Here is a 461373-nt window from a genome sequence, read left to right on the forward strand (position 1 = left end):
CCCGGCGGGGAGAGAGGGGATTACTGCCCGTCCCGGGAGGGGCGCAGGATCGCGGCGGCCAGGGCGAGGCCCGCGGCGGCGATGCCGGCGGCGACCCAGAAGGCCAGCCGGTAGCCGTCGGCGGTGGCGGCGAGGGCGTCCGCGCCCCGGCCGGTGAGCGATTCCGTGCGGCTCGCGGCGAGCGTGGTGAGGACGGCGAGACCGAGCGAACCACCCACCACCTGGGTGGTGTTGAAGAGGCCGGAGGCCAGGCCCGCGTCCTCCTCCTCGGCGCCGCCCATCGCGAGCCCCGTCACGGCGGGCATGGCGGCGGCGAAGCCCGCGCCGAGCAGCAGCATGGCGGGCAGGACGTCGAGGACGTACGAACCGTCGGCGGGCAGGCGGCCGAGGAGCGCGAGGCCGGACGTGATCAGGGCGAGGCCCGCGAGGAGCGTGCGGTGGGCGCCGAAGCGGCCGATGACCTTCGCGGACAGGCCCAGCATCAGGACGCCGATGGCGATGGGCGCGGGGAGGAAGGCGACGCCGGTCCGCAACTCGCCGAAGCCGAGGACGCGTTGGAGGTAGAGGGCGCCGATGTACTGGAAGCCGTACATCCCGGCGATCATCAGCATCTGCACGGCGTTGGCGCCGGTCAGGACGCGGGAGCGGAAGAGGCGCAGCCGCAGCAGGGGCTTTTTTGCGCGGGCCTGACGGAGGGCGAAGGCGGCGTAGAGGAGGAGGGCACCGACGGCGAGGACGACGGTGACGGCGGTGCTGTGCTCGGCGGCGGTGACGATCGTGTAGACGGTGAGCATGAGGGCGCCGGTGATGAGGGCGGCGCCGGGGTAGTCGGCGCCCTGGCCGAGCCCGGACCCGCGGTCGTTGTCGAGGACGCGTACGGCGGCGACGAGGGCGACGGCACCGATGGGCAGGTTGATCAGGAAGATCCAGTGCCAGTTCAGGGCCTCGGTCAGGGCTCCGCCGAGGAACGTGCCGAGCGCGCCGCCCGCCGCGCCGACCGCGCTGAACACCGCGATGGCCCTGGCCCGTTCGCGGGGCTCGGGGAAGAGGGCGACGAGCATGCCGAGTACGACGGCCGAGGTCATCGCGCCGCCGACGCCTTGCAGGGCGCGGGCGGCGACGAGCACGCCCTGATCGGTGGCGACACCGCACAGGACGGAGGCGAGGGTGAAGAGCCCCAGCCCCGCCACGAACATGCGCTTGCGCCCCACGAGGTCCCCGAGCCGCCCGACGAGCAGCAGGAGCCCGCCGAAGGCGATCAGATACGCGTTGACGACCCAGGCGAGCCCGGCCGCGGAGAAGCCGAGGTCGGCCTGGATGGCGGGCATGGCGACGGTCACGATGTTCCCGTCGATGATGGTCATCAGGAGGCCCGAGGAGAGGACCGCGAGCGAGGCCCAGGGCGACGCGGTCCCGCGGGGTGCCGGTGACCGCCGCGACGGCGCTGGGGTGTTGACCTCGGAGACGGCGTGGGACATGGTGACAACCTCCGTAATGAGCGCCTCTGACCTGCAAAGGTGCACGACTTGTAACGGAGTTCATCGTGGAGGCCCGCGGCGCCGGGCAGAAGGAGGCACTTCGATGTCCCAGGGGAACACCGGTGTTACCTCGCAGGTCGTGAACGCGCAGGCGTGCCCGGTCCGGGAAGTTCTTGACAGGGTGGTCGGCAAATGGAGCGTCCCCATCCTCATCGCGGCCGCCCACGGCCCCATCCGCTTCACCGAACTGGAGCGCGCCATCGAGGGCATCAGCCGCCGCATGCTGACGCTGACGTTGCGCAATCTGGAGCGGGACGGCCTCCTCAAGCGCACCGTGCACCCCACGGTCCCCCCGAAGGTGGAGTACGAACTGACCCCGGTGGCCCATGAACTGCACGGCACGCTCCTGCGCCTCACGGGCTGGGCGGAACGCCACCGCGTGACGATCGCCGAGTCCCGGGCGGCGTACGACGAGGAGCGGGGGCTGGTGGACGCCTGATCCGCGCCAGCCCTCCTAGCCGCAGAATTCCGCCTCGATCACCGCGTCGCTGTCCCCGGACCAGTCCCCGTTGAAGTTGAAGGCCAGCGAGTGGCGGCCGTCGGCCGTCGTGACCGCCTCCGAGGTCCAGCCGGTGATGCCGCCGTGGTGGCCCCAGACCTCGACGCCGCAGCTCAGCTCGCGCTCGGCGATACCCAGGCCGTAGCGGACCCCGGGGAGCCCCTTGGCCTCGACGGTCGTCGTCATCTCGGCGAGCTGCTCCTTGGGCAGCAGTTTCCCGCGCAGCAGGGCCGAGAAGAAGCGGTTCAGGTCGGCGGCGTCGGAGATCATGTCACCCCCGCCGCCGGCGCGTGTCGCGTTCAGTTCGGTGACGTCGTGGCTCGGGCCGTCCGCGGACTCGGCGAGCTTCGCGTAGGCCCGGCTGCTCGGCCGGGGCACCCGCGGGTCCGATCCGGGGACGGAGGTGGCGTGCAGGCGGAGCGGTTCGACGACGCGGCGGCGGATCTCATCGCCGTACGCGTTGCCGGTGGCCTTCTCGATCACCATCGCGGCCAGGGAGTAGTTGGTGTTCGAGTACTTCCAGGACGTGCCCGGCGCGAAGTCACGCTTGTTCGCCATGGCGTACTTCACGTGCTGGTCGAGGGTGACCGTGTCGTAACGGGTCCTGAAGAACGCGTCCTTGAGCATGTACGTCCGCACGAACTCCTTGTCATCGCGGTAGTTGAAGACGCCGCTGGTGTGGTTGAGGAGCTGGCGGAGGGTGATGTGGCGGCCGTCGTGGAGGTTGCCCCTCACCACGCCGGGCAGCCACGTGTCGACCTTGTCGTCCAGCGACAGCTCGCCCTCCGCCTCCAGCTGGAGCAGCACCGTGGCGACGAACGTCTTGGTGATGCTGCCGATGCGGTAGTGCTCGTCGGCCGAGCGCGGCCGCCCCGTCCTGAGGTCGCCGACGCCCGACGTGCCCTTCCAGGTTCCGTAGGTGTCCTTCGCCTGCCCGACGACACCGGGGACGCCGCTCTTCACGGCGGCGTCCATCGCCTCCCGCGTCGCACTGTGGTCGCCCGTGGCCGGGGCGGAGGCGGGTGCGGCCGGGGCGGCCAGTGCGGTGGCCGCGAGCGATGCCGCGGTGAGCGCGACCGCTCCCACCAGTCCGAGGCGCGGCCTGCGGGATGCTCGCATGACTAGGTGCGTCCTTCCGTCGAGGATCTTCGATCTTCGGCGGAAGGGACACGGCGGCAGGCGGGCGGGTTGCCTGCCGCTGAGCGGGTTGAGCGCTTTTGAGCCATGCCGGAAAGCCCACAGACGGGACTTCGCGGGCACGCCCTAGGCGTGGGCTCCGGTGCGCAAGGTGGCGTACAGGCTGCGCGTGCGGGAGCCGTCCGGTGCCTGCCAGGAGCCGGTGATCTGGCCGGTGACCTCTGGCGGCAGGGCGGCCGCGTGGTCCGGGGTGGGGCGCAGTACGCGGTGCAGGCGCAGGCTCATGCCCTGCGGCGCGGGCAGCTCGGTGCCGTCCTCGTCGTCGGCGGGGGTGGCGGGGGTGGCGGGGGTGGAGGCCGTGGGGGCGGGGCCCTCACCGGCGTAGGAGCGGGCGATGTCCCGGTCGGGGAGGTCGCTGGTGTTCTGGTCCTGGGCCTCGGCCCGGCCCTCGATCAGGGCCAGCAACTGAGCCGCGAGTACCGGGTCCTGACAGCCGTCGTAGGCCCAGCGCCGCCCCAGCACCCCGTGCTCCATGGTGCCGACGAGGGCGTGCTCCGCCCCGTCGAGCGGGGCACCGCGATAGGTGAGCGGCACCAGATAGGTGGTCGGCTCGGCGCCTGACGTGTCGGTGACCACGATGAACTCGATCCCGACCTCCCCCTGCGGATCGTCCAGCCGGAACCCGCCGGCCTTGGCCAGCGCCGGTTCGCCCGAACCGGCGTACCAGGGCCGGGAAGGCAGCCAGGAGCTGAGCAACTCCAGCTTGGTCGGCTTGAGTTCGGTGTGGTGGATGACGGCCATGGGGCTGATTCCTTCCGGTGGGGGCTGAGTGCTCGGGGCTGAGTGCTCAGTACTGCGTGCGGGGTGCCGGCTGCTGGGGGGTTACGGCTTGCGGGCCACTGCCCCGTACGCGTCCACCGGCGTCGCCTCCTCCGTCTCCGCGCGCCACCGCGTGACCTGCTCGACACCCGGCTCCAGCAGTTCGAGGCCGTCGAAGAAGGCGCCGATCTCCTCGACGTCACGTACGTAGTAGGGGATCGCGCCGCTCTTGTTGTACTCGTTCGACGCCGCGATCATGCCCTCGCTCGTGGCCGTGGAGTCGCTGATCACCAGGTAACTCCCGGACGCCAGACCGGCCATGAGCCGCGCGACCAGATCGCGGGCCTGCCGGTGGTCGGCGACGTGGCCGAGGGTGTTGAGGATGATCAGGGCCACCGGCCGCGAGAGGTCCAGCGTCTTCGCGGCCTCCCGCAGGATCGCCTCCGGGTCGTACAGGTCGGCGTCGATGTACGCCGTCTCGCCTTCGCGCGTGCTGGTCAGCAGGGCCCGCGCGTGGGCGAGAACCAGGGGGTCGTTGTCGACGTAGACGATGCGCGAGTCGGGGGCCGCGCGCTGGGCGACCTCGTGCGTGTTGTCCGCCGTCGGCAGCCCCGTGCCGATGTCGAGGAACTGCCGTACCCCCTGCTCGGCGGCCAGGTGACGCACCGCGCGGCCGAGGAAGAGGCGACTGGTACGGGCCACGTCCACCAGGCCGGGGAAGATCTCCTTGATGTGATCGCCGAGTTCGCGGTCCTTCTCGTAGTTGTCCTTGCCGCCGACGAAGTAGTTCCAGAAGCGGGCGGAGTGCGGCTTGCTGGTGTCGATGCGCGCGCGGACGTCGGCAGCGGAGCCGAGCTGCTGGGGGTCGTTGTCTGACACGAGAGCCTCCTGGGACCGACGGCACGTGGTTGCTCACGTGGTTCGTCATGCGTACTGCGTCATGTAGTTCGACGATCAAGCAGCAATCTAGACCACCGCACGGACCCGCAGTACCGCTGATCACCTCGCGGAAGCGGACGCGATCCGGAAGACTGGAGGGCATCAGAACTCGGGGGCGGGGAGCGGTTGTTGAGGTCGCGCGCTGTGCTGGTGCTGCTCGTGCTCTGCGCGGTGCTGTGGCCCGCGCGGGCGGGAGCCGAGGAGAAACCGGCGATACCGGGGCAGAATCTGGCGGGCCTGTGGTGCCCGACCGAGGGCTCGGGCAAGGCGAGGGCGAGCGCCTCCATCCGCCTGCGGCACAGCGGCAGCGTCCACACCAAGGTGACCGCGCGGCTGACCGTCCACGTCCCGTCCTCCTGGCGGTACACCAAGTCCCTGCTGCTCAGCGAGGACACGGACGGCTACCGCCGGGCCATGCGCTGCTTCGCCCGGCCCCACGGAACGCAGCACCGCTGGTGGGGCGAGTGGCGGTCCGAGGGAAGCCCGCGGGTGAGCGCGGAGAAGGGCGGCCTGCGGGTCACGCTGGACACCTTCTCCTGGATCGACGAGGACAACGGCTGGTTCTCGCTCGGCCCCTGGAAGATCGAGCAGGGCACCGCCCACTGGCGAATCCTGTTCGAACCGGTCCCCGGCCTGCGCAGCGTGAAATGGACGAAGATCCTCGTCGACCCGGGTGCCCCCGGAGCCGAGTCCGCCACGCCGAAACCCACCACGAAGGAGGACGCCACCGCGCTGGTGTGGCGTCCCAAGGGCGAGAAGGCGCCGCCACCCGTCGCCGTACGGCTCGAACCGGACTGGCGGCGTTCGTACGCCGCCCAGGACAACCGCTTCCTGTTCGCCAACCTCAACGACGGCGGCAACATGGCGTATACGTTCGTGGTGTCGGGACTGATGCTGTACGCGGTCGCACGACTGCGACGGCGCGCCGGGGCGAGCACCCTCGAAGCGGAATCCGCGACGACGCTCAGGGACTGGGCGTGGGTCTCGACGGGCGCCGTCATCGTGTTCGACGGCGACGCCGTCCTGTTCCGCTGGCTGAGGGCCCTCGGTGACGACGAGCTGTGGACGGCGCGGGAGCCCCGCCTCATCTTCGCCGCCTCGGTCTGCACGGCCACCCTCCTCCTGGCCTTCGCGCGGCCGCGCCGCCCCGTCGTCCTGGCGGGCGCGGCGCTGGCCGTGCCCGTACTGGCCGTCGCCTTCCAGCCGCACCTGCTCGGCCTGCCCGCCGATCTCGACGTCAGCGACGGCACGTCGTACCGCGCGTTCTACGCGCTGAGCATCGCGGGCGGCTCGGCGCAGGCGCTCACCTTCCTCGCGGTCACGGCCGCCGCCTGGCGCCTCGCCCGCGCCGCCGATCTGATCCCGCCGAGCCGCAGGACACCGGGAGCACCGCGCGAACTGCTCATGCGGTACGCGGGACCGCTGATCGTCACCCTCACCCTGGCCGTCGGCGCGTGCTACATCCTGGCCGCCGAGCGCAACTGGCAGCGAGCCTCCTGGCTGAGCGACCACGGCGACCCTCAGTACGGCATCGAGCACCGCGGCGAACTGCGCGGGGACGTCACGTGGTTCGTCGTGAACAGCCAGAACTGGTGGCTGCCGGTGTGGCTCCTCACCGGAATCGCCCTCCTCGCCGCGCTGCGCGCGGCCGCCGCACGGCCCACCGACTCACCCGTCGAGGACCGCGAGGACCGCCGCGTCCTCATGATCTTCTTCCCCGTCGTGGTCGGCATGGGCCTTGGAGTCTTCGCCAACAACGGCCTCCTGAGCGTCCTGTGGGTCTTCTTCAACATGCTGGCGCTGCGGCTCGTCCTCGCCGTCGGCGCGCGCAAGGCCGTACTCAACCGCGCACTGGAGTCCTCGACGGAGCGGCTCGGCGTCACCGTGACCGCCGCGCGACGCGCCGACATCCTCGGCCGGGCCCGCCGCTACCGCGAGATCCACGCGAAGATGCGCCGCCTCGACCACGGTCAGTCGGACGACGACATACTCCAACGCCGCCTGCTCGAACAGGAGGTGCGGGGCCTGCACACCTGGACCGACAGCGCGGGGACCACCGGCAGGCTGCCCGCCCAGGTCTCCGTCGTCGACGTGGCGCTCGCCCTCGGGCCGCGCGACACCTGGTGGGGCAACGGCCGCAGGGCCGCCCTCCTCGCCTGCCTCCTCGGGCTCCCGGCGAGCACGGTCGTCGTCTGGTCGGGGTGGATCCGCGGCGACCACTGGCGCGCCAACCTCCACCACGGCTTCGGCCTGCCCGACATCCCCATGGGCTTTCTGACCTGGCAGGTCTGCTGGGCGGGCGCGGGCTTCGTGCTCGGCGCGCTGTGGCGCGCGCTGCCGGGGCGACGCGGCCCGGTGAAGGCGCTGACCGTCGCCGCGGCCTACGCGCTGCCCGCCGTACCGGACGCGCTCGGGAACTTCGCCCTGGACCAGGGACACGGCGACCTGGCCCTGATCGTGGTGACGATGCTGCCCGTCCTCACGCTCACCGGCATCGCCCTGGACCTGGAGACCTTCCAGGGCGAACGCAGGTACTGGCAGAGCAGGGTCGGGCTGCTCCTGTCGATCTACCAGATGCGGTACTTCTCGCTCCAGCTCGCCTACCTGGTGGCCCAGGCGGTGGCCCTGATCACCCTCTGGCAGTTCTTCGCCGACACCGGCGGGGGGCCACCGCCCAAGGAGTTCGAGGGCGGTGGCGGCCGCTGAGGAGTCAGGTCACCACACCTCTTCGACCCACTCCGGGTGATCGATGAACGGGTTCCTGTTGTGCTGGAACTTGTCGAATATGACCTGGTTGCGGTTCTTCTCGAAGGCGTCCGGCGGGTCCTCGGCGTTCCACTTCTTCAGGACCGACAGGCGCCCGATGGCGGGCGCGCTGCCGTTGTCCACCCGGTCGTTGGGCTCCAGGTCGGGGAAGCCGGCCTCGCCGTCGTAGCGGACGGCCATGTAGAGGATCATGCGGGCCACATCGCCCTTGACCTCGTCGCGGGGCTCGAACGAGTCGGCGTCCGTGAGGTTGCCCGGGGCGCCGCCGACCGCGCCACCGCCGTTGTCGAAGTCCTTGTTGCCGCGGATGCTGTTGACGGTGACGTCCTCGGGGCGCAGATGGTGGATGTCCGTGCCGGGGCCGGTCGCCGTGCCGAAGTCCCCGTGGGACTTGGCCCAGACGTGCTCGCGGTTCCAGTCGCCCTGGTCGCCGCCGCTCGCGCTCTTGGCCCGTGAGGCGCCGGTGTAGAGCAGGATCACGTTCGCGCTGTTGGCCGGATCCTGGTCGGTGGTCTTCAGCGCGTCCCAGACCTGGTCGTACGACAGCTTGGTCTGGTCGCTCACGATCGTGTGCAGCGCGGACTTCAGCTCGGTGCCGGTCTTGCCGAGGGCGTCCTGGTAGTACGTGTCGTCGTAGGCGGGGGCGGCGGTGGGGGAGGCCGTGGCTGTGGGGGAGGCCGTGGCCGTGGCCGGCACGGTGATGCCGACGAGCACGGTGGCGGTGGCCAGAGCCAGGGGCTTCCAGCGGCTTACGCGCGGGACGGGCATGTGGGGGTGTGTCCTTTCCCGGAGGCCTCGCGTGCCGGACAGCCGTTCAAGGGGCCTGCGGTCTACGCGAGTTGACTGATCAACCATCGGGAGAGTGGCACGGGTGTGCGGACGACTGTGTGAACGTCGTGGGTCGGTCGGGTAACGATGTCATGTACGCGGCCAAATGGGGCGTCGACGCTCGGGAGGAAAGGGGTGAATGCGCAGGTCAGGGGCGCGACTTCAGCGCGCAGAGGGGGGTGGGGAGTGCTAGCGTGGGGATGAGGAAGCGATGTCATGCGTTGCCAGTCCTGCGGGTTCGAGAATCGCGTCGGCTCTGCCTACTGCGAACAGTGCCGTACCGCGCTGACCCGCCCTTGCGCCTCGTGCGGCGACCCCGTGGCGGCCTCGGCGCAGCACTGTCCGGCATGCGGGGCCCCTACTGCGGGCGGATCCTCCAGGCCCTCTCCAGCGGGCGGAGCAGCCTCCAGGCCGTACGAAGCCCCCACATCGGGCGGGCCCCCGCGGCCTAGGCCGTACGACGCCCCGACATCGTACGGAGCTGCGAGTACGTATGGGGCCCCGCCTCGGGCGACACCGCGCGAGGCACGCCAAGGCTCCGGGAGAGACCACTTCACCGGGGTCGTCCGGGACTTCCAGGCTCGCCGCGAGCAGTGGGGGAACGGCGGCGAGGAAGAGATCTGGCACTTCCGCATCGAACGCCACGACGCGAGCGGGAACGCCCTCAAGCTCATCCCGGTGGAGATGCGCGGGCTCTCCTTCTCCGGGTCCGTGAGCAACGGCGACGAAGTACGGCTGCACGGCCGTTGGCGCGACGGGACCCTGCGCGCCGACGAGCTGACGAACCTCACCACGCACGCGCGCGTGCGGGCCAAGGCGTACCGGAGCCTTCGCGTGCTCGCCGTGGTCCTCGCCGTCCTCATCGGCCTGTTCGTCATCGGCATGTTCGTGAGCGTCGGGATCTCGGCCTGTACGGACACCGGAGGACCGCCTCCGGGCTGGCCCACGGAGCCCTGACATGAGCGACCCGGTGACCACGGCAGCGGTCGACTACCTGCAACGCACCAGGCTCCGTCCGCTCTGGCAGGCAGGCGCGGAGGCCGTGGTCCCCATGGCTGCGCGCCGGGCGGTGCGGGTGACCGGCGTCGGACAGCCGGTGACCGCCCAGGCCCAGCCCCCGCCCGGCAGCGGCAAGCCGTCCGACGACCCGGGCTTCGAACCGGCGACCCTGCCCCTGCTCGTGGGCCTCGCCGGAGCGGGCGCGCCCCTGGCCTTCCTCCTCGACGGCAGCGGGCAGGGGATCTCCGTCCGCCTGGGCACCTGGGCCGAGGACGGCATGGACGAGGCGGGCCTGGACGCCCGGCAGCGGATGCTGCTCGGCATCCTCGACGGCTGCTACCCGGCCGTGGGCATCACGGCGGCCGGCGTCGGCGTGCCCCGGCTCGGCTACGGCGCGCTCGCCCTCGGAGTCCCCAGCCCCGCCGTCGTCGACACCAGGGACGGCGCCCTGCCGGTGGACCGCCTCGTCCGGTCCATGAGCGGAACGCGTTGGGCCGCACTCGTCCTCGCCGCCCCGGTCGGGGCCGACGCGCTCGGCGCCGACCGCAACCGCGTCCTCAACGAAATGCGCGTGGTGTCCTCCGCGGTCGAGGCCAAGGGCGTGAGCAGCCCGCTGGCCACGCACTACGTGGAACTGCTCCAGGCACGCCTGGAAGCCCTCGCCGACGCGCACGCGCGCGGCGGCTGGCGTACGGCCGTCTACCTCTTCGGCGAGCGCCCCGAGGACGTGACCGCCCTCGCCAGCGCCTGGCGTGCCGTGTTCTCCGGCGCGAGGTCGGTCCCCGAGCCGGTGCGCACCCTCCCGCACCCCGCCGTGCCCGGCCTGGGCGGCGGCTGGGCGCTGCCCGCCGACGCCGAGCAGCCGGGACCGAACCTGTACCAGCACCCGTATGCCGCGCAGACCGTGCTGAGTTCGGCCCAGCTCGCCGCGTACGTGCACCTGCCCCAGCTGGAGACCCTGGGCTTCTCCGTCAGCCCGCTCGCCCGCTTCGACGTCGTCGCGCCACCCGTGAGCGGCGACGAGCACCACCTCGTCGTCGGCGACGTGCTCCACCATCACCGGGCGACGGGCACCACGTACCGTGTGCCGCTGCGCTCCCTCAGCCGGCACGTGTTCATCCCCGGCACGACCGGCTCGGGCAAGACGAACACGATCATGGGCCTGCTGATCGAGGCGACCGCGAACGGCGTGCCGTTCCTCGTGATCGAACCGGCCAAGACCGAATACCGCGCCCTGATCGAGCACCCCGCCCTGGGACAGAGCCTCCAGGTGTTCACCGCGGGCAAGGCCACCGTCGCGCCGTTCGTCCTCAACCCCTTCGAGGCACCGGAGGGCACGACCGTCAGCGAACACCTCGACCTGCTCCGCGCCGTGTTCACGGCCGCGTTCGGCATGTGGACCCCCCTGCCGCAGATCCTGGAGCGCTGCCTGCACGAGGTGTACGCCGACCGCGGCTGGGACCTGCGGACCAACCTCAACTCCCGGCTCGACGGCGCCGGGAGTGTGACCGCGGACGCCTTCCCCACGCTCTCCGACCTGATCGCGAAGGTCACCGAGGTCATCCCCACCCTCGGCTACGAGGACCGGATCGCCGGGGACATGCGCGCCGCCCTCCTCACCCGCCTCGAATCCCTGCGGCGCGGCGCCAAGGGGGCGATGCTCGACGTGTCGCGCTCGCTGCCACCGGCCCAGCTGTTCGGCACCCCCACCGTCGTCGAGCTGGACGCCCTGGGCGACGAGGGCGACAAGGCGTTCTTCACCGGCCTGCTCCTGATCCGCCTGGTCGAACACCGCCGCGCGCAGGGGCAGTCGCGCGAACTCGTCCACCTGCTGGTGGTGGAGGAGGCGCACCGGCTGCTGGAGAACGTCCAGTCCTCGTCCTCGGAAGAGACGGCGAACCCCAAGGGGCAGGCCGTGGAGACCTTCTCCAACCTGCTCTCCGAGATCCGCGCCTACGGGCAAGGCGTGATCATCGCCGACCAGGTACCGGTACGGCTGGCACCCGACGTGATCAAGAACAGCAATCTCAAGATCACCCATCGGGTCATCGCCGGGGACGACCGTGCCGCGCTCGCCGCGGCGATGGCCATGGACGAGGCCCAGGCCAGAGCGCTCGTCACTCTGGGGGTGGGCGAAGCCGTGGTGTTCAGCGGAGGAGACGACGCGCCCCTGCTGGTCCGCGTGCCGCCCGTGAAGGACCCGCTCTCGCCCCGCCCTCCCACCGACGCCCAGGTGCAGGAGCACATGCGGCGCTGGCGGGAGGCGGGAGCCTTCACGGACCTCTTTCTGCCGCAGCCGTTCTGCGCCGAGACCTGCGCCACTCCCGCGGCCTGCGCGGCGGCCCGGGAACTCACCGGCGACGTGTACGTCCAGCGCGTCCTGTCCCGGCTGCTCACGTCCGCCGTCGACGAGGCGGGGGCACCGGACCGGCTCCGGGACGACCTCGGCACCGCGCTGCGCGCCCGCCGCCCCGCGTCCGTACCGACGGCCGACCTGCTGCGTGCCTTCGCGGGCCATGGCGCGGAGTGGCTCACCACCCGGCGCGGCAGCCAGCGCGGGTGGTCCTACGCCGACACCGCCGAGCTGTGCGACCGGCTGCGCGCGGTACTCCTCGACCAGGCCGACAAGGCCGACAGGACCGGCCAGGTCGACAGAACCGGCCAGGTCGACAGCACCGGCCAGGCCGACGGAACCGGCCAGGTCGGCACCGGCGGCCGCGACTCGGCCCGCGACACGGCGGCGCTCGTCGAAGCGCTCCAGCAGACGGCACGGCGCCTGCACGCCCGCCAGTTCGAGCCCTATCCCGTCTGCCACCTGGTCTGCTCGCAGGATCCGCCGCTGTGCCTGTACCGCTCGGCGGTGGCCGACCTGGTGGCGTCCCGCCGCTACCAGTCCCCGTGGCGGGACGCGGACCGCAACGACGCGGCCTCGGAGGACAAGCGGCGGCGCCAGACATGGGAGATCTGCCAGGACGCGGCCTACGAACTGGTCGAATTCCCCACCGACGACATGCCGGAGGAGGCCAGGACCGCACTCGACACCGCCGCACGACGGGCCTGCCTCTGCTTCGAACAGCAGATGCTCGCCGACGACGAGCGCAAGCCGCCCCGCACCGCCCGCCGCATACTGGCCCACGTCCTCGGAGAGGCGGGCTGGTGATGGGACCCCGGATGCTCGACAAAGTGCGCGCCGACAACGACCGCGCGGTGGAGGAATCCCGCGCCAAGGGACAGGCCGAGTACGACAAGTTCAGCAGGGAAGCGGCGGAACTGTCCGCCCAGGCCATGGAACGGACGGGCCTGCCGGGATCGGACATCGCCGCCGCCGCGCTGCGCGCGTCGGTGGGTGATTACGACGGCTTGGCCAAAATGGGCAGCGAGCCCGGAAAGCTTCCCGGCGGTCTCGGAGGCGCGGACGGCATCGCCGTCGGTACCCCGAAGGCGGGCGCGTCCATCGAGAAGATGCTGCCGGGCACGGGCATGCTGCTGAGCGGCTCGGGCTCCACCAAGCTCGGCGAGGGCATCGATCTCGACCTGAAACTCGGCTTCCCCGGCTTCGCGCAGGACGGCGGCCGTTCCGGGAAGCCGGGGGAGGGCGGCACCGAGCTGAGACCCGAGGGACGGGAGCCCGGCGCGGACTCCGGCGCGGAGCGGTACGGGCGCGGCGCGAGCGACTTGGCGTCCCGTCCACTGGCGGGGGCGTCCGCGGAGAAGCGGGATCTCGTCGCGGACTTCATCGACCGTACCCTTCGTCACTGACAGACCGGATGACGTCATGTCCGAGCGCGACAACGAACAGACCGAACGCACCGAACAGCCGAAATCCCCGGCCGAGGGCGCGCGGGACGGGCCGGACTCCTCGGTCAGGCAGGACCGGCCGGATCTGGGCACGCCCCGGGACGCGGGCACTCACGGCACGCCCCGGGACGCGGGCACTCACGGCACAGCCCCTGGCGGCTCCCGCGAGACCGACGCGAACCGGCCGAGGCTGCCCGAGGCCTCCCCCTCGTACCGCACTATGGAGTACCGCAACGAGGACCGCCTCGCCGAGAAGCCGCCTCACACCCTGGAGTTGCGCAAGGAGGACATGACCCCGGATGCCGTGTCCTACGTGAAGTACACGGGGACCACGGAGAACACGGCCTCGGGCGGCATGAGCGGCCCGAACGCCACGTCCTCCCCCGGCCGCACGGAAGCGGCGCCCGTACAGACCGAGGACCCGAGAGTCGCGAAGCCGGGCGAGCCCGCCGCGCAGAAGCAGGCCGAGAAGCCCGAGAAGCCCGAGAAGAAGGGGGCGGACGGGCGGACCGATACGGATGTCCGCAAGGAACTGGAGAAGAAGACGGGCAAGAGCTACAACGAACTCGTCGTGGGGCTGGGCCGGGGCCCGATCGACCCCGCCAAGATCTCGCCCCGCGACCTCGAACGCGAGCTGGTGAACAATGGCACGCTCCGGCCGATCCTGATGGACACCAAGGAGCCTGTCGTCATCGACAACGTCCTGACCCCGGACTCCTACCGGGAGCAGTGGTTCTACAACGACGGCCGCGTCGGTCCCGAGAGCAAGATCGACGCGGCCAAGGCCGCAGGGCAGCAGGCCGTCAGGGACGCCGTGGTCCAGGGGATCGCGTCCGGAATCGCCGGTATGAGGCCCGGTTCCGCGTCCGACGGCATCGTGAAGCCCGCGCCCGAGCAACGGCGGTACGAGCCCCGGCCGCCGACGACCTATGAGCCGCGCCAGGGCGCCTACCACCCCGAGCCGCCCAAGTGGGGCGGCAAAGGCCCCCAGGGACCCGAGAACAACAGTCAGCTGACGGTGCCCCGTGTCGTGACGGGCGAGGTCAAGACCGCGAACTCGATCGAGGAGGGCCGGAACAAGACGCTGACGGAGTGGGCCGCCCAGCACCCGGAGAAGTCCTGCGTGGCCGTCGTGACGTACGACGCCCACGGGAACCTCGGCATGGAGGTCTACCTGGCGGGCGGCAATCAGGACCTGGTCTGGCGCAACGACAACATCGGCCACATCGACCCGTCGAAACTGCCCAAAGAGGCATACCAGTCCAGCGCGTTCGGCACCAAGATAGAGCCCGCCGTGACCCAGTACGTGGGCGAATACCTCGGCCAGCACTTCCAGACCAAATCGGGCAGCGCGACGGGCCCCGACCTCGTCCCCGGCCAGTCGAAGATGAAGTTCAACCTGATGACGAAGTAAGGGCCGGCGGTTACAGACCGAGCAGCGCCGGGTCCACCGCCAGCGTTCTGAAGTACTCGCGCGGGTCCTCCACCATCCGCCGCTCCTTGAGGTCGAGCAGTCCCCCGAGGGAGGAGACGGTCGCGGCGACCGTGCCGTCCGCCTTGGTGATGGTCTGCTCCATGCGGAACGTCTTGCGCTCACCCCACACGAACGCGCAGCTCACCGTCGTCTCGTCGCCCGCGCGCAGCTCGCTGCGGTAGCGGACGGTGTTCTCCAGGGCGACGGGGCCGACGCCCTTGTCGAGGAGGTCGGTCTGCGCGATTCCGGCCGCCCGCAGCAGCGACCAGCGGGCGTGCTCGGCGTACTGGAGATAGACGGCTTGGTTGAGGTGCCCCTGCGAGTCCGTCTCGTATCCACGGACCCCGATGCTCACGGAAAACGGCTCTGCCACGGTGTTCCCTTCAATGATCTTTGAGTCTTCCCGCCTTCAACTACCGGACGGGGCAGGGCATTCCGGCCGGGCCCGGGGCGGCGGCTCACGTCCTTCTCGGCGAAGCCAGCAGATAGCGGGACCCGCCACGCGGCCCCGCGTGCTCGCCGACCTGCCAGCCCGCCCGCTCCAGCGCCGCCGCGCAGGCCCGCAGCCCGTCCGGCGACGGCTCCCGCACGGCGACCGCCTCGGGCTGCGGCGTGCCCCGCACCTCGTACCCCTCTTGGCCCGGCCGCGCGGGAGGCAGGCCCGCCGCCTCCAGGGCCAGGGCCGCCGCCTGCACGAGATGCGTACGCTCCCACGCGCAGGGGCGGTCGCGGGCGCCGTCGGCATTCGTCATCCTGCGCAGCTCCAGCAGGCCCTCCCAGGCGCCGCGGACCTCCCGCGCGCGAGCGGCGCCCTCGCTCCCGGCCACCGCCGCCTCCGTGCCGGTGCGGGCGGCGAAGACCCCGGGGTCCGCGGACGGCCCGGCCGGATCGGGCACGGGCCGCCGAACCGCCTCGTCCCGCACGCGATGGCCCGCGGGCGACAGGAAATACGCGTGCGGCGGCCGGGGATGACGGAAGGCCAGGCGCGCCCGCACCAGGCCCGTCAGCTGGGCCGGCGTGCCGGACAGGCGGCCCGTCTCCGGGTCCGCGGCCTCGATGATCCGCCGCTGGGCGGCCGTGGGTGGCTTCACCGCACCCGCACCCCTTTCCGCTGTCCGCGTCGGTCGGCGTCGACTGCTTCCGATAGTGCCTTGTGCCACTGACATCAGGAGTTCGAGCGTTTCCGGCGATCTCCCGCCCTACGGCCGCAGGTTCCAGCTCGCCACCACCGGGCGTCCGTGTTCCGTGCTCAGACGGCTGATCGTGCCCGTGGCCAGGAGGAACATCGAACCGCCCGAGGCGGGCAGGCCGAGCCGCCGGGCCGTGAGAACGCGCAGGAAGTGACTGTGGGCGAAGAGGACCACGCTGCCCTCGTTGTTGGCGAGCGCCGCGTCCACCTTGGCCAGCATCCGGTCGGCGCGCTCGGCCACCTGCTCCGGGCTCTCGCCGGGGTGCTCGGGCGGGCCGGGGGCGACGCCGTCGGTGAAGAGGTACCAGCCGGGCCGGGTGCGGTGGATCTCCACGGTCGTCACGCCCTCGTACGCGCCGTAGTCCCACTCGCTCAGATCCGGGTCGACGTACGCGTCCGGGAACCCGGCCAGCTCCGCCGTCTCCCGCGAGCGCCGCAGCGGGCTCGTGAACGCCGCGCCGATCCGGAATCCGCCGACCAGCGGGGCGAGCGAGCGGGCCTGCTGCCTGCCGTTGTCCGTGAGGGGGATGTCCGTCCAGCTGGTGTGCTGCCCGGTCAGGGCCCACGACGTCTCGCCGTGCCGGACGAGGAGAAGATCGCCCATGGTCGCGCCCATCCTGTTCTTCCGTCGGCGGCCGGACCGTCCGGCCCGGCCACCGACGAGACTGCCACGCCCCGCGGGCCACCCGCGGGGCGGGCGTGCCTACAGGCCCTGGGGCACCCGCGCGGGGCGGCCCGAGCCGCGGGTCAGGGCGTATCCGCCGACGCCCGCGAGCGCCGCGAGAACGCCACCGCCCGCCGTCCACAGCCAGCGCGAGGACCACCAGCCCGAGGCCCAGCCGTCCTCGGGCTCGGTCGCGGCGGCGGGCGTCTGCCGGTCCGAGCCCGCGCCCGGCACCAGCGGCTCCGCCAGCGCGCCGTCGACGGCCTGCGCGCCGCCCGCGTCGGTCGTGGTGACCTTCACCTCGGCCCGCACCGGCAGACCGAGGTCGTCGGCCTTCAGACCGGTGACGGTGAGCCGCATGTAGTAGGTGCCCGGCAGCGGGTCGTTCGCCCACTGCTCCGACCACGCCTTGACGGTACGCAGCGTGCAGGACAGCGAGACCGCACCGGCATCCTGAGCCGCCGTCCTCCTCGGCGTGCCGAGCCGGCAGGCCTGGCGGCGCCGCAGACCGTCGTACACATCGACCTGCCAGGTGGACGCAGCGTGCCGCGCGGCGGCCTCCGGGAGCTTCACCGTGGCGTGCACGGTGGCCCGCTGCCCGGCGTCCACGGGGAACGCCCAGTACAGGTAGTCGCCCGTGGACGCCTCCGCGGAGGCGTCCTGGTCGGGGCGGATCGCGGTGGCGGTGCGGAAGGAGGTGCCCGCCTCGGACGGGGCGCCGTCGGCCTCGCCGCCGCCGTCACCGTCGGCGGCGGCGGCCTGGGGAAGGGCCAGCAGGGCGGTCGCGGCCAGCAGGGCCGCCCGTCCCCATACACGTGTCGTACGCATCAGTTGGTCCTCCAGACCGCGAAACGCCAGCGCGAGAGCCAGCCCCAGACCAGACCGGCGACGAAGCCCACGAGGACGAGCAGCCCGAGCAGCCACCAGCCGTGGCCGAGCCCGAAGGAGGCGACGTCCGAGGCCTCGTCGGGGGAGTCGACCAGGTCGACGGCCAGCTCGACCGGCATACCCGGCGTCTTCTTCACCGACGCGGGCGCGGAGAAGGAGTTGCTGACGCGCAGACAGACCGTCTCGGTGGCGCCGTACTTGTCGTCCTCGTCGGCGTCGTCGGCCTCCGGCCTCGGATAGCGAAGCCCCGTGGAGATCACGTCGGTGCGGCCGTCGCCGGACTCCTGGCCGCGTACGATCTCGCGGCCGTTCGGTGTCTCGGCCCGCAGCAGCACGCCGTAGTCCTGGTGCACGGCACGGTCGGCCGACACGCTCACGGAGGCGCGCAGCTCTTTGCCCTCGGGCACGTCCACGCGGTACCAGCGGTGCTCGCCGAACTCCTCGCGGTCGGTGTAGAGACCGGACCTCAGCCGTGGCGCGTCCGTGCACTGGGCGGCGCCCTTCGCCTCCACCGGGGTGACCACCGGATCGGCGGCGCGGTCCACCAACTGCTTGACGCGCCCGGCCAGCTCGTCCGTGTGCCGGATCGAGGTGTACGTCCCGCCGGTGGCCTCCGCGATGCAGCTCAGCTGGTCGCGGGTCTTGGCGTCCGGCACCAGGCCGAGCGTGTCGATGGTGAGGTGGATCCCCTTGGCGGAGATCTCCCGGGCCACGACGCACGGGTCGAGCGGCTGACAGGTGTCCTCGCCGTCGGATATCAGCACGATGCGGCGGCTGCGCCCGGCGGTGTCGTCCGTCAGGTCGTCGGCGGCCTTGAGCAGCGTCGGGCCGATCGGGGTCCAGCCGGTCGGCGCGAGCGTCGCCACGGCGGCCTTCGCGTCGGTGCGGCCCGCCTTGTCGAGCCGCTCCACGGGGTAGAGCAGCTCGGTGTCCTTGCAGCCCGTCTTGCGGTCGTCGCCGCGGTAGTTGGCGCCGAGGGTGCGGATGCCGAGGGCGACCTCGTCCGGAGTGGCGTCCAGGACCTCGTTGAACGCCTGCTTGGCGGCGGCCATACGGGACTTGCCGTCGATGTCGCGGGCCCGCATGGAGCCGCTGACGTCGAGGACCAGCTCGACCTTGGGGGAGGGCTGCGCCGGTTCGTCGTCGTCATCGGCGGCTGCGGGACCCGCCGTGACGAGCCCGGCGGTCAGGGCGGCGAGCAGGGCGATGACCCAGGCCGCCGGCCGTTGTCTTGTGATCATCGCCGGATACTATTGATCTTGGCGCGGATCCCCCAAAACGACCCGGCCGAGCAGCGGGAGCAGCCGGTCCCAGTGACGCTGGAGCGCGGCGGCGCTGAACGCGTCGGTGTCGGCCATGGTGAAGCCGTGGACGCTGTCCGGATAGACCTCGATGGTATGCCCGACGCCCGCGGCGTCCAGCGCCCGCTCCAGCTCGCCGATGGCCTCGGGCGTCAAGTCCCCTACGGCGAGGCCGAGGTGGACCTCGGCGGTGAGCCGGGAGAGGAGGCGGTGCGGGCTGTCGGGCGCGTCGGTGACCAGGAACCCGGGGTGGAACCCCGCGACAGCGGCCACCCGGCCGGGGTGGGCCGCTCCGGTGCGCATCGCCAGGGCGGCGCCCAGGCAGTAGCCGATCACGCCGAAGGGCCCGTCGCCCACCTCGGGCTGCGCGGCGAGGAAGTCGAGGTAGGCGTCGGCGTCGCGCAGGACGCGCTCGGTGGTGTGCGCCTCGACCAGGGGCATCAGCAGCGCGAAGACCTTCGGCCGGTCCTCCTCGCCGATGTGTCCGGGCAGCTCGACCACCGGCGCGCGGCCGTGGCGGTAGTAGAGGTTCGGAACGAGTACGTAGTAGCCGTGCCCGGCCAGTTCACGGGCTAGCTCCTCCACCACGGGCCGGACGTTGAAGGCGTCCGGGTACAGCAGCACGCCCGGGTGCCGCCCGGCTCCGTCGGGGAAGGCTGCGAAGGCGTCCGCCTCGCCGTCGGGGGTGGGTATCCGAAGGGACTTGGTGGGCATGGCAGAACTTCCTTTCGTGGAATCAACCCGGCGATGGTACGCCCGACTTGACGTCAAGATCACATACGTACGGGGCGCCGACTGACGTCACGTATCCCGAGAACATAGGCCGCGGTGACCGCGACGCCGCGGTCCTCGTCCCCCGCCAGATCCGCCAGGGCCCGCGACGCCGTGCTGCCCGGGATGTCCGCGAGCGCCTGCGCCACCCGGCGGCGTGCGGCCGGTCCGGGGCCACCGCGGGCGAGACGGTCGGTGAACCCGGTGGCGATCTCCTCCGCCAGGGCCGGGCGAGCGGCCAGCACGCCCAGGGCGTCGGCCGCGTCCACGTCGTTCCTCTCCTCGACGACCATGTCGATGAGCGTCGGGACCGCCTCGGCCACGCCGCGTGTCCCGAGCGCCAGAGCCGCGTATCCGCGGACCACGGCATCGGGGTGCGCGAGGGCGTCCCGCAGCGGCACGGCCGCCTCCTCCTCCGGCATCTCGGCGAGGGACTGCACGGCACGCTTGCGCACCTCGGCGTCGGGCGAGCCGAGGCCCTTCGCCAGCAGCGCCCCTCCGCCGTCGCCGGACTGCGCGAGAGCCCACCGCAGGGCCCCGGCGACGTTCGTGTCCGACTCGCTCAGCGCCGCCTCGACCAGCGCCTCCACCGGCACCGGAACCTCCTCGGCCGAGGAGAGGGCCGCGCGCTGACGCCGGGCGGCGCTCTGCGACCCGAGCCCCTGGAGCAGCGCGACGATCTGGAGGACGCCCTCCCACCCGGCGGGCTCCGAGGCGTCGATCCGGCGGAGCCGGGTGAGCAGCTCCGTCTCCCGCGCGATGCGTTCCCGCGTCTGCCGGATCAGGTCGTCGACGAGCGCCGAGGGCGCGAAGCCGGGGTCGTCGAGGGCCCGTCCGACATCCCGCAGCGAAAGCCCCAGCGAACGCAGGCTCTCGATGTGGAAGATCCGCCGGATGTCGTCCTCGGAGTACTCCCGATAGCCGCCGTGGGTGCGGTCCGACGGGCACACAAGGCCGAGCGCCTCGTAATGCCTGAGCATGCGGGCGCTGACCCCGGACAGGCGGGCCACATCACCGATCAGCACTGCCTGTCGCTCCTCGCCGCCCGTCACCCACCACCGCGCATGTCATTCTGCCGGGCCCTCCCCGCCGAGCGCCACGACGCGCCTCGCCTCCTCGACCGCGAACTCGAACCCGGCCTCCGGGTCGCGCAACAGCCGTTCCGTTGCGATCGCGTGCGCGCGCACCTCCGGGTCGGCGTCGCTCATCGCGGCGTCCAGCGCCGGCACGATCACCTCACCGAGCGCGATCATCGCCCGGCTGAGGCTCAGCCGCGTCTCGCGCCCGCCGCGCCCGAGCTGCCCCGACAGCGCGTGGGCCAGCGCGGACTTCTCCTCTTCGGGTACGAGCACGACCGCCGCCCGCCAAGCACTCCGCGCCACCTCGTCGTCGGCGTCGGACAGCAGCTCCGGCGTGATCGCGGGCCACGCCCGCCGGTCCCCGATCTTGGAGAGCGTGTGCAGCGCCTGGCTCCGTGCCTGCGCGCCCTCCGCGCGGAGTTCGTCGAGCAGTCCCGGGAGCGTCGCGGCCGCCGGGTGGCGGGTGAGCGCCCACGTGAGCATTTCCCGCACCGAGAAGTCCGGCTCGCTCGCGCAGCGTTCGATGAGCTTGTCGACGCACCGAGGGTCGGGGGCCGTGCCGACCGCCATCGCCGCCCGCAGCCGTACCGACGAGCGGCTGTCCTCCAGCCCCTGAAGGGCTCGCGTCGTATCCGTCTCCGTATCCGTATTCGTGTCCGTATTCGTGTCCGCGTCCTGGATCGGCAGGGTCATCGGGACCACCTCCTCGACGCAGTGAAGGCCTTCTCACCGTGTCAAGGTCAAACCACGCGGGCCTTCAGCTCCCCGCCCCCGAACGCTCCCGTCCCGTCCGCCTCCTTCCAGAAGGTCTCCAGCGCCGTCTGGTCCATCGCCCGCCAGTTCGGTGTCGAGAGGACCAGCGCGTCGCCGAGGCGGCGCCCGAGGTCCACCATCGTGCGGCCCGAGGGTGTGCGGTCCCCGTCGTACGCGTCCAGGGCGTGCGCCCAGGTGTCCGCCGCGCGCAGCGCGGACTCCAGGACCGTCGCGTCCTGGAGTGCCTTGACCGCGCCCGCGCCGGTGTGCGGCCGGGCCACCGCCGCCGCGTCGCCCACCAGCAGCACGCGGTCCATGGCGGACCGGGGCGCCGTGAAGTCGTACATGGGCTGGAGGAACAGTTCGTCGGACGCCGTCGCCCGCACCACCGCACCCCAGTACGGGGGCAGGAGGTCGTCGGCGACGTGCGCCAGATGCCGTGCGAGGGCCTCGGTGAGGCCGCCGGGCGGCAGCCCCGCCGGGCCGGTCAGCCGCAGGTCGAGGCCGAGCCCGAGGTCGAGGCCCGGGGGCGGCGCGGTGTAGAGGACCCAGTTGACGCGGTGGCCGCCGGCGTCGTCGGGGATGCGGTAGAGGACGACGTGCCCGCCGGGGAAGACCACGTACACGCACTCGTCCTCCGGCCACCACTCGGATCGGCGAGCCGGCTCACAGGGTAGGCGCCGCGCCAGGCGAGATACCCGGCGTAGGCGGGCCGTACGTCACCGAACGCGCAGGTGCGGGCCACCGAGCGGTAGCCGTCGGCGCCGATGGCGAGGTCGAAGCGCTCGGTGCCCCCGGCGGTCTCGACGCGGATTCCGTCGGGGCCGGGGCGCAGCGCCTGCACGGGGGTCCCCGCCCGGAAGGCGACCTCCTCCGGGATCCTGCCGCGCAGCTCCCGCCACAGCGGGCCCCAGTTGTACGCGCGGAAGGGGAAGGGCATCGCGGCGATCTCCCGGCCCACCGGGGCGGCCACGGCGTCGCGCACGTACCAGCGGCGCCGCAGCATCTGCACCCACGGCATCCCCGCGTCCAGGTAACCGGCGAACTCCAGCTCCGCGTACCGCCCGTCGTGCACCGCGAGCCCCAAGCCGCGCTCCGCCAGGTCCCCCGCCGTGCGCTCGTACACCGTGACCTCGTCGGCGCCCCCGCGGCAGGCGGCCAGCGCCGCCGCGCACCCGGCGATACTGCCACCCACGACGGCGACCTTGCCCCCACGCATCATGGGGGTCATCTTGGCAGCGGAAGTGAGTGCCTGTCAGCGCCACGCCCCGGGCGCGTCCGGTGGGGTGCCCCCGGAGTGTCAGCGGCCCTGGCGGTAGCCGCTCAGGAAGCGGCCGATGCGGCTGATCGCCGCGTCGAGATCGTCGGCGTGGGGGAGGGTGAGGATGCGGAAGTGGTCGGGGCGGGGCCAGTTGAAGCCGGTGCCCTGGACCACCTGGATCTTCTCCTGGAGCAGGAGGTCCAGCACGAACTTCTCGTCGTCGTGGATCGGATGGACCTTCGGGTCCAGGCGCGGGAAGGCGTACAGCGCGCCCTTCGGCTTGACGCAGGAGACGCCGGGGATCTCGTTCAGCTTCTCCCAGGCCCGGTCCCGCTGCTCGTGCAACCGCCCGCCGGGCGCGGTCAGTTCACGGATCGACTGGCGGCCGCCGAGCGCGGCCTGGATGGCGAACTGCGCGGGCGCGTTGGGGCACAGGCGCATGGAGGCGAGCATCGTCAGCCCCTCCAGGTAGTCGCGCGCGTGCTGCCGCGGGCCGGTGATGACCAGCCAGCCCGAACGGAAACCCGCCACGCGGTACGTCTTCGAAAGACCGCAGAAGGTGAGGACCACGAGATCCGGGGCGAGGGCGGCCACGCTGTGGTGCACGGCGTCGTCGTACAGGATCTGGTCGTAGATCTCGTCGGCGAAGACCATCAGGCCGTGCCGCCGCGCGAGATCGAGGATGCCCTCCAGGATCTCCTTCGGATAGACCGCGCCCGTGGGGTTGTTGGGGTTGATGATCACGACGGCCTTGGTCCTGTCGGTGATCTTCGAGGCCATGTCGTCGAGGTCGGGGTACCAGTCCGCCGCCTCGTCGCAGACGTAGTGGACGGCCTTGCCTCCGGAGAGGGTCGTCACCGCGGTCCACAGCGGGAAGTCGGGCGCGGGGATGAGGATTTCGTCGCCGTCCTCCAGGAGCGCCTGGACCGCCATCGTGACCAGCTCGGACACGCCGTTGCCGAGGAAGACGTCGTCCACCGAGACCTCGTCGAGGCCGAGCGCCTGATAGCGCTGGGCGACGGCGCGGCGGGCGGACAGGACGCCGCGCGAGTCCGTGTAGCCGTGCGCCTGCGGAAGCATCCGGATCATGTCCTGGACGATCTCCTCGGGCGCCTCGAAGCCGAAGAGCGCGGGGTTGCCGGTGTTGAGGCGCAGGACGCTGTGGCCCGCCTCCTCCAGGGCGTTGGCGTGCTCGATGACGGGGCCCCGGATCTCGTAACAGACCTCGCTGAGCTTGCTCGACTGCCGGAACTCCATGCGGTGCGCCTCCCGTGACGTGTGTTACTTGGTTTTACCAAGTCGCCGCTTGGAAAGTCCAACAACCTGTCTAGACTGCGTCACATGTCACCTCGCCGAAGCTACGACCAGTACTGCGCGGCGGCCCGGGCTCTGGACGCCGTCGGCGACCGCTGGACCCTCTTGGTCGTCAGGGAGCTGCTGGTCGGCCCCCGCCGCTACACCGACCTGCACGCCGACCTGCCGGGCGTCAGCACGGACGTGCTGGCCTCGCGCCTGAAGGACATGGAGCAGCAGGGCCTCACCACCCGCCGCCGACTGCCCCCGCCCGCGGCGGCGTACGTTTACGAACTGACCCTCAAGGGACGTCAGTTGCTGCCGGTCCTGGAAGCCCTGGCCGCCTGGGGCGTGCACGGCCTGGAAGAACGCAGGCCCACGGACGCGGTGCGGGCGCACTGGTTCGCGCTCCCGATGCTGCGCACCCTGGCGCGGATCGGCGCCGAGGGAACGGTGGAGGTCGGCCTCGGCGAGGGCCGCTTCCACGTGCGCCTCGGGGACGGCGCCGAGACGTACGGAGACGGCCCCGCGCCGGACGCCCCGGAGGTGCGCCTCGCGCTGGACGCGCAGACGTGCGTGGCGGTGAGCAGGGGCGAGCTGACGGTGGGCGAGGGCGTGCGGGCGGGCCGGATCGAACTCTCGGGCGAGGGCACCCTGGCGAAGGCGCTGCTCGCCACCTGAGCGGTCCCGGGCATCCGGCGGGCCGTCTCGTACGCATCACCCGATGACTCGGGGGCAGTGTTCCAGCACGGCCTGGTTGACAACTTCTGCTTGCTGATCAACAGTTGGTGATTGTGGATCTGGACCTGGCGCTGGTGCGATCGTTCGCGATCACCGCGGAAGAGCTGCACTTCCGGCGCGCGGCCGAGCGGCTCTTCATCACGCAGCAGGCGCTGTCCCAGCGGATCCGGCGCCTCGAACTGCTGCTGGGCGTCTCGCTCTTCGTCCGCGGCAACCGCAGCGTCGCGCTCACCGAGGAGGGGCAGCGGTTCCTCGCGCCGGCCCGCCGGGTCATGGAGGCCGCCGACGCGGCCGTCCAGGCCGTCCAGCCCCGTGAGCGCCGCCCGCTGCGGGTCGACGTGGTCGACGGACGGCTCGCCCCGCTCCAACTGGTCCGCAAGCTCCTTGAGGAGGACCCCGAGCTGCCGCTGAACCTGAGCATGCGGCAGTCGCTCGCCGCCGCGCTGCCCGCGCTGGCCAGGGACGAGATCGACACGGCGTTCGGCCGGGTCCATGACGTGCAGGGCTGGTCGGCGGAGTTCTCGCACCGCCTCGTGCGCCTCGAACCGCTGCGAGCGCTGGTGCCGCGCACCCACCCGCTGGCCGGCCGCGACGAGGTGCGGATCGATGAGCTGCGGAGCTGCGGCATCTGGCAGCCGCGCAACGGAGTGGCGTCGGAGTGGGAGCACTATGTGCGCCGCCTGGCCGACTCCTTCGGTCTCTCGCTCGCCTTCTCGGGCGCGGCACTGAGCGATGAGCACTTCCTGGAACACCTGTGGAGCCACGGCGAGATGGCGTGCCTGGCCGGGGCGGACGTCTCCTACGCCTTCTCGCCGGACATCAGGAGCATCCCGCTCGTCGACCCCACGCCGGTCTACCCGTGGTCGATGGTGTGGCGTCGGCAGGCGGGCCATCCGCTCGTCGACCGGCTGGTCGGTCTGGCCAAGCGGTCGGCCGGAGACTGGCTGACCCACGTGCCCGGGGAGATCTGGCTGCCGGCGCCCGACCGGGCCCTGCTGCGCGGCGCGGGGGTCGACGTGGACGCCGTCCGGGGCTGAACCGGCCATCATCAAGAGGCGCGACACGCGGCGCCTGGCGTGAACTTGATCGTTTGTGCGGCGCGCGGCGCGGGTATCCGAGGGCGCCGCCGTCCCGGTGCGAGGCCGGTAGTACGGGCCGTAAGTACGTTCCAAAACGCCATCGGATCACTGTGTCAAGCCCCAGCTGAGACGTCCGGATTCCGGCGATACTCTTTACGGTTTTTTGGGGCGCAAGAATTGCCCGGGTAATGTGCTGGTCGTTGATGCGAACTCACAGAAGCACCACTGGATATGGGGGAAACGTGCTTCACCGGATCCAGAGAAAAAGAGCGATGACCGCAGGCGCGGTCGGTGTGCTCTTTCTCGCGCAGCTTGTGATTAGTTCCTCTTCGGCTGCGGCGGGGGAATCCGAGGTCACCCCGCCGCCGCTCTCCCAGGATCGGATAGAAAAGCATCTGACGCGGTTCGAGCGCATTGCGGACGCGCACGGCGGCGACCGTGCATCCGGCACGCAAGGATATGCGGAATCGGTCGACTACACCGAAAAGCTGCTCAAAAAAGCGGGATACTCGACGCAGCGCCAGCAATTCCCTTTCCGCTACACCAGGACGCTTGAGGAAAAGCTGGTGCTGCGGGACGGCAGCACACCCGGAGTCGTGGTCAGCGGCTACTCGCAGTCGACCCCCCGAGGCGGCCTGACAGCACGGCCGACGGCGGTCGGCGGGGACACCGAGCGGCGGCAGGGCTGCCGCGCCGGCGCGTACGACGGAGTGCCGGCTGGCGGGCGGATCGCGCTCGTCGACGCCGGGGGCTGCTCGATGGACGACAAGCAGCGGGTGGCCGCCGACGCCGGCGCGGCCGCCGTAATCGTCGCCAACACCGGCCCCGGCGAACTGCACACCTGGCTGGCCGACCCCGAGGCGGCCCGCATACCCATCGGCGGCGTCACCCAGGAGACGGGCCGCCTCCTCGCCGCCGAGGCACGGGCCGGACGCACCGTCCAGCTCACCCTGCGCTCGCTCACCGAACGCCGTACCACCGAGAACCTGATCGCCGTGAGCCCCCGCGGCAACCCCGAGCACACCGTGGTCTCCGGCGCCCACCTCGACTCCGTGCCGGAGGGGCCCGGCATCAACGACAACGGTGTCGCCGCCGCCGTACTGCTCGAAAGCGCCCTGGCGGCCGCCAAGGACCACGGCACCCGGGCCGAGGACAACCGGCTGGTGTTCGGCTTCTGGGGCGCGGAGGAGTTCGGCCTGCTCGGCTCGCAGCACTACGTCGACTCGTTGACCCAGGAGGAGCGTGAGCGCACCGGGCTGTACCTCAACCTGGAGATGATCGGCAGCCCCAACTACGGTCTCTTCACGCTGGATTCCAAGGCCACCGACCCCGTCACAGGACAGCGCCCGGCCCCCGGCTCGGACGAGATCGAGCGCGAGCTGACCGACGCGTTCGCCGCCCAGGGCCGCACCTCCCTGCCGGGACCCGCCGACGGGCGCTCCGACTACGTGGCGTTCCTGGGCGCGGGCATCCCCACCGGCGGGCTCTACGGAGGCTCGTTCGAGGCCAAGACCCCCGAGCAGGCCGCTCTGTGGGGCGGCACCGCTGGCCGGCCGTACGACCCCTGCTACCACCTGACGTGCGACAGGACGGCGCAGTACAGCCGCGAGGCGGCGACGCTGCACGGGCAGGCGTTCCAGACGGTGCTCACCCACTACTCCCGGCACCGGCTGGGAGAGGCAGCCGCCCACCATGGCTGACGGGACCGCGCCCAAGCTGGTGGTGGGTGCGCTCATCAGCGATCCGCTCGGCCGGATCTTCGTACAGCGCCGCTCGGCCGACCGGCGCCTGTTCCCCGCATGCTGGGACGTCGTGGGCGGCGCCGTGGAGGACGGCGAGACCCACCACGAGGCACTGGCCCGGGAGATCGCCGAGGAGACCGGCTGGCGGCTGCGCCGGGTGCTGGCCCGGGTGGTGCACGAGAGCTGGACGGCGGACGGCGTACGGCACCTCGAGTCGGACTACGTCGTCGAGGTGGACGGGGACCTGTCGTCACCCACGCTCGAACGGGACAAGCACCCGGAGTTCGCGTGGGTGGGGCCGCAGGACATCTCCCTGCTCGACGAGAACGTCCGGCGCGGCGCCGGCACCTTCATCAAGGACACGGTCGCCGCCGGACACGACTGGCTCGCCGGATCCACGCGCCGCTGAGCCCTCCCGGCCGTCCTCAATACTTCGTTCTTCGTCATCGTCACCGTCATCGGCAGAGGCAATCACGCGAGGGGGAAGTTCCGCATGTCCACTTATTCACAGAAGCGTGCGCAACCGCGGCTGCGGGCCCTGATGGTCGGATTCGCAGGCCACCAGGGAAAGGAGTACTTACCGGTCGTCCGGGAGTACGCAGACATCGTCGGGGGCGTCGATGTCGCCCCTGCGGCGGGGGCGCTCGCCGATGACTGGGGATTTCCGCGGTTCACCGGGATCGGCGAGGCACTCAAGCGGGTCGACTTCGATGTCGCGATGGTCACCGTGCCGCACAGCGAACATTTCCCGCTGTGCAGAGAACTGCTGCTGCACGGCAAGCACATCGTCAAGGAAAAGCCGTTCGCCGTCACCGAGGAAGAGGCCCGGCAGCTGATAGAGCTGGCCGAAGGAGCGGACCGCAGCGTTTACACGCTCCTCCAGCGCAATTTCAACCCGGTCTTCCAGTTCGCGCGGAAGAACCTGGCCCGCATCGGCGATCCCTACTGGTTCTCGTACGACTACCACTTCAACCTGGCGCAGCCGACGAGCGGTTGGCGCGCCTCCCGCGAACAGGCCCTCGGCGGGGTGCTGCTCGACATGGGCTACCACCTCATCGACGTGCTCAGCGGAATGTTCCCCGAACCGAGCCGCGTGAACGCCGCCTTCGTCCACCACTACCAGGAGATGCGCGACCGGCACCTGGAGGACCTGGTCAGCCTGATGTGCAGCTACCCGTCGCCGACCCTGTCCGGCTCGCTGCGCATCTCCCGGCACAACCACGAGAAGTCCGAACGCCTCTGCGTCCTCGGCACCGGGGGCGCGCTGAACGTGGAACCCCAGGGCGCCACCCTGCACTCCACCGGCGGCCGCCTCCTCGAACGCTTCACCCGCCCCGGACCCAAGACCGACGCGGTCCGCGCCATGATCGCCCACTACCTCGGACACCTGGACGACCGGGACGTACGTGAGGACCACTTCCGTCGGCAACTCACCACCGTGCGCGTGATCGACGGGATCTACCGGGAGCGGTCACGGGAGCGGAACGAACTCGCCGATCGGTACAGCTGATCCTCACCGTCCCGAGGCACCTGGAGAGAAACGTGACGTTAAGCATCACTCTGACGCGCACACCGGGGGAGTATCTCGCCGCGGCCCTGGACCGCCCCGCCACCGCACCCGCCGCCGTCCCTGTGCTCGACCCCACGGGCCGCCATGTGTGGCCCCGCCGGATCGCCGCACGCCTCGGCCTGCCGCTGACCACCGCCCACGACCCGGACCGGCCCGCCGGCCCCGCGGCCGCGGCCGGTGACGCCACCCGTGACGAAGACGTCCTCCTGGGCGCCGCCCTCACCGAGCTGCGCACCGGCCGGGAGGAGCATCTCGTCGTGGCCGTCGCCCACGGCGACGACCACGCCTTCGCCCACCCGGCGGCCGTCTACGCCCTCGCCAAGCGCGCCCGGCTGCTGTCGGCGGCGAACGAGGACGACATCCACCGGACCGTACGGGACACCGCGCCCCGCTTCCTGACCCTCGTCGGACCCGCCCGGCTCCTCGACTTCGGCCTCGTCACACGGATACGGGCCCGCTTCCCCGCCCTCGACGTCGGCGTCCTGTACGCGCACAGCGCCGCCAAGCTCAGCGAGCTGGTCCTCAAGACGCTCGTCTACCCCGAGGCCCCCGCCACCGCTGACGTGCTGATCGCCCCGCTCCTCAAGGGCGACGAGCCCCTGCGCAACGGACAGCTGACCGTCTACCCGCAGGACGCCGTCGACGCCGCCACCTTCACACGGCCCGCCCCCCGGCCCGGCGTCGCCACCGCCGAACCGCGGGATCCGGCCGAACCGGCCCCGATGCACCGCCTGTTCAGCGTCATCACCCACGGCAGCGAGGACTACCTGCGGCTCACCTCGCAGGACATCCTGTGCGGCCTCACCCCCGACCCCGCCGAACAGGCCGCGGCACGGCGGGAGTCACGCACCCTGCCCGCCTGCATGCACGGCGGCGACTGCGTCTATCCCGACGCGCGGCGCTGGGACCCGGCCGGCATCCCCGCCCAGATCGTCTTCGCCAACGCCTGCCTCACCCTCAAACTCGGCACCCAGCTCTTCGGCAGCCACAACCGCTTCACCGTCGCCCAGCGCTTCCTCGACTCCTGGGCAGGCACCTACATAGCCAGCCCGCTGCTCAAGGACGGCACCCCCGGCGAGAACCTGCTCTTCCACTACCTGCTCGACGAGGGCGCCACCGTCGGCGGCGCGGTCCGCCAGGTCAACGACAGCCTGCGGCGCTGGGGCGTCGACGCACCCGAAGTGCTCGTCATCGGCGACCCGGAGGCCCGCTACGCCCCCGCCGCGGCACGGCCGGTGCCGGACGCGGTGACCTGCCAGGAGGAGCCGGGCCGCGCCGAGATCACCTTCGAGGGGAGGCTGCCCGCCTTCACCCGCGTCCCTCTCAAGGACCCCGACCTGCGCGAGGCCCACCGCGGCGGACAACTGCGCCTCGTCCCCGCCAAGCCGTTCGGCGGCAAACTGCCCCTCTACGGCACGTTCGGCGAAACCGCCGACGGAGAACCGGCCGCGCTGGTCTTCGGGTTCCAGGAACGCCGGCTCTCCGGCACCGAGACCTCGCGCACCCTCACCGCCGCCCCACGGCAGCGGACCGCGGCCGACCGCATCGTGCGCGCCGTGGAGCGCTACGAGAACCTCGCCGCCCTCGACATCAAGCTCGACAAGACCCGGTCGGTGCTCACCGACACCGCCAACAGCCTGCCCGCCGTGGCCCGCAGGACCAAGGACCACATCGCGGACCTGACCCAGTCGGAGCCGCTGCACCGCGCCACCGAGCGCATCCTTGCCAACTGCGCCCGCCTCGACCGGCACCTGCTCGACACCCTGCTGCGCCTCACCGAGACCCGCGAGTACCACTTCGTGGAGGCGTACCGGCCCACGTACGCCGTCGAAGAGGTCCGCAGCCCGTACGGCGAGTGCCGGTACTGCGGCGAGGCCACCCACCGCTACACCAGCGCCCATGTGCTGCGCCCGTGGCTGTGCCGCCTGCTGATCAGCTGCCCCGTGTGCGGCGCCACCCAGGACACCGAGGACGCCACGGTCGGCATCGCCATCGAAGGGGACGCCGTCCTCGCGCCCGACAGCACGACCTCGCTGCGGGCCCGGATCACCAACGACGGAGACCAGGAACTCGACCTGCTCCTCGGGGCCCGCATCACCCGCGGCAAACCGCACGGCTTCCGGTTCGCCCTGAGCCCGGACCGGCTGACCGTCCCCGCGGGCGGCACCGCCACCTCCCACCTGACCATCACCACCGGCCGGCCGACGTCCCTGCACGCCATGCTGCTGCGCTTCTACGCCGTCGGCCTGGGGCGCATCGACTTCGCGGGCCGCGATCTGCGGTTCCGCTGACCGCCCACCGGCCCGGCACCCCGGAGCCACGCCACTCCCCACGCCAGGAAGGACCCATGACCACCGCCGACAAGCTCGCCCTCCTCGGAGGCACCCCGGCCATCGACCGGCCGCTTCCCCACGAGATCTGGCCGCCCCGCGCGGACGAGGCCGAACTGGCCGCACTCACCGAGCAGCGCAACACCGACATCTCCATCAAGGGCAACAGCGGCCCCATCGGCCAACTGGAAGCCGAATTCCTCGCCTTCCTCGACCACGGCGTCCGCTACGCCGTCACCTTCAACTCCGGCACCAGCGCCCTGCTCGCCGCCTACTTCGCACTCGGCGTACGCGAGGGGGTCGAGGTGGCGGGGCCCGCGCTCACCTACCACGCCGCGCTCAGCCCCGTCTTCGCCCTGCGCGGCGACGTGGTCCTCGTCGACATCGACCCCGTCAGCCGCGGCCTCGACCCCAAGGCCCTGGAAGCGGCGATCACCGAGAACACCCGGGTCGTCACCGTCGTCCACCAGTGGGGGCACCCCTGCGACATGGACGCGATCCTGGGCGTCGCCGAGCGCTACGGACTGCGCGTCCTGGAGGACTGCTCCCACGCCCACGGCAGCCGCTACAAGGGAAAGCCGGTCGGCACCTTCGGCGACGCCGCGGTCTTCTCCCTCCAGGCCAACAAGGCCGTCTACGCGGGAGAGGGCGGCATCCTCGTCACCGACGACGCGCTGGTGCAGGACCGCGCCACCCTCCTCGGCCACTACCGGGACCGCTCCCGGGACTCGGTCATCGACGAGGAGCTGCGCTCGCACTGGGTGACCGGCTTCGGCCTGAAGCTGCGGATGTCGCCGTTCAACGCGATCGTCGCCCGGCACTCGCTCGCCGCCTTCCCCGCCCGCAAGGAGGCCCGGCACCGCTGTCTGCGCCACTTCGGCGAGTTGCTTCGCGAGGTGGACTACCTGGAGCCCATCACGGTCCCCGACCACGTCGACATGGGCGCCTGGTACGGCTACAAGCCCCTCTACCGGCCCGAGGCGCTGGGCGGCGTCCCGCGCTCCGTACTGATCGAGGCCCTGCGGGCCGAGGGCATGGAGGTCGGCGCGCCGTCCGGCCCCCGGCTGGCCACCCTGCCGCTGTACGCGCGGCCGGAGAACCCCCTCTTCCCCGGCACCCCCAAGCGCGCCAGCGCACCGGAGCCCGGCTCGCAAGCCGCCCATGTCGAGCAGCACGCCCTGTCCTTGCCCACCTTCACCGACTGGCCCGAGGACGTGGCGCTGATCGAGGCCTACGCCGAGGCCTTCCGCAAGATCGGACGGCACCGGGAGGCGCTGGCCGCCCACGCCGCCGAGACCTCCCGGTGACCCCCGGCACCCCGACAGCTTCCACGATCCCGTCACCCTCACAGGAAAGGTCAACCATGACTGTCAAGGAATCCCCCGAGGCCGCCGCCAAGGTCCTCGAGCACGTCATGACCGGGGACGACCTGCCGGACGACTTCTCCCTGCTGGGCCGCGAGTGGACCCTGCACCGCGGCGTCTTCCCCGGCACCCTGACCGCCGCCACCGAGGTCATGGCCTCGATCGTGCCCTATCCCAAGGGCGGCTCCTTCCTGGAGGTCGGCTGCGGCACCGGCGTCATCTCCGTGACCGCGGCGCTCCACGGCAGCGACGTCACGGCGCTCGACATCAACGAGAAGGCGGTGGCGAACACCCTCGCCAATGCCGAGCGGCACGGCGTCGAGGACCGGGTGCGGGTGCTGCACAGCGACCTGTACGCGGCGCTCGAACCCACCGACCGGTTCGACGCGATCTTCTGGAACGTGCCCTGGACGTACGTGGAGGACGGCTTCCCGCTCTCCAGCGACCTGCACTCCGCGGTCTTCGACCCCGGCTACCAGGGCCAGTCCCGGTTCATCTCCGGGGCCCGCGACCACCTGGCCGACGGCGGCCGGCTGCTGATCGGCACGGCCGATCTGGGAGACCGCGAGCGGATCGACGCCTTCGCCGCCGAGGCCGGGATGACCGTCGAGATGCTGCGCCGCGTACGCCGTATCGAGGTCGTCCGGGTCATGGAGTACCACCTGCTCGAACTGCGCGCCAAGTGAGCCGGCCGCCCCGGCGGGCACTTCCCCCGGCCCGCCGGGGCGGCCCCCCGACCCCGTGTCCCGTCGAGGAGGAGGCACCTTCATGCCACAGCAGGCCGACCTGGAACTGGCCATGCGACTCGCCGACACCGCCGACCGCATCACCACCCGCCGCTTCCAGGCGCGCGACCTGCGGATACGCGAGAAGCCCGACCGCACCCCCGTCACCGACGCGGACACCACCGTCGAGGCGGCCGTACGCGAGTCCGTGCGGGCCGCCCGGCCCGACGACGACTTCGCGGGAGAGGAGACCGGCGGCGAGGTGACCGCAGGACGCACCTGGATCGTCGACCCCATCGACGGCACCAAGAACTTCCTGCGCGGAGTGCCGGTCTGGGCCACGCTGATCGCGCTCCTGGAGGACGGCAGGCCCACCGTCGGCGTCGTCGCCGCGCCCGCCCTGCGCAGCCGCTGGTGGGCGGCGGCCGGGCACGGGGCCTGGCTGCGGCGCGGGTCCGCCGGCGCCGAACCGCTGCGGCTGCACGTCTCCGGTGTCGCCCGCCTCGAAAACGCCTATCTGTCCACCACCAACACCCGTACCTGGGACGCCTTCCACTCGCGCGCGGCGTATCTGCGACTCGCCGACGCCTGCTGGGAGGACCGCGCCTTCGGCGACTTCCTCCAGCACTGCATGGTCGCCGAGGGCACGGTCGACATCGCGGCCGAACCGGTCGTGAGCCCCTGGGACATCGCCGCCCTCCAGATCCTCGTGGAGGAGGCGGGCGGCGTCTGCACCGACCTGCTCGGCGGCTCGCCCCAGCGCGGGACGGGTGCCCTGTCCGCCAACCCGGAGCTGCACCGGCTCGCCGTGGAGGCCCTCGCCGCCCCCGCGGCCGCCACGACCGGTGCCGCCACCATCCCCTGACCCACGCCCCTGACCCCTCACAAGGAGACGACCTTCCATGACCGAGTACAAGCCCACGGTGCGCCTCGCCACCCGCGACGACGTCCCCCGGGCCGTACGCACCCTCGCCGCCGCGTTCGCCGACTACCCCGCCACGCGCCACACCGTCGACCCGGACCGCCACATCGAGCGGGTCACCGAGCTGCAAGAACTCTTCCTCACGCGCGTCGGGCTCGACATCGGCAAGGTGTGGGTCGCGGACGACGGCGCCGCGGTGGCGGTCTGGACCACGCCGGAGAGCGTCGAAGCGGGGGCGGTGTTCGCCGAGATCGGCCCGCGCATGGCCGAGTTGAGCGGTTCCCGGCTGGCCGCGCAGCAACAGATGGAAGGCCTCCTGGCGCCGCACCGGCCCAAGGAGCCCGCGTGGTTCCTGGCCACCGTCGGCGTCTCGCCCGACCACCAGGGCAAGGGTCTGGGCAGCGCCGTCGTGCTCCCCGGAGTGGAGGCGGCCGAGCGCGCCGGGGTGCCCGCCTTCCTGGAGACCTCCGCGCCCCGCAACCTCCCCTTCTACGAGCGGCTCGGCTTCACCGTCACCGCCGACGTCGAGGTGCCCGAAGGACCGCGCACCTGGTGCATGACCCGCAAGCCCGGTGCCTGACGCCCGCCCCACGACCCGCAGCGCCCGACCGAAAGGAGCGCACGACCCCATGGCTCCGACCGAAGCCACCCGGGGCGGCCCCGCCGACCCCGCACCCGCCCCCGAGGCCCACCGCGGGGGACACACCGAACACGCCGACCCTGCTGAACACGCGGCGCAGTTCGGTGCCCAGGAGCGGATCCTGACGCTCGTATGGGGCTACATCTCCTCCGAGATCCTGGACCTGGCGACGCGCCTGGACCTCCCCGACCTGATGGGGACGGAGGAGCGCGCCGCCGCCGAGCTGGCCGCTTCCCTGGACACCGACCCCGTCGCCACGCTGCGCCTGCTGCGTGCCTTCGCCGCGCTCGGCCTGGCCGAGGAGACCGGGGCGGGACGCTTCCGGCTGACGCCGGCCGGCCACCGGCTCCGCACCGACGTGCCCGACTCGCTGCACGCCTTCGTCCGCCAGGGCATGGGCGTCTTCCGGCAGGCCTGGTCCCACTTCGACCACAGCATCAGGACCGGCGAACCCGCCTTCGACCAGGTCTTCGGGACCGACTTCTTCTCGTACCTCTCCGAACGGCCCGAGCTGTCCGGCACGTTCACGTCCTCCATGCGCGAGGCCACCCGCACCATGAGCACCGCGCTCGCCAAGGAGGAGGAGTACGACTTCTCGTCGTACGGCACCGTGGTGGACATCGGCGGCGCCGACGGATCCCTGCTGGCGGCCGTGCTGAGCGCGCACCCCGGCGTCGAGGGCGTGGTCTTCGACTCGCCGGAGGGGGCACGTGACGCGGCCGCGACGCTGGACGCCGCCGGGGTGGGGGAGCGCGGCCGCGTCGAGACCGGGGACTTCTTCACCCGGGTGCCCGGCGGAGGCGACCTCTACGTCCTCAAGAGCATCCTGCACGACTGGAGCGACGCGCGGTCGGCGGACATCCTGCGGACCGTCAGGGCCGCCATGCCCGCCCACGCCAGACTGCTCGTCGTGGAGGTGCTGCTGCCCGACACGGTGGACAGCTCCGCGCATCCGCTCGGCTACCTCAGCGACCTGTACATGCTGGTGAACATGGGCGGGAGGGAGCGCAGCGAGCGGGACCTGCGCTCGCTGCTCTCGGACACCGGGTTCCGTACGACCCGGGTCCGCACGCCGCCCGGCCTCACGCCGTTCTCCCTCATCGAGGCCGCGCCGGTGTGACCGAGGCCGAGCCGGTCTCATCGGCCGCCTCGGTACGGGAGTCGATGAGCACCCAGGCGAGCACCGCCGTCAGCAGCAGCACGCCGACGGCGAAGGCGATGGCCACGGTGTAGCCGTGCACCGTGCCGTCGACCGTGGCGGCGGGCGAGGTGCCGTGGTCGGCCAGGTAGGCGGCGGTGGCGCCGGTCGACACCGTGTTCAGGAGGGCCACCCCCAGCGCGCCGCCCACCTGCTGGGCGCTGTTGACCACGGCCGCCGCCGCCCCCGCCTCGTGCGGGGCCACCCGCGCGGTGGCCGTGTGCATCGCGGGCATCATCATGCAGCCGATGCCGAGCCCGATGAGGATCTGCGCGGGCAGCAGATGCGTCAGATACACCTGCGGCGTGTCCGGTTCGAGCCGGGTGAGCAGCGCCATGCCGGCCGCGGCCGCCAACAGCGCGCCCACGATGAGCGTGCGCGGCCGGGTACGGGGCAGCAGCCGGGCCGCGATCAGCGAGGAGCCCACCGCGATCCCGAGCCCGAGGGGCAGGAAGGCGACACCCGTCAGCACGGGCGAATAGTCCAGGATCCCCTGGAGGTAGTACGTCAGGAACAGAAAGAGGCCGAACAGACCGATCTGCGGCAGCCCCACGACCAGGAACGACCCGCCCCGCACCCGATGGGCCACCACCCCGGGCGGCAGCAGGGGATCCTGGACGCGCCGCTCGACCAGCGCGAACGCCACCAGCATCAGCACGCCGAGCACGAGCAGCCGGACGACCAGCGGATCGCCCCAGCCGCTCTCGGCCTCGGCGAACGCGTAGACGATCGCGACCAGTCCGCCGCAGCCGAGCAGCGTGCCGGGCAGATCGAGCCGCACGGCCCTGCCCGTCCGCCGGTCGCGCGGCAGCAGACGGCAGCCGAGCAGGGCGAGCAGCGCGACCGGCGCGTTGACGTACAGGCACCAACGCCAGTCGAGGTACTCGGTCAGCAGACCACCGGCCAGCAGGCCCACGGCCGCGCCGCCACCGCTGACCGCTCCGTAGACGCCGAACGCCTTGCCGCGCTCACCGGGTTCGGTGAACAGCGTGTTGATCAGCGCCAGCGCGGCGGGCGCGAGGGCCGCGGCGAAGACGCCCTGGAGGGCGCGGGCTAGGAAGAGGGTGCCCGGGTCGGGGGCCGCGCCGCCGAGCAGCGAGGCGAGCCCGAAGCCGAGGATCCCGACCGCGAAGATCCGTCTGCGCCCGAACGCGTCGGCGACCCGGCCGCCGAGCAGCAACAGGCCCCCGAAGGCCAGGGTGTAGGCGGTGATGACCCACTGGCGGCTCGTGTCGGACATACCGAGATCGCGCTGGACCGAGGGCAGGGCGATATTGACGACGGTCCCGTCGAGGACCACCAGCAACTGCGCGGCCAGGATGACCACAAGCCCCCACCAGCGGCGCGGATCCGGTCCCTGACAGGCGGCCGATTCCACAGGAACAGCAGAGATATCTGGCTTCCGCGCCATGGACAGCAGCCTCCTGAAGGGGGAAAGGGCGTAGCACCCCCGACAGCCCAGCAAAGAGTGCGAAGCACTGTCCAACAACCATCGGTTCGCCGCCGACAACGAGCCGTTGTGGCCGCGTTGACAGGCCGGTGACCGGCGCCCGTAAAGTGCGCTCCTACCGCGCAGCGCGGTATTCACCGTATTTCCGCGCCCACGATTGGATTCCTCCAGATGCCCCGCCACGTTCGCATCAAGGCGCCCGGCGCCCCTCGGTCGTTACCGGTCCTGCGCCCGGCGGTCATGCCGGGGGACGACTGGGTGGACGACACCACGGTGAAGGGCGTCCGCTACGAAGGAGCGGTCATCGCGGGACGGAGCGCCGAGGCCGTGGAAGCGGAGCGGTGCCGCTTCGAGAACACCCGGTTCACCGGCACCGAACTGCGGCGGGCGGTGCTCTCCGACTCGTACTTCGAGACCTGCGACTTCGCCCAGGTGCGGGCCCGGGACGTGTCGCTGATCCGCTGCGCCGTCACATCGAGCCGCCTCACCGGCTCCTCCTGGGCGCCCGGCACCTTCCGCGACGTGCGCTTCGAGGCCTGCCGCAGCGATCTCGCACTGTTCCGCTACTCGAAGTTCAACGCCGTGGTGTTCGCCGACTGCAATATGCAGGGCGCGGATTTCCAGAGCGCGGAATTCAACTCCGTACGTTTTGTGAACTGCGGTCTGCGGGGCGCGCAGTTCTCTCACGCGGTCATGCAGAACGTACGCTTCGAAAACTGCGACCTGGGCGAGGTCAACGGCGCGAAAAGCTTCAGGGGGGCGACAGTACAGGGGCCGGGCTCGATGGATCTGGCACTCCTCATCGCCCACGAGACAGGCGTCACCATCGAGGCATAGCGCCCGGTCGGCACTTCCGGGCCGTGATTACACTGCTCACTTCATGGATACGCTGAGAGAGGTCACCGCGAGCCGCTACGTCGCACCTCTGCGGACGGGTGGCTCCGTGCCCGGGGTCGTCGAGGCCGACGATCTGGGCACGTACGTCGTCAAGTTCACCGGGTCCGCCCAGGGCCGCAAGGCGCTGGTCGCCGAGATCGTCGTCGGTGAACTCGCCCGCCACCTCGGCCTGCGCTTCCCCGAGCTGGTCCTGGTCCACTTCGACCCGGCGGTCGCGGCGGACGAGCCGCACCAGGAGGTCCAGGACCTGCTGCACGCCAGCGCGGGCCTCAACCTCGGCATGGATCTCCTGCCGGGCGCCGCGGACTTCACTCCCGAGGCGCTGGACGTGGACCCGCTGGAGGCGGGCAAGGTGGTGTGGCTCGACGCCCTCACCGCGAACGTCGACCGCACGGTGCACAGTTCGAACCTGATGGTCTGGCCCACCTTCGGTACCCGGCCGCCGAAGCTGTGGCTCATCGACCACGGCGCGGCCCTCGTCTTCCACCATCGCTGGGGCGCGTCCGCACCCGACAAGGTGTACGACTTCCGCCACCACGCCCTCGGCGGATACGGACCCGACACGGCCGCCGCCGACGCCGAACTGGCGCCGCTCGTCACGGAGTCCGTACTCCGTGACATCGTCTCCCTGGTGCCGGAGGCATGGCTGGCGGACGAGCCGGGCTTCTCGTCCCCCGCCGAGGTGCGCGAGGCCTACGTCAGCTTCCTGCTGGCCCGCGCGCGGTCCTCGGCGGTGTGGCTGCCGAGGGACTTCCCCAGCCGGGGCGAACTCGCCGCCTCCGATGCCCGGCGGGCGGCCGCCATGGAGGCGGGCCGCCCGGCCTGGCTCAAACGAGTCCCCGACCTGCACGGGAAGCCGCCCGCGGAGCAGGACTGGTCGCGGCACATCGGCTAGCGTCAGCGCAGCTGCTCGTAGGCCGGGAGCGTCAGGAAGTCCGCGTAGTCCTCGTCCAGGGAGACCTGGAGGAGGAGGTCGTGGGCCTGCTGCCACTTGCCTGCGACGAACGCCTCGTCGCCGATCTCGGCGCGGATCGCGGCCAGTTCGGCGGCGGCGACCTCGCGGGTGAGGTCCGCGGTGGCCCGCCGGCCGTCCTCGAAGACGACGCCCGCGTTGATCCACTGCCAGATCTGCGAGCGCGAGATCTCCGCGGTGGCCGCGTCCTCCATCAGGTTGAAGATGGCGACGGCGCCGAGTCCGCGCAGCCACGCCTCGATGTAGCGGATGCCGACCTGGACGGCGTTGACCAGACCGTCGTACGTGGGCTTCGCGTCGAGGGAGTCGATGGCGATCAGGTCGGCCGCCGAGACGTCCACGTCCTCGCGCAGGCGGTCCTTCTGGTTCGGCTTGTCGCCGAGCACCGCGTCGAAGGACTTCATGGCGATCGGGACCAGGTCCGGGTGCGCCACCCACGAGCCGTCGAAGCCGTCGGCGGCCTCGCGGTCCTTGTCGTTCTTGACCTTCTCGAACGCGACCTTGTTGACCTCCGCATCCTTGCGGGACGGGATGAACGCCGCCATGCCGCCGATCGCGTGCGCGCCGCGCTTGTGGCAGGTGCGCACGAGCAGTTCGGTGTACGCGCGCATGAACGGGGCGGTCATCGTGACGAGGTTGCGGTCCGGCAGGACGAACTTCTCGCCGCCGTCACGGAAGTTCTTGACGATGGAGAAGAGGTAGTCCCAGCGGCCCGCGTTCAGGCCCGACGCGTGGTCGCGCAGCTCGTAGAGGATCTCCTCCATCTGGTACGCGGCGGTGATCGTCTCGATCAGGACGGTCGCGCGGACCGTGCCCTGGGGGATGCCGACGTAGTCCTGCGCGAAGACGAAGATGTCGTTCCAGAGGCGCGCCTCCAGGTACGACTCCGTCTTCGGGAGGTAGAAGTACGGGCCCTTGCCCAGCTCGATGAGGCGCTTGGCGTTGTGGAAGAAGTACAGGCCGAAGTCGACGAGCGCGCCGGGGACCGGGCGGCCCCCGACCTGGAGGTGGCGCTCGTCGAGGTGCCAGCCGCGGGGGCGCATCACGACGGTGGCCAGCTCGCCGGCGTCCTTGAGGGCGTACGACTTGCCGGTGCGCTCGTCGGTGAAGTCGATGCGGCGCTCGTAGGCGTCGGTGAGGTTGAGCTGGCCGAGGACCACGTTCTCCCAGGTGGGCGCGGAGGCGTCCTCGAAGTCGGCGAGCCAGACCCGGGCGCCCGAGTTCAGGGCGTTGATGGTCATCTTGCGGTCGGTGGGGCCCGTGATCTCCACGCGCCGGTCGTTGAGCGCGGCCGGGGCGGGGGCGACCTGCCAGGAGTCGTCCGCGCGGACCGCGGCGGTCTCCGGGAGGAAGTCGAGGGTGGAGGTGGTGGCGATCTCGGCACGGCGCTCGGCGCGCCGGGCGAGGAGATCGTCACGCCGGGGCGTGAACAGCCGGTGCAGCTCGGCCACAAAGGCGAGGGCCGCGTCGGTGAGCACCTCTTCCTGCCGGGGCAGGGGCTCTGCGTCGACGATGGCCAGCGGCGACGGCGCTAGTGCGGACATGAGCTGTCACTTCCTTCAGAGAGCTGCGCGGACGGTGCCGGGCGAGCCGCCGGGCAGACACGGTGACACTGAGTGCCACGGGAGCCGAGGTGCGGCTGCGGGGCCCCGTCCGAGGTAACGGGCCTTCTGGTCAGTGGATACTAGTTTCCTCATGGTGGAAGTTCAATCGTTTGTTGATGTCGAGATTCTTTTCGTCGACAGAACGTGTCGCTGAGTGCCACGTCCATCACTCCATGTGGGCCGCGGCCTCGCCGCCGCCCGACGGGGCGGTGCCGGGCCCAAGGCGCCCGAGGTCCCGCGGGGTGTCGATGTCGTACGCCTCGGCCACGTCCCCGCACTCCACGAGCGTGATCTCGCCCGCGTGCTCCCGCAAGTAGTCGCGTGCCCCCCGGTCGCCGACCGCACTCGTCCCGATCCCGGCCCAGTGCTCGCTCCCGAACAGGACCGGATGGCCGCGCCGCCCGTCGTACGCGGCCGCCGCGAGGGTCGAGGGCGAACGGTAGGCGGCGCGTACGCGCCCCGTCGCCACCGCGCCGATCCCCGGCTGGTCGACGAGCGAGACCAGCGCGCCGCTCGCGCCCGTGCCGCGGAGCGAGGCGAGGCCGACCCTGAGCGAGGAGCCCATGCCGTCCTCCCAGTCCGGGTTGTCGACCACGACACAGCCGCGCAGCGAGGCACGCGCGCGTACGGCGTCGGAGGCGGCGCCGAGGACCACGTGCACCCGGGTGCATCCGGCGTCGCGCAGCACCCTTACCGCGTGCTCCACCAGGGGGCGGCCGTGATGCTCCAGGAGCGCCTTCGGCCGCCCGCCGAGGCGCCGCCCGCCACCTGCGGCGAGGAGCAGCCCGGCGACCTCGCCGGCCTGTACGTTCATCGGTTCCGTCGTCATACCTCCTGGATACACCCCCGGCCCCGCGGGCCTGACCGGACGGGACCGCGGGGCGCGGGAGTGGCTTCAGGCCATCCAGGGGCGGCGGCCCGCGGTGTCGTTCGTGGGGCGCAGATCCCCCGCCGACGCCGCGGCGAGGCGCACCGCGGCCTGCTCCGACAGTTCCGGCGCCAGCGTGTACGGGACGCGGAGGCGGTGTTCGTGCGTCCCCGGGTCCGCGCCGAAGCGCGAGCCACCCTCGATCCGCACGCCGTGCGCGAGCGCCGCGCGGGCCAGCGCCGAGGCGACGGGCCGCCCCAGGTCCACCCAGAGCGAGAGCCCGCCCGGCGGCAACCGCCAGCGCCACTCGGGAAGATAACGGGCCAGGGACGCCGCGAGCGCGTCCCGCTGCGCCCGCAGCCGCGGCAGCCGCTCGCGCAGCACGTCGTCCATGTCCCTCAGCAGATGGAGCGCCACCAGCTGCTCGATGACGGGCGTCGCCATGTCGCTCGGCACGCGCTTGGTCGCCAGCTCGGTGATCAGCCTGGACCCGGCCCGTACCCAGCCGATCCGCAGCCCGCCCCAGTGCGTCTTGCTCAACGACCCTACGGTGACGACCTGTTCGCCCGCGCCGGGCGGCGCCAGCGAGGCGAAGGGGGCGGGCGGCGGCCCGTCGAGCGCGATGTCGGCGATCGTCTCGTCGATCAGCAGCCAGGTGCCCGTGGCGCGGGCCGTCTCCAGGACGCGTACGCGTTGCTCGCGCGGCATCAGACTGCCCGTCGGGTTCTGGAAGTCCGGTACGAGGTAGGCGATGCGGGGCGCGGCCTGCCGCAGCGACGACTCGACGAGGCCGCTCTCCCAGCCGTCGTCCGTGACCGGCACGGGAACCGCGCGCAGGCCCGCGCCGCGGATCGCGTCCAGGGCGTTGGGGTACGAGGGGTTCTCCACCAGGATCCGGTCGCCCGGCCCGCCGAGGAGGGAAAGGGTCAGGGACAGCGCGTGCTGGGCGCCGGTCGTGATCAGGATCTGGTCGGGGAGCGTCGGCAGACCGCGCCGGGTGAACCGCTCGGCGACGGCCGCTCTCAACTCCGGTATGCCGTAGGGGTGGTAGCCCGGCGTCGGCGCGTGCTCGGCCAGCATCGCGGACGCTCCCGCGAGCGCCGCGGTCAGCTCCGCCTCCGGGGCGCCGGGTGCCGCCACCGCCAGGTCGAGCACGTCGTCGCCCACCGGGAACACCGGGAACGCCGCCACGCTGGACGGGCGCCGGCCCTCCGGCAGCTCGGTCCAGGTGCCCGCGCCGCGGCGGCTGCGCGCGAAACCGCCCTCGCGCAGGGCGTCGTACGCCGCGGTGACGGTGGCCCGGCTCACCGAGAGGGCGGCGGCCAGTTCGCGCTCGGCGGGCAGCCGGGTGCGCAGGGGGATGCGGCCGTCGAGCAGGAGGGCGCGTACGGCGTGGGCGAGTGCGCGGTAGCCCGGGTGCTCACCGGCGGTGCCGGTCAGCAGGGCGGCCAGCTGACGGCTGCCCAGCCGCCGGTCCACTGGATGGGCCACCCATGCCTCTGCCATGCCAACTCCCTCTGATTGGCCCTGCTCTTCAGGCCAATGAGCGTACAGACTCCGGTTCGCACCGCTTCAGTCGGCTTTTTTGGCCTGGGAGGGATACCGATGACACGCATCGAGAGCGGAGAAGGACGCGTCGTCGTGGGGGTGACGGGCTCGCTCGCGAGCCTCGCGGCGCTGCGGGCGGCCGCCGAGGAGGCGCGGCGCGGCTGCCGCACCCTCGTGGCCGTGACGGCCTGGGCGCCACCGGAGGGGGAGGCGGTGTATCTGCGCCACCCCGACGCGGAGTGGGCGCGGCACTGGTGCGCCGAGGCGGGGGCCCGCCTCGACCGCGCCTTCGACGCGGCCTTCGGCGGAACGCCGCACGGGGTGCGGACCGAGCGCCGGGTCGTCAGGGACCGGCCGGGGCGCGCCCTGTGCTCGGTCGCCGCACGCCCGGACGACCTGCTGGTCGTCGGCGCCCGGCACGGCAGACGCCACGCGACCCGCGTGCACCGCTACGTCGCCGCCCACGCGCACTGCGCCGTCCTCACGGTCCCGGCGCCGCCCGTGCCGAGGGGCCTGCGCCGGGCGCTGCGAAGGGTGACGGCGGAGGACTTCGCGCTGGTCGGGCACTGAGGCCGGGAGCGGCCGCGGTCCTGCTTAGGCGCCCGGCCCCGAACTGACCAGGGCCGCCGACAGCTCCACCGCCACCTGCTGCAACACCGGCACGATCCGCTCCGTCGCCGCCTCGGTCACCCGTCCCGCGGGACCGGAGATGGAGATCGCCGCCGCCGTGGGTGAGTTGGGCACCGACACGGCCAGGCACCGTACGCCGATCTCCTGCTCGTTGTCGTCGACGGCGTACCCGGCGCGGCGGACCTCCTCAAGCGCGTCGAGGAACCCTTCCGCCGTGGTGATGGTCTTCTCCGTGGCCGCGGGCATCCCGGTGCGGGCGAGCAGCGCCCGCACCTCCTCCGGCGGCGTGTGCGCGAGGAGCGCCTTGCCGACGCCCGTGGAGTGCGGCAGGACCCGCCGGCCGACCTCGGTGAACATCCGCATCGAGTGCTTGGACGGCACCTGTGCGACGTACACGATCTCGTCGCCGTCGAGCAGCGCCATGTTGGCCGTCTCGCCGGTCTCCTCGACGAGGCGGGCGAGGTAGGGCCTGGCCCACGTGCCGAGCAGCCGCGAGGCCGACTCGCCGAGGCGGATCAGTCGCGGGCCGAGGGAGTAGCGGCGGTTGGCCTGCTGGCGTACGTAGCCACAGGCGACCAGGGTGCGCATCAGGCGGTGGATCGTCGGGAGGGGCAGGCCACTGCTCGCGGACAGCTCGCTGAGACCGACCTCGCCCCCCGCGTCCGCCATCCGTTCGAGCAGATCGAAGGCGCGCTCGAGTGACTGGACGCCGCCGCTCGCGGCGGGGGGCTTCGAGGCGGCGACTTCAGCAGGGGCGTCGTTGGCGCTTGACGTCGGCACGGCGCGTTCCTTTCGGTGCTGGCGGGCAAGGAAGCAGCCTACCGGGCGGTTCTTCCCGGGGGCTCGCGCGCGAGGCGGCGTCGTCGCCGGTCAGGGGGACTTTGCCCGGGTCTTCCCAAGGTTGTCCGAGGCCCCTTGAAGCCGCCCTTGTGCGTAGCTACGTTCTGGCTGGCGGAATTCTAATTCCATGTTGTGGAAACGTCTAGACCCTTGACGCCGCGCGGCGGAGCGTGAAAACTCCTTCAACAGAACGTTGAATTCCGTTAAGCGGAAACAAAAGGTCTGTGAAGCGGAACAGAAGAGAGGGGACACGGGTGTCCGATCAGGACGTGAACGTGGACGCGGGCACGGGTGCGGGCGGCGCGGGTGTGGAGCTGGTGCTGCGCTCCACCCGCGTCGTCACCCCGGAGGGAACTCGCGCCGCCTCGGTCGCCGTCTCCGGCGGGACGATCGTGAGCGTCGACGCGTACGACACTCCGGTACCGGACGGCGTACGCGTCGAGGACCTCGGCGACGACGTCCTGCTGCCCGGCCTCGTCGACACGCACGTCCACGTGAACGACCCCGGACGCACGGAGTGGGAGGGCTTCTGGACCGCCACCCGCGCCGCCGCCGCGGGCGGCATCACCACCTTGGTCGACATGCCCCTCAACTCCCTGCCGCCGACCACGACGGTCGACAACCTGCGCACCAAGCAGGACGTCGCCCGCGGCAAGGCGCACATCGACGTCGGCTTCTGGGGCGGCGCCCTGCCCGACAACGTCGCGGACCTCAAGCCCCTGCACGACGCGGGGGTGTACGGCTTCAAGTGCTTCCTCTCGCCGTCCGGCGTCGACGAGTTCCCCGAACTCGACCAGGACCAGCTCGCCGCGTCCATGGCCGAGATCACCGGCTTCGGCGGGCTCCTCATCGTGCACGCCGAGGACCCGCACGAGCTGGAGGCCGCCCCGCACACGAGCGGCCCCAAGTACGCGGACTACCTCCGGACCCGGCCCCGCATCTCCGAGGACACCGCGATCGAGGGACTCATCGCCGTCGCCAAGCGGATCGGCGCCCGCATCCACGTCCTGCACCTGTCCTCGTCGGACGCGCTGCCGCTCATCGCCGCCGCCAAGCGCGAGGGCGTCAAGGTGACGGTGGAGACCTGCCCGCATTATCTGACGCTGACCGCCGAGGAGGTCCCCGACGGCGCCAGCGAGTTCAAGTGCTGCCCGCCCATCCGGGAGGCCGGCAATCAGGACCTGCTGTGGGAGGCGCTGGCCGACGGCACCATCGACTGCGTCGTCACGGACCACTCGCCCTCCACCGCCGAGCTGAAGACCGACGACTTCGCGACCGCGTGGGGCGGCATCTCCGGGCTCCAGCTGAGCCTGCCCGCGGTCTGGACCGAGGCCCGCAAGCGCGGTTACGGCCTTGAGGACGTGGTGCGCTGGATGTCCACGCGCACCGCACAGCTGGTCGGGCTCGACCGGAAGGGTGCCATCGAGGCCGGCCGCGACGCCGACTTCGCGGTTCTCGCGCCCGACGAGACCTTCACCGTGGACCCCGCGGAGCTGCACCACCGGAACCGGGTCACGGCGTACGCGGGCAAGACCCTCAGCGGCGTCGTGAAGTCCACCTGGCTGCGCGGCGAACGCATCCTGCACGGCGGCGAGTTCACCGAACCCGCGGGCCGACTTCTGGAAAGGAACAACTGAAACAGTGGCGATACCCTCCTTCACCGGCGACGCGAGCCCCTACGGCGGCGGCGAGCCCTACGCCGACTACCGCACGGCCGACTTCCCCTTCACCCAGTACGCCAACCTCGCCGACCGGCAGCTCGGCGCCGGTGTGATCGCCGCCAACGACGAGTTCTTCGCCATGCGCGAGAACCTGCTGCTCGCGCACCCGGCCGTGTTCGACCCCGAGCACTTCGGGCACAAGGGCAAGGTCATGGACGGCTGGGAGACCCGCCGCCGGCGCGGTGTCTCGGCCGAGCACCCGTGGCCCACCGAGGACGACCACGACTGGGCGCTGGTGCGCCTCGGCGCCCCCGGCGTCATCCGCGGCATCGTCGTCGACACCGCCCACTTCCGCGGCAACTACCCCCAGGCCGTGTCCGTGGAGGGCACCAGCGTCGAGGGTTCGCCGACGCCCGAGGAGCTGTGCGGCGACCACGTGAAGTGGACGACGCTCGTCCCGCGTACGCCCGTCGGCGGCCACGCCGCCAACGGCTTCGCCGTCGACGTCGAGCAGCGCTTCACGCACCTGCGCGTCAACCAGCACCCCGACGGCGGCATCGCCCGCCTGCGCGTGTACGGCGAGGTCGTCGCCGACCCCAAGTGGCTCACCGCGCTCGGCACGTTCGACGTCGTCGCCCTGGAGAACGGCGGCCAGGTCGAGGACGCGTCCGACCGTTTCTACTCCCCGGCCACCAACACCATCCAGCCGGGCCGCTCCCGCAAGATGGACGACGGCTGGGAGACCCGCCGCCGCCGCGACACCGGCAACGACTGGATCCGCTACCAGCTCGTCCAGCAGTCCGAGATCCGCGCCGTGGAGATCGACACCGCCTACCTCAAGGGCAACTCGGCGGGCTGGGCGGCCCTCTCCGTACGCGACGGGGGAGAGGGCGGCGAGTGGGCCGAGGCGCTGCCCCGCACCCGGCTCCAGCCCGACACCAACCACCGCTTCGTCCTGGACACCCCGGTCGTCGGCACGCACGTCCGCGTCGACATCTTCCCGGACGGCGGCATCTCCCGCCTGCGCCTGTTCGGTTCGCTGACCGAGGAGGGCGCGGCCAGGCTGGCGGCCCGCCACCAGGAGCTGGGCGGCTGATCCGCCCCCGCCGAACGTGGGGCGCGCCGGGTGGACAGCCCCGGCGCGCCCCGCACCCGTTTCCCTTACGCGGCGTGACCGCCGTCCACCGACAGCTCGGTGCCCGTGACGTACGCGGCGTCGTCCCCGGCCAGATAGCCGACCAGGGAGGCCACCTCGGCGGCGGAGCCGAAGCGGCCGAGGGCCGTCAGGGCGCTCTGGCCGTCGGCGTAGGGCCCGTCCGCCGGGTTCATGTCGGTGTCGATCGGGCCCGGCTGGACCAGGTTCGCCGTGATCCGTCGCCCGCCCAACTCCCGTGCCAGCGCCTTGTTGAGGCCGATCAGCGCGGCCTTGCTGGTCGCGTAGAGCGTGCCGCCGGGCCCCGGGACCCGCTGGGCCATGCAGCTGCCGATGGTGATGATCCGGCCGCCGTCGCGCAGCCGACCGGCCGCCGCCTGCGAGGCCAGGAAGACCCCTCGGACGTTGACGGCGAGGACGCGGTCGATGTCGGCGAGCGTCAGGTCGCCGACGGGGCCGAGGACTCCGATGCCCGCGTTGTTCACCAGGATGTCCAGATGGCCGAGGTCGTCGGCCGCGCGGTCCACGGCACCCGCGGCGTCCCCCGGGTCGGCCGCGTCCGCCCGCACGGCGAAGCCGCGCCGACCCATGGCCTCGATCTTCGCGAGGACCTCGTGGGCCGCGGCTTCGCCGTGGACGTACGTGATCGCCACGTCGGCGCCCTCCTGGGCCAGGCGCAGCGCGATCGCCGCGCCCATGCCGCGGCTGCCGCCGGTGACGAGGGCAGTCCTGCCGGTGAGAGAAGACATATCCGTACCTCTTCCGCGTGGTGAATCGCTGTATCGCTGTGCGAGCGGTAAGTGCTTGCAGATTCAATGAAAGGTGTTCACGCGGCTGGTGGCTGGCGGTAAACGGACGCGACGGTCGGGTGCCTCGGGAAGGCGGAGGTCTCTCCGGCGGCGATGACTTCCGGTCGGTGGCACGGTCTGAGTAGGTGACAGAACAGCGGCCCGGAGAGAGGCGTTCGCCATGAAGATCACATTCACCCAGTTCCTCACCCTCGACGGGGTCTTCCAGGCCCCCGGCGGCCCGGACGAGGACCGCAGCGGCGGCTTCGAGCACGGCGGCTGGTCGGTGCCCTACGGCGACGAGGACTTCGGCGCGTTCATCGATGAGGTGTTCGAACAGGCCGACGCGTTCCTGCTCGGGCGCGGGACATACGAGATCTTCGCCGGGTACTGGCCCGCGGTGACCGAGCCCGACAACCCGGTGGCCACCAAGCTCAACGCCCTGCCGAAGTACGTCGCGAGCACCACCCTGACCAGCGCCGACTGGCGCAACACGCAGATCATCGGCCGCGACGACCTGGTCAAGGACGTCACCGCGCTCAAGGAGAGTCCGGGGCGCGAACTCCAGATGCACGGCAGCGGCAACCTCGCGCGGTCCCTGATGGCGCACGACCTGATCGACGTACTGCACCTGCTGACGTTCCCCGTCGCCCTCGGCACCGGCAAGCGGCTCTTCGCGGAGGGCGGTCTGCCCACGGCCTTCCGTCTCGCGCGGTCGCGTACGACGTCCACGGGCGTCGTCATCAGCACGTACGAGCGTGCGGGGCGGCCGGAGTACGGCAGCTACTAGGCGAGGCCGAAGTGCGGCGGTCACCAAGCGGGGCCGACGAGGCGTCGTGGTGCGGTGAAGGAAGGTTAACTCCAGGAAAATTCACCGCACTTGACGTTGACACCTCAACCTCTACGCGCGTCACACTTGCCCCATGCGAATCCCCCCACGAATTCTCGGTGCCACCGCCCTCGCCGCCGCCCTGCTCGTCGGCGGCCCCGCCGCGGCCACCGCGGGCGCCACTCCCGCCGCGTCCCCCGCGCCCGTCTCCCAGTCCTCGTACGCCGTCACCGCGGTCGGCGACATCTGCTACTCCGCGCTGCCCGCCCAGGCACACGACACCCTCGACCTGATCGAGGCGGGCGGCCCCTACCCGTACCCGCAGGACGGCACCGTCTTCCAGAACCGCGAAGGCGAACTGCCGCGGCAGGGCTCCGGCTACTACCACGAGTACACGGTCGTCACCCCGGGCTCGGACGACCGCGGCGCCCGCCGCATCGTCACCGGCGAGAAGAGCCAGGAGGACTACTACACCGCCGACCACTACGCGTCCTTCGCCCTGGTCGACCACGGCTGCTGAGCCCTCGCCCGGACCTCCCCGGGGCGGCGGCGCGCGGTCAGCCCTCCTGCCGGCTCTCCGCGGCGGCGAACAGCGCGATCGCCAGCACGATCATCGCGATGCTCGCGTACAGCTCGTAGCTCTCCAGAACGCCGAAGCGGCGCAGCAGACCCCACCCGTACCGCTCGTCGGAGAGGTCGTGGACCACGCCGCCCGCGCCCTGGACGAGCAGGAGGAAACCGAGAAATTCCAGTAGCCGCTTCATGACGAGGATCCTCGCCCCGCGCCTTGCTCGCGCACATCCGCCGCGGGGCGAGGATCCGTCCGGCGTACGGGTCCGAAAGTCTGCGACCCGCGCTACTTTGGTCGGTGATCACACGCGGGGACCGCCCGCCGGCCCCACCGGGTGCGTAGATTTGTCGACCATGAGCGAAACCGAGTCCACGGAGCGCCCCGAGCGCCATGCCCCGCACGGGCCTCTGGCCAGGAGCCCCTGGGCGCTGCCCTCCGCGATCGCCCGGGAGTTCGATCCGGGCAGGGCGAAGGGCAGGTCGCGGCGGACCGTGCGCGACTGGATCGCCGACTTCACCTGCTTCTTCGCGGCCGTCCTCATCGGGATGATCGGCGCCGACGCGGTCGCCGCCAACCCGCGGATCTCCCAGGACCTCGCGGAGTTCGACCAAATCCTCGGGGCGCTCGCCTGCGCCGTCGTCTGGCTGCGCAGGCGCTGGCCGGTGGGCCTGGCCATCGCGATGGTGCCGGTCGGCATGGCCTCCGACACGGCGGGCGGCGCGGCGGCCATCGCCGTCTTCACCCTCGCCGTCCACCGGCCCTTCCGGTACGTGGCGTGGATCGGCGGCGCCTCGATCGCGGTCGTCCCCCTCGCGTACTTGATACGGCCCGACGCCGACATGCCGTACGGCGTGGCCGTCGCCTTCGGCGTCCTGCTCACCGTGACGGTCATCGGCTGGGGCATGTTCGTACGCTCCCGCCGCGAACTGCTGCTCAGCCTGCGCGAGCGCGCCATCCGCGCCGAGAACGAGGCCGCGCTCCGCGCCCAGCAGGCCCAGCGGCTCGCCCGCGAGGCCATCGCCCGCGAGATGCACGACGTCCTGGCGCACCGCCTCACCCTGCTCAGCGTCCACGCGGGCGCCCTGGAGTTCCGACCCGACGCGCCCCGCGCCGAGATCGTCCGCGCGGCGGGAGTCATCCGGGAGAGCGCCCACGAGGCGCTGCAAGACCTGCGCCAGGTGATCGGCGTCCTGCGTGACGGCGACACCGACGCCCCGGGCCGTCCCCAGCCCACGCTCGCCGCTCTGGACGCCCTGGTCGCCGAGTCCCGCGCGGCGGGCATGAAGGTCGTCCTCGACAGCCGCGTCCCCGACCCCGCGGCCGTACCCGCCGCCCTCGGCCGCACCGCGTACCGCATCGCGCAGGAAGCCCTGACCAACGCCCGCAAGCACGCCCCCGGCGCCGAGGTCACCGTCACCGTCTCCGGCACACCCGGCGGGGGCCTGACGATCGCCGTGCGCAACCCCGCCCCGCCCGGCGACGTACCGAACGTGCCCGGCTCCGGGCAGGGCCTGATCGGACTGGCCGAACGGGCCCAGCTCGCGGGCGGCAGGCTCACCCACGGGCCCGGACCCGGCGGCGGATTCCACCTGGAGGCCTGGCTACCGTGGGCGTCATGAAACCGATCAGGCTGCTCCTCGTCGACGACGACCCGCTGGTGCGCGCCGGGCTGTCCTTCATGCTCGGCGGCGCGGACGACATCGAGATCGTCGGCGAGGCGGGGGACGGCACCGAGGTCGCCCCGCTCATCGGTGAACTGAGCCCCGACGTCGTCCTGATGGACATCCGCATGCCCACGATGGACGGCCTCGCCGCCACGGAAGCGCTGCGCAAGCGCCCCGGCGCGCCCGAGGTCATCGTCCTGACCACCTTCCACGCGGACGAACAGGTCCTGCGGGCCCTGCGGGCGGGCGCGGCCGGGTTCGTCCTGAAGGACACGGCGCCCGCGGAGATCGTCGCGGCGGTCCGCGCGGTCGCCGCGGGCGAGCCCGTCCTCTCCCCGCGAGTGACCCGGCAGCTGATCACGCAGGCGACGGGCGCCGACCCCCAACTGGACCGCAGGCGCCGGGCGCTGGCCCGGCTCGACGCGCTCGGTGAACGCGAGAGGGAAGTCGCCGTGGCGGTGGGCCGCGGCGGCTCGAACGCGGACATCGCGTCGCAGCTCTTCCTCAGCGTGGCCACGGTGAAGGCGCACGTCTCCCGCATTCTGACGAAGCTGGACCTCAACAACCGTGTGCAGATCGCGCTGTTGGCGCATGACGCGGGACTGCTCGACCAGGACGGCTGAGCGGACGCGGCCGGTCATCGGCGAGCCCGAACGGTGGTAATAGTCGTGCATGACTGAACCACCTGCCCCCGCCGAGTCCCTCGACGCCGCCCCCGATCCCATCGACCTCGCCATGGCCCAGAAGGTCCTGGACGCCCAGCCGTTCAGTCGGCTCGTGCGGGCGCGCATCACGCGGTTCGGTGAGGGGGCGGCCACCCTGGAGATCGCGGCCCGCGAGGAACTCCGGCAGCAGAACGGCTTCCTGCACGGCGGCGTGCTCGCCTACGCGGCCGACAACAGCATCACGTTCGCCGCGGGCACCACGCTCGGGCCCGCGGTGCTGACCTCCGGTTTCTCCATCCAGTACGTGCGTCCGGCGACCGGCGCCGAGCTCGTCGCCCACGCCGTCGTGGTGCACACGGGCCGGCGCCAGGCGACGGTCCGCTGCGAGTTGTTCAGCGTGGCGCAGGGGAGGGACGGGGCAGACGGGGGAGGCGCAGACGCCAGGACGCTGTGCGCCATCGCGCAGGGGACCGTGCTCTCCACGGCCTGAGCGGCGGGGCCCACAAGGGGCGCGTCGCGTGTCTCAGCCCGCCGGGATCTCGGTCATCCGCACCAACCGCCGCTCCCGCCGCGACAGTTCGCACGCCTCCGCGATCCGCAGCGCTCGCAGTGCCTCGCGGCCGTCGCAGGGGTTCGCCCGCTCGCCCCGTACGACCTCGACGAAGGCGGCCAGCTCCGCCTCGTACGCGGGGGCGAAGCGCTCCAGGAACCCGGGCCAGGGCTTGACCGGCGCGGGCGGGCCCGCCGGTTCCACGGAGGTGAGGGGTGTGCGGTCGTCCAGGCCGACCGCCAACTGGTCGAGATCCCCGGCCAGTTCCATGCGTACGTCGTAGCCCGCGCCGTTGCAGCGGGTCGCCGTGGCCGTGGCGAGCGTGCCGTCGTCGAGGGTGAGGACCGCCGCCGCCGTGCCGACGTCGCCCGCCTCGCGGAACATCGCGGGGCCCGCGTCGGAGCCGGTCGCGTACACCTCGGTGACCTCGCGGCCCGTCACCCACCGCAGCACGTCGAAGTCGTGTACCAGGCAGTCGCGGTACAGGCCGCCGGACAGCGGCAGGTACGCGGCCGGGGGCGGCGCCGGGTCCGAGGTGATCGCGCGCACGGTGTGCAGCCGCCCGAGCCGGCCCGAGCGCACCGCCTCGCGCGCCGCCGCGTAGCCCGCGTCGAAGCGCCGCTGGAAGCCGAGTTGCAGGGTCGTGCCCGCCGCCTCGACCTCGGCGAGCGCGGCCAGCGTGCCCGGCAGGTCGAGCGCGATGGGCTTCTCGCAGAACACCGGCAGGCCGGCGCGCGCCGCCCTGCCGATCAGCTCGGCGTGCGCCGAGGTCGCCGCCGTGATCACCACGGCGTCCACCCCGATGGTGAAGACGTCGTCCACCGAGGGCGCGGGCACCGCCCCGGTCCGCGCCGCGAGGCCGGCCGCCCGCACGGGGTCGGCGTCGGCGACGACGAGCGAGGTCACCTGGGGGTGACGACTCAGGGCCATGGAGTGAAATGTGCCGATACGGCCCGTTCCGATCAGTCCGATGCGCATGACCCCACCCTCGCCATGCCCGGCCACCCTGTCAATCCTTTGTCCTGACAAACCGGCTGTCCGGACAACAGAACTTCAGAACTTCCCGTCATCACCCGCCGGGACTACGCTCGGCCCGTGTCCAAACCAGTCGCCAAACCAGCTCAGGACAAGCGGGTCGATGACCCCACCCTGACCCTCAGGCTCGGCGTCGACCGCAGCAGCCCGGTCCCGCTCTACTTCCAGCTGGCCCAGCAGCTGGAAGCGGCGATCGAGCGCGGCGCCCTGACCCCGGGCAGCCTCCTCGGTAACGAGATCGAGCTGGCCGGACGGCTCGGCCTGTCCCGGCCCACCGTCCGCCAGGCCATCCAGTCCCTCGTCGACAAGGGCCTGCTCGTACGGCGCAGAGGCGTCGGTACGCAGGTCGTGCACAGCCAGGTCAAGCGCCCCCTGGAGCTGAGCAGCCTCTATGACGACCTGGAGGCGGCGGGCCAGCGCCCCCAGACCCGGGTCCTGCACAACACCCTGGAGCCGGCGTCCGCCGAGGTGGCGGCCGCGCTCGGCGTCGGCGAGGGCGACGAGGTGCACCGCGTGGAGCGGCTGCGGCTGGCCCACGGCGAGCCCATGGCGTATCTGACCAACCACCTGCCGGCGGGGCTCCTCGACCTCGACACCGAGCGCCTGGAGGCCACCGGTCTCTACCGTCTGATGCGCGGCGCGGGCCTGACCCTGCACAGCGCCCGCCAGTCCGTCGGCGCCCGTGCCGCCACCGCGGAAGAGGCCGAGGGCCTCGCGGAACCGGCCGGTGCCCCGCTGCTCACCATGCGGCGCACGACGTTCGACGACACGGGGCGCGCTGTCGAGTTCGGCGCGCACGTCTACCGGGCCTCGCGGTACTCCTTCGAGTTCCAGCTGCTCGTACGACCGTAGGCGCGTGGCGGGACCCCGGGTGCGCGGCAAGGCCGTAGGTTCCAACTGGCTCACATTCGTCAGAATGTTCTGACAAAGCCATTGACGTTGCCGCGCGCCCGCCGCTAGAACTCCTCCAGCCGCACTCGGGCGGCCGGGAGAAGAGGTGGTCCCATGCGTACTGCACGCACGGCCGCGGCCCTCGTCGCGGTGATCGCGCTCGCGGGGTGCAGCAGTTCCGGCGGCAAGGACGACGAGGAGCCGGGGGACGGCTCGGGCGGCGGCAAGGGAGTGGACACGCCACGCCTCAAGATCGCGATGGTCACGCACTCGGGCGAGGGCGACACCTTCTGGGACATCGTCCAGAACGGCGCCAAGACGGCCGCCCGCAAGGACAACGTCGAGTTCCTCTACGCCAACGACAAAGAGGCCAAGGGACAGGCCGAGCTGGTCCAGTCGTTCGTCGACAAGAAGGTCGACGGGATCGTCGTGACGCTGGCCAAGCCGGAGGCGATGAAGTCCGTCCTCGCCAAGGCGGCGGACGCCGGCATACCGGTCGTCACGATCAACTCCGGAGCCGAGTTCTCGGCGGAGTCCGGCGCGCTCGGCCACATCGGCCAGGACGAGTCGGTCGCCGGTGAGGCGGTCGGCGACGAACTGAACAAGCGCGGCATGAAGAAGGCGCTCTGCGTCATCCACGAACAGGGCAACGTCTCCCTCGAACAGCGCTGCGCCGGCGTGGAGAAGACCTTCGAAGGCACGGTCGAGAACCTGAACGTCGAGGGCACCAACGCGCCCGCCGCCCAGTCCTCCATCAGCGCGAAGCTCCAGGCCACCAAGGGCATCGACGCCGTGGTCACGCTCGGCGCGCCGATCGCGGCCGTCTCCGTCAAGGCCAAGGAGGACGCAGGCAGCGAGGCCGAGGTCGGCACGTTCGACCTGAACGCCGAGGTCGTCAAGCGCCTCAAGGCCGAGGAGGTCGGCTTCGCCGTCGACCAGCAGCCCTATCTCCAGGGCTACCTCGCGATCGACCAGCTGTGGCTCCACAAGACCAACGCCAACGTCATCGGCGGCGGCAAACCCGTCCTCACCGGCCCCACGATCGTCACCGAGAAGGACGTGCCGGAGCTGGAGAAGTACACCGCCCGCGGTACCCGATGACCGCATGCGGGAACCGCGTGGTCGATACTTGGGCGGCCGGGGCCGGGGATCCGGACCGGCCGCACCGAGGAGCAGAACAAGAAGGGCACGGCGTCGTGGCAAGGGTTCAGACAGGGGTACGCGCGGTGGGGGCCGTGCTGGTTGCGGTGCTCGGGGCGTCTTTGGTGGGGTGCAGCAGCACGGGCGGCAAGCGCGCCGAGGACGCCCGCAAGGCAGCGGCGGCGGGCGGCAGGGCCGCGGTGGACACGCCGCGCTGGACCTTCGGCATGGTGACCCACTCGGGCGACGGCGACACGTTCTGGGACATCGTCCAGAGCGGCGCCAAGCAGGCAGCCGTCAAGGACAACATCAAGTTCCTGTACGCCCATGACGACGAGGCCCAGCAGCAGGCCCAGCTCGTGGACTCCTACATCGACAAGAAGGTCGACGGGATCATCGTCACGCTGGCCAAGCCCGACGCGATGAAGGGCGCCCTGGCCCGCGCCGAGAAGGCCGGGATCCCGGTGATCACGGTGAACTCCGGCTCCGCGGAGTCCAAGAAGTTCGGCGCGCTCACCCACGTGGGCCAGGACGAGACGATCGCGGGCGAGGCCGTCGGCGAGGAGCTGAACAAGCGCGGCAAGAAGAAGGCGCTGTGCATCCTGCACGAGCAGGGCAACGTCGGCCACGAGCAGCGCTGCGAGGGTGCCAAGAAGACCTTCGACGGCAAGATGCAGAACCTGTACGTGACCGGCACCAACATGCCGGACGTCCAGTCCTCCATCGAGGCGCGCCTCCAGACCGACAAGTCGGTCGACGCCGTCGTCACCCTCGGCGCGCCCTTCGCGGACACCGCCGTCAAGGCCGCCGACAGCGCGGGCAGCAAGGCCGAGGTCGACACGTTCGACCTCAACGAGAAGGTCGCCGCGGGTCTGAAGTCCGGCGACCTCGGCTTCGCCGTCGACCAGCAGCCCTACCTCCAGGGCTACCAGGCCGTCGACCTGCTCTGGCTGTACAAGTACAACGCCGACGTCCTCGGCGGCGGCAAGCCGGTCCTGACCGGACCGCAGATCGTCACCAAGGACCAAGCCGACGAGCTCGAGGAATACGCGAAGCGAGGGACCCGATGACCGCCACAGCGCCCGCGCCCGCTCCGGACACCCAGAGCGACGAGCGCCTGCTGAAGACCTCGCCGCTGAAGAAGCTGCTGGGCCGCCCCGAGCTGGGCTCGGTCGTCGGCGCCGTCGCCGTCTTCGTCTTCTTCGCGATCGTCGCGGACAGCTTCCTCCAGGCCACCAGCCTCGCCACGGTGCTGTACGCCGCCTCCACCCTCGGCATCATGGCGGTGCCGGTGGCGCTCCTCATGATCGGCGGCGAGTTCGACCTCTCGGCGGGCGTCCTGGTGACGACGTCCGCGCTGATCTCCTCGATGTTCAGCTACCAGATGACGGCGAACGTCTGGGTCGGCGTGCTCGTCTCCCTCGTCGCCACCCTCGCGGTCGGCGTCTTCAACGGCGTCATGCTCACCCGCACCGACCCGCCGAGCTTCATCATCACGCTCGGCACGTTCCTGATGCTGACCGGCATGAACCTCGGCTTCACCAAGCTGATCAGCGAGACCGTCTCCACCAAGTCGATCGCCGACATGGAGGGCTTCGCCTCCGCCAAGGACGTCTTCGCCTCCACCATCACCCTCGGAGGCGTCGACTTCAAGATCACCATTGTGTGGTGGCTCGCCCTGATCGCGGTCGCCACCTGGATCCTGCTGCGCACCCGCGTCGGCAACTGGATCTTCGCGGTCGGCGGCGGCGAGGAAGCGGCCCGCGCGGTCGGCGTCCCGGTCGCCGCGACCAAGATCGGCCTCTATATGGGCGTCGCCTTCGGCGCCTGGATCTCCGGCCAGCACCTGCTGTTCTCGTACGACGTCGTCCAGTCGGGCGAGGGCGTCGGCAACGAACTGATCTACATCATCGCGGCCGTCATCGGCGGCTGCCTGATCACGGGCGGCTACGGCTCCGCGGTCGGCGCGGCCGTCGGCGCGCTGATCTTCGGCATGGTCAGCAAGGGCATCGTGTTCGCCGAGTGGAACCCCGACTGGTTCAAGTTCTTCCTCGGCGTGATGCTGCTCCTGGCCACCCTGCTCAACCACTGGGTCCGCAAGCGCGCGGAGGCGACGAAATGACGGAAGAGACCGACGCGACGCCCGTAACGGAGCGCACGCCGCTCGTCGAGCTGGACGACGTCAGTAAGTACTACGGCAACATCCGCGCCCTCGAAGGCGTCTCCCTGGAAGTCCACGCGGGCGAGATCTCCTGCGTCCTCGGCGACAACGGCGCCGGCAAGTCCACCCTCATCAAGATCATCGCGGGGCTGCACCGGCATGACGCGGGCGCCTTCCGCATCGAGGGCGAGGACGCGAAGCTGGGCTCGCCGCGGGAGGCGCTGGACCGGGGCATCGCCACCGTCTACCAGGACCTCGCCGTGGTCCCGCTCATGCCGGTCTGGCGGAACTTCTTCCTCGGCTCGGAGCCGACGAAGGGCGTCGGCCCCTTCAAGCGCATGGACGTCGACCTCATGCGCGAGACGACGCGTGCGGAGCTGCTGCGCATGGGCATCGACCTGCGCGACGTGGACCAGCCCATCGGCACGCTGTCGGGCGGTGAGCGCCAGTGCGTGGCGATCGCGCGGGCGGTCTACTTCGGCGCGAAGGTCCTCGTCCTCGACGAGCCGACCGCGGCGCTCGGCGTCAAGCAGTCCGGCGTCGTCCTGAAGTACGTGGCCGCCGCGCGGGACGCCGGGCTCGGGGTGGTCCTGATCACGCACAACCCGCACCACGCGTACTTGGTCGGCAACCGCTTCGTACTCCTGAAGCGCGGCACGATGTCGGGCTCCTACACCCGCGACGAGATCTCCCTCGACGACCTGACCCGCGAGATGGCGGGCGGCAGCGAACTGGACGACCTCCGTCACGAACTGGAACGCCGCTAGCAAGCGCCCCGCAGGGGCGCGGGGAACTGCGCGACCAGCCACGGCCATGCCGCAGACGCGTCTGCGTGGTCTTCCCGCATGGCGACTGCGGCTTTTCATGGGCTGAGCGCGCAGTTCCCCGCGCCCCTGCGGGGCGCAATAGCGGGCGCCCGCCGGGGTGCCCGTTGTGCGCGCCCCCGCGAGCGTGAGGCAGAATCGCCGCAATGAGCACCTACCGCGACCTCGCACACCGCGGCTCCGCCCGAGCCACCGTCCTGCGAACCGTGGGCACGAGGGAGCGCCGATCCCTCCTGACGGCGCCCCGCGTCCCCACCGTCGGCATCGACATCGGCGGCACGAAGGTGATGGCAGGCGTCGTCGACGCCGACGGCAACATCCTGGAGACGCTCCGCACGGAGACCCCGGACAAGTCCAAGAGCCCCCGCGTCGTCGAGGACACCATCGTCGAACTGGTCCTCGACCTCTCCGACCGGCACGACGTGCACGCGGTCGGCATCGGCGCGGCGGGCTGGGTGGACGCGGACCGCAACCGCGTCCTGTTCGCCCCCCACCTGTCCTGGCGCAACGAACCGCTGCGCGACCGCATCTCCGGGCGCCTCGCGGTCCCCGTCATGGTCGACAACGACGCGAACACCGCCGCCTGGGCGGAGTGGCGCTTCGGCGCGGGCCGCGGCGAGGACCACCTCGTCATGATCACGCTCGGCACCGGCATCGGCGGCGCGATCCTGGAGGACGGCCAGGTCAAGCGCGGCAAGTTCGGCGTGGCAGGCGAGTTCGGCCATATGCAGGTCGTCCCCGGCGGCCACCGCTGCCCGTGCGGCAACCGCGGCTGCTGGGAGCAGTACAGCTCGGGCAACGCGCTGGTCCGCGAGGCCCGCGAGCTGGCCGCCGCCGACTCCCCGGTGGCGTACAACATCATCGAGCGCGTCAAGGGCAACGTCCCCGACATCACCGGCCCGCTCATCACCGAGCTGGCCCGCGAGGGCGACGCGATGTGCGTGGAGCTGCTCCAGGACATCGGTCAGTGGCTGGGCGTCGGCATCGCGAACCTCGCCGCCGCCCTCGACCCGTCCTGCTTCGTGATCGGCGGCGGCGTCTCCGCGGCCGACGACCTCCTGATCGGCCCGGCCCGCGACGCGTTCCGCCGCCACCTCACCGGCCGCGGCTACCGTCCCGAGGCGCGCATCGCCCGCGCCCAGCTGGGCCCCGAGGCGGGCATGGTGGGCGCCGCCGACCTGGCCCGCCTGGTCGCCCGCCGCTTCCGCCGCGCCAACCGCCGCCGCGTCGAGCGCTACGAACGCTACGAACGCTACGCCGAGGCCCGCCGCACCGACGACCGCACTTCGCAGGGAACCCCGTAGATGACCGTGCCCCGCCAGCCCTCGTCCCCGGACCGCCCCGGCGCCCCCGAACCGGGCCGCGACGGGGGCCGGACCGAGGACCGCCGCCACATGATCCGCCGCCGCTGGCTGACGGCGACGATCATCGTGCTCCTCATCGGCATCCCCGCCGGATACCTGGTGACCTCCGCGAACCAGAGCCGCAACAGCGGCCGCGACAAGGAGGACAAGTACTCCGCGACCGGCCTCACCGAAGGCTGGCCCTCCAAGGTGCAGCGCCGCCTGTACGACGTGCCGATCCCGCCGTACTCCGCGGAGGTCGCCTACTACGAGACGAACAACTGGCGCACCAGCCGCCTCTACGTCCAGTTCCTCACCAGCAACGAGGGCCTGGCCAAGTTCCTCAAGCAGATCGGCACGAGCGAGAGCAAGCTCAAGGCGGACGACCGCACCATCAGCAAGCGAGACCGGAACGTCGTCGGCTGGGAGTTCACCGGCCCGGGCCCCTGGTCGGGCCTCACCCACGAACAGAAGGACCCGGCGCCGTCGCAGGACGTGGTCGTGGACCGCGCGAATCCGGAGCACCCGATGGTGTACGTGGTGTCGATGACGACGCCGTGACGAGGGAAACCATCGGGGCCACCGACTTCAACCGCCGGGTCCGTCTGCTCGTCGAAGTACCCGACCATACCGACGAGTTGGCGCCGGCCGAGGAACTGCTCGTGGCCGAGGGCTGCGTGGTGAGGGCGGCGTGGTGAGGGCGGCCATTGCCCACGAGGCCGCCCGGGTCGGGCAGCGCCGTGCCGGCCTCGTCGTCGAGGTACGGCTGCGCGGCCGAGACATGTCGGCTCAGCCGAGACCGACCGCTCAGCCGAGACCGACCGCTCAGCCGAGACCGACCGCTCAGCCGAGGCGGACCGTGCAGCCGGGGCCGACCGCTCAGCCGAGACCGGCCCACCCCTCATAGACCGCTGCCGCCACCCCCAGATCCTCCCAGGCCATCCCCGCCGACTTGAACAGCCGCGGGCGCCCCTCCGTGGGCTTTGCCTCGCCGCGGGCAAGCGCGGCCAGCGTCCGCAGGCGGGACATGTCGAAGGTGCCTTCGGCCGCCGCGAGCACCAGGTCGCCGCACTCCCGCGCCGCCACACCGTGCGACTCCGCCACCACCGTGGCGCGGCCCACGAGGGCGGCGTCGACCTCGCGGGCGTCCGGCTCGTGGGAGCCGACCGCGGCGACCGTCGCGTGCTCGGGGAGCAGGGCGCTGTCGAAGAGCGGGGTACGCGCCGTGGTGCAGCAGCAGACCACGTCCGCGTGGGCCACGTCATCGGGCGCCGCCGCTGCCGCCGACAGACCCGCAGCGCGGCAGCGGTCGGTGAAGGCCGCGACCCGTTCCGCGTTCCGGCCGACCACGTCGACGTGCTCCAGGGAGGGCCGCACCGCCCGCACCGCCTCCACATGCCCCCACGCCTGCGGCCCCGTCCCGAAGACCAGCAGACGGCGAGCGCCGGACACGGCCAGATGCCGGACCGCGAGCCCGGACACCGCGGGGGTGCGCAGCGACGTCAGCGCGATGCCGTCCAAGAGCGCCAGGGGAGAGTGGGTCACCCCGTCCAGGAGGACGTACAGGCCCTGGATACGGGGGAGGCCCCGACCGGGATTGGCGGGTGTCACCGTGGCGAGCTTCACGCCCGTGTACGACGCGGTGGCCGACGGCATCATGAGCAGTTGACCACCGGGCACGTCCACGACACCGCGCGCGGGCTCCGCCTCCGGGTCAAGACCCGAGACGAGGACCGCTTCCAGCGCGTCGATCGCGGCGGACATGGGGAGGAGACGGGCCATGGCGGCGGCGTCGAGGTAGGGCGTGCCGGCGGAGGGGATCGGGGTCGGGTCGTTCACGGGGGCCTCGCGGGTGGTCGGTGGGCGGGGGGCTTGGATAGGCGGTTTGATCGGTTTCCTGTCCACCCGGGCCCCTCGCAACCCTCCCCACGACCGCTGTACGTGGCTCCCGCACCACGTGCTCGACGCCTCCTGGACGAGATCAACAATCCTGGTGACGGAGAAGGAACCGCTGATGGCTCTGATTCATTCAACTGACCCCGACTTTCGGGTATGCCAGCTCAGCTTCGACACGCTGTTGGCGATCCAGCTGGAAGCGGAGGAACGATCCTGGGCAACTCGGTGGTCCTCGGTGGACCCGCTCCGCAGTCAGGTCAAGGATGGCGATGTCGTCCTCCAAGCGCTGATGGGGCTCGGGGATTCGAAATCTCCATCAGAGTCTCATTCCTGACGGGTCTCTGGATCGAAGAATTCTGAAGCGCCGAGATTCTTCGCCGATGTAGGCGTGGCCGGCCCGAACACCATGACCTTGGCCTCCGGACGCCGCAGCGCCCTCCCCCCTGAGCGCATCAGCTCCCTCAAGCCTGACCCGCTACAGGAACCGGCGGATAGGGGCGACAGCCACCTCGCGTAGGCGTTGCGCGGGGGAGCGGCGTCGCCAGCGGGCCTCCTCGATGCGTTCGCTGACCTGGAGGTCTTCGTCGAAGTGGTGGTCCAGGGTGGCGGTGAAGCCCTCGTCGAGGACGGCGAGCATGACCTCTTCGTCGTGGTCGAGGGAGCGGCGGTTGAAGTTGGTGGAGCCGATCAGGGCGGCGACCCGGTCGACGGTGATGACCTTGGTGTGCATCATCGTCGGCTGGTACTGGTAGATCTTCACACCGCAGGCCAGCAGCTCGGTGTAGTGGTGCTGGCCGCCCAACTGGCAGACCCGCTTGTCGGTGTGGGGGCCCGGCAGCAGGATCTCCACCTCGACGCCGCGCCGGGCGGCCGCGCACAGCAGCTCGATGAAGTAGGCGTCGGGTGCGAAGTAGGCCGTGGCCAGGCGGAAGCGTTGCTGGGCGGATTCGAGCATGACCCGGATCAGGGTCTGCATGTCCTGCCAGCCGAAGCTGGCCGAGCCGCGCACGACCTGGACGACCGCGTCGCCCTCGGGAGTGTGGCCGGTGAAACGGTCCCGGTCGTCGAAGAGGGTGTCGTGGCACTCGGCCCAGTTCTGGGCGAAGGCGGCGGCGATGCCGTCCACCGCGGGCCCGCGCACCTGGACGTGGGTGTCGCGCCACTCGTTCTCGTTGCGGGCGTCGCCGCACCACTCCTCGGCGATGCCCACCCCGCCGGTGAACGCCGTGTGCTCGTCGACGACGAGCACCTTGCGGTGGCAGCGGTGGTTCTGTTTCAGCGGCGAGAGGTACAAGGGCTTGCGGAACCAGGCCACATCGGCCCCGGCGGCCTCCATCAGATCCAGCAGATCCTGTTCGATGAGGCGGCTGCCGAAACCGTCGAGCAGCAGCCGCACCCGCACCCCGGCGCGGGCCCGGTCGGCCAGCGCCCGCGCGAACTGGCGGGCTATCTCCCCGCGCCAGTAGACGAACGTCATCATGTCCACGGTGTGCTCGGCGCCCCGGATGGCGTCCAGCATCGCCGTGAAGATCTCGTCGCCGTTGCGCAGCGGCACCAGCGTGTTTCCCTCGGTGGCGGCGATGCCGATCAGCCGCTCCAGGCGGCGCCGCATCCGCTGCTTGCGCTCGGACGTCGTCGGAACCGCCATGGCTTCACCCTGCCGGTCGGAAACGGTCGCCCCCGCGCGTCCGGCCTCCGCCGGGGCGAGCCGACTGTACACACCGCCCACGGGCGTCCGATCAGCAGAGGTGGGAGTGAAAGCGAGGGCTCGGGGCACCCGGAGGGGGCGAGAGCGGTGCACGGCCCGGTCAGGCCGGTGCACCCGGACCCGTCCACAAGGAAAGGTGTCATCCGTGTCGCAAGTCGAAGAGTCCATCGAGGTCAACGTGCCGGTCAACACCGCGTACAACCAGTGGACCCAGTTCGAGACCTTCCCCGAGTTCATGGAGGGCGTGCAGCGGATCGAGCAGCGCGGCGACGCGCTCACCCACTGGGTGACGAAGATCGACGGGGTGGAGCGGGAGTTCGATGCCGTGATCACCGAACAGATCCCTGGCGAGCGCGTGGCGTGGACCACGGTGGAGGGAGAGGCCAAGCAGGCCGGCGTCGTCACCTTCCACCGCCTGGACGACGCGCGTACCAAGGTCATGCTGCAAATGGAGTTCGACCCCAAGGGCCTGGCCGAGACGGTCGGCGACAAGCTCGGCTTCGTCAAACGACAGGTCACCGGCGATCTGGGACGGTTCAAGACGTTCATCGAGCAGCGCGGTGGAGTGGAGACTGGTGCCTGGCGCGGCCAGATCTGACCCCACGCGCGATCTCCCGCGCGCGACCCCCATTGCCCGACCCCCAACACCTGACCCCGGGCACTCACCGAGGGCCCGGCCGATGTCCCACGGTGAGAAAATTGGTGTGCGGGACCGACGGAACCGGGTAACGTCTTGGTCATGTTCTTCCAGACGCCGATTTACGAGTGAGAGCGTGACGGGCCCCTGCTGACGTCCTTCGATGTCGCCGCGCCCGTCCCCCACCGATGAATCCGTAGATCACCGCACACCATTTCCGGGAGAACCCGTGAGCAAGAACATCAACAACCCCGTGGGCATGGGCGGCGGCAAGCGCAAGAGGCTGTCCCGCGCCGAGCGGCAGAACAACGGCCCGCACCGCAACCTCGACCGCCAGGGTGCCGCCGACCAGAAGGCGGAGCTGGTGCGCAAGATGCGCGAGAAGGTGGGCGCGGCCGAGGGCGACGCCGGGCACACGAGCGGCGACGCCGCACAGAGCTGACGCACCACCGCCTCAAGGCGGCACCGCACGGGGCAGGGCCCGGACCGCGACGCGCGGTCCGGGCCCTGTTGCCGTGCCGGGCATGGCCGGTCCCGCTCAGCTTGCTACGCGGTCGCCGTCACCCCTGCTGTACGCGGCGGTCTCGAAGGCGTTTTCCGGTTCGCTCCCGGGCGGTGGAGGCGTGGCGCCGGTCGTCCCGGGCGCCGCAGCGCCCTGGTGGCGTGAGCGCGCAACGCGGCGGAGAGGGCATCGGCGCTGGGCCGCGCGGAGGGTTCGGCCGGTGGGCAGTAGGCCCCTGGTGGTCGAACGACGCGTCCGACGAATTCCATGGTGCCTTCGGCCGTCAGCTTCGCCCGGTCGCCGGTGCGGTACGGCCGGGCGCCGGGGACACCGTGGGGATCGGGGACGAAGGACGGGCCGCCGGGCGGTGCCGGGCGCTTCTCGGCTTGGGCGTGCCCACGTCGCCACGTGGGACCGCCGGGGCTTCACAAATATGCAGCTTTCTTGCGTTTTCTGAACGTGATGAAACTGATGCCCTTGCTGGGGCAACCATGATCAACGGCACTCCGAGGTCACCCCATAGGCACCTTATGGAGGGATTGCCCCATCGATCTTTGCTTGTCGACTGCATAGTGTCGTCGCCTGATTACCCATTAAGGGAATCTTCATCTTTGTGTCTGAAACGGGTTCAGTATGTGGAGACGCGCGCACTCGCGCGGAGTTACAGGGACGCTGGCAGGGCTCTTGACCGGAGCTTTGTTGGCGGGTGCCGCACCGGCGGCGCAGGCGGTTCCGGATGTGCGAGGCGAGACGCCCACAACAACCACGGGGGAAGCGGCACCTGACGGAGCGGCGACTGCGGAAGCCGCTCAGGACGAAGCCAAGCGCACCGGCAGGCCGGTCGAAGTGACATCAATGCGCGGAGAGTCGAGCGACGTCTACGCCACAGCTGACGGGAACCTGGAAGCTCGGGAGTATGTGAGGCCCGTAAGGGCTCGGGCGGACGGTGGTTGGAAAGCTGTCGATACCGGCCTCGTGAAGGCTGCGGACGGCTCGGTGGCGCCGAAGGTGACCACGGTCGGACTGGAGTTCTCCGGCGGCGGGGACGAGCCGCTGGTGCGGATGACGAAGACCGGTCGCGAGCTCGCCCTCTCCTGGCCGGGGAAGCTGCCCGAGCCCACGCTCGACGGCAACACCGCCACGTACGAGAACGTGCTGCCGGACGTGGACCTGCGGATGGGCGCCCAGGAGGACGGATTCACCCAGCTCCTCGTCGTCAAGTCCGCCAAGGCAGCCGCCAGTCCTGGGCTCGCCGCGGTGCGTCTGAAGCTCGCGGCCGACGGCCTGGAGGTGAAGGAGACCACCGAGGGCGGGCTTGAGGCGTCGGACATGGGCGCGCAGGGAGCGGTATTCGAGGCCCCGCGTCCGATGATGTGGGACTCCAGCCAGGGCGACGCCCCGATCAGGCAGAAGGCCACCGGGTCCCGAGCCAAGGCGCTGCGCAGCGCCGCCCCGCAGCAGGACTCGGAGCCCGCAGCCGCGGAGTCCGGCAAGCTCGCGCCGGTGGGTGTGGAGGTCCCCGTGAACGGCAAGGAGCTGGTGCTCACCCCGGATGAGGACGTGCTGAAGGGCAAGGGCACGACCTATCCGGTGTTCATTGACCCGCAGTGGTCCTCGCCGCGGGCAACGGCGTGGACGATGGCGTCGAAGTACTGGGCCGACTCGCCGCAGTGGAAGTTCAACGGCGAGAACAACGCGGGCATGGGGTACTGCAATTGGTACTACTGCATGCCGCATGACACCAAGCGGCTGTTCTACCGCATCCCGGTTTCGAAGTTCGCGGGAAAGTCGATCCTGTCGGCTGAGTTCGTGGTGAAGAACACCTGGTCGGCTTCCTGCTCGGACCGCTCGGTGGAGCTGTGGCAGACCGAGGACATCTCCTCGTCGACGACGTGGAACTCGCAGAACGAACGCGGGTTCTGGAAGAAGGAGCTGTCCTCGAAGTCCTTCGCCTACGGAGCTGAAGGCTGTGCGGCCAAGGACGCGGAGTTCTCGGTGAAGTCGGCCGTGCAGGCCGCGTCCGACGACAAGGACCGGACGATGACGTTCGGTCTGCGGGCCGGCAGTGAGTCCGACGCGTACGGCTGGAAGCGGTTCTCGAACAAGGCGTTCCTGCGGGTGAAGTACAACCGTCCGCCGTCTCAGCTGAAGATGTCACAGCTGCGCATGGAGTACGGAGGCGTCTGCGCGAAGCCGGGCAGCACACCGCGGGTGAGGACGCTGGGGAAGATCCGCGCCAAGAAGGTGAAGGACCCCGACGGGGACCGTGTCTCGGTGCAGTTCCAGGCCAAGTGGGATGCCGGTAACGGCAGGACCGGGAGCTGGAAGCCCGACCGCACTTCCGCCAAGAAGTCCGGTTCCGACTTCAACATCAGCCTTCCCGGGTCGATTCCCGAGAACAAGCAGGTCAATTGGTATGCGCGGGTCTATGACGGGGCGCAGTACTCGCCGTGGTCCTACGCGGGAGACCCGACCGCCTGCTACTTCGTCCACGACACCAAGGTGCCCAAGGGGCCCTCGATCACCTCGAACGACTACCCGGCCTCCGACTCGGAGGACCCGAAGGACCCGTGGTACGACGGGGTGGGCAAGTACGGGAAGTTCGAGCTGAACGCCGCCGAGAAGGACGTGACGTCCTACCGGTACGGCATCAACGTCAACCCCAGCTCGAAGAACAAGATCACCACAACGGGCGGTGCGGCCAAGACGCTGTCGGCGCTGCCCGCCGAGGCAGGCCCGAACTTCATCACCGCGCAGTCCTTCGACGCGGCTGGTAACGGCAGTGAGATCCATACGTACGAGTTCCGGGTCAAAGCGGGCCAGCCCGACCGTGCGTCCTGGTCTCTGGATGAAGCCAAGGGAGCGAGCGAGGCCAAGGGGTCGACGCCCCCGCGCACCGCGCAGCTGCACGGCGGCGTCACGCCAGGGGCGACCGGTGTGCGCGGCTCGGCGGCCTCCTTCAACGGCACGGACGGCTACGCCGCCAGTGACCTTCCGGTCGTGGACACCAGCCGTGGCTTCGCCGTCTCGGCCTGGGCCAAGCTGTCGAAGATGCCCGAGGGCGCCGCGGTGATCGCTACCCAGCCGGGCAATCACAGCCCGGGCTTCGAGCTGTACTACACCCAGAAGTACGACCGGTGGGCGTTCAACCAGTACAAGTCCGACACCCCTGACGCGAGCATCGCCCGAGTCATGGCGGACAAGCCCGGCGGCGTCGGCGTGGACAAGTGGACGCACCTGGTGGGCTCCTACGACTCGGCGCGAGACGTCCTGGAACTGTATGTGGACGGCAAACTCGTCGGCCAGGCCGCCTACGCCGATCCATGGGAGGCCCGCCGCGGCTTCCAGCTGGGCGCCGCTTCCTACGGCGGTGCACCGTCGGCCTTCTTCCCCGGTGTGATCGACGAGGTGCAGCTGTTCGACAAGCCGCTCGCCCAGGACGAGGTCGACAAGCTGCGCGCGCACGAGACAGCAGGTGACCCCGGCCGTCCCGCGGTCGCGGTATTCGACCTGGACGAGAAGGCCGAAGCGAACGAGATCACCGGCTACGGTGGCGTGCTTCCGGCCGCGTACCAGGGCGGCGTCACCACCGGCGTGCAGGGCGTGACGGGCAAGGCGGCCAAGTTCAACGGCAGCGACGGCTACGCCCGGATCGGCAAGAACAGCGGCCCGCACGTGAACACCTCGCGCAGCTTCACCGTCTCGGCCTGGGCCAAGCTCAGCAAGAAACCGGACGGGGCAGCGATCATCACGGCACAGGCCGGGAAGAAGGCCTCCGGTTTCGAGCTGTACTACTCCTCCGCCTACGACCGGTGGGCGGTCAACCAGTACTCCGCCGACGCCGCTGACGCCAAGCCCATCCGGGCCATGCAGGCCGACGATGACCAGGCCCGCATCGGGGAATGGACCCACCTGGTGGGCGTGCACGACACTGTCGCCAACACCCTGACGCTGTACGTGAACGGAACCGAGGCCGGCACCACCGAGCTGGCCGGAGCGTTCTACGCCGATCAGTCCATGTACATCGGCGCCGGCTCCTACGACGGGCAGGTCAAGAGCCACTTCCCCGGCACCATCGATGAGGTGCGCCTGCTGGACCGGCCCGTCTCGGCCGAGGAGGTGCGGCAGATGTTCAAGCAGCGCCCGCTGGTCAAGGGCCGCTGGAACTTCGAAACAGTGACCGGCGCCGACCCGGCCAGCACACCGGACTCCTCCGACGAAGACCGGCCGCTGAAGCTTCACGGAGGCGCCAAGGCCGGCGAAGGCATGGTCGACGAGCACGGTCTTGATCTGAATGGCACCAACGGGTACGCGGCTGCCAACGGGGTGCCGATGGGCACCAGCACCAGCTACACCGTGACCGCCTGGGCCAAGGCGGCCGCGCTCCCCAAGCGCCAGGTCGCGCTCCTGAGTGCGGAAGGCAGCCGACAGAGCGCGTTCACCGTGCGCTTCGTGCCCGCCAAGTCCGGCAAGAGGGGCCTTGAGGGTATGGGGCGCTGGGAGCTGGCCATCCCGGACAAGGACGACTCCGACCCCTCGGTCGAAAGCGTCGCCAACACCGAGTTCACCGATGCGACGGACTGGAATCACCTGGCGGTCGTCTACGACGGTTTCACCAACGAGGTCCGTCTGTATGTGAACGGCGCGCTGCAAGAAGAAGCGTGCGGCGATGCCGACGGTGACGGCGAGGCTGATGAGTCCGGCTGCCAGGACCTCATCTCGAGCGCGGAGGACACGCTGGCCTTCAAGGCGACCAAGTCGTTCCAAGTCGGCCGCACCAAGACGGACGGCACCTGGGGCGAGTACTTCCCTGGAACCGTCGACGACGTGTGGAGCTTCCAGGGCGCCCTGTCCCAGGCCCAGATCCAGCGACTGGAGAGCCGCTGGGCCGACGTGCCCACCGAGGTCCCCACGGACGACTGAGCCGACCGCTCACGTGGTGGGCCCCGGTGCCGGGGCCCACCACCCGTACTCCACTTCTGTACCTGTTCAACGTCACCGACCCTGCCCGCATGCGACGGGCAGTCAGGCATGCCGTCCTACCGGCGGCACATAAGGGATCTGAATCACTTGATGAACGGCATATCCAGACCACGCCGTGGCCGCAAGGGGCTGAGGCGAAGAGTGGCAGTGGCTGTGTCCGCCGTGATGGTGGGCACGCTGCTACAAGCAGCCACCACTTCCACGGCGACCGCTGACAGCGGCGGACGCCCCGGTCTTCCCGCGGCGGAGAAGCCTGTCAAGGGCCGCGACGGTGCCCGGGCCGAACCGCGCAGGACAGACCACGGGCCGACGACGCCCGCACGGAAGCCGAAGGCCGCCTGGCCGCGCCCCGGCTCCGCCGTGGTGACCGTCCCGGATGCCGCACCGAAGGCCGCCGGCGCACCGAAGCGGGCCAAGGGCCTGCCGCTGTCCGTCGGCGCTCCGAAGGCTGCTGCTGCCCGCTCCGCCGGCCGTAGCGCCACCAAGCCCCGTTCCGCCGCGCGTGGCGGGGTCGATGCCCGGGTGCTGAGCCGGAAGGCAGCCGAACGCGCAGGTGTGAACGGCCTGTTGTTCACCCTCGAATCCGGGGGAGGCAAGGCCGACAAGGCCGGCACCGTCCAGACGAAGGTCGACTACTCCAGCTTCGCCGAGGCCTTCGGCGGCGGTTATGCCTCCCGCCTCACCCTGGTCGAGTTGCCCAGCTGCGCCCTCGAAGCGCCCTCGAAGGACAAGTGCCGCACCGGTAAGCCGGTCCGCACGGTCAACGACACCGAGAAGCAGACCCTGACCGCGAACGCGGTCACCCTGCGCGCCTCCGGCCCGACCGTGCTGGCAGCGGTCGCCGAGGAGGGCGGGAAGAACAGTGACTACAAGGCGACCTCGCTGTCCCCGTCGGCGCAGTGGGACACGGATCTGCGTACCGGTGACTTCTCCTGGTCGTACGACATGCCGGTACCGGAAGTACCGGGCGATCTGAAGCCGAACGTGGGCCTGTCGTACTCCTCGGGCTCGATGGACGGACGCACCGGCAACACGAACAACCAGGCTTCCTGGGTCGGTGACGGGTTCGATCTGTGGCCCGGCTACATCGAGCGCCGCTACAAGGGGTGCGCCGATGACGGGCAGAAGAACGCGGACGGCAACAAGCCCGGTGACCAGTGCTGGGACTACGACAACGCGTTCATCACGTTCAACGGCAAGGGCGGCGAGCTCGTCCCGGTCGGGGATGACGAGTTCAAGTTCCAGCAGGACGACGGCAGCCGCATCAAGAAGCTCTCGTCCACCAGCCGCGGCAACGGGGACAACGACGGTGAGTACTGGCGTCTGACCAACCCGGACGGTGTGCGGTACTACTTCGGCTACAACCGTCTGCCGGGATGGAAGGACGGCAAGGCCACCACCGACTCGGCGTGGACGGTGCCGGTCTTCGGCAACGACAGCAGCGAGCCCTGCCACAAGGACTCTTTCGCCGAGTCCTGGTGTCAGCAGGCATGGCGCTGGAACCTCGACTACGTCGTCGACCCGCGTGGCAATGCCATCGCCTACTACTACGACGAGGAGAAGAACTCCTACGGTCGCAACCTCAAGGCCGAGGACGACACTCCCTACACGCGCGGCGGCTCCCTGGAGCACATCGAGTACGGCCTGAAGTCCTCCTCCATGTACGGCGACAAGCCGCTGGCCAAGGTCGACTTCACCACGGCGGAGCGGTGCATCGTCGACAGCAAGACGGACTGCAAGGACATCGAGAAGGACGCCTTCTACTGGTACGACACGCCGTGGGACCTGAACTGCAAGGCGGGCAGCAAGTGCGACAAGGGCCGCCTGGCCCCGTCCTTCTTCACCCGTAAACGACTGACGGGTGTGACCACCCAGGTCCTCAAGGGCGACGCCTACAGCAAGGTCGACTCCTGGAAGCTGCGTCACCGCTGGGGCAAGGCCGATGTCGACTACCAGCTGCTGCTCGGTTCCATCGAGCGCACGGGCCACACCGCCGAGCCCGCCGTGACGCTGCCGCGGACCACTTTCTCCTACACCCAGCTCGAAAATCGCCTGGACAAGATCGGCGACGGATACGCCCCGTTCATCAAGGACCGTCTGGCTACGGTCGCTGACGAGTCCGGTGGCCAGATCGACGTCGATTACTCGGCCCCGGCGTGCAAGTGGGACGCGCTGCCCACTCCGCACTCCAACACCACCCGCTGTTTTCCCCAGTACATCGGCGGGGACTCGGGGGACGACCCCGAGAAGCAGTGGTTCAACAAGTACGTGGTCACTTCCACGACCACTACCGACCGCACCGGCGGCGCACCGGACGCCGTCACGACGTACGACTACCTGGGTGACGCGGCCTGGCACTACGACGATGACGACGGCCTGACGAAGAAGAGGTTCAAGACCTGGTCCCAGTGGCGCGGCTACGGCCACGTCCGTGTGAAGACGGGTGGCCAGGGCGGCGGCGACGCGCTGAAGACGCAGGAGGACTCCTACTTCCTGCGTGGCATGGACGGCGACCGCAAGGAACCCTCCGGCGGCACCAAGTCCGTCGACGTCGCGCTCGGCGACGACGAGGGCGAGCCGATCACCGACCACGAGTCCGCAGCCGGTGTCGAGTACAAGACCGTCACCTACTCCGGCCCGGGCGGCAAGGCGCTGTCCAAGACGGTGAACCGCCCCTGGCGCCACCAGACGGCGAAGAAGGTGCGTGACTGGGGCACGGTGACCGCCAACCTCACCGGTGTCTCCCACTCCAAGAGCTGGACCTCGCTGGACGACGGCGCGGGCAAGGACTGGCGCACCACGTCCGTTGCGACGGAGTACGACACCGCCGCGGGCCGCCCCGTGCAGGTCGACGACCGTGGTGACAGCACCACGGCTTCCGACAACCAGTGCACCCGCACCACGTATGCCACCAACACCGACAAGAACATCCTGATGCTGCCGTCGCGCGTGGAGACGGTCACGGGCGCGTGCGCCGACACACCGGACCGCGCCAAGGACGTCGTCTCCGATGTGCGGACCGCCTACGAGGGCGGTGCGTATGGTGAGGCTCCCACCAAGGGTGATGCCACGGCGACCGCCACGTTGAAGAAGCACGACGGCTCCAAGGCCACCTATCTGGAGTCCGGCGCGACGTTCGACGACTACGGCCGTCAGCTGACGGCTACCGACCTGACCGCTGATGTCACCGTCACCGGCAACGGCGACCCTGTCCGTAGTGTGCGCAAGGACGGCCGTACCACCACGACGAGCTACAGCCCGGCCACCGGCTTCGCGGCCAAGGTCACCGAGACGACGCCCCCGGCGAAGGCCGCCGATCCCGACTCGGCGCAGACTTCGGTCACCGAACTGGAGCCGCTGCGTGGCCAGTCGCAGGCCACGGTGGACACCAACGGCAAGCGCACCGAGCTGAGCTACGACGCGCTCGGCCGCTCGTCCAAGGTGTGGCTGCCCGACCGCCGCACCAGCCAGACCCCGAGCTACGAGTTCACGTACTTCGTCGACGAAGGCAAGCCGGTCGCGGTCCGTACCCAGACCCTGAACAACAACGGCGGCCAGGTCCCCTCGTACACGATCTACGACGGCTTCCTGCGCGAGCGCCAGACCCAGGCGGTCGGCCCGGACGGCGGCCGCGTCCTCTCCGACACCTTCTACGACGAACGCGGCCTGACCGCCAAGACGTTCGCCCCCTACTACACCGAGGGCAACCCGAACCGCGACCTGTTCAAGCCGGAAGACGCGCTGAGCGTCGAGTCCCAGACCCGCACCACCTACGACGGCCTGGGCCGCCCGGTCCAGCTGCGTCAGATCGCCGGCAACGGCGACGGCGGCAAGGTCCTGGCCACCACCAGGACCATCTACGGCGGCGATCGCACCACGATCATCCCGCCCGAAGGTGACACAGCCACCACCACACTCACCGACGCACGTGACCGCACCACAGAACTGCGCCAACACCACACGCGCAGCGGCACCGCGGATTACGACACCACGAAGTACGCGTACACGCCGCGCGGTGAACTGGCGAAGGTGACGGATCCGGCCGGCAACTCCTGGTCGTACGACTATGACCAGATGGGCCGTCAGACGAGCACCGACGACCCGGACAAGGGCAAGACGACCACCACGTACGACGACCGCGGCCAGGTCACCAAGACCGAAGACGCCCGCAAGACCGTCCTGTCCCACATCTACGACAACCTCGGCCGCAAGACCGAGCTCCGTGAGGGCAGCCCCACCGGGGAACTGCGCGCGAAGTGGGTCTACGACACCCTCGGCGGAGCCAAGGGCCAGCTGGCCGAGTCCACGCGCTACGTGGACGGGGCCGCGTACACGTCCAAGGTCACCATGCTCGACTCCCTCTACCGGCCGATGAAGTCCGCCGTGGTGATCCCCGAGAAGGAAGGCGCGCTGGCCGGCACGTACCAGACCGGCACCCAGTACCTGCCCTCCGGCCTCGTCGGAGGCGTGAGCTACTCCAAGGCGGGCTCCCTGCCCGGCGGCAGCTACAACACCACCTATGACAAGGAGACCCTGCGCCCCCTGTCCGTCCTGGGCGACGGCTTCAAGGCCGACACCAGCTACTCGTTGACGGGCAAACCGCTCCAGTACACGCTCGGTGCCTCGGGTGGGAAGAAGATCTGGGCCACCAACACCTACGAGTGGGGCACCCAGCGCCTGGCCACCTCCCGCGTCGACCGCGAGGACCAGCCGGGCGTCGACCAGCACGACACCTACCGCTACGACGAGGCGGGCAACGTCCTGTCCGTCTCGGACGTCTCGCGCACCGGTACCGACACCCAGTGCTTCAACTACGACTACCTGCGCCGTATCACGGAGGCGTGGGCCCAGGGCGACAAGACCTGTGGCACCACCCCGGCCGGTGACAAGATCGGCGGCCCGGCCCCGTACTGGCACTCCTACACCTACGACAAGGCAGGCAACCGCCTCACCGAAACCCTCCACGACACCAGCGGCGCCACCGGCGACAAGGCCAAGGACACCGAGCGCACCTACGAGTACCCCAAGCCGGGTACCGCGCAGCCGCACACTCTGACCTCGGTCACCACTCAGCAGCCCGGTGGAACCGCCACCAAGGACTCCTACGGCTACGACGCGACCGGGAACACCACAGCCCGCACCCTGCGCGGGGACACCCAGAAGCTGACCTGGGACGCCGAGGGCCACCTGGCCGAAGTCACCGAACCGGACGCCAGTGGCAACAGCAAGGCCAAGACCAAGGCCAAGGTCAAGACCAAGGCCAGCAAGACCACGGAGTACCTCTACGACACCGACGGCAACCGCCTGATCGCCCGCACTCCGACGGAGACCACCCTCTACCTCGGCCACACCGAAGTCACCCTCCCCAAGGGCGCCTCGAAGGCCAAGGCCACCCGCTACACCCCTCTGGGAGGCGGACACGAGGCCGTCACCGCTGACGACGGCACGGTCACCTTCACCACCGCCGATCACCAGGGCACCGGCCAGCTCTCCGTCGCCGCAGCGGACCTGAAGCTCAACCAGCGCCGCACGCTGCCCTTCGGTGGCCCGCGCGGCGAGCAGCCCAAGGCCTGGCCCGGCACGAAGACGTTCGTCGGCGGCACCGACGACACGACCTCCACCGGCCTGATCCACCTCGGAGCCCGCGAGTACGACCCCACCACCGGCCGCTTCATCTCCGTCGACCCACTCATGGACCTGACGGATCCGCAGCAGATGAACGGCTACGCCTACGGCAACAACAGTCCGCTGGTGTACTCCGACGCAACGGGCATGTTCTCGATGTCCGGCGTGATCGGTCTGATGCGGTCGGCGAAGAAGCTCTACAACAAGGCCGTCTCCTACTATCGCTCCCAGCGCTCGGACAGCAACGCCAGCCCCAGCTTCGGCGGGGGCGGCGGCAGAAACATCGGCGGAGGCTACTGGGGCGGCAGCGGGTCCGCCAGCAACGCCCTGTACACCGGCGGCGGTGGCGGCCGGATGACCCAGACGGAGTTCGGGCTCCCCTTCAATCCGATCCCCTTCCCCAAACCGCCCACGCCGAAGCAGTTCTTCAGCGACCTGACGGATCTGGTCACTCCTGACGTCGATGCGGCAAAGGGATGCTGGGACGAGCCCGGAGCCAACTGGGACTGTGGCTCTACCGCCGCGGAGGTTTTCCCGTTCGGCAAGATATTCAAGGCGCCGGCCAAGGCCTTGGCGAAGGCGCTCAAGAAGGCGAAGAGGGCAGAGGGATCAGCAGGGAGAGCCGGTAAGGGCGTATCCCGCGGCTGCAAGTGCTTCCTGGCCGGCACCGACGTCCTGATGGCCGACGGTTCGACCAAGAACATCGAGAAGGTCGAACTCGGCGACAAGGTCCTGGCGACCGACCCGGAGACCGGCGAGACCAGCGAACGCGAAGTCACCGCGACTATCGTCACCGACGACGACAAGCAGTTCACCGAACTCACCATCTCCACCCCTGACGGCCCTGAAAAACTGACCGCCACCTACGAGCACCCCTTCTGGTCGGTCAACCAGAAGGCCTGGGTCGAGGCCGGAGACCTCAAGCCGGGCGCGACCCTGCGCACGGACGACGGCCGCACGGTCACCGTGGCCGCCACTCGCCAGTACGGGGACCACCAGCGCACCTATAACCTCACCATTGCGGGGCTGCATACGTACTATGTGCTGGCGGGGGAGACGCCGGTCCTCGTTCACAACAGCAACTGCTCGATCGATGTTGATTTCGCATCGCAGTCGGGGGCCAAGATCGACCCTTCGGACAAGCGCGGCCAATACAGCATGGCTGGGCGGGCGCTCCAGAAGCATGCAGGGCGCAACGGGAACCCGAATGGATGGCCAACGCCGTCCGGGAGGCAGAACCCCGGCACATGGAACGCAACTGGCCAGGACATGCTGGATGAGATCCTCACTCATCCGGGCGCGGCGGAGACGCGCGGGCGAGGGCGAATTGGAGGACAGTGGCAAGACGTCGTCGATATTCGCCTGCCGAACGGTCTTGGGGCACGCTTCACCCCAGGCGGCAGCTTCTCCGGATTCTTGGACTGAGGGGAGGAGGAGAAGATGCGCACAGTGAAGTTCGGTGAGTCGGAGATCGAAGTGATCGACTTCGAAGATGCCACTGCTGGGGAGCGGGTGATCGAGTTCCGCTATCGCGGCGACCCGACGGAGGCTTCCTTCGCCGCGATCGTCGTTCCGGACGGTGGGAGCTGGTCGTCAGCTCTACTGGCCATTGATCCGCAGGCGGGCGATGTCTCGGCTCCGCTGATGGCGGACCTCATGGAAGTTGCTCGCAGCCTGATCGAAGCGAGGTAACTTCCGCAAATTTGAAGCCCCGTCAGGCGTGTCCTGGCGGGGCTTTTGCGTGGGGTGACGGCAGTAGTTGACGGCAACGTCAGCGGACGAGCGGGGCGCAGGGCGGTGGTTCGTCGTCGTTGTTGCCTACAGCGCCGAGGCCCGTCAGGCCGTCAAGGGCGGTGCCGAGAGTATCGATGGCCTGGCGCTGGAGGCGAGTCGGACGTGGGCGTAGACGCTGACGGTGACGCCGATGTGGGCGTGGCCGAGAAGTTCCTTGATCACGACGAGTACGACGCCCTGTTCCAGGAGCAGCGTGGCGGTCGAGTGTCGGAGGTCGTGGAAGCGGATCGTCCGGAGCCCTGCGCTGTGGAGGTGGAGGCGGCGGGTGAGGTTGGTGGGGTCGAGCGGCTGGCCGAGGTGGATCTTGACGGAGCTGATGCATTCGGTGGGGAGGGCGATGCGGCGTTCAGAGGCGAGGGTCTTGGTGTTCAGGACGGTCAGGCGCTGGGTGCGCGTGGGCCGGAGGGGCGGGGGCTCCGCCTTCCGCGGCTCGCGGGCCACTCGGGATGCATGACGCATGGTGGCCAGCCGCGCGGAGCTGGCTCCCGGCGGCCTTCGGGCGGGACAGTCGGCCAGTGGCGGCGATGCCGTGGCATTCTGCCTCCGGAATCGGTGCGCACCGCCCGGTCCTGTCGGGACTGTACGGCGTCGTCCCTAAATGCCACGCAGCCGGAAGCCCCACCTGGTCAGGACCACGGAACCAGCCCCCCGCTCATAGGGGCGTCCATGACAGATGAGAGGGTCAGGCGAGTGAGTGAGACACCGATGAACACCCTGCAATACCGCTTTGACGGGCCAGAAGACGCCCCGGTCCTGATCCTGGGTGCCTCACTGGGTACCACCTGGCACAGGTAGGCGAATGCGTCTCGTGGCGTCTAGGTAGTCCAGGTCGGGAGTGTTTGCCCTGCTTGGGTCCTTGTGGTTCAGGTGCGTCGACGCTGTTGGTGACTCGCGTGTGACTGCTGTGACTGATGTGGACCCCTGTCGGCTTGTATCCGCGGCGGTCCCTCGTGCGTCAGGTTTAGGCTAGGAACGCGCTCGACACGCTCGGCCCGGATCCTGGCGAGGCCGTTGCACCGCTTCCTGTGGTCGGGCGTGCCTCTGATTGCCTGCTCGACTTCCTCGTGGGCGCTCGTGTCGCGTCTGGCGTCCAGGTGCGCCCGTCTGCCGAAGTCGGTACAGCCCCAGCCCTGGTCAGCTGCAGGTCGGCCCCGGATGACCAGGTGTCACAACGGCTGGGGTCCGAGCCCCGCTCCGGCGGTGGCTGGCGCAGTGACGCGCACGTGAAGTCTTGCTCCTGGGTCAGGGGTGATTCAGAAGTCGGTGCCCAGCACGGCGAGGGGGCGCCGGTCGAGCTGAGCGATGCGGACCTTCTCGCGCAGCCAGTGTGCGACTTCACCTTCCTGTTCGAGCAGGAGGACGAGTTCTCGTAGTTCACCGAGAACGATCACTCGCTGGTTCAGGGCCCGCTCGCTTTCCTTGATCGCCGGCCCGGCGAACCCGGAGGCCGATATGAACAGCGCGCGGACTTCCGAACGTCCGTAGACCCGAACGAGGTGGCGGCTCATTGCGTTGATCTCGACGGGTTCACCCCGCCACTTGATTTCCACGAGGTACTGGGCCCCGTCCATTTCCAGCGCGCCGTCGATCTGCTCGGCCACATGGCCGTCCTCGTCACGCAGGAGGAAGGATTCCCTGATCAGGACCCCCTCGGCCTTGAACACATCGTTCAGTACGTCTTCGAGGGCGGTGCCCCGCTTCCGCGGGTCCGCTTCGTCGAAGAGTTTGGCGAGTCGGCCGCGAAGTGCTTGAAACTCCGCGCGCCGCCGAGCCAGACGTTCCGACTCGGCGGTGCGTGCCGCGAAGCGTGCTGCCCGTTCATCGTCACGCGCCTGGCTCATCCTGGTGAATGAGTCCTTGACGTTCACCAGGCTTCGCACGTTTGCCTGCAACCCTTGTGCCGGTAGTCGATCGTCCGGCCGCAGTGTGGAGAAGTCCTCGAACTCGATCGCCCGCTTGAGCAGCTCTCGTCGAACCCCCAGGCCGGCGTCGCCTTGCTCGTTGATCTGGCTGAGCACGGTACGAACAATCTTGTATTTGCTAATCGTTGATCTGTCAGCGGCGAGCTGCTGCCGGTGTGCGGCGAGCAGCTGCTCACTGACGCCCGCTCCGCGCAAGAACCCGAGGACTCCGTCCTTGCTTCGGCTCAGCCGTGGCACCAGCTCGATCAGAAGCTCCAACAGCTCGGGAGGCCAGTGGTAGGCGTCATCGTGGGCCATTCGATATCCGCACCTTCACGTTGCAGCCGTTTCGCAGGCCCTTGCGGCCTGCGCTCGATCGGAACAGCGCATCCTTCAAACCTGATTGTGCAGCGCGCGTATCAACTTGACCCCGGTTTCACGCGATAGAAGACGTCCAGCTCGCGCACTATCGGCCCCTCGTTCCGTGGAAGGTGCAGACAGCTGTCACGGGCACGGACACATACGGCCTGGCCTTTGTCGAGGGCGTCGACCGTGATCCCTGTCGGCAGCTCGCCCTTGAACATCGGGCCTACCGGTTCGTCCTGAGCGTGCACGATGCCGCGCGTGCCCAAACGTCGGCCGCGGCCCCGGGCCTTGGACTACCGGATCACGTTTGGGGGAATGCCCCGGATGTCTAGCGGCTCGGTGCGGTCATGTAGCGGGGGGAGGAGGCCGAAGTGCCGAACAGGTACGTGAAACTCGCGGGGTTCGACCGAGACCTGGACTTGACCAAGCCGGATCTTGGAGTGGCAGGCGGGGCCGTGCTCCTGGAACGCTTGTTGGCAGACCGCCGATTGCCCGTAGCCGTGCGCGGTCTCACATGTGCGGAGATCTGCGAAACACTGGGCTACACGGAGCCGATGTACCTGTACCGGCGGAGGGGCCGGGTGGTCGCCTCACACACCCGCAGCGACGCACAGGACCGGCACCGCGGTGGTGGGGAGTCGGATGAGCACAAGGCGTACAAGGAGAGGGCGGTCCGCGCGGCGGAGGAAGGCGGCCACCATGCGACGGCGGAGCGGGCGAGCAGAGACCGGAAGATTCGCAGCGACGTCCTGATACGGGGAGCGAACGGTGTCCTGCTGGGCTTCGAGTCGCAACTGTCTCCAGTCAACCCACGGGAGATCGCAGCGCGGGACGCAGCTGCCCGCAGGGCGGGGCTGGTGGACGCGTGGCAGACGGATAGCCGGGCACTGGCGGAGGCACTGGTGGTGCCGTGGCTGCGCACGGACAAGCTGCCCTTCGAGCTGATCGTTCGGCGTGACAGCCCGCTCCCGTTCCGCGGTGGTGTCCGACGGATCGATTTGGTGCGCTGCGATGAGCGGTTCCCGGGGCCGTGTCCGCGGAAAGGGACTGGGAAGTGCGGGAGGTGGCATCCGACGACTCGGCCGGCGGAGGTTCCCTTCGACTCGTTCATTCGGGAGGCGGCGTCGGGGCTGTACGTGCGGGCGACGGTGAAGGTGAAGCGGACGGCCTTCGAGTTCTGGACCCCGGCGGCGGACCATGCCGCCTTCCGCGATGCGACCGCGGGGGAACCGCCGTCCGGCGTCGCGTACCCGCGGCGGGCGAAGAACGTGATGGGCGAGGGCGATCCAACATGCCGAGTGCGAACCCCGGCAGTGGACAACGCACATGATGTCCCGCTAGCGGACATTCCGGGTCCGCGCGTACCGCGATCCAAGTTGGCTGGTACTCCCACTGCTGCAGGGTCGGCGCTGTATCGGGGGCAGTGCGGAGCCGGAGTGACGAAGTGTGGGGCCCCTGCACGGTTCTACGCATGCGGGTGGCGGTGCGACAGACACCGGCCCGGGGCTACTGGAAGCGAGATCTGAGCATGTGGCCTGGTGCGGCTTTAGGATCCTCGTGACCCGGGAGCGCCGCATGCCGTTCGCATCCTTCTGCCCGCCGCGGAACGCGCTGTGAGTGCTGTGGTGTTCTCGTCCGCCGGGCAGCTTCTGGTCGGCGTGGTCATGGGCGGCACCGTGCGCGTGTCTTGAGAATGATCCGACGCTTCTTTTGTCCTTTCGTGTGTCTCCCTTCAGTTGGACAGGCGGGGCGGAGGCACGGTGGTGTCAATGCCGACAGGGGGACCGAGCGTTGTGAGCCCGAATTGTGCACTCGAACGTTTGGGTGGCCGTCGTAGAAGAGTGCGCGATCGACGAAGTGTCTGTGAACTCAGTCAATGATTGGCCTGATGGGGGCGGCTGAGCTACGGTGTTGGCATCCGTGTCAGACCCGTCCGAAAGTCGCCCTCCTGCTCGGAGAATCACATGTCAGGCTCCAACGATGTGCCCGTTACCTTGGCGGGAATCGCGCGCATCGCGGGCGTTGGTCGAGCGGCGGTAAGCAACTGGCGACGCCGCCATGACTCGTTCCCGATGTCGGTCGGCGGTACAGACACCAGCCCGCAGTTCTCCCTTGCGGAGGTCGAACGGTGGCTGTACGCCCACGGGAAGATCGAGCGGATCGGGTTGCGCGAGCGGCTGTGGCCGCACTATGAGGCCCTGGGGGATCGTGCGGTGATGGGCGCGGCGCTCGCCGAAGTCGGCCGCCGCCTGCTTGCTGCGACAGGCGCGGATCAGGCCGCACCCGAGCATTCCTTGCTCCCGGACGAGGCCGCTCGCGTAATCAACGAGACGGTTGACGTCGCACGATACGAAGGAGAGCGGGAGACATTCGCCTTCCTGCTCACACGCTGGCTTGACGCCCATGTGCGGCAGGTCGGCACCACTCCAGCCCCACTGGCCCGACTGATGGCAGACGTTGCTCTTGCCGTCAGGGCGGAGGAGCGCTGGGGCGCGGATGGGCGGATCACCGTTCTCGACCCCGCCTGCGGTGTCGGCGGGCTGCTCCTGGCCGCCGGTGAGGGCCTGGTGGAGCGAAGCGCCGACGCCGATCCCGGGACTACGGCGCTCATCGGTACCGAACTCGACCCGGTACTTGCCGCGCTGGCGGAAGTGCAGCTGGGCTTCGCCGACGCGGATAAGGGAAGCGGCGGTGTGAGGATCGAGGCAGGTGACTCGCTCCGCGCGGACCCAAACGACGGTGTCCGGGCCGACATCGTCCTGTGCAACCCCCCGTTCAACGCGCGCGACTGGGGCCATGAGGAACTGGCCACTGACCCCCGCTGGGTCTACGGCCTGCCACCGAGGACCGAGCCCGAACTCGCCTGGATTGAGCACGCGCTGGCGCGACTGGCGCCAGGCGGCGTGGCTGTACTCCTGCTACCGCCGGCGGTGGCCTCCCGGCGCGCAGGTAGGCGCATCCGTGGGGCGCTACTGCGGACGGGCGCTCTGCAGGGAGTCGTCGCACTTCCGGCCGGGGCCGCCCAACCGCACAGCGTCTCGCTGCAGTTGTGGATTCTCCGGATGCCCGCGTCTGAGGGCAGCGCTGCTTCCGGCGAACGCCTGTTTCTGCTCGACGCAGCCATATCGCATGGGGCGACGAGAGGAGCTCAAGGTATCGATTGGCCGCAGTTGACCAGCCGCGTACTCGATGCGGTACGTGCTTATGACTGGTCTGGAGAAAGGAAGGCAGGAGCAGGGAAGCAGTTGCCTGAGGGGTGTGTCACCGTTCCCATGGTGGACCTGCTCGATGAACAGACAGATCTCACACCGGCCCGCCACGTACCGGAGACGGCCGTAGAGGCCCAGGCCAAGCTTCATGAGTCCTGGGGGCGCCTGGGCGGCCTGCTCGACGAAGTGCGCGATCACTCCCAGTCTCTGGCGGCAATCGACCTGTCGACGGGTAGTGAGGCGCTGTCCACGGTCACGGTCTCGGACCTGCACCGTGCCCATGCCCTCAAGCTGCAACAGGGGCAGACGCTCCCCGGTGAACTACTGCACGGCGACGCGCTGCCAGATGGCGCGGTACCGGCCTTGAGCGTTCCCGACCTGGTCATGGGAGGACAGCCGGGGGGCTGGCTCGCCCGGGCCGAGGTGGAGCGGGGCGCCAGTACGGGCTCGTTCACCGTGGCCGAGCCGGGGGATGTCGTCGTGGCGGGTGTCGAGAGGGCGTATCGCGTCTGGGTCCAAGAGGAGACGCCCTTGGTGCTCGGACCCCAGCTTTATGCACTGCGCCCGGACCCCGAAGTCCTGGACCCCTGGTTCCTCGCAGGCTGCCTGCGCGCGTCCGCGAACGCGCGGCAAGCGGGTTCCCACACCTCTAGCTCTGCCCGCATCGACGTACGCAAGCTACAGGTGCTCCAGCTCGCACTTGCTGAACAACGGCCGTATGCGGCGGCCTTCAGAGAACTCCTGGCACTTGAGGAGTCGCTCCGCTCGGTCGCATCGGTGGGCGAGGCTCTCGTGCGGAGCTTCGGGGACGGGCTCGCAGCGGGACAGCTGCACTCTTTGCGTCCGTGAGCAAGCCGCCGGTCGCTTGCGGTGCACTCGCCGGACCTTCTTGTACGTGACTTGCCGCCGAGCATGGATGTTGGCCCACAGGCGCTGGGGAACGATCGCTGAAGAGCTTGGACTGGACAGGATCTCCGAAGACGCAAGGAGTACGCCACCGCCCAGGCACGCTCCCCCGACGAGCTGTCCCTACCAGCCAGAGCGCAACTTGCCTACGCAAGATCGCCTAGATGCCGAATCCCAGCTCCTCGAGCTCGATGCCGACCTCTCGGCACCGCTCAGTCAGCATTTCGGCGCGCGGGCCCGTGACATGGGCCATCTGTTCGAGCACCATGGCCCGCGCCGCCGCGGCCGGAAGCAAGTCGCCGAAGGGGATACGGCACTCCGCCGCACCCAGAGTGCCCTCCAGGTAGTCGGCCAGACCATCCGGGCTCTCCTTGCCCTCAGCTCGCAGGGCCAGAGCCTGATAGAGCGCGATCGCCTCCTTGCAACGCCCGGCCACACGCATGCCGTTCGCGGTCACGCGCAAAGCCGTCCGGACGCCGGGGTCGAAAGCGCCCCAATCCCGGCGGGCGGCGGGCAACAGCTCCAGCAGCTTGTCTACCGCACTCGCCGGCTCACCGGATTCGACTTCCGCTGCGGCCTCGGTGGTGACTTCCTGAAACATCCGGCGGCTGAGGAACCCGGAACCGCGTCGTCTCCTGCCGGAACTGGACGCAGCTACCGGTGTCGCAGGCGCGGCCGGCAGGTTGTATTCGTCGGGCAAGCGCAACGGACGCGTCGGGTCCGGCTCTAGCCGGGGGGACGGGGCAGCGTCACCTGGACGCGGCGCGTACTTCCGCAGCACCTCTGCGACCATGCGGGTGTCCACCGGCCGGTCCTCTGGCTCCTTGGCCAGCAACTTCAGTACCAGCCTCTCGAGCTCTGCCGGGATGTGCCCGACATGACAGGTCGGCGGGATCGGGGCGGCATGCACATGCTGGTCCTTCAGCCCGTCCCCGGAGAAGGGCGGATGGCCGGTCAGTAGGTGGTAGAGGACGCAGCCCAGCGCATACAAGTCGGTCTTCGGCGTGATCTGGCGTTCCAGGATCTGCTCCGGGGCCTCGTACCCTCTGCTGCCGACGGTGGATCCGTGCTGGGTGTAGTCGGTGACGCCGGGTCAGAGCGGCTTGGCGATGCCGAAGTCGATGAGGACGACCACGCCGTTCTCATCGATGATCAAGTTGTACGGCTTGAGGTCGCGATGCACCACCGGCAGGTCATGGGCGCAGGTCAGTGCCTCGGCGATTTGAACCCCGATGGCCGCGCTTACCTCGATGGTGGGGGTGTACTGCTCCAAGAACCGGTGCAGGGGCTTGCCGGCGACGTAGCGCATGACGAGGTAGGGCTCGGCGTGATGAGTGCCCTGGTCGTACAGCTCGGGAATGCTCCTGTTTCGCAACCGTCCCAGAAGGGTGCCCTCGCGCCGGAACCGGCCACGCATGCGCCGGAGTTCGTCGTGTGCCTCGTCTTCGTCGAGCGAGTCCAGGAGCTCGTTCTGCGTGCGCAGGCACTTGACGGCCACGAGCCTGTCGTCCCGCAGGTCCGTCGCCAGCCAGACCACAGCCATGCCGCCGCTGCCCAGGTGCTTGAGCAGTTTGTACCGGCCGCCCAGCACCTCGTCCTTCTTCATGCCGCCCCTTGCCTGTGAAGCGTCCCGCCTCTGGCGCGCAGGAGAGGCGCGACGGTGGCGAGTTCCCGGTTCCGCCGGACCGTTGCGTGGCGGATGCGCCTAGTGTAAAGCGATCGAAGGATTGGTTGTGCATGAACTGAGTTCACAAATGTTTTGTGTCATGCTGGTTCTGCCGGAGCCTGATGCGCCCGCTCAGTGGGGCCGTATCGGGCCGTCCTGTCCGAACTGCTTGGAGGAGATCGTGAGCAGTGGGTCACGCCCCGCCGGGACCAGCGGTGACATCAGGCTGGTACGTACGAACCTCGCTGCGGCGCGCCTGGACCCCCGGGACTGCCCCGCCAAGCGGGCCAGCGACGCCCGACCGATGCTGATCGCAGACCCCGAACCCCCTCAACTCGCTGAAAAACTACAAGACTTCACGCTCAAGGTCTTCATGGATGCACTCGACCTGATTGAACACGAGTGCAAGGATCCGGAGTGGGTGATCGGGGAACTCCGGCGCACAAACGGGACCTTCGGGCTCTACCGGCGCCGTGAAGCGCACCCCCTGCTGCTGTCCTGGTCAGCCGAGGCGGTCCGTCGCTATCTGGCGGCCAGGGTGGCAGACCAGCACGCCCGCCAGGCCGCCGGCCTGCCGCTCACGGTCCCGGTCCGGGACACATGGGTGGTCGGCACGGACCCGGGCCCGGTCGACTCCCGGGGCGCAGACACCTATGAGATGACCGCTTGGGGACGCCGCTACGCGGCCCTCGACGGCTCCACAAGGGAACTGTGGCTGCTCACCTTCGGCCCCGCCAAGGACGACCGACCCGAAGCAGAGAAGGCCGTAGCCGCGTACGTGGCGGCGCGAGGGCGTCCCGCGATCGGAGGTTGGCGCAAGCGGCACACTCCGGTTCCCTTCGGTGAACTTCCCCAGCACCGCGCCGCCCTGCCCGAGCACGTGCGGGTCATCGAATTCGGCTGCGGAGACGGCAAGCACAACGAGCTGATCGACTGGAACAGACAGGAAGCGCGTCAGCACTTCACAGCGGCGGGGTGGCCCTCGTTACTCCAGGCTATCGACGGGACCGGGACCCGCCCTGGCACCGGCTGCATCGACTGCAAGGCGCTGAGCGGCTGCCAGGCCCTCCCGCACAGCCCGGAACTGCTGAGCATTACGCCGCCGAAGCGCCGGCGCCCCCGCCGCAGTGTCTCGGTCACCGATCTGCGCGCCTATCGGGACTGCCCGGCGAAATATCACGCGACTCGGCAGCTCAAGCTGCGCTCCTCGACGCCCGAGAGCCCAGAAGTCCGGCGCGGCCGTGTGGTCGACGACATTCTGAACCAGCGGCACGCCAGCACGCCCTACCGAAGCTGCGAGACCTTTCCCGGCCCGGCGGACCCGGTCTCCTGGGGAGCCGGCGGTCTGCACCTGAGCGGTCAGGAAGCACTCGACGGTGCCGCCATGCTCGAACAGCACGCCTTCTACTGCCCCTTGGACGGCCTCGCCGCCGAAGAAGAGGTGCGAGTGCAGTACCAGGCGGTCTGCTACGACCCCGGACTCGATCTCGTGCTGATAGCCACCCCCGATCTGCTCCACACCCGCCGCGGGGGCTGGATCTGGCGGGAGACCAAGACCGCGAGCAGATACCTCTATGAGGGCGAGCCGCTGTTGAAGCTCTACCCCCAGCTGGCGCTCGGCGTCCTGATGCTGGCCACCGGCGTCCTGGGCGGAGACACTGCGCGCTCCCGGGTGGAGCTCGAACTGCTGCACACCGACGACGTGACCTTTGAGGAACTCGACCCCTCACACCCGGGGACCGTCGACGAAGCGCGAGAAGTGATCACGCAACTCGCTCAGCCCTGGGCCTGGGACCAGGACTACCCGACCGCTCCAGGCCGGCATTGCGACGGCTGCGAAGCCCTCGAATGGTGCCGCGCGGGCATCGAACACCTCGCTCCGACAAGGCAGGATTCCTGATGGCCACCGCCTTTGACACCCACGCCGCCCAGCGCGGTGACTGGCTCGACTTCCCCGACGTACGCCTCGTCCGTACGCTGGCCGGCGCCGTCATCCAGCTCGCCGACCTCGGCCCGCTCTCCTCCTTCAAACTGCCCTACCCGGCCGAAGCCCAGCGAGCACTCGACCGGACCGTCCTGGCCTGCCTCATCAGGGGCGTCGAGGAGATCCCGAAAAGCCTGCCGGAACTGCTCTTTTGGTGCCACAGCCGCCCCCTGGAGGACTGGCCCCTGGACCTGCCGCCGGACGCTTTCGGACCGGACGACTATCTGGTGGACCCCGAGGCACGGGTTCCCACCCAGCTGTGCCACGAGTGGTGGATTAGAGGCAAGGACGCCGGCGCCGCACACTTCGACCGCGAGGTCATTCACACGGCCATGCGCTTGTGCCGCAAGGCGTCATCACCCGAGTCCTACGTCGCCTTCCGCAGGCTCCTGGTCGAACGACCGGTACTTACCGGAGTGGAACGGTTCGAGACCGAGACCGACCTGTCCCTCGCCCCCGTACAAGAACTGCTGGACCAGTGCTACGCCCCGGTCCCGGCCTCCTACGAATTCCAGGGCGGCTACGTCACCTGCGGTCGCTGCCTGACCTTGCTCACGCCGCTCGCCGACGGCGCGTGGTGGTGCGAGAGGGACCGGTGCCGACGCCGGGGCGCACCGCCGCACGGACGGACCCTGACCGGAGCCGACGTGGCCGGACTGCTGCAACTTGTACGACCGCTGCGGCAGTTCGTCACCGGACCGGGACGCGCCGAGGTCGAACTGGAAGCCCGACTGTGCACGCTGGGGCTCGAGGTCCAGCTCTGGCCCGGCTTCGACGCCTACGACTTGCGTGTGACCTTCCCCGACGGGCACATCTGGGCCATCGACGTCAAGGACTGGAAGCATCCCGGGCTGCTTGGCCGGTCCGCGAAACCCGTTCGCCCAGAGCCGCCCTACGACGAAGCGTGCTGGGTAGTTCCCCGCGAACAGGCCGAAGCCCACCGCGACTACCTCGGCACCTACCGCCGCAACCGCCCCGCCTCCGCCGAGGGCCTACCCCTGCTCACCGACGACCGGCTCGCCGCCCTCGCGACCGCCCGCCTCCGCGGGGCAGACGGCCCCCACCTGACGGACTCCGCACCGACGAACGGATCCCCGAGTGCGTAACAGCAGCGAGTGGTACCAGAAACTGGCCAAAGCCCTGGAGCCCGTCTGGCCCCAAGAACACCAGGACGTAAACCCCTCGCTGCTCTGCCAGGTAGAACTCGGCCTCTACCTCATGGAGAGTCTCGACCCGTCTGGCGACGCCCACGGTGTCTACACCCTCCTGGGCGGCTACCCCTTTGCCGCCGCCGCGGGCATCGCCACCACACCAGCACAGAGCACCCGGCTGGATGTGGCACGCCACCTGCTGTGGAAGCTGCGTCGCCGCCGCATGTGGCACCAGTGCCTGGAGACGTACGTCCAGCTGCCCGAACGGCTCCGCGGCTACCGGCTGCCCGAGGGAGGAGGACCGGCGCGTCGCGTCGAACCCACCATCGCCGCAGACCGCTTCAACAGGTTCGCGCATGCGCTGTCCCAGCTTCCGCACTTCGACCAACGGCAACTGCAGCCCACCCCGGCGGGCCAGGCCCGGTTCACCGAGCGGCACCGGCCCGCCTCCGTGACCATCCCCGAACAGCTGTGTTTCCCGCCGGCGACCGGCCACGACCTCAGCCAGGTCCCGCACACCGCAGGCCACCCCCTGGACATCCCGCTGGCCGAACTCGCCGAGACCGCCCGCTGGATGGAGGAAACCGAGACGGCCCGCGGCCTCACCTGTGGCCATTGGGTGCGACGGCTGGAGGACCTGCAACTCGACGCCCTGTCCGCCGACGGGCAGCGCTTCGAGAAGACCACGGTTCTCCGCATGGACCGCCTGCTCCATCTGGTCGGCATGGTGGGCGCGGGCAAGAGCACCCTGATGCACCTCATCGCCGTCTGGGGCGCACGCAAAGGGCTCCGCACCACTCTGGTCGTCGGTGACGTCGCCGAACAGCTCACCCTGGTCGGCCAGTTCCGCGACCTGGACCTGCAGGCCGCTCCCGTCATCGGCGGCACCACCCGCGAACAGCACGCATCCCGGCTGCACCGCCGCCTTGCCGCGCGCGGCCAAGCCTCCCTCCTCCAGCACGATGATCCAGCCTTCGATGACCTGAGCTCGGTGTGCATCCTTGACGCACAGCGCGGACTGGAAGCAGCCGAACCCCTGCGCTACGTCGACGCCCCCTGCACGGAACTGCGCCCGGTCAAGAAGCCTGGTCCCACCGCTGTCGGGGAGATCCCGCTGCCCGTGTACCGGCACGACCTGTCCGAGGCTCCCGCGGAAAGCGAGATGTCTCGGTCCGATCACGGCTGTCCGGTGTGGAGCGTCTGCCCCCGCCATGCCCCCGACCGGGAGCTGGTCGATGCCCTGATCTGGGTGGCCAACCCGGCCAGCCTCCTGCAGAGCGCTGTCCCCAACCACCTCAATGCCGAACGCCTCAGGCACCTTGAACTGGCCTGCCTACGCAGCGACATCATCGTCGTCGACGAGGCGGACCGCGTACAGATGCAGCTCGACACCGCCTTCGCCCCGTCCGCGACGCTGATCGTGCGCGGCCCGGATTCCTGGCTCGACCGCCTCGGCATCCACAAGATCGATGAACTGGCCCGGCAAGGCCGCCTGCCCCTCTCGGCACGCGATGTCGAACGCTGGTCGGCCTCCCTGGACCTGGTCCACATCGCCGCCAACCGTCTCTACCGCCGACTGATCACCGACCACGACCTTCGCCGCTGGGCGGACATCGAATACTTCAGCGCCTGGACGCTCCAGGAGAAACTCGTCAACGAGTGGTACCCCCGTCCGCGTGTCACCGGTCTCCTCCCCGACGAGACCTCCTCCGACGCCGAGGTGTACGACTCCAACGACGAGGCCGACGGCAACGCACCCCTGCCGCGGACCCCGGACACCGAGCCCTGGGACATCCGACGCAACGAAATCACCAAGGCGTTCGACGCCTTCCGCGATGACCCGCTCGGCGATCGCGGCCCGCACAACGACCTCACCGACGCCCTGATCCGCAGTGCCGGAGCTCTCCTGCACCACCTCGACCAGACAGCGACCAGCCAACGTGTCCGCTCCGTGCTCGACACCCTGCTCACCGGGTCCCCGCTGCTGGACGGTTCCCTGCGCCAGGAGCCACCCAGCCCGGGGAAACCCGACCGGGATCCCGTGGACACCTGGGGGAGCGAGCCCTGGCTGGAACGCGAAGCCCGACGCCTTGAGTTCACCCTGGTACTGGCCGCCCTGCACCAGCGCCTCGAACGCGTCACCTTCCTGTGGCCGCAGGCCGAGGCGGCTCTGCATCTGGACACCGCCGACAACGAACTCTCCCGCAGACCGCCCCTCGACTACGCGCCGGTGGTGCCGGAAGCCCCGATGGGTAACGTCCTTGGATTCCAGTACCTGCCCGAAGATCCGGAGCGCGGCCCGGACGGCGACGAACACCGCAGCGGTACCCTGCGCTTCTTCCGCTGTGCAGGCGTCGGCCGCGAGCTCTTGCTCCACCTTCCCGCGCTGGGAGCCGACCCCGCAGCGGGCCGTCCCGGACCGCACGTCCTGCTCATGTCCGGCACCAGCTGGGCCGGGACATCGACCCGCGCACACGTCATGGCCCCGGTCACAGCGATCCTCAAACCCCACCAGGCCGCCGTCGACTCCATCCGGCAAACCCTGTTCACCACGCTGTTCCTCTACGACGGCGAAGGAACCCCGCTCACCCTCTCCGGAGCCCGACTCGATACCCGTGAACGGGTCCTGGCCCAGATGGTCACCCAGCTCGGCAAGTCGGCCCCGGGCAGCACCTCGCTCCTCGATCAGGAACTACGGCAGATCGAGGACGGAGAACGCCGACGTGCCCTCCTCCTGGTCGGCAGTTACCAGGACGCCAGGATCGCCGCCGACCTCCTGGAACGCATGCCACGCTGGCGCGGAAAGGTCCGCGTCCTCGCCTCCGACAAGGCAGAGCTCGACCACGCCGGTCCCGGAGACACCGCCACGGGAGACTTCACCGGCGCCTCCGCCGTACGCCGCGGCGACCTCGCCGCCTTCGCCAAGGACGAAGACGCCGAAGTCCTGGTCGCCCCCCTGATGGCAATCGAGCGCGGCCACAACATCCTCAACCAGAGCCACAAAGCCGCCTTCGGGACCGTCCTCTTCCTCGCCCGTCCCCACCCGCGCCCCGACGACCTCTCGCTGGCCGTCTTCGCCATCAACGACTGGGTCACCAGGTTCGTCCGCAACCAGCCGGATGCCGAGGCGGGAACCTTCGGCAAACTCGTGGCCGACGCAGCGGACATGGACACCGCCGGGCTCGCCTTCCGCCTCGCGGCTCGCAAGGAGTGGCGCCGCCTGCTGTCCCGACGCTACATCTACTCCCAGCTGAACGACGCGGAGAAGACCTCCTTCGCCTGGGATCAGCTGGTCACCATCTGGCAGGTCATCGGCCGGCTGGTGCGCGGCGGAGTGCCCGCGCGGGTGGTATTCGTCGACGCGGCCTTCGCCCCCGCACTCGCCGAGGCCGGTGCCCCGCCCGCCGCAGCGACCCGCAGCGGACGCCGACGCAACGACCACGGCCTGCTCATCAAGCTCCGCGACGTCCTCGCGCCCTACTTCGACGACGACATCACACCCGAATCGTTCACCGACCCCGCCGACCCCGCCCTGGTCCGCACGCTCTACCACCCGCTCTACGACGCCCTGAGCGGCCTGATCATGCGAACTGACCGCTGAGCCACAGCAAGGAGACTGCAAAGACCATGGCCGCCAAGTACCGCGACACCAGCCGGGCCGCCTACCTTCTGAAGCCCAATACCGCGCCCTGGACCGCCCGATACCGGGCACTGCCCTTTGCGGAGCAGTGGCACGAAAGCGTTCTGGACCTCTGCAACCTAGGCCGTCCCCCCGAGGCCGAGCCCTACCGCGCTGCGCCCGTCGCCAGATTCAACGGAGTTCTGCAGAGCCTCGCCCCCGATCTGGTCGTCCGCGGCCGTCCCCGCGACCCGCAGCAGCTGGCCGAGGATTTCTGGCTCTACACCCCCTCCGACGCCCCCCACCCGCTTCCCGGCGACACCCTGAACCGGCTGAGCGGCGCCTGGCTTCAAGACCTCCGCCCCGAACCCGCACATCACCGGGCAGTCCTAGACACCCACACGGCGCTGCGCTCCTGCCCGCCGCAGTGGCAGGATGTCACCGTCGACCTCCTCGGCTGCCCCACGACCGACGGTGGAACCGCGGCTCCGCGCGACCGGCAATACCAACTCGCCACCGATGCCCTGGCCCGGCGCATCCTCGCCCTGGGACCCTACGAACACAGCGCCGGCAGCCTGCACTTCCGGGCCGTGCCGCGAGGCCCGCGGCAGCAGGGAGCGGAACTCCTCTCACAGCCTCTCTCGCATGTGGTCAAAGGGCGCGAGTGGTGGTTCTCCCTCGTGATCAACATTTCGCTACACACCGTCCCCTTCGACCCTCGCCCCCGTCTCCACCTGCACACGGGAGTACGCCGCTGGGCAACTCGCCTCGACGCGAGGAAACAGCGCCTGCGGCTGCCGTATGGCCGCGACACCTCGGTCTACCTGCTGCCCGGCATCCCCTGGCTCCCCGGAGCACCCACCAGCGAGCGGTACGCCGTGGCCCGGCTGACCTGGGACCGCGGCACCAAGGACTATGCCTGGAAGAACAACGGCCCCGCCCAGATCCTCGGCAGGCTGGCACTCAACCGCCCCTTCCCCGACCCCGCCAGCCTGCTTGCCACACCCGAGGAGTGGATCGGCGACGGGGACGGCACCCGCGCCGCCGTCGTCCACAGCACACACATGGGGCCTCACGGCATCGGTGCCGGCCTCATGTCACACCAGCGTTCACAGATCGTCCAGTGGGCCGAACAGGCGCTGCCCGAGCAGCTACACCAGGTCCCCTCCCTCAGCCGGGCGAGCGCCGGCAGCAGCGCCCCCGCCAATGCCCGGCCCAAGCCCAAGGCGGCGGAGAAGGAAGCGGAGGCGCAACGCGAAGCCCGCGCCCGCCGGACCGCACTCGCGGTGGCAGCCAGGATCAACCAGGGACAGGACCCCGCCGAGGCGATCAAAGGGACGGGAGCCGGGTGCCTCGTCGAAGCCAGACTGCTGTGGCAGAGCCCGTCGTTCCGCGATGCAGCCATCGAGGCCCTCGCCGACGTCCTCGGCCTGGACGGCGACGGAAGCCGCCCGGAGCCAGCCACTGCCGAGAACACATACGAGCGGGCCGTACCCGGAAACCCCGTCACTCTCGAATGGAAAGCCCCGGAACTCACCCTCCGCCTCCGCTGTCTGCGCACCACCGAGGGAATCACCGACACCCTGGGCATCGACCCCGCAGCACGGCCCAGGGGCAAAGCCCTGGAGGCCGGTATCAACGCCCGACGGAAGACTACCGCCGCATTCTTGGCCGACGACGGAGCTGACCCGCTTCACCCCAGCTTCGCCCTCGTGGAGATCGACCGCCGCCAGGACTTCGCCCACCGTCTGGATGACCCCAAGTACGCGCTCCGGCTGGGATGCGCGGACGCGGGCGTCCTGACGCAATTCGCGCTCGTCCCCAAGAAGGCCAAGGGCTACAACAGCGAGAAGAACCTCTCCCACCGGGTCCATTCGGGTTGGGAGGACGCTCTGCGCCAGTACGGTGTCCGTGTCCTACCCGAGCACACGCTCGGCGAAGCCATCCCCAAGGATCTGCGCTACGTCGCCACGTACATGGTCAAGCGGCGCAAGGACGGCCCCACCCGACTGCCCCGCCACACCCCGGTGGCCGTCATGGTCACACCGCTGGCACCGGGCAGCGGCCTGGCGACCGTCACAGGCTGGGACGAGCGGACAGGACGCTGGATTCCCTACCCCCAGTTCCTGCTCGGCCTGGTGAAGACAGCCGAAATCCCGGAGGTCAGCGAACCCACCGAGACCGAGACCGCGACGCCCACGGACACCGAAGCCGCCGCCTTCGTACCACAGCAGCGTTCAAAGTACCGCGTCTGGCAGCAGAACATGGACGAACAGCGCCGGGCGACCGCCCGATACCTCCAGAAAATGGTCCGCTCTCTTCGCGGCCGACCCACTGCCCTGCTGACCCATTCGCAGAACAGCCGGCTGCACTGGCCCTGGCTCCAGGACGGCCGAACCGAACGGGACCTGATCAAGACCGGGCACGCGCAGCCGGTGGGACTAGACCCCGATCTCCGGTTGATTCGCGTACGTACGGCAGCAGGGCGGGAGACCCCGCAGTGGTGGGGCAACGCCTCTCCCGGTGAAGTCAACGGCCTGCCCCAAGGGCTGTGGGTGGAGGACGAAGACGCCGCACGCTCCTCCGGCCGGATCTTCTACAGCACCACACCCAAAGCGAGCACTTTCCGAGACTCCGCCGTCGAGGCCGACAAAATCGCGCCCCGGCCGCTGCGCCAGGGACCCAACAAGGGCAAACCCACCATCGATACACACATCCCGGCCTGGAACCCCGGGCTAGTGGAGATCGCAGTCCTGGGCTGCCACGCGGATGCCGGCGACTCACCCGAAGCACTCGCTCTGGCGGTGCACCAGCTGCGCCAAGCCCCCGATTACCTGGACGCACTCTCCCTCCCCCTGCCCCTGCACCTGGCAAGCCTCGCCCAGCACTACGTGCTGCCGACGGTCGCCGAGGCAGAGGCGGGTGAGGCTGAGGAATCCTCCCTGGAGGAGCTGGCCACCACCGAGGTGGCAGGCAACGTCAATGGGCAGCGCGTAGCGGCGGCGCTCGGAGTGATCGAGGAAGGCACGGACGTCGAGCCGGCAGACCTGGACCCGGAATACGCAGAGGACCCCGGCCTCGCCCAAGCACCGGAGGACGAACAGCTCGCCTTGTTCCCCTGAGGGCGAAGGAGTGCTGGCACCCCCACCGGCGCTGCCCTTGTTCTGCGGGGCGCATCCCATGAACGGATATCATGCTTCCCTGCGTCGAATATGCACGGCCGGTCCCCTTCGAGGAGGCACCCTCGGTATCGGCGGGCTCGATCTCCGATTTGAGGGCGGAACGCCGGGGACCGGGCGCCAGCGACCGCCATGATGCCGATGACTTCATGGGCAGCGGATCGGACGCGACACCGCTCTTGCCACGACGGGGGCCTCCGTACGGCACCGTTGGTTGTCTCGCAGGGCCGCTTCCTGGAGCGCTGCCTCCGGGACAGGGGCGGCATGGTGAATGTGCACGGGGTTGTCGGTGGTATGGACCTGGCGGCGGGCGGCATCGCTGCTCGGCCACCGGATCGGGCCCGATCGTCGGCACGTTGGTGCGCTGCCGTGTGGCGCAGACAGCTGTGGAGAAGCCGCCTCGGTCGTGCATCGACCTGAATAAGGTTGTCGGCTTCCGTGCCTGTCAACGGTCATCGGGTTGCCCAGGTCGTGATCCCGAGTAGGTGTCGGACGCGGTGCAGGCGTCAGCCCGGTGTCGTCTTTGGCTTTGCGGGCGAGTGTGCCCGGGAGTCTGGGGTGCGGGTGCAGCGGCGTCTACCAAGGGATTGCGCCCGAGTGCTGGAAGGACACCATGGGCCAGACGATCAGGGGGATGAGGATCAGAAGTATCAAGCAGTCCAGTGACATCGCCCAGGCTGCGGTCTGTCCTCGTGGCCGAGGTGGCACGGGCCGGATTCTCCTTCGGCTGTGTCCGACGGGCGGGTGGAGGCACGTCAGGTGAGGACGTGGACGGCTTGGTACAGGTGGGTGCCATGCGCCCACTTCTTGATCTCGGCGCGGCCGAGAACGGTGATGTGGTGCTGGCGTGCGAACGTGGCAGCGGGATCGGTGAACCCGGCCAGGCCGATCATGATGGCCACGTCGGCGCCGTGGTGGGGCCGCGCGGTGCCGTTGAACTGCTGCACATGCCCGGAGGTGACGCGTGCGCGGTAGCGTTTGCATTGGAGGATGACGAGGTCGCCGTCGCTGTCGACCGCACGGACATCGGCGCCCAGGTCCCCTGGTCCGCCAACGCGCTGGACGTCGGTGAATCCGTCACGGACCAGGAGCTCGGCGCACGCCTGCTCGAACTCGGTCGGGCTCATGGCCGCCAGCTCCCGCATGCGGAAGGTCACGCTAACGTCGGCCGTGTCCGGTTCCAGCGCGGGTGGGGCGGCAGGCGGGGGTCCTACGTAGCCGCCTGCGAAGCCGAGTACGACGAGTACGGCCCTGGCTGCGGCCACGAGCATCACCAGCGCGCCGGCGCAGATGAGGGCAGCCCACCACGGATGGCCGGTGAGCCATGCCCAAGGCCCGTTGAGTATCCAGGCCACGGCGGTGCCGGTCAGCCACTTCCACAGCATCTTGCCGATTGCGAGGGCGAAGACGCCGTAGAGCAGTGTTTTCAGGAACGGATCAAGACGGCCGTCCTCGTCGAACATGACCACCCTCCAGGGCGCGTTGAAGAGCTGGAACGAGGCTGTGGGATCAGGCGGCGCGGCGAAGCATGCGGCGCGGACGGGTGGGCAGGGCGAGCAGTTCGTGCAGGGCGGCACCGTCCTGGGCCCACTGGTGCAGCCGTTCGCGGTCGACCAGGTGGATGTGGTGGCGCGCACCCCAGGCCCGTGCATCGCGAGTGAAGCCCCCGTTGGTCACGACCACCGCATGCTGCGCGCCATGCACGGGACCGGCGGTGCCGTTGACCGCGTACAGGACGGGAGCGCCGACCTTGGCGCCGGTGCGGGTGTGCTTGGCCTGGAGCACTGTACGTCCAAGAAGCGGATGCTCGGCCGTCACGTCGGCGGCCTGGTCGCCACCTCCTCCGACCCTCAGTGCACGCCAGCCGTCACGAATCATCAGGTCGCGCAGCGCCTCCTCGAAAGCGCGGTCGTCCATGGCGTCGAGCTGGTCCGCCCGGAAGGACAGCCCCATCCGGCGGACACGGTCGCGGCGTTGTCTGCTCCGGGTGAGGCCCGCGCGCAGCGCCCCGGCTCCAGCGACGACAAGGAGGAAGAGCGACGGCCATTGCCAGTGCGTGACGAGGGCGCCGAAAAGGACGCGTAGCCCAGGCAGCAGCAGGGCCGTGCCCGCCGCGAAGGTGAGGCCGGCGGCGGCGAGTTCGGCGGGCCCGCGCGGGCGGCGGATACGCAGCCGGCATCGGCGGCTCATCCGCGGGACGGCGCGGGCTGAGAGACGGACGGCGTGGGGCGCTGCTCGGTCGGGGTGTTGGCGGAAGTGTCGCCGAGCCCGAAGAACTTGACCCACAGGACGGCGAGGGCGATGAGCCCGACCGTCAGCCAGCCGGACATCCGGCGCGCACCGCGCGGTCCCGGGTTACGGCGGATGTGGGCGCGAACGTGGTGATAGCCGGCGCGCGGCTTCGACATGGCGGGTTCCCCTCCCGTGATCACGGGCCGCACCCAGCGGCCATGAAGCTGTGTGTACCAAGGGGCACTGACAACTCCGGGAGGATCATGCGCAGTTGTCGCAACCGCGCGGCGGGATCTCGCCAGGTGCGTCAGTACGGCGCGTCAGCGAGTGGCCCACTGGACGGAGGAAGCCGTTGTGCTGCAGCTTTCGTCTTGGATCAGTTCGGCCGACGCTCGGTTGCGGTGGATTCCGGTGGTTCAGGATGCTTCACGTGCTGTGAGTAGTCCGGTCACTGGAGAGGATGCCGGCGAACGTTGGCGGATTGTGGTCGCCCGTATCCTCGTCGTAGAGGCGGGTTCCACCGTTCGAGCCGATAAAGTCCCAGGCACTCGTCGGGGCATTTCCCAAGGGCCCGGTCGTGGTCGCCCTGTCCGTCGATTTCTCCGACGTGGTGCGCCAGCCCCTGAGAGTGGCTATCTCCGGGCTGTTCGCCTGTCGGGAGAATGTGGCGCTGGGGGTAAGGACCCCGCGGTGTGATGCCGCCGCACATCGAGTGGGGGCGAGCCTCCGGTGCTCACACGCCAGCGGCCGGGACCGACCACCTGGTGGAGGAGCGGGAGGAAGTCTGCGAGGGGCAGTTGGTAGGGGCGGGCCACTGGGCAGTCCGTCGATGCCGGTCACAGGCGGACAGGGAGTCAACTCATCGTTGTCCCGTCCAGAGCAGGTTCGGCGCCGGTTCGGACGAAGTCTCTCGGGAGCGGTCGGGGCGTGCGGTGGCGTTGAGGGCAGTGGGACGGTTGCGTAGCACTGTTCCGGACGGGGTCTGACTCATGACTTTTTTGACCGAAGTGTCTTGTCACGGGCATGTCGACTGCCGTTGTGGATGGTGCTTGCTGTCACCGAGCCACAGGGCGTGTCCCAATAGGGGCCTTGCCGTCTTTCAGGCGCCATCACGGTTCAGACCGCCCGACCGGCAGGTGCCAGCCACCCAGCACATCACCACACGGGAGGCAGACCGCTATGACGATCAGACAGCGCAGCACCTCTTCCACCAGCACAGGCCCGCCCGCCCGGGGCGAGGTCGTCCTGGGCGTGGACACGCACGGCGAGATTCATGTCGCCGCAGTGGTCTGCTCACTGGGCCAGACCCTGGGCATCAAGTCCTTTCCGGCCACGGCGGCCGGCTACCGTCGGCTGCTCGCCTGGGCTCGCAAGTCAGGCACGGTATGCCGGGCCGGAGTGGAGGGCACCGGTACCTTCGGCGCGGGCCTGTCGCGCTACCTGCTGGCGCAGCAGATCGTGGTGTTCGAGGTGAACCGGCCCGACCGCTCGGCTCGTCGACTGCTCGGGAAGTCGGACCCGCTCGACGCACAGGCCGCCGCACGGGCCGTGCTCAGCGGCCGCGCCAGGGCTCACGCCAAGACCGGCGACGGTCCGGTGCAGAGCGCCCGGATGTTCAAGATCGCCAAGGATTCCGCGGTCAAGGCCCGCACCCAGGCGATCAACCAGCTCAAGGCCGTCCTGGTCGTAGCCGACCCGGCCCTGCGGGAGCGACTATCCGGCCTGGGCAACCGCGAACTGTTCCGCACCTGCGCACGCCTCAGCCCGAGCGAGGGCGAGGCCGGCGGGAGCGATGAGGACCCTGTAGCCGAGGCCACTCTCATGACGCTGAGCATGCTGGCTCAGCGCATCGAGCAGCTCACCGGGCAGATCGACGAGCTGAATCAGAGACTGACCGAGCTCGTTGAACGCCATGCCCCGCAGCTGCTCGCGCCAGTGGGTATCGGCCCGGACTCCGCTGCCACGCTCCTGATCACCATGGGCGACAATCCCGAACGGCTGAGCACCGAGGCGTCTTTTGCCGCGCTGTGCGGAGTCAGCCCCATCGAGTACTCCTCCGGCGGCCGGAGCTCGCGCCGGCTCAATCACGGCGGCGACCGGCAGGCGAATGCCGCTCTGCACCGCATCGTGTTCACCCGCCTGCGCCACGACCCGCGCACCCAGACGTACTACGAACGCCGCACCCCGGGGGGGGCAAGACCCGGCGTGAGATCATCCGATGCCTCAAGCGATATGCCGCCCGCGAGGTCTTCAACCTGGTCAGGACGGTCTCTACCGACCCCCCGTCATAGGGGCGTCCGTGACAGGAGATGCAAAGCAGACCCCTTCTGCCTGCGGCGACAGTAGCGGGGGAGCGCCTCAGTACGGCCAGGCCTGCGCCGACCGTGATGTACAAGACCAGCCGTCTTCGGCCGTGGCGTCGATCCCGATAGGTTAGGGACCAAATCGCATGTCGTCGGGGGGATGATGGTTCGAGTACTTCTGCTCGGAGCGGGGGCTTTTCGCGGCACGGTTGACGGTGAGTGGAGTCCCACGTCGGAGGAGTTGGCTCCGCTGCCGTCGGTCGAGCAGGGGGTGCGTGAACTCGCCTCGGTACTCTCGCTCTTCGATGGGCTGATCGTCAGTGGGCCGGTGATCGATGCGGACCGGGTAGGTGTCGAGGAGAGCTGGCGGAATCTGCGGCGTGACTCGGCGGGCCGACCGTGCATCGTCCACTTCGCCGGTCATGGGGTCCCTCGTGGCCCGGTTCTGTACCTGCCCGTGCACGACAGCCGTCCGACTGAGCTGCCCGAGTCGGCGATCGATATAGGCCGTTGGCTTAACGAGGTCGAGCACGGTCGTGACCAGCCGCCCGTCCTGTTCCTGCTAGATGTTTGCGGGGCAGGCGCCGCGACGGACTTTCAGCTGTTTCAGGACATTCCCGAGGGCGATCGCAGGACCTGGGTGATCGCGGCCTGCACAGCGGACGAGGGCGCCTTTCGCGCACGTTTCACTAAGGCCACAGCCCAGGCGCTGGAGCGGCTCCGCTTAGGGCACTGGGACATTTCCCCCGCTCTGCCGCATGTCCCGGTGGAGGCGGTCGCCGACGAGATTGCGCGGGAGCTAGTCCGCCTGGGCGAAGGATATCCACAAACCGTGCTGCACTCGCCGCGCCGAGTCGCCTCATTGCCGGTGCCGGAATTCTTCGCGAACCCGGCATTCAGTACCGACGGTTGGCAGCGAATGAGGAACCGACTGCGGTTGGCACTTCGGGAACTGGCTTCGGATTTCGACCCTGGTCTAGACCCGGTGCATTTCCTCACTCGTGCGTCCGGCCGCCCGGACGACGCCGCCGCGCTGACAGGCTGCCTATTCACAGGGCGGGCCCGTGAACTTACCCTCATTCGCTTTTGGTTAGCGAGCGACGAATCCCTGTTGATCGTCACCGGAAGCCCTGGCGTCGGAAAGTCCGCACTCCTGGGAGTGACAGTCTTCCTGTCGCACAACCAGCTCGCCGAGATGAGCACGGTGTTGGCCAGTCGCATCCCTGCTCAGTACCGCCCCAAGCGTCGCTATCCGACCCTTGTCGCGGTCCATGCCCGGCACCGGGGAAGGGACGAGGTGATTGCTTCGATCATGGCTCAGCTGACGCCCGATGAAGCGGAGCAGGTCATCCCTCGCGGCAACGAACCTTTGGACGAACTCATTCGCATCGCCAGCGATCTGCCAGAACCGGTGATTCTCATCCTGGATGCCGTTGACGAAGCTCTGGAGAGCGACCGCATCGTCTGCGATCTGCTCCCGCGGCTTCTGCGCACGCACCGTGCTGACGGCCGCCCCGCCTTTCGGGCGCTTGTGGGGATGCGCCGACCGTTGGACGGCGACGTACTTGGCGACTGGCTAGGCTCCCCCGGGGCGATGCTCGACCTGGACACCTCGACCAGCGTCCAGGATCTCGCGCACGATCTCACGACGTACATCGGCGACGTTCTGTCCAGTGCATCCGGTTACAGCGACCAGGCGCTCCGTGAGTCCGTGGCCCAGGCAGTCGCCACTGCGATCGCCCAGAGTTCGGACCGCAGTACCTTTCTCGTCGCAGCGCTCTTTGCCGACTTCCTGCGGGCCGGTGAACCCGTGAATCCGGCCGAAGCGGTCGCCCAACTGCCGCAGAGCCTGCCGCACCTGCTCGAACTGCACCTCCGGACTACGCTCGATGATGACCCGTGGATGCGGCACCTGATGGTGGGACTGGCCCAAGCGCGGGGGCAGGGCATGCCGTTGGAGGTGTTGGCGGCGGCCGCCACCGCTGCGGCCACGGCCGCCGGGCAGGAAGTACAGCCGCTGACCCTAGGCGAGACCCGCGAAAAGCTGGCCGTCGCCCACTTCTATCTGCGGACGAGCATCGACACGGACGGACGTCAGCTTTACCGGTTCTTCCACGAGTCGATCACGGAGCACTTTCGTGAGGCCGCAGCCGAACTCGACGGGCTTGCCGATGCGCTCTTCAACGAGCTGCTGGCGACCGTCCCTGGCCGGTGGGCCCCTGAGGGGCTGCGGTGGGACCTCGCCGCGCCGTATCTGCTGCGGCATCTCATGGAGCATGCCGTCGCTGTACCGGGCGGATTCGCGGTCGACCAGTTGTTCCTGGACCCGGAGTACCTAGTCTGTGCCGACCGCAACAGCATTTGGGAGGCCGTCCACAGGGCGAAGACCCCCATGGCGCGGCGGGCCGGAGCCGCGCACCGGAAGGCAATCGGTCTTGGCAGCTTCCTCGGCCAGAGCCGACCACTGGGTGCGCGCCGTGCCAGGTTTCAGCAGAGCCTCGTGACCTACCGGGCGGCCGGACTCGCACGCCGCCTCCAGGACGAACAGGCTGTGCTCCGCACGCACTGGAGCACGGGTTTGCCTGAGGAGTCCCTGCTGTGCGTCATCAGCGAGGACGAGTTGGGCGCCACCGTGTCAGCCCTCGCCCTGGGAGCCGTCGGCCGACGGCTCCTTGCCGTGTTCGGCGGCACCGACGGCTCTCTCCAAGCGTGGGACATCACACCGAGCCGTGTCAGCGCGGTCCGGCATTTCTCGGCTCCCTGGACAGACGAGGACGCCATCACCCAAATGGCGACCGTGGATCTGGAGGAGCGGGCGGTCATTGCCTCGGTGACGGACCAGAACGCTCTCCGGCTGTACGACCTCGCCACGGGTGCGATTGTCGCCGACGCGCACCTCGACGGCGCGAGGGTCTCAGCCTTGGCGGCCGTCAGCACTGGGGATGAAACCGTCCTTGCAGTTGGTCGGGTCAGTGGCGATATCAGCTTGATCGGCTTGCTCGGCGAGTCGTTCGGCAGGACTCTCGACACCGTCGACGCGGGGGACACCGCGATCTGTTCGCTGCTCGGCGTGGAGTCCGCGGACGGTTCCCTCGCCTTCCACTACGTTTCCGCCGACCCTCAAGGTGATGGGCCGATGGTGCTGGGGAATCTGGATGAGCGTCCCGTCACTATCTCGTCGGAGGGGCCTCTCCAGGAGGTGCGGATCCGGCCCACCAACGCGCGCACCCCGCTGTTCTCGCTTATCGCCTACCACCCCAGCATGTATGCGGTAAGGGGGAACGGTGAGACTGTCCACGTCGTCACGGGGGCCGAAGACCGCGGGCTGGCACTTGCAGACATCCGTCATGTTGACCGCTTTCGGCTCGCGCTGACCGCCCATCGCGACGGCAACATGCGGGTGTGGGACCTCGACGTTTGCCCGCGGTTCGGTCACGGTCAGAACCACTGGCGCCCCGCCGCAATCCTCGGCACCATCCGGCTCGGCGGCTCGGAGCTTGCTCTCAGCGCCGAACTCGCGTCTGGTGAGATCAAGGCTTGGGACCTGAGCACCGGCGCCGAGGATCAGGAACTGACCGACCTGGGCGAGCTCAGCCATGCCGTCACCGTGACGGCTGGCGATGCGTCCTACGTCGTCACGGTGACCACGGAGAACGAGCTCGACACCTGGAACGTCCGTGAGGATGCCCTGGAATCGACAGTCCGCCTCCCCGCCCCGGCCACCGCGTTGGCCGCTGTGGCGCACGGCGATTCGGTGTGGGCCGTGGTAGGCGGTGCCGACGGCGGTATCCATGTGTGGGACACGAGCAAGGAGTCGCTTTCCCACGTCCTCGTCGGCGTGGACGGACCGGTCACGGAGCTGGTCGCGGGCGACGTCGGCGGCGAGTCTCTCCTGATCAGCGTCCACAACGAACGCAGGGTCTGTCTCTGGTCCCTGGCTGACAGCACCCTACGGCAAACGATCACGCTGGACTGGGTCGGAGCGATCGCGATGCAAGGCGGGCGCCTGTTCGCTGCCGAGCAGTCGTCGGACGACGATCAGGTGCGGATCTGGGACCTTGTGACGGCCTCGCTCGTGGGCTCTGTCCCCGTGGCTGGCCCTCGGGTGATGACTGTCAGCCAAGTGAACGGCAGGCCGGTACTCGTGGCCGCTGTCAGCGAGGCGGAGGTCCAAGCATGGGATGCCGAATCCGGCGATCCACTCGGATCTCCGGCCCCAGTGCCGGATCGAGTCCACACGATCGCCCCCTACGAGAGCGGCGTGCTGGTAGGCAGCAAGGCTGGCCATATCACGGCCCTCGGTTGGGCCTGCTCCGCAGCAGCGTCGGCACTCCGCCCGACGCTGCCGACCGTCCACGTCACCCACGTCCTGGCTTGGTTCCCGGGGGAACTGCTATGTGGCGATGCCCGCGCAGACGGATGGGAGTTGTACACCGTCGACGAATGGGAGGGAGGACTGCCGCCTTCCTTCGGCCTGGTCTACACCCGCCCCATCACCGCGACGACGGCCGAACTCCACGATGCTCTCGTCGACGTACTGACGCCCGACGGATTTGAGGTCGTGCGGCTGGAGGCGCACTGGTACGAGATCAGCGAGGTCGACGGCGTGACCACCGGTGGCCCGTGGCGATTCCCGTCGTATGTCGTGCATTCTCACTCGGAGGAAGGACCAGTGCGGTGACGATCGTCGCAGTGCACGGCATCGGCAACCATCTGAGCGGCCGCTCGCCGGAACAGGCGGCCGCCGAACTAGCGGGGCAGTGGCAGCCCAAGCTTCAGCATGGGTTCACAGCCGCTGGGCTGGGCGACCAGCCGCTCCCTGCCCTGCACGTCGCGTACTACGCTCACCACACCCACGCCGCGGAGCGGCAGACAGCCGTGCCCGACCTATCCTCCATCGGCGAACGAGAACAGCCCGTCGTCCTCGCTTGGGCGCTGGCCCTGGGGGCACCCACCTTGCACGAACGACAGGGACTGATCACCGCACCATTGCGACAGGTCCTGTCCTGGGTGTCCCGACGGCGCAAGATCCCCATCGGGGTGGTCATTCGGCTCGCCGTCCAACTGGCGCGCGAGGTCCACCGCTACCTCCACATTCCGCAGGTACGAGCTGCCGCCCGATCCGCCGTGGCCGAGTCGATTCGACGCGTTCGCCCCCAGGTAGTGCTGGCACACTCCCTCGGCTCCGTCGTGGCGTACGAGGCTCTCCATGCTCACCCGGAACTGACCGTGGACTGCTTCGTTACCTTGGGCTCTCCCCTCGGCATGCCGGGCGGGATCTTCGAGCACCTGGTGCCAGCGCCACTCGCAGATCAGGGTGCCCGGCCGGCCGGGGTCCGCTACTGGGTAAATCTCGCCGACACAGGTGACCTAGTGGCGATTCCTCATCGGCTCGGCGACCGATTCCCCGTTGACCAGCACGCTGAAACGCCGATCGGCCGTATCGACTTCCATACCTTTGGAGCGTATTTGTCCTCCCCGCTCACTGCTGCGGCGATCGCTCCTTTCGTCCGCAACCCGATAGTCCTGGACCACACCGGGAAGAGTTGACTCACCGGAGCCAGGGGACTCAGCCCGAAGCGACCGAGATTTCCGGCACCCGTCGGGATCACGTTCCCGTCGCTTCCATCATGCCGAGGGCGACCTTCTCGGCCAGTGCAGACAAGGTGGACAGCCGGAGCAGTCGGTGTCAGTCCGCTGATCAGATTCTGTGACACCGGGTTGTGCGGATGTGACCTTTGGAGTTGGCGTGATTGTCGGCTGGCCACGTCGACAGGCTGGCTGCGTGCCACCGCCGAGGGAGCAGAGCAGTCAGCGCGCTGGTCCGCAATATCACTACGTTCTGGAATCAGTGCTGCGAGTGATCGCGGGCCGTCGGGACCTGGGTATAGGGGGTGTTGTGCTGCCGTGCCGGGCTCTGGCTCGTGACATCTCGGACCGGGTGTCTTGTCTTACCTTCGCCGACCTCCAGCGTGGGAGCACTGCCACCGGACTGCTCCGGGCGTGTCTTGAGGGTATGCGTGCCGCGAACTGGGCACTGTCTCACCGCTGACCGCCCTGCCAGTCCGGTGGCGCGGACCGGCAGGCTATAGAGCAGGAGGTGCCCCCTGGCGATCCCAAGTACACCGATGTGGCCGGTTGTTGAGGGAGAGGTCGTCCTTGGGGTCGACACGCACCGGGACGCCCATGTGGCGGCCGTGCTTTCCGTGGTGGGGGTGGTCATGGACACCAGGTCCTTTCCCGCCACAGCGGCGGGATATCGCGAACTCTGGGCGTGGGCCAGTGGGCTGGGTACGGTGCGTAGGGCCGGGGTGGAAGGGGCCGGCAGCTACGGAGCGGCCCTTTCCCGCTGCTTGCTGGCGCGGCGGGTTGAGGTGTTCGAGGTGAACCGTCCCGATCGTTCGGTACGTCGGCGGCGGGGCAAGTCGGATGTTGTGGATGCGCAGGAGGCGGCGCGGGCGGTGCTCAGCGGCCGGGCTCGTTCCCAGGCCAAGTCCGGGGACGGACCGGTGCAGTGCGCCCGGCTGTTCAAGCTGGCCAAGGACTCCGCGACCAAGGCCCGTACGCAGGCAGTCAATCAGCTCAAGGCGGTTCTGGTCACCGCAGATCCTGATCTGCGTGAGCGGCTGGACGGCCTGAGGACGCTGGCTCTCGTCCGCGTCTGCGCGCAGTTCGGCGAAGGTGAGGGTGTCGACGGCGAGAGGGATGCCGTGGCGCGGGCCACCCACATCACCCTGTGCCTGCTGGCTCAGCGGATCAGACAGCTGACGGGGCAGATCCAGGACCTGGAGCGGCGCCTGGCCGAGCTGGTGGAGCGCCATTTCCGCGGTTGCTCGTCCCGGTGGGCATCGGCCCGGACAGCGCCGCCACGCTGCTGATCACGATGGGCGACAATCCGGAACGCTTGTGCAGTGAGGCGTCGTTCGCGGCGCTGTGCGGGGTCAGCCCCATCGAGTGCTCCTCTGGGAGCCGGCATCGCTATCGGCTCAACCGTGGTGGTGACCGGCAGGCCAATGCCGCGCTGTACCGGATCGTGCAGGCCCGGCTGCGCTGGGACGCGCGCACGCAGGCGTACTACGAGCGGCGTGTGGCGGAAGGGAGGACCCGGCGCGAGATCATTCGCTGTCTGAAGCGGTATGTGGCTCGGGAGTTCTACCGCCTCGTTCAGGGGCAGCGTCGGGACGCCGGGCGGCTTCCTGCTGGATGAGGTCGAGTTGGTGGCGGGCGCCGTCGACAACGACGATCCAGTCGCACAGATGTCGCGGATCGCGGGCATCGGCCTGGGTGAAGGCTTGTTTGATGACAGTGGCGGCATCGTGCAGGACGGAGCCGCGCAGCCATTTCGCCCCCTGGCCTTCGGCCCGGGCCGGAGTGTGCGCCGACTACTACTCAGTCCGGCGGCGCGTACGGCCTGATCCGGAGATGGCCGACGGGCTGCTCTTGTCATCCTTCACGCAGAGGCGGAACAGCCTTGGACCGACACTCAGGGTGGCCCGCCACTCTCGGATGCCTGCCGCCAACTAGTGCGGATGTCAGCGGTGTTGGCTACAATGGAGGGCGGTTGACGAGACCCTTGAAAGGCAAGGTGCATCGGTGCAGGTGGCCGACTATCACGGTGCGGCGGCGGAGTTTCTATAGGGGCGCCTGGTCGGCGCTCTCCTATGGCGACGCCCGTTGGGCGGCGACGTCGTGATTCGGATCTGGTGGGTTCAGTCCTGCCCTGGTTCCGTGACGGCGCTCTGACGATGCCTGGGAGGGTTCTCCTTGCCCGCAACCGCTTCTACCTGCGACCACCGCGTGTATCACGTAGTCGTTGTCGCCTTGATCTCGATGGTTGTTGGTCTTACCGCCGGAGTCAGCTTTGCTGCTCTCGGACAGTCCCCGCTCACCGCTGTTGCTTCCGGCGGGGCTGTCGTGCCGTTCGTGTTCTCTGCTGGCATGACCGCTGTCGCGTACGTGAAGCGGCAGGAACAGTAGGCGACTTCGTGGGGTGGCCTTCAGGCCACCCCACGCCTGTCACTAGGCGAGCCCCAAGTTCTTCTTGTAGTCAGCGATGGTGAAAGCAGCCGCGGTCTGCTCCTCGGGCTCAGACCCGTGCCGTTCAGTGCGCACACGGCGTCGACCGCTCTCGGTGCCGTGCGCGAGGCCGAGTTGGGTGACGAGGAATGGAGGGCTCGACTATGAGGTGGTCGGGCCCAGCGCGTGCTGCCTACCGGATGCGCTCCTTTGACGAGTTCCGCGTCAGCTGATCCAGATGCCTTTGGGCGAGACCCGGCTGGCGAGGCGTCGGCCCGCGTCGCTGACCGGGGTTGACCAGGACACGTCGGCCACTTGGCATCCGAAGTCGTCGGCGAGCGCTTGAACGAGCGTGGCGCCGACGCCCTGGCGGCGGTAGACGTCCGCGACCCAGATCAGGATGATGCGCGGGCGCAGCGTGTCGTCCTCGTCGCCGTACCGCGAACCGTCGAGCAAGTCCCAACTGCGGTGCTCGCTTGTGTCGTGGGCGGCCAGGTAGCCGATGACGTGGCCGTTCGCCGTCAGCAGGTAGGCCCGCACGTTGTCCGAGGTCGCTTCGGGCTCGCCGAGGTGGGTCCAGGAGTTGAAGTCGTAGTGCTCTTCCTTCTGCGGCATCCGCGCCACCCGGTTGGCCAGTCTGCGCCACGAGATGGGGGACTGCGTCGTCACGACGGCCAGATCGCTATGCCAGTCAAGGTTCTTGGGCGGCCGGATGCCGAACGTCCACGCTGTGTGGTGGGCGGTGTGCTCGTTACCGCCGTCCACCAGATCGTGCAGGCGCATTCCGCAAGGGCACTCGTAACGGTCTGGTGTCGTCACCAGGCGGAATTCGACCCGGGTCGCCCCGGAACTGAGGTCCTGGTCTTGGCCGCCCACCCAGGGCCGGACGGGCATACCGTCCGGCTCGACATGGCCGGACCAGCGGTCCACCCAACCGGGATACCGCTCGGGGAGTTCTTCCCGTAGCTGCTTCTCGACGGGCGACAGTGTGGGGCGGACCCATGCGCTGCCGGCGGTGGCCCTGCCGTTCAGGCGCACTCCGTGCAGCTTGGCCTTGCGCCGCAGGAACCTCAGGAATACGCGGGGCGGCGGGTCGAAGTCCACGCCACGGACCAGCTCCCGCTCGCCGGGAGCCAGCCAGTCATCGACGGGCAGAGCCATCTCGTCGGCGAGCGCCCGAAACATGCCGTAGTCATGGTTGAACTCGGCGACGCGCAGCGCCTTGAGCGTGGCCTCGACATGCCGGAAGGGAACGAACAGCGTGATCCAGCCCGGGCCGTTGCTCCACGAGAACGAGTCTGTGCAGCCTTCGTACCAGATGCGGTCCATGGCCACACTGCGCGCGGCATCGACGGCTTCGCTGTAGGGAGCGGGCAGTTCGGGATCGAGCCCCTGCCGCCGTGCGACGTCGGCATACCCGTCGCGGTCAAGGGTGACCGTGGCGTACCAACGGGAAGGCCGGACGCTGATCTTCCGGGAGCGCCAGTCGTATGGATCAGGTCGAGGTAGACAGTTCGCTCAGTCATGCGCTCCGCTCCGTGAGTTTACGCAGCCCAGCCATTCGAGGTGGATGACTCACGCCCGCAGGCTGCCTGCCTCTCCTGAATGGGGCCAACAGTACGTAGTACCAGCCTAGTTGGAGCTCCCCAGCGCCTGACCCGGCTCCTCGAGCACCACGCTCCGCAACTGCTCACACCGGTGGGCATCGGCCGGGACAGCGCCGTCACACTCCTGATCGCTATGGGGGACAATCCCGAGCGGGTGCACACCGAGGCGTCCTTCGCCGCCCTGTGCGGAGTCAGCCCCGTCGAGTACTCCTCGGGCAACCGGAGCTCGCGGCGCCTGAACCATGGCGGGGACCGGCAGGCGAACGCCGCCCTGCACCGCATCGTGTTCACTAGGCTGCGCCACGATCCGCGCACCCAGTCGTACTACGAACGCCGCACCCAGGAGGGCAAGACCCGGCGTGAGATCATCCGGTGCCTCAAGCGCTATGCCGCCCGCGAGGTATTCAACCTGGTCAAAACGGTATCCAGCGACCCCCTGTTATAGGGGCGTCAGGCGCTTTCTGGTGGCCTGGGCCGACGGGGATTCTATGCAGAGGGGACCTGGTACGACGGGCCTCGCCAGCCTGCACTGGCGAAGCCTGTCCTGCAGTTGGTACGCCCTCGGGGTCTGCTCACCAGAGGGTGCCCTGCTCTGCTGAGGGGCTGGAAGCCGGAGGTGTCGCGGGCAGGTGCACTTGCGTCTTGTTGTTGATGGCGCGGGGGTCCGTCGTCACGGCGTCCGCGTCGCGTAGCTGTCGGACGGCGTCGATCACTTGGGCGGGCCGGTAGACGGTCTCCAGGAGGGCGTATCGCTTGAGCTCCGGGATGGTTCGCCCGTCGGGAGCTTCGGAGATGAAGTCGCGCAGGATCCGTCGCAGCGGAGCCGTGTCGGGTTCGAATACGAGCTCCAGCATCTGCTGTTGGGTGTCCCTGGGGTCGCGGTAGCGGACGCCGTAGGAAGGGTCCACCTTCCACATGGCGTCCTTCATCTTCTCCAGTCCCAGTTCGTGCTTGGTGCCGAAGATCAGGTATAGCTTCCTGTTGCCCTCGTCGATCATTTCGAAGTACAGCGTGTGGGTGAAGCCAGCCTGGCGGAGCGTGGCTCGGTATTGCTCGCGCAGGAACGTGAACTTGTGCGAGGGAGGCTGCTGGAATACGGCTTGCCACTCCTGGCTGCCGAAGGCTGCGTCGCCGAGTTGGCGGTGACCGTCGTGGGTCTCGGCGAACCGCGTGAGGAAGGCGGGCTCGAAGGTCACCATCACTTCGGTGCGGGGGTGACGCCCCAGCTCCTGTAGGAGCGAGAAAGGGATGTCAGGTCCGCCGAAGCTGTCGAGCAGGACGAACAGGGGTTTCCCCAATGCGCCGGTGTTCCGCAGGTTCTGCAGGAGAGCTGGGTGGAAGTCTCCGTGGCGTATGTCCACGGCCATTCGCTGGACGATGCTGTCCGTCTGCCGGGAGCGGACGAGCTCCATCTGGTTCTGCAATTCCTTGACGCGCCGTGCGTCCTCTTCCATGAGGATCACACGCATGCGTTTCGGGAACCTGTGCAGCGCTTCGGCGAAGACCTCGTACGCGATGATGGGGGAGCCGGGCTCACCCCGTTTGTAGACGCCGGCTCCCGCGAAGCCTTCCGCGTAGCTGATCACGTCGTGCTGTGACAGCAGAATCGGCGCCCATGCCTTCAAGTACTGCTGCAGTAAGTCATGTTTGGCGGCCGTGTGCGGATCGCGTTCCCACACGGCTTCCTTCGGTACGGCCACGACTGCTCCCCCTGCTACCTCCCGTTGGCCCCGCTGGGGAGAGGGTCACACATCGTTGGTATATGCCACCAGAGTGCGTACGGCAGGCTGCTGGACTTTGGCCGTTAATGAGCCGCGGCAGGGAGGCGGGGTGGCATCTCGTCCCAGATCGCTCCATCGAGTTCGCGGCCTCCGGACTTCGGGGTGCGGCCGCCCCATTGTTTGAAGAAGAAGGGCACGCAGGCGTTGTTGCAGGCATCGCGGATGCCCATCAGCCACTCTTCGCGGACGGGGCGGTGGTGGGGCCCGGACTCCCCTCCGGCGATCACCCAGCCGATGCCGTCCAGGCGCAGACCAGTCAGTGGCCCCAGGAGTGGTTCGCAGGACAAGAAGCGCACGGCGGCGGGCACTTGCCGCAAGTCATCGACACGGTCGAGGTGCTCCACGCTTTCGACGGAGACGCCCATCCACAGATTGGGTGGCCAGTCGAGCTCGCCGGCCACACGTCGCAGCCTGCGGGCTCTCTTGGTGAGGAGCTGGTAGGTGTGCTGAGGCGTCTCGGTGATCACCTGGAAGACCTGCCGAACGAAGTCCAGGGGGACCTTCGCGTGGAAGAGGTCGCTCATGGAGTTGACGAAGACCATCCGCGGCGCCTTCCACTGAAGGGGAACGGCCAGTGCGTCTGGATGCGGGGTGAGGCCGAAACCTGGGCCGGATGTCCTGGGATCACCGTCCGCCTGGTACTTCGCCACCCCCATCGCCTTCAGGCGCCTGGATAACGTCAGGGCGTAGCAGTGGTCACACCCGGGGGAGATCCGGTCGCATCCTGTGGTGGGATTCCAGGTTGCCTCCGTCCACTCGATGGTGCTGCGATCGCCCATGGGGGTCCCCTCCCGTAGCGGGTGGACAAGGGCCATCGGCGCTTGCCCGCCCGGCGCATCGACTGCGCTGCATAACGAGCGGCGTGCCGAACTGGCACGCGATCGCCCCCATCCTTCACGTCGAACACGCGTGCTGTGAAGGGGGTGTTGGGATCGAGGTCAGACCTGGGGTCCAGCTCGGTCAGCTGCAGTGTGCTCGACGGGCGGCTGCCCGCTCGGTTTCGACCGCGAGAAGTACAAGGCCCTCCGAGCAGACCCGCCGCCACTGTTCTTGTTCGCGCAGGTGCTGTCGGTGCTGGGCGTCGACTGTCGAATAGCCCCCACTGCCGATCGAGATTGAACACAGGGGTCGAAGTGCCGTGTGGGGTGGGAAGGATGGGCGGGTGCTGTTCCGGGTCGTGCGGTCTGACTCATAGTTTCTCTGGCCAAAGTGTCTAAGACCATTTCAGTTGGTCAGTCTGCGGTGGTATATGAGAGTTGTGGTGAAGGCGAGGAAGTGCTCTGGCTTTCGCTCGTAGCGGCGGTGAAGGCGGCGGCAACCGGACAGCCAGGACATGGTCCGCTCCACGACCCAGCGATGTCGGCCCAGATGCCGGGATGACTCCATGCCACTGCGGGCGAGGCGGTGCCGGATACCGGGGGAAGCAAGCCACCGCCGCAGGTAGTGGTAGTCGTAACCCTTGTCGCCGTGCAGCTTGCCGGGCCGCCGACGTCGTGGACCGCGGCGGGATCGGATGGGCGAGATGCTGCGGACCAGCGGGATCAGGGCCTGACTGTCATGGAGGTTCGCGAGCGGCGCAACCCGGCCCACACGACCACCCAAGGTCCAGGGATCTGTGTGCTGGCCAAATCCATGGAGCCCGCCCAAGTGCCATCGCTTCCCAGGCTGAGAGCGCGAGTTCGATTTTCGTCACCCGCTCCACTTTGAGCCCCCTGGCCCTTCGGTCCGGGGGTTGTTTGTTTTCCGGGTGACCTCGGCGACAGGTCCGCACCGGACAGGCCCCCATGACGCCGACGCCGCGGCGCGAGAGATCGACGACCTGGAGGATAAAACCCCTCGTAGCGCTGCCGTGCGCGTGTCAAAATCAGGGAACTCCACACCGTACGGCTCGATCTTCCCGTGATCGCGGACGGAGAACCGTGTGCCTGCCATCCCTGACAGAGAAGCCGTGAGCCCGGGTGACTTACCGGCGCCCGACAGCACCCCGGACACCGAGCCGACGACCACTGAGCCCACGGCCACCGCTCCCGCCCGCGCCCCGTCGACTGATCCTGATCCCGCGGCAACGACTGATCCCGCTGCTCCCACACCTCCGACCGATCCCACACCTCCGGCTGCACCCACCGACGAACCCTCCTCCAGCGGCAACAGCTCAGCCACCAGTACCACCTCCGCCCCCGCCCCCGCCCCCGATGAACCGGCTCCCACCACCCGGAGCCGCGTGAAAACGGTCTTCGCCGCCGCGCTCGGCATCGTCCTGAGCACTGTGCTCGCCGGTTTCGTCACGACGTACTTCGACGTCTGGAGCAGCAGCCGTTCGCCGGTGCCCGTCGGCAGGGGGGCGCACGCCGAGTCGGAGGTCTGGTGGGATCTGACCCGGGACTACAAGGCGGTCAGGCTGAAGGGCCCCGTCGACACCGAGAAGCTGGAACGGAACTACCCGGACGGCGACGCGGCCCTCGACGGGCTGGTCGAAGGCGGCGGGGTCTACGCCGGCATGGTGCGGATCCGGCTGACCCTGATGAACTTCACGAAGGTGCCCGTCTCCATCACCGGCGTACGGGCCCGCGTCACCGCCGAAGAGCCGGTGTCGGAAGGCTCGTTGCTCTCCTGCGGCGGACCGCAGGGCGGGATCGACATCACGCGCGTACGCATCGACCTCGGCAGCCCAACCAGAGCCGCCCAGGAGTACGACGGGAAGGCCCTCGTCGGCCAGTACCCGACGCAGCAGGTGCAGTTGGCGAAGCAGGACGAGCCCGCGATCTTCGACATCCTGGTCGTGGCCGGCGAGACCACCGCGTCCTACGTGCTCGACGTCGACTACCAGCAAGGCACGAACAAGGGCCGCATCGTCGTCGACCAATCCGGCAAGCCCTTCGTGCTGGCCCCAGCCGAGGGCGACGTCCGGGCAAAATACCACTGCGACAACGCGGCCACCGGCTGGGAGAAGAACCGATGACGACCCGTCGGACCTTTCTGCTCGCATTCCTTCTCACCACCGCCCTGCTGGCGGGAGCGGTGACCGTCCTGGCGACGCAGGACTCGCGCGACACGACGTCCCGGAACCCCGCGCCGGATTCCGTCGCCCCCTCCGCCATCGCCCCTTCCGCCCAGTCCCGCACCACGAGGGCGCGCAGCAAGGCGGCAGGCAAGGCGATCATGGGGAACGCGTGGTCCAGCACGTGGTCCGACACCGTCCCCTCGAGCACTGCCGTACCCGCGCGGGCGCTCGGCACAGGGCGCTGCGCTGCCCTGTACGGCTGGGCCACCGCCCGGTCCGCCGTCCCGCGGGGCACGGCCAGCGCGGCGTTCACCTTGTCCGCGCCCGACGACTCCCCCGTAGTGGTGCGTTCACTGCGCATCGTCAAGGGACGGGCCGTCCCCACGCCTCAGGGGAAGGACGTGGAGTGCGTGGGGGCCGTCGACCGGACGGTCGACCAGAACCTGGACGAATGGGGGGAGTTGAGCCTCGACGCCCCACGGGACGTGCGGCTGAGCCGCTACGTGCGTCCGGGCGGTACCACCGGGGGAATCGTGGACGCCCGGACCCTGGGCTGCTCCTGCGAGTGGTGGATCCAATTGGAGGTGCTGGAGGGCGGCGCGGTACGTACCGTACGGATCGACGACGCCGGGCGGCCCTTCACCATCGCCTCTCCCGTGGCCAGGATCGGGACGCCCGCCGACGACGACGCGCAGCGATACGGAGCGCCGGACCTCGCCCTCGCGCGCGGCGACGGCGGCGCAGGCGCTGACGCCCGCGCCACGAACGGTCTCTCTGTGAGCGGGACACGACTGTTCTCCGGCAGCGATCAGGAAATGTGGGCGGTGACGAACCGGAAGGTTCGTGGCCTCGCGCGGATCACCGCCGACCTGGACGTCCCGGGGGCCGTCTGTGAACGCCTGGAACGTTCCCTCATGGCCGCCGATGCCCGTCCGGCAGCCCACGCCACGTACGCCGTGCTGTTCGCCGACAAGTCCCCGGACATGGAAGCCGAAACCGTCACGGATATCTCGCTCCACGTGGAGAGGCCGAGACGCCTCGACGCCGAGCCGATGGGCTACGGCTGTTATCCCGACGACTGGAACCTGCAGATGAACACGTCGAGGGAAGGAGCAACCGTCCTGATCGACCGGGCCGCCCAGGGCGACTCCGATCCCTCCGCTTCCTCCGATCTGCCGGTCTTCACCGGAGAACCCGTGACGTACTACCAGGAATCCGCCCGCGGCCCGGCCACGGACGCATTCTTCTTCGGCGTCTCCGCGACAGGCCCCGCCGACATCGAGTACCGCTTCACCATCGAAGTGACCCTCAAGAGCCGCTCCGGAAAGGTCACCCACTACACGCTGGACGACGCCGGCCGCCCGTTCGTCATCGCCGCGCGGCCCGTCGGCGATTTCCCCGGACAGGGGCAACATCTCTACCGTGAGGTCGGCAAGAAGGTTGGTTGAGAAACTGTTTCAACTCCCGGTGTCACAAGGCAATTTCGGTGCACTGTCAGTGTCGTGAGACGGAATGCGCCTACGGCGGTAAGCACTGGGGCCAGCGGCCCATGGGGCTCCGGAGCAATCCTTCTGCCGCCTGATGGAGTACGGCGCCGACGAACTCGGCTGCATCCGCGGCGGCCAGACCATCGATCGCATTGTGAAGGTCGACCAGTACGCCAAGGCGGGTATCGGCTTCTGCCCGCGTATCGAGCAGGCCGCGACGGGCGTGCCCATGGTCTACACGTATGTACTCGACCGTCGAGCAGGCCCGGCAGCGGACCGCTGCCAGTGAGCTGTGTCTGGGCGGGCTGATCAAGCACGTCACGGAGGTCGAGGTGCTCGCCGAATATGAGGAAGTGGCTTAGACGGCATTTCGCTTGGTCAGTCTGCGGTGGCATGTGAGGGTTGCGGCGATGGCGGTGAAGGCGAGGAAGTGTTCCGGCTTGCGTTCGTAGCGGCGGTGCAGGCGTCGGCAGCCGGACAGCCAGGACATGGTCCGTTCTACGACCCAGCGATGTCGGCCCAGGTGCCGAGATGACTCGATGCCTGTGCGGGCGAGGCGATGCCGGATACTGCGGGAAGCGACCCATCGGCGCAGGTGGCGGTAGCCATAGCCCGTGTCACCGTGCAGCTTCCCGGGGTGCCTGCGCCGTGGGCCGCGACGGGAGCGGATGGGCGGGGTGCCGCGGACCAGGGGAATGAGGGCCTGGCTGTCGTGGAGGTTGGCGGCGGAGATGCCGATCGACAGGGGCAGCAGTCATCACCCCAAACTGCCGCAAGATCACGCCAACTGGAGTGGCGTCTTAGGGCACGGCCGTGTCAGTGGGGGTGGCTACTGTCCGGTGCATGCCGAAGAAGAGGAAGAAGAAGCCGCCGTTGCGGCCCCGAAGCACCGGCGAGGTTCCCCCGCGCGAGGAACTGCCTTCTGAGATCACGCTCGGTGGGCCGCGGGTGCCGTCACGCGGGTGGGCTTTCCAGGCGTTGATCGACGCGGCGCGGGAGTCCGGCCAGCCGATCACGGAGCTCACGGCACAGCCTCCCGAGGGATATTCTTCCGATTTCGTCCCGCAGGTCGATTCCCCGCGGGCGCCGCTCCAGGCGGGGTGGTACCTACGGTCCGACCTGGACGTTCCGGTCTACGTGTGGGTGTTCTCCGAGAGTCAACCCGCCTATGACCCAGACGCGTTGGATCTACGGCGACGGGGGTATGCCTTCTGCGTGGCACATTCAGTGTCAACGCGCGGAGGACGCGACGCCGCCCATGTCCCAGCGGAGGTACTGGAGGCGTGGACCCCGATCGTGGCGCCGGATCCGAGCATCGTGGAGGCCGACCGCTATGGTCGCGTGCCCGACTATCGCACCCCTGCGGGACGGCTGCCCGCAGGATCGCCCCGCATCGTGGGGGTGCTGGATGTGGACTACGCGCGGGTTGCGGGCCGAAACCTGCCTGAACATTGGGATATCGACGTCGTCGGGTTTCTGGTGATGGAACGACAGGACGCCGCCGATGTGCCGGGACAGGAGTTTTGGCAGCAGACGGCGTTTCACACGTTCCGGGATCGGAATCTGTCCGACCTGCGTGCCGCGGCTGCGGACGTCGACCTGATCATCGGACACAACCTCTTCGACGGCGACTACCGCTGTTTGCGGACCTACGGTGACATGCTGGATGTTGGCGCACTGGCCGCGAAGACGGTGGACACGCTGTATGCCGCCCGTCGCGTGGCCGTCGGCGCCGCGTCGCGCACGGCGCGCCTGGGCCTCACTACCTTGGCGCGCGCCCAAGGACTGCGGGAACGGGCGAAGACGGCATCCCGGACCGAGGCCCACCGTGGAATCCGCACCATCCATGACGCGGAAGAGCGCTGGCACTTCCAGCCTGTTTCCGATGACTGCGAACTGATGCTGGAGCTGTGGCTCGAGCTGGTCACCAGCCGACGCCTGCGTAGTGTCCTGCGGTCGGGCGAAGCGCTGGAGTTCCCGGTCGGCGAGGACGCGCTGCGGCTGCTGCTGGAGCCACCACTCACCTCGGACATGTTCACGAATCTGTTGACGACGAAAGGCACCGTCTACCCGCTGCAGGGCGCGGCGCGCAAGGAGAGCGTGGCCCGGATCCACCGCGAGATCGAACAGCAACGGGCCGACGGCACGCTGACCAATCGCCATCCCACCGCCTCACACCGTCAGCGCTGCATGGCACCCAGCGATGAGGGCGGACGGCAGTGCGACCAGCTCATCGAGGTGACGCAGACGTATTGCCGTGCCCATCGTCTCAAGCGGCGCTGCCGAGGCAACCCGGCAATCGGCGACGTCTGCACCGCCGTCGTCCACGGCGAACTGGCTCATTGCCGCTGGCACAGGATAACTGCGCTCTATGTGCCCGAAGGGCAGCGAATCGTAGAGGACTTCACCCTCGCTCTACCTCTTCGTGGCTGGCAGCGAGACAGTGACTGGGGATACGACACAGGGACGCGTTCGTACTTCGCGAGTCTGTACCGCATCGAAGCCGATCCGTCTGGCGAGCCGAGCGTATGGCTTTCGGGCACTAATCCCGACCTCGGCAACATGGTCGCGCTCGCGGACGCTTTGCAGCAAGCGACTGGGGCGACCCGGCAGGACGTCCTGGCGGCTCTGAATGAGCACCGGAGATCACCCCGCGAACGAGCGGTGAGCACGCAGGACTGGGAGCCGGCCGAGTGCGACCGTCCCTGCCCGTGCAGCATCACCAACTGCGGCCACGGCGCACCGTGCCCGGACAACGACTGCAACGGCCACGACATCCACACGATGCGCAACCCTTGCACCGAAGTGGATGTGACGGCGTGGCAGGATCACTTCGACTGCTGTGCGGGCTGCTCCAGCAGCACCCTGGACATCGCACTCCCGGACCGTCCCTGGGGAGAGATACGCGACGACGGCACCGTGTCCGTGTACGCCGGCGTGCACCACCACGAGCTGGGCACCCCCCCGTAGCTGCGTGCAACCTGCAGGTAGTGGGGAGGGGCGCCCCTCCCCAGGAGTTCAGTGCGTGGCTGGCGCCCGAAAGCGCGTGGCGCCAGCCACACGGCCAACAGGGCGACCGCAGCGACGACGCCCGTCGATAACCGGGCCGTCGATCGTCTGGGCGGGCTACCTGCCCGTATCAAGGGTCAGTCGGTGATCTTCGAAAGGTGGTGAATGCTGCGCGTGATCTAGCTGGTGAATTGGCCTGGTGCCAGGATGAGTTAGCCGGTCGAACGGGGGGCTGGGGGTGGAGGGCGACAAACGGCGGATCCAGACGGCGGTGCTGGGCAGCGCGGACTCCGAGGAGCCGCTGCTGCTGCCCATGGAGGCGATCGAGTTGGACGCCTTCCGCCACCGCTATGCGGATCGTTCCTTTTGGTGCGGGAGGTGGCTCGGCGGGTGTGGTCAACTCCACCCCCAGGCAAGAGGGTTATCTGCTTGTGGAAGGCAGGGCGGCGGTAGCGTGCCGTCGACCACACGCCACCACCCTTGACCGGGAGCCACCCGCGATGTCTGGCCTTACCGACGTGCCGCGCGAATATGAACCCGAGACCGCCGACAGTTACGAACCGTGGGTGGGTGATGTCCTGCGCCACCTCGCATACGAAGGCCAGCGGCTGTCCGAGGCCGACATACTCACCCCCCTCCCCGAGGACTTCGTATTGACCTGGGAGGGCGTAGACGCGATCCTCTCCGCCGCATGGAAGACCGGTAGGGAAGAACTCAAGTGGGCCACATATGTCCAAATAGCCCGACAGGTTAGATACGCCAGCGACGATGCATATGTCTTCCATCGAAGGTATGGGGCACCTGACCGATATAAACGGCACGTACGACTTGAGAGTCTTTTCACCGCGGAATCGGGTTCCACTTGGGGCGGCCTCGTTGAAGAGGTCATTGAATCCCTGAATGACCCAAGACAAGAGTACGGATGGAGCCTAGAGCCCGCTCAACAGCACGAGTACGCGAACAGTGTTATCACCTACCGGCGGGATGTCGCGACGGCGGAGCGCCGTATTCGCAGGGCGCTTCTGTCGCAGTGGCTCCGGCTGGTGTCGCTTGTGGTGATGCCGCTGGTTCTGGCAGTGGTCGGGTGGGGAAACCTGTGGCCGGATGACGTGCCGGACCGGCGCACGTTCAACATCGTGACCATCGCGGTGATGCTGGTCCTGGTGGTGGTGTTGCTGGTCGGCTTCCTTCTGCGGGTGAAGGACGAGAAACACGGTGTCAGATCGGTGTTCCTGCTCCGCAGAGAACTGGAGATCATCCATGACCGGTGGATCCTCAACGCCTCAAAGACGCGCCCGACGAGGGAGCGGCGGGACGGCTACCGAGAGCACATACCGCGGGTGATAGATCGGTTGCGGCGAGATACACGGTTCTACCGGCGTATCCACAACTGGTTCCAGTGGGGGGTGTTCTTCGCGTCAGTGGGGACCACGGCGACTACGGCTTTCTGGGAGACCCCGCAGCCGGGTAAGACGATCCTGATCGTGCTGGGGTCGTTCCTGGCGTTCGCCACCGCGGTGACGGGATATTTCAAATTCCGTGAGCGGGCGTACAACCTTCAGCAGACCGCGGACCAGGTAGAGCACCACGCTACGGCCTTTGATCTGGGCATTGAGCCATACGCGGATGCGGACGCGGCGGTAAACCTGGAGAGGTTCGCGGAGAACGTAGAGCTACTTCGGATAGAGCAGCGCAAGCGGGAACAACAGTTGGAACAGCCGCATCAGGGGCAGGCCGACGTCATCTGACCGGTAGCAGGACGGCCGTCAGTACGGCCAACCTGAACGATGCGGCACCTCGTGCGAGGGGTGAACCGCAACAAGGGGCTCCGTTACATGGCTGCCGACATCATCACCCAGTTCACGGGTACGCCGGGATCAGCGGGAGGCGCCAGCTCTCCTTGACGGGGGCGGTGCTGGCCGCCGAGGAGTCGGTCACCGCGGCCGGGTACCGAGCTCTGTTGAGGTGGGCCAGGAGGTCGGGAGCTGTGAGGCGGGCCGGGGCGGAGGGGACCGGCCCCTACGGGGCATCCCTGACCCGCTATCTGCTGGCCCAGGGGTGGACGTGTTTGATGTGAACTGGATGGACCGGGCGGATTGCCGTCGGCGCGGCAAAACAGATCCGCTCGATGCACAGAACGCGGAGCGCGCCGTACTGAGCGGACGGGCCTGCGCACGGGCCGAATCGGGCGACGGGCCGGTGCAGATCGCGAGAATGTACAAGCTCACGAAGGCGTCGGCGGTTATAGCCCGCACCCAGGCGAACCAGCTCAAGGCCGTCCTCGTCATCGCTGATCCCGCTTTGCGGGAAGAGCTGTCCGGCCTGGGCAATGCCGAACCCTTCCGTACCTGTGCGCGGTTCGCCGAGGCGAGCCGTCGTGCGGACGTCGGTGAGGAGTCGGTGCTGCAGGCCACCTGGATCACGCTGGGGCTGCTGGCCTCCCGGATCGGACAGCTTTCCGAGCAGGTCCGAGAGGTGGATGTTCGTCTGGCCCGGCTGGTGGAATGCCATGCCTCGCAGCTGCTCGATGTGGTGGGGATCGCCCCGGACATGGCGGCTACTTTGCTGATCACGGTGGGGGACAACCGGAACGGTTGGACAGCGAGGCGTCGTTCGCCGCTTTGTGCGGGGTCAGTCCAGCCGAGCGTTCCTCGAGGCGGCAGGTCCGTCGCCTCAACCGCGGCGGCTACCGTCAGGCCAATGCCACGCTGCATCGCATCGTGTTCACCTGTCTGCGGGTCGACCCGCGCACCCAGGACTACTACGAGCGCCGCATCAAGGAGGGCAAGACCCGGCGCGAAATTGTCCGATGCCTCAAACGCTACGCGGCCCGGGAGGTCTTCCACCTGGTCAAACAGCTACAGCCAGACCCCCGCTCATAGGGGCTGTGTGACATGTGAGGACCCCCGTCGGCTTGCTCCGGCGGGGCGTCGTTCATGTCGCACGGATCGTTCGAGGTACGACCGCGGACAACCCGGTCCGCCGGAACTAGTGGCAACGGGATGAACGTCCTTGCTATACCTGCGGAAAGGCTGGCCAGGGGGGAAGGCGGACGGAGTGACACGGCCGTGGAAGATCGTGCTGATCGTGATCGGGGTGGCCTGCATCGTGGCGACACCGATGGTGTGGTTGCTGAGCGGCCCGGGGACCGGTGAGCTGGTCGGGGCGTCGTCGCAGGTCGGCACCGGGGTCGCAGCGCTGGTGTGGGCGTGGTTGCAGCCCCGGCAGGGGGACTCGGCCACGGATACCGGCCAGGCGAGGGCGTCCGGTGGTGGGTCGGCGCACACCGGGATCCGCAGGCCCGGTGGGGCGGGCACGGGATCGGCGCGGGTGGATCGGACCGGTGACGCGACGGCTGGCGGGTCCGGCAGCAGTGCCGGTACCGGGATCGACTACAGCTAGTCTCGGGGAGCGGGTTGATGGAGGACGAGAACGGGTCTGGCGACGCACGGCCGGGCGCCGAGGTGCGGGACAGCGGCGACGCCCGCGCGACGGACGGCAGCACCGCGATCACCGGAGTCAGTGCGGCGACGGCGGGCAGCGCGCCCGGCTCCGTCTCGGTCAGGGCGACGGGGGCGGCGTTCGCCTCGCACGGTGGGGTGGCAATCACTGGGTATGTGGCAGGCAACGTCCGTGTGACGCTGCCGTCCCTACAGTCCCGCTTGGTGCAGGAATCCGTCCTGCCCGGCGAACGGCGCCCGCGCCTGTTCGGGCGCGAGGCGGAGATCTCCGCCGGCCTCGACGTGCTCCGACGCGCGGACGGCGGCGGCCGGGCGGTGGTCGTGGTGACCGGGGCTCCTGGCATCGGGAAGAGCGACGTCGCCCTGCGCATGTCCAGGCTGGCCGCGGAGTGGTACCCGGACGGCCAGTTCCACATCAATCTCGCACTGTCGACCGGCCCCACGGATCTCGTGTCGTCCATCCTCCATGCGCTCTTCCCACCAGAGCCTCCCCTGCCGGACCGCCGTGACCAGCAGCTGGCGCTGCTACGGACGACGCTTGCCAGGAAGCGCGTCTTGTTGCTCGTCGACGACATCGTCTCGGAGGAGGCGCTCCTTGAGGTCCTCTCCGTCGATGGCCCGTTCGCGCTGGTGGGGACCAGCCGCGTAAAGCTCAGCGGGCTCAGCGGCCTGGTCCGCCTCATCGACCTTGGTCCGCTCCCGACCGCGCCCAGCGAGGAACTCGTACGGTCGGTCGCCGGCCCCAGCAGGCTGACCGGCGAGCAGACGACTGCGCTGTGCGCGGCGTGCGCTGGTCACCCGCTTGCCCTGCACATCGCCTCGGCGCACCTGGCCCGTCGGCCCCGCGTGAACGCCGACCGCTACCTGTCCGAGATCACCAACCCCGATCGGAGCGTCAAGGCCCTCGTTGCTGGCCAGACCGCGTTGCAGCCTGTGTTCCAGCAGAGCTTCGACGCGCTCGAACGTGACCAGGCACAGGTCTTCTCCGCGCTCGGCGTACTGCCGCACATGTCGTTTACCGTCGATGTCGTCGCAGCGAGCATCGCACCGCCACCGCTGGACGAGGTCGACGACGGCAACCTCACGGACACGGCTGCGCTCCTCGACTCGCTGGTCGAACTCAGTCTCATTGAGCAGCTCGACGACGACCGGTTTGTGATGCACGAAATTCAGCACCGCTTCGCCCGGCTGACGTCCGCGCCGTGGTCGGGGACGCAACGGGTGGATGTCGTCCGTCACGCCTGTCTCATCACAGCCGTCCGCGTGCGGTCGTCTACCGATGCGATCGGTTTCCTGGACGAGGAGGCGACCGTGCCTGCCGAGAGCAGTGCCGAAGCGCTGCGGTCGCTGGACGCGGACCGTTCTGGCGCGGTTGCGCTCGTCGAGACGGCCCGGCAGTACGAGGCATGGGAACACCTGCTGCTTCTCGCCTTCGCGCTCACCGAACACCTGCGGGTTGCCAGTCACTGGGAGGATCTGGACCGCGTCTACCGGTGCGTACAGGAGGCCGGGGAGCTAGCCGAACACACCAACTGGACGGCCACCGCGCTGTACAACCGGGCTGTGGTTGCCGGGCACCTCGGTGAGAGCCAGGATGCGGTAGATCTGTATAACCGTTGTGCCGAAACGGCGCGCGCGGTCGATGATGCCGAGTATCTGTTCATGGCGCAGCTCGGTCTGGGGACGCTGCTGATCAACCTGGGCCGGCCCCGCGACGCCATCGATTACCTGCGAAGCGGACTGCACTACTGGCGGACCGTCGGGCATCATCAGGTACTCGCGCTCGCCCTGGCGCACTTGGGCCAGGCGTACCTGGCGGTCGGACAGACCCGCCGGGCTGAAAACTACCTGCGCAACAGCCGGGACCTGAGCCGGAACAGAGGCTTCGGCGAGATGCTCGCCACCCGGTCGATCGGCACACTGCTGCGCAGCACGGGCCGAGTGGCGGAAGCGGCGGAGGAGGCCGTCCGGGACATCAAACGGGCACGGGTCATCGGCAGCCGGGAGTGGGAGGCGCGGGCGCTGATGGACCTCGCAGCGGTCCCGGCCGGCGCCCGGCCGGAATCGGCTCCGGCCGAGCCCCTCGAGGCCGCTCTGTCCATCCATCGGGAGACGGGTGACTTGCAGGGCCAGGTCCGGGCATTGTTCCGGCTCGGTGAGGATGCCGCGCACCGCGCTGACCTCGACCCGGCCGCGACCTACCTCGCGCAGTGCGCCGAGCTCGCCATCGGGATCGGCGACCATCAGCATGCGGCACGCTCCCTGACCTATCTCGCGTCATACAGCGGCGGCATCGGGCACCACGACACGGCGGAGGCCCAGTTCGAGGTCGCGTCGGACATGGCCCAAGAGTCCGGCAGCCCAGTTCTTCAGGCAGATGTCCTGCGGAAGCGTGCCCAGTTGCTCTGGCACCGGGGGAGGATCGGAGACGCCGTCAGCCTGCTGACCGAAGCGGAGCAGTCTCTCGCCGCCACTGACGAGAGTCAGGCACTCGCCCAGGTGCGGGCGGCCCTGGGCGAAGCCCTAGTCGTCGAGGGGCAGTGGCAGGACGGCGCCCGCATGCTGCAGTCCGTAGTCTCCGACTTCAGCGACGTCGCCTCCCCCCGCACTCGGGCCCGGGCGACGCGCGCCTTGGCCGTCCTCCACTCGCGACGCGGCCTGCACACCGAAGCCCTGTCCGCGATCACCAGGGCACTCGACGACTGCGAGCGGCACAACGACGTCGACGGCGTCCTGCACTGCCGGATGGCACTGGGCAACATCCATGCACGGGCCGGGCGGTGGGCGGAAGCCGCCGACCAGTACGAACAGACCGCGCGAGCCGCCGCCGAGCACAAAGATCTCCATGTCCTCCTCACCGCCCGCGCGCAGGCCGCGACCTGCATGCTGCATACCGGCAATCGGGACGAAGCCGCCGCCCTGATGACAAACAACATCCCGCTCGCCGAAAAGCTTGGCATGGACACCGTGCTTGCATCCCTGCACACCAACCTCGGCTCCTGCCACGCCAAGGCAGGCGATCACCCCGCCGCGGCTGCGTCCTTCCGCACGGCCTTGCAGATCAGCGAAGGGCTCGGCGATGGCCCGCTGCGCGCCACTTGCCTGTTCAACCTGGCCCGCGCCGAGAAGGCTCTCAAGATATCGGAGGCCGCACGTTCCCTAGCCCAGCAAGCATTCACACTCCACCAGGACCTCGGCAACTGGCCGGAGGCCGGCGAGGCCCTGGCCTACCTGGGCGCACTCCACCACGAGCTCGTGGGCGGCGGCCCGGTCGACCAGCGCGTCCTCGAATCACTCCGTGCCCGTACCCTCCGGGACGATCGCGGCAATGCCGTGGTGCCGTCTCCCGGCCTGCCCCGGCTGCGCAGCGTGCGGATTTCCGACACAGTGCAACAGGCGCTGAGCGCATTCGATCTGGAGTCGCTCACGCTCCAGTTCGCCACCTCCAGGCAGTACTGCGCTATGTGCAACCTGATCATCGACGAGTCCGGCGAAGCCGAACTCCTCTACCTCCGCCACCCGGACGTCAACCACCCGATGCTCCGGCTCACTCACACCGGTTGCCACCTCTCCGAGGTGATCGAACTCACCGGCCCGGCCCCCAAGCGCTCCCCGGATCGCTTCGACGCCGAATGCATCCTCTTTGGTGGCAACCGAGCGGGTATCGTCCTCGACTGCCACGGTGGCTGGGAAGCGATCCAGGGCAGCCGCCGCATCGAGGACGTCATCCTCCGGCTCTTCCTGGAGTCGGGCTTCACCAACCTGCGCACCCTGTACACCAACAACGGCGGCAAGCCCCTCGACCTCCGCGACCTGCCGCCCGTCCCGGGCAGGAACCTTCAGGCCCGCCTGGTCGACAACAAAATCACTCTCAGTAGCCCCCACTACGATCTCCTGCCGGGGCTGCCGCTCAACTTCTTACCTCACTGGTATGAGCGGGCCCATCATGGCTCGCTAATCGTCATCGTCGGCCGAAACCTTCCGGGCATGGTGGCGGACGACCCCACGTACCTCGAGCGCGCCATCCTCCTCGGGCAGGCTGTTGGCGCGGCCGTGCCGTTCGCGGTGGTGCGGCCACGCAGGAATGCGCCGTGTCCATGCATGATGCGGCGGGGGCGGAAGTTCAAGCACTGCTGCAGTGGGAGGGAAGTATCGGCGAGTCGGGGGGTGCTGCGACCGCCCGGCCATGATTGAACTCGTTGTCCGTTGCGATCGGCGACTGCGGCGCGTTTGATGCGGACGTCCGCTGTGACCGGATGGTCCTTATCCGCACCCGCTCGCTGTCCCGCCGCGCCCGCTCCAACAGCGCCACTGCCTGCGCCAAATCACGCACCGAAAGACAGGCGCCGGTAGGGTTGTCGCACGAGGACAACGTATGGCGATGGTCCTCGCCGAGGAGATCCGCGAACACTCCCAAGGCTCGACGGACCTCGGCTATTAGCCGACAAGGACAGTTCTTGGCACGCAAGGCAGAGGCCGGAAGTAAAAAGAACTCTGGCGACACCGGCTTCGGCGCCGCCCTCGGTGTGGTCGGCCAACACGCCTATGCGAGCCCGAAGATCTTGCTACAAAGGTCATATTTTAGAGGTATGCGGTCACGTTTCGCAATTTGCTGATTGCCAGTTCACGAGGCTCTGGAATGAGGTCCGGAGTGCGATGTCGATCTTCGACGCCTCCAGTGCGTGCAATGCCATGCACGAGGCGCCTGGCTGTGCAGGGCGGGCCTATTCGTTGACGATTCCGGTGATGGCGGTGGATCCAGGTCCAGCGGCCTCCGCGTCTCCGGTGTGCGCGACCTTCGACGGGCCGGGATGGCTACCGCTGGCGTTCCGGATTCCAGTGATCGCGCTGCCGCCGTCGCGGGCCGTCGCGTTGCCGGTGTCGATGGCCGTGTCGCCGACCGAGGCGGTGAGGGGCTCAAGGAGCGCGCGCAACTCTGCTGCAGCACCGGACTGTTCGGTCGCTTCGAGGCGGTCCAGCAGGGCCTCGAACCGTCCGGCCCACAGCCCTTCCTGCCGTGCCCGCTCCGCGCTGGCATCGCCTGATAGCGGGGGTACCAGGGCTTGCGCGGTGCGATCGAGCCGCACGAGCTCCGCCCTCACGCGCTCGGCGTCACCGCGGCCGACCAACTCCCCGGCACGACGCTGCGTCACGGGCCAGAACGCGGTTCCCACGGCCCGGACCACTGCTCGTCCGCCTTCTGCCGCCAGTGCCGTCAGCTCTTCAAACAGCATGCTCGCCCCCATTCGCGGCCGCATGCCGCAGGACAACCTCTCACGACTCACCCGTGTACACGTTCGGAATTATCGAGAAGTTTCCGCGGCGACAGCGGTGAGGAGCGTGTGCTGCATCTCCAAACGGTCCCGCGGGTCCAGTCCTGGCCGCCGCAGGAACTCCCGGAGGTCGCGGGGCGCAGGGCGCGACCGAGGGTGGGGTGCCGGCCTCGGGCTGTGATTGCGGCCAGGGGCGAGGAACTGCCGGGCGATGTCTACGGCCGGTCCGGGACGCCGAGCGGCATGGTGAACCGCGGTTGCCAGCCTTCCTCCGTCAGCACCACCAGCTGGACCGCCACCGCACGGGTGTGCAGCGGTAGCAGACTGCCGATCGCAGCACGGACATGGGCGGCAGCTGTCGGGTTGTCCGCACCCATGGCGACCGTGACATGGGCGGCGGGCCGCGCCCCGAAGCGGCCCTTGTACGGGCGCAACCCGGGCCACTGGGTGCGGAACGCATCGACGATCGTTTGGAGTCCCGGAACGGTGACGGCGACGAAGCCGGACTCCGTCACGACCTCCTCCAAGAGGAGATCAGCTGCCGGGAAACTCGCAGCCAGGGAACGCACGCCCTTCTCGTCCTGATCTGTCAGCGCCGATTCCAGCACGAACGGGTAGAGGAGCGAGACATGCGCCGGCACCCCATGACGCACCAGAGCCGGGTCGATACGCCACGCCGCATCGAGGAGCGGAGCGGCATCGGGCAAGACAACGACGACGGCAGTGGTCCCTGGCTCTGGCACGCCGTCATCATCGCAGGCCAGTCCGCTACTACGCGCGTTGCACTGGGAGGTGGGCGAGGGCAACGAGTTGGGCGTGGTCGAGGCGGTCGCGGCCGACATGTTGGCTGGTGATCCACGCCCCGTATGGTGCCCGCTTCCGTCCGGGACGTGCTCGATGCGGGCACGTCCGGCGATGCCGCCCTCGCGTGTGGCTCCGGGTTTGGGCTCTGACTCACTTTCCGGATGTTGTTGGTGATCTTGTCGCGGCCTGTGGCACGGAGGTCTTGTACCCCCTGAGACTGCCGGATTTGCAAGCCGATCCCGAACAACTGGCACGCCCAGCGGGCGTAGTAGGACTTGAGAGGCGGATTGGTGCATCCAGTACGCAGCCACTGGGCCGCCATCGAGGCACGGCTGACGACCTAGCACCCGGTCATGACCCGGAAGGCGCTGTCCCGGAACACGTACGGAATACCCGGGCTAGTCCGAGCGAGGCCAGGAGCTGGGCAAACGCCAGCAGTCGGTAGGGGCCGTTGTATCCCCTTGGCGTTCACTGGATCACTCCAGATCGCAGGAATCCCTCTGGCACGACAGCATTCAGTGCTGTCCCCAACCTCCCAGGTCAGTACACCTACCTGCACGTCGGGAGAGTTCGGGTGGCCTGGTTCCTCCTGCGTATCTATGGGAGTTGGGCAGCGAGCTCTTTCTTACCGTGCTCCGTGAAGACGAAGTGAAGGCTTCGGTTCGCCTTTCATATGGTGAGGACGGTGGCCGCCTTCAATCGGTTACCTCAGTGGTGTTGACCGCCGTCAACCGCTCACAAGAGGCAACCGCGGTCATTGTCCGCGGACTCGTGCGGCACGTTCTCGCTCTTCAGCCTGGTGAAGCAGCGCCTTCTGCTGTGAGCGGCCCGCTGCCGCGACCGCGCGCAGCGCAGGCACTCGGTCGGCAAGCGCGGTGAAGTAGTCCAGAAGCTGAGAATGCATCCGTGAGCGGTCCCCTGACCAAGAGTCGTACCAAGCGACAGCCGCCGCGACCCTGTCAGCACTCGCTCCCCGCTCCAACAGGAGCGGACCGATCTGCTCTACGGCCATGTTGCGCTGCCCGAAGAGGGCGTCAACCAGTTTGTCAGGGCTTACAGCGTGATCGTCGAGCAGCTGCTGGGCCAACTCGCTGTCCGAGCCGACGAGATGAATGAGGGCGCTGTGGCCGACGCGGGGCAGCCGGATGCATTGAACGGCCAGACGTAGTCGGTGCGGACGTGGGAGGTGAGCGAGGATGTGATCACCGTCGTGTGGGAGCGGCGAGGCGTACCAGCCCTTGGCGGTCATGTCCTGCAGCCGCTCGTGAAACCATGACTCGAAGGTGTCGGCGTCATGCTCCGCGAGGTACGCGAGGACTTTGCCCGCTCGCCACTGGCTATGCGGGGGTAGGTGATCGATGCGCAGGTTCTGCATCGCGCGGCGCCATGATGTCTGCCATTCTGCTGGCAGGACGGGGCCGTGTGGTGCTCCAACCGAGAAATTGATCGCTGCGCTCGCGGCGATGGCAGGGACTGTGTGGATGAGCAGGCGGTGCATGACATCGTCTGGCTCGTGGCGAATCAACGTCTCCAGCAGTGCCGCGTCCTCGGTCCGCATCGAGTCGATCACCAGCTCTCCCGTCTGATCCACCACGCCGCGCGCGAGGACGGCGCTGATGACAGTGGGGCGGGAGGCGGCATCGTCGAGGGCCGCGCACAACATAGGCGGCGGCACCGCGTCGGGCGTCGTGGTGAGCCACTGCGTCAGGGCAGTCCCAAGCAGCAGGGTTTCACCTGATTCGGCGGCTGCCTGGTACCAGGCAGCCGGGTCGGTCATCAGTTCGCCCATGCGGATGGCTGTCAGGTAGCCGGTGTATTCACCGAGGACCTGTGCCTGCTCAGCCAGTTCGCTGAATCGGGCCACTCCGGCGCGAGGTCCCAGAGCAATCAGTTTCTTTGCGAGTGTCTTCGCTTGAGTGAGCACCTGCTCGGTGGCTGCCTCGTAGTCACGGGTGAAGTCGACGCTTCCCCATTCACAGAAGGACTGAAGATCGGGGTCGACGTCGAATGTGGGCAGCTTCTGGCCAGCCGTTTGAGCACGGCCTTGCATCAGGGCGAGTTCGCGGTGGGCGCGCATCACTGCACCTGGGCTGTTTTGCAGCAATGGGTGGAGCGAAACCAGAATACTGCGTCCTCCCTCAGCGCCACACCGGATCTGCTCGGCTGTGGGCGTCTGGCCACGGGAGGCGACGCCCAGGCCGAGCCGGACCCATCCCAGTGCCATGTCTAGCAGGGGGACCAGCGCGACGGGCGGGCAAGGAACCTTGTCCCCCCTTGTCGCATCGCTGATCAGAAGCGGCACTACCTGTTCCCACAGGCGGAGCAGCCTTGAGAGATTGTCTGCGGAGTCAACGCCGTGGGCGAGAGTGACCGTGGTCGGTGCCCCTGGGTCCGGCCAGTTCCCTGATACCTCGAAGTTGAAAATGCCCGCCAGGGCTTCGGTGGCTACGCTCCATTGCTCGACCGAGGCGCGATGGTGGCGCATCCAGTCGAGTACCGCCCGCAGCAGTCGGGTGCGGATCTCAAGGGATGTACCGAAGTCGGGATCGATCATGCTGGCCAGATCGCAGAGCACGCGCAGCGGATGATCCGGGGTGGAGTTCCGACGACGCCTGTCTCCCACCGCCAGGGCCAGCAGTCCTCCGATCGCTTCCGGTAGCAAGAACTGACGTGCGCTCTGGATGAGTTGCTGGGTTGCTGCATCACTGAGGCGGTCGACGGCCATCCCATACAGCTCTTCTGGTTCGCGAGGAGTGGCCAGCACGGCCAGAGCCCCGCTCGCCGCGAACCGGGCCGCGCTGGGGTCCAGGCGGGCGTACTGCGCCACCACGGCGAAGGTGCTCACGTCCCAGGACGTGGGGGCGGACAGCGACTGGATCCACATCTCTGCTTGTGCCCGCGCCTGCGTGGAAGGGGCCACCTCGGCTGCGGACATCACCGCAGACACAAGGTTAAGTGCGTGGTCGGGGAAGGCATCGACCAGCGTGCCCCACGGCCGTCGCACCGGGCTGGTGAAGAACCAGCGTGCTACCAGCGGCGCGCACAGGGTCGGCTGCAGCCGCCAGACGTCCTCCACGGACTCCACCAGGCCGTTGTGTGCGAGGCCCTCCATCATGCCGGACAACTCAGCGGGAGCCGCGCCGACCAAGGGTGCGAGGGCGTACAGCGTTTCCGGCGATGCACCACCCAAGGCGGCCACACATGCCAGCGCATCCAGTGCGGTGTGTGACGTTGTTGCCTCGCTCAGGTACCGCTCAACATGCGCTACATGCGCTCTGCCGCTGAAGACGTCCCCGCTCTGCCCACTGGCCAGCAGCTCGCACAGCGTCACCGCCCAGCCCGGCCGACCGTCCGCTTGGTCAAGTACTGCGGCCCGGGACCGATGACCGGTGACACCCGCGGAGGTGACCAGCGTGTTCATCTCCGTCCGTTCGAGAGGGCCCACGTTGATGATCAGTGCCCCGGGCAGCCAGCTACGCACCTCATCAAGCTGATCAGGCCAGGTTGTTACCACCGTGGAGAACAACAGATCGGTCTGTCGGCGGACGTGTCGCAGGATACGCACTGCATCAGGATGAGCATGAGCATCGTCCACGACCACTGCTCGCGGCAGCACCAGAAGCAGGTCGTCATGAACGTGAGCCAGCGAAGTGGGCTCTACGTAGACCACCCGATCACCGAGCTGACCGGTGAGTCGAGTTTTCCCCACCCCCGGAACTCCAACGAGCACTACGTCCCGACAGGCGTCCACTGCAGCCGAAAGGGCCTCAACCTCGCTCCTTCTGCCCACCAGCGGCGGTGGGCTCGATACCAGAGGTGCCTCCAAAGGCTCGTCGAGCAAGGCACCTAGTCGGCCCTCGATACCCAACAGACTCTGCCGCCATGCCGCATCACGCACCAACTGGTGAACGAACCACTCCTGCGCGTACACGTGGGCTGGAGGGAGTCCTCGGTCCGAGCACAGTTTGTCAATAGACCTCCGAGTGCGAGCGTCGACGGGGCGCGAGCTGGCCACGACAACGAGGTCGACCTGCAAGCCCTCCTGCTGCATCCGACTCAGGCCGTTGCGCACGTTGGCTATCGGATCACCGGTGGTGACCATAAGGCGTCCCCGCGCCTGAGGATCATTGCTGTCGGAAGGAAAGTAGATATCTGCGTCACGGCCGAAGTCATGGCCGCCCTCGACCGCCGACAGCCCCGGATACCGAGACTGCAACAGGGCACAAGCGCACCGTTCGAACTCTGCTGGATGGACAGATTCGTTGAGAGCCTGCCGCACGCGAGCCGGAAGATTCACAGCCCACATGCTACGCATCGCGCGCGGTCTACGAACGTGGAAAGCCGCATGGGAAGACCGCTGTGCAGACGTGCCTAGGCCCCGCGCCCCGGTACTTGAAGCCCGCTCGCTGCTCCCGCAGGGCGACCACTGTGGTCGGCCGCGCACGAAAGAGGGTTCCAGACCGTTCGTCCCATCCCGAGCGGCCGGGCAGCGACGCGTCTTTCGCCGCGCAGTGCGGAGCCCGTCCCATCGAGACTCATCGGGCGGTCGGAGCTCGCGGCGGCTCAACCATGGTGGCGACCGGCAGGCGAATGCCACTCTGCACCGCATCGTGTTCACCCGGCTGCATCACGATCCGCGTACCCAGGCGTACTACGAACGCCGCACCCGTAAGGGCAAGACCCGGCGGGAGATTATCCGATGCCTCAAGCGATATGCCGCCCGCGAGGTCTTCAACCTGGTCAGGACGGTGTCTACCAACCTCCGTTATAGGGGCCTTCGCGACAGGCGGTGGTCCACACCGCTTCACCCAGGTCATTTCGTTGAGAAAGCCTCACTGTGTCCTGCTCGCCCTCGTCTATGACACGGCTCTGCGGCGCGAGGAACTGTGCCTGCTGACCTTGCCCCCGCCCACCGGACCGTGAGGATTCGGGCCGAGATGGCCAAGACCCGGCGAGAATGCCTAGTCCGCGACTGCCCTGCGTGCATAGCAGTGCGCTCGCCGTGAAATACATGAGTGGGTGAGGCTGAGCGTTGTATTCCGGGGAAGGCAACGCGGTGCGATACCCGCGTCGTTGGTACTTCTATATGTGTTGTGGCCTGCGTCCTCGATCGGGTCGCCGGCGGCGGATTGATTGTGTTCGACACGCGCGCTATGCCCTCCCTGTCCCGCGGTTCTGCCAGGTGCCCTCCTGAAGGAGGGCGATATGACCGCGAGGGGCAAGGTCTCGTCGTGCAGGGCGATACATAGCAGACGATCCCCGGTTAGCGAAACCGGGGATCGTCCCGAGTATTGAGGGTGTTCGCACTCGGCTGTGCTTGGCAGTGGAGCCTAGGCGGACGAAGCAGGCGGCGCCGCAAACCCCGGACGTGGAGAGCGCTGTTGTCTGTTGCCCTGATGACTGTGGTGCCCTTCGCTGAAGGCAGCGATGGCACCGCCGATGTGGATTTTCCACGCCTGCGAGGAGAGTGAGCGATCCTGTCTCAACCGATCAAGAAGCTGCCGCCGAACGCGAAGGGGCAGGTCCGGTACCGGTTCGTGGTCGATGTCGGGACCGACCCAGCCACTGGGAAGCGTAAGCAGCTGACCCGTACCTTCGGCAGGCTCAAGGAGGCGCAGGCCGAGTACGCACGTATCACGGTCCGTCGCAATGAAGGGGCGTTCGTGTCGCGCAACAAGATGACCGTGAACGAGTGGCTCGATCAGTGGCTCGCCAAGAAGGCGGAAGACCTGGAGGAGACCACGATCTCCACCTACAGGGTGACCCTGGACCGTGTCCGGGGCAGGCTTGGGCACATCCGGCTCCAAGAGCTCAGTGAGGATGATGTCGAAGCGTGGATGTTGTGGGCTCTTCGGGAGGGCCGCGTACGCCCCACGAAGGCCGGTCCCGGTCTGGGGGTTACCTCGGTGGAGATGTCCCTCACGCGGCTGAAGGAAGCTCTCAACCGGGCCGTAGCGCGGCGCCTGGTCGCGGTGAACGTCGCCCAAGAGATCACAATCCCTCGGAAGGTACGCAAGGCTGAGCGGCGGGCCAAGGCGGAAGTGCTGCCCTGGAGTGCCGCGGAGGTTCATTCCTTCGTAATCGCGGTGAAGGGCGACCGGCTGTACGCCCCGCTCCTCCTGTCGTTGATGGGTCTGCGCCCGGCAGAGGTGTGCGGCATGCGTTGGGCCGATCTGGATCTGGACAAAGCCACCTTGGCTATCGCCAACACCCGCACGTTGGTGGGGAACAAGACCGTGGTGGAGAAGGACACGAAGTCGCTTGCTGGGGAACGAGATCTCCCGCTGCCCACTCTGGTCAAGGCGGCCCTCAGGAACTTCAAGGCCACTCAAGCAGCTGAGAAGCGGGCGGCGGGGCAGGCGTACGAGGACAGCGGGTACGTGCTGGTGGACGAACTCGGGACGCCGCTCAATGTGCGGCAGTTGCGTGAGCAGGCGTACAAGGTCATGGCCGAGAATGCGCTGCGGCGGGTCCGTTTGTACGATGCCCGCGCGAGTTGCTTCACCTACCTGGCAAACAATGGGGTCCCTGACCATCTCCTCGCCCGATGGGCGGGGCACACCGACGTCAGGACCACGCAGCGCTGGTACGTGAAGCCGGACGTGGAAGATCTTCGTTCGGCGGCGGATACCTGGAGTGGTCTGACCGGTCCCCCGACCCCTGTGGTGAGAGAGATGTGAGACGTGGGAGCGTGGGGCGGGTGAGTGAGACGACGACGAAGACCCTGCAGTACCGCTTTGACGGGCCGGAAGACGCCCCAGTCCTTATTCTGGGTGCTTCCCTCGGGACAACATGGCACATGTGGGACCGCCAGATACCCGACCTGACCCGGCACTGGCGGGTGTTCCGTTTCGACATGCCCGGGCACGGCGGGGCGCCCGCGCACCCCTGCGGATCGGTCGGCGAGCTGGCCGACCGGCTGCTCGCCACGCTCGACGGGCTCGGCGTGCAGCGCTTCGGGTACGCGGGCTGCGCCTTCGGCGGCGCCATCGGAGCCGAGCTCGCACTCCGGCACCCCCAGCGCGTCGCCTCGCTTGCCCTGATCGCCGCGTCGCCCCGCTTCGGCACCGCCGACGAGTTCCGTCAGCGCGGGGTCATCGTGCGCAGCAACGGCCTCGACCCCATCGCCCGCTCCGCGCCCGAGCGCTGGTTCACGCCCGGCTTCGCCGCCGCGCAGCCCGCGATCACCGACTGGGCCGTCCAGATGGTGCGCACCACCGACCCCGGCTGCTACATCGCGGCCTGCGAGGCCCTCGCCGCCTTCGACGTGCGCGCCGAGCTGGGCAGGATCGGCATCCCCACGCTGGTCCTCGTCGGCTCCGAGGACCAGGTCACCGGGCAGGTCGAGGCCCGCACCCTCGTCGCGGGGATCCCCGACGCCCGCCTCGCCGTCGTGCCGGGGGCCTCGCACCTCGCCCCCGTCGAGCAGCCCGCCGCGGTCACCGACCTGCTCGTACGCCACTTCTCCACCGCCTGGCAGGCACAGGACACCCAGGCGGCGATCACCCCCCCGCCCGTCAAGCCCGTCCTGTCCCCGCCGCCCGTCGCCCCCATGGCCGAGATCGCCGCCGCGGAGCAGCCCGAGGCCGTGGTCGGCCCGGGCAGGCCCGACCCGTACGAGGCGGGCATCAAGGTCCGCCGCGAAGTGCTCGGCGACGCGCACGTGGACCGGGCGCTGGCCGCGGCCGACGACTTCTCCGGCGACTTCCAGGAACTCATCACCCGCTACGCCTGGGGCGAGGTCTGGAACCGGCCGGGCCTCGACCGCCGCTCCCGCAGCTGCGTCACCCTCACCGCGCTTGTAGCCGGCGGCCACCTGGACGAGCTGGCCTTCCACACCCGCGCCGCGCTGCGCAACGGCCTCACCCCGGCCGAGATCAAGGAAGTGCTGCTCCAGGCCGCCGTCTACTGCGGGGTGCCCGCGGCGAACTCCGCCTTCAAGGTCGCGCAGGCCGTGATCCGCGAGGAAACCACACCCCCGGAGTAGCGGGACGCGGCGGGAGGAGCAGCATGGAGGGATGACTGACATGACGACTTCCGCTGACAGCTCCTCCGCGCGCGCGAAGCGCACGATGTTCACGAAGAAGACCCACGCGTGCGTGCGTCTCGAAAAGGACGGCCACACGCTCGTCATCGACCCGGGCGCCTTCAGCGAGGACGACGCGGCGCTCGACGCCGACGCCATCCTCGTCACCCACGAGCACCCCGACCACTTCCACGAGGGACGGCTGCGCGCCGCCCTGGAGGCCCGCCCCGGCGCCGAGATCTGGACCCTGAAGTCGGTCGCGGACCAGATCTCGGCCGCTTTCCCCGGCCGCGTGCACACCGTCGGGCACGGCGACACCTTCACGGCCGCCGGGTTCGACGTCCAGGTGCACGGCGAGCTGCACGCCGTGATCCACCCGGACATCCCGCGCATCACGAATGTCGGGTACCTCGTCGACGGCTCGGTCTTCCACCCCGGCGACGCCCTGACCGTCCCCGACCAGCCGGTCCAGACGCTGCTGCTCCCCGTCATGGCGCCCTGGAGCAAGATCTCCGAGGTGATCGACTACGTACGCGAGGTCAAGCCGCAGCGCGCCTACGACGTCCACGACGCGCTGCTCACCGACCTCGCCCGGCCCATCTACGACCACCAGATCGGCGCCCTGGGCGGCGCCGAGCACCTGCGGCTGACACCGGGGGAGACGGCCGAACTCTGACTGTCAGTGGCGCCGGGTAGGTTGTGAGTCATGCGTATCGCGACCTGGAACGTGAACTCGATCACCGCTCGGCTGCCGAGGCTCCTCGCCTGGCTGGAGACCACCGGCACGGACGTCGTGTGCATACAGGAGACGAAGACGACGGCCGAGGGATTCCCGGCCGACGCGCTCCGCGAGCTGGGATACGAGTCGGCGGTGCACGCCACCGGCAGGTGGAACGGCGTGGCGCTGATCTCCAAGGTCGGCCTCGACGACATCGTCAAGGGCCTGCCGGGCGACCCCGGGTACGAGGGCGCGGCCGAGCCCCGCGCGATCGCCGCGACCTGCGGCCCGGTCCGCCTCTGGTCGGTGTACGTGCCGAACGGCCGCGAGGTCGACCACGCGCACTACGCGTACAAGCTCCAGTGGTTCGAAGCCCTCAAGGCCGCCGTCGCCGGGGACGCGGGAGGCTCCCGCCCCTTCGCCGTCCTCGGCGACTTCAACGTCGCGCCGACCGACGACGACGTCTGGGACCCGTCGCTCTTCGTGGGCGCCACGCACGTCACCCCGGCCGAGCGCGCCGCCCTCACCGCCCTGCGGGAGACGGGCCTCACCGACATCGTGCCGCGCCCCTTGAAGTACGACCGCCCGTATACGTACTGGGACTACCGCCAGCTCGGCTTCCCCAAGAACAAGGGCATGCGCATCGATCTGGTGTACGGAAACGAACCCTTCGCGAAGGCCGTCTCCGACTCCTATGTGGACCGCGAGGAGCGCAAGGGCAAGGGTGCCTCGGACCACGCGCCCGTGGTGGTGGACCTGGACGTCTGAGCCGGCCTCAGGGCGTCGGCTTCCGCGGTGCACGCCGCGGGCGAGCCCTCCGCCGGTCCGGCCGCTCCAGGGCTCGAACGCCAGTCCGGTGCGGTGGGCCGGTAGCTGCCGCGTGAGCCGTCCCGTAGCGCAACGTCCCGATGCCGCCCGCCTCGCCGCCCGCACCCGCGGCCAGGTCGCGGGCTCCGTCAATGCCCAGGGTCCGCCCGGGAGTCCAGCCCGTGGCCATTCGGTCCCGGGCAGGTGGCGGGTGGGTGCCAGACCCCGTACACCCCGCCCTCCCGGGCCCCTCCGTACAGGAATGGGCCCAGAGGGTGATTCAGCAGATTCCGTGATCAACTGATGCCAGATACATTTGGACATTACGGAATCAGCGGCCGGCCGCGCGTCCGGCGGCGCCACGCGACGGAGAGGCCGACCATGAACATCCCGTTCCTCGACAAGTGGCGCAAGCGGCACTCCGCGACGGACCCGGCCCGCGGGCTCGCGGCCGCCTTCGAGGAGGACCCGGCGGGTGTGGCCGAGCTGTTGTCCGAGTGCGAGCTGCTGCGCTCCCAGGCGGCCGCGGCCGGGCTCGAACTGGACGACTCCCCGGCGTCGTTGACCGCCCTCGACCAGCTGCTGCCGCGCTGGCGCGACGACCCGGAGCTGCTGCCCTGGCTCGGCAACGACGCGGGGCTGTACCTGGGCACGGTCGTGGTGCGGACCGTGCCGGGCGCCACCTGGCACGTATGGCCCGGTGGCGGCCCTGTCGTGCGGCTGAGGTCCGGACGGGACATCCCGGTCGTCGAGGCGGGGCTCGACTGGGCGGTGCAGGGAGCCCCCGAGCTGTCGCAGATCTACGCCGAGGCCTCCGAGACGTAACCCCCACCGCACCCCGACTGCCGCAAATACGGTTAATGCCCAGGCGTGCGTGTCGTCCGTTAAGTCCCGTTTCTGCGTGGATAGTTTGCGCGGACGTACACAGCTGAGAGTGGGCAGGTCTTGCCATGGCCGTCGATCCGTTGATCGAGCTGCGTGATGTGAACAAGTACTACGGAGAGCTGCATGTCCTCCAGGACATCAACCTCACCGTCGGCAAGGGGGAGGTGGTCGTGGTCATCGGCCCGTCCGGGTCGGGCAAATCAACACTCTGCCGGACGATCAACAGGCTGGAGACCATCCAGTCCGGGGAGATCAGGCTCGACGGGCAGCCCCTGCCCGATGAGGGGAAGGCCCTCGCCAGGCTCCGCGCCGAAGTCGGCATGGTCTTCCAGTCCTTCAACCTCTTCGCGCACAAGACCGTTCTCCAGAACGTCTCGCTCGCGCAGACCAAGGTCAGGGGCCGCAAGAAGGACGAGGCCGACCACCGGTCCCGGGAGCTCCTGGAGCGCGTGGGACTGTCCACGCAGGCCGAGAAGTACCCGGCGCAGCTCTCCGGAGGCCAGCAGCAGCGCGTGGCCATCGCCCGCGCCCTGGCCATGGACCCCAAGGCACTGCTCTTCGACGAGCCGACCTCGGCCCTCGACCCCGAGATGATCAACGAGGTCCTCGAGGTCATGCAGCAGCTCGCCCGTGACGGCATGACGATGGTCGTCGTCACCCACGAGATGGGCTTCGCCCGCTCCGCCGCCAACCGCGTGGTCTTCATGTCCGACGGCCGCATCGTCGAGGACCGGACCCCGGAGGACTTCTTCACCCACCCGGAGAGCGAGCGCGCCAGGGACTTCCTCTCCAAGATCCTCAAGCACTGACGGGGGCGACGCGCTCGTGAAGAGACACACCATGCGTACGACCCGGCTCGTGGCGGCACTCGTCCTGTCCGCGCTCGTCTCCACCGCCTGCGGCAAGGAGGGCAGCCCGCCGACGAAGGGCCCCGCGGCCGAGAAGCTCCCCGAATACCGGGTGGCCACAGGCTTCCAGCTGCCCCAGTCGTCGACCTGGCGGAAGGCCAAGAGCCGCGGCCGCTTCATCGTGGGCGCCAAGGAGGACCAGCCCTACCTCGGCGAGAAGGACCCCGCGACGGGCACCTACTCGGGCTTCGACATCGAGATCGCCAAGATGATCTCGGCCTCGCTGGGTCTGGACCCCCGGCGGATCGAGTTCAGGACCATCGCGTCGGCCAACCGCGAAACCGCCCTGCAGAACGGGCAGATCGACTACTACGTCGGCACCTACACCATCAACGACAACCGCAAGAAGCTCGTCGGCTTCGGCGGCCCGTACTACCTGGCGGGGCAGGGCCTGCTCGTACGGCACGACGAGGACGACATCAAGGGCCCCGGGGACCTGGCGGGCAAACGCGTCTGCTCGGCGGCAGGATCCACCCCCTACCAGCGCATCCAGCAGGAGTACCCGAAGGCCACCCTCGTCGCCTACGACACGTACTCCGTCTGCGTCGACAACCTGCTCACCTACCAGGTCGACGCCGTCACCACCGACGACGCGATCCTGATCGGCTACGCGGCCAAGGTGCCCGACGAACTCAAGGTGGTCGGCAAGCCGTTCTCCGAGGAGCCGTACGGCATCGGGGTCCCCCGGCGCGACAACGCGCTGCGCCTCGCCATCGACGACGCCCTCGCCGCCGGTGAGAAGAACGGCGACTGGAAGAAGGCCTACGACGCCACGCTCGGGCTCTCCGGGGTGCCGGCGCCGAAGCCGCCCGCCATCGACCGCTACCCGGCGAACTGAGGAGGCGTCGTGGACGTACTGACAGACAACTTCTCCACGTACGGCGACGGTTTCCTCGGCACCGTGGAACTCACCGTCTACGCCTCGGTCCTCGCACTCGTGCTCGGCTTCCTCATGGCCTCGTTCCGCGTCGCGCCCGTCGGCTCCTTCCGGGCCTTCGGCACGGTGTGGGTGGCGGTCCTGCGCAACACCCCGCTCACGCTGCTCTTCTTCGCCGTACTGCTCGGACTGCCGCGCTTCGGACTCGTGCTGCCCTTCAAGGTGTTCGCGGTCCTCGCGCTCGGCTGCTACACCTCCGCCTTCATCTGCGAGGCGCTCAGGTCGGGCATCAACACCGTGCCCAAGGGACAGGGCGAGGCGGCAAGGAGCCTCGGGATGTCCTTCGGCCAGACCCTGTCGATGGTGGTGCTGCCCCAGGCCTTCCGGTCCGTGATCGCCCCGGTCGGCTCCAACCTCATCGCGCTCGCCAAGAACTCCGCGATCGCCGGGGCCTTCAGCGTCACCGAGCTGCTCGGCACGTACAAGACGCTCAACGAGCTGGGTTACAACATCGTCTGGACCTTCGTCTGGATCGCCCTCGGCTACCTCATCATCACCCTCGCCATCAGCGCGGTCTTCAACATCCTCGAAAAGCGCTGGGGAGTCGCCCGATGAAAGCCCTCTCCCACGATTCCACCGCCCTCTACGACATTCCGGGGCCCAGGACCGTACGGCGGCACAGGCTCTACGGGGTGCTCTCCACCCTCGTCGTCCTCGCCCTCGTCGGCTGGATCCTGTATCTGCTCTTCGACACCGACCAGTTCACCTCCACCAAGTGGGCGCCCTTCCAGTACGAGGGCATCCAGGAACTCCTCCTGCGGGGCCTCGGCAACACGCTCAAGGCCTTCGCGATCTCCGCGGTCCTCGCGCTCGCGCTCGGCGGACTGCTCGCCATGGGGCGGCTCTCGGAGCACCGGCCGGTGCGCTGGGTGGCCACGCTCCTCGTGGAGTTCTTCCGCGCGATGCCCGTCCTGGTCATGATCTTCTTTGTCTTCGTGGCGCTGAAGGTGCAGCCGCTGCCCGCGCTGGTCGCCGGACTCACGCTCTACAACGGCTCGGTGCTCGCCGAGGTCTTCCGCTCGGGCGTCAACTCCATGGAACGCGGCCAGAAGGAGGCCGCCTACGCCCTCGGCATGCGCAAGACCCAGGTCATGAGCTACGTCCTCGTGCCCCAGGCGCTGCGCGCCATGTTGCCCGCCATCATCAGCCAGTTGGTGGTGGCCCTCAAGGACACCTCGCTGGGATTTCTGATCACCTACGAGGAGTTCCTCCACGCCGGGAAGCTGATCGCGTCGAATCTCGACTACGATTTGCCTTTCATCCCCGTGGTCATGGTGATCTCACCGATCTACATCGGGATGTGCATGTTGCTGTCGTGGTTCGCCCAGTGGGTGTCCAAGCGTCAGCGGCGCAATCCCAAGACGGAGGCCGCGGATGTCGCGTCGGCCGAACCAGGGACGCTGCTGCCGGGTGTGCAGTAGCTCGTAGGGCCACGCCCGCACCGGCAGCAGCCGGAGATCACTGCTCGCGCAGGGGAATGGACACGTATGACGGGTCCGCCTGCGGCGAGGAGAAGGTCAGCTGCGCGCCGGACGGGTTGTGCTCGATGTAGAGCGGGTCGACCGTGTCGACGACCAGGGCGAGCTTGTGTCCTGCCGGTACGTCGTAGGCCGTGGAGAACAGCTCCAGGTCCACGCCGAACGGCTTGCCGGGCGTCTTGCCGTGGAAGGTGTACGGCGCATTGCTGACCAGCTTGCCGAGGCCGAGCGGGCCCACGTCGTAGAGGTACGCGACGAGGGTGCCGCTCTCCTTGGTGCTGGTGAGCGTGGTGTGCAGCTTCGCCGTGCCGCGCACCCGCTGGGGCGTCGTGTACCTCTCCGACTGCCACACGCCCGTGTAGCGGCGCGGGAGCAGCGGCACCGAGGCCATCGGCGGGATCTTCAGGAACTGGTCGAGGGCGTTGGAGAGGATCGCCATGCCGCCGTTGGCGCCCGAGTCGACGTTCGTACGGATCGTGGTGGTCCCCGCCGTCGCGATCTTCTTGCGCGTGGGGCCGACCGACTTCCAGTCGGGGTAGCCCTCGTAGCCGCCCGTGGAGCGCGACTTGAGCTGGACCGGCTGCTCCTTGTCGATGCCGTTGTCCGCGCCCTTGAGGTAGCGGTCGAACCAGCGCCGGGTCGAGGTCCAGGTGTCGTTGGGCAGCCCGAGCAGGCCGGTGGCCTCCGCCGTCGCGTGGTCGCCGGGGCGCAGCTCCAGGCGCTTGGGGCCGGTCAGACGCTCGTAGAACTCGGCGTACTGGTTGGGCGGGAAGAGGGTGTCGCCCCAGGCGTTGCCGAGCATGATGGCCGCGCCGTTCTTGTTGATCCGGTCGAGGTAGGTCGCGGGGGAGCGCTTGGCGCCCCACGCGATCATCTCGTCCTCCTTGTCCAGGTTGGAGGCGAGGAAGTCCTTGAGCGTCTGCTGGAGTTCGGCGCTCGGGCGGCCGGTGAGCGCGCCCGCGCCACCGAGCAGGGCGGCGGCCTGGGCGTGCTGGGTGCGCCCGCTGTAGATCGAGTCGATCAGGTCGGCCCAGCCGCTCAGCGCGGCCACCACCTTGATCCGCTTGTCGTGCCCGGCGGCGAGCAGGCTGATGCCCGCGCCGTACGAGACGCCCGCCATGCCGACCTTGTCGGGGTCGGCCGGGGTGTTCGCGAGGGTCCAGTCGATGACCTTGGAGGCGTCGGCGATGTCCTCGGGGCCCGCTGTCTCTATCTCGCCGCCGGACTGCCAGAAGCCGCGCGAGTTGTAACTGACCACGACGTAACCGGAGTTCGCGAGCTTCTGGGCCTGGGCGACGTACTCGATCTGGGGCATGGCCCAGCTGGTGGGCAGCACGATCGAGGGGTACGTCGAGCCGGGCTTCGCGTCCTTCGGGGTGAAGACGTTGGCCTTGAGGACCGTGCCGCCGTCGCCGGGGATGTCGACGAAGCGTACGTCGGTGGAGCTCGCGGCCGGCGGCGCGGCGGCCGGTGCCGCCTGTGCCGCCGGGGCGAGACCGAGGGCGGTGCCGGCGACGAGGGCCGCGGAGACGGTGCCCACGGCGGTCGTACGGAGGGTCCGGTGGGGGCGCGGAGCTCTCACGGGTCACTTCCTCACTCGTTGAAAGTGCAAAGTGACCCGACGGTAACCGGGAACCTTTACCGGGGGTAACCCATTGGTAAGTTACGCCCCGGTAACGATCGTTCAAGGGTGCACGGTTACTTCAGCGCGCTCTTGGCCTGCCAGTCGGACCAGGAGACGTTCCACTCGCCGAAGCCGTTGCCCGGGTCCGGGACGCCCTTCGAGCCGCTGCCCGTGACCTCGAAGGGGTCGCCTATCTGCGCCTCGCGGTAGAGCCAGCCCGCGTCACCGGTGCTCATGCCGACGCAGCCCGAGCTGTGGTTGGTGTTGCCGAAGTACGAGGCGTTCCACGGGGCCGCGTGCGCGTACATGCCCGACCAGGTCAGCCGCATCGAGTAGTCGACCATCTTGTCGTAGCTGTTGCTGCCGGTGAGGCCGACCGTCTCGGAGCGCATGTTGATCGTGCCCTCCTTCGACATCAGGACCGAGGTGCCGCCCCAGGAGGCCTTCTCGCCGCCGGGGGTGCCCGCCGACATGGGCAGCGACCTGACCGTTTTGCCGTCCCGCGTCAGCGTCGTCGTCTTGCTGTCCAGGTCGACCTTCACGACCTGGCTCCTGCCGACCGTGAAACCGGTGGCGTAGTCGCGCACGAACCAGTCGCCGCCACCCGAGTCGATGCCGTTGAGCCGCGCGTCCAGCTTCACCTTCGTGCCGGACTTCCAGTACTCCTTGGGGCGCCAGTCGACGCGGTCCTTGCCGTCGTAGTTCTTGATCCAGCCCCAGGACCCGGTGGTGTCGTTCGACGTGGTCACCTTCAGGTGCTTCTCCACCTCGGCCTTGTTCCGCACCGGGTGGTCGAAGGTGATCGACAGGGGCTGGGCGATGCCGACGGTGGAGAACTTGCCCGCGGAGTCCTTGCCCGGGATGAGCGTCACCTTGTTGACCTGCTCGGGCGCGGCCGTCTTGAAGGAGGCCTTCGCGCTGCCGCCCTGGTCGCTGACCGCTTCGACCTCGTACGCGGTGCCGGGGGCCGCCACGCGCAGCGACTTCCAGGTGGTGCCGTTCGCCGAGACCTTGCCGGGCAGCTTCGCGCCCTTGGCGTCGGCGACGGTCACCTGCTTCAGCTTGCCGTCGGCCAGCTTCACGGTGACCGGGCCGCCCGCCTTCGCCTGCTGACCCGTGAGGTTCACCGAGATCTTCGGCTTCTCGGCGGCCTTGTCGGCGCCGGACGAGCCGCTGCCGCCCGAGCAGGCGGTGAGGGCGGCGGCGAGCACGGCGAGGCCCGCGGCAGCCGCGTGGCGGGTGCGAAGGGGGCGTCGGCGGCTCGAAGAGCTCTGCGGGGACAAGGAAACGTACCTCCATGCGAATGTGGACTGCATGGAGAGAGGGCGCAGAGCCCGTACGGGTTGTCTGATGTCCGGAATTGACTGCTAGGTCACAGATGGGGGCGGGTGGAGTCGGCGCACCGTGACGGTACTGTCACTTGGCGCGATGGGAGGTGCGGCCCGTCGGCGTGGGGAGCGGCGTCTGGGCGGCGCGCGTGACGTCCGCGACCAGCTCGACGACGTCAGGACCGTACGCCTGCGAATTGACGATCTTCAGCAGCAGGACGAACGAGTTGTTGCCATGTTTGCGCGCGAGCTTCTCGTGGTGGCGGGCGAGATAGCGGGTGGCCGCCTGGCTGGTGACCGCCCGCTGGCCGCAGAAGAGGAAGACGGGCCGCGCGTCCCGGTCCTGGTCGGCGGTGAGCCGCGCGAGGATCACGTACTCGGTCAGCCCCGCCTCCAGGCGGTAGCGCTCGGCGCCGATCTGGAACGCGCCCCGGTCGGGGACCGGCTCGGGCTCGGTGTTCACCCGCACGCCCGGGAGCAGCGAGTGCATGTGCGCCGCCATCCGGCGATGCGCCACCGGATTGCCCACGCAGAACTCGGTGCGTTCGCCGAAGCTCTGCTGGGCCGCGTCGTGCGCGACCACCTGGGTGTGCGCCCCGCAGTCCTTGATGACCGCGGCGAGTTCCAGGAGGGCGGACACGTCGTGGCGCACCACCATCAGCTCGCCGCCGCCCGCGTCGCGGTTGACGACGAGCAGCGACTCGGAGTTGTCGGGCAGCCCGAAGAAGGCCTGCTTGCGGCGGAGCCTGCGCTTCCACAGATAGCTGCGGGCGAGCCAGCCAAGGACGGCACCTGCGCCGACCGCGATCAGGCCGAGGACGATATCGCGCACGTCTTCAGTCATGGGGGCGCATGCTAGCGGCCTTTCGGAGCAGTGTTCGAGGCGGTCCTTACGCGAACCCGGATGCGAAGTTACGCTGCGCGGACGGCTGTTGACTGGAGGTACGAATGCGTCGTGCTGTCGTACGTAATCTGACGCTATGGGCGGTCGGAGGGGTATTGGTGTCGGTCGGTGCCGCCGCGCCCCCTTCGCCTACGCGCTCGGCGGAACGGGCCACGACGCCCACGGGGGCGGAACGGGCCGCGGCCACCACGGAAAAGGTTCCGGTCGCCGTCGGGCACGGCGGGGCGGTCGCCAGCGTCGACCCGGACGCCTCGGCCGCCGGCATCGAGGTCCTGCGCAAGGGCGGCAACGCCGTGGACGCGGCGGTCGCCACCGCCGCGGCGCTCGGCGTCACCGAGCCGTACTCGGCGGGCGTCGGCGGTGGCGGGTACTTCGTCCACTACGACGCCAGGACGCACCAGGTCAGCACCATCGACGGCCGCGAGACCGCCCCGCGCACCGCCGACTCCGGTCTCTTCCTGGAGAACGGCAAGCCGATCCCCTTCGCGGAGGCGGTCACCAGCGGCCTGGGCGTCGGCACGCCGGGCACGCCCGCCACCTGGCAGTCGGCGCTCGACGCCTGGGGCAGCAAACGCCTCGGCACGCTCCTGAAGCCCGCCGAGCACCTGGCGCGCGACGGCTTCACGGTCGACGCGACCTTCCGCTCCCAGACCGAGTCGAACGAGAAGCGGTTCAGGGACTTCCCCGCCTCGGCGAAGCTGTTCCTGCCCGGCGGAAAGCTCCCGGTGGTCGGCTCCACGTTCAAGAACCCCGATCTGGCTCGTACGTACGAGGAGTTGGGCCGCAAGGGCGTGGGCGCGCTGTACCACGGACAGCTCGCCAAGGACTTCGTACGTACCGTGAACAAGCCGCCCGTCGACCCGGCGTCCGGCCGCGTGGCCAGGCCCGGCGACCTCTCCCTGCGGGACCTCGCGTCGTACGGCGTGAAGCGGCAGAAGCCCACGAAGACCAGGTACCGCGGGTTGGACGTCTACTCCATGGCGCCCTCGTCGTCCGGCGGCACCAGCGTCGGCGAGGCGCTCAACATCCTGGAGCGCACCGACCTGTCCAAGGCCTCCAAGACGAAGTACCTGCACCGTTTCATCGAGGCAAGCCGCATCGCGTTCGCCGACCGGGGCCGCTGGGTGGGCGACCCCGCCTTCGAGGACGTACCGGCGAAGGAACTCCTCTCGCAGCGGTTCGCGGACAGCCGGGAGTGCCTGATCAAGGACGACGCGGTGCTCAAGAGCCCGCTCGCGCCGGGCGACCCGCGCCGTCCCACGGCGTGCGGGACGCGGGGAAAGGCGGCCCCCACGACGTACGAGGGTGAGAACACCACGCACCTCACCACCGCGGACAAGTGGGGCAACGTCGTCGCCTACACCCTCACGATCGAGTCGACGGGCGGCAGCGGCATCACCGTGCCGGGCCGCGGCTTCCTGCTGAACAACGAACTGACGGACTTCTCCTTCGCGCCCGCCAGTCCCGCGGTGCACGACCCGAACCTGCCGGGGCCCGGCAAGCGGCCGCGCTCCTCGATCGCTCCGACGATCGTGCTCAAGCACGGCAAGCCGGTGGTGGCGCTCGGTTCGCCGGGCGGCGCGACCATCATCACGACCGTGCTCCAGACCCTGACGGGCTTCGTCGACCGGGGCCTGCCCCTGGTCGACGCGATCGCCGCGCCGCGCGCGAGCCAGCGCAACGCGGCGCAGACCGAGCTGGAACCGGGCCTGTGGGACAGCAGGACGAAGGCCTCCCTGGAGTCAATCGGACACTCCTTCAAGCGGAACCCGGAGATCGGGGCGGCGACGGGTGTGCAGCGCCTGCCGGGCGGGAAGTGGCTCGCGGCGGCGGAGAAGGAGCGCAGGGGCGGCGGCTCGGCGATGGTGGTGCACCCCACCGACTGAGCTGCCGCGCTCAGGGGGCCTCGCCCGCCGGTGAGGCCCCCTGCCGCGCGTGTCACTGCGAGGCGTGTGAGGCCGCGCAGATACGGCAGGGCGGGCAGTGCCTCGCGTCATCAGCTCGACCAGGAACGGGATCGCCGGGACCGCGGTTGCCGGCAACTCCCAGCGGGGGCGCCCCCGCTGATGGAGCCTCAGGCGCTCCCCGAACTGTCCGTCGTCGATGATCTCTGGTGTCACCGCCGCATCGTACGGATGATCGACGCGGGGGAGTGTCCCCGAGGTGTCACAGGGCCGTGAGGATTCTGGGGCCCTCCTCCGTGATCGCGACGGTGTGCTCGGCGTGGGCCGCGCGGCTTCCGTCGTTCGTACGCAGGGTCCAGCCGTCCTGCGCCTGGTGGTAGCCGTCGCCGCCGCCCGCGATCACCATCGGCTCGATGGCGAGGGCCATGCCGGGGCGCAGCGGCATGCCGCGGCCGGGACGGCCCTCGTTCGGTACGCCCGGGTCCTCGTGCATGCGCCGTCCGATGCCGTGCCCGCCGAAGCCCTCGGGGATGCCGTACCCCGCCTCGCGGCAGACGGTGCCGATGGCATGCGCGATGTCGCCGATGCGGTTGCCGACGACCGCCGCCGCGATGCCCGCCTCCAGGGCGCGCTCCGCCGTCTCGATCAGGCGTACGTCCTCCGGGCGCGGGGTCCCCACCGTGAAGCTGATCGCCGAGTCGCCGACCCAGCCGTCCAGTTCGGCGCCGAAGTCGACGGAGACGAGGTCGCCGTCGCGCAGGCGGTACGCGTCCGGGACGCCGTGCACGATCGCGTCGTTGACCGAGACGCACAGGACCGCGGGGAAGGGGACGGGGGCGAAGCGCGGGTGATAGCCGAGGAAGGGCGAGGAGGCGCCGGCCTCGCGGAGCACGGCGTGCGCGGCGGCGTCGAGGTCGAGCAGCGAGACTCCGACCCCCGCGGTCTCGCGGGCCGCGGTCAGTGCCTGTGCCACGACGCGCCCCGCTTCGCGCATCGCGTCGATCGATTGTTCCGTCTTGAGTTCCACCATGCCCATTACTATACCGGTATTTAAATGGGGGCCGTACGATGGCGGCATGGTTCGCACTCCCTTGACCCCAGAAGAGCGTGAGCGTGGTGAGCGGCTCGGGCGGCTGCTGCGGGACGCGCGAGGGCCGCGGAGCATGGTCTCGGTGGCGGCGGAGGCCGGGCTCTCCGCGGAGACGCTCCGGAAGATCGAGACGGGGCGGGCGCCGACGCCCGCGCTGTTCACTGTGGCGGCGTTGGCCTCTGTGCTGGGGCTTTCGCTGGATGAGATCGTTCTGCGGTGCGAGTTGGCCGCGGCCGCTTGAGCGGGTTTTCCGGGGCGGGGTGACTCCGGTGCGGGATGTCCCCCCGCCCGTCTCGCCGCATCGAGCTGCCAGGGTAGCGACGTCTTTCTGTCTCGTTCCTGTCTCGTTCCTGTCTCGGTCTGTCATTTCGTGGCATCTGCGGCCAACGCCTGCGGCCATGGGGGTGACGGGGGCTACTCTCCCGCTCACAGCGCGTGAGGGGGGCGAGGGGGTCGGAAGCTATCGCGGCTCGACGGAAAGGGCGTCAGGGGCAGTGGGCTCCGCAGGTGCGGGTGTTTCTCGTCGGCGGAGCCCTGACGGCCGGCGGAGTCCTGACGGCTCACCTCACCGTCACGGAGTGGCGGCTGACGCCCGGTCTGTTGCTCATCGGCCCCGTCCTGATCAGTGCCCGCAAGGGGCCGAAGGCCACCGCGGGCGCCGTGGTCTGGTCCGTCGCGATCTCCGTCACGTGGCCTCTCGCACTGTCCGTCGTCGACCGGCACAGCGGCGAACTCTCCCCGGCCGCCGTGGTCTTCGAATGCCTCGTCCTGGTCATCGGCGGAGGCGCGGCCGTCCACGGCGCGCGCCGTCGCGTCGCGCGGGAAGCCGAGCTGGTCCGTGTCGCACAGCGCTCGCGGGACGCCGTGCTGCGCCCCCTGGCGGCGGAGGTCGGCGGGGTCGGCTTCTCCTCCCTGTACCGCTCCGTCTCGGAGTTCGGCCTCGGCGGTGATCTGTACGACCTGGCCCGCACTCCTTACGGGCCACGCGTGCTGATCGGGGACGTACGAGGCCACGGGCCGGAGGCCGCCGTGCTGGGCGCGGCCACCGTGGGCGCGTTCCGCGAGGGCGCCTGCGCCACGCCCGCACTGGTGGACCTGGCCGCCGGTCTCGACACCCGGATCAGCGGGGATCTCGGACCGGAGGACTTCGTCACCGTGCTGCTCGCCGAGTTCGTGCCCGGCGAGGTGAGGCTGGTGAACTGCGGGCACCCGGCCCCGCTGCGCATCGGCCTGCGAGCCGAACCGCTCGCCCCGAGCCGGCCATCGGCTCCGCTGGGGCTCGGCCCCCGCCCCCAATTGCAGCGGGCCCGGCTGGGAGTCGGCGAACGGCTGCTGCTCTACACCGACGGCCTGAGCGAGGCACGCGACGCACAAGGGACGATGCTGCCCCTGGACGACCGGGTCAGGGAGGCCGCGTGCCTGCCCCTTCTTCCGGAGTGCCTCGACGCCCTGCTCTCCCTGGCGACCGCGCACGCCGGCGGCTCGCTCCAGGACGACCTCGCCCTGATCATGTGTGAACCCCGCCGCGCCACGTCCATGGGTGAGGGGGGCGGCACCCACGATCCCCCTGCCGTCCGGGACCGATGCCTGTGACCGCTGTCCGTGAGCGGCTCACCTCCCCGTGGCCGGAAAGGCACATCGATGGAGCCTACTGAGCGGCGGCCGGGAAACCTGCCGCCGGAGACCACCAGCATGGTCGGCCGCGGCCTCGAACTACGGCAGCTGGAACGGCTGTGCGGCCGCTCCCGGCTGGTCACGGTGACCGGGGTGGGCGGTGTGGGCAAGAGCCGACTCGCCCGGCGGGCGGCCGCCGGGCTGCGGCCCCGGTTCGCGGACGGGGTGTGGTGGGTGGAGCTGACCGGTCTGAGCGAGGGCACACTGCTGGCCCACTCGATCGCGGAGACGCTGCCACTGTCCGATCAGTCCACCCGGCCGATGCTCGACGTGGTGGCCGACTATCTGGCCGACCGGGAACTGCTGCTGGTGCTCGACACCTGCGAGCACCTGACCGACGCGTGCGCGATGGCCGCCGAGGCCCTGCTGCGGGCCGCTCCGAAACTACAGATCATGGCCACCAGCCGCCGCCGCCTCGGCCTCATGGCGGAGGAGGTGCTCATCCTGGAGCCGCTGAGGGTGCCGCGGGACCAGGAGGACATGGACGACTCGGAGGCCGTGACGCTGCTGGTCGAACGGGCCGCCGAGACGGTACCCGGCTTCACCGTGGACGCCGCCGACGCGACAGCTGTCGTACGCCTGTCCCAGCTCCTCGAAGGGCTGCCCCTGGCCATCGAACTCGCCGCCGCCCGACTGGGCCGGATGCCCGTCGACGAGCTGGTGAAGCGGCTGCCGGACCGCTTCGGTCTTCTACAGGACAGCGACGGGGCGCCGGAGGAGGCCACCGACGGGGCGCCGGACTGCGGCCCTTCCCCGGCCTCCCGGTCGCGCCCCGGCAGGCAGGTGCCGCCCTGGCATCGGGCGCTGCGCACCACGATCGGCTGGAGCCATGAGCTGTGTACGCCGGCCGAACGGCTGCTGTGGGCACGGCTCTCGGTCTTCGCCGGGTCCTTCGACACCGAGGCGGCCGTGGCGGTCTGCGCCGACGAGCACTTGCCCGAGGAGGACATCCCCGGGCTGCTCGGCGTGCTCGTGGACACCTCCATCGCCAACTGGCTTCCGACGCCGGAGGGTTCGGACCGGTTCCGGATGCTGGACACGGTACGGGAGTACGGCGCGCACTGGCTGCGCGAACTGGGCGAGGAGGAGCCTCTGCGCCACCGGCACCTGGCCCACTACCGCGCGTTCGCCCGGCAGGCGGACTCCGAGTGGCTCGGCCCGGAGCAGCTCACCTGGTACACGCGTACGGCCGCGGAGTACAGCAACCTGCGCGCCGCCCTCGACCTGAGCCTCCTGCGGCCGGAAGGGCACGCCGCGCTGGAGCTGGCCGGGAACCTCTGGTTCTTCTGGCACGCCTGCGGGTTCCCGAGGGAGGGCCAGTACTACCTGGCACAGGCCCTCGCCGCGGACCGCGCGCCGAGTCCGGAGCGCGGCAAGGCGCTGTGGGCCGAGGGCATGGTGTTCGCCACGCTGGGAGATCCGGAGGCGGTCGGGGCGCGGGCCACCGAGATCGCTTCGACGGCCGTCCGGTTCGGCTGCGCCGCGACGGCCGACCGTGCCGACACCCTGTCCTCGGTCGCGGCGGTGATGCTCGGCGACCACGCACGCGCCGCCACCTTCTCCCAGGCGGTCCTGGACCGGCACCGGTGCAGCCCTATGGCGCAACCCGCGCACTCAGCCGGATTCGTACGCAGCATGGTGTACATCAAGGAGGGTCGCATCGACGAGGCCGTCGCCGTACTGGACCACGTCCGGGCCGACTGCGACCGGCACGGCGAGCAGTGGTCGCGCGCCTTCGCCGACTACATGTGCGCGCGCGCCGAGCTGGCCCGCGGCCGGGTGGCGGCCGCGTTCGACCACGGGCAGGCTTCATGGCTCACCAAGCGCCGCCTCGACGACTCGCTCGGGATGGCCGTCGCCCTGGACGTCCTCGCCGCCGCCGCGTCCGCGGCCGGGGATGCCCGGCGGACCGCCCATCTGCTCGGCCTCGCCCAGCAGGTGTGGGACACCCTCGGCACGCCGCAGATCGGCGTCTCGGAGTGGATCGCCACTCGACGGACCTGCGAGGAGCAGGCCCGGCGGGCTCTGGGGGACGACGTCTACGCCACCGTCTTCCAGAACGGCCACCGCACACCTCAGGACGCCCCTGACCCACTGACCCCCGAAGCGGCGCCTTTACGCGCCGGACAACCGGGCGACCCCCCGCCGGAAGACCGGGTGTAGTCGTCCCGTAACACGTCTGGTGTTATCTTCCGGATCGGAAGACTCCAGTCTCCACGGGGCGGTGCTGGTCAGATGGCAGTGGGACAACTCCCGGATCAGGTAGGGGAGTTCGCGAGGTACTTGCGGAACTTGCTGGGGCGGCTCGACCAGTCGGCCGGCTGGTGCGGGGTGTTCTGGCAACGTGATCCCGACGGCATGCGCGCCTGCCTGGACGGCGCGGAGGTCCCGCCCTGGGACGTGGTGCAGGCCCTGCTCCACGACCTCGCGGCGGACCGCGGCATCCCGGAGGCCGAGCGCGAGACGGGCAGGGCCCGCACCCTGCACCGCGCCTCGCTCACGGCCTACGACGCCCGGCCCGGCGCCCGCGAGCTCCTGAGCGACCGGCTCGACATGATGCTCGGGGAGCAGCGGATCGCCCTGGAGCGGCAGGCGGAACTGGGGCGGCGGCTGAGCGAGGCGGTCACGCCCGACGAGGCCGACCGCATCAACCTCGATCTGGCCTGGGTCAGGGACGACCATGAGCGGGCGACCGCCCGGTGCGTGGAGCTGCGGGAACGGATGGCCCGCCTGGACGCGGCGGAACGCCCCCTCTGGGTGGACCACGTCCCCCACCCCCGCGCCCCGGACCAGCCCTCCGACCACCATCCCCACGTCCCAAACCAGCCCTCCGAGCACCACCTCGACGTCCCGGAGCGGCCCTGGGAGCAGGACCCCGCCGTCGCGGACGGCGACTCCGCGCAGGGCGATCCCGCGTACTACGACCCGGCGCGCCCCGCCGTCGCGGACGGCGACCCCACGCAATACGACCCCACGCAATACGACCCCGAGCACGGCGATCCCGCGTACTACGACCCCGCGCACCCCGCCGTCACGCACCGCGACCCCACGCACCCCGCCCCCGCAGCCCCCACCCCCGAACAGCCCCCAACCCCCGACCCCGACCCCGACCCCGCCCCCGACAAACCCGAACGCCCCCGACGCCGCTCCCGAGGGGCCCGAAACGCTCGTGGTGCCCGTTTCGCAGGGCTGGCGGATGTGGAGCCCGAGGGGCCCCCGGCCGTCGCCCCCGAGGCCGACCAGACCGGTCCCACCCCGCGCGGCGCCCGCTACCACCCCGTGCAGGCCGGCCCGGATCCCCGCCCCAACGAACCCGGCGACGCCACCCGCACGCCGAACGGGGACTCGCCGCACGTTCCTCACCTCACCGAAACCGTCCAGGCCCTCCTACAGCTCCGGGGCGAGGCCCGTACGGGCGAGGCGCACGCCGTGCTCGTGGAGGCCGCGGGCTGGCCCGCCGCCCATCTGCCGCCGCTCGCCGTGGAACTTCACCGCGCCGGTCTCGCAGCCGACTGGGCGACGCTCCTCTGGGAGGCCGCCTCGCTGCCGCCCGAGCAGCTGGTCGCCCTGGCGGACGCCCTCGCGGGCGCGGGCCGCGCCGACGACTGCCGGAAGCTGCTGCGGCAGGGCGTCGCCCGGCCCGCCCCCGAGATCGCCGAGGCCCTCCTCGCGCTGATCGACGCGGGCCGCGAACGGGAAGCCCGCGCGCTGCTCGACTCGTATCTCCGCGTCCGCACGCCCGAGGACGCGGCCCGCTGCGCCCACACCGACCCCCACCGCCTCATCCCGCTGCTCCTGGAGACGGCGCGGGCGGTCTCCGAGGAACACCACTGGGACCTCGTGCACGCCCTGCGCGTGGCGGGGTTCAACACCTGACCCCGCGACCGCCCCGGCCCGCCTCGCCCGCTCGGGTGCGAAACATGATCGACTCCGCCGGTTGAGGACGATGGTCTTGCTCGCCCCGTCGGGCGGGGCTTACGTTCTTCTCTCTACGCTGCGAATCTACGGGCGTAGAGGCTCTCTGATGTCCCCTCAAGGACAGTCCTCCCCAGGGCAGTGAAGGAGCAGCTCATGGTCAACGTCGTACGCGCCGCACTGGTCCAGGCGACCTGGACCGGCGACACCGAATCCATGATCGCCAAGCATGAGGAGCACGCCCGCGAGGCGGCCCGGCAGGGCGCGAAGGTCATCGGGTTCCAAGAGGTCTTCAACGCTCCCTACTTCTGCCAGGTCCAGGAAGCCGAGCACTACCGCTGGGCCGAGCCCGTGCCGGAGGGCCCCACCGTCACGCGCATGCGGGAACTCGCCCGCGAGACCGGCATGGTGATCGTCGTCCCGGTCTTCGAGGTCGAGCAGTCCGGGTTCTACTACAACACCGCGGCCGTGATCGACGCCGACGGCAGCTACCTCGGCAAGTACCGCAAGCACCACATCCCCCAGGTCAAGGGATTCTGGGAGAAGTACTACTTCAAGCCGGGCAACCTCGGCTGGCCCGTCTTCGACACCGCCGTCGGCAAGGTCGGCGTCTACATCTGCTACGACCGGCACTTCCCCGAGGGCTGGCGCCAACTCGGCCTGAACGGCGCCCAGATCGTCTACAACCCCTCCGCCACCCACCGCGGCCTCTCCTCGTACCTCTGGCAGCTGGAACAGCCCGCGGCGGCCGTCGCGAACGAGTACTTCATCGCCGCCATCAACCGTGTGGGCCAGGAGGAGTACGGCGACAACGACTTCTACGGAACGTCGTACTTCGTAGACCCGCGCGGCCAGTTCGTCGGGGAGCCCGCGAGCGACAAGGCCGAAGAACTCCTCGTGCGGGACCTCGACCTAGGTCTCATCGAGGAAGTACGTCAGCAGTGGGCGTTCTACCGCGACCGACGCCCCGACGCCTACGAAGGGCTGGTGCAGCCGTGACCGAACTGTTCGACCGCCACAAAGCGGTGCTGCCCGAGTGGCTCGCGCTCTACTACCAGCGGCCCCTCGAACTCACCCACGGAGAAGGCCGGCACGTCTGGGACGCCGAAGGGAAGAAGTACCTCGACTTCTTCGGCGGCATCCTCACCACCATGACCGCGCACGCCCTGCCCGAGGTCACCAAGGCGGTGAGCGAGCAGGCCGGGCGGATCATCCACTCCTCGACGCTCTATCTGAACCGCCCGATGGTCGAACTCGCCGAGCGGATCGCGGCGTTGTCCGGCATCCCCGACGCCCGCGTCTTCTTCACCACCTCCGGCACCGAGGCCAACGACGCGGCGCTGCTGCTCGCCACCGCCCACCGCCGCTCCAACCAGATCCTGGCGATGCGCAACGGCTATCACGGCCGCTCCTTCACGACCGTCGGCATCACCGGCAACCAGTCGTGGTCGCCGACCAGCCTCTCGCCGCTCCAGACGCTGTACGTGCACGGGGGCGTCCGCGGCCGGGGCCCGTACGCCGAGCTGAGCGACGCCGAGTTCACCGCGGCGTGCGTCGCCGACCTGCGGGACATGCTCGGCCAGGCCCGCGGGGGAGTGGCGGCGCTCATCGCCGAGCCGATCCAGGGCGTCGGCGGCTTCACCTCGCCGCCCGACGGGCTGTACGCGGCGTTCCGCGAAGTGCTCGACGAGCACGGCATCCTGTGGATCGCCGACGAGGTGCAGACCGGCTGGGGCCGCACGGGCGAGCACTTCTGGGGCTGGCAGGCACACGCCGCGAGCGGCCCGCCGGACATGCTGACCTTCGCCAAGGGCATCGGCAACGGCATGTCGATCGGTGGCGTGGTCGCCCGCGCCGAGGTGATGAACTCCCTGGACGCCAACTCCATCTCGACGTTCGGCGGCTCCCCGGTCACCATGGCGGCGGGCCTCGCCAACCTCTCGTACCTCCTGGAGCACGACCTCCAGGGCAACGCCCGGCGCGTCGGGGGCCTGCTCATCGAGCGGCTGCGGGCCATCTGCGCCCAGCTGCCCGTCGTACGCGAAGTGCGCGGGCGCGGCCTGATGATCGGCATCGAACTGGTCGAGCCCGGCACGGACGAGCCGAACCAGCGTGCCGCCGCCGCGGTCCTCGAAGCGGCGCGCGAGGGCGGCCTGCTCATCGGCAAGGGAGGCGGCCACGACACCAGCGTCCTGCGCGTCGCCCCGCCGCTCTCGCTGACGGTCGCGGAGGCGGAGGAGGGCGCGGCCATCCTCGAACAGGCCCTGCGCGGCGTCTAGTTCACCTGGCCCACCGGGGGCGCCGCCGGCACGTACGTCACGTACCCCTGTCTCGTACCCTGCGCAGAAGAGGGAGTGCACTACATGAGTACCCGCACCCTGATCCGCGGCGGACTCGTCGTCACCGCCGCCGAGGAGACCCACGCCGACGTACTGATCGAGGACGGCCGCATCGCCGCGCTCGCCGCGAGCGGCAGCGCCGCGGCGGGGGCGTGGAGCGCCGAACGCGTCATCGACGCCACCGACAGGTACGTGATCCCGGGCGGCGTCGACGCCCATACGCACATGGAGTTCCCGTTCGGCGGCACCTTCTCCTCGGACACCTTCGAGACCGGGACCCGGGCGGCGGCCTGGGGCGGTACCACCACCATCGTCGACTTCGCGGTGCAGTCCAAGGGCAAGGCGCTGCGGGCGGGGCTGGACGCGTGGCACGCGAAGGCCGACGGGAACTGCGCGATCGACTACGCCTTCCACATGATCGTGTCGGATGTGAACGAGGCGACGCTCAAGCAGATGGACGGGCTCGTCGAGGAGGGCGTCAGCTCGTTCAAGCTGTTCATGGCGTATCCGGGGGTCTTCTACTCGGACGACGGGCAGATCCTCCGCGCGATGCAGCGGGCCGGCGGGAACGGCGGGCTGATCATGATGCACGCGGAGAACGGCATCGCGATCGACGTGCTCGTCGAGCAGGCGCTGGCCCGCGGCCGGACGGACCCCCGCTACCACGGCGAGGTGAGAAAGGCCCTGCTGGAGGCCGAGGCCACACACCGCGCGATCAAACTCGCGCAGGTGGCGGGAGCGCCGCTGTACGTGGTGCACGTGTCGGCGCGGGAGGCGGTGGCCGAGCTGACGCGGGCCAGGGACGAGGGCTTGCCGGTCTTCGGGGAGACCTGCCCGCAGTACCTGTTCCTGTCCACGGACAACCTCGCCGAGCCGGACTTCCAGGGGGCGAAGTACGTGTGCAGCACGCCGCTGCGTCCCCAGGAGCACCAGGCGGCACTCTGGCGCGGCCTGCGCACGAACGACCTGCAAGTGGTCTCGACGGACCACTGCCCGTTCTGCTTCTCCGGGCAGAAGGAACTCGGCCGCGGCGACTTCTCCAAGATCCCCAACGGGATGCCCGGTGTGGAGCACCGCATGGACCTCCTCCACCAGGCAGTCGTCGACGGGCACCTCTCGCGCCGCCGCTGGATCGAGATCGCCTGCGCGACACCGGCCCGCATGTTCGGCCTGTACCCGAAGAAGGGCACGATCGCGCCGGGCGCGGACGCCGACGTCGTGATCTACGACCCGCACGCGGAGCAGACGATCTCGGCGGCCACGCACCACATGAACGTCGACTACTCGGCGTACGAGGGAAAGCGCCTGACCGGCCGGGTGGAGACGGTCCTGTCACGCGGCGAACCGGTCATCACGCAAAGGGAGTTCACCGGCCGCGCCGGCCACGGCGCGTACACCGCGCGCGGCACCTGCCAGTACCTGGATTGACCGGGTGGGCGCCGCTGCCCGCTACCGCGCTCGCCATTCGGTGGCGAGGACCGCCCAGTTCTGCTTGTCGTAGCGGGTGCCCTCGTAGGGCCAGGCCTCGCGCTGCACCCCTTCGAGCGTCATGCCGAGCCGCTCGGCCACCGCCGCGCTGCGAGCGTTGTCGGCCCGGCAGCGCCACTCGGCGCGGTGGAGGCCCCGGGTGGTGAACGCCCAGTCAAGGAGCGTGCGGCAGGCCTCGGTGACCAGGCCGTCCCCCTCGGCCGCCGGCTCCAGCCAGCAGCCGGCCTCGCACGAGCCCGACGCGGCGTCGAAGGCCACGAACAGGACGCCGCCGACCAGCGTGCCGTCCCGCCAGATGCCGTAGAGGCGGGCGCCGTCCGCGGCCTGGCGCTCGGCGTACCGGCGCAGCGTGTCCCGGGCGCCGTCGACGTCGTCGGTGATGAACCTGCTCCCCACCCACGGCCGGATGTGCTCGCGCGCCCGGTCGAGATGGGCCGCGAACTCATCGGCGTGCCACACCTCCAGAGGGCGCAGGTGGGCGTTGTCCCGCAGCGGGAGGGAGAACATCAGGACCCCATTCACACAACAAGCGTTACGGTTATGTACCGTGGCAGCATGCCACGTACCAAGGGCGATCACGAAGCCCGTCGCCGTGATGTGTCCGAGGCGGTCTGGCGGGTCCTGGCCGCGCACGGCTTCGGCGGGCTGACGATGCGCGCCGTCGCCGCCGAACTCGGCGCCACCACCGGCCTGCTCACCCACTACTTCCGCACCAAGCGAGATCTGGTCGCCTACGCTCTCGACCTGCTGGAGCGGCGCACCGCCGCCCGCCCCAGACGCACCGCGGGCCCCGGCGTGTCCGCCGTGCGCGCCGCCCTGCTGGACATCCTGCCGCTGACGGATGAGGCCACCGACAGCAACCGCGTCTGGGTCTCCTCCTGGGACACCGCGCTCGCCGACCCCGAACTGGGCGCCGACCACGCCCGCAAGTACGCACGGAGCCGGGACAAGCTGCGCGACCTGATCGCGGAGGCCCAGCGGCTCGGCGAGCTGTCCCCGGGCGACCCCGCCCGCATCGCCGCCGGCGCACAGGCCTTCGTCCTCGGCCTCGTGGTGCAGGCCCTCCTCGACGCCCCGGCGTTCCCGCCGCACCGCCAGGTCGAACTCCTCGACGACCACCTGGCCGCACTCGTCCCCACGCCCGGCGGCTGACACGGCGAGGTCCTCTTGCCAAGGGCCGGGGGGAAGTCCACGATTGTCCCTCCTCGGATCACCTCCGAGGTGACAGCCGGCACGTGCACCAGGAGGCCCCGCTGTGGATTTCGGACTTGTGCTGCAAACGGACCCGCCCGCCTCGGCGGTCGTCGGACTCATGCGGCGCGCGGAGCGCAACGGCTTCCGCTACGGCTGGACGTTCGACTCCACGGTTTTGTGGCAGGAGCCGTTCGTCATCTACAGCCGCATCCTCGAACACACCACGCGGCTGACGGTGGGCCCCATGGTCACCAACCCGGGCACCAGGACCTGGGAGGTCACCGCCTCCACGTTCGCCACGCTCAACGACATGTACGGCAACCGCACGGTCTGCGGCATCGGGCGCGGGGACTCCGCGATGCGCGTCGCGGGCCGCAGGCCGAACACGCTGGCCCGGCTCGGCGAGGCGATCGACGTCATCCGCGACCTCGCCGAGGGGCGCGAGGCGGACGTCGACGGGCAGCGGCTGCGGCTGCCCTGGGTGCGGGAGGGGAAGCTGCCGGTGTGGATGGCGGCGTACGGCCCCAAGGCGCTCGCGCTCGCCGGGCAGCGGGCGGACGGGTTCATCCTCCAGCTCGCCGACCCCTATCTGACCGAGCACATGGTGAAGGCCGTGCGGGACGCGGCGGCCGCGGCGGGGCGTGACCCGGGCGACGTGAAGATCTGCGTCGCGGCGCCCGCGTACGTCGGCGACGACCTCGCGCACGCCCGTGAGCAGTGCCGGTGGTTCGGCGGGATGGTCGGCAACCACGTCGCCGACCTGGTCACCAGGTACGGCGAGGACTCCTCCGTGGTGCCGCGCTCCCTCACCGAGTACATCAAGGCGCGGGAGGGCTACGACTACAGCCACCACGGGCGGGCCGGGAACCCGGACACGGCCTTCGTGCCCGACGAGATCGTCGACCGGTTCTGCCTCCTCGGCCCCGTCGACTCCCACCTCGAACGGCTGCGGGAGCTGAGGGAGTTGGGGGTCGACCAGTTCGCCCTGTACGCGATGCACGACGCCCGGGAGGAAGTGATCGACGCGTACGGCACGTCGGTCATCCCGCAGCTCACCTGAGGGACGAGGTGAACGCGAGGAGCAGATCCGCCGTCCGCAGCGGGGATTCGAGCATCGGGGTGTGGCCGACGCCCGGGAGGAGTTCGAGCCGCAGCCCGGGGACTTCGCGGTAACGCTCGGCGGAGGAGGGCTGCCGGCGGCGGTCATGGGTCCCGACGATCACCATGAGTGGCACCGTCAACTGGGCCAGCCGTGCGGTCAGTTCACGCCTGTCGAGGTACGCGAGTGACTTGGTGTCCAGGGCCCGCCGGATCGCGGCGTCGTTCCGTACGCGCCACATCCACCGGCCGAGCACGGGTACCGTGACGAGGCGGGCGGGAAAGGGCTGCGGGAGATGGGCGTCGGGGCTCGGCCCGGTGTTGATGAGCGCCAACGCGCCCACCAGGTCGGGCCGTTGCTCGGCCAGGGCCGTGCCCACCAGGCCGCCCGTCGAGTGCCCGGCCACTGCGGCCCGGTCCACGCCGATACCGTCCAGGGCCCCGGCGACCCGGCGGGCCTGGGCCGGGATGTCGTCATCGCCCCGAGGCGGCCGCGCCGACCTGCCGTGCCCGGGAAGGTCGACGCGGAGCACGCGGTGGGCCCGCGCCAGCGCCGGGACCACGGGGTCCCACCAGGCCGTCGAGCCCGCGAGGCCGTGGATCAGGACCAGGGCGGGCGCGTCCGGCGGCCCGCTCGCGGTGACGTGCACCTCGGTGTTCTTCGTGTCGTGATTCCGCATGCCTCCACCGTCGTGGAGCCCGGTGGCTCACGTCTTGGAGAAATGTTCCCCTGCTGGGGCCCCTGGGGTTCCTGGGGTTCCCGGGGTGTCATGAGTGCCTGAGGTGCCCGGAGCGGTCGAAGTGCCCGGAGCGCTGAGGGCGCCCGGAGCGCGCAGAGCACGCGGCGTGATCCCGGCGAAGTCCCGTACGTCACGGTGCATATGGGACTGGTCGGCGTAGCCGCACACCGCGGCGACCTCGGCGGGGTCCCGGCCCGCCGACAGGCCGCGCGCGGCCCGGTCGAAGCGGACGAGCATCGCGGCGCGCTTGGGGGTCATCCCAATCTGGGTGCCGAACCGTGACCACAGCCGCTTGCGGCTCCAACCGCACGACTGCGCGAGGTCATTGACCCGCACGCGGCCCCGCCGGGCGACGATGTGCCGCCATACGGCCGCCACCTCGGGATCCACCGGCATGCCCGATCCGACCCGCTCGGCGAGGAACGCGCTCAGCAGAGTGAAGCGCCCCTCCCACCCCGACGCGGCCGCCAACTGCTCGCGCAGGCGCTGCTCCTGGCGCCCCCACAGGTCCGTCAGGTCGATCACACGGCCCTCGCGGTCGGTGGGGGAGAGGCCCAGAGTCGAGTACGCCGTGACGGGCGAGAGGCGGACCTCGACACAGTGGACGCGCCGCCCACGGATGCGGGTCGGGCCGGGCGACATACCGGCGGCGAGGCCGCCCAACATCTCACTCCCGTCGGCCTGTTCGACGCCAATAGAGTCGCCGCCGAACTCGAAGACCACCGTCACGGCCGGCTGGGGGAGCACCCACGAGTCGAGGCCCATGGCGTCCCGGTCGCGGAACCCGGCCATGTCCACGCCGTCGAACGGCGTGCCGCCGCGCGGGCGGGCGACTTCCCACCCGGGCAGCAAATCGGGGGTGAACGGATCCGGGCCCATGCGGTTCAGGCTACCGGGCGTGCGCCTGCCACTTCTGGTCGATCTCCCGCATCAGCTGCGGATACACGAGCAGGTGCCGGAACGGGGCGATCGCGGCCATGTAAGCCTTCCCGAAGAGCCCGTTGGGCTTCACCAGGACGGCCATCTGCCCCCGGTAGCCGCCCTTGCCGTCGGGCACCCAGCTCAGGTGCATCACCCCGTGGACGGTCCGGTTGCCCAGCTCCGAGGCCCATTCGTCGTCCCTCAGATAGACGGAGGTGAAGGGCAGGGAGTCGAACTCCGGTCCCGCCGGGCCCTCGCGCAGGTCCGCGGGGAGCCGGTCGCGCAGCGTCGGGACGCGCGATCCGACACCGGAGTCCGGGTCGTCCCAGCCGAAGAGCTTGCCGAGCTTCCAGCGGATCGCGAAGAGGGCGCGGGAGACGCGGGACGGGCTCTCCGACGTATCGCCCTTGACGGTGTCCTGGATCAGCAGTGGGAAGTCACCGGGCCCGCCCGGCGTCGGCAGCGCCCACACGTCGTACAGGCGGAAGTCGCGGGTGATCTCGTGTATCCGCCAGGGCCGTGACGTGTGCGCGCTGTTCGGGAGCTTCATGACGGTGCCTCCGTGTGGTCGGTCGTGCGCTCAGTGGGCGAGTACGAGCAGGGATCGATGCCGAGGACGCCCGCGACGGCGCGGACGGTGAGCAGCTCGTCGTGCGGTTCCTGGCCGGACAGGGCGATCGCCGTGCCGTCGAGCGCGCCGACGAAGGCCAGGGCGAGGGTGCGGACCGGTGGGCCTGGCGGGATCGCGCCCGCCTCCCGCGCCGCGCCGATGAGGCTTTCGCAGCGCGTGACGAGATTCTCGTAGGCCCGCTCGATCTCGTGCGCGACGGGGTGGTCCTGGCCGCTGAACTCCAGCCGGAGCGCGGTCGCCACCCGGGCGCCGTTGCGCCGGCAGTAGACGGCGTGGCCGCGCGCCAGGGTGAGCAGGGCCGCGACGGGGTGCCGCTCCCGCTCGATGAGGGGCCCGACCTCCTCCATCCAGGTCTCGCCGATCCACTGGATCACGGCCAGCGTCAGATCCTGCTTGTCCTTGAACTGGTGGTAGAGCGCGCCGCGGGTGTAGCCCGCCTCGCGCGCCACCTGTTCGAGTACGAGGTTTCCGTAGCCGTAGCGGGACAGGCCCCGCGTGGCCGACGCCAGAATCGCGCCGCGCGTACGGGCCCGTCGCTCGGCTTGAGTCACTCGCTCAGCACCTACATGCATGTATGTATGTTACTGCGGCAGTCCGCCGCCCGTAACCCGTTCACGCGGTGTACGGGGCCGCGGCGGGGTCCGGTATCGACTGAAATGGGTGGGCCTGGGTCGTGACATGATTCCTGAGTGACCGTCATACCGAGGCATGGGCAGGCCCCCGAGGGGAGACCGGGACCCGGGACGGGGTCCGGGGAGCGGCCGCGGCCCCTCGAGCAGGCCGCGGCCCTCTCAGTGGCCGCCCTGCTCCTCTCCGGATGCGGACTCTCCGCGGAGCTGGACCGTGAGGCGAACCCGGAGCGCGAGCCGACTCCCGGGGCGTCACGGCCCGAGCCGGCCGACCCGGCTCCGCCCTCCGACCCGGCCCGGCCCTCCGACCTCTCGCTCGGCCCCGACACTCCACCGGCCGCGGCCCCCAGCCCGCCGTCCTGCCCGGAGTCGGGCGTGAGCATGTCCCCGGGCATGGTGACGGCCGCGATGGGGCTGCGCGCGATGTCGGTGACGCTGACCAACTGCGGCAAGGGCGTCCGCGAACTCAACGGCTACCCCGACATCCGCGTCCGCGGCCTCGACCGGCAGCTCTTCGGCGTCACGGTGCTCAAGGGGACCGAGCCGGTCACCACCATGGACGACCCGGGCCCGAGCCGCGTCAAGCTGCGGCCGGGGCAGTCCGCGTACACCTCACTGGTGTGGCGGTACTCCGCCGTGGACGCGTCCACCAAGGCGGGCAGCGGCGTCTACGTGGAGATCGGTCCCGCCGAGGGCGCGGCGCGCCAGACCATCGAACCGGACGGCGGCCTCGACATCGGCGAGACCGGCATGCTCGGCACGACCGCCTGGCAGCGCAGCCCCGACGACGCGGGCGCCAGGTGAGCGCCGGGGACGGTCAGGGCACCCGGGCCGTCCACTCGGCCGTACCGAACTTGGTGCGTACGAGATCCTGGGCCCGGGCCAGTTCGGCGTCGGTGACCTCGCCCCGGGTGAGGCCGTAGCGGGAGCGGAAGGAGTCGATCATGCGGTCGATGACGGTCTCGCGCGGCAGACCGGTCTGGCGGCGCAACGGATCCACCCGCTTCTTGGCGCTCCTGGTGCCCTTGTCGGACAGCTTCTCCTTGCCGATGCGGAGCACTTCGAGCATCTTGTCGGCGTCGATGTCGTAGGACATCGTCACGTGGTGCAGGACGGCGCCCGGGCCGCCACCGGGCCCCACCACGCGCTTCTGCGCGGCGCCCGCGATCTTCCCCGCGTCCGTCGCGATGTCGTTGAGCGGCTGGTACCACGCCTTGATGCCCATGTCGGCGAGGGCGCCGAGCACCCAGTCGTCGAGATAGGCGTAGCTGTCCTGGAAAGAGAGCCCTTGCACGAGGGCGTCGGGCACGGAGAGCGAGTACGTGATGGTGTTGCCCGGCTCCACGAACATCGCGCCGCCGCCCGAGATGCGGCGTACGACATCGATCCCGTGCCGGGCCGCCCCCTCCGGATCGACCTCGTTGGCCAGCGACTGGAAGCTGCCGATGATCACCGATGGGGCGCCCCACTCCCACACCCGCAGCGTCGGCGGGCGGCGGCCCGCCGCGACCTCCTGCGTCAGTACCTCGTCCAGGGCCATGTGCAGGGCAGGCGGCTGCGGCCCCTCGTGCACGAGCTGCCAGTCGTAGTCGGTCCAGTCCGTCGCGTGCGCGAGGGCACGGCGCACGGCGATCCCGATGCCCTCCGACGTCAGGCCGTACATCACGGTGTCCTCGGGGAGCGCGGCGTCGATGCGGGCGGCGAGGCCCGCGGCGTCCGTGTCGGCGGGAGAGCCGTCCAGCGCGCCGTTGATCGCGTCGAGCGCCTCGTCCGGTTCGAGGAAGAAGTCGCCGGCCACGCGCGTGCGCCGCAGCTCGCCGCCCTCGACGTCCAGATCCACCACGACGAGCTTGCCGCCGGGGACCTTGTACTCACCGTGCACCGTGCTTCCTCCAAGCCCGCGGGGCGCGTCGCCCTCGTTCACGATTCCGAATCGTCCCCAACGCTAGCCGAGTGCCGGAATGTCCGGTCGGGCGGAAGATGGGGCAGAGAGACGGGGCAGAGAGTGAGAGCGAGCGGGTGGAGGAAGCGATGAGCGTTCAGGCCGGACAGGGCGCCGAGCCGGGCCCGTGTGTCCTGGTGACAGGGGCGACGGGCTATATCGGAGGCCGCCTCGTCCCCGAACTCCTCGACGCCGGATACCGCGTGCGCTGCCTCGCCCGCACGCCCGAGAAGCTGCGCGACCACCCCTGGGCGCCCCGCGCCGAGGTGGTACGGGGTGACGTCACCGACGCCGACTCGCTGGCCGGGGCGATGCGCGGCATCGACGTGGCGTACTACCTGGTACACGCCCTGGGCACCGGCTCACGCTTCGAGGAGACCGACCGCAAGGCCGCCCAGAACTTCGCGGAACAGGCCCGTGCGGCCGGGGTGCGCCGCATCGTCTACCTCGGCGGCCTCACCCCCTCGGACGTACCGCCCCGAGAACTCTCGCCCCACCTGCGCTCCAGGGCGGAGGTCGGCGAGATCTTCCTGCGCGCCGAGGTCCCGGCCACCGTGCTGCGCGCGGCCGTCATCATCGGCTCCGGCTCCGCCTCCTTCGAGATGCTCCGGTACCTCACCGAACGGCTGCCGGTCATGGTCACGCCCAGCTGGGTCGGCACGCGCGTGCAGCCCATCGCCGTACGTGACGTCCTGCGCTACCTCGTCGGCAGCGCACGCATGCCCTCCGACGTGAACCGCGCCTTCGACATCGGCGGCCCCGACGTCGTCACCTACGAACAGATGATGCGGCGGTACGCGACCGTCGCGTCGCTGCCGCACCGCCTCATCGTGCGCGTCCCCATGCTCAGCCCCGGGCTCTCCAGCCTCTGGATCGGCCTGGTGACCCCGGTGCCCCGGGCCCTGGCCCGGCCCCTCGCGGAGTCACTGCGGCACGAGGTGGTCTGCGACGAGCACGACATCGCGCGGTACGTACCCGACCCGCCCGGCACCCCGATCTCCTTCGACGACGCGCTGAAGCTCGCGCTGCGGCGGGTGAAGGAGGCGCAGGTCGTCACCCGCTGGTCGTCGGCCGCGCTGCCCGGCGCGCCGAGCGACCCGCTGCCCACCGACCCCGACTGGGCGGGTGGCAGTCTCTACACCGACCGGCGGCAGATCACCGTCGACGCCCCGCCGCAGGACCTCTGGCGGATCATCGAGGGCGTCGGCGGCGAGAACGGCTGGTACTCCTTCCCGCTGGCCTGGGCCGTGCGGGGCTGGCTGGACCGGGCGGTCGGCGGTGTGGGGCTGCGCCGCGGCCGCCGGGACGCCGCACGGCTGCGGGTCGGTGACTCGCTCGACTTCTGGCGGGTCGAGGAGATCCAGCAGGGCCGGCTGCTGCGGCTGCGGGCGGAGATGCGGCTGCCCGGCCTGGCCTGGCTGGAGATGCGCGCCGACCAGGACGCAGAGGGCCGCGCCCGCTACCGGCAGCGGGCGCTCTTCCACCCGCACGGGCTGCTCGGCCACGCCTACTGGTGGAGCGTCTCGCCGTTCCACGCCGTAGTGTTCGGCGGCATGGCCCGCAACATCGCCAAGGCGGCGTCGAGGGAGGCCGCCCTCACCGCCCCCGGCACCGGCTCCACGCCGCCGGTACCGGCCTCCCAGGAGTAGCGCCATGACTGTCTCGGTCGTCCTGTTCACCTCCGACCTGCGCGTGCACGACCATCCGCCGCTGCGCGCCGCGCTCGCCCGCGCGGACGCCGTGGTTCCGCTCTTCGTCCGGGACCCCGCCATCGACGGCACCGGCTTCGCGGGGCCGAACCGCCAGGCGTTCCTCGCCGACTGCCTCACCGACCTCGACCGGCGGCTGCGCGACCGGGGCGGGCGTCTGGTGGTGCGCACCGGCGACCCCGTCGCCGAGGTGCGGGCCGTCATGGAGGCGACGGACGCCGACGAGGTCCACATGGCGGCCGGCGTCAGCCGGTACGCGCAGAGCCGCGAGCGGCGGCTGCGCGAGGCGCTGGAGGCGGACGGCCACCGGCTGCACGTCCACGACGCCGTGATCACCGCCCTCCCGCCCGGCGCCGTCACCCCCACCAACTCCGACCACTTCGCCGTCTTCACCCCCTACCTCCGCCGCTGGTCCGCCCAGGGCGTACGGGCCGTCCTCGGCGCCCCGCGCACCGTGCGCGTCCCCGACCACGTCCGCTCAGAGCGCCTCCCCGCCCGCGACGACATCACCGGCACCTCACCGGGGCTCGCCCACGGCGGGGAGAGCGAGGGCAGAAAGCGGTGGAAGGCGTGGCTGCGCGGCGGCATCGACCGGTACGGCGAGCGCCACGACGACCTCGCGGGCGACGCCACCTCCAAGCTCTCGCCGCATCTGCACTTCGGCACGCTGTCCTGCGCCGAACTCGTCCACCACGCCCGCGCGCGGGCGACCCCGGGCGCCGAGGACTTCGTCAGGCAACTGTGCTGGCGCGACTTCCACCACCAGGTGCTCGCCGCCAGACCGCGGACGGCGTCCGCCGACTACCGCACGCGCGGCGACCGCTGGCGCTCGCAGGAGTCGGCGGCGCAGGACATCCGGGCGTGGCGGGAAGGCCGTACGGGATACCCGATCATCGACGCCGCGATGCGGCAGCTGCTGCACGAGGGCTGGATGCACAACCGGGGCAGGCTGCTGACCGCGAGCTTCCTGACCAAAACCCTGTACGTCGACTGGCGGGTGGGTGCCCGCCACTTCCAACGGCTGCTGGTCGACGGGGACATCGCCAACAACCAGCTCAACTGGCAGTGGATGGCGGGCACCGGCACGGACAGCCGGCCCAACCGGGTGCTCAACCCCGTCCTCCAGGCCAAGCGCTACGACCCCGACGGCGCCTACGTACGTCGTTGGGTGCCCGAACTCGCCGGGCTGCCCGGCGCCGCGGTCCACGAGCCGTGGAAGCTGCCGGGCAAGGAGAGGGAGCGCTACGACTACCCCGAGCCGCTCCTCGAACTGGCCGACGGGCTGGGCCGGTTCAAGCGGGCCAGGGGCATCGACTGACCCGCACCGAAGGGTGGCCGCCACCCGAACACGGCCTCGATCCGCCGGACAGGCCCTAGCCTGCTGAGCATGTTCACGACGCGCCCCACACTCCAGGGCACCTTCGGCATGGTGTCGTCCACCCACTGGCTCGCCTCCCAGTCCGCGATGGCCGTGCTGGAGGACGGAGGCAACGCGTTCGACGCCGCGGTCGCCGCGGGATTCGTCCTGCACGTCGTCGAGCCCCACCTCAACGGGCCCGCGGGCGAGGTCCCGATCATCCTCGCGCCCGCGGGCGGCGACGTGCGCGTGCTCTGCGGCCAGGGGCCCGCGCCCGCCGGCGCCACCGTGGCCCACTACCGTTCCCTCGGGCTTGACCTGGTGCCCGGCACCGGGCCGCTCGCCGCGGCCGTGCCCGGTGCCTTCGACGCGTGGATGGTGCTGCTGCGGGACCACGGCACGAAATCGCTCGCCGACGTCCTCAAGTACGCCATCGGGTACGCCGAGGACGGCCACGCGCCCGTCGAAGGCATCGGCGAGGCCGTCGAGACGGTACGGCAGCTCTTCGAGGAGGAGTGGCCCTCGTCCGCGGAGGTCTATCTCCGCGCGGGCCCCGAGGGCGGTGAACCGCCCCGCACCGGCGAGCTGTTCCGCAATCCGGCACTCGCCGCGACGTGGCGGCGGCTCGTGGCACAGGCCGAGGCGCCCGGCAGGTCACGCACCGACGTGATCGACGCCGCGCGCGAAGTGTGGCGCAGCGGGTTCATCGCCGAGGCGCTCGTGCGGCAGGCCGGGCGGCCCACCATGGACACGAGTGGTGAGCGGCACGCGGGGACGCTCTCGGCGGAGGACCTGCGGGGCTGGTCCGCGCGGTACGAGGACCCGGTCACGTACGACTGGAACGGCTGGACCCTGTGCAAGGCCGGGGCCTGGAGCCAGGGCCCCGCCTTCCTCCAGCAGTTCGCGCTGCTGCCCCAGGACCCCGCGGAGCTTCCCACGTACGGGTCCGAGGACTACGTCCACCTCCTGATCGAGGGCTGCAAGCTCGCCATGGCGGACCGGGAGGCCTGGTACGGCGACGCCGGGGAGGGCGGCGCCGGGTCGGTGCCGGTCCGTGAGCTGCTCTCCAAGGAGTACAACGCACGCCGGCGGAAGCTGATCGGTGACGACGCCTCGTACGAGCTGCGGCCCGGCTCGCCCGGCGGGCGGGAGCCCCGGCTCTCCTCGCACGCGCTCGCGGTGTCCTCGGCCTCGGGGGACGGCGGTGCGCTCGCGGTCGCGGCCGCGGGGGGCGGCGAGCCGACCGTGGCCGGGGACGGCGCGACGCGCGGGGACACCTGCCACCTCGACGTCGTCGACCGCTGGGGGAACATGCTCTCCGCCACACCCAGCGGCGGATGGCTCCAGTCCAACCCCGTCGTGCCGGAACTCGGCTTCCCCTTGGGTACGCGGCTTCAGATGGCGTGGCTGGAGGAGGGGCTGCCGAACTCGCTCACGCCGGGCAGGCGGCCCCGGACCACGTTGACGCCGTCGCTGGCGCTGAGGGACGGCGTTCCGGTCATGGCCTTCGGGACACCCGGGGGCGATCAGCAGGATCAGTGGCAGGTGCACTTCTTCCTGGGGGTGGCGCTGCGGGCCCCGGTCCAGGGCGGCCTCGACCTGCAAGGCGCGATCGACGCGCCCAGCTGGCACACGGACAGCTTTCCCGGTTCCTTCCACCCCCGGGGGATGCGGCCCGGGAGCGTGACGGTGGAGTCCCGGATGGCCCCGGAGGTGGTGGCCGGGTTGCGGCGGCGGGGGCACGACGTGCTGATGGGGGGCGCGTGGACGGAGGGCCGGCTGTGCGCGGTGGCGCGGGACCCGGAGAGCGGGGTGCTGTCGGCGGCGGCCAATCCCCGGGGGATGCAGGGGTACGCGGTCGGCCGCTGAGTCCGGCGGGGCGGCCGTGCCGAACCCGGTGTTCACGTAGTCACAAGAAACCGTTCACCCGAGGCGTACGGGATGTCAGCGCGGCGTGCTCTCATGGACGCATGATCGAAGAGTTTCTGACGCAGGGCGTACGCGACGTGGAGGAGGCCCTCCGGAAGGCGGCGGCGGCCGAGGTGACCCCCCGGTTCCGCCAGCTCGCCGAGGGTGACGTGGTGGAGAAGAGCGGCCCGCACGACATGGTGACCGTGGCCGACCGCCGCGCCGAGGAACAGCTGACGGTGGACCTGGCCGCCCTCCTGCCGGGCTCCGTCGTCGTGGGCGAGGAAGCGGTGCACGCCGACCCGTCGACGTACGAGGCGATACGCGGCGAGGCCCCCGTGTGGATAGTCGACCCCGTGGACGGGACGCGGCAGTTCGTGCAGGGCGACCCCGGCTTCTGCATGCTCGTCGCCCTCGCGGTGGGCGGAGAGGTGCTGGCGTCCTGGACGTACGCCCCGGCGCTGGACCAGCTCGCCGTGGCCGTACGCGGCAAGGGCGCCTGGCTGGACGGGCAGCCCCTGGTGTCGGGCGCGCCCGAGCCCGGACAGGACCTCGAAGTCGCCACCTCCCACCCGGACTTCACCACCGAGGAGCAGAAGCGGGCGCTGCTCGGCCTGCGGGCGGACGGCGTGCGGCCCCGGCCGTGCGGTTCGGCGGGCCTTGAGTACCTCGCCGTGGCTAAGGGGGAGTTGGACGCCGTCGCCTTCTCGTGGGAGCTGGCCTGGGACCACGCCGCGGGTCTGCTGCTCGTCGCCGAGGCCGGGGGTGCCTCCATGACGCTGACGGGCGAGCCGTTCCGCATAGGCGGGGGGAACGCGCTGCCGTTCACCGCGGCGCGCGACGCGGCCACGGCCCGGCGCGTGGTGGACCTCCTCTCGAGCGGGGCCTGAGAGGCATGGCCCGAGCCGTCGGCCTGAGCGGCCGGGTCCGGGCCGGCACCGCCGCGGGGCCACCGCGGCGACCGCGGTGTCAGTGCCCCGGCCTATCCTGTGCGGCAGAGGCCATCGGCTGACGAAGGAGTCCGAAGGTGCCGTCGATGCTTGATGCCGTCATCGTGGGGGCGGGGCCGAACGGCCTGACCGCCGCCGTCGAGCTGGCCCGCCGCGGCTTCTCCGTGGCCGTGTTCGAGGCCAAGAGCACCGTGGGGGGCGGGGCCCGCACCGAGGAGCTGACACTCCCCGGCTTCCGGCACGACCCCTGCTCCGCCGCCCATCCGCTGGGCATCAACTCCCCGGCGTTCCGCGCCATGCCCCTGGAGCGGTACGGCCTCCAGTGGCTGCACGCCCCGCTGCCCATGGCGCACCCCTTCCCGGACGGCAGCGCCGCCGTGCTCTCCCGCTCCGTCGCCGAGACGGCGGCCTCCTTCGGGCCGCGCGACGCGGGGACCTACCGGCGCCTGGTGGAGCCCTTCCTCCCCAAGTGGGACGTCCTGCTGCGGGACTTCATGTCCTTGCCGATGAGTTCGCTGCCGCGCGACCCCGTCACCCTCGCCCGCTTCGGACTCGCCGGACTGCCCCCGTCGACGTGGCTGATGCGGCGCTTCCGCGAGGACCGGGCCCGCGCGCTGTTCGCCGGGCTCGTCGCGCACGTCATCGCGCCGCTCGACGGCATCGTCACCGGCGGCGTGGGCATGGTCTTCGCGCTGGCCGCCCACGCCCGCGGCTGGCCGCTCGCGCGCGGCGGCTCGCAGTCCATCTCCGACGCGCTCACCGCGTATCTGAAGGACCTCGGCGGCTCCGTCCACACGGACTACGAGGTCAAGCGCCTCGACGACCTGCCCCCCGCCCGCGCCTACGTCTTCGACACCTCGCCGACCGCGCTCGCCCGCATCGCCGGACTCGGCGACGCCTATGCCCGCTATCGGTACGGGGCCAGCGCCTTCAAGATCGACTACGCGCTCGACGGCCCCGTCCCCTGGACCGCCGAGGAGCCCCGGTCGGCCGGAACCGTGCAGATCGGCGCGAGCAGCGCGGAGATCGGTGCCGCGCTGCGCGCCGCCTCACGCGAGGGGCGCGCGCCCGACGCGCCGTTCCTGATCACCGTGCAGCCCAGCGTCGTCGACCCCTCCCGCGCCCCCGAGGGCAAGCACGTCTTCTGGGCCTACGGACACGTCCCGAACGGCTGGGACGGCGACCTGACCGACGCCATCGAGCGGCAGCTGGAGCGCTTCGCACCCGGCTTCCGCGACCGCGTCCTCGCCCGCGCCACGGCAGGACCGCCCCAACTCGCCGAGCGCAACGCCAACTACGTGGGCGGCGACATCGCCTGCGGCGCCGCCAGCGGACTGCAACTGCTCCTGCGCCCCAAGCTCTCCCTCTTCCCGTACGGGACGAAGCACCCGGCGGTCTTCATCTGCTCCTCCGCCACACCCCCGGGCCCCGGCGTCCACGGCATGTCCGGGCACAACGCCGCCAAGGCCGTGTGGAAGAGGCTCCGCGATGCGTGAGACCCGGCTTCGTGGCAGGCGTACCGCCCCCGGGCCGGTGCGCCCCGGTTCCGTGAGGATGATCCCGTGACCGTGTCCATCACGCTCGTCCAGGGCGACCTCACGCGCCAGCGCGTCGACGCCCTCGTCAACGCCGCCAACTCCTCACTCCTCGGCGGAGGCGGCGTCGACGGCGCCATCCACCGGCGCGGCGGCCCCGAGATCCTCGCCGACTGCCGCCGTCTGCGCGCCTCCCTTCCCCAAGCTCTCAACTCCGTTCGAGCAGGGGAGACCCCAATCGGCAAGGGGCTGCCCACCGGCCGCGCCGTGGCCACCGTCGCCGGAAAGCTCGACGCCGGGCATGTGATCCACACCGTGGGCCCCGTCTGGTCCGCCACGGAGGACCGCTCCGAGCTGCTCGCCTCCTGCCACCGCGAGGCGCTGCGGGTCGCCGCCGAGCTGGGGGCGCGCACCGTCGCCTTCCCCGCGATCTCCACGGGGGTCTACCGCTGGCCGCTCGACGACGCCGCCCGCGTCGCCGTGCGCACCGTGCGGGAGGCGGCCGACCCCGCGCTCTTCGACGAGGTGCGGTTCGTGCTCTTCGACCGGGCGGCCTACGACGCGTTCGCCGAGGCGCTGGCCGCCTCCGGTGACGCCACCGAGAACTGACAGCACGACGCCCCTGGCAGCGCGAGGATGATGTCGGATTCTCGCCAGTCATGGCCGGAGGAATCCGCGATGCTTGAGCGCATGCACACCGACACCGAACGCTGTGTACGCGCGGTTCAGTCGAAGGACGCCCGCTTCGACGGCTGGTTCTTCACGGCCGTCGTCACCACCCGCATCTACTGCCGCCCCAGCTGCCCGGTCGTGCCGCCCAAGGCCGAGAACATGACCTTCTACCCGAGCGCCGCCGCCTGCCAGCAGGCCGGCTTCCGGGCCTGCAAGCGGTGCCGTCCGGACAGCAGCCCCGGCTCGCCCGAGTGGAACCAGCGGGCCGACCTCGTCGCCCGCGCCATGCGCCTGATCGCCGACGGCGTCGTCGACCGCGAAGGCGTCCCCGGCCTCGCAGCCCGCCTCGGCTACAGCGCCCGCCAGGTGGAGCGCCAGCTCCGCACCGAACTGGGCGCGGGCCCCCTCGCGCTCGCCCGCGCCCAGCGAGCCCAGACCGCGCGGCTGCTCATCGAGACCACCGCGCTGCCCATGGCGGAGATCGCCTTCGCCGCCGGTTTCTCCTCCATCCGCACCTTCAACGACACCGTGCGCGAGGTCTTCGCGCTCGCCCCCGGAGAGCTGCGCGCCCGTGCGCGGAAACCGGCCGGGGCGGCGGCGCCCGCCACGCCCGGCGTGCTCTCGCTACGGCTGCCGTTCCGCGCCCCGCTCAACCCCGACAACCTCTTCGGGCACCTCATCGCGACCGGCGTCCCGGGCGTCGAGGAGTGGCGCGACGGGGCGTACCGCCGGACCCTGAACCTCCCCTACGGGCACGGCGTCGTGGCCCTCACCCCGCACCCCGATCACATCGGCTGCCGACTGAGCCTCACCGACCCGCGCGATATGACCATCGCCATCAGCCGCTGCCGCCGCATGCTCGACCTGGACGCCGATCCGGCCGCCGTCGACGACCGGCTCAGGAGCGACCCGCTGCTCGCGCCGCTCGTCGACAAGGCCCCGGGACGGCGGGTGCCGCGCACGGTCGACGAGGCCGAGTTCGCCGTGCGCGCCGTCCTCGGGCAGCAGGTCTCCACGGCCGCCGCCCGCACCCACGCCGCGCGCCTGGTGACCGCGCACGGCGAGCGCGTCGAGGACCCCGAGGGCGGCCTCACCCACCTCTTCCCCACCCCCGAGGCCCTCGCCGCGCTCGACCCGGAGTCGCTGGCCCTGCCCCGCAGCCGCCGCACCACGCTGACCACGCTCGTACGCCACCTCGCCGACGGCAGCCTCCGGCTCGGCGCGGAGAGCGGCTGGGACGAGGCCCGGGCCCGCCTCACCGAGCTGCCCGGATTCGGGCCCTGGACGGTCGAGGTCATCGCCATGCGGGCGCTCGGCGACCCCGACGCCTTCCTCCCCTCCGACCTCGGCATCCGGCGCGCCGCGAAGGAGCTGGGCCTGCCGCACACCCCGGCCGCGCTCACCGCGCGCGCCGCCGCCTGGCGGCCCTGGCGGGCGTACGCGGTGCAGTACCTGTGGGCCACCGACGACCACCCCATCAACGTCATTCCCGCGTAGCCGTCAGCCCTGTGTCAGAACCACGTCAGCGCCGTGCCAGAACCTCGTCAGCCCCGTGAGAGAACCTCATCCCCGTACAAGGGACGGAAACGGACATCCATGGAACGCCTGCACACCCTCATCGACAGCCCCTACGGGCCGCTCACCCTCGTCGCCACCGACGGCGTCCTCAGCGGTCTCTACATGACCGACCAGCGACACCGGCCGGCGCAGGAGACCTTCGGCGACCGTGACCCGGCGCCCTTCGGCGAGGTGACCAGCCAGCTGGCGGCCTACTTCGCGGGGGAACTGAAGGAGTTCGACCTGCCGCTGCGGCTCGACGGCACGCCGTTCCAACGCACGGTCTGGGACGAACTCCGGCGGATCCCCTACGGCGAGACCCGTACGTACGGCGAACTCGCCGAGATCCTCGGCAAGCCCGGCGCCTCCCGCGCGGTCGGCCTCGCCAACGGCAAGAACCCGATCGGTGTCATCGTCCCGTGCCATCGCGTCGTCGGCGCCAACGGCAGCCTGACGGGGTACGGCGGCGGCCTCGAGCGCAAGCAGCGGCTGCTGGCCTTCGAGGGCGGGGCCGCGGGCGGCGCAGAGGACGCGTTCCTCTTCTGACCTGCGGGCTCGCACGGATCTGGCCTGCGGGCTCGCAAGGAGCTGACCCGCGGGTTCGCACGGATCCTCGGCCCGGCGGGCGCCGGGTCAGGCGACCCGGCGCCCGTTCTCCAGCTCGGCGGTCCCCTCGCCGCGCGCCAGCACGTCGAGTGCGGCCGAGACCCGGCGGCCCAACGCCCCCGGCAGCAGCTCCGCCAGCTCCTCCCGGGCCGCCAGGCGCCAGGAGAGCAACTCCTCCTCCTGCAACCTGATCGACTTCAGCTGCTCCTCGTCCAGCACCCCGCCGTCGTACAGGTAAGCCACCAGCGGCGGCCGCGTCCGCTCGGCCCCCGGCGGCACCCAGTCCACCGCGAGGAGCGGCCCGAGCGTGATGTCGAGGCCGATCTCCTCGACCGTCTCCCTGCGCGCCCCCTGGCGCGGTGTCTCCCCGTCGTCCGACTCGACGGTCCCGCCGGGCAGCGCCCAGCCCGCGCGGTAGTTGGGCTCGACGAGAAGGACGCGGCCCTCGGCGTCCCGGAAGAGGGCCGCGGCCCCGACGATCACGCGAGGGAGGCCCGCGATGTATGTGGCGAAGTCCTGAGTGGTCATCGGGGAAGGGTAACGCCGGACCGAGCCGTCGGGCCGGGGCCCGGTCGCCCGGGGCCCGGCTGATCGATCATTGCCCTGGGCAGGGAGCCCTTCCTGCGGTTATGGTCGCAGCGGCGCGACTGCCTTGACACGAGCAAGGCCGGAAGCAAGGGGAATGCAAGGTGGCGGACGCTGCAAGGACGGCGGGACGCGAGCAGCAGGAGCGGCGCGACCAGGCGCGGCACGTGCTCATCGCCGCGGACAAGTTCAAGGGCTCGCTCACGGCCGTGCAGGTCGCTGAGCGGGTGACGGCCGGCCTCCACCGCGCGGCCCCCGAGGTGACGGTCGAGGCGCTGCCGGTCGCCGACGGCGGTGACGGCACGGTCGCCGCGGCCGTCGCGGGCGGCTTCGAGCGCCGGGACGTCACCGTCACGGGACCGCTCGGCGACGAGGTGACGGCGGCGTACGCCCTCAAGGACGGCACGGCCGTGGTGGAGATGGCCGAGGCCTCGGGCCTCCAGCTGCTCCCCGAGGGCGTCTTCGCGCCGCTCACCTCCACGACGTACGGCTCCGGAGAGCTGATCCGCGCCGCGCTCGACGCGGGCGCCGGCACCATCGTCTTCGGCGTCGGTGGCAGCGCCACGACCGACGGCGGCGCCGGCATGCTGGCCGCGCTCGGCGCGCGCTTCCTGGACACGGACGGCGAGCCCGTCGGGCCGGGCGGCGGGCCGCTCAAGGAGCTGGCCACCGCCGATCTGTCGGGCCTCGACCCGCGTCTGAAGGACGTGGAGATCGTGCTCGCCAGCGACGTCGACAACCCGCTGACCGGACCGAAGGGCGCGCCCGCGGTGTACGGGCCGCAGAAGGGGGCCTCCCCGGAGGACGTCGCCGAGCTGGACGCGGCGCTCGCCCACTTCGCCGCGGTCCTGGAGAAGTCCATCGGCCCCAAGGCCGCCGAGTACGCGCAGTCCCCGGGCGCGGGCGCCGCGGGCGGCATCGGTTACGGCGCGCTCGTCGGGCTCGGGGCGGGCTTCAGGCCGGGCATCGAGGTCATGCTGGACGTCCTCGGCTTCGCGCCCGCGCTGGAGCGGGCCACGCTCGTGATCACCGGCGAGGGCTCGCTGGACGAGCAGACCCTGCACGGCAAGGCGCCGGCCGGGGTGGCCTCGGCGGCCCGTGCCGCGGGCGTCGACGTCGTCGCGGTCTGCGGCCGCCTCGCGCTGCCCCCGGAAGCCCTCGGCAAGGCGGGGATCCGCCGTGCGTACGCCCTCACGGACATCGAGCCGGATGTGGCGCGGTGTATCGCGGAGGCGGGGCCCATTCTGGAAAGGCTGGCGGAGAGCCTCGGGCGGGACTATCTGGCCTGAGGCCTTTGGCGGGGGGCCGTCCAGTCTGCCTGGCTGGGGCTTCTCGCGGGTGCGGGGCTGTATGTGGTTGCTCGCGCAGTTCCCCGCGCCCCTTGCGGGGCTTCCCCGGCGCCCCTGACGGGGCGCCCCCTACCCCGGCGACAACCTGTGCGCCTCCACCGCAAGCGCCACCTCCACCAGGTCCCTCGGTCTCGCGAGGGAGCGGGAGGTCAGTTGTTCCAGGCGGCGCAGGCGGTTGAAGACCGTGTTGCGGTGGCAGTAGAGGCGCCCCGCCGCCCGGCCTGCCGAGCCCTCGCAGGCCAGCCACGCGTCCAGGGTCTCCAGGAGGACCGCGCGGTCCGCCGGTTCCAGTGTGAGCACCTCGCCGAGGACGTCAGCCACCAGGCGGGCCGCCAGCTCCGGCTGGCTCACCACGAGCGCGGTCGGCATCCGCTGGTCGAGGCGTACGATGCCGGTCGCGTCCGGCGGGCAGGTGCGCAGCGCCAGTTCCGCCAGTCGCCGGGCGTGGCCGAGGTCCGCGAGGCCCGCCACGACGGGGCTGATGCCGCCGGGGCCCGGGCACCGCCCGTCGAGCAGCCGCGCCAGGCCGTCGAGCCCCTCGTCCGCCCCCAGGGCGACCACGCCGACCTCGCAGTCCGTCCGCATCCGCCAGACGAAACGGAACCCCGGACGCTGGATCTGCCGGTGGAACGCCTCACGCCCGTCACGGCGTTCCACGCGCAGCACCACCACCGCGTACGGGCCGTGCTCGGGCAGATCGAGCCCGGCCGCCGCGCGCGCCGCGAGGCCCGGCGCGGTCTGCCCCTCCAGGAGCGCGTCGAGCAGCGCCTGCAACTGCTCGTCCGTGCGCCGGCGCAACTCCAGCTCCGTCGCCCGGTACGCGTCGGACGCCACCGCCGCCTGCGCGTCGACCGCCGACCACACCATCGTCGCCGAACGCATCAGAACCGCCAGCTTCTCCGGGTCCTTGCCCGCCACGCCCTCCAAAAGCGAATCCCAGACCAGATAGCCCGCGTTGCGGTACGAGTGCACCACCAGGTCCAGCGGCAGCCCCTGCTGGGCCCGGCGCCTGCCCGCCTCCTCCGCGTACTCCAGGTCGCGGCGCGGCGAGGCCCGCGGCGCCGAGATCGCCTCGATGCCGATCCGCATGGCCTCCTCGGCCTCGCGCCAGTGCACGTCGTACGGCAGGACGTGCCCGAACACCGGGGAGTGCTCGTCGAGTTGCCGCAGATGCTCGTCGACCAGCTCGGGCAGCCGGGGCAGCAGGGCCGTGCACGCCTCCTTGAGAAGCCTCCAGTCGTGCCCGGTACGCGGCCTGCGGCCGTTCATGGGCCCGGTCATGGATCCTCCCCATCGCCGCGCTCCAGGACGTCGTTGGTGCGGAGGATGCCATGGGGTGACCCGCTCCCGCAGGCCCCTGACACGCGGTGTTGTGCGCATGCACAACGCCGGGGCGCCGCCGCTGGTCTCCCGCAGCGTTTCCCCCGCTGCCCGTGGACGGGCCGCTCCCGCGGTGCTGGGGTGAGCGCCACGCGACGGCGGACGAGCCGTGCGGGACTGGGGGTCGGTACGTGGGTGGTTCCAATGTGGAGGACTTCGGCGGGGGAGGCCCCGGGGCCGGTGGCGCGGGCGCGGGCGCCTCACGCGGTACGGGGCCCCGCGCGACCGCCTCCCGCGGCGCCGGCCTCGTCGTACGCGACGTGTCGGTCGGCTACGGCCCCGTGCGCGCCCTGCGCCGTGTCTCGCTCGACGTGCCGGACGGCACCGTCGTCGCCGTGCTCGGCGGCAACGGCGCGGGCAAGTCGACGCTGCTGCGCGCCGTCTCGCGCACCCTCTCCTTCCAGGGCGGCGCGCTCACCTCGGGTGACATCCACTTCGAAGGCACCCGCGTCGACGGCCTCGCCCCGGACCGCGTGGTGGCCGCCGGTATATCTCAGGTGCCCGAGGGGAGAAGGGTGTTCGCCCGCATGACCGTCGCCGACAATCTCCGCGCCGGGGCGCTCGGCTCCACCGGGACGCGCGCCGCCAAGGCCGACGCACTGCGCCGCGTCCACGAACTCTTCCCGGTGCTCGCCGAGCGGGGCACCCAGCGCGCCGGACTGCTCTCCGGCGGAGAACAGCAGATGCTCGCGGTGGGCAGGGCGCTCATGGCCTCGCCGCGGCTGCTCCTCCTCGACGAACCGTCCCTCGGCCTCGCCCCGCTGATGGCCGCGCGCATCGCCGACACCATCCGGGAGATCAACGCCCAGGGCACCTCGGTCCTGCTCGTCGAGCAGAACGCCGCCCTCGCGCTGCGACTCGCCTCACGGGCGTACGTCCTCGACGTCGGCGAGGTCGCGCTGTCCGGCCCCGCGGACGAGCTGGCCGCGTCCGACGAGGTACGCCGCCGCTACCTCGGCGTCGTCGACGAGGACGCCGCGGCCGACGCCCCCCGGGGCCTCGGCGCGCTGCCGACGCTGCCGCGCTGGGAGGCCGGACGGTGACCGGAGCATCCGTACCGCCCCTGGAGGTACGTGAGTTGACCGTACGGTTCGCCGGGCTCACCGCGCTGGACGCCGTCAGCTTCACGGTCCGCCCCGGCACCGTGCACGCCGTCATCGGGCCCAACGGGGCGGGCAAGTCCACCTGCTTCAACGTCCTGTCCGGCGTCTACCGCGCCACCAGTGGGAGCGTCCGCTTCGGAGAGCACGAACTCACCGGCATGCGCCCGCACCGGATCGCCGGCCTCGGCGTCGCCCGCATCTTCCAGAACCTCGCGCTCCCGCCGCGCGCCACGGTCGCCGACAGCCTGCTGCTCGGCCGCCATCGCCTGACCCGCACCGGCTTCCTGGCCGCCGGCCTGCGGCTTCCCTCGGCGGCGCACGAGGAGCGGCTGCACCGCGAACGGGTCCGCGAGATCGCCGCGTTCGTAGGCCTGGAACACCAACTCCACTTGCCCGCGGGCTCCTTGCCCTACGGCCAGCAGAAACTCGCCGAGCTGGCCCGCGCCTTGTGCATGGAGCCGCGCCTGCTGCTCCTCGACGAGCCGGTCGCGGGCATGACGGCCGACGAGCGCCGCCGCACCGCCGCCGTCATCGCGGGCGTCCGCGACAGCCTCGGCATCTCGATCGTCCTGGTGGAACACGATATGGGGGTGGTGATGCGGCTCGCGGACGCGGTGACCGTACTCGACTTCGGCCGCCGCATCGCCGACGGCACCCCCGCGGACGTGCAGAACGACCCCGCGGTCATACGCGCCTACTTGGGCGAGGGCGACCGCACGGGCGAGGGCGACCCCGGCGGCGAGGCCGAACGCCCCGGGAGCGCAAGCGGGCGCCCGGCCCGCGCGGCCCGCCCGGGCCATGAGACCGACGGTCCCCGGAGCCCCGGCGGCACCGGCCACCCCAGCGGCACTACGGCCGGCCCCCCGACCGCCGAAGGCGACCACGCCGCCAAGGGCGACGGCCCCGGCAGCGAGGCCGGCGGCACCCGCGACCCCGGCGGCCCCCGTACCCCCCGCCACCGCCACCCCGGCGAGGGAGATCCCCGCTCATGACCACCATGACCACCTTCACCGAACTCCTCCTCAACGGGCTCTCCATGGGCTCCGTCTACGCCCTCATCGCCCTCGGCTTCGTCGTCATCTTCCGGGCCACCGAAGTGGTGAACTTCGCCCACGCCTCGCTGCTCCTCGCCGGCGGATACATCACGGCCTCCCTCCACGACGACCTCGGCTTCTGGCCCGCGCTGCTCGTCGGCGTCGCGGGTGCCGCCGTCGTCGGGGCGGCCGTCGAGTTCCTCGTCATGCGCCGCTACCGGGGCACCGACCACAGCGTGCTCGCCATCGTCACCATCGGCGTCGACATCCTGCTGACCACCGAGCTGACCCGGCGCCTCGGCACCGACGTCCTGCCGCTCGGCGACCCCTGGGGCGACGACGTGCTGACCGTCGGCGCGATCTCCCTCGCGCACACCCGTATCGCCGCGTTCGTCGCCGCGGCCCTGCTCATCACCGCCTTCCTGCTCGCCTTCCGCTACACCTCCTGGGGTGTAGCGATGCGCGCCGCCGCCGAGAGCCCGGAGACCGCCGCGCTGATGGGCGTACGGCTCGGCCGCGTATCGCTCGGCGCGTGGGCGGTGGCAGGGGCGCTGGCCGCCGTGGCCGCGCTGTTCCTCACCGTCTTCCCGACCCCGGGCCTGGAGCGCGCCACCTCGCTGGCCGCGCTGAAGGCGTTCCCCGCCGCGATCCTCGGCGGCCTGGACTCCACGACGGGCGCCCTCGTCGGCGGCCTCGTGGTCGGCGTCACCGAATCCCTCGCCACCGGCTACCAGAGCGAGCTGACCTTCCTCGGACGCGGCCTCGGCGACCTCGCCCCCTACCTCGTCATGACCGCGATCCTGCTCATCCGCCCCGCCGGGCTCTTCGGCACGAAGGAGCTGGCCCGTGTCTGACATCCGCCGCACCTGCGTCTGGACGGCCGCGGCCGTAGTGCTGCTCGCCCTGCCCTTCTACCTGGACCGCTTCTGGCTCCAGGCGGGCCTCTTCGCGATGGCCGCCGCGATCGGCGCGATCGGCATCAACCTCCTCACCGGCGCCACCGGCCAGCTCTCCATGGGGCACGCCTTCTTCCTCGCCGTCGGCGCGTACGGCTACTGCGTCCTCGCCGGGGACGGCGGCGACGGCCTCACCGGGCTCGGCCTGCCGACCTGGCTCGCCGCCACCCTCGCCGTCGCGCTCGCCGGGCTCGCGGGCGGGCTCTTCAGCCCCATCGCGGGCCGGCTGCGCGGCGCCTACCTCGGCATCGCGACCCTCGCGCTGATCTTCATCGGACAGCACGTGCTGTTCAACGCCCACGACCTGACCGGCGGCTCGAACGGGCGGGACGTCCCGCCGCTGAACCTCTTCGGCCTCGCCTTCGACGAGAGCGAGACCGTCGTCGCCGCCGTGCCGTTCGGCTCCGCGGAGAAGCTCTGGTACGCCGGTCTGGCGCTGCTCCTCGCCTGCGGGCTCTTCGCCCGCGGTGTGCTGCGGGGGCGCCCGGGGCGCGCCATGAACGCCATCCGCGACCACCGCGTCGCCGCGGGCGTCATCGGCGTGCCGGTGGCCCGCTACCGCGCCGGGGTCTTCGTCCTGTCGTCGATGTACGCGGGCCTCGCCGGGGTGCTGCTCGCCCTGGTCTTCCAGCGGACCGTGCCCGACTACTTCGGCGTGACGCTCTCCCTGGAGTACCTCGCGATGATCGTGATCGGCGGCCTCGGCTCGGTCTCCGGGGCGATCGCGGGCGCGGCCCTCGTCTCCCTGCTGCCGCAACTCCTGACGCGGTACAGCGACGCGCTGCCCCTCGTCTCGGCGCCGGGCACGGGCGGGATCTCGCCGGGCGAGGCGTCCCGGTACCTGTACGGCGCCGCCGTCGTGGCGGTGGTGCTCTTCCTGCCCGGTGGCCTGGCGCGGCTCGCCGCACGTCACCGCAAGGCCACCCAGGCCACTCCAACCACTCCAGGCACCGCAGGCACTTCAGGGGAGACAGCATGAACGCACTGACCAGGGCCACGGCGGCCACCACCGCGCTCGCCGCCCTCCTCGCGCTCACGGCGTGCAGCTCGAAGGCGAAGGACGGGGACGACGGGGACAGAGCCGCGGGAGGGGTGAAGACCGGCGAGGGCATCTCGGGCAAAACAATCAATCTCGGCGTACTCACCGACATGACCGGCGTCTACGCCACCCTCGGCAAGAGCGTCACCCAGGCCCAGCAGCTCTACGTCGACCAGACCAACAAGGACGGCGGAATCTGCGGCCACAAGCTGAAGCTCACCGTCCGCGACCACGGCTACGACCCGCAGAAGGCCGTCGCCGCCTACACCGAGCTGGAGCCGAAGGTACTCGGCTTCGCCCAGTTCATCGGCTCGCCGTTCGTGGCCGCCGTCAAGCAGCGCGTCGACGCCGACAAGGGCCTGGTCCTGCCGCAGGCCTGGTCGGCGAACCTCCTGGGCAGCCCGTACGTGCGGGTCATCGGATCCACGTACGACCTGGAGACGATCAACGCGATCGACTTCCTGATGAAGGAGAAGGGCCTGAGGAAGGGCGACAAGCTCGGTCACGTCTACTTCGAGGGGGACTACGGCGAGAGCGCCCTGAAGGGCTCCCTACACATGGCGGAGAAGGCGGGCCTGACTGTCGTCGAGCAGAAGATCAAGCCGACGGACAACGACATGACCGCGCAGGTCTCCGCCCTGAAGAAGGCGGGCGTCAAGGGCATCGTGATCAGCGCGGGACCGCGCCAGGCGGCCTCCCTGGTCGGCGTCGCCGCGGCGGGCCGCTTCGACGTGCCGGTCATCGGCAACAACTCGGCGTTCGCCCCCCAGCTCCTCGCCACGCAGTCCGGCCCCGCCCTCCAGAAGAACTACTACGTCGCCTCACCCACGCTGCCCATCGGCGCTGACACGACGGCGGCGAAGAAGCTGGTCGCCGACTACAGGAAGGCCCACCCCGAGGACGCCCTCGACAACGGCGTGGTGGCGGGCTGGACGACGGCCTCCGTCTTCGGCGAGGCGTTGAAGAAGGCCTGCGAGGCCAAGGACCTCACGCGCGACGGCGTCGGCGAGGCACTGCTGACCCTCGACGACTTCGACTCGGGCTTCGGCGTCCCCCAGAACTTCACCGACCCGAAGGCACCCTCGTCCAAGGAGAGCGTGATCCTCCAGCCGGACAAGAAGGCGACGGGAGGCATGAAGGTGGTCCGCGAGCCGGAAGCGGCGAAGGCGGCGCAGGGGTACAGCGCCGATCAGAGCCCGTCCGGCGATTGAGGACGAGCCCGGAGGGCGACAAGAGGGCAAGCAAAGGGGGCCCGGACCATCAGGTCCGGGCCCCCAGAGCGACGTACGAAAAACTACGGCAACTGCGCGGCCCGCGCCTCACGCCGGTTGTCGCGGAAGTTGTTCACCCTCCGAGCGGTAGCGAAGAGGGGGATCACCGCTCCGAGGACGAGCTGGAGCGCACAGCCGGTCTGGAGGAGCAGCTGCCCGCCCGGCGCGTCGAACGCCCAGGCCGCGAGCAGCCCCATGGCCGCGACGATCCACGCCAGCATGGCCACCGCGAGCGGTCCCCGCGGCTTCGGGTACTCGACGCGGCTGACCATGAGCCAGGCCGTGCCGATGATCGCGAGGAGCGTCGCCACGAAGGGCAGCTCCAGGAGCACGATCGAGACGACCGTCAGCGCCCCGAAGGGCGACGGCATGCCCTGGAAGGTGCCGTCCTTCACGGTCACGCACGAGAACCGCGCAAGCCGCAGCACCACCGCCAGGAGCACCACGATCGCGCCCACCGCCGCCACGCGCTGGTGCGCGTCGTCGGCGACCATGCCGTAGACGAGCACGAAGTACGCGGGGGCCAGACCGAAGCTGATCAGGTCCGAGAGGTTGTCCAGCTCGGCGCCCATCGGCGAGGACCGCAGCTTGCGCGCCACGAGCCCGTCGAAGAGGTCGAAGACGGCCGCGCAGAGCATGAGGATGACGGCGGTCGCGGCGGAGTGCCGCGCCATGCCGCTTTCGTTGCTGCCCTGGAGGTGCGGGATGAGGATGCCCGTGGTGGTGAAGTACACCGCCATGAACCCGCACGTGGCGTTACCCAGTGTGAGCGTGTCCGCTATCGACAGTCGCAGCGACAGCGGCATCTCGTCGCCGTCGTGGGACGCGTCCTCCTGCACCGCTTCCGGCGCCCAGCCGGCCTGTGTCTCAGGATCAACCACGGTCAATGCGAGTCACCCCAGCCACGGTCTTCTGACCGACCTCGACGTCCACCTCGACACCCTCGGGGAGGTAGATGTCGACGCGCGAGCCGAAGCGGATCAGGCCGATCCGCTCGCCCTGCTCCACCTTCGTGCCCTGCGGCACGTACGGCACGATGCGCCGTGCGACCGCGCCCGCGATCTGGATCATCTCGATGTCGCCGAGCTCGGTGTCGAAGTGCCAGACAACGCGTTCGTTGTTCTCGCTCTCCTTGTTGAACGCCGGGACGAACCCGCCGGGGATGTGTTCCACGGACGTCACCGTGCCCGCGAGGGGCGCGCGGTTGACGTGGACGTTCAGCGGGCTCATGAAGATGGCGACGCGGGTACGCCCGTCCTTCCACGGCATGATGCTCTGCACCACGCCGTCGGCGGGGGAGATGACCCGGCCCTGAGCGATCTCACGCTCGGGGTCGCGGAAGAACCACAGCATTCCCGCCGCCAGAGCGGTGGCGGGGACGGCGACGGCCGCGGCGCCCTTGGAGCGGCGCGCACGGGCGAGGCTGAGTGCCGCGGTGGCGACGGTCGGCAGGAGCCACGGCGATGCTCCGCGAGCAAGGCGTCCCTGAAGAATGCCGTCGCGTGGTGCAGAGGTTTGGCTGTGGGGCATGGATGACCTTCGTAGCGGATGATGCCGCGCGGTGATACGGGGGACGGCGGCTTTCTCCGGATGTTATCGGTTGCGAGCCACAACTGGGCAAGCGAGGAAGCCGAGTCGACGGCCGAAGAGTGTTGACAGGGTGTGATCTTCTTCGCGAAGAAAACACCCCAAACCGGGCATCTAGCCCTGGAATCGATACTCTTCGAGCAGTCGGCGACCAATGATCATTTTCTGGATCTCGGCGGTACCTTCACCGATCAGCAGCATCGGCGCCTCCCTGTAGAGGCGCTCGATCTCGTACTCCTTCGAGAAGCCGTAACCGCCGTGAATCCTGAACGCGTCCTCGACGACTTCCTTGCAGTACTCGGAGGCGAGGTACTTCGCCATCCCAGCTTCGAGGTCGTTTCGCTCCCCGGAGTCCTTTTTGCGTGCTGCGTTGACCATCATCGCATGAGCGGCCTCGACCTTGGTAGCCATCTCGGCCAGCTTGAACTGAATCGCCTGGTGTTGGGCGATCGGCTTCCCGAAAGTGTGGCGTTGCTGGGCATAGGAGACACCGAGCTCAAATGCACGCTGCGCGACACCGCAACCACGTGCCGCGACATTCACGCGGCCGACCTCGACACCGTCCATCATTTGGTAAAAACCCCGGCCGGTGACCCCGCCGAGCACACGATTGGCCGGAATTCGCAGGTCGTCCATGATCAGCTCAGTGGTGTCGACCCCCTTGTAGCCCATCTTGTCGATCTTGCCGGGGATGGTGAGGCCGGGGCGGACCTCGCCGAAGCCCGGCTCCTTCTCCACGAGGAACGTCGTCATCGACTTGTGCGGGGCGGTGCCCTCGGGGTGTCCTTCGTCACTCCGGCACAGAACGGCCACCAAAGTGGACGTACCGCCGTTCGTCAGCCACATCTTCTGGCCGTTCAGGACGTACTCGTCGCCGTCCCGCACACCCTTCGACGTGATCGCCGACACATCGGAGCCGAGGCCCGGCTCCGACATGGAGAACGCGCCGCGCACCTCGCCGGCCGCCATCCGCGGCAGGAAGGTCTCCTTCTGCTCCTGCGTGCCGTGCTGCTTGAGCATGTAGGCGACGATGAAGTGGGTGTTGATGATGCCGGATACCGACATCCAGCCACGCGCTATCTCCTCGACGCACAGGGCGTACGTGAGCAGCGACTCGCCCAGACCGCCGTACTCCTCCGGGATCATCAGGCCGAACAGGCCCAACTCCTTGAGACCGTCGACGATCTCCTGCGGGTACTCGTCCCGGTGCTCCAGCGCGGTCGCGACAGGGATGATCTCCTTGTCGACGAAGTCCCGGACGGTGGACAGGATCTCCTGTTGGACGTCGGTGAGACCTGCGGTCTGCGCGAGTCGGCTCATGGCTACTTCTCCGTGCTCTCGGCGCTCTTGGAAGGGGTGTTCAGCTCCGGGCGGCCGGGCTGCTCGCCGCCGCGCTCCTTGATGTACGTCTCGGTGGGCACCATCACCTTGCGGCGGAACACGCAGACCAGGGTGCCGTCCTGCTTGTAGCCCTTGGTCTCCACGTAGACGATCCCGCGGTCGGACTTGGACTTCGACGGGGTCTTGTCGAGGACCGTCGTCTCGCCGTAGACCGTGTCGCCGTGGAAGGTCGGCGCCACGTGCTTGAGCGACTCGACCTCCAGATTGGCGATGGCCTTCCCGGAGACGTCCGGCACGGACATGCCGAGCAGCAGCGAGTAGATGTAGTTGCCCACGACGACGTTCTTCCCGAAGTCCGTCGTCCTCTCCGCATAGTTGCTGTCCATGTGGAGGGGGTGGTGGTTCATGGTGAGCAGGCAGAAGAGGTGGTCGTCGTACTCGGTGACCGTCTTCCCGGGCCAGTGCTTGTACACGGCGCCGACTTCGAACTCTTCGTAGGTGCGGCCGAACTGCATGTGTCTTACGCCTCCGGGGCCTCGAACTTGGACGTGCGGGTCATTCCGGCCGCACGGCCCTTCCCGGAGATGACCAGCGCCATCTTCCGGCTGGCCTCGTCGATCATCTCGTCGCCGAGCATCGCCGAGCCCTTCTTGCCGCCCGCCTCGGACGTGTAGTACTCGTACGCGTCCAGGATCAGCTCGGCGTGGTCGAAGTCCTCCTGCGAGGGCGAGAAGACCTCGTTGGCGGCCTCCACCTGGCCGGGGTGCAGGACCCACTTGCCGTCGAAGCCGAGCGCGGCGGCACGGTTCGCGACCTCGCGGTAGCCGTCGACGTTCTTGATCTGCAGGTAGGGGCCGTCGATCGCCTGGAGGTTGTTGGCGCGGGCGGCCATCAGGATCTTCATCAGGATGAAGTGGTAGGCGTCCGCCGGGTAGCCGGGCGGCTGCTCGCCGACGACCAGGGACTTCATGTTGATCGATGCCATGAAGTCGGCCGGGCCGAAGATGATCGTCTCGACGCGCGGGGAGGCCTCGGCGATCGCGTTGACGTTGTTGAGGCCCCGGGCGTTCTCGATCTGCGCCTCGATACCGATCTTGCCGACCTCGAAGCCCATCGTCTTCTCGATCTGGGTGAGCAGCAGGTCGAGGGCGACGACCTGGTCGGCCGTCTGCACCTTCGGCAGCATGATGCAGTCGAGGTTCTGGCCCGCGCCCTCGACGACGGTCACGACGTCGCGGTACGTCCACTCGGTCGTCCAGTCGTTGACGCGCACGACCCGCGTCTTGCCCGTCCAGTCGCCCTCGTTGAGGAACTTGACGATGGTGTGCCGGGCCTCCGGCTTGGCGAGCGGCGCGCAGGCGTCCTCCAGGTCCAGGAAGACCTGGTCGGCGGGGAGGCCCTGGGCCTTCTCCAGGAAGCGCGGGTTCGAGCCCGGTACGGCCAGACAGGAGCGCCGGGGGCGAAGACGGTTCACAGTCATGCGGGGACCTCCAGAGGGTCGAGCTTGTTCGCTTTCCGGATCTCGTCGACGATACGGCCGATGATCTCCGTGATGCCGAAGTCCTTGGGGGTGAAGACGGCGGCGACACCCGCCGCCAACAGGTCCTCGGCGTCGCTGTTGGGGATGATGCCTCCCGCGATGACGGGAATGTCGCGGGCGCCGGCCTCGCGCAGGCGCACCAGGACGTCCGGCACGAGTTCGGCGTGCGAGCCGGAGAGGATCGACAGGCCCACCGCGTGCACGTCCTCGGCGAGCGCCGCGTCGACGATCTGCTCGGGCGTCAGCCTGATCCCCTGGTAGACCACCTCGAAGCCGGCGTCACGCGCGCGCACCGCGATCTGCTCCGCCCCGTTGGAGTGCCCGTCTAGGCCGGGCTTGCCGACCAGGAAGCGGAGCTTGCCGGTGCCGAGGTCGGCGGCCGTCTTGGCGACCTTCTCGCGGACCAGGGCGAGCGGCGTGCCCTCCTCCGCGGTGACGGCCACGGGGGCGCTGGAGACGCCCGTGGGCGCCCGGAACTCCCCGAAGACCTCCCGCAGGGCTCCCGCCCACTCGCCGGTCGTCACACCGGCGCGTGCGCACTCCAGGGTGGCCTCCATGAGGTTGCCCGTCCCCGCGGCCACTTCCTTGAGCCGCTCCAGCGCCTTGCACGGGCGGGGGTGGTTGAACGGCGGCTGATAGCGGTTGTCGCGCCAGTCCTTGAGGGCGTTCACCACCCGCGCCTCGACCGCCGGGTCGACCGTCATGATCGCCCCGTCCAGGTCCGAGGTGAGCGGGCTCGGCTCGGTGGACTCGTAGGAGTTCACACCGACGATCTTCTCCTGGCCGGACTCGATGCGCGCCCGGCGCTCGGCGTGCGAGGAGACGAGCTGCGACTTGAGGTAGCCGGACTCGACGGCGGCCATCGCGCCGCCCATCCGCTCGATGCGGTCCATCTCCGCGAGGGACTCCTCCACCAGGGAGGCGACCTTGTCCTCGATGACGTGCGAGCCGGCGAAGATGTCCTCGTACTCCAGCAGGTCGCTCTCGTGTGCGAGGACCTGCTGGATGCGCAGCGACCACTGCTGGTCCCAGGGCCTGGGCAGGCCGAGCGCCTCGTTCCAGGCGGGCAGCTGCACGGCACGCGCGCGTGCGTCCTTGGAGAGCGTGACGGCCAGCATTTCGAGGACGATCCGCTGGACGTTGTTCTCGGGCTGCGCCTCCGTCAGGCCCAGCGAGTTGACCTGCACGCCGTAGCGGAAGCGGCGCTGCTTCGGGTTCTCGATGCCGTACCGCTCGCGCGTGACCTGATCCCAGATCCGCCCGAACGCCCGCATCTTGCACATCTCCTCGATGAAGCGGACACCCGCGTTCACGAAGAAGGAGATGCGGGCCACGACGTCCCCGAACTTCTCCTCGGGGACCTGCCCTGAGTCGCGTACGGCATCGAGAACCGCGATGGCGGTGGACATCGCGTACGCGATCTCCTGGACCGGAGTGGCCCCCGCCTCCTGGAGGTGGTAGCTACAGATGTTGATGGGGTTCCACTTGGGGATGTGGGCCACCGTGTACGTGATCATGTCGGTGGTCAGCCGCAGGGAGGGCACCGGCGGGAAGACGTGCGTCCCGCGCGAGAGGTACTCCTTGACGATGTCGTTCTGCGTCGTCCCCTGGAGCTTGGTGATGTCCGCGCCCTGCTCCTCCGCGACCACCTGATAGAGCGCCAGAAGCCACATGGCGGTGGCGTTGATCGTCATCGAGGTGTTCATCTGCTCCAGGGGGATGTCCTGGAACAGGCGCCGCATGTCGCCGAGGTGGGAGACCGGCACGCCGACCCGGCCGACCTCGCCGCGGGCGAGGATGTGGTCGGGGTCGTAGCCGGTCTGGGTGGGCAGGTCGAACGCGACCGAGAGGCCCGTCTGACCCTTGGCGAGGTTGCGCCGGTACAACTCGTTGGACGCCTCCGCCGTGGAATGACCGGCGTACGTCCGCATGAGCCACGGCCGGTCCTTCTGGCGCTCTGTCATGTCCCGCTGCTCCTTAGGGCGTTCAGACGTTGCGGAAGCGGTTGATGGCGTCGATGTGCTTGGCCCGCGTCTCCGGGTCGCGCACACCGAGGCCCTCCTGGGGGGCGAGCGCGAGGACGCCGACCTTGCCCTGGTGGAGGTTGCGGTGCACGTCGTAGGCGGCCTGCCCGGTGTCCTCCAGGGAGTACACCTTCGAGAGCGTCGGGTGGATCTTGCCCTTGGCGATCAGGCGGTTGGCCTCCCACGCCTCGCGGTAGTTGGCGAAGTGCGAGCCGATGATGCGCTTGAGGGACATCCACAGGTAGCGGTTGTCGTACTCGTGCATGTACCCGGAGGTCGAGGCGCAGGTGGTGATCGTGCCGCCCTTGCGGGTGACGTACACGCTCGCGCCGAAGGTCTCGCGGCCGGGGTGCTCGAAGACGATGTCGATGTCCTCGCCGCCGGTCAGCTCGCGGATGCGCTTGCCGAAGCGCTTCCACTCCTTCGGGTCCTGGGTGTGCTCGTCCTTCCAGAACTTGTAGCCCTCGGCGTTGCGGTCGATGATCGCCTCGGCGCCCATGGCGCGGCAGATGTCCGCCTTCTGGGGGCTGCTCACGACGCAGATGGGGTTGGCGCCGCCCGCGAGCGCGAACTGCGTGGCGTACGACCCGAGTCCGCCGCTCGCGCCCCAGATCAGGACGTTGTCGCCCTGCTTCATGGCGGCGCCGTTGCGGGAGACCAGCTGGCGGTACGCGGTGGAGTTCACGAGGCCGGGGGAGGCGGCCTCCTCCCAGCTGAGGTGGTCCGGCTTCGGCATCAGCTGGTTGGACTTGACGAGCGCGATCTCGGCGAGGCCGCCGAAGTTGGTCTCGAAGCCCCAGATGCGCTGCTCGGGGTCGAGCATCGTGTCGTTGTGGCCGTCGGAGGACTCCAGCTCGACGCTCAGACAGTGCGCGACGACCTCGTCGCCGGGCTTCCAGGAGTTCACGCCGGGGCCGGTGCGCAGCACGACGCCCGCGAGGTCGGAGCCGATGATGTGGTACGGCAGGTCGTGGCGCTTGCTCAGCTCGCTGAGCCGGCCGTAGCGCTCCAGGAAGCTGAAGGTGGACACCGGCTCGAAGATCGAGGTCCACACGGAGTTGTAGTTCACCGAGGAGGCCATGACGGCCACCAGGGCCTCACCGGGGCCGAGTTCGGGGACCGGCACGTCGTCCAGGTGGATCGACTTGCGGGGGTCCTTGTCGCGGGTCTCCAGACCCGCGAACATCTCCGTCTCGTCCTTGTGCACGGTGATCGCGCGGTACGAGTCGGGCAGGGGGAGAGCGGCGAAGTCGGCGGACGTGGTGTCCGGGGACTGAATCGCGTCCAGGATTTCCTTCACGGTGTTGCCTCCGGCGAAGAAGCGCCTTACGGGGGCGCTGCTTGAGGGTTACGTCGGGGTGCTGGTGGTGCGGTGGAGGTGTGCCGTCGGTTCGGCGAAGGGTGGTGCTCGGCGACGCCCTGGTGGGGCGCGGGAGGTGCCTGTGACGCAGGCGTCCGGGCGCACAAGCCGGGGCTTGAGGGGACAGCCGACGTACGGAGGATCTCTGTACGCCGGCCGCCCGGACAACATCAACGTATGGCACCGCGTGCCAGTCGGCAAGACACTGGGTGCCAGTATTTTTTGACCGATGATCGATCAGTGCAGGTCAGAGGGGGTGGAGCCATGACGGAGGGGGCGCTACCGACCGGTAGCGCCCCCTCAAAAGCCAAGGACGAAATGGGTGAAACGGGTTAAGAAGCCCGCTCCCTGAGCGCCTTCTCGATGGTCCGCATGACCTCGTCCAGAGGCGCGTCCGTGCGCGCCACCGTGACCAGGACCTCACCCTGCGCGGACACCGTCGCGGGCGCCGCCGCGGGCAGCGTGTCGCGCCCCGCGCCGATGCCCGTGCCGAACGTGCGCCGCACGATCGCGAACGCGTGGTCCAGATGGGTCTCCACGTCGCCCTGGCCGCCCGCCCGCAGCCAGCGCCGCAGTACGTGGTTGTGGGCCGTGACCACCGCGGACGCGGCGACCTCGGCGAGCAGCGGGTCGTCGTTGCCGTCGTGGTGCGCGTGCTCGTCGAAGTGGCCCAGGAGATAGCGGGTGAAGAGCCGTTCGTAACGGGCCACCGAGGCGATCTCGCGCTCGCGGAGCGTGGGCACCTCGCGGGTGAGGCGGTAGCGCTCCACGGAGACCGCGGGCGAGGCCGCGTACATCTTCATGACTTCCTTGATGCCGCGGCACACCGTGTCCAGCGGGTGCTCGTGCGGGGGAGCGGCGTTCAGCACCGCTTCCGCCCGGATCAGGGTGTCGTCGTGGTCCGGGAAGATCGCCTCTTCCTTGGAGCGGAAGTGCCGGAAGAAGGTCCGGCGGGCGACGCCCGCGGCGGCGGCGATCTCGTCGACCGTCGTCGCCTCGTACCCCTTGGTCGCGAACAGCTCCATGGCCGCGGCCGCCAGCTCCCTGCGCATCTTGAGCCGTTGGGCGGCGGCCCGGCTGCCCGCCGCGCTCTCCGGAGCGTCGGGCGTAGCGGGCGTACGTGAGGACTTGGCGGCCTTGGACATGCCACGAACGTACTGCATATGCGCGGCGCGGTGCTCCGGAGGGACGGGGCCGCCCGGGGGCCCGAGCAGCCCGCCCCAGTCCGCCCGCGCCCCCCGGTGCCCCTCGGCCGGCTCAGCGCCGGGCATATTCGCGGAAGCCACGGCCCGTCTTGCGGCCGAGGCAGCCCGCGGCCACCAGGTGTTCGAGCAGCGGTGCCGGGGCCAGGCCCGGGTCGCGGAACTCGCGGTGCAGGACCTTCTCGATGGCCAGCGAGACGTCCAGGCCGACGACGTCCAGGAGCTCGAAGGGGCCCATGGGGTAACCGCCGCCGAGCTTCATCGCGGCGTCGATGTCGTCGAGCGTGGCGTAGTGCTCCTGGACCATCTTGATCGCGTTGTTGAGGTAGGGGAACAGCAGCGCGTTCACGATGAACCCCGCGCGGTCGCCGCAGTCCACCGGGTGCTTGCGGATGGTCGCGCAGACCTCGCGGACCGTGGCGTGCACGTCGTCCGCGGTCAGCACGGTGCGGACCACCTCGACGAGCTTCATCGCCGGTGCCGGGTTGAAGAAGTGCATGCCGATCACGTCGCGCGGGCGCGTGGTGGCGCGGGCGCAGGCCACCACCGGCAGCGAGGAGGTCGTGGTCGCGAGGATCGCGCCCGGCTTGCAGACCTTGTCGAGCGTCGCGAACAGCTGCTGCTTGATCTCCAGGTCCTCGGCGATGGCCTCCAGGGCCAGGTCGACCTCGGCGAACGCCTCGTAGGAGTCGGCCGGAGTGATCCGCTCCAGGGTCTCGGCGGCGGCCGTGGCCGTCATCCTGCCCTTGTCGACGGAGCGCGAGAGGGACTTGCCGATACGGGCCTTGGCGGTCTGTGCCTTCTCGTCGGTGCGCGCGGCGAGCACCACGTCGTAACCGGCCTTGGCGAAGACCTCCGCGATGCCGGACGCCATCGTCCCCGAGCCCGCGACACCGACGGACCGGACGGCGCGTCCCTGGGCGCGCCGCCCGTCCGCCACCGGGGTCAGCGCGTCGGGCACCACCTCGGCGCCACCCGGCTCGGCGTACGTGTAGAAGCCGCGGCCCGACTTGCGTCCGGTCAGGCCCGCCTCGCTGAGCTGCTTGAGGATGGGCGCCGGCGCGTGCAGCCGGTCGTGCGACTCGGCGTACATGGCGTCGAGGACCGTGCGCGCGGTGTCCACGCCGATCAGGTCGAGCAGCGCGAGCGGACCCATCGGCAGACCGCAGCCCAGCTTCATCGCGGCGTCGATGTCCTCGCGGGAGGCGTACTTCGCCTCGTACATCGCGGCGGCCTGGTTGAGGTAGCCGAAGAGCAGCCCGTCGGCGACGAAACCGGGCCGGTCGCCGACCGCGACGGGCTCCTTGCCCAGCGCGTGCGCGAGCTGCGTGACCGAGGCGACGGCGGCGGGCGAGGTGAGCACGGACGAGACGACCTCGACGAGCTTCATCGCGGGCGCCGGATTGAAGAAGTGCAGCCCGAGCACCCGCTCGGGGCACGCCGACTCGGCGGCGAGACGGGTCACGGACAGCGCGTTGGTGCCGGTCGCGATGATCGTCTCGGGGCGCACCACGCCGTCGAGTTCGCGGATGATCTGCTGCTTGACCTCGTACGACTCCGGGGCGACCTCGATCACCAGGTCGGCGTCGGCGGCCGCCCGCAGGTCCGTGAAGGTGCGGAAGCGGGCGAGGACGTCGCGCCGCTCCTCCTCGGTGAGGCGCTCGCGGCGCACGGCACGGGCGGTGGAGGTCTCCAGGGCCGTGACCGCCTGGGTGGCCGCCGCCTGGCTGATGTCGATGCCGATGACCTCGCGGCCCGCGCGGGCCAGAACCTCGGCGATTCCGGCGCCCATGGTGCCCAGACCGATGACGGCGACCGTGTTCAAGGGAGTGTCCATGCGTGGACTCCAGGAAGAGAGTGACGACTGAGGGGCGCACGCGGACACAGGAGCTGTCGCGGGGCGTGCGGGAAGGGAGGGTGTCGTGGCCGGGCGGCGCGAACGTCCACGCCCGGTGAGGCCGACCGGCTCTGTCCCGGAGCCATGTCGTACAAGAGATACCGAACCGACTTGCACCCACGACGGCTGCGTCACCAGGCCGTCGTGAGGAGGTGCTCACGGGGAGTGTGCCCCGCTCACATGAGATTAACCGCCGAGTAACGAGCGCGCCAGCCCGGGGCGATCCCCGATCCCTGTGATCTACATCGCGACCGTCCCGTAAGGCTTAGGCTCGCGCTCATGGATGCGGAGTTGCGGACGGTGACGGAGCGTTTACGCGGCGAGGCGGGGGCCTCGGCGGAGTACGAGAGGCTGGTCGCGACCGGGGACATCGACGAGCTGGCCGAGGTGCTCGTCTCTCCCGGGCAGCCGTTGTGGGCGCGGGAGTTGGCGGCGGTGCGGCTCGGCGTGGCCGGTGACCGCAGGGCCTTCGAGTCGCTCGTCCTCCTCCTCAACCACCGGGACCCGCCGCGCTGCGCCGCCGCGGCCCACGCCCTGGCCCGGCTCGGCGACCCGCGCACGGCGCGCGCCGCGGCCGCCTTGGCGACGAACGAACTCCGCGTCGCCTACGCCCTGTATCCCGTGCGGCTGCTGACGGAACTGCGCGCCCCGGAGTCGGCGCCCGCGCTGATCACCACGCTGCGGCGCAGACTCGCGCCGCACGATCCCTACGGCAAGATCGCGCTCGCCTGTGTGGAGGGACTCGGGGCGCTGGGCGACGGGCGGGCCCGCCCGGTCCTGACCGAGGCACGAGGCCACCCCCGGCTCGCGGCGGCGGCCTCGGCGGCGCTGGCGCGGCTGCCGGAGTGAGGGCTCCTCCTACTCGGCCACCACCGCGAACGCCTCTATCTCCATCAGGAACTCGGGGGCGACGAGAGAGGCGACCTGTACGGCCGAGGAGGCGGGGAGCCGCTCGGCGTCCAGGAAGGCTTCCCGCGCGGCGCGGACGGCCGGCATGTGCGCCATGTCCGTCACGAAGTACGTCAGCTTGATGACGTCCTCGAGGGTGGCGCCCGCCGCGGCGAGGCAGCGGCGCAGGTTCTCGAAGACCTGGTGGGCCTGCGCCGCCGCGTCACCCTCGCCGACCAGCATGCCCTCCTCGTCCAGGGCCAGCTGGCCGGACACCGCTATGAAACGGCCCGAACCCATGACGACATGGGTGTACGCGGCGGCGGGGGCGACGCCCTCGGGGGCGCTGATGTGGGTCAGTCGGCTCATGCCCTCATGGTGGACCACGGCACTGACAACGCCCCACGCCCGGGCCCCGGGGAGCCGCCCCCGGCACGCGACGGCTTCGGGTCCGCCTGCGCCTCGCACACCGCGTCGGCCGCGCCGCTGCTCCCGGGCACCTCGCCGCCCCCCGGCACCTCGCCGGTCGCCAGATACGCCGCCAAGTGCCGGTCCGCGCAGGCGTTTCCGCTGAGTGTGACGCCGTGGTTGCCGCCGCCCTCCTCGACGACCAGGCGGGAGCCGCGCAGCTTGCGGTGCAGGCCGACCGCACCCTCGTACGGAGTGGCCGGGTCGTCGGTCGCCTGGAACAGCAGCACGGGCGGGAGCGCGGAGTTGGAGACGTCCGGCGGGCTCAGGTGGTGCGTCGGCCAGAACGCGCACGGGGCGTTGTACCAGGCGTTGTTCCAGGTGGAGAAGGGCGCCTTCGCGTGCACGCGCGTGTTGTCCTCGCGCCACGTCTGCCAGTCGCGCGGCCACAGCGCGTCCCTGCACTGCACGGCGGTGTAGACGCTGTAGCCGTTCTCGTCCGCCGCGTCGCTCGCGCCGAAGTGCTCGTACGCCCTGAGGAGCGGGCCGGTGTCCTTGTCGTTCACGTACGCCGCGAACACCTCGGCCAGGTGGGGCCAGAGGCCGTTGAAGTACGCGCCCGGGATGAAGGTGTCCTCCAGCTCGGCGGCGCCCACCTTCCTGCCCGCCGGCTTTTCGGCCAGCGCCGCCCGCATCGCGTACCACCGGGCCTCGACCTTCGCGGGGTCCTTGCCGAGTCCGTACGCCGCGTCGTGCCGGGCGATCCAGGCCATGAGGGCCTTGTGACGGGCGTCGAAGGCATAGTCCTGCCGAAGATTGGCCTCGTACCAGACGCCGGACGGGTCGACCAGGGAGTCGAGCGCCATGCGGCGCACGCGGTACGGATAGAGCTTTCCGTAGACGGCGCCCAGGTAGGTGCCGTACGAGTAGCCGAAGAAGTTGAGCCGGTCCGCGCCGAGGGCCGCGCGGATGGCGTCCATGTCCTTGACCGTGCTCACCGTGTCGATGAACGGCAGGACATCCGCGTGCTTGGAGGCGCATCCCCGCGCGAAGGCCCGCGCCCGGTCGAGGTTGGCCCGCTCGGTCTCGGGCGTGTCCGGGAGGCTGTCGGGCCGGACCGGCTCGAAGTGGCCGGGGCGGCAGTTGAGCGTGGGCTCGCTCCTGCCGACGCCGCGCGGGTCGAACCCGATGACGTCGTACTGCGCGGCCACCTCCTTCGGCAGCGACTTCGCGACGGTCCCGGCCATGGCCAGACCGCTGCCGCCGGGGCCGCCCGGGTTCACCAGGAGCGGTCCCTGGAACGCCCGCGCGGTGTGCGGGACGCGCGACAGGGCGAGCGTGACCTGGCTGCCGCCCGGGTCGTAGTGGTCGAGGGGGACCTTCAGCGAGGCGCATTGCAGCGAAGGGAGCGCCTTCGTGGCACACGCCCTCCACGCGAGCGGGGCCCGCGCGGAGCGCGCCGTGTCCGGGAGGGGCGAGGCGCCCGCCGCGGGCGGCACCGAGGTGACCAGCCCCGTGAGCGCGGCGAGCGAGCAGAGGGCGATGGCGCGGTTCTTCATCAGGCTCCCCAGGGCGGAGGGTCCGGGGCCGTGCACGCCACGACCTCTGGCGCATCGTCCCGGAAACCCCGGCGCGAAGCGGGAGTTCCACCGCTGAATAGCCTGAAAGGAGCACGGGCCGCCCGCGCGAGGGGGCCTTACAGAAGGGTGAGCTGAGTGGGTCCGGCCGCGGGCTCCGGCTCGGGCTGCTCGGGCCCGCGGATCCGCCGGGCGCCGCCCGCGCGCGTGGGGCCGATGCCGAACTCCTCGGCCAGCTCGTGCACATGCCGGGTGACGCGCCGCTGGTACCACTTCGGGGCGTAGGCCCCTTCCGCGTACAGCCGCTCGTACCGCCGCACCAGATGGGGGTGGTGCCGCTTCACCCACGTCATGAACCACTCGCGCGCCCCGGGCCGCAGATGCAGCACGAGGGGCGTGACGGAGGTCGCGCCGGACGCGGCGACGGCCCGCACCGTGGCGCGCAGCTGATCGGGGTGGTCGCCCAGGAAGGGGATGACGGGCGCCATCAGGACGCCGCAGCCGATGCCGTGGTCGGTCAGGGTGCGTACGACGTCCAGACGCCGTTCGGGAGCGGGTGTGCCGGGCTCGATCGTGCGCCACAGCTCGGCGTCCGTGAAGCCGACGGAGACGGAGATGCCGACGTCGGTCACCGCGGCCGCCTGCCGCAGCAGATCGAGGTCGCGCAGGATCAGCGTGCCCTTGGTCAGGATCGAGAAGGGGTTGCCGCGGTCGCGCAGCGCCTCGATGATCCCCGGCATGAGGCGGTAGCGGCCTTCCGCGCGCTGGTAGCAGTCGACGTTCGTGCCCATGGCGATGTGGTCGCCGTGCCAGCGGGGCGAGGCGAGCTGGCGCCGCAGCAGTTCGGCGGCGTTGACCTTGACGACGATCTGGCTGTCGAACCCGATGCCGGTGTCCAGGTCCAGATAGCTGTGGGTCTTGCGCGCGAAACAGTAGACGCACGCGTGCGTGCAGCCCCGGTACGGGTTCACCGTCCATTCGAACGGCATGCGGGACGCGCCCGGCACGCGGTTCACGATCGAGCGGGCCCGGATCTCGTGGAAGGTGATCCCCGCGAACTCCGGGGTGTCGAAGGTCCGTGTCGTCACCGCGTCCGCGCCGAACAGCGCGGCATCAGCGGTGCCCTGACGCGGCCCGTCGGAGAGGTTCTCCCAGCGCATGACGCCTCCTCGGTAGCACTGACCACAGAATAGAACACATGTTCCCTTGATCGTGCGAGCCGGATTCTGCCGAGCCTCGTTTGATAGCGTCCCGTCAAGCGCGACCCGCGTGACACGGTGATCCGCGTGACAAGGTGATCCGCGTGACACCACCGAGACGAGGGAGGTCGATGAATATGGCCCGCCAGGTGCTTCATCGGCATGTCCTCGTCCGAGTCGCGCGAGCCTGAAGAAGCAGGGCTCATCGAGAGCGGCCCGGTCGTCCCGCCCAACGACCTGGAGTGTCGCGTGTCCACTTTTTCCCTCACCGCCGAACTGACCACCGAGCGCCTTCTGTTGAGGGCCTGGACCTCGGCGGAGATCGCCGACGTCCTCGCCGGCCGCCGCTCGTCGCGCTGGGCGCCGGACTTCCCGGCCGACGGCGACCGCGTCATGGCGGGCGTCATCGCCGAGCAGATCGCCGAAGGCTCCGGCGCCTCGGGAGAACCCGGTGCCTCGGGTGACCCCGGCGCGCACGGCCACCGCCTGATCATCGAACGCGAGAGCGGCCTCGTCGTCGGTTCCCTCAGCCTGTTCTGGCCGCCGAGCGAGGGCGACCTGGAGATCGGCTACGGCGTCGTTCCCTCCCGCCGCGGTCGCGGGTACGCCCCGGAGGCCGCCCGGGCCCTCGTGGCGCACGCCCTGACCTCGCCGGACGTCACCACCGTGTACGCCGAGGTCGAACTCGCCAACCCGGCCTCCGTCCGCGTCCTGGAGAAGGCCGGACTGCGCCGCGGGAACCACGACGGGACGACCGCCCGGTTCAGCGCCACCGCCCCCCTGCCGGGCTGAGCGGGCCCCGCCCGCGACCCCGATTTGGGAGGCCGGTGCGCCGGGTGGTTGGCTCTCCCTGAACTCCCCGAGAAACCAAGTGCTGGAGGAAGTGCAATGGCGCAGGTCGAGGCGACCACGGAGCGGATCATCGCGGCACAGCCGGACGATGTCTTCGACGCACTGGCCGACTACAACGGCACGCGCGGAAAGCTCCTTTCGGAGCACTTCAGCGAGTACGAGGTACGCGAGGGCGGCGACGGCGAGGGCACGCTGGTCCACTGGAAGCTCCAGGCCACCAGCAAGCGCATCCGCGACTGCCTCCTTGAGGTCAGCGAGCCCACCGACGGCGAGCTGGTCGAGAAGGACCGCAACTCGTCCATGGTCACCACCTGGACCGTCACCCCGGCCGGCGAGGGCAGGTCCCGCGTCGTCGTCACCAGCGTGTGGAACGGCGCGGGCGGCATCGGCGGCTTCTTCGAGCGGACCTTCGCGCCCAAGGGGCTCGGGCGGATCTACGACACCGTCCTCGGCAACCTCGCCGCCGAGGTCGAGAAGAAGTAGCACCCCTCGGGCACCCCTCGGGCACCCCTCGGGGCTGTTTTCCCCGCTCACCGTTTCGAGTGGTTCTCCGCTCGGTTCCGTTGTACGCCGTAGGGCTCCGACCGGCGCTTACGTCCGTGAGGCCCGGAAAAAAGGCGACTCGTCGCGCTTGCTCCCAGTTGTCGCGCAATGCGAGAAAGCTGGCGGCGCAGGCGCGACGAGGGGAGCGGTACGTGGGTGGGACGACGCTGGCGAAGGCCGGCGGACAGGGTGACGAGGCGGCCGCCACGGCCTTCGGCGGGCAGGGGGCGGGGCAGCAGCCACCGCCCCCTGCCCCCGAGGCGACCGCAGGGGGGCTGAGCCCCGGCCGCGTACGCATGGTCTTCTTCGGGCTCGTGCTCGCCCTGCTGCTCGCCGCCCTGGAGCAGATGATCGTCGCCACCGCGCTCCCCAAGATCGTCGGAGAGCTGCACGGCCTGGACAGGATGTCCTGGGCGATCACCGCCTATCTGCTCACCTGCACCATCGGACTGCCCGTCTACGGCAAGCTCGGTGACCTCTTCGGGCGCAAGGGCGTCTTCCAGTTCGCGATCGTCGTCTTCGTGATCGGCTCCGCCCTCGCCGGGTGGTCGCGGACCATGGACGAGCTGATCGCCTTCCGCGCCCTCCAGGGCGTCGGCGCGGGCGGCCTCATGACCGGCGTACAGGCGATCATCGCGGACATCGTGCCGCCCCGGCGCCGCGGCCGCTACCTGGGCCTCATCGGCGCCGCGTTCGGCCTCGCGTCGGTCGCCGGCCCCCTGCTCGGCGGCTTCTTCACCGACCACGCCTCCTGGCGCTGGTGCTTCTACTTCAACGTGCCCTTCGGCCTGGTCACGCTGCTCGTCGTCACCCTCGCGCTCAAGCTGCCCAAGCGCACAGCCAGGGCCCGGCTCGACGTGCTCGGCGCGCTGCTGCTCGCCGCCGCCACCACCTGCCTGGTGCTGCTGACCAGTTGGGGCGGGACCGAGTACGCGTGGGACGACCGCGTCGTCCTCGGGCTCGGCGGCGGCGCCGTGGTCACGAGCGTGCTCTTCCTGGTCGTCGAGAAGTTCGCCGCAGAACCGATCATCCCGCTGCGGCTCTTCCGCGACCCGGTCTTCGTGCTCACCTCTCTCGTGGGCATGGCCGTCGGAATCGCCCTCTTCGGAGCGGCCGGCTATCTGCCGACCTTCCTCCAGATGGTCGACGGCGCGAGCGCCACCGAATCCGGTCTCCTGATGGTGCCGATGATGGGCGGCGTCGTCGGCGCGTCGATCATCTCCGGGCAGCTCATCAGCCACACCGGGCGCTACAAGATCTACCCCGTGCTCGGCGGCGCCCTGTCCGTCATCGGCATGTGGCTGCTCTCCCGGCTCGAAACCGGCACCTCGCGCCTGGAGTACGGCATCTGGATGGCGGTGCTCGGCGCGGGCATCGGCCTGGTCATGCCCGTCCTGATCCTCGCCGTGCAGAACGCGGTCCGCCCCGCCGACCTCGGCACCGCCACCAGCGCGCACAACTACTTCCGGCAGATCGGCGGCAGCGTCGGAGCCGCGGTCTTCGGCACCCTCTTCGCCGACCGCCTCGCCGACGCCCTCAGGGACCGGCTGCCCGCCGGGTCGGACAAGGACCTGCCCGACCCCGAGTCCCTGACCCCGCAGCTCGTCCACGCGCTGCCCGCACCGCTGCGCGAGGGCTACATCCAGGCCTACGCCGACGCGATGCCGCGGATCTTCCTCTACCTGGTGCCGGTGCTCGTCCTCGGCATGCTGCTCGCCTTCTTCCTCAAGGAGACCCCCCTGTTGTCCAGCACCGCTTCCCACAACGCACCCGCCGCCGAGCCCGCGCCCGTCCCGCGTGCCCGTACGACGACGTACGCGGCCGGGGTCCCGGTCTGCGGCACCGTGCAGCACCCCGACGGCACCGCGGTGCCCCGCGCGGCCCTCACCCTCATCGACGTGGCCGGACAGCAGATCGGGCGCGGCGCGAGCGGGGAGGACGGGCGCTACGCCCTGTCGACGCCGGGGTCGGGATCGTTCGTGCTGATCGCGGCCGCCGGGGGGCACCAGCCGCAGGCGGTCACCGTCACCGTCGGCGAGCGGCCCGTCGAGCTGGACGTGGTCCTCGGCGGCGCGGGCCGCCTCGCCGGAAACGTGCTGACCGCCGACGGAACGCCCGTCAGGGACGCCGCCGTCACCCTCACCGACGTCCGCGGCGAGGTCGTCGCCACCACCCGCACCGGCCGCGAGGGCGGTTACGTCATGACGGAGCTGGTGGCAGGCGAGTACACCCTGGCGGCGAGCGCCCCCGCGTTCCGCCCCGCCGCGCTGCCCGTCACCGTGCAGGCATCGCGCGAGACGCGCCAGGACGTGGAGCTGGCGGGCGGCGCGGTGCTGCGCGGCACCGTGCGCGCGGGCGGGGGGCGGGCCGTCGAGGACGCGCGCGTGACGCTGCTCGACGCCGCGGGCAATGTCGTCGACACCCTGACCACCGGAGCGGACGGCACCTTCCGCTTCGTCGACCTGTCGTCCGGCGAGTACACGGTCATCGCGGCGGGCTACCCGCCGGTCGCCACGGTCCTCCAGGTCGCGGGCGGCGGCCGCACCGAGCGGGACCTCCAGCTGGGACACGAGGACTGACGTACCCGGCGAGGACGGCCGAGGGGGCCCACGGGGCGGCTCAGGGGGGCGTGCGCCGGGGGTTGTCGGCCGCGGGCAATTCCCGCATTGCCCCGCACGGCAACCCGCGCCAGCCGTACGGTGGTTGGTGGCGGTTCAGATCTTGCGCCGCCGCGGGAAGGAGCATGAGCCATGGTGCGAGGCACTCCGGACGGGCCGGTGGCGCACAGTGCCGTGGCCGGACGCATTCCCCTGGCCGTGGTCGTCGTCGACGGCGCGGGGCTCGTCTCGCACTGGAGCGTCGGAGCGCGCCGCCTCTTCGGGTACGCGAAGGAGGAGGCCGTCGGCCGCCCCGTGGGCGATCTGCTCCCGGTCCACGGCGCGATCCCCGAGAACCATGAACCCTACGGTGCCTACGACTGCCTCGGACCCGACCTGGAGACCTCCCTCGACCGGCGCATCTCCTACCCCGCCGCTGGCCGGGCGCGGCTGACCGAGCCGGAGCCCGGAGGCACCCGGGCCGACGTGCTCTGGTGGGCGTATCCGCTGATCGGGCCGGGCCCGGAGCGGCTGCTCGTGCTCGCCGCCGACGCCGCCCGGCTGGCCGCGTCCGGCCGCGGGAGCGCACGCGGCGAGCAGGTCGAGCGGATCGCTCCCGGGTTCGCCCTGCACACGGACTTTCCCGGCGCGGACGAGCTGGCGAGCAGGCTGCCCGAGATCCTGCCGAGCATGAGCGTGGGCGAAAGTTCCCGCATCGTCGCCCAGATCCTCGAACTGGGCTATCCGGTCCTGGAGTTCAGCCAGCACGACCGGGTGCCCGTCACCCCGGACTGGGGCGTGGCCCGCCGCGCCGAGCGCAAGGCCCGCAGGGAGCGCGCCGAGCGGGCGGCCGCCCACGGCCTCCCGGCATCCGCCTACGCCGCCGGTGCGGACGACGAGGGCGAGGACCTGGAGTACGCGGCGGTGCGCGAGCGCCTGGAGTTCCTCAACGAAGTGAGCGGGCGCATCGGCTCCTCGCTCGATCTGTCGCACACGATCGTGGAGGTCAGCAGGGCTGTGGTGCCGCGGTTCACGGACGTCGCGGGCACGTACCTGCGCGAGCAGGTCGTCGCGGGCGAGGGGTTCCCCGAGGGGCCGCCGGACGAGACCACGCTGTGGCACCGGGTCGCCGTGGAGCACACCGACGAGCCGGGCCGCTGGGACGACGTCGTGCCGGTCGGCGAATCGATGCCCTTCCCCGCGCACACGCCGTTCTTCCAGTGCATGACCTCCGGCGACCCGGTGCTCGTCCCCCGCATCACCGAGGAGATGGGCAACGCCATCGCCTCGCAGTTCGAGAAGCGCGACATCCGCCCGCTGATCAACCACCGGTCGATGCTCGTCGTACCGCTCAAGGCCCGCAATGTGGTCCTCGGCTTCATGATCCTGCTCCGCCACCGGGAGCGGCCCGTCTTCAACGACATGGACCGCGTCACCGGCGCCGAACTGGCCGCCCGCGCGGGCCTCGTGCTCGACAACGCCCGCATGTACACCTACCAGGAGAGCGTCGCCGACACCCTCCAGGACAGCATGCTGCCGCACATCCAGCCCCGCATGTCCGGCTGCGACATCGCGACACGCTATCTGCCGGGCACGCTGCTCGGGCGGGTCGGCGGTGACTGGTTCGACTCCGTCAAGCTGCCCGGCTCCCGCACCGCGCTGGTCGTCGGCGACGTGATGGGCCACGGCCTCAACTCCGCGGCGATGATGGGCCAGATGCGTACGGCGGTGCAGACCATGGCCGCCCTCGACCTGCCGCCCGAACAGCTTCTGCGCAACCTCGACGACCTCGCGCAGCGCCTCGGCGAGCACTATCTGGCGACGTGTCTGTACGCGGTCTACGACCCGATCGCGGGCGAGCTGCACCTCGCCAACGCGGGCCACATCCCGCCCGTCCTGGTCCGCGCCGAGGACGGGCGCAGCGAGCTGCTCGACCTGCCCACCGGAGCGCCCATCGGCGTCGGCGGCGTGCCCTTCGAGTCGGTCCGGGTCCGCGTGGCGCCCGGCGACCGGCTGCTGATGTGCACCGACGGCCTCGTCGAGGTCCGCGGCGAGGACATCGGAGTCGGCCTCGCCACGCTCACCGAGTCCGCCGCGCACCCCGCCGCCTCCATGGACGAGGCCTGCGACACGATCATCCGGGCCCTCGCCGCGACGTTCGCCGACGCGGGCAGCGGCGGCCGCAAGGACGACGTGGCGCTCCTGATGGCCCGGCTGAACGGCATCGCGGCCGAGAACGTGGCGCACTGGCGGCTCGCCGTCGACCCGAGCGAGGTGGGCAGGGCCCGCGAACTGGTCCGCGAGCAGCTGCGGGCCTGGTCCCTCGACGCGCTCGGCGACACCGCCGAGCTGCTCGTCAGCGAGCTGGTCACCAATGTCGTACGCCACTCCCGCAGCACCCGTGTCGACCTGCGCCTGGTCCACGCCGGGGCGCTGCTGTGCGAGGTGGAGGACGACGACCACGCGCTGCCCACGCTGCTCAGTGCGGGCCCCGGCGACGAGTTCGGGCGCGGCCTGCGGGTCGTCAGCACGCTCGCCAAGGAGTGGGGCACGAGCCGTACGAACTCGGGGAAGACGGTCTGGTTCGAACTGGCCCTGCCCAGAAGGTAGTTCTTTGGGGCGGGGCGCGGTAGACCGATCTTGTCGTCGGCTTCGGCGGCCTTCGTCGCATCCTGGGGAGCTGGGCATGAGCGTCACGAGTCGGTACAGGGAGGCCTGGGAGTCCTTCTGGCGGGAGGCGCCCAAGGGGCAGGGGGAGGTGTTCTGGGACGCCGAGCCCGCCCTCACCGTCGGACCTCATCTCGCTCTGTTCGAGCCGCACTTGGCCGCGTCCGACCTGCCCGTCGTGGACCTGGGCTGCGGCAACGGCACCCAGACCCGCTTCCTCGCCGACCGCTTCCCGCACGTCCTCGGTCTCGATCTGTCCGCCGCGGCCCTGGTGCACGCCCGGCTCGCGGACCCCGCCGACCAGGCGGAGTTCCGGCAGTTCGACGCCGCGGAGAAGAGCGAGGCGGAGCAACTGCACGCGGAGCTGGGCGATGTGAACGTCTATATGCGCGGCGTGCTCCACCAGTGCGAGCCCGACGACCGCCAGGCCCTGGCCGACAGCGTCGCGACGCTGATCGGGGAGCGCGGCAGGGCCTTCCTCGTCGAACTGGGTGAGGCCGCCAAGCCCGTCCTGATGGGCCTCGCGCGGGGCCCCGCGGGCCCGCCGCCGAAGCTCGCCCCGGTCTTCGCACACGGCATCGCGCCCGCGGAGGTGGACGACGAGGCCGTGCCCCGGTATCTCGCCTCGGCGGGACTCGCCATCCTGGCGCGCGGTGAACTCCCGCTCCTCACGACGGAGTTCACCCCGGAAGGCGCTCGCATAGAACTGCCGTCGACATGGCTGGTGGCCGGCGCGCGTTAGCGTAGGAGCGGGCGAGATCGGCCGGGCCGTCGTGACGGCCTGTGCGACGGCACCGACGGGTCGCCGACGGCGCCGACGAGTCGGCGGAGGTGTTCCTCTCGCCGGGGTCCGAAAGAGTGGGGGCAGGCGTCAGTCAGCCGCCTCCCCTTGCCACTCTCAACATATAGCGCACCGGGGGGCTTGCCGCAAGGCCCCGGTCGTGGGGCAAGATTCGCGGACCGAAGCCAGGACCTGCGGAAATGGGAGTCCCACTCAGTGCACTCGCTTGTGTCGGTTGATGGGGAGCGCGGCGCGCCCACGGACCTCGCGGAAACGAACGTAGATCGGAGCGATGCCATGCATTCCACGAACTCCCTGACCATCAGCGCGTTCGACCTCCCCGAGGCTCTTTCCGCGAAGGCCGACCCGGCGCTGATCGCCGGTGACGAGCGGCATTTCGCGGCCATCGCGGAGTGTCTGGAGCAGTCGATCGCCGAACTGTCCGACCGCCTCGAGGCCGAGCGTAAGGCGCCCGGCGGCGTCGGCCGCGAGGCGATGGACCGGGACGCGGAGATCCACCGGCTGACCGCGCGGCTGCGCACGCTGCGCCGCTTCGGCCTCGACCTGTGCCTGGGGCGCATCGTCCCCGCGGGCAGTGCCGAGCCCGTGTACATCGGCCGCCTCGGCCTCACCGACAGCACCGGTCGCCGGCTGCTGATCGACTGGCGTTCTCCCGCGGCCGAGCCGTTCTTCGCGGCGACCCACGCCAGCCCCCTGGGATTGGCGAGCCGCCGCAGATACCGCTGGACCCGTGGCCGGATCAACGACTACTGGGACGAGGTGTTCACCGCCGACGGCCTCGAAGGGCATGCGGCGCTCGACGACCAGTCCGCGTTCGTCGCCAGCCTGGGCGGCACCCGGTCGGACCGGATGCGCGATGTGCTCGCCACCATCCAGGCCGACCAGGACGCCATCATCCGGGCCGGCTCCCGCGGCGCCCTCGTCGTCGACGGCGGCCCGGGCACGGGCAAGACCGTCGTCGCCCTGCACCGCGCCGCCCACCTCCTCTACTCCGACCCCCGCCTTGGCCACCGCCGCGGCGGCGTGCTCTTCGTCGGCCCGAGCCGCCCCTACCTCGCCTATGTCGCCGACGTCCTGCCCAGCCTCGGTGAGGAGGGCGTACAGACCTGCGTCCTGCGCGATCTCGTCGCCGAGGGGGCGGAGGCGGCGACCGAGGCGGATCCCGAGGTGGCCCGGCTGAAGGCGGCCGCCGAGATGGTGCGCGCGATCGAGCCCGCCGTCGGCATCTACGAGGAGCCGCCGACCAAGGGAATGACGGTCTCCAGCCACTGGTCCGACATCTGGCTGAGCGCCGACGACTGGGCGGCGGCGTTCGACGCGGTGGAGCCCGGCACCCCGCACAACGAGGCGCGCGACCAGATCCGCGAGGAGCTGCTCACGATCCTGATGGAGAAGGACGACAGCGACGCCCCGCCGCACCTGCTGCGCAAGTCCCTGCTCCAGGACCGGGATTTCATCGGCACCCTCAACCGCGCCTGGCCCATGCTCGAGGCGAGCGACCTCGTCGGGGACCTGTGGACGGTTCCCGCCTATCTGCGCAAGTGCGCGCCCTGGCTGAGCCCGGACGACGTACGCAGGTTGCAGCGCGCGGACGCCCAGGCGTGGACGGTGTCCGACCTGCCGCTCCTGGACGCGGCACGGCAGCGGCTCGGCGACCCCGAGGCCTCCGTGCGCAAGCGGCGGCACGAGGCCTCCGTCGCCGCCGAGCGGGCACGCAGGGCCGACGTCATGGACAGCCTGCTACAGAACGTGGAGATCGACGAGAGCGAAGGCGCTCTGGGGATGCTGCACGGACGCGATCTCCAGGACACATTGATCGACGAGAGCGCGCTGCCCACCGCCGAACCCGACCTGCTCGCGGGCCCGTTCGCGCACATCATCGTGGACGAGGCACAGGAACTGACCGACGCCGAGTGGCAGATGCTGCTGCTGCGCTGCCCGTCCCGCAGCTTCACCATCGTCGGCGACCGCGCCCAGGCCCGGCACGGGTTCACGGAGCCCTGGCGGGAGCGTCTTGAGCGGATCGGGCTCGACCAGATCGACATGACGTCCCTGAGCGTCAACTACCGCACGCCCGAAGAGGTCATGGCGGAGGCCGAGCCGGTCATCCGGGCGGCGCTTCCGGACGCCAACGTGCCGACCTCCGTCCGCAGCAGCGGTGTACCCGTCGTGCACGGGTCCGCCGCGGACCTGGAGACCGTCCTCGACGGCTGGCTCGCCGAGCGTCCCGACGGGATCGCCTGCGTCATCGGCGACCCCGCGTTCCGGGCGAGGCCCCGCGTCCGGTCGCTGACCCCGGCGCTGTCGAAGGGGCTCGAATTCGACCTGGTCGTCCTCGTCGACCCGGAGGCGTTCGGCGCGGGCGTAGAAGGGGCGGTCGACCGTTACGTCGCGATGACCCGGGCGACCCAGCGGCTCGTGATCCTCACCAGCTCCTGACGCGCGGCCGTCCGTCGCCACGTACACCCGGCCGCGTACGCCCGCGGGGCCGTCGCGAACATGGCGCGCAGCCGCATCCGCAGTGCCGTGCGCGAACGCCGTCGCGTCACCCTGTTCTGGTCGGGCCGCGGCGAGGACGTGGCGGATCCGGACGTACCGGCCATGGTCGACGTGCGGGACGCGCTGCGCGCGCTGCCCTTCCGCAAGCGGGTCCGCGTGGTCCTGCGGCACGCCTTCTGCCTCTCCGAGAAGGACACCGCGCAGGCCCTCGGCGTCTTGGTCGGTACGGTGAAGAGCCAGACGTCGAAGGGGATGGCCGAACTGCAACGACGCAGTTGCACGCTCCAGAACGTGTGGTGGGAGGACGTGGGCGAGGACGCGGCGACCTTCAAGGGGACCTCTCCCGGATCGACGTACGCCGTCCAGGGCGGCGGCGCGCGGAAGGCCGACGACAAGGTCTTCCAGTTCAACGGCGCGGGCAAGCTGGTCGTCAACAAGTTCCAGGTCTCCGACTTCGGCAAGCTCGTGCGGACCTGCGGCAACTGCTCCAAGCAGTACCAGCGCGACGTCATCATCAACGACACCGACATCTCCGCCCCCGGCACGTCGATCGTCGGCATCAACACCAACTACGGTGAAACCGCCGCGCTGCGCAGCATCCGCATCCACGGCGACGGCAACAAGAAGATCAAGACGTGTCTGCGCTTCACGGGCAACAACACGGGCGCCGAGCCGGTCCGGACGGGCAGCGGCCCCGACGGCACCTACTGCAAGTTCACGTCGTCGGACATCACCTACAAGTAGGGGGACATCACCTGCAAGGGGCGGTGAGGCCCTGACCTCAGGTGCTCCGCCCGAACGGGTGTCGTAGGGGCGCCCGGTCGGGTGACGTCGTGGGGCGAGGTCGTGTCGAGCGGGGCGGGGCAGCGGGCGTTTGAGGAATGTCTTCACGTACCGCTGTACCGGAATCTCTGTTCAAGGAGACACATGCGTCGCATTGCGATCACCCTCGCCGCCATCACCGCTGTGGGGTTCATGTCGGCCGCCCCCGCGGTCGCCGATGACGCCCCGTACAGGGGTGGCTTCTCCTACTACAACATCGGTGGTTTCAAGGGGCTCACCGCCGCCGACGGCTACCTCCACGGTTCGCACGGTAACGGCATCTCCCACCACCTGAACACGAACAACCGCTGACAACGGCCTGCCTGAAGTCACCGCGGAGCCCCGGCCGGGACATCGGCCGGGGCTCCCGCGTGTGCCGGCGGTGACGGCGAGGTTGGCAGAGGGTCTGACGGAGTTGGTCCCAGGCGTTGACGCGAGATCCCGGAGTTCCTAAGTTTCCGTTCGAAGTGTTGACCAACGTCCGGTATTTCGAACATCTGGGGATGGCGTGGCATACAGGCGCATGGCACACAGACGGGGGAGCCTCGCTCTCGCCGTCGGACCTCTCACCACCGCGGCCCTGCTGGCCGGCACGCTCGGCGCGGGACCCGGCGCGGCGGCCGAGCCGGCCGACTACACGATCGACGTCGACACGACGCGCACCGGCCCGAAGATCGACGACTCGATGTACGGCGTCTTCTACGAGGACATCAACCGCGCGGCCGACGGCGGGCTCTACGCCGAACTCGTCCAGAACAGGTCCTTCGAGTACGAGCCGGCCGACAACCGCTCCTACACGCCGCTGACCTCGTGGGACACCAAGGGCGCCGCGAAGGTCGTGAACGACGGCGGGCGCCTGAACGAACGCAACCGCAACTACCTCACGCTGGCAGCCGGTTCGTCCGTCACCAACTCCGGTTACAACACCGGGATCGCCGTCCGCAAGGGCAAGCGTTACGACTTCTCGGTCCGGGCGCGCACCGACCGCACCGGCGCACCGCTCACCCTGACGCTGCACGACGCCTCAGGTCCGCTGGCCGCCGCCCGCCGGATCACCGCGCGCGGCGGCTGGTCCCAGTACAAGGCGTCCTTCACCGCCACCCGCACCTCCGCCGCGGGCCGCCTGACGGTCGCCTCGGCGGCCCCCGCCGCGCTCGACATGATCTCCCTCTTCCCCCGCGACACCTACCAGGGCCGCGAGAACGGCCTGCGCAAGGACCTCGCCGAGAAGATCGCGGCGCTGAAGCCCGGATTCCTCCGCTTCCCCGGCGGCTGCCTGGTCAACACCGGCAGCCACGAGGCGTACGACGAGAAGTCCGGCTGGCAGCGGCAGCGTTCCTACCAGTGGAAGGACACCATAGGCCCGGTCGAGCAGCGCGCCACCAACTCCAACTTCTGGGGCTACAACCAGAGTTACGGCCTCGGCTACTACGAGTACTTCCAGTTCGCCGAGGACACCGGCGCCATGCCGCTGCCCGTCGTGCCCGCCCTGGTGACCGGCTGCGGCCAGAACAAAGCCACGGACGACCCGGCCCTCCTCAAGCGGCACGTCCAGGACACCCTCGACCTCATCGAGTTCGCCAACGGCCCGGTCAGCAGCGAGTGGGGCAAGAAGCGCGCCCGCATGGGCCACCCCGCGCCCTTCGGACTCACCCACCTCGAAGTCGGCAACGAGGAGAACCTCCCCGAGGAGTTCTTCGCCCGTTTCAAGGAGTTCCGCGCCGCCATCGAGGCCGAACACCCCGAGATCACCGTCATCTCCAACTCCGGCCCCGACGACAGCGGTCCGGTCTTCGACAAGGCCTGGCAGCTCAACCGCGACGCGAACGTCGCCATGGTCGACGAGCACTACTACAACAGCCCGCAGTGGTTCCTGGAGAACAACGACCGCTACGACTCCTACGACCGGCGCGGCCCCGAGGTCTTCCTCGGCGAATACGCCTCGCAGGGCAACACCTTCGGCAACGCCCTCTCCGAAGCCGCGTTCATGACCGGCCTGGAACGCAACGCGGACGTCGTGAAGCTCGCCTCGTACGCCCCACTGCTCGCCAACGAGGACTACGTCCAGTGGAAGCCGAACATGATCTGGTACGACAACGACCAGTCGTGGGGCTCGGCCAACTACGAGACGCAGAAGCTCTTCATGCGCAACACCGGCGACGAGGTCGTCCCGTCCAAGTCCACCGGGACGCCCGCCACTTCGGGGCCCATCACCGGTGCCGTCGGCCTCTCCACCTGGGCGACGAGCGCAGCGTACGACGACGTCTCGGTCACGGGCGCCGACGGCAGGCCCCTGTTCTCCGACGACTTCTCCGCCGGGGACGCCAAGTGGTCCAGGGCGGCGGGCAAGGGCGAGTGGGCCGTCGAGGACGGAGCGTACGTCCAGTCCGACGAGACCGCCGAGAACACCCTCGTCACCGCGGGCGACAAGGGGTGGCAGGACTACGACCTCAAGGTGCGGGCCACCAAGAAGTCCGGCAAGGAGGGCTTCATGGTCGCCTTCGGCGTCAAGGACACCGGCAACCACTACTGGTGGAACCTCGGCGGCTGGAACAACACCCGGTCCGCCGTGGAGAAGACCACCGGCGGCGCCAAGCAGACGGTGATCCAGGACTCCACCAGGATCGAGGCGGGCCGCGCCTACGACCTGCGCGTCGAGGTGCGGGGCCGACAGGTGACGCTCTACCTCGACGGCGAGAAGTGGGGCTCCTTCGCCGACGACAGGACCGCCGAACCCTTCCGCCAGGTCGTCACGCGCGACAAGGCGAGCGGCGACCTCATCGTGAAGGTCGTCAACGCCCAGGCCGCACCGGCCCGCACGCTGGTCGACCTCGGCCGGGGCGCGAAGGTCGCCCCGAAGGCGCGGGTCACCACGCTGACCGCGGACCCGGCCGCCGAGAACACGAAGGACAACGCACCGGTGAAGCCCGTCGACTCGGTCTTCACCGGGGTCGGCGACTCCTTCTCGTACACCTTCCCCGCCCACTCCGTGACGTTCCTGAGGATCACGTCGTCAGCGTCCGGCAACACCACCCACGGAAAGGCCGACCGATGAACCACGGCAGTGCACACCCCGACCGCAGGCTGCTGCTGAAGGGCTCCCTGGCCGTCGGCGCCGCCGCGACGGGCGCCCTGGCCGCCGCACAGGGCAGCGCCCGAGCCGCCACCCCGCGCACCGCTGCCAACCCCCTCGTCCCCCACCGCGCCGACCCCCACATCCACCGCCACCACGACGGCCGCTACTACTTCACCGCCACCGCACCCGAGTACGACCGCATCATCCTGCGCCGCTCCCGCACCCTGCGCGGCATCGCCACCGCCGAGGAGGCCGTCGTCTGGCGACGGCACACCAGCGGAGACATGGCCGCGCACATCTGGGCACCGGAGATCCACCACATCGGCGGCAAGTGGTACATCTACTTCGCGTCGGCGCCCGCGCACGACGTGTGGAAGATACGCATGTGGGTCCTGGAGAACGCCCACCGCGACCCCTTCAAGGGGACCTGGGTCGAGAAGGGGCGGATCGCCACGGCCTGGGACACCTTCTCCCTCGACGCGACCACCTTCACGTACGAAGGAGCGCGCTACCTCGCCTGGGCGCAGAAGGATCCCGGCGAGGACCACAACAGCGCCGTCTTCCTGTCCAGGATGGCCAACCCGTGGACCCTGGCGGGCCCGCAGGTACGGCTCACCACGCCGGAGTACGACTGGGAGTGCGTCGGCTTCAAGGTGAACGAGGGCGCCTCGTTCCTCCAGCGCAACGGCCGCGTCTTCATGACGTACTCCGCGAGCGCCACCGACGCCAACTACTGCATGGGGCTGCTCACCGCCGAGGCGGGCAGCGACCTGCTGGACCCGAGGTCCTGGACCAAGTCACCCCGGCCGGTCCTCACCAGCAACGACAGGACCAAGCAGTACGGCCCCGGCCACAACTCCTTCACCGTCGCCGAGGACGGCCGCACCGACGTCCTCGTCTACCACGCCCGCCAGTACAGGGACATCGTCGGCGACCCGCTGAACGACCCCAACCGCCACACCCGCGTCCAGCGCCTCGGCTGGCGCACGGACGGCACCCCGGACTTCGGAGTCCCGGTGGCGGACGGCCCCGTCAGCCTCACCTGATCCTCACCGGCGGCAGGGCGGGGGCGGCGTCCACGGGGAGCTTTCGGCGTCTGGCAGGATGAAACGGACGCGTCGTACATGCAGAAAGCTCAGGTTGTGGACTACCAGTCCGTTCTCGAAGAAGTCACCGCCTTCGCCCGGCCGCTGGTGGGCCGCGGCCAGCTGGCCCAGTACATCCCGGCGCTCGCGGACGTGGACGCCGAGCGTTTCGGCATCGCGGTCGCCGACGTCAACGGCGACGTGTACGGGGTGGGGGACTGGCAGGAGCCGTTCTCCGTCCAGTCCATCTCCAAGGCCTTCAGCCTCGCGCTCGTCCTCGCGGAGGGCGGCGAGCGGATCTGGGACCGGGTCGGCACGGAGCCGTCGGGCAACCCCTTCAACTCGCTCGTCCAGCTGGAGTACGAGAACGGCATCCCCCGCAACCCCTTCATCAACGCCGGCGCGCTGGTCGTCACGGACCGGTTGCAGAGCCTCACCGGGGACGCCACCACGACCATGCTGGAGTTCCTGCGCGCGGAGAGCGGCAACCCCGACGTCGCCTGCGACCCGGTGGTGGCGGCCTCCGAGGCCGAGCACGGCGACCGCAACGCCGCCCTCGCGCACTTCATGGCGAGCTACGGCAACCTCGACAACCCCGTGGCCACGGTCCTTGAACACTACTTCCGGCAGTGCGCGATCCGGATGAGCTGCCGCGACCTTGCCCTCGCGGGAGCCTTCCTGGCCCGGCACGGGCTGCGCGGCGACGGCACGCGCCTGCTGCCCCCGCGCGAGGCGAAGCAGGTCAACGCGGTCATGCTCACCTGCGGCACGTACGACGCGGCAGGCAGTTTCGCCTACCGCGTCGGTCTGCCGGGCAAGAGCGGCGTGGGCGGGGGCATCGTCGCCGTGGTCCCGGGCCGCTGCACCCTGTGCGTCTGGAGCCCGGGCCTCGACTCGTACGGCAACTCCGTCGCGGGCGTGGCGGCACTCGACCACTTCACCACGGTGACGGGCTGGTCGGTTTTCTGAACGCCCCCGGGCTCAGCGCGCCGAGAAGCTGTGCACCGTGCTCGACCGGTAGGTGCCGCCGGGGCGCAGCACCGTCGAGGGGAACGACGGCTGGTTCGGTGAGTCCGGGAAGTGCTGGGTCTCCAGGCAGAGGCCGTCACCCTGGCGGTAGGTGCGCCCCGAGGGGCCGGTCAGGGTGCCGTCCAGGAAGTTGCCGGAGTAGAACTGCACGCCCGGCTCCGTCGTCGCGATCCTCATCGTGCGGCCGGACTCGGGGTCCCGCAGCGTCGCGAAGTGCTCGGGGCGGTCCGTGAGCCCCTTGTCCAGGACCCAGTTGTGGTCGTATCCCTTGGCGGTCACCAGCTGGGGGTGCGCGACGCGGATGTCCTCGCCGACGGTCTTGGCACGCCGGAAGTCGAAGGCCGTGCCCGCCACCTTCGCGAGCGCGCCCGTGGGGATCAGGCCGGCGTCGGTCGGCGTGAAACGGCTCGCGGCCAGGGTCAGTTCATGACCGTAGACGCCGCCGCTGCCCTCGCCCGCCAGGTTGTAGTACGTGTGGTTGGTGAGGTTCACGACCGTCGCCCTGTCGGTCGTGGCCACGTAGTCGAGCCGCCAGTCGCCGCGCGCGGTGAGGGTGTACGTCACCTTCACGCGCAGCGTCCCCGGGTAGCCCATCTCGCCGTCGGCACTCACACGGCGTAGGACGAGGCCGACGCCGGCCGGGCCGGTGAACGGTTCCACGTCCCACACTCGCGTGTCGAAGCCCTTGGCTCCGCCGTGCAGGCTGTTCTCCCCGTCGTTGACGGAGAGCTGGTGGGTCCTGCCGTCCAGGGTGAAGCGGCCGCGGGCGATGCGGTTGCCGTAGCGGCCGATCAGCGCGCCGAAGAACGTGGTGCCCGCGACGTACTTCTCCAGCTTGTCGTAACCGAGCGAGACGTTGGTGAACCGCCCGTGGCGGTCCGGGAGTTCGAGGGACTGGACGATGCCGCCGTAGGAGAGGACCTTTATCCTCGTGCCGCCGTTCGCCAGCGTCCATCGGTGCACCTTCGTGCCGTCGGCGAGCTTGCCGAAGAGTTCCTTCGTGGGGCGCCGCCCCGCGGCCGCGTGCGCGGGCCCCGCGGTGGCCGCGGCGGCCGCGGTGATTCCGGCGGCGGCCGCGGTGAGTACGGTGCGTCTGCTCGTTTCCATGTACAGCTCCCTGAAAGTGGGTGGGCGAGGGGTTACCGGCCGGCCTTGCGCTTGTTCCAGACGTCGAAGCCGACCGCAGCGAGCAGCACGAGCCCCTTGATGACCTGCTGGTAGTCCGTGCCGATGCCGACGAGCGACATGCCGTTGTTGAGGACGCCGAGGACCAGTCCGCCGATCACGGCGCCCATCACCGTGCCGACACCGCCGCTCATCGACGCGCCGCCGATGAACGAGGCCGCGATCGCCTCCAGTTCGAAGTTGAGGCCGGCCTGCGGGGTGCCCGCGTTGAGCCGGGCGGCGTACACGCAGCCCGCGAGCGCCGCGAGGACGCCCATGTTGACGAAGACCAGGAAGGTGACCCGCTTGTCCTTGACGCCGGAGAGCTTCGCGGCGGCCTTGTTGCCGCCGAGCGCGTACACATGACGGCCCACGACGGCGTTGCGCATGACGTACCCGAGGGTTATGAGCAGCCCGCACATGATGAGCATGACGACCGGCACGCCGTGGAAGCTGGCGAGCGTCAGCGTGAACGCCACCACCGCGGCCGTCATCGCCACACACTTGGCCGCCCACAGGCCGACCGGCAGGACGTCGAGATCGAACGCCAACTGCCGTTTGCGGTCCCGCCATTCACGCAGGAGCAGGAAGGCGATCGTGGCGAGGCCCAGGAGCAGCGTGGGGTTGTGGTACTGCGTGTACGGGCCCATCTCCGGGATGAAGCCCTTGGCTATGTTCTGGAAGCCGTCGGGGAAGGGGGCCAGCGACTGGCCCTCCAGGACGATCTGCGTAAGCCCGCGGAAGAGCAGCATGCCGGCCAGCGTCACGATGAACGACGGGATGCCGACGTATGCGATGAAGAAGCCCTGCCAGGCGCCCGCGACCGCGCCGATCAGCAGGGACAGGACGAGGGCGAGCACCCACGGCATGTCGTGCTTGACCATCATCACCGCCGACATGGCGCCCACGAACGCCACCAGCGAGCCGACGGACAGATCGATGTGGCCCGCGATGATGACGATCATCATGCCGATGGCCAGGATGAGGATGTAGCCGTTCTGCTGGATCAGATTGGAGACGTTGTTCGGCAGCAGCAGCGTGCCGTCGGTCCAGATCTGGAACAGGACCACGATGAAAGCCAGGGCGATGAGCATGCCGTACTGGCGCATGTTCGAGCGCATGCTGTCGAGCAACAGCGCACCGGCCGAGCGTGCGGCCGGCCGTGGCGCGGGGGACGAGTCCCGTGGGGGAGTGGTCGTGGTGGTCATGGCGGCCTCAGCTCTTGCTTCTGGTCGTGGTCATATGGCGCATCAGGACTTCCTGGGTGGCCTCCGCGCGCGCGACCTCGCCGGTCAGGCGGCCCTCGGCCATCGTGTAGATCCGGTCGCACATCCCGAGCAGCTCGGGCAGCTCCGAGGAAATGAAGAGGACCGCCTTGCCCTGCGCCGCGAGTCTGTCGATGACGGTGTAGATCTCGTACTTGGCGCCCACGTCGATACCGCGCGTCGGCTCGTCGAGGATCAGCACCTCGGGGTCGGCGTGGATCCACTTGCTCAGGACGACCTTCTGCTGATTGCCGCCGGAGAGCCGGCCCACCTGCTCGTAGACGGTGGGCGTCTTGATGTTCATCGACTTGCGGTAGCGCTCCGAGACCTGCCGCTCGTGATGTTCGTCGACCACACCGTGCCGTCGCATCCCCGGCAGGGAGGCCAGCGAGACATTGCGGTTGATGTTGTCGATGAGGTTCAGGCCGTAGCGCTTGCGGTCCTCGGTGACGTACGCGATGCCGGCGTCGACCGCCGCCGGGACCGTCTTGGTGACCACGGGCCGGCCGTTCACGGCCACGGTCCCGGAGACGTACTGTCCGTAGGAGCGCCCGAACACGGACATTGCCAGCTCCGTGCGGCCCGCGCCCATCAGGCCCGCGATGCCGACGATTTCGCCGCGCCGCACGGTCAGCGACACGTCGTCGACGATCGTGCGCTGGTGGTCGACCGGGTGGCGCACGGTCCAGTTGTCCACCCGCAGGGCCAGTTCACCGGCGTTGGCGCCCTCGTACGGGGTGCGGTCGGGGAAGCGGTGGTCGAGGTCGCGCCCGACCATGCCCCGGATGATCCGGTCCTCCGACAACATCGCCTTGTCGGACGGAGTCTGACGTACCGTCAGCGTCTCGATGGACTGCCCGTCGCGCAGGATGGTCACCGTGTCGGTGATCTGCCGGATCTCGTTCAGTTTGTGCGAGATGATGATGCTCGCGATGCCCTGCCCCCGCAGCTCCACGATCAGATCGAGCAGCTTCGCGCTGTCGTCGTCGTTGAGCGCGGCCGTCGGTTCGTCGAGGATCAGCAGCTTCACCTCCTTCGACAGGGCCTTGGCGATCTCCACCAGCTGCTGTTTGCCGACGCCGATGTCGGAGACCGGCGTCTGCGGCTTCTCGCGCAGCCCCACCCGCTTGAGCAGGGCACTCGCCCGGCGCAGGGTGTCGTTCCAGTCGATGATGCCGCGTCTGGCCTGTTCGTTTCCGAGGAAGATGTTCTCGGCGATCGACAAGTACGGGACCAGCGCCAGCTCCTGATGAATGATCACAATGCCCCGGCGCTCGCTGGCGCGGATGTCCTTGAAGGCCATCGGCTCGCCCTCGAAGAGGATCTCGCCGTCGTAACTGCCGTGCGGGTGCACGCCGCTGAGGACCTTCATCAGCGTCGACTTCCCGGCGCCGTTCTCACCGCAGATCGCGTGGATCTCCCCGGGCCGCACGGTCAGACTGACATCGGAGAGCGCCCTGACACCGGGGAAGGTCTTGGTGATCCCGCGCATCTCCAAAATGGGCGCGCTCACCTGAGCTGCTCCGCCGTGAAGTACCCCTCGTCCACCAGGAGCTTCGTGTTGGACCTGTCGACACTCACCGGCTTCAGGAGGAAGGACGGCACGGTCTTCTCGCCGTTGTTGTAGTCCGTGGTGTTGTTCACCTGGACCTCCTTGCCGGTCAGGACCGCGTCGCCCATCTTCACCGTCTGCGCGGCCAGCTTCCGCGTGTCCTTGAAGACGGTCTGCGTCTGCTCACCGCGGATGATCGACTTCACCGACGCCAGCTCGGCGTCCTGCCCGGTGATGACGGGAAGCGGCTGACTCCTCGACCCGTACCCCGCGCTCTTCAGCGCGGAGATGATGCCGATGGAGATCCCGTCGTACGGCGAGAGCACCGCGTCGACCCGCTTGTCGCCGTAACTCTTGCTGATCAGGTCGTCCATGCGCTTCTGCGCGGTGCCGCCGTCCCACTTCAGCGTGGTGGCCTGCGTCAGCCGCGTCTGCTTGCTGCGCACGACGAGCTGTCCGCTGTCGAAGTACGGCTTCAGCACCTTCATGGCGCCGTTCCAGAAGTACTTGGTGTTGTTGTCGTCCGGGTCCCCCGCGAACAGCTCGATGGAGCGCGGCTCTTCCGCGCTCTCGCCGGGCTTGCCGAGCTTCAGCTTGTCGACGAGGTACTGCCCTTGGAGCCGCCCGACGCGTTCGTTGTCGAACGACGCGTAGTAGTCGATGTTCTTCGTGCCGAGGATGAGCCGGTCGTACGAGATCACGGGGATGCCCGCGTCCTTCGCCCGCTTCAGTACGTCGGTGAGCGCGGAGCCGTTGATCGCGGCCACCACGAGGAGCCGGTGGCCCTTCGTGATCATGTTCTCGATCTGGGCGACCTGGTTCTCCACCTTGTCGTCGCCGTACTGGAGGTCGGTCTCGTAACCGGCCTTCTTGAACTGCGAGGCCATGTTCTTGCCGTCGGCTATCCACCGCTCGGAGGACTTGGTGGGCATGGCGAGGCCGATCGTGCCGCCCTTGCCGTCGTCCGGTTCGTAGCGGCTGCCGCCCTTGGCCTCCTGACCGCAGGCGGTCAGCGAGACGGCGAGCAGCGCGGCGGTGACGGTGATGCCGGGAGTGCGGGTGCGCATGGGTCAGTCCCCTTCCGGGACGGCGAAGCGGCGCAGCTCACCCGGCAGCCGCGCACCGAGCGGTGACATGCCGCCCTCCGCGCCGTGCCGGGCCAGCAGATCCAGGGCGAGGCGGCCACGTCTGACCCGTTCCCGGGCCGTGGCGAGCGCATGGTCGCGCACATGGGCGCCGTAGGGGTAGATGCCGGTGGCCTTCGAGAGGCCGAACTTCACGTACAGCGGGGCGCCGCGCCGGATCAGCTCGGCCACCTCGTACATCCGGACGTACCCGCCGAGGTCGTCGGGCGCCTCCACGTACATGTCCATGGGGGCCCGGCTGACCCGGCGGATCTCGGTGAGATGGGCGGGGCTGAGATCGGACGGCACATTGAGGGAGTCGGCGCCAAGACGCTCGTACACCTCGTACGAGGCCGGGTTGACCGGGCCGGTCAGCGCGGACAGCTTGAAGGTGGTGTCCGCGGGGAGCACCCCGGCGACGCGGAGCCTGTGCAGGGACCACAGCACGCCCTCGTCGGCGACGAGCAGGCACTTCACGCCGAGCCCGGTGGCGCGCACGGCGTCCTCGACGCAGCCCGCGAGAGCGTCGTGCCCACGGGCGCGCAGGCCCGCGCCACCGGAGTCGGTGCGGGTGGAACCGCCGATGTCCCAGGTGCCGCGCGGCCCGGTGAACAGGCACAGCTCGATGTCGCGTTCGGCGCAGGAATCCACCATCTCGGTGATCTCGACGTCGGTGAGCATCCAGACGCCGCTGCCCTGACTGATCCGGTGGACGGGCACGTCGAGGCGCGCGCTCTCCTTCAGTACGACGGCAAGGGCCTCGGGCCCCTCGACCGAGGGAATCTCGGTACGCCAGGTACCGCCGTCGGGAAACGTGTGCGGGGAGGCGTCGGCCGGATCGACGGCGGGCACGGGGTGCCCGATCCGGGCGAGGGCGTCGGCGCCGGGGCGCCGGGGGGCTGACGGGGCGGTCACGGTACTCCAATGTTCGGTATGTCGAATGCCGTTCGCCTCATGGGGCGTACGTGAGGGAGGCGCCCCGCCAGGGGCGCGAGGCTTGGGACATGTGCGGCTCCGCCGCGGGGCGCGACCAGCCACCCCCGGCCCGCGGCAGATACTCAAGGCACCAGAAGCACCTTCCCGACCTTCGGATCGCCCCCGCCCACCAGGGCGACGGCCTCCCCGAACCGCTCCAGCGGAAACTCGTGCGTGATCAGCGGCGCCGGGTCGAGCAGTCCGAGGCCGAAGGCCCGCACCGCGTCCGACCAGGCCGAGGACGACGCCCCGAAGACGGACCGCACCTCCAGCTGGCTCAGCGACAGATGTACGGGGTCGATGCCGACGGCCCCCGGTGCGAACATCCCGGTGAGCACGACCCGCCCGCCCCGACGGGCGAGCAGACACGAGGAGGCGGCGGTGGTCGCCGCGCCCGCCGTCTCTACGACCAGGTCGAAGCGGCCATGGGCAGCCCGAGCCTCGTCGGGCGAGAGCGCGTCCGTGGCGCCGAACTCCCGCGCCCGCTCCCCACGTGCCCCGCGCGGATCGACGACGGCCAGCTCGGCCGGGGAGGACGCGGAAAGCAGCTGCACCGCCAGCATCCCGAGGGTGCCCGCGCCGACCACCGCGACCCGCTCACCGGGGCGCGGACGGCCCGTCCGCACGGCGGCCGCGATCACCGCGGCCGGTTCGAGCAGGGCGGCGGCGCGCAGGTCCGCGTCGTCGGCCAGCGGATGCAACAGCCGCGCGGGGACTGCCAGATGGCCGGCGAAGGCGCCCGGCTCGGTGAACCCGGTCTCGGCGTAGCCACCGGTGCACAGGCTGGTCTCCCCGCACCGGCAGCGCTCGCAGAGGCCGCACGCCCGGAACCCCTCGGCGACGGTCCTGCGGCCGACGAGCGCGGGGTCGACGCCCGCGCCCACCGCCGTCACGGTCCCGGACCACTCGTGCCCGGGCGTCACCGGGTAGCGGACGTAGGCGGCGTCGCGATGACCGTCGTACACCTCACGGTCGCTCATGCAGATCCCGGCGGCGGCCACCTGGACCAGGACCTCGCCGGGCCCCGGCACCGGGACGTCGCCGGTGACCAGCCGGTGCTCGCCCGGCCGGTCCACGACGATCGCGCGGCTGCTCACTTCTTGGCCCCGCCGGGCGAACGCTTCTCCCAGCCCTCGGCCCACAGGTCGAAGCGGGCCTGCTGCTGGGGGAATTCGGCGGCCGCGTCGATGTCCAGCTCGACACCGAGGCCGGGAGCGTGCGACAGCTCGAAGCAGCCGGTCTCCGGATCGACCTGGGGCGCGCCCTTGACGACCTTCCTGATGTCGGAGTCCGCGAAGTCGTTGAAGTGCTCAAGGGCCTTGAAGTTCGGTGTGGTGAAGCCGACTTGGAGCGAGGCCGCGGTCAGCACGGGACCGCCCACGTTGTGCGGGGCGACCAGCATGTAGTGGGTCTCGGCGGTGGCCGCGAGCTTGCGGGTCTCCCAGATGCCGCCGATGTGACCGACGTCGGGCTGGATGATGTCCACGGCCTGGCTCTCGAAAAGCTCCCGGAACTCGATCCGGTCGTGGATGCGCTCGCCGGTCGCCACCGGCATGTCCACCTTCGCGGCCACCTTCTCCAGTGCCTTGAGGTTCTCCGGCGGCACCGGCTCCTCCAGCCAGGCGGGGCGGAACGGCGCGAGGTCGCGGGCGAGGCGGACCGCCGTGGCGGGCGAGAACCGGCCGTGCATCTCCAGCATCAGCTCGGCGTCCGGCCCGATCGCGTCGCGCACGGCCTCGATCAACGAGACGGCGTACACGCTCTGTTCGTGGTCCAGTTCGTAGTGCCCGGTGCCGAACGGGTCGATCTTCAGCGCGCGATAGCCGCGCTCCATGACCCCCTGGGCGGCCTTGTGGTACGCCTCCGGGGTGCGCTCGGTGGTGTACCAGCCGTTCGCGTACGCCTTGACGCGGTCGGTGACCTTGCCGCCGAGCAGCTGCCAGACGGGGACGCCCAGCGCCTTGCCCTTGATGTCCCAGCAGGCCATCTCGATGACCGCGATGCCCGACATCACGATCTCGCCCGCCCGGCCGTAGTCGCCGTACTTCATCCTGCGGACGAGGTCCTCGACCGCGAACGGGTCGGACCCGGCGATGTGATGGGCCTCCGCCTCGCGGAGATAGCCGATGAGCGCGTCGGTGTGGCCGAGCATGCGCGTCTCGCCGATGCCGGTCAGGCCCTCGTCGGTGTGCACCTGGACGTAGGTGAGATTACGCCAGGGCGTTCCGACCACATGCGTGCTGATTCCCGTGATGCGCAAGGCAGTTGCCCCTTGGTTTGTTCGGTATTTCGTCACACGTTCGAAATGGTGGCGTGACGGTATTCACGGTGGCCGGAGAGTGTCAATGGGTCGCGCGCAACAGCCTTGGGCGCCTAACCTGTGTTCGTCATATCGGTCGGCGGCCGAGATCTCGGACGCGCAGGGTGGGAGGCCTCATGGGACGACTCGTTCCCGCGGTGACCAGGTCGCTGGACATACTCGAACTGTTCCTGGAGGGGGACGGGACGCTCTCCGCGCCCGAGGTGACCCGCAGGCTTCAGCTGCCGCGCACCACCGTGCACGAGCTGCTCACCACTCTGGCGGCCCGCTCGTATCTCGTCCAGATCCCGGACCAGCCGGGTCGCTACCGCCTCGGCGTGCGCACCTACCAGCTCGGCAGCCGCTACGCCGAGCAGCTGGACCTCGCCGCGGAGGGCCAACAGGTGGCCCGTGAGGTCGCCGAGACCTGCGACGAGACCGTCCACGTCGCCATCCTGGAGGACACCGACGTCATCTACATCGCCAAGGTGGACTCCACCCACGCGGTGCGCATGGTCTCCGCGGCGGGCCGCAGGCTCCCCGCACACTGCACCTCGGTCGGCAAGATGCTGCTCGCGTCGCTGCCGCAGCCCGAGCTGGAAGCCCGCCTGAAGGGCAGGGAGTTCACCGCCATGACCCCCGCCAGCATCACCGACCCGGACGAACTCGTCGCCGCCCTCGCGGCCGTCCGCGAGCGGGGCGTCGCGGTCGAGCACCGGGAGTCCAACCCGGACGTCAGCTGTGTGGCGGCGCCCGTGCGGGACAGCGCGGGCCGGGTCGTCGCGGCGCTCTCCATCTCCGTGCCGATGATCCGCTGGAGCGAGGAGCGCGAGCGGGAGCTGGCCGAGTTGGCCGCCAAGGGCGCGGGCGACCTGTCGGTCCGCCTCGGCCATCGGGGCGCGTGATGAGGGCCGCGTCCGGGAGGAGGACCGCGTCCGGGAGGAGGACCGCGCCGGCCAGGAGTGCCGGGCCGGCGAGGCGAGCCGCGTACGAGGTGGCCGTGCGGGAGCAGGCGCGGCTCGGCGAGGGCCCCACCTGGGACGCGGCCACCGGACGCCTCATCTGGGTCGACATCCTCGCCTCCCGCGTCCACACGTACGATCCCGCCGACGGCCGCCGCACGGTCATGGCCACCGAACAGCACGTCGGCGCCGCGAAGCCCCGTGCGGGCGGCGGCCTGGTGGTCAACCTCCGTGACGGCATCGGCCTGTACGGCCCCGGTGGCTCGCCCTTCTCCTGGCTGGTGCGCGACCCCGTGCCGGGCCGGCGCGGCAACGACGCCGCCGTCGCTCCCGACGGCGCCCTCTGGGCGGGCACCATGCGCTACGACGAGGCGCCGGGCGGCGGCGGCCTCACCCGCGTCGCCCCCGACGGCACCGCCACCGAGCAGTCCGGGCCGCTCGGCGACGTCGCCGTCAGCAACGGCACGGGCTGGAGCCCCGACGGGCGGCTCATGTACTACGCCGACAGCCCGACGCGCCGCGTCGACGTCCTCGACTTCGACGGTCGGCACGCGCGCGGTCGGCGCCCGTTCGTGGTGATCGAGGAAGGTGCGGGGGACCCCGACGGGCTGACCGTGGACGCGGACGGCTGCGTCTGGGTCGCCCTCTGGAACGGCGGAGCCGTCCGCCGGTACACCCCCGCGGGACGGCTCGACCTGACCGTCGAACTCCCCGTACCCCGCCCCACGGCCTGCGCCTTCGGCGGCCCCGGCCTGCGTGACCTCTACATCACCACGGCCCGCGCCGGCCAGGAGCGCCCGCACCCGCTGGCGGGGTCGGTGCTCGTGCTGCCGGACGCGGGCCGTGGACTGCCGGGCACGCCCTTCGCGGACTGAGCCGGCCGGCCGCAAGAGGGTCAGCGCTTCAGCTCCCGCAGGTACTTCCCGAACTTCTCAAGCCCGTCGATGTCGCGCGGCCCGCTGATGCCCTCGTTGTAGTCGAGGACGAAGAAGTTGTTCTTCCTGACCGCGGGAAGCTCCTTCGTGTGCGGGGACTTCTTCAGGAACTCGATCTTCTTCTTCGCGGGCTGGTCGCCGTAGTCGAAGATGATGACGACCTCGGGCTCGGCCTTGGTGACGGCCTCCCAGTTGACCTGCGTCCACCGCGCGTCGAGCTTGTCGAAGACGTTCCTGCCGCCCGCGGTCTTGATGATGTCGTTCGGCGGTACCTGGCTGCCCGCCGTGAAGGGCTGGTTCGTCCCGGAGTCGTAGAGGAAGACCGGCACCCGATCGCCCTTGGGGGCCTTCTTCTCGACGGCCGCCACGCGCTTCTTCAGGCCCCCGACGACCTGATCGGCCTTCTTCTCGACCTTGAAGATCTTCCCGAGCCGCTCCAGGTCGCTGTAGAGCGCCTTGAACGGCGTCACCTTCTGCGGGTGGCCGGGGTAGTTGAAGCAGCTCTCCGTGTGCATGAAGCTCTGGATGCCGAGCTTGTCGAGGATCTTCGGGGTGATGCCGCGCTGGTCGCTGAAGCCGGAGTTCCAGCCCGCGACGACGAAGTCGGACTTGGCCTCGACGACGATCTCCTTGTTGAGCAGGTCGTCGCTGAGCATCTTCACCTTGGCGTACTCCGACGCCCAGGGCGACTCGCTCACCGGCGGGTTGGCGGGCGGCATCACGTACCCGTGGACGTGCTCGGTCAGGCCGAGGCTGAACAGCTTGTCGGCGCTGCCGCCCTCGTACGCCACGGCGCGCTGGGGCACCTTGTACGGGACGGACTCGCCGCACCTCTTGACGGTGACCTTCTCGGACGCCTTCGCGGCGCCGTCCGAGTCGACGTCGGCGCCGCAGCCGGCGAGCAGCAGCGTGGCCGCGAGCGCGGAGCCCACGGCGAGGGAACGGGTGTGGGACATGGGGTGATCGTGCCTTCCGAAGAGGGTGGGGACGGAGGTCAGAGCGCGGGGTGCAGCGCGTACAGCAGCTGGGGGTCGCCGGTGAGCGGATGCGGGACGACGGTCGCCTTCACACCGAACACATCGGCCATGAGCTGTTCGGTGAGTACGTCCTCGGGGGTTCCCGAGGCCACCAGGCGGCCCTGGGACAGCACGCCGATCCGGTCGCAGGCCGCCGCCGCGAGGTTGAGGTCGTGCAGCACGACGAGGACGGTGAGCCCCGCGCCGCGCAGATGCGAGAGGACCTCGATCTGGTGGCGTACGTCGAGGTGGTTGGTCGGCTCGTCGAGGACGAGCACGCCGGGCTCCTGGACGAGGGCGCGGGCGAGCAGCACGCGCTGGCGCTCCCCGCCCGACAGGGTCAGGACGCCCCGCTTGGCCAGGTGCCGGATGTCGAGCCGCTCCATCGCCCGTACGCACAGCTCGCGTTCGCGTGCGCTGAGCGCCTGGTTGCCGCGCTGATGCGGCGCCCGGCCGAGCGCGACGACCTCCTCGACCGTGAAGTCGAGGTCGACGGCGCCGTCCTGCGTCATGGCGGCGACGAGCTGTGCGCTGCGGCGCATCGGCAGACCGGTGATGTCGTCGCCGCCGACCCGGACGGTGCCGCGGGCGGGGCGCAGCGCGCGGTAGACGCAGCGCAGCGCGGTCGACTTCCCGCTGCCGTTCGGGCCGACGAGGCCGACGACCTCACCGCCGCCCACGTCGAGCGACAGCTCCTCCACGAGGCTCTTGCCGTCGATGACGACCCCGAGCCCCTCGATGCGCAGATCCATCTCAACGCCCCCCGAACACATAGCCCTTGCGGCGCATCAGCGCGATGAACACCGGCACCCCGACGAGCGCGGTGATGACACCCAGCGGCAGCTCGCGCGGCGCGACGACCGTGCGGGAGAGCAGATCGACCCAGACCATGAAGACCGCGCCGACGAGCGGGGCGACGGCGAGGACACGGGCGTGCCCCGCACCGACCACCATGCGCACCAGGTGCGGCATGACGAGCCCCACGAAGCTGATGGCGCCGCTCACCGCCACCATCACGCCGGTGATCAGCGAGACGAGCACGAGCAGGGACCTGCGGTGCCGGTCGGGTCCGAAGCCGAGGCTCGCCGCGGTCTCGTCGCCGAGCGCCAGCACGTCCAGCGCCCGCCCGTGCCGGTACAGCACGGCGAGCCCGACGAGCACGGCCGCGGCGACGACGGGCAGCGCGCCCCAACTGGCCGCGCCGAAGCTGCCCATGGTCCAGTACAGGACCATGCTGGTCGCCTCGCTGTCCGGCGCGAAGTAGATGATCACGCTCATCACGGCCTGGAAGCCCAGCGACATGGCCACGCCGGTCAGGACGAGCCGCAGCGGCGAGAGCACGCCCCGGCTGGAGGAGGCGGCGTACACGAGGAACGACGCGACGAGCGCCCCGACGAACGCCCCGGCCGACACCGCGTACACGCCGAGCGCGGCGAGGCCTCCGGTGACCGTCACACCGACCGCGCCCACCGACGCCCCGGAGGAGACGCCGAGGACGAACGGGTCGGCGAGGGCGTTGCGCACCATCGCCTGGATGGCGACGCCGACCGCGCTCAGCCCCGCCCCCACCAGCGCGGCGAGCAGCACGCGGGGCGTGCGGATCTGCCAGATGATCTGGTACGTCGTGATCTCGTCGGCGTCGATCCGCCCCCCGGTGAGCGCCGCCCACAGATAGCGGGCCGTCTCGGCGGGCGTCACGAGGGCGGCGCCGAGCCCGATGGCCACGACGACGGAGGCGAGAAGGACGAGGAAGAGCGCGACGCACGTCAGGACCAGGGCCCTGGGCGAGGCGAGCCGGTCCCGCACGGCGGCCCGGGGCCGGGTCGGCGCCGCCTCCGCGACAGTGCTCACGAGACCTCGACCTCCGTATCCCTCTCGTCATCCTTCTCGTCCCGAAGACGCGCGCGCAGCACCAGGGCGGCCGCGCCGAGTGCTGCGACGACGAGGGCGCCGAACACGACGGCGACACCCGGGTAGCCCGCGAGGCCGAGGCCCGCCCCGCCGAGCGCCGCGCCGACGAACACGCCGAGGCTCTGCCCCGCGGCGTTGAGGCTCAGCGCCGAGCCGCGCAGCGACGTCCCGCAGCGCCGCACGATGAGGCTGACCACGCACGCGGCGACGATCGCGTGGCTCGCCGCGTGCAGCGCGGTCATGGCCAGCGCGAGCGGCAGCCAGTGGGTGAAGTAGAAGCCGACGACGGAGACGAGGGCGGCGACCAGGCCGACGGCGAGCATCCGCTCCGTGGACAGGCGCGGCGCGGCGGAGTTGGTGAGGCGGCCGGTGAGCAGATTGCTGACGAAGAACGCCGCGCCGCTGAGCGTCCACACGAAGGCGAAGACCCCGGCGTCGAGGTCGAACCGCTCCTCGTAGAACGCCGCGAGATACGCCAGGTAGCCCATGAACACCGCGGTGCGCAGGAAGCCGATCAGCAGCAGCGGCACCACACCGCGAACCCCCGCGAGTGCCTTGAACGAGGCGAGGTAGCCAAGGCGCGGCTCGGCGGGCGCGTCACCCGAGGTCGCCTCCTGCCGCTTCTCGCGCCGGGCGACGAAGACCACCGCGAGCAGCAGCGCCACCGCCGTCACACCGAACAGGTCGCCCTGCCAGCCCCAGAACAACGCGGGCAGCGCGATGACCGGCGCGGCGAGCATGGCGGTCATCGACTGGGTGGCGGTGACCAGCGTCGCCGCGCGCCCCGCGGCCTTGCCGGTGCCGAAGCGGTCGGCGGCCGCGGCCGTCAGCGCGGGGTTCAGGACGGCCGTACTCGCGCCGATGAGCAGGCAGAACACGGCGAGCAGGACGAAGTCGCCGCTGGCGCCGAGCGCCGCCGAGAGGCCGAGCGCGGCGAGCGCGCCCGCCGCCGCCCACTCCTTGGGCACCCGGTCGATCAGCGGGGCCAGCGCGGTGCCCACCAGGAGCGCGGCGAGACCGCCGAGTCCGCGCAGGCCGCCCATCGCGGCGACGCCGCTGCCCGCCTCGTCGGCGATCGGTACGAGGTAGGTGCTGAACACGGTGAAGGGGAGCAGGCCGACCGCGGAGGCGAGCAGGACGGGCCACAGGGCGCGGGCCATGCGCAGATCGCCCGGCACCGCTTCCTCCGCGGTGCCACGGGTGTCCTTGGTGGCATCGACGCTCACGCCGCGGCTCCGTTCGTGAGGGCGGCCCGGTAGCGGTACATCGGCGTGGCGTCGGCACTGAACTGGGAGAAGGTGAACGGCTCCGCGTTCAGACCGGTGACTCCCGCACCGAGGAAGGCGCGGGCCACGGCGCTGCCGCTCTGGGCGTAGACGGTCAGCGGCACCTGGTGCTCGACGCAGTGCTGGAGGATCAGGTCGAAGGTGCCGTTGCTGAGCGTCATGCCGGTGGCGACCACCGCGTCGGCCTGGGCGAGTACTTCGGTCATGTCGTCGGTGACGGGGTCGCCCCACGCGGTCGTCCGCAGGTTGAGATCGCAGGGCAGACAGACGCCGCCCCGCTCCCGTATCGCCGCGACGAGCGGGTTGACCACGCCGATCAGGGCGACCTTGGCGCCGGGCGCGATGTCGAGGAGCCCCGCCACGGCGGCGTCCCGGGCCTCGGCGCGGACCTCAGGGGTGCCGGTGGGCAGCATGACGCGCTCGGCGTCGTCGGCGTCGCGGTGCGGGCGCACCCGCGAGAGGTAGGCGTCGAGGGCGGCGGTGCGCACGGGCGCGCACTCGTCGCGCAGGAGCTTGTCCAGGGAGTGGCCGGAGGCGTTCTCGCAGAATTCCGGGGCGAGTTCACCCGCCTCGAAGGAGCAGGCGCCGAACGAGTCGCCGACGCGCAGCAGCAGATAGTGGTTGTGGTACGTGACGTCGCCGCCGGCCAGTCGCGTGGTGTTGTAGAGCCAGAACGCGCTGGTGACGGTCAGCTCGGCCGGGTCAGGGCCGTGGGCGCCCGCCAGGACGGCCTCGGTCAGCTCCGCGACGGTGTGGGGTGTGGGGTGTGACATGTGGGTTCTCTCTGGGATCGCCGGGTGAGGCAGCGGGTGGTTCAGGAGGTGACGGGGGGCCAGGCCGTGGTGGACCAGGGGTGCTTGAGCTGGTCGAGCGAGGTGATCTCGTGCGGCTTCAACGTGTCGGTGTCCAGGGCCTGTCGGTGATGGGCGTAGGCGCTCTCGACGTACCGGTGGCCGGTGTCGGCGGCGATGAAGACGTACGTACGCGTGTCGTCCCGGCGCCGCTCCCACAGCGCGCTCAGATACGAGGCGCCCGCCGACAGCCCGGCGAAGATGCCGCTGGTGCGCAGCAGCGAGACGGCTCCGGAGACGGCGTGGTCGAAGTTGACCCAGTGCACGCGGTCGTACAGCTCGTGCCGGACGTTCTGGAACGCGATGGCGCTGCCGATCCCGGCGATGATCATGTCCGGGTCCGCGACGTGCTCGGAGCCGAAGGTGACGCTGCCGAAAGGCTGGACGCCGATGAGCGTCACGTCCCGCCCGGCCTCGCGCAGGTAGGTGCCGAGGGCGCCGGTCGAGGCCCCCGACCCCACGCCGCCGACGAGCGCGAGGGGGCCCGCGGGCACGTCCTTGTCGATCGACTCGGCGACCTCGCGGTAGCCGTAGTAGTGGATGGCGTCGTGGTACTGCCGCATCCAGTGGTACGAGGGGTGGGCGGCCAGGATCTCGGCGATGCGGCGCACCCTCAACTCCTGGTCGAGGCGCAGGTTCTTGGAGGGTGCGACCTGCTCCAGCGTGGCGCCGAGTATCTCCAGCTGCACGCGTGTCGAACGGTCCACCGTCGTCGAGCCGACGATGTGGCACTTCATGCCGTAGCGGTGACAGGCGAGGGCCAGGGCCTGGGCGTAGATGCCGCTGGAGCTGTCGATGAGGGTGTCACCGGGCTTGACGGCGCCCGTTTCCAGGAGATGGCGGACGGCTCCGAGGGCCGAGTAGATCTTCATGGTCTCGAACCGGAGGCAGGCCAGATCCGGTTCGAGGGATATGAGATCGGGTTTCTTCACCGCTTCGGCGATATGGGCGTGCATGACGGAGACCCCCCGTAGGGACGTGAGAGCAGGAGAGGCCGGGGGGCGTGCGGGTCCCCGGGACGCCGAGAGCATCACACTAGATGAAAATGATTGTCAAGACCGGGTAGGGTCGGCACACTGATCCGGGCGGGGTGCCGAGCCGTGTGCGCCCCGCCGTGTCGAGAGGAGTCGCGTGAAGCTGTCCCAGGAGGCCGGAGCGAGGGCTCGCCCGCCGCGGCAGGCGTCGCGGAGAGGGCGAGGGGCGGGGGCGGCCACCCGCGCCGGCGCAGGGGTGGGCGCCGGGGTGGGGACCGCCTTCGGCACCTTCGGTGAGCTGCTCCAGGGGGTGCTGCCCGAGGAGGACGGGGACTTCCTCGTGACGCTGCCGGTCGCCCGCTGGACCATGGCCACCTTCCGGCAGGAGTCCGACTCGGGGGAGCTGGAGGTCTGGCCGCCACGCAAGACCAAGGCGCTCCGGCTGGCCCGGATGATCGCGGACCTGGCGCCGCGCGGCGCGCGGTCCGCGCGCGGCGGCGTGCTCACCGTCAGCAGTGTGATCCCCGAGGGCAAGGGGCTCGCCAGCTCCTCCGCCGATCTCGTCGCCACCGCGCGGGCGGTCGGCCGGGCCCTCGACGTCGCCATGCCGCCCGCCCGGATCGAACGCCTCCTGGCCCGCATCGAACCCACCGACGGCGTGCTGTACCCCGCGATCGTCGCCTTCCACCACCGCAGCGTGCGGCTCCGCGCGGTCCTCGGGTCGCTGCCCGCCATGGCCGTGGTCGGCGTCGACGAGGGCGGCTCGGTCGACACGGTGGACTTCAACCGCATCCCCAAGCCGTTCACCGCCGCGGACCGGCGCGCCTACGCGGGCCTGCTGGCGAGCCTCACCGACGCGGTGCGGGACCGGGACCTCGCGGAGGTCGGCCGCGTCGCGACCCGCAGCGCCCTGATGAACCAACGCCTGCGCCACAAGAGGCTGTTGGACCCGATGCGGGCCGTCTGCCGCGAGGTCGGCGGCCTGGGTGTCGCCGTCGGGCACAGCGGTACGACCCTGGGCGTCCTCCTCGACGCCACCGACCCCGCGTACACACGCCGCGTCACGGCGGCGGCCCAGGCGTGCGCGGAGCTGGCGGGCGGCGTGCGGGTCTACCGCACGCTGAGCTTCCGCGGCACGTCGTGCGGGACGCCGGACCTCCCGGCGCCGGCGGCCCTGCCCGGCCTGCCGACGGCCATGGGGGAGGGGGCGTCGTAATGGGCGGGGTGCGCCGGACGCCGCAGCGGGACGCCGTGCTCGAAACCCTCGGCCGGTGCCGGGAGTTCGTCTCCGCGCAGGAGTTGCACGCCCTGCTCGCCGGGTGCGGCAGCGCGGTCGGGCTCACCACCGTCTATCGCGCGCTGCGGGCCCTCGATCGGGCCGGTCTCGTCGATGTCGTGCGGGACGAGACCGGCGAGCGGCTCTATCTGCGGCGGCCCACCGACGAGCATCAGCACTACCTCATCTGCCGCCGCTGCGGCCGCAGTCAGCCGGTCGACGCACGGGACGTCGAGGCCTGGGCGGACCGCCTCGGCGAGACGACCGGGTTCGCCGAGCTGGAGCACACCCTCGAACTCAGCGGCGTCTGCCGGCCGTGCCGCCGCCCTACTGGTGCCACGCCGAACGGCGCAGCAGACGCAGGCCGTTGAGCCCGACCAGGACGGTCGACCCCTCGTGGCCCGCGACGCCGAGCGGCAGCGGCAGGTGTCCCGCCAGGTCCCAGACCACCAGGGCGCCGATGCACACGGAGGCGATGACCAGGTTCTGCACGACCACGCGCCGGGCCCGCCGGGAGAGCGCCACGACCGCGGGCACGGTGGCGAGTTCGTCCCGCACCACCACGGCGTCGGCGGTCTCCAGGGTCAGGTCGGAGCCGCTCCTGCCCATGGCGATCCCGCTGTGCGCGGCGGCGAGCGCGGGCGCGTCGTTCACACCGTCCCCGACGACCAGGACCCGCTCCCCCCGCGCCTCCCACTCCCGTACGGCCGCCACCTTGTCCTGCGGAAGGAGCCCGGCGCGGACGTCCTCGATCCCGGTCTCCGCCGCGAGGTGCGCGGCGGCGGACGGCGTGTCGCCGGTCAGCAACACCGGCGCGGAACCGGTGAGTTCACGCAGACCCGCGACGGCCTCGGCGGCCCCGGGGCGCGGCAGGTCGGCGAGACGCAGTAGAGCCGAGGGGGTGCCGTCGACCACCACGAGCACGGCGGTCCTGGCGTGGTCGTCCGCCACCGCGACCACCGCACGAAAGGCTTCGCCCGTACGAGAGGCCTCGCCCGTACGGGAGTCCGCGTCGGCGTCGGCGAGGAGCCGGTCCGGGCTGCCGACCTGGACCACGCGGCCCGCGACGACCGCGCGGACACCACGCCCCGGAGCGGCGGCGAAGTCCCGGGCGCTCTCCAGGGGCAGCCCACGCTCCCGGGCGGCGACGACCACGGCGCGGGCGAGCGGGTGTTCGCTGGGGTGCTCGGCGGACGCGGCCAGGGCGAGCACCTCGTCCTCGGTGAGCTCGGTGCCCGGCAGCACGCGGATGTCCGTGACGCGGGGCGCGCCCGCGGTGAGCGTGCCCGTCTTGTCGAGGGCGACCTTGGTCACCGCGCCGAGCCGCTCCATCACGACCGCGGACTTGACCAGCACGCCGTGCCGTCCCGCGTTGGCGATCGCGGAGAGCAGCGGCGGCATGGTGGCGAGCACCACCGCGCAGGGCGAGGCCACGATCATGAAGGTCATGGCCCGCAGCAGCGTCTCGGTGAACGCGGCGCCGAGCGCGAGGGGAACGCCGAAGAGCGCCAGCGTGGCCACCACCACGCCCACCGAGTACCGCTGTTCGACCTTCTCGATGAAGAGCTGCGTGGGCGCCTTGGTCTCGCTCGCCTCCTCGACCATCGCCACGATGCGGGCGATGACGGAGTCCTTGGGATCACGGCCGACGCGCACCCGCAGCGCGCCCGTGCCGTTGAGGGTGCCGGCGAACACCTCGTCGCCCGCCTCCTTGGCCACCGGCAGCGGCTCACCGGTGATGGTGGCCTGGTCGACCTCGCTGCTGCCGTCGAGCACGGTGCCGTCGGCGGGCAGCCGCTCACCGGGCCGTACGAGCACGGTGTCGCCGATCCGCAGCGAGTCCGCCGCCACCCGCTCCTCGCCGCCCTCGCCACCCTCGGCTCCGTCGGCGCCGTCCGGGGGCAGCCGCAGCGCCATCGCGGGTGCCAGGTCGAGCAGTCCACGCACGGAGTCCGCGGTACGCCGGGTCGCCAGGGCCTCCAGCGCGCCGCTGACCGCGAAGATGACGATGAGCAGTCCGCCGTCGAGGAACTGCCCGATGGCCGCGGCGCCGAGAGCCGCGACCACCATCAGCAGATCGACGTCGAGGCTCCGCTCCCGCAGCGCCTGGAGCCCTGCCACGGTCGGCTCCCAGCCGCCGGCCGCGTAACACAGGGCGTAGAGCGGGCCCCACGCCCAGGCGGGGGCCCCTGCGAGGTCGAGTGGGAACGCGAGCAGGAACGCGGCCGTGGCCAGCGCAGCCCAGCGCACCTCGGGCAGGGCGACGAGCCGGGTGCGGCGCGCCTTCGCGGGCGCGGCCTGCGCGGAGGCCGGAGCCGGCCGGTCGCCCACCAGAGCGGAAGACATCGGAGCACACCTCATGGTCGGTCGGGGAAGCGGCGCACCCACCATAGCGGAATACATGAAGAGGTCTTCAACTGTACGACGAGTAGGATTGCCGCATGGGACACGGAGTCGACAGCAAGATCACCCCTGCGACGCACCTGGACGCGGACTCCGCCGCCACGATCGCCGCCACTCTCCAGGCGCTGGCCACCCCGTCCCGGCTGATGATCCTCACCAAGCTGCGCCAGGGGCCCTGCGGCGTCGGCGCGCTCGCCGAGGCGGTCGGCATGGAACAGTCGGCGGTCTCCCACCAGTTGCGCCTGCTGCGCGCCCTCGGCCTGGTCACCGGCTCGCGGCAGGGCCGCCGCATCGTCTACAGCCTCTACGACAACCACGTCGCCCAGCTCCTGGACGAGGCCGTCTACCACATCGAGCATCTGCGCCTCGGCGCGCGGGACTTGCCCGCACGGGACTTGCCCGCGCCGGACGACGACCTCGGCTGAGGGGGGGGGCAGCGCCCTGCCGGGCCGGTCCCGCCTCAGCGGTGCACGCCCACTCCCGACAGGCCCGGGGCGAACTGTGGGCGCAGCACCAGGTCCTCGTCGTACGCCCCGCCGTTCTCGTGGCGGAAGGGCAACGGTGGTGTGGTCTCCAATGCGCGCAGGCGTTCGCGCAGGGCCTGCGCGCTCCGTGCGTGGCCGGCCCGCGAGAGCCGGTCCGCCCCGTAGACCGCGAAGGGCGGGAGCGCGGCCATGCCGGTGTACCAGAACGTGCCGTGCAGCAACGGAAACAGCACCTCGTCCAGCTGCCCGTGGATGCCCCGCGGGCCGAAGCCGGACTCCCGGGCGCCGACCGAGGTGACGACCAGCGCGCGCTTCCCGGCGAGGCCGCCTTCGCCGTACCGCAAGGTGCGGCCGTCGGGCCCCTTGAGGCCGAATCCGAAGCCTTGCACCAGTACGCGGTCGAACCAGCCCTTGAGGATCGCGGGCGGCCCGAACCACCAGAGCGGGAACTGGAAGACAAGCGTGTCCGCCCAGGTGATCTTCTCCTGCTCGGCGCGGATGTCCGCGCTCAACTGGCCTTCCTCGTACGCTCGTTCCTGCTCCGCGCCGACGAAGAGGCGATCGCGTGGCGCGGCGCGGGAGCCCTCGGGGCCGAAGTCGTCGGCGTCCACCACGGCCTTCCAGCCCATGGCGTACAGGTCGCAGACGCGGTGCTCGTGGCCGAGGGCCTCCAGCGTGCGGAGCCCCTCGGCCAGCAGGGAGCCGGCCAGGGAGCGCTGTTCGGGGTGGGCGAAAATCCAGAGAACCTTCATGCCCCGATCCTGCGGGCCCCGCCCCGGCGCCAACCAGTGGCCAGATGGCCCCGGCCCGAAAGGATCTGGCCACGCCGGAGAGGGGCGAGGTCGCCGCCTCAACTCCGCTGCGTGGTCGTACGATTACCCGCTATCCTCCTGCTGGCAGGCGGCACGAGGGGGAGGTCCGGCGCGCATGCGGTTCATTTTCGTCCACGGGACCGGCGTGCGGCGCGAGCGCCACGAACAGCTGACGCGGCTCGTGACGACCAAGCTGACCGACAGGTTCCCCGGCGCCCGCGTCGAGGCCCCCTACTGGGGAGGCGTCCACGGCGCGACCCTCGCGGCGGGCGGCGCCTCGATCCCCGGTGTCGACGGGGTGCGCGGAGCCGAGAGCTGGGCCCCGCTCGACGAGGAGGCCGCGGCCTGGCAGCTGCTGCTCGCCGATCCGCTCTGCGAGCTGCGCGTCCTGGCGGAGATCACCGCTGCCGGTGACGACGGCCTCGGGATGCCCGGGGTCCGCGGCGCGGGCGAGGAAGTCGCCGCCGGACTTGCCGAGCTGACGCTCGAACCCGCGCCGCCCGCGCTGCCCGCGGCCTCTGGGGGCGGCCGTGCGTCCGAAGCCGCTACCGCGAGCGGCCATGCGCCGGACGCCGCTACCGCGAGCGGCCATGCGCCGGACGCCGCTACCGCACCCGCACCCGCCTCCACCACCGCCATGACCCCCGCCCCCGCCCTCACCGAGCGGACCGCGCTGCTGCGGGCCACCGGTCTCGCCCCCCACTACCCCGGCGCGGTTCAAGCCGTCGCGTACTCCGCCGAGTTCACGCAGGCCTGCGCCGCCACCCACGACGCCGTGGCCGCACGTGAGCTGGTCGCGGTCACGGCGCGCGCCGTCGTCGCCGCGGCGCTGCGCGCGGCCGGGGACGACGCCTTGTGCACCGGCGACGAACGCGACCGCCTCGCCGACCTCATCGGCGACCGCCTCGGGGGCACCGGACGCTTCCCGGGCGGCCGGGCCGCGGCCGTCCTCGGCACCCTCGCCCTGAAGCTGACCGTCCAGCCCGCCCTCGACCTCTGGCGGCCCCCGCTCACCGGCGGGACCGTCCCCGCGCTCGGCGACATCCTGCGCTACCAGGCGCGGGGCCGCCCCCTGCGGGACTCGCTGGCGCGCCTCATCGCGGCGAGCGACGAGCCGCCCGTCGTGATCGGTCACAGCCTCGGCGGCATCGCGCTCGTCGACCTCTACGCCCTCGCCGCCGCGGGCCCGCCCGGCGAGGCTCCGCCGCCCACCCCGACGCTTCTCGTGACCGTCGGCTCACAGGCGCCGTTCCTGCACGAACTGGGCGCCCTCACCGGCCTCCCGCCCGCGGCGGACCGCCTGCCGCCCGGATTCCCGAACTGGCTGAACATCTACGACCGCAAGGACCTCCTCGCCTACCGCGCGGAACCGGTCTTCCCCGGCGACCCCCGGGTCACCGACCACGAGGTGCGCAGCCGCCAGCCGTTCCCGCTCAGCCACAGCGCCTACTGGAAACTGGACGCGGTGTACGACCGCATCAGGACGGGGATCGAGGCCGGGGCCGAGCGGTGACCACCGAAACAGCCCGACCGGTCGACCCGCGCCGCGTGTTCGCACTCGTCGTCGGCATCGAGTCGTACGACATCAGCACCCGCTGGGACCTGCCGGGCGCCGCCCGCGACGCCGAGCGCGTCGCGGACTGGCTCACCGGCCCGGCCCAGGTCCCCGCCGACCAGGTGCACCTGCTCCTCTCCCCGCTGGACCGCACCGTGGCCGCCGCGCCCGCCCCCACCCGCCACCACCTCGTACCGACCCGCGAGAACGTCGAACGGATCCTCTTCAAAGAACTCCCCGCGTGCGACGGCGACCTGCTGTGGATCTACTGGGCCGGCCACGGCTACCTCGACCCGCGCAGACAGCTCCTCCTGCCGTACACCGACGCCACGACCACCCGGACCGTCCACCTCAACCTGGAGGCGGCGCTCCGGTGGTGGAAGTCGGAGGTCCCCGCCGACCGGTTCCCGCGCCAGATCGTGCTCGGCGACGCCTGCCGGGTGGAAGCGGACCGCGCCAAGTCGCTCACCTTCGGGGACTCCGAGTACGGCGGATTACGGCTCAACCCGCGTCGGCGCCAGTTCACGCTGTACGCCGCACGCGCCGGGGAACTCGCCCAGAACCTCGCCGACCGGGGAGCGGGCCAGTTCACCGACACCCTGATGCGGCGCCTCGCCGAACGGACCCTGGACGAGAGTGTCAACGGCGCCGTCGCCCTCGCCCGCGCCGTCCAGGCCGACCTGCGGGAACTGCGCGCCACGGGACACGCATGGCAGAACCCGCAGTTCCTCGTCGACCGCGACTGGGACGACTCCACGATCTTCGGGGACCACTGGGCCGCCCCGGGCGCCGCCCCCGCCACCGCGGCCCACCTCGACCAGACCGCCTGGAACGCCCTCGGACCGCTGCTGCGCGGCGGCGGCACACCCGCCCACACGCACGACGCGTACCGCTGGGCCTTCGAGATCACCGGCTGCGTCTTCCCCGCCCACCGGGGCCTGCCCACGGGCGGCCTCACCGGCATCGCCCACGACCTGGACGCCCGCCAGGGACGGCGCGGCGACCTGCCCCTGACCCTGCCCTTCGTACGCCACCTCGCGGCCCGCTCCCCGGACCCCGCCTGGGCCGAACGGGCCGAGGCCTGGGTCGACGCCACCCGCGAACGCCTCGGCGCCGCCCCCGTCCCCGCCGCCCCCGAAGCCGACCCCGAGCCCGCGGCACTGCACGTACGCCTCACCGAGGACCCGGCGGGCGGCGGCTACTGGACCCGCATGTGGCTGCACCGCGACGGCGCCTTCGAGGCCGTCAGGGACGCCGAGCTGCCGCTCACCCTGGACGCCGTCCGCGAGCACCTCGCCGGACAGCTCCTCACCGGGGGCGCGGCGGCCCCGGCCCGCATCGAGTTCCATGTGCCCTACGGCCTGCTCACCACGGAGTTCGAACGCTGGCGGCTGCCCATCGGACGGCGCGGCAAGGCCGTCGAACTCGGCTGGTCCTACGAGGTCGTCGTGCGCTGCCCCGACGAACGCGACGGCCTCGCGGGCAGCCACTGGCACCGCAAGTGGCAGTGGTTCAAGTCCCACGGCGGCGCCCACCCCGAGGCGGTCCAGCACGTCACCGACGGCGACGTCTCCGGGGAACTGGGCGCCTGCCTCCAGGCCACCGAACCGCCCGTCTGCGTCCTCGCCGAAGTCTCCGACGAGCACCTGATGGACGCCCTGGACGCCGTGCTCGACGCGGGTATTCCCATCGCGCTCTGGCCGCGCCCCGGCCGCGAAGGACGCCCCCGCGGCGAACTGGCCACCGCCCTGCGCACCTGCGGCGGCACCGGCACGCCGGACGTCGGCCGCCTCCCCGGCGTCCTGAAGGCCCTGCGCATACCCCGCCCGGGAGCCGCGGCGGCGGGCACCCGGCCGCCGTCCCCGCCGGCCCTCCTGTGGGACGACCCCGAACGCGTACCGGAAAGGCGGCCACTGTCATGACGGCCAAGAACATGACACCCAAGAAGTGGTGGATCTACCAGGGGCCGGGGACGGCCGACGAGCGGAACAGGAAGCTGGCCGAACAGCGGCCCCCGTGGAGGGACTTCACGCCCGCACACCTCTCGGACTACGAGTACGCGCCCCCGCCCGACACCGACACGCCCAGCTGGCGGGAGACGGAGCGCCGCGGCCGCGGATACGTCCCGGACACCGAGGAGAAGGACGCCGTCAACACGGCCCTGTACCTGCGCCGCCCCCTCCTGGTCACCGGAAAGCCCGGCATCGGCAAGTCCACGCTCGCGTACAGCATCGCGGCCGACCTGGAACTGGGCCCCGTACTGCACTGGCCCATCACCAGCCGCACCGTGCTGCGCGACGGCCTCTACCAGTACGACGCCATCGGACGGCTGCACGACGCCAATCTGCGCCAGCTCCAGGAGGCGCCCGGGACGGGCGGCGGATCCATCGAGCCCTACCTCCGCCTCGGGCCTCTCGGCACCGCGCTCCTGCCGCACTCCAGGCCGAGGGTGCTGCTCGTCGACGAGCTGGACAAGGGCGACATCGACCTCCCCGGCGACCTGCTGACCGTCTTCGAGGAGGGCTCCTTCGACATCCCCGAACTTGCGCGGGTCGCCCGGCACGAGCGGTCCGTGCGGATCGGCACGCACGACGACGCCCAGGAGCGCGCCTGGGTGCACGACGGCCGCGTGCGCTGCCGGTCCTTCCCCGTCGTCATCCTCACCAGCAACGGCGAACGCGACTTCCCGCCGCCGTTCCTGCGGCGCTGCATCCGGCTGCACATGGAACCGCCCGGCAAGGAGAAGCTCACCCAGATCGTGCGGCAGCGCCTCGGCCTGGAGAGCGACGACGGATTCGGCGACCTCGTCGAGGCGTTCGTCGAACGGCGCAAGGAAGGCGACCTCGCCACCGACCAGCTGCTCAACGCCGTGCAACTGCGCATGAGGGGCGCCTGGAGCGCGGCCGACGAGCGCGAGAAGTTCCTGGAGACGGTCCTGCAACGCCTCACCGGCCCGACGTCCGTATGAGGCCCGCGATGACCCGTACGAGGTCCGCCCGGTGATCGACGACCTGCTCGCCGCGCTGTCCCGGGCCGACGACGACGTCGGCCCCGAGGAACTCGCGGACATCCTGTGGCTCGCCGAGCGCATCGACGCCCAGGAGCGGCAGGCCCACGGCACCACGGGGCCGCCCGCCGCCGACGGCGAGCAGAGCGACGAGGGACCGGGCGGCACCGAAGCGGCGGGCGCCTCGTACTACAGCGCGGGCGCCGTCGAGGACGTGCCGGCGCGGGCCGGGGGCGCCCCCGGCCCCGGCGGGCGGCGCGGCGAAGCCGTCCTGGTGCCGCGCGCCCCCGCCCTGGAGGACCCGCTCGGCCTGATGCGGGCCCTGCGCCCTCTCGGCCGCCGGGCCGTCACCGACCGCAGGGCGCCGACCGAACTGGACGAGGAGCGCAGCGTCACCGCGAGCGCCGAGCAGCGCATGACGGTGGCCGTCCTCAAACCGGAGCGCGGCCGCTGGCTCGACCTGGCCCTCGTCGTCGACACCCACCACTCGATGCTGCTCTGGCACGACGTCGTCACCGAGCTGCGCCGCGCCCTGGAACAGAGCGGGATCTTCCGCGACGTACGCGTCTGGACGCTCACCGGCACTGGCGCGGGCGCCACCCCGGCCGTCGCGCGGCGCTCCGGCGGCGCGCCCCGCAGCCCCCACGAGATCGCCGACCCGTCGGGGCGGCGCCTCGTCCTGGTGGTGACCGACACCGTCGCCGCGGGCTGGAGCGGTCCCGGCGTCGAGGCCGTGCTGCGCCAGTGGGCGGCGCACGGCGCGCTCGCGGTCCTCAACCTCCTGCCGAGGCGCCTGTGGGACAGGGGCGCGGTGACCCCCGAGGGCGTACTCGTCCGGGCGGCCAGGCCCGCGGCGCCGAACGCGTCGTGGCGGCTGGCCAGGCCCCGGGACACCCTTCCCGTCAGGGCTCGCGCGCGATCCGCCCCGCCGGGCGGGGGCGGCCTCGCGGACCGCGTCGCGATCCCGGTCGTCGAGGCGTCCCCGGCCGGGCTCGGGGCGCTGGCGTCCCTGCTGTCCGGCGCGGGCCGCTGGACCCGCGTGCCGTGCCTGACGATCGCCCGGTCGGCCGTCGGGGCCGACGCCGTGGCCCGCACGGGTCCGGGGGATCCGGACATCCCGGTCGCGGCCCCCGGCCGGGCCGACCCCGCGCAGGCCATCCGCCGCTTCCAGGAGGGCGCCTCACCCGCCGCCCAGGACCTCGCCGGCTATCTGTCCGCCGTGCCGCTGACCCTCCCCGTGATGAGCGTGGTCCGCCGGGTGATGCTGCCTCAGTCGGTCCACGGCCACCTCGCGGAAGTCGCCCTGAGCGGCCTCTTCGCGCCCTGGCCCGGCGCGGACGGCACCTTCGACCCGGACCGCTTCGAGTTCCACTTCCTGCCGGGGGTACGGGAGGCCCTGCTCGGCGCCCAACTGCGGCCCGACATCACGGCCGTCCAGGAACTGGTACGCCGTCAGGTGGGGGAGTACGTCGGCCGCCGCGAGGCCGGGAGCGGCGACTTCCCGGCACTGCGTACGATCACGAACGGCACGGGTGGGCGACGGATCCGGGCGGGGGCGGTGCCGTTCGCCGAGAAGCCGGAGGCGGTGGTGGTTCCGCCGGTGCCGGTGCCGGGGGAGCCGGACGCGTCCGGGGCCGCGGCCCGGGATACGGGCACCACCTTGCCCACCACCTATGTGCCCCGCGACTTCGACGCCGAGCTGCACGACCTCATCGCCCGCGCCCTCGGGGGCGAGCCCATGTTCGTGGTGCTGACCGGGGAAGCGTGGTCCGGCATGATGCGTTCGGCCGTCGAGGCCCTGCGGAAGCTGCCACCGGGGTGGGACTTCTGGGTTCCGGGCTCGGACGAAGAGGTCCTGGAGAGACTCGGCACGCTGCGCCCCCGCACGGCTGTCCTGCTCGAAGGCCTCGAAAGGTTCCCCAACGCCGGCCAACTCCTCGACCGGGGCGGGGCGTCCCCCCTGGTGCTCGCCACCATCGCCACGTCGTCCTGGGCGGAGGGGACCCTGCACCCCGCCGCGCGGGAGATCCACGTCCCCGCCGCCTTCAGCGCGGCCGAACTGCACCGCGCCCGCCAGGCCGCGGAAGCCGATCACAACCTCGCGGCGGCGCTGGAACGCTCCCCCGACGGCCACGTGCCGCGCTGCCTCGCGCTCGGTCCGGACACCATGGACCGGTACCGCGCGGTGCCCCCGGCCGTCCGAGCCCTGATCGACGCGGCGGTGGACGCGCGGCGCCTGGGTCATGCGGGGCCGCTGCCCGCCGGGACGCTCGCCGAGGTGGCACCCGCGTACCTCACGGTCAGCGAGTGGAGCGCCCTCGGTGACGACCCCATCTGGCTGGCGCACGCACTCGACTTCGCGACGACCGAGTGGGCCCCCGGCCTCAGCTTCCTGAGGAGGCACCGCCGGGAAGAACCCCCGTCCCAAGCGGTCATGGGCGCCTACACCATCAACGACTTCGCGCACAACGTACTGGCCCCGGGCCGCCCCGACGAACCCCCGGCCCTGCTCCGCGACGCACTCGTCCGCGCGTCGTCCTCCCGCCCGGCCCCGGTCGGCAATCTGGTGAAGATCATCGCGGAGGACTCCCGCAGGCTGTACGTCGGTGTCCCGGGCGACTCGGGACGGACTGTGATCGCGCCCCACATCAGGGGCGAGGGCCGACTGACCGTCACCCAGGACGGGAACCATTCGGTCGATGCGCGTGTGGTGGCGGTGGCGGGCCACTTGGCACTGCTGGAGCTGGCGGGCGCTCTGTGGCCCGCTCAAAGGGGTGGCCCTGTCGAGTGCCGTTTCGGGGCCCCGCTGCGTCCGGCGAAAACGTACACGGTGGTGACCACCACGGGCGATCGACGGGCGGACTTCTTCCGCACGAGGGCGAGAGCGGTGTCGCCGGTCAGCCTGCGGCTGCTGGAGGCGATCGTCGTACGGATCGGCTCACCGGTTCTGGACGAGACAGGCGCTGTCGTCGGCCTGGTGACGGCCAAGTCCGGCCTCACCGTCTCCGTTACGCCGATCGTGCGGTTCGACGTGACCACCCCGGACCCGGAGCCCGCCCCCGAACCGGACTCCGCCCCCCAACCGGACGCCGCCCGGCCCGCGCCCAGCCCCGGCGACCCGTCCGACCGCACCCCCTTCATGGCCCGCCTGAAGGCGAAGGACCGCACCGCTCTCATCTCCCTCGGCCAAGACCGGTCCTTCGCCGCGCGCGAGGTGCTGCTGAGCCAGGGCGAGCTGTCCACCCACGTCCTGCTCATCGTCGACGGCTGGGTCAAGGTCTCGGCCACCGCGGCCAACGGCTACGAGACACTGCTCGCCCTGCGTGGCGCGGGCGACATCGTCGGTGAGGGCGAGGCCCTTTGGGGCCGCCCCCGCTCGGCCACCGTGACCGCGCTGGGGTCGGTCAGCGCGGTCGTGGTCGAAGGCGCACGGTTCCGGGCGTTCCTGGAGCGGTCGCCCGAAGCCGCCCTGGAGATGCTCCGCTTCAGCACCGACCAGACCCGGGAGGCCGACCAGCGCCGCTTGCGGTTCGCCTCGGCGACCGCACGCGAGCGCTTCGCCGAACTGCTGCTCGACCTCGCCCGGAGCCACGGCCGCCGCACCGAGGAGGGCATCGAGGTCACGGTGCCCCTGACCTCGCAGGAGCTGGCCGGGACCATCGGCGGATCACGGGAGACGGTGGCGCGCCTGATGAAGGAACTGCGCGAGCGCGGGGTCATCACCCGTAGACGGCGCGCCCTCGTCGTCGTACGCCCGGACGTCCTCCGCCGCATGGCCGCCCTGACGGACTCGGCGGAGGACACCCGTAACCCTTGACCTGACCCTCTCAGGGCCGCAGGCGGACCGGCAGGGAACGGTGGCCGTTGCTGATCAGCGAGGGAAGCGGCCGCAACTCCTCGGCCGGGACCGCGAGTTCGATGTCCGGGAACCGCTCGAAGAGCGACCGGAGGGCGGTGGTCACTTCGAGGCGGGCGAGCGGGGCGCCGAGGCAGAAGTGCACTCCGTGGCCGAAGGCCAGGTGTTCCTTCGAGGGACGGGTGGCGTCGAAGCGGTCGGCGGTCGGGCCGTGCCAGTCGGGGTGGCGGTTGGCGGCGGCGTAGGAGGCGAGGATCGCCTCGCCCCGGGCTATCGTCCGCCCGTCGGGCAGGGGGATGTCCGCGACGGCGAAGCGCAGCGGCAGGTGCTTGACGGCGGGCTCGTGCCGCAGGGTCTCCTCGACGACGTCGTTCCAGTCGGCGCGGCCGGCCCGCAGGTGCGCGAGCTGCTCGGGGTCCGTCAGCAGGGCGGTGACGGCCTGGTCTATGACGTTGACGGTGGTCTCGTACCCGGCGCTGATCATCAGCAGCAGTGTGTCGCGCAGCTCGGCGTCGGTGAAACCGCTGCCGTCGCCCTCGTCGTCGCGCGCGGCGATGAGGAGCGAGGTCATGTCGTCACCCGGCTCGGACTCGGCGCGCTTGGCCGCGATCAGCTGGTCGAGGGCCTCGTACAGGGAGGCGGTGTTCGCGGCTGCCTGCGCGGCGGTGAGGGTGGTGGAGAAGACGTTGTCGACCAGGGCGCGGAAGCTCTCGCGACGGCTGTCGGGCACGCCCATGAGGCGGCCGATCACCGCGATCGGCAGCGGATAGGCCAGGTGCTCGCGCAGATCCACGCTCTCCCCGGCCGGGCGGGACGCGAGAGCGTCGAGGAGGGAGTCGACCATCGACTCGACGTCGGACCGCATGGCCCGCACGCGCCGGGAACTGAAGGCGGGCGCGACCATGCGGCGCAGCCGGCGGTGGTCGTCCCCGAAGGCGGTGAACATGTTGTTCACCGCCACCCACAGGGCGAGGGGCCACGTCGGAACGGCCTCGGGGAAGTCCGGCCAGTGGGCACGGGCGTCCTTGGAGACCTGCGCACTGTTGAGGAGCTGCTTGAGAAGCTGGGGGTCGCTGATCGACCAGGCGGTCACGCCGAGGACGTCCACGCGCGTGGCCGCCCCGCGGGCGCGCAGGGCCTCGTGCTCGGCGTGGTGGTCGGAACTGGCAGGATCCAGGACGAGTACGGGCTGTTCGGGCACGGGGGCTCCTTCGACAGAGGCGGGGACGCGCGTCCCTTTACACTCACGCTGCGGCGTAGCCCGGCAACTGATGTCGACGGGTGATGTCAGTGTGAGCTGTCTGTGGCTCAGACCCGAGGGGATGGTGGAAAGTTGTGAAGATCCTCATCAGCGCCGACATGGAGGGCGCCACGGGAGTGACCTGGCCGGCCGATGTGCTGCCGGGCACACCGCAGTGGGAGCGGTGCCGGGCCATGTTCACCTCGGATGTGAACGCCGCCGTGCTCGGATTCCTCGACGGCGGCGCCGACGAGGTGCTCATCAACGAAGCGCACTGGAACATGCGCAATCTGCTCCTCGAAGAGCTGGACGAGCGGGCCGAGATGCTCACCGGTCGGCACAAGTCGCTCTCCATGGTGGAGGGCGTCCAGCACGGCGACGTGGACGGCATCGCGTTCATCGGCTACCACGCGGGCGCCGGCATGGAGGGCGTCCTCGCGCACACCTACCTCTCCAACCAGATCACCGGCGTGTGGCTCAACGGCGTGCGCGCCAGTGAAGGGCTGCTCAACTCCCATGTCGTCGCCGAGTACGGCGTGCCCGTGGTGCTCGTCACCGGCGACGACGTGGCCTGCGAGGACGCCCTCGGCTACGCGCCCGGCGCGCTGAAGGTCGCCGTCAAGGACCACGTCTCGCGGTACGCCGCCGTCTGCCGCACCCCGGCCCGCACCGCCGCCGACATCCGGGCCGCGGCGAAGGACGCCGCCGCGCTCGCCGTGCGCCACGAGCCGGTGGCCGGCGGCCCGTTCACCGTGGAGGTCGAGTTCGACGCCGAGCACCTGTCGATGGCCACGACCGTCGTACCGGGAGTGCGCCGTACGGGGGAGCGCAAGGTCGCGTACGACAGCGAGACGATGTACGAGGGGATCCGTACCTTCAAGGCGGTTACGACGATCGCCTCCGCCGCCGTGGAGGAGCAGTATGGCTAGCCAGCAGCAGGACCAGGAGCAGGAGCCCGGGGATCAGGTGGACGCGCTGACGCTCGACGAGGTCGTGACGTTCACCTCCGAGCTGATCCGCATCGACACCACCAACCGCGGCGGGGGCGACTGCCACGAGCGGCCCGCCGCCGAGTACGCCGCCGAACGCCTCGCCGACGCGGGCCTCACCCCGACGCTCCTGGAGCGCACCCCGGGGCGCACCAACGTCGTCGCCCGCATCGAGGGCACCGACCCCGGAGCCGACGCACTGCTCGTCCACGGCCACCTGGACGTCGTACCCGCGGAGGCGGCCGACTGGAGCGTGGACCCGTTCTCCGGGGAGATCCGCGACGGTGTCGTCTGGGGCCGCGGCGCGATCGACATGAAGAACATGGACGCGATGATCCTGTCGGTCGTACGGGGCTGGGCACGCGCCGGAGTGCGGCCGAGGCGCGACATCGTGATCGCCTTCACCGCGGACGAGGAGGCCAGCGCCGTCGACGGCTCCGGGTTCCTCGCCGACCGGCACGCCGCGCTCTTCGAGGGCTGCACGGAAGGCGTCAGCGAATCGGGCGCCTTCACCTTCCACGACGGGCGCGGCAACCAGCTGTACCCGATCGCGGCGGGGGAGCGGGGCACGGGCTGGCTCAAGCTCACCGCGCGCGGCAAGGCCGGGCACGGCTCCAAGGTCAACCGCGCCAACGCGGTGAGCAGACTGGCCGCCGCCATCGCCCGCATCGGCGAGCACCGGTGGCCGGTGCGGATCACCCCGACCGTGCGCGCCTCACTCGTCGAACTCGCCGCGCTCTACGGCCTCGAACCCGACCCCGAGGCGCCCGGCTTCGACGTCGACGCCTTCCTGGAGAAGCTCGGCCCGACCGCCGCGCTCGTCGAGGCGACGGTCCGCAACAGCGCCAACCCGACGATGCTCCAGTCGGGTTACAAGGTCAATGTGATTCCTGGGGAGGCAGTGGCCTACGTCGACGGCCGGTTTCTGCCCGGCGGCGAGGAAGAGTTCCGCCACACGCTTGACCTGCTGACGGGCCCTGACGTCGACTGGGAGTTCCACCACCGCGAGGTGGCGCTCCAGGCGCCGGTCGACTCGCCGACGTACGCGCGGATGCGGGCGGCCGTCGAGGAGTTCGCGCCCGAGGGGCACGTCGTGCCGTACTGCATGTCGGGCGGTACGGACGCCAAGCAGTTCTCGCGGCTCGGCATCACCGGCTACGGCTTCTCGCCGCTGAGGACACCGGAGGGCTTCGACTATCAGGCACTCTTCCACGGGGTCGACGAATGCGTTCCGGTCGACGCCCTGCACTTCGGCGTCCGCGTCCTCGACCGCTTTCTGCGCACGGCCTAGACAATGGGGGAAGTAAAGGACATGACGCAGACCCGGGCGTACGGATCATGGCCCTCGCCGATCGACGCCGAGCTGGCCGCCACCCACGACGGCGCCCCGGGGTACGTGGGCTTCGTCGGCGCCGAGGCCTGGTGGACCGAGCCGCGGCCCACCGAGGGCGGGCGCCGCGCCCTGGTGCGGCGGCTGCCCGACGGCGAGGAGCGCTCGGTGCTGCCCGCGCCGTGGAACGTGCGCAGCAGCGTCGTCGAGTACGGCGGCCGCCCCTGGGCCGGGGCCGACCGCCCCGAGGGGCCGCTGCTCGTCTTCGCGAACTTCGCCGACCAGCGCCTGTACGCGTACGAACCCGACGTCCCGGACGCCGCGCCCCGGCCGCTGACGCCGCTCTCGGCCGTGGGCGGCGGCCTGCGCTGGGCCGATCCGGTGCTGCGCCCCGACCGGGGCGAAGTCTGGTGTGTCCTTGAGGAGTTCACCGGCGAGGCGCCCACCGACGTGCGCCGGGTCATCGCCGCGGTGCCGCTCGACGGCTCGGCGGCCGAGGACCGCGGCGCCGTACGCGAACTGTCCGACGGCGTCCACCGGTTCGTCACAGGCCCCCGTGTCTCGCCGGACGGCACCCGCGCCGCCTGGATCGCCTGGGACCACCCCCGCATGCCGTGGGACGGCACGGAACTGATCCTCGCCGACGTCTCCCCGGACGGCGCGTTCGGTGCGCCCCGGACCTTCGCGGGCGGCCCCGAGGAGTCCGTGGCCCAGGTCGAATGGGCCGCGGACGGACGGCTGTTGTTCTCCAGCGACCGCACCGGCTGGTGGAACCTGTACCGCGCGGCCCCGGACGACCCCACCGGCGTACAGGCCCTGTGCCCGCGCGAGGAGGAGTTCGCGGGCCCGCTGTGGCAGGTCGGCCTCACCTGGTTCGCGCCGCTGGACACCGGCCTGATCGCCGTCGTGCACGGCACGGGCGCCACGGCCCTCGGCATACTCGACCCCGAGACCGGCGAGGTCGTCGACGCGGCCGGCCCCTGGACGGAGTGGGCCTCGACGCTCGCCGCACACGGCCCCCGCGTGGTCGGCGTCGCCGCGAGTCCGCGCAGCGCGTACGAAGTCGTGGAACTGGACACGTGCACAGGACACGCCCGCGTCGTCGGCGCCGCCCACGGCGACCCGGTGGACCCCGCGTACTACCCGGAGCCCCAGATCCGCACCTTCTCGGGCCCGGCGGGACGCACCGTCCACGCGCACATCTACCCGCCCCACCACCCCGGCCACGTCGCGCCCGACGACGAACTGCCGCCCTACGTGGTGTGGGCGCACGGCGGTCCCACCGGCCGCTCGCCCCTCGTCCTCGACCTGGCCATCGCCTACTTCACCTCGCGCGGCATCGGCGTCGCCGAGGTCAACTACGGCGGCTCCACCGGGTACGGGCGCGCCTACCGCGACCGGCTGCGCGAGCAGTGGGGCATCGTCGACGTCGAGGACTGCGCGGCCGTCGCGCTGGCGCTGGCCGACGAGGGCACCGCGGACCGCGCCCGGCTCGCGATCCGCGGCGGCAGCGCGGGCGGCTGGACCACGGCCGTCTCGCTGACCACCACCGACGTCTACGCCTGCGGGACGATCATCTACCCCGTCCTCGACCTCGCCGCGTTCGGCTCCGGGGAGACCCACGACCTCGAATCGCGCTACCTGGACTCCATCGTCGGGCCGCTCGACGAGGTGCCCGGGCGGTACGCGGAGCGTTCGCCGCTGGAGCACGCCGACCGTGTCACCGTGCCCTTCCTGATCCTGCAAGGGCTCGACGACGCGGTCTGTCCGCCCGCGCAGTCCGAGCGGTTCCTCGCCCGGCTGGCGGGACGCGGGATCCCGCACGCCTACATCGCCTTCGAGGGGGAGGGGCACGGCTTCCGCCGCGCCGGCACCATGGTCCGCGCCCTGGAAGCCGAACTCTCCCTCTACGCCCAGGTGTTCCGGCTCGACCTCGCCGCGCCCGTGCCGACCCTGGAGCTGGGCAAGTGATATCCCTCGCACGGCCCGCGCGCCTCACGCCCGGCGCGCGGGTGGCCGTCGTCGCGCCGAGCGGCCCCGTGCCCGAGGACCGGCTCGAAGCGGGTCTCGACATCCTGCGCGGGTGGGACCTGGACCCCGTCGTCATGCCCCATGTCCTGGACACACACCGGGAGTTCGGCTACCTCGCGGGGGCGGACGCCGACCGCGCACGTGACCTGGAGCGGGCGTGGTGCGACTCGTCCGTGGCCGCCGTGTTCTGCGCGCGCGGCGGGTACGGCGTCCAGCGCATGGTGGACCTCGTCGACTGGGAGGCGCTGCGGGCGGCCACGCGGACGGCAGGACCCAAGGTGTTCCTCGGCTACAGCGACGTCACCTCGCTGCACGAGGCGTTCGCCACGAGGCTCGGGATCGTCACGCTGCACGGCCCGATGACCGCGGCGGCCGACTTCTTGAAGAACGCGGACGCCCAGGAACATCTGCGCACGACCCTGTTCACTCCGGAGGCCGCCCAGGTGATCACCGCACGGGGACGCGCGAAGGCGCTGGTCGGCGGCCGGGCCCGGGGCGTCACGCTCGGCGGCTGCGTCTCGCTGCTCGCCACGGAGCTGGGCACGCCCGGGGCGCGGGCCTCCGCGCGGGGCGGCCTGCTGTGCCTGGAGGACATCGGCGAGGAGACCTACCGCCTGGACCGGAGCCTCACGCAGCTGCTGCGCGCCGGCCGGCTGGAGGGCGTCACGGGGATCGCACTCGGCTCCTGGGAGCAGTGCGGGCCCCACGACGAGCTGCGGGCGCTCTTCGCCGACCGGCTCGGCGGGCTCGGCGTGCCCATGGTCGAGGAGTTCGGGTTCGGGCACTGCGACGGGGCGCTGACCGTGCCGTTCGGGGTACCGGGCCAACTGGACGCGGACGCGGGCACGTTGACGCTGGACGTGCCGGCACTCGTCTGACGTGCTGACGTGCTGACGCGCGTCGGACCAGGTGCCGAGCAGGTGCTTACCGGTCGGTAGCAATCTCCTGCGCGTCGAACGGGACCAGCGTCCTGGCTCCGCCCGTGGCCGCCCGCCGACGTCACCCGCACGGCCCACCGCCCCACCCCGGAGGCACACCCACCGCGCGCGAACCCGGCCCAGCCGCCCATGCTGGTGCCGGGGGAGGCCGGACGTACCTCCGACGGAAGGGTCCACATCATGAGCCCCAAGACCTCCACGGGCGGCTCCCGGGCGGGCGGCACCGGCGGCGGGCTGATGACACCCGGGAGGGTCGCCGTCGCCGCGGTCGCCGTCCTCACCCTGGTCTTCATCTTCGAGAACACCCGCAGCACCAAGATCCGACTGCTGATCCCCGAAGTGACCATGCCCCTGTGGATGGCCCTGCTCGGCACGGGGCTGATCGGCGCCCTGTGCGGGGTCTACTTCATCGGGAGGCGCAAGTGAAGGCCCGGGCCAGGCGCGCGGGCGTGGTCGCGGGCGCCGCGCTCGCCGCGTCCCTCATGACGGTCACCACCGCCGCGGCCGCGGGCCCACCGATGCCGGAGTTCCGGGGGCGGGGCCTGGTGCACGTCTTCTCGGCCCTCGACTACCGCACTCGCGTCGACGTCCACGACGTCAGCGGCTACCGCCGCACCGTCCTGTGGCCCCTCAACTGGAAGGTGTGCTCCCAGTCCCCGGCCGCGGGCCGGCAGCTCAACGGCCAGGCCGTCACGATCGGCGTCGTGAAGAAGACCGAGAAGTGCCCCGGCGGGTGACCCGGCCGCCTGGCTTCGCGGCACACGGGTAGCCACGGGTAGCGTGGCCCGATGCCCGACACAGCCCCCCGACCGGCCGACGGCTCCCGCGTGGCCATACGCCCCTTCACCTGCGCGGACTCCGCCGAATTCACCGCACGTACCCGCGAGAGCCGGGAACTGCACCGGCCCTGGCTCTTCCCGCCGGCCTCGGACGACGCCTACCGCGCGTACGCGAAGGCGCTCGACGAGGACCCGGCCAGGGCCGGCTTCCTCGTGTGCGAGCGCGACAGCGGGGCCATCGCGGGGTTCATCAACATCAACAACATCGTGCGGGGCGGTTTCCGCAGCGGAGCCCTCGGCTACGGGTCCTTCGCGCATGCCGCGGGGCGCGGGCTGATGAGCGAGGGACTCGGCCTCGTCATGGCGTACGCCTTCGGGGAGCTGGGGCTGCACCGCCTGGAGGCCAACATCCAGCCGGGCAACGCCCCCTCCATCGCCCTCGTGCGCCGCGCCGGCTTCCGCCTGGAGGGCTTCTCCCCGGACTTCCTCTACGTCGACGGGGCCTGGCGCGACCACGAACGCTGGGCCATCACCGCCGACATGGCGCCGGTGCCGGTGCCCGTCAGCGCCGCGAAGGCTTCCGGTTGATCTTCATGGTGTCCATGTCCGTCACGCTCGACCGCAGGTCCCGGAAGCCGTGGCCCCGCTCCCTCAGCATCGTCTCGGCCTGCTCCTCGGCGAGCGCCCCCGCCATCTCCTCGCCGTCCTCGGCGTCGGAGACCACCACGTAGCGCAGCGAGAAGTGCTTGAGCGCGCGGTCGTAGGTGAGGGTGCCCTCGGGCGTGAACTTCATCTGGGCCAGGCCGTGTTCCTCGACCTCCGCGAGGAGCGCCGCGCGTGACGCGTCCGTCAGCTCGTCCCACGTCCCTCGGACGATCACTCGGTAGGTGTGCTGGGTGCCCATGTCCTCGCGCTCTTCTCTCTCGACTGCCGGTCTGTCGACCGCCGGTCTCCCGGCCGGCGGCCCACGGCCGAAGGGATCAGGGTACGTCGCCGGGGGCGGGACGCCCACGGAATATCGGCGGAGCGGGTGCGATGTGCGCGGTGCGGCCTTTACGCAATCCTGGCCCGAAGGGCCCCTGGGCGGCGCCGCCGTGACCGTGTTCCATGGTGATCGTGAAGACCACCGTGCGCCGTGACGTACTGACCCTGCCCGTCGCCCCGACCGGCCCCGAGAACCCGCTGCCCCCGCTGCGGCCGCCCGGCGACCCGCACACCCCGGACGAGCGCGCCAAGAACGGCCTGCCGCGCGACATGGCACGCCAGGTCGGGTACGAGCCGCTGCGCAGCCTGCTGCCCGTGCGGCTCCTCGACGGCTACGGACGCAAGCGCACAGATACGCCGCTCGGCACCCTCGTCATCGAGAACGGCCGGCTGCGCGCCACCGTCCTGCCCGGCTACGGAGGGCGCGTCCACTCCCTCCTCCACAAGCCGACCGGACGCGAACTCCTCTACCGCAACCCGGTGTTGCAGCCCGCGGGCTTCGCACTCAACGGCGCGTGGTTCTCCGGGGGCATCGAGTGGAACATCGGCGCCACCGGCCACACCACCCTGTCCTGCGCACCCGTGCACGCCGCCCGCGTGACCGCGCCCGACGGCGGCGAGATGCTGCGCCTGTGGGAGTGGGAGCGGCTGCGCGACCTGCCTTTCCAGGTGGACCTCTGGCTTCCCGAGGACTCCGACTTCCTCCACGTCGGCGTGCGGATCCGCAACCCGCACGAGAAGCCCGCGCCGGTCTACTGGTGGTCGAACATGGCGGTGCCCGAGGAGCGCAGGGTGCTCGCCCCCGCCGACGAGGCATGGCGGTTCGCCCACCCGGGCGGGCTGCGACGGGTGCCGGTGCCCGTGTCCGACGGCGCCGACCGGACGTACCCGCCGCGCAGCGAGTACTCCGCCGACTATTTCTTCGACGTCCCTGACGGCGCCCGGCGGTGGATCGCCGCGCTCGACGAGGACGGCCACGGGCTCGTGCAGACCTCCACGGATCTGCCGCGCGGCCGCAAGCTCTTCGTCTGGGGCACCGGCAGCGGCGGGCGGCGCTGGCAGGAGTGGCTCACCGAACCCGGCACCGGCGGCTACGCGGAGATCCAGTCGGGCCTCGCGCGCACGCAGCTGGAGCACGTACGCCTGGACGCCGGGACCGAGTTCAGCTGGCTGGAGTCGTACGGGCCGCTGTCCGCACGCGCCGACCTCGTGCACGGCGACTGGGCGGACGCGTGCGCCGAGACCCGGGCGCGCCTCGCGGACGCCCTGCCCGGGGAGGCCGTCGACGCCGCCTACGTAGCCTGGCTGGCCCGCGCCGACACCGAGCCGGGGGAGGTGCTCGCGGTCGGCTCCGGCTGGGGCGCGCTGGAGGTCCTGCGCGCCGAGTACAAGCTGCCGGGCACGCCCTTCGACGAGTCGACGCTCGGTACCGAGCAGGCGCCCTGGCTCGAACTGCTGCGCTCGGGAGCCTTTCCCGAGCCGTGCGAGGTCGCTCCGCCCGGCCCGACGCTCGTCAGCCGCAACTGGCGCGACATGCTGGAGACAGCGCCCGCGCGACCGCTCACGGAGTACCACCTGGGGGTCGCGCAGTGGCACGAGGGCGACCGGGCGCAGGCCGTCCGCAGCTGGGAGCGGGGGCTCGAACGTGCCCTGTCCCGCTGGCCGTTGCTGCGCTGCCTCGCCGTCGCGGACGCCGTCGAGGGACATCTGGAGCGGGCCGCCGACCGGTACGCGGAGGCCTTCGACGACCTGTGCCAGGAGCGGCGTGACGACGGCGCGGCCTGGACGGCGGCGACGGCCGCGCTCGGCCGCGAGGCGATATCCGGGCTGCTGGCGGCGGACCGCCCGGAGGCGGCACGCGCGGTGTGGGACCGCCTCCACGAAACCACCCGCGCCGAGGGCCGCTTCCGCCTCGTCGAGGCCCAGATCCGCTACGCCGAGGGCGACATAGCGGCGGTGCGGGCCGTCTTCGACGAAGGGTTCGAGGCGGCCGACCTGCGGGAGGGCGCCGAGCCCCTGGGCGACCTGTGGGCGGCGGCCACCGGCGGCGAGGAGATCCCGGCGCGCTACGACTTCCGGCTACGGCCCTAGGGCGCGGGGCGAACCGGGCCGGGGCTGGCCGGGGCCGGGTCAGGTCGCCGTGGCGCGGCGGTCCACGTACTCGAAGACGGCGCCGTCGGGGTGCATCGCGATGAGGTTGCGCCCGGCGGGGGTGGGGACGGGGCCCGCGATGACGCGGGCGCCGGACGCGTTCAGTACGGCGTACGCCTCGTCCACGTCCCGCACCGCGATGGTCGCCGAGACCTTGCGGAGGATCTCCAGCTCCTGCTCCGGGCCGCTCATCAGCAGGAAGCAGCCGATCGCGGCCACGGAGACGCCGCCGCGCTCGAAGCGCATCGCCTTGCCGCCCGCGAGGCGCTCGTAGAACGCGACCGAGGACTCCAGGTCCTCGACGCAGATGCGCAGCGTGGTTCCCAGGATCTCCATGATTGGAACGCCCTCACCTCTGTGGCCCGCCAACGGCTCCGCAACGATTTCATGATTGCCCGCTCCCTCGCCACCGCCTCCGGCGAGGACGCTCCCTCAACTCCCGTGAGGGGCAGGCACAGTGGAGGGCGGCACCGTACGGTGCCGCCCTCCCGCCGTCACCCGTCGTCAGGACTGGGGACGGCTGCCGTGGTTCGCGCCGTTCTTGCGGCGGGCCTTCTTCTTGCGACGTCGCTTCGAGGACATGGATACCTCCGTGTTTCGGTGGTGCTTCCCAGGTGCGAACCCAGGCGATCATGCGCCGCCTACCCAAAGCGCGATCCCGTCATGGTGTGACCTACATCACGGCGGGTGTGATGTCGCGCGGGCCTGCCCCCCCCGGAGAGTGCCGTTACTCGCCGCGCGCCACGGGTACCCGGGGCGCCATGACTGGCTTCGACAAACCCCAGACCGGCCTCGACAAGCAGCCGTTCGACAAGGCCCTGACCGACGAGCTGGTCCGTACGATCCGCAGCGAACTGCGGGAGGAACTGCGCGAGCAGACCAAGAAGCAGCGGCGCAAGGCCACGCTCTACGCCGGATCCGGCGCCACCGCGTTCTACGCGGGTGCCGCCGTCGCCCTCGCCGTCGGTCTCGCGCTCGCCCTGGTGCTGCCCGACTGGGCGGCGGCCCTGATCGTCGGCGCGCTACTCGCCGTCGCCGCGATGCTGCTGCGCAACGCGGCACGCCCGAGCGCCGAGCGCCCGGCGGCCCACCCCGGCGCCGCCGCTCCGTACGCGGATCCGGCGGGGGCCGCGGGGGCTCCGGGTGTCACGCGCCCCGCGGGCGTCACGGGCGACGGGCCCGCCGCCCCGGCCGTTCCCCCGGGCACCCCCGCACCGCCGCCGATGCCGCCCTCCGTGCCCGCGGCGCCCGCCGGGGCCCCCGAGACGCCGCGGCGCGACGAGCGCTGACGCGGGATGGCGGTCGCCGGGAGCCGTGTGCGGCCGCCGGGGGACCGGGGCCTCACACCACCCGGAACTCCTCCACCTCGGCCGTGCGCAGCTCCAGGCCGTGCCCGACGCCACCCTCCGGGCGCACGACGCCGCCGGTCGGGTCCAGGGCCCCGGCGAAGAACATCGACTCGATCCGCACATGGTCGTGGAACCACTCGATGTGCCGCAGGTTCGGCACGCACGCGGCGACCGCGGCATGCGCGTGCGGCGCGCAGTGCGCCGAGACCTCCAGGCCGTGCGCCTGCGCGAGAGCCGCCGCGCGCAGCCACTCGGTGAGGCCGCCGCAGCGCGTCGCGTCCACCTGCAAACAGTCCACGGACGGGATCATGCGGGCGAAGTACGGCAGGTCGTAGCCGTACTCTCCCGCCGTCACGTCACACACCAGCGCGTCCCTGACCAGCGCGAGGCCCCGCAGGTCGTCCGATGACACCGGCTCCTCGAACCAGCCCACGCCGTGCTCGGCGAGCACCCTGCCTACCCGTACGGCCTGCTTGCGCGTATAGCCGCCGCTCGCGTCGACGTACAACTCGGCCTGCGGGCCGATGACGTCACGCGCGGTGCGCACCCGCGACACGTCGCGGCCCGCGGCCCGGCCCCACCGCTCGCCGATCTTGATCTTTACGCGCGGAATGTGCTGGCCGTGCACCCAGCCGTTCAGCTGCGCCGCCAGATGCGTGTCGTGGTACGTCGTGAAGCCGCCGCTGCCGTAGACGGGAACCTCGTCGCGGGCCGCGCCGAGGAGACGTACGAGCGGCAGTTCCAGGAGGCGGGCCTTCAGGTCCCACAGCGCGATGTCGACCGCCGAGATCGCGCGGCCCGCGGCGCCGGGGCGCCCGGTGTCGCGCACCGCCTTCGTCATCGCGTCGTGCGCCGCGGGGATGTCGAGGGCGTCCCGGCCGAGAACGGCCGGGGTGAGCTGCTCGTCGACGAGCGCGGCGACGGATGCGGGCGCGTACGTCCAGCCGGTGCCCGTCGCGTCGCCCGCGGTGATCTCGACGATGACGACCGTCGTGGTGTCCCAGGCGAAGGTGCCGTCCGCCTCGGGTGCGTCCGCGGGCACCGTGTACGCGGAGACGACGGGCCGTTCGATCGCGACTGCGTCCTTCATCTGGGGCTTCCTCGGTTCATGGTGCGCGGGGGTTCGGGGGCGCGGGCGCGGGCGCGGGACAGGCGCGCGCGCAGGGCGCGGCGGCCGGGAGCGTGGGGATGCGCCTCCGGTGCGTCGGGGGGAAACGGGTCGGATACGGCTCCGGGTAACCCCGTGACGCGGCGGCAAACGGCGTCCGAAGCGTGCCGGACCTCGGTTTTCGGCCCTCGGCGGCGTTGCTCCCGGGCGCCCGCCCTCCTCTGCTTCCGGGCGCCCGCCGGTCCGGGCCGAGCGCCCTCGGATCCGGAGTTTGCCGTCCGCCGGGCCGGGGCACGCGGAGGTTCCGAGCCCGCCGGACCCGACCCCGCCGGAGGCGCACCATGAGCCGACCCCGCACCGTCATTGTCGGAGCCGGGTCCGCCTGTCACCGTGCGGCGCACACCCCGGCCCGGCGGCCACGGCCGACCGGGCAGGTCCGGCCGGCCCGACAGGTTCGGCCTTCCCGGCGCAGACATGGCCGTCGCCGCCTCCGGGCCGCCCGGTGCCCAGCCGTGACGGCGGGACGCGTCGCCGCGGCCCGCGCGCGCGGCCACCACCTGGCGGTCATGCCGGGCGATCGCGTCCGGGGCGCCGCAGACTGGCTCCTGGAGGCCGCACCGCCGCGCCGGGACGCGCGGGTCGGCCGCGTACGGCTCGGCGACGCCCGGCTCGGCGACCCCCGGCCCAGCCCGGTCCGCTCGTCGCCGCTCCCGGCGGACACCAAGACAGCCCGGACACCCCGGACGTCCGCGCCGACGGGCCCCGCGGCACCGAAGACGGCCCGAACGCCCGTGCCGGACCGCGACCCCCAGGGCCGCCACGCCCAGGCGGCCCCGCACAGCAAGGAGACCCCCTCATGACCAGCAGTGACCTCTCCACCCTCGCCCAGCAGCTGCGCGTCGACTCGGTCCGCGCCGCGGCCGCCGCCGGCTCCGGGCACCCCACCTCGTCGATGTCCGCCGCCGACCTGATGGCGGTGCTCATGGCCCGCCATCTGCACTACGACTTCGACCGCCCGGACCATCCGGGCAACGACCGCTTCATCCTCTCCAAGGGCCACGCCTCCCCGCTGCTCTACGCGGCGTACAAGGCGGCGGGCGCGCTCACCGACGACGAACTGCTGACCTTCCGCAAGGAGGGCAGCCGCCTCCAGGGACACCCGACACCCCGCGCCCTGCCGTGGGTGGAGGTCGCCACCGGCTCGCTCGGGCAGGGCCTGCCCGTCGGCGTGGGCATGGCACTCTCCGGCAAGCGGCTCGAACGCATCCCCTACCGCGTCTGGGTGCTCTGCGGCGACAGCGAACTCGCCGAGGGCTCCGTCTGGGAGGCCGCCGAGCACGCCGGATACGAACACCTCGACAACCTCACCGTGATCGTCGACGTCAACCGGCTCGGCCAGCGAGGACCGACCCGCCACGAGTGGAACCTGAAGGCCTACGCCGACCGCTTCAAGGCCTTCGACTGGCACGTCGTCGAGACCGACGGGCACGACGTCGACGCCATCGACCGCGCCTTCCAGGAGGCGGGCTCCACCGCGGGGCAGCCGACCGTCATCCTCGCCCGCACCCTCAAGGGCAGGGGCGTCGCCTCCATCGAGAACCGCGAGGGGCTGCACGGCAAGCCGCTGCCGGACGCGGAGTCGGCCATCGAGGAGCTGGGCGGCGTACGCGACGTACGCGTCGAGGTGCGCAAGCCGGCCGCGGCGCGCACCCTGCACGCGGAGCGCGCCGGTCACCTCGAACTGCCCCGCCACGAGGTCGGCGAGGACATCGCCACCCGCGACGCCTACGGACAGGCGCTCGCCGCGCTCGGCACCGCGCGCGGTGACGTGGTCGCCCTGGACGGCGAGGTGGGCGACTCGACACGCACGGAGTACTTCGCCAAGGAACACCCCGACCGCTACTTCGAGTGCTACATCGCCGAGCAGCAACTGGTCGCCTCCGCCGTCGGCATGGCGGCGCGCGGCTGGGTGCCCTACGCGTCGACGTTCGCGGCGTTCCTCACGCGCGCCCACGACTTCGTACGGATGGCGGCGATCAGCGGCGCGGGCATCAACCTCGTCGGCTCCCACGCGGGCGTCGCCATCGGCGAGGACGGCCCCTCCCAGATGGGCCTCGAAGACCTGGCGATGTTCCGCGCGGTGCACGGCTCCACGGTCCTGTACCCGTGCGACGCCCACCAGACCGGGCGGCTCATCGCCCAGATGGCCGAACTCGACGGCGTGCGCTACCTGCGTACGTCACGCGGGAACACGCCCGTCATCTACGGCCCCGGCGAGGAGTTCCCCATCGGCGGCTCGAAGGTCCTGCGCTCCTCCGACGCGGACCGTCTCACCCTCGTCGCCGCCGGGGTGACCGTCCACGAGGCCCTGGCCGCCGCGGAGTTGCTGGAGACCGAGGGCATTCCGGTGCGCGTCATCGACCTGTACTCCGTCAAGCCCGTCGACCGCCGCACCCTGCGCGAGGCGGCCACGCGCACCGGATGCCTGGTCACCGTCGAGGACCACCGCGAGGAGGGCGGCCTCGGCGACGCGGTCCTCGACGCGTTCACCGACGGCGGCCCGGTGCCGCGCCTGGTCCGGCTCGCCGTGCGCACGATGCCCGGCTCGGCGTCGCCCGAGGAGCAGCTGCGCGCGGCGGGCATCGACGCCCAGTCGATCGCCGCGGCGGCGCGGCTGCTGGTGGAGGAGGGGGTGGTGCGGTGACCTCCGCGCGGCGGTGCTCGGGGCTCACCGGGCCGTCCTCTTGAACCACGCGTTGGCCGCGGGGCGGAACATCAGGAAGACCGCCGTCAGCACGGCCGTCAGATGCAGCAGACGGCTGCCGCCGAACAGGACGTCCACGGCGTCCAGGTCGCGGAAGGCCTCGCCGACCGGGTGCCCGTCGGCCAGCCGGCGTGCGGGCTCGACGACCAGGGACAGCGTGCCGAAGACGCCGAGAACGCCCGCCAGGGTGAGCCGCGCCCAGTTCCCGCCGCGCCGCATCCGCACCGCGACCAGAACGGCCGCCGAGTACACGGCCACGCGCAGGGCGAGACCGCCCGCGAGGTCACCGGTGGACGCGTCGCCGTCGGCCACTTCCCCGATCACCGCGAGCACCGTCTCGAAGACACCGGCGGCGACCGCGGTGAGCCAGAGCGCGAAGGCCGCCCTGATGGGCGCGGGAGCGGGCGGCTCGTCCGTTTTCGGGAGCACGCGGGCCAGCGGCGCCGACGGCCGGGGGCTGGGGCGGGGGCGGGTGTGCCGCGGGCCGGAGCGCAGGTCTGAGTCGTGCGTCATGGCGGGCCTCACTGAGGGTCGTGGATGCGGGAGTGCCGTTCGGTGCCTTCGATCCTCCCGGCCGGGGCGCTGCCGGACACGCCCGCCGTCCCCCTGGTTCCCGGTGGTGCCAGCCACCCTGCCGACCAGGGTGAACACCACCGCGGCAGGGGGCTCGGGGCGACTACCGGGGCCGTCCCGGGGTACCCGATGAGTCCGTCCGACCCGGTGACCCGAGCGGAAGGAAACGCCTATGAGCGACGTACGGACGGTGCGGGCGGGCCGCCGCACCGTGGAGCTGCACCGGCCGGACAAGGTCCTCTTCCCGGCCGGTGAGGACGGCGGCGGCAGGGAAAGAAGCGGCGGCGAGGACAGCAGCGAGGGCCGTACGCAAGGCGAGGGCCGTACGCAAGGCGAGGGCGCGGGGAAGGGCTACACGAAAGCGGACCTCTTCGACTACTACCGGTCCGTCGCCCCCTACATGCTGCCCCACCTGCGCGGCCGCCCCCTGATGCTGGAGCGCCACCCCGACGGTGTCGAGGGCCCCCGCTTCATGCAGAAGGACACGCCGGACCACTACCCGGAGTGGATCACCCGCGCCGAGGTCGCCAAGAAGGACGGCACGGTCACGCACACCGTGTGCGACGACATTGCCACGCTGCTCTTCCTCGCCGACCAGGCCTGTCTCACCCTGCACCGCTGGCTCTCCCGCACCGGCCAGATCGACCGCCCCGACCGGCTGGTCTTCGACCTGGACCCGGCGAAGGACGACTTCGGCGCCGTGCGCGACGCGGCCCGGCTGCTCGGGGAGCTTCTCGACCACATGAGCCTGCCGTCCGCCCTGATGACGACCGGCTCACGCGGACTGCACGTCGTCGTGCCCCTCAACGGCCGCCACGACTTCGACGACGCACGCGACTTCGCCAAGGACGTCGCCGACACGCTCGCCGCCGCGCACCCCGAGCGGCTCACCACGGCCGCCCGCAAAGAGGCGCGCGGCGACCGGCTCTACCTCGACGTGCAGCGCAACGGGTACGCGCAGACAGCGGTGGCCCCCTTCTCCGTGCGGGCCGAGCCCGGCGCCCCGGTGGCCGTCCCGCTCGCCTGGGAACAGCTCGACGACCCCGCCGTACACGCCCGCCGCTGGACCATCGAGAACGCCCTGGAACAGGCCCGCACGGACCCGTGGGCCGGCGTCCCGCGCAACGGACGCGCCCTCGGACCGGCCCGCCGCAAGCTGCGCGCCCTGCGTGGTTGAGGCGAGGTTTGGCCAAGGGCCTCCGGGACACACGTACCGGGAGGTGAACATGGCCAATACGTCACGTAAGGCAACAGACGACAAGACAACGGACACCACGCAGAGCGAGAAGAACAACAAGACATCGGACGCCGCGCAGAACGAACTGCCGGGCCCCATGGCAGTTCTGCGGGCCGCGCAGACCCAGCTCGCCGAGCTGACCGGCATGACAGCCGAATCGGTGTCGTCCTTCGAACGCACCGACGAGGGCTGGCTGTTGGAGATCGAGGTGCTCGAACTGGCCCGCGTCCCGGACACGATGAGTTTGCTGGCGACGTACGAGGTGCGGCTCGACCCGCAGGGCGAGCTGACCGGTTACCGGCGGATCCGCCGCTACGAGCGCGGACGTTCCGACTCCCGCAACAAGTAACGGAACAAGGCAACAAGTAACGGACCCACAGCAAGGAGGCTCAGTCGGTATGACCGTAGTCCCGGCACAACAGTCCGGCGGCGGTGGCGGCTCCAGTGGCCTGTACGACGTCGTGGAGCTCATCCTCGACCGAGGACTCGTCATCGACGCCTTCGTACGCGTCTCGCTCGTCGGTATCGAGATCCTGAAGGTCGACGTCCGTGTCGTCGTCGCGAGCGTCGACACCTATCTGCGGTTCGCCGAGGCGTGCAACCGCCTCGACCTGGAATCCGGGCCGAAGAAGGACCCCGGCCTGCCGGACCTCGTCGGTGAGATCACCGAGTCCGGCGCCAAGGGCAAGTCCAAGGGCGCGCTCTCCGGAGCGGCCGAGACCATATCGGACGCCTTCAAGCAGTCCCGTGAGGAAGGCCAGCGACAGACCGAGGAGCGCCCGCGGGCCCGGCGGTCCACGACCTCGCGCCGCAAGGAGGAGAAGGAGTGACCACCTACGTCTACGGCATCGCCAACAGCTCCCACCCGGCCCTGCCGGACGGCATGGAGGGCATCGGGAAGCCGGCGTGCCCCGTGCGCATCCTCAAGCAGGGTGAACTCGCCGCGATTGTGAGCGACGCCCCCGAGGACCTCAAGCCCAAGCGGCGTGACCTGCTCGCCCACCAGAACGTCCTCTCGGAGGCGGGCGCCGCGGGCTCCGTGCTCCCGATGCGCTTCGGCAGCCTCGCGCCGGACGACGAGACCGTCGTATCCGTGCTCGGGGAGCGCGCCGACCACTACACGGAACGGCTGCGCACCCTCGACGGCAAGGTCGAGTACAACGTGAAGGCCACGCACAACGAACAGGCGGTGCTGCACCAGGTCCTCGCGGAGAACCCGGAGCTGCGCGCCATGGTGGAGGCCAACCAGCGCCAGGGCGGCGGCAGCCAGGAGCAGAAGTTGCAGCTCGGTGAGGCGGTCACCTCCGCGGTGCGGGCCCGCGAGGCGAGCGACGCCGTCGAGGTGCGGCGCGCGCTGGAGCCGACGGCCGAGGCGGTCGCCGACGGGCCCGAGAGCACCGGCTGGCTCGCCAACATCTCGTTCCTGGTGAGCCGCAAGTCCGCCGAGGGCTTCGTCGCCGCGGTGGACGAACTCCGGACCACCCAGCCGCACCTGGAACTCACGGTGCACGGCCCGCTGCCGCCGTACAGCTTCGTCGACCCGGGCCCCGCCGGACCGGCGGAGTGACGCCATGGGACTCATCGGCGAACTGCTCATGCTGCCGCTGGCCCCGGCCCGTGGCTCCCTCTGGGTGCTGAGACAGGTCGTCGACGAGGCGGAGCGGCAGTACTACGACCCCTCGGCCATCCGTCGCGAACTCGCCCGCCTCGAGCAGCGCCTGGAGGCGGGCGAGATCGACGAGGACGAGTTCGAACGGGCCGAGGACGAACTCCTCGACCGGCTGCAACACAGCACAGGACAGGACTTCAGACAATGAACCGACTGGCAATGGGCCTTGCCGTGGGCGCGGGATACGTCCTCGGCCGCACGAAGAAGGCGAAGTTCGCGTTCGCCGTCGGCACGATGGTCGCGGGCAAGCGGCTGAACCTGAGCCCGAAGGCGCTGGGGTCGCTGGTGACCCAGCAGCTGGAGAACAACCCGCAGTTCAAGGAGATCGGCGATCAGCTGCGCGAGGATCTGCGGGGCGTGGGCAAGGCCGCCACGGGATCGCTCCTGAACCGTCAGCTCGAAGGCCTCGCCGACCGGCTGCACGACCGCACCCTCGACGTCCAGGACCGGATCTCCGGCGTGGCGCCGGACGACGTCAAGGACGTGGCCCGGGACGACGAGGACGACGAGGACGACGAGGACGCGGCCCGGGACGAAGAGGACGCGGAGCCCGAGTCGGCCGGGCGGCGTAAGAAGACGGCCGCCAAGAGGCCGTCATCGTCGAAGTCCGAGCCGCGGTCGCAGGACGACTCCGAATCGCGGTCGGAGGAGAAGTCGGAGACGAAGCCGGCCGCGAGGAAGACCGTGGCGAAGAAGACCGCGGCGAAGAAGACGGCCCGCAAGGCCGTCCCGAAGCAGGCCGGCCAGAGTAAGACCGCCCAGAGCAAGACCGCCCAGAAGAAGTCGGCTTCGGCGGCTCGCGGCGGCGCCCGCAAGACGGCCTCGGCGTCCCGCACGGGCGGCGGCCGGGCGAAGGGAGGCGACCGTGGCTGAGTCACCCCTGGGCAACATCACGCGCAGCCCCGCCGCCGACCGCCTGAAGGAAGAGGCGCAGGCCTACCTCATGGCGCAGGTCGAGCGCATGCTCATCGGCGTGGGCCACCGGCTCGGCGACGCCACCGTCAAGCTGAACGACATCGCGGACGGCAAGAGCCCCGGCTTCCGCAAGCTCGCGCTGGACGCGGGCAAGAAGGTCGCCGAGGGCAAGGGTCCGGTGCGTGGTGCGCTGGAACTGGGCGGCAGCCGGCTGAAGGAGAAGGTCACCGACGCCGTCAAGGGCGTCGGGGGCGGCAAGCGCAAGAAGGGCGGCGCGGGCAAGAAGCCCACCGTCATCCTGGAGTACGTCGACGTCGGCGTCCCGGTCCGTGAGGCGTACGACCAGTGGACGCAGTACCAGGAGTTCTCCACCTTCGCGAAGGGCGTCGAGGACGCCACCGTCGCGAGCGACACGGACATCGACTGGAAGCTCAAGGTCTTCTGGTCCAAGCGCAGTTGGAAGGCGCACACCACCGAGCAGGTCCCGGACCAGCGGATCACCTGGACGTCCGAGGGGGCCAAGGGGACGGCGAAGGGCGCCGTCACCTTCCACCCGCTCGCGGAGAACCTCACGCGGGTCCTGCTGGTCATCGAGTACTACCCGCAGGGGCTCTTCGAGAAGACCGGCAACATCTGGCGCGCCCAGGGCCGCAGGGCACGCCTCGACCTCAAGCACTTCGCCCGGCACATCACGCTGCGCGGCGAGGCGAGCGACGGCTGGCGCGGTGAGATCCGCGACGGCGAGGTCGTCCGCAGTCACGAGGACGCCGTGGCCGATGAGGAGTCCGAGGAGGAGCGCCCCGAGGTCGAGTACGACGAGGACGGCGAGGACGGCGAGGACAGGGAAGACCGCGAGGACGCGCCGGAGGCGGAGTACGAGGACGAGGACGAGCCCGAGGAGGAACTCGACGAGCCCGAGGCCGAGTACGACGAAGAGGCCGAGGAGGAAGACGACGAGCCCGAGGACGATCCCGAGGCCGAGTACGACGAAGAGACCGACGGCGAAGTCGACGAGGACGAGGTCGATGACGAGGCTGACGGCGAGGTCGATGACGAGGCCGACGTCGACGAGGAGAAGCGTCGCGAGTACGCCGAGTCGGCCGACGGCGGACGGGACAGCCGATGACGGCCTCCCCGGGCGGCGGCCTGCCCGGCCCCTACGGCAGCAGCGGCGGCGGGGCCAACCTCGCGGACATCCTCGAACGCGTCCTGGACAAGGGCATCGTCATCGCGGGCGACATCAAGATCAACCTGCTCGACATCGAACTGCTCACCATCAAGCTCCGCCTCATCGTCGCCTCCGTCGACAAGGCCAAGGAGATGGGCATCGACTGGTGGGAGCAGGACCCGGCGCTCTCGTCCGGAGCGCGCCACAAGGAACTCTCCCAGGAGAACGCGGAGTTGAGGCGGCGCCTGGAGGAACTGGAGTCACAGGGCGTCCTGGAGCCCGCCGAGAAGGAGTCACGTGAGCCTCGCAAGTGAGGAACTGCGGTACGTCTACGCGGTCTGCCGTCCGCTGGACGCGCCGCTCGCCGCCGACCTGACCGGGGTCGGCGGCGTGCCGCCCCGGCAGCTCGCCCACGAAGGCCTCATCGCCGTGGTGGGCCCGGTGCCGGAGCGGGACTTCGCGGAGGAGCCGCTGCGCAGGCACCTGGAGGACCTGGACTGGCTCTCCGACACGGCCCGCGCACACCAGCGGGTGATCGCGGCGCTGACCAGCGTCACCTGCCCGCTGCCGCTGCGGCTCGCGACCGTATTCCGTGACGACAGCGGCGTGCGCGCCATGCTGGAGGAGGGAGCGGACCGCTTCCGGCGGGTCCTCGACCGGATCGACGGATGCGTGGAATGGGGCGTCAAGGTTCATCTGGAGAGCGAGGAGTCCTCGCGGGAGCGGCCCGCCGAGGGGGCGCCGAGCAAGCCGCTCTCGGGGCGCGACTATCTGCGCCAGCGGCGCAGCCGGCAGACCGCCCAGGACGAGAGCTGGCAGCGGGCCGAGGCCTTCGCCCAGGCCCTGCACGAGAAGCTGTCGCGCCGGGCCGACGACTCCAGGCTGCACGCCCCGCAGAACTCGTCCCTCTCCAAGGCGCCCGGGCGGAACATCCTCAACGCCGCCTATCTGGTGCCCCGCGCGCACTCCGAGGAGTTCGTCGAACTCGTAGACCACACCAAGGACGAGGAGGGGGACTCCTCCGGTCTGCGGGTGGAGCTGACGGGCCCCTGGGCGGCCTACTCCTTCACCGCCGACGACGAAACGGGCGCCGACGACGCGGGGCGCTCCCGATGACGGTCGTCGAGCGCCGTGAAATAGCCCTGGTCGACCTGCTCGACCGCCTTCTCGCGGGCGGGGTCGTCATCAAGGGCGACATCACGCTGCGGATCGCGGACGTCGACCTCGTACGCATCGACCTGAACGCACTGATCAGCTCGGTGAACGAACAAGTGCCCTCACCGTGGCCGGAATTGGAGTAACCCATGGATGGCGGCGACCGCAAACGCATGGACCTCGATCCGGACACCGTGGAGCGGGACCTGGTGAAACTTGTCCTGACCATCATCGAGCTGCTGCGCCAGCTCATGGAGCGTCAGGCCGTGCGCCGCTTCGACACCGGTGACCTCACCGAGGACCAGGAGGAGCGGATCGGGCTGACGCTGATGCTCCTGGAGGACCGGATGGCCGAGCTGCGCGACCGGTACGGTCTGCGGGCCGAGGACCTGAACCTGGACCTCGGCCCGCTGGGCTCGCTCCTCCCGAAGGACTAGGTGCTTCCGGCGAGTTGTGTGGGACGCTTCCCGAGATGGATGAGGTCGGGGGCGCGGACGATGAGACAGCGGACGGCGCGGAGGATCGCGCGGAGCGTCCGGGGCTGGGGCGGCATCGCCGTACCCGCCACCCCCGGCGCGGCAAGCCCTCCGCGTACGCGCTGCTCCTGCTGACCCTCACCCCCTTCTCAGCCCTGACCTGCCTCCTGACGCTCCTTCTCGGCGCGGTGTTCGGCCGGGATGCGGGCGGCGCGGCCGCGGTGCTCGCCGGACTGGCGCTGCTGGGGCCGTTCGCCGTCCGGGCGTCGAGGTACCGGCGGCACACGAGAGTGGAGTTCCGCCTCTACGACAAGGGCCTCGTCGCGATCGCGGCCGACGGTACGGAAGCGGTCTATCGCTGGCGGTCGGCCGCTGTCTTCACGCACGGCCCGCATCGCTACAAGCTGTCCGACTCCGAGGGGGCGGTCGTCACGCTCCCGCCGGAGGGGGAGTGGGGTCAGGTGGTCCGGCAGGGTGTCCGGGACGAGCAGCTGGCACCGGCCGCCGACACCGCTGTGAACGGCGGTGAAGTCCCGTTCGGGGAGCTGGTGTTGAGCCGGGACGGGCTGACCGTACGGCGTAGGCGCGGCCGGGACGACTTCACTGCCTGGGAGGACGTCGACTCGCTCTCCCTCACGGCGGAGGGCGACCTCGTGGTCACCTCGCGTGGCAGCGACTTCCCGACCTATTTCGTGCGGCCCGGGTGCCAAGTGCCCAACCTGGAGATCTTCCTCGATCTCGCCCGTCGGCTGCGCGCACGCAGACCGCGTGCGGCCCACGCTGCGGCCCCACCGACTCCGGAGACCGCGGCTTCGGACGAGCCCGCGTCGACCGGGCCCGCGTCGGCTCCCCGCGACGAACGGGAACCGCTGATCGAGGTGCCGGAACTCCTGGCCCTGTACGTCACCTTCGGGGTGGGCGCGTGGGCGGCCTGGCACCTCGGCACCGCGCAGGGCATCGACGGCCCGGGGTCCGCACTCCTCGCCGCCGTCAGGGGCGCCCTCGGCGGAATTCTCGGCGCGGTCGCGGGCATCGGCCTCGCGGCAGCCGTCATGGCCGCGCCGGAAATAGTCGGCGTCCTGATCGTCGAGCCCCTGATCCGCTGGTTCCGGCACCGCCGCTACGTCGCCGCGGCCGTCCTCGCGCTGTGCGCGGCCGTCCCGCCGGTGGCCCTGCTCGTCGTCCTGTTCCGCGCGTTCCCCTCCCGCCTGGTCCCGCTGGTGGTCCTGCTCTTCTTCGGCGGCTGGACGCTGCTGCTCGCGGTGAAGCGGTGCGGTGTGTCCGAGCGCCTGATCGTGCGGCACCTTCCGGACCTGCCAGGCGTGTTCCTCGTCGTGCTCGCCGTCGAGCAACTGGTCTCCGGCGACGTACTGACCCTCACGCCGGCCGCCGGATTCTTCTTCCCGCTCGCCATCTGGCTCTCCTGGCGCGGCTGGCGAAAGCTGAAGGACTCGGCTCGGCCGACGGTGCAGGCGGCGGCCGACATCGTCCTGTCCGTGGAACTCGGCCTGGTGCTCAGCGTGTTGCTGGTGTGGCTGGCCAACGTACTGTCGTTCACCCCGCTCCAAGTCACCGTCGTACGCGGAATCGTGGAGAAGATCCAGGGACTGACCGAGGTGCACTGGCTGTACTGGCTGGCGGTCTACACGGTGCTGGCGCTCGGCAGTTACGCGGACTTGCGCAGGCCGGACCGCGTCGCGCGACTCAGACGGCGGTCGCGCCCCGCGCGCTTCAGCGAGTCCCGGCTGCCGCTGGGCCTCACCGCCAACTTCGCCCGGCGTTCCCTGTCAGGGGTCAACGTCGGCATCATGGTCGCCCTGCTGTTCCTCGTCGCGCTGGCCCCGGTGTCCGAGGGCGCGTGGAAGCGGCCGATGGCCGAGAGATACGCGCTGGAGGTCCAGCGTCGGCAGTACGCCGAGGGCGCCACGGCCGCCTACAAGGAGATCCACCAGCAGGTCACGGCGCACCCCCGGGCCACCGCCCGGCTGAGAGCCGTGATCCTCGCCGTGCACCGGGCCGCTCCCTCGCCGCCCGGTGAGTCCGTGAACCGGACGGCGCTGGACACCGCCCGGCAGGTCGGCCGCTTCCAGGCCGCCACACTCGCACTCGACGAACCGGCGCCACCCCCCGAGCCGCCCCCGGAGGCCGACGACCTCGACGGCCGGCTCGCCCAGCTCGACGAGAGCCAACGGCGCACCGCGGAGCGCGAGCAGCGGACCGACCGGTTCGCCGAGCTGGCCTCCCTCGCGATCACCCGCACCTTCGACGCCCTCGACCTGGGCGACAACCAGGCCGTGCAGCTGGTCAAGGAGTACCTCGGCGGCCTGGTGGAGGACGGCCCGGTGAAGAAGGTCTTCCACCGGTGGGGCGAAGGCGTCGGCCGGCCCCCGCCCGAGGGCGGCCGACTCGTGCGCGTCGACATCCGCCGTCTGACGGCGGTGGCCTACGAGCGCACCCACGCGGCAGTCGCACGCGCCGACGCCGGCCTGCTCGCGTTCTACGGCCGGTTCGGCATCGGCATCCCCGCCGAGGTGACGTCGCCGGGACTCGCGGTCGACCTGGCGAACCAGCGCCGGTATCTGCGGCAGGGCACGGGCCCCTGCACCGGCTGTGTCAGCTCCACGACCGGGGGTTCCAGTACGGGCGGAGGCGGAGGTGGCGGGCGCCGCTGAGTGCCCGCCGAGCCCACGCCCCGGATGCGGCAGAGGACGACGCGCGCTACTTGCGGCAGAGGATCTCGCCGTGCAGCACCACGAACCACCCGTCCTGCGCCCCGCCCCACTCCCGCCAGGCCGCCGCGACGGCCCGCAGCTGCTCGACGTCCGCGTGCCCGCCCGACACCGCGCGTTCGGCGTAGGAGGAGGCGACCGTGCGGTCCGCCCACAGCCCGCTCCACCAGGCCCGCTCCTCATCGGAGGAGTAACACCACGTGCCGGCGCTCGCGGTGACGTCCGTCAGACCGGCCTCCATGGCCCAGGACTTGAGACGGCGCCCGGCATCCGGCTCGCCGCCGTTGGCGCGGGCCACCCGCCGGTACAGGTCCAGCCAGTCGTCCAGGGCGGGTGCCTTCGGGTACCAGGTCATCGCCGCGTAGTCGGCGTCGCGGGCCGCGATGATGCCGCCCGGCTTGCAGACCCGCCGCATCTCGCTCAGCGCCCGCACCGGATCGCCCACGTGCTGGAGCACCTGATGGGCGTGCACGACGCAGAACGTGTCGTCGGGAAAGTCGAGGTCGTGCACGTCCGCGACGGCGAAGTCCACGTTGTCCAGGCCGCGTTCAGCAGCCGTGGCGCGTGCCGTGCCGAGGATGTCCGGCGCGTGGTCGACGCCCGTCACACGGCCCTGCGGAACCAGCGCCGCCAGGTCGGCGGTGATGGTGCCCGGCCCGCAGCCGATGTCGAGGACCTTCATGTGCGGCTTCAGCGAACCGACGAGGTACGCGGCGGAGTTGGCGGCGGTGCGCCAGGTGTGGGAACGCAGTACGGACTCGTGGTGGCCGTGCGTATAGACGGCGGTTTCCTTCGGCATGGCGGACTCCTCCAGGTTCGCTGCACGCTTGCTGCGGTACGCCGAACCTACGCCGCCACGCCGAATAGTGAGACCCGTGTATCAGCATCTGGTCATCCGATGGCGGGGAGCGGACGATAGACGGTGAGCGCCTCCGGGAGCTTGTCGAGCAGCAACGCGCCCTGGACCTCGGTGAGTTCACCGTCGTACGCCGCCACCGTGCCCGGCCCGATGTCGTCCACCCGCAGACTCCGCAGCCGCACTGCCGCCTGGACCGGGGTGCGGACCGCGGAACCGGCGAGCGCGGCGGCGAGCAGCCGCACGCCCGGCGTCCGGCCGCCGTGCACGGCGCGTACGTCCAGCAGCCCGTCCGCCAGGTCGAGCCGGCGGCCCGGCGCGAGACCGAACCGGTGGTACGAGCCGTTGCCCGCGAAGAGCAGCCACAGCGGCCGCCTGCGGCCCCGGACCTCGGCGCTCATCGGCGCCGGCTTCGAGCGCAGCGTCCGCAGGGCGGCGAGGGCGGCGGCGGGCCGGTCGCCCAGGCGGCGCGCCCAGCGGTCGCTGCGGCGGACCGTCTCCGGGAGGACACCGAGGCTGAAGGTGTTGAGGAAGATGCCCTCGGTCCTGTCCTCCTCGGGAGTGCCGTCCGGCGAGCTGAAGCGCCCCACGTCGACCGCCACCGCGCCGCCCTCCTCCACGGCACGGCACAGGTCGCGCGTCTCCTCCACGCCGATGTCGTACGCGAAGTGGTCCGGCCTGCCGCCCGGCAGCACCGCGAGCGGCAGCCCGTGGCGCAGGGCGACACCGGCCGCGGCGTTGACGGAGCCGTCACCGCCGCACACCCCCAGCGCCCGCGCGCGGCCCGCCGCCTTCTCCAGCTCGGCGCTCAGGTCGTCCGGCGCACAGGTGATGACCTCGGCGAGTGGCAGGACGGCCCGCAGGGCCCTCGCACGCTCACCGGCGCGCGCACCGGACTCGGCGACCAGGACCAGGCCCTCACCGCCGGGCAGGGCGGGCGCCTCGGGACGCGGCCTGCCCGGGGCGGGCAGCTGACCGCGGGTCGGCGCGAGGCCGCGCACCGCGAAGGCCGCGCCCGCGCCGAGAGCCGCGCCCGCGACGACGTCGCCCGGGAAGTGCACGCCGGTGTAGACGCGGGAGAGCGCCACCGCGCCCGCGACGGGCGCGACCCCCGCGCCCCAGGCCCGCGACTCCAGCGCCACACCGGTGGCGAAGGCCACGGCGGACGCGGAGTGACCCGAGGGGAACGACGTGGTGATCGGCTGCCGCTTCAGCTGCCGGATCAGCGGCACCGTGTCGAGCAGCGGCCGAGCCCGTCGCACCGAGCGCTTGCCGAGCGTGTTGATGGTCGCGGAGGCCAGCGCGAGCGAGGCGACCCCGCGCACGGCGGCCCGGCGGGCCCTCGGCGTGCCGGTCGCCGCCATCACCGCCGCCGTGCCGAACCACAGCAGCCCGTGGTTGGCGCTGCGGCTCAGCCGGGGGAGGAAACGGTCCGCCCCCGGCCAGTGCCGGGAGGCGACCGCGTCGAAGACGCGGTAGTCGAGGGCGAGCAGCCGGGCCCGCGGGCCGTCCTGACGTGAGGGGGAGACATCTGCGGTCATATGCTCCGGGTACCCGGACCGGTCGCCGCCACTACCGCCGCACAAACCGGTTTGCCGCGACGGTGGCCCGACACGGAGAATCCCGCCCATGGGACATCTGGAAGCCGCGCACCTCGAGTACTACTTGCCGGACGGGCGGGCGCTGCTCGGTGACGTCTCCTTCCGGGTCGGCGAGGGCGCGGTCGTCGCCCTGGTCGGGGCCAACGGCGCGGGCAAGACCACACTGCTGCGGCTGATCTCCGGCGAGCTACAGCCGCACGGCGGCAGCGTCACCGTCAGCGGCGGCCTCGGCGTGATGCCGCAGTTCGTCGGCTCCGTACGGGACGAGAGCACCGTGCGCGACCTGCTCGTCTCCGTCGCCCAGCCGAGGATCCGCGAGGCCGCGAAGGCCGTCGACGCCGCCGAGCACGCGATCATGACGGTCGACGACGAGGCCGCGCAGATGGACTACGCCCAGGCCCTCTCCGACTGGGCCGAGGTCCAGGGCTACGAGGCAGAGACGCTGTGGGACATCTGCACCACCGCCGCGCTCGGCGTCCCCTACGACAAGGCCCAGTTCCGCGAGGTGCGCACCCTCTCGGGCGGCGAGCAGAAGCGCCTCGTCCTGGAGGCCCTGTTGCGCGGCACCGACGAGGTCCTGCTCCTCGACGAGCCGGACAACTACCTCGACGTCCCCGGAAAGCGCTGGCTGGAGGAGCGGCTGCGGGAGACCCGCAAGACCGTGCTGTTCGTTTCCCACGACCGGGAGCTGCTCGCCCGCGCCGCCGAGAAGATCGTCAGCGTCGAGCAGAGCCCCGGGGGCGCCGACGCGTGGGTGCACGGCGGCGGCTTCGAGACGTTCCACGAGGCCCGCAGGGAGCGCTTCGCACGCTTCGAGGAGCTGCGCCGCCGCTGGGACGAGAAGCACGAGCAGCTGAAGAAGCTGGTGCGCACCTTGCGCCAGGCCGCCGAGGTCAGCCACGAGATGGCCTCGCGCTACCACGCGGCACAGACCAGGCTCCGCAAGTTCGAGGAGGCGGGTCCGCCCCCGGAGCCGCCCCGCGAGCAGGACATCACCATGCGCCTGCACGGCGGCCGCACGGGCGTCCGTGCCGTGACCTGCGAGGGCCTTGGTCTCACCGGCCTGATGGAACCCTTCGACCTGGAGGTCTTCTACGGCGAGCGGGTCGCCGTCCTCGGCTCGAACGGCTCGGGAAAGTCGCACTTCCTGCGCCTGCTGGCGGGCGAGGACGTGGCGCACACCGGCGCCTGGAAGCTCGGCGCGCGCGTCGTGCCGGGCCACTTCGCGCAGACCCACGCGCACCCCGAGCTGTTCGGCCGCCCCCTCCTCGACATCCTGTGGCGCGAGCACGCGCAGGACCGCGGCGCCGCGATGTCCCGGCTGCGGCGCTACGAACTGACCGGCCAGGCCGAGCAGAAGTTCGAGCGTCTCTCCGGCGGCCAGCAGGCCCGCTTCCAGATCCTGCTCCTGGAGCTGGAGGGCTGCACGGCCCTGCTCCTCGACGAGCCCACCGACAACCTCGACCTGGAGTCGGCCGAGGCCCTCCAGGAAGGCCTCGAAGGCTTCCAGGGCACCGTCCTCGCCGTCACGCACGACCGCTGGTTCGCCCGCTCCTTCGACCGCTATCTGGTCTTCGGCAGCGACGGCCGGGTCCGGGAGACCCCCGAGCCGGTCTGGGACGAGCGCAGGGTGGAGCGCACGCGGTAGCCCGCCGCTTCCGCGCCGCGCGCCCGGACCTCGCCCGGTGCATCCTGGGGTAGTACGCGCCGAGCGGGTACCCGGGGGGCAGGGAGCGACGCGACGAGGCGATCGGAGCGATCCATGAACGGAGTCGACCCGGGTCAGCTGGACGACCAGCAGCTCATCAAGGAGCTGGAGACCATCCACCGGACCCGGCACACCACCCTGCTGCACGGCTCGGACGACGCCCTGCGGGCCCACGACGAGCGCATGGCGGAGCTGGAGGCCGAGTACCTGCGCCGCCATCCGCGCAGGTCGGTGGCGCCCGGGCGCACCCGCACGGGGGCACGGGAGAGGGGGAACACGACATCATGACGCAGCACGACACCACCACCCCGCACGTCCTCGACCGGCACGGCCAGGCACTCACCCTCTTCACCGACCGGGTGCACGCGGTCCACGACGACCAGTGGGACGCGCCCACCCCCTGCACCGACTGGACGGTGCGCGACCTGGTCAACCACCTCACTTCCGAGCAACTGTGGGTACCGCCGCTGCTCCGTGACGGCGCCACGGTCGACACCGTCGGCGACAGCTTCGACGGCGACATGCTCGGCCCCGACCCGGTCGCGTCCTGGGACACCGCGGCCACCGCGTCCCGCGCCGCGTTCCGCGAACCGGGCGCCCTGGAGCGCTCCGTCCACCTCTCCTTCGGCGACACCCCGGCCATCTTCTACTGCGCCCAGATGACCACCGACCTGGTGGTGCACGCCTGGGACCTGTCCCGGGCGATCGGCGCCGACGAGACGCTGCCCGCGGACCTCGTCGAGTTCTCCGTACGGGAGATCTCGCCGTACGCGGCGGAGCTGGAGAAGAGCGGCCTCTTCGACCCGCCGCTGGAGCCGCCGCCGGACGCCGACGCGCAGACGCGGCTGCTGAGTCTGGTCGGGCGCCGGGCGTGAGACCGGCGAGCACCGGGGGCGCATGGGGCGGCGGCAGGCCACGGCCGATTCTTTTCGCACGCGGCGGGGTAACCGATCTGCCATGAGAGTTGGCGTGGTGGACGTGGGGTCGAACACGGTACGGCTGGTGGTCGCGGACGCCGACGGGCAGGTGCCGCTGCCCGTCCACACGGTGAAGCGCCGGCTGCGGCTCGCCGAGGACGTGGACCGGGACGGGCGGCTCGGCGAGGAACCGGTCCGCAAGCTGGTCGAGGCGGTGCGCGACGTACGGGCACAGGCACGGCGGTGGGGCGTGGCGGAGCCGTTCGCCTTCGCCACGTCCATCGTGCGCGACGCGCCGAACCGCACCGAGGTGCTCGACGCCGTGGAGGCGGGGACCGGGCTTCGGCTGCGCACCCTGACCGGGGAGGCCGAGGCGGAGCTGACGTTCCTCGCGGCCCGCAGGTGGATGGGGTGGCGCGCCGGACCGCTGGTGCTCTTCGACATCGGCGGCGGCACGTTCGAGGTCGCGTTCGGCCGCAGTCGGCTGCCCGACTACGCGGCCTCACTGCCGCTGGGCGCGGGCCGCCTCACGCGGGACTTCTTCGACGGGCAGGACCCCCCGCGCGGGCGCGACATCAAGGCGGTCCGGCGCCAAGTGCGCCACCAGCTGCGGGACGTGGCGGCGCGGATCCGCTGGGAGATGCCGCACACGGCGGTCGCCACCTCGCGTACGTTCCAGCAGCTCGCCCGGTTGTGCGGCGCCGCCCCCGGGCGCTACGGCCCGTTCGTCCAGCGGGAGTTGGGCCGGCTCGAACTGGGCAGGGCACTCAAGGAACTCGCGCAGCTGCCCGCCGACCGGCGGGCGCAGCTGCCGGGCATCTCGGCCGCGCGCGCGGGACAGTGCCTGGCCGGCGCGGTCGTGGCCCACACGGCCATGAAGCTGACCGGACTCGAATCACTGACCGTGTGCCCGTGGGCGCTGCGCGAGGGAATCCTGCTGCGTTACATCGAGGACGGCGACGACGCCTGGTGGGCCCAGGAAGAGCGGACGGCCCCCGGGGACGGTACGCGCGACGACTCGACACCCCTGCGGCTGGCCACCTCGCCCTGACGCGATTTCACTCCGATGTCACTTCGCTCTGACACCGGCCCGCGCACCGCCGGAAGGCGGGCGGGGGGCGCGGTGCGCGACGGCAGGCCTCTCAGGCCTGGTGGATGCCCGGCCAGCTGTCCGGGTCGGCGCGGCTGATGTCGGCCAGCGCCGACGAGGGGTCCTGGGAGAGCGCGAGATCACCGAGGCTCACCATCCCCACCGGGTGCCCGTCCTCGACGACGGGCAGCCTGCGGACCGCGTGGTCGCGCATCAGACCGACCGCGTCCGACACGGCGTCACCGGGGGCCACCACCACGGGATTGGGCGTGCACACGGCCTCGGCGCTGACGGTCAGCGGATCGGCGCCGTCCGCCACGGCACGCAACGCGATGTCCCGGTCGGTGAGCACACCGATGACCCGGCCGTCCGCGGCGACCAGCACGTCTCCGATGTCCTGGGCGCGCATGAGCTGCGCCGCCTCCACGAGAGAAGCGTCGGGGCGTACCGCCACCACGCCCGGTGTCATGACGTCCCTTACGAATTCAGCCATGGCTGACCTTCCTGCATGCGTTCGTTCGTCGGACACTCCTCGGGGTGACTCCGCCCGAAGTACCCCTGTGCCACACGGCTATGCCCCGCCCACCCGGCAGGTTTGCGCCGCCGGCGGGACGGCCGGGGCGGCACCGTCGAGCGGGCCCTAACCGCGGTGGCCGCGGCCCTTCCTGTCCTCGCCGGCCCTGCCCGCCCCCGGCAGGAACTCCTGCATCTTCGCCTTCAGCCCCTGCTTCACCATCGAGGAACGGTCGGCGTCGCCCTTGAGGACCGACTCCGCCGTCGCCTCCATCTGCTCCCACGTGGCGTGCGGCGGGATCGGCGGCACCGCCGGGTCGGTGCGGAAGTCGATGACCACCGGCTCCCGCGCCTCCAGACCGGCCCGCCAGGCCGCCTCGACCTCCTCGGGGTGCTCCACCCGGATCCCGGTCAGACCGATGGACCGCGCGAACTCCGCGTACGGCACGTCGGGCAGCGACTGCGACGGCAGGAAGGACGGCGCGCCGCCCATGGCCCGCATCTCCCAGGTGACCTGGTTCAGGTCCTGGTTGTTCCAGACGGCGACGACCAGCCGCGGATCGTCCCAGCGGTGGTGGTACTTGGCGGCCGTGATCAGCTCCGCCATGCCGTTCATCTGCATCGCGCCGTCCCCCACCAGGGCGATCACGGGACGGTTGGGATGCGCGAACTTCGCCCCGATCGCGTACGGCACACCGCACCCCATCGTGGCGAGCGTCCCCGACAACGAGGCGCGCATGTCGCCCCGCATCGTCAGATGACGCGCGTACCAGTTCGCCACCGAGCCCGAGTCGCACGTGATGAGCGCGTTGTCGGGCAGCAGCGGGTCAAGGGCGCGCGCCACGTACTCGGGGTTGACGGGGTCCGCGGACTGCTCGGCCCTGCGCCGCATCACGTCGCTCCAGCGCCGGACACCCGCGCAGACCTCCTCCTGCCACTCGCGGCTGACCGCACGCCGGTCCTTGTCGATCAGCGGGATCAGCTCGCGCAGCGTCGCCCGTGCGTCGCCGACGAGATTCACCTCGTACGGATACCGCATCCCGACCATGTGCGGATCGATGTCGATCTGCACCCCGCGCGCCGAGCCCGGCTCCGGCAGGAACTGCGCGTAGGGGAAGCTCGACCCGATCGTCAGGAGCGTGTCGCAGTCGCGCATCAGCTCGTACGAGGGACGGGTGCCCAGCAGGCCGATCGAACCGGTGACATAGGGGAGTTCGTCGCTCAGCGCGTCCTTGCCGAGCAGCGCCTTCGCGACACCCGCGCCGAGCAGCTCCGCGATCTCCTCGACCTCGGCGCGGGCCCCCGCCGCGCCCTGGCCGATCAGGATCGCCGCCTTGTCACCCGCGTTGAGGACCTCCGCGGCCCGCTCCAGGGCCGTCGGCGACGGCATCGCCGTCCAGCCGCTGCGGTCCAGGCTGGAGGGGACCATCTTGAACGCGTGCGGGGGTGGGGTGTAGTCGAGTTCCTGCACGTCACCGGGGATGATCACGGCGGTCGGGCAGCGGCGCGCGTATGCGGTGCGGATCGCCCGGTCGAGGACGTTCGGTAGCTGCTCGGGCACTGTCACGGTCTCCACGAACTCGGACGCCACGTCCTTGAACAGCGTGTGCAGATCGACCTCTTGCTGGTACGAGCCGCCCATCGCGCTGCGGTGCGTCTGTCCGACGATCGCGAGCACCGGCACATGGTCGAGCTTCGCGTCGTACAGGCCGTTGAGCAGATGAATGGCGCCCGGCCCCGACGTCGCCACGCACACGCCGAGGCGTTTGCCGAACTTGGCGTAGCCGACGGCTTCGAACGCCGACATCTCCTCGTGCCGCGCCTGCACGAACCGCGGCTGGTCCTCGGCCCTGCCCCACGCGGCGAGCAGACCGTTGATGCCGTCACCCGGATAGCCGAAGACCTGCTCGACCCCCCCAGGCGCGCAGCCTCTCCAGGATGTGGTCGGCGACCGTGACACTCATGGCGGAACCCTCCGGGCGGGTCGGGAATCGGCGGTCACCCCCGGGTGTCCGGGGCGACCCGGAGGAAACCTACGGCCGGATCGGGGGCGTTTGGCCCTCCCCACGCGGGGCAGGCGAAGAAACAGTGCTTCGGACCGGAGGCACGTCCGTGGGAGCGGTCGCATCGCTCGCCCCGGGTGTGTTCCCGTCGTGGTCCGACGCCTGCGCACTCCCACGGTGACCGTCCATCCCCAGGCACCCCCCAAGGGAGTTGCGACGCACCATGCGTTCCCACACGAGCACCGCGGTACCGCCCAGGAACACGGCCGCACCGGCCAGGAGCAGGCGCCACTCTCACGACGACGCCCCGGACACCACCGAGGCCTTCGAACGCCTTCTCGATCTCGATAAGGGCCCCGAACGGGACGCCTTGCGCCAGGAGATCGTCCAGGCCTGGCTGCCCATGGCACAGCGCCTCGCGGGCCGCTTCCGCAACCGCGGCGAGTCCCTCGACGATCTGCGCCAGGTCGCGGCCCTCGGCCTCGTCAAGGCCGTCGACCGGTACGACCCGCAGCGCGGCACCGCCTTCGAGAGCTACGCCGTGCCGACCGTCACCGGCGAGATCAAGCGGCACTTCCGCGACCACATGTGGACCCTGCACGTGCCACGCCGCGTCCAGGACCTGCGCAACCGCGTGCGGTTCGCCCGCCAGGACCTCTCCCAGACCGTCTCCGGGCGCGCCCCCACCACCGCCGAGATCGCCGAGCACGCCCACATGAGCGAGGAGGACGTGAAGACCGGCCTGGAGGCGCTCGAAAGCTTCACCGCGCTCTCCCTGGACGCCGAACTCCCGGGCAGCGAGGACGGCTACTCCCTCAGCGACGCCCTGGGCGGCCCCGACCCCGCGCTCGACGTCGTCGTCGACCGCGAGGCCGTCAAGCCGCGCATCGCGCAACTGCCCGAGCGGGAGAGGACCATCCTCTACATGCGGTTCTTCGGCGACATGACGCAGAGCCGCATCGCCGACGAGATGGGCATCTCGCAGATGCACGTCTCACGGCTGATCAGCCGCTGCTGCAACCGGCTGCGCGACCAGGTCATGCGGGACGCCGCCTGACACTGCCTGACACCGCCTGGTGCCGCCTACCGCCGCATGGCGAGTGCCATGTGCCGGGACAGCACGTCGACCGCGCGCGCCTCCGCCATCGAGAAGGCGAGGCGCGCGCCGCACCGGAAGAGCGTGAGGACACCCTCCACGGGGCCGTCCGCGCGGGCGGTCAGCGGCACGCACAGCAAGGACGTGACCTCGGCGCGGACCAGGACGTGCGCGCCGGTCGCGTCCCGCCCGAAGGCGTCCGGGTCCTCAGGGCGCACCTGCAACGCCCCCGCCCCGCCGCGCGCCGCCTCCACCACGAGGGGGCACGCGGCGGGGTCCTGCGCCAGCACGTCGGCGACCGGCGCGCCCGGCGGCCCGAGCACGGCGGTACGCCGGAGCCGCGCGGCCCCCTCGTCGGCGACCACCCAGTCCGCGAACCGCCCGTGCAGCACCGAGGCGGCCCGCTCCAGCACCGCCGCACGGTCCGCGGGCGCCGTGAGCAGCGCCGTCGTCATCGCGTCCGCCAGGTCGAGCTGGGCCGCGTGCCGGGTGGCCTCACCGAGGTCGGGCACGGGCCGCGGCGCGCTCGGTGACTGCTGCGCGCGGGTCACCGAGGGCTGGAGCACGACGAGGACGGCCGTGCGCGGCTCGGTGCCGGGCCGCAGCGCGGTGAGCGTCGCCCGGACCGGCGTGGCGGGGCTCTGCTGGAGGTGCACGACGAGACTGCGGTCGCCCTCGCCACGGGCGACGGCGGCGGCCTGCGAGCGGAACGCGACCCGGTCGGCATGCATCAGGAACCCGGTCAGCGGCCGGCCCGCCGCGAAGCCCGTGCGGACCCCGGTCAGGGCGGCGCCCGCCAGGTTCATCCGCCGGATCACGGTCTCCCTGTCGATCAGTGCCACCGGCAGCGGCATCCGCTGGAAGATGGCCCGCAGCAGCCGCTGCTCGTCCCGGTCCGGCGAGGCACCGCTCAACTGCCCCTCGGCGCTCAGACGCTCATACGTGGGCCACAACTGGGCGACCACGTGGTCGAGTTCGAAGATCGCCGCGTCAAGCACCCTGCCGAGGCCGTCCCCCGGGACGGAGCGGGCCGATTTCAACGCGGCGACACGGCGCACGAAATCCGTGAGGTCTTCACCGAACTCCTCCATCTGGTGCATGGGTTGAACCTAACGGCTGATCCTGTTTTCCGGAGGGCCCGGGGGGAAGCCGAAGGAGAGAGGAGGAACACCCCATGGCGCCCTTGCCGGACCCGGACCTGCTCCGACCGGAATCAGCTCTCCCCGGACGCAGGCTCTCCGAACTCGCCGAACAGGCCGTACGGTGCACCCCCGCCTGCTGCGGCGCGAGCACCACGGTCACCGACGGCGGCGACGAGCACCCCGCCGCCGTCACCCACCCCGACCTCGCGGGCCTCGTCTCGGTGCAGCTCCGCTCGGGGGAGGGGCCCATCCCGGCCGCCGAGGAGCGGGGGACACCGGTCGACTCCGACGACCTGCTGCGGGACGAGCGATGGCCCGAGTACCGCGCGATGGCCCTCGACTCGGGTGTACGCTCCAGCGTCACCCTGCCCTTCCAGCGCGCGGGGCTCACGGTCACCCTGAGCCTGTTCAGCTTCCGCCCCGGCGCGCTCGACGACGCACCGCACGGCCCCGCGCAGGCGCTCGGTGACCTCGCCACGGCCAGCTTCGTACGCGACCGGCACTACCGCGCCGCGCTGAGCGAGCTCGACCAGATGGGCACGGCCCTGCGCACCCGCCCCGTCGTGGACCAGGCGTGCGGGATCGTCATGCACGTACTGGACTGCCAGGCGGACGCCGCGTTCACCGTGCTGCGGCGCATCTCCCAGACGACGAACCGCAAGCTCGCGGACGTCGCGGCGGCGCTGGTCGAGACGAAGGGGCGCGGCCTGGAGCGGGAACTGGTCTCCCTGGCCCGCTGAGGTCCGCCTCTCAAGCCCGCACCGAGGCCCGAGCCGGTCGACACCGACCGGCTCGGGCCTTGTCGCCGCGCGCTCACCCGGGCGGGGCCCAGCGCGGGCGGCGGGAACGGGAGCGCGTTGTGATGGGCACGTACGGCCGCGACGGGCACGTACGGCCATGTCCTGGGTACAGACCCATGTCCTGGTACAGACCCGTGCCCTGGGTACAGACCCGTCCCACGGGGCAGGAGACAGTCACGCGAGTGCACGGAGGTACGTATGAGGCGGACGGACTCCGCGGGCCGCGGCCCCGTCCGGTACGGCCCGCCGCTGCCCGAGCCGGGCCTCCCGGTCCTGCCCGAGCTGGCGTCCACCGTCGCCTCGGCCGCCGGCCGCTCCCACCCCGAGCCCCCCGGCGGCGGCCCCGCCCTCCTGGACGCCGCGAGCGGCTACTGGTCCCGCCGCGGGCTCGCCGTCGAACGCGGCCACGTCGCCGCCGCCCCCGGCGCCCCGCCCCTGCTGCTCGCCCTCACCGCGGCCCTCGGCGGCGACGTCCTGCTGCCCCGCCCCTGCCCCGCCTGGTGGGCGCCCCAGGCACGGCTGCTCGGCCGCGGGGTCTACCACGTGCCGACGCCCGCCGAGTGCGGCGGCGTCCCCGACCCGTACGCCCTCCTGGAGACCGTCCGGCGCGTCCGCGCCGAAGGCGGCAGACCCCGGCTGCTCGTGCTCAGCGTCGCCGACGACCCGACCGCCACCGTGCCGCCGCCGGAAGTGCTGCACGAGGCCGTCGAGGCGGCCGCGGACGAGGGTCTGCACGTCGTCAGTGACGAGACCTGGCGTGACACGCTGCACGACCCCCGCGACACCGTCGTGATCGGCCCCGCCGAGATGGACCACGAGCGGGTGACCGTTCTCTGCGACCTCACCGGCCCCTTTCTGCCCCCGTCGCTGCCCGCCGCCGTGGCCCGCTTCCCCGCCACCGCGGACGGCGCGGCCCTGCGCGCCCGCACCCTCGACGTCCTCACCGCCCTCGGGGCCTCCACGGCAGCCCCGGCCGCCGCCGCGGCGGCGTACGCGCTCGGTGAACCGGACGAGATCACCGCACGCCTGGCCGCAGCCGTCCGCCTCCACGCACGCGTGGCCGACGCCGCGCAGCGCGCTGTGCTCGCCGCGGGCGCCCTGGCCAGGCCCCCGCGGGCGGGCCGCCACCTCTACGCCGACCTCGGCCCCCTGCGGCCGGCGCTCGCCGCCCGCGGCGTCGGCGACGCACAGGACCTGGAGGACTTCCTCGGCGAGCGGCTCGGCATGCCCGCACCCGGCGGCCACCGCTTCGGCGACGACATCGACGCCCTGCGCGTACGGCTCTCCACGGGCCCCTTCCTCGGCTCAACCCCCTCGGAACGCCTGGCGTCTCTCAGCGCGCCGAACCCCCTGGAATTGCCGCACGTGGAAAGGGCGTTGAGCATGTTCGGATCGGCCTTCGACGATCTCCGCGCGGAAACACAGCGAATGGAGCCTCCTCGGTGACCCAGCAGGCGCAGCAGACGCAGACGCAGACGCAGAGGCAGGAACAGGAGCGGGACCGGGCGCAGTGGGCCGGGCCGGGTGAGCAGCAGGGCTCCCTCGCGCCACCGCACCCGCCCGGCGCCGCGCGCCGCTGGCCGAGGTCGTTCGCCGACCGGCTGACCGCGCCGCTGCCCGGACTGCGCGCGTTCGCGAGGTTCGCCCGCGAGGGTGCCCTGCGGCCGCCTCCCGAAGCCCTCGCCGACATCGGCCGGCTGCCGTTCGAACCGGGCCCGCTGCCCGAGGTCGACGCCCACACCATCGCTGTCACCTGGGCGGGGCACGCCAGCTGGGTCGTCCGCGTCGGCGGCCTCACCGTCCTCACCGACCCCGTCTGGTCCCGCAAGATCCTCGGCACCCCGGCCCGCGTCACTCCCGTGGGCGTCGCCTGGAGCGCGCTGCCGCCCGTCGACGCGGTCGTCATCAGCCACAACCACTACGACCACCTGGACGCCCCGACCCTGCGCAGACTCCCGAGGGACACCCCCGTCTTCGTCCCCGCAGGGCTCGGCCGCTGGTTCACCCGCCGCCGCTTCACCCGCGTCACCGAACTCGACTGGTGGGAGGGCGCCGAACTGGGCGGCGTGCGCTTCGACTTCGTGCCCGCCCACCACTGGTCCAAGCGGAGCCTCGCCGACACCTGCCGTACGTTGTGGGGCGGCTGGGTCATGACGGACGCCCAAGGACAGCGGGTCTACTTCGCGGGCGACACCGGCTACGGCCACTGGTTCGAGCGGATCGGCGACCGCTACCCCGGCATCGACCTCGCGCTCCTGCCCATCGGGGCGTACGACCCGCGGTGGTGGCTCAGCGACGTCCACTGCGACCCGGAGGAGGCGGTACGGGCCGCCGGCGACCTGGGCGCGCGGCGGATGGCTCCCATGCACTGGGGCACGTTCCTGCTCTCCGCCGAGCCGGTCCTCGAACCGCTCACCCGGGTGCGGGTCGCCTGGGAGAGGACGGGGAGGCCCCGCGAGGATCTGTGGGATCTGCCGGTGGGGGCGTCGCGGGTGCTGGATCGAGCCCCGGGGGCCTCTTGAACCAGGGGCGCCTTACGCGGGGGCCCGCCTGACCTTGCGCCACACGGCCGGCGCCGCGCTGATCAGCACCGTCAGCGCCACCGCCAGCGCGACGCCCTCCCACGGCTCCTTGAACAGCGAACCGCCGAGGATGCCGATCAGCTGGTACGTCACCGCCCACGCGAGGCACGCCGGTATGTCACCGCGGACGAACCGGCGCAACGGCATCCTCGCCATCAGACACGCCAGCATCACCGGGATCCGCCCCGCGGGAACGAGCCGCGACAGCACCAGCACCATCACGCCGTGGTCCCGCAACTTGGCCTGCGCCTGCGCCAGCCGCTCCTCGGGCGCCCGGTCGCGGAGCGCCGCAAGCCAGCGCGAGCCGTTCTTCGACCGCATGCCGCGCCGCCCGAGCCAGTACAGGCCGACGTCACCGAGGAACGCCGCGAGCGCCGCGACGCCGAAGACGACGAGCAGGGAGAACGGCGCCGTCTGATGCAGGGCCACCACCGCCGCCGAGCTGACCAGCGCGCCCGTCGGTACCACCGGCACCAGCGCGCCGATCACCACGAGGAGGAACAACGACGGATAAGCGACCGCCTGCTGTGTGCTCTCCGGCGGCACCTGGGCCGCCGCGGCGAGTATCACCGGGCCACCTCCGGCAGCACGCTCTCGCCGTGCGCGAGCCGGTGCACCGCCACCCCGGGGGCCAGCTGTGCCGCGCGGCGCACGAACTCCGGTCCCGGCGCGTGGAATTCATGGGGGCGCACGGCGTCCATGCCGATCGGCCAGTACGTGCCATAGTGCACCGGGATCGCGCTGCGCGGCGCGATCCGGGCCAGCGCCTCGGCGGCACGGCCCGCGTCCAGGTGCCCGTGCCCCAGGTAGGGGCCCCAGCCGCCGACCGGCAGGAGCGCCACGTCGACGTCGCCCACGTCGGCGGCCATCGAGTCGAAGAGCCCGGTGTCCCCCGCGAAGTACGTACGCGCCTCCCCGCACACCACATAGCCGAGCGCCGGGGCGAGCCGCGGGCCGAGGGGCAGCCGCCGCCCGTCGTGCAGCGCGGGGACCACGCGTACGACGAGGTCACCGACCGGGATCTCGTCCCCGGGCACGACTTCGACGAAGCGCAGGTGGGGCAGCCTGCGGGTCAGTCCCGGCACCGAGCGCGGCGCCCCGCGGGGGACCAGCGCGAGGGTGCCCGGGGCGAGCCGGGCGAGTGAGGGGACGTGCAGGTGGTCGGCGTGCAGATGCGACACGAGCACGACGTCGGCGACCGCCGCGGCCGGGGGCGGCGGGGTGCCCCTGCGGCGGCGCAGATGGGCCAGGCGGCGGGCGAACAGGGGGTCGGTCAGTACGCGGACGCCCGAGTCCTCGACCGTGCAGGTGGCATGGCCCCACCACGTGACCTCGACCGGCACCCGGTTCCTCCTTCGTACGACTGTCTATGAGCCTACGGCCAGGAGTAGGGTCTGCGGCCGGGACGGACGGTGAGGGGCTCACGGACGGTGAGGGGACGCTATGGGCGAGGTCGCGGGTGCCGGTACGTCCGTGGTGCGTGCGGCGGCGATCGCCAGCCTCACACCTCTGGAGGAACTGGACGTCGACCCCTTCCTGGTCGACTCGCGCAGCCAGCACGCGATGTGCGCGCGGTGGGCCGCCGACCAGGGGTATGTGATCACGCGGGAACTGGTCGTACGAGGGCTGCGCGCGGACCACGTGGTGCTGTGGGGGGATGTCGAGACGGGCCTCGTGGACCTCTTCGTCGTCCCGAGCCGCAGGGTGCTGGAGAGGGCGCTGCGGTGCCCCGAGGAGTTCGCGGCGGAGTGCGCGCGGCGAGGGGTGCGGGTGGAGACGGCGGGGCTCGCGGAGCCGGCGTACGACTCCCGTATGAAGGCCAGGGTCCACCGCCGCCTGTCCATGCCGACGGCGGGCTACGACGGCCGCTAGCCCAGCCCACTACGTGGCCCGCCCTTCTTCCCCCGGCCCCCTTCGGCGGGGCCCCGCGACTGACCGACCCCGCCGCTCCCACTGCCCGGCACCCGCCACCTCGCCGCCCCCTCCCCACCACCCGGCGCTCCCCACCCGCTCGCCCGAGCCCCGCATCGGGGCCCCCGTCGCTGGGGAGAGCCTCCGCCAACTTGAAGTCGCAGGTCAAAAGGGTGGTGTGACCGGTTCTCGGGGGTGCTCACGCTGGTCGTCGGCGGCTGTCTGCGGAGTAGATCATCTGTCAGCGGCAACGGCCTCCGGGGGCACCGTGGTTACGCCCGCGCCGTTCGGTGATCCGTTCGCTGCGGGTCGATCGTCTCTACGATCCTGTGCCGGAAGGTCTCTCACTGAACGGCGGCGGGGTGGGTCGGGCGGTCGATGCGGTAGACGTAATGGGCCCGGTCGTCGATGGGGTTGTCGGGTTCAAGCGAGGCCTCGGCGACACGGTGTAGGCCCGCCTTCTCCAGCGCCCGCCAGGATGCTCGGTTGGCCACCTGCACAGGGACGATGATCGCGGTGACGTCGGGCTGGTCGGTCCAGGTCGCCCCGACGACCGCGCGGATCATGCGTACGCCGTGTCCCTGACCGACCAGGAGGGGATCGCCGATCAGGTAGTCGAGGGTCACCGCCCCGTCGGGCACGTCGACTTCGGCCGCCAACTCGGCCAGGTAGTCGGGGTAGTCGGCGAAACGGCAGCGCTGCACGAGGCCGATCGGTTCGCCGTCCAGCATGACGAGCAAGTCCTCTGACGGCCCCTGCCCCCGGGCTGCGGGTCCGAAGTCGCGCGTGACGGCCTCGGGAGAGGTCTCGTGGTTCCACCATCGCGCGACATGCGGCTGTGCCAGCCACTGCCTCAGCTGAGGAAAGTCGGGTTCGCCGAGCCGACGCCAAGTGATCATCCGGACTCCTCGGTGGGTCGGTAGTGCAGTACCTCGTCGAAGAGAGCTGGTGGGTCGGGCTCTTCGCTCCGAAGGGGACCGGCCAGCATGGCGAGGGCAGGGTTCTCAACCCCGGCGATCACCGCGTCCAGCCCTGCCTGGGCCGGTCAGACCCGACGTTCCTACCGAATGCCTCTCGCGCGGGCGAGATGTGGCTGAGCTGCTTGAGGGCGTCATCACGGGTCATCGCAGACTTCCCGGTCGGCGTCTGGGAGAAGAAGGCTCGCACATTCGCCCATGCTGCTGCCTCGTGTTTCTCTTCGAGCCCACCGCACTGACAGACGATCTGCTCCTCAGACCACCGCCTACGACCAGCATGAGCAACCCGAGAGCCGGTCACACCAGCCCTTTGACCTGCGACTTCAGGTTGGTGGAAGCGCGATGCGCTGGGGAGTAGGGGTCGGCCGGTGCCGGGGGACGGTCGCGGGTGTGTGTCACGCTGGTGCCCGGTTCGGGAGGAAACGCGAAGGGGCTGGGTGTGGGGAGAGGGCGATGGCGCAGGGTCGGCAGCGCGCTGTGGCGGGTGGTGGCCGTCTGGGCCGTCAGCACGCTGACGATGCTCGTACTCGCCGGGATCCTGCCGGACTTCAAGCTCCAGTCCGAGGACGGCGACAGCGCCACCCGCATCGCGGTCACCGCCGCCCTCGGCGCCGGCGCCTTCGGTCTGCTCTCCGCACTGGTGTGGCCCCTGCTGGTCCGCGCCCTGCTGCTCGTACCCGCCCTCGTCCTCGGCCTGCTCGCCTTCTTCCTCAACGGGTCGCTCCTGCTGCTCGCCCTGAGCCTCATCCCGGCGGGCCGCGGCGAGGCCGGTGCGGAGACCGCCGTGGTCGTGGCCGCCGTGATGTCCGCCGTCGCCTCGGCCACCGGCGGTGCCCTCGCCGTGCGCGACGACGACGCCTACCGGCGTCGCCTGTACCGGCTCGCCGACCGGCGCAGGCGCCGCGGCGCCCAGGGGCGGCCCGGCCCCCTCGCTCCCGGTACCGTCTTCGTCCAGCTCGACGGCGTCGGCCACGACGTCCTTCAGGCCGCCGTCGCCAAGGGCCTCATGCCCACCGTCGCCCGATGGCTCGGGGCGGGCGGGGCAGGCGAGGCACGCGGGAGCGCGGCCGCCCCCGGCACGCCCGTCACCGGCACCCCCGCCGCCACCCACCGCCTCACCCCCTGGCGCACCGACTGGTCCAGCCAGACCGGCGCCAGCCAGCTCGGCATCCTGCACGGTTCCAACCACGATGTGCCCGCCTTCCGGTGGTACGAGAAGGACACCGGCGAGGTCATGGTCAGCAACCGGCCCGCCTCCGCCGTCGAACTACAGCGCCGCGCCGTCCGCCGCACCGGCGACGGCGGCCTTCTGGCCGTCGACGGCGCCAGCCGCGGCAACCTCTTCAGCGGGGGCGCCGAGCAGCTGGCGCTCGTGCTCTCCGTGGCCGCGAGGCGGGGTAAGGGGACCCGGTCGCGTGCCGGGTACTTCGCCTACTTCTCCGACCCCGCCAACGCCGTCCGCACCGCCCTCTCCTTCGTCGCCGAGGTCTTCAGGGAGATCGGCGAGTCCACGCGCGCCCGCGTCGAGCGGCGCCGCCCGAGGGTGAGCCGCGGCGGGCTCTACCCGTTCATCCGCGCCTTCGCGACCGTCGTGGAGCGCGATGTGGTGGTCGCCGCCGTCATCGGGGACATGCTCGCCGGGCGCAGCGCGGTCTACGCCGACCTCGTCGCGTACGACGAAGTGGCGCACCACTCCGGGCCGGCCGGCGGCGACGTGGAGAAGGTGCTCAGACGCCTCGACCGGTCGCTCGCCCTGCTCGCCCAGGTCGCCGAGCACGCCCCGCGCTCGTACCGGATCGTGCTGCTGTCCGACCACGGGCAGAGCCCGGGCGAGACGTTCCGCGCGCGCTACGGCCTGACCCTCGGCGACCTCGTGAAGGCCGGCTGCGGGCTCCCCGTGCCGCGCAGGGCGCAGCGTACGCACAGCGGCGCGGAGGCCCGTGCCGCGGTGCGGGCGGCGCTGCGCCGGCCCGTCGAGGAGGGGCAGGACGAGCTGCGCCCGGCCCGCCGAGCCGAGCCGATCGTGCTCGCCTCCGGCAACCTCGGGCTCGTCTCGTTCCCGGACGTGCGCCACCGCATGACCCGCGAGGAGATCGACCGCCGCCATCCGGCGCTGCTGCCCACTCTTGCCAACCATCCGGGCATCGGCTTCCTCCTCGTACGCAGCGCGGAGCGGGGTCCGGTGGTGCTCGGGGCGCGCGGCGCCGAGGTGTATCTGGACGAGGACCCGGACGGCCTCGGGCCGCTCGCGGACTTCGGGCCCGGGGCGGCGGACGCCGTGCGGCGCACGGACGGCTTCCCGCACACCGCCGACATCATGGTCAACTCCTGGTACGACCCGGAGGAGGGCGAGGTCCTCGCCTTCGAGGAGCAGATCGGCTCGCACGGCGGGCTCGGTGGCGCGCAGGCCCGCCCGTTCCTCCTGTCGCCGCTCGTGCTCTCCCCGCCCGTGGGGGAGGGGGAGGAGCTGGTCGGTGCCGAAGCGGTCCATCGTGTGCTGCGGCGCTGGCTGGGCGAGGCCATGGGTCCTGAGGCGCCCATGGCCCCCGAGGTGCAGGTGACTTCCGAGGTCCCGGTGGCCGTCGCGGAGGTATCCGTTCCGGTGCATGATCCGCTGTCCGGAGCCCCTGGCGGCACAGCTTTTGCGGCCGTCGACCAGGCCCCGCAGGAGAAAGCACGCTGATTTGGAGCAGCGTCCGCCGTGCCCGACCATGTCTTCCGCTCGGCGATCCCGAGCGCTTGGCACGACGAGAGGCGCACCACTCCATGCACGACACCGGAACCGCACCGCAGTCGGCTCCGGCCCCCGAACAGGTGGAAGAACAGACGGAAGCCGCGCAGGCGCCCAGCAAGCACGCCCGGCGCTTCGGTCTTCCCGTCGCCACATGTCTCGTGACGGGCAACATCATCGGCGGCGGTATCTTCCTGCTCCCGGCCTCCGTCGCTCCGTTCGGCACCATCAGCCTCGTCGCGTTCGGCGTCCTGACCGCCGGCGCGATCGCCCTGGCCCTCGTCTTCGGGCGCCTCGCCGAGCGCGACCCGCGGACCGGCGGTCCGTACGTCTACGCGCGCGAGGCCTTCGGTGACTTCGCGGGGTTCCTCGCGGCATGGTCGTACTGGATCACCACCTGGGTGTCCAACGCCGCCCTCGCCGTCGCCGCCGTCGGCTACCTGGACGTGCTCATACCGGTCGACGAGCACAAGTGGACCGCCTGCCTCGCCGCCCTCACCCTGCAACTCCTGCCCGCCCTCGCGAACGTCGCGGGCACGCGGTACGTCGGCGCGGTCCAGCTCGTCGCCACCGTACTGAAGTTCCTGCCGCTGCTGCTCGTCGCGATCGGCGGCCTCTTCTTCTTCGACAGCGCCAACCTCGGGCCCTTCCAGGCGAGCGACGACAGCCCGGTCGGCGCCGTCTCCGCCTCCGCCGCGATCCTGCTCTTCTCCTACCTGGGCGTGGAGTCCGCGGCCGTCAGCGCCGGTGAGGTCCGCGATCCGCGCCGCAACGTGGGGCGCGCCACCATCTTCGGCACCCTCGGCGCCGCCCTCGTCTACCTCCTCGGCACGCTCGCCGTCTTCGGGACCGTCGCGCACGACAAGCTGGTCGGCTCCACCGCGCCCTTCTCGGACGCCGTCAACGCCATGTTCGGCGGCTCCTGGGGCGGCACCGCGGTCGCCGTCGCCGCGCTCGTCTCGATGGTCGGCGCGCTCAACGGCTGGACGCTGCTGAGCGCGCAGACGCCGTACGCGGCCGCCAAGGACGGGCTCTTCCCGAGCGCGTTCGGCAGGAAGAAGCGGGGCGTGCCGACGGTCGGCGTCCTCGTCACCGTCGTCCTGGCCTCGCTGCTGACCGTCTACAACTACACGGCGGGCGCCGGCGGTGTCTTCGAGTCCCTGGTCCTGATCACCACGTTCACGGCGACCGTTCCCTATCTGCTGGCCACCGCCGCGCAGATCTACTTCCTCGTCTCCGGGCAGGGCGAGCGCGTCCACCGCGGGCGCCTGGTACGGGACGCGGTCCTCGCGGGTGCCGCGTTCGCGTTCTCCATGTGGCTGGTCGCCGGGTCCGGTTACGCGGCCGTCTACCAGGGCGTGCTGTTCCTCTTCGTCGGGGTGCTCGTGTACGCGTGGATGGCGGCCCGCAAGCAGCGGGCCGCCACCTCTCACGCCTGACGGGGGTCTCGCGCGCCTACCTCGCCAGTGGTGCGACGACCCAGCGCCGGGTCCTGAACATGCTGTCCCGCGAGCCGATCTCGATCAGCTTGCGGGCCGCGGGGTACGCCTCGTTGTCCTCCACCTCGTAGCCGACCTCGAAGGTGCCGGGCACGTCCTGGATCCGCAGCTCCTGCTCCGCCGCCGCGCCGCGCTCCCGCTGCTGGTCCGCGGTGACCGCCGCGAGGTGGGCGAGCAGCGTCTTCTGCGCCGCGTCGAGCGCCTTGCGCGGGTCGCGCTCCAGCGGGGAGGCCGAGGACCTGCCGGCCTTGGGCTCGGGCGGCGAGACCTCCGTGCTCGGCTCGCGCGTGACACCGGTGGGCCTGCGGGTGGCGATCTGCGACTGGATCACGGTGCCGTCGTTGTCGAGGCCGACGCGGATCAGGCCGCGGTCCGGGGTGATGACGGGCACGCCGTCGAAGACCTGGCGGAAGGTCACGTGCGTCTCCAGGGAGATCGGGCGCCCCACCTCGGAGCCGTCCTTCGTCCCGGAGTTCTGCATCAGGTCGAGCACGCTGTCGACGACCAGTTCGGCACCCTCCGCGTACCGCTCGGCGAACGAGCGCGCCGCCTCGACCGCACGCTCGGTGGGCAGCTGCTGGGTGTTGCGGTGGTTGGGCGCGGCGAGTTTGACCCAGCTCACGCCACGCGCGTCGGTGGAGACGATCCGGTCGCCGGAGGTGGCGCTGAGCACGCCCTGCTGCTCGACCTGGACCTCTTGCAGCGCCGCCGACGGGAAGTCGGCCAGCCGCCCGAGCCCGGCGAGTTCCTCGCCCGGGTTGCGCGGCGCGAGCTGCACGATCTGCTGCTGCCCGGGGATCCGGGTGAGCGGCTCCCTGACGCCCTCGCGGGCGTGGTACCAGCGCCAGGCGTACCAGTTGTCCGGCACGTGCTCGCGGTAGAAGTTCCGCTCGGTGTTGAGGCGGTTGACGGCCTCGGCCTGGGTGGCGCCGGCCGCGGCGACCGACGGTGCCTGGCCGTGGTGGATGTCCCAGCTGGCGTTCAGCCAGGCGTCGCAGTACGTCTGTCCGGCCCGCCACTTCTCCCAGAACTTCTTGCCGTAGTCCGGGCTGTCGATGCTGACCGTCTCGAACCCGAAGATCATGCGGAAGCCGATGTTGGGCCCGGCCCAGGTGCGGATCGGCGAGTGGCCGCCGGTGACCTTGAGCGAGTCGCAGGTCGACCAGAAGACGTAGTTCGCCTTCTCGTTGCCGAGGGCCATCCGGTTGGAGACGGCGTCGCTGCGGCCGTCCCAGGCGGCGCCGAGCGGCGCGAAGAACACGCCGTTGTTGTCCATGCCGCCGTGGCCCGAGTGGTAGACGGCGCAGACGGCGTCCATGCCGTAGCGGTCCTGCCAGTTGTCGTACGTCTCCTCGTAGGCCCACACCTGGGCGCCGCCGTCGGCGAACCAGAAGTTGCGGTCGTAGAACTGCTGGAGGTACGCCAGCCAGCCGGTGGCGTCGGCGTGGGTGTGGTAGAGCGGCGACTGGTTGACGAACTTCTGGATGCTGAAGGCACCCCACCAGCCGAAGGTCGAGTCCCGCTCACCCGCCGCTCCGGGCTTCTCCGGTTCCAGCGGGGACGGACCGCGGTCCGAGTAGTTGATGCGCATGGCCAAACCCCCTGAGAGGACTCCTCGCTGTCGTGCGCGAGAAGGCCTCAAAGTGTCACCGCGCACGCGCCTTGCCCAGTTGCCATTCCGGCCATAGGGCCCGCGTCACGGGCCCGTTCCCGCACCTCAGAAGCCCCCTGTGGCGCGGCGACCCACACGGCTGCGTTCGTATCGGCGGACGCGCACCTGCACCCTCGACTCGAACACCCCCCGCCCGTCCGGCACACTCCACGCGGCCCGTTTTCGTCCCGGCGCTGCGGCGATGAGAACGTCGGTCTCCTCGCCTGCCCCTGTTTGCGTTAGCTGTCAGGGTCCCTGTCAGGGGGCGTCATCGGCATAGCGGTGATGAGCTGATCGTCGGGCGGTACGCATGGTGAGAGCACAGGGAGGCCCCCTGCGGTCGCTGCTGGAGCCCGGTGCCGATCAGAGGTATTCCCGGTACTGACCGGTCCCGTGGCAGGACCGGCAGCTCTCGAACCAGTTCCCGGCGCCTGTGACTTGGCCTGTGCCGTTGCAGCTCGTGCACCCGCGCCGGCGTTTCCGCGCCGCCTCCCGCGCCCGGTCCTCGGCCGCCCACTCGTTGACCCACCGGTTGATCCGTTGCCACAGCGAAGGATTTTCGAGCCGCTTCAGCGCCTTGATGTACTCACCACGGGCGGTTGCCAGGTCGCGCAGGGTTTCACGGCTCTGCTGGGTGCTCGGCATGCCACGTACCTGCTTCTCGAGTTCGTCGACGCGCGCGAGTTTGTCTCGGCAGTAACGGATCTGCCCCGCGGGTGGGAGGTTCTTGAATGTCATGATCTGAGCATCTCCAAGTGAGCCTTGTAGAAGGGAGCTTGCAGCAGCGACGCCTGGAGACGGTTCGTTGACGGCTTCGAGTGGTCGGCCGAAAGGAGCCGGGCTAGCCAGCGAAGAGAAACCCCAACATGCGCTGCTCACCGACACGTTCGATTGTGGAGATGGCACCTGAGAACAGCTGGTCCGCGCGGTTCCGCCTGATGCGGTCACGTGGTCGGCCGGCGATTCCTGGCGCACCTACTACTGAAATCTCTGACGCGCCGCTTCGGCCGCCGCGTTCCGGATCCGCATACGTAATTTCCCTACGGTCGGAGGAGAGTCGGGGACAGGGGCGGCGTCGGTGGCTTATCAGGGACATCGCTCCGGTCGGGTGTCTGTGGCGGACAGGCGAATCCGTCCGAGCCCAGCGATTGCTGTCGAGTGAAGAGGGCAGCCTTCTTGGCGAGCTGGCGGAACGACAGCGATGTCCACCGGGGGTGAGGGTGAGCACATTCGAGGCTGCCGCGGTGGCCATGATCGCTCTACTGCCGGGGGCTCTCTACCTCTTCGCGGTGGAACGCGAGACGGCTGTCGTCCGGGCCGGGCTGGCCGACCGTGTTATACGGGTGGCCGCGACTGCGGCTCTGTTCCATCTGGCGTTGGCCCCGCTCACTGCGTGGGCGTATCTGCGTGTCTGGGAGTCGGGGCGGTTGACGCGGCCTCCGGTGCCGTGGGCCTGGTGGTGGCTGCCGCTCCCGTACGTCGTCGTGCCGCTCTTGGCGGGGTTCGCCGTCGGCAGTGCGTTCCGCAGGGGGCGCCGCTGGGCACGGATCGTCAACGGGCAGACACCCGAACCGCTGGCCTGGGACGCCCTGTTCGGCCATGATTCCGCGCTGTGGCTCCGGATCAGGTTGCGGGACACCGATGGTGGGACCAACGGCTGGATTCTGGGGGTCTTCGCCCGTGATGCACGTGGACAGCTCGACTCCCGTGCCTCGGCGTATCCGCAGCCGCATGACCTCTACCTCTGCGACACCGCGGCGGCCCTGCCGGACGGAAGCTTCCGGCGTGGCGCCGACGGGCGACCGGTACTGCGCAATATCGGCCTTCTGATCTCCCGGGAGGAGATCACCTATATCGAGGTGATGTGGGGATGACCACGGACCAGCCCGAAGTGCCCGAACCGCCGGACACGGCACAGGCCGAGCCGGAACAGGTGAAAGCGTTGGACGACGAGTTCGATCCGACCGAGACGTTGGGAGGCGGCGTCGGCCGCTCGCACGGCCGGTCGATGCTCACTCCGGACCAGATGCGTCCGCCTCCGCAAGAGGCTATGGAGGTTTCTCCGGCATCGGTCCCGCCAGAAGAGGGGGACGCCACTACGGATCCGGACACCGATGACTGACGGTAACGGTACCGCCCCGTCGTGCCGGTCAGAGGCGCTTTGGGGCCGGGGCCTCGTCAGGCACCGGTGTACGCGAAGGTGGCCCAGGCGAACGGATTGACCAGGAGGCCCTGGCGCAGGACGGTGGCCTGCGCACGTGCGAGTGCCACCGAGGGGTGGGTGCCGCTGAGCCAGCATCGGTAGAACTCCCTCATGAGCGGCGCCGTGAAGTCGTCGAAGCACGTCCATTGCGTGGCGACGATCCCGCGCAGACCGGCCTGGATGAGCGCCGCCGGCAGCCCTACCACCTCGTCGGGCAGAGCGTCACCCGTCACAGCGGTGCCGCAGGCCGAGAGCACGGCGAACATGGCACGCACCTCGTGTGCGGCCAAGAGGTCACGTACCTTCAGCCGGGCGTCGCCACCGAGGTGCAGGCCGCTGCCGAGTGGATTGCCGCTGTCCACGTCGCCGTGTCCGGTGAAGTGCAGGACGTCGGTGGTCCGCAACGCATCGAGTAGGCGAGCCCTGGAGACCTCCTCGGATTCGATCTCCGTCATCGTGACACCGGGGGGATGAGCAGATCTGACGCCGCTCAACTCCGCCGCCACGTTCAGGGGAGGCTGGCTCGCTCCATGAGCCGGGGTCGGGGCGGGGTGAACAAAGGTGAGCCGGGTGATCGCCTGCCGGCCGCGCGCCGCACTGCGCAGCGCGGCGGCGTGCGGGGCATAGGAGAGAGCGGTCGTCTCCAGGAGGAACCGCCATTTGTCGACCCGCTTCGAGGCACATGTCCCGGCCGCGTGGAGGGGCAGCATGCCCAGGAGCCCTCCCGGCAGAAGGACGGCCCGTTCACAGTCCGCGAGCACGTTGGCGATCGGCTGCATCACCTGTGCCCAGAGGTCGTTGACCACATCCCTGGTCAGCTGCCCGCGAGTTCTGCCGTACTTCGGGGACTTCTGCCGGTCCCGCAGGACTTCGGCTTCGTGCAGCTTGTCGAGCAGTTTCCCGGCGACGTCCACGGTGAGCGTCGGCAGGTCCACCGGTACCGGACCGGTCCATCGGCATTCCTCGCCGGTCACCACGAGAGCCGCGCCGCCGTCCCTGGACACAGTGAGGTACACCAGGGGGGCGTCCCCAGCGAGCGTGACGATCTCCTGCCAGTCGGGAGAGGCCGGCTCGTCGGATCCGTCCCGGCTTCGGGCGTGCACCAGGGCCAGTTGCCGTTGACATGCGGCCATGCGTGCCGCGCCCCTCCACGCCGTACCGGCCGGGTGAGTGAGTTCCTGCCGCCGGAGCCCGTCCAGCTCACGAGTGAGGTACGCGATGGCCTGTGCCGTCCGGGCGTCGCCCTCGGCGGTCGAGGAGGGCCGCGAAGTGGCCCGGTCGGCGGCGGGACCCGCGAGCTGGCCGAGCCCTTCGGCCAGCAGGACGCCACGGGCTCCCTCCAGGGCGAGCACGGCCTCGATCCTGTCCTCGGGGGCGGACGAATTCGCCAGCTCCCTCGCACACATCGGCAGCGTGTCGGCAGCCATCGCCAGGGCCGACTCTTTGTCCGCGCGGGTGATCTGGGTGTGCGTGAGCACGGGGAGCACACGGAACGCGGCGGCATAGGCCCGGGCAGCCACCAGGCGGTGGCCGTCCCGGCGCGCCCACCCCGCCTGCTGGGTCGCCGCGTCCCAGGCCGTACGGAGATTGCTGCGCGCACCTGTCAGATAGGACTGCTCGAATGCGTCCTGGGCGAGTGGCCTGTAGCGTTCGTCGCCGGTGCTGTCGGCGAGGAGCATCCGTGCCGTGGCCAGACTCAATTGTGCGGCCGCGATCAGCGACTCCTCGGTGAGATCCGGAGCTTCGAGAAACCCGAGCAGCACCTTCTCGGCCCGGCGCAGATCACTGATTCGTGCTCCGGGTCCGCTGAGGGCTTGAGCGAGGAACATCCGGGTGCCGAGCCAAGTCGAACGCGCCCCTGTCGTGTCACCTGGTGGGGCGTAGGGGATCAGATCCAACTCGGCGACAATGGCGCTCATTTCGGAGCCCGAGCCCGAGCCCGAGCCCGAGCCGGGACCGGCCGGCATATCGGCGTACTTCAAAGACACGAGGTAGGCCTTGACGGCCTGAAGCTGCTGCCTGAAAACCTGGAGTTGCGGATCCGAGCCGTCCCGGTGAGACGGCAACCGGGCGGTTCCCCGCTCAATGGCCCGGAAGGCCTCCTCCAGGTCGGCCCTGACGTCGTCCGGGCGCAGGGGAGGATCGGGGTGCACCAGAAATTCGCGGTTCAGGTTGTAGCGAGTTCCCAGCGCCCCGGCCAGAGAGCAGTCGACCGAGTGGATCTCGCCGGCGAACGCCGACCGCTCGGTTTCGCCCGCTGCTTCCCATGCCTCCAGGCAGGTACGCCACAAGATGATCGCCGCATCGAGGCACTGCCGGTTTCCCGTGAGGGCCTGGTCGAAGCGGACCAGGGCCAGGTAAGCCAGGCTGTACATCCGACGCGCCGGGCCGGACGGCCGGTCCAGGTGGCCGCCGGCGAAAACCGCCCGTCTCGCGCCGCTGATGAGGCCGGCCTCGAGCATCGACGCGGGGGGCGTCCGCAACCGCTTACGCAGTTCGCGTGCCTCGACCGTCGACATTTCCGCGCCGGGCTCCTCCAACTCGTCGTGCGTCCGCACCGCGTCGGCGTAATCCTGTTGCGTCCACCGAGAAACGCTGAGCAGCATCCTCGCTCTGAGAACCGCGTATTCCTCACTCGTCACGCCCCCACGCCCCTTCCCGGCGTCGATGAGCGTTCACCATCCTCAGGTCCGAGCAGGAGGCTCTGCCGGCCCCTGAACGGTGAGACCAGTGTGATCACCGATAGTTTTCAACGCCGAAGCAGCCGAAGCAGCCGAAGCAGTCAAAGCAGCTGAAGCAGTCAAAGCATCGGACGAGTTCGTGCCGCGCTACCAGGCGACAACAACGATAGACCGAGAGATCAGATCTGCATAGGTTTGTCGCCTACTGTTCCATAGGGGTCGAAATGGACCGATTGTGGAGCAGCCATCGACTATTTGCGCCATTAGACGCAGGAATGATCGACTGAAACCAATTGGTTGGAAGGTGTCAGCGTCTATGACTCGGATGTGCGCCATGCGCCTGCCGCGTGTCTGGCCGGTCTTGCCGATCTCATGGGTCATTTTGAAGATTCCGACAATATTTCCTACCAATCCCAACCATCCGATCAGCCTGGTGGTCGAGTGGCTCGCGTTGTGGGCGATGATGGTCAAAACGAGAGTCGACACGGGGGAGGCTGTGATCGAAAACACTGAATCGGATATCCGGGCCTTCAGTCGGGAACCCCAACTTGCGTATTGCAGGGCGGGGTAGGGGGCGTTGAATCCAGGATTCCGGCTCATTTTCGACCTGCCTGCTAGGCGAGGTGCTCTCGCGGATTCCGCTGTCGACGCCCACTGATGTGGGGGTCTCGCCACGCGTGGCGAAGCTATGCGGCGCGTCGATGGCGCCCGATCCATATGAAAACCGAGGGCACTGACTGTAAACCCCTTTGTGTGCGAGCGGTAGCAGTTGGAGCCCGCTAGCCACGGCGCATTGAAGTGGAAAGGGGTGTAGTCGGCGCATCCGGCGATGTCGATACTCATCCGCATCACCCGCCTCTGTTCCGTGCCCGTCGGCGGCCAGGGCCAGGGCCAGGGTCAGAGCAATCACATGCGACGCACAGAATTCCCCTCTTCTCGCGCCGAATTCTCGCGCCGAGGCGAAACGCTGCGCAGATCCACGCCGTCCTGCCGCGGCTCAATCGCCGAACAAGATCATCGAATGCTCACATGGGCAGCGACCGCAGCCGCACCGGCCCGGCGGGCCACTGGGCGTTCTCGTGCAGCGGCGTCACCATCGTCCGCAGCGGCATGGTCACCACGCGGTCACCGGGCTGCTCGACCAGGACCTCGGCGGAGGGTTCCTCGTCGATCGGACGCCAGCCGAGCCTCTCGTACAGCGCGACGAGCGGCGGGCGGCAGAAGAGCAGGGCATGACGCGGACCCAGGGTGCGGGCGTGGGACAGGGCCGCCGCGACGACCGACCGTGCCAGGCCCCGGCCGCGTACGTCGGGGGCGACGGCCACGCCGCCGACTCCGACGACTTCCAGGTCGGTCCCACCGACCGTCACCGGCAGGCGTCGCAGTCCCGCGTGTGCCACGAGTCGGCCCTCGTGACGTATGCCGAAGTGCTGTTCCTTGGACAGCCAGGCCAGGCCGGTATCCGCGACACCGAACGGGTCGTCGCCACCGCCCAGGATCTCGGCCACGTCAGCGTGTGTGTACTGGGCGAGCCGGATCGCGATCGGCGGGCCGGACGCGTGGTGTGTGTTCATCCCCACATGTTCGCAACTGCCTTTTAGAGCGGCCCCGGGCCTCTTAGGGCGGCCCCGGTCGGCCCGCTCGGGAAGGGTGCGAGGGCCGTTCCGTGCCGACGGGCCGCTCTCCCGCGTCCTGTCAGGAACAGCGCAACCATTTGAGGCAGGTGTGGGTCTACCGACCGAACACACTCACTAGGAGATCATCATCACCGCCATACGTAAGACTCTGACCGCCACCGCAGTCGTCGGCGCGGTCCTCGCCGGCTCGGCCGCCTGCGGCACCGTGGAGCAGCTGTCCGCCGGCCAGAAGCTCGACGAGGCCTTCGAGAACCTGAACGACAAGAAGTCGCTCTCCTTCGAGTTCTCCCTGGACACCGACGCCGCCTCGCTCAAGGCGCTGGACGACTCCTCGGGCTCGGAGCCGGGCGAGGAGATGCCTGACGAGGCCGCGCGGCTGCTCAGCGATGCGAAGATCAGCGTCACCGTGCAGTCGAGGAAGCCGTTCGGCGAGTCCGGTGAGAAGGACTTCGACCGCATGGCGATGAAGGTCAGCGGTCCCGACGGGAAGCTGGCCGAGTACCGGGTCATCGGCGACCAGACGTACTTCCGCAGCGATCTGGCCAAGTTCGGCAAGGCCATGGGCACCCCGATGCCGACCGCGGCGGACCTGCCCCCGGAGGCCGGCGCCCTCAAGAAGGTCCTTGAGGGCGAGTGGGTGAAGATCGACACCAAGCAGATGGAGCGGCTCGCCGCAGAGGGCGGCGGCGGGTCGGGGGCCGAGCCGTCCCCGGAGCCCACCCTCGACGCCGCGACGCAGAAGAAGCTCGTGAAGGCCGTGCGCGAGGTCGTCGGCCGTGAGGTCAAGCTGAAGACGGCCGGGGGCGAGGACGGCACCGAGCGCATCACCGCCACCGCGCCCTTCCGCACCCTGGCCACCGAACTGGTCGACGAGCTGCGCCCGCTGGCGAAGAAGCTGCCGCCGGGTGCGGAGCTGCCGACGGCCAAGGAGCTGAAGGACGCCCCGAACGGCAAGGTCAGGGCGGACATCACGCTGAAGAACGAGGAGCTGAAGGAGGTCCGCCTCGACCTAGCCAAGCTCGCCGAGAACACCAAGGTCAAGAGGCTCGGCCTGGTCATACGGATGACCGACGGCACCAAGACCACCGCCCCCGCGGGCGCCACCGAGCTGGATGTCGAGGAGCTGATGGGGGGAATGCTCGGCGGCATGGGTATGGGCGGCCCGGCCGGCGCCGCAGGCGGGGAGTGACACGCAAGCCGTGACGGTCGCCATCGGCAGGCGCTTTGAGGCGCCCCCCGAGTGTGATCGGATGGTGGCCAAGGAAGTTCCGATCACGGAACCGCACTGAAGGGAACTGCATCGTGGCAACCACGCGCTCCGCGCACACGGTCTGGGAAGGCTCTCTGACGGAGGGCTCGGGCACCGTCACTTTCGACTCCTCCGGCATCGGGCAGCAGGCGGTGTCCTGGCCGTCGCGCGCCGAGGAGGCGAACGGCAAGACGAGCCCGGAGGAGCTGATCGCCGCCGCGCACTCCAGCTGCTTCTCGATGGCGCTCTCGCACGGCCTGACGGGCGCCGGCACCCCGCCCACCCGCCTGACCACGTCCGCCGACGTGACCTTCCAGCCGGGCACCGGCATCACCGGCATCCACCTCACCGTCGAGGGCGAGGTGCCGGGCCTGGACGAGCAGGCCTTCACCGCCGCCGCCGAGGACGCCAAGGCCAACTGCCCGGTCAGCCAAGCGCTGACGGGCACGACCATCACGCTCTCCGCCAAACTGGCCTGACGCGACGCCCGTTGACAGTGCCGCCGTCCCGCACCGGGGCGGCGGCATTGTCGCGTCAGGGCATTGACAAGGTGCCGCTCAAGTTTTGTGATGGAGTGCGGAGTAGACCTGGATACGGGGGACATGCGCTCGCGGCGGAAGGGGCTGGACCATGGCACGTGCGGTCGGGATCGATCTCGGAACGACGAACTCAGTGGTGGCCGTGCTGGAGGGTGGTGAACCGACCGTCGTCGCCAACGCGGAGGGCGCGCGCACCACCCCGTCGGTCGTAGCCTTCGCGAAGAGCGGCGAGGTCCTGGTGGGGGAGGTCGCCAAGCGGCAGGCGGTCACGAACGTGGAGCGCACCGCCCGCTCCGTCAAACGCCACATGGGCGACAGCGGCTGGCGCTTCCCGGAGAGCGGCTCCGTGGACGGCATCCGCTACACCGCGCAGGAGCTGTCGGCGCGCGTCCTGCAGAAGCTCAAGCGCGACGCCGAGTCCTACCTGGGCGAGGACGTCACCGACGCGGTGGTCACCGTGCCCGCGTACTTCGACGACACCCAGCGCCAGGCCACCAAGGAGGCCGGCGAGATCGCGGGGCTCAACGTCCTGCGCATCATCAACGAACCGACGGCCGCGGCCCTCGCGTACGGCCTGGACAAGGGCGACGACCAGACCGTCCTCGTCTTCGACCTGGGCGGCGGCACCTTCGACGTCTCGCTCCTGGAGATGGGCGAGGGCGTCATCGAGGTGAAGGCCACCAACGGCGACACCCAGCTGGGCGGCGACGACTGGGACCAGCGGATCGTCGAGCACCTGGTACGGCAGTTCAAGAACGGGCACGGCATCGACCTCGGCAAGGACAAGATGGCTCTCCAGCGCCTGCGCGAGGGCGCCGAGAAGGCGAAGATCGAGCTGTCCTCCTCCAGCGAGACGGACATCAACCTCCCCTACATCACCGCCTCGGCGGAGGGCCCGCTGCACCTCGCCGAGAGGCTGACGCGCGCCCAGTTCCAGGAACTGACGGCCGACCTGCTCGACCGCTGCAAGGAGCCCTTCCACCAGGCCGTCAAGGACGCGAACATCAAGCTCTCCGCGATCGACCACGTGATCCTGGTGGGCGGCTCCACCCGCATGCCCGCCGTGAGCGAACTGGTCAGGGAACTCACCGGGAAGGACCCGCACAAGGGCGTCAACCCCGACGAGGTGGTCGCGCTCGGCGCGACCCTCCAGGCCGGGGTGATCCGGGGAGACGTCAAGGACGTCCTGCTCCTCGACGTGACCCCGTTGTCCCTGGGCATCGAGACCAAGGGCGGCATCATGACCAAGCTCATCGAGCGCAACACCACGATTCCCACCCGGCGTTCGGAGACCTTCTCGACCGCCGAGGACAACCAGCCCTCGGTCGGCATCCAGGTCTTCCAGGGGGAGCGGGAGATCGCCGCCTACAACAAGAAGCTCGGCGTCTTCGATCTGACGGGGCTGCCGCCGGCCCCGCGCGGGGTCCCGAAGATCGAGGTCACCTTCGACATCGACGCCAACGGCATCATGCACGTCTCGGCGAAGGACGAGGCCACCGGACGCGAGCAGCGCATGACGGTGACCGGCGGCTCGGCGCTGCCCAAGGACGACATCAACCGCATGGTCCGCGAGGCCGAGCAGCACGCGGAGGAGGACCGCAAACGGCGCGAGGCCGCCGAGACCCGCAACCAGGCGGAGCAGCTCGTCTACCAGACGGAACGGTTCCTGCGGGAGAACGGCGACAAGATCCCCGGCGAGACCAAGACCGAAGTCGAGGCAGCCGCCGCGGAGTTGAAGGAACTCCTCAAGAACCGCGCCGACGACACCGCCGCCCTGCGCACCGGCGCCGAGAAGCTGGCGGCGGTCAGCCAGAAGATGGGCCAGGCGATGTACGCGGCCTCAGGCGGGGGCGCCCAGGAGGAGACGGGCCCCAGCGGTTCCTCCACGGACCCCTCCGCGGAAGAGGGCGTGGTCGACGCCGAGATCGTGGACGAGGACGACAAGGGCAGGGACGCCAAGGACGACGACGGCCGGGGCAAGGGCGGCCAGGGAGGAGCGGCCTGAGATCCTGAGGCCCTAAGACCCCGTCCGCTCCCAGCCGCGCCTCTCCGGCCGTGCGTCAAGACGCTTCGGATCCCGGGCGCGGTAGACCACGTACGGCCGGAAGAGGTACTGGAGCGGCGCGCTGAACATGTGGACCAGCCTGGTGAACGGCACCAGGGCGAACAGCACCATGCCGACGACCGCGTGGATCTCGTACAGCGCCGGCACGCCTGTCATCCGGTCGATGTCCGGCCGGAGCGTGAAGAGGCTGCGCGCCCAAGGGGCGATGGAATCACGGTAGTTGTAGCCGTCACCGGACGCGTGCGTCAGCTTGGCGACCATGCCGAGCACGATCGCCGCGAACAGCACCAGGTACATCAGCTTGTCGTTGGCGGTCGTCGCGCGGAACACCGGCGTGTTGGTCCGCCGCCGGTAGAGCAGCAGCAGGATGCCGAGGACGAGAAGGACCCCGGCCGCCGTGCCGCCGTACAGCGAGAACAGGTGGTACGTGTGCTCGCTCACGCCCGCCTTCTCGGTCCACGACTCGGGGAGAAACAGCCCCACCAGATGTCCGACGAGCACGAAGAGGATGCCGTAATGGAACATCGGCGAGGCGATGTTGAGGAGCCTGGACTCGTACACCTGTGACGAGCGGGTCGTCCAGCCGAACTTGTCGTAGCGGTAGCGCCAGATGGTGCCCGCCACGAGCAGCACGAAGGCGATGTAGGGAAGGGCGCCCCACAGCAGCGTTTTCATCAGCGTTCCCCGATGAGTGCGAAGGGTTCGAGGCCCACGTCCTCACGAGGCGGCCCCGAGCGGGCCAGGGCGAGGGCCTCTGCGCGGTCCTTGGGCGAGGGGCCCGGCAGGCTCGCGCACACCGCGTCGAGCACGGCCGCGTACGGCGTGCCGAAGTCGGCGAGCGCGAGCCGCAGCAGCTCCAGGCCGCTGCGGTGCTCCAGGAGCAGTACGGGGCCCGCCCGGGCCGAGAACTCCAGGACCGCTGGCAGGAAGTCCGGCAGCTCCTCGCCGCTGAACTCCAGGCCGTGCGCGCGGTAGACCTCCTTGAAGCGGACCAGGGCCATGCCGCGCCGCCGGGTGTCACCCTCCCGCCACCAGCTGAGATACAGGCTGTGCCGGTTCTTGAAGTCGAAGACCCGCACGTAGTGCGCCGCCAGCTCCCGGGGGTCGGTGGTCGCGGCGTACGTCAGGAAGTCGGCGAACTCCGGGGGAGCGGCGGCCTTCAGCAGCGGCAGCCGCTCGTGGAACTCCTCGTCGGGGTAGCCGAGGCAGAGCGCCGCGGCCTGGTAGAGCACGGCGTGGCCGGTCACTGGTCGTCCTCCTCGGCGGCGTGCGCCTTCTCGGTGGCTCTCGGCTCGCGGTCGGCGCTCTGCCGGTCACGGAGCGCGTGGAAGTTCTCGATGGTGACAAGCGGCAGCTGCTTGCGGCCGGAATCCTGGCCGAAGGGGCCGTCGCCGCCCATGCCGGGCCCGCCCTCGAAGTCGAGGCTGCACGAGTCGGACAGCTCGGGGAGGGCGGACTCCTCCAGGCGCCGCGCGTCCCCGACGGCCGCGGTCGGGATGACGTACCGGTCCTCGTACTTGGCGATGGCCAGCAGCCGGTACATCTCCTCGACCTCGCGCCCCGACATCCCCACCGACCGCGCCACCGAACTGTCCGGCGCGTCACCGAGGTTGATGGCCCGCATGTGCGCCCGCATCGCCGCGAGCTTCTCCAGCGAGGCGCGCACCGGGCCGACGTCTCCCGCCGTGAAGATCTCCGCGAGGTATTCGAGGGGGATGCGCAGGGTGTCGATGGCGCCGAAGAGGTTCGTGGCGTCCTCGCCGTCGTGCCCCGTCTCGGTCAGCGCGTCCACCACCGGGGAGAGCGGCGGGATGTACCAGACCATCGGCATGGTGCGGTACTCCGGATGCAGCGGGAGCGCCACCCGGTAGGTGCTGATCAGCGCGTGCACGGGGGAGCGGCGCGCCGCCTCGATCCAGTCGTACGTGATGCCGGACCGCTCGGCGTCACGGCGCACCTCGGGGTCCTCGGGGTCGAGGAAGGCGTCCAACTGAGCTTGGTAGAGCTTGTGTTCATCCGGCTCGGAGGCGGCCGCCGTCACCTTGTCGGGGTCGTACAGGATCACCCCGAGGTAGCGCAGCCGGCCCACGCAGGTCTCCGAGCAGACCGTGGGAAGGCCCACCTCGACGCGCGGGTAGCACATCGTGCACTTCTCGGCCTTGCCGGTGCGGTGGTTGAAGTAGACCTTCTTGTACGGGCAGCCGGTCACGCACTTGCGCCAGCCGCGGCAGTGGTCCTGGTCGACGAGGACGATGCCGTCCTCCTCGCGCTTGTACATCGCGCCGGACGGGCAGGACGCCACGCACGCCGGGTTGAGGCAGTGCTCGCAGATGCGGGGAAGGTAGAACATGAACGTCTGCTCGAAGGCGAACTTCACCTTGTCAGCCGCCTGTTGACGGGTCTTGGCGACCATCGGGTCGAGGTGGCCGTGCTCGGTGGCGCCGCCGAGGTTGTCGTCCCAGTTCGACGACCACTCGATCTTCATCGGCTTGCCGGAGATCAGGGAACGAGGCTCGGCCACCGGGTAGTCGTCGCCGAGCGGGGCGTCGGTGAGGTTCCTGTACTCGTACGTCCACGGCTCGTAGTAGTCCTTGATCTCGGGCAGCTTGGGGTTGGAGAAGATCTCCAGGAGCGACTTGATCCGGCCGCCGTTCTTCAGCTTCAGGGCGCCGCGCCTGTTCAGCTCCCAGCCGCCGCGCCACTTCTCCTGGTCCTCGTAGCGGCGCGGGTAGCCCTGGCCGGGCCGGGTCTCGACGTTGTTGAACCAGACGTACTCCATGCCGTCGCGGTTGGTCCACGCCTGCTTGCAGGTGACCGAACAGGTGTGACAGCCGATGCACTTGTCGAGGTTCATCACCATCGCGATCTGGGCCATCACACGTCTGCGGGGGGCCTGGTCACGGGGCATGTCAGTACTCCACCTTCTGCGACCTGCGGCGGATGACCGTCACCTCGTCGCGCTGGTTGCCCGTCGGACCGAGGTAGTTGAAAGCCCACGACAACTGCGCGTAACCGCCGATGAGATGGGACGGTTTGAGGATCAGCCGGGTCAGGGAGTTGTGGATCCCGCCGCGCCTGCCGGTGGCCTCCGCCTTGGGGACGTTCACCGTGCGCTCCTGCGCGTGGTGCATGTAGACCGTGCCGGCCGGCATGCGGTGCGAGACGACGGCCCGGGCCACCACGACGCCGTTGCGGTTGACCGCCTCGATCCAGTCGTTGTCCCGCACGCCGATCGCGTCCGCGTCCTGCGGCGCCATCCAGATGCACTGGCCGCCGCGGGAGAGCGACAGCATGAAGAGGTTGTCCTGGTACTCGGAGTGGATCGACCACTTGTTGTGCGGCGTGAGGTAACGGACCGTCACCTCCTTTTCGCCGTCCGGCCCGAGCCGTGGCTCCCCGAACAGACGGTTCATGTCCAGCGGCGGCCGGTAGACGGGCATCGCCTCGCCCAGTTCGTGCATCCAGTCGTGGTCGATGAAGAAGTGCTGCCGCCCCGTGAGGGTGTGCCAGGGCTTGAGGTGCTCGGTGTTGAGCGTGAAGGCCGTGTACCTGCGCCCGCCGGACTCGCTGCCGCTCCACTCCGGTGAGGTGATCACCGGCACGGGCGCCGCCTGCGTGTCCGCGTACGTGATGCGCTTGCCCTCGTGCTCGGCGGCGAGGTGCGCCATCTCCTGGCCGGTGCGCGCCTCCAGGGTGTGGAAGCCCTGCGTGGCCAGACGCCCGTTCGTCGTGCCGGACAGGGCGAGGATGGTGTTGGCCGCCTTCACGGCCGTGTTCAGGGCGGGACGGCCGTCGGCGGGTCCGCCGACCACCACGCCGTTGCGTTCCTTCAGCTCCTCGACCTCCTGGTCGGGGTGGAGGGTGATGCCCTTCGCGGGCAGCCCCAGCCGCTCCACCAGCGGCCCGAGCGCGGCGAACTTCGCGCCGATCGCCGTGTAGTCGCGCTCCACGACCGTGAGGTTCGGCATCGTCCTGCCCGGCACCGGCTCGCACTCGCCCTTGCGCCAGTCCAGGACGACCCCGCCGGGCTGTGCGGTCTCGCCCGGTGTGTCGTGCTGGAGCGCGGTGGCGACGACGTCCTTGCGCACGCCGAGATGGTCCACCGCCAGCTCGCTCAGCCGCTCGGCGATCACGCGGAACGTGTCGAAGTCGGTGCGGGCCTGCCAGGGCGGGTCGACGGCCGGGGTGAAGGAGTGCACGTAAGGGTGCATGTCGGTGGTCGACAGGTCGTGCTTCTCGTACCAGGTGGCGGCGGGCAGGACCACGTCCGACAGCAGCGTGGAGGACGTCTGCCGGAAGTCCAGGGACACCAGCAGGTCGAGCTTCCCCTCGGGGGCCTCGTCGCGCCAAGTGACCGTCGAGGGGCGTTCGTCGGGGGCGGCCTCCTCGGCGCGCAGCGAGGAGTGCGTGCCGAGCAGATACTTCGTGAAGTACTCCGCGCCCTTCGCGGACGAGCCGAGGAGATTGGCGCGCCACAGGGTCAGTACGCGCGGCCAGTTCTCGGGAGCGTCGGGATCCTCGCAGGCGAACTTCAGGGTGCCCGCCCTCAGTTCGCCGACGACGTTGGCCACCGGGTCGCCCGCCGTCGCACCGAGGTCCAGGGGGTTGCGGTCGAACGTCGGGTACGACGGCATCCAGCCGGTCCGCGCCGACAGGGCCAGACAGTCGGCGCCCGTCATTCCCGCGAAGCGGCCCTCGCCGAGCGGCGAGGCCAGCACGTCCGCGGCGAACTTGTCGTAACGCCACTGGTCGGTGTTGAGGAACCAGTACGCGGCGCCGATCATCTGCCGCGGCGGCCTGCTCCAGTCCAGGCTCCCGGCGAGCGTCGCCCACCCCGTGACCGGGCGGCACTTCTCCTGCCCGACATAATGCGCCCAACCGCCGCCATTACGCCCCTGACAACCTGTCAGCTGTAGCAGGGCGAGGAAGGACCGGTAGATCGTCTCGGAGTGGAACCAGTGGTTGGTGCCGGCGCCCATCAGGATCATGCAGCGGCCGCGTGACTTCTCCGCCGTCGCCGCGAACTCCCGGGCGATCCGCACGCACTTGGCGGCGGGCACCGATGTGTGCGCCTCCTGCCAGGCGGGCGTGCCGGGCTGCGAGGCGTCCTCGTACGAAGCGGGCCAGGAACCGGGCAGCCCCTCGCGCCCGACGCCGTACTGCGCGAGCAGCAGGTCGAAGACGGTGGTGACCAGCGGCCCGTCCTGCCCGCCCAGGCGCGTCGCGGGAACGCCCCGGCGCACGACCTCCCCGCGGCCCTGCCCGTGGGTGCCGCCCTCGGTGTCGAAGCGGGGCAGCAGCACCTCGACGCCCGCCGCGACCGGGGAACCGTGCAGGCTCAGGAGCGGTTTGATGTCCCCGAGCTCCAGATTCCACCGGCCCTTGCCGGACTCGGTCCAGCGGAAGCCGAGCGAGCCGTTCGGCACGGCGGGCCGACCGGTGTTCTCGTCGAGCACCGCCGTCTTCCAGTCGCCTCCCTCACCGTCCTCGCCCAGATCGGTGGCGCGCAGGAACTTCGCGGGCACATACGCGCCGTCGCGCTCGGTGAGCGTCACCAGGAAGGGCAGGTCGGTGAACTTGCGTACGTAGTCGGTGAAGAACTCCGTCGGGCGGTCGACGAAGAACTCCTTGAGGACGACGTGCCCCATCGCGATCGCGAGCGCCCCGTCCGTGCCGGGGTGCGGATGGAGCCACTCGTCGGCGAACTTGGCGTTGTCGGCGTAGTCGGGCGCGACGACCACGACCTTCTGCCCGCGATAGCGCGCCTCGGCCATCCAGTGCGCGTCCGGCGTCCGCGTCACCGGCACGTTCGAGCCCCACATCATCAGATACGCGGCGTCCCACCAGTCGCCCGACTCCGGTACGTCCGTCTGGTCGCCGAAGACCTGCGGCGAGGCGACGGGAAGGTCCGCGTACCAGTCGTAGAAGGAGAGCATCGGCGCGCCGATCAGCCCCATGAAACGGGCCCCCGCCGCGTGCGACACCATCGACATCGCGGGGATCGGCGAGAAGCCCGCGACGCGGTCGGGACCGTACGTCTTGATCGTGTGCACATGGGCGGCCGCGATGATCTCGACGGCCTCGTCCCAGGTGGCCCGCACCAATCCGCCCTTGCCGCGCGCCTGTTGATACCGGCGACGGCGTTCCGGGTCGCCCTGGATGTCCGCCCAGGCGAGCACCGGGTCCCGCAGGCGCGCCTTCGCCTCCCGGTACATCTCCACGAGGACGCCGCGCAGATACGGGTAGCGGACGCGGGTGGGGGAGTACGTGTACCAGGAGAACGCGGCGCCCCGGGGGCAGCCGCGCGGCTCGTACTCGGGGCGGTCGGGGCCGACGCTCGGATAGTCCGTCTGCTGCGTCTCCCAAGTGATGATGCCGTCCTTGACGTACACCTTCCAGCGGCACGAGCCGGTGCAGTTCACGCCGTGCGTGGAGTTCACTACCTTGTCGTGGCTCCAGCGGTCCCGATAGAAGGCGTCCGCGTCCCGGCCCCCCGTCAGCGCGACACTGTGCAGGTCGGGGGCGGTGGTGCCGCGCCGGAAGAACTTCCCCGCCCGCAGCAGGGCCGCGGCGGGCTCGGTCGTCTCTGTCACCGTGGAGCTCCCTAGGTCTGCCTCTCGACGAACCTAGGGGCGCAGGCCCCGGGGCGCCCTTCGGTCGACGCCGTATGGGTTGCGGGGCTGCCCGGGGACGGTCGCGGGGGCCGGCCGGGGCGGTTGCGGGGACAGCTTCGCCGCGCCGCCGCGGGCCGCATTACCTCACACGTAATCGACCCCGTCGCGGGGGCTCGGCACAGTGGTGTCAACGGAACGCGGGGACCACTTCCCCTAACCCCCGTCCCCACCCCTCACTACCCTTCTCCGCCGCCTGGAGGCAGCCGCCATGACGACTTACCAGCTCACCGCCCTGGCCCGCACCACCGACCCGACCACCATGCTGCGCCGCTTCCTCGGCCTGGACGCGGTCGTGACCGCCGGCAACGGCCTGGCGTACGCCGCCGTCTCAGGGCCCCTCGGACGCTTCCTGGGCGTCGACTCCGGGCTGCTGTTCGGCCTCGGCGTCTTCCTCACCCTCTACGGCGCGGGCGTCGGCTACCTCGCGGCCCGCAAGAGCCCGCCGACGTTCGGCGTGCGGGCGGTCATCGAGGGCAACGCCGCCTGGGCGGTGCTCAGCGTCGTCGCCCTCGTCGTCTGGCTCTCGCCCAGCACGGCCGGCGCGGTCTGGATCCCGATGCAGGCCCTGACCGTCGGCGGCTTCGCCGCGCTCCAGTACGCGGCGCTGCGAGCCCTGCGGCCCTGACCGCTACGCCATACGGGTCTGGAGGAACTTGACCGTCGCCGGGTCGGCCGGGAGCAGCGTCTCGATGGCCAGCTCGGCGACGGTCACGTCCATCGGGGTGTTGAACGTCGAGATCGACGAGATGAAGGACAGGACGTGCCCGTCGTGCTCGATCCGCAGCGGCAGCGCGAAGTACGGCACGTCCGTCCCGGCGTCGAAGGCGTCCACCCCCGGATCCTCCACCGGATACGCGGCCACCTCCTCGTACACCGCCCGCAGGGCGTCCGAGCGCTGCAACGCGATCTGCCGCTCCATCTGGTGCAGCAGATGGCCACGCCACTCGCGCAGATTGCGGATCCTCGGGGCGAGGCCCTCCGGGTGGAGGGTGAGCCGCATCGCGTTCAGGGGTCCGGCGAGAAGATGCTCCGGAACTCCTTCGAGGATCATCGCGATGCCGCGGTTCGCCGCGATCACGTCGTACGCCGCGTCGACGACCAGCGCGGGATAGGGCTCGTAGCCGGTGAGAAGCTGCTCCAGGCCCTCGCGCAGCGTGCCCATCGAGGGGTCCTCCAGCGGGGTCTCCCTGAAGCGCGGCGCGTAACCGGCGGCCAGCAGCAGCGAGTTGCGGTCCCGCACCGGCACGTCGAGGTGGTCGGCGAGGCGCAGCACCAGCTCCTCGCTCGGGCGGGAGCGGCCCGTCTCGATGAAGCTGATGTGCCGCGCGGACGAATCGGCGCGCAGGGCCAGCTCCAGCTGACTGACCCGCCGCCGCTCGCGCCAGCCGCGCAGCAGCGGACCCACTCCGCTCGCGTGCCCCTTGGCCTGGCCTTTGGTGTTCCCCTTGATGCTTCCCTTGGTGTTCCCCTTGGCGGGCGCGGCGGTTGTCATACGTAGACGGTAATCGAAACCGGCTGTGGCAAGGTGAAGGCGACCCAGTGGAAGGAGCATCGCCCATGACCCCCGAACCGCTTTCGCAGAAGGAGATCGAGGACCGCCTCGCCGAACTGCCCGGCTGGTCCCTCGACGGCGACAAGATCACCCGGTCGTACCGGCTCGGCTCGCACTTCGCGGCGGTCGGCCTGGTCGTCCACATCGCGCAGACGCAGGACGAACTGGACCACCACGCGGACATCGCCCTCGGCTACAACACCGTGGCCCTCTCCGTGAACACCCACAGCGCGGGCGGCTCGATCACCGGCCTCGACCTCGAACTCGCTCGCAGGGTGGAGGAGTTCGCCGCCGGGCACGGCGCGCACTGAGCACCGCCATGCTGGACTACGGCAAGGAAGCCGACCGCTACGACGCCTCGCGCGGCGGCGAGCCCCGGGCGGCCGCCGCCGCGGGCGCCGTCCTCGGGCTGCTGCCCGCGGACACCCGCACCCTCCTCGACGTCGCCTGCGGCACCGGCCTTGTCACTCGCCGCCTCGCCGCCCGTGCCGGCCTGCGGGTGACGGGAGTGGACGCGGCACCCCGCATGGCCCAGCTCGCGGCCGCCCGGCTGCCGGGCGCCGTCGTCCTCGGTGACAGCCGTCAACTCCCCTTCCCGGACGCGTCGTTCGACGCTGTGAGTACGGTGTGGCTGCTGCACCTGTTTCCCGGCCCCGAGGAGACGGCGTCGGTCGTCGCGGAGTGCGCGCGGGTGCTGCGGCCCGGCGGCACCTACGTCACCACCGTCGACAAGGCCGCCTCGCACGACGTGGGCAGCGACATCGACACCGTGCTCGCCCCGCGCCCCGTGCGCCCCGCGGTCGACCGCGCCGAGGCCGTCGAGGCGTACGCCGCCGAGTACGGCCTCGCGCCGACGGGCCGGGCCGGGTTCACCGGCCACGGCCAGGGCCGCTCGCCCCGCTCCACGGTCGACGACCTCCACCGGGGCTGGTTCACCCGGGTCCCGCCCGACAGCCCACTGGCCGCCCGCCTGGCGGCCGGACTCGCGGCGCTCCCGGACCAGGACGTGCCGCGCCCCGACCCCTGGTTCAGCCTGCGCGCGTTCCGCAAGCGGGGCTGAGACGCGTTCTGCTGTTTGCCGTTACAGCAAAGTGAGTGGTCGAAAATCGCGAAGGGATAGCAGGCTGGTCCCTGTCCACGGCAAAGGGGACAACGGCAGGAACCGGAAGGCGGCACAGCGATGGGGCACCAGCACACGCACGGACAGAGCCACGGGCGGACCCCCGGACAGGGCGGGCCCAGCCATGGTCATGGCCACGGGCACGGGCATGGGCATGACGGAGAGGACATGGACTGGGCCACCATGGGCGCCATGCTGGAGCGCTACGCGGAGATCGCCGCGCCGATGTACGGCGAGGCGGCCGCCTGGCTGCGCACCTGGGTGCCGGAGCCCGGCGTCGTCGTCGACGTCGGCAGCGGCCCCGGCGCCATCTCCTTCCTGCTGGCCGATGCCTTCCCCAAGGCGCGGATCGTCGCGGCGGACCCCGAGGAACCCCTCCTCGAACGGGCCCGCGACCGCGCCGCCCGCGAGGGCCTGACCGACCGCTTCGACACGGTGCGTGCGGCGCTCCCCGACGCCATCGATGACGTACCGGCCGCCGACCTCCTGTGGCTGTGCAGGTCCCTGCACCACGTCGGCGACCAGGGCGCCGCGCTCAACGCACTCTCCGACCGCCTGGCACCCGGCGGCGCGATCGCCCTTCTGGAAGGCGGCCTGGGCACCCGTTACCTCCCCCGGGACATCGGCTTCGGCCGCCCCGGGCTCCTCGCCCGCCTCGAAGCCACGGACGAGGAGTGGTTCACCGGCATGCGCGCGGGACTGCCCGGCTCGAAGGACGCGGCGGAGGACTGGCCCGCGCTCCTCACCGGCGCGGGCCTGCGCCACGTGGCCACCCGCAGCTTCCTCCTCGACCTGCCGGCCCCGCTCTCCGACACGGCCCGCGCCCACGTCCTCGAAGAGTTCACCCGCCGCCGCGCCATGCACGAGGAGCGCGTCGCCCCCGACGACCTCGCCACCATCGACCGCCTCCTGGACGAGAACGACCCCCAGAGCCTGCACCACCGCCCCGACCTGTTCGTGCTGACGGCGCAGACGGTGCATGTGGCGGTCAAGGACGGGGTGGGGGCGTAGGGGGCGCGACGCGCGGTCCACGTATCTGCCGAACACCGGGTAACGGCTGGCCTGTTGACGCTACCTTTCAGGCAGCGACGGGGCCGGCCGGGTCCGGAGGGGGTGTCGTACGTGAGTGAGTTGATCCGCTGGGAGTCCGACGAGGGGCCCGTCGTGGTCGAGGTGGACGCCAGGGACCCGGGGTTCCGGTCGGTGTCACGGCGGGGAGAGGGCGGAGAGGTCCATGAGGTCGAGGGGCGGTTCGAAGCCGCGCTCGGGCATGTGCGCGGTGCCGCGCTCTCCGCGCTGCGGACCTTCCGAGGGCGGGCGCTGAACCCCGACGCGATCGAGCTGGAGTTCGGCGTCAAGCTCACCGCTGCCGCGGGGGCCGTCATCGCGAAGACATCGACCGAGGGTCATCTGACCGTCCGGCTGACCTGGTCGCGCGAGTCCGCGTCGCAGGGCGCGGCCGCGGCGGACGCACCGGCTCAGCCGGCGCGGCGCCAGGATGCCGAGCACGGCGTACCGCACGGCCTACGGCAGGACGACGTACGGCAGGACCCGCAAGGCGAATGATGGCGGGCATGCACTGGCGTGCCCGGATCGGCACGGTCGACGGCGTTCCCGCGGGCGCGGGCGTCCTCGTCGACCGCGCGCGGTTGATCACCTGCGCCCACGTCGTCGACGGGCTCGGGGAAGTCGTCGTGACGCTGCCCGGCGTCGCGGAGGCGCTGCCCGCGACTGTGGCGTGGACCGGGGGCTGGCGGTGCCAGGGAGACCGGGGCGACCTGGCCGTCCTCGAACTCGGCGAGCCGCTGGCCGTGTCGCCGTGCGCGTTCGCCCCCCTCGATGTGCTGCGCCCGCGCGAGGGGCGGGGCACGGCCGAACTGCGCGCTCTCGGCTTCCCGTTCGGGCACGAGAAGGACGGCACCCACGTCACCCTGCGTACCAGCGCCGACCGTCTGCTCGGCCAGGAGTGGCTGGAGATCGACGTGGAGCAGGCCCATTTGCAGCGCCTGGGAGAGGGGTTCAGCGGGGCCGCGGTCTACGACCCTGGCACCAACCTCGTCGTCGGCATCGTCACCGACGCGGTGCTCAGCGGCGACCAGGAAGGGTACATCGGGCGGATGCTGCCGCTGGACACCATCCGCGGCCACTGGGAGGACCTGGACGACTTCCTGCCCCTCGACTGGCTGCCGGACGCGCCGCGCCGCGAACTGCGGGCACTGTTCGACGGCGTGCGCCTCGACCCCGGCACACTGGAGCTGGCCGTCCGCCGCGCCTTTCCCACCTTCCGGCGGCCGCTGCCCGCCTTCCGTACCGCCTGGCACGCCATCCGGTACGCGGGCGAGGAACTGACCGGCGAGGACCGTCTGTTGAGGCTTCTTCCCGAGCTGGGCGCCGCCGCGATCGTGACCGTCGACCCGTGGCTGCGGCGCTGGATGCCGGACCGGTACGACGACCTGGCACACGCGCCGGCCGCCCCGCGCCCGCCGTCCCGGCCCACCGGCTCCGTCGTCTTCCGCGCCCAGCCCATGACCCGCGGCGGCGCTATCGACCTCTCCGTCTCCACGGTGATCGACGGCGTGCCCGTCAGCAGGGCGGGGCCTGTCAGGGTGCGGCGCCAGCAACTGCGGGCGAGGACCGAGGCGTTGCTCGCCGAGCAGATCGGCAGCGTCCACGGCTTCGACTGGATGCTGGAGTTCGTCGTACCGGAAGGGCTGATGAGCGAGCCCTTCGAGGAGTGGCAGATACGCGAACCGGGCGCCGCGCGCCCACGGCCCATGCGCACGGTGCCCGTGGTCGTCCGCCACCTGGACCGCCTGGAACCACTGCTCGCCTCCTACCTGGCCGTCCGGCGCTGGGCGACCGTCAGGGCCCGCGGCCGGACCCGCCCCGTGCGCGTGGAGTGCGGTCTGCCGTACGGCTACGAGGAGTTCCACGACTGGCTCGACGCCGACGAGCAGCTGTGCGCCCTCGCGTACGCGGCGACACCGGACCCCAACTGGCTCTCTGCGGCGCTCGACACCGGCGTACCCATCATGCTCTGGCGGCGGCACGACTGCGGGGCAGGAAACCACGCGCACTGCGCACCGGAGAAGTTCCTCGACCGCATCACGGACGCGGTCGCCGATCTGGACCCCGCTCGACTGCCCTTCGAGGTGATGCGGCTGCGCAAGGACGCCCGATCGCCGGACAAGGGGGACGCCGAGCACTGCGGGCACCGGCTGACCCTGTTCTGGGACGGTGCCGAGAGCAAACCGGATCCACCGCTGTCGGCGGCGCACAAGGCAGGTACCAGCGATAGCGGCAGCGGCGGCAGCGGTACGGAGAGCACCGAGAGCACGGGGAGTGGCTGAGATGGCCGAGAAGACCACCTGGCAGATCTACTCGGGAAGCCGCGTCCCGCACGACGGCATCGAACGGCTCCCCGCACCACCCCCCTGGCGCACCTTCACGGGCGGCCCACCCCTGCGCATCCCGCCCGGCGACTGCGGCAACCCGCACGCGGCCGCCAGCTACCGCCCCGGCGAGGACGCCGTCCGCCAGGTCAACGCCGCGCTCTATCTGCGCAGACCGCTCCTGGTCACCGGCGCCCCCGGCACCGGCAAGTCGTCCCTCGCGTACGCGGTGGCACACGAGCTGGGCCTCGGCAAGGTCCTGCACTGGCCGATCACCAGCCGCGTCACCGTGCGCGACGGCCTCTACGAGTACGACCCCCTGACCCGCCTGTACGCCGCCGAACGCGCCCGGGATGAACGCGCTCGGGACGAACGTGCTCGGGGCGAACGCGTCCGGGATGAGGGCGCGGAGTCCGCGGCCGGCGACGACATCGGCGACTACCTGCGCCTCGGCCCCCTCGGCACCGCGCTGCTGCCGTACGAACGCCCCCGCGTCCTGCTCGTCGACGAGATCGACAAGAGCGACATCGATCTGCCCAACGACCTCCTCACCATCTTCGAGAAGGGGTCGTACGAACTCGTCGAACTGGCCCGCCGCGCGGCCCCCACCGCGAAGGTGATGACGGCCGACAGCACCACCGAACGCGTCGAGATCCGCGACGGCACGGTCACCTGCCGCGCCTTCCCGCTCGTCGTCATGACGAGCAACGGCGAACGGGAATTCCCGCCCGCGTTCCTGCGGCGCTGCGTGACCGTGAACCTGAAGCAGCCCGCGAGCCGCGCGGAGCTGACCGCGATCGTCCGCGAACACCTCGGCCCGGTGATCGGCGAGGAGGACGGCGCACTCCCCGCGGGCGCCCAAGCGGTCATCGACCGCTTCTTCGAGCGGCGCAGCAGCGGACTGCTCGCCAACGACCAGCTCCTCAACGCGGTCTACATGTGCCACCACGCCTCGTTCAGCGAACAGCCGGTCAGCATAAGGGAGTTGGCGGACCAGGTGATGCCGTTCCTGAGCAGCGAGGTGACGCGCACCGATGACGATTGACCGGCTGCGCGACGCCCTGGAGGCATTGGGGCCGCCCGTCACTCCGCTCGAACTGGCGGAGATGCTGTGGCTGGCGGAGCGGCTGCCGTACGGCGAGGGCGGCGAACTCGTGGGGGAGGGTGTCGAGTGGTCGGCCTGTGCGGGCGGGCCTGGTACCGCTTTCGGCAAGGTCACGGGAGCGCTCGACCTCGGGGTCCTGAAGGCCGGCTGGGCGCCGGGCGGCGCGGCCACCGCATCGGGGACCGAGGGAAGCGGGAACGAGCGCGGGGCCGGGGGTGGGACCGCACGCGGGGCGGGAACCGGAAGCGCGGACGGGGGCGGGACCAGCAGCGGAGACGGGACCGGGGGCGGGGACCGGGCGGGCGGCGCGACCGGCGAGGCGGACGGCGCTCCGCACCGCGCCCCGCACCGAGCCGCGCTGCACGTTCCCCGCGGGGCCCCGCACCCCGGCAGCGATGCCGACGAAGTCCTCGTACCCGCCCCGCAGGCCCTCCGCCACGAACTCGCCATCCAACGCGCCCTGCGTCCGCTCAAGCAGCGCGTCCCCGACCGGCACCGCCGCACCCTCGACGAGCGGGCCACGGCCGAGCGCGCCGCGCGCCGCCCCGGCCTGCGTCCCTGGGTGCCCGTCATGACCCCCGCCGCCGACCGCCTCCTGAGCCTCGCCCTGGTCGTCGACACGGGCCCCGCGATGACGGTGTGGCGCCCGCTTGCCCGTGAGCTGCGGGAGGCGATGCAGCGCACCGGCGCCTTTCGTGACGTACGCGTGTGGCTCCTGACCGGCGACGCCGAGCGCATCGGCGTCCGGTCCTCACCCGGCGGGCCGGCACGGGACCCGGCGGCCCTGGTCGACGCGACGGGCCGCCAGGTCACCCTGGTCCTCAGCGACTGCTCGGGCCCGCACTGGTGGGGCGGCCTCGCGGCCCCCGCCCTGCACCTGTGGGCGCGGCGAGGCCCCACGGCGATCCTGCAACCGCTCCCCGAACGCCTCTGGCGCCGCACCGCCGCCCCCGCCGCCCCGGGCAGGGCGATCGCGTCCCGCGCGGGCGCCCCCAACACGGCGCTGCGCTTCACCCCGCACGACGGCCGCGCCAGGCTCCCCTCGGCGGACTCCCTCCCCGTGCCGGTCCTCGAACTGGCCCCGGAGTGGCTGGCGGACTGGGCGGGCCTCGTGACCGCGTCGGGCGACCACCGCAGGGACACGGCCGTCACCTATGTCAGCGCCCGCCCGGCCCCGCACTCCCAACCCCTCGCCTCCGAGGGCGACTTGCCGATCACGGAACGCATCCTGCGCTTCCTGACCGCGGCCTCCCCGACAGCGGCGGACCTGGCGGCGCACGTCGCCCTTTCGGTGCCGGCCCTGCCGGTGATGCGGCTGATCCAGCAACGGGTCACGCCGGGTTCACGCCCCAGCGACCTGGCCGAGGTACTGCTGAGCGGCCTCCTGGAGCCCGTAGACGCGGGGCGCGGCCTGTACGACTTCGTGCCCGGAGCGCGCAGCGCCCTCCTGGAGACCCTGCCGCGCCCCGAGTCGCTGGCGGTGGCCGATCTCCTCACCCGGATCGGCGAGGAGATCGAGGCCAGGGCTGGCTCGGCGACCCGCGCGTTCCGGGCGGTCGTGCGGGTCGCGCAGGGGGCGGGCAGCCAGGGGCTCGCCTCGGCGGGGCAGCCGTTCGCGCTGGTCAGCGAGGAGGCGCTGGGGCTGCTGCGGGGGCGGGCGATCAGGGTTGTGGAGCGGGCGGCGCCCGACGAGCTGCCCGGGCTCGATCCGCCCGCGTCGGTGCCGAGCCCTCCGGGACTGACGAACATCCCCGCGCGACCACAGCCGTATTTCGTTGGCAGGCACAAGGAACTCGCCATCCTCGATGACGGTTTGCTCCCCTGGAGCGACACGTACGGGCAGCAGCCGCGAGCGATGGTGGTCCACGGCCCGGAAGGTGTCGGTAAGTCGGCCCTGGTCGCCGAGTGGGCGTCGGTCATGGCCACCAACAACTTGATGGGCCCGGCGTGGTGGGTGAAGGCGAATTCAGCCGAGTCGATCAACAGCGGACTCGCGGGGCTCACGCGCGCCTTGCAGCCGTCCGTGGCGTCCTCCTTCGCCGAGGAGGAGCAAGTCGCCTGGGCCCTGCGTTGGTTCGGGGCTCACGAGAACTGGATTCTTGTCCTCGACGACGTGTACAGCGCGGACCGCATGGGCCCCTTGCTGTCGAGTCTCGGCAGCCACGGCTTCGTCCTCATGACCAGCCGGACCCCCGCCGGATGGTCGGGCACCGCCACTTCGCTGGCCCTCGGCGTCTGCGAACTGCCGGACGCGGTGAAGATGTTGAACCGGCGGGCGGGCAGGGAGGTGGAAGGGGCGGGCGCCCTCTGTGAGGAACTGGGACGCCTGCCGCTCGCCGTGACACGGGCAGGCGCGTTCCTTGCCGGGACGGACATGACCGTGGACCACTACCGGTCCCGACTTGCACTGCAAGAGGTCCAGGTCCATCCCGATGAGATGGCCGCCCAGGGCGTCATCAAGACACGTCTTCTCGCCGCCGTCGACCCGTTGGCGCGGCAGCTCTTACTCGTCCTTGCCTGGTACGGTCCTCAGCCCGTGCCCCGTGACGTGCTGGGTCCGGAATCCGCCACATCTGATGTGTCGCTGGCCCTGCACTTCCTGGCCAGTTGCTCCATGATCGGGCTGACCGCCGACGCGGTCACGCTCCAGCCTGTGCTCGCCAAGGCGGCGCGCGAGCCGGACGACGACCACCGGCTCAGTGGCTCGCGGGAGATCGACGACGCCCGGCTCACGGCAGCCCTCTGGCTCAGGAACGCACTCCCGCGGAAGACGGACGACCCGGCCGACTGGCCCCGCTGGCGCCAACTTCTCCCGCACATCGACGCCCTTCTTGAACACGGCCGGCCCGTGGCCGACGACCGTCACTTCGTCGAACTCCTCGCGCGGACGGCCCCGTTCCTGCTGACCCAGGGTGCGACGGGGAAGGCGGTCGCCTATTTGGAGCGCGTGCTGCGCGACAGCCAGAGGCTGTACGGACCCGAGGTGGAGCAGACGCTTACGCTGGCGGCCGAGCTCGCGGACGCGTACGTGGCGAATGGCGAGGCCGGCGAGGCGATCAATCTCTACGCCTACATGCTGGACGCCATGAGCGGGGCGGGCAGGGGCGAGGACGATCCCGACGTCCTGTGGCTGCGGGCCAAGCGCGCGAGCGCCCGTCAGGACTCGGGGGACCCGGAAGGGGCGGTGCGGGAACTGGATGAGGTGTGCCACCGCGCCGCCAGCAGCCTGGGCGAGGAGCATTCGCACACCTTGCTGATGCGCGTGAGTCTCGCGGGCGCCTACCGGGCGGCGGGCGAGCCGGTACGCGCGGTGGTCGTACTTGAGCAGACGCTGGCCGTCTGCCGACGGGTTTGGGGGGATGCCTCGGCCGACACGCTAGCTGTGCAAATGGAACTCGCCTCCGTGTGCGAGGCGGTCGGCGACATGCCGCGCGCGGCCGAGGTGCTGGAGGAGGCGGTGCGGGGCCTTCGGACAGTGTTCGGCTACCCACACCCCCGCACTTTCAGGGCCATGGCTGACCTCGCCGCACTGTATGCGGCAGGTGGCATGGCGGGGCGGGCCGTCGAGTTGTTGGAGGAGGCGCTGGCCGGCGCCGCCACCGTACTCGGTGAACGCCATCCGGCCGTCCTCGCCGTGCGGCAGACGCTCGCCGAGACGTGGCTGCACGACGGAGCGCCCGAGCAGGCCGTCCCGGTGCTGGAAGAGGTGCTGTCCGACAGGGGCGCGGTGCTGGGGGAGGACCACCGGGACACGCTCCGCTCCGCCGATTCCCTCGCGGCGGCGTACGGAGCGGCCGGCATGCGCGGCAGGCAGCGCACGCTGTACAAACGCACCTTGAACGCCCGGCTCAGGATGCTGGAGGCGAACGACCCCGAGACACTGATGTCGTACGACCGTCTCGCCGACGCGATGGACGGCGCGGGCCCGGCGGTCGTCCTGCGCGTACGCGCCCACCAAGGCCGCGTGAGGACCCTGGGCGAGGACCACCCCGAGACCCTGGCCGCGCTCGAACGCCTGGCGCACGCCCTCCGGGCGGCGGGGAACACGAGCCAGGCCCTCACGTTCTTCCAGCAGTCGCTGGAGCTGCGGCGCCACACCCAGGGCCCCGCGGAGACCGACACCCTGCGGGTGCTCGGGACGCTGGCTCGGATCCATCTGAGCGAGGGCGACACCGCGGCGGCGATCACGGCCTACAAAGACGCCGTCGCGCAGGCGCCCGCCCGGCGGGAGGCGGCCGTCGTGCTGGAGCGCGCCGTGGCGCACCTCACCTCGGTCCTGGGCGCCGGGCACCCCGAAGTGCGGGACCTCACCAAGCGATTGGCCCGCCTGCGCTGACTCCGAAGGGTTCGCGCAGGCGGGCCCTGTCGACTACGCCTCGTCGAACGTCGCCGGGTCCGGGCCGAGCCGCCGGTCCTCGTTCAGGGCCGAGATCGCCGCCATGTCCTCGGGGTCGAGCTCGAAGCCGAAGACGTCGATGTTCTCCTTGATCCGCGACGGGGTCACGGACTTGGGGATCACGACGTTGCCCAGCTGGACGTGCCAGCGCAGCACGACCTGCGCGGGCGTGCGCCCGTGCTTGCGGGCGATGGCGACGATCGCCGGGATCTCCAGCAGCCCCTTGCCCTGGCCGAGCGGCGACCACGCCTCGGTGGCGATGCCCTGCGCGGCGTGGAACTCCCGGGAGGCGCGCTGCTGGAGGTGCGGGTGCAGCTCGATCTGGTTGACGACCGGGACGACGGACGTCTCGGAGACCAGCCGCTCCAGGTGCTCGGGCAGGAAGTTCGACACGCCGATGGACCTGGCGCGACCGTCTGCGTGGATCTTCTCGAAGGCCTTGTACGTGTCGACGTAGCTGTCCTTGGAGGGCATCGGCCAGTGGATCAGGTACAGGTCCACATAGTCGAGACCCAGCTTGTCCAGCGAGGCGTCGAACGCGCGCAGCGTCGAGTCGTGGCCCTGGTCGGTGTTCCAGAGCTTCGTCGTGACGAACAGCTCCTCGCGCGGCACGCCGGAGGCGGCGATGGCCTTGCCCGTGCCCTGTTCGTTGCCGTAGATCGCCGCGGTGTCGATACTGCGGTACCCGGCCTCCAGGGCGGTCGTGACAGCCACCTGCGCCTCGTCGTCCGGCACCTGCCAGACACCGAAACCGAGCTGGGGCATCTCGACGCCGTTGTTCAGGATGATCGGGGGGACCTTGCTCACGAGCTCTCGATCCTTCAAGTCGTCGGGTGGTACTTCCATGGTCAACGGTCGAGGGCCGCGCCGCATTCCTGAACGGAAGCATGCATTCCAGACCGCCGAATGGCCGGTTCTCGAAGCGACACGGAGGTCGGAACGGTCCGGACCATTGACGGTGTCCCGTCATGCCGCGACGCTATGACACGGCACTGAACGCGGGACACTCATGTGAACGCTACAAGTATTTCGGCCGCTCCCGGCAACCGCACGCCCCGCGTCCCGGTGGCTCGTCCTGAAACCCCCACCTCTTCAGGAAGGCAGCGTCATGCCCCTCCCCACGCCCATGCCCGCCATCGAGCAGGAACATTCCTCCCGCGGCCCCCACGGCCCCCACGGCCCGCAGGAGCCCGCCACCGAAGCCGCCGACTGGCAGACCCCCGCGTACGCCGTCGTCGACACCGCCCTCGAAGTCACCGCCTACCGCCTCGCCGACCGGTAGACCCACCGCCATGCTGCTACAGGTGCTCGGCACCGCGGCGGGCGGCGGGCTTCCCCAGTGGAACTGCGCGTGCCCCGGTTGCGCCGGGGCGCGCGCCCACCCGGAACGCCGCCGCCGGCACGCCGCGCTCGCCGTCCGCACGGGCGAGGGCCGCTGGTACCTCGTCAACGCCACCCCCGACCTCGGCGACCAGATCGAGGCCACCCCGGCCCTGCACCCCGGCGCCGGTTCCGACACGCGGCGCACCCCCGTCGCCGGTGTCGTCCTGACCGACGCCGAACTCGACCACACCCTCGGCCTCGCCCGGCTGCGCGAGGCCCGCGACGGCGTCGACGTCGTCGCCACCCCGCCCGTGCGCGACGCGGTCCGCGAAGGGCTGCGGCTCGATGTCCTCCTGGCCCCCTATACGTCCGTACGGTGGCGGGACCTGCCCCCTGGCCTGGGAGTTCCTCTGGACGGCAGCGCGGGGATCCACGCCGCCGCCGTGCCCGTCTCGGCCAAGCGGCCGCGATACGCCGCCGGGACCGGCCCCGACGCCGACACATGGTCGGTCGCGCTGCGCCTGACCGAAGCCGCCACCGGCCGGACCGCGCTCTACGCCCCGGCCCTCGCCGTCTGGAGCGAAGCCTTCGACGAGGCCGCCCGCACCGCCGACTGCGTCCTCGTCGACGGCACCTTCTGGGACGACGACGAACCACTGCGGGCCGGCTTCTCCACCCGTACCGCCACCGCGATGGGCCACCTCCCCATCACGGGCCCCACCGGCACCGCGCACCGTCTGGCCCGCCTGCCCGGCCGCTGCCTCTACACCCACCTCAACAACACCAACCCGCTCGGCGACCCGCACGCCGAGCAGCACAAGATCCTCACGGAGTGGGGCCTGGAAGCCGCCACCGACGGAATGGTGATCGAGCTGTGACGACCACGGCAGTCGCTACGGACGCGCACACGAGCGCGAACGCGCACACGAATACGGACGTGGACGCGGACCCCTGGACCCCCGACGAACTCACCGAGCGGCTGCGCGCCGTCTCCGCCGAGCGCTACCACGACCGGCACCCCTTCAACGTACGCATGCACGAAGGCACCCTCACCCACGAGGAGGTGCGCCGCTGGATCGCCAACCGGTTCCACTACCAGCGGCACATCCCCGTCAAGGACGCCCTGATCCTCGCGAAGTTCGACGACCCCGCGCTGCGCCGCGGCTGGCTGCGCAGGATCCGTGACCACGACGGGGAACGCGACGGCACGGGCGGCATCGAGCGCTGGCTGCGACTCGGCGAGGCGGCCGGTGTCGCGAGAGAACAACTCCTCGACGCCTCTGGGGTGTTGCCGGGCGTGCGGCTGGCCGTCGACGGCTACGTCAACTTCTGCCGGCTCAGCCCCGCCCTCGACGCCGTCGCCGCGTCCCTCACCGAACTGTCCGCGCCCGGTCTGATGCGGACCAGGATCGCCGCCTTCGAGCAGCACTACCCGTGGATCGACGCGGACGGCCTCGCCTATTTCCGCACCCGCGTGGAGCAGGGCGGCCGAGACGGTCAGGAGGCCCTCGGCCTCGTCCTGACGTGGGCGCGCACCCGCGAGGAACAGGAACGGGCCGTCGCCGCCCTCGCGTTCAAGTGCGACGTGCTGTGGTCCCTGCTCGACGCCGTCGACCGCGGAGCCGGGGGTACGACATGAGCGCCCAGGACGTCGTACGAGATGTGTGGCGCCCCGCCCTCGTCCGCTCGGTGCTGCTCCGGCACGACCGGGTGCGCGGCGTCGACCTGCTGGTGCTGCCCGAACGCGTCGTCGTACTGCGGGGCGCCGCTGGAAGCATCGTGGCCCTGTGCGACGGAGGGCGCGATGTCGCCGAGATCGTCGCGGAGCTGGCGCGACGGCACCCCGACGCGCCCGTCGCCGACGAAGTGCCCGTCTTCCTGGAGCGGTTGAGGGCCGAGGGGTGGCTGCGATGAAAGACCCCGCCCCAGCCCCCGACCCGCCCTGGGCCCTCCTCGCCGAACTCACCCACGGCTGCCCCCTGCGGTGCGCCTACTGCTCCAATCCCACCGAACTCACCAGTGTTGCGGGCGAGTTGAGCGCCGCTGAATGGGCGGACGTACTGGATCAGGCCGCCGCACTCGGCGTCGTGCAGACCCATCTGTCCGGCGGGGAGCCGCTGTTGCGCCGCGACCTCGCCGAGATCGTCGCCGCCGCCGACTCCGCCGGGATCTACACGCAGCTGGTGACCAGCGGCGTGGGCCTGCACCGCGAGCGCCTCGGCCGGCTCATCGACGCGGGGCTGCGCAGCGTCCAGCTGTCCGTGCAGCATGCCGACCCGGAGGCGGCGGCGCGCATCGCGGGCGCCCGGGCGTTCACCGCGAAGGAGCGGGCGGCACGTCTGGTGCGGTCCACCGGGCTGCCGCTCGGGCTGAACGCCGTACTGCACCGCGCGAACCTCGACGCGCTCGACGCCCTCGTGGAACTCGGCCTGGCCTGGGGCGCCGACCGGGTCGAGCTGGCCAACACCCAGTTCTACGGCTGGGCGCTGCGCAACCGCGACGCCCTGCTGCCGGACCGCGCTCAGGTCGCGCGTGCCCGCGAACGCGTCGAACGGTGGCGCGAGCGGCTCACGGGCCGCATGGAACTGGTGTGGGTGGCGCCCGACTACGTCGACGGCGTCGCGAAGCCCTGCATGGGCGGCTGGGGCGCGGTGTCCCTGACCGTCACCCCCGACGGCGCCGTGCTGCCCTGCCCGGCCGCCGCCGGACTCCTCGGCCCGGACGCGCCGAACGTCCGGGAGCACCGACTGGGCTGGATCTGGCGGGAGTCGGACGCCTTCGGCCGCTACCGGGGCGAGACGTGGATGAGTGATCCCTGCCGCGGCTGCGAGCTGCGCACCGCCGACTTCGGAGGCTGCCGATGCCAGGCGTACGCCCTGACCGGGGACGCCGCGCGCACGGACCCCGCGTGCCACCGCTCGCCCGACCACGGGATGATCCGCGCCCTGGTCGACGGGGCGGCCCGCCCCCAGGCCGACGGTAAGCAGCCCGCCTACGCCTACCGCACCCACGCGCCGTAACCACCGCCCCTCTACAGCTCGACCTCCACGGCTCCACCTCCACAGATCGACAGAGACGGAGAACCGGCATCATGGCAAGAACTCTCATCGCCCTGACCGCTGCGGGTGCTGTCACCGCCGCCTCGCTCACCCTGGCCAAAGAGCCCGCCGTGCTCGGCGAACCCGGTGCGCCCACCACCGTGTCCACCGGGTGGACCATCCCCTGGGGCACCTCGTGGCTGCCCGACGGATCCGCCGCCCTGGTCACCGAGCGCGACGACTTCCGGGTGTGGCGGCTCTCGAAGGACGGCAGGGACAAGCGGCGGCTCGGCACCGTCCCGGAGTCGCTGACCACCGGCGGCGAGGGCGGCCTGATGGGAATAGCCGTCGACCCGGACTGGGCCACGAACCACCACGTGTACGTGATGCACACCTCCACCGAGGGCAACCGCATCGCCCGCATGACGTACGACGGCACGACCCTGTCCGGCTACAAGCCGCTGCTCAAGGGGATCAAGAAGAACAAGTACCACAACGGCGGACGCCTCGCCTTCGGCCCCGACGGATACCTCTACGCCACCACCGGTGACGCCCAGGACAAGGCCCTCGCGCAGGACAGGAACTCCCTCAACGGCAAGATCCTGCGGCTGACGAAGGACGGGAAGCCCGCGCCGGGCAACCCCTTCGGCAACCACGTCTACAGCATGGGCCACCGCAACCCGCAGGGCATCGCGTTCGACGCCCAAGGAAGGCTCTGGGGGGCCGAGTTCGGAGACCGCAGGACGGACGAACTCAACCTCATCAAGCCGGGCGGGAACTACGGCTGGCCCATCTGCGAGGGCACCTGCGACGTGGCCGGCATGACCAATCCCAAGAAGACCTGGAGCGTCGCCGAGGCCTCCCCGAGCGGGGTCGCGGTCGTCGACGGCGCGGTCTACATGGCGGCGCTCAGGGGCAAGCGGCTGTGGCGCGTACCGATCAACGCCGACAACGAGAACGTCGGCACCGCGAAGGCCTACTACGTGGGCGCGTACGGGCGTCTGCGCTCGGTCACCGCGGTGCCCGGCGCCGACGCACTGTGGCTCTCCACCACCAATGCCGATGGCAATGGGGGCCAGCCCGACGGCTCCGACAAGATCTTCCGCGTACCGATCGGCTGACCTGGGCGCCCGGCGGGCCGTGTCAGGACCGGTAGAGCGCCTCGACCTCGGTCGAGTAGGCCTGCTCGATGGCCTTCCGCTTGAGTTTCAGTGAGGGCGTCAGCAAGCCGTGCTCCTCGCTGAACTGATGCGCCAGTATCCGGAACGTACGAATGGACTCGGCCTGCGAGACAAGGGTGTTGGCGGCGACGACGGCCCGTCGCACCTCCGTCTCCAGATCGTGGTCCCGCACCAGCTCACCGGGCGGAAGCATGGGCTTGCGCCGCATGGTCAGCCAGTGCTCCACCGCCTCCGCGTCCAGCGTGACGAGCGCGGCGACGTAGGGGCGGTCGTTGCCGACGACGATGCACTGCGCGACCAGCGGATGGTCGCGCACCCGCTCCTCCAGCTGGGCCGGCGAGACGCTCTTGCCGCCCGAGGTCACCAGGATCTCCTTCTTGCGCCCGGTGATCGTCAGATAGCCGTCCTCGTCGAGCGAGCCCAGGTCTCCGGTGGCGAGCCAGCCGTCCCGCAGCGTCGCGTCGGTCGCGCCCGGGTCGTTGAGGTAACCCTGGAAGATGTTGCCGCCGCGCAGCCAGACCTCGCCGTCCTCCGCGACGCGCACCGTCGTACCCGGAATCGGCTGGCCCACCGTGCCGTAGCGGGTGCGCTCGGGCGGGTTGGCGGTCGCGGCGGCCGTCGACTCCGTCAGTCCGTACCCCTCGTAGACCGTCACGCCCGCGCCCGCGAAGAACAGGCCGAGCCGCCGGTCCATGCCCGAGCCGCCCGACATCGCGTGCCGCACCCGGCCGCCCATCGCCTCGCGCACCTTGGAGTACACCAGCTTGTCGAAGAGCTGGTGCTGCATGCGCAGCCCCGCCGAAGGGCCGGGGCCCGATCCGAAGGCCTTGGCCTCCAGCGCGTCCGCGTACCGCACCGCGCACTCGACGGCCTTGTCGAACGCGCCCGCCTTGCCGTCCTTCTCCGCCTTGCGCCGCGCCGCGTTGAAGACCTTCTCGAAGATGTACGGCACGGCCAGGATGAACGACGGCCGGAACGCGGCCAGATCGGGCAGCAGCGCCGCCGCGTTGAGGTTCGGCTGGTGTCCCATCTTGACCCGGCCGCGCACCGCCGCGACCTGCACCATGCGGCCGAAGACGTGCGCGAGCGGCAGGAAGAGCAGCGTGGTGGCCTCGTCGCCGCGCTTGGCGCGGAAGACCGGCTCCCAGCGCTCGACCATCACATCCGCCTCGAACATGAAGTTCGCGTGGGAGACCAGACAGCCCTTGGGCTTGCCCGTCGTGCCGGACGTGTAGATGATCGTGGCGATCGACTCGGGGGTGACCGCGCGGCGGTGACGGTGCACCACCTCGTCGTCGATGTCCAGGCCTGCGCCGTTCAGCTCGCCCACCGCGTCGGCGTCCAGCTGCCACAGCCTGCGCAGCTGCGGCAGCCGGTCGATGACCGAACCGATCGTCATCGCGTGGTCCTCGTGCTCGACCATCGCGGCGCTGACCTGCGCGTCGTGCAGCATCCAGACGACCTGCTCGGCCGAGGACGTCGGATATACCGGCACGACCTGGGCGCCGATGGACCACAGCGCGAAGTCGAAGAGCGTCCACTCGTAGCGCGTACGGGACATGATGGCCACGCGGTCGCCGAACCGTACGCCGTGCGCGATCAGCCCCTTGGCGAGGGCGAGCACCTCGTCGCGGAAACGGGCCGAGGTGACGTCCTGCCACCGTCCGTCGGTCTTGCGGCCGAGGGCGATGCGCGTCGGATCCTCGGCGGCATGGTCGAAGACGGCGTCGGCAAGGCCCCCCACCAGTGGCGCCGACGCCATCGGAGGGTTCGAGAACTCGCGCAATGATGCTCCTTGTGGCGCTCCGCACAGCGCCGTGACCGTACCCCACGCCGCGCCCCCGCGGGAGGGGGTCGATGCGCGGCCGGTGGGGGCCATCAGCACTGGTCAGCCGGTGGAAATACGGCCACAAGGGGAACGGCCGGACAGATTACTTACGCTTGAGTAAGTTTCGGTGGCGTGATCTCCACCGAATCTGTACGTGGCGTGCAGACATGCGCCTGCTCCTTCCGGCGTGCGTCGCCGGCCCCCGTGACCGGGGGCCGCTGACGCGACGTACGCACCATGACGAGCACCAGCGCTCCCGCGACCAGACCGGCGACACCCGCCGCGAGCGACGCCCCGTTCAGGCCCGCCGCGAAGGCCGCCCGGACCGAGTGCTCGGAGACCGTGCCGCGCAGGGCCGGGGCGCCACCGCCCGCCACGGTGTGCGCCGCGTCATGACCGAGCGAGTCCGCCATACGGGAGGTCAGCACCGTGCCGAACAGGGCGACCCCGACCGCGTAACCGAGCTGGCGGAAGGTGTTGACCGCGCCGCCCGCCATCCCCGAGTTCTCGGGCGGCACCGCGGCGAGCGCGGCCCCCGCGAGGCCCGGCGCGACCAGCCCCGTACCGATGCCGGCGAGCGTCAGCCCCGGCAGGAGCGCCGGCCAGGACGACCCGGCGTCGAGCACCGCCATGCACAGCCCGCCCGCCCCGATCAGCAGCAGCCCGCCGCCGATGACCAGGCGCGGCGCCACGCCGTGCAGCAGCCGCCCGCCGACCGCCGCCACGACGAACGACGTCGCCGCGAGCGGCAGCAGCACCAGGCTGCCCCGCACCGCACTCATGCCGAGCACGGTCTGGAGCCAGATGGAGAGGTAGGGGATGACACCGAACGCCGCCGCGTTGTATCCGATCGCGCCGAGCAGCACTCCGGTGAACGCGGGCTTGCGCAGCAGCCGCAGATCGAGGAGCGGATGGGTGACGCGCCGCTCGACCAGAACGAAGCAGAGCAGCGAGAGAGCCGACACGGCGAAGGCCGCGGTGGTGAGCGACGACGTCCAGCCGCCGGTGCCGCCGTGCAGCACGCCGTACGTCCCCGCGCCCGCGAAGCAGGCGAACGCGGCCGTACCCGCCCAGTCGACGCGGCGCCCGGCGGGGCCCTTGGACTCCGGCACGACCCGCAGCGTCAGCCAGACCGACGCCACGCTCACCGGCAGGTTCACGAAGAAGATCCATCGCCAGCCGGGCCCCGCGGTGAGCAGCCCGCCCACGATCGGCCCGAGCGCGGCGGACGCCCCGCTCACGGCGCCCCAGACGCCGAGCGCGACGGACCGGTCGCGGCCCTGGTAGGCGGCGGCGATCAGCGGCAGGGTCGTCGCGAACATCGCCGCGGCGCCGAGGCCCTGCGCGGCGCGGGCCGCCACGAGCAGTTCCGCGTCCGACGCGAGGCCGCAGCCCAGCGAGGCCACGGCGAAGAGCACGGTCCCCGCCACGTTGAGCCGCCGTCGGCCCAGCACGTCGGCCGCGGCGCCGACGCCGAGCAGCAGCGCGGCCAGCGCGAGCGCGTACCCGTCGATGACCCATTGCAGGTCACTCAGCGAGGCACCGAGCGCCCGCGCCATGTCGGGCAGCGCCACGACCACGATCGTCACGTCCAGCAGCAGCATGAACGTCCCCAGAGACACCGCGGTGAGCGGCCCCCATGTACGCATTTCCTGTCCTCCGACTCGTCGTGCGAGTGACGCGTGCGCGCCTCCTCGTACGATGGGGCCGTGGCGAACGATCCCGGTGTCTCCGGACACATGGGTGCACGAATCCGACATGTGAAGGGGTTCTGCTGGTGGAATCCGAAGACTTCGACGAACTGGACCTCAAGCTGCTGCACGCCCTGGAGATCGACGGCAGAGCCCCGTTCAGCCGCGTCGCGGGCGTCCTCGGTGTCTCCGACCAGACCGTCGCCCGCCGCTTCCGCCGCCTGCGCGCCGAGGCGGGCCTTCGCATCGTCGGCGTCCGCGACAGCGCACGGCTCGGCCGGGACCAGTGGATGCTGCGCCTGCGCTGTGCGCCCGACAGCGCCGAGGCGATCGCGGCCGCCCTGGCCCGCCGCCCCGACACGGCGTGGGTCCACCTCACCTCGGCCGGCACCGAAGTGGTCTGCATGACGCTGCCCCGCACCCCGGGCGACTACGACGACCTCCTCTTCGGCAAGCTCCTGCGCACCCGACAACTCGTCGAAGTCACCGCACACCAGCTCCTGCGCAACTTCTACGGCGGACGCACCGGCTGGATCGGCAAGCACCGCCCGCTGACCGACGAGCAGGTCGCCGCCCTGCGCCCCGCCGAGCCGTCGACCGGCCCCGGCCCCGTCAGCATCGCCCCCGACGACGAGCCCCTGGTCGCCGCCCTGAAGGCCGACGGGCGCGCCACCTACCCCGAACTCCAGCGGCTCACGGGCCGCTCCGAGTCAGCGGTCAAACGCCGCGTCGCCGCGCTGCTCGGCTCCGGCGCGCTCTACATCGACACCGAGTACGACACCGCCCGCTTCGGCTTCGGCACCGCCGCGATGCTCTGGGTCACCGTGGCCCCCGGAGCCCTCGACGAGGTGGGGCGGGCGATGGCCGGGCACCCCGAGATCGCCCACGCCTCCGCGGTCACCGGGTCCGCCAACCTGATGGCGACCGTCATCACCCGCGACACGGCGGAGCTGTACACCTATCTGAGCGGCACGCTCGGCCCGCTGGACGGCGTGCGGCACATCGAGTCGGCGCCCCTCCTGCGCCGCTTCAAGGAACTCACCTACCCGCGCCCTCTGCGTTAGGGCCGCCCCGCCGCAGCCGGTCGCCGCCCGCCAGGATCGCCGCGGCCAGCGCGTCGGCCGCGGCCTGGTCGGCGGCGCGTCGCTCGCCGTGCAGCAGGACGAAGTCGACCGCGCCCAGCTCCGGCAGGCCCGCCCGGTCGGGGACGCGGACCAGGCCAGGCGGGATCAGGCCGCGTGAGTGCGCCATCACGCCGAGGCCCGCACGGGCGGCCGCCACCAGGCCGTTGAGGCTGCCGCTGGTGCAGGCCACGCGCCAGGCGCGGCCGCGCCGCTCCAGCGCCTCGAAGGCGAGGGCGCGGGTGATGCCCGGGGGCGGGTAGACGATCAGCGGCACCGGGCGTTCGGGGTCCAGGCGCAGCCGCTCGGAGCCGATCCACACCAGCTCGTCGTGGCGCACCAGCCGGCCCCGCGGATCCTCCGGGCGCCGCTTGGCGAGCACCAGGTCGAGCTTGCCCGCGTCGAGCTGCTCGTGCAGGGTGCCGGACAGCTCGACCGTCAGCTCCAGGTCGACGTCCGGGTGGTCGTGCCGGAAGGACTCCAGGATGTCGGTGAGCCGCGTCAGGACGAAGTCCTCCGACGCCCCGAACCGCAGCCGCCCGCCGAGCCGCGTCCGCGTGAAGAACGCCGCCGCCTGCTCGTGCACGGCAAGGATGCGGCGGGCGAAGCCGAGCATCGCCTCGCCGTCCTCGGTCAGCTCCACGCTGTGGGTGTCACGCGTGAACAGTGGCCGCCCCGTGGCCTCCTCCAGACGGCGCACGTGCTGGCTCACCGTCGACTGGCGCAGCCCGAGGCGCCGTGCGGCCTGCGTGAAGCTCAGTGTCTGGGCGACCGCGAGGAAGGTGCGGAGCTGCGGAGGGTCGTACACGAGAGGCAGCCTAGACCCGCTCATCGCGTTCCGTGATGACAGTCAGAGCGGTGTACGGGATTCCTGATCGCCCCGGACGGGCGGATCATGGAGAGGGCACGTTCCCCCACCGAAAGCATGGAGCCCCGTGAAACGCCTGAAGTGGCCGTCCTGGATGCCGGTGGACCCGTACATAGTGGCGTTGCTCGCGACCGTGGGCGTCGCGGCGCTCCTGCCCGCCCGCGGCACCGCCGCCGACGTCGCCTCGGGGACCTCCACCGCCGCCGTGTCGTTCCTCTTCTTCCTCTACGGTGCCCGGCTCTCCACCCGCGAGGCGCTCGACGGGCTCAAGCACTGGCGGCTGCACGCCACGGTCCTCGCCTGCACGTTCCTCGTCTTCCCGGTGCTCGGGCTCGCCGCGAAGGGCCTCGTCCCCCACGTCCTGACGCCCGCCCTCTACAGCGGCTTCCTCTTCCTCACCCTGGTGCCGTCGACGATCCAGTCGTCCATCGCCTTCACGTCCATGGCCCGCGGCAACGTCCCCGCGGCGATCTGCGCCGGCTCCTTCTCCTCCCTCGCCGGCATCCTGCTCACCCCGCTGCTCGCCGCGGCGCTGCTCGGCAGCAGGGGCGGCGGCTTCTCGGCGGACTCCGCCGTCAAGATCGTGCTGCAACTGCTCGTGCCGTTCGTCGCCGGGCAACTGCTGCGCCGCTGGGTGGGCGGCTTCCTCGCCCGGCACAAGAAGGTCCTCGGATACGTGGACCGCGCCTCGATCCTGCTCGTCGTCTACACCGCCTTCAGCGCAGGCATGGTGCAGGGCATCTGGAGTCAGGTGACCCCGTGGCGGCTGCTCGCGCTGCTCGGCGTCGAGGCCGTACTGCTCACCGTGATGCTCACGCTCACCTGGTACGGCGCGAAGCGGCTGGGCTTCGGCCGCGGGGACCGCATCGCGATCCAGTTCGCCGGGTCGAAGAAGTCCCTGGCCGCGGGGCTTCCCATGGCCAGCGTCCTGTTCGGGGCGCACGCCTCACTCGCTGTCCTGCCGCTGATGCTCTTCCATCAGATGCAGCTCATGGTCTGCGCGGTCATCGCCAAGCGCCGCTCGCGCGATCCGCGGGACTTCGACGCCGAGGAGTCCGCCGGAGCCGGTGTCAGCGGGGCTCCGCGAGCCGCAGCGACACGAACCGGGGCCGGTACAGCGCCACGTTCCGGTTGATGTTCGCCTGCGCGCTCGCGGGCACGGGGTCCAGCCAGTTGACGTCGTAGCTCAGCACCACGCGACCGTCGCCGCCGAGCGCCGGATGGGCCTGCGGGTTGTAGGCGGCCGTGTCCTGGCGTGCGGCGCTGTCCTTCGGCAGGGGCGCCTCGAAGCCCTTGGCGGGGCCGTGCCAGGGGCCGGTGGGGGAGCACGACCAGTACGACGTGACGTCGGTCAGGCCCTCGGCGCCCGCCGCCATGGTGAACAGCACATACGTCTCCTCGTCGCGCACCACCGTGAACGCGCTCCCCACCCCCTTGCGGCTGCCGTCCCCGAGCACCGGCCGCGACGGGCCCTCCCCCCACTCCTCGCCGTCCCAGTACTCCCACGCGGCGGCGTCGGCGAGCCGGCCGTGCGGGACGCGCGCCACATGGGCGTCCGAGGAGGGGCGCGAGGCGGCCTGGGCGTCGGTGCCGCCGAAGACGTACGTCCAGCCGTCCTCGTCGACGATCGTCACCCCGTACAGCACCCGCTTCTCCGGATCCGCGACCCGCTGCTGGTCGGACACCTTCACGATGCCCTCGACGCGCAGGTCCGGCAGGGAGAGCGTGGCGACCTCCGTGGCCAGGGGGACGCCGTAGATCCACGGGCCCTGGCTCGCCATGCGGTTCCACAGCAGGACGCGTACGACCTTCTCGTCCGAGCCCGGCGTACGGGGCTCGACCCGCGCCGCCACCGGCCAGCGCCACTGCTGGGGCGCCGGGTCGGTGAAGAGCGGGGTGGGCAGGGTGCGCTCCAGGGTGCCCGAGCGGGACATCACCACGGCCGAGTTGCGGACCATGGGCGCGTTCGGGTCGCGCCAGGTGTGCGGCTGTCCCGCCGTGTTGGGCGGCGCGTGGACCTGGCCGAGGAGGGTGTCGGAGAAGAGCCACAGCACCCGCCCGTCCGGCAGCCGGACCGAGTGGGTGCCGTCCCCGCCGGTCCAGTCGTCGGTCCGCGTCCGGTCGTCGCCGTAGCGCGCGAACGCGTCCGTGACCTTGTCGTCGGCGGACCAGGACGCCACGGTGCGGGGCCGGCACGCCGTCGTTCCCCTCCTGCCGTCGCCTCCCCGGTCGTCTCGGGGGAGGACGACGAGCAGGACGGCCGCGCAGGCGAGGGCGAGCAGCAGGACCAGCCAGATCCTGCCGTGCACCCCGCCGTGGCGCTCTTGGTCGGACATCCCCGGGACGTTAGTTGCTGCCGTGCACGCGGTCCATGGGGAGCTGGACGACGGTGTCCCGTGTCACAGGGGCGTTGGTGTCCCGCAGCGTATCCACCTCGGCGTCGCTCAGCGCCCTGTCGTACACTCCTACCTCGTCGATCGCCCCGGCGAAGTGGGCGCGGCTGTCGAGCCGCTGCGCGACGTGCACGCCGAAGGGCGAGTTGCGGGCGACCGAGCCCGGCACGTCGGTGGCGCTGACGGACGTGCCGTCGACGAACAGCGTCAGGCGCCCGTCGCCGCGGCGCAGCGCGATGTGGTGCCACTGGCCGTCGTTGTACGCGCTGGTGGTGCGCACGGACGCCGACCTCGGGGGCGTGCCGCCGTCCCGCGCGGTGATCAGGCCGGTGACGCGGTTGCTCGCGGGCTCGCCGCGCAGCCACACCTGCGGCTGGTTGGTGCCGATACCGCCCATCCAGAGCAGCGGCTGCTCGCCGGAGGTCGCGGAGTAACGGAACCACATCGAGGCGGTGAAATCACCCGTACCCAAGGGCAGTTGACGGCGGAAGGGCAGTCGTACGGCGTCGTCGGTGCCGTCGAAGGCGAGGGCGCCGCCGAAGCGGCCCCCGGTCTCGCGCGCCCCTCCGAGCACGGCCGCGGGGCGGGCCCCCGGAGCGCGGTCGCGGGTCGTCGGGTCCGGGCCCCGGCGCGGCTTCAGCCAGTCCTCGGTGAAGCGGGCGAAGCGGATCTCGTCGCGCGCGTCGACCGCTCCGCCCTCGTACATCAGGCCGACGTGCGTGCCGTCGGCCCGCACCAGGTCGGAGTAGCCGGACCAGTCCGTGGTCACCGTCGTGCCCCGGTCGACGCTGTCCCAGGTGCGGCCGCCGTCGTAGGAGGAGCGGATCTGCATCGTGCGGCGGCGGTCGGGGTCGCCGGGGCAGCCGAGCAGCATCCGCTTGCCGAACCGCAAGGTGGAGCACTGCACTTGCGGGGCGTACAGATCGGGGATCGCGCGGAAGGGCGCTGCGAAGGAGTCGCCGCCGTCGCGGCTCACCGCGTGCGAGCGGTGGCCCAGGTCGGTGCCGTCCTGCTCGCGCCCGCTGACGTAGACGGTTCCGTCGGGCCGCTCGGTGAGGGTCATCTCCGAGGGCTTCTGGCGGAAGACGCCGTTCTCGCTTATCGGGTACGAGTCGGTGGCGCCGATCCTCCAGTGGTCGCCGCCGTCGTCGCTGACGGCCAGGGCGGCGTGGTTGGCGGTGACCCGGTCGCCGTCCCACGTCTCGGCGTTGACGGCGAGGGCGAGCCGTCCCGCGTGCTTGCCCCGGGACAGCTGGATGCCGTGCACGGGGCCGGTCGCGTACCAGGAGTTCCAGTCCTCCGGCAGGATCTCGTCACTCAGGTCGCGCGGGCGGGACCAACTGCGGCCGTCGTCGTCGCTGTACTGCATGTGGGGCGTGCGGTCGCACGGCACCGCGCAGTTTGCGCCGTCGGTGCGGCCGGTGTTGTACGTCTCCGCCAGCAGGACACGCCCGCTCCCGCGGTCCACGACCGGCGCGGGATTGCCGTGCGTGTCACCGGCGCCCTCGTTGACGACCTGGAGCGGGCCCCAGGTGCGGCCGCCGTCGTGCGACCGCTTGAGTACCAGGTCTATGTCGCCCGCGTCGCTGCAATCGTTGACGCGGCCCTCGGCGAAGGCGAGCAGGGTGCCCTTCGTCGTCCGCACGACGGCGGGGATGCGGAAGCAGGCGTATCCGGGATCCTGCGAGGCCTTGAACAGCACCTGCTGCTCGAACGCCGGTGTCCGCTCGACCGACGCCTGCGTGGCCCGCGCCGAGGGCGCGGGGAGCAGGGTGCCGACGACCGCCGCGTTCACCGCGGCGGTCACGGCGGCGGCCCATCTGAGGAATCTGAGGCGTACGGGGAGGCTCGAACTCGACGGCATGGTGCGGCCCGCCTTTCCTGGCGACGGCGATGGCGCTAGGACGTCCTGACATCCCACGTCCTATGTGCGCGCCACAGACGGTACTGGGGCCCACCACACCTCACAAGAACCGTGCGCCCGGGGGCCCGCGCGCGCCGCTCCCGGCGCGCGCGGGCCGGGGGGTGACGGGCCGTCACGGGATCAGGACCACCTTTCCGAGATTGCCCCGCCCCTCGATCACCGCATGGGCGAGCGCCGCGTCCTCCAACGCGAACCGCGCGTGCACGGCGGGCCGCAGTTCGCCCGCCGCGTACAGCCGCCACAGTTCCCGTCGCCACGCCTCGTACAGGTCGGGCCTGCCGCGCGCGATCAGTGCGATCTGGAAGCCGACGACGGACTTCGCGCCGGTAAGCAGGTCATGGGCCGCCACGGTGCCGCCGCCCGAGCTGTAGGCCACCAGCCGGCCGTGTGGGGCGAGGGCTTGGACGGCGGGCGCGAGCAGTTCGCCGCCCACCGCGTCCAGGGCGTAGTCGACGGGCTCGCCCCAGTCCTGACGGTCGTACGTGATGACGTCGTCGACACCCAGCCCGCGCACGAAGCCCGCCTTGCGCGAGTCGGAGACGGCGCCGACGATCCGTCCGGCCCCCCTCACCCTCGCGAGCTGCACCGCGAGATGACCGACCCCGCTTGCCGCGGCCGTGACGAGCGCGGCCTCGCCCGGCTCGGGGCGTGCGGCGTCCAGCGCGCCTAGGGCGACGAGTCCGGAGCGGACCAGCGCGACCGCGTCGACCGCGCTCGCACCGTCGGGCACGGGCGAGGCCATCGCGGTGTGGAGCAGGGCGTAGTCGGCGTAGCCGTGCCCGAAGACGAGGCCCGTGACGCGGTCGCCCGGTGCGTGGCCGGTGACACCCTCGCCGAGCGCGACGACCTCTCCCGCGATCTCACCCCCGAGGGCGATCGGTTCGCGGGGCTCGCGGACTTTGCGGACGACGGGCAGTGTCACCCCGGCCGCCTCCACGCGGACGAGGAGCTCGCCGGGCCCCGGCTCGGGGACGGGCGCCTCCTCCAGGAACAGCACTTCGGGGCCGCCGCTGCGTTCGTATCGGACGCGACGCATCCGCACCACCTCCAGAGTGGACAGGGAATCGTTGGATGTCCCAACGGTACGGTATGTCGTGGGGTGGTCCAATGATTTTCGCTAGGCTTCTCCCATGCCCACGACGCCGCCCGCCCCCAGCACGATCCGCACCCTCCCCAGCTGGCTGCTCGGCCGAGCAGCCGCCCGAGGCCGCGGCCTGGTCGCCGACGCGCTGGCCGAGGAGGGGTTGAAGATGTGGCACCACGTGGTGCTGGCCGCCGTCGCCGACCTCGGCCCGCTCGCCCAGGCGGAGCTGGGCCGCAGCGTCCGGCTCGACCCCAAGGACATGGTTGGCGTCCTCAACGACCTCCAGGCGCAGGGGCTCGTCGACCGCGCCCCCGACCTCAAGGACCGCCGCAAGAACGCGATCACGATCACGGCCGAGGGCAAGCGGCTCGTGACGCGCTGCGCCGAGGCTGCCGAGCGGGCCAACGACGAACTGCTCGCGCCCCTTTCGGCGGCCGAGCGCGAGCGGTTCCTGGCGATGCTGACCAGGATCTCCGGCGTTGCGGAGGACGGTCGGGTCCAGGACGGTGCGTGACGGCACAGGCGGGTAGCCGGGGGGGCCGGTCCGCCCGGGACGGGGACGCCGACCGTTATCCCTGGGCCGTCGCGGACCGCAGGGCGACGCGGTGTTCGCCCGCGTACACGTTCATGGAGGAGCCGCGCAGGAAACCGACCAGCGTCAGACCGGTCTCGGCGGCCAGGTCGACCGCCAGTGAGGACGGGGCGGAGACCGCGGCGAGCAGCGGGACGCCCGCCATCACCGCCTTCTGCGCGAGTTCGAACGAGGCGCGGCCCGAGACGAGCAGGATCGCGCGCGACAGCGGGAGCCGGCCCTCCTGGAGGGCGCGGCCGACGAGTTTGTCGACGGCGTTGTGCCGGCCCACGTCCTCGCGGATGTCGAGCAGCCGCCCCTCCTCGTCGAACAGGGCGGCCGCGTGCAGCCCTCCGGTCCGGTCGAAGACACGCTGGGACTCGCGCAGCCGGTCGGGGAGGCTCGCGAGGAGTTCCGTCGTGACGCGGACCGGGGGCGTGTCGGCGATCTGCCACCTGGCGGTGGTGCGCACGGCGTCGAGGCTCGCCTTGCCGCACAGGCCGCACGAGGAGGTCGTGTAGACGTTCCGCTCCAGGGTGATGTCGGGCAGGACGACGTCGGGCGCGGTGCTGACGTCCACCACGTTGTACGTGTTCGAGCCGTCCTCGGCGGCCCCCGCGCAGTACACGATGGAGCGCAGGTCCTCGGCGCTCCCGAAAACTCCCTCGCTCACCAGGAACCCCGCCGCGAGCGCGAAGTCGTCGCCCGGGGTGCGCATGGTGATGGCGAGCGGCCTGCCGTTCAGCCGGATCTCCAGGGGCTCCTCGGCGACCAGGGTGTCGGGCCGCTCGGAGACGTGCCCGTCCCGGATCCGGATGACCTTGCGTCGCTCCGTGACTCGTCCCATGTCTTGATCAGTCCCGGTTCTGTACGTGTCGGCAGCCGAGGCGGCCCCCGGGCTCCCATTCTCGTACACAAGGTCACACAGCCCATCGGAGGGTGACCGGATCATGAGAAGCATCCAAAGCGGGCGTGCCTTTCCTGTTGCTTTACGTGTCCTGTTACCGGTGAGTCGCTGACCACACTGGAGGGTCCCGCATCTCCGGAACCAACTTCTCCGGCACCAACATCTCCGGCACCAAGGGGGACCCGTACATGCACGGCTCGCGCATCGCCGCTGTCGGCCACTACCAACCCGCCAAGATCCTCACCAACGAGGACCTGGCGGGTCTGGTCGACACCAGCGACGAGTGGATCCGCTCCCGGGTGGGCATCCGCACCCGTCACATCGCGGGGCCCGAGGAGCCGGTCGACGAGCTGGCCGCGCACGCCGGCGGCAAGGCGCTGGCTGCCGCGGGCCTGACCCCCGACGCCATCGACCTCGTCCTGGTCGCCACCTCCACGGCCATCGACCGCTCGCCGAACATGGCCGCCCGCGTGGCGGCCCGGCTGGGCATCCCCTCGCCGTCCGCGATGGACATCAACGTCGTGTGCGCCGGCTTCACACACGCCCTCGCCACCGCCGACCACACCCTGCGGGCCGGGGCCGCCACGCGCGCCCTGGTCATCGGCGCGGACAAGATGTCCGAGGTCACCGACTGGACGGACCGCACCTCGTGCGTGCTGACCGGTGACGGCGCGGGCGCCGCCGTCGTCGAGGCCTGCGGGCCCGGCGAGGAGGCGGGCATCGGCCCGGTGCTGTGGGGCTCGGTGCCCGAGATGGGCCACGCCGTCCGCATCGAGGGCACCCCGCCGCGCTTCGCCCAGGAGGGGCAGAGCGTCTACCGCTGGGCGACGACGCAGCTGCCGCCGCTGGCCCGCGCGGCCTGCGAGCGCGCCGGACTGACCCCGGCCGACCTCGCCGGACTCGTCCTGCACCAGGCCAACCTCCGCATCATCGAGCCGCTCGCGGAGCGCATCGGCGCGGTCAACGCCGTCGTCGCACGCGACGTCGTGGACTCCGGGAACACCTCGGCGGCGAGCATCCCGATGGCACTGTCCAAGCTGGTCGAGCGCGGGGAGCTGCGTTCCGGCGATCCGGTCCTGCTCTTCGGCTTCGGCGGGAACCTCTCGTACGCGGGACAGGTCGTGCGCTGCCCGTAGCGGCCCGCTAGCTCCTGGCGCCGAGTACCGCCTGCGTCTGCGTGGTCTGACCCGCCAGCCGCCCCTGATCGTCGTACATCTCGGTCTGCACGACGATGAAGGAGCCGCCGATGTGCAGCGGGCGGGCGACGGCTCGGGCCGTTCCGGAGCGCACGGCCCGCAGGAAGTTCGTCTTGGACTCGATTGTCGAAGTGGCCGCGCCCTCGGGCAGGTTGAGGAACGCGCACACCGCGCCGACCGTGTCGGCGAGCGTCATCACCGCCCCGCCGTGCAGCACCCCGCCCACCGTGCACAGTTCCGGCGACCACGGCAGGGTGCCCTCCACGCGGTCGGGCCCCGCCTCTTCGAAGGTGATGCCGAGGTGCCCGGCGAAGGGGACGAGGGAGAGCAGTTGGGCGCGCGGATCGTTCTGGGCAAGGGTGTCTGACATGAGGCGACCTTCCACTGGGGGGTGGCGGACCACCATCGTGCGGTACGTCCCCGGGAGGCGTCGATTACCTCAGAGGTAAGCCGGGCGCGGCACCGCAGAGGACCAGCCACAGCATCGGAGTTGCTTTGTCCCGCGCAACTCCAGGCGCGGTTGCTCAAGCGGCCCGGGCATGACGAGATCGCCCCGGGGGCTCGTCGGCGACCTCACCGGGGACGGCGTCGCCGCATCTCGCACCGCCTCGAAGAGATCCGCCGCATCGGCGACCGCGTCACCATCCACAAGGACTGCCGCGCCCTCGCGGGTGGCCTGCCAACGAAGTCCACGCCGACCGGGGACGTCGTGGTGCTCATGACCGGCCGCAACGTCGAGTACGCCTTCCCGGAGCGGCCCGCCGCAGGGCGAACCGCCGAACAAGCCGCCACCGAGCCCGTGTTGAGCGTGCGGGGACCCGCCCGGCACGGCGAGTTCGAACCCCCTGCGCTCGGGACGCCGCGGGGACTGACCGGACCACCGCACGGAGGTCGCGGAGGGCCCCTCTCCCCGGGCCGGCAGGACACGGCGGCTCAGCCGATGCCCTGGCGGTCCGGGCGCAGGGCGAACGTCCGGTCGGCCGACTGGGGCACGAAGCGTTCCACGGCCTGCGCGAGGAGTTCCCGGTGCCGGAGCAAGGGCTCGCGCCGCTCCTCGGGGGCGAGGAGGAGCAGGTCATCGAGGCCGGCCAGCATGCGCCGTGTGACCTGCGGATTGCCGAGCGCGCACCCGCGGATCTCGGCGAATCCGAGATCCACCAGCGCGGCCCAGTCCGGCACCGACTGCACCAGCCGCGTCACCCCGCGCCGGTCGCGGTGGCCGAGCGCGCCCAGCGGATGCCGGGCGACCGACGCCAGGAACTGCACGATCCGGTCGAGGGCCTGCACCGCGGTGGTCGGGTCGTTCACCGCGGGGGACAGGGCCCGCAGCGCGATGTCGGACAGCTGCCGCAGGCCGAAACCGAGATCCTGGTGGAAGGTCCGCTCCACCCCCACCGACACGGTGTACCTGAGGGCCCGCCGTGGGGGCGCCGCCCCGCCGTGCACCGTGAACACCGGCGTCCCCGGCACCACGAAGTCCCCGATGCGCGGGATCAGCCGCAGGACGACTCCCTGGCGCCGGGCCGCCCGCACCGCCCGCGCGATGTTCACGTCCCGCAGCACCCCGGCCCTGCCGAGATGCGTGACCCGGGCGGTCTGCGGGCCGAGCCCACTGGTGTCCACCGGCAGCTCGGTCGGCTGCTTGACCGCCACCCGCAGCGCCTCCCGGGCGATCCGGTCGATCACGAAGCCGATCCGCATCATCCGGACCGTTCCGTTCACATAGGCCACGAACAACAGGAGGCTCAGCAGGACCATCAGCAGAGCCAGGACCGACTCGAGCAGCGGGACGGTCGTCACCAGGCGCGGATCCCGCTCGCTGTCGAACGACGTCAGCGTCATCAGGGAGAACAGGAACGTCGCCATGAAGACGGTGAGTGTGGCCTTGGTGATCCGCGAACGTACGTAGAGCCGCACCACCCGCGGGCTGAACTGCCCGCTGGCCATCTGCACGGCCACCAGCGAGATGCTGAAGACCACACCGATGAAGGTCATCATGGCGCTGCCGATCGTGCTGATCACCGCCTTGGCATCGTCGGCGACGCCGATCAAATCCTTGATCGCGTCGTAGTCCCGGCTCTCCCGGAGGGTCCGTACGATCTCCGCGTCCAGCTCCGCCGCGGCCCACCACAGCACCATGGAGCCCACGAGCCCCGCGGTCGGCGCGAACCACATGGTGTCCCGCAGATGCTCGCGCAAGGGCGACAGAACGCGGGGCCGCCGCGCCTTCTTCCCCCCGCCGTACGTCCCCGCCGGATCGGCGGGGGTAATCATCCCGTCACTCATGGTGAGACTGTAGGCGGGGTGCCGCGGCGGGCCGTGTATCCCGTGGTCGGCGGACGGATACGCAGGTGAAAGGCACTCCGAAACCTTGGTATTGTTGTCCATGTCGCCGGGGGGAACACCCCGCAGGGCGGCAGACACCTGGTCCGGGTGGCGGAATGGCAGACGCGCTAGCTTGAGGTGCTAGTGCCCTTTAACGGGCGTGGGGGTTCAAGTCCCCCCTCGGACACCAGCGAAAACCCCAGTTCATCTGGGGTTTTCTGCGTTTCTGGGCCGTGGTGCGACCAGCGCGGCGCCTGCCGTTGCGGCTCAGGGCGTAGCCCGCCGAGTGATCTTCGCGGAACTTACGGTTTGTGGGTTACCCAGAGCAGTTCCGCCGGCCAGCGGTGTGCCCAGTCGGGTGGGTCGGTTTCGTTGTAGCCGTTGGGTGTTCCGCGTCCGGGCCGTGGCTCGATCAGGTCGTCGATGAGGAGACCCGCGCCGCGCAGGACCCTGACCCAGTCGCCGTAGGTGAGCTGATAGCTGGTCGCGCCGTCGCCCTCGGCGATGGTGTTCAGCCCGAAGTAGTCCTTCTGTAGCGTCGTGGTCACGCGGCCGGCGGCTTCGTCGTAGCAGGCTTCGAACCATGGGCCGGCGACGTTGAACACCAGGCGCCCGCCTCGGCTCAAGACGCGTGCGGCCTGTGGGACGGCCAGGTGCGGGGGCGCCCAGCTGAGCCCACCGAAGTCGCAGAACACCAGGTCGAAGCTTTCGGCGGCGAAGGGGAGGTGTTCGGCGGCGCCCTGCACCAGCGGGTAGCGGGCCGCTCCCATCGCGCGGGCCGCCGCGGCGAGCTGGGCTTCGGACAGGTCGAGCCCGACCACGGTGGCGCCCTCGGCGGCGAGCGCCCTGGACCACTGGCCGGCGCCGCAGCCGAGTTCGAGGACGCGCTTGCCGGTGACGTCGCCCAGGGCGTGCAGGTGGGCGTCGGGGATGGAGTACATGCCCCACAGCCGGGGTGCGGCGCCGATCTGCGGGTCGTGCTCGTGCTGATAGGCACTGCTGATCTGGTTCCAGAGTCGCCGATTGGCGGGGATGCTGTCCACGTGCCGACTCCAGCACCGCCTGCCGGGGCCGGTCAACAGGATGAGGACTGGTCGACCCTCGCCTCGGTCCGGCCGGGCCCAGCCGGCGGCCTCAGGACGTCGCCCAGAGCGACCGTACGTGCCCCAGGTGGCGCGCCATGCACTTCTCCGCCGCCTTCGCGTCGCCCGACAGCATCAGGTCCAGGAGTTCGATGTGTTCCTCGGCCGAAGGGGTCAGCTGGTCGCGTTCGTCCAGGGTGGTGAGGCCGTAGAGGCGGGAGCGTTTGCGGAGGTCGCCGACCGTTTCCACCAGGCGGTCGTTGCCCGAGAGGGCGAGCAGGGAGAGGTGGAAGCGGCGGTCGGCCTCCAAGTAGGCGATGAGGTCGTGGTCGCGGGCGGCGCGCACGATCTCCTCGGCGATCGGGCGCAGCACCTCCAGGTCCTCGCGGGCCGCGCTGCGGGTGATGCGGCCGATCATGGGGATCTCGATCAGGGCGCGGATCTCCGTGTACTGGTCGAGGTCGCGTTCGTTGACCTCCGTGACGCGGAAGCCCTTGTTGCGGACCGGCTCGACCAGGCCCTCGCGGGCCAGATCGAGCATCGCCTCGCGTACGGGCGTCGCCGAGATACCGAAGTCCTCGGCGAGGCCGGGCGCGGAGTAGATCTCGCCGGGGCGCAGTTCGCCGGAGATCAGGGCGGCCCGCAAGGCATGGGCGACCTGGTCGCGCAGCCGCTCCCTGGTGGTGATGAGGTTCTTCTGCTTCAGGTGCCCCATGGCGCTCCCCTCCGGTGGTTCCCGCGCCCGCGCGGAGCACCAAAGTACAATGTCACGTTGCCAGTTGGGTGGGCGGGGAGCCGACGGGAGTCAGAGAGTGAAGCCCGCGGGGAACGGGTCGTCGGGGTCCAGGAAGTACTGGGCCGTGCCGGTGATCCAGGCCCGTCCGGTGATCCGGGGGACGACCGCTGGAAGGCCCGCCACCTCCGTGCGCGCGATCAGCCGGCCGGTGAACTCCGTACCGATGAAGGACTCGTTGACGAAGTCGCGGTCCAGCGGGAGTTCCCCGCGCGCGTGCAGCTGGGCCATCCGCGCGGAGGTGCCCGTTCCGCACGGGGAGCGGTCGAACCAGCCCGGGTGGATCGCCATCGCGTGCCGGGAGAGGTGCGCGTTCGAGCCCGGCGCGGCGAGGTAGACGTGCTTCACCCCGGCGATGTCCGGCTGCTCGGGGTGCGTGGGACGGTCGGGCGAGGCGTTGATCGCGTCCATGACGGCGAGGCCCGCCGCGAGCAGATCGTCCTTGCGGGCGCGGTCGAACGGCAGCCCCAACGCGTCGAGCTGCACGAACGCGTAGAAGTTCCCGCCGAAGGCCAGGTCGTAGGTGACCGTGCCGTGACCCGGTACCTCGATCTTGCGGTCCAGGGCGACGCAGAACGCGGGGACGTTGGTGAACGTGACCGAGGTCGCCGCGCCGTCGCTCACCTGTACGTCGACGGAGACCAGGCCCGCCGGTGTGTCCAGGCGGACCGTCGTGACGGGCTCGGTGACCCGCACCATGCCGGTCTCGACGAGCACGGTGGCCACCCCGATGGTGCCGTGGCCGCACATCGGCAGCAGCCCCGACACCTCGATGTAGAGGACTCCGTAGTCGGCGTCGGGGCGGGTCGGGGGTTGCAGGATCGCGCCGCTCATCGCGGAGTGGCCGCGTGGCTCGTACATCAGGAGGGTGCGCAGATGATCGAGGTGTTCGATGAAGTGGAGTCTGCGCTCGGCCATGGTGGCGCCGGGGATCACCCCTACGCCGCCGGTGATCACGCGCGTGGGCATGCCCTCGGTGTGCGAGTCGACGGCGTGGAAGACGTGACGGGTGCGCATGGGGCTCCTCTCGGGACGGGATGGAACACGTGTGGTGGGTGGGGCTCAGTGGTGCCCGGCCGCCAGTGCCTTTTCGGTGGCCGCCCGCACCAGTGCCTCCGTGGCGCCGGTCAGAGCGGTGCGCGGCGGACGGGTCGGGCCGCCGCGACGGCCCGCGAGGTCCATGGAGAGCTTGATGGACTGCACGAACTCGGTCTTGGAGTCCTGGCGCAGGAGCGGGTGCAGCGACTTGTAGAGGGGGAGCGCCGTGTCCAGGTCCCGGGCGCAGGCGGCGTGGTACAGCTCCGCGCAGGTGGCGGGGAAGGCGTTCGGGTAGCCGGCGATCCAGCCGACCGCGCCCGCGAGGGCCAGCTCGACCAGGACGTCGTCGGCGCCGATCAGCAGGTCCAGCTCCGGGGACAGTTCGGCGATCTCGTAAGCGCGGCGCACATCCCCGCTGAACTCCTTGACCGCCACGATGGAGCCGTCCGAGTGGATCCGGGTCAGCAGGTCGGGCGTCAGGTCGACCCTCGTGTCGAGGGGGTTGTTGTACGCGACCACGGGCACCCACGCCTTGGCGACCTCGGCGTAGTGGGCGCGAACGGTCCGCTCGTCGGCGCGGTAGGCGTTCGGCGGCAGGAGGAGTACCGAGCCGCAGCCCGCCTCCGCCGCCTGCTCGGCCCAGCGGCGGGACTCGGCGCTGCCGTACGCGGAGACGCCGGGCATCACACGCGCCCCGTCGCCCGCCGCTTCGACGGCGGTACGTACGACGCGGGCGCGTTCGTCGTCGGTGAGGGTCTGGTACTCGCCCAGGGAGCCGTTGGGGACCACGCCGTCGCAGCCGTTCGCGATGAGGTGGCGGACGTGTTCGGCATAGGCGTCGTAGTCGACGGAGAGGTCGTCGCGGAGGGGCAGCGCGGTGGCGACCATGATGCCGCGCCAGGGGCGGTCCGGGGTCCAGGTGGCGGAGGTCATGAGGGGTGCCCTTCTGTAGGGTTTGACGGGTTTGGTGGGTTTGGTGGGTTCATCGGATCTGTTGGGGTGGAGGGCGGGAGGTGGGCGAGCGTGCCGAGAGGGACGGGTGTGGCGAGCGGGCGTCGGTCAGGGGGTGTGGGCGCCGTGGCGGTCGGCGCGGCGAGGCACGCCACGGCGGCCCCGCACATGCGGCCTTGGCACCAGCCCATGCCCGCCCGGGTGAGGAGTTTGACGGTACGGACGTCGCGGGCGCCGTAGTCCCTCACGGCCTCACGGACACGTCCCGCCGGTACTTCCTCGCAGCGGCATACGTCGGTGTCGTCGGCGAGCCACTGGGTCCAGCCGTGACCCGGGGCGTGCGCGGCGGTCATCGTCTCGGCGAAGGCGCGCAAGCGGTCGCGGCGGCTGCGCAGGGCGCGCAGGTGTCGGATGGGCGAGGGGGGTGTGCCGGTCAGCCGGGCGGTGATCGCCCGCGCCGCCAACTCCCCCTCCAGCCGCGCCAGTTCGGCTCCGCCGATGCCCGAGGTCTCGCCTGCCGCCCACATGCCCCGGAGGGAGGTCTCTTGCAGGGGGCTCAGTTCGAGGGCGTGGGTTCCGTCGGGGGTGCGGCGGGTGGCGCAGCCGAGAGCGGTCGCCAGGTCGATCTGCGGGACCAGGCCGTGACCCACCGCCAGCGCGTCGCAGGCGACGCGGCGTTCCGTGCCGGGTACGGGACGCCAGGCGCGGTCCAGTCGGGTGACCGTCACCGCCTCCACCCGGTCCTTGCCGTGTGCCTCGGTCACCGCGCAGTGGGTACGCAGGCGTACGCGGTCGCGCAGCAGGGCCGAGCCGTGGAGCGCCGCCTCGGCGAGTTTGTGCGGGTTGGCGGCGAGCGCGGCGGGGCGGCGGGCGTAGCCGAGGTAGCCGGAGGCCTCGATCAGCTCCGGGACGCGGGCGCCGGCCGCGGTGAGCGAGGCGGCCACGGCGAGCAGCAGCGGGCCGCTGCCCGCGACGACGATGTTCCTGCCGGGCAGGACGAGGCCGGACTTGAGCATCGCCTGGGCTCCGCCCGCGCTCACGACGCCGGGCAGGGTCCAGCCGGGGAAGGGGAGATGACGTTCGGACGAGCCGGTGGCGAGGAGGATCGCGCGGGCTCGGACGACGGTGGGGCGCTGTCGCTGTCCGTGCGGGTCGCTGGCAGCAGTCTCCCTGGCTCCCGCTCTGTCAGTGCGGCCCGCGCCGTCCTCGCCGGTGACTGCGTGGATGGCCCACTGTGCCCCGGATTTCCCGGATCCCCCGGGGGCCTCGGATTTCCCGGGTGCCTCGGATGTTCCGGACGTCTCGCGGGTGACCGTCCAGACGTGGTGGCCGAAGAGCGGGGTGACGTCGCTCGCCGCCAGGCGGTCGCGGAGGTCGCTGAAGGCGGGCCAGTCGTGGTGCAGGGCCTCGGGGCGGGTGGCGCCCGCGGCGGGGGAGGGGTGCCGGTAGAACTGGCCGCCCGGCTGCCCGGACGAGTCCAACAAGGCGACGGATAGGCCGAGTTCGGAGGCCGTGACGGCGCCGGCGAGGCCCGCCGGGCCCGCGCCGAGTACCGCGAGGTCGTACGTCTTTTCAGATGGCGAGTCCGGCATGGCCGTCCCCTTCCTGCGTGGTCACCGCGTCGCCGGGCCGGGCGGTGACCAGACAGGCCCGCCGGTTGGGGTGGCCGTTGACGGTGGCGAGGCAGTCGTAACACTGGCCGATCCCGCAGAACGCACCGCGTGGCCGGCCGCCCACCCGGGTGTTCCGCCAGGCGAGGATCCCGGCGGACCAGAGTGCGGCGGCGATGGACTGGCCCGCCAGGGCGGTCAGTTCACGCCCGTCGAAGGTGATCGGGAAGGTGGTGCCGGAGGTGGCGCCCACGAGGTTCGCCGGCGTTCGGCTGCTCGGGCTGCTCCGGCTGCCCTGAGGCCGGTCGCCGCGGGTCCGGCTGTCGTCGTCCTGCGTCATGGGACTGGCTCCTCTCCGAGGCCGATGCGCACGTGGGGACAGTGAGTGAAGTGAATGGAGTGAGCGGGTCGAGCGGGTCGAGCGAGGTGCGTCATGGGGACGGCGTGGACGCCTCTCGTGAGAAACGGCCAGGGGCGAACGGCCCTGGGCACAAGGGAGTATCACGGCCCGTCAGTACCGCGGCGATGAGCAGTCCCGTCGCCGGTGCCAGCCCGATGCCCGCGCCTTCGTGGCCGCACGCGTGCAGCAGGCCGGGGACGCGTGGGTCCGGGCCGATCGCCGGGAGGTGGTCGGGGAGATAGGGGCGGAAGCCCGCGTAGGCGCGGATCGCCCGCACCTCGGCGAGCGCGGGGAAGAGGCGGGTGGCCTGCGCGGCGAGGCGCCGCAGGACCTCCACGGACAAGGTGCGGTCGAAGCCCACCCGCTCACGACTCGCCCCGATGAGCACGGGCCCCGCCGGGGTGCCCTCCACCACGGCGGAGGTCTGGAGGGCGGCCGAGCCGCTGGCGACGTCGGCGACGTAGTCCGCGGAGTACACCTTGTGCCGCACCACGCGCGGCAGCGGTTCCGTGACAAGGACGAAGCCGCGCCGAGGAAGTACCGGCAGCTCCACGCCCGCCAGACGGGCCAGCTGGCCGCCCCAGGTGCCGGTGGCGTTCACCACGTACGGCGCTCGCGCCTCGCCCGACCGGGTCCGTACTCCGCGCACCTCGCCGCTCGCCCCGGTGAGGACCGCGGTGACCTCCTCGCCGAGCCGCAGTGTGAGGCGCCCAGGGCCCTTCCCGTCCGCTGCTCGCAGCAAGTGCGCTGCTGCGAGGGCGGGTTGGACCTGGGCGTCCTGGGGGTAGTGGAAGCCGCCGGCGAGGCCTGGAGCCAAGTGCGGTTCGAGGTCGGCGAGGCGGTCGTGGGGTACTTCGACCGCCTCGACGCCGGCGTGCCGTTGCTCCGCCGCGAAGTCCCGCAGGGCATTCATCCCGCCTTCCGTGGACGCGACGACGAGGCCGCCCTTTCTCTCGTACTCGATGCGCGAGGGGAGTCGGGTCGCGAGGTCACGCCACAACTCGGTGGAGAGAAGCGCCAGTTCGAGTTCGGGGCCCGGCTCCTTGTCGGAGACGAGGAGGTTTCCCTCGCCCGCTCCTGTGGTGCCGCCCGCGACGGGGCCGCGGTCGATGACGGTGACGTGGAGGCCGGAGCGGGCGGCGTAGTAGGCGCAGGCCGCGCCGACCACCCCCGCCCCCACGACGATGACGTCCGAGAATTCCGGTGGTCCGGAAGGGTGTCCCGTGAGCACGGCAGTAATATTTCACATGGCACTGGTGCTGCCAAGGGTGCGTGCGTGAAGGGAAGTTGAACGTGGCTGGGCGGGCTCAGTCGCGGCGGTTGTGGGTGCCGGGGGTATAGCCGAGGGCGCGGCGGAACACATCGATGAAGGCGCTGGTGGAGGCCCATCCGCAGCGGTGCGCGACCGCGGTGACCGGTGTGCCGTCGGCCAGCATGCGCAGGGCGTGGTAGAGGCGGAGCTGGGTGCGCCACTGGGGGAAGGTCATGCCCAGCTCGCGGCGGAAGAGACGGCTGAGGGTGCGTTCGCCCGCTCCGACGGCGGCTGCCAGTTCGCCCAGGCCGCGCGCGTCCGCGGGGTCCCCGTGCAGCAGGTCGCAGACGGCCGCGAGGCGCGGGTCCGCGGGGGTGGGCAACTGGACGGGCTGCTGTGGCGAGGCGCGCAGTTGGTCGAGGAGCACCGCACGCAGCCGCCGCCGCTCCGGGGTCTCCTCGTGCGGGGTCCGGGTGCAGGCGAGGATCAGCTCGCGCAGCAGCGGGCTGACGGCGAGGACGGCGGGGGCGTCGAGGCCGAGAGGGTTCGCGTCGGCGGGCAGGCCGAGCAGGTGCAGGTCCAGGTGGCCGTGGGCGCGGTGGGCGTGGACGCAGCCGGCGGGGACCCAGATGGCGCGGGTGCCGGGCGCGAACCACGTACCGGCGTCCGTGGTGACGGCCACGACGCCCGAACCCGCGTAAATGATCTGGTGGTTGTCGTGTCGGTGCGCGTCGATGCGTTCGCCGGGGGCCAGGGCCTGGGTGCGGGTGGGCGCCTGCGGGGTGTGGCGGATGTCCGGCATAAGTTGGCACTTTATCGGAAGCGCGCCAGCGGGAGGCATGGCGACGATGAGGCGGTGTCAGCCAAGCAGCCCTCACATACGCGACGGTCCCCTCCCCGAAGATGGCGCGGCTCGGCCCCGCCCCAGGGCCGGCGACTGGCGCCACCTCGAAGCGACGTGTCCCTGCCCCGTCGGCGACGGAAGCCCACCACCCGCCCCCGGCAGCGCCCCCGGCGCCCACGCCCGATCCCCCTCCTCGCCCTGAGCCACGCCTGCGTCGACGTCTACCAAGGGGCCGTCGCCGCGCTCGTGCCCTTCTTCGTGGCCGAGCGCGCCTACAGCTACGCCGCCGCGTCCGGCATCGTGCTCGCCGCGTCCCTGCTCTCCTCCGTCGTGCAGCCGCTGTTCGGCGCGCTCACCGACAAGTGGGCCATGCCGTGGCTGCTGCCGGTCAGCACGCTGGTGGGAGGGGCCGGGGTCGCCCTCGCCGGGGTCGGCGGCAGCTACGGTCTGACGCTGCTCGTCGTCGCCGTGTCAGGCATCGGCGTCGCCGCCTACCACCCGGAGGCCGCCCGCGTGGCACGGCAGGCGAGCCGCGGCAGCCACACCGCCATGAGCTGGTTCTCCCTCGGCGGCAACCTCGGCTTCGCGACCGCGCCCCTGCTGACCGCCGCCATCGTCGCCACGGGCGGCCTGCGCGCCTCGCCGCTCCTGGTGGTCCCCGCCCTCGCCGGGGCGGCGCTCTGCGTGGCCGCGCTGCGGAGCATCAGGGCCCGCGAGGCCGCCGTACCCGAGAAGACGGCGCCGAGCCCCGTCCTCGCCGGGGACGACTGGCCGTCCTTCCTCAGGCTGTCCGGCGCCGTCGTCTGCCGCTCGGTCGTCTTCACCGGACTCAGCACCTTCATCGCGCTCTACGTGCGCCAGCGCACCGGCGGCGGAGAAGTCGCGGGCACCGTCGCGCTGTTCGTGCTCTACCTCGGCGGCGCGATCGGCACGGTGGCGGGCGGGAAGCTCGCCGCCCGCTACGGACGCCTCCCGGTGGTGCGATGGTCGTACGCGCTGACGGTCCTCGCGGTGGCGGGCGTCGTCCTCGCCCCGGGCCTCACCCGAGGGCCAGGCCTCGCACCGGGGCCGGTGCTGCTCCTCTTCGTGGCCCTCGCCTCAGCGGGCCTGTACGTGCCGTTCTCCCTGCACATCACCCTCGGCCAGGACTATCTGCCCCACCGCGTGGGCACCGCGAGCGGGGTCACGCTGGGCCTGACGGTGAGCATCGGCGGCCTCGCGAGTCCTCTCATCGGCGCCCTCGCCGACGCCACCTCCCTGCGGACCGCGCTGGCACCCCTGATCGCGCTGCCCGCCTTCGGCTGGCTCCTGGTGCGTGCCCTGCGTGAGCCCGACGCGGAGGCGGTCCGGGGCGACTGAAGCGGAAATCCCGTGGAGGTTTCCGGCTCCTGAGGGGTTGTCAGTGCAATTTCACATTACTACGTTACGCATCACATGGTCCGGCGGCGGCCATGCACGCGTCACTCGCATGTCACCCAAATGCCCTCTGAGCAAGGCAGTTGACCGAGACGCAAGCCCCCACCTCCCCACACAGGAGCCATCGGTGTCCCAGCTACGTCCACGAAGAACCCTGCGCGGATCCGCGCTCGCCGGCGCGATAGCGGCGACCCTCTGTGTCACGGCCGTCCAGTACGGACACGCGGCCGGTCCCGCCCCCGCCCCGACCTCCAAGAGCACGGCCTCCCCGAACAGGGCCGCCGGGCCGAACCCCTTGGACGTGGTCGACCGCAGGGCGAAGGCCCCCGCACCGGGCGCCTACAAGATCCCGGCGCCCGGCGGACTCGCGGGCGGCGGCACGCCGGGCGCCCGCACCCCCAAGCCCGAGGGCAGAGCAGCGACGGGGCCCAAGGGCTCCCCCAAGGCAGCCCCCTGCACCCTCGACGGCGTCGCCGGCCTCTCGCCCGAGCGGTTCGCCGACTTCCTCGCCGATCCGGCCGTCACAGCGGACGGCTGTCTGCGCACCCTCGTCTGGACCTGGGACCGGCGGCTCGCCCCCGTCATGTCGGACGCGCACGTCCAGGCCGTCTCCGGCCGCGTCGCCCGGCTCGCGGCCGCCCACGACGGCAAGAACGGCAGCAACCTCCTGGAGATGCTCACGTATCTCCACGCCGTCGCCTACCAGGACTTCTCGCACGACGAGATCGACGTCACCGACGGCCCGACCGTCGACGCCATGCGCCGTGCCGTCGCCGCCTTCGGCACGGCCCCCCGCACCTTCGACGTGACCCGCACCAACGCCGAGTCGCTGCGTGAGGCGCTGTACGCGGCGAGCGCACCCGGTCTGCGCCATCACCAACTCCCCCTGATCAAGAGGGTGCTGACCGTCATGGACGCCGCGCACCCCGAAACGGCGAAGGACGCCTCCTGGGCCGGATCCGCACTCGCCGCGCTCTCCCTGAGCTACCTCGGTGTGTACCCCGGCAACAAGGACACCGCCTTCCACGCGGCCGTCAGGGCCGACCCCTCCTACCGTGCCGCCTTCAAGGCCTTCGCGGGCCACACCCACCTCAAGGGCACCGCCAACGCCTGGGTGGTGCGCGACGCGCTGAGCGAGTACGGCAGGTTCGGCCAGATCGACGGGCTCAGGAGCGAGATCGTCTCCGGTCTCGGCGGACTCGTCGGCGTCACCACCCGCAACTTCGGGGAGGGCAGCGCCCCTTGGTCCAAGGTCGCTCTTTGGCTCAACGAGTACGAGGCCTGCGCGCCGTACAAGGTGTGCAAGGCGGACATCGAGCGCCGCCTCTTCCCGAGCACGTTCACCTACGACAAGGGCGGGATGAAGGTCCGCACGGCGCTCGACCGCAAGACCGTCGATCAGCTCTACTACGCGAGCAAGCAGGTCAAGGCGCAGTTCCACCGCGTACTCGGCACCCAGGAGCCGCTGGCCGGTGACCCCAACACCGGACTGACGACGGTTCTTTACGCCTCACGGGCCGACTACGAGAACTACCACCCGCTGCTCACCGGGATGGACACGAACAACGGCGGCGTCTACATCGAGCGCGGCGCGACCTTCTACACCTACCAGCGGCGCGTCCCGCAGGATTCGACGCTGACCCTGGAAGAACTGTTCCGCCACGAGTACACGCACTACCTCAACGGCCGCTGGGCGGTCCCCGGCTTCTTCGGCGAGGGCCCCTGGTACGAGGGCGACCGGACCACCGCGATGGACGAGGGCACCGCGGAGTTCTTCGACGGCGCCACCCGCGACGACGGCATCAAGGTCCGCAAGTCGCTGGTCCAGGGCGTCATCGACGACACGGCGAACGGCGGCCCCCGGATGACCGTCGACCAGATCCTGCACGCCACGTACGAAGGGGACGGCTTCCGCTTCTACGACTACGCGGGCACGTTCTTCGAGTTCCTGTGGACCGAACGCCCCTCGCTGATCAAGGAGATGTACGGGCATCTGCGCGCCGACGACCCGGCGGCCTTCGACGCCTGGCGCGACCGGCTCGGCAAGGACGGCGGGTTGCAGACCGCGTACGACTCGTTCCTCGACAAGCAGATCGCGCAGGTCGACGACCTGTTCGTCCCCGACACGAAGTACGTGCCGGTCGACCGGCTGCGCGACACCACGGCCGCCCAGGTCCGCGGCTCCTTCAAGGCGACGACGGGCATCGCGCCCGAGTGCCGTTCCAACGGCGCTCCGCCGCGCCCGCGCTACACCTGCACGGGGCGGATCACGGCCCGTCTGAGTGCGGCCGGTGATCCCGACGCCGTCTTCAAGGACATGTCGGAGACGGTGGACTACTACCTGCTCGACCGGTCCCGGGCGGGCCACAACAACCTGGCGGACATGAACTGCTCGTTCGGGAAGGTGGACATCTGGTCCGACGGCCGCGGGGGCAGCGCGGACTTCGACTGCGAGGGCCCGCTGAGGGGCTGAGGCCGGAAGAGGGGCGGCGCCCGGCCCGGGCCACGTGTCAGGCGCCGGCCCCCACCAGCAGCTCCGCCGCCGCGATCCCCGACACGCGGGTCGCGCCGTGCGTGATCAGATGGGCGGCACCGAGCGTGTCGCCCGCGGGCACGCCCATCTCGACGACCAGCGCGTCGGGGCGGCTGCGCAGGAGGCGGTGCAGGGTGTCCGTCATCCAGCGGTGGCGGGCCGCGTCGCGGACCACGACCACCAGGGCACGCCCCGCGGCCGGGGCCAGCGCCTCGCTGTCCAGGAGGTCGCAGGTGTGGGTGAGTTCGGGTTCTGTGAGGCGTACGGACGTCGTGCCCGGGCGCAGGGCGCGCAGGGGTTCGGCGATGCCCCAGGGAGTGTGGCCGTCGATGGCGAGGTTCATCGTCGGGGACAGCTCCACGACGTGGGGTGCCCCGGCCAGCGGCAGCACCGTTCCGCAGCGGTAGCGGACGCGGACCGCGCGGCGCGCCGCGACCAGGCCGATGCCGGAGTCCCGCGCGGCGCGCGCCACGGCCCGCGATTGTGCGCCGGACCAGGCCGCGAAGTCGCGCACGCGGGCGCTCGCCGCGGCCAGCCGCTCCTCGGGGAGCATGCCGTCGAGCACGGCCTTCACCAGGGCCGTGGCGAGCAGGTCGACCGTGTCCTCCCCGGCGCTCTCGCCACCCACGCACACCGCGTCCACGCCGCCCGCGACCGCGCGGACCGTCGCGCCGTCGATGCCGTAGCGGTCGGTGACGGCACCCATCTCGATGCCGTCGGTGACCAGCAGCCCGTCGAAGCCCAGCTCCCCGCGCAGCAGGTCCGCCAGGATGGGGCGGCTGAGGGTCGCCGGCAGGTCGGGGTCGTACGCGGGAGCCAGCAGATGCGCGGTCATCACAGCGCGGACGCCCGCCTCCATCGCCGCGATGAACGGCGGCAGCGCGGTGCGCGCGATCTCCTCCGCGGAGCCCCGCACCTGCGGAAGGCCGTAGTGCGAGTCGACAACCGTGTCGCCGTGCCCGGGGAAGTGCTTGGCGCAGGCGGCGACGCCGGCCCCTTGCAGACCGCGGATCCAGGCGGCCGTGTGCCGGGAGACGAGATCGGTGCGGGAGCCGAACGAGCGTACGCCGATCACAGGGTTGAGGGGGTTGGAGTTCACGTCCGCGCTGGGCGCGAAGTTGAGCGAGACGCCCGCCGCGTGCAGATCACGGCCGATGTCATGGGCCACGCGCTCGGTCAGATCGATGTCGTCGACCGCGCCGAGGGCCAGATTGCCGGGACGCGACGAGCCGGTCCACGCCTCCAGCCGGGTCACGTCCCCCGCCTCCTCGTCGATGGCGACGATCAGATCGGGATTCTCCGCGCGCAGGGAGGCGGTGAGCCGCGCGACCTGCTCGGGGCTCTGGATGTTGCGCGCGAACAGTACGACGGAGCGCAGGCCCTCGGAGATCCTGCGGCGTACCCAGTCGGGGGCCGTGGTGCCCTCGAAGCCGGGCTGTAGCACGGAGTTGGCGAGGTGCTCCAGAGTCGGGTCACTGCTCGATGCCATGGCGCGACCTCCGAAGTTGCGGGTACGTGGGACCGGGTACGTGGGACGAGGCTCGCGGGTGCGAGGGGCGAGGCTCATGGGGCGTGGCGCGCGGGCCGGGGCCCGTGGGGCGTGGTGTGGTGAGCGGGGCTCCTGCTGATTGGTCCAGGCCAATCGGATAGTGGATATTGGCTCGTATCGATCGGGGCTGTCAAGAAGTGCGAACAGGCCGAGACGGGTGAATGTGACCCTGTGGCGGCCGAGTTGGGGAATGCTGGTGACTTCCGCTGATCGCAACCGGTGAGGGGAGAGGGCCATGCGCAGATACGAACTCGTCGGCAGGCGCGACATCAGGCTGGTCACCGACGTGGCGGTGCCGGACCCGGGGCCGCTGGAAGTCCTCGTCCGCGTCCACGCCTGCACGGTCTGCAACCGCAGCGACCTCGCCTACTTCCACTACCACGGGCTGCGCGAGCACTGCTCCCAGGGCTGTTTCGGTCACGAGATCGCCGGAGTCGTCGAGGCGACCGGCGCGGGCGTGAGCCGGGTCGTGCCCGGCCAGCGGGTCTTCGTACGGACGCCGCTCACCACCGGATACGCCGACTACGCGCTGGCCCGCGAGATCTCCGTGGGGGTGCTCCCCGACGCCGTCCCCTTCGAGCAGGGCGCGATCCTGCAACTGCTGCCGCTCGCCGTGCACGCCACCCGCGGCATCCGCCTCGGCGACCGCGTCGCGATCGTCGGCCAGGGGCCCGTCGGCCAGCTGGCACTGCGCGTGGCGGTGGCCCGCGGCGCCGCCGAGACCGTCGCCGTCGACCTCGACGACTGGCGCCTTGAGCGGTCGTCCGCCGCGGGCGCCGACGCGGTGCGCCGGGTGGACGGCAGCCGTGAGCAACTGGCCGCCGTCGGTGCCGACTTCGACGTCGCGATCGACGCGGTCGGCACCCCGACCACCCTCAACGCCTGCGTGGAACTCGTATGCCAGAACGGCCTCGTCGTCCTCCTCGGCACCCATCACATCGACACACACGTCAGCGTCGACCTGGTCACCTGGGAGCGCAAGGGACTGCGGGTGCACAGCTCCGCCGAACCCGTCGACACCGCGCGAGCGGACGCGCTCGCCGTCGCCGAACGCCTCGCCCACCGCCGCGTCGCCGCCCTGCGCCTGGCCGACCTCCACACCCACACCTACCCCCTCGACGAACTCCCGAAGGCCTTGGAGCAGCTCTCCGCCAGCCGCGCCCTGTACCCCGACGGCGAGCGCGCCCCCTACGACGGGCCGCCCCGCGAGACGCTGAAGGTCGCGATCATCCCGTGAACCCGGGAGGGCGTGGCGCCGCGTGAGATGGGGCATCGCCGGATACGGCGACGTCGTGACACGCCGCGCGCTGCCCGCCCTGCGCGCGCTCGGCGAGGAGCCCGTGGCCCTGTGGGGCCGCGATGCGCGGCGTGCGTCGCGCATCGCCGGGCGGTACGGCGTCGCCCGCTCGGGCACCGACCCGGACCTGCTGCTGACGGGCGTCGACGCCGTGTACGTCGCCACGCCCGTCGCGGGCCATGTGCCGCTCGCCCGCGCAGTCCTGGACGCCGGACTCCCGGTCCTGGTCGAGAAGCCCCTCGCCGGGGGCCTCGGCACGGGCGGCACGCTCGACGCGGCCGGACGGTGCGCGGGCGTGGCGTACTACCGCAGGCTCGCGCCCGCCGTACGACGGCTGCGCGCGGAACTCACCGGCTGGACGCCCGAGCGGGCCCGGGTGCGGTTCCGGTCCGCCTTCGCGCCGGGCGCCCGCGATCCGATGCGGTGGCGCACCGACCCGGCCGTCTCGGGCGGCGGAGTACTCGCCGACGCGGGCAGCCACCGGGTCGACCTGCTCCTCCACCTCTTCGGACGCCCGTACGAGGTGACGGCGCGGCTCGGGGACCGCTTCCCCGCAGGCGCGGAGCGGCGGGCCGAACTCACCCTGCGCTGGCGGTCCGGGCTCCGGGCCCAGTGCCTCCTGGAGTGGGGCGGGGGCCCGCCGGTGGACCGCTTCGAGCTGACCGGAGGCGGCCGCGCCGTGCTGCTGGACCCGCTCGACGCGGGGCGGCTCGCGCGGTCGACCGGGCGGTCGCTCCTGCTGCCCCCGGCGCCCAATCCGCACCAGCCGCTGCTCGCCGACTTCGCGGCGGCCGTCGAGGCCGGCGGGACGCCGGTGTGCCCGGTGGCCGAGGCCCGCCTCGTCGACGACGTGATCGTGGCCGCGGAGCGCTCGGACGCGGCGGGCGCCGAGCCGGTCCTGCTCCGCGCCTGAACGCCTCGCCCGCCGGGGTTCACGCTCCGTCGTCCGCCGACCAGGGCCGCAGCCAGCGCGGATCGGGCGTGTCGCCGCGGCGCACGAAACGCGCGTCTATGGAGAGCCGCATCGCGTCCGTCGTGGTGTCCAGGGACGCGTGGATGATGTGCGGCACGTGCACCATCACGTCGCCCGCCGCGAAGTCCGCCCACAGCCAGCGGCGGCCCAGCGTGCGGGCGGTGAGTTCCAGGTCGTGGCAGATCTGGCGGCGGTCGCCCGGCCGGTCGGTGACATCGCGCAGGGGGGCGTACTCCTCGCGCGGCAGCCGGTGGGAGCCCTCCAGGTACACGAGCGCGCCGGTCCGCGGCGGGCAGTCGCCCACGGGGATCCACAGGGTGACGACGCCAGGCGAGCCCCGGTCCATGTAGTCGAAGTCGACATGGGCACGGGAGGCCCGGCGGGTGCCCCGGTGGAAGTGGCGCAGTATGCGGCGCGGGAGCATCCGTGCTTCGCCGCCGAGGAGTTGGGAGGCGAGCGCGGCGAGGGCCGGGTCGCCGACGAACCGGTCGAAGGACACGGAGCGCACGAACGCGTACGCCGGATGCCCCGCGACCCCGTACTCCGGAACGCGCGCGGGCACCTCACCGGAGAACACCCCGTCCTCGGGGGCGCTGCCCGCCGCGAGCAGGCCCGGCGGGAACAGTGCGAAGTACCGCCCGCGCAGCCGCAGGACCTCAGCCCGGTCGAGGAGCCCCGGCAGATACAGATAGCCGTCGGCGCGCAGCCGCTCGCGGAGCGCTGCCGGATCCCTCGGCGCCAGCAGGTCGGCGCTGGGGCGCAGGGGGCCGAAGAGGTCCGGTGTGAAGGGGACGGGTACGCCGTTCGACGACAGGTTCACGGGGGGTGTCCTTCGGTCAGTAGACGCCTTCCACCGCGTCGGCGGAGCCCTCGCCGCCCTCCGGGAACGGCCGCACGGCGGCCACCCCGTCCCAGGGGAACCACGGGTGCGGGCCGGTCCTGACCGCGCTGTCCCGCTCCAGGAGGTTCGGCAGGAAGAGGTCTTCGAGGAGGGTGGTGGCCCGGACGCGCCCGCGCTCACCGACGGCGACCTCGCGCCACGGGTCGGCCGGGTCGACGACCCGCAACACGGCGAAGGGCGGCGGCAGATGGTAGGAGTGCCCGGCCCCGTCCGGCACACCGGGCGCCGCCCCCGCCGCCGCATCGGCCTGGAGGGCGTGCCCGACCAGCGTGTTGCCGTAGGTGTCGATCCACTGCACACCCGCCAGGTGCTCCGCACGCAGGAACTGCGCCTCGGCGGCGGTGCAGGAGGTCCCGCCCGTGCACACCGCCCGGACGCCGAAGGTGTGCAGGGGGCGCGGCAGCCGCATCGCCAGCTCCAGGAGCAGCCGCGAGGTGGTGAAGAGCAGCGAAGGACGCTCGGCGGCCAGCAGCACCAGGGTCTGGTCGATCAGGTGCGCGGTGTACGGGTCCGCCTCGCCGCCCGAGCGCAGCGCGGCCTTCACCCAGCGCGGATCGAAGTCGATGGCGTGCACGGCGCCGCGCCAGCTGTCCGCGAGCCCCTCCACGAAGTGCCCGTACGCGTGCGGGCCGCTCGGCGTCATGGCGAGCACGTCACCGCCCGCCACGCCGCGCGCCTCCAGCACGGTGCGGTAGATCTCCACGTCGTACGCGAGACGCGTGACGTTGACGATCCGGCAGGGCGTACCGGTGGTGCCGCCGGTCTCGAAGACGCGGAAGGGCCGGTCGCGGTAGCCGCGCGGGAGCAGGTCGCGGGCGCGGGCGGTACGGAGTTCCGCCTTGTCGAAGAGGCCGAACAGTTCCAGCGCGGCGAAGCCGTCCACGTCCTTGACGGGGTCGAAGCCGAGCTTCTCGCGCCGGGCGGCCCAGAAGGGGCTCGCCGTCCCCGGATCGAAGTGCCAGCGCATCATGCGGCGCGTCCAGGTGTCGAGGTCGGTCCCCAGCTCCGGGACGCGTCGGCGCAGCGTGTCGGTCAGTGTGCCGAGGACGGTCGTCATGCGGGGGCCTCACTCCGCTGGGCGGTGCACGAAAAGGGACTCGGCGGTGAGGGCCCGCACCGCGTCGGGGGCCGCGTGGAGGGCGGCGGCGAAGGGGAAGGGAACCTCGTGACCGACCAGGGGATGACACTCGTACTCCTGCACGCACTCCCGGACGTGTTCCTGGAGCAGGACGAGTCGGGGCAGGACGCAGGGTGATCCGTCCACCAGGGCGATCGGATCCCGGCGGGTGAGCATGCGGTCGCCGGGGCGCATACGGTCGTGGACCGAGCGCAGCGCGCGATGTGCCGCTTCCGGCTCGCGGAAGACGGTGAGCGGCCAGTCGGGGCCGCCGGGAGCCGGGGGGAGGGCGTCGAGCGCGGCGGCGAGCGGGACGGCGAGGGCCGAACTCTGCCGGCGGTCCGTACAGATGACGGCGCGTACGTTGGTGCAGAAGCGTCCGGAGTCGCCCGCGACCAGGGGCAGCAGCCAGACCACGGCCTGCTCGACCGGCATGTCCGCGGGCACCAGGGCACAGCCACGGCCCGGGCCGTGCAGGGTGAGTGCCGGGGAGCCGCGAACCGACGCGGCGAGGCCGGCGCCGCCGTAGACGGTCTGCCGGTCGGTGCGCTTCAGCAGACCGTGCAGCCCACGCCGGCCGGTGGGGTAGAGGCCGATGCGGGCGGCGGGCCAGCCGACGGCGAGCAGGGCGGCGACGAGCCGGGCCGCGGAGTACGGCTCGCGTCGGCTCGGGCGCACCCAGACGGCTCCTGAGCGCTCGGCCTGGTCGAGTACGGAGTCCAGGCAGGTGAACGTGTTGCCGGGCAGTGCGACGAGGGACAGCAGGTCGTCGGGGGCCGGCCCCCCTCCCCGCTTCAGCAGGCCGTCACGGAGCAGCGCGCACCACCGGTCCACCAGCGGCCCGGGCAGCCCCGCGGTCTCCCATACGAGCGCGCGGAAGTCGTCGGCGTCCTGCTCGCCGAGGCCGCCCACGAAGACACGGCCACGGGAAAACAACTCTACTGCCGCCAGCAGCAGTTCGCGGCGTCCGGTGAACGGGGGCAGCTCGGCGCGCGTACTGTCCCACCAGCCGCGGTCGGCATGGGAGACGATCTCCGGTACCAGCGCGAGGCCGTACCCGGAGCCTGCCGCGCCGGGCAGTGCGGCGGTGTCCAGCGACGTCCGCCACTCGCCTCTGCGAAACGCGGAGAGCACCGCCCTCACGACAGCTCGCTGCGGAGGGCGGCGACCACCCGTATCTGCTCGGCTTCCGTGAGGGACGGGTACAGCGGCAGGGCGATGTGGTGACGGGCGAACCAGCGGGCCCGCTCGAACGGCCCGTCGAGGGCGGCAGGTTGGACGTCCGCGCCGGTGAAGTACGGGTGGTCGCACAGCAGATGGTCGTAGACCTCACCGGCGAGGGACACCCCGTGCCGCTCCCGCAGGCGCTTCTTCAGGAGCGCGCGGTCGAGCGGGCCGTCGGGGTCGGGATAGGCGAGGTACTTGTAGAAGTTGCCGCCCACCCCGGGAGGCACGGTGTGCGGCCGTATTCCCGGGACGTCGGCGAGCAGGGTGTCGTAGCGGGCGGCGAGTTCACGGCGGGCCGCGAGGGTGTGAGCGAAGCGCTCCAGGTCCACCGTGCCGACGGCGGCGTGGAGTTCACTCAGCCGCCAGTTGCCGCCGGGACGGTCGTGCAGCGTGGAGCCCGGGGCGCTCTTGCCGTGGTCGCGCCAGCGCCGCACCTGTTCCAGGTCGCCCGGCCGGGCGGACACCAGCCCGCCCTCGCCGCTGACCGCCACCTTGGTGGGGAAGAAGGAGAAGGCGCCGAACCGCCCGAAGCTGCCTGCCGCGCGCCCGTGCAGGGTGGCGCCGAAAGCGTGCGCGGCATCCTCCACCACGGGTACGCCGCGCTCCCGGCAGTGCGCGAGGACCCCGTCGAGCGCCGGTGACACGATGCCGCCTATGTGCACCGGCAGCACGGCGGCCGTGTCGGGATACCGGTCGAGGGCCGCGCGCAGGGCGTCCGGGTCCATGCCGAGTCCGTCCAGCTCGATCTCGACGAAGCGCACGGTGGCCCGCGCGCGCACCGCCGCCGCGGCCGTGGCGAAGAACGTGTTGACGGGCGCGAGCACGGTCCTGCCCGCCACCCCGATGATCCGCAGCGCGATCTCCAGGGCCGCCGAACCGGACGCCACGGCGGCCGTCCCCGTGCCGGTCCAGGCGCGGGACAGCTCCTCGAAACGGGCCACCTGCGGGCCTTGGGTGAGGACGCCCGAGGCGAGGGCCGTATCGACGCGGTCGAGAACGGCACGCCGCTGGGACACCTCGAAGTGGATGCGCTGGGCCGGGACGTCGGCACGGGGCGGGCGGGAGTCCCACAGGGTGCGGGAGAAGAAGTCCGCCGCGTGGCCCACATGCGTGCCGTGGCCCATGGGGAGTTCATGGATCTCGACGGAAGCGGAGGCCTCGCCCGTCCCGTACGCCGATCGAACTCTGTCCGCCGCGGCGCGCGCGTCGGCCGGTTCGAGGGAGGAGTCGGCGGTGCCGTACTGGAGTTGGAGGGGCGCCGGGGCGTGCGCCGCGTACAGGTCGGGCAGGTCGGCGTATTCGAGGATGCCGGGGAGCGCCGCTCCCTCGTGGCCGGTCAACAGCCGTCCGTACAGGGCTGGGTAGCTGCCGAGGTGGCTCGCCGCGCAGAGCGGGAGGCCTTGGCGGGGGGCGAGGAGAGCGGTGTGCAGGGCGACGGCCGCGCCGAGGCTGTGGCCGAAGAGGCCTACGCGGCCGTGGTCGACGAACGGGTGTGCCGTGAGCGCGTCGAGCGCGCCCAGGGCGTCCCCGACGAGCGCGCCGAGCAGGGAGCGGCCGGTCAGCGTGAACGCGTGGGCGAGCAGGGTCCCTTCGTCCCGCCCGGCCCTGCGGTGGTCGTCGAGGCCGCCGTCGATGCCGTGGTCGAAGGAGAGCGTCACGAAGCCCGCGTGCGCCAGTTGCTCGGCGACATTGCGGTCCGGGTGGTCGGGCGGCACGTCGCCGGTGAGCTGGTCCAGGCGCGCGTTCCTCCCGCCGATGACGAGGACGGCCGGGCCGGGGGAGCCGTCGGTCCGGGCGTCGGCGGGGGCGAGGAGGGTGGCGTGGAAGGAGCCGCGTACGGGCGAGTCGAACGTCAGGTGCTCGCGGTGCAGTCCGTCGCGGACCGATGCGACGGTGTCGGTGACGGTGAGGGCCGCTTCCTCGACGCGGGCCAACCGCTGCACGACGGAGCGGAGTTGACGGGCTCGCGAAATGTGGTCCTCTAAGGCGTCGGCGTCAGGGGCGCGGCGCAGGACGGGTTCGGCGGCGAGGAGCCGGCGGAGGTGACGTACTTGCATGGCGCGGTCCCGTCCCGGTCAGACGAAATCGCCGTGCAGGGTTGTGGGCACTTCCAGCGCGTACGCGTCGAGCGCCTCGTCCAGTGCGATCCGGCCGCGTTGGAGGAGTTCCAGGAGTTCGTTCTGCGGGCGGTAGAAACACGATTTGCACAGGTCGGTCCTGCGCGGATTGGAAGCCTCCCAGGCGGCGCGCGGGCCGCCTTCGAGTACTTCGGCGTATCCCTGTTCTACGACATTGCCGATGAGATAGCGGCTGTTGAGATGCACCTGAGGGCACGGGTAGAGATTTCCGTCGGCGCCGACCGCCGTGACGAAACGGCTGTAGTGGCAGCGCTCGAAGTCACCCTCGACCTCGTCGATCTGGTCCATCGGGCCGCGGTCCAGCTTGGGCACCGAAACCTCGAAGGCGTCGGTGGACAGAGCGGCGGCCCTGGTGAGCGACTCGGAGATCTCCGGCATCACCGATTCGATGGTGTCGTGGCCGAGCGCGCTGTAGAACTCCGGCTCGAAGCGCACGTAATGCGCTCCGGATTCCAGGGCGATATGGGCCGCCTGGAGAATCTCCCGGTAATTCCGCAGGGTGATCACGTAGTTGAAGCCGATGCGGAAGTCGGGGTCGGCCGCGCTCTCCCTGAGCCTGCCGACCGAGCCGACGAACCGCGAGAACGTCTGCTCCCGGTCCCGGGTGATGTCGTCGAAGGTCGCTTCCGTGCCCGCGTTCAGGCCGATGCGGACCCAGGTGTGGGTCTCGGCGACGCAGGCGGCGACCTCGGGGCGGCCGAGCCGCGAGCCGTTGGTGATCAGGCCGATCCGCAGCCCCGCGGTGTGCCCGGCCCGGCAGATGCCGGTGTACCCCGGGTGGATGGTGCACTCGCCGCTGCCGCAGAACGTCACGGCCCGGCCGTCGTTCGCGGCGAACTCGCGCAGCAGGGTGACCGCCTTGTCGGTGGCGATCGAGTCCTTGAACGAGAACAGGTCGTAGAACTGCTCTTCGTTGGGGGAGTGGAAGTTGCAGAAATGGCATCGCATATTGCAGGCGCCCATGATGCCGATCCGCATATGGACTGGCTTGATCTCCTGGCCCGCGACGAACCGGCGCAGCAACTCGCCGTGGGCCAGGACCTTCTGTGGTGAGTGCGCCTGATCAAGACTGACGATCGGCAGGCCTTCACGATTTTGGGGGGCTGCCCTCTTGAGGGCGCCATCGATGTCGCCCCTGAGGTCACCGGCACCGGATGTGCTGTTCACGAACCCCCCACGCAAGGTCACTGTGCGTTTTCGCTGTTCGAGACGGTCCTTGCGACGTTAGGGAGCGCCGAGGCGGCTGTCAACGGGGCTGGACGACAACGGAGTTGGGGGTGTATTCGCCGGTGGCAGACCGGCGTCGGGCCGCGGTCATGCCGAGGTCGCGTCCGCCAGGAACTCGGCGATCGAGGCCGAGAGACCGTCCCTGCCCAGGCCGAGACCCGTGAGCGGACCTCTGCCGTCCTCGGACTCGACCAGGGCCAGCAGGATGTGCTCGGTCCCGACGTGGTGGTGGCCGAGGCGCAGCGCTTCGCGGAAGGTCAGTTCGAGCACCTTGCGGGCCCCCGCGTCGTACGGCACGAGCTCGGGCACCTCGTCGGCCGTAGCTGGCAGGGCGTCCAGGGCCGCCCGGCGTACGTCCTCCAGGGCGACGCCCTGTGCCGTGATCGCCTTGGCGGCGACGCCGTCCGGCTCACTCAGCAGGCCCAGGACCAGGTGCTCGGTGCGGATCTCGTCGTGGTGGGCCGCCTTGGCTTCGTTGTGCGCGGCCATCACGACGTTCCTGGCCCTGGGGGTGAAGCGGCTGAAACCCTGGTTCGGGTCGAGGTCGTTGGGCTCGTCCGGCTTCTTGGGCACGAACCGCTTCTGGGCGGCCTGCCGGGTGACGCCCATGCTCTTGCCGATGTCGGTCCAGGAGGCGCCCGAGCGGCGGGCCTGGTCCACGAAGTGGCCGATGAGGTGGTCGGCGACGTCACCCAGGTGATCGGCGGCGATGACCGCGTCGGAGAGCTGGTCGAGGGCGTCGGTGTGGACCTTCTTGATGGCGTCGATGAGGTCGTCGAGGCGGACCGTGGGCGCGGGTGTGGTGCGGTCTGCATGCGTCATGTGACAACCGTAGGTTGACAGTTCGGTGACCGTCAACCCTTGGTTGACACCGAACGCCCCGGCCCCCGGCGAGCCCCCGAGGAAAACCCTGGGACGCGCCCCCGCCCACGGTGGTTGAACGGCGGAACCACCGGCTCACCGCACCCCTGCCCGGCGAGACGGGCCCCCACCGTCACGCCCGGCCCGCGGGCCCCCGGCGCCCACCCCGGATTCCGAACCGGGACCCCAGGGTTTTCACGGTCGACCCCGGGCCCGTACGGGTCCATGGTGGAGCCACGGTCGCGAAGCCGCGGCGGGCCCGGAACACCGGTACGGGGAAATACGGGGAAGAGGTACCGGTGGCCGGACGTACTACGGGGGTGTACGTCTGGACGGGCCGTCCGCGGACGGGGAGTGACCGTCGCGAGGCGGGGGAGGGGGTGCCGGTGCGAGGCACCCCCGCTCGGGGCGCGTGACAGTCCGGGCGCCACGCGAGATTCCCGGGCCCCACGGGTCAGCCACCGGACCCCACGGGTCGGATCCCCGGACCCCGGGTTCAGACCGCCGAGGCCTCCGTGGCCTCCGTCGCCCGCGCCAGCAACCGCACGAGCTGCGCCCTGCGATGCACACCGTCGAGCTTGCGGTAGATGTTGCTCAGGTGGAACTCGACCGTCTTGACGCTGAGGAAGAGCCGCTCCGCCACCTCGTGGTTGGTCAGGCCCCGCCCGACCACCAGCGCGACCTGCATCTCCTGCGGCGTCAGCCGCTCCAACGGGGCCCGCTCCGGGCGCACTTCGGTGCCGCCCGCCGCGTGCAGCTCGGCGGCCACGCGCGCCGCCCACCCCGTCGCCCCGAGCCGCTCGAACGTGGCGAGGGCCCGCTCCAGCAGGCGACGGGCCTCGCTGCGCCTGCCCTGCCTGCGCAGCTGCTCACCCCACGCGAACTCGGTGCGCCCCCGCTCGAAGGGCACGGGGCGCTCGGCGAGCAGCGCGAGGGAGCGCCGCATGTGGTGCTCGGCGGAGTCCGGTTCGAGCAGACCGCGACAGCGCGCCGCGGCCCCCGCGGTGACCGGACGGTGCCCGCGCCCCGCCTCGTGCTCCAGGACGTCGAGCACCTCGCGGGCCTCGGCGGTCATGTGCAGATGGACGTACGCGTCCGCGAGGTCCGCCGCCCACGTCAGATACAGGCCATCGCCCCGGCCGTGTGTGCGGGAGAAGGCCCGCACCTCCTCCAGGCGGTGCACCGCCTCCTCGAAGCGGCCGAGGCCCAGCTCCAAAAGGCCGAGCGCGCCGCGCGCCCGCGCCGCGTCCATCGGCAGCTCGGTGGAGGCCGCCCACTCCATGGCCTGCGCCGCGTGCCGCCGGCAGTCCGCCTCGCGGTGGAGCGCGGCCTCGGTCCTGGCGAGGGCGGCGAGGCCGCGCGGCACCTCGATGAGACGCCCGGTGGCCTCCGCGAGGCGCACCGCCTCGTCTGCCTGCGCGAGCGAGGCGCTCCAGCGGCCCCGCCAGAACTCCACCACGGACAGCGTGCACAGCAGGTGCGAGAGGAGACCCACCGCGCTGGAGCCGCGCGCGGTGTACGCGGCGCGGTCCAGCAGCCCGTGCGCCTCGTCGAGTTCCTCCGCCGCGAGATGACAGAGGCCGCCCACACCGGAGAGCGGATAGGGGAACGCCGGGTCGGGTGAGGCGAGGGGGCCCGCCAGCTCGCGCAGGAGCGTGCGGCCCGCGTCCGCGTCACCGCCGAGCAGCAGCACCAAGGTGCGCAGGAGCCGCACCGGCAGCAGCGTCTGGTGGGCGGAGTCGGCCAGTGCCATCGCCGCCGCGGAGCTGCCGCGGGCCGCGGTGAGGTCCCCGACCGCGAGGTCGGTGAGCGCGATGCCGCCGAGCATGACCGCGGCGAGCGCCGGGTCGACCTTCTCCGCCTCTTCGACCGCGGCCCGCAGCAGCTCGCGCGAGCGGGTCGGCTGCCCGCGCTGCACGTCGAGGTAGCAGCGCAGCTGGCGGATGTCGAGCCGCGTACCGAGCTGTTCGGCGTGCTCCAGGGCGCGGTCCAGGATCGCGGCGGCCTCGTCGAGGGACCCGGCGGCCTGCGAGGCACGGGCGGCGCACAGCAGCCGCTCCGCCTTGCGCTGTCCGGCGGGCGTGAACCGCGCGGCCCGCTCGTACAACCGGGAGGCCAGGGGATACGCCAGGGTGTCGGGCGCCCCGGCCGCCGCGTTCTCCAGGAGTGACGCCACATGCTCGTCCGGCTCCGCGCCCGAGGCGGCCAGATGCCACGCGTACTGCTCAAGGGCGGGTGCGGTGGCGCCTTGCAGGGAGCGGGCGATGGCGTGGTGGGCGCGGCGTCTGCGCACGGGGGTCGCGCCGTGGTAGACCGCCGAGCGGACCAGGGGGTGCCGGAAGGCGTATCCGTCCTGCTCCTCGACGACCAGGCCCGCCGCCTCGGCCGCCTCCAGTGACTCATAGCTGAGGCCGTGCGTCCGCAGCGCCGCCTCGGTGCCGGCCAGCGGCCTCGTCCCGAGGACCGCGAGGAGCAGCATCGCGTCCTGCGCCTCCGGGGGCAGCCGGGCCACCGCGCTGCCGAAGGTGTGGGCGAGGAGTTCACCGATCGGCAGGGGCGCCTGGGAGTCGCCGTCGTCGCCCGCGCCGCTCCCGGCGAGCAGGGCGGGCAGTTCGATCAGGGCCAGGGGGTTGCCGCGCGCCTCCGCGAGGAGCCGGGCCGCCTCCCGTTCGGTCAGTTCCGCGGTGCCCTCCTCGGCGATCAGGCGGTGCGCGGACTCGGCGTCGAGGCCGTCGAGGGTCATGGTCTCCACGGAGGCGAGCCGGGACGCCGGCCCCGCCAGTTCGTCGCGCGAGGTGAAGAGCACGACGACACCCTCGCGGCCGAGCCTGCGGGTGGCGAAGGCGAGGGCGTCCAGGGAGTACGGGTCGAGCCACTGCGCGTCGTCGACGGTGACGAGGACCGGGCCCTCCTCGGCGAGCGCGCCGAGCAGGCTGAGCGTCCCCGCGGCCACCGCGAAACGGTCCTGGGCGACGGCGGGGCCGAGCGCCAGCGCGCCGGTGAGCGCGGCGGCCTGGCGCTCCGGGATGCGGTCGAGGAAGTGCAGCACGGGCCGCAGCAGATCGGCGAGGCCCACATAGGGCAGGTCCGACTCGACCTCGACGCCCCGGGTGCCGAGCCGCAGCAGGTCGTCGGCCTGCCCGGCCACATAGGTGACGAGGCTTGTCTTGCCGATCCCGGCCTCCCCGCGGATGAGCAGGGCGCCGCTCTCGCCCCCGCGTGCCTTGTCGATGAGGGCGAGAAGACGTGCGCATTCCAAGGAACGCCCCAGGAGCATGTGTTCAGCGTACCTGTGGCACATGACTTCGCGGAGTCGTGGAACGGCACGTATCTCCACCAGGAGACGCGCCCAACACGCCTGGATAAGCGCCTCCTTGGCCCTGTCATCCGTCAGGCCCTGCCGCTACCCTCCGCGCATGATTCCCACGGTGGTCTGGGGCACCGGCAACGTCGGCCGCGCGGCCGTCCGCGCCGTCGAGGCCCACCCGGTGCTGACGCTCGCGGCGGTCGTCGTGCACAGCCCGGACAAGGTCGGCCGCGACGCGGGCGAACTTGCTTGTCTAGGACGGAGTTTGGGTGTGCCGGCGACCGACGACGCCGACGCGGTGCTCGCCACCCGACCGCGCGCGGTGGTGTACGCGGCCTCCGGCGACCTGCGCCCTGCCGAGGCACTCGACGACGTGGTCAGGGCGGTCCGGGCGGGGGCGGTGGTCGTCACGCCCGCCCTCTACCCCCTCTACGACCGGCGCGGCGCGCCCCCGGAGTTCAGGGACCCGGTCCTCGCGGCCGTCGCGGAGGGCGGCGGCTCGCTCTTCGCCTCCGGAGTGGACCCCGGCTGGGGCAACGACGTACTGCCCCTGCTGCTCAGCGGGGTCGGCACCACCATCGACGCGATCCGCTGCCAGGAGATCTTCGACTACACCACGTACGACCAGGAGGGCTCGGTCCGCGACCTGATCGGCATGGGGCACCCGATGGAGTACGAGCCGCCGATGCTCGCTCCCTCGGTCCCGACGATGGTGTGGGGCGGCCAGGTGCGCCTGATGGCGAGGGCGCTCGGCGCCGAACTCACGGCCATACGCGAGACGTTGGAACGGCGCGCCCTCGACACGACGGTGAGCACGCGGACGATGGGGGAGTTCGCCGCGGGCACCCAGGGCGCCGTCCGCTTCGAGGTGCGGGGCGTCGTCGGGGGCGAACCCCGCATCGTCATCGAGCACATCACCCGCATCCACCCGTCCTGCGCGCCGGACTGGCCCTCCCCGCCCGGCGGCGGCTCCGGCGCCCACCGCGTCATCGTCGAGGGCCGCCCCCGCATCGAGGTCACGGTCGAGGCCACCGACGAGGACGAGAACCGTTCCGCGGGCGGCAACGCCACCGCCGTCGGCCGGCTGGTCAACGCCATCGACTGGCTCGTGGACGCCGGACCCGGCCTCTACGACGCGCTCGACGTCCCGCTGCGCCCGGCGGCGGGCCGGCTCGGAAGGAAGTGACCCATGGGTGAAGGCCCGCGCATCGACATCCCCGAGGGGCAGGACGCCATCGCGTACGTGTGGGGCGAGATGGTCCCCGAGATCGGCGCGGCAGCGTCCGGCTTCTCGCTCGCGGTGTACGCCCATACGACCCTCGGCCTGCGCGAGTTCGAGGCGGCGCGGCTGCGGATCGCCCAGATCAACGGATGCGTCTTCTGCCTCGACTGGCGCACCGAGCGCGACGGGCACAAGGTCGAGGAGGAGTTCGCCGACGCGGTGACCCGGTGGCGTACCACCGACGCCTTCGACGACCGCACGAGGCTGGCCGCGGAGTACGCCGAGCGGTACGCCCTCGACCACCACCACCTCGACGAGGAGTTCTGGGCGCGGATGACCGCGCACTACAGTCAGGCCGAGATCGTGGAGCTGAGCATGAGCATCGGGTCGTGGCTGGCGTTCGGCCGGCTCAACCACGTGCTCGGCCTCGACACGGTGTGCGTGCTGCCCAAGCCCTGAGAGCCCGCGGGTCGTGGCCCCTCACAGGTCGGCGGCGATGATCTTCTCGATGTTCCGTTCGGCGAGCGCCGTGATGGTCACGAACGGATTGACGCTGGTGTTGCCGGGGATCAGCGCGCCGTCGATGACGTAGAGCCCCGGATGGCCGTGCAGGCGGCCGTAGTTGTCGGTGGCCCTGTCGAGGACCGCGCCGCCCAGCGGGTGGTACGTGAGGTGGTCGCCCCAGATCTTGTACGCGCCGAAGAGATCGGTGCGGTAGATCGTGCCCTCCTTGGCGTTGATCTTGTCGAAGATGGTCCTGGCGGCATCGATGGAGGGCTGCTTCCAGGCGGTCTGCCAGTTCAGCTCCGCCCGGCCCGTCGCCGCGTTCCAGGAGAACTCGGCGCGGTGCGGGTTCTTGGTGATCGACAGATAGAACGACGCGTACGTCTCGATCCCGGTCGGCAGCGGCGCCACCTCGGCGAACGCGCCGCCCGCGGCCCAGTTGTCGATGCCCGCCGTGGGAATGGACGACTGGAGACTGCCGGTGGCGTCCCACATGTGGTTGGCGCGGCCGCACATCACGTTGCCGTTGTCGCCCCAGCCCTTGCCGACCTCGCCGTTGAGGCGCGGCAGCGCTCCGGTCGCCCTCAGCTTGACCAGGAGCTTGCTGGTGCCGACGCTGCCCGCCGCGAAGAAGACCTTGTCGGCCGTCATCTCCTTGGTGGCGACGGTGTCGCCACCGGTGTTGATCTGGTCGATGGTGACGGTGTAGCCGCCACCGGCCGCCGGCGTGACCGAAGTGACCTTGTGCAGCGGGGAGATGGTGACCCGGCCGGTCGCCTTCGCGCGGGCGAGATAGGTCTGTTGGAGGGACTTCTTGCCGTGGTTGTTGCCGTAGAGGATCTCCCCGGCGAGCGCCGACCTGGTGGCGGTGCCCGCCTGCTCCCGCTTCATGTAGTCCCAGTCGTACACGTCGGGCACGAAGACGAACGGGAAGCCGGAGCGCTGCGCGTGCTTGCGGCCGACCCGGGCGTACTGGTAGCACTCGGCCGTCTCGAACCAGCCGGGGTCGATGGTGCTCACCCCGAGGGCCGCGTTGGCGCGCGGGTAGTAAGTGCCGTACATCTCACTCGCGTTGACCGAGGGGAGCACGGCGGCGAAGTTCTCCCGCCGAGGCGTCACCGCCATGCCGCCGTTGACCAGCGAGCCGCCGCCGACGCCCCGGCCCTGGTAGACGGTGATGCCGCCGAACTCCTCGGCGTCCAGGATCCCCGTGTGGCGCGGCACGTCCTTGTCGAGCGGGAAGCCGAGGAAGTTGCTCAGCGGCTGCTTGGTCCTGGTGCGCAGCCAGAAGGAACGGACGTCCGGGCGAGTGGTGTTGGCGAAGATCTTGCCGTCGGAGCCCGGGGTGTCCCAGGCCATGCCCATCTCGGCCATGTGCACGTCGACGCCCGCCTCGGCGAGCCGGAGGGCGGCGACGGCGCCGCCGTAGCCGGTGCCGATCACCAGGGCGGGGGCGCGGGCGCCGTCGAGGGCGCGGGCCGGTGCGGTGTGGCCCGTGAGTGCGACGGCACCGAGAATGGAACTCGTTCCGGCCAGGAATCTCCGACGTGATAGCCCCTCAGATGCCTTGTTGTGCTTGGCTGTTGAGTCCATGTGACCTTCCTCACGTTTGACTGAATTGAAACGAGTTCTACTGCCGCCTGCATGGGAAGTCACGCCATACCAAAAAGTAACTTCTGTCCGGTCCCGCACCCCGCAGAACTCCTTCGCGATGGGCCTGCCGCCCACGCCGCCCGGCTGACGCGCGCCCCTTAGGGCACGCCCAGCTCACCCCGCAGCCGGTCCAGGAGCGCGCGGGCCGCTGGGCTCGCGGGGCCGTCCTTGCGCCAGGTCAGGGCTATGCGTCCGCGCGGGCGCGGGTCGGTGATCACCAGGGTGCGCAGGCCCAGGCCGGTGGCCATGCCCGCGGGCAGCGCGGGCAGCACCGCCACGCCGAGCCCGCGCGCGGCGAGCCGGGTCAGGACGTCGGGGGAGGCCGCCTCGAAGGCGATGCGCGGCTTGAAACCCGCCTCGGCGCACGCCCCGTCGAGCACCCCGCGCAGACCGGTGCCGCGCGGCAGACTGATCAGCGGCCGACCCGCCAGCTCGGCAAGCGGCACCTCGGTGCGGCCCGCCGGGTGCAGGAGGGGGTCGCCGGGAGCCACGGCCGCGACCAGCGGCTCGTCGACCACGATGTCAAGTGCCACGTCCGGCGGCGGCTCGTCCGCCGTCAGGCCGAGCAGCGCGATGTCCAGCTCGCCCCGCCGCACCGCGGCCAGCATCCGGTCGGAGGTGTCCTCCGTGAGGGAGATCTCCACCCGAGGGTGCGCGTCGTGGAAGTCGGCGACCACGGACACCACGTCGAACTCCTGGGTGGCGGCGCCCGACACGAGCCCCAGGACGACCTGGCCGCGCAGCAGCCCCGCGAACTCGTCCGCCGTGCCCCGCGCTCCCTCGGTGGCGGCGAGCGCGGCCCGCGCGTAGGGCAGCACCGCCCGGCCCACCTCCGTCGGTGTCACCGCACGGCTGCCGCGGTCCAGAAGCCGATGGCCCAACTCCCTTTCGAGCCGCTGTATTTGCGCGCTGACTCCGGGCTGCGCCAGATGCAGCCGGGCGGCGGCACGGGTGAAGCTGGCCTCTTCGACCACGGCCACGAAGTACTGGAGTTGCCGGAGTTCCATAACGGATGATGCTAGTGGTGAGAAGAAGAAGCTCTTGGACTTGTCGCCGGGCCTTGATCAACCTGGAGTCATGCGAAAGACGACAGGGAACGAGCGCCACGTCCGTGCCGAGATCGCCGCCGAACGCCGCGAACTGGCTAGCCTCTTCGACGGGTTGAGCCCCGCCCAGTGGGACGCCCCCTCGCTCTGCGCGGGCTGGCGCGTACGCGAGGTCGTCGCGCACATGTCCCTCGGTTTCCGCCGCTCCCTGCCCATGACGCTCCTCGACATCGTCAAGGCGGGCGGCAGCCTGCACCGCATGACGGACCGCCGCGCCCGCGCGGACGCCGCCGCCTACCCGCCCGCCCGGCTCGCCGCATACATACGGGACAACGCGCACCACCCCTGGACGCCCCCGGTCGGCGGTTACACCTCCGCGCTGGCCCACGACGTGGTGCACGGCCTCGACGTCACCGTCGCCCTCGGCCTGGACCGAGCAGTTCCGGCCGAGCGCCTGCGCATCCCCCTGGGCGCCGTCGACACCAAGAGCCTCAGGTTCTTCGGGGCCGACCTCACGGGCGTCGCGCTGCACGCCGACGACCTCGACTGGTCGTACGGCAGCGGCATCCCCGTACGGGGCGCGGCGCAGGACCTGCTGCTCGTCGCGTTCGGCCGCAAGGTGCCGCCGGGCAGGCTGCGTGGCGAGGGTTGCGAGCGGTACCTCCTGAGGTGAACGGGAGGTATTTCGCGGCTGGTTGTCACAAACAGCCCTGTTGGATCCGTCATACATGCGACCTACTCTGGAGAGCGCCTGAAAGGGAGTCGCATGAGCGGAAGCATCGAGCGCACCGGGGCAAGCGGAGGACGAGGACGGCCAGGGCGCGGGGAGCGGGTCGCGGACTGGGCGGACGGGCGCCTTGGCATCAACACCCTGGCCAAGAGCCAGATGCGCAAGATCTTTCCGGATCACTGGTCGTTCATGTTCGGCGAGATCTGCCTCTACAGCTTCCTGATCCTGATCCTCACCGGCACCTACCTGACCCTGTTCTTCGAGCCGAGCATGGCCGAGGTCACCTACGACGGTCCCTATGTGCCGCTCAAGGGCCTCCAGGTGTCGAGGGCGTTCGAGTCCACGCTGGAGATCAGCCTGGAGGTGCGCGGCGGCCTGCTGATCCGGCAGATCCACCACTGGGCCGCGCTCGTCTTCGTCGCGGGCATGATGGTCCACATGATGCGGGTGTTCTTCACCGGCGCCTTCCGCAAACCACGCGAGGTCAACTGGCTCTTCGGCTGGACCCTGTTGATGCTCGCCATCATCACCGGCCTGACCGGATACTCGCTCCCCGACGACCTGCTCTCGGGCACCGGTGTCCGCTTCGCGCACGGCGCGATCCTCTCGATCCCCGTCGTCGGGACCTACCTCGCGTTCTTCCTGTTCGGCGGGGAGTTCCCGGGCGAGGACATCGTGGCGCGGTTCTACCCGATCCACATCCTGCTGCTGCCGGGCATCATGCTCGGGCTGGTCGTCGCGCACCTGATCCTGGTCTTCTACCACAAGCACACCCAGTTCGCCGGGCCCGGAAAGACCGAGAAGAACGTGGTCGGCGCGCCGTTCCTGCCCATCTACATCGCCAAGGCCGGCGGCTTCTTCTTCCTCGTCTTCGGCGTACTCGCGATCATGGGTGCGGTCGCCTCCATCAACCCCGTCTGGGCGATCGGCCCCTACCGCCCCGACACGGTCTCCACCGGCGCCCAGCCCGACTGGTACCTCGGCTTCTCCGAGGGGCTGATCCGGGTGATGCCCGCCTGGGAGATCAACATCTGGGGGCACACGCTCGCCCTCGGCGTCTTCATCCCGTTCGCGCTCTTCCCGCTGATCATGACGGCCATCGCGGTCTACCCGTTCGTCGAGGCCTGGGTCACCGGCGACAGGCGGGAGCACCACATCGCGGACCGGCCCCGCAACACACCGGTGCGCACCGGGTTCGGCGTCGCCTGGCTGACGCTGTACTTCGTGCTGCTGATCGGCGGCGGCAACGACATCGTCGCCACGCACTTCCACCTGTCGATCAACGTCATCACGTGGTTCGTGCGGATCGCCTTCTTCGTCGCGCCCGTCCTCGCCTTCGTCGTCACCCACCGGATCTGTCTCGGCCTCCAGCGCAGGGACCGCGAGAAGGTGCTCCACGGCCGCGAGACCGGCACCATCAAACGCCTGCCGCACGGCGAGTACGTCGAGATCCACGAGCCCCTGCCCCAGGCGGAGCTGTACCGCCTGACCGCCCACGAACAACCCCAGCCCTACGAGATCGGCCCCCTGGTCGACGCCAACGGCGTGGCCCGCAAGGTCCCCCGCTCCGAACGCCTGCGCTCACGCCTCTCCCGCGCCATGTACGGCCCCAAGGCGCAGGTGCCGAAGGCGACGGCGGAGGAGTACCTGGCGATCCAGCGGGGCGAGGGTGATCACCACTGACGAGGCAACTCGGTTAGCCTCACACGGTGATGGCATCCGAGAGCACCCCGAAGCTGCTGGCGATCAGCGACCTACACGTCGCGTACGCGGAGAACAGGAAGTACGTCGAGACCATTCGGCCGGAGACGGACGGGGACTGGCTGATCGTCGCCGGTGACGTCGCCGAGCGCATGGCCGACATCGAGTGGGCGCTGAGCACGCTCGCCGGGCGGTTCGCCAAGGTGGTGTGGTCGCCCGGCAACCACGAGCTGTGGACGCCCAAGGACGACCCGGTCCAGCTGCGCGGCGAGGAGCGCTACCAGCACCTCGTCGCGCTCTGCCGCGAACTGGGCGTCGCCACTCCCGAAGACCCCTACCCCGTGTGGCGCGGCGCGGGCGGGCCCGTCACCGTGGCCCCGCTGTTCCTCCTCTACGACTACAGCTTCCGCCCCGGCGGGACGCGGACCAAGGAGGAGGCCCTCGCGGTCGCGCACGAGGCGGGTGTCGTCTGCACCGACGAGTACTTCCTGCACCCCGACCCCTACGCCACCCGCGACGACTGGTCGCGGGCGCGCGTCAAGCTCACCGAGGAGCGCCTCGCCGAGCGGCCCGCCGGGATGCCCACCGTCCTCATCAACCACTGGCCCCTGCTGCGCGAGCCCACCCGCATCCTGCGCTACCCGGAGTTCGCCCTGTGGTGCGGCACCGAGCTGACCGCGGACTGGCACGTGAAGTACGACGCGGCGGCCGTCGTCTACGGCCATCTGCACATACCGCGCACGACCTGGCACGACGGCGTGCCGCACGTGGAGGCGTCCGTCGGGTACCCGCGCGAGTGGCGCAGGGACTTCCACCCCGACCCGCGGCTGCGGCAGATCCTGCCGGCGCCCGAGGAGCGCTGAGGGCCGTTGTCAGTGCCTCCCCATAGAGTGAAATCACTCGGTAAGCCTGGGGAGAAGGAGCAGCAGCATGTCCGCCAACAGGATTCAGCACAAGGTGAATCACGTCGCGCTGGTAGTGGACTGTTCGGGTTCCATGCGTCCGCACGAGCATCAGCTCGTGCGAGTCGTGGACGAGTTCGTGGCGGGATTGAAGGCCGAATCGGACAGCCTCGGCCACGAGACCCGCATCAGCCTCTACTCGTTCGACCACAGGGTGGAGAACCTGGTCTGGGACATGGACGTGAAGCACCTTCCGTCCATGCGCGGCCTGTACCGGGTGAACAATGGGGCGACGGCACTCATAGAAGCCTCACTGAAGTCCCTGGACGACCTGGGCCACATATGGGAGGAATACGGCGAGCACAGCTTCCTCCAGATCGTGGTGACGGACGGCGAGGAGAACGCCTCCGGCGGCGACCGGCGGCACGACGGCGACATGGCCATCCTCGGCCCCTGGCTCGACAGGATCGCGGCCAAGATGGGCGGACTCCCCGGCCACTGGACCTCCGCGATCCTCGTCCCGAACTCCCTGGCCAAGCGCACCGCGCAGAACTACGGCTTCCCGGCCGGGAACATCGCCATCTGGGACGCGGATTCCCAGGAGGGCGTCGAGGAGGCCATCGGCACCGTGCGCGCCGCCGCCACCAGCTTCCTGCGGGCCCGCGAGAAGGGTGTCCGCGGCACAAAGAATCTGTTCGCCGTCGGCCAGGACATATCGATCGACGAGGTGCGGGCCAACCTCGAACCGATTCCGGCGAACAAGTACCGGCTCCTGAAGGTCGACAAAGAGGCCGAGATCCGTCCCTTCGTCGATTCACATCCGGGAGTGACGTACGAACGTGGCGCGTGCTATTACCAATTGGGCGCCCGCGCTCAGGTCCAGCCGAACAAGGAAGTCATCGTGGTGGAGAAGGACACCGACCGCGCCTATACCGGAGAAGCGGCACGCAGCCTTCTGTTCGGTACGGGCATTCAGGGGACCGTCTCGGTAAAGGCGGGCAACAATCCCAAACTGGAGGTCTATGTGCAGAGCCGCTCGGTGAACAGGAAACTCAAGCCGAATACGCGCCTGCTCATCATGCTCTGAGCTCCCAGGGGCACGGCCCGGTGCCTTCGCACCAAGCCTCCAGGTCCGCGCCGTTCACGCAGACTATTCCGCACTGCTGCGCGTATTCGAGGGCAGGGGCGGTGAAGTCGCTCGTGGTGACGAGCGCTGCCACGTCGGCGCCGTGGACGGTGAAGCAGGTACCGCCGAAGCGCTGGAGGTCCTGTGATCCGACCTTGTTGTCCTCGCCGTACCGCTTGCACTGGATGACGACCCGGCGCCCGTCGGGGGTCACGGCCAGGACGTCCGCGCCCAAGTCGCAGGCTCCGCCCACCACATCGACGTCCCGGCACGCGTCCCGGGCGCACAGGTCCGCTATGGCCTGCTCGAAGGCGTCGGCGTCGAGCGCGGTGTAGTCGACGTAGCCGACCCGCGCCTCGGGAAGTACGGCTGTCGGCTCAAGGATCTCGGAAGCCTGCTCGGCCGCCTCGTCCAGCGCCTCGGCCGCGCGCCGCGCGTACCTCGCCGCGGAGAAGCGGCGCCACCGGGACCGGCCCAGTAAGGCGGCGGCGAGGCCCACGGCGAGGAGTGAACCGATCCACAGGGGACGGCTCTCGACCATGCGGGCCGCGGCGCGCACCAGGAAGACCGCGCCGCACAGGACGACAGCCAGGAGAACGAAGAACAGGGCGGTCGCGCGCAGGTCGAAGCGCCGTTCCCGGTCCCTGCGTCGAATGGGGCGCGTGGGTACGGTCATTCCACTCCCTCACGATGAACGCCGGCGAAGATCACTCGTCCACGCATGCCCAAGATCGACATCGCTAAAAGAGCGGCCGGTGGCCGCCGGCCAGGCACCTACCGTTCGAGGTCCTTGTGCGCCGTCTCCGGCAACCGCAGATACACCACCGACGACACGAGGCACAGCACGGCCACGTACACGGGGAACAGCCCGGGGGAGCCGATCTCCTTGAACAGGGTCCCCACGTACGGCGCCGTACCGCCGAACAGCGCGACGGTCAGCGAGTACGGGAAGCCGATCCCGGCCGCGCGGACCCTCGCGGGGAACACCTCCGCGTTCACCGCCGCCGAGATCGACGTGAATCCGGTGAGCAGCACCATCCCCGCACCCTGCACGAGCAGCAGCGAAAGGAACGACCCCGAGAGGGACTTCAGCAGCGGCACGCTGAGGGCCGCGAAGCCGATGCCGAAGAACAGCAGCAGCGGCCTGCGCCCCACGCGGTCCGAGAGCAGGCCGCCGAGCGGCTGGAGCAGGGCGAAGAACGCGAGCGAGAGCGTACCCGCGAGCAGTGCCTGGCCCTTGCTGATGTCGGTGTTCAGCTCGGCGTACGTAGGCAGGTACGACGTCCACGTGTAGTACGCGATGGTGCCGCCCGCCGTGATGCCGCAGATCAGCAGCGACTGGCGCGGGTGCCTGCGCAGGGCGTCGAAGAGCCCGGGGCGCTCGCCCCGTTCGGCGGGCGGCTCGTGTGTCTCGTACGCGCCCTGCCTGATCCAGAAGCCGACCAGGCTGAGCACCGCCCCGAGCAGGAAGGGCAGCCGCCAGCCCCAGCCGTCCATATGGCCCTCGGAGAGCGTGGCGACCAGCAGTGCCGCGACGCCCGACGCGGCCAGCTGGCCGGCGGTCGTGGAGACGTACTGGAAACTGGAGAACAGACCGCGCCGCCCCGGGCCCGCCGACTCCACGAGAAAGGTGGTCGACGCGGCGAACTCGCCTCCCACGGAGAGCCCTTGGAGCAGCCGCGCCGCGACCAGCACCACGGGAGCGAGCACGCCCACGGACGCGTAGGTGGGGGTCAGGCCGACCAGCAGACTGCTGCCGCCCATCAGCAGGATGGTGACGGTCAGCGCGCTCCGCCGGCCGCGCCGGTCGGCGACGGCGCCCATCAGCAGGCCGCCGACCGGCCGCATGAAGAAGCCGACGGCGAAGACGGCGAACGTGGAGAGCAGCGGCACCAGGGAGTTCCCCGCGCTCTTGGGAAAGACCTGATCGGCGATGTAGGTGGCGAGGAAGGTGTACGCGTACCAGTCGTACCACTCCACGGCGTTGCCGACCGACGCGGCGAGCAACTGCCGTACCGGGCGCCGCTCGTGGGCGGGGGAGTCGTCGGCCGTCTGCTGGTCCTGCTGTGTCATGATCACGACCCTCCCCTGCTCGGCGGCGCCGTACACGTGGTGTCCGTCAGGCGGACACGGCGTCCCGGCGCCAGCCCTGCCGGCCCTGTCGGCCCTGCCGGCCCTGTCAGGCCGTCGTCGGCTTGTACGCGTACACCGCCGTCGTCACCAGGCACGGCAGCGGCGGCACCACCTCGACACGCAGGGTGCGGCGCACGGCGTCGTAGTCAACGCCCTCCGTCTCGAAAGTCCCGTCGCAGGCGCTGCGCCGCGGCGAGGCGAAGAGGGAGGTGACGCGGCCGGTCACGGGCCGCCCGTCGAGCGCGCGCTCCAGATCGACCTGGAGCACCGGGCGGTCCTCGGGGAACAGTTCCTTGGACGCGTCGTTCGAGGCGCACACCAGCCGCGTGGCGGAGACGAAGTCGCAGCCCTGTACGTCCCTCACGGGCCTGTCGAGGGTGATCTGCCCGGCCTGGGGGAGCGCCCCGCCGGCCGGCGGCGTCGAGGGGTTGAGCAGCGGTGCGGGGAAGACTTGGAGGCGCTTCTGGTCGCCCCACTCGCCGGACACCAGCCAGCGCGCGTCCGGGGAGACGGCGGCGAAGGAGTTGTTGAGCTTCTCGCCCGCGTCGAGCTGATGCTCGTAGAGGTAGCGCTGCCCGCCCGGGGTGGTGACCGCGAACATCTTCGACTTCGCGGCGTCGCCGCCCTGGTAGGCGTCGAAGGTGTGCCCGTCCGCGATGTCGGGATCGCCTATGTGCCCCCAGCCCTTGACGCGCAGGGCGAGCGGAATCGAGCCGAGCCCCCGGTGGAGGAGCCCGCCGTCCGCGCGGCTCGCGAGCCCCTGGCTGCCGGTGAGGGAGTTGACGTACGAGGTGCCGGACTCCTGCCAGCCGCCCGGCGAGAGAGGCGTGGCGAAAGGGGCGGGCGCGGCCGAGGCGCCGCCGCCCGTCACCACCGCCAGAGCGACGGCACCGAACAGGGCGGTTGATGCCTTCCAAAGGGTCATCGGGGCGCTACCTCCGTGGGGGGTCGGAACGCTGCCGCGTCATCGTACGTAACGTGAGCCCCGGCGGTAACAGTCGATAACAGTCCGACAGAAGGCGGTTGAAGACGTGAAGCTGGCGATTCTCGGCGGGGGCGGTTTCCGCGTGCCGCTCGTGTACGGGGCCCTCCTCGGCGACCGTGCCGAGGGCCGTGTCACCGACGTCGTCCTGCACGACCTGGACGCGGCGCGGCTCGGCGCCGTCACCCGTGTCCTCGTCGAGCAGGCCGCGGGCGTCCCGGACGCGCCCCTCGTCACCGCGACCACCGACCTCGACGAGGCGCTGCGCGGCGCCGACTTCGTGTTCTCCGCGATCCGGGTCGGCGGCCTGGAGGGGCGCGCCGCCGACGAGCGCGTCGCCCTCGCCGAAGGCGTCCTCGGCCAGGAGACCGTCGGCGCGGGCGGCATCGCGTACGGGCTGCGGACCGTGCCCGTCGCCGTGGACATCGCGCGCCGCGTCGCCCGGCTGGCCCCGGACGCCTGGGTCATCAACTTCACCAACCCCGCCGGCCTGGTCACCGAGGCGATGTCGCGCCACATCGGCGACCGCGTCATCGGCATCTGCGACTCGCCCGTGGGCCTCGGCCGCAGGGTCGCGCAGGTGCTCGGCGGCGACCCCGACGAGGCCTTCATCGACTACGTGGGCCTCAACCACCTCGGCTGGCTGCGCGGCCTGCGCATCGCGGGCCGCGACGAACTGCCGCGCCTGCTCGCCGACCCCGGACTTCTCGGCTCCTTCGAGCAGGGCAGGCTCTTCGGCGCCGACTGGCTCCAGTCGCTCGGCGCGATCCCCAACGAATACCTGCACTACTACTACTTCAACCGCGAGACCGTACGCGCCTACCAGCAGGCGGAGCGGACCCGCGGCGCCTTCCTCCACGACCAGCAGGCCCGCTTCTACGACGGCATGCGACAGCCGGGCACCCCCGCCCTCAGGACCTGGACCGAGACGCTCGCCGAGCGCGAGGCGGCGTACATGGCGGAGAACAGGCAAGCGGCGGGCGTGGGGGAGCGGGCCGAGGAGGACCTGGAGTCCGGCGGGTACGAGAAGGTCGCCCTCGCGCTGATGCGGGCCATCGCGCGGGACGAGCGGGCGACGCTGATCCTCAACGTCCGCAACGGCACGACCCTCGCCGCCCTGGACGCGGACGCCGTCATCGAGGTGCCGTGCTCCGTCGACGCCAACGGCGCCCACCCCATGACGGCGGACCCGCTGCCGGGCCACGCCACCGGCCTGGTGTGCTCCGTCAAGGCCGTCGAGCGCGAGGTGCTCGCCGCGGCCGACAGCGGATCGCGCGCCACCGCCGTCAAGGCGTTCGCGCTGCACCCGCTCGTCGACTCGGTGACGGTCGCGCGGCGCCTGGTGGACGGCTACCGGGGTGTGCATCCCGGTCTGGCGTACCTGAGATGATCACGACATGAGTCCCGTCGTCTCCATCGGTGCCGCAGCCCGCCGCCCCTGCACGCTCGTCGTGTGCCGGGGCTGCTGCTGCGGCGACGTCCGCAAGAACCCCGGCATCGACCACGCCTGGCAGCTGGAGCGGCTGCGGTCGGCGGCGGCGGCCTCGCGCGGCCGGTTCGCGGTGCGCACCAGCGAGTGCCTCGGGCCGTGCGGCCAGGCCAACATCGTCGTCGTCCAGCCCTCGTACGAGGGGCGCAGGCGTGGCGGCCGCGCGGCCTGGGTCGGCTTCGTCACCGACGACGAGTCGCTGGAGCAGATACTCGCCTGGGCCGAGGCGGGCGGCCCCGGCCTCGCCGAGCCGTCACCGACGCTGGCGCTGCAACTGGTGGACCCCCGGGCCGTCTAGTCGACCCCGGGCCCCTTGGGCCCCTAGCCCGCGAGGACCTGGTCCAGGAAGCCGTGCAGGTTCTGGAGGGTCCTGGCGTTCTGCTCCTGCGGCGACAGGCTCTCCTCGAGGCGGCGCGCGAGCACCGTCGTCTTCTTTCCGCGTACGTAGAGGGAGCAGGCCAGGTCCGCGCAGATGTACAGGCCCACCGAGTTGCCCTGGCGGCCCGCCGCTCCGGCCTTGGGGGCCACCAGCAGCGTGATGCCCGAGCCGGACTGCGGGGTCACGCAGACCGAGCAGATGCTGGACTTGAGCAGGCTCTTGCGCGGCCCGCTGGAGGCGCGCAGCGCGATTCCGACGGGCTTGCCGTCCCGCCACGTCACCGCGTAGCCGCGCTCGGGGGCCTTGGGGTCGCGCCAGCCCAGGAAGCCCAGGTCCTGCCAGGGGGTGTCGGCGAAGTCCGTCGGCAGCGTGAGCCTGCTCGCCTCGCCCTTCGAGCAGTTCACGAAGGAGGCGCGGATCTCTTTTTCACTGACGGGTTCCATGATCCGGAAGGTATCAACGGACAAACGGAACCGTCGTCCTATTTTTCTCTCAGTGCTCTGTAGAGCGCCCCGACCAGGTGGATGCTGCGCAGATCCTCCCCGGAGGTCCCGGCACCCACGCGGTTCATCGTGTACGCGTACGAGACGCGGTTCTCCGGGTCGGCGAAGGCGTACGACCCGCCGAGGCCGCCGTGCCCGAAGGCGCGCGGGTTGGGGCCCGCCTGCCCGTACTGGTTGAGCATGTAGCCGAGGCCCCACGGCCACCTGTCAGCGAGCGGCGTGACCACCCGCAGCACCAGGTCGGGCTCGTCGCCGCCGCCCTCCGGCGTGCGCAGCCGCTCCACCGTGCCGGCGGCGAGCAGCCCGCCGCCCGCCAACGCCCCATACACCGCGGCGAGTCCACGCGCGGTGGCGTGGCCGTTGGCGGCCGGGATCTCCGCACCGCGGTAGGCCGCGCCGTTCACGTCGCCGAGCGGCAGGTAGTCGAAGGCCAGCGTGGCCGGTGCCGACGGGTGGTCGTCGAGGCCGCCGACCGGGGGCGCGGGAGCACCGCCGAGCGCCCGGCGCGAGCCGCCGAGGGGCGGCGCCATGTCCGCGCATCGCCCCTGCTCGCTCTCCGGCGTGCCGACGAAGACATCCGCGTCGAGCGGCCCGGTCACCTCGGAGCGCAGAAACGCGCCGAGCGAGACCCCGCTGACCCTCCGTACGAGTTCACCGACCAGGAAGCCGAACGTCACCGCGTGATAGCCCTGCGCGGTGCCCGGCCGCCACCACGGCGCGGTGTCCGCCAGCGCCCCGGTCACCTTCTCCCAGTCGTACACGGCACCCGGGCCCAAGGGCTCCCGGGGCGCGATCAGGCCGCTGCGGTGGCTCAGCAGCCACCGCACCGGAATGTCCGCCTTGCCCGCCGCGGCGAACCGGGGCCAGTACCGCGCGACCGGCGCGTCCAGGTCCAACTCGCCGCGCTCCACGAGCAGGTGGGCGCAGAGGGCCGTCATCCCCTTGGTCGTGGAGTACACGTTCACCAGTGTGTCGCTTCTCCAGGGGCGCGTGCCCGTCCGGTCGGCGTCACCGCCCCACAGGTCCACGACGAACGTGCCGTCGACCGTGGCCGCGACGGCCCCCAGATCACCACGCTCGGCGAAGTTCCGCTTGAACTCCTCGCGTACGCGCTCGAACCCGGGCGCGCAGCTGCCGTGGACGCGCACAGACATGGACTCTCCCAGGCGGTGAGACGAATCGGCGGATCCCCCCTCCCGCGTGGCTGCCCGCAGCATTTACCCCGCGCCACGACGGGCAAACCCCCACGCCACGGCCGTCGGAGAGGTGTCCTTGTGTCCCGCCCACCAGAGGTTGGACTTCTCTTCACCCGCCGGTCACGATCCCTTCCGTATCGCTTGCTCCCCTTGGCACACTTCACCCGCTCGCGTCCCCCACACCACATGAGGTCGACACATTCATGACTGAACTCAACCGGCGCCGTTTCATGCAGCTGGCCGGCGGCACCGCGACCTACGCCGTGCTCAATCAGAGCATCGCCCGCGCCGCCTCCCTGCCCGCGAGGCGCGCCACCGGCACCATCGAGGACGTCGAGCACGTCGTGGTGCTGATGCAGGAGAACCGGTCGTTCGACCACTACTTCGGGACGCTGAAGGGCGTACGCGGCTTCGGCGACCCCCGCCCGGTGACGCTGCCGAACGGCAAGCCCGTCTGGAACCAGCCGAACGGCGGCAAGGAGGTCCTGCCCTTCCACCCCGACGCCGAGGACCTCGGCATGCAGTTCATCGCGGGCCTCGACCACGACTGGGCCGGCGGCCACAAGGCGTTCAACAACGGCAAGTACGACCAGTGGATTCCCGCGAAGTCCGAGCGGACGATGGCATATCTCACGCGCGACGACATCCCGTTCCACTACGCGCTCGCCGACGCGTTCACCGTCTGTGACGACTATCACTGCTCGTTCATCGGGGCCACGGACCCCAACCGCTACTACATGCTCACCGGCCACGTCGGGAACGACGGCAAGGGCGGTGGCCCCGTCCTCGGCAACCAGGAGGCGGGCTACGACTGGACGACGTACGCCGAGCGCCTGGAGCAGGCGGGCATCTCCTGGAAGGTGTACCAGGACATCGGCGACGGCCTGGACGCGGCGGGTCACTGGGGCTGGATCGAGGACGCCTACCGGGGCAACTACGGCGACAACTCGCTGCTCTACTTCAACAAGTACCGGGGCGCCAAGCCCGGCGACCCGCTCTACGACAAGGCCCGCACCGGTACCAACGCCAAGGCGGGCGACGGCTACCTCGACATCCTCACGGCCGACGTGTTGGCGGACCGGCTCCCGCAGGTCTCCTACATCGCCTGCCCGGAGGCCTTCACCGAGCACCCCAACTGGCCGGTGAACTACGGCGCCTGGTACATCGCGCAGGTACTCGACGCGCTCACCTCCAACCCCGAGGTGTGGGCCAAGACCGCGCTGTTCATCACGTACGACGAGAACGACGGCTACTTCGACCACATCGTCCCGCCGTACGTGCCGAAGGACGCCGCCCAGGGCAAGTCCACCGTCGAGACCACCCTGGACTACTTCCCGGGCAACGCCTCCTACGCGGCCGGGCACTACGGCCTCGGGCAGCGCGTCCCGATGATCGTCGTCTCGCCGTGGAGCACCGGCGGCTTCGTGAACTCGGAGGTCTTCGACCACACGTCGATCATCCGGTTCATGGAGCGGCGCTTCGGCGTCAAGGAGCCGAACATCTCGCCGTGGCGCCGCGCGATCTGCGGCGATCTCACCTCCGCCTTCGACTTCGGAGGCAAGGACACCGACCCGGCGGAGCTGCCCGGTACCGCCGCGTACGAGCCGCCGGACAACAAGCGCCACCCCGACTACGTCCCCAAGGCGCCCGCAAGGCCCACGCTGCCCAAGCAGGAGCGGGGAGCCCGCCCGGCACGCCCCCTGCCGTACGTCCCGCTGGTGGACGGCAGCGCGGACGCGGCCGCCGGGAAGTTCACGCTGACCTTCGGCGGCGGTGACAAGGCGGGCGTCTGCTTCCACGTCCGCTCCGCCAACCGCACCGACGGCCCCTGGACGTACACCACCGCGGCGGGCAGGACGATCTCCGACACCTGGAACTCGGCGTACTCCAACGGCACGTACGACCTGTCGGTGTTCGGCCCGAACGGCTTCCTGCGCACCTTCAAGGGCCCCGGCAAGAAGGCTGGCCCCGAGGTCACCGCCCGGCACGACGGGACGACCGGCAACCTCAAGCTGACCCTGAAGAACGCGGGCAGCGCGGACGTGAACCTCACGCTGACCAACGCCTACGGCGGCACGCCCCAGACGTTCAAGGTCAAGGCTGGCGCCACCGTGTCGCACACCGTCGATCTGCGGTCGGCCAAGCGCTGGTACGACCTGACCGTGAAGTCCGACACCGACCCGGGCTTCCTGCGGCGGTTCGCCGGCCATGTGGAGACCGGCGCGGCGGGCGTGAGCGACCCGGCGATCATCACCGTCTGAGCATCCGCGGGACCGCTGGGCGCGCGGTGGTCACCACCGGGCAAGGGGCCGGTGAACGGCCTGTGAACGGAAATGTAGGGTCTCCCGGGTGACCACGCATGCGAAGACCCCTGAAGGCTGGTACCCGGACCCCGAGGGCCACCCCCAGCAGCTCCGCTGGTGGGACGGCTCCCAGTGGACCCAGCAGACCCACCCGGCCCAGCAGGTCCCGCGGCAGTCGCAGCCCGACCCGGCGAAGGTGCAGCGCCAGGTGCAGCAGCAGGCGGGCATCACGCCGAGCGCCCAGGGCGGCGGCACCCTGTTCACCGAGCCGATCCTGGTGGTGAACCAGAAGACCAAGCTCGTCGAGCTGACGAACGAGTACAGCGTCATGGACCAGGCGGGCAACACGCTCGGCTCGGTCGTGCAGATCGGCCAGAGCGCGCTGAAGAAGATCGCACGCTTCGTCTACAGCCTCGACCAGTACATGACGCACAAGTTGGAGATCCGCGACGCCTACGGCCAGCCGCAGATGATGCTGACCCGCCCGCGGAAGTTCATGAAGTCGCGGGTGATCGTCGAGCGTGCCGACGGGCAGCCGGTCGGCGAGATCGTCCAGCAGAACGTCATCGGCAAGATCAACTTCGCGATGATGGCGGACGGCCGGCAGGTCGGCGCGATCAAGGCGGAGAACTGGCGCGCCTGGAACTTCGCGATCGTCGACCACGCGGACAACGAGGTCGCCCGGATCACGAAGACCTGGGAAGGCCTCGCCAAGACCATGTTCACCACCGCGGACAACTACGTCCTACAGATCCATTACCAGCTGCCCGAGCCGCTCCTGAGCCTCGTCGTGGCAACGGCCCTCACCGTCGACACCGCCCTGAAGCAGGACGCACGCGGCTTCGGCTGACCGGACTCACCCCGCCTACGGCGACGGCACCGGCCGCGCCGCGCCGCGCCGCCGCTGCTCAGGACCGTGACAGATGCAGCGTCGCCGGTTCCGCGGGCCGGCCGGAGATCGGCGTCAGGAACTCCGGCACGGGCTCGCCCGCCGGGCCCCGCGGCGACCGCGTCAGTACCACGACCCCGCAGGCCGCGACCGCCGCGCCCGCCACCGCGAGGGAGATCCCGCCCGCGCCGCCCCGCAGCCGCTCGCCGAGCAGCGCCACGCCGATGACCGAAGCCGCCACCGGGTTGGAGAGGGTCACCACGGCGAGCGGCGCGCCGAGGCCGCCGCGGTAGGCGGTCTGCGAGAGCAGCAGACCCCCGGCGGCGAGCGCGGCGACCAGCAGCGCCACCACGACGACCTGCGGATCGAGCAGCGGCCCCGAACGGTCGGTCACGGCGACCGTCACGGTCTGCGTCAGCGCCGAGGCCACCCCGGAGGCGAAGCCGGACGCCGTCGCGTGCCGCAGCCCCGGCCGCGCGCCCGGACGGGAGAGCACCCCGATGACCGCCATCGTCGCGGCGGCCACGGCCAGCGCCTCGGGCACCGTCAGGGTGTCGTCCGGTGCCGGTCCCGAAGCGGTCAGGAGCAGCGCGCCGAGGCCGATGAGCGTGAGCCCGGTGCCGCGCCACTCCAGGCGCGTCACCCGGCGCCCCGCGAGTCGCGCGCCGAGCGGTACGGCGACGACGAGGGTGAGCGCCCCCAGCGGCTGGACCAGCGTGAGCGGCCCGTACTTCAGGGCGGCCACGTGCAGCAGGGCCGCGGCCGCGTTGAGCCCGACCGACGACCACCAGGTGCCGCTGCCGAGCATCCGCAGGACCCCGCTCTCCCCCTCGGCGACCCGCGAGGCGAGCCGCTCCTGGGCGACGGCGGCAGCGGCATACGCACCCGCCGAGACGAGGGAGAGCACGACGGCGAGAAGCGTGGCGCTCACTGTCGGGCCCCCGAGACGGCCAGAGCGGGGGAGGGCGCCTCGGGTGCCGGGCCGGGCCGGGGGCCCCCGGAGCGGCGTACCACCAGCGACCGGGCCGGACGCGGCAGCCGGATGACCGCGAGCGCGATACCGAGCAGCGCCGTGGCCACGAGGGCGTCGAGCCAGTAGTGGTTCGCGGTGCCGACGATCACGAGCAGCGTCAGCAGCGGATGCAGCAGCCACAGCCAGCGCCACCGCGTCGAGGTCGCGACGACCATGCCGATGGCGAGCATCAGCGCCCAGCCGAAGTGCAGGGAGGGCATGGCCGCGAACTGGTTGGCCATGGTGTCGGTCGCGGGTTCGGCGGCGTAGACCGAGGGCCCGTACACCTGCGCCGTGTCCACCAGGTGCGCGGCGTCCAGCATCCGCGGCGGCGCGAGCGGGAAGCCGAGGTGCAGTACGAGCGCGGCGGCGGTCAGCGCGGCGAGGACCCGCCGCGTCCAGACGTAGTGCCGGGGCCGGCGCAGGTACAGCCAGACGAGGAAGAGCAACGTCGCCGGGAAGTGCACGGTCGCGTAGTAGGTGTTCGCGGCGTGGATCAGCGTCTCGCCGCTCAGCAGGGCGTCCTGCACGGCGCCCTCGCCGGGCAGGCGCAGCGCCCGCTCGGCGTCCCACACGCGGTGCGCGTTGCGGAACGCCTCACCGGTGTGTCCGTTGGCGAGCTGCCTGCCGAATTTGTAGACGAGGAAGAGTCCTACGACGAGGAGGAGCTCGCGGACGAGGGGCGGTCGGGCAGATATGTCCGGCTTCCGGACGACGGTGGCGTCCGGCTCCCGGACGGTGGTGTCCGGCTCCCGTTCGGCAGGCTCGGTTCGGGATTCCATCCCCCGGCCCCTTTGCGTGATGACTGGGTAGTGCGGTGTCGAGCGAGGGATCGCCCCGCTCATCGATACGCCAGTGTACCGATACGGCGGCGTACCGGTACACTGGCGTATCGAAGAGGGCTGATCGAGCCGATCCGGCCGCCGCACCGAGGAGAAGAGCCATGACGTCGACGTCGAGCCGCTCGAAGATCACGCCGGAGCGTGAGCAGGAGTTCTACGACGCCGTCCTCGACCAGCTCCGCGAGAGCGGTTACGAGGCTCTGACCATGGAGGGCGTGGCCGCCCGCACCCGGTGCAGCAAATCCACGCTCTACCGCCAGTGGAAGACCAAGCCCCAGTTCGTGGCGGCCGCGCTGCGGGCCAACCGCTGTGTGCGGTTCGCGGGGATCGACACCGGCAGCCTCGCCGGGGACCTGCGCGAGGCCGCCAGGGCCGCGGGCGAGCAGTCGGGGCGGGACACGATGCTGGTCCAGGCGCTCAGCCACGCCGTCCTCCAGGACGTGGACCTGCAACGGGTGCTGCGCGAGACGCTGGTCGAGCCGGAGCTCCAGGCCATGGACGTGATCATCCGGCGGGGCGTCGAGCGCGGCGAGATCCCCGAGGGGCACCCGGCGGTGGAGTTCCTCACGGTGCAGCTGTTCGGCGTGCTGCGGGCGAGGCCGGTCCTGGAGGGCGTGCACGCCGACCAGGAGTATCTGACCCGCTTCGTCGAGGCCTGCGTGCTGCCCGCGCTCGGCCTCACCTGATCGTGGGCCCGAGTCGGTGGGATGACACGACCCGGGCCTGCCCGCGCCGCACCGTGGGGACGGGGGCGGCGCGCACCCCCGGGCCGGACGGGGTTCCTCCTGAGCGGCGAGGAACCCCGCCCGGCCCCTAGGGCGTGTGCGCAGAGTCCCGCCTGCGCCGCGACGCCCGGCACGCACTCTCGCCGCATCGCATCGGCCGAAAGCCCAAGTACACCCAGTACGAGGGCATCCGGCCGCCACGCCGAGAGCACGCACCGGACCCCGCGACGCCCGCCCTGCGGGCGAACGACGGGACTTCGCGGACACGCCCTAGGGCGTACGCGATGCGCGTACGCCTTTCACACGCCCTGCCGGCTTACGCGCCCTGTCCGGCTACACGTCCTGCCCGGCTCCCGCGCCCCCGCTCGTGGAGCCCGCCTTGATGCCCTTCGCGATCTGGTCCATGTAGGACGGCGAAGGGGCCTGGTCGTTGTCGTCGATGCCCATGCGGACGATGATGATCTTCGACTTGTCGGCGGGGGAGGGGAAGGCGAGCGATTCGACGTAACCGTCGTCGCTCTTCTCCGTGACCGCCTTCCAGCGGACGTGGTAACCCTTCTGGCCCGCCACGGTGATCGACTTGGAGGCCAGCACCTTGTGCGAGGTGATACGGCCGTAGGTCTTGCCGCCGTACCCCTCCTTCGCGTTCTGCTTGATGTCCGCCTTGGCCGCCGCCTCGGGCGTCTTGGCGTCGATGTCGAGCTTCTCGGCGTTCTGGGAGTACGCGCTGCCGCGGGTGCACTGCTCCTGGGGGTTGCCGGGGCAGGGGATCGGGTCCGTCTGCACCCCCGCGCCGAACCTGGTGGGCCCACCCCGCCAGCCGTCCGGTATGGGGATCTTGATGCCGTTCGCCGAGTCGTTCGCGAAACCGGCCTCCTGACCGGGGTCCTCGGGGCCCTCCGAGCCGTCCGGTGACCGCGGCTCGTCGGGGGACTCCGAGTCCTTCGGGTTCTGCGGGGCGCCGCTCGACGGCGCCTTGGCCGCGGAGCCGTCCCCGCCTCCGTCGTCGTCCGCCGTCAGGGCGTACACGCCGCCGCCTATCCCGGCGAGGACGACGAGCACCACGCCGACGGCTATCGCGACGCGCAGGCCGCGCCGGGGCGCGGGGGCCTGTCCCGGATGGGCCGGAAAGGCCGCCTGGGTCGGATACGCGTGCGTGCCCGCGGCCCGCACCTGATCCGTCCATACGTTCCCGTCCCACCAGCGCTCGGTGGGAGGACCGCCGGGGGTCTGGCCGGGATCGGGGTACCAGCCTGGGGGAGTCATCTGCGTCATGGGCGCCAGAGTATGAGCCCCGCGTGAAAGCGGCATGAGAGGGGGCTGCCCAAAGGCGAAGGATCCTCGGCGGCCTACCGCCCCCGGCTCCCGTGGCCGTTGACGACCAGACGCGCCGGAGCCTCCTTCTCGGGGACCGTGTGGGGCCACCGCATACCCCGTCGCCCCGGTGTGATCGAGCCCAGCACGCTGGCATGCCGCGCCCCTGTGCTCGTCGGGACCGTTCCCGGCAGGCCGTGCAGAGTCAGGAAGCCGAGGACCGCGAAGGCGTACGCCTCCTTCGCCACGGACGGCAGGCCCAGCTCGTCCGAGGTGCGTACCGGAGCCACGCCCCCCAACTCGGCCCGCAGGAAGGCCATCAGCACCGGATTGCGGGTGCCCCCGCCGGAGACGATGACCTCCGAGGCCCGCACCGAGCGGACGGCGTCGGCGGCCGTGCGGGCGGTGAGCCGGGTGAGCGTGGCGACGACGTCCTCGGTGGACAGCGCCTCGAACCCCTTCAACGCCCTCCGCAGATAGGGAAGATGGAAGAGTTCTTTGCCCGTCGTCTTCGGTGCCGGGAGCGCGTAGTACGGCTCGGCGAGGAGGCGGTCGAGGAGGGCTTCGTGGACCGTGCCGCCGGCGGCGATCCGCCCGTCCAGGTCGTAGGCGAGGCGGCCGCCCGTCGCCTCGCCCACCGCGGCGTCGATCAGGGCGTTGGCGGGACCCGTGTCGAAGGCCGTGCCGTCGGCGGCGGTGATGTTCGCGATGCCGCCGAGGTTCAGCGCGGCGGGGGCGCCGGGGCGGCCGCGCAGCCACATCCGGTCCACCAGGCTGACCAGGGGCGCGCCCTGGCCGCCCGCCGCGATGTCGCGTGGACGGAAGTCGGCGACCACCGGAAGTCCCGTCGCTTCGGCGATCCACGCGGGCTGGCCGATCTGAAGGGTGCCGTGCACCTGCCCGTCCGCCACCCAGTGGTAGACCGTCTGACCGTGCGAGGCCACTAACTCGGCCTCCCCGTCGCATAGTTCGCGGTCCGCCTCGACCGCGGCGGCGGCGAAGGCGCGGCCGATGGCGGTGTCCAGGCGGCAGACGTCGGCGAGCGTGGTGGCCGCGGGCGGCAGCGCGGCGGCGAGCGCGGCACGCAGCCCCTCGTCGTAGCCACGGCTGATCAGCCCGAGGGGGGTGAGTGTCAGGCGGTCCCCGTCGAGGGTCAGATCGGCCGCGGCCGCGTCGATCGCGTCGTATGAGGTCCCTGACATGAGCCCGATCACGCGCACGTGGGGCCTCCTTCTCGGTCGGCGCACCAATGAGCTTGATCATCGCATCCCGTGGGAGGCGGGCGACGCGTCTTGTCCGAAAGCGGCACGGGGTGCAGCCGGGTACCGGCCCCGCGTGGCCGGTACGCCGCGCCGTCCGGGTCCACCGGACGCGCCCCCGACCGTGACCGAGGCACGGGGCGCGTCTCCCGCGCGGGCCGTGTGCCGAGCGCCTGGCCTCTGCGCCGCCCGTCCGCCGTGCGTCGCGCGCGGCCCCGGGCCGGGGACGCGCCGGGCCGGGCGCGCCGGTGCCCCTCACCCCCACTCATCACCCCCACTCGGTCAGGACTTGCCCCCTCCACACCCCCGGGCTCCCCCACGCCCCCCGCAGCGCACGCGCCTTGGTGAGCCAGAGGGAGAGCTCCAGTTCCGCGGTGTACCCGATCGCCCCGTGGAGCTGGAGCGCGGCGCGGGATGCCGTGTACGCCGTCTCGGTCGCCGCCACCTTGGCGGCGGCTATGTCATCCGGAGCCATCGTCACCGCGGCGCCCAGCACCAAGGGCCTCGCGAACTCCAGTCGGACCAGGACGTCCGCGAGCCGGTGTTTGACGGCCTGGAACGCTCCGATCGGCGATCCGAACTGGGTGCGCTGCTTCACGTACGCCACCGTCCTGTCGAGCAGCGCGAACCCGACACCGAGCGCCTGCGCGGCCGTGGCCAGTGCGGCCCAGTCCGTCGCGTGCCGTGCCGCGGCGGTCACGGCGGGGCCCGCGGCGAGCAGTTCACCGCCGGGCAGCGGCGCGGCGAGGCGTCGCGCGGGGTCGAGGGACCGGCGCACGCGCGCGTGCCCGGGCGCGAGCCGCAGTTCACCGCCCGCCACGGCCATGATCAGGCCCGCCTCCTCCGCGTCCAGCGCGTACGGCCCGCCATGGGGCAGCGTCAGGGTCGCGCACGCCGCCCCGGAAGCGAGTGAAGGCAGGAACCGTTTGGCCGGTTCCGGCTCACCCAGCTCCGCCAGGCGGACGAGAAGCGCCTCCGCCGCCACCGTCTCCACCACGGGACCCGGCACCGCGTGCCGCCCCAACTCCACGAAGGCGACGGCCGTTTCGACGGGCAGCGGGCCCACACCCTCGTACGCCGGCGGAACCGGCAGCGCGAAGACCCCCGCGTCCGCCAGCCGCGCCCACACCGCCCGCCCCCGCGCGTAGTCACCGGCGCCCCACGCGCGCGTGGCCGCCACCGTGTCACCCGCCGTCAGCATCGCGTCCAGCGAGCGCGCGAACTCCCGCTGCTCGACGTCGAGGAGAAACCTCATCAGCGACGTCCCTTCGGCAGTCCGAGCAGGCGCTCGGCGATGATGTCGCGCTGGATCTCGTTGGTCCCGGCGTAGATGGGTCCGGCGAGCGAGAAGACGTAACCCTCCATCCAGTCCTGCCCCTCCGGTCCACCCTCGGCCAGTTCGCCCTCCGCACCCAGCAGATCCAGTGCCGTCTCGTGGAGGGCGATGTCGTACTCCGACCAGAAGACCTTGTTGAGGCTGGACTCGGCGCCGATCCTCTCCCCGGCCGCGGAGCGCGACGCGCAGGCCCAGGTGAACAACTCGTAGGCGCGCGCCCCGATGACGGCGTCGGCGACCCGGTCGCGCAGCGCGGTGTCCGCCGGATCCGCCTCCGCCCGCCAGCGTCGCGCGAGACGGTCCGCGGAAGCGAGGAAGCGCCCGGGGGAGCGCAGCGTCAGGCCGCGTTCGTCGCCCGTGGTCGACATGGCGATCCGCCAGCCCTGGCCCGGCTCGCCGATGACGTCCTCGTCGGGTACGAAGACGTCGTCGAGGAAGAGTTCGGCGAAGGCGGGCTTGCCGTCCAGGCGGCCGACGGGGCGGACCGTCACCCCGTCCGCGTCGAGCGGGAACATCAGATAGGTGAGTCCCCGGTGCGGCTTGCCCGCGGCGCCGGAACCGGCCGCGTGGCCGGGTTCGTAGCCGGGCTCGTAGCCGGGCTCGTACGGCTCGCTGCGGAAGAGTCCGAACGCGCGGTCGGCGAAGGCGGCCCGTGACGACCACGTCTTGTGTCCGTCCAGACGCCAACCGCCGTCCGTACGGCGGGCGGTGGAGCGCAGCGACGCCAGGTCGGACCCGGACTCCGGCTCCGACCAGGCCTGCGCCCAGATCACCTCACCGGTCGCCATGGAGGGCAGTACCCGCGCGCGCTGTTCGGCGGTGCCGAAGTCGAAGAGCGTCGGCGCGAGCAGATTGATGCCGTTCTGCGAGACCCGGGCCGGCGCCCCCGCCGCGTAGTACTCCTCCTCGAACACCAGCCACTTCACGATGTCGACGCCCCGACCGCCGTACTCCTTCGGCCAGGACACCACCGACCAGCGGTCGGCCGCGAGTGCGCGCTCCCACTCCCGGTGGGCCGCGAAGCCCTCCTCGGTCTCCAGAGAGGGCAGCGGCACGGCCGGCACGTGCGCCGCGAGCCAGTCACGGGCCCGCTGCCGGAACTCCTCCTCCTCGGCGGCGAAGTCGAGGTCCATCCACCCACCTCCCACGGCCCTTCCCTAACAAGTGTTTGGTAGATTACCTTGTGGGCAGTCAAAGAGTCGAGGATCCGGAAGCCGGCCAGAAGCCAGTACACGCGCAGCACCCAGGAGGAGGGCCGCCCATGGACGCACCCGCTTGTCCGCCGGGACACGACCTGCTCGCGGGGCGCACCGCCGTGATCACGGCGGCGGCCGGCGCGGGCATCGGCGGCGCCACCGCCCGCCGCTTCCTGGAGGAGGGCGCGCACGTCGTCATAGGCGACGCCCACCCGCGCCGCACCAAGGAGACGGTGGCGGCGCTCGCCGGGGAGTTCGGCGCCGACCGGATCGACGGCGTCCCGTGCGACGTCACCGACGAGGAGCAGGTCCAGGGTCTGTTCGAGCTGGCGGAGCGGCGCCATGGCCATCTGGACATCGTGGTGAACAACGCCGGACTCGGCGGGACGGCCCGGATCACGGAGATGACCGACGACCAGTGGGACAAGGTCATCGACGTGACGCTGAACGGCACGTTCCGCTGTATGCGCGCAGCTCTGCGCCGCATGCGGGCGGACGGCCAGGGGCACGGGCACAGCGGCGTGATCGTGAACAACGCCTCGGTGCTCGGCTGGCGCGCCCAGGAGGGCCAGGCGCACTACGCCGCCGCGAAGGCCGGTGTCATGGCCCTCACCCGCTGCGCCGCGATCGAGGCCGCCCCGCACGGCATCCGGGTCAACGCGGTCGCGCCGAGCCTCGCCATGCACCCCCACCTCGCGAAGGTCACCTCCCCCGGGCTCCTGGAAGAACTCACCGCCCGCGAGGCGTTCGGGCGATACGCGCAGCCGTGGGAGATAGCCACCGTCATCGTCTTCCTGGCCAGCGGCTACTCCTCGTACATGACGGGCGAGACGGTCTCGGTCAGCAGCCAGCACGCCTAGGCGGAGAATGACCGTGTGTCGAAACCGAAGCAGAGCACCAGCGAACCGCACCAGCGCACCAGCACGTCGCAGCAGGGCACCAGCGAGCCGAAGCAGGCCGCCGGCAAGAAGAAGGCCCAGGTGAGCCCCTCGCCCGAGCGCCGCCACGAACTCCTCGGCATCGCCGCCGACGTCTTCGCCGAGCAGGGGTACAACGCCACCACCGTCCGCAAGATCGCCGACGCCGCCGGCATGCTCGCCGGCAGCCTCTACTACCACTTCGATTCCAAGGAGTCGATGCTCGAAGAGATCCTGCGCACCTTCCTCACCGAGCTGTGGGACGGGTACGACACCGTGCTCCAGGCCCAGCTCGGGCCCCGCGAGACGCTGGAGGCGCTCGTCACCGAGTCCTTCCGGGAGATCGACCGGCACCGCGCCGCCGTCGCGATCTACCAGAAGGAGTCCAGGCACCTCGTCGCCCAGCGCCGCTTCCAGTATCTGTCCGACTCGCAGCAGCGCTTCGAGAAGACCTGGCTCACCACGCTGGAGCGAGGCGTCGCGGAAGGCGTCTTCCGCGACGACCTGGACATCCGGCTCGCCTACCGCTTCGTGCGCGACACCGTCTGGGTCGCCGCGTCCTGGTACCGCCCCGGCGGCGGCCACAGCCCCGAGGAGATCGCCCGCCAGTACCTGTCGATGGTCCTGGACGGCATCTCCGTACGTCCGTAGAGCGGCGCGTCGTCCCACGGCGCCCACGACCGAGGAGTACGCAGTCATGGCCGAGGCCTACATCGTCGAAGCGGTGCGCACCCCCGTCGGCAGGCGCAAGGGAGGGCTCTCCCGGATCCATCCCGCCGACTTGGGCGCCCACGTCCTCAAGGCCCTCGTCGAGCGCACCGGCATCGACCCCGCCGCCGTGGACGACGTGGTCTTCGGCTGCCTGGACGCGGTCGGCCCGCAGGCCGGTGACATCGCCCGCACCAGCTGGCTCGCCGCCGGACTCCCCGAAGAGGTGCCCGGCGTGACGATCGACCGCCAGTGCGGATCGTCCCAGCAGGCCGTGCACTTCGCGGCGCAGGGCGTCCTGTCCGGCACCCAGGACCTCGTCGTCGCGGGCGGCACCCAGAACATGTCGATGGTCCCCATCGCCTTCGCCTCCCGCAAGGCCGCCGAACCGCTCGGCCTCACCGAAGGCCCGTACGCGGGCAGCGAGGGCTGGCGCGCCCGCTATGGCGACCTGCCCGTGAACCAGTTCCACGGCGCGCAGCTGATCGCCGCCAAGTGGGGCACGACGCGCCGCGACATGGAGGGATTCGCCCTCCGCTCCCACCAGCGGGCGATCCGCGCCATCGACGAGGGCCGCTTCGAGCGTGAACTCGTCGCGTACGGCGACGTGACGACCGACGAGGGCCCGCGCCGCGACACGACCCTGGAGAAGATGGCGGCCCTGCGGCCCGTCCTCGACGACGGCACGATCACCGCCGCCTGCTCCTCGCAGGTCTCGGACGGGGCCGCCGCCCTGCTCATCGCGAGCGAACGAGCCGTGCGGGACCACGGGTTGACGCCTCGCGCGCGTGTCCACCACCTCTCCGTGCGCGGCGAGGACCCCATCCGGATGCTCTCCGCGCCGATCCCCGCCACGGCGCACGCGCTCAAGAAGACCGGCATGAGCATCGACGACATCGACCTCGTCGAGATCAACGAAGCGTTCGCGCCGGTCGTCCTCGCCTGGCTGAAGGAGACCGGCGCCGACCCGGAAAAGGTCAACGTCAACGGCGGTGCCATCGCCCTCGGCCACCCCCTCGGCGCCACCGGCGCGAAGCTGATGACGACCCTCCTGCACGAACTGGAGCGCACCGGCGGCCGGTTCGGCCTCCAGACCATGTGCGAGGGCGGCGGCCAGGCGAACGTGACGATCATCGAGCGTCTCTGACCGCCCCTTCGACCACCCTCCCGGGCCCCGCGGCGCACGGCAAACGGACTCTCCCTCACCCCTTGTGGGAGCACCTGCGCGGACCGCGCTCCACAGCGGCCCCGTCCCGGCTAGTCTCGACTTCTGTACGTCGATTGAGCGACCCCGGGAGGTAGCGCGATGACACAGGGACGGCCCGGCGGAACCTCCTGGGCCCCGCTGTGGGAGCGCGACGACGAACTCGCCGCGGTGACCCATGCCGTCGAGGAGCTGTGCGCGGACTCGACCAGCGGCGGAAGCCTGCTCGCCTTCAGCGGAGAGGCCGGCATCGGCAAGACCGCGCTGCTCGCCGAAGTGCGCCGCATCGCGGAGGCCCACAACGCCACGGTCTGGTCCGCACGCGGGGGCGAGGCGGTCACCTCCGTCCCCTTCAACGTCGTACGCCAGCTCCTCCAGCCCGAACTGGTCTCCCTCTCAACCGAAGCGGCCCGCGAATACCTCGGCGACTGGTACGACATCGCGGGCCCGGCCCTCGGCATCGTCGAACCCGGCGGGCGCCAGGCCGATCCGCAAGGCGTGTGCGACGGACTCGTCGCGGCGGTCTCCCGCCTCGCCCAGCTGAAATGGCCCCTCGTCCTGCTCATCGACGACGCGCACTGGGCCGACCAGGAGACGCTGCACTGGCTGGCCGCTTTCGCCCAGCGCCTGGACGAGCTGCCCGTACTCGTCGTGATCGCCCACCGGCCCGGCGAGGCCAAGGAGGGCGGCGCGCGCCACATCGCGTCGGTCACCGGCATGGCCCGCACCTTCACCGCCCTGCGCGCGCTCACCCCGGACGCCGCCGCGGGGCTGACCCGCGCCACGCTCGGCGAGCACGCCGACGCCCCCTTCTGCCGCGAGGTGTGGGCGGTCACCGGCGGCAACCCCTACGAGTCGGTCGAACTCCTCGCCAAGGTCCAGGACAGCGAACTGGAACCGGTCGAGAGCTCGGCGGACGCGCTGCGCGCCCTCAACCGCACGGCCAAGGGCCATGGACTGATCGCCCGCCTCGAAGACCTCGGCACCGATGTCACGCGCTTCGCCTGGGCGGCCGCCATCCTCGGCACCTCCATCTCCCTGGACATGGCCACCCGGCTCGCCGGCATGCCCCGCGACACCGCCGAGTCATGCGCGGAACGCCTGTGCACCGCACGCATCCTGATCCGCGACGCGGAGGGCCTGGAGTTCGTCCACCCGCAGATCGCCAGCACCATCTACCGCTCGATCCCCTCGGCCACCCGCACCGCCCTGCACGGCGTGGCCGCCGCGGTCGTCACCCGCGACGGCCGCAGTGCCGCCGCGGCCTCCCGGCACCTGCTGGAGGTCCACCCGGAGGACGACCCCGAACTGGTCGAGCAGTTGCGCCGAGCCGCCGCCGAACACCTCGCGGTCGGCGCGCCCGACGCGGCCCGCCGCTGTCTGGAGCGGGCCCTCAAGGAACCACCGCTGCCCGAGATCCACGCGCGCGTGCTCTACGAACTGGGCTGCGCCACCCTGCTCACCTCACCCGTCACCACCATCAGGCACCTGCGCGAGGCGCTGTCCATGCGCGGCCTCGACCAGGAGCTGCGCGTCGACGCGGTCTACCGCCTCTCCCAGGCCCTCGTCCACAACGACCAGCTGGAGGAAGGCCTGCGGGCCATCGACGAGGAGGTGGAACGGCTCGACGAGGGACCCGCGCGGCTGCGCCTGCAAGCCGTGCACTACATGTGGGAGGGCATCCACGCCGGCGAGGAGGACTCGCCCGGACGGTCACGGCGGCTCGCCGCGCTCGCCGGCCCCCTCAGCGGCCGGGACAACTCCGAACGCGCCCTGCTGATCCTGCGCGCCTTCGACGCCATGACCCGCGGCGAGAACGCGGAACTGGTCGTCGAGCTGTGCGACCGCGCCCTCGTCAACGGCCGCCTCGCGCCAGGACTCGGCTGGACCGACACGGAATGGAGCTTCGAACTCCGCCTGATGCTCGGCGGTTCGTACGCCTTCGCGGACCGGCTCGACCGCGCCGAGAGCCTGTTCACCGAGGCCGTACGCGCGTACGAGACGGCGGGCTGGAGCGGTGGACACCTCGCCCTCTCGCACGCCTTCCTCGGCTATGTGTACCGCAGGCGCGGACGGCTGATCGACGCCGAGCGCTCCCTGCGCGAGAGCCTGCGCCTCGCCGACCGCGTCGGCCAGGGCCTGCCCATGCACTGGGAAGCCGCCAGCATGCTCGTCGACACACTGCTGGCGCGCGGGCACATCGACGAGGCAGGCGCGATCGCCGACCGCTACGGCTTCGCGCCGCCCAACGCCTCCACGATCTACGTACCCGACGCGCCGTGCGTCCGCGGCAGGCTGCTGCTCGCCCTCGGGAACACGAGCGAGGGGCTTGCCGAGCTGGAAGCCACGGCGAAGGCGTTGACCGCGCGCGACCAGTACAACACCGTGCTCGCGCCGTGGGCCTACGACCTCGCCCGCGCCCTGGCCCACGAGGACCCCAAGCGGGCCGCGCGCCTCGTCTCCGACGCCCGGATGCAGGCCGAGCGGTTCGGCACGGACACCGCGATCGGCGAGGCGCTGCGGTGTGCCGCCGCTCTGGAGACCGGGGCCCGCTCCCTCACCCTCTACCGCCAGGCCGCCACCTATCTGGAGGCCTCGCCCTGCGCGTACGAACACGCGGTGGCCCGGGTCGAGTACGGCATCGCCGCCGGTTCCACGCCGGATCTGGAACGCGGGTTGGCCCTGGCGGTGAGCTGTGGGGCGGACGGTCTTGTCGCACAGGCGCGGGAACGCTTGTCGCTGGTACGGGGCTGAGGGCCGGCCGCGCCTTCTGCTGGGTCCGACCCTGGACTCGGGGGTTGGCGCGGACGCCGCGGGGCTCTGCCCCGGACCCCGGTCCTCAATCGCCGGACGGGCTCAATTCCGGCTCCCCGGTCCTCGGACGCCGGACGGGCCCAGTTCCGCGAGCCGCTCCCTCACCTCCCCCGCCTCGACCATCACCCGCGCCACCAGCTCCGCGCACGACGGAAGGTCCTCGATCAGGGCCGCCACCTGGCCCGAGGCCATGACCCCCGCCTCCGGGCGGCCGTCGACCATCGCCGCCTTGAGCATCATCGGTGTGTTCGCCGCGAGGAGCACCTGGCTCCATGTCAGGTCCTTGCCGTGCCTCATCGCGAGGCCGTCGCGCGCCATCCTGGTCCAGCCGAGACCGGAGACCTTCCGGAACGCCGCCGCGTGCCGCACCGCCCGGGCCAGGGACGCGACCCGGCCCGACCTCTCCAGGGCGGCGACCAGCTCCGTACGCAGCATCCGGTGCGGGAGGCCGTCCACGCGCGTGGTGACCGTGATGTCCTTGACGGAGGCCGCCAGATAGCGCGCTTTGACCGCGGCCGGCACCGTCGAGTCCGAGGTGAGCAGGAAACGCGTGCCCATCGCCACGCCCGCCGCGCCGTAGGCGAGAGCGGCGACCAGGCCGCGCCCGTCGTGAAACCCGCCCGCCGCGATCACCGGGATGTCCACCGCGTCGACGACCTGGGGCAGCAGGACCGTCGTCGCCACCTCGCCCGTGTGGCCGCCGCCCTCGCCGCCCTGCACGATCACCGCGTCCGCGCCCCACGCGGCGACCTTCTCCGCGTGCCGGCGAGCGCCGATCGAGGGGATGACCACCACGCCCGCGTCCTTCAGCTCGTCGATCAACGCCTTCGACGGCGCCAGCGCGAAGGACGCGACCCGCACACCCTCGTCGACGATGATCCGGACACGGTCCCGCGCGTCCCCCGCGTCGGCCCGCAGATTGACCCCGAACGGCGCGTCCGTACGGGACTTGACCTCACGGACAGCCGCGCGCAGCTGCTCCACCGTCATGGTCGCGGAGGCCAGGACGCCGAGCGCCCCCGCGCCCGCCGTGGCCGACACCAGGCGGGGCCCCGCCACCCACCCCATGCCGGTCTGCACGATCGGATGCCGCACCCCGACCAGCCTGGTCAGCGGGGTCTCGATGACGGGCGGGGCCGCCGTCACGCGCGCACCTCGCGCTCTCGCATGCCTCCCGGGTCCACCACGTCCCGTATCACCCGCAGCTCCTCGTCCGTCGGCTCGCGGGTGTGCGGGACGTCGCCGGCCGGAACGGCCAGGGTGAAACCGGTGGCGTCGCGTACCTGGCCGAGCGTGACGCCCGGGTGCAGGGACACCAGCCGCATCGCGTGATCAGGCGTAGCGAAGTCGAAGACGCCGAGGTCGGAGACGACGCGGCGCAGATCGTGGAAGCGGGTCGCCGAGGGGCCGGCCGCGGCCGCGCTGTCGTACCCGACGCCGCTGATCATGTCGACCTTCTCGACGAAGACCCGCGTCGAATGCCGCGGGATCCAGTAACTCACCGGGTTGTTGATCGTGTTGGCCGGGGCACCGCGCACACCGAGCAGCTGCCGCCGGGGGCGCTCCCAGTCGCCGATGCACGAGATGTTCTGATTCCCGAAGCGGTCGATCTGGCTCGCGCCCATCATCACGTGCCGCCGCCCGCCCATCGCCATCGTCAGATGCCTGCGGTACGGCAGCCAGCCCTCCGTCACGCTCGACGCGGCGCCGAGGGCCGGGACATCGCCGATGAGCAGCGCCTCGCCGTCCGTGAGCAGCAGCTCGGGGGAGAACGTCAGCTTGGCGAGGCGCGCGCCGATGGCCGGGACCGTGCCCATGGGGGACGCGAGGATCTCGCCGCCGCCCCGCCAGGCCTCGGCGCAGGCGATCACGCAGTACTCGGCGCGGGTGACGGTCCGCCCCTTCGGCGCGGGCCCCGCTCCGGCCGGCGTCATCGCTGCTCCTTGTGCCAGGCCTGGACGGCCAGTTGGTAGTCCCGCTCGGTACCGCCGAGGAAGCGGTCACGGAAGGCGCCCCACGCCTCGGGGTCGGCCGCGGCGGTGGCGTACGCCTTCTGGAAGGGCTCGTCGCGGCCGTAGTCGGGCACGCAGGAGGTGAAGTGCGCGCCCTGGGGTGTCTGTGTCACTCCCGTCACCGAGTGCCGTGAGATCAGCAGTGTCTGGGGCGCCGCGTGCTCGGCGAGCCCCCCGGCGGCGTCTACGAGCCGTTCGCACGAGACGTACGCGGTGTCGGAGGCCTCGCAGAACAGGTCGTCGAAGTAGGGGTCGGGGCCCAGATACCGGGCGTTGCCGAAGCGGTCGGCGCGGTTCATGTGCACCAGCGCCGCGTCCATCCGCAGGGCCGGCACCGCGACGAGCCGCTCTCCGTCCTCGTACGGTGAAGTGACCGTGCGCAGCTGGGGGTTGACCCGCAGGACATCCGATCCGAGGCCCGCGCGGACGGGCAGGAAGGGCAGCCGCTGGGCGCCCGCGGTGAGGCCCTGCATGAACATCGCCTCGTCCAGCTCGACGAGTTCGAAGTCGCCACGCTCGCGTGCCGCCCTGAAATGCGGCTCCAGAGGGATCGAGTCGAGCGTCGTGAACGCCGTGACCAGCTTGCGGATCCGGCCCGCGGCGGCGAGCAGACCGATGTCCGGGCCGCCGTACGAGACGACGGTCAGGTCCGTGACGCCGGACCTCAGCAGGGCGCGCACCAGTGCCATCGGCTTGCGGCGCGAACCCCAGCCGCCGATGCCGAGTGTCATCCCGCTCTCCAGGCGCCCCACGATCTCGTCGGGCGTCATCGCCTTGCCCGTCCGTGCCGAGTGCGTCATGCCCTGCCCTTCCCTTGGGTCTGGGTCCCGAAGCCCGCACGGGCACGGTCGGCGAGACCGCTCAGGTTCGCCTCGAAGGTGAAGCCCTGCTCGAAGCGGTAGCTGCGGTGGACGTCGACCGGGTCGATGCCGTTGATCGCGGCCTTCGCCAGGCGCAGCAGGGTGCCGTCCTTGCGGGCGATCTCGCATGCCAGCTCCACGGCCGTTTCGAGCAGCTCCGGGCGCGGGACCACCTGCCACACCGAACCGTGCGCGTGCAGCTCGGCGGCCGTCACCGTGCGCGCGGTGTAGTAGAGCGCGCGCATCAGGTGCTGCGGGACCAGGCGGGACAGGTGCGTGGCCGCGCCCAGCGCGCCCCGGTCCAGCTCGGGCAGACCGAAGGTGGCGTCCTCGCTGGCCACGATCGCGTCCGCGTTGCCCACGAGGCCTATGCCGCCGCCCAGGCAGAAGCCGTGCACGGCGGCGACGACCGGCACCTCGCAGTCGTACACCGCGGAAAAGGCCGCGGCGCAGCCGCGGTTGGCGCCGATCAGCGCGCCGTGGCCGCTGTCGCGGCGGATCTCCTTGATGTCCACGCCCGCGTTGAACCCCCGGCCCTCGGCGGCCAGCACCACACAGCGCGTGGCGGGATCGCGCCCCGCGTCGCGCACGGCGTCGGCCAGGTCGAACCACCCGCGCACGGGCAGGGCGTTGACAGGCGGGTGGTCGACGGTGACGACGGCCACGCCCTTGTCCGGGACGGAGGTGGAGACAGACATCAGCAGATCCGCTACCTTTCGACCACACGCCTTCAACCAAACATTTGTTAGTTCGAAAGGTAGCAGCGATGACTGACACCCGACAGGTCGTCGTCGTCACCGGCGGCACCCGCGGCGTCGGCGCCGGAATCGCCCGCGGCTTCCTCGCCGCCGGGGCGCGGGTCGTCGTCTGCGCCCGTAGACCGCCCGACAAGCCGGTCGAAGCGGCAGGCGCAACCGCCGAGTTCCGTGCGCTCGACCTGCGGGACGCGGCAGCCGCCCCCGCCTTCCTCCACGAAGTGGCCGCCGCCCACGGCGCGGTGGACGCCCTCGTGAACAACGCGGGCGGCACGCCCTTCGGCCTCCTCGCCAACACCGCCCCGGCCCGCCAGGCCAGGATCGTCGAACTGAACCTGCTCGCCCCGCTGTACGCCTCGCTCGCCGCGTACGACGTGATGCGCACCCAGGAGGCGGGCGGCAGCATCACGATGATCGGCAGCGTCAGCGGCACCCGGCCCTCGCCGGGCAGCGGGGCGTACGGCGCCGCGAAGGCGGGCCTGGAGAACCTCGCGCGGACCATGGCGGTCGAATGGGCCCCCGCCGTACGGGTCAACACGGTCGTCCTCGGCCTCGCCCGCACCGAGAGCGCCCATCTGCACTACGGCGACGACGAGGGCCTCGCACGGGTCGCCCGCACGGTCCCGCTCGGCCGCCTCGCCGACCCCTCCGACGTCGCCGACGCCTGCGTCTTCCTCGCCTCCGCCCGCGCCCGCTACATCAGCGGCGCCGCACTCCACCTGCACGGCGGCGGTGAACGCCCCGCCTTCTTGGACGCCGCCCCCGTAAACCACTGAAGTCCCCCAGCTGAAGCCCACCAACTGAACTCCACCAAGGGAGTCGTCGCATGGCCGCAGACGCCACGTCAGCCGTCACACCGCCGCCCGCCCCGGCCGGGATCTGCGCGGGCCGCGTCGTGATCGTCACGGGCGCGGGCCGCGGTCTCGGCCGTGCTCACGCGCGCGCATATGCGGCCGAGGGCGCCAAGGTCGTCGTCAACGACCTCGGTGTGGGACCGGACGGCTCCGGCGAGTCGGACGGTCCCGGGGAGCCCGGCGGACCCGCGCACGCCGTGGCCGAGGAGATCCGCGCCGCGGGCGGTGAGGCCGTCGCGCACGGCGGCGACATCGCGACGCCCGAGGGCGCGGCCTCACTGGTGCGGGCAGCCCTCGACACGTACGGGCGCCTGGACACGCTCGTCAACAACGCGGGCTTCCTGCGCGACCGGATGCTGGTCAACCTCGACGAGGACGACTGGGACGCCGTCATGAGGGTTCACCTCAAGGGCCACTTCCTCCCCCTGAAGCATGCCTCGGGCCACTGGCGGGCCGAGGCGAAGGCCGGGCGCGTGCCGCACGCGTGCGTGGTCAACACCAGCTCGGGGGCGGGCCTCCAGGGGAGCGTCGGGCAGGGCAACTACAGCGCCGCCAAGGCCGGAATCCTCGGCCTCACTCTGGTCGCCGCCGCCGAACTGGCTGCCTACGGAGTGCGGGTGAACGCCATCGCCCCCACCGCCCGCACCCGTATGACGGAACGGACCTTCGCCGACACGATGGCCGTTCCCGAACCCTGCGCCTTCGACGCGATGGCCCCGGGGAACGTCTCCCCGCTGGTCGTCTGGCTCGGCTCCACCGCCTCCGCGGGCGTCACCGGCCGCGTCTTCGAGGCGGAAGCGGGCCGCATCACGGTCATGGAGGGCTGGCGCCCCGGCCCCACCGCGGACAAGGGCGTCCGCTGGACCCCGTCCGAGGCGGGCGAGGCGGCCCGCGGACTCCTCGCCGACGCGGAGCCACCGCGGCCGGTGTACGGGGCGCGGTGAGCCGCGACGGGCCCTCACTCGACCTCGCCGGCCGCCGGCGCGGTCCTGGTACCAGGGCGCCCTAGTACCGCGCGGCTGTGTCGCTGCTCTCCGCCCCCGCCGGGGCGGCGAAATGGGCGCGCAAGGCCGCGGCTACGGCGGCCGGGCGTTCCGCCGGCGCCAAGTGGGAGGCGTCCGAGAGTTCCATGAGGGACGCGCCCGGTACGGCGTCGGCGATCTCCCTGGCGTGGGCGGGCGGCGTCGCCGGATCCTCGCGGCCGGCGAGCACCAGCGTGGGCACGGCGATCGACGCCAGGGAGCCCCGCAGGTCGTACGCGGCCAGGGCGTCACAGCACGCGGCGTACGCGCCCGGATCGACGGCCAGGTGGTCCGCCACCAGGGCGGGCACCGTGAAGCCGGGTGTGAACCACCGTTGCGGCGCCGCCCGTACGAACTGGGCCAGGCCCTCCCGGCGCACGGTCGCGGCCCGCTGCCGCCACGGTTCGGCGCCGCCGAAGTGGGCCGAGGTGCAGACCGCCGCGAGGCGCGTCACGCGCTCGGGGTGGTGGGCGGCGAGGTGAAGTCCCACGGCGCCGCCGAGCGAGACACCCGCGTACGCGAAGCGGTCGACGCCGAGCGAGTCGGCCAGCGCCAGGACGAGCCCCGCGAGATCGGCGACCGTGGCGCCGGGCCCGATCAGACCGGCGGGGGAGCGGCCGTGGCCGGGCAGGTCCCAGCGCACGACCCGGTGGGCGGCGGCGAGTTCGGGCGCGACCCCGTCCCACAGGGCCATCGAGGTGCCGAGGGACGGGCCGAGGAGGAGCGGGGGAGCGCTCTGCGGCCCCTCGGCGGTGTGGTGCGGCAGCTTGCCGGTCGTGTCGATGGTCAACGTCGCTCCAGGGCGCGGTCGGTGAGGGTGGCGGCGGAGCCGGTGTAGCGGGCGGGGTCGGTGAGTTCGGTGAGGTCCACGTCCTTCAGGCCGGGCTCTTCCGCGAGGACTTGCGCGAGTGTGCGCCCCTCGGCGTGAACACGCCGGGCCGCGTCGGTCAGGAGCCGCTGCGCGCGGGCGCGGCCGAGCAGCGGCGTCAGCTCGGCGGCGAGCCGCTCGGAGACGATCAGCCCGCCGGTGAGATCGAGGTGGGCGCGCATGGCCTGCGGGTGGACGCGCAGATCCTCGGCCATCTCGGCCGCGTCCCGGGCGGCGCCGCCGGTCAGGCGGAGCAGGTCGCGCAGCGGCTCCCACTCGGCGTGCCAGGCACCCGCCGGCCGCTCGTCCTCGGCGGCCAGCGAGCCGTGCAGGGTCGCCGCGAGGGCGGGCGCGCGGCGCGCGGCGGCGGCGATGAGGGTGGCGCGGACCGGGTTCGCCTTGTGGGGCATCGCGGACGAGCCGCCCCCTGCTCCTTCCGACAGCTCGGCGATCTCGGTGCGGGAGAGCGTGAGGACGTCCGCGGCCGCCTTGCCGAGGGCTCCCGCGGTGAAGGCGAGGGCGGCCGCGAGGTCGGCGACGGGGGTACGAAGGGCGTGCCAGGGCAGCAGCGGCTCGGCCAGCCCCAGCTCGCGCGCGTAGGCCGTCACAAGGCTCCCACCGGCCTCGTCGACCACCCGGCGCCCCTCGCCCCCATACAGCCCATCCATCCCGTACACCCCGAACACCGCCAAGGTCCCCGCCGCGCCCCCCAGTTGCGCCGGCAGCGTCCCCCGGGCCCCCGCGACCCGGTCCCGCGCGTCGAGCACGAGCGAGCGCCACCCCGCCGCCTTCAGACCGAAGGTCGTCGGCACCGCGTGCTGCGTCAGCGTGCGGCCCGGCATCACCGTGTCCCGGTGCCGCGCCGCGAGACGCGCCAGGGCGCCTTCCGTGCGGGCCAGGTCCGCGAGGAGCAGGTCCAGCGTCCGGGCGCAGAGCAGCATCAGAGCCGTGTCGAGGATGTCCTGGCTCGTCGCGCCCCGGTGGACGTAGGGCGCCGCGTGGGCGGGCACCGCCGCGGTCAGGTCCGCCACCAGGGGGATCACCGGGTTCCCGCCCTCCCGCGCGCGGAGCGCGAGGGAACGGGCGTCGAAGCGGCTCGCGTCCGAGGCCGCTCGGGTGACCGCCGAGGCCGCCTCCCCGGGGGCGAGACCGACCGCCGCCTGGGCGCGGGTCAGCGCCGCCTCCGCGTCCAGCAGCGCCTGGAGGAAGGCAAGGTCGCTCGTCGCCTCCTCGGCGGCGGAACCCGCCGGGCCGGGGGAGAACAGGCCGCTCACGGGAACTCCAGGAAGACCGTCTCGCCCGCCCCTTGGAGCCGGATGTCGAACCGGAACGTGCGCGGGGCCTCGCTGCGCGCGATCAGCGTGGCGCGCCGGTCCGCGTCCAGGGAGCCGAGGAGCGCGTCACCGGGTTCGTCCACCACGTACGCGCGCGTGTAGAGGTGATGCAGCAGCCCGCGCGCGAAGACGGCGATCGAGATGTACGAGACGCCGCCCGGCGGCAGCGTCCGCACCGCCCAGTGGCCGTCCGCGTCCGTCGGCACCCGGCCGAATCCGGTGAACGCGACCCCGTCGCGCCCGATGGCCCGTCCCGTCACGGGGTCGTGCCGCAGCGACCCGGGCGCTCCTGTCAGCGAGCCGTCCGGGGCGGGCTGCCAGGTCTCTATCAGGGCGTCGGGGACGGGCTGCCCCGCGCCGTCGTACACGTACCCGTGCAGCGTGAGGGTGTCCGGGTGGCCGTCGGGCGCGACCTCACCGCCGCGCGGGAAGGGCAGCGCGTAGCCGTAGAAGGGGCCGACGGTCTGGGAGGGCGTGGGCAGCGGCGGGCGAGCGTGCGGGGGCATCAGTGGGGGGCGCCTTCCTCGAAGAAGGTCGCGGACGGGCCGTCCAGGACGATGTCCCAGCGGTGGCCGAGCGACCACTCGGGGACGGACAGATCGTGGTCGTACGCGCAGACGAGACGCCGGCGCGCGGACTCGTCTGTCACCGAGCGCAGCACCGGGTCGTAGGGGAGGAGCGGGTCCCCGGGGAAGTACATCTGAGTGACCAGGCGCTGGGTGAACGCCGTGCCGAAGAGCGAGAAGTGGATGTGCGCGGGACGCCAGGCGTTGACGTGATTGCGCCACGGATAGGCGCCCGGCTTGATGGTCGTGAAGGAGTACGCACCGTCGTCGTCGGTCAGGCAGCGGCCGAAGCCCGTGAAGTGCGGGTCGAGGGGCGCGGGGTGCTGGTCCAGCTGGTGGGCGTACCGGCCGGACGCGTTGGCCTGCCACAGCTCGACCAACTGGCCGCGCACCGGCCGCCCGCGCCGGTCGAGGACCCGGCCGGACACGGTGATCCGCTCGCCCAGCGGCTCGCCCTGGTGCTGTCGCGTCAGATCGCGGTCCAGGGCGGTGACGTCGGTGACGCCGAACGCGGGGCCGCTCAGCTCCACCGCCTCGGGGTCGCGCAGCGGGACCAGCGGCTGCTTGGGGTGGCGGAAGTGGCTGCTGCGGTAGGGCGGGTAGTCGCGTGGCGGATGGTGCCGGGCGGTCGAGGCACCCTGCGCCTTGGCGACCTCGGCGTCTATCGCGCCCTGGCTGAGCCCGTCGGGCAGCGGCTCGGCGGACGGCGAGGAAGGGTTCGGGGAGGAGGAAGTGGTCAGGGTCATCTCTTGCGGCTCCTGGTGTGCGGCCATGCGTCGGTGACTCCGTAAGGGCGTGACGGCGGGGCAGGTGGGTCAGGCGCGTCGGGCAGCGGTGACGCCGCGGGTACCCCGCCTGCTCACGACGCGCCCCCGGCCGGCAGCAGAACCTCCGCCCCGGTCCTTGCGACGACCTCCTCGGCTCCGACCCCCGGGGCCAGTTCGGCCAGCTCAAGACCCTGCTCTGTCACGTCCAGCACGCACAGATCGGTGATGATCCGGTCCACGCACCCCTTGCCGGTCAACGGCAGCCCGCACTCCTCGACGACCTTCGGGGCGCCGTCCTTGGCGGTGTGCGTCATGACGGCGATGACCGTGCGGGCACCGTGCACCAGGTCCATCGCCCCGCCGATCCCGGTGATCATCTTGCCGGGGACCGCCCAGTTGGCGAGGTCCCCGCGCGCGGAGACCTGCATCGCGCCGAGCACGGCGACATCGATGTGGCCGCCGCGGATCATCCCGAAGGAGAGCGCCGAGTCGAAGAAGGAGGCGCCGGGCAGCACGGTCACGGTCTCCTTGCCCGCGTTGATCAGGTCCGGGTCGACCTCGGTCTCGGTGGGATAGGGGCCCACGCCGAGGATGCCGTTCTCGGACTCCAGGATCACCTCCACACCCGGGGGCAGGTGGTTGGGGATCAGAGTGGGCAGGCCGATGCCCAGGTTCACGTACTGGCCGTCGCGGAGTTCGCGTGCCGCGCGGGCGGCCATCTGCTCACGGGTCCAGGGCATCAGCCGCTCACCGTCCGCTTCTCGATCCGCTTCTCCGCCGCCTGCCCGGGGGCGAGCGCGACCACGCGCTGCACGAAGATCCCCGGCAGGTGCACCGCGTCCGGATCGATCCCGCCCGGCTCCACCAGCTCCTCCACCTCCGCGACGGTGACGCGTCCCGCCATCGCCGCGAGCGGGTTGAAGTTGCGGGAGGACTTGGCGAAGACGAGGTTGCCGTGCCGGTCGCCCCTGGCCGCCCGCACCAGCGCGAAGTCGGTACGGATGCCGTGCTCCAGGACGTACGGGATGCCGTCGAACTCCCGTACCTCCTTGGCCGGGGACGCTAGGGCGACCCCGCCCTCGCCGTCGTAGCGCCAGGGCAGCCCGCCGTCGGCGACCTGCGTGCCCACCCCGGCCGGGGTGTAGAACGCCGGGATGCCGGCGCCGCCCGCCCGCAGCCGCTCGGCCAGCGTGCCCTGCGGGATCATCTCGACCTCCAGCTCGCCGCCCAGGTACTGCCGGGCGAACTCCTTGTTGGCGCCGATGTAGGAACCGGTCACGCGCGCGATGCGGCCCGCCGACAGGAGCACCGCGAGGCCCGAGTCCATCGCCCCGCAGTTGTTGGACACCACCCGCAGCTCCGCGGCCCCCGACGCGTGCAGCGCCCGAATCAGCTCGTTCGGCACGCCGCTCAGGCCGAAGCCGCCGACCGCGAGCGACGCCCCGTCCGCGATGTCGGCCACCGCGTCGGCGGCCGTGGCAACCACCTTGTCCATCCGTGTGCCCCCACTCGTCCCGGCCCGATTAATCAGGGCACTGAGCATTTCTGCGAGGATAGGAGCGCCCTCAACTGCCTGGCAAGCATGGGCAGCACGCGGGATCACAGGAGGTATTGTTCAGCGCACCGATGAAAAGAGCCGGAGAAGCGGAGGATCCCATGGTCGCGGTGGACCTGGCCACCCACCCCGGGCACCTGGCCCGGCGCCTGCAACAGGCCCACTACCTCCTGTGGAACACGATGGTCTCCGAGGAGATCACCTCACCGCAGTTCGCGGTCCTCAACGCCCTCGTCGCCGAGCCCGGCCTCGACCAGCGCACCGTGGGGGAGCGGGTGGGCCTGGACCGCTCCACCGTCGCCGAGGTCATCAGCCGGCTGATCCGCCGCGAGCTGCTCGACAAGGTCCGCGACCCGCAGGACGGCCGCCGCTATCTGCTGCACCTGACCGAGGAGGGCAGGCGCGCGCACCGCAAGCTGACCGTGCGCACCGCCCGTATGAACCAGGTGTTCCTCGCCCCGCTCTCCACCGACGAGCAGACCGCCTTCTTCGACCTGATCCAGCGAGTCGCGGACGCCGCGGAGAGCCTGCGCAGCCCCGAGGAGCCGCTGGCGGCCCCGCGACGCTGAAGCGCGCTCACGCCTTCGCGAACACCACCCACACCTGCCCCTTGGCGAACGGCAGCCGCTTGCCGTCGGGCGTCGTGAACGCCGTGCCGTCCTCGGGTGACGGCCGCTCCCAGCGTGCCTCGTAGGCGCGCCCGTCCCGCAGGACGCGCGCCTTGCCCTCGCCGACCGTCTCGGTGAACGGAGAGACATTGCCCGACCGGTCGTGGAAGCGGGACGGCCGTACCTTCACGTACTGCACGACGACCGTGGACGCGCCCAGTTCCTTGCCGTCGGCGGCCCGCGCCCGCTCCCCGTCCATGGTGATGCGCCAACGTCCCTCGTACTCCACCCAGTCGAAGGTGAAGCTCGCCGAAGGGAAGCTGACCGTCCGGTGTGTCTCCGGTGTGCCGCCCGCCGGGCGCGGCCCGAACCGGAACCCCGTGCTCTCCAGGGCGCCCGCGCGCGGGGTGGCCTTCAGCGCCTCGGGGCGTACGAAGAGGTCGTGCGGCGCGACCCTGCCGTCGTCCCGGTAGTAGGCGTCATCGGTCGCCTCGTCCGGCGGAAGGGCACGTACCGGGGCGCCCGCGATCAACGGAAGCAGCTTCGACTGCGCTCCGGAGAACGCGAGCACGGGCCGGTCGAACTGCCGCAGGAGTTCGAGATCCGTCTCGCGCGCGCTGCGTACCGGCCCGATCGCGGGCGGCACCCGGGAGGCGTACACCGCCATCAGGCGGCTCAGCCCCGTCTCCACCTGCTCGGCGTACACGACGTCCGCCGCGTCCAGACCGGTGTGCGGGCGCGCCGGGCGTACGTTGTCGAGCTTCACGGCGAGGACGGTTCCACCGTCACCAGGGGGGCCGCCCGCGGACGTTCCCCTCTCGTCGGGCTGCACCGTGCAGCCGGCCGCCAGGGCGGCGAGCACCACCGCCCCGGCCCGCGTACGCGTTCGCATCAACCGTCTCATGCGTACGTCATACCCCGTACGTCCCGTTTTTCAGCCCAGGTCGAGCGCGTTGCGCAGACCGAGTCGGTAGCGGGTGCGGTCGTGGCGCTTGGCCAGTTCGATCGCCGGGGCCCGGTACAGCGGCTTCACCGTGCACGGCCGCTGATCCGATCCCGCCTGCTTCAGCAGGGCGTTGACGGCCGCGCGGGCCGACGCGTTGGCGCCCTCCATCGTCGCCAGGTCGATATCCACGGACACGTAGTCCCCGGAGAGGAAGAGGTTGGGGATCTTCGTCGCGGCCGAGGGGCGGTTGTGGAAGGTGCCGACGGGGTGGATGAGGAGTTCGTCCTCGTTGGTGGGGTTCGGCGTGCCGAGGCCGTCGACGCCCGGGTCGAGGAACCACGAGTGCAGCTTGCTGTCCTTCAGGACCGTCTTCCCGGTGTCGTTCAGCGCGGCCTTGAGCTGCGCCCACACCTCCTTGGCGACCTCGTCGCGCGTGCACTGCTTGGCCGTCTTGCCGTAGAGTATCCCCGGCTTGTCCCACTCGGAGATGTCCACCGACAGGCAGTCGACCGCGACGCCGTCGCCGTAGTCGGCGGGGAAGTCGCGCTCGGGCCAGTGACCCGCCTGCGCGATGCCCGTCAGCGACCAGGGCGAGTCGATGCAGTTGAAGTGCCCCTTCACGAGGGGCGGGCGCTCGGTCAGATAGAACTGGATGCCCGTCATCCAGTCCGTCTGGAGCTTGTCGCAGCGCGCAAGCTGCGGGTCCGCCGCCTTCATCGCGGCGCTCCACGTCCTGCGCGCGTGCTCCACCGGCATGGCCTGCACGTAGTGATCGGCGGTGATGTCGCGGCGTACGCCCTCGGGGTCCTCGATCACCGTCTTGGTGACGCGGCCACCGCCGAACGCCAGTTCGCGCACCGTCCAGCCGACGCGGAACTCGACCCCGAGCGAGGTGAGGTGGGCCACCCACGGATCGATCCACGCCTCGTTCGTGGGGGCGTTCAGGAGGCGGTCGGGCGGGCCGTCCGCGCCCTGGCCGAGCGCGTTGAAGACGAAGGCCTCGCCGAGCGTGCCGACCGTGCGGGTGCTGGCCTCCTCGGCCTTCGTCGCCACGATGTTGCGGGTGACGCCGATCGCGAGGATGCGCTGATAGTCCTTCGACATCCTCTCGGCGCGCACGAAGTCCCACCAGGGCGTCGACTCCCAGTCGTCGTCGCGCCGCTCGTCGCAGCTGGTCAGGAAGACCAGGGCGCGGTTGACGAAGTACGCGACCTCGTGCGCGGGCAGGTTGAACGCGGTGTCGAGAAGGGCGGTGAGGGCCCGCGCGATGTCGTCCGGGGTGAGCTTCTCCGGCTCGCTGCCCGGCCACGGGATCGGCATGCGGATGTCCTCGCGACCCGTGCGCGCGAACGACATCTCGCGGGGCGCGACGAGGTTGTCCCACACGCCGTTCGCGTTCCCGGGGAAGGGGATGCGGCGCATGGTGTCCGGGAGGTTGTGGTAGATCCCAGGGATGAAGCGGAAGCCGTGCTCGCCGGGCAGCGGCTTGCGGTTGCCCTTCGCACTGTCCGGTACGTCCATGCTGCGGGCCTTGCCGCCGAGCGCCCTGCGTTCGTAGACCGTCACGGCGAAGCCGCGCTCGGCCAGCTCATGGGCGGCCGTGAGCCCCGCGACGCCGCCGCCGAGCACGGCCACGGACTGCTTGGCCCGCGGTGCGCCCGGGGTAGCCGCCGCGGCAGGCAGCGCGCCCGCTCCCACGCCCAGCGCGGCGGCCCCGCCGACCGCCGCGGCCCCCGCGACGAACCCCCGCCGCGTGCTTCCTCCGGCATGACTGTGCCCCATGCCCCGCCCCCCTTACCGTCGGTAACTGACGTGTCAGGCGCAGGAGCATACGGTCGCGGACTGGTGAGGCGGAAGAGACGCAGACGCGGCTTCCTACTTTGGCGTGATTACGGTGCACCCGTGGTCACGGTGCGAAGGGAAGTCGCGCAACGACGCGTCAGCGCGGCGGTCCCAGGACATCCGTGAGCGAGTACCGCACCGGCTCCTCCAGCTGGGCGTACGTGCAACTCTCCGGGGCCCGGTCGGGGCGCCAGGTGCGGAAGCGCGCCGTGTGGCGGAAGCGCCGGCCGCCCTCCATATGGTCGTACGCCACCTCGCAGACCCGCTCCGGGCGCACCGGCACCCACGACAGGTCCTTCTTCCCCGACCAGCGGCTCGGCGCTCCCGGCAGCCGCGCCGTCTCGTGTGCCGCCTCGTCCGCCCACGCCGCCCAGGGGTGAGCCGCTGCGGATTCCATCCGCAGCGGCTCCAGCTCCTCGACGAGTTCCGCGCGCCGCTTCATGGAGAACGCGGCGGCGACGCCCACGTGCTGCAAGGCGCCCGCGTCGTCGTACAGGCCGAGGAGGAGCGAGCCGACCACCGGGCCGCTCTTGTGGAAGCGGTAGCCCGCGACCACGCAGTCTGCCGTGCGTTCGTGCTTGACCTTGAACATGACGCGTTCGTCCTGGCGGTAGAGCAGGTCGAGCGGCTTGGCGATGACGCCGTCGAGGCCCGCGCCCTCGAACTGCTCGAACCAGTGCCGCGCCACCTCCGCGTCGGTGGTCGCCGGTGCCACGTGGACAGGGGGCGTCACTTTGGAGAGGGCCGCTTCCAGATGTGCGCGCCGCTCGGCCATGGGGGTGGCGAGCAGGGAGGCGTCCGCGAGGGCGAGCAGGTCGAAGGCGACGAAGGAGGCGGGGGTGCGCTCGGCGAGCGTCGCGACCCGCGAGGCCGCGGGGTGGATGCGCTCGGTGAGGGCGTCGAAGTCCAGGTGCCCGTCCCTGGCGATCACGATCTCGCCGTCCATCACGCAGCGCTCCGGAAGACGTTCCCGCAGGGCCTCCACCAGTTCGGGGAAGTAGCGGGTGAGGGGCTTGCCCGTACGGCTGCCGATCTCGATGTCGTCACCGTCGCGGAAGACGATCGCGCGGAAGCCGTCCCACTTCGCCTCGTACTGCATGCCCGGCGGGATCTTCGCGACGGGCTTGGCGAGCATGGGCTTCACGGGCGGCATCACCGGCAGATCCATAGTCCGATTCTGCGGGGAATCGCTCCATACCGCCCGGTGTGCGGTGAATGTCCGGCCCGCTTAGCGTGGCTCCATGGGTGAAGCCAAGGGCAAGAGCGCGGCCGTGGAGATCGACACGGGGGAGCGGACCGTACGTCTGTCCAGCCCCGACCGGGTGGTCTTCCCCGAGCGGGGTTTCACCAAGCTGGACGTCGCCCGGTACCTCGTGTCCGTGGGCCCCGGCATCCTCCGCGCGCTCAGGAACCGCCCCACCACCTTGCAGCGCTACCCGGACGGGGCGGCCGGCGAGTTCTTCTACCAGAAGCGGGCCCCGAAGAACCACCCCGACTGGATCCCCACCGCCACCATCACCTTCCCCAGCGGCCGCACCGCCGACGAGATGTGCCCCACCGAGGTGGCCGCCGTGATCTGGGCGGCCCAGTACAACACGCTCACCTTCCACCCCTGGCCGGTGCGCCGCGACGACCTCGACCACCCCGACGAACTCCGCATCGACCTCGACCCGCAGCCCGGCACGGACTACGCCGACGCGGTACGGGCCGCGCACGAGCTCCGCGCGGTCCTCGACGAGTTCGGCGGTCTGGTCGGCTGGCCCAAGACATCCGGCGGACGCGGGATGCACGTGTTCGTGCCCATCGAACCCCGCTGGACCTTCACCCAGGTGCGGCGGGCGGCGATCGCCTGCGGACGGGAACTGGAGCGCCGCATGCCGGACCAGGTCACCACGGCATGGTGGAAGGAGGAGCGCGGCCCCCGCATCTTCGTGGACTACAACCAGACGGCCAGGGACCGCACGATCGCCTCCGCCTACTCGGTACGGGCCCGCCCCCACGCCCCCGTATCGGCCCCCCTGCGCTGGGACGAGGTCGACGACGCCACTCCGGAGGACTTCGACATCGCCACGATGCCGGACCGCTTCGCGAAGCTGGGTGACGTCCACGCGCGCATGGAGGACCACGCCCACTCCCTCGAAGCCCTTCTCGACCTCGCCGACAAGGACGAGAGAGACCACGACCTCGGCGACCTGCCGTACCCCCCGGAGTACCCGAAGATGCCGGGAGAGCCCAAGCGCGTACAGCCGAGCAGGGCGAAGCACGAGGAGTGAGGGCGGCCTGCCGGGCGCCGGGGCACGATCATGGGTGGGCCGGCTGCTTCGGCACACTGGCCTGATGGAGCCCGATGAGGAACAGCCGTTGGCCGGAGGCAATGTCAGCGAGGGCGTCGTCCGGGTGGGCGACACGGTCCGCCGTCCCACTGGACCATGGACCCCTGCGGTCCACGCCCTGCTCACCCACCTCCATGAGGTCGGATTCCACGCGGCGCCCCGCCCGCTGGGCATCGACGACGAGGGGCGCGAGGTCCTGACCTTCATGCCAGGAGATGTGGTCTGGCCGGACCGTTTCTCGCTGCTGGACCCCGCTCGGCAACTGGCTCGCGTGGCACAGCTGACCAGGGACTTTCACGATGCCGTGCAGGACTTCACGCCACCGCCCGACGCGCGCTGGCAGAGGCTGATTCCCGCCGAGGGCAGCGACATCATCGCCCATCACGACCTGGCTCCGTGGAACCTCGTGGTCGGAGGCGGGGGCCAGAGCCAGGGCCAGTGGGCCCTCATCGACTGGGACGGAGCGGGTCCCGGTTCCCGCCTGTGGGACCTCGCGTACGCGCTTCACGGCTTCGTTCCGCTGTCCGCCGATCCGCGCCGGCGGCGCCCCGATGCGGCAGACCGGATGCGGGGCTTCGTCGGCGCCTACGGCCTAGACGAGGCTGAACGCCGTCGGCTGGTCCCGATGCTGGGGCGCAGAACGCGTTCCATGCATGTCTTCCTACGCGACCAGGCTGCCTGCGGTGTACAGCCCTGGGCCAGGCTGTGGACCGAAGGCCACGGCGATGTCTGGCGAAGCGATACCGAATACATCGAGCGACGCGAAGACGAGTGGCTGCGCGTGCTGCTCGCCGATTGAGCCTGTTCCGTACGGCGGTTGATCGTGGAGGCTCATGTGGTCGGCCGCTGATGCGGTCGCCCGCTCGTGTCATCGCCGTACGCCGATGCCGCACGACTGCTCGGGGGGGGGCAGGCCGGCCTGCGGCGCTCTCACGATGACGGCCCATCGTGCGTCAGCAGATGTCGTTCCGCAACCGCTGGTCGTCCAGTACGAGTTCGCGGATCGCGTCCGGGAGCTGGTCCCGCTGCCACCGGCACTCGCGCCGCCCCGCGGCCTCGCCCTCACCTTCCGGCGCGGCAGCGCGCACGGCCTTGATCGCGTAGGCGGCCGCTCCGAGTTCATGTGCGGCGACGTGCGCGACGGCCCCCGCCTGCCCAGCCGCGTACGCGGCGTGCCGGGGCGCCCCGCGCAGGTCCCTGGCCGCCGCCCCCATGGCGTGGCCGCCCGCCGCGCGTGCCCGCATCATCGGGACCTCGCCGCGCACCCAGGCACGGGCGTGCTCGATCGCCTGACGCGGCCGCGGGTCCTCCGGCCGAGCCGACTCGAAGAGTTCGAGGACGTGTCCGGCGCAAGAGGCCGCCCACAGCGCGAGGAGGTGGTGGTCCGCATCGGTGAGTGTCCCCCCGCGTCGGATCGTCACGAGACGAGGGTCCCGGACCTTCGGGAGGATCATGGGCCGCTCTCCTCATACCTGCGTCCGCCCCGCGCCAAAGCACCCCAGCGCATGAACGTACCGGGCGTGATCACTGTAGTGCCCCTTCCCGGGGTGGTCGGCAAGCCGATGCGGAAGGATGCCTCCTGACACCGACAGGGAGGAGTGAACGAAGGTGACCGAGGAACCGCGCCCCACCCTGGAGGCCGTGGCCGCCCGTGCCGGGGTCTCCAGGGCCACCGTCTCCCGAGTCGTCAACGGCGACCCGGGAGTGCGGGAGAGGCTCGCCGAGAAGGTGCGCCACGCGGTCGACGAGCTGGGCTACGTCCCCAACCGCGCCGCCCGCAGTCTGGTCACCCGGCGTCACGACGCGGTCGCCGTGGTGATCGCCGAGCCGGAGACACGGGTCTTCGCCGACCCGTTCTTCGCTCTCCAACTGCGCGGCATCAGCAAGGAACTGACGGAGCATGACATACAGCTCGTGCTGCTGCTCACCGAGGGACGCGAGGACCACGAACGGGTCGGCCGCTATCTGGCGGGCGGCCATGTCGACGGGGCTCTCGCCTTCTCGCTGCACCTCGACGACCCGCTGCCCGGCATCATCCGGCGCGCCGGGGTGCCGACCGTGTTCGGGGGACGCCCCGGCTGGCCCGAGCCGGGGCCGGGTGAGCCGGGCGTCTCGTACGTCGACTGCGACAACCGCGGCGGGGCGCGCGAGGCGGTGCGGCATCTGGTGGGCCTCGGCCGCAGCCGCGTCGCCCACATCACCGGCCCCCTCGACCAGACGTCCGCGGTCGACCGTCTCGACGGCTTCCGTGACGTGCTCGTCGACGTGGATCCGCGGCTGATCGCCGAGGGCGACTTCACGCCTGCGGGCGGGGAGCGCGCGATGCGGGAACTCCTGGACCGTGTACCGGAGTTGGACGCTGTCTTCACGGCCAACGACCTGTCGGCGTCCGGAGCCCTGCGGGTGCTGCGGGAGCGGGGCAAGCGGGTGCCGGACGACGTGGCGGTGGTCGGCTTCGACGACATGCTGCCGGTGGCCGAGCAGACCGAACCACCCCTGACGACGGTCCGTCAGGACATTGAGGGTATGGGCAGGTTGATGGCCCGGATGCTTCTGCGCGGCAAGGGAGGAGAGGACCTCGGCACCGAGCCGGCCGGTGTGGTCCTGCCGACGGCGCTGGTGCGCAGGGCCTCGGCCTGAGGGGCCGGAAGGGGCGCGGTCAGGACCCCACGCTCACCGTGAAGCGCCGCGGGTTCCCGTCGTGGGCGGCGCCCGACACGTCCGGTTGCCCGTCGGGGCGCACGTCGTCGTACGGGAACGCGTACCCGATGGGGGAGTTGGCGTGCACCACCCGCGCCCAGTGGTTGGTCACCTCGCCCCGGTAGTGGTCGGCGGCGGTCGTGCCGTTGGGCTGTTCGGCATGGGTGAGCATGATGCTGCGGTTGAACCCGGCCGCGAGGCGCGCGAGGAGGCCCTTCTTGTCGTCGGGGTCGCCGGGATTGTTGGTGAACGGGCCGTGGTTGCAGGTGAAGATGTCCTTCGATGTCGGCTTGGTGAAGGAGTGGCCGCCGTTGAACGTCAGTACGTCACCCCTGACGCGCCCGGTGAACACACCACGCCCGCCCTGGAGGTCGATCCTGAGGTCGGTCGAGCGGTACTTGTCCCACACCTGGTCGACGTAGCGGTTCCAGACGTCGCGGAAGGGCATCCGGTCGGGCCGGTCGAAGTAGGGCGCCATGAGGTTCTGCGGCGAGATCACCCTCAGTACGCCCCCGCCGTCGCCCCGGATGACCAGGTCGTCCCAGGGTCGGCCGTCCTTGGCCGCCTGCGCCGTGAGATCCGCGGCGATCCTGTCGACGGCCCCGTCGGGGAGCGGGGCGACGGTATGCGTGGCGTCGCCCTCCAGGGTCAGCCCGATGGGCAGCGCGGTGACGAGGTCGACGTAACTGATGTTGGCGTAGAGCTGCTGGGGGTTGAAGGTGAACTCGCAGAACGACCACGTGCGGCCGTAGTTGGGGTCCGCGGGGGTCGCGAACGCGGGCTCGACGAGGGCGGGGCCGGGGTTGAGGAAGAAGTCCAGCTTGTCGTCGCGCACGAAGTAGACGCGCGCCCCGTACATCTGAGGAAGGGTCAGCACTCTGGGTGCCGAACCGGCGGCGCCGAGCGGGATGGCGCAGTCGACGGGCAGGGGGGTCTGCGGCGCCGCGGGTGAGCCGGGGCGATAGACGCCGCCGTCGGGCCTGAGCAGCAGCCGGCGGCCGGTGCCCTGCTCATGGCCGGTGACGTAGGCGTGCACCTGGCCCGGGAGCGACTTGTTGCGCAGGGCCAGCTCACAGATGACGGGCGCGGCCCGGCCGGCCGCCCGGGCGCTCGGGCCGAGAGCGCTCCCCCAGAGGGGGTAGGTGAGGGCGCCCGCGGTACCGGCGGCGGTGGTCAGGAACATTCGACGCGATATCACGGAAGGTCTCCTGCGCGGTGGTGGGGGAGGGGGGAGCGCTTCGGGGCCCACTGTCGTGGCGGGCGATTGGAGCGTCAAGAGATGTGACTGAGAGCGCTCTCAAAAATGTCACTCCTTCAGGAAATGACAACAAGCGGATTGTCAGTGGCGGGTGCCAGACTCGAAGGGACGGCAGAGAGAATGCGACAAAGGAGTCGATCATGCTCAGTACCCGTTTCGTCCCAGGTGCTCCGGTCTGGGTGGACATGTGTGCCCCCGACCTCGACAGCGTCAGCGCCTTCTATCGCGAACTGTTCGGCTGGGAGATCCAGCGGGGCGGCCCGGATGTGGGGGGCTACAGCCAGTTCCAGATCTCCGACAGGACCGCGGCGGGCGCGATGGCGATGCCGGCCGACGAGGCCCCGCCCGCCTGGACGCTCTACTTCCGCGCGGCGGACGTGGACGCGACGGTGAAATCGGTCGAGCAGGCCGGCGGCGGCACGCTCTACGCGGCGGTGGACGTCCTCGACCTCGGTCGCATGGCCGGCCTCACCGACTCGGCGGGCGTGCCCTTCTCGGTGTGGCAGCAGGGAGAGCTGAAGGGCCTCGATGTTCTGAACGAACCGGGTGGCCTGGTCTGGACCGAGCTGTACACCCCGGACGTCTCCGCGGCCACCTCGTTCTACGGCTCGGTGTTCGGCTGGCAGACCACCGAGATGGCCTTCCCCGGTGGGTCGTACACGATGGTGCATCCCGCCGACGGCAGTCCGGACGACATGTTCGGCGGGATCGTGCCCCTCGACAGCGACCCCTCGGAGGACAGGGCGTACTGGCTGCCGTACTTCCAGGTGGACGACTGCGACGACACCGTCGCCAAGGCCGAGCGGTCGGGCGGCGTGGTGCGGATGGATACCGTGGAAATGCCGGGCGTGGGCCGCTTCGCGAAGCTCGCGGACCCGGCGGGCGCACGGTTCGCCGTGCTGCAACCGGCCCCTCCTGGAGAGCAGATGGAGTCGTAGGCGTCGAGCGGGCCATGTGACCGGGCGGTCGTTGATCGTTCGTTGATCGGTTGTTTCGCGCGGCCGTGCAGTATCGACGGCATGCAGATCGACATGACGGCCCAGCCCGAACTCGCCTGGCAGGAGCAGGCGCTGTGCGCGCAGACCGGAGCGGACTTCTTCTTCCCCGAGCCCGGAAGCTCGGTGCGCGAGGCGAAGTACATCTGCCGGATGTGTGCGATGCGCCCGGCCTGCCTGGAGTACGCACTCGCCAACGACGAGCGTTTCGGCGTCTGGGGCGGCCTCTCCGAGAAGGAGCGGTACGCCCTCAGACGCGTACCGGACAGCGCGCGGTGACGTACGCCTTCACGGGTGCGTCACCCACGGTCAGGCGTACGCGACCGTGAACCGCCCGGTCGCCGCCCGCACCCGGCGGAACAGGCGGGGATGGACGTGACGCACCCGCCCGCCGGACAGAAAGTGGGTGTCCGTACATCGATGCGGCGCCGCCGGTGGGCGGCGGTCAGGCGCCCCGGGCCGCCATCCGCGCCTTGCGAGCGGCCAGCCTCTCGTCGAACTTGGACGCCTCCGCGTCGAGCCCGCCCATGTAGAAGCCCAGCTCCTCCTGGGCCTTGAGGCCCTCGGGGCCGAGGCCGTCGATCTCCAGGACCTTCAGGTGACGCAGCACGGGCTGGAGCACGTCGTCGTGGTGGATGCGCAGGTTGTAGACCTCGCCGATGGCCATCTGCGCGGCGGCCCGCTCGAAGCCCGGCATGCCGTGCCCCGGCATGCGGAAGTTGACCACGACGTCCCGCACGGACTGCATCGTCAGGTCCGGAGCCAGCTCGAAGGCGGCCTTGAGCAGGTTCCGGTAGAAGACCATGTGGAGGTTCTCGTCGGTGGCGATGCGCGCCAGCATGCGGTCGCAGACCGGGTCGCCGGACTGGTGTCCGGTGTTGCGGTGCGAAATGCGGGTCGCCAGCTCCTGGAAGGCCACGTACGCGACCGAGTGCAGCATCGAGTGGCGGTTGTCCGACTCGAAGCCCTCGCTCATGTGGACCATCCGGAACCGCTCCAGCTCGTCGGGGTCGACCGCGCGGGAGGCGAGGAGGTAGTCGCGCATCACGATGCCGTGACGCCCCTCCTCGGCCGTCCAGCGGTGCACCCACGTGCCCCAGGCGCCGTCGCGGCCGAAGAGGGAGGCGATCTCGTGGTGGTAGCTGGGGAGGTTGTCCTCGGTGAGCAGGTTGACCACCAGGGCGATGCGCCCGATGTCGGTGACCGGGGACTGGCCCTTCTCCCAGGCTTCGCCGTCCTCGAAGAAGCCGGGGAAGTTACGGGCGTCGGAGAACGGGACGTACTCGTGGGGCATCCAGTCCTTCGCCACCTTCAGGTGGCGGTTGAGTTCCTGCTCGACCACTTCCTCCAGCGCGTAGAGCAGCCGGGCATCGGTCCAGCTGTCCGTGCTGCCGAGGTGGGAAGAGGTGATCGTCACGTGGGCTCCATACGGGGACGGGGGTGCTTACGGGCAGTGCGAGCGGTGCACTACCTACGGTCTCGTAGGTTACGTTGCCGTAGGTTAAACCCTCCGTAAAGAGGCTGTGAGGGCGGGCCCCACCCGTGTTCCCCGCAACAAAGGCCTCATTGCTGGTCAGGCGTACAGTTCACGGAGCCGGACTGAGAGGCACGTCACACAGCCTTCGAGCTTCTCGAACTCGCTGATGTCCACCGGAACCGGGTCGAAACCGAGATCGGCGAACAGCTCCGCGCTCTTCGGGGCGCTCGACGCCATCAGCAGCTTCGTGCCGCCGAGCAGCACCACGTGCGCGCCGGGCTCCTCGGGCACGGGAAGGAAGCGCGGGAACAGCGAGGCGCTGTCGACCAGCGGCTCGTACCCGATCACCGTCCCGTCGGGCAGCGCCGTCACCGCGGACTTCAGATGCAGGACCCTGGCGACGGGGACGGCGACCACGCGCGCGCCGAGCGGTTCGAAGACGGCCCGCAGCTGCCGCACGCCCTCCGCGTTGGTCCTGCCGCCCCGCCCCACGTAGATCGTGTCGCCGATCTTGAGGACGTCACCGCCGTCGAGCGTGCCGGGCTCCCGGATCCGGTTCACCGAGCAGCCGAGCCGGGTGACCGTCTCCTCGACGCCCGGCGTCTCGCCCCGCCGGGCATCGGCCCCCGGCCGGGCGATCAGCGCCACGTTCCGGAAGACCACCACCGCGTCCTCCACGAACACCGAGTCCGGGCAGTCGTCGGTGGGCTGAACCTCCAGCGTCTCCCAGCCGTGGGCGTCCAGCGCCGCGACGTACGCCTCCCACTGCCGCAGCGCCAGCGCCACGTCCACCGGGGAGCGCTCCAGGTGGGTGAGCAGGCCTTCGGCGAGACGCGGGCCGGGGCGGCGGATCAGGGCCTTCTTGCTGGGCACGGTGTTCTCCTCACGGGGGCGGGGCGGTGCCGCACATCATGCAGCGCGTTCCCCGTCCACGCCCAGAGCGTTTCGGAGGTGGTCCGCCGTGAACGAGCCCCGCGCCCGCAGCAGCCGCTCCGGGGTCCCCTCGAAGACGATCCGCCCGCCGTGCTTGCCGCCGTCGGGGCCGAGGTCGATGACCCAGTCCGCGTGCTTGACGACGTCGAGGTTGTGCTCGACGACGACCACTGTGTTCCCGGCGTCGACGAGCCGGTCGAGCAGCGCGAGCAGCCCGTCGACGTCCGCCATGTGCAGGCCGGTGGTCGGTTCGTCCAGGACGTACGTCGTTCCGGTGCGGTGCAGCTGCGTGGCCAGCTTGATGCGCTGCCTCTCACCGCCGGACAGGGTGCTGAGCGGCTGCCCGAGCGTGAGGTAGGTGAGCCCCACGTCCCGCAGGGCGCCGAGGCGCCGGCGCACCGCCGTGTCGTCGAAGCGCTCGAAGAAGTCCAGCGCACGCTCCGCGGTCATCTCCAGCACGTCCACGACGGACCGGCCGTCGACGGTGAGGCGCAGCACCTCGTCCTTGAAGCGCCGCCCCTCGCACGCCTCGCACGTCGTGGTCACCGGGTCCATGAACGCCAGGTCGCTGTAGATGATCCCGCGCCCCCGGCAACGCTCGCACGCTCCATGGGAGTTGAAGCTGAACAGACTCGCCCTCGTGCCCGTCTCCCGGGCGAAGAGCCTGCGTACCGTGTCCATGATCCCGAGGTACGTCGCCGGGGTGGAGCGGCCGGAGATGCCGATGGACGACTGGTCGACGACCACGGCGTCCGGGTGCGCCTCGGTGAACGCCTTCGACACCAGAGTGCTCTTGCCGGAACCGGCGACGCCGGTGACCGCGGTGAGCACCCCGGTCGGCACCCGCACGCTGACGTTCTTCAGGTTGTGCAGATCGGCGCCCCTGATCCAGTGCCCGCCGGTCGCCTCGCGCGGGTGCTCCTTGACGCCCCGGAAGCCGCGCAGGTGGCGGCCGGTGAGGGTGTCCGCCTGCCGTAGTTCGTCCGGGGTGCCCTCGAAGACGACGAGGCCGCCGTCGGCGCCGGCCGCGGGCCCCATGTCGACGACATGGTCGGCGACCGCGATCACGTCCGGGTCGTGTTCGACGACCAGGACGGTGTTGCCCTTGTCGCGCAGCCGCAGCAGCAGGTCGTTGAGGCGGCCCACGTCGCGCGGGTGCAGGCCGACGCTCGGCTCGTCGAAGATGTACGTCATGCCGGTGAGGCTGGAGCCGAGGTGGCGCACCATCTTCAGCCGCTGGCCCTCGCCCCCGGAGAGCGTGGACGTCTCGCGGTCCAGGCTCAGATAGCCGAGGCCGATCGCCTCGATGCGCTCCAGGGCCGCCACGGCCGCCGCGGCGATCGGGCCCGCTACCGGGTCGTGGACGCGGCCCAACTCCTCGATGAGGTCGGTGACTTCCATCCGGGTGCAGTCGGCGATGCCCAGGCCGTTGATACGGGTGGCGAGCGCCGCCGGATTGAGCCGCGCCCCGTGGCAGGACGGGCAGGTGCCTTGCACAAGGAAGCCCTGCACCAGGTCGCGGGTCTTCTGGGCGAGGGCGGACAGATCGCGGTTGAGGTACAGGCGCTCGAAGCGGTCGGCGAGGCCCTCGTAGTCGATGTCCCGTGCGCCGCCGGTGTTGTCGACACTGACCTTCTTCCTGCCGCGCCCGCCGCGCATGAGGAACTGCCGCTCCGCTTCGGTGAAATGCCCGACCGGCTTGTGCGGGTCGAGGTCGGGCGTGTTGGTGTACGTCTGGCCGTGCCAGGTCCCCGCGGCGAACGGCGGGAAGAGGATCGCGCCGTCCGCCAGGGACTTGGCGGGGTCCAGGATGCGGTCGTAGTCGGGCCGCACGGTCCGGCCGAGGCCGTCGCAGCGCGGGCACATGCCCGACGGGTCGTTGAAGGAGTACGCCGTCGCGGGGCCCGCGCTCGGCGTGCCGTGCCGGGAGAAGAGCACCCTGATCACGGAGTAGACGTCCGTCATGGTGCCCACGGTGGAGCGGGAGTGGCCGCCGATCGGCCGCTGGTCGACGACGATCGCGGGCGAGAGATCCTCGATGGCGTCCGCGTGCGGCCGCTCGTACTTCGGCAGCCGGTTGCGCACGAACCAGGTGAAGGTCTCGTTCAGCTGGCGCTGGGACTCGACCGCGATCGTGTCGAAGACGACCGACGACTTTCCCGACCCCGATACCCCGGTGAAGACCGTGAGACGGCCTTTCGGGATGCTCAGGTTCACCTCCTTGAGGTTGTTCTCACGGGCTCCGGTGATGGTGATGCAGTCGTGTGTGTCCTGGTGCATGCACCGGACGTTAGTCGTCAAACCAGACAGCTTCTGTCTTCTTTTCCTGGGTGATTTCCTTCAGTTCCCCGTCGAGGAGCAGCCAGCGCGTAATGCCGATGGACTCCAGGAACGGCAGGTCGTGACTGGCCACGATCAGCGCGCCCTCGTACGACTCCAGGGCCGACGACAGCTGCCTCACGCTCGCCATGTCGAGGTTGTTCGTCGGCTCGTCGAGCATGAGCAGCTGCGGCGCGGGCTCGGCGAGGAGCAGCGCCGCGAGCGCCGCGCGGAACCGCTCGCCGCCCGAGAGGGTCGCCGCCCGCTGGTCGGCCTTGGCGCCCTTGAACAGGAAGCGGGCCAGGCGCGCCCGGACGCGGTTGTTGGTCGCGTCGGGGGCATATGCCGCCACGTTCTCGGCGACGGTCAGCTCGCCGTCCAGAACGTCCAGCCGCTGCGGCAGGAACCGCATCGGCACATGCGCCCGTGCCTCCCCGGCGACCGCCTCCAGCTCACCGGCGATGGTGCGCAACAGCGTGGTCTTGCCCGCGCCGTTGCGCCCGATCAGCGCGATCCGCTCCGGGCCGCGCAGCTCGAACTCGCCCTGGACGCGGGCCCCGTAGCGCAGCTCCAGACCGCTCAGGGTGAGGACGGTGCGGCCCGGGTGCACCAGGGTGTGCGGCAGGTCGACGCGGATCTCGTCGTCGTCCCGCACCGCCTCCACGGCGTCGTCGAGACGCTCCTTGGCCTCGGCGAGCTTCTCCTCGTGCATGATGCGGTGTTTGCCCGCCGACTCCTGTGCGGCCCGTTTGCGGGCGCCCATCAAGATCTTCGGCTGGCTCCTGCTGTCCTGGATCTTCTGGCCGTAGCGCTTGCGGCGGGCCAACTTGACCTGGGCGTCGGCCAGATCGCGCTTCTGCCTGCGCAGATCGGACTCGGCGACGCGCACCATGCGCTCCGCCGCCTCCTGCTCGGCGGCGAGGACTTCCTCGTACGCGCTGAAGTTGCCGCCGTACCAACTGACCTCGCCGTCCCGCAGATCGGCGATCTGGTCGACCAGATCGAGGAGTTCACGGTCGTGACTGACCACGACGAGGACTCCGGACCACGCCTCGACGGCCGCGTACAGACGCCGACGGGCGTACAGATCGAGGTTGTTGGTCGGTTCGTCGAGCAGCAGGACATCGGGCCGGCGCAGGAGCAGCGCGGCGAGGCGCAGTAGCACCGACTCGCCGCCCGAGACCTCGCCCGTGGTGCGGTCGAGGCCGATGTGGCCGAGGCCGAGCTGGTCGAGGGTCGCGAGGGCGCGCTCCTCGACGTCCCAGTCGTCGCCGACCACCGCGAAGTGCTCCTCGCGCGCGTCGCCCGCCTCGATGGCGTGCAGCGCGGCGCGCGTCGCGGCGATGCCGAGCACCTCGTCGACGCGCAGGCCGGTGTCGAGGGTGACGCTCTGCGGCAGGTAGCCGACCTCGCCGGCGACCTTGACGGTGCCTTCGGTGGGGGTCAGCTCACCGGCGATCAGCTTCAACAGGGTTGATTTACCTGAGCCGTTGACGCCGATGAGGCCGGTCCTGCCGGGGCCGAAGGCCACTTGCAGGCCGTCGAGGACGCTGGTGCCGTCGGCCCAGGTGAAGGTGAGTGACGTGCAGGTGATGGAGGTGGGGGAAGTAGACATACAGGACTCGCGGTTGCGTGGTGTGGAGCGCGGTCAGGGGCAACGCGTTCGAGACACCGCGGCGGGGTGAGGCCGGAAAAGAGGAAAGGCCTGTGCCGGGGGACGGGACGGCTCGTATGCCGAGGTCGCACGCGACGTGCACGGCAGCGCGGAAGCTGCGTGACGCGGTGTCTCATGACCTCAGACGAGCAACGTCCTTCTCCTATCGACGGCAACAGAACCGTTGTACACGATAGGAATCCGCCCGGGGCCCTGTCAACGCTTTATCGGCTTCACCGCCCCGCCGCCGCTCGGCGGGGCGGGCGGGACCGGCCGCTCGAAGAAGGTCTCCAGGGACACCGTCGCCTGCGTCCCGCTCACGCCCTCGATCGCGTACAGCCTGCGCAGCACGTCCTGGAGCTCCTCCGTCGTCGCGGCGCGCACCTTCACCAGGACCGCGGCGCTGCCCGCGATGACATGCGCCTCCTGGATCTCCGGGATCGCCGCGAATGCCTCGGCCGAATCCCCCATCCAGGCGGTCGAGTCGACCATCACGAAGGCGAGGACACCCCGGCCGAGCGCCGCCGGGTCCACGTCGATGGTGGTGCGCCGGATGACGCCCCGCTCGCGCAGCTTGCGCACGCGCTCGTGGGCGGCGCCCGCCGACAGGCCCACCTCCTTGCCGAGCGCGGCGTACGCGGTGGTCGCGTCCTGCTGGAGCAGCGCGATCAGCCTGCGGTCGATGTCGTCCACGTCATGCACCATCCCCGGTTCACCGTCCCCCATCCACCATTCCCATGGCGCAACCATATACGGTTCTGGCATAGTCCACGTCGGCTGTACAAGATTCAGTTCACCACTGCATGGGGGTAACGATGTCCGGCTCCGACGAGACTGTGCTGTACGAGATCCTGGACGACCGGTTCCGCACCGGACGGTGCGCCAACGGCGACAGCCGTTTGGAGAAGCTGTACGGCGACTGCCGCTGGGCGGAGGGGCCCCTCTACCTCCCGGCCTGGCGCCAGCTGATCTGGAGCGACATCCCGAACGACCGGATGCTGCGCTGGGACGAGGCGACCGGAGCGGTCTCCGTCTTCCGCTCCGCGGCCGGGCACAGCAACGGCAACACGCTCGACCGCGAGGGGCGGCTGATCTCCTGCGAGCAGGGCAACCGCAGGGTCACCCGCACCGAGCCGGACGGCAGCCTCACCGTGCTCGCCGACCGCTACGACGGCAAGCGGCTCAACAGCCCGAACGACGCGGTCGTACGCTCCGACGGCTCGGTGTGGTTCTCCGACCCCGACTTCGGGATCACCAGCGACTACGAGGGCTTCCGCGCGGAGCGCGAGCAGGACGGCCTCAACGTCTACCGGATCGACCCGGCCACGGGGGAGGTGCGCCTGGTCGCGGACTGCTTCGAGGCGCCGAACGGACTCGTCTTCTCACCCGACGAGCGGCAGTTGTACGTCTCGGACACGCGCGGCGGCGTCATCCGCGTCTTCGACGTCCGCGACGACGGAACGCTCTCCGACGGGGACGTCTTCGCCAGGACCACGGACGGCGTCAGCCACTTCGACAACCTCCGGTTCGACGACGGAGGGCGCCTGTGGGCGGCCGCCATGGACGGCGGGGTGCACTGCTACGACCCGGACGGGACGCTCATCGGCCGCCTGAACATCCCCGAGCCCGTCTCCAACATCGCCTTCGGCGGCCCCAAGAACAACCGCCTCTTCATCACCGCGACGACCTCGCTGTACTCCCTGGTGATGGGCATCACGGGGCTGCCGCGCGTGCGGACCTGACCGGGCCCGGCCCCGTCAGCGGCGGCTCAGCACGCGTCCCGCATCAGCTCCGCCAGGTCCTGGTCCAGGTCGACGTGGCGGTGCTCCTGGCCGACCGGCACCAGGGCCGTCGAGCGGTGCAGGAAACGGCGGAGTTCTCCGGTGCGGATGTGGACGATCGCGGTCCCCTCGGGTGCGTGGAACTCCACGACCGTGCGGTCGAAACCGTACGGCCGCACCCGCACGTCGCCGTCGCCCACCGCGCGCTCCACGCCCTCGGTGAGCAGTTCGCGGGCGAAGGTCCAGTAGACCTCGATGCCCTCCAGCGTCGCGGGGGCGGGGAAGCTCATCCGTACGGCGAAGGGGTCCCGCCGGTCGTAGTGGAGCGTTGCGGGAATGGTCGGCATCCGCGGCGCGGCGGCGACCAGGCGGGCCTCTACGGCTTGTTCGATGACGGTGGACAACGCCTGCTCCCTCACTGACTGCTGGACGACTGGGGTCGGCACTTGAATAGACGACGGAATGACGAGATCCGTGCACACGCCGGGTGGGTGAGACCGAGTGACCTCTGTCACCGCGACACCCTGGAGACGCCCGCGGTTCCCGGCACCCGTCTTCCGGGGGAGCCCTTCCGGCCATCTGGACGAGCCCCGGCGCGTCGGCTAGCTTCGCCCGCCATGAGGGCCATGGGGAAGTCGAAGTCGATGAGGCGCGCGGTACTGGCGGGACTGTGCGGGGCGGCGCTCGCCGGAGCCGTGCTCGCGCCGCCCGCGACCGCCCTGCCGGACGGGCGTGACCACACCCCGGGTGGGGGCCTGAGCTGGCGGCTCAAGGACAGCGGCACCGACGCCCGCTTCCGCGGCCTCGCCGCCGTCAGCCGCGACACGGCCTGGGTGGCCGGGTCCAAGGGCACCGTGCTGCGCACCGCGGACGGCGGCAGGACGTGGCGCGATGTGTCCCCGCCGGGAGGCGCCGCTCTCGAACTGCGGGACGTCGAGGCCTTCGACGGCCGGCGCGCGGTGGTCCTCGCCATCGGCGAGGGCGAGGCGTCCAGGGTGCTGCGCACCGAGGACGGCGGCGCGACCTGGACGGAGTCCTTCCGCAACACCGACCCCCGGGCCTTCTACGACTGCGTGACCTTCTTCGACCGCCGCCACGGCCTGGCGATGAGCGACCCCGTCGACGGCAGGTACCGCATCCTGTCCACGGCCGACGGCGGCCGCTCCTGGAAGGTCCTGCCGAGCAGCGGCATGCCCGCGGCGCAGGAGGGCGAGGCGGCGTTCGCGGCGAGCGGCCAGTGCCTGGTCGCCTCGGGGCCGCGCGACGTGTGGCTGGCCACCGGAGGGGCGGCCCGCGCCCGGATCCTGCACTCCGCCGACCGCGGTCGGACCTGGACGGCCACCGACGCGCCGATCCCCGCGGGCGACCCGGCCCGCGGTGTCTTCGGCCTCGCCTTCCGCGACCGCTCGCACGGCATCGCGGTCGGCGGCGACTACCGGGCCGACCAGGCCTCGCCGAAGGCGGCGGCGGTCACCCGCGACGGCGGCCGCACCTGGGCCCCGGCCGAGCATCCGCCGCCCGCCTACCGCTCGGGCGTGACGTGGTTCCCGCACAGCCGCGCCACGGCCCTCGCGGTCGGCCCGACGGGCACCGACGTCACGAAGGACGGCGGGCGGACCTGGCGGACGGTCGACACGGGTTCGTACGACACCGTGGACTGCGCCCCGGACCGGGGCTGCTGGGCGTCGGGCGAGAAGGGACGGATCGCCCGCCTGGAGCGCTGAGGGCGCCGGTCCCGGGGTTACGCGGGCAGCTGCTCGCGGTACGAGGCGAGTGCCGGGACCGTCTTCGTCGCGTAGAACTCGGTGATCCGGTACTCGCAGACCCCGGCCAGGACGAACGGGTCCGCCGCGGTGATCTCCTCGATCCGCGCGCGGTCCCGGGCCACGGCGATGATCACACCGCCGTCGCGCGGGTTCTTGCGCCCGGAGGCGAGGAACACCCCGGCCTCGTACTGCTCGTCGAGCCAGGCCACATGGGCCGCCAGCTGCTCGTCGACGGCGGCGACGGGCGCGGTGTAGGTCAATTCGAGAAGGAACATGACCGCGAGGCTACTAGTCGGTCAGTCGGTGACGTCGATGCGGCCGTTCGCCGAGGTGGGCGCCGGGGCGGGCGCCGGAGAGGGCGTCTTGCCTCCGGTGATGCCCTTGAGGAGTTCGGCGAGGTCGACTCCCGTGGTGGAGCTGAGGAGTTCGACGCCCTGGGCGACGTTGTCCGCGACCGTGCGGGACAGCTGGCTCGCCCCGTCCGTGGAGATCACCGTCATCTTGTCCACCGCGCTGAGCGGCTCGGACGCCTTGGCGACCACGCTCGGCAGGACCTCCACGAGCATCTGGAGGACCGCCGCGTCGCCGTACCGCGCGAACGCGTCGGCCTTCTTGTGCATCGCCTCCGCCTCCGCGGCACCCTTCGCGCCGATCGAGGCCGCCTCGGCCTCGCCCTCAAGACGTACGGCGTCGGCGAGCGCGGCACGGTGCGCCTTCTCGCCCTCACCGGTGAGGCGAGCCCGCTCGGCGTCGGCCTCGGCCTGCTTGACCAGGCCGATCCTGCGGGCCTCCGCCTCCTGCTCGGCCTGGTAGCGCGCGGCGTCGGCGGGCTTGCGGACCTTCGTGTCCAACTCGCTGTCGGTCAGGGCGGCCTGGCGCTGGGCGACCTTCTCCTGCTCGGTCAGGACGTCCTGCTGCCGCGCCGCCTCGGCGAGCGGCCCCGCGGCGGCGGCGCGCGCCGCCGCCTCGTCCGTCTCGGCCTTGATCTCGGCCTGCTTGAGCGCGAACGTCCGCTGGGCGATCGCGATCTCCTCCTCGGCCTTCAGCCGCGCCTGCTCGGCGGCGCGGCGCGCCACGGCCTCGGCGATGTCCGCCTCCTGCTTGGCGCGGGCGGCCTCGGGGCGCCCGAGGTCCTCCAGATAGGAGCCCTCGGTGGTGATGTCCTGGATCTGGAAGGCGTCCAGGACCAGGCCCTGGCCGGAGAGGCTGGCCTCGGCCTCCTCGGCGACCTGCCCGGCGAACGCGGCACGGTCACGGATGATGTCCTCCACCGACATCCGCCCCACTATGGAGCGCAGTGCTCCGGAGAGCACCTCCTGGGTGAAGCCGACGATGCCGTCCTGCTGCACGAGGAAGCGCTGCGCGGCGGCGCGGATGGAATCCTCGGTGCCGCCCACCTTCACGATGGCGACGCCTTCGAGGTTGGCCTTCACACCGCGCAGGGTGACGGCGCCGCGCACCGCGATCGGGATGTGCCGCGAGGACAGGTCGAGGGTGAACTTCTGCTGCACGAACGGCACGACGAAGACGCCGCCGCCGACCACGACCTTCTGACCGCTGTTGTCGGTCATGACACGGCCGGTGTCCGGATCGGTGGACGTCTTGCCGCGCCGCCCGGTCACGATGAAGGCCTCGCTGGGCCCGGCGACCTTGTAGCGGGTGATGACGACGAGCGCCAACAGGACGAGGAGTACGACGACTCCGACGACGGCGGTCAGAACTGGACTCATGGTGCGTTTCCCCCCTGCCGCCCGGGGACGGCAGATCGGTTACATGTGGGTGGTGACGTGGGTCTGGTTCGGCCGGTACGCGCGCGGAGTCAGCGCTCCACGGGCCGTACCGCCACCGAGGTCGGCGTAAGAGCCGCGTCGACCCAGATCTCGGTGCCTCGCGCCACGGCGGCCGAGCTGCGTGCCGCGTACTTCACGGGCTGGCCCGCGAGGTGCAGCAGCACCTCGCCGTAGCCGTCCGCCGGGATCGCGGTGACGACGGAGCCCGCCGTGCCGACGAGGTCGTCGCCGCGCGGCGTGGGCGTGGTCTGGTCGCGCATCAGGGCGCGGGTCATCTTCCAGGTGACCCAGCCGGCGCCGAGCCCGGCGCAGGCGCCCGCGACGGTGGCGGGGCCCGCGCCGAGACCGGTCGTGCCGAGCACGATCGCTCCCCCGAAGCCGAGCATCGACACGAAGCCGGCGACGACCGGCAGTGAAAGGAGCCCGTCGAAGAGCCCGTCCAGCACGCCCGCGCCCCCGAAGAGCCCTTCGAGCACTCCGTCGAGGACGAGCGAGAGCACCAGCAGCACGATCCCCGCGATGCCGAGACCCAGAAAGACCGTCATCGGATCGCTTCCCCCGTCATGCCGTTCACCTCGGTACGAAGAGATCATGACATGCCCGTACGACACCTCTCATTGCCTGGTTCCGGCAGTCTTTACGCGTCCTTAATGCCGGTCGGCGCCGACCGGGGCGGCTGTGGCGGCGCAGAGGGGGGCGCCCGGACCGCCAACTAGGCTGACCCGCACCATGATCAGCTACCCACTGCCCTCCGACTGGCCCGCCGACGAGAAGGCGGCCCGCGCCGTCCAGGACGCGTTGCGCGACCGCGTCGTACTCGACGAACCCGGTCCGCCGCCCGGCACCGGACACGTGACCGGGGTGGACGTCGCCTACGACGACGAGCGGGATGTCGTCGCCGCGGCCGTCGTCGTGCTCGACGCGGCGACGCTCGACGTGGTCGAGGAGGCGACGGCCGTCGGCACCGTGGCCTTCCCCTACGTGCCGGGCCTGCTCGCCTTCCGGGAGATCCCGGCCGTGCTCACCGCGCTCTCCGGGCTCACGGCCGATCCGGGCCTGGTCGTCTGCGACGGCTACGGCATCGCGCACCCCCGCCGCTTCGGCCTCGCGAGCCACCTCGGCGTCCTGACGGGACTGGCGACGATGGGCGTCGCGAAGAACCCCTTCACCTTCTCGTACGAGGCTCCGGCCGCGCCCCGCGGCAGCGCCTCACCCCTGCTGGACGGCGCGGAGGAGGTGGGCCGGGCGCTGCGCACCCGCGAGGGCGTGAAGCCGGTCTTCGTCTCGGCCGGCCACCGGGTGACGCTGGCCAACGCCTGCGCCCACGCGCTGCGCCTCACGCCCCGCTACCGCCTGCCGGAATCCACCCGCCGCGCGGACGCGCTGTGCCGGGCGGCCTTGCGGGAATCGGCCGGGTGAACGATCAAAAGAAGGGCGGGTTAGCATATGAGCGCCGCCTAGCTCGAAAGAGAAACCTGTGACTGTCAACGACGACTCGTTCACCAACTGGAAGCACCGCGAGGAGATCGCGGAGTCGATGATCCCGATCATCGGGAAGCTGCACCGCGAGCGGGACGTGACGGTCCTGCTGCACAGCCGCTCCCTGGTGAACAAGTCGGTGGTCAGCATCCTCAAGACCCACCGCTTCGCCCGGCAGATCGCCGGCGAGGAGCTGTCGGTCACCGAGACGCTGCCCTTCCTCCAGGCTCTCACCGCGCTCGACCTCGGCCCCTCCCAGATCGACATCGGCATGCTCGCCGCGACGTACAAGAGCGACGACCGCGGCCTTTCGGTGGCGGAGTTCACCGCGGAGGCCGTCGCGGGCGCCACGGGCGAGAACAAGATCGAGTGCCGCGAGGGCCGCGACGTCGTCCTCTACGGCTTCGGCCGCATCGGCCGCCTCGTCGCCCGCCTGCTCATCGAGAAGGCCGGCTCCGGCAACGGCCTGCGGCTGCGCGCCATCGTCGTGCGCGGGGGCGGCGAGCGGGCCGCCGAGGACATCGTCAAGCGGGCCTCGCTGCTGCGCCGCGACTCCATCCACGGCCAGTTCCAGGGCACGATCACCGTCGACGAGGCGAGCAGCACGATCATCGCCAACGGCAACGAGATCAAGGTGATCTACGCCAACGACCCCTCCGAGGTCGACTACACGGCGTACGGCATCAAGGACGCCATCCTCATCGACAACACCGGCAAGTGGCGCGACCGCCAGGGCCTGTCGAAGCACCTGCGCCCCGGCATCGACAAGGTCGTCCTGACCGCCCCGGGCAAGGGCGACGTGCCCAACATCGTGCACGGTGTCAACCACGACACGATCAAGCCGGACGAGCGGGTCCTGTCCTGCGCCTCCTGCACCACCAACGCGATCGTCCCGCCGCTGAAGGCGATGGCGGACGAGTACGGCGTGCTGCGCGGCCACGTGGAGACCATCCACTCGTTCACCAACGACCAGAACCTCCTGGACAACTACCACAAGGCCGACCGCCGCGGCCGCTCGGCGCCGCTCAACATGGTGATCACCGAGACGGGCGCCGCCTCCGCCGTCGCCAAGGCGCTGCCGGACCTGAAGGCGCCGATCACCGGCAGCTCGATCCGCGTCCCGGTGCCGGACGTCTCGATCGCGATCCTCAGCCTGACGCTCGGCCGCGAGGCCACCCGCGAGGAAGTCCTCGACTACCTCCGCAACGTCTCCCTGACCTCGCCGCTCAAGCGCCAGATCGACTTCACCAGCGCCCCCGACGCGGTCTCCAACGACTTCATCGGCTCGCGCCACGCCTCGATCGTCGACGCGGGCGCGACCAAGGTCGACGGCGACAACGCGATCCTCTACCTCTGGTACGACAACGAGTTCGGCTACTCGTGCCAGGTCATCCGCGTCGTCCAGCACGTCTCCGGGGTGGAGTACCCGACGTACCCCGTACCGGTCGCCTGATCCGCACGGGTGCCCCGCCCCGCACAAGCAGTGGGGCCGGGCACCCGACAGGCTCTCCTAGCGCACCGACGCGACCCTGAAGGAGAGCCCCGCCGCGTCCAGCCGCGCGAGCAGCGCGTCGCCCATCGCCTCGGCCGTGGTGACCTGCCCCGCGGTCGGCGGCAGGGCGTCCAGCGCGAGGCACAGCGCCGACTCGGCCAGCATCTTCGCGGTCTCGTCGTAGCCCGGATCGCCGCCCGAGACCTCGGTGAAGACCCGCTTGCCGCCGCCCTCGCCGACGAACCGCACCGAGAACCACGCCTTGGCCCGCCGCTCCGGACCCGGCCCGTCGCCGGGCTTCAGCCGTCCCGAAAGCCACCGGCGCGCCTGCGGCAGTTGCGCGGCCGCCAGCAGACCGCCGACGGCGAGCGTGCCCCCGAGAGCCATCGGCAGCGTCCGCACGGCCGCGTAGTGCCGGTAGCGGAAGTCGGGCCCGTACCGGTCGAGGGCCCGCGCCGAGCGCTGCACCACCTGCGGGTCGATCGTCGGCAGGGGCAGCGCCCAGGCGCCGACCTCGCCCGCGTACCGCGGCGGGCTCGGCGGGGCGTACGCCCTGCGGTCCGCCGGGCGGGATTCGTGGCGCCGGCGTTCCTTGGCGGCGGCCATCATCTGCGGGCCCCTGCCGAACTGGTTGAGCGCGGAGGCGAAGGTGCCGCCCGAGAACTGCCCGTTGGTCCGTACGAACCCGTCGACCCGCAGCGGCACACCCTCCGGCAGCTGCTTCACCGTGAAGTACGCGCCCAGGTCGTGCGGGACGGAGTCGAAGCCGCAGGAGTGCACGAGCCGCGCGCCGGTCTCCCGCGCGCGTGCGTCGTGCCGCACATACATCAGGTCGACGAACTCCGGCTCGCCCGTCAGATCCACGTAGTCCGTCCCCGACTCCGCGCACGCGGCGACCAGTTCCTGCCCGTACGTCAGATAGGGGCCGACGGTCGTGGCGACCACGCGCGCGTGGTCGGCCATCTCCCGCAAGGACTCCGGGTCGGCCACATCGGCGCGCACGAGAGGGAGTTCGGCGCAGGCCGGGTCGATCGCGGCCAGGCGCTCCCGCAGTTTCCCCAGCTTGGCGGTGTCGCGCCCCGCGAGCGCCCAGCGCACCTCCTTCGGGGCGTGCGCGGCCAGATACTCCGCGGTGAGCACCCCCACGAAGCCGGTCGCTCCGAAGAGCACGATGTCGTACGGGCGGTTCTTCTTCCCGCCGGTCGTGGTGTTGCCGCTGGTCTCGTTCTGGTGACTGGTCATGGCACCTCTCGCCGTACGGTCCGTGCGGTCGTGGTGGCCGAGGCTAGCGCGCGCCGCGACAGACCGGGCCTACACCCCCGGCCCCGACCGCACCACGATGCCGTTCCGCTCGAACAGCGCCGCCGTGACCCCGTCGCCCGCCACCAACTCCCCGCCGAACGACCCGTCGTACACCGTCCCGCGCCCGCACGAGGGACTGCGCGGCATCAGCAGCGCCTCGGCGCATCCGGCGTGCCGGGCGGCCGCGAGCGCCCGGTGCGCGCCGTCCACGAACTCGGCCGTCACGTCGCGTCCCGTGTCCTCGACGACCCGCGCGCGGCCGTCCAGGACGTCATGGCCGTCGCCGCCGACCAGCTCCGCGGGGCGCCGCGGCGTCGGCAGGCCACCGGCGGCCTCCGGGCAGAAGGACACGACCGCGCGGCCCGCCACGGCATCGTCGAGTCCGGGCGCGGCCTTGTCGCGCCCGTCGTAGCGGCACGGCACTCCCCGCAGACACGCGCTGACCAGTACGGAATCCATGCCTTCAGGCTAGGCACCGGCCCGGCCGGGATCACACGGGGGACCAAGATTGGCTAAGCGCTTGCTCGCCAGGGGGCGCCAGGGGCTTGTGCACGGTGGAACACGTTCTTAGCATCACTGGTGTTACATCAGTTGTGTCATAGCTGCGTCATAGCGCTGGGGGCTCAATGGCAGTGCCGGGCAAGGGCGTTAACGGTCCGCTCGCCGGGGTGCGCGTGGTGGAGCTGGCGGGCATCGGGCCCGGCCCGTTCGCGGCCATGCTTCTGGCCGACCTCGGAGCCGACGTCGTACGCGTGGACCGCCCGGACGGCGGCGGCCTCGCCATCGACCCGGCGTGCGACGTCACCAACCGCAACAAGCGCTCGGTGATCGTCGACCTGAAGGCCGACGGCGGCGCGGCGCAGGTCCTCGGCCTGGTCGAGCGCGCCGACATCCTCATCGAGGGATACCGGCCCGGTGTGGCCGAGCGCCTCGGCATCGGCCCCGAGGACTGCCACGCGCGCAATCCGCGGCTCGTCTACGGCCGGATGACCGGCTGGGGGCAACAGGGGCCGCTCGCCCAGCGCGCCGGGCACGACATCGCGTACATCGCGATCACCGGAACGCTCGGGATGATCGGCAACCCCGGGGAGCCGCCCGCGATCCCCGCCAACCTCATCGGTGACTACGCGGGCGGCTCGCTCTACCTGGTCGTCGGCGTCCTCTCCGCGCTCACCCACGCGCGCGTGCACGGCGAGGGGCAGGTGGTGGACGCCGCGATCGTCGACGGGGCCGCTCACCTCTCCGCGATGATCCACGGCATGCTCGCGGCCGGCAGCTGGCAGGACCGGCGCGGCGCCAACCTCCTCGACGGGGGCTGCCCCTTCTACGGCACCTACGAGACCTCCGACGGCGGTTACATGGCCGTGGGCTCCCTCGAGCAGCAGTTCTACGACGAGTTCGTCGCGCTGCTCGGGCTCGCCGAGGTGGCCCCCGCCCGCAAGGACCTGGCCCGCTGGGACGAGCTGCGCGAGGCCGTCGCCGCCCGCTTCAAGGAACGTACGCGCGAGGAGTGGACGGCCGTCTTCGAGGGCTCGGACGCGTGCGTGGCCCCCGTGCTGTCCCTGCGCGAGGCGCCCGCGCACCCCCACCTCGCCGCCCGCGGCACCTTCACCGACCACGGCGGCATCACCCAGCCCGCCCCCGCGCCCCGCTTCTCCACGACCCCCGCACAGGTGCGCACGGGCCCCGCACAGCCGGGCGCCGACACCGCCGAGGTGGCCCGCGACTGGGACGTACCGGCCCTCGCACGACCGGCCCAGCCGCGTTGACCTGTTGACCGAAACCGCCAAGGGCTGGCCCTGCGAACGGGCTCCAGGAGGCCACGTACAGATGAGACGGCAGATCTTCTCCGCCGAGCACGACGCGTTCCGCGAGACCGTGCGCACCTTCCTCGCCAAGGAAGTGCTCCCGCACTACGAGCAGTGGGAGAAGGACGGCATCGTCTCCCGCGCGGCCTGGCTCGCGGCCGGGAGGCAGGGGCTGCTCGGGCTCGCAGTCCCCGAGGAGTACGGCGGCGGGGGGAACGCCGACTTCCGCTACTCCGCGGTCCTCGCCGAGGAGTTCACGCGCGCGGGCGCCGCCGGACTCGCGGTCGGCCTGCACAACGACATCATCGGCCCCTACCTGACCTCCCTCGCGACCGAGGAGCAAAAGCGCCGCTGGCTGCCCGGCTTCTGCACTGGCGAGACCATCACCGCCATCGCGATGACCGAGCCCGGCGCGGGCTCCGACCTCCAGGGCATCCGCACCAGTGCCGAGGACCGGGGCGACCACTGGGTCCTCAACGGCTCCAAGACGTTCATCTCCAACGGCATCCTCGCCGACCTCGTCATCGTCGTCGCCAAGACGTCCCCCGAGGGCGGCGCGCACGGCCTGTCCCTGCTGGTCGTCGAGCGCGGCATGGAGGGCTTCGAGCGGGGCCGCAACCTCGACAAGATCGGCCAGAAGGCCCAGGACACCGCCGAGTTGTTCTTCAACGACGTACGCGTACCGAAGGAGAACCTCCTCGGCGAACTCGACGGCGCCTTCGTGCACCTGATGACGAACTCGCGCAGGAGCGGATGGGCATCGCCGTCGCCGGGATCGCCGCCGCCGAGCACCTCCTGGAGATCACCACCACGTACGTCAAGGAGCGCGAGGCCTTCGGGCGCCCGCTCGCCAAGCTCCAGCACATCCGCTTCGAGATCGCGGAGATGGCCACCGAGTGCGCCGTCACCCGTACGTTCCTCGACCGGTGCATCGTCGATCACGCGAACGGCGAACTCGACGCCGTCCACGCGTCGATGGCGAAGTGGTGGGCCACCGAACTCCAAAAGCGCGTCGCCGACCGCTGCCTGCAACTGCACGGCGGCTACGGCTACATGACGGAGTACCGCGTCGCCAAGGCCTTCACCGACGGACGCATCCAGACCATCTACGGCGGCACGACCGAGATCATGAAGGAGATCATCGGCCGTTCCGTCCTCGGCTGACCCCTCAGGCCCCTCGCCCCTCCCGCATCCCCCCGAAAGGCACAAGCGTGACCACCGAAGCGTACGTATACGACGCGATCCGCACCCCGCGCGGACGCGGCAAGGCCAATGGCGCCCTGCACGGCACCAAGCCGATCGACCTGGTCGTCGGCCTGATCCATGAGATCCAGGCCCGTTTCCCCGGCCTCGACCCGGCCGCCATCGACGACATCGTCCTCGGTGTGGTCGGGCCCGTCGGCGACCAGGGTTCCGACATCGCGCGGATCGCCGCCATCGCGGCCGGCCTGCCCGACACGGTCGCGGGCGTCCAGGAGAACCGCTTCTGCGCCTCGGGCCTCGAAGCGGTCAACCTCGCCGCCATGAAGGTCCGTTCGGGCTGGGAGGACCTGGTGCTGGCGGGCGGCGTCGAGTCGATGTCGCGGGTGCCGATGGCCTCCGACGGCGGCGCCTGGTTCGCCGACCCGATGACCAACTTCGAGACCGGCTTCGCGCCGCAGGGGATCGGCGCCGACCTCATCGCCACCATCGAGGGCTTCTCCCGGCGTGACGTCGACGAGTACGCGGCGCTCTCCCAGGAGCGCGCCGCCGCGGCCTGGAAGGACGGCCGCTTCGAGAAGTCCGTCGTACCCGTCAGGGACCGCAACGGCCTCGTCGTCCTCGACCACGACGAGCACATGCGCCCCGGCACCACCGCCGACTCCCTCGCCAAGCTGAAGCCGTCCTTCAAGGACATCGGCGACATGGGCGGCTTCGACGCGGTCGCGCTCCAGAAGTACCACTGGATCGAGCAGATCGACCACGTCCACCACGCGGGCAACTCCTCCGGGATCGTCGACGGCGCCTCGCTGGTCGCCGTCGGAACGAAGGAGGTCGGCGAGCGGTACGGCCTCACGCCGCGGGCGCGGATCGTCTCCGCGGCGGTCTCCGGCTCCGAGCCGCTGATCATGCTGACCGGGCCCGCGCCCGCGACCCGCAAGGCGCTCGCCAAGGCCGGTCTCACCATCGACGACATCGACCTCGTCGAGATCAACGAGGCGTTCGCGGCGGTCGTGCTGCGCTTCGTGAAGGACATGGGGCTGTCTCTGGACAAGGTGAACGTCAACGGCGGCGCGATCGCGATGGGGCATCCGCTGGGGGCGACCGGCGCGATGATCCTCGGCACGCTCGTGGACGAACTGGAGCGGCGGGACCTCCGGTACGGGTTGGCCACGCTGTGCGTGGGGGGCGGGATGGGTATCGCCACGATCGTCGAGCGGCTGTAGGGCTGAGCGCCGCAGGGGTTCGGGTGCGTCGCCGACCGCGCGTGCGCCGCGCTTGCTCGCGCGGTTCCCCGCGCCCCTGAGGCAGCGGCTCCGCCGAGCCTCCCCTCCCCGAACCCGCGTCCCCGCCAGACCCCGCCTTCCCGCCCGCCGAACAGACCTCACGGAGACAGAGACATGACCGACCCCAAGACCATCCGCTGGGAACAGGACGACACCGGTGTCGTCACCCTCGTCCTCGACGACCCCGACCAGTCCGCGAACACCATGAACCAGGCGTTCAAGGACTCCATCGCGGCGATCGCCGACCGCGCGGAGGCCGCCGTCGCGGCCGACAAGGACGCGATCCGCGGCTTCATCTACACCTCCGCCAAGAAGACCTTCTTCGCGGGCGGCGACCTCAAGGACATGATCAAGGTCGGTCCCGAGGACGCCCAGCAGGTGTTCGAGACGGGCAACGCCATCAAGCGCTCGCTGCGCCGCATCGAGACCCTCGGCAAACCCGTCGTCGCCGCCATCAACGGCGCGGCCCTCGGCGGCGGTTACGAGATCGCCCTCGCCGCACACCACCGCGTCGCCCTGGACGCCCCCGGCTCCAAGATCGGCCTGCCCGAGGTCACCCTCGGCCTGCTGCCCGCGGGCGGCGGCGTCACCAGGACCGTACGCCTCATGGGCATCACGGACGCGCTCCTGAAGGTGCTCCTCCAGGGCACCCAGTACAACCCGAGGCGCGCGCTGGAGAACGGCCTCGTCCACGAAGTGGCCGTCACCCCCGAGGAGATGATCGAGAAGGCCCGCGCCTTCATCGACGCCAACCCCGAGTCGCAGCAGCCCTGGGACAAGCCGGGCTACCGCATCCCCGGCGGCACCCCCGCCCACCCGAAGCTCGCGGCGAACCTCCCCGCCTTCCCCGCCAACCTCAAGAAGCAGACGGCGGGCGCCCCCTACCCGGCCCCGCGCAACATCCTCGCGGCCGCCGTCGAGGGCTCCCAGGTCGACTTCGAGACCGCGCAGACCATCGAGGCCAGGTACTTCACCGAGCTGGTCACCGGCCAGGTCGCCAAGAACATGATCCAGGCGTTCTTCTTCGACCTCCAGGCCGTCAACTCCGGCGCGAACCGCCCCAAGGACGTCGAGCGGAGGACCGTCCGCAAGGTCGCCGTGCTCGGCGCCGGGATGATGGGCGCCGGCATCGCCTACTCCTGTGCCCGCGCGGGCATCGACGTCGTTCTGAAGGACGTCTCGGCGGAGGCGGCGCGCAAGGGCAAGGGCTACTCCGAGAAGCTCTGCGCCAAGGCCGTCCAGCGGGGGCGCACGACCCAGGAGAAGGCGGACGCCCTCCTCGCCCGCATCACGCCCACCACCGACCCGCAGGTACTCGCGGGCTGCGACGCCGTGATCGAGGCGGTCTTCGAGGACACCTCGCTCAAGCACAAGGTGTTCCAGGAGATCCAGCACGTCGTGGAGCCGGACGCGCTGCTCTGCTCCAACACCTCGACCCTGCCGATCACCCTGCTCGCCGAGGGCGTCGACCGCCCGGTCGACTTCATCGGGCTGCACTTCTTCTCGCCCGTCGACAAGATGCCGCTCGTCGAGATCATCAAGGGCGAGCGGACCGGCGACGAGGCGCTGGCCCGCGCCTTCGACCTCGTACGCCAGATCAACAAGACGCCGATCGTCGTCAACGACGCGCGCGGCTTCTTCACCTCGCGCGTCATCGGACACTTCATCAACGAAGGCGTCGCGATGGTCGGCGAGGGCATCGAGCCCGCCTCCGTCGAGCAGGCGGCCGCCCAGGCGGGCTACCCGGCGAAGGTCCTGTCCCTGATGGACGAGCTGACCCTGACCCTGCCCCGCAAGATCCGCAACGAGACGAAGAAGGCCGTCGAGGAGGCGGGCGGCACCTGGGCCGGCCACCCCTCGGACACGGTCATCGACCGCATGATCGACGAGTTCGAGCGGCCCGGCAGGAGCGGGGGAGCGGGCTTCTACGACTACGTGGACGGCAAGCGCGCGGGGCTCTGGCCGGGCCTGCGCGAGCACTTCACCAAGCCGGGGCACGAGATCCCGTTCAAGGACATGCAGGAGCGCATGCTCTTCTCCGAGGCGCTCGACACCGTGCGCCTCCTGGAGGAGGGCGTCCTGACGTCGGTGGCCGACGCCAACATCGGCTCCATCCTCGGGATCGGCTTCCCCGGCTGGACGGGCGGCGTGCTCCAGTACATCAACGGCTACGAGGGCGGCCTGCCCGGATTCGTGGCACGCGCGCGTGAGCTGGCCGAGCGCTACGGGGAGCGGTTCACGCCGCCGGCACTGCTCGTGGAGAAGGCGGAGAAGGGCGAGAGGTTCAGCGACAGCTGACCTCGCACAAGCCGTACGTGGAGTGGCTCAGCTCTCCCTGAGCCACTTCCGCAGCTCCTCCTTGAGCGAGCGCTGGAACGCCGTCACCAGCGCCTGCACCACCATCGGCTGCATATGGGCCGACAGCGACCGCATCGCCGCCACGTGCCCCGGGTCCGACTCGCGCTCGCGGTAAGGGCCCCACACCTCGTCACGGAAGAGGCGGGACAGCTCGTGCGCGGCCGAGCGCGTGTGCTCCATCAGGACCGTGCGCGCCGCCAGGATCGTCTCGTGCGCGATGGGTACGTCGAGCAGCTGTACCCCGAGGCGCAGCAGCCCCAGGTCCACGCGGTACGTCCCCGGGGCCCGCGTCCGGGCGATGACGCTCATCGCCGCCAGCCGGTCCAGGTCCTCCTCGCTCAGCGCGCGCCCCGCCCTGCGCTCCAGCTCGGCGAGCGGGACCTCCTCGGCGGAGTCGGGCGCCCAGGAGGCCACCAGGGCGCGGTGGATGGCCAGGTCGTGCGCGCTCAGGTCCGCGGGCAGCTGCTCCAGGTACCGCTCGATAGCGGCGAGCGTCATGCCCTGGTGCTGCAACTCCTCGATGAGCGCGAGGCGGGACAGGTGGTCCTGACCGTAGTGGCCGACGCGGCGGGGGCCGATCACCGGTGGGGGCAGCAGACCCTTGGTGCTGTAGAAGCGGATCGTGCGGACCGTCACGCCCGCGCGCGCGGCCAGCTCGTCGACCGTCAACGTCGGTTCTTCGGTGTCCGTCGTCATGGCAGCGCCTCCCTCCCGTCCGGCTCCCCGGTGATGCGTCGACCGGCTCCCCGGTTACGCGTCAATGCGGTGCAACAGTATTGCTGGCACACCAGTGTTGTGAAAGCCTCCGGGCCAGTCACTCGCTCTGTCGCACGCTCAGCCAGGCCCACAGTCACGCGTCCGCTCACGCTCAGCCGATGGCGCCAGGAGGCGGTCATGACCACGATCCCGCGACTCCCCGGGGAACCGGCCGACATCACGCTCCCCGCCCTGCTGCTCCGCAACGCCGAGGACCACGGAGAGCTGCCCGCGCTCTCCTGGCGTACGGGGGAGGACTGGGCCACGCTCACCTGGCGCGAGGCGCGGCGCAAGGTCGCCGTGCTCGCCGCCGGTTACGCCGCGCTCGGCGTCGGACGGGGCGAGCACGTCCTGATGATGATGGGCAACCGCCCCGAGCACTGGCTGAGCGACCTCGCCCTGACGCACCTCGGCGCCGTCCCCGTCACCGTGTACGGCACCGCGGCCCCCGAGCAGGTCGCCCACATCGTCCGGCACAGCCGCGCCCGTTTCGCGATCGTCGAGGGAGCCGCCGAACTCCCGCGCTGGGAGCCTCTGTTGGCTGACGCGAGTGCCCCGCTGGAACGCCTCGTCGTGGTGGAGGCCGCCGAGGCGGGGGAGCACCGCACGTACGGCTCGCTGCACGCCACGGGCAGCCGCCTCCTCAACCCGGACGCCTTCGAGAAGGCATGGCGCGAGAGCCGCCCCACCGACGCGCTCACCGTCGTCTACACCTCGGGCACCACCGGCGACCCCAAGGGCGTACGCCTCACCCACCGCAACGTCCTCCTGGGCAGCATCGCCCTGGACGGTGTCGTCGACTTCCCCGAGCACGTCGGGCACATCTGCTACCTGCCCTTCGCGCACATCGCGGAACGGCTGCTCGGCATCTACCTCCCCGTCCTGCGCGCCGCGCACGTCCACCTGTGCGCCGACCCGGCCCAAGTGGCCGCCACCGCACGTGAGTTGCACCCCTTCCAGTTCTTCGGCGTCCCGCGCGTGTGGGAGAAGCTCACCGCGTCCGTGAAGGCCGCGCTCGCCGGGCTGCCCGCGGAGCGGCGGCGCGCCATCGAGGCGGCGAACGAGACGGCACGCGCGCACGTCGCCTGCCGCGAGCGCGGCGAGGAGCCATCGGCGGAGCTGCGCGCCGCGTACGAGCGGGCCAAGGAACAGGTGCTCGACCCCCTGCTCGCGCTCGCCGGGTTCGACCGCCTGGTGTGGACGGCCAGCGCCTCGGCGCCGATGCCGCCGGACGTCACCCGCTTCTGGGCCGGCTTCGGTCTGGTGATCATGGACGCGTGGGGCCTGACCGAGACGTCCGGCGTGGTCACGACCAACACCCCCGACGCGTTCCGCCTCGGCTCGGTGGGCCGCCCCCTCGCCGGCCTGGAGGTCCGCACCGCCGACGACGGCGAGCTCCTGGTCCGCGGCGCGACGGTCTTCGACGGCTATCTGCGGGCCGACGGCGGTGTCGACAGCGCGTGCGACGCCGAGGGCTGGTTCGCCACCGGGGACATCGGGCGGATCGACGAGGACGGCTTCCTCTGGCTCACCGACCGCAAGAAGGAAATGATCGTCACCTCGACCGGCAAGAACGTCTCCCCCGCACTCGTGGAGAACGCCCTCAAGGAGCACCCGCTGATCGGCCAGGCCCTCGTGCACGGCGACGGCCGCTCGTATCTGGTGGCGCTGCTCGTCCTGGACGCGGAGCTGGCGCCCGCCTGGGCCGCCGCGCACGGGATCGAGGGCGGGCTCGAAGCGGGGGAGCTGGTCTCCCACCCGGCCGTACGGGAGGAGGCCGACCGCGCCGTCCAGGCCGCCAACGCGCGCCTGAACCGCACCGAGCAGATCAAGCGCTACCGCCTCCTCGCCGAGGAGTGGGGCCCCGGGACCGGCGAGCTGACCCCGTCCCTGAAGCTGCGCCGCCGCGTCGTCCAGGAGAGGTACCAGCAGGTCATCGACGCCCTGTACACCCCCTGACCAGCATGTGAGAAGTCCCGCTATGTGACGTGCGCCACCGCGTGGACGCCGATCTCTGGGGGAAGGTGTCCCGTCGGTCCGCGCGCGTCAGGGGTGTCGTGGGCCGGAGCACCATCCGGACCCCGGAGCTCTTCCGGGCACCAGAGAGTAGATCCCCCACGTGAGCAAGGAAGCCGTAGATTCGGCCGCCCTGGACGCATCCCGCACAGATGCGTCCCAGGCCCCCGCGGACGCGGGCGACGCCGGTTACAGCAAGGACCTCAAGGCCCGTCACGTCAACATGATCGCCATTGGTGGCGCGATCGGCACTGGGCTCTTTCTCGGGGCGGGCGGCCGCCTCCACTCGGCGGGCCCCGCGCTCGCCCTCGCGTACCTCGTGTGCGGTGTCTTCGCGTTCTTCGTCGTACGCGCCCTCGGCGAGATGGTGCTCTACCGTCCGTCGTCCGGTTCGTTCGTCAGTTACGCGCGTGAGTTCCTCGGTGAGAAGGGCGCCTACGTCGCCGGTTGGATGTATTTCCTGAACTGGTCGACCACCGGCATCGCGGACATCACCGCGATCGCGCTCTACACGCACTACTGGAGCTTCTTCACCGACATCCCGCAGTGGGTGCTCGCACTGATAGCCCTGGCCGTGGTGCTGGCCATCAACCTCATCTCGGTGAAGATCTTCGGCGAGATGGAGTTCTGGTTCGCGATCATCAAGGTCGCCGCGCTCGTCGCGTTCATGCTCATCGGCATCTTCCTGCTGATCACCCAGCACGAGGTCGGCGGCGAGTCCCCCGGTCTGAACGTGATCACCGACAACGGCGGCTTCCTGCCGAACGGCATGATGCCGGTCGTGATCGTGATGCAGGGCGTCGTCTTCGCGTACGCCTCCCTGGAGCTGGTCGGCGTCGCGGCGGGCGAGACCGCCGAGCCGCACAAGATCGTCCCGCGCGCGGTCAACTCGATCATGTGGCGTGTGGGCCTCTTCTACGTCGGCTCGGTCGTCCTCCTCGCGCTGCTGCTCCCCGGCGCCGTGTACTCGGCGGACCAGAGCCCCTTCGTGACGGTCCTCTCCAAGATCGGCGTACCGGCGGCCGGTGACGTGATGAACCTGGTCGTCCTGACCGCGGCCATGTCGTCGCTCAACTCGGGGCTCTACTCCACGGGCCGCATCCTGCGCTCCATGGCGATGGCGGGCTCGGCGCCCAAGTTCACCGCGAAGATGAACAAGAGCCAGGTGCCCTACGGCGGCATCATGCTCACCGCGGGCGTCGGCGTCCTCGGCGTCGGCCTGAACAGCATCGTGCCGCACCAGGCCTTCGAGATCGTCCTCAACGTGGCGTCCCTGGGCATCATCAGCACGTGGGTGATCATCATGATCTGCCACCTGGCGTTCGTCCGCCGCTCCAAGGAAGGCGCCTTCGAACGCCCCAAGTTCCGGCTGCCCGGCAACCCGGTCACGGAGATCGTCACGATCGTCTTCCTGCTGGCGGTGCTCTGCCTGATGTGGAAGGACCCGGAGGTCGGCCGCAAGACGCTGTTCCTCATCCCGATCGTCGCCGCGGCGCTGGTCGTCGGCTGGTACGCGATCCGCCGCAAGGCCGACCGCGAGGCGGAGACCCTCTTGAAGTAGCGGCACACCGCCACGGTCGCGTGGCCGCGCCCACGGTGGCGTCACTCCGGAGACACACGATCTTTGGAGTGACGCCACCGCTGCGTCGGCCCCGACGGGTTCCGGTCGTCGGGTGTACGTATTCGGGCCCTCGTCGGGCGGCACCCCTGGCGGCTGGGCCCGGAGCACCGGAGACTCGGGGCATGGACGCCATGGTGTCGGTCAAGGACGGCGAAGTCTGGGCGCACGACTCGGGAGAGCCGGACGCGGGAGGGCCGGACAGCGGCGGCCTGCCGCTGGTCCTCCTCCATCCGGGCGTCGGTGACTCCCGGGTCTGGGACCCCGTCCTGCCGCACCTCACCGAGCGGCATCGGGTGATCCGGTACGACGCGCGGGGCTACGGCAGGTCGCCGGCGCCGACCGCGCCCTACTCGCTGGTCGAGGACCTGATCGCGGTACTCGACCACTTCGGAGCGGCCCGTGCCGTCCTCGCGGGATCGAGCATGGGCGGCGCGACGGCCATCAGCCTCGCTCTCCGCGACCCGGCGCGGGTGGCGGCCCTCGCCCTGGTGGTCCCCGGCGTCACGGGCGCCGAGGACCTCGTCTCGCGGGACTTCACCGCCGAGGTCGGCAAGCTCGCGGAGGCGGGGGACGTGGACGGCATCGTGGCGCTGGTGATGCGTACGTCGGCCGCCGCGGGCACCGGGGCCGATCTGGAGGTGGAGGCGCACGTCAGGTCGGTGATCCCGGCCTGGTTCGCCGTTCACCCGTACCACGTCCCCGACCCGCCCGCCTTCGACCGCCTCGGCGAACTCGACGTCCCGTGCGTCCTCGTCCTCGGTGAGCGCGACCAGCCCGAGGTGGTCCGTACGAACGAGGCGATGGCGCGGCGCATCCCGGGCTGCCGCCTCGTACGCCTCGCGCACAGCGACCACTTCCCGACCGTGCGTGAACCGTCCGCGGTCGCGGAAGCCGTCCTGGAGGCACATGCGGCGGCGGGGGGCCCGGCAGGCCAGCGGTGACGTGCCGCCTCTGACGCTCCCGGCCGCATACTGGAACACGCACGAACCGGGTACGGGTCCGCAGGCCATCGGTGCCCCCGGGCACCCGGCCCGGATCCCCGTACCGCCCAGGAGCACGTCGCATGAAGCCCGACCACCCCCGCGACGTGCACCACCCGGGCCCGGACCACGGCCGGAGCCATCGCGGCGACCCCGCCCCGCCCCCTCCCGACGGCATCCTCTGGAGCCTCGCGGGTGACGTCCGCTCGCTCCTGATGCTGCCGTCCGCGCTCGTCCTCCAGGTCGCGCACCCGGCGGTCGGCGCCGGCGTCGAGCAGCACTCGGTGTTCCGGACCGACCCGTGGGGCCGGGGGGAGCGCTCGCTGCGATCGGTGCTGCTGTGGGTGTACGGCGGCGACGAGGCGGTCGCGGAGGGCCGCAGGCTCCGCGCGCTGCACCGCACCATCCAGGGCACCGACACCCGCGGCCGCCGCTACCACGCGCTGACGCCCGCCAACTACGCCTGGGTCCACGCCACGGGCTTCCCCGTCTACCGGCACGCGCAGCGCTATCTGGGCCGCCCCTTCACCGAGGCACAGGAGCGCCGGCTGTACGCGGAGTGGCTCCAGGTCGGCCGGATCCTCGGCATCCACGACCGGGACATGCCACGGACGCCGGAGGAGTTCTGGCCGTACTACCGCCGAGTCCTGGCCGACGAACTCGAACTCACGCCCGTGGCGAAGGAGCTGACCGCCACCGACGCCTCCGTCCCGCCGCCCGACCGAGGTCCGCGCCCCGTGCGCGTCCTGGCCCGGATCCTGTGGCCCGCCCTGCTGCCCCCGCTGGCCCGCTTCCGCCGCTTCGTCACGATCGGCCTCATGCCCCCGGACGCCCGGCAGGCGCTCGGCCTTCCCTGGACCCCGCGCCAGGAACGCGCCCTGCGCGTCCTGGGCGGGGCGGTGCGGACGGTGGTCCCGCTGCTGCCGGAGCGGCTGCGCTATCTGCCGACGGCGCGCAGGGCCCGCGCACGACACCGCGCCGCCCGTCGTTGAGACCGGGCGGCGCGGCTCACCACGGCGTCAGTGCTTGTGCCCGTGCTTGTGGTCGTGGTCGTGGTCGTGCACATCGTTCGTGTCCGCGATCTGCTTCCACGACTTCGGCTTGGCGGGCACCGCGGCCGAGCGTGCGAAGCCGGCGTCCCGTGCGGCGGGCGCGTCCGGCCGCGACGGCTGGTACAGCCAGGTGTCGAAGAGGTCCGCGAGCGGCTTGCCCGAGATCCTCTCGGCGTACTTCACGAAGTCGCCGACCTTGGCGTTGCCGTACTTGTACTGCTGCGGCCACCCCTTGAGGACGGCGAAGAACGCGTCGTCGCCGATCTCGTTCCGCAGCGCCTGGAGGGCGAGCGCGCCCCGGTCGTAGACGGCGATGTGGAACTGCTTGTCCGGGCCCGGGTCGCCCGGCTTGACGGTCCAGAACGGGTCGTCGGCGGACCGCTGCGCGTACACGTAGTCCGCGAGTTCCTGCGCGGTCCCCTCGCCCTCCTTCTCCGACCACAGCCACTGGCTGTAGCGGGCGAAGCCCTCGTTGACCCAGATGTCCTTCCAGTGGTGCACGGAGACGCTGTCGCCGTACCACTGGTGGGCCAGCTCATGGACGACGATGGACGCGTTGGATCCGTTCGCGAACGCGGAGGGGCTGTAGAAGGGCCGCGTCTGGGTCTCCAGGGCGTAGCTGGTCTTCACGTTCGGGACGTATCCGCCGAGCGCGTTGAAGGGGTACTTCCCGAAGACCGTCTCCAGCCACTCCGCGACCTCGGTGGTCCGCTCCAGGCTGGCCCGCGCCGCACCCGCGTTGTCGCCGAGGTCCTTGCTGTAGGCGTTGAGGACCGGCAGACCGCCCTCGGTCTTGTCGGTCGTGATGTCGAACTTGCCGACCGCGAGCGTGGTGAGGTAGCTCGCCTGCGGCTTGTTGGACCGCCAGTTGAAGCGGGTCCAGCCGAGCCGTGAACTCTGCGACTGCAACACGCCGTTGGAGATCGCCTGGGTGCCGTCGGGCACGGACACCGACACGTCGTACGTCGCCTTGTCCAGCGGATGGTCGTTGGAGGGGAACCACCACACGGCGCCCTCCGGCTCCTGCGCCGCCACTCCGCCGTCCGGCGTCCGGTGCCAGGCCGTGTAACCGTCGATCTTCAGCTCGGACGGCTTGCCCGCGTACCGCACGACCACGGTGACCGGCGTGCCCTTGGCGAGACCCGCGGCCGGGGTTATCTCCAGCTCCTGGTCGCCGGTCTTCGCGAACTTCGCCTTCTTGCCGTTGACCCGCACCTCGGAGACCTTGAGCCCGAAGTCCAGGTTGAAGCGCGAAAGGTTCTGCGTGGTGCGCGCGTTGATCGTGGCCGTGCCTTCGAGCAGGTCGGTCACGGGCTGGTACTTGAGCCTCAGGTCGTAGTGGGAGACGTCGTAGCCGCCGTTGCCGCTGGCCGGGTAGTAGGGGTCGCCGATGCCCGGGGCTCCGGGGGAGAAGTCCGCGGCCGATGCCGGGATCGCCAGCAGGAGAGAGGCCGCGAGCGCGCCCGGGGCGATGAGTCTGCGGTGCACGTCAAGCTCCAAGTCGTAGGGGCACAAGATCTTTTCGTCTTGGTCGACGACCCTATTCAGCACGCCCCACACCCGTCATGTCCATGGTCCCGAACGTCACACGATCGCCATTCTCCTGACATGTGCCTTGTTGTCCCACGCTCTTGCCGGGGGAACGTCCGGCCCTCTGTCGCACGGGAGTTCGCCGGTGTACCTTCCGCGCCATGCCGATACGCGCGCCACGCACCCGCCTCCTCCGGAGACCGCTGCTGACGGCGACCCTGGCCGCCCTGATGGCCACCCTCGTGGCCCCGGGCGCGGCGCGGGGAGCCGCCGAGGCCCCCCGCGAGAGCAGGCCCACGTACTCGTACGAGAACGCGATACGCGAATCCGTATGGGTCGACACCAGGATCGACGGCGACGCGAACGGCAGGACCGACCGCGTCGCCGTCGACATCGTCCGCCCCCGCGAACTCGACCGCGCCGGCCGCCGCATACCGGTGATCATGGACGCGAGCCCGTACTACTCCTGCTGCGGACGCGGCAACGAGCGGCAGAAGAAGACGTACGACGAGAACGGCGACCCCGTACGCCTCCCGCTCCACTACGACAACTACTTCGTCCCCCGCGGCTACGGCTACGTCGCCGTGGACCTCACCGGCACGAACCGCTCCGACGGCTGCGTCGACATCGGGGGCCGCTCCGACGTTCGGTCGGCCAAGGCCGTCGTCGACTGGCTGAACGGCCGCGCCCGCGGCTACACCAGCCGCACCGGCGACGAACGCGCCCGCGCCTCCTGGAGCAACGGCAGGACCGGCATGATCGGCAAGAGCTACGACGGCACCATCGCGAACGGCGTGGCCGCCACGGGAGTGCGCGGCCTCAAGACGATCGTGCCGATCAGCGCCATCTCCTCCTGGTACGACTACTACTTCGCCAAGGGCGCCCCGCTCTTCGGCAGCGGCCCCGACGGCCTCGCCAGGGGCGTGGAGAGCCCCGAGGCCCGCGCCCGCTGCGGCGCCGTCAAGCAGCGCCTGGTCGACGGCGCGCCCCGCAGCGGCGACTGGACCCCCCTGTGGAGCGAGCGCGACTACGTCCCCGACGCCGGCAAGGTGCGGGCCAGCGTCTTCCTCGTCCACGGCATGCAGGACCTGAACGTCCGCACCAAGCACTTCGGCCAGTGGTGGGACGCCCTGGCCGAGAACGGCGTCGACCGCAAGATCTGGCTCGGCCAGGCCGGCCACGTCGACCCCTTCGACTTCCGCAGGGCCCACTGGGTGCGCACCCTGCACCGCTGGTTCGACCATGAACTCCTCGGCTACGACAACGGCGTCGACCGCGAACCGATGGCCGACATCGAGCGCGCCCCCGACCGCTGGACCACGGACCGCACCTGGCCCCCGCGCACCACGGACACCGTCGAACTGCGCCCCGCCAAGGGTTCCTCATCCGGCGTCGGCACCCTCGGCACGCGCCCCGGCAAGGGCATCGAGACCTTCACCGACGACCCGGGACTGAGCGAGACCGACTGGGCCGAGCGGATCCACACCCCCACGCCCGCCAAGGCCGGATTCGTCAGCAAGCCACTCGGCCGCGATCTGCGCCTGTCCGGCTCCTCGAAGGTCACGGTGACGGCGACGCCGACCACCCGCACCGCCCACCTCTCCGCCGTCCTCGTCGACCTCGGCCCCGACACCATCCGGGACTACGCCCATGAGAGCGAAGGCATCATCACGCTTCCCGACCGCACCTGCTGGGGCGCGAGCACCGTGGGCGACAGCGCCTGCTTCAAGGAGACGACGGCCAAGACCACCGACGTCGACTACACGATCTTCAGCCGCGGCTGGGCCGACCTCGGCAACTGGGCCGACGACGAGCGCGGCCGTCCGCTCACCCCGGGCAGGCCGCACACCATCACCCTCGACCTCGCCGCGAGCGACCACGTCGTCCCCAAGGGCCACCGCCTCGCCCTGATCGTCGCGGGCACCGACAAGGGCCTCGTCGAACCGCCCGCCGACACCCCGACGCTCACCCTCGACCTGGCCCGCACCTACGCGAAGGTGCCCCTGGTCGGCGGCGCGAAGGCGTTCACCACCTCCACCACCGTCACCCCCCGCGCGCCCCGTCTCGACGGCGTGGCCCCGCCGCGTCCGCTCAACCCCCTCCCGGGAGGCAGTACTTCATGACAGCCCGAATACGTACCCTGGTGCTCGCCTGTGCCACCGTCGCGCTCGCCGCACCGCTCCTGACGGCGCCCGCCCAGGCGACCCCGAAGCCGCCGAGCACCGGCTTCGAGGAGACCGCGGGTGCCCGCTGGACCACCCAGCCCGAGGAGCAGCGACTCCTCACCACCGTGGACAGGGCGAGCGACCGGGTCTCCGTGTCCCGTATCGGCACGACCAAGCAGGACCGCCCGCTGCAACTGGTCCGCATCGCGGAGCGCCCCACGAAGAGCACCGTGCTGCTGATCTGCAGCCAGCACGGCGACGAACCGTCGGGCCGCGAGGCCTGCCTGTCGACGATCCGCGACCTCGCCTACGCGCAGGACAGAAAGACCCGGCGCTTCCTGGCACGCACCACCCTTCTGGTCGTCCCCACGGCCAACCCGGACGGCCGCGCCGCCGACACCCGCGGCAACTCCGACGGCGTCGACATCAACCGCGACCACATAGCCCTGAAGACCGCGGAGGGCCGCGCCCTCGCCGCCGTGATCCGCGACCGCGAGCCCGACGTCATCTACGACCTGCACGAGTACGGCGCGACACCCAAGTACTACGACAAGGACCTCTTCGACCTCTGGCCGCGCAACCTCAACACCGACGAGGCGGTGCACAAGGAGGCCCAGACCCTGTCGAAGGCGTACGTACGCCCGGCCGCCGAGGCCGACGGGTACACGACGGGTACCTACGGCATCTGGACCGACCCCGTCACCGGCGACCCCATCAAGCAGACCGCGGGCGACGGCCAGGAGCGCATCCTGCGCAACGTCTCCGGCATCAAGCACGCGGCCGGCCTGCTCATCGAGAGCCGCGTCGACCCCCTCACCGAGGCCGAGAAGAAGGACGAGGCACTGAACAACCGCCGCCGCGTGAAGTCCCAAGCCTCCGCGCTCAAGGGCCTCTTCGACTACTCGGACGAGCGGCGCCTGCGCCTGGAGCGCGCCACCGACGCGGCCCGCGCCGAGGGGTACCGCGACCGCGGCCCCGTCTACCTCGGCGGCGCCGACAACGACCCCGCCGAGCCGAACGAGATCATCCAGAACCCGCCCTGCGGCTACCGCCTGGACGCCGCCCAGTACGGCGACATCAAGGACGAACTGGCGCTGCACGGAGTCACGGTGAAGCGCCAGAAGTCAGGCGCGTACGTCCCGCTGCGGCAGTCCGCGCGGGCCCTCGTACCGCTCCTGCTCGACGAACGTGCGCCATATCACATGGTCACAGCTCGGCCCGACATGGGCTGTTGAGGGCCTGAGAGGTGCGTCACATGTGGTAGGGGGTAACGGAGAACAAAGTCTCGACTCAACCGACCCCTTGAAAGGTGTCACCTGTGACGCAGGATCAGCGACAAGCGGACGACGGGGGAGGGCAGCAGGAGATCATGGCGCCCGCCCCCGGCGGCCGGTCCCCGAGCACGGACCGGGTGGTGTTCGGCGTGACCGCCGTGCTCACCCTGGCGTTCGTGGTCTGGGGCGCGGTGGCGACGGACTCGCTCAAAGACATCTCCACGGACATGCTCGACGGCTTGATGCACAACGGCGGTTGGTTCTTCATGCTGACCGCCAGCGGCTTCGTGGTCTTCGCGCTCTGGCTCGCCGTCAGCCGGTACGGAAAGATCACCCTCGGCAAGGAGGGGGAGGAGCCGGAGTTCCGCACCGTCTCCTGGGTCGCCATGATGTTCAGCGCCGGTATGGGTATCGGCCTGATGTTCTACGGAGTGAGCGAGCCCCTGGCCCACTTCACCGCGCCACCGCCGGGCACCGACCCGGCCGACTCGGCCGCGGCGATGGAGACGTCGATGGCCACCACCCTCTTCCACTGGACGCTCCACCCGTGGGCGATCTACGCGGTCGTGGGCCTCGCCATCGCGTACAGCACCTTCCGGCGCAACCGGCGCCAGACCATCAGCGCCGTCTTCGAACCGCTCATCGGCGAGAAGCGCGCCCGCGGCGCCTGGGGCCGGGTCATCGACATCCTGGCCATCTTCGCCACGCTCTTCGGCTCGGCCGCCTCGCTGGGCCTCGGCGCCCTCCAGATCGGCAGCGGCATCGAGGTGCTCGACTGGATGGAGAACGCCGGCACCGGCCTGCTCGTCGTGATCATCGCCGTGCTGACCCTGGCCTTCGTGGCGTCCGCCGTCTCCGGTGTGGAGAAGGGCGTCCAGTGGCTGTCCAACATCAACATGGTGCTCGCGCTGCTGCTGGTCGTGTTCGTCTTCATCGCGGGCCCCACCGTCATCATGCTCGACATGCTGCCGTCCTCGCTCGGCGCCTACCTCGACGACCTGCCCCAGCTGATCGGCCGCACCGAGGCCTCCAGCGGCAAGGGCGTCGCGGACTGGCTGAGCAGCTGGACGGTCTTCTACTGGGCCTGGTGGATCTCCTGGACGCCCTTCGTGGGCATGTTCATCGCGCGGATCAGCCGCGGCCGTACGATCCGTCAGTTCGTCGGCGGCGTCATCCTGGTGCCGAGCACGGTCAGCCTCATCTGGTTCGCGGTGTTCGGCGGCAGCGCCATCACCGTCGCGGACCGGGGCGGCCTGAAGGGCGAGACGACACCGGAGGCGCAGCTCTTCGGCCTGCTCCACGAGTATCCGATCGCGACGGTCACCAGCCTCCTCGTGATGATCCTCGTAGGCATCTTCTTCGTGTCGGGCGCCGACGCCGCGTCGATCGTCATGGGCACGCTCTCCCAGCGGGGCGCGCTCGAACCGGGCCGGTTCGTCGTGATCTTCTGGGGCATCGTGACCGGCGCCGTGGCGGCGATCATGCTGCTGATCGGCGACGGCTCGGACGACGCGCTCACCGGTCTGCGCAACCTCACCATCCTGGTCGCGGCACCCTTCACGCTCGTCATGATCGGTATGTGCGTGTCCCTGATGCGGGACCTGCGCCACGACCCGCTGATCGTGCGCGGCGAGCACGGCACGGAAGCCGTCGAGAAGGCCGTGATCGCGGGCCACGAGCAGTACGACGGTGACTTCGAGATCCGGATCGGCCCCGCCCAGGACGACGAGGGCGACGGCCTGGAAAGGGACAACGACCCGGTCAAGACCCGCTGACGGCCTTCGGAGGGCGGCGCGCCCGACGCCCGCCGCCCTCCGAGCGACCGTACGCGTCCAGCCGGCTCTGCACGCGTACGCCCTCGACCACGCGTACGCAGCGACACGCGTCCGAGGCCGCCGCGGGCTCGCCGGCGGGGATCCGACGCAGCTAAATGTGTCATGCCGTGCTCACATCACCCCGCTGCTGGGGATACTCACAGCATGTCTGCCGAGTACGCGACCTTCGGTCTGGCACCGGCCATGCGAGCCGGTGGAGTTCTCGCCAACGGTGACTTCCAAGTGCACCGCGACTTCGTCGACTTCATCGTGAACGGGCGCCCCCTCCTCTTCCAGCTCTGTGACCTCGACGCGGTGTCGCCGCTGGCCGCCGACATCCCGCCCGCCATCTTCACGGCACACGTCCGCAGGCTCCTCCTGGAGGCCCCCGCGCCACTGCGCGACGGGCGGTACGTCATCTACGGCTGCCCCGAGTGCGAGGGCCTGGAGTGCGGAGCGGTCACGGCGGTGATCGAGAAGGCCCCCGACGACAGCGACGACTTCATCTGGCGCGACTTCGCCTGGCAGACGGCGGAACCCGCCGATCTCGAACTCAACGGCTACCACGGCATAGGGCCGTTCCGCTTCCGCGGCGCCGAATACCGCGCGGCGCTCGGCCAGTTGCTCGCCTCCGAGGCACCGCAGGCCCGCCGACGGGTCCTGCTGATCGGCCCCCGCGTCGCGCTCCTCGCCAAGCTGGCGGCGGCGCTGCGCACGATCGGCATCGGCGCGGAGATCGCCGCTGACGCGGCGGGTGTCCCCCCTGATGAGCTACGCACGTACGGAGCCGTCGCGTTCGGCCGCACCGTCACCGACGAGACCCGGCGCTCCGTGCGCTCGGCGTTCGACCGGGCCGGGGTCGAGGTCGCCTACGTCGACGGACTCGCCCCGATAGTCCCGCTCCTGGTCGCCCAGATCGAGTACGCGCTGGACCGCAGCCCCCAGGAACAACGCCGCCTGACCGGCCTCGCCGCATGCCGGGACGCGGCACGGCTCCGGATCACGTCGACGTGCCGGGTCCAGCTGATCGCCTACCGGGTGGACCGCTTGTCCCGCGCCCACGTGCACGAGGTCTTCGACGAGGTCCTTGAGGCGGGCGAGCACCGGGTCCCCCTCGCGGCGAAGGCCACGAAAGGCGACTCCTATGTAGTGGCCCGAACCTCCACGAGCGTCCTCGTGACCCCGACCCGGCCCACGGAGGCGCCGTAAGCAGCCGGGGACGCCGACCCCGGCCAGGGACGGCGGGGCGGTCGAGGAGGAGCCGGCCGCACCCCCGCACCCCGCCCGTAGAATGACTCCCCTGATGACCGCAACTCTCGTCGCCAAAGACCTCACCGCCGCCCACGGCGACCGCACCCTCTTCTCCGCCCTGGAACTGGTCGTCGCCCCCGGCGACGTCATCGGCCTGGTAGGCGCGAACGGCGCCGGCAAGTCCACCCTCCTGCGGCTGCTCGCCGGCCTGGACACCCCCGAAGGGGGAGAGCTGAGGCTGTCGCCCCCGACCGCCTCCGTGGGCCACCTGCCACAGGAGCC

The 461373-nt window shown here is 71.0% G+C and carries 374 protein-coding genes, 1 tRNA gene and 15 pseudogenes (1 of these 390 only partly in view); 220 read left to right on the top strand and 170 right to left on the bottom strand.

The window, feature by feature from the left end; genetic code table 11:
* Positions 1–20 precede the first annotated feature (20 nt).
* Complete coding sequence (locus tag CP975_RS29120) at positions 21–1478, bottom strand: MFS transporter (RefSeq protein ID WP_055536401.1); 1458 nt, start codon at positions 1476–1478, stop codon at positions 21–23.
* Positions 1479–1581: 103 nt separating this feature from the next.
* On the opposite strand from CP975_RS29120, the gene CP975_RS29125 reads away from it, so the two are divergent.
* Entirely contained in the window at positions 1582–1977 is a 396-nt protein-coding gene (locus tag CP975_RS29125) for a winged helix-turn-helix transcriptional regulator (RefSeq protein WP_030778176.1), read from the top strand.
* 15 nt (positions 1978–1992) lie between these two features.
* On the opposite strand, the gene CP975_RS29130 is transcribed toward CP975_RS29125, so the two are convergent.
* The 3 genes from CP975_RS29130 to CP975_RS29140 all read right to left on the bottom strand — a co-directional run bounded on the left by CP975_RS29130 (position 1993) and on the right by CP975_RS29140 (position 4872).
* Complete coding sequence (locus tag CP975_RS29130; RefSeq protein WP_055536402.1) at positions 1993–3156, bottom strand: serine hydrolase domain-containing protein; 1164 nt, start codon at positions 3154–3156, stop codon at positions 1993–1995.
* Between the two features lie 144 nt (positions 3157–3300).
* Positions 3301–3975: a maltokinase N-terminal cap-like domain-containing protein gene (locus CP975_RS29135; protein WP_150477532.1), complete on the bottom strand. Its 675-nt coding sequence runs from the start codon at positions 3973–3975 to the stop codon at positions 3301–3303.
* 81 nt (positions 3976–4056) lie between these two features.
* Positions 4057–4872, bottom strand: coding sequence for an SAM-dependent methyltransferase (locus CP975_RS29140; protein ID WP_055528353.1), 816 nt, complete (start codon positions 4870–4872; stop codon positions 4057–4059).
* 189 nt (positions 4873–5061) lie between these two features.
* On the opposite strand from CP975_RS29140, the gene CP975_RS29145 reads away from it, so the two are divergent.
* The gene (locus CP975_RS29145) at positions 5062–7638 is read left to right on the top strand and encodes a DUF6185 family protein (RefSeq protein ID WP_150477533.1); all 2577 of its coding nucleotides are present in this window, start codon (positions 5062–5064) and stop codon (positions 7636–7638) included.
* Positions 7639–7647: 9 nt separating this feature from the next.
* Here CP975_RS29145 and CP975_RS29150 read toward each other — a convergent pair whose 3' ends face one another.
* Entirely contained in the window at positions 7648–8466 is an 819-nt protein-coding gene (locus tag CP975_RS29150) for an endonuclease I family protein (RefSeq protein ID WP_055528350.1), read from the bottom strand.
* A gap of 276 nt (positions 8467–8742) precedes the next feature.
* Between CP975_RS29150 and CP975_RS36660 the strand changes: the two are divergent.
* The 5 genes and pseudogenes from CP975_RS36660 to CP975_RS29170 all read left to right on the top strand — a co-directional run.
* Positions 8743–8868, top strand: a pseudogene (locus CP975_RS36660) (double zinc ribbon domain-containing protein); the annotation flags it as partial.
* A gap of 336 nt (positions 8869–9204) precedes the next feature.
* Positions 9205–9483 (top strand): hypothetical protein, encoded by a 279-nt coding sequence (locus CP975_RS35985; RefSeq protein WP_030778183.1) that lies wholly within the window; start codon positions 9205–9207, stop codon positions 9481–9483.
* Position 9484: 1 nt separating this feature from the next.
* Positions 9485–12685, top strand: a complete 3201-nt coding sequence (locus CP975_RS29160) for an ATP-binding protein (RefSeq protein WP_055528349.1) — start codon at positions 9485–9487, stop codon at positions 12683–12685.
* A gap of 11 nt (positions 12686–12696) precedes the next feature.
* Complete coding sequence (locus CP975_RS29165) at positions 12697–13284, top strand: hypothetical protein (RefSeq protein ID WP_150477535.1); 588 nt, start codon at positions 12697–12699, stop codon at positions 13282–13284.
* 16 nt (positions 13285–13300) lie between these two features.
* A complete protein-coding gene (locus CP975_RS29170) occupies positions 13301–14737 on the top strand; it encodes a hypothetical protein (protein ID WP_055528347.1) in 1437 nt (478 codons plus the stop codon).
* Between the two features lie 10 nt (positions 14738–14747).
* Here CP975_RS29170 and CP975_RS29175 read toward each other — a convergent pair whose 3' ends face one another.
* The 10 genes and pseudogenes from CP975_RS29175 to CP975_RS29220 form a co-directional block, all read right to left on the bottom strand.
* Positions 14748–15170 (bottom strand): acyl-CoA thioesterase, encoded by a 423-nt coding sequence (locus CP975_RS29175; RefSeq protein ID WP_055528346.1) that lies wholly within the window; start codon positions 15168–15170, stop codon positions 14748–14750.
* Between the two features lie 85 nt (positions 15171–15255).
* The gene (locus tag CP975_RS29180; protein ID WP_055528344.1) at positions 15256–15888 is read right to left on the bottom strand and encodes a hypothetical protein; all 633 of its coding nucleotides are present in this window, start codon (positions 15886–15888) and stop codon (positions 15256–15258) included.
* Between the two features lie 108 nt (positions 15889–15996).
* Positions 15997–16590, bottom strand: coding sequence for a histidine phosphatase family protein (locus tag CP975_RS29185; RefSeq protein WP_055528359.1), 594 nt, complete (start codon positions 16588–16590; stop codon positions 15997–15999).
* A 99-nt stretch (positions 16591–16689) separates the two neighbouring features.
* Positions 16690–17478: a hypothetical protein gene (locus CP975_RS29190; RefSeq protein WP_055528343.1), complete on the bottom strand. Its 789-nt coding sequence runs from the start codon at positions 17476–17478 to the stop codon at positions 16690–16692.
* Positions 17478–18779, bottom strand: coding sequence for a VWA domain-containing protein (locus CP975_RS29195; protein WP_055528342.1), 1302 nt, complete (start codon positions 18777–18779; stop codon positions 17478–17480). The genes CP975_RS29190 and CP975_RS29195 overlap by 1 nt, the downstream gene beginning before the upstream one ends.
* A 9-nt stretch (positions 18780–18788) precedes the next feature.
* Positions 18789–19553 carry a dienelactone hydrolase family protein gene (locus CP975_RS29200; RefSeq protein ID WP_055528341.1) on the bottom strand — a complete coding sequence of 255 codons (765 nt, stop codon included), beginning with the start codon at positions 19551–19553 and terminating at the stop codon, positions 18789–18791.
* Positions 19554–19612: 59 nt separating this feature from the next.
* The gene (locus CP975_RS29205; RefSeq protein ID WP_055528340.1) at positions 19613–20635 is read right to left on the bottom strand and encodes a HEAT repeat domain-containing protein; all 1023 of its coding nucleotides are present in this window, start codon (positions 20633–20635) and stop codon (positions 19613–19615) included.
* Between the two features lie 42 nt (positions 20636–20677).
* The gene (locus CP975_RS29210; RefSeq protein WP_055528339.1) at positions 20678–21382 is read right to left on the bottom strand and encodes a HEAT repeat domain-containing protein; all 705 of its coding nucleotides are present in this window, start codon (positions 21380–21382) and stop codon (positions 20678–20680) included.
* Between the two features lie 47 nt (positions 21383–21429).
* A pseudogene (locus tag CP975_RS36665) lies at positions 21430–22661 on the bottom strand (FAD-dependent monooxygenase).
* Between the two features lie 81 nt (positions 22662–22742).
* Entirely contained in the window at positions 22743–23960 is a 1218-nt protein-coding gene (locus tag CP975_RS29220) for a pyridoxal phosphate-dependent aminotransferase (RefSeq protein WP_055528337.1), read from the bottom strand.
* Between the two features lie 84 nt (positions 23961–24044).
* Between CP975_RS29220 and CP975_RS29225 the strand changes: the two genes are divergently transcribed.
* The 11 genes from CP975_RS29225 to CP975_RS29285 all read left to right on the top strand — a co-directional run bounded on the left by CP975_RS29225 (position 24045) and on the right by CP975_RS29285 (position 36229).
* Complete coding sequence (locus CP975_RS29225; RefSeq protein ID WP_055528335.1) at positions 24045–24677, top strand: winged helix-turn-helix transcriptional regulator; 633 nt, start codon at positions 24045–24047, stop codon at positions 24675–24677.
* 107 nt (positions 24678–24784) lie between these two features.
* Positions 24785–25774 (top strand): LysR family transcriptional regulator, encoded by a 990-nt coding sequence (locus tag CP975_RS29240; RefSeq protein WP_167532747.1) that lies wholly within the window; start codon positions 24785–24787, stop codon positions 25772–25774.
* A gap of 314 nt (positions 25775–26088) precedes the next feature.
* Entirely contained in the window at positions 26089–27516 is a 1428-nt protein-coding gene (locus CP975_RS29245) for a M28 family metallopeptidase (protein WP_167532748.1), read from the top strand.
* On the top strand, positions 27509–27967 hold the full coding sequence (locus CP975_RS29250; protein ID WP_055528328.1) for an NUDIX domain-containing protein: 459 nt from the start codon (positions 27509–27511) through the stop codon (positions 27965–27967). The genes CP975_RS29245 and CP975_RS29250 overlap by 8 nt, the downstream gene beginning before the upstream one ends.
* Before the next feature lie 84 nt (positions 27968–28051).
* Positions 28052–29068: a Gfo/Idh/MocA family protein gene (locus CP975_RS29255; protein ID WP_246201669.1), complete on the top strand. Its 1017-nt coding sequence runs from the start codon at positions 28052–28054 to the stop codon at positions 29066–29068.
* Between the two features lie 32 nt (positions 29069–29100).
* Positions 29101–31419: a hypothetical protein gene (locus CP975_RS29260; RefSeq protein ID WP_055528327.1), complete on the top strand. Its 2319-nt coding sequence runs from the start codon at positions 29101–29103 to the stop codon at positions 31417–31419.
* Positions 31420–31475: 56 nt separating this feature from the next.
* Positions 31476–32765, top strand: a complete 1290-nt coding sequence (locus tag CP975_RS29265; RefSeq protein WP_055528325.1) for a DegT/DnrJ/EryC1/StrS aminotransferase family protein — start codon at positions 31476–31478, stop codon at positions 32763–32765.
* Between the two features lie 56 nt (positions 32766–32821).
* A complete protein-coding gene (locus CP975_RS29270; RefSeq protein ID WP_055528324.1) occupies positions 32822–33508 on the top strand; it encodes a class I SAM-dependent methyltransferase in 687 nt (228 codons plus the stop codon).
* Positions 33509–33590: 82 nt separating this feature from the next.
* Complete coding sequence (gene hisN / locus CP975_RS29275; RefSeq protein WP_055528323.1) at positions 33591–34412, top strand: histidinol-phosphatase; 822 nt, start codon at positions 33591–33593, stop codon at positions 34410–34412.
* Positions 34413–34449: 37 nt separating this feature from the next.
* On the top strand, positions 34450–35049 hold the full coding sequence (locus CP975_RS29280) for a GNAT family N-acetyltransferase (RefSeq protein ID WP_055528321.1): 600 nt from the start codon (positions 34450–34452) through the stop codon (positions 35047–35049).
* A 49-nt stretch (positions 35050–35098) separates the two neighbouring features.
* Positions 35099–36229: a methyltransferase gene (locus tag CP975_RS29285; protein ID WP_055528312.1), complete on the top strand. Its 1131-nt coding sequence runs from the start codon at positions 35099–35101 to the stop codon at positions 36227–36229.
* On the opposite strand, the gene CP975_RS29290 is transcribed toward CP975_RS29285, so the two are convergent.
* Positions 36207–37718, bottom strand: a complete 1512-nt coding sequence (locus CP975_RS29290) for an MFS transporter (protein WP_055528310.1) — start codon at positions 37716–37718, stop codon at positions 36207–36209. The two genes, CP975_RS29285 and CP975_RS29290, sit on opposite strands and share 23 nt — an antisense overlap.
* Positions 37719–37928: 210 nt before the next feature.
* On the opposite strand from CP975_RS29290, the gene CP975_RS29295 reads away from it, so the two are divergent.
* Both CP975_RS29295 and CP975_RS29300 read left to right on the top strand, forming a co-directional pair.
* The gene (locus tag CP975_RS29295; protein WP_055528307.1) at positions 37929–38594 is read left to right on the top strand and encodes a pentapeptide repeat-containing protein; all 666 of its coding nucleotides are present in this window, start codon (positions 37929–37931) and stop codon (positions 38592–38594) included.
* A gap of 43 nt (positions 38595–38637) precedes the next feature.
* The gene (locus tag CP975_RS29300; RefSeq protein ID WP_055528305.1) at positions 38638–39549 is read left to right on the top strand and encodes a HipA family kinase; all 912 of its coding nucleotides are present in this window, start codon (positions 38638–38640) and stop codon (positions 39547–39549) included.
* A 2-nt stretch (positions 39550–39551) separates the two neighbouring features.
* Here the strand turns inward: CP975_RS29300 and aceB are convergent, their stop codons facing one another.
* The 3 genes from aceB to yczR form a co-directional block, all read right to left on the bottom strand.
* Entirely contained in the window at positions 39552–41171 is a 1620-nt protein-coding gene (gene aceB, locus CP975_RS29305) for a malate synthase A (RefSeq protein ID WP_055528303.1), read from the bottom strand.
* A 226-nt stretch (positions 41172–41397) separates the two neighbouring features.
* The gene (locus tag CP975_RS29310) at positions 41398–42060 is read right to left on the bottom strand and encodes a nucleotidyltransferase family protein (RefSeq protein WP_150477538.1); all 663 of its coding nucleotides are present in this window, start codon (positions 42058–42060) and stop codon (positions 41398–41400) included.
* Positions 42061–42126: 66 nt separating this feature from the next.
* A complete protein-coding gene (yczR, locus tag CP975_RS29315; protein ID WP_055528301.1) occupies positions 42127–43605 on the bottom strand; it encodes a MocR-like transcription factor YczR in 1479 nt (492 codons plus the stop codon).
* A 99-nt stretch (positions 43606–43704) separates the two neighbouring features.
* Between yczR and CP975_RS29320 the strand changes: the two genes are divergently transcribed.
* Positions 43705–44217 (top strand): universal stress protein, encoded by a 513-nt coding sequence (locus tag CP975_RS29320; protein WP_055528295.1) that lies wholly within the window; start codon positions 43705–43707, stop codon positions 44215–44217.
* 24 nt (positions 44218–44241) lie between these two features.
* On the opposite strand, the gene CP975_RS29325 is transcribed toward CP975_RS29320, so the two are convergent.
* Positions 44242–45057 carry an IclR family transcriptional regulator gene (locus CP975_RS29325; RefSeq protein WP_055528294.1) on the bottom strand — a complete coding sequence of 272 codons (816 nt, stop codon included), beginning with the start codon at positions 45055–45057 and terminating at the stop codon, positions 44242–44244.
* A gap of 314 nt (positions 45058–45371) precedes the next feature.
* On the opposite strand from CP975_RS29325, the gene allB reads away from it, so the two are divergent.
* Together allB and alc are read left to right on the top strand one after the other, a co-directional pair.
* Positions 45372–46754, top strand: a complete 1383-nt coding sequence (allB, locus tag CP975_RS29330; RefSeq protein ID WP_246201670.1) for an allantoinase AllB — start codon at positions 45372–45374, stop codon at positions 46752–46754.
* Positions 46755–46758: 4 nt separating this feature from the next.
* The gene (alc, locus tag CP975_RS29335; protein ID WP_055528293.1) at positions 46759–47874 is read left to right on the top strand and encodes an allantoicase; all 1116 of its coding nucleotides are present in this window, start codon (positions 46759–46761) and stop codon (positions 47872–47874) included.
* A gap of 65 nt (positions 47875–47939) precedes the next feature.
* Here alc and CP975_RS29340 read toward each other — a convergent pair whose 3' ends face one another.
* Positions 47940–48680, bottom strand: coding sequence for an SDR family oxidoreductase (locus CP975_RS29340; RefSeq protein WP_055528292.1), 741 nt, complete (start codon positions 48678–48680; stop codon positions 47940–47942).
* A gap of 220 nt (positions 48681–48900) precedes the next feature.
* On the opposite strand from CP975_RS29340, the gene CP975_RS29345 reads away from it, so the two are divergent.
* The gene (locus CP975_RS29345; RefSeq protein ID WP_055528291.1) at positions 48901–49509 is read left to right on the top strand and encodes a dihydrofolate reductase family protein; all 609 of its coding nucleotides are present in this window, start codon (positions 48901–48903) and stop codon (positions 49507–49509) included.
* A 133-nt stretch (positions 49510–49642) separates the two neighbouring features.
* Positions 49643–50068, top strand: a complete 426-nt coding sequence (locus CP975_RS29350) for a guanyl-specific ribonuclease (protein ID WP_055528289.1) — start codon at positions 49643–49645, stop codon at positions 50066–50068.
* 37 nt (positions 50069–50105) lie between these two features.
* Here CP975_RS29350 and CP975_RS29355 read toward each other — a convergent pair whose 3' ends face one another.
* Entirely contained in the window at positions 50106–50312 is a 207-nt protein-coding gene (locus CP975_RS29355) for a hypothetical protein (protein WP_055528288.1), read from the bottom strand.
* A 160-nt stretch (positions 50313–50472) separates the two neighbouring features.
* On the opposite strand from CP975_RS29355, the gene CP975_RS29360 reads away from it, so the two are divergent.
* The 3 genes from CP975_RS29360 to CP975_RS29370 are packed head-to-tail and all read left to right on the top strand — an operon-like array spanning position 50473 to position 52938.
* Entirely contained in the window at positions 50473–51738 is a 1266-nt protein-coding gene (locus CP975_RS29360) for a sensor histidine kinase (protein ID WP_150477539.1), read from the top strand.
* Positions 51735–52406: a response regulator transcription factor gene (locus tag CP975_RS29365; RefSeq protein ID WP_055528355.1), complete on the top strand. Its 672-nt coding sequence runs from the start codon at positions 51735–51737 to the stop codon at positions 52404–52406. The genes CP975_RS29360 and CP975_RS29365 overlap by 4 nt, the downstream gene beginning before the upstream one ends.
* A gap of 49 nt (positions 52407–52455) precedes the next feature.
* Positions 52456–52938, top strand: a complete 483-nt coding sequence (locus tag CP975_RS29370; RefSeq protein WP_055528284.1) for a PaaI family thioesterase — start codon at positions 52456–52458, stop codon at positions 52936–52938.
* Positions 52939–52971: 33 nt separating this feature from the next.
* On the opposite strand, the gene CP975_RS29375 is transcribed toward CP975_RS29370, so the two are convergent.
* The gene (locus tag CP975_RS29375) at positions 52972–53976 is read right to left on the bottom strand and encodes a Gfo/Idh/MocA family protein (RefSeq protein ID WP_055528283.1); all 1005 of its coding nucleotides are present in this window, start codon (positions 53974–53976) and stop codon (positions 52972–52974) included.
* A gap of 117 nt (positions 53977–54093) precedes the next feature.
* On the opposite strand from CP975_RS29375, the gene CP975_RS29380 reads away from it, so the two are divergent.
* The 8 genes from CP975_RS29380 (at position 54094) to CP975_RS35175 (ending at position 61090) form a co-directional block, all read left to right on the top strand.
* On the top strand, positions 54094–54885 hold the full coding sequence (locus tag CP975_RS29380; protein ID WP_425474288.1) for a GntR family transcriptional regulator: 792 nt from the start codon (positions 54094–54096) through the stop codon (positions 54883–54885).
* Between the two features lie 153 nt (positions 54886–55038).
* The gene (locus CP975_RS29385; protein WP_055528282.1) at positions 55039–56025 is read left to right on the top strand and encodes a sugar ABC transporter substrate-binding protein; all 987 of its coding nucleotides are present in this window, start codon (positions 55039–55041) and stop codon (positions 56023–56025) included.
* A gap of 95 nt (positions 56026–56120) precedes the next feature.
* Positions 56121–57134, top strand: coding sequence for a sugar ABC transporter substrate-binding protein (locus CP975_RS29390; RefSeq protein ID WP_030778281.1), 1014 nt, complete (start codon positions 56121–56123; stop codon positions 57132–57134).
* Positions 57131–58186, top strand: coding sequence for an ABC transporter permease (locus tag CP975_RS29395; protein ID WP_055528280.1), 1056 nt, complete (start codon positions 57131–57133; stop codon positions 58184–58186). The genes CP975_RS29390 and CP975_RS29395 overlap by 4 nt, the downstream gene beginning before the upstream one ends.
* Positions 58183–58992, top strand: coding sequence for an ATP-binding cassette domain-containing protein (locus tag CP975_RS29400; RefSeq protein WP_150477541.1), 810 nt, complete (start codon positions 58183–58185; stop codon positions 58990–58992). The genes CP975_RS29395 and CP975_RS29400 overlap by 4 nt, the downstream gene beginning before the upstream one ends.
* A gap of 203 nt (positions 58993–59195) precedes the next feature.
* The gene (locus tag CP975_RS29405; RefSeq protein ID WP_030778286.1) at positions 59196–60353 is read left to right on the top strand and encodes an ROK family glucokinase; all 1158 of its coding nucleotides are present in this window, start codon (positions 59196–59198) and stop codon (positions 60351–60353) included.
* Positions 60354–60953: a hypothetical protein gene (locus CP975_RS29410; RefSeq protein WP_055536089.1), complete on the top strand. Its 600-nt coding sequence runs from the start codon at positions 60354–60356 to the stop codon at positions 60951–60953.
* On the top strand, positions 60950–61090 hold the full coding sequence (locus tag CP975_RS35175; RefSeq protein WP_167532749.1) for a hypothetical protein: 141 nt from the start codon (positions 60950–60952) through the stop codon (positions 61088–61090). Before CP975_RS29410 ends, CP975_RS35175 begins: the two co-directional genes overlap by 4 nt.
* A 181-nt stretch (positions 61091–61271) precedes the next feature.
* On the opposite strand, the gene CP975_RS29420 is transcribed toward CP975_RS35175, so the two are convergent.
* Both CP975_RS29420 and CP975_RS29430 read right to left on the bottom strand, forming a co-directional pair.
* Positions 61272–62231, bottom strand: coding sequence for an ornithine cyclodeaminase family protein (locus CP975_RS29420; protein WP_342787993.1), 960 nt, complete (start codon positions 62229–62231; stop codon positions 61272–61274).
* 532 nt (positions 62232–62763) lie between these two features.
* Entirely contained in the window at positions 62764–63936 is a 1173-nt protein-coding gene (locus CP975_RS29430) for a phospholipase D-like domain-containing protein (protein WP_055530786.1), read from the bottom strand.
* Positions 63937–64141: 205 nt separating this feature from the next.
* On the opposite strand from CP975_RS29430, the gene CP975_RS29435 reads away from it, so the two are divergent.
* The 5 genes from CP975_RS29435 to CP975_RS29455 all read left to right on the top strand — a co-directional run bounded on the left by CP975_RS29435 (position 64142) and on the right by CP975_RS29455 (position 77435).
* The gene (locus tag CP975_RS29435) at positions 64142–64594 is read left to right on the top strand and encodes an SRPBCC family protein (protein ID WP_055530784.1); all 453 of its coding nucleotides are present in this window, start codon (positions 64142–64144) and stop codon (positions 64592–64594) included.
* A gap of 268 nt (positions 64595–64862) precedes the next feature.
* On the top strand, positions 64863–65075 hold the full coding sequence (locus CP975_RS29440; protein ID WP_055530782.1) for a DUF6243 family protein: 213 nt from the start codon (positions 64863–64865) through the stop codon (positions 65073–65075).
* Positions 65076–65990: 915 nt separating this feature from the next.
* Positions 65991–70058 (top strand): LamG domain-containing protein, encoded by a 4068-nt coding sequence (locus CP975_RS29445; protein ID WP_055530779.1) that lies wholly within the window; start codon positions 65991–65993, stop codon positions 70056–70058.
* A gap of 225 nt (positions 70059–70283) precedes the next feature.
* The gene (locus tag CP975_RS29450) at positions 70284–77168 is read left to right on the top strand and encodes a polymorphic toxin-type HINT domain-containing protein (protein WP_150478006.1); all 6885 of its coding nucleotides are present in this window, start codon (positions 70284–70286) and stop codon (positions 77166–77168) included.
* 15 nt (positions 77169–77183) lie between these two features.
* Positions 77184–77435, top strand: a complete 252-nt coding sequence (locus CP975_RS29455) for a hypothetical protein (RefSeq protein ID WP_055530775.1) — start codon at positions 77184–77186, stop codon at positions 77433–77435.
* Positions 77436–77514: 79 nt separating this feature from the next.
* On the opposite strand, the pseudogene CP975_RS35990 reads toward CP975_RS29455, so the two are convergent.
* Positions 77515–77942, bottom strand: a pseudogene (locus CP975_RS35990) (tyrosine-type recombinase/integrase); the annotation flags it as partial.
* A gap of 249 nt (positions 77943–78191) precedes the next feature.
* Here CP975_RS35990 and CP975_RS35995 point away from each other — a divergent pair.
* A pseudogene (locus CP975_RS35995) lies at positions 78192–78326 on the top strand (bifunctional 3-oxoadipate enol-lactonase/4-carboxymuconolactone decarboxylase PcaDC); the annotation flags it as partial.
* Between the two features lie 464 nt (positions 78327–78790).
* Here CP975_RS35995 and CP975_RS29470 read toward each other — a convergent pair.
* The gene (locus CP975_RS29470) at positions 78791–79756 is read right to left on the bottom strand and encodes a restriction endonuclease (RefSeq protein WP_055530773.1); all 966 of its coding nucleotides are present in this window, start codon (positions 79754–79756) and stop codon (positions 78791–78793) included.
* A gap of 419 nt (positions 79757–80175) precedes the next feature.
* Here CP975_RS29470 and CP975_RS29475 point away from each other — a divergent pair, with 419 nt between their 5' ends.
* Together CP975_RS29475 and CP975_RS29480 are read left to right on the top strand one after the other, a co-directional pair.
* Positions 80176–81330, top strand: coding sequence for a hypothetical protein (locus CP975_RS29475; RefSeq protein WP_055530771.1), 1155 nt, complete (start codon positions 80176–80178; stop codon positions 81328–81330).
* A 438-nt stretch (positions 81331–81768) separates the two neighbouring features.
* Positions 81769–83862: an SAM-dependent methyltransferase gene (locus CP975_RS29480; protein WP_055530769.1), complete on the top strand. Its 2094-nt coding sequence runs from the start codon at positions 81769–81771 to the stop codon at positions 83860–83862.
* Between the two features lie 217 nt (positions 83863–84079).
* On the opposite strand, the pseudogene CP975_RS36000 reads toward CP975_RS29480, so the two are convergent.
* A pseudogene (locus tag CP975_RS36000) lies at positions 84080–85525 on the bottom strand (serine/threonine protein kinase).
* A gap of 364 nt (positions 85526–85889) precedes the next feature.
* Here CP975_RS36000 and CP975_RS29495 point away from each other — a divergent pair.
* Genes CP975_RS29495 through CP975_RS29510 form a run of 4 tightly spaced genes read left to right on the top strand, consistent with a single transcriptional unit; the run spans position 85890 to position 95461 of the window.
* Positions 85890–87485, top strand: coding sequence for a PD-(D/E)XK nuclease family protein (locus CP975_RS29495; RefSeq protein WP_246201671.1), 1596 nt, complete (start codon positions 85890–85892; stop codon positions 87483–87485).
* Entirely contained in the window at positions 87485–88675 is a 1191-nt protein-coding gene (locus CP975_RS29500; RefSeq protein ID WP_055530761.1) for a pPIWI_RE_Y domain-containing protein, read from the top strand. The genes CP975_RS29495 and CP975_RS29500 overlap by 1 nt, the downstream gene beginning before the upstream one ends.
* Positions 88668–92321: a pPIWI_RE_Z domain-containing protein gene (locus CP975_RS29505; RefSeq protein WP_055530760.1), complete on the top strand. Its 3654-nt coding sequence runs from the start codon at positions 88668–88670 to the stop codon at positions 92319–92321. Before CP975_RS29500 ends, CP975_RS29505 begins: the two co-directional genes overlap by 8 nt.
* Positions 92322–92347: 26 nt before the next feature.
* On the top strand, positions 92348–95461 hold the full coding sequence (locus tag CP975_RS29510) for a pPIWI_RE module domain-containing protein (RefSeq protein WP_055530759.1): 3114 nt from the start codon (positions 92348–92350) through the stop codon (positions 95459–95461).
* 812 nt (positions 95462–96273) lie between these two features.
* On the opposite strand, the gene CP975_RS29515 is transcribed toward CP975_RS29510, so the two are convergent.
* The 3 genes from CP975_RS29515 to CP975_RS29525 are packed head-to-tail and all read right to left on the bottom strand — an operon-like array spanning position 96274 to position 97926.
* On the bottom strand, positions 96274–96981 hold the full coding sequence (locus CP975_RS29515; protein ID WP_055530758.1) for a restriction endonuclease: 708 nt from the start codon (positions 96979–96981) through the stop codon (positions 96274–96276).
* Positions 96982–97027: 46 nt separating this feature from the next.
* Positions 97028–97708 carry a restriction endonuclease gene (locus CP975_RS29520; protein WP_055530757.1) on the bottom strand — a complete coding sequence of 227 codons (681 nt, stop codon included), beginning with the start codon at positions 97706–97708 and terminating at the stop codon, positions 97028–97030.
* Positions 97705–97926 (bottom strand): hypothetical protein, encoded by a 222-nt coding sequence (locus CP975_RS29525; protein WP_055530756.1) that lies wholly within the window; start codon positions 97924–97926, stop codon positions 97705–97707. The genes CP975_RS29520 and CP975_RS29525 overlap by 4 nt, the downstream gene beginning before the upstream one ends.
* Positions 97927–98929: 1003 nt before the next feature.
* Here CP975_RS29525 and CP975_RS29530 point away from each other — a divergent pair.
* The 4 genes and pseudogenes from CP975_RS29530 to CP975_RS29545 all read left to right on the top strand — a co-directional run bounded on the left by CP975_RS29530 (position 98930) and on the right by CP975_RS29545 (position 107260).
* Positions 98930–100041: pseudogene (locus tag CP975_RS29530) on the top strand (IS110 family RNA-guided transposase).
* A gap of 253 nt (positions 100042–100294) precedes the next feature.
* A complete protein-coding gene (locus CP975_RS29535; RefSeq protein ID WP_167532750.1) occupies positions 100295–104734 on the top strand; it encodes a P-loop domain-containing protein in 4440 nt (1479 codons plus the stop codon).
* Positions 104731–105603, top strand: a complete 873-nt coding sequence (locus CP975_RS29540) for a serine peptidase (protein WP_246201672.1) — start codon at positions 104731–104733, stop codon at positions 105601–105603. The genes CP975_RS29535 and CP975_RS29540 overlap by 4 nt, the downstream gene beginning before the upstream one ends.
* A gap of 578 nt (positions 105604–106181) precedes the next feature.
* Positions 106182–107260: pseudogene (locus tag CP975_RS29545) on the top strand (IS110 family RNA-guided transposase).
* Positions 107261–108294: 1034 nt separating this feature from the next.
* Here the strand turns inward: CP975_RS29545 and CP975_RS29555 are convergent.
* Positions 108295–109398 (bottom strand): GNAT family N-acetyltransferase, encoded by a 1104-nt coding sequence (locus CP975_RS29555; protein WP_055530753.1) that lies wholly within the window; start codon positions 109396–109398, stop codon positions 108295–108297.
* Positions 109399–109719: 321 nt separating this feature from the next.
* Between CP975_RS29555 and CP975_RS29560 the strand changes: the two are divergent.
* Positions 109720–110121: pseudogene (locus CP975_RS29560) on the top strand (transposase); the annotation flags it as partial.
* 127 nt (positions 110122–110248) lie between these two features.
* Here the strand turns inward: CP975_RS29560 and CP975_RS29565 are convergent.
* From CP975_RS29565 to CP975_RS29575, 3 genes and pseudogenes are all read right to left on the bottom strand, one after another.
* Positions 110249–111376, bottom strand: a complete 1128-nt coding sequence (locus CP975_RS29565; protein WP_055530752.1) for a three-Cys-motif partner protein TcmP — start codon at positions 111374–111376, stop codon at positions 110249–110251.
* A gap of 104 nt (positions 111377–111480) precedes the next feature.
* Entirely contained in the window at positions 111481–112236 is a 756-nt protein-coding gene (locus CP975_RS29570) for a DUF5131 family protein (RefSeq protein ID WP_055530751.1), read from the bottom strand.
* A gap of 445 nt (positions 112237–112681) precedes the next feature.
* Positions 112682–113026 (bottom strand): annotated as a pseudogene (locus CP975_RS29575) (transposase); the annotation flags it as partial.
* Between the two features lie 652 nt (positions 113027–113678).
* Between CP975_RS29575 and CP975_RS29585 the strand changes: the two are divergent.
* The 3 genes and pseudogenes from CP975_RS29585 to CP975_RS36015 all read left to right on the top strand — a co-directional run.
* Positions 113679–114416, top strand: a complete 738-nt coding sequence (locus CP975_RS29585; protein WP_167532751.1) for a hypothetical protein — start codon at positions 113679–113681, stop codon at positions 114414–114416.
* Entirely contained in the window at positions 114413–115906 is a 1494-nt protein-coding gene (locus tag CP975_RS29590; protein ID WP_055530119.1) for a hypothetical protein, read from the top strand. The genes CP975_RS29585 and CP975_RS29590 overlap by 4 nt, the downstream gene beginning before the upstream one ends.
* Positions 115907–116075: 169 nt before the next feature.
* Positions 116076–116198, top strand: a pseudogene (locus CP975_RS36015) (Uma2 family endonuclease); the annotation flags it as partial.
* Between the two features lie 105 nt (positions 116199–116303).
* Here CP975_RS36015 and CP975_RS29600 read toward each other — a convergent pair.
* Positions 116304–116696: pseudogene (locus CP975_RS29600) on the bottom strand (transposase); the annotation flags it as partial.
* A 92-nt stretch (positions 116697–116788) separates the two neighbouring features.
* On the opposite strand from CP975_RS29600, the gene CP975_RS29605 reads away from it, so the two are divergent.
* Positions 116789–118915, top strand: a complete 2127-nt coding sequence (locus CP975_RS29605; protein ID WP_150477547.1) for a hypothetical protein — start codon at positions 116789–116791, stop codon at positions 118913–118915.
* A gap of 539 nt (positions 118916–119454) precedes the next feature.
* Positions 119455–120702 (top strand): SLATT domain-containing protein, encoded by a 1248-nt coding sequence (locus CP975_RS29610; protein WP_055530130.1) that lies wholly within the window; start codon positions 119455–119457, stop codon positions 120700–120702.
* 292 nt (positions 120703–120994) lie between these two features.
* On the opposite strand, the gene CP975_RS36020 is transcribed toward CP975_RS29610, so the two are convergent.
* Positions 120995–121465, bottom strand: a complete 471-nt coding sequence (locus tag CP975_RS36020; protein WP_246201674.1) for a hypothetical protein — start codon at positions 121463–121465, stop codon at positions 120995–120997.
* Positions 121466–121548: 83 nt separating this feature from the next.
* Here CP975_RS36020 and CP975_RS36025 point away from each other — a divergent pair, with 83 nt between their 5' ends.
* From CP975_RS36025 to CP975_RS29625, 3 genes are all read left to right on the top strand, one after another.
* Positions 121549–121836 carry a transposase gene (locus CP975_RS36025; protein ID WP_246201675.1) on the top strand — a complete coding sequence of 96 codons (288 nt, stop codon included), beginning with the start codon at positions 121549–121551 and terminating at the stop codon, positions 121834–121836.
* 175 nt (positions 121837–122011) lie between these two features.
* Entirely contained in the window at positions 122012–122356 is a 345-nt protein-coding gene (locus CP975_RS29620) for a hypothetical protein (RefSeq protein WP_070321187.1), read from the top strand.
* Between the two features lie 17 nt (positions 122357–122373).
* The gene (locus CP975_RS29625) at positions 122374–126609 is read left to right on the top strand and encodes a tetratricopeptide repeat protein (RefSeq protein ID WP_055530134.1); all 4236 of its coding nucleotides are present in this window, start codon (positions 122374–122376) and stop codon (positions 126607–126609) included.
* A gap of 530 nt (positions 126610–127139) precedes the next feature.
* On the opposite strand, the gene CP975_RS29630 is transcribed toward CP975_RS29625, so the two are convergent.
* From CP975_RS29630 to CP975_RS29640, 3 genes are all read right to left on the bottom strand, one after another.
* Positions 127140–127649 (bottom strand): hypothetical protein, encoded by a 510-nt coding sequence (locus tag CP975_RS29630; RefSeq protein ID WP_246201676.1) that lies wholly within the window; start codon positions 127647–127649, stop codon positions 127140–127142.
* Between the two features lie 254 nt (positions 127650–127903).
* Positions 127904–128530, bottom strand: coding sequence for a 2'-5' RNA ligase family protein (locus tag CP975_RS29635; RefSeq protein WP_150477549.1), 627 nt, complete (start codon positions 128528–128530; stop codon positions 127904–127906).
* A 716-nt stretch (positions 128531–129246) separates the two neighbouring features.
* Positions 129247–132789: a hypothetical protein gene (locus CP975_RS29640; protein WP_150477550.1), complete on the bottom strand. Its 3543-nt coding sequence runs from the start codon at positions 132787–132789 to the stop codon at positions 129247–129249.
* 7 nt (positions 132790–132796) lie between these two features.
* Here CP975_RS29640 and CP975_RS36030 point away from each other — a divergent pair, with 7 nt between their 5' ends.
* The 10 genes from CP975_RS36030 (at position 132797) to CP975_RS29690 (ending at position 142194) form a co-directional block, all read left to right on the top strand.
* Complete coding sequence (locus tag CP975_RS36030) at positions 132797–133354, top strand: transposase (protein ID WP_246201677.1); 558 nt, start codon at positions 132797–132799, stop codon at positions 133352–133354.
* A 675-nt stretch (positions 133355–134029) separates the two neighbouring features.
* Positions 134030–135172: a site-specific integrase gene (locus tag CP975_RS29650; protein ID WP_150477551.1), complete on the top strand. Its 1143-nt coding sequence runs from the start codon at positions 134030–134032 to the stop codon at positions 135170–135172.
* A 20-nt stretch (positions 135173–135192) separates the two neighbouring features.
* Positions 135193–136479 (top strand): bifunctional 3-oxoadipate enol-lactonase/4-carboxymuconolactone decarboxylase PcaDC, encoded by a 1287-nt coding sequence (gene pcaDC, locus CP975_RS29655; RefSeq protein ID WP_150477552.1) that lies wholly within the window; start codon positions 135193–135195, stop codon positions 136477–136479.
* 31 nt (positions 136480–136510) lie between these two features.
* A complete protein-coding gene (locus CP975_RS29660; RefSeq protein ID WP_425474289.1) occupies positions 136511–137194 on the top strand; it encodes an MBL fold metallo-hydrolase in 684 nt (227 codons plus the stop codon).
* 30 nt (positions 137195–137224) lie between these two features.
* Complete coding sequence (locus CP975_RS29665) at positions 137225–138004, top strand: exodeoxyribonuclease III (protein ID WP_055532728.1); 780 nt, start codon at positions 137225–137227, stop codon at positions 138002–138004.
* A gap of 420 nt (positions 138005–138424) precedes the next feature.
* Entirely contained in the window at positions 138425–138868 is a 444-nt protein-coding gene (locus tag CP975_RS29670; protein WP_055532731.1) for a DUF6278 family protein, read from the top strand.
* Between the two features lie 125 nt (positions 138869–138993).
* Positions 138994–139737, top strand: a complete 744-nt coding sequence (locus tag CP975_RS29675; protein WP_055532733.1) for an amino acid ABC transporter ATP-binding protein — start codon at positions 138994–138996, stop codon at positions 139735–139737.
* Positions 139738–139768: 31 nt separating this feature from the next.
* Complete coding sequence (locus CP975_RS29680) at positions 139769–140674, top strand: glutamate ABC transporter substrate-binding protein (protein ID WP_055532735.1); 906 nt, start codon at positions 139769–139771, stop codon at positions 140672–140674.
* Between the two features lie 9 nt (positions 140675–140683).
* Positions 140684–141328, top strand: a complete 645-nt coding sequence (locus CP975_RS29685; RefSeq protein ID WP_030778332.1) for an amino acid ABC transporter permease — start codon at positions 140684–140686, stop codon at positions 141326–141328.
* Entirely contained in the window at positions 141325–142194 is an 870-nt protein-coding gene (locus CP975_RS29690) for an amino acid ABC transporter permease (RefSeq protein ID WP_055532737.1), read from the top strand. Before CP975_RS29685 ends, CP975_RS29690 begins: the two co-directional genes overlap by 4 nt.
* 37 nt (positions 142195–142231) lie before the next feature.
* On the opposite strand, the gene CP975_RS29695 is transcribed toward CP975_RS29690, so the two are convergent.
* The 3 genes from CP975_RS29695 to CP975_RS29705 form a co-directional block, all read right to left on the bottom strand.
* Positions 142232–143833: a CocE/NonD family hydrolase gene (locus CP975_RS29695; RefSeq protein WP_055532739.1), complete on the bottom strand. Its 1602-nt coding sequence runs from the start codon at positions 143831–143833 to the stop codon at positions 142232–142234.
* Between the two features lie 116 nt (positions 143834–143949).
* Complete coding sequence (locus CP975_RS29700) at positions 143950–145191, bottom strand: L,D-transpeptidase (protein ID WP_150477553.1); 1242 nt, start codon at positions 145189–145191, stop codon at positions 143950–143952.
* 100 nt (positions 145192–145291) lie between these two features.
* On the bottom strand, positions 145292–146047 hold the full coding sequence (locus CP975_RS29705; protein WP_199783090.1) for a hypothetical protein: 756 nt from the start codon (positions 146045–146047) through the stop codon (positions 145292–145294).
* Between the two features lie 104 nt (positions 146048–146151).
* On the opposite strand from CP975_RS29705, the gene ggt reads away from it, so the two are divergent.
* Positions 146152–147993, top strand: coding sequence for a gamma-glutamyltransferase (gene ggt / locus CP975_RS29710; protein ID WP_055532743.1), 1842 nt, complete (start codon positions 146152–146154; stop codon positions 147991–147993).
* A 280-nt stretch (positions 147994–148273) separates the two neighbouring features.
* Here the strand turns inward: ggt and map are convergent, their stop codons facing one another.
* Entirely contained in the window at positions 148274–149041 is a 768-nt protein-coding gene (gene map / locus CP975_RS29715) for a type I methionyl aminopeptidase (protein WP_055532759.1), read from the bottom strand.
* 46 nt (positions 149042–149087) lie between these two features.
* On the opposite strand from map, the gene CP975_RS29720 reads away from it, so the two are divergent.
* From CP975_RS29720 to hydA, 7 genes are all read left to right on the top strand, one after another.
* Positions 149088–149342 carry a helix-turn-helix domain-containing protein gene (locus tag CP975_RS29720; RefSeq protein ID WP_055532745.1) on the top strand — a complete coding sequence of 85 codons (255 nt, stop codon included), beginning with the start codon at positions 149088–149090 and terminating at the stop codon, positions 149340–149342.
* Between the two features lie 266 nt (positions 149343–149608).
* A complete protein-coding gene (locus tag CP975_RS29725) occupies positions 149609–150694 on the top strand; it encodes a PP2C family protein-serine/threonine phosphatase (RefSeq protein ID WP_167532752.1) in 1086 nt (361 codons plus the stop codon).
* 48 nt (positions 150695–150742) lie between these two features.
* Positions 150743–152938, top strand: coding sequence for an ATP-binding protein (locus CP975_RS29730; RefSeq protein WP_055532749.1), 2196 nt, complete (start codon positions 150743–150745; stop codon positions 152936–152938).
* A gap of 120 nt (positions 152939–153058) precedes the next feature.
* A complete protein-coding gene (locus CP975_RS29735) occupies positions 153059–154651 on the top strand; it encodes a hypothetical protein (RefSeq protein WP_425474290.1) in 1593 nt (530 codons plus the stop codon).
* A 195-nt stretch (positions 154652–154846) separates the two neighbouring features.
* Complete coding sequence (locus CP975_RS29740) at positions 154847–155689, top strand: nitrilase-related carbon-nitrogen hydrolase (RefSeq protein WP_055529058.1); 843 nt, start codon at positions 154847–154849, stop codon at positions 155687–155689.
* A complete protein-coding gene (locus CP975_RS29745) occupies positions 155686–156969 on the top strand; it encodes an aspartate aminotransferase family protein (RefSeq protein WP_055529048.1) in 1284 nt (427 codons plus the stop codon). The genes CP975_RS29740 and CP975_RS29745 overlap by 4 nt, the downstream gene beginning before the upstream one ends.
* Positions 156970–157053: 84 nt before the next feature.
* Entirely contained in the window at positions 157054–158457 is a 1404-nt protein-coding gene (gene hydA, locus CP975_RS29750) for a dihydropyrimidinase (RefSeq protein ID WP_055529046.1), read from the top strand.
* A gap of 21 nt (positions 158458–158478) precedes the next feature.
* On the opposite strand, the gene CP975_RS29755 is transcribed toward hydA, so the two are convergent.
* Complete coding sequence (locus CP975_RS29755; RefSeq protein WP_055529045.1) at positions 158479–159024, bottom strand: GNAT family N-acetyltransferase; 546 nt, start codon at positions 159022–159024, stop codon at positions 158479–158481.
* A gap of 48 nt (positions 159025–159072) precedes the next feature.
* Here CP975_RS29755 and CP975_RS29760 point away from each other — a divergent pair, with 48 nt between their 5' ends.
* Together CP975_RS29760 and CP975_RS29765 are read left to right on the top strand one after the other, a co-directional pair.
* The gene (locus CP975_RS29760) at positions 159073–159669 is read left to right on the top strand and encodes a TetR/AcrR family transcriptional regulator (protein ID WP_150477555.1); all 597 of its coding nucleotides are present in this window, start codon (positions 159073–159075) and stop codon (positions 159667–159669) included.
* Between the two features lie 103 nt (positions 159670–159772).
* Positions 159773–160771 carry a TIGR03842 family LLM class F420-dependent oxidoreductase gene (locus tag CP975_RS29765; RefSeq protein WP_055529042.1) on the top strand — a complete coding sequence of 333 codons (999 nt, stop codon included), beginning with the start codon at positions 159773–159775 and terminating at the stop codon, positions 160769–160771.
* On the opposite strand, the gene CP975_RS29770 is transcribed toward CP975_RS29765, so the two are convergent.
* The 4 genes from CP975_RS29770 to CP975_RS29785 are packed head-to-tail and all read right to left on the bottom strand — an operon-like array spanning position 160764 to position 163652.
* Entirely contained in the window at positions 160764–161489 is a 726-nt protein-coding gene (locus CP975_RS29770; RefSeq protein WP_055529041.1) for an alpha/beta fold hydrolase, read from the bottom strand. The two genes, CP975_RS29765 and CP975_RS29770, sit on opposite strands and share 8 nt — an antisense overlap.
* 27 nt (positions 161490–161516) lie before the next feature.
* Positions 161517–162428: a helix-turn-helix domain-containing protein gene (locus tag CP975_RS29775; protein WP_070321179.1), complete on the bottom strand. Its 912-nt coding sequence runs from the start codon at positions 162426–162428 to the stop codon at positions 161517–161519.
* A gap of 10 nt (positions 162429–162438) precedes the next feature.
* A complete protein-coding gene (locus tag CP975_RS29780) occupies positions 162439–163020 on the bottom strand; it encodes a DUF2867 domain-containing protein (protein WP_055529040.1) in 582 nt (193 codons plus the stop codon).
* Positions 163017–163652, bottom strand: coding sequence for a TetR/AcrR family transcriptional regulator (locus tag CP975_RS29785; RefSeq protein ID WP_246201679.1), 636 nt, complete (start codon positions 163650–163652; stop codon positions 163017–163019). Before CP975_RS29785 ends, CP975_RS29780 begins: the two co-directional genes overlap by 4 nt.
* A 138-nt stretch (positions 163653–163790) precedes the next feature.
* Here CP975_RS29785 and CP975_RS29790 point away from each other — a divergent pair, with 138 nt between their 5' ends.
* Positions 163791–164534, top strand: a complete 744-nt coding sequence (locus tag CP975_RS29790) for a DUF4232 domain-containing protein (RefSeq protein ID WP_150477556.1) — start codon at positions 163791–163793, stop codon at positions 164532–164534.
* Between the two features lie 13 nt (positions 164535–164547).
* On the opposite strand, the gene lplAB is transcribed toward CP975_RS29790, so the two are convergent.
* Positions 164548–165612, bottom strand: coding sequence for a lipoate-protein ligase LplAB (gene lplAB / locus CP975_RS29795; protein WP_055529037.1), 1065 nt, complete (start codon positions 165610–165612; stop codon positions 164548–164550).
* A gap of 149 nt (positions 165613–165761) precedes the next feature.
* Between lplAB and CP975_RS29800 the strand changes: the two genes are divergently transcribed.
* The 8 genes from CP975_RS29800 to CP975_RS29835 all read left to right on the top strand — a co-directional run bounded on the left by CP975_RS29800 (position 165762) and on the right by CP975_RS29835 (position 175906).
* Complete coding sequence (locus CP975_RS29800) at positions 165762–167321, top strand: SDR family oxidoreductase (RefSeq protein ID WP_055529035.1); 1560 nt, start codon at positions 165762–165764, stop codon at positions 167319–167321.
* A 4-nt stretch (positions 167322–167325) separates the two neighbouring features.
* A complete protein-coding gene (locus CP975_RS29805) occupies positions 167326–168699 on the top strand; it encodes a cryptochrome/photolyase family protein (RefSeq protein ID WP_055529033.1) in 1374 nt (457 codons plus the stop codon).
* Positions 168700–168768: 69 nt separating this feature from the next.
* The gene (locus tag CP975_RS29810) at positions 168769–170607 is read left to right on the top strand and encodes a gamma-glutamyltransferase family protein (protein WP_055529031.1); all 1839 of its coding nucleotides are present in this window, start codon (positions 168769–168771) and stop codon (positions 170605–170607) included.
* A 101-nt stretch (positions 170608–170708) separates the two neighbouring features.
* Complete coding sequence (locus tag CP975_RS29815) at positions 170709–171536, top strand: inositol monophosphatase family protein (protein ID WP_055529029.1); 828 nt, start codon at positions 170709–170711, stop codon at positions 171534–171536.
* A 146-nt stretch (positions 171537–171682) separates the two neighbouring features.
* Positions 171683–173092 carry a phytoene desaturase family protein gene (locus CP975_RS29820; protein ID WP_055529028.1) on the top strand — a complete coding sequence of 470 codons (1410 nt, stop codon included), beginning with the start codon at positions 171683–171685 and terminating at the stop codon, positions 173090–173092.
* A gap of 66 nt (positions 173093–173158) precedes the next feature.
* The gene (locus CP975_RS29825) at positions 173159–173740 is read left to right on the top strand and encodes an O-acetyl-ADP-ribose deacetylase (protein WP_055529026.1); all 582 of its coding nucleotides are present in this window, start codon (positions 173159–173161) and stop codon (positions 173738–173740) included.
* A gap of 81 nt (positions 173741–173821) precedes the next feature.
* Positions 173822–175300 carry an AlkA N-terminal domain-containing protein gene (locus CP975_RS29830; RefSeq protein ID WP_055529056.1) on the top strand — a complete coding sequence of 493 codons (1479 nt, stop codon included), beginning with the start codon at positions 173822–173824 and terminating at the stop codon, positions 175298–175300.
* 99 nt (positions 175301–175399) lie between these two features.
* Positions 175400–175906, top strand: coding sequence for a methylated-DNA--[protein]-cysteine S-methyltransferase (locus tag CP975_RS29835; RefSeq protein ID WP_055529024.1), 507 nt, complete (start codon positions 175400–175402; stop codon positions 175904–175906).
* A gap of 87 nt (positions 175907–175993) precedes the next feature.
* Here CP975_RS29835 and CP975_RS29840 read toward each other — a convergent pair whose 3' ends face one another.
* Positions 175994–176494 carry an NUDIX domain-containing protein gene (locus CP975_RS29840; RefSeq protein WP_055529022.1) on the bottom strand — a complete coding sequence of 167 codons (501 nt, stop codon included), beginning with the start codon at positions 176492–176494 and terminating at the stop codon, positions 175994–175996.
* 224 nt (positions 176495–176718) lie between these two features.
* On the opposite strand from CP975_RS29840, the gene CP975_RS29845 reads away from it, so the two are divergent.
* Entirely contained in the window at positions 176719–177840 is a 1122-nt protein-coding gene (locus tag CP975_RS29845; protein ID WP_055529054.1) for a glycerate kinase, read from the top strand.
* Positions 177841–177969: 129 nt separating this feature from the next.
* Here CP975_RS29845 and CP975_RS29850 read toward each other — a convergent pair whose 3' ends face one another.
* Positions 177970–179169 (bottom strand): PucR family transcriptional regulator, encoded by a 1200-nt coding sequence (locus CP975_RS29850; protein ID WP_055529052.1) that lies wholly within the window; start codon positions 179167–179169, stop codon positions 177970–177972.
* 371 nt (positions 179170–179540) lie between these two features.
* On the opposite strand from CP975_RS29850, the gene CP975_RS29855 reads away from it, so the two are divergent.
* The 6 genes and pseudogenes from CP975_RS29855 to CP975_RS29875 all read left to right on the top strand — a co-directional run bounded on the left by CP975_RS29855 (position 179541) and on the right by CP975_RS29875 (position 184623).
* Entirely contained in the window at positions 179541–180323 is a 783-nt protein-coding gene (locus CP975_RS29855) for an ABC transporter ATP-binding protein (RefSeq protein WP_055529050.1), read from the top strand.
* Between the two features lie 26 nt (positions 180324–180349).
* Positions 180350–180814 (top strand): annotated as a pseudogene (locus CP975_RS36670) (ABC transporter ATP-binding protein); the annotation flags it as partial.
* A gap of 165 nt (positions 180815–180979) precedes the next feature.
* Positions 180980–181375 (top strand): ABC transporter ATP-binding protein C-terminal domain-containing protein, encoded by a 396-nt coding sequence (locus CP975_RS36675; RefSeq protein ID WP_425474338.1) that lies wholly within the window; start codon positions 180980–180982, stop codon positions 181373–181375.
* A 5-nt stretch (positions 181376–181380) separates the two neighbouring features.
* The gene (locus CP975_RS29865; RefSeq protein ID WP_055535759.1) at positions 181381–182271 is read left to right on the top strand and encodes a branched-chain amino acid ABC transporter permease; all 891 of its coding nucleotides are present in this window, start codon (positions 181381–181383) and stop codon (positions 182269–182271) included.
* The gene (locus tag CP975_RS29870) at positions 182264–183352 is read left to right on the top strand and encodes a branched-chain amino acid ABC transporter permease (RefSeq protein ID WP_055535751.1); all 1089 of its coding nucleotides are present in this window, start codon (positions 182264–182266) and stop codon (positions 183350–183352) included. The genes CP975_RS29865 and CP975_RS29870 overlap by 8 nt, the downstream gene beginning before the upstream one ends.
* The gene (locus CP975_RS29875) at positions 183349–184623 is read left to right on the top strand and encodes an ABC transporter substrate-binding protein (protein ID WP_055535749.1); all 1275 of its coding nucleotides are present in this window, start codon (positions 183349–183351) and stop codon (positions 184621–184623) included. The genes CP975_RS29870 and CP975_RS29875 overlap by 4 nt, the downstream gene beginning before the upstream one ends.
* An 83-nt stretch (positions 184624–184706) precedes the next feature.
* Here CP975_RS29875 and pssA read toward each other — a convergent pair whose 3' ends face one another.
* The 9 genes from pssA to CP975_RS29920 form a co-directional block, all read right to left on the bottom strand.
* On the bottom strand, positions 184707–185570 hold the full coding sequence (gene pssA / locus CP975_RS29880; RefSeq protein ID WP_150477557.1) for a CDP-diacylglycerol--serine O-phosphatidyltransferase: 864 nt from the start codon (positions 185568–185570) through the stop codon (positions 184707–184709).
* Positions 185557–186213 (bottom strand): phosphatidylserine decarboxylase, encoded by a 657-nt coding sequence (locus CP975_RS29885; RefSeq protein ID WP_078593758.1) that lies wholly within the window; start codon positions 186211–186213, stop codon positions 185557–185559. The genes pssA and CP975_RS29885 overlap by 14 nt, the downstream gene beginning before the upstream one ends.
* Before the next feature lie 171 nt (positions 186214–186384).
* Positions 186385–187590, bottom strand: coding sequence for an acyl-CoA dehydrogenase family protein (locus tag CP975_RS29890; protein WP_055535747.1), 1206 nt, complete (start codon positions 187588–187590; stop codon positions 186385–186387).
* Positions 187591–187592: 2 nt separating this feature from the next.
* Positions 187593–188126, bottom strand: coding sequence for a MaoC family dehydratase (locus CP975_RS29895; RefSeq protein ID WP_055535746.1), 534 nt, complete (start codon positions 188124–188126; stop codon positions 187593–187595).
* A 5-nt stretch (positions 188127–188131) separates the two neighbouring features.
* Positions 188132–189091 carry an HpcH/HpaI aldolase/citrate lyase family protein gene (locus CP975_RS29900; RefSeq protein ID WP_030778423.1) on the bottom strand — a complete coding sequence of 320 codons (960 nt, stop codon included), beginning with the start codon at positions 189089–189091 and terminating at the stop codon, positions 188132–188134.
* Positions 189088–191115, bottom strand: a complete 2028-nt coding sequence (locus CP975_RS29905) for a protein meaA (RefSeq protein ID WP_030778425.1) — start codon at positions 191113–191115, stop codon at positions 189088–189090. The genes CP975_RS29900 and CP975_RS29905 overlap by 4 nt, the downstream gene beginning before the upstream one ends.
* A gap of 22 nt (positions 191116–191137) precedes the next feature.
* The gene (gene ccrA / locus CP975_RS29910; RefSeq protein WP_055535744.1) at positions 191138–192475 is read right to left on the bottom strand and encodes a crotonyl-CoA carboxylase/reductase; all 1338 of its coding nucleotides are present in this window, start codon (positions 192473–192475) and stop codon (positions 191138–191140) included.
* Positions 192476–192867: 392 nt separating this feature from the next.
* Positions 192868–193680 (bottom strand): TetR family transcriptional regulator, encoded by an 813-nt coding sequence (locus CP975_RS29915; RefSeq protein ID WP_055535742.1) that lies wholly within the window; start codon positions 193678–193680, stop codon positions 192868–192870.
* A 112-nt stretch (positions 193681–193792) separates the two neighbouring features.
* Positions 193793–195574, bottom strand: a complete 1782-nt coding sequence (locus CP975_RS29920; RefSeq protein WP_055535740.1) for a 3-hydroxyacyl-CoA dehydrogenase family protein — start codon at positions 195572–195574, stop codon at positions 193793–193795.
* 339 nt (positions 195575–195913) lie between these two features.
* Between CP975_RS29920 and CP975_RS29925 the strand changes: the two genes are divergently transcribed.
* Positions 195914–196483 (top strand): adenylosuccinate lyase, encoded by a 570-nt coding sequence (locus tag CP975_RS29925; protein WP_055535738.1) that lies wholly within the window; start codon positions 195914–195916, stop codon positions 196481–196483.
* Positions 196484–196492: 9 nt separating this feature from the next.
* Here the strand turns inward: CP975_RS29925 and CP975_RS29930 are convergent, their stop codons facing one another.
* The 3 genes from CP975_RS29930 to CP975_RS29940 all read right to left on the bottom strand — a co-directional run bounded on the left by CP975_RS29930 (position 196493) and on the right by CP975_RS29940 (position 199667).
* A complete protein-coding gene (locus CP975_RS29930) occupies positions 196493–196891 on the bottom strand; it encodes a RidA family protein (RefSeq protein ID WP_055535736.1) in 399 nt (132 codons plus the stop codon).
* Entirely contained in the window at positions 196888–198489 is a 1602-nt protein-coding gene (locus CP975_RS29935; RefSeq protein WP_055535734.1) for an alpha/beta hydrolase, read from the bottom strand. Before CP975_RS29935 ends, CP975_RS29930 begins: the two co-directional genes overlap by 4 nt.
* Positions 198490–198626: 137 nt before the next feature.
* Positions 198627–199667, bottom strand: coding sequence for an Rv2578c family radical SAM protein (locus CP975_RS29940; protein WP_055535732.1), 1041 nt, complete (start codon positions 199665–199667; stop codon positions 198627–198629).
* Between the two features lie 288 nt (positions 199668–199955).
* Here CP975_RS29940 and CP975_RS29945 point away from each other — a divergent pair, with 288 nt between their 5' ends.
* From CP975_RS29945 to CP975_RS29995, 11 genes are all read left to right on the top strand, one after another.
* Positions 199956–200498 (top strand): GNAT family N-acetyltransferase, encoded by a 543-nt coding sequence (locus CP975_RS29945; RefSeq protein WP_055535755.1) that lies wholly within the window; start codon positions 199956–199958, stop codon positions 200496–200498.
* 96 nt (positions 200499–200594) lie between these two features.
* Positions 200595–201041: an SRPBCC family protein gene (locus tag CP975_RS29950; protein WP_030778442.1), complete on the top strand. Its 447-nt coding sequence runs from the start codon at positions 200595–200597 to the stop codon at positions 201039–201041.
* Positions 201042–201253: 212 nt separating this feature from the next.
* The gene (locus CP975_RS29955) at positions 201254–203680 is read left to right on the top strand and encodes an MFS transporter (RefSeq protein WP_425474291.1); all 2427 of its coding nucleotides are present in this window, start codon (positions 201254–201256) and stop codon (positions 203678–203680) included.
* Between the two features lie 171 nt (positions 203681–203851).
* The gene (locus CP975_RS29960) at positions 203852–206308 is read left to right on the top strand and encodes a SpoIIE family protein phosphatase (RefSeq protein ID WP_055529973.1); all 2457 of its coding nucleotides are present in this window, start codon (positions 203852–203854) and stop codon (positions 206306–206308) included.
* A 76-nt stretch (positions 206309–206384) separates the two neighbouring features.
* On the top strand, positions 206385–207107 hold the full coding sequence (locus CP975_RS29965; RefSeq protein WP_055529976.1) for a class I SAM-dependent methyltransferase: 723 nt from the start codon (positions 206385–206387) through the stop codon (positions 207105–207107).
* A 336-nt stretch (positions 207108–207443) separates the two neighbouring features.
* Positions 207444–209606, top strand: coding sequence for an RNA polymerase recycling motor ATPase HelR (gene helR, locus CP975_RS29970; RefSeq protein WP_055529978.1), 2163 nt, complete (start codon positions 207444–207446; stop codon positions 209604–209606).
* A gap of 60 nt (positions 209607–209666) precedes the next feature.
* Entirely contained in the window at positions 209667–210410 is a 744-nt protein-coding gene (locus CP975_RS35450) for a pectate lyase (protein ID WP_150477561.1), read from the top strand.
* 183 nt (positions 210411–210593) lie between these two features.
* Positions 210594–210800, top strand: a complete 207-nt coding sequence (locus CP975_RS29980; RefSeq protein ID WP_055529980.1) for a hypothetical protein — start codon at positions 210594–210596, stop codon at positions 210798–210800.
* Positions 210801–211011: 211 nt separating this feature from the next.
* A complete protein-coding gene (locus tag CP975_RS29985; RefSeq protein ID WP_055529983.1) occupies positions 211012–213543 on the top strand; it encodes an alpha-L-arabinofuranosidase C-terminal domain-containing protein in 2532 nt (843 codons plus the stop codon).
* Entirely contained in the window at positions 213540–214610 is a 1071-nt protein-coding gene (locus CP975_RS29990) for a glycoside hydrolase family 43 protein (RefSeq protein WP_150477562.1), read from the top strand. Before CP975_RS29985 ends, CP975_RS29990 begins: the two co-directional genes overlap by 4 nt.
* A 96-nt stretch (positions 214611–214706) precedes the next feature.
* On the top strand, positions 214707–215618 hold the full coding sequence (locus tag CP975_RS29995) for a glutaminase (RefSeq protein WP_055530633.1): 912 nt from the start codon (positions 214707–214709) through the stop codon (positions 215616–215618).
* A gap of 12 nt (positions 215619–215630) precedes the next feature.
* On the opposite strand, the gene CP975_RS30000 is transcribed toward CP975_RS29995, so the two are convergent.
* From CP975_RS30000 to CP975_RS30030, 7 genes are all read right to left on the bottom strand, one after another.
* Positions 215631–216785, bottom strand: coding sequence for an aldose epimerase family protein (locus CP975_RS30000; protein ID WP_055530631.1), 1155 nt, complete (start codon positions 216783–216785; stop codon positions 215631–215633).
* 32 nt (positions 216786–216817) lie between these two features.
* Positions 216818–218050 carry a multiple monosaccharide ABC transporter permease gene (gene mmsB / locus CP975_RS30005; protein ID WP_055530629.1) on the bottom strand — a complete coding sequence of 411 codons (1233 nt, stop codon included), beginning with the start codon at positions 218048–218050 and terminating at the stop codon, positions 216818–216820.
* Between the two features lie 7 nt (positions 218051–218057).
* Positions 218058–219620 (bottom strand): multiple monosaccharide ABC transporter ATP-binding protein, encoded by a 1563-nt coding sequence (gene mmsA, locus CP975_RS30010; protein ID WP_199782976.1) that lies wholly within the window; start codon positions 219618–219620, stop codon positions 218058–218060.
* On the bottom strand, positions 219617–220726 hold the full coding sequence (gene chvE / locus CP975_RS30015) for a multiple monosaccharide ABC transporter substrate-binding protein (RefSeq protein ID WP_055530624.1): 1110 nt from the start codon (positions 220724–220726) through the stop codon (positions 219617–219619). Before chvE ends, mmsA begins: the two co-directional genes overlap by 4 nt.
* Positions 220727–220729: 3 nt before the next feature.
* Positions 220730–221698, bottom strand: a complete 969-nt coding sequence (locus CP975_RS30020) for a hypothetical protein (protein ID WP_055530622.1) — start codon at positions 221696–221698, stop codon at positions 220730–220732.
* Between the two features lie 143 nt (positions 221699–221841).
* Positions 221842–222855 carry a zinc-dependent alcohol dehydrogenase gene (locus CP975_RS30025; protein WP_055530620.1) on the bottom strand — a complete coding sequence of 338 codons (1014 nt, stop codon included), beginning with the start codon at positions 222853–222855 and terminating at the stop codon, positions 221842–221844.
* Positions 222852–224018 (bottom strand): mandelate racemase/muconate lactonizing enzyme family protein, encoded by a 1167-nt coding sequence (locus tag CP975_RS30030; protein WP_055530618.1) that lies wholly within the window; start codon positions 224016–224018, stop codon positions 222852–222854. The genes CP975_RS30025 and CP975_RS30030 overlap by 4 nt, the downstream gene beginning before the upstream one ends.
* Positions 224019–224194: 176 nt before the next feature.
* Between CP975_RS30030 and CP975_RS30035 the strand changes: the two genes are divergently transcribed.
* Together CP975_RS30035 and CP975_RS30040 are read left to right on the top strand one after the other, a co-directional pair.
* Entirely contained in the window at positions 224195–224962 is a 768-nt protein-coding gene (locus tag CP975_RS30035) for an IclR family transcriptional regulator (RefSeq protein ID WP_055530616.1), read from the top strand.
* 95 nt (positions 224963–225057) lie between these two features.
* Entirely contained in the window at positions 225058–225894 is an 837-nt protein-coding gene (locus CP975_RS30040; RefSeq protein ID WP_246201680.1) for an SMP-30/gluconolactonase/LRE family protein, read from the top strand.
* A gap of 20 nt (positions 225895–225914) precedes the next feature.
* Here CP975_RS30040 and CP975_RS30045 read toward each other — a convergent pair whose 3' ends face one another.
* The 6 genes from CP975_RS30045 to CP975_RS30070 are packed head-to-tail and all read right to left on the bottom strand — an operon-like array spanning position 225915 to position 231974.
* On the bottom strand, positions 225915–226910 hold the full coding sequence (locus CP975_RS30045) for an ABC transporter substrate-binding protein (RefSeq protein WP_055530611.1): 996 nt from the start codon (positions 226908–226910) through the stop codon (positions 225915–225917).
* 38 nt (positions 226911–226948) lie between these two features.
* Positions 226949–227722: an ABC transporter ATP-binding protein gene (locus CP975_RS30050; RefSeq protein WP_055530609.1), complete on the bottom strand. Its 774-nt coding sequence runs from the start codon at positions 227720–227722 to the stop codon at positions 226949–226951.
* A 1-nt stretch (position 227723) separates the two neighbouring features.
* On the bottom strand, positions 227724–228776 hold the full coding sequence (locus CP975_RS30055; protein WP_199782978.1) for a FecCD family ABC transporter permease: 1053 nt from the start codon (positions 228774–228776) through the stop codon (positions 227724–227726).
* Positions 228777–228817: 41 nt separating this feature from the next.
* Positions 228818–230107: an MFS transporter gene (locus tag CP975_RS30060; RefSeq protein ID WP_055530607.1), complete on the bottom strand. Its 1290-nt coding sequence runs from the start codon at positions 230105–230107 to the stop codon at positions 228818–228820.
* Positions 230104–230940 (bottom strand): Rossmann-like domain-containing protein, encoded by an 837-nt coding sequence (locus tag CP975_RS30065; RefSeq protein ID WP_055530606.1) that lies wholly within the window; start codon positions 230938–230940, stop codon positions 230104–230106. The genes CP975_RS30060 and CP975_RS30065 overlap by 4 nt, the downstream gene beginning before the upstream one ends.
* 41 nt (positions 230941–230981) lie before the next feature.
* The gene (locus tag CP975_RS30070) at positions 230982–231974 is read right to left on the bottom strand and encodes a pyridoxal-phosphate dependent enzyme (RefSeq protein WP_055530604.1); all 993 of its coding nucleotides are present in this window, start codon (positions 231972–231974) and stop codon (positions 230982–230984) included.
* Positions 231975–232260: 286 nt separating this feature from the next.
* On the opposite strand from CP975_RS30070, the gene CP975_RS30075 reads away from it, so the two are divergent.
* Positions 232261–233208 (top strand): GHMP family kinase ATP-binding protein, encoded by a 948-nt coding sequence (locus CP975_RS30075; protein WP_150477564.1) that lies wholly within the window; start codon positions 232261–232263, stop codon positions 233206–233208.
* On the top strand, positions 233208–233639 hold the full coding sequence (locus tag CP975_RS30080; protein WP_055530596.1) for a Fur family transcriptional regulator: 432 nt from the start codon (positions 233208–233210) through the stop codon (positions 233637–233639). Before CP975_RS30075 ends, CP975_RS30080 begins: the two co-directional genes overlap by 1 nt.
* On the opposite strand, the gene CP975_RS30085 is transcribed toward CP975_RS30080, so the two are convergent.
* Positions 233596–235614, bottom strand: a complete 2019-nt coding sequence (locus CP975_RS30085) for a heavy metal translocating P-type ATPase (RefSeq protein WP_055530598.1) — start codon at positions 235612–235614, stop codon at positions 233596–233598. The two genes, CP975_RS30080 and CP975_RS30085, sit on opposite strands and share 44 nt — an antisense overlap.
* Positions 235615–235709: 95 nt before the next feature.
* On the opposite strand from CP975_RS30085, the gene CP975_RS30090 reads away from it, so the two are divergent.
* On the top strand, positions 235710–236096 hold the full coding sequence (locus tag CP975_RS30090) for an ArsR/SmtB family transcription factor (protein WP_055530600.1): 387 nt from the start codon (positions 235710–235712) through the stop codon (positions 236094–236096).
* A 35-nt stretch (positions 236097–236131) separates the two neighbouring features.
* Here the strand turns inward: CP975_RS30090 and CP975_RS30095 are convergent, their stop codons facing one another.
* Positions 236132–236908, bottom strand: a complete 777-nt coding sequence (locus tag CP975_RS30095) for an NAD(P)H-dependent oxidoreductase (RefSeq protein WP_055530602.1) — start codon at positions 236906–236908, stop codon at positions 236132–236134.
* Between the two features lie 175 nt (positions 236909–237083).
* Between CP975_RS30095 and CP975_RS30100 the strand changes: the two genes are divergently transcribed.
* Genes CP975_RS30100 through CP975_RS36440 form a run of 4 tightly spaced genes read left to right on the top strand, consistent with a single transcriptional unit; the run spans position 237084 to position 245347 of the window.
* Positions 237084–238481, top strand: coding sequence for a hypothetical protein (locus CP975_RS30100; protein ID WP_150477565.1), 1398 nt, complete (start codon positions 237084–237086; stop codon positions 238479–238481).
* Positions 238478–240445: a VMAP-C domain-containing protein gene (locus CP975_RS35180; protein ID WP_167532754.1), complete on the top strand. Its 1968-nt coding sequence runs from the start codon at positions 238478–238480 to the stop codon at positions 240443–240445. The genes CP975_RS30100 and CP975_RS35180 overlap by 4 nt, the downstream gene beginning before the upstream one ends.
* Positions 240442–241491: an AAA family ATPase gene (locus CP975_RS30110; RefSeq protein ID WP_246201681.1), complete on the top strand. Its 1050-nt coding sequence runs from the start codon at positions 240442–240444 to the stop codon at positions 241489–241491. The genes CP975_RS35180 and CP975_RS30110 overlap by 4 nt, the downstream gene beginning before the upstream one ends.
* A gap of 31 nt (positions 241492–241522) precedes the next feature.
* On the top strand, positions 241523–245347 hold the full coding sequence (locus CP975_RS36440; protein WP_342787997.1) for an SAV_2336 N-terminal domain-related protein: 3825 nt from the start codon (positions 241523–241525) through the stop codon (positions 245345–245347).
* 10 nt (positions 245348–245357) lie between these two features.
* Here the strand turns inward: CP975_RS36440 and CP975_RS30120 are convergent, their stop codons facing one another.
* Positions 245358–246587 carry a cytochrome P450 family protein gene (locus tag CP975_RS30120; RefSeq protein WP_055535969.1) on the bottom strand — a complete coding sequence of 410 codons (1230 nt, stop codon included), beginning with the start codon at positions 246585–246587 and terminating at the stop codon, positions 245358–245360.
* A 134-nt stretch (positions 246588–246721) separates the two neighbouring features.
* On the opposite strand from CP975_RS30120, the gene CP975_RS30125 reads away from it, so the two are divergent.
* The 7 genes from CP975_RS30125 to CP975_RS30155 all read left to right on the top strand — a co-directional run bounded on the left by CP975_RS30125 (position 246722) and on the right by CP975_RS30155 (position 253281).
* Positions 246722–247555 (top strand): M55 family metallopeptidase, encoded by an 834-nt coding sequence (locus CP975_RS30125; protein WP_055535970.1) that lies wholly within the window; start codon positions 246722–246724, stop codon positions 247553–247555.
* The gene (locus CP975_RS30130) at positions 247548–248906 is read left to right on the top strand and encodes a M20/M25/M40 family metallo-hydrolase (protein WP_055535971.1); all 1359 of its coding nucleotides are present in this window, start codon (positions 247548–247550) and stop codon (positions 248904–248906) included. Before CP975_RS30125 ends, CP975_RS30130 begins: the two co-directional genes overlap by 8 nt.
* A gap of 21 nt (positions 248907–248927) precedes the next feature.
* Positions 248928–250916, top strand: coding sequence for a S9 family peptidase (locus CP975_RS36035; RefSeq protein WP_246201682.1), 1989 nt, complete (start codon positions 248928–248930; stop codon positions 250914–250916).
* Entirely contained in the window at positions 250913–251854 is a 942-nt protein-coding gene (locus CP975_RS36040; protein ID WP_055535973.1) for a S66 peptidase family protein, read from the top strand. The genes CP975_RS36035 and CP975_RS36040 overlap by 4 nt, the downstream gene beginning before the upstream one ends.
* Positions 251855–252094: 240 nt before the next feature.
* Positions 252095–252340 (top strand): LapA family protein, encoded by a 246-nt coding sequence (locus CP975_RS30145; protein WP_055535977.1) that lies wholly within the window; start codon positions 252095–252097, stop codon positions 252338–252340.
* A complete protein-coding gene (locus tag CP975_RS30150) occupies positions 252337–252651 on the top strand; it encodes a hypothetical protein (protein ID WP_246201683.1) in 315 nt (104 codons plus the stop codon). The genes CP975_RS30145 and CP975_RS30150 overlap by 4 nt, the downstream gene beginning before the upstream one ends.
* A gap of 51 nt (positions 252652–252702) precedes the next feature.
* A complete protein-coding gene (locus CP975_RS30155) occupies positions 252703–253281 on the top strand; it encodes a GNAT family N-acetyltransferase (protein ID WP_055535974.1) in 579 nt (192 codons plus the stop codon).
* Here the strand turns inward: CP975_RS30155 and CP975_RS30160 are convergent.
* Positions 253256–253597 (bottom strand): DUF6204 family protein, encoded by a 342-nt coding sequence (locus CP975_RS30160; RefSeq protein ID WP_055535975.1) that lies wholly within the window; start codon positions 253595–253597, stop codon positions 253256–253258. The two genes, CP975_RS30155 and CP975_RS30160, sit on opposite strands and share 26 nt — an antisense overlap.
* A 203-nt stretch (positions 253598–253800) precedes the next feature.
* Between CP975_RS30160 and CP975_RS30165 the strand changes: the two genes are divergently transcribed.
* Positions 253801–255768: a DUF5107 domain-containing protein gene (locus CP975_RS30165; RefSeq protein ID WP_199783217.1), complete on the top strand. Its 1968-nt coding sequence runs from the start codon at positions 253801–253803 to the stop codon at positions 255766–255768.
* A gap of 39 nt (positions 255769–255807) precedes the next feature.
* On the opposite strand, the gene CP975_RS30170 is transcribed toward CP975_RS30165, so the two are convergent.
* Positions 255808–256164 (bottom strand): VOC family protein, encoded by a 357-nt coding sequence (locus CP975_RS30170; protein WP_055535976.1) that lies wholly within the window; start codon positions 256162–256164, stop codon positions 255808–255810.
* Positions 256165–256332: 168 nt separating this feature from the next.
* Positions 256333–256410 carry a 50S ribosomal protein bL37 gene (locus CP975_RS36680; RefSeq protein ID WP_370443954.1) on the bottom strand — a complete coding sequence of 26 codons (78 nt, stop codon included), beginning with the start codon at positions 256408–256410 and terminating at the stop codon, positions 256333–256335.
* A 179-nt stretch (positions 256411–256589) separates the two neighbouring features.
* On the opposite strand from CP975_RS36680, the gene CP975_RS30175 reads away from it, so the two are divergent.
* Positions 256590–257117, top strand: a complete 528-nt coding sequence (locus tag CP975_RS30175) for a phage holin family protein (protein ID WP_150477566.1) — start codon at positions 256590–256592, stop codon at positions 257115–257117.
* Positions 257118–257169: 52 nt separating this feature from the next.
* Here the strand turns inward: CP975_RS30175 and CP975_RS30180 are convergent, their stop codons facing one another.
* Positions 257170–258267, bottom strand: a complete 1098-nt coding sequence (locus CP975_RS30180) for an enolase C-terminal domain-like protein (protein WP_055528627.1) — start codon at positions 258265–258267, stop codon at positions 257170–257172.
* 530 nt (positions 258268–258797) lie between these two features.
* Here CP975_RS30180 and CP975_RS30185 point away from each other — a divergent pair.
* Both CP975_RS30185 and CP975_RS30190 read left to right on the top strand, forming a co-directional pair.
* Positions 258798–259145 carry a hypothetical protein gene (locus tag CP975_RS30185; protein ID WP_055528625.1) on the top strand — a complete coding sequence of 116 codons (348 nt, stop codon included), beginning with the start codon at positions 258798–258800 and terminating at the stop codon, positions 259143–259145.
* Complete coding sequence (locus CP975_RS30190) at positions 259142–260989, top strand: transketolase (RefSeq protein WP_055528624.1); 1848 nt, start codon at positions 259142–259144, stop codon at positions 260987–260989. The genes CP975_RS30185 and CP975_RS30190 overlap by 4 nt, the downstream gene beginning before the upstream one ends.
* 24 nt (positions 260990–261013) lie before the next feature.
* On the opposite strand, the gene CP975_RS30195 is transcribed toward CP975_RS30190, so the two are convergent.
* On the bottom strand, positions 261014–261562 hold the full coding sequence (locus CP975_RS30195) for a hypothetical protein (protein WP_055528623.1): 549 nt from the start codon (positions 261560–261562) through the stop codon (positions 261014–261016).
* A gap of 232 nt (positions 261563–261794) precedes the next feature.
* On the opposite strand from CP975_RS30195, the gene ligD (CP975_RS30200) reads away from it, so the two are divergent.
* From ligD (CP975_RS30200) to CP975_RS30255, 12 genes are read left to right on the top strand one after another with little or no spacing between them, the layout of a single operon-like run.
* Positions 261795–262799, top strand: coding sequence for a non-homologous end-joining DNA ligase (gene ligD / locus CP975_RS30200; protein ID WP_055528622.1), 1005 nt, complete (start codon positions 261795–261797; stop codon positions 262797–262799).
* 49 nt (positions 262800–262848) lie between these two features.
* Positions 262849–263208: a gas vesicle protein GvpO gene (locus tag CP975_RS30205; RefSeq protein WP_055528621.1), complete on the top strand. Its 360-nt coding sequence runs from the start codon at positions 262849–262851 to the stop codon at positions 263206–263208.
* Between the two features lie 49 nt (positions 263209–263257).
* Positions 263258–263689 carry a gas vesicle structural protein GvpA gene (locus CP975_RS30210; protein WP_030789826.1) on the top strand — a complete coding sequence of 144 codons (432 nt, stop codon included), beginning with the start codon at positions 263258–263260 and terminating at the stop codon, positions 263687–263689.
* Positions 263686–264426 (top strand): GvpL/GvpF family gas vesicle protein, encoded by a 741-nt coding sequence (locus CP975_RS30215; RefSeq protein WP_055528619.1) that lies wholly within the window; start codon positions 263686–263688, stop codon positions 264424–264426. Before CP975_RS30210 ends, CP975_RS30215 begins: the two co-directional genes overlap by 4 nt.
* A 4-nt stretch (positions 264427–264430) precedes the next feature.
* Complete coding sequence (locus tag CP975_RS30220; RefSeq protein ID WP_055528618.1) at positions 264431–264676, top strand: gas vesicle protein GvpG; 246 nt, start codon at positions 264431–264433, stop codon at positions 264674–264676.
* Positions 264673–265401 (top strand): hypothetical protein, encoded by a 729-nt coding sequence (locus CP975_RS30225; protein WP_055528617.1) that lies wholly within the window; start codon positions 264673–264675, stop codon positions 265399–265401. Before CP975_RS30220 ends, CP975_RS30225 begins: the two co-directional genes overlap by 4 nt.
* A complete protein-coding gene (locus tag CP975_RS30230; protein ID WP_055528616.1) occupies positions 265394–266569 on the top strand; it encodes an SRPBCC family protein in 1176 nt (391 codons plus the stop codon). Before CP975_RS30225 ends, CP975_RS30230 begins: the two co-directional genes overlap by 8 nt.
* Complete coding sequence (locus tag CP975_RS30235; protein ID WP_055528615.1) at positions 266566–266925, top strand: gas vesicle protein; 360 nt, start codon at positions 266566–266568, stop codon at positions 266923–266925. The genes CP975_RS30230 and CP975_RS30235 overlap by 4 nt, the downstream gene beginning before the upstream one ends.
* A complete protein-coding gene (locus CP975_RS30240; protein ID WP_246201684.1) occupies positions 266909–267727 on the top strand; it encodes a GvpL/GvpF family gas vesicle protein in 819 nt (272 codons plus the stop codon). Before CP975_RS30235 ends, CP975_RS30240 begins: the two co-directional genes overlap by 17 nt.
* Positions 267724–267912, top strand: a complete 189-nt coding sequence (locus CP975_RS30245; RefSeq protein ID WP_030789793.1) for a gas vesicle protein — start codon at positions 267724–267726, stop codon at positions 267910–267912. The genes CP975_RS30240 and CP975_RS30245 overlap by 4 nt, the downstream gene beginning before the upstream one ends.
* A 3-nt stretch (positions 267913–267915) precedes the next feature.
* Complete coding sequence (locus CP975_RS30250) at positions 267916–268203, top strand: gas vesicle protein K (protein WP_030789790.1); 288 nt, start codon at positions 267916–267918, stop codon at positions 268201–268203.
* A gap of 35 nt (positions 268204–268238) precedes the next feature.
* Positions 268239–270914 (top strand): hypothetical protein, encoded by a 2676-nt coding sequence (locus CP975_RS30255; protein ID WP_055528614.1) that lies wholly within the window; start codon positions 268239–268241, stop codon positions 270912–270914.
* A 46-nt stretch (positions 270915–270960) separates the two neighbouring features.
* On the opposite strand, the gene CP975_RS30260 is transcribed toward CP975_RS30255, so the two are convergent.
* On the bottom strand, positions 270961–271770 hold the full coding sequence (locus CP975_RS30260) for a class I SAM-dependent methyltransferase (protein WP_055528613.1): 810 nt from the start codon (positions 271768–271770) through the stop codon (positions 270961–270963).
* A gap of 92 nt (positions 271771–271862) precedes the next feature.
* Complete coding sequence (locus tag CP975_RS30265; RefSeq protein ID WP_055528612.1) at positions 271863–273368, bottom strand: bifunctional phosphatase PAP2/diacylglycerol kinase family protein; 1506 nt, start codon at positions 273366–273368, stop codon at positions 271863–271865.
* 88 nt (positions 273369–273456) lie between these two features.
* On the opposite strand from CP975_RS30265, the gene CP975_RS30270 reads away from it, so the two are divergent.
* From CP975_RS30270 to CP975_RS30285, 4 genes are all read left to right on the top strand, one after another.
* Positions 273457–275076 carry an ABC-F family ATP-binding cassette domain-containing protein gene (locus tag CP975_RS30270; protein WP_055528610.1) on the top strand — a complete coding sequence of 540 codons (1620 nt, stop codon included), beginning with the start codon at positions 273457–273459 and terminating at the stop codon, positions 275074–275076.
* Between the two features lie 114 nt (positions 275077–275190).
* Complete coding sequence (locus CP975_RS30275; RefSeq protein WP_055528609.1) at positions 275191–275424, top strand: DUF6158 family protein; 234 nt, start codon at positions 275191–275193, stop codon at positions 275422–275424.
* A complete protein-coding gene (locus tag CP975_RS30280; protein ID WP_055528608.1) occupies positions 275421–276011 on the top strand; it encodes a TIGR03086 family metal-binding protein in 591 nt (196 codons plus the stop codon). Before CP975_RS30275 ends, CP975_RS30280 begins: the two co-directional genes overlap by 4 nt.
* Positions 276012–276093: 82 nt before the next feature.
* On the top strand, positions 276094–277104 hold the full coding sequence (locus tag CP975_RS30285; protein ID WP_055528607.1) for a Ppx/GppA family phosphatase: 1011 nt from the start codon (positions 276094–276096) through the stop codon (positions 277102–277104).
* Between the two features lie 91 nt (positions 277105–277195).
* Here CP975_RS30285 and CP975_RS30290 read toward each other — a convergent pair whose 3' ends face one another.
* Both CP975_RS30290 and CP975_RS30295 read right to left on the bottom strand, forming a co-directional pair.
* Complete coding sequence (locus CP975_RS30290) at positions 277196–277636, bottom strand: CBS domain-containing protein (protein WP_055528606.1); 441 nt, start codon at positions 277634–277636, stop codon at positions 277196–277198.
* A 147-nt stretch (positions 277637–277783) separates the two neighbouring features.
* Positions 277784–279620, bottom strand: a pseudogene (locus CP975_RS30295) (thiamine pyrophosphate-requiring protein).
* 262 nt (positions 279621–279882) lie between these two features.
* Between CP975_RS30295 and CP975_RS30300 the strand changes: the two are divergent.
* On the top strand, positions 279883–280716 hold the full coding sequence (locus tag CP975_RS30300; protein ID WP_055528604.1) for an RNA polymerase sigma factor SigF: 834 nt from the start codon (positions 279883–279885) through the stop codon (positions 280714–280716).
* A gap of 26 nt (positions 280717–280742) precedes the next feature.
* On the opposite strand, the gene CP975_RS30305 is transcribed toward CP975_RS30300, so the two are convergent.
* Entirely contained in the window at positions 280743–281855 is a 1113-nt protein-coding gene (locus CP975_RS30305) for a PAS domain-containing protein (protein WP_055528603.1), read from the bottom strand.
* A 74-nt stretch (positions 281856–281929) separates the two neighbouring features.
* On the opposite strand from CP975_RS30305, the gene CP975_RS30310 reads away from it, so the two are divergent.
* From CP975_RS30310 to CP975_RS30320, 3 genes are all read left to right on the top strand, one after another.
* Positions 281930–282637 carry an ANTAR domain-containing response regulator gene (locus CP975_RS30310; protein WP_150477567.1) on the top strand — a complete coding sequence of 236 codons (708 nt, stop codon included), beginning with the start codon at positions 281930–281932 and terminating at the stop codon, positions 282635–282637.
* Between the two features lie 258 nt (positions 282638–282895).
* Positions 282896–284143: an aminotransferase class I/II-fold pyridoxal phosphate-dependent enzyme gene (locus CP975_RS30315; RefSeq protein ID WP_150477568.1), complete on the top strand. Its 1248-nt coding sequence runs from the start codon at positions 282896–282898 to the stop codon at positions 284141–284143.
* Complete coding sequence (locus CP975_RS30320; protein WP_055535398.1) at positions 284140–285219, top strand: MBL fold metallo-hydrolase; 1080 nt, start codon at positions 284140–284142, stop codon at positions 285217–285219. Before CP975_RS30315 ends, CP975_RS30320 begins: the two co-directional genes overlap by 4 nt.
* A 12-nt stretch (positions 285220–285231) precedes the next feature.
* On the opposite strand, the gene CP975_RS30325 is transcribed toward CP975_RS30320, so the two are convergent.
* Positions 285232–285849 (bottom strand): DedA family protein, encoded by a 618-nt coding sequence (locus tag CP975_RS30325; protein ID WP_150477569.1) that lies wholly within the window; start codon positions 285847–285849, stop codon positions 285232–285234.
* A complete protein-coding gene (locus CP975_RS30330) occupies positions 285846–286622 on the bottom strand; it encodes an MBL fold metallo-hydrolase (protein WP_055535400.1) in 777 nt (258 codons plus the stop codon). The genes CP975_RS30325 and CP975_RS30330 overlap by 4 nt, the downstream gene beginning before the upstream one ends.
* Positions 286623–286722: 100 nt before the next feature.
* Between CP975_RS30330 and CP975_RS30335 the strand changes: the two genes are divergently transcribed.
* Positions 286723–287151, top strand: coding sequence for a hypothetical protein (locus CP975_RS30335; RefSeq protein WP_055535402.1), 429 nt, complete (start codon positions 286723–286725; stop codon positions 287149–287151).
* A 383-nt stretch (positions 287152–287534) separates the two neighbouring features.
* Here CP975_RS30335 and CP975_RS30340 read toward each other — a convergent pair whose 3' ends face one another.
* Complete coding sequence (locus CP975_RS30340) at positions 287535–288089, bottom strand: GNAT family N-acetyltransferase (protein ID WP_055526703.1); 555 nt, start codon at positions 288087–288089, stop codon at positions 287535–287537.
* Between the two features lie 517 nt (positions 288090–288606).
* Here CP975_RS30340 and CP975_RS30350 point away from each other — a divergent pair.
* Together CP975_RS30350 and CP975_RS30355 are read left to right on the top strand one after the other, a co-directional pair.
* A complete protein-coding gene (locus CP975_RS30350; RefSeq protein ID WP_150477570.1) occupies positions 288607–290850 on the top strand; it encodes a phage holin family protein in 2244 nt (747 codons plus the stop codon).
* Between the two features lie 83 nt (positions 290851–290933).
* A complete protein-coding gene (locus CP975_RS30355; RefSeq protein ID WP_055526704.1) occupies positions 290934–292337 on the top strand; it encodes an amino acid permease in 1404 nt (467 codons plus the stop codon).
* A gap of 16 nt (positions 292338–292353) precedes the next feature.
* Here the strand turns inward: CP975_RS30355 and CP975_RS30360 are convergent, their stop codons facing one another.
* Together CP975_RS30360 and CP975_RS30365 are read right to left on the bottom strand one after the other, a co-directional pair.
* The gene (locus CP975_RS30360; RefSeq protein ID WP_055526706.1) at positions 292354–293988 is read right to left on the bottom strand and encodes a DUF6345 domain-containing protein; all 1635 of its coding nucleotides are present in this window, start codon (positions 293986–293988) and stop codon (positions 292354–292356) included.
* 423 nt (positions 293989–294411) lie between these two features.
* Positions 294412–294786, bottom strand: coding sequence for an MCP four helix bundle domain-containing protein (locus CP975_RS30365; RefSeq protein WP_055526708.1), 375 nt, complete (start codon positions 294784–294786; stop codon positions 294412–294414).
* A gap of 482 nt (positions 294787–295268) precedes the next feature.
* On the opposite strand from CP975_RS30365, the gene CP975_RS30370 reads away from it, so the two are divergent.
* Together CP975_RS30370 and CP975_RS30375 are read left to right on the top strand one after the other, a co-directional pair.
* Entirely contained in the window at positions 295269–295922 is a 654-nt protein-coding gene (locus tag CP975_RS30370; protein WP_150477571.1) for a DUF6338 family protein, read from the top strand.
* A complete protein-coding gene (locus CP975_RS30375) occupies positions 295919–296170 on the top strand; it encodes a hypothetical protein (RefSeq protein ID WP_150477572.1) in 252 nt (83 codons plus the stop codon). The genes CP975_RS30370 and CP975_RS30375 overlap by 4 nt, the downstream gene beginning before the upstream one ends.
* 56 nt (positions 296171–296226) lie before the next feature.
* Here CP975_RS30375 and CP975_RS30380 read toward each other — a convergent pair whose 3' ends face one another.
* From CP975_RS30380 to CP975_RS30390, 3 genes are all read right to left on the bottom strand, one after another.
* A complete protein-coding gene (locus tag CP975_RS30380; protein ID WP_055526712.1) occupies positions 296227–298893 on the bottom strand; it encodes a CHAT domain-containing protein in 2667 nt (888 codons plus the stop codon).
* A 186-nt stretch (positions 298894–299079) separates the two neighbouring features.
* A complete protein-coding gene (locus CP975_RS36685) occupies positions 299080–299781 on the bottom strand; it encodes an RDD family protein (protein WP_150477573.1) in 702 nt (233 codons plus the stop codon).
* Between the two features lie 176 nt (positions 299782–299957).
* Positions 299958–300506, bottom strand: a complete 549-nt coding sequence (locus tag CP975_RS30390; protein ID WP_055526714.1) for a GNAT family N-acetyltransferase — start codon at positions 300504–300506, stop codon at positions 299958–299960.
* A gap of 268 nt (positions 300507–300774) precedes the next feature.
* Here CP975_RS30390 and CP975_RS30395 point away from each other — a divergent pair, with 268 nt between their 5' ends.
* The 3 genes from CP975_RS30395 to dnaK all read left to right on the top strand — a co-directional run bounded on the left by CP975_RS30395 (position 300775) and on the right by dnaK (position 304362).
* Positions 300775–301758, top strand: a complete 984-nt coding sequence (locus CP975_RS30395; RefSeq protein WP_055526715.1) for a hypothetical protein — start codon at positions 300775–300777, stop codon at positions 301756–301758.
* A 113-nt stretch (positions 301759–301871) separates the two neighbouring features.
* Entirely contained in the window at positions 301872–302297 is a 426-nt protein-coding gene (locus CP975_RS30400) for an OsmC family protein (protein WP_030791958.1), read from the top strand.
* A 151-nt stretch (positions 302298–302448) separates the two neighbouring features.
* Positions 302449–304362, top strand: a complete 1914-nt coding sequence (gene dnaK, locus CP975_RS30405) for a molecular chaperone DnaK (RefSeq protein ID WP_055526717.1) — start codon at positions 302449–302451, stop codon at positions 304360–304362.
* Between the two features lie 12 nt (positions 304363–304374).
* On the opposite strand, the gene narI is transcribed toward dnaK, so the two are convergent.
* Genes narI through CP975_RS30425 form a run of 4 tightly spaced genes read right to left on the bottom strand, consistent with a single transcriptional unit; the run spans position 304375 to position 311015 of the window.
* Positions 304375–305097, bottom strand: a complete 723-nt coding sequence (gene narI, locus CP975_RS30410; RefSeq protein WP_055526718.1) for a respiratory nitrate reductase subunit gamma — start codon at positions 305095–305097, stop codon at positions 304375–304377.
* A complete protein-coding gene (narJ, locus tag CP975_RS30415) occupies positions 305097–305669 on the bottom strand; it encodes a nitrate reductase molybdenum cofactor assembly chaperone (RefSeq protein WP_055526720.1) in 573 nt (190 codons plus the stop codon). The genes narI and narJ overlap by 1 nt, the downstream gene beginning before the upstream one ends.
* Positions 305666–307330: a nitrate reductase subunit beta gene (gene narH, locus CP975_RS30420; protein ID WP_246201685.1), complete on the bottom strand. Its 1665-nt coding sequence runs from the start codon at positions 307328–307330 to the stop codon at positions 305666–305668. The genes narJ and narH overlap by 4 nt, the downstream gene beginning before the upstream one ends.
* 1 nt (position 307331) lies before the next feature.
* The gene (locus CP975_RS30425) at positions 307332–311015 is read right to left on the bottom strand and encodes a nitrate reductase subunit alpha (RefSeq protein WP_055526724.1); all 3684 of its coding nucleotides are present in this window, start codon (positions 311013–311015) and stop codon (positions 307332–307334) included.
* 289 nt (positions 311016–311304) lie between these two features.
* Here CP975_RS30425 and CP975_RS30430 point away from each other — a divergent pair, with 289 nt between their 5' ends.
* Complete coding sequence (locus tag CP975_RS30430) at positions 311305–311721, top strand: hypothetical protein (RefSeq protein ID WP_055535881.1); 417 nt, start codon at positions 311305–311307, stop codon at positions 311719–311721.
* Between the two features lie 3 nt (positions 311722–311724).
* Here CP975_RS30430 and CP975_RS30435 read toward each other — a convergent pair whose 3' ends face one another.
* On the bottom strand, positions 311725–312588 hold the full coding sequence (locus tag CP975_RS30435) for a helix-turn-helix domain-containing protein (protein WP_150477574.1): 864 nt from the start codon (positions 312586–312588) through the stop codon (positions 311725–311727).
* A 65-nt stretch (positions 312589–312653) separates the two neighbouring features.
* Here CP975_RS30435 and CP975_RS30440 point away from each other — a divergent pair, with 65 nt between their 5' ends.
* From CP975_RS30440 to CP975_RS30470, 7 genes are all read left to right on the top strand, one after another.
* Positions 312654–312959 (top strand): 4a-hydroxytetrahydrobiopterin dehydratase, encoded by a 306-nt coding sequence (locus CP975_RS30440; protein WP_055535879.1) that lies wholly within the window; start codon positions 312654–312656, stop codon positions 312957–312959.
* An 8-nt stretch (positions 312960–312967) separates the two neighbouring features.
* Positions 312968–313708: a class I SAM-dependent methyltransferase gene (locus CP975_RS30445; RefSeq protein WP_055535876.1), complete on the top strand. Its 741-nt coding sequence runs from the start codon at positions 312968–312970 to the stop codon at positions 313706–313708.
* Positions 313709–313828: 120 nt separating this feature from the next.
* The gene (locus tag CP975_RS30450; protein WP_055535874.1) at positions 313829–314779 is read left to right on the top strand and encodes a class I SAM-dependent methyltransferase; all 951 of its coding nucleotides are present in this window, start codon (positions 313829–313831) and stop codon (positions 314777–314779) included.
* 111 nt (positions 314780–314890) lie between these two features.
* A complete protein-coding gene (locus CP975_RS30455) occupies positions 314891–315334 on the top strand; it encodes a CU044_2847 family protein (RefSeq protein WP_220450193.1) in 444 nt (147 codons plus the stop codon).
* A gap of 8 nt (positions 315335–315342) precedes the next feature.
* Positions 315343–317118 carry a VMAP-C domain-containing protein gene (locus CP975_RS30460; protein WP_167532756.1) on the top strand — a complete coding sequence of 592 codons (1776 nt, stop codon included), beginning with the start codon at positions 315343–315345 and terminating at the stop codon, positions 317116–317118.
* 1 nt (position 317119) lies between these two features.
* Entirely contained in the window at positions 317120–318205 is a 1086-nt protein-coding gene (locus CP975_RS30465) for an AAA family ATPase (RefSeq protein ID WP_055535870.1), read from the top strand.
* The gene (locus CP975_RS30470) at positions 318195–322601 is read left to right on the top strand and encodes an SAV_2336 N-terminal domain-related protein (RefSeq protein ID WP_150477576.1); all 4407 of its coding nucleotides are present in this window, start codon (positions 318195–318197) and stop codon (positions 322599–322601) included. Before CP975_RS30465 ends, CP975_RS30470 begins: the two co-directional genes overlap by 11 nt.
* A gap of 33 nt (positions 322602–322634) precedes the next feature.
* Here CP975_RS30470 and CP975_RS30475 read toward each other — a convergent pair whose 3' ends face one another.
* Positions 322635–323426: an aldo/keto reductase gene (locus CP975_RS30475; protein ID WP_246201844.1), complete on the bottom strand. Its 792-nt coding sequence runs from the start codon at positions 323424–323426 to the stop codon at positions 322635–322637.
* Positions 323427–323769: 343 nt separating this feature from the next.
* Here CP975_RS30475 and pqqA point away from each other — a divergent pair, with 343 nt between their 5' ends.
* The 6 genes from pqqA to CP975_RS30505 all read left to right on the top strand — a co-directional run bounded on the left by pqqA (position 323770) and on the right by CP975_RS30505 (position 328143).
* Positions 323770–323943: a pyrroloquinoline quinone precursor peptide PqqA gene (gene pqqA, locus CP975_RS30480; protein ID WP_070321129.1), complete on the top strand. Its 174-nt coding sequence runs from the start codon at positions 323770–323772 to the stop codon at positions 323941–323943.
* Positions 323944–323953: 10 nt separating this feature from the next.
* Positions 323954–324862 carry a pyrroloquinoline quinone biosynthesis protein PqqB gene (pqqB, locus tag CP975_RS30485; RefSeq protein ID WP_055527007.1) on the top strand — a complete coding sequence of 303 codons (909 nt, stop codon included), beginning with the start codon at positions 323954–323956 and terminating at the stop codon, positions 324860–324862.
* Positions 324863–324921: 59 nt separating this feature from the next.
* On the top strand, positions 324922–325623 hold the full coding sequence (pqqC, locus tag CP975_RS30490; protein WP_055527038.1) for a pyrroloquinoline-quinone synthase PqqC: 702 nt from the start codon (positions 324922–324924) through the stop codon (positions 325621–325623).
* Positions 325620–325898 (top strand): pyrroloquinoline quinone biosynthesis peptide chaperone PqqD, encoded by a 279-nt coding sequence (gene pqqD, locus CP975_RS30495; RefSeq protein ID WP_055527008.1) that lies wholly within the window; start codon positions 325620–325622, stop codon positions 325896–325898. The genes pqqC and pqqD overlap by 4 nt, the downstream gene beginning before the upstream one ends.
* Positions 325895–327004 carry a pyrroloquinoline quinone biosynthesis protein PqqE gene (gene pqqE / locus CP975_RS30500; RefSeq protein ID WP_055527010.1) on the top strand — a complete coding sequence of 370 codons (1110 nt, stop codon included), beginning with the start codon at positions 325895–325897 and terminating at the stop codon, positions 327002–327004. The genes pqqD and pqqE overlap by 4 nt, the downstream gene beginning before the upstream one ends.
* Positions 327005–327075: 71 nt before the next feature.
* The gene (locus CP975_RS30505) at positions 327076–328143 is read left to right on the top strand and encodes a PQQ-dependent sugar dehydrogenase (RefSeq protein WP_150477577.1); all 1068 of its coding nucleotides are present in this window, start codon (positions 327076–327078) and stop codon (positions 328141–328143) included.
* A 22-nt stretch (positions 328144–328165) separates the two neighbouring features.
* Here CP975_RS30505 and CP975_RS30510 read toward each other — a convergent pair whose 3' ends face one another.
* Both CP975_RS30510 and CP975_RS30515 read right to left on the bottom strand, forming a co-directional pair.
* Entirely contained in the window at positions 328166–329965 is a 1800-nt protein-coding gene (locus CP975_RS30510) for an AMP-dependent synthetase/ligase (protein ID WP_167532821.1), read from the bottom strand.
* A gap of 173 nt (positions 329966–330138) precedes the next feature.
* On the bottom strand, positions 330139–331680 hold the full coding sequence (locus CP975_RS30515) for an MFS transporter (protein ID WP_150477579.1): 1542 nt from the start codon (positions 331678–331680) through the stop codon (positions 330139–330141).
* 122 nt (positions 331681–331802) lie between these two features.
* Between CP975_RS30515 and CP975_RS30520 the strand changes: the two genes are divergently transcribed.
* The gene (locus CP975_RS30520; RefSeq protein ID WP_055527041.1) at positions 331803–332786 is read left to right on the top strand and encodes an Lrp/AsnC family transcriptional regulator; all 984 of its coding nucleotides are present in this window, start codon (positions 331803–331805) and stop codon (positions 332784–332786) included.
* On the opposite strand, the gene CP975_RS30525 is transcribed toward CP975_RS30520, so the two are convergent.
* On the bottom strand, positions 332761–333651 hold the full coding sequence (locus CP975_RS30525; RefSeq protein ID WP_055527011.1) for a LysR substrate-binding domain-containing protein: 891 nt from the start codon (positions 333649–333651) through the stop codon (positions 332761–332763). The two genes, CP975_RS30520 and CP975_RS30525, sit on opposite strands and share 26 nt — an antisense overlap.
* 127 nt (positions 333652–333778) lie before the next feature.
* Between CP975_RS30525 and CP975_RS30530 the strand changes: the two genes are divergently transcribed.
* Positions 333779–334846, top strand: coding sequence for a bile acid:sodium symporter family protein (locus CP975_RS30530; RefSeq protein ID WP_055527014.1), 1068 nt, complete (start codon positions 333779–333781; stop codon positions 334844–334846).
* Here the strand turns inward: CP975_RS30530 and CP975_RS30535 are convergent.
* The 3 genes from CP975_RS30535 to CP975_RS30545 all read right to left on the bottom strand — a co-directional run bounded on the left by CP975_RS30535 (position 334782) and on the right by CP975_RS30545 (position 339064).
* Positions 334782–336047: a glycoside hydrolase family 183 protein gene (locus CP975_RS30535; protein WP_055527015.1), complete on the bottom strand. Its 1266-nt coding sequence runs from the start codon at positions 336045–336047 to the stop codon at positions 334782–334784. The genes CP975_RS30530 and CP975_RS30535 overlap by 65 nt on opposite strands.
* A gap of 10 nt (positions 336048–336057) precedes the next feature.
* On the bottom strand, positions 336058–337968 hold the full coding sequence (locus tag CP975_RS30540; protein ID WP_055527017.1) for an exo-alpha-sialidase: 1911 nt from the start codon (positions 337966–337968) through the stop codon (positions 336058–336060).
* A gap of 172 nt (positions 337969–338140) precedes the next feature.
* A complete protein-coding gene (locus CP975_RS30545; RefSeq protein ID WP_055527019.1) occupies positions 338141–339064 on the bottom strand; it encodes a quinone oxidoreductase family protein in 924 nt (307 codons plus the stop codon).
* Between the two features lie 94 nt (positions 339065–339158).
* Here CP975_RS30545 and CP975_RS30550 point away from each other — a divergent pair, with 94 nt between their 5' ends.
* Positions 339159–339626, top strand: a complete 468-nt coding sequence (locus CP975_RS30550; protein ID WP_055527024.1) for a MarR family winged helix-turn-helix transcriptional regulator — start codon at positions 339159–339161, stop codon at positions 339624–339626.
* A gap of 55 nt (positions 339627–339681) precedes the next feature.
* On the opposite strand, the gene fdhD is transcribed toward CP975_RS30550, so the two are convergent.
* Positions 339682–340530: a formate dehydrogenase accessory sulfurtransferase FdhD gene (gene fdhD, locus CP975_RS30555; protein ID WP_055527025.1), complete on the bottom strand. Its 849-nt coding sequence runs from the start codon at positions 340528–340530 to the stop codon at positions 339682–339684.
* 248 nt (positions 340531–340778) lie between these two features.
* Here fdhD and CP975_RS30560 point away from each other — a divergent pair, with 248 nt between their 5' ends.
* A complete protein-coding gene (locus CP975_RS30560; RefSeq protein WP_055527027.1) occupies positions 340779–341726 on the top strand; it encodes a beta-ketoacyl-ACP synthase III in 948 nt (315 codons plus the stop codon).
* A gap of 7 nt (positions 341727–341733) precedes the next feature.
* On the opposite strand, the gene CP975_RS30565 is transcribed toward CP975_RS30560, so the two are convergent.
* Positions 341734–342156, bottom strand: coding sequence for a PaaI family thioesterase (locus CP975_RS30565; protein ID WP_055527029.1), 423 nt, complete (start codon positions 342154–342156; stop codon positions 341734–341736).
* 563 nt (positions 342157–342719) lie between these two features.
* On the bottom strand, positions 342720–344060 hold the full coding sequence (locus CP975_RS30575) for a DUF2254 domain-containing protein (protein ID WP_055527030.1): 1341 nt from the start codon (positions 344058–344060) through the stop codon (positions 342720–342722).
* 153 nt (positions 344061–344213) lie between these two features.
* Between CP975_RS30575 and CP975_RS30580 the strand changes: the two genes are divergently transcribed.
* Positions 344214–344301 (top strand) — tRNA-Leu (locus tag CP975_RS30580).
* A 112-nt stretch (positions 344302–344413) separates the two neighbouring features.
* Here CP975_RS30580 and CP975_RS30585 read toward each other — a convergent pair.
* The 8 genes from CP975_RS30585 to CP975_RS30620 all read right to left on the bottom strand — a co-directional run bounded on the left by CP975_RS30585 (position 344414) and on the right by CP975_RS30620 (position 352039).
* A complete protein-coding gene (locus tag CP975_RS30585) occupies positions 344414–345154 on the bottom strand; it encodes a class I SAM-dependent methyltransferase (protein ID WP_055527032.1) in 741 nt (246 codons plus the stop codon).
* Positions 345155–345245: 91 nt separating this feature from the next.
* Positions 345246–345908, bottom strand: a complete 663-nt coding sequence (locus CP975_RS30590) for a GntR family transcriptional regulator (RefSeq protein WP_030791877.1) — start codon at positions 345906–345908, stop codon at positions 345246–345248.
* A 90-nt stretch (positions 345909–345998) separates the two neighbouring features.
* Positions 345999–347003, bottom strand: a complete 1005-nt coding sequence (locus CP975_RS30595; RefSeq protein WP_055527034.1) for a proline racemase family protein — start codon at positions 347001–347003, stop codon at positions 345999–346001.
* 45 nt (positions 347004–347048) lie between these two features.
* On the bottom strand, positions 347049–347957 hold the full coding sequence (locus CP975_RS30600) for a dihydrodipicolinate synthase family protein (protein ID WP_055527036.1): 909 nt from the start codon (positions 347955–347957) through the stop codon (positions 347049–347051).
* Positions 347954–349567, bottom strand: coding sequence for an FAD/NAD(P)-dependent oxidoreductase (locus CP975_RS30605; protein WP_150477582.1), 1614 nt, complete (start codon positions 349565–349567; stop codon positions 347954–347956). The genes CP975_RS30600 and CP975_RS30605 overlap by 4 nt, the downstream gene beginning before the upstream one ends.
* Positions 349548–349925 (bottom strand): (2Fe-2S)-binding protein, encoded by a 378-nt coding sequence (locus CP975_RS30610; protein WP_150477583.1) that lies wholly within the window; start codon positions 349923–349925, stop codon positions 349548–349550. The genes CP975_RS30605 and CP975_RS30610 overlap by 20 nt, the downstream gene beginning before the upstream one ends.
* A gap of 91 nt (positions 349926–350016) precedes the next feature.
* Complete coding sequence (locus CP975_RS30615; RefSeq protein WP_150477584.1) at positions 350017–351216, bottom strand: NAD(P)/FAD-dependent oxidoreductase; 1200 nt, start codon at positions 351214–351216, stop codon at positions 350017–350019.
* 76 nt (positions 351217–351292) lie between these two features.
* Positions 351293–352039: an AraC family transcriptional regulator gene (locus tag CP975_RS30620; protein WP_150477585.1), complete on the bottom strand. Its 747-nt coding sequence runs from the start codon at positions 352037–352039 to the stop codon at positions 351293–351295.
* A gap of 162 nt (positions 352040–352201) precedes the next feature.
* On the opposite strand from CP975_RS30620, the gene CP975_RS30625 reads away from it, so the two are divergent.
* Positions 352202–353440 (top strand): MFS transporter, encoded by a 1239-nt coding sequence (locus tag CP975_RS30625; RefSeq protein WP_425474339.1) that lies wholly within the window; start codon positions 352202–352204, stop codon positions 353438–353440.
* Positions 353441–353624: 184 nt separating this feature from the next.
* Positions 353625–355970: a collagenase gene (locus tag CP975_RS30630; RefSeq protein WP_055534001.1), complete on the top strand. Its 2346-nt coding sequence runs from the start codon at positions 353625–353627 to the stop codon at positions 355968–355970.
* A 37-nt stretch (positions 355971–356007) separates the two neighbouring features.
* On the opposite strand, the gene CP975_RS30635 is transcribed toward CP975_RS30630, so the two are convergent.
* On the bottom strand, positions 356008–357519 hold the full coding sequence (locus CP975_RS30635; protein ID WP_055534003.1) for a glycoside hydrolase family 3 protein: 1512 nt from the start codon (positions 357517–357519) through the stop codon (positions 356008–356010).
* Positions 357520–357814: 295 nt separating this feature from the next.
* Between CP975_RS30635 and CP975_RS30640 the strand changes: the two genes are divergently transcribed.
* The gene (locus tag CP975_RS30640; protein WP_055534006.1) at positions 357815–358816 is read left to right on the top strand and encodes a zinc-dependent alcohol dehydrogenase; all 1002 of its coding nucleotides are present in this window, start codon (positions 357815–357817) and stop codon (positions 358814–358816) included.
* 22 nt (positions 358817–358838) lie between these two features.
* Positions 358839–359789, top strand: a complete 951-nt coding sequence (locus tag CP975_RS30645; protein WP_055534008.1) for a Gfo/Idh/MocA family protein — start codon at positions 358839–358841, stop codon at positions 359787–359789.
* Between the two features lie 19 nt (positions 359790–359808).
* On the opposite strand, the gene CP975_RS30650 is transcribed toward CP975_RS30645, so the two are convergent.
* The 7 genes from CP975_RS30650 to CP975_RS30680 all read right to left on the bottom strand — a co-directional run bounded on the left by CP975_RS30650 (position 359809) and on the right by CP975_RS30680 (position 370597).
* On the bottom strand, positions 359809–360669 hold the full coding sequence (locus CP975_RS30650; protein ID WP_055534010.1) for a phytanoyl-CoA dioxygenase family protein: 861 nt from the start codon (positions 360667–360669) through the stop codon (positions 359809–359811).
* 16 nt (positions 360670–360685) lie between these two features.
* Positions 360686–361807, bottom strand: a complete 1122-nt coding sequence (locus CP975_RS30655) for a phenylacetate--CoA ligase family protein (protein ID WP_055534012.1) — start codon at positions 361805–361807, stop codon at positions 360686–360688.
* Positions 361808–361816: 9 nt separating this feature from the next.
* The gene (locus CP975_RS30660) at positions 361817–363001 is read right to left on the bottom strand and encodes a hypothetical protein (protein WP_055534014.1); all 1185 of its coding nucleotides are present in this window, start codon (positions 362999–363001) and stop codon (positions 361817–361819) included.
* Between the two features lie 5 nt (positions 363002–363006).
* Complete coding sequence (locus CP975_RS30665) at positions 363007–365151, bottom strand: DegT/DnrJ/EryC1/StrS family aminotransferase (RefSeq protein WP_055534016.1); 2145 nt, start codon at positions 365149–365151, stop codon at positions 363007–363009.
* A gap of 18 nt (positions 365152–365169) precedes the next feature.
* Positions 365170–366399: a radical SAM protein gene (locus CP975_RS30670; protein WP_246201687.1), complete on the bottom strand. Its 1230-nt coding sequence runs from the start codon at positions 366397–366399 to the stop codon at positions 365170–365172.
* Positions 366400–366546: 147 nt separating this feature from the next.
* The gene (locus CP975_RS30675; protein WP_055534018.1) at positions 366547–367281 is read right to left on the bottom strand and encodes a Clp protease N-terminal domain-containing protein; all 735 of its coding nucleotides are present in this window, start codon (positions 367279–367281) and stop codon (positions 366547–366549) included.
* A gap of 535 nt (positions 367282–367816) precedes the next feature.
* Positions 367817–370597 (bottom strand): helix-turn-helix transcriptional regulator, encoded by a 2781-nt coding sequence (locus tag CP975_RS30680; RefSeq protein ID WP_167532757.1) that lies wholly within the window; start codon positions 370595–370597, stop codon positions 367817–367819.
* A gap of 139 nt (positions 370598–370736) precedes the next feature.
* Here CP975_RS30680 and CP975_RS30685 point away from each other — a divergent pair, with 139 nt between their 5' ends.
* Positions 370737–371813 (top strand): NAD(P)H-dependent amine dehydrogenase family protein, encoded by a 1077-nt coding sequence (locus CP975_RS30685; protein WP_055533492.1) that lies wholly within the window; start codon positions 370737–370739, stop codon positions 371811–371813.
* Between the two features lie 3 nt (positions 371814–371816).
* Positions 371817–372308 carry a carboxymuconolactone decarboxylase family protein gene (locus CP975_RS30690; protein ID WP_055533481.1) on the top strand — a complete coding sequence of 164 codons (492 nt, stop codon included), beginning with the start codon at positions 371817–371819 and terminating at the stop codon, positions 372306–372308.
* Between the two features lie 21 nt (positions 372309–372329).
* Here CP975_RS30690 and CP975_RS30695 read toward each other — a convergent pair whose 3' ends face one another.
* Both CP975_RS30695 and CP975_RS30700 read right to left on the bottom strand, forming a co-directional pair.
* Positions 372330–373946: a GMC oxidoreductase gene (locus CP975_RS30695; protein WP_199783116.1), complete on the bottom strand. Its 1617-nt coding sequence runs from the start codon at positions 373944–373946 to the stop codon at positions 372330–372332.
* Between the two features lie 158 nt (positions 373947–374104).
* Positions 374105–375013 (bottom strand): LysR family transcriptional regulator, encoded by a 909-nt coding sequence (locus CP975_RS30700; RefSeq protein ID WP_055533479.1) that lies wholly within the window; start codon positions 375011–375013, stop codon positions 374105–374107.
* A gap of 70 nt (positions 375014–375083) precedes the next feature.
* Here CP975_RS30700 and CP975_RS30705 point away from each other — a divergent pair, with 70 nt between their 5' ends.
* The 4 genes from CP975_RS30705 to CP975_RS30720 all read left to right on the top strand — a co-directional run bounded on the left by CP975_RS30705 (position 375084) and on the right by CP975_RS30720 (position 379472).
* Positions 375084–375725 (top strand): maleylpyruvate isomerase family mycothiol-dependent enzyme, encoded by a 642-nt coding sequence (locus CP975_RS30705; protein ID WP_055533472.1) that lies wholly within the window; start codon positions 375084–375086, stop codon positions 375723–375725.
* 93 nt (positions 375726–375818) lie between these two features.
* Positions 375819–377465 (top strand): cytochrome bc1 complex cytochrome b subunit, encoded by a 1647-nt coding sequence (qcrB, locus tag CP975_RS30710; protein WP_030786038.1) that lies wholly within the window; start codon positions 375819–375821, stop codon positions 377463–377465.
* A gap of 29 nt (positions 377466–377494) precedes the next feature.
* Positions 377495–378346: a metallophosphoesterase family protein gene (locus CP975_RS30715; RefSeq protein WP_055533470.1), complete on the top strand. Its 852-nt coding sequence runs from the start codon at positions 377495–377497 to the stop codon at positions 378344–378346.
* Between the two features lie 67 nt (positions 378347–378413).
* Entirely contained in the window at positions 378414–379472 is a 1059-nt protein-coding gene (locus CP975_RS30720) for a vWA domain-containing protein (RefSeq protein ID WP_055533459.1), read from the top strand.
* On the opposite strand, the gene CP975_RS30725 is transcribed toward CP975_RS30720, so the two are convergent.
* The 3 genes from CP975_RS30725 to CP975_RS30735 all read right to left on the bottom strand — a co-directional run bounded on the left by CP975_RS30725 (position 379462) and on the right by CP975_RS30735 (position 382569).
* Positions 379462–380187 (bottom strand): restriction endonuclease, encoded by a 726-nt coding sequence (locus CP975_RS30725; protein WP_055533457.1) that lies wholly within the window; start codon positions 380185–380187, stop codon positions 379462–379464. The two genes, CP975_RS30720 and CP975_RS30725, sit on opposite strands and share 11 nt — an antisense overlap.
* 98 nt (positions 380188–380285) lie before the next feature.
* Positions 380286–381584 carry an MFS transporter gene (locus tag CP975_RS30730; protein ID WP_055533486.1) on the bottom strand — a complete coding sequence of 433 codons (1299 nt, stop codon included), beginning with the start codon at positions 381582–381584 and terminating at the stop codon, positions 380286–380288.
* 106 nt (positions 381585–381690) lie between these two features.
* Positions 381691–382569: a hypothetical protein gene (locus CP975_RS30735; RefSeq protein ID WP_055533454.1), complete on the bottom strand. Its 879-nt coding sequence runs from the start codon at positions 382567–382569 to the stop codon at positions 381691–381693.
* A gap of 106 nt (positions 382570–382675) precedes the next feature.
* Here CP975_RS30735 and CP975_RS30740 point away from each other — a divergent pair, with 106 nt between their 5' ends.
* A complete protein-coding gene (locus tag CP975_RS30740) occupies positions 382676–384016 on the top strand; it encodes a 6-phospho-beta-glucosidase (RefSeq protein ID WP_055533452.1) in 1341 nt (446 codons plus the stop codon).
* Between the two features lie 7 nt (positions 384017–384023).
* The gene (locus CP975_RS30745; RefSeq protein WP_055533451.1) at positions 384024–384413 is read left to right on the top strand and encodes a (2Fe-2S) ferredoxin domain-containing protein; all 390 of its coding nucleotides are present in this window, start codon (positions 384024–384026) and stop codon (positions 384411–384413) included.
* 23 nt (positions 384414–384436) lie between these two features.
* Here CP975_RS30745 and CP975_RS30750 read toward each other — a convergent pair whose 3' ends face one another.
* The gene (locus tag CP975_RS30750) at positions 384437–384937 is read right to left on the bottom strand and encodes an FBP domain-containing protein (protein WP_055533449.1); all 501 of its coding nucleotides are present in this window, start codon (positions 384935–384937) and stop codon (positions 384437–384439) included.
* 38 nt (positions 384938–384975) lie between these two features.
* Entirely contained in the window at positions 384976–386151 is a 1176-nt protein-coding gene (locus tag CP975_RS30755) for a serine hydrolase domain-containing protein (RefSeq protein ID WP_055533447.1), read from the bottom strand.
* 245 nt (positions 386152–386396) lie between these two features.
* On the opposite strand from CP975_RS30755, the gene CP975_RS30760 reads away from it, so the two are divergent.
* The gene (locus tag CP975_RS30760) at positions 386397–388454 is read left to right on the top strand and encodes a phosphocholine-specific phospholipase C (RefSeq protein ID WP_055533445.1); all 2058 of its coding nucleotides are present in this window, start codon (positions 386397–386399) and stop codon (positions 388452–388454) included.
* 88 nt (positions 388455–388542) lie between these two features.
* Positions 388543–389346 carry an LURP-one-related family protein gene (locus CP975_RS30765; protein WP_055533444.1) on the top strand — a complete coding sequence of 268 codons (804 nt, stop codon included), beginning with the start codon at positions 388543–388545 and terminating at the stop codon, positions 389344–389346.
* A 58-nt stretch (positions 389347–389404) separates the two neighbouring features.
* Here the strand turns inward: CP975_RS30765 and CP975_RS30770 are convergent, their stop codons facing one another.
* Positions 389405–390316, bottom strand: a complete 912-nt coding sequence (locus CP975_RS30770) for a DMT family transporter (RefSeq protein ID WP_150477587.1) — start codon at positions 390314–390316, stop codon at positions 389405–389407.
* Positions 390313–391179: a phosphatase PAP2 family protein gene (locus CP975_RS30775; RefSeq protein ID WP_150477588.1), complete on the bottom strand. Its 867-nt coding sequence runs from the start codon at positions 391177–391179 to the stop codon at positions 390313–390315. Before CP975_RS30775 ends, CP975_RS30770 begins: the two co-directional genes overlap by 4 nt.
* 161 nt (positions 391180–391340) lie before the next feature.
* Here CP975_RS30775 and CP975_RS30780 point away from each other — a divergent pair, with 161 nt between their 5' ends.
* Entirely contained in the window at positions 391341–391925 is a 585-nt protein-coding gene (locus tag CP975_RS30780) for a TetR/AcrR family transcriptional regulator (RefSeq protein WP_055534247.1), read from the top strand.
* A 372-nt stretch (positions 391926–392297) separates the two neighbouring features.
* Here CP975_RS30780 and CP975_RS30790 read toward each other — a convergent pair whose 3' ends face one another.
* The 4 genes from CP975_RS30790 to CP975_RS30805 form a co-directional block, all read right to left on the bottom strand.
* Positions 392298–393239, bottom strand: coding sequence for a DUF2510 domain-containing protein (locus tag CP975_RS30790; protein ID WP_055534246.1), 942 nt, complete (start codon positions 393237–393239; stop codon positions 392298–392300).
* A 74-nt stretch (positions 393240–393313) separates the two neighbouring features.
* Positions 393314–394498 (bottom strand): anhydro-N-acetylmuramic acid kinase, encoded by a 1185-nt coding sequence (locus CP975_RS30795; protein ID WP_055534244.1) that lies wholly within the window; start codon positions 394496–394498, stop codon positions 393314–393316.
* Between the two features lie 307 nt (positions 394499–394805).
* The gene (locus CP975_RS30800; RefSeq protein ID WP_150477589.1) at positions 394806–395792 is read right to left on the bottom strand and encodes an acyl-CoA dehydrogenase family protein; all 987 of its coding nucleotides are present in this window, start codon (positions 395790–395792) and stop codon (positions 394806–394808) included.
* Entirely contained in the window at positions 395792–397006 is a 1215-nt protein-coding gene (locus CP975_RS30805; RefSeq protein ID WP_055535799.1) for an acyl-CoA dehydrogenase family protein, read from the bottom strand. The genes CP975_RS30800 and CP975_RS30805 overlap by 1 nt, the downstream gene beginning before the upstream one ends.
* A gap of 128 nt (positions 397007–397134) precedes the next feature.
* On the opposite strand from CP975_RS30805, the gene CP975_RS30810 reads away from it, so the two are divergent.
* From CP975_RS30810 to CP975_RS30825, 4 genes are all read left to right on the top strand, one after another.
* A complete protein-coding gene (locus tag CP975_RS30810) occupies positions 397135–397929 on the top strand; it encodes an SDR family oxidoreductase (protein WP_055535797.1) in 795 nt (264 codons plus the stop codon).
* A gap of 120 nt (positions 397930–398049) precedes the next feature.
* Positions 398050–398637, top strand: coding sequence for a TetR/AcrR family transcriptional regulator (locus CP975_RS30815; RefSeq protein ID WP_055535803.1), 588 nt, complete (start codon positions 398050–398052; stop codon positions 398635–398637).
* 46 nt (positions 398638–398683) lie between these two features.
* Positions 398684–399841: an acetyl-CoA C-acetyltransferase gene (locus CP975_RS30820; protein ID WP_055535795.1), complete on the top strand. Its 1158-nt coding sequence runs from the start codon at positions 398684–398686 to the stop codon at positions 399839–399841.
* Positions 399842–400000: 159 nt separating this feature from the next.
* Positions 400001–402652 (top strand): ATP-binding protein, encoded by a 2652-nt coding sequence (locus CP975_RS30825; RefSeq protein ID WP_055535793.1) that lies wholly within the window; start codon positions 400001–400003, stop codon positions 402650–402652.
* Between the two features lie 102 nt (positions 402653–402754).
* Here CP975_RS30825 and CP975_RS30830 read toward each other — a convergent pair whose 3' ends face one another.
* The 4 genes from CP975_RS30830 to CP975_RS30845 are packed head-to-tail and all read right to left on the bottom strand — an operon-like array spanning position 402755 to position 406282.
* Positions 402755–403837 carry an NAD(P)H-dependent flavin oxidoreductase gene (locus tag CP975_RS30830; protein WP_055535801.1) on the bottom strand — a complete coding sequence of 361 codons (1083 nt, stop codon included), beginning with the start codon at positions 403835–403837 and terminating at the stop codon, positions 402755–402757.
* A gap of 17 nt (positions 403838–403854) precedes the next feature.
* Positions 403855–404646: a CoA-transferase subunit beta gene (locus CP975_RS30835; RefSeq protein ID WP_055535791.1), complete on the bottom strand. Its 792-nt coding sequence runs from the start codon at positions 404644–404646 to the stop codon at positions 403855–403857.
* Positions 404643–405524: a CoA transferase subunit A gene (locus CP975_RS30840; protein WP_055535789.1), complete on the bottom strand. Its 882-nt coding sequence runs from the start codon at positions 405522–405524 to the stop codon at positions 404643–404645. The genes CP975_RS30835 and CP975_RS30840 overlap by 4 nt, the downstream gene beginning before the upstream one ends.
* A complete protein-coding gene (locus CP975_RS30845) occupies positions 405521–406282 on the bottom strand; it encodes an enoyl-CoA hydratase family protein (protein ID WP_055535787.1) in 762 nt (253 codons plus the stop codon). The genes CP975_RS30840 and CP975_RS30845 overlap by 4 nt, the downstream gene beginning before the upstream one ends.
* A gap of 68 nt (positions 406283–406350) precedes the next feature.
* On the opposite strand from CP975_RS30845, the gene CP975_RS30850 reads away from it, so the two are divergent.
* Together CP975_RS30850 and CP975_RS30855 are read left to right on the top strand one after the other, a co-directional pair.
* Positions 406351–407115, top strand: coding sequence for an SDR family oxidoreductase (locus CP975_RS30850; RefSeq protein WP_055535785.1), 765 nt, complete (start codon positions 406351–406353; stop codon positions 407113–407115).
* A 50-nt stretch (positions 407116–407165) separates the two neighbouring features.
* Positions 407166–408137 (top strand): SDR family oxidoreductase, encoded by a 972-nt coding sequence (locus CP975_RS30855; protein WP_055535783.1) that lies wholly within the window; start codon positions 407166–407168, stop codon positions 408135–408137.
* A 109-nt stretch (positions 408138–408246) separates the two neighbouring features.
* Here CP975_RS30855 and pcaD read toward each other — a convergent pair.
* The 6 genes and pseudogenes from pcaD to CP975_RS30885 all read right to left on the bottom strand — a co-directional run.
* Positions 408247–408999 (bottom strand): annotated as a pseudogene (gene pcaD / locus CP975_RS30860) (3-oxoadipate enol-lactonase); the annotation flags it as partial.
* 2 nt (positions 409000–409001) lie between these two features.
* Positions 409002–410357 (bottom strand): 3-carboxy-cis,cis-muconate cycloisomerase, encoded by a 1356-nt coding sequence (pcaB, locus tag CP975_RS30865; RefSeq protein WP_150477591.1) that lies wholly within the window; start codon positions 410355–410357, stop codon positions 409002–409004.
* Positions 410354–410923 carry a protocatechuate 3,4-dioxygenase subunit alpha gene (gene pcaG, locus CP975_RS30870; protein WP_055533830.1) on the bottom strand — a complete coding sequence of 190 codons (570 nt, stop codon included), beginning with the start codon at positions 410921–410923 and terminating at the stop codon, positions 410354–410356. Before pcaG ends, pcaB begins: the two co-directional genes overlap by 4 nt.
* Complete coding sequence (pcaH, locus tag CP975_RS30875) at positions 410923–411729, bottom strand: protocatechuate 3,4-dioxygenase subunit beta (protein ID WP_150477592.1); 807 nt, start codon at positions 411727–411729, stop codon at positions 410923–410925. The genes pcaG and pcaH overlap by 1 nt, the downstream gene beginning before the upstream one ends.
* A 113-nt stretch (positions 411730–411842) precedes the next feature.
* On the bottom strand, positions 411843–412490 hold the full coding sequence (locus tag CP975_RS30880) for a CoA transferase subunit B (protein ID WP_055533828.1): 648 nt from the start codon (positions 412488–412490) through the stop codon (positions 411843–411845).
* Positions 412490–413245: a CoA transferase subunit A gene (locus tag CP975_RS30885; RefSeq protein ID WP_055533826.1), complete on the bottom strand. Its 756-nt coding sequence runs from the start codon at positions 413243–413245 to the stop codon at positions 412490–412492. The genes CP975_RS30880 and CP975_RS30885 overlap by 1 nt, the downstream gene beginning before the upstream one ends.
* Positions 413246–413406: 161 nt before the next feature.
* On the opposite strand from CP975_RS30885, the gene CP975_RS30890 reads away from it, so the two are divergent.
* On the top strand, positions 413407–413874 hold the full coding sequence (locus CP975_RS30890) for a MarR family winged helix-turn-helix transcriptional regulator (protein WP_055533824.1): 468 nt from the start codon (positions 413407–413409) through the stop codon (positions 413872–413874).
* 7 nt (positions 413875–413881) lie between these two features.
* Here CP975_RS30890 and CP975_RS30895 read toward each other — a convergent pair whose 3' ends face one another.
* From CP975_RS30895 to CP975_RS30905, 3 genes are all read right to left on the bottom strand, one after another.
* A complete protein-coding gene (locus CP975_RS30895; RefSeq protein ID WP_246201688.1) occupies positions 413882–414805 on the bottom strand; it encodes a DUF3048 domain-containing protein in 924 nt (307 codons plus the stop codon).
* A 42-nt stretch (positions 414806–414847) separates the two neighbouring features.
* Entirely contained in the window at positions 414848–416641 is a 1794-nt protein-coding gene (locus tag CP975_RS30900; RefSeq protein ID WP_055533820.1) for a hydroxysqualene dehydroxylase, read from the bottom strand.
* A gap of 157 nt (positions 416642–416798) precedes the next feature.
* Complete coding sequence (locus CP975_RS30905; protein ID WP_055533818.1) at positions 416799–417869, bottom strand: ATP-dependent DNA ligase; 1071 nt, start codon at positions 417867–417869, stop codon at positions 416799–416801.
* Between the two features lie 73 nt (positions 417870–417942).
* Between CP975_RS30905 and ligD (CP975_RS30910) the strand changes: the two genes are divergently transcribed.
* Positions 417943–418974 (top strand): non-homologous end-joining DNA ligase, encoded by a 1032-nt coding sequence (ligD, locus tag CP975_RS30910; protein WP_055533817.1) that lies wholly within the window; start codon positions 417943–417945, stop codon positions 418972–418974.
* A gap of 64 nt (positions 418975–419038) precedes the next feature.
* Positions 419039–419833 (top strand): phosphotransferase, encoded by a 795-nt coding sequence (locus tag CP975_RS30915; RefSeq protein WP_055533835.1) that lies wholly within the window; start codon positions 419039–419041, stop codon positions 419831–419833.
* A 154-nt stretch (positions 419834–419987) separates the two neighbouring features.
* On the opposite strand, the gene CP975_RS30920 is transcribed toward CP975_RS30915, so the two are convergent.
* Positions 419988–420488: a putative immunity protein gene (locus CP975_RS30920; protein WP_055533811.1), complete on the bottom strand. Its 501-nt coding sequence runs from the start codon at positions 420486–420488 to the stop codon at positions 419988–419990.
* 154 nt (positions 420489–420642) lie between these two features.
* Here CP975_RS30920 and CP975_RS30925 point away from each other — a divergent pair, with 154 nt between their 5' ends.
* On the top strand, positions 420643–421674 hold the full coding sequence (locus CP975_RS30925) for a LacI family DNA-binding transcriptional regulator (protein ID WP_055533809.1): 1032 nt from the start codon (positions 420643–420645) through the stop codon (positions 421672–421674).
* Between the two features lie 19 nt (positions 421675–421693).
* Here CP975_RS30925 and CP975_RS30930 read toward each other — a convergent pair whose 3' ends face one another.
* A complete protein-coding gene (locus CP975_RS30930; protein ID WP_055533805.1) occupies positions 421694–422932 on the bottom strand; it encodes a glycoside hydrolase family 64 protein in 1239 nt (412 codons plus the stop codon).
* 200 nt (positions 422933–423132) lie between these two features.
* Here CP975_RS30930 and CP975_RS30935 point away from each other — a divergent pair, with 200 nt between their 5' ends.
* Both CP975_RS30935 and CP975_RS30940 read left to right on the top strand, forming a co-directional pair.
* A complete protein-coding gene (locus CP975_RS30935; RefSeq protein WP_055533803.1) occupies positions 423133–423930 on the top strand; it encodes a VOC family protein in 798 nt (265 codons plus the stop codon).
* An 81-nt stretch (positions 423931–424011) separates the two neighbouring features.
* Positions 424012–424266, top strand: coding sequence for a WhiB family transcriptional regulator (locus CP975_RS30940; protein WP_030785908.1), 255 nt, complete (start codon positions 424012–424014; stop codon positions 424264–424266).
* A 166-nt stretch (positions 424267–424432) separates the two neighbouring features.
* Here CP975_RS30940 and CP975_RS30945 read toward each other — a convergent pair whose 3' ends face one another.
* From CP975_RS30945 to CP975_RS30970, 5 genes are all read right to left on the bottom strand, one after another.
* Complete coding sequence (locus CP975_RS30945; RefSeq protein ID WP_055533802.1) at positions 424433–425404, bottom strand: acyl-ACP desaturase; 972 nt, start codon at positions 425402–425404, stop codon at positions 424433–424435.
* A 156-nt stretch (positions 425405–425560) separates the two neighbouring features.
* The gene (gene ddaH / locus CP975_RS30950; protein ID WP_055533801.1) at positions 425561–426337 is read right to left on the bottom strand and encodes a dimethylargininase; all 777 of its coding nucleotides are present in this window, start codon (positions 426335–426337) and stop codon (positions 425561–425563) included.
* 36 nt (positions 426338–426373) lie between these two features.
* A complete protein-coding gene (locus tag CP975_RS30955; RefSeq protein ID WP_055533800.1) occupies positions 426374–428677 on the bottom strand; it encodes an ATP-binding cassette domain-containing protein in 2304 nt (767 codons plus the stop codon).
* A gap of 10 nt (positions 428678–428687) precedes the next feature.
* A complete protein-coding gene (locus CP975_RS30960) occupies positions 428688–430331 on the bottom strand; it encodes an ABC-F family ATP-binding cassette domain-containing protein (RefSeq protein ID WP_055533799.1) in 1644 nt (547 codons plus the stop codon).
* Between the two features lie 255 nt (positions 430332–430586).
* Entirely contained in the window at positions 430587–431063 is a 477-nt protein-coding gene (locus CP975_RS30970) for an Lrp/AsnC family transcriptional regulator (protein WP_055533834.1), read from the bottom strand.
* Between the two features lie 122 nt (positions 431064–431185).
* Between CP975_RS30970 and CP975_RS30975 the strand changes: the two genes are divergently transcribed.
* Positions 431186–432112, top strand: coding sequence for an SMP-30/gluconolactonase/LRE family protein (locus CP975_RS30975; protein WP_055533798.1), 927 nt, complete (start codon positions 431186–431188; stop codon positions 432110–432112).
* A 26-nt stretch (positions 432113–432138) separates the two neighbouring features.
* On the opposite strand, the gene ssgD is transcribed toward CP975_RS30975, so the two are convergent.
* Positions 432139–432555 (bottom strand): spore wall synthesis regulator SsgD, encoded by a 417-nt coding sequence (gene ssgD, locus CP975_RS30980; protein WP_150477593.1) that lies wholly within the window; start codon positions 432553–432555, stop codon positions 432139–432141.
* 213 nt (positions 432556–432768) lie between these two features.
* On the opposite strand from ssgD, the gene CP975_RS30985 reads away from it, so the two are divergent.
* Entirely contained in the window at positions 432769–433875 is a 1107-nt protein-coding gene (locus CP975_RS30985; RefSeq protein ID WP_199783124.1) for a WD40/YVTN/BNR-like repeat-containing protein, read from the top strand.
* Positions 433876–433892: 17 nt separating this feature from the next.
* Here CP975_RS30985 and CP975_RS30990 read toward each other — a convergent pair whose 3' ends face one another.
* The 3 genes from CP975_RS30990 to CP975_RS31000 all read right to left on the bottom strand — a co-directional run bounded on the left by CP975_RS30990 (position 433893) and on the right by CP975_RS31000 (position 436252).
* Entirely contained in the window at positions 433893–434192 is a 300-nt protein-coding gene (locus CP975_RS30990; protein WP_055533796.1) for a YciI family protein, read from the bottom strand.
* 21 nt (positions 434193–434213) lie between these two features.
* Positions 434214–435647, bottom strand: coding sequence for a flotillin family protein (locus CP975_RS30995; protein ID WP_055533795.1), 1434 nt, complete (start codon positions 435645–435647; stop codon positions 434214–434216).
* 89 nt (positions 435648–435736) lie between these two features.
* Positions 435737–436252 (bottom strand): hypothetical protein, encoded by a 516-nt coding sequence (locus tag CP975_RS31000; RefSeq protein ID WP_055533793.1) that lies wholly within the window; start codon positions 436250–436252, stop codon positions 435737–435739.
* Between the two features lie 184 nt (positions 436253–436436).
* Here CP975_RS31000 and CP975_RS31005 point away from each other — a divergent pair, with 184 nt between their 5' ends.
* Entirely contained in the window at positions 436437–437126 is a 690-nt protein-coding gene (locus tag CP975_RS31005; RefSeq protein WP_055533792.1) for an endonuclease V, read from the top strand.
* A 58-nt stretch (positions 437127–437184) separates the two neighbouring features.
* Positions 437185–438639: a glyceraldehyde-3-phosphate dehydrogenase gene (locus tag CP975_RS31010; protein ID WP_055533791.1), complete on the top strand. Its 1455-nt coding sequence runs from the start codon at positions 437185–437187 to the stop codon at positions 438637–438639.
* Between the two features lie 57 nt (positions 438640–438696).
* On the opposite strand, the gene CP975_RS31015 is transcribed toward CP975_RS31010, so the two are convergent.
* Together CP975_RS31015 and CP975_RS31020 are read right to left on the bottom strand one after the other, a co-directional pair.
* Complete coding sequence (locus CP975_RS31015) at positions 438697–439920, bottom strand: saccharopine dehydrogenase family protein (RefSeq protein WP_055533790.1); 1224 nt, start codon at positions 439918–439920, stop codon at positions 438697–438699.
* Positions 439921–439989: 69 nt separating this feature from the next.
* Entirely contained in the window at positions 439990–440439 is a 450-nt protein-coding gene (locus tag CP975_RS31020; protein WP_055533789.1) for a 2-thiouracil desulfurase family protein, read from the bottom strand.
* Between the two features lie 167 nt (positions 440440–440606).
* Here CP975_RS31020 and CP975_RS31025 point away from each other — a divergent pair, with 167 nt between their 5' ends.
* The 4 genes and pseudogenes from CP975_RS31025 (at position 440607) to CP975_RS31040 (ending at position 446572) form a co-directional block, all read left to right on the top strand.
* The gene (locus CP975_RS31025) at positions 440607–441749 is read left to right on the top strand and encodes a CaiB/BaiF CoA transferase family protein (protein WP_150477594.1); all 1143 of its coding nucleotides are present in this window, start codon (positions 440607–440609) and stop codon (positions 441747–441749) included.
* 61 nt (positions 441750–441810) lie between these two features.
* Positions 441811–442952 (top strand): annotated as a pseudogene (locus CP975_RS31030) (acyl-CoA dehydrogenase family protein).
* 47 nt (positions 442953–442999) lie between these two features.
* Positions 443000–444214: an acetyl-CoA C-acetyltransferase gene (locus CP975_RS31035; RefSeq protein WP_150477595.1), complete on the top strand. Its 1215-nt coding sequence runs from the start codon at positions 443000–443002 to the stop codon at positions 444212–444214.
* 174 nt (positions 444215–444388) lie between these two features.
* Positions 444389–446572 (top strand): 3-hydroxyacyl-CoA dehydrogenase NAD-binding domain-containing protein, encoded by a 2184-nt coding sequence (locus CP975_RS31040; protein WP_150477596.1) that lies wholly within the window; start codon positions 444389–444391, stop codon positions 446570–446572.
* A 27-nt stretch (positions 446573–446599) separates the two neighbouring features.
* Here the strand turns inward: CP975_RS31040 and CP975_RS31045 are convergent, their stop codons facing one another.
* Positions 446600–447328 (bottom strand): MerR family transcriptional regulator, encoded by a 729-nt coding sequence (locus CP975_RS31045; protein WP_055529335.1) that lies wholly within the window; start codon positions 447326–447328, stop codon positions 446600–446602.
* A 198-nt stretch (positions 447329–447526) separates the two neighbouring features.
* On the opposite strand from CP975_RS31045, the gene CP975_RS31050 reads away from it, so the two are divergent.
* The 4 genes from CP975_RS31050 (at position 447527) to CP975_RS31065 (ending at position 452997) form a co-directional block, all read left to right on the top strand.
* Entirely contained in the window at positions 447527–449347 is a 1821-nt protein-coding gene (locus CP975_RS31050; RefSeq protein ID WP_055529333.1) for an AMP-dependent synthetase/ligase, read from the top strand.
* Positions 449348–449507: 160 nt separating this feature from the next.
* Complete coding sequence (locus CP975_RS31055) at positions 449508–450965, top strand: amino acid permease (RefSeq protein WP_055529331.1); 1458 nt, start codon at positions 449508–449510, stop codon at positions 450963–450965.
* Positions 450966–451147: 182 nt separating this feature from the next.
* Positions 451148–451966, top strand: a complete 819-nt coding sequence (locus CP975_RS31060) for an alpha/beta fold hydrolase (RefSeq protein WP_055529329.1) — start codon at positions 451148–451150, stop codon at positions 451964–451966.
* A 122-nt stretch (positions 451967–452088) separates the two neighbouring features.
* A complete protein-coding gene (locus CP975_RS31065) occupies positions 452089–452997 on the top strand; it encodes an oxygenase MpaB family protein (RefSeq protein ID WP_055529327.1) in 909 nt (302 codons plus the stop codon).
* Between the two features lie 27 nt (positions 452998–453024).
* Here CP975_RS31065 and CP975_RS31070 read toward each other — a convergent pair whose 3' ends face one another.
* The gene (locus CP975_RS31070; RefSeq protein ID WP_055529345.1) at positions 453025–454545 is read right to left on the bottom strand and encodes a M1 family metallopeptidase; all 1521 of its coding nucleotides are present in this window, start codon (positions 454543–454545) and stop codon (positions 453025–453027) included.
* Positions 454546–454748: 203 nt separating this feature from the next.
* On the opposite strand from CP975_RS31070, the gene CP975_RS31075 reads away from it, so the two are divergent.
* From CP975_RS31075 to CP975_RS31095, 5 genes are all read left to right on the top strand, one after another.
* Positions 454749–456710: a Xaa-Pro dipeptidyl-peptidase gene (locus CP975_RS31075; protein ID WP_055529325.1), complete on the top strand. Its 1962-nt coding sequence runs from the start codon at positions 454749–454751 to the stop codon at positions 456708–456710.
* Entirely contained in the window at positions 456707–457987 is a 1281-nt protein-coding gene (locus CP975_RS31080; protein WP_055529323.1) for a M14 family metallopeptidase, read from the top strand. The genes CP975_RS31075 and CP975_RS31080 overlap by 4 nt, the downstream gene beginning before the upstream one ends.
* 134 nt (positions 457988–458121) lie before the next feature.
* Positions 458122–459801 (top strand): BCCT family transporter, encoded by a 1680-nt coding sequence (locus CP975_RS31085; protein WP_150478027.1) that lies wholly within the window; start codon positions 458122–458124, stop codon positions 459799–459801.
* A 204-nt stretch (positions 459802–460005) separates the two neighbouring features.
* Entirely contained in the window at positions 460006–461049 is a 1044-nt protein-coding gene (locus CP975_RS31090) for a hypothetical protein (protein ID WP_055529319.1), read from the top strand.
* A gap of 94 nt (positions 461050–461143) precedes the next feature.
* Positions 461144–461373, top strand: partial view of an ABC-F family ATP-binding cassette domain-containing protein gene (locus tag CP975_RS31095; protein ID WP_055529343.1) — the 5' end (the start) only. The gene runs 1423 nt beyond the window's last position; the window shows 230 of its 1653 coding nt (coding positions 1–230); it begins with the start codon at positions 461144–461146; its stop codon lies beyond the right edge, outside the window.

It is taken from the genome of Streptomyces alboniger (assembly GCF_008704395.1).
Lineage (GTDB): Bacteria > Actinomycetota > Actinomycetes > Streptomycetales > Streptomycetaceae > Streptomyces > Streptomyces alboniger.

Bases quoted from the DNA above. Each gene is read 5' to 3' on its own strand.
- CP975_RS30360 (WP_055526706.1), bottom strand. From the start codon at position 293,988: ATGCGCATCAACTACTCGGACCGCGGTCCGTCCCCGCTGGAACCGGAG.
- CP975_RS29375 (WP_055528283.1), bottom strand. From the start codon at position 53,976: ATGCGCATCGGACTGATCGGAACGGGCCGTATCGGCACATTTCACTCC.
- CP975_RS30690 (WP_055533481.1), top strand. From the start codon at position 371,817: ATGGGTGAAGGCCCGCGCATCGACATCCCCGAGGGGCAGGACGCCATC.
- CP975_RS29320 (WP_055528295.1), top strand. From the start codon at position 43,705: ATGACACGCATCGAGAGCGGAGAAGGACGCGTCGTCGTGGGGGTGACG.
- CP975_RS30610 (WP_150477583.1), bottom strand. From the start codon at position 349,925: ATGACGCAGGACGACGACAGCCGGACCCGCGGCGACCGGCCTCAGGGC.
- helR (WP_055529978.1), top strand. From the start codon at position 207,444: ATGCATTCCACGAACTCCCTGACCATCAGCGCGTTCGACCTCCCCGAG.
- CP975_RS30990 (WP_055533796.1), bottom strand. From the start codon at position 434,192: ATGTTCCTTCTCGAATTGACCTACACCGCGCCCGTCGCCGCCGTCGAC.
- CP975_RS30235 (WP_055528615.1), top strand. From the start codon at position 266,566: ATGACGGCCTCCCCGGGCGGCGGCCTGCCCGGCCCCTACGGCAGCAGC.
- CP975_RS30265 (WP_055528612.1), bottom strand. From the start codon at position 273,368: ATGACCGCAGATGTCTCCCCCTCACGTCAGGACGGCCCGCGGGCCCGG.
- CP975_RS29770 (WP_055529041.1), bottom strand. From the start codon at position 161,489: ATGCGGAATCACGACACGAAGAACACCGAGGTGCACGTCACCGCGAGC.
- CP975_RS30665 (WP_055534016.1), bottom strand. From the start codon at position 365,151: ATGCAAGTACGTCACCTCCGCCGGCTCCTCGCCGCCGAACCCGTCCTG.
- CP975_RS30635 (WP_055534003.1), bottom strand. From the start codon at position 357,519: ATGGCATCGAGCAGTGACCCGACTCTGGAGCACCTCGCCAACTCCGTG.
- dnaK (WP_055526717.1), top strand. From the start codon at position 302,449: ATGGCACGTGCGGTCGGGATCGATCTCGGAACGACGAACTCAGTGGTG.
- chvE (WP_055530624.1), bottom strand. From the start codon at position 220,726: ATGCGCACCCGCACTCCCGGCATCACCGTCACCGCCGCGCTGCTCGCC.
- CP975_RS29830 (WP_055529056.1), top strand. From the start codon at position 173,822: ATGCACACCGACACCGAACGCTGTGTACGCGCGGTTCAGTCGAAGGAC.
- pqqA (WP_070321129.1), top strand. From the start codon at position 323,770: ATGCCCCTCCCCACGCCCATGCCCGCCATCGAGCAGGAACATTCCTCC.
- CP975_RS29515 (WP_055530758.1), bottom strand. From the start codon at position 96,981: ATGTTCGACGAGGACGGCCGTCTTGATCCGTTCCTGAAAACACTGCTC.
- CP975_RS30375 (WP_150477572.1), top strand. From the start codon at position 295,919: ATGACCACGGACCAGCCCGAAGTGCCCGAACCGCCGGACACGGCACAG.
- CP975_RS29960 (WP_055529973.1), top strand. From the start codon at position 203,852: ATGGTGCGAGGCACTCCGGACGGGCCGGTGGCGCACAGTGCCGTGGCC.
- CP975_RS29890 (WP_055535747.1), bottom strand. From the start codon at position 187,590: ATGAGCCGACTCGCGCAGACCGCAGGTCTCACCGACGTCCAACAGGAG.
- CP975_RS29300 (WP_055528305.1), top strand. From the start codon at position 38,638: ATGGATACGCTGAGAGAGGTCACCGCGAGCCGCTACGTCGCACCTCTG.
- map (WP_055532759.1), bottom strand. From the start codon at position 149,041: ATGGTGGAACTCAAGACGGAACAATCGATCGACGCGATGCGCGAAGCG.
- CP975_RS30575 (WP_055527030.1), bottom strand. From the start codon at position 344,060: ATGATTACCCCCGCCGATCCGGCGGGGACGTACGGCGGGGGGAAGAAG.
- CP975_RS29815 (WP_055529029.1), top strand. From the start codon at position 170,709: ATGATCGAAGAGTTTCTGACGCAGGGCGTACGCGACGTGGAGGAGGCC.
- CP975_RS29820 (WP_055529028.1), top strand. From the start codon at position 171,683: ATGCTTGATGCCGTCATCGTGGGGGCGGGGCCGAACGGCCTGACCGCC.
- CP975_RS30705 (WP_055533472.1), top strand. From the start codon at position 375,084: ATGCGAAAGACGACAGGGAACGAGCGCCACGTCCGTGCCGAGATCGCC.
- CP975_RS30820 (WP_055535795.1), top strand. From the start codon at position 398,684: ATGGCCGAGGCCTACATCGTCGAAGCGGTGCGCACCCCCGTCGGCAGG.
- CP975_RS29755 (WP_055529045.1), bottom strand. From the start codon at position 159,024: ATGTTCTCCCTCCCGCTGCGGGACAACGCCCACCTGCGCCCTCTGGAG.
- CP975_RS30535 (WP_055527015.1), bottom strand. From the start codon at position 336,047: ATGTCCGACCAAGAGCGCCACGGCGGGGTGCACGGCAGGATCTGGCTG.
- CP975_RS31050 (WP_055529333.1), top strand. From the start codon at position 447,527: ATGACCACGATCCCGCGACTCCCCGGGGAACCGGCCGACATCACGCTC.
- CP975_RS29520 (WP_055530757.1), bottom strand. From the start codon at position 97,708: ATGAGCCGCCGATGCCGGCTGCGTATCCGCCGCCCGCGCGGGCCCGCC.
- CP975_RS29730 (WP_055532749.1), top strand. From the start codon at position 150,743: ATGGAGCCTACTGAGCGGCGGCCGGGAAACCTGCCGCCGGAGACCACC.
- CP975_RS31085 (WP_150478027.1), top strand. From the start codon at position 458,122: ATGGCGCCCGCCCCCGGCGGCCGGTCCCCGAGCACGGACCGGGTGGTG.
- CP975_RS29385 (WP_055528282.1), top strand. From the start codon at position 55,039: ATGCGTACTGCACGCACGGCCGCGGCCCTCGTCGCGGTGATCGCGCTC.
- CP975_RS31075 (WP_055529325.1), top strand. From the start codon at position 454,749: ATGCCGATACGCGCGCCACGCACCCGCCTCCTCCGGAGACCGCTGCTG.
- pcaG (WP_055533830.1), bottom strand. From the start codon at position 410,923: ATGCCCCCGCACGCTCGCCCGCCGCTGCCCACGCCCTCCCAGACCGTC.
- CP975_RS30470 (WP_150477576.1), top strand. From the start codon at position 318,195: ATGACGATTGACCGGCTGCGCGACGCCCTGGAGGCATTGGGGCCGCCC.
- CP975_RS29905 (WP_030778425.1), bottom strand. From the start codon at position 191,115: ATGACAGAGCGCCAGAAGGACCGGCCGTGGCTCATGCGGACGTACGCC.
- CP975_RS29525 (WP_055530756.1), bottom strand. From the start codon at position 97,926: ATGTCGAAGCCGCGCGCCGGCTATCACCACGTTCGCGCCCACATCCGC.
- CP975_RS29800 (WP_055529035.1), top strand. From the start codon at position 165,762: ATGAGCGTTCAGGCCGGACAGGGCGCCGAGCCGGGCCCGTGTGTCCTG.
- CP975_RS30145 (WP_055535977.1), top strand. From the start codon at position 252,095: ATGAGCCCCAAGACCTCCACGGGCGGCTCCCGGGCGGGCGGCACCGGC.
- CP975_RS29920 (WP_055535740.1), bottom strand. From the start codon at position 195,574: ATGGACACTCCCTTGAACACGGTCGCCGTCATCGGTCTGGGCACCATG.
- CP975_RS29850 (WP_055529052.1), bottom strand. From the start codon at position 179,169: ATGAACGGCCGCAGGCCGCGTACCGGGCACGACTGGAGGCTTCTCAAG.
- CP975_RS29170 (WP_055528347.1), top strand. From the start codon at position 13,301: ATGTCCGAGCGCGACAACGAACAGACCGAACGCACCGAACAGCCGAAA.
- qcrB (WP_030786038.1), top strand. From the start codon at position 375,819: ATGAGCGGAAGCATCGAGCGCACCGGGGCAAGCGGAGGACGAGGACGG.
- CP975_RS29965 (WP_055529976.1), top strand. From the start codon at position 206,385: ATGAGCGTCACGAGTCGGTACAGGGAGGCCTGGGAGTCCTTCTGGCGG.
- CP975_RS30590 (WP_030791877.1), bottom strand. From the start codon at position 345,908: ATGGGGCACCTGAAGCAGAAGAACCTCATCACCACCAGGGAGCGGCTG.
- CP975_RS30605 (WP_150477582.1), bottom strand. From the start codon at position 349,567: ATGCCGGACTCGCCATCTGAAAAGACGTACGACCTCGCGGTACTCGGC.
- hydA (WP_055529046.1), top strand. From the start codon at position 157,054: ATGAGTACCCGCACCCTGATCCGCGGCGGACTCGTCGTCACCGCCGCC.
- CP975_RS30450 (WP_055535874.1), top strand. From the start codon at position 313,829: ATGGGGCACCAGCACACGCACGGACAGAGCCACGGGCGGACCCCCGGA.
- CP975_RS36030 (WP_246201677.1), top strand. From the start codon at position 132,797: ATGCTACGCATCGCGCGCGGTCTACGAACGTGGAAAGCCGCATGGGAA.
- CP975_RS29980 (WP_055529980.1), top strand. From the start codon at position 210,594: ATGCGTCGCATTGCGATCACCCTCGCCGCCATCACCGCTGTGGGGTTC.
- CP975_RS30445 (WP_055535876.1), top strand. From the start codon at position 312,968: ATGCTGGACTACGGCAAGGAAGCCGACCGCTACGACGCCTCGCGCGGC.
- CP975_RS30685 (WP_055533492.1), top strand. From the start codon at position 370,737: ATGATTCCCACGGTGGTCTGGGGCACCGGCAACGTCGGCCGCGCGGCC.
- CP975_RS31065 (WP_055529327.1), top strand. From the start codon at position 452,089: ATGAAGCCCGACCACCCCCGCGACGTGCACCACCCGGGCCCGGACCAC.
- CP975_RS29370 (WP_055528284.1), top strand. From the start codon at position 52,456: ATGACTGAACCACCTGCCCCCGCCGAGTCCCTCGACGCCGCCCCCGAT.
- CP975_RS30170 (WP_055535976.1), bottom strand. From the start codon at position 256,164: ATGGAGATCCTGGGAACCACGCTGCGCATCTGCGTCGAGGACCTGGAG.
- CP975_RS29480 (WP_055530769.1), top strand. From the start codon at position 81,769: ATGTCAGGCTCCAACGATGTGCCCGTTACCTTGGCGGGAATCGCGCGC.
- CP975_RS30085 (WP_055530598.1), bottom strand. From the start codon at position 235,614: ATGTCTTCCGCTCTGGTGGGCGACCGGCCGGCTCCGGCCTCCGCGCAG.
- CP975_RS29445 (WP_055530779.1), top strand. From the start codon at position 65,991: ATGCGCGGAGAGTCGAGCGACGTCTACGCCACAGCTGACGGGAACCTG.
- CP975_RS29840 (WP_055529022.1), bottom strand. From the start codon at position 176,494: ATGACCACTCAGGACTTCGCCACATACATCGCGGGCCTCCCTCGCGTG.
- CP975_RS29510 (WP_055530759.1), top strand. From the start codon at position 92,348: ATGGCCGCCAAGTACCGCGACACCAGCCGGGCCGCCTACCTTCTGAAG.
- CP975_RS30640 (WP_055534006.1), top strand. From the start codon at position 357,815: ATGCGCAGATACGAACTCGTCGGCAGGCGCGACATCAGGCTGGTCACC.
- CP975_RS30560 (WP_055527027.1), top strand. From the start codon at position 340,779: ATGCACGGCTCGCGCATCGCCGCTGTCGGCCACTACCAACCCGCCAAG.
- CP975_RS29395 (WP_055528280.1), top strand. From the start codon at position 57,131: ATGACCGCCACAGCGCCCGCGCCCGCTCCGGACACCCAGAGCGACGAG.
- CP975_RS30270 (WP_055528610.1), top strand. From the start codon at position 273,457: ATGGGACATCTGGAAGCCGCGCACCTCGAGTACTACTTGCCGGACGGG.
- CP975_RS29340 (WP_055528292.1), bottom strand. From the start codon at position 48,680: ATGTCTTCTCTCACCGGCAGGACTGCCCTCGTCACCGGCGGCAGCCGC.
- CP975_RS30245 (WP_030789793.1), top strand. From the start codon at position 267,724: ATGACGGTCGTCGAGCGCCGTGAAATAGCCCTGGTCGACCTGCTCGAC.
- CP975_RS31015 (WP_055533790.1), bottom strand. From the start codon at position 439,920: ATGACCAGTCACCAGAACGAGACCAGCGGCAACACCACGACCGGCGGG.
- CP975_RS29125 (WP_030778176.1), top strand. From the start codon at position 1,582: ATGTCCCAGGGGAACACCGGTGTTACCTCGCAGGTCGTGAACGCGCAG.
- CP975_RS29885 (WP_078593758.1), bottom strand. From the start codon at position 186,213: ATGCCCCACAGCCAAACCTCTGCACCACGCGACGGCATTCTTCAGGGA.
- CP975_RS29985 (WP_055529983.1), top strand. From the start codon at position 211,012: ATGGCACACAGACGGGGGAGCCTCGCTCTCGCCGTCGGACCTCTCACC.
- CP975_RS30565 (WP_055527029.1), bottom strand. From the start codon at position 342,156: ATGTCAGACACCCTTGCCCAGAACGATCCGCGCGCCCAACTGCTCTCC.
- CP975_RS30880 (WP_055533828.1), bottom strand. From the start codon at position 412,490: ATGCCCTGGACCCGTGAGCAGATGGCCGCCCGCGCGGCACGCGAACTC.
- CP975_RS30305 (WP_055528603.1), bottom strand. From the start codon at position 281,855: ATGCACCAGATGGAGGAGTTCGGTGAAGACCTCACGGATTTCGTGCGC.
- CP975_RS29835 (WP_055529024.1), top strand. From the start codon at position 175,400: ATGGAACGCCTGCACACCCTCATCGACAGCCCCTACGGGCCGCTCACC.
- CP975_RS30090 (WP_055530600.1), top strand. From the start codon at position 235,710: ATGGGACACGGAGTCGACAGCAAGATCACCCCTGCGACGCACCTGGAC.
- CP975_RS29120 (WP_055536401.1), bottom strand. From the start codon at position 1,478: ATGTCCCACGCCGTCTCCGAGGTCAACACCCCAGCGCCGTCGCGGCGG.
- CP975_RS30175 (WP_150477566.1), top strand. From the start codon at position 256,590: ATGACTGGCTTCGACAAACCCCAGACCGGCCTCGACAAGCAGCCGTTC.
- CP975_RS29605 (WP_150477547.1), top strand. From the start codon at position 116,789: ATGCCGAAGAAGAGGAAGAAGAAGCCGCCGTTGCGGCCCCGAAGCACC.
- CP975_RS30900 (WP_055533820.1), bottom strand. From the start codon at position 416,641: ATGGGGCACAGTCATGCCGGAGGAAGCACGCGGCGGGGGTTCGTCGCG.
- CP975_RS29400 (WP_150477541.1), top strand. From the start codon at position 58,183: ATGACGGAAGAGACCGACGCGACGCCCGTAACGGAGCGCACGCCGCTC.
- CP975_RS30310 (WP_150477567.1), top strand. From the start codon at position 281,930: ATGGCGCCCTTGCCGGACCCGGACCTGCTCCGACCGGAATCAGCTCTC.
- CP975_RS31080 (WP_055529323.1), top strand. From the start codon at position 456,707: ATGACAGCCCGAATACGTACCCTGGTGCTCGCCTGTGCCACCGTCGCG.
- CP975_RS30050 (WP_055530609.1), bottom strand. From the start codon at position 227,722: ATGGATCTGCGCATCGAGGGGCTCGGGGTCGTCATCGACGGCAAGAGC.
- pcaH (WP_150477592.1), bottom strand. From the start codon at position 411,729: ATGACCCTGACCACTTCCTCCTCCCCGAACCCTTCCTCGCCGTCCGCC.
- CP975_RS30210 (WP_030789826.1), top strand. From the start codon at position 263,258: ATGACCGTAGTCCCGGCACAACAGTCCGGCGGCGGTGGCGGCTCCAGT.
- CP975_RS30465 (WP_055535870.1), top strand. From the start codon at position 317,120: ATGGCCGAGAAGACCACCTGGCAGATCTACTCGGGAAGCCGCGTCCCG.
- narH (WP_246201685.1), bottom strand. From the start codon at position 307,330: ATGCCCCGTGACCAGGCCCCCCGCAGACGTGTGATGGCCCAGATCGCG.
- fdhD (WP_055527025.1), bottom strand. From the start codon at position 340,530: ATGGGACGAGTCACGGAGCGACGCAAGGTCATCCGGATCCGGGACGGG.
- CP975_RS30805 (WP_055535799.1), bottom strand. From the start codon at position 397,006: ATGGACCTCGACTTCGCCGCCGAGGAGGAGGAGTTCCGGCAGCGGGCC.
- CP975_RS29270 (WP_055528324.1), top strand. From the start codon at position 32,822: ATGACTGTCAAGGAATCCCCCGAGGCCGCCGCCAAGGTCCTCGAGCAC.
- CP975_RS30825 (WP_055535793.1), top strand. From the start codon at position 400,001: ATGACACAGGGACGGCCCGGCGGAACCTCCTGGGCCCCGCTGTGGGAG.
- CP975_RS30260 (WP_055528613.1), bottom strand. From the start codon at position 271,770: ATGCCGAAGGAAACCGCCGTCTATACGCACGGCCACCACGAGTCCGTA.
- CP975_RS29670 (WP_055532731.1), top strand. From the start codon at position 138,425: ATGAACATCCCGTTCCTCGACAAGTGGCGCAAGCGGCACTCCGCGACG.
- CP975_RS29720 (WP_055532745.1), top strand. From the start codon at position 149,088: ATGGTTCGCACTCCCTTGACCCCAGAAGAGCGTGAGCGTGGTGAGCGG.
- CP975_RS29285 (WP_055528312.1), top strand. From the start codon at position 35,099: ATGGCTCCGACCGAAGCCACCCGGGGCGGCCCCGCCGACCCCGCACCC.
- CP975_RS29665 (WP_055532728.1), top strand. From the start codon at position 137,225: ATGCGTATCGCGACCTGGAACGTGAACTCGATCACCGCTCGGCTGCCG.
- CP975_RS29150 (WP_055528350.1), bottom strand. From the start codon at position 8,466: ATGCCCGTCCCGCGCGTAAGCCGCTGGAAGCCCCTGGCTCTGGCCACC.
- CP975_RS30290 (WP_055528606.1), bottom strand. From the start codon at position 277,636: ATGGCTGAATTCGTAAGGGACGTCATGACACCGGGCGTGGTGGCGGTA.
- CP975_RS30100 (WP_150477565.1), top strand. From the start codon at position 237,084: ATGCGGTTCATTTTCGTCCACGGGACCGGCGTGCGGCGCGAGCGCCAC.
- CP975_RS30035 (WP_055530616.1), top strand. From the start codon at position 224,195: ATGGGACGACTCGTTCCCGCGGTGACCAGGTCGCTGGACATACTCGAA.
- CP975_RS29350 (WP_055528289.1), top strand. From the start codon at position 49,643: ATGCGAATCCCCCCACGAATTCTCGGTGCCACCGCCCTCGCCGCCGCC.
- CP975_RS30505 (WP_150477577.1), top strand. From the start codon at position 327,076: ATGGCAAGAACTCTCATCGCCCTGACCGCTGCGGGTGCTGTCACCGCC.
- CP975_RS29345 (WP_055528291.1), top strand. From the start codon at position 48,901: ATGAAGATCACATTCACCCAGTTCCTCACCCTCGACGGGGTCTTCCAG.
- CP975_RS36675 (WP_425474338.1), top strand. From the start codon at position 180,980: ATGCGGCTCGCGGACGCGGTGACCGTACTCGACTTCGGCCGCCGCATC.
- CP975_RS30620 (WP_150477585.1), bottom strand. From the start codon at position 352,039: ATGCCGGACATCCGCCACACCCCGCAGGCGCCCACCCGCACCCAGGCC.
- CP975_RS29940 (WP_055535732.1), bottom strand. From the start codon at position 199,667: ATGCGCTGGGAGAACCTCTCCGACGGGCCGCGTCAGGGCACCGCTGAT.
- CP975_RS29555 (WP_055530753.1), bottom strand. From the start codon at position 109,398: ATGGACCGCATCTGGTACGAAGGCTGCACAGACTCGTTCTCGTGGAGC.
- CP975_RS29625 (WP_055530134.1), top strand. From the start codon at position 122,374: ATGGAGGACGAGAACGGGTCTGGCGACGCACGGCCGGGCGCCGAGGTG.
- CP975_RS29430 (WP_055530786.1), bottom strand. From the start codon at position 63,936: ATGGCGGTTCCGACGACGTCCGAGCGCAAGCAGCGGATGCGGCGCCGC.
- pqqE (WP_055527010.1), top strand. From the start codon at position 325,895: ATGAAAGACCCCGCCCCAGCCCCCGACCCGCCCTGGGCCCTCCTCGCC.
- CP975_RS30750 (WP_055533449.1), bottom strand. From the start codon at position 384,937: ATGGAACCCGTCAGTGAAAAAGAGATCCGCGCCTCCTTCGTGAACTGC.
- CP975_RS29290 (WP_055528310.1), bottom strand. From the start codon at position 37,718: ATGGCGCGGAAGCCAGATATCTCTGCTGTTCCTGTGGAATCGGCCGCC.
- CP975_RS29310 (WP_150477538.1), bottom strand. From the start codon at position 42,060: ATGACGACGGAACCGATGAACGTACAGGCCGGCGAGGTCGCCGGGCTG.
- CP975_RS30515 (WP_150477579.1), bottom strand. From the start codon at position 331,680: ATGCGTACATGGGGGCCGCTCACCGCGGTGTCTCTGGGGACGTTCATG.
- CP975_RS29365 (WP_055528355.1), top strand. From the start codon at position 51,735: ATGAAACCGATCAGGCTGCTCCTCGTCGACGACGACCCGCTGGTGCGC.
- hisN (WP_055528323.1), top strand. From the start codon at position 33,591: ATGCCACAGCAGGCCGACCTGGAACTGGCCATGCGACTCGCCGACACC.
- CP975_RS30730 (WP_055533486.1), bottom strand. From the start codon at position 381,584: ATGACACAGCAGGACCAGCAGACGGCCGACGACTCCCCCGCCCACGAG.
- CP975_RS29610 (WP_055530130.1), top strand. From the start codon at position 119,455: ATGTCTGGCCTTACCGACGTGCCGCGCGAATATGAACCCGAGACCGCC.
- CP975_RS30725 (WP_055533457.1), bottom strand. From the start codon at position 380,187: ATGACCGTACCCACGCGCCCCATTCGACGCAGGGACCGGGAACGGCGC.
- CP975_RS30855 (WP_055535783.1), top strand. From the start codon at position 407,166: ATGGCCGCAGACGCCACGTCAGCCGTCACACCGCCGCCCGCCCCGGCC.
- CP975_RS29805 (WP_055529033.1), top strand. From the start codon at position 167,326: ATGACTGTCTCGGTCGTCCTGTTCACCTCCGACCTGCGCGTGCACGAC.
- CP975_RS30835 (WP_055535791.1), bottom strand. From the start codon at position 404,646: ATGACGCCGGCCGGAGCGGGGCCCGCGCCGAAGGGGCGGACCGTCACC.
- CP975_RS29590 (WP_055530119.1), top strand. From the start codon at position 114,413: ATGACGACCCGTCGGACCTTTCTGCTCGCATTCCTTCTCACCACCGCC.
- CP975_RS30250 (WP_030789790.1), top strand. From the start codon at position 267,916: ATGGATGGCGGCGACCGCAAACGCATGGACCTCGATCCGGACACCGTG.
- CP975_RS30745 (WP_055533451.1), top strand. From the start codon at position 384,024: ATGAGTCCCGTCGTCTCCATCGGTGCCGCAGCCCGCCGCCCCTGCACG.
- CP975_RS29630 (WP_246201676.1), bottom strand. From the start codon at position 127,649: ATGCTGTTTGAAGAGCTGACGGCACTGGCGGCAGAAGGCGGACGAGCA.
- CP975_RS29740 (WP_055529058.1), top strand. From the start codon at position 154,847: ATGGTCAACGTCGTACGCGCCGCACTGGTCCAGGCGACCTGGACCGGC.
- CP975_RS30905 (WP_055533818.1), bottom strand. From the start codon at position 417,869: ATGGATCTGCCGGTGATGCCGCCCGTGAAGCCCATGCTCGCCAAGCCC.
- ligD (WP_055528622.1), top strand. From the start codon at position 261,795: ATGAGCGACGTACGGACGGTGCGGGCGGGCCGCCGCACCGTGGAGCTG.
- CP975_RS36020 (WP_246201674.1), bottom strand. From the start codon at position 121,465: ATGGCATTCCACCAGCCGGGCCAGACGAACATCCACCTCTCGGACCTG.
- CP975_RS29865 (WP_055535759.1), top strand. From the start codon at position 181,381: ATGACCACCTTCACCGAACTCCTCCTCAACGGGCTCTCCATGGGCTCC.
- CP975_RS30195 (WP_055528623.1), bottom strand. From the start codon at position 261,562: ATGACGCACGACTCAGACCTGCGCTCCGGCCCGCGGCACACCCGCCCC.
- CP975_RS29200 (WP_055528341.1), bottom strand. From the start codon at position 19,553: ATGCCCACCAAGTCCCTTCGGATACCCACCCCCGACGGCGAGGCGGAC.
- CP975_RS29930 (WP_055535736.1), bottom strand. From the start codon at position 196,891: ATGAGCCGACTGACCCACATCAGCGCCCCCGAGGGCGTCGCCCCCGCC.
- CP975_RS30680 (WP_167532757.1), bottom strand. From the start codon at position 370,597: ATGCTCCTGGGGCGTTCCTTGGAATGCGCACGTCTTCTCGCCCTCATC.
- CP975_RS30225 (WP_055528617.1), top strand. From the start codon at position 264,673: ATGAACCGACTGGCAATGGGCCTTGCCGTGGGCGCGGGATACGTCCTC.
- CP975_RS30885 (WP_055533826.1), bottom strand. From the start codon at position 413,245: ATGGACAAGGTGGTTGCCACGGCCGCCGACGCGGTGGCCGACATCGCG.
- CP975_RS29700 (WP_150477553.1), bottom strand. From the start codon at position 145,191: ATGCAGTCCACATTCGCATGGAGGTACGTTTCCTTGTCCCCGCAGAGC.
- CP975_RS30655 (WP_055534012.1), bottom strand. From the start codon at position 361,807: ATGACGACCGTCCTCGGCACACTGACCGACACGCTGCGCCGACGCGTC.
- CP975_RS29450 (WP_150478006.1), top strand. From the start codon at position 70,284: ATGGTGGGCACGCTGCTACAAGCAGCCACCACTTCCACGGCGACCGCT.
- CP975_RS30355 (WP_055526704.1), top strand. From the start codon at position 290,934: ATGCACGACACCGGAACCGCACCGCAGTCGGCTCCGGCCCCCGAACAG.
- CP975_RS30095 (WP_055530602.1), bottom strand. From the start codon at position 236,908: ATGAAGGTTCTCTGGATTTTCGCCCACCCCGAACAGCGCTCCCTGGCC.
- CP975_RS29280 (WP_055528321.1), top strand. From the start codon at position 34,450: ATGACCGAGTACAAGCCCACGGTGCGCCTCGCCACCCGCGACGACGTC.
- CP975_RS31040 (WP_150477596.1), top strand. From the start codon at position 444,389: ATGACCGACCCCAAGACCATCCGCTGGGAACAGGACGACACCGGTGTC.
- CP975_RS30810 (WP_055535797.1), top strand. From the start codon at position 397,135: ATGGACGCACCCGCTTGTCCGCCGGGACACGACCTGCTCGCGGGGCGC.
- CP975_RS30550 (WP_055527024.1), top strand. From the start codon at position 339,159: ATGCCCACGACGCCGCCCGCCCCCAGCACGATCCGCACCCTCCCCAGC.
- aceB (WP_055528303.1), bottom strand. From the start codon at position 41,171: ATGTCCGCACTAGCGCCGTCGCCGCTGGCCATCGTCGACGCAGAGCCC.
- CP975_RS29410 (WP_055536089.1), top strand. From the start codon at position 60,354: ATGACCGTGCCCCGCCAGCCCTCGTCCCCGGACCGCCCCGGCGCCCCC.
- CP975_RS30110 (WP_246201681.1), top strand. From the start codon at position 240,442: ATGACGGCCAAGAACATGACACCCAAGAAGTGGTGGATCTACCAGGGG.
- CP975_RS30760 (WP_055533445.1), top strand. From the start codon at position 386,397: ATGACTGAACTCAACCGGCGCCGTTTCATGCAGCTGGCCGGCGGCACC.
- CP975_RS29675 (WP_055532733.1), top strand. From the start codon at position 138,994: ATGGCCGTCGATCCGTTGATCGAGCTGCGTGATGTGAACAAGTACTAC.
- CP975_RS30600 (WP_055527036.1), bottom strand. From the start codon at position 347,957: ATGACCTCCGCCACCTGGACCCCGGACCGCCCCTGGCGCGGCATCATG.
- CP975_RS30045 (WP_055530611.1), bottom strand. From the start codon at position 226,910: ATGTCCCACACCCGTTCCCTCGCCGTGGGCTCCGCGCTCGCGGCCACG.
- CP975_RS29250 (WP_055528328.1), top strand. From the start codon at position 27,509: ATGGCTGACGGGACCGCGCCCAAGCTGGTGGTGGGTGCGCTCATCAGC.
- mmsB (WP_055530629.1), bottom strand. From the start codon at position 218,050: ATGACCACCACGACCACTCCCCCACGGGACTCGTCCCCCGCGCCACGG.
- CP975_RS30160 (WP_055535975.1), bottom strand. From the start codon at position 253,597: ATGGGCACCCAGCACACCTACCGAGTGATCGTCCGAGGGACGTGGGAC.
- CP975_RS29210 (WP_055528339.1), bottom strand. From the start codon at position 21,382: ATGACCCTGCCGATCCAGGACGCGGACACGAATACGGACACGAATACG.
- CP975_RS30920 (WP_055533811.1), bottom strand. From the start codon at position 420,488: ATGATCCTCCCGAAGGTCCGGGACCCTCGTCTCGTGACGATCCGACGC.
- CP975_RS30940 (WP_030785908.1), top strand. From the start codon at position 424,012: ATGCAGATCGACATGACGGCCCAGCCCGAACTCGCCTGGCAGGAGCAG.
- CP975_RS29990 (WP_150477562.1), top strand. From the start codon at position 213,540: ATGAACCACGGCAGTGCACACCCCGACCGCAGGCTGCTGCTGAAGGGC.
- CP975_RS29360 (WP_150477539.1), top strand. From the start codon at position 50,473: ATGAGCGAAACCGAGTCCACGGAGCGCCCCGAGCGCCATGCCCCGCAC.
- CP975_RS30545 (WP_055527019.1), bottom strand. From the start codon at position 339,064: ATGCGTCGCGTCCGATACGAACGCAGCGGCGGCCCCGAAGTGCTGTTC.
- CP975_RS30955 (WP_055533800.1), bottom strand. From the start codon at position 428,677: ATGCACCAGGACACACACGACTGCATCACCATCACCGGAGCCCGTGAG.
- CP975_RS30775 (WP_150477588.1), bottom strand. From the start codon at position 391,179: ATGGAATCCCGAACCGAGCCTGCCGAACGGGAGCCGGACACCACCGTC.
- CP975_RS36035 (WP_246201682.1), top strand. From the start codon at position 248,928: ATGACGCAGACCCGGGCGTACGGATCATGGCCCTCGCCGATCGACGCC.
- CP975_RS30850 (WP_055535785.1), top strand. From the start codon at position 406,351: ATGACTGACACCCGACAGGTCGTCGTCGTCACCGGCGGCACCCGCGGC.
- CP975_RS29130 (WP_055536402.1), bottom strand. From the start codon at position 3,156: ATGCGAGCATCCCGCAGGCCGCGCCTCGGACTGGTGGGAGCGGTCGCG.
- CP975_RS30695 (WP_199783116.1), bottom strand. From the start codon at position 373,946: ATGGACTCAACAGCCAAGCACAACAAGGCATCTGAGGGGCTATCACGT.
- CP975_RS30255 (WP_055528614.1), top strand. From the start codon at position 268,239: ATGGATGAGGTCGGGGGCGCGGACGATGAGACAGCGGACGGCGCGGAG.
- CP975_RS30340 (WP_055526703.1), bottom strand. From the start codon at position 288,089: ATGATCACTTGGCGTCGGCTCGGCGAACCCGACTTTCCTCAGCTGAGG.
- CP975_RS30165 (WP_199783217.1), top strand. From the start codon at position 253,801: ATGGTGATCGTGAAGACCACCGTGCGCCGTGACGTACTGACCCTGCCC.
- CP975_RS30070 (WP_055530604.1), bottom strand. From the start codon at position 231,974: ATGCACGCCCATATCGCCGAAGCGGTGAAGAAACCCGATCTCATATCC.
- CP975_RS35450 (WP_150477561.1), top strand. From the start codon at position 209,667: ATGGCGCGCAGCCGCATCCGCAGTGCCGTGCGCGAACGCCGTCGCGTC.
- CP975_RS30800 (WP_150477589.1), bottom strand. From the start codon at position 395,792: ATGAGGTTTCTCCTCGACGTCGAGCAGCGGGAGTTCGCGCGCTCGCTG.
- CP975_RS30935 (WP_055533803.1), top strand. From the start codon at position 423,133: ATGCTCAGTACCCGTTTCGTCCCAGGTGCTCCGGTCTGGGTGGACATG.
- CP975_RS30895 (WP_246201688.1), bottom strand. From the start codon at position 414,805: ATGCGAACGCGTACGCGGGCCGGGGCGGTGGTGCTCGCCGCCCTGGCG.
- CP975_RS30595 (WP_055527034.1), bottom strand. From the start codon at position 347,003: ATGCGCACCCGTCACGTCTTCCACGCCGTCGACTCGCACACCGAGGGC.
- CP975_RS29135 (WP_150477532.1), bottom strand. From the start codon at position 3,975: ATGGCCGTCATCCACCACACCGAACTCAAGCCGACCAAGCTGGAGTTG.
- CP975_RS30220 (WP_055528618.1), top strand. From the start codon at position 264,431: ATGGGACTCATCGGCGAACTGCTCATGCTGCCGCTGGCCCCGGCCCGT.
- CP975_RS29355 (WP_055528288.1), bottom strand. From the start codon at position 50,312: ATGAAGCGGCTACTGGAATTTCTCGGTTTCCTCCTGCTCGTCCAGGGC.
- CP975_RS29760 (WP_150477555.1), top strand. From the start codon at position 159,073: ATGCCACGTACCAAGGGCGATCACGAAGCCCGTCGCCGTGATGTGTCC.
- CP975_RS29925 (WP_055535738.1), top strand. From the start codon at position 195,914: ATGGATGCGGAGTTGCGGACGGTGACGGAGCGTTTACGCGGCGAGGCG.
- CP975_RS30300 (WP_055528604.1), top strand. From the start codon at position 279,883: ATGCGTTCCCACACGAGCACCGCGGTACCGCCCAGGAACACGGCCGCA.
- CP975_RS30755 (WP_055533447.1), bottom strand. From the start codon at position 386,151: ATGTCTGTGCGCGTCCACGGCAGCTGCGCGCCCGGGTTCGAGCGCGTA.
- CP975_RS30180 (WP_055528627.1), bottom strand. From the start codon at position 258,267: ATGAAGGACGCAGTCGCGATCGAACGGCCCGTCGTCTCCGCGTACACG.
- CP975_RS29635 (WP_150477549.1), bottom strand. From the start codon at position 128,530: ATGTCGGCCGCGACCGCCTCGACCACGCCCAACTCGTTGCCCTCGCCC.
- CP975_RS30890 (WP_055533824.1), top strand. From the start codon at position 413,407: ATGGTCGCGGTGGACCTGGCCACCCACCCCGGGCACCTGGCCCGGCGC.
- CP975_RS36680 (WP_370443954.1), bottom strand. From the start codon at position 256,410: ATGTCCTCGAAGCGACGTCGCAAGAAGAAGGCCCGCCGCAAGAACGGC.
- CP975_RS29895 (WP_055535746.1), bottom strand. From the start codon at position 188,126: ATGCAGTTCGGCCGCACCTACGAAGAGTTCGAAGTCGGCGCCGTGTAC.
- CP975_RS30840 (WP_055535789.1), bottom strand. From the start codon at position 405,524: ATGACGCACTCGGCACGGACGGGCAAGGCGATGACGCCCGACGAGATC.
- CP975_RS30540 (WP_055527017.1), bottom strand. From the start codon at position 337,968: ATGCCGTCGAGTTCGAGCCTCCCCGTACGCCTCAGATTCCTCAGATGG.
- CP975_RS29875 (WP_055535749.1), top strand. From the start codon at position 183,349: ATGAACGCACTGACCAGGGCCACGGCGGCCACCACCGCGCTCGCCGCC.
- CP975_RS30845 (WP_055535787.1), bottom strand. From the start codon at position 406,282: ATGTCTGTCTCCACCTCCGTCCCGGACAAGGGCGTGGCCGTCGTCACC.
- CP975_RS30430 (WP_055535881.1), top strand. From the start codon at position 311,305: ATGACGACTTACCAGCTCACCGCCCTGGCCCGCACCACCGACCCGACC.
- CP975_RS31025 (WP_150477594.1), top strand. From the start codon at position 440,607: ATGGCAGTGCCGGGCAAGGGCGTTAACGGTCCGCTCGCCGGGGTGCGC.
- CP975_RS30315 (WP_150477568.1), top strand. From the start codon at position 282,896: ATGAGGCGGACGGACTCCGCGGGCCGCGGCCCCGTCCGGTACGGCCCG.
- CP975_RS29455 (WP_055530775.1), top strand. From the start codon at position 77,184: ATGCGCACAGTGAAGTTCGGTGAGTCGGAGATCGAAGTGATCGACTTC.
- CP975_RS29245 (WP_167532748.1), top strand. From the start codon at position 26,089: ATGACCGCAGGCGCGGTCGGTGTGCTCTTTCTCGCGCAGCTTGTGATT.
- CP975_RS31005 (WP_055533792.1), top strand. From the start codon at position 436,437: ATGATCAGCTACCCACTGCCCTCCGACTGGCCCGCCGACGAGAAGGCG.
- CP975_RS29295 (WP_055528307.1), top strand. From the start codon at position 37,929: ATGCCCCGCCACGTTCGCATCAAGGCGCCCGGCGCCCCTCGGTCGTTA.
- CP975_RS31045 (WP_055529335.1), bottom strand. From the start codon at position 447,328: ATGACGACGGACACCGAAGAACCGACGTTGACGGTCGACGAGCTGGCC.
- CP975_RS29265 (WP_055528325.1), top strand. From the start codon at position 31,476: ATGACCACCGCCGACAAGCTCGCCCTCCTCGGAGGCACCCCGGCCATC.
- CP975_RS29900 (WP_030778423.1), bottom strand. From the start codon at position 189,091: ATGACTGTGAACCGTCTTCGCCCCCGGCGCTCCTGTCTGGCCGTACCG.
- CP975_RS30335 (WP_055535402.1), top strand. From the start codon at position 286,723: ATGGGCGAGGTCGCGGGTGCCGGTACGTCCGTGGTGCGTGCGGCGGCG.
- CP975_RS29225 (WP_055528335.1), top strand. From the start codon at position 24,045: ATGTCACCTCGCCGAAGCTACGACCAGTACTGCGCGGCGGCCCGGGCT.
- CP975_RS30985 (WP_199783124.1), top strand. From the start codon at position 432,769: ATGAGGGCCATGGGGAAGTCGAAGTCGATGAGGCGCGCGGTACTGGCG.
- CP975_RS29255 (WP_246201669.1), top strand. From the start codon at position 28,052: ATGTCCACTTATTCACAGAAGCGTGCGCAACCGCGGCTGCGGGCCCTG.
- CP975_RS29915 (WP_055535742.1), bottom strand. From the start codon at position 193,680: ATGTCCAAGGCCGCCAAGTCCTCACGTACGCCCGCTACGCCCGACGCT.
- CP975_RS29660 (WP_425474289.1), top strand. From the start codon at position 136,511: ATGACTGACATGACGACTTCCGCTGACAGCTCCTCCGCGCGCGCGAAG.
- CP975_RS30790 (WP_055534246.1), bottom strand. From the start codon at position 393,239: ATGACGCAGATGACTCCCCCAGGCTGGTACCCCGATCCCGGCCAGACC.
- CP975_RS29950 (WP_030778442.1), top strand. From the start codon at position 200,595: ATGGCGCAGGTCGAGGCGACCACGGAGCGGATCATCGCGGCACAGCCG.
- CP975_RS29570 (WP_055530751.1), bottom strand. From the start codon at position 112,236: ATGGGCGATCGCAGCACCATCGAGTGGACGGAGGCAACCTGGAATCCC.
- CP975_RS36685 (WP_150477573.1), bottom strand. From the start codon at position 299,781: ATGCGGATGAGTATCGACATCGCCGGATGCGCCGACTACACCCCTTTC.
- CP975_RS29185 (WP_055528359.1), bottom strand. From the start codon at position 16,590: ATGGGCGATCTTCTCCTCGTCCGGCACGGCGAGACGTCGTGGGCCCTG.
- CP975_RS29935 (WP_055535734.1), bottom strand. From the start codon at position 198,489: ATGAAGAACCGCGCCATCGCCCTCTGCTCGCTCGCCGCGCTCACGGGG.
- CP975_RS30285 (WP_055528607.1), top strand. From the start codon at position 276,094: ATGAGAGTTGGCGTGGTGGACGTGGGGTCGAACACGGTACGGCTGGTG.
- CP975_RS30780 (WP_055534247.1), top strand. From the start codon at position 391,341: ATGACGTCGACGTCGAGCCGCTCGAAGATCACGCCGGAGCGTGAGCAG.
- CP975_RS29165 (WP_150477535.1), top strand. From the start codon at position 12,697: ATGCTCGACAAAGTGCGCGCCGACAACGACCGCGCGGTGGAGGAATCC.
- CP975_RS30700 (WP_055533479.1), bottom strand. From the start codon at position 375,013: ATGGAACTCCGGCAACTCCAGTACTTCGTGGCCGTGGTCGAAGAGGCC.
- CP975_RS30205 (WP_055528621.1), top strand. From the start codon at position 262,849: ATGGCCAATACGTCACGTAAGGCAACAGACGACAAGACAACGGACACC.
- CP975_RS29220 (WP_055528337.1), bottom strand. From the start codon at position 23,960: ATGGAGTTCCGGCAGTCGAGCAAGCTCAGCGAGGTCTGTTACGAGATC.
- CP975_RS30390 (WP_055526714.1), bottom strand. From the start codon at position 300,506: ATGAACACACACCACGCGTCCGGCCCGCCGATCGCGATCCGGCTCGCC.
- CP975_RS29405 (WP_030778286.1), top strand. From the start codon at position 59,196: ATGAGCACCTACCGCGACCTCGCACACCGCGGCTCCGCCCGAGCCACC.
- CP975_RS30720 (WP_055533459.1), top strand. From the start codon at position 378,414: ATGTCCGCCAACAGGATTCAGCACAAGGTGAATCACGTCGCGCTGGTA.
- CP975_RS30130 (WP_055535971.1), top strand. From the start codon at position 247,548: ATGGCTAGCCAGCAGCAGGACCAGGAGCAGGAGCCCGGGGATCAGGTG.
- CP975_RS30675 (WP_055534018.1), bottom strand. From the start codon at position 367,281: ATGACGCATGCAGACCGCACCACACCCGCGCCCACGGTCCGCCTCGAC.
- CP975_RS31000 (WP_055533793.1), bottom strand. From the start codon at position 436,252: ATGACGGTCTTTCTGGGTCTCGGCATCGCGGGGATCGTGCTGCTGGTG.
- CP975_RS30000 (WP_055530631.1), bottom strand. From the start codon at position 216,785: ATGGAAACGAGCAGACGCACCGTACTCACCGCGGCCGCCGCCGGAATC.
- CP975_RS31020 (WP_055533789.1), bottom strand. From the start codon at position 440,439: ATGGATTCCGTACTGGTCAGCGCGTGTCTGCGGGGAGTGCCGTGCCGC.
- CP975_RS30915 (WP_055533835.1), top strand. From the start codon at position 419,039: ATGGAGCCCGATGAGGAACAGCCGTTGGCCGGAGGCAATGTCAGCGAG.
- CP975_RS30280 (WP_055528608.1), top strand. From the start codon at position 275,421: ATGACGCAGCACGACACCACCACCCCGCACGTCCTCGACCGGCACGGC.
- pqqB (WP_055527007.1), top strand. From the start codon at position 323,954: ATGCTGCTACAGGTGCTCGGCACCGCGGCGGGCGGCGGGCTTCCCCAG.
- CP975_RS29195 (WP_055528342.1), bottom strand. From the start codon at position 18,779: ATGATCACAAGACAACGGCCGGCGGCCTGGGTCATCGCCCTGCTCGCC.
- CP975_RS29690 (WP_055532737.1), top strand. From the start codon at position 141,325: ATGAAAGCCCTCTCCCACGATTCCACCGCCCTCTACGACATTCCGGGG.
- CP975_RS29190 (WP_055528343.1), bottom strand. From the start codon at position 17,478: ATGCGTACGACACGTGTATGGGGACGGGCGGCCCTGCTGGCCGCGACC.
- CP975_RS30510 (WP_167532821.1), bottom strand. From the start codon at position 329,965: ATGGCGTCGGCGCCACTGGTGGGGGGCCTTGCCGACGCCGTCTTCGAC.
- ligD (WP_055533817.1), top strand. From the start codon at position 417,943: ATGGGTGAAGCCAAGGGCAAGAGCGCGGCCGTGGAGATCGACACGGGG.
- CP975_RS30435 (WP_150477574.1), bottom strand. From the start codon at position 312,588: ATGACAACCGCCGCGCCCGCCAAGGGGAACACCAAGGGAAGCATCAAG.
- CP975_RS30275 (WP_055528609.1), top strand. From the start codon at position 275,191: ATGAACGGAGTCGACCCGGGTCAGCTGGACGACCAGCAGCTCATCAAG.
- CP975_RS30475 (WP_246201844.1), bottom strand. From the start codon at position 323,426: ATGCCCCAGCTCGGTTTCGGTGTCTGGCAGGTGCCGGACGACGAGGCG.
- CP975_RS29780 (WP_055529040.1), bottom strand. From the start codon at position 163,020: ATGAAGCTCCCGAACAGCGCGCACACGTCACGGCCCTGGCGGATACAC.
- CP975_RS31060 (WP_055529329.1), top strand. From the start codon at position 451,148: ATGGACGCCATGGTGTCGGTCAAGGACGGCGAAGTCTGGGCGCACGAC.
- CP975_RS30065 (WP_055530606.1), bottom strand. From the start codon at position 230,940: ATGTCACACCCCACACCCCACACCGTCGCGGAGCTGACCGAGGCCGTC.
- CP975_RS30190 (WP_055528624.1), top strand. From the start codon at position 259,142: ATGACCAGCAGTGACCTCTCCACCCTCGCCCAGCAGCTGCGCGTCGAC.
- CP975_RS29705 (WP_199783090.1), bottom strand. From the start codon at position 146,047: ATGACTGAAGACGTGCGCGATATCGTCCTCGGCCTGATCGCGGTCGGC.
- CP975_RS30735 (WP_055533454.1), bottom strand. From the start codon at position 382,569: ATGACCCTTTGGAAGGCATCAACCGCCCTGTTCGGTGCCGTCGCTCTG.
- CP975_RS30155 (WP_055535974.1), top strand. From the start codon at position 252,703: ATGCCCGACACAGCCCCCCGACCGGCCGACGGCTCCCGCGTGGCCATA.
- CP975_RS29810 (WP_055529031.1), top strand. From the start codon at position 168,769: ATGTTCACGACGCGCCCCACACTCCAGGGCACCTTCGGCATGGTGTCG.
- CP975_RS29775 (WP_070321179.1), bottom strand. From the start codon at position 162,428: ATGGGCCCGGATCCGTTCACCCCCGATTTGCTGCCCGGGTGGGAAGTC.
- CP975_RS30975 (WP_055533798.1), top strand. From the start codon at position 431,186: ATGTCCGGCTCCGACGAGACTGTGCTGTACGAGATCCTGGACGACCGG.
- CP975_RS29495 (WP_246201671.1), top strand. From the start codon at position 85,890: ATGCTGATCGCAGACCCCGAACCCCCTCAACTCGCTGAAAAACTACAA.
- CP975_RS29500 (WP_055530761.1), top strand. From the start codon at position 87,485: ATGGCCACCGCCTTTGACACCCACGCCGCCCAGCGCGGTGACTGGCTC.
- CP975_RS29470 (WP_055530773.1), bottom strand. From the start codon at position 79,756: ATGGCCCACGATGACGCCTACCACTGGCCTCCCGAGCTGTTGGAGCTT.
- CP975_RS30960 (WP_055533799.1), bottom strand. From the start codon at position 430,331: ATGTCTACTTCCCCCACCTCCATCACCTGCACGTCACTCACCTTCACC.
- CP975_RS30715 (WP_055533470.1), top strand. From the start codon at position 377,495: ATGGCATCCGAGAGCACCCCGAAGCTGCTGGCGATCAGCGACCTACAC.
- yczR (WP_055528301.1), bottom strand. From the start codon at position 43,605: ATGGCAGAGGCATGGGTGGCCCATCCAGTGGACCGGCGGCTGGGCAGC.
- CP975_RS29160 (WP_055528349.1), top strand. From the start codon at position 9,485: ATGAGCGACCCGGTGACCACGGCAGCGGTCGACTACCTGCAACGCACC.
- CP975_RS30440 (WP_055535879.1), top strand. From the start codon at position 312,654: ATGACCCCCGAACCGCTTTCGCAGAAGGAGATCGAGGACCGCCTCGCC.
- CP975_RS30365 (WP_055526708.1), bottom strand. From the start codon at position 294,786: ATGACATTCAAGAACCTCCCACCCGCGGGGCAGATCCGTTACTGCCGA.
- CP975_RS30080 (WP_055530596.1), top strand. From the start codon at position 233,208: ATGGGCGGGGTGCGCCGGACGCCGCAGCGGGACGCCGTGCTCGAAACC.
- ggt (WP_055532743.1), top strand. From the start codon at position 146,152: ATGCGTCGTGCTGTCGTACGTAATCTGACGCTATGGGCGGTCGGAGGG.
- CP975_RS31090 (WP_055529319.1), top strand. From the start codon at position 460,006: ATGTCTGCCGAGTACGCGACCTTCGGTCTGGCACCGGCCATGCGAGCC.
- CP975_RS30995 (WP_055533795.1), bottom strand. From the start codon at position 435,647: ATGAGTCCAGTTCTGACCGCCGTCGTCGGAGTCGTCGTACTCCTCGTC.
- pqqD (WP_055527008.1), top strand. From the start codon at position 325,620: ATGAGCGCCCAGGACGTCGTACGAGATGTGTGGCGCCCCGCCCTCGTC.
- narI (WP_055526718.1), bottom strand. From the start codon at position 305,097: ATGAAAACGCTGCTGTGGGGCGCCCTTCCCTACATCGCCTTCGTGCTG.
- CP975_RS29680 (WP_055532735.1), top strand. From the start codon at position 139,769: ATGCGTACGACCCGGCTCGTGGCGGCACTCGTCCTGTCCGCGCTCGTC.
- CP975_RS30460 (WP_167532756.1), top strand. From the start codon at position 315,343: ATGCACTGGCGTGCCCGGATCGGCACGGTCGACGGCGTTCCCGCGGGC.